This is a genomic window from Faecalibacterium sp. IP-1-18 (genome assembly GCF_023347355.1).
GTDB lineage: Bacteria > Bacillota > Clostridia > Oscillospirales > Ruminococcaceae > Faecalibacterium > Faecalibacterium prausnitzii.
Window position 1 is genome coordinate 1,028,423 of sequence record NZ_CP094472.1, and the last position, 461,373, is coordinate 1,489,795.

The 461,373-nt window shown below is 57.2% G+C and carries 397 protein-coding genes, 14 tRNA genes, 3 rRNA genes, 2 other RNA genes, 4 pseudogenes and 2 riboswitches (2 of these 422 only partly in view); of the genes and pseudogenes, 267 read left to right on the forward strand and 153 right to left on the reverse strand.

All coding sequences use genetic code 11. The features are described from left to right. The 5 genes from MTP43_RS04970 to MTP43_RS04990 all read left to right on the forward strand — a co-directional run. Positions 1-2,294, forward strand: the 3' portion of a protein-coding gene (locus MTP43_RS04970; RefSeq protein ID WP_005925115.1) for an acyl-CoA dehydratase activase. The gene continues 682 nt to the left of window position 1, outside the view; 2,294 of the gene's 2,976 nt are visible here — the last part of the coding sequence; its start codon lies off the left edge, out of view; its stop codon occupies positions 2,292-2,294. Positions 2,295-2,384: 90 nt separating this feature from the next. Then, the gene (locus tag MTP43_RS04975; RefSeq protein ID WP_005925121.1) at positions 2,385-3,701 is read left to right on the forward strand and encodes a 2-hydroxyacyl-CoA dehydratase; all 1,317 of its coding nucleotides are present in this window, start codon (positions 2,385-2,387) and stop codon (positions 3,699-3,701) included. Positions 3,702-3,783: 82 nt separating this feature from the next. Beyond that, positions 3,784-4,689: a hypothetical protein gene (locus MTP43_RS04980; RefSeq protein WP_005925124.1), complete on the forward strand. Its 906-nt coding sequence runs from the start codon at positions 3,784-3,786 to the stop codon at positions 4,687-4,689. Between the two features lie 157 nt (positions 4,690-4,846). Further along, entirely contained in the window at positions 4,847-7,429 is a 2,583-nt protein-coding gene (locus MTP43_RS04985; protein ID WP_249235137.1) for a translation factor GTPase family protein, read from the forward strand. A gap of 150 nt (positions 7,430-7,579) precedes the next feature. Beyond that, the gene (locus tag MTP43_RS04990; protein ID WP_117530167.1) at positions 7,580-8,479 is read left to right on the forward strand and encodes an NAD(P)H-hydrate dehydratase; all 900 of its coding nucleotides are present in this window, start codon (positions 7,580-7,582) and stop codon (positions 8,477-8,479) included. Positions 8,480-8,550: 71 nt separating this feature from the next. Here MTP43_RS04990 and MTP43_RS04995 read toward each other — a convergent pair whose 3' ends face one another. The 4 genes from MTP43_RS04995 to MTP43_RS05010 form a co-directional block, all read right to left on the reverse strand. After that, positions 8,551-9,285 carry a nitroreductase family protein gene (locus MTP43_RS04995; protein WP_117528125.1) on the reverse strand — a complete coding sequence of 245 codons (735 nt, stop codon included), beginning with the start codon at positions 9,283-9,285 and terminating at the stop codon, positions 8,551-8,553. 22 nt (positions 9,286-9,307) lie between these two features. Next, positions 9,308-10,315 carry a tRNA (adenosine(37)-N6)-threonylcarbamoyltransferase complex transferase subunit TsaD gene (tsaD, locus tag MTP43_RS05000; RefSeq protein ID WP_117528123.1) on the reverse strand — a complete coding sequence of 336 codons (1,008 nt, stop codon included), beginning with the start codon at positions 10,313-10,315 and terminating at the stop codon, positions 9,308-9,310. Position 10,316: 1 nt separating this feature from the next. Next, positions 10,317-12,890: a DNA polymerase I gene (gene polA / locus MTP43_RS05005; protein ID WP_117528121.1), complete on the reverse strand. Its 2,574-nt coding sequence runs from the start codon at positions 12,888-12,890 to the stop codon at positions 10,317-10,319. 275 nt (positions 12,891-13,165) lie between these two features. Continuing rightward, complete coding sequence (locus tag MTP43_RS05010; RefSeq protein ID WP_005925145.1) at positions 13,166-13,354, reverse strand: ferredoxin; 189 nt, start codon at positions 13,352-13,354, stop codon at positions 13,166-13,168. 111 nt (positions 13,355-13,465) lie between these two features. Between MTP43_RS05010 and MTP43_RS05015 the strand changes: the two genes are divergently transcribed. Then, positions 13,466-13,807 carry an arsenate reductase family protein gene (locus tag MTP43_RS05015; protein ID WP_005925148.1) on the forward strand — a complete coding sequence of 114 codons (342 nt, stop codon included), beginning with the start codon at positions 13,466-13,468 and terminating at the stop codon, positions 13,805-13,807. Between the two features lie 102 nt (positions 13,808-13,909). Then, positions 13,910-14,818: an Ice-structuring protein gene (locus MTP43_RS05020; RefSeq protein ID WP_249235138.1), complete on the forward strand. Its 909-nt coding sequence runs from the start codon at positions 13,910-13,912 to the stop codon at positions 14,816-14,818. Between the two features lie 61 nt (positions 14,819-14,879). On the opposite strand, the gene MTP43_RS05025 is transcribed toward MTP43_RS05020, so the two are convergent. The 5 genes from MTP43_RS05025 to MTP43_RS05045 form a co-directional block, all read right to left on the reverse strand. Next, complete coding sequence (locus tag MTP43_RS05025; protein WP_005925153.1) at positions 14,880-15,881, reverse strand: glycosyltransferase family 2 protein; 1,002 nt, start codon at positions 15,879-15,881, stop codon at positions 14,880-14,882. 100 nt (positions 15,882-15,981) lie between these two features. After that, positions 15,982-16,539 (reverse strand): DUF4358 domain-containing protein, encoded by a 558-nt coding sequence (locus MTP43_RS05030; protein ID WP_005925156.1) that lies wholly within the window; start codon positions 16,537-16,539, stop codon positions 15,982-15,984. Between the two features lie 157 nt (positions 16,540-16,696). After that, positions 16,697-17,137: an Lrp/AsnC family transcriptional regulator gene (locus MTP43_RS05035; RefSeq protein WP_015536797.1), complete on the reverse strand. Its 441-nt coding sequence runs from the start codon at positions 17,135-17,137 to the stop codon at positions 16,697-16,699. Positions 17,138-17,614: 477 nt separating this feature from the next. Next, positions 17,615-18,880 (reverse strand): GTPase HflX, encoded by a 1,266-nt coding sequence (gene hflX, locus MTP43_RS05040; protein ID WP_005925165.1) that lies wholly within the window; start codon positions 18,878-18,880, stop codon positions 17,615-17,617. Further along, complete coding sequence (locus MTP43_RS05045) at positions 18,877-19,485, reverse strand: GNAT family N-acetyltransferase (RefSeq protein ID WP_005925168.1); 609 nt, start codon at positions 19,483-19,485, stop codon at positions 18,877-18,879. Before MTP43_RS05045 ends, hflX begins: the two co-directional genes overlap by 4 nt. 150 nt (positions 19,486-19,635) lie before the next feature. Here MTP43_RS05045 and MTP43_RS05050 point away from each other — a divergent pair, with 150 nt between their 5' ends. The 17 genes from MTP43_RS05050 to MTP43_RS05130 all read left to right on the forward strand — a co-directional run bounded on the left by MTP43_RS05050 (position 19,636) and on the right by MTP43_RS05130 (position 36,987). Next, positions 19,636-21,420 (forward strand): bifunctional homocysteine S-methyltransferase/methylenetetrahydrofolate reductase, encoded by a 1,785-nt coding sequence (locus tag MTP43_RS05050; protein WP_044960496.1) that lies wholly within the window; start codon positions 19,636-19,638, stop codon positions 21,418-21,420. A gap of 25 nt (positions 21,421-21,445) precedes the next feature. Then, on the forward strand, positions 21,446-22,432 hold the full coding sequence (locus tag MTP43_RS05055; protein WP_249235139.1) for a glycosyltransferase family 2 protein: 987 nt from the start codon (positions 21,446-21,448) through the stop codon (positions 22,430-22,432). Beyond that, positions 22,429-23,958, forward strand: coding sequence for a lipopolysaccharide biosynthesis protein (locus MTP43_RS05060; RefSeq protein WP_005925191.1), 1,530 nt, complete (start codon positions 22,429-22,431; stop codon positions 23,956-23,958). The genes MTP43_RS05055 and MTP43_RS05060 overlap by 4 nt, the downstream gene beginning before the upstream one ends. Beyond that, positions 23,955-24,941: a glycosyltransferase family 2 protein gene (locus tag MTP43_RS05065; protein ID WP_005925194.1), complete on the forward strand. Its 987-nt coding sequence runs from the start codon at positions 23,955-23,957 to the stop codon at positions 24,939-24,941. The genes MTP43_RS05060 and MTP43_RS05065 overlap by 4 nt, the downstream gene beginning before the upstream one ends. Before the next feature lie 322 nt (positions 24,942-25,263). Continuing rightward, the gene (locus MTP43_RS05070; RefSeq protein WP_005925197.1) at positions 25,264-27,969 is read left to right on the forward strand and encodes a valine--tRNA ligase; all 2,706 of its coding nucleotides are present in this window, start codon (positions 25,264-25,266) and stop codon (positions 27,967-27,969) included. Between the two features lie 4 nt (positions 27,970-27,973). After that, entirely contained in the window at positions 27,974-28,486 is a 513-nt protein-coding gene (locus MTP43_RS05075; RefSeq protein WP_005925200.1) for a VanZ family protein, read from the forward strand. After that, positions 28,483-29,748, forward strand: coding sequence for a hypothetical protein (locus tag MTP43_RS05080; RefSeq protein WP_005925202.1), 1,266 nt, complete (start codon positions 28,483-28,485; stop codon positions 29,746-29,748). Before MTP43_RS05075 ends, MTP43_RS05080 begins: the two co-directional genes overlap by 4 nt. A gap of 99 nt (positions 29,749-29,847) precedes the next feature. Beyond that, positions 29,848-30,171, forward strand: a complete 324-nt coding sequence (locus tag MTP43_RS05085; RefSeq protein WP_005925205.1) for an anti-sigma factor antagonist — start codon at positions 29,848-29,850, stop codon at positions 30,169-30,171. Next, positions 30,168-30,608 (forward strand): anti-sigma F factor, encoded by a 441-nt coding sequence (gene spoIIAB / locus MTP43_RS05090; RefSeq protein ID WP_005925208.1) that lies wholly within the window; start codon positions 30,168-30,170, stop codon positions 30,606-30,608. Before MTP43_RS05085 ends, spoIIAB begins: the two co-directional genes overlap by 4 nt. Before the next feature lie 21 nt (positions 30,609-30,629). After that, positions 30,630-31,304: a sigma-70 family RNA polymerase sigma factor gene (locus MTP43_RS05095; protein WP_005925211.1), complete on the forward strand. Its 675-nt coding sequence runs from the start codon at positions 30,630-30,632 to the stop codon at positions 31,302-31,304. A 445-nt stretch (positions 31,305-31,749) separates the two neighbouring features. Beyond that, positions 31,750-33,260: ribosomal RNA gene (locus tag MTP43_RS05100) — 16S ribosomal RNA — on the forward strand. A 126-nt stretch (positions 33,261-33,386) separates the two neighbouring features. Beyond that, positions 33,387-33,462: transfer RNA gene (locus tag MTP43_RS05105), tRNA-Ala, on the forward strand. 3 nt (positions 33,463-33,465) lie between these two features. Continuing rightward, positions 33,466-33,542 (forward strand) — tRNA-Ile (locus MTP43_RS05110). A gap of 206 nt (positions 33,543-33,748) precedes the next feature. Beyond that, positions 33,749-36,583 (forward strand): 23S ribosomal RNA (locus MTP43_RS05115). A 126-nt stretch (positions 36,584-36,709) separates the two neighbouring features. Further along, positions 36,710-36,826: ribosomal RNA gene (gene rrf, locus MTP43_RS05120) — 5S ribosomal RNA — on the forward strand. The 16S, 23S and 5S rRNA genes sit together here with 4 tRNA genes alongside, the layout of an rRNA operon. 7 nt (positions 36,827-36,833) lie before the next feature. Beyond that, positions 36,834-36,908, forward strand: a tRNA-Glu gene (locus tag MTP43_RS05125). 3 nt (positions 36,909-36,911) lie between these two features. Next, positions 36,912-36,987: transfer RNA gene (locus tag MTP43_RS05130), tRNA-Lys, on the forward strand. Between the two features lie 162 nt (positions 36,988-37,149). Here MTP43_RS05130 and MTP43_RS05135 read toward each other — a convergent pair. From MTP43_RS05135 to MTP43_RS05145, 3 genes are read right to left on the reverse strand one after another with little or no spacing between them, the layout of a single operon-like run. Beyond that, on the reverse strand, positions 37,150-38,538 hold the full coding sequence (locus MTP43_RS05135; protein WP_097786545.1) for a site-specific integrase: 1,389 nt from the start codon (positions 38,536-38,538) through the stop codon (positions 37,150-37,152). Positions 38,539-38,554: 16 nt separating this feature from the next. Continuing rightward, positions 38,555-38,869, reverse strand: a complete 315-nt coding sequence (locus tag MTP43_RS05140) for a helix-turn-helix domain-containing protein (RefSeq protein ID WP_097793617.1) — start codon at positions 38,867-38,869, stop codon at positions 38,555-38,557. Positions 38,870-38,911: 42 nt separating this feature from the next. Continuing rightward, positions 38,912-40,177 carry a plasmid recombination protein gene (locus MTP43_RS05145; RefSeq protein WP_249235140.1) on the reverse strand — a complete coding sequence of 422 codons (1,266 nt, stop codon included), beginning with the start codon at positions 40,175-40,177 and terminating at the stop codon, positions 38,912-38,914. A gap of 686 nt (positions 40,178-40,863) precedes the next feature. On the opposite strand from MTP43_RS05145, the gene MTP43_RS05150 reads away from it, so the two are divergent. Further along, positions 40,864-41,694, forward strand: a complete 831-nt coding sequence (locus tag MTP43_RS05150; RefSeq protein WP_249235141.1) for a helix-turn-helix domain-containing protein — start codon at positions 40,864-40,866, stop codon at positions 41,692-41,694. After that, positions 41,678-42,343 (forward strand): sigma-70 family RNA polymerase sigma factor, encoded by a 666-nt coding sequence (locus MTP43_RS05155; RefSeq protein WP_249235142.1) that lies wholly within the window; start codon positions 41,678-41,680, stop codon positions 42,341-42,343. The genes MTP43_RS05150 and MTP43_RS05155 overlap by 17 nt, the downstream gene beginning before the upstream one ends. A gap of 58 nt (positions 42,344-42,401) precedes the next feature. Here the strand turns inward: MTP43_RS05155 and MTP43_RS05160 are convergent, their stop codons facing one another. Beyond that, positions 42,402-42,950 (reverse strand): hypothetical protein, encoded by a 549-nt coding sequence (locus MTP43_RS05160; RefSeq protein ID WP_249235143.1) that lies wholly within the window; start codon positions 42,948-42,950, stop codon positions 42,402-42,404. A gap of 149 nt (positions 42,951-43,099) precedes the next feature. Between MTP43_RS05160 and MTP43_RS05165 the strand changes: the two genes are divergently transcribed. After that, positions 43,100-43,876, forward strand: coding sequence for a hypothetical protein (locus MTP43_RS05165; protein WP_128118058.1), 777 nt, complete (start codon positions 43,100-43,102; stop codon positions 43,874-43,876). 143 nt (positions 43,877-44,019) lie between these two features. Here the strand turns inward: MTP43_RS05165 and MTP43_RS05170 are convergent, their stop codons facing one another. Together MTP43_RS05170 and MTP43_RS05175 are read right to left on the reverse strand one after the other, a co-directional pair. Then, complete coding sequence (locus MTP43_RS05170) at positions 44,020-44,925, reverse strand: peptidoglycan-binding domain-containing protein (RefSeq protein WP_055186213.1); 906 nt, start codon at positions 44,923-44,925, stop codon at positions 44,020-44,022. 491 nt (positions 44,926-45,416) lie between these two features. Beyond that, a pseudogene (locus MTP43_RS05175) lies at positions 45,417-46,113 on the reverse strand (argininosuccinate synthase domain-containing protein). A gap of 204 nt (positions 46,114-46,317) precedes the next feature. On the opposite strand from MTP43_RS05175, the gene MTP43_RS05180 reads away from it, so the two are divergent. Beyond that, the gene (locus MTP43_RS05180) at positions 46,318-47,070 is read left to right on the forward strand and encodes a DUF4866 domain-containing protein (protein WP_005920139.1); all 753 of its coding nucleotides are present in this window, start codon (positions 46,318-46,320) and stop codon (positions 47,068-47,070) included. Positions 47,071-47,183: 113 nt separating this feature from the next. On the opposite strand, the gene MTP43_RS05185 is transcribed toward MTP43_RS05180, so the two are convergent. Then, entirely contained in the window at positions 47,184-48,518 is a 1,335-nt protein-coding gene (locus MTP43_RS05185; RefSeq protein ID WP_113621303.1) for a threonine/serine ThrE exporter family protein, read from the reverse strand. A gap of 22 nt (positions 48,519-48,540) precedes the next feature. Here MTP43_RS05185 and MTP43_RS05190 point away from each other — a divergent pair, with 22 nt between their 5' ends. Then, the gene (locus MTP43_RS05190; RefSeq protein ID WP_005920143.1) at positions 48,541-49,278 is read left to right on the forward strand and encodes a helix-turn-helix domain-containing protein; all 738 of its coding nucleotides are present in this window, start codon (positions 48,541-48,543) and stop codon (positions 49,276-49,278) included. A 190-nt stretch (positions 49,279-49,468) separates the two neighbouring features. Here the strand turns inward: MTP43_RS05190 and MTP43_RS05195 are convergent, their stop codons facing one another. Genes MTP43_RS05195 through MTP43_RS05215 form a run of 5 tightly spaced genes read right to left on the reverse strand, consistent with a single transcriptional unit; the run spans position 49,469 to position 56,545 of the window. Next, positions 49,469-50,872, reverse strand: coding sequence for a hypothetical protein (locus MTP43_RS05195; protein WP_117526560.1), 1,404 nt, complete (start codon positions 50,870-50,872; stop codon positions 49,469-49,471). Between the two features lies 1 nt (position 50,873). Further along, positions 50,874-51,668 (reverse strand): hypothetical protein, encoded by a 795-nt coding sequence (locus tag MTP43_RS05200; protein WP_005920147.1) that lies wholly within the window; start codon positions 51,666-51,668, stop codon positions 50,874-50,876. A gap of 11 nt (positions 51,669-51,679) precedes the next feature. Further along, positions 51,680-53,476 carry a heparinase II/III domain-containing protein gene (locus MTP43_RS05205; RefSeq protein WP_217285517.1) on the reverse strand — a complete coding sequence of 599 codons (1,797 nt, stop codon included), beginning with the start codon at positions 53,474-53,476 and terminating at the stop codon, positions 51,680-51,682. Positions 53,477-53,490: 14 nt separating this feature from the next. Further along, positions 53,491-54,753, reverse strand: coding sequence for a response regulator transcription factor (locus MTP43_RS05210; protein ID WP_015538148.1), 1,263 nt, complete (start codon positions 54,751-54,753; stop codon positions 53,491-53,493). Beyond that, the gene (locus tag MTP43_RS05215; RefSeq protein ID WP_015538149.1) at positions 54,728-56,545 is read right to left on the reverse strand and encodes a sensor histidine kinase; all 1,818 of its coding nucleotides are present in this window, start codon (positions 56,543-56,545) and stop codon (positions 54,728-54,730) included. Before MTP43_RS05215 ends, MTP43_RS05210 begins: the two co-directional genes overlap by 26 nt. A 344-nt stretch (positions 56,546-56,889) precedes the next feature. Between MTP43_RS05215 and MTP43_RS05220 the strand changes: the two genes are divergently transcribed. From MTP43_RS05220 to MTP43_RS05250, 7 genes are all read left to right on the forward strand, one after another. Then, positions 56,890-58,209, forward strand: coding sequence for an ABC transporter substrate-binding protein (locus tag MTP43_RS05220; protein ID WP_015538150.1), 1,320 nt, complete (start codon positions 56,890-56,892; stop codon positions 58,207-58,209). Between the two features lie 176 nt (positions 58,210-58,385). Continuing rightward, on the forward strand, positions 58,386-59,312 hold the full coding sequence (locus MTP43_RS05225) for a carbohydrate ABC transporter permease (protein ID WP_015538151.1): 927 nt from the start codon (positions 58,386-58,388) through the stop codon (positions 59,310-59,312). Between the two features lie 16 nt (positions 59,313-59,328). Further along, complete coding sequence (locus MTP43_RS05230; RefSeq protein WP_005920167.1) at positions 59,329-60,189, forward strand: carbohydrate ABC transporter permease; 861 nt, start codon at positions 59,329-59,331, stop codon at positions 60,187-60,189. A gap of 73 nt (positions 60,190-60,262) precedes the next feature. Next, the gene (gene uidA / locus MTP43_RS05235) at positions 60,263-62,059 is read left to right on the forward strand and encodes a beta-glucuronidase (RefSeq protein ID WP_097786000.1); all 1,797 of its coding nucleotides are present in this window, start codon (positions 60,263-60,265) and stop codon (positions 62,057-62,059) included. 2 nt (positions 62,060-62,061) lie between these two features. Then, the gene (locus MTP43_RS05240; RefSeq protein WP_154265872.1) at positions 62,062-63,225 is read left to right on the forward strand and encodes a glycoside hydrolase family 88 protein; all 1,164 of its coding nucleotides are present in this window, start codon (positions 62,062-62,064) and stop codon (positions 63,223-63,225) included. Continuing rightward, positions 63,225-64,913, forward strand: a complete 1,689-nt coding sequence (locus MTP43_RS05245) for a DUF2264 domain-containing protein (protein WP_005920174.1) — start codon at positions 63,225-63,227, stop codon at positions 64,911-64,913. The genes MTP43_RS05240 and MTP43_RS05245 overlap by 1 nt, the downstream gene beginning before the upstream one ends. A 96-nt stretch (positions 64,914-65,009) precedes the next feature. Next, positions 65,010-68,018 carry a glycoside hydrolase family 2 TIM barrel-domain containing protein gene (locus MTP43_RS05250; protein WP_249235144.1) on the forward strand — a complete coding sequence of 1,003 codons (3,009 nt, stop codon included), beginning with the start codon at positions 65,010-65,012 and terminating at the stop codon, positions 68,016-68,018. Here the strand turns inward: MTP43_RS05250 and MTP43_RS05255 are convergent. Further along, positions 68,009-68,215, reverse strand: coding sequence for a hypothetical protein (locus MTP43_RS05255; protein ID WP_117526546.1), 207 nt, complete (start codon positions 68,213-68,215; stop codon positions 68,009-68,011). The two genes, MTP43_RS05250 and MTP43_RS05255, sit on opposite strands and share 10 nt — an antisense overlap. Positions 68,216-68,369: 154 nt before the next feature. Beyond that, on the reverse strand, positions 68,370-69,281 hold the full coding sequence (locus MTP43_RS05260) for a helix-turn-helix transcriptional regulator (protein WP_117526544.1): 912 nt from the start codon (positions 69,279-69,281) through the stop codon (positions 68,370-68,372). A gap of 340 nt (positions 69,282-69,621) precedes the next feature. Here MTP43_RS05260 and MTP43_RS05265 point away from each other — a divergent pair, with 340 nt between their 5' ends. The 6 genes from MTP43_RS05265 (at position 69,622) to MTP43_RS05290 (ending at position 78,196) form a co-directional block, all read left to right on the forward strand. Beyond that, positions 69,622-70,653, forward strand: a complete 1,032-nt coding sequence (locus MTP43_RS05265; RefSeq protein ID WP_223474183.1) for a TRAP transporter substrate-binding protein — start codon at positions 69,622-69,624, stop codon at positions 70,651-70,653. 18 nt (positions 70,654-70,671) lie between these two features. After that, entirely contained in the window at positions 70,672-71,181 is a 510-nt protein-coding gene (locus tag MTP43_RS05270) for a TRAP transporter small permease (protein ID WP_117526542.1), read from the forward strand. Positions 71,182-71,201: 20 nt separating this feature from the next. Next, positions 71,202-72,638: a TRAP transporter large permease gene (locus tag MTP43_RS05275; protein WP_442900595.1), complete on the forward strand. Its 1,437-nt coding sequence runs from the start codon at positions 71,202-71,204 to the stop codon at positions 72,636-72,638. Between the two features lie 24 nt (positions 72,639-72,662). After that, positions 72,663-74,036, forward strand: coding sequence for a glycoside hydrolase family 28 protein (locus tag MTP43_RS05280; RefSeq protein ID WP_249235145.1), 1,374 nt, complete (start codon positions 72,663-72,665; stop codon positions 74,034-74,036). 92 nt (positions 74,037-74,128) lie between these two features. Beyond that, positions 74,129-75,298: an MFS transporter gene (locus tag MTP43_RS05285; protein ID WP_015538158.1), complete on the forward strand. Its 1,170-nt coding sequence runs from the start codon at positions 74,129-74,131 to the stop codon at positions 75,296-75,298. A 279-nt stretch (positions 75,299-75,577) separates the two neighbouring features. Next, positions 75,578-78,196, forward strand: coding sequence for a family 78 glycoside hydrolase catalytic domain (locus tag MTP43_RS05290; protein ID WP_333529620.1), 2,619 nt, complete (start codon positions 75,578-75,580; stop codon positions 78,194-78,196). A gap of 110 nt (positions 78,197-78,306) precedes the next feature. On the opposite strand, the gene MTP43_RS05295 is transcribed toward MTP43_RS05290, so the two are convergent. The 4 genes from MTP43_RS05295 to MTP43_RS05310 all read right to left on the reverse strand — a co-directional run bounded on the left by MTP43_RS05295 (position 78,307) and on the right by MTP43_RS05310 (position 84,765). Continuing rightward, entirely contained in the window at positions 78,307-79,155 is an 849-nt protein-coding gene (locus MTP43_RS05295) for a sugar phosphate isomerase/epimerase family protein (RefSeq protein WP_112121961.1), read from the reverse strand. Positions 79,156-79,158: 3 nt separating this feature from the next. After that, positions 79,159-80,973: a family 43 glycosylhydrolase gene (locus MTP43_RS05300; RefSeq protein ID WP_113621289.1), complete on the reverse strand. Its 1,815-nt coding sequence runs from the start codon at positions 80,971-80,973 to the stop codon at positions 79,159-79,161. Positions 80,974-80,979: 6 nt separating this feature from the next. Continuing rightward, complete coding sequence (locus MTP43_RS05305; protein ID WP_113621288.1) at positions 80,980-83,187, reverse strand: glycoside hydrolase family 2 protein; 2,208 nt, start codon at positions 83,185-83,187, stop codon at positions 80,980-80,982. Between the two features lie 87 nt (positions 83,188-83,274). Further along, a complete protein-coding gene (locus MTP43_RS05310) occupies positions 83,275-84,765 on the reverse strand; it encodes an MFS transporter (RefSeq protein WP_113621287.1) in 1,491 nt (496 codons plus the stop codon). Positions 84,766-84,993: 228 nt separating this feature from the next. Here MTP43_RS05310 and MTP43_RS05315 point away from each other — a divergent pair, with 228 nt between their 5' ends. After that, on the forward strand, positions 84,994-86,295 hold the full coding sequence (locus MTP43_RS05315) for a glycoside hydrolase family 1 protein (protein WP_113621286.1): 1,302 nt from the start codon (positions 84,994-84,996) through the stop codon (positions 86,293-86,295). 54 nt (positions 86,296-86,349) lie between these two features. On the opposite strand, the gene MTP43_RS05320 is transcribed toward MTP43_RS05315, so the two are convergent. Further along, positions 86,350-86,886, reverse strand: a complete 537-nt coding sequence (locus MTP43_RS05320) for a TetR/AcrR family transcriptional regulator (RefSeq protein WP_113621285.1) — start codon at positions 86,884-86,886, stop codon at positions 86,350-86,352. A 259-nt stretch (positions 86,887-87,145) separates the two neighbouring features. Here MTP43_RS05320 and MTP43_RS05325 point away from each other — a divergent pair, with 259 nt between their 5' ends. The 3 genes from MTP43_RS05325 to MTP43_RS05335 all read left to right on the forward strand — a co-directional run bounded on the left by MTP43_RS05325 (position 87,146) and on the right by MTP43_RS05335 (position 90,814). Continuing rightward, positions 87,146-88,156 carry an SDR family NAD(P)-dependent oxidoreductase gene (locus tag MTP43_RS05325; protein WP_223474189.1) on the forward strand — a complete coding sequence of 337 codons (1,011 nt, stop codon included), beginning with the start codon at positions 87,146-87,148 and terminating at the stop codon, positions 88,154-88,156. A 75-nt stretch (positions 88,157-88,231) separates the two neighbouring features. Further along, positions 88,232-89,578, forward strand: a complete 1,347-nt coding sequence (locus tag MTP43_RS05330) for an MATE family efflux transporter (RefSeq protein WP_249235146.1) — start codon at positions 88,232-88,234, stop codon at positions 89,576-89,578. A 36-nt stretch (positions 89,579-89,614) separates the two neighbouring features. Next, entirely contained in the window at positions 89,615-90,814 is a 1,200-nt protein-coding gene (locus MTP43_RS05335) for a helix-turn-helix domain-containing protein (protein ID WP_113621282.1), read from the forward strand. 87 nt (positions 90,815-90,901) lie between these two features. Here MTP43_RS05335 and rhaD read toward each other — a convergent pair whose 3' ends face one another. The 3 genes and pseudogenes from rhaD to MTP43_RS05350 form a co-directional block, all read right to left on the reverse strand. Then, positions 90,902-91,729, reverse strand: coding sequence for a rhamnulose-1-phosphate aldolase (gene rhaD / locus MTP43_RS05340; RefSeq protein WP_113621281.1), 828 nt, complete (start codon positions 91,727-91,729; stop codon positions 90,902-90,904). 19 nt (positions 91,730-91,748) lie between these two features. Continuing rightward, a pseudogene (locus tag MTP43_RS05345) lies at positions 91,749-93,007 on the reverse strand (L-rhamnose isomerase). A gap of 14 nt (positions 93,008-93,021) precedes the next feature. Then, positions 93,022-94,326 (reverse strand): rhamnulokinase, encoded by a 1,305-nt coding sequence (locus MTP43_RS05350; RefSeq protein WP_113621280.1) that lies wholly within the window; start codon positions 94,324-94,326, stop codon positions 93,022-93,024. A gap of 154 nt (positions 94,327-94,480) precedes the next feature. On the opposite strand from MTP43_RS05350, the gene MTP43_RS05355 reads away from it, so the two are divergent. From MTP43_RS05355 to MTP43_RS05380, 6 genes are all read left to right on the forward strand, one after another. Beyond that, positions 94,481-95,356 carry a helix-turn-helix domain-containing protein gene (locus tag MTP43_RS05355; protein WP_112121524.1) on the forward strand — a complete coding sequence of 292 codons (876 nt, stop codon included), beginning with the start codon at positions 94,481-94,483 and terminating at the stop codon, positions 95,354-95,356. A 165-nt stretch (positions 95,357-95,521) separates the two neighbouring features. Beyond that, a complete protein-coding gene (locus MTP43_RS05360) occupies positions 95,522-95,911 on the forward strand; it encodes a C-GCAxxG-C-C family protein (RefSeq protein WP_112121523.1) in 390 nt (129 codons plus the stop codon). A 1-nt stretch (position 95,912) separates the two neighbouring features. Further along, the gene (locus tag MTP43_RS05365; RefSeq protein ID WP_112121522.1) at positions 95,913-96,362 is read left to right on the forward strand and encodes a low molecular weight protein-tyrosine-phosphatase; all 450 of its coding nucleotides are present in this window, start codon (positions 95,913-95,915) and stop codon (positions 96,360-96,362) included. A 13-nt stretch (positions 96,363-96,375) separates the two neighbouring features. Then, positions 96,376-96,963 (forward strand): pentapeptide repeat-containing protein, encoded by a 588-nt coding sequence (locus MTP43_RS05370; RefSeq protein WP_112121521.1) that lies wholly within the window; start codon positions 96,376-96,378, stop codon positions 96,961-96,963. 473 nt (positions 96,964-97,436) lie between these two features. Then, positions 97,437-98,165, forward strand: a complete 729-nt coding sequence (locus tag MTP43_RS05375; RefSeq protein ID WP_097783721.1) for a DUF5058 family protein — start codon at positions 97,437-97,439, stop codon at positions 98,163-98,165. Positions 98,166-98,179: 14 nt separating this feature from the next. After that, positions 98,180-98,932 (forward strand): hypothetical protein, encoded by a 753-nt coding sequence (locus tag MTP43_RS05380; protein WP_113621279.1) that lies wholly within the window; start codon positions 98,180-98,182, stop codon positions 98,930-98,932. A gap of 306 nt (positions 98,933-99,238) precedes the next feature. On the opposite strand, the gene MTP43_RS05385 is transcribed toward MTP43_RS05380, so the two are convergent. Both MTP43_RS05385 and MTP43_RS05390 read right to left on the reverse strand, forming a co-directional pair. Beyond that, positions 99,239-100,087 (reverse strand): sugar phosphate isomerase/epimerase family protein, encoded by an 849-nt coding sequence (locus MTP43_RS05385; protein ID WP_249235147.1) that lies wholly within the window; start codon positions 100,085-100,087, stop codon positions 99,239-99,241. Between the two features lie 290 nt (positions 100,088-100,377). Beyond that, positions 100,378-100,452 (reverse strand) — tRNA-Thr (locus MTP43_RS05390). A 235-nt stretch (positions 100,453-100,687) separates the two neighbouring features. Here MTP43_RS05390 and fucO point away from each other — a divergent pair. The 3 genes from fucO to MTP43_RS05405 all read left to right on the forward strand — a co-directional run bounded on the left by fucO (position 100,688) and on the right by MTP43_RS05405 (position 104,529). Then, a complete protein-coding gene (gene fucO / locus MTP43_RS05395) occupies positions 100,688-101,836 on the forward strand; it encodes a lactaldehyde reductase (protein ID WP_005922374.1) in 1,149 nt (382 codons plus the stop codon). Between the two features lie 181 nt (positions 101,837-102,017). After that, positions 102,018-103,325, forward strand: a complete 1,308-nt coding sequence (locus MTP43_RS05400; RefSeq protein ID WP_117526531.1) for a putative ABC transporter permease — start codon at positions 102,018-102,020, stop codon at positions 103,323-103,325. Between the two features lie 244 nt (positions 103,326-103,569). Beyond that, positions 103,570-104,529: a calcium/sodium antiporter gene (locus MTP43_RS05405; protein WP_113621277.1), complete on the forward strand. Its 960-nt coding sequence runs from the start codon at positions 103,570-103,572 to the stop codon at positions 104,527-104,529. A gap of 739 nt (positions 104,530-105,268) precedes the next feature. Here the strand turns inward: MTP43_RS05405 and bilR are convergent. The 3 genes from bilR to MTP43_RS05420 are packed head-to-tail and all read right to left on the reverse strand — an operon-like array spanning position 105,269 to position 109,372. Next, on the reverse strand, positions 105,269-107,194 hold the full coding sequence (gene bilR / locus MTP43_RS05410; protein ID WP_097786020.1) for a bilirubin reductase, long form: 1,926 nt from the start codon (positions 107,192-107,194) through the stop codon (positions 105,269-105,271). 30 nt (positions 107,195-107,224) lie between these two features. Beyond that, entirely contained in the window at positions 107,225-107,980 is a 756-nt protein-coding gene (locus MTP43_RS05415) for an alpha/beta hydrolase family protein (protein WP_005922367.1), read from the reverse strand. Between the two features lie 3 nt (positions 107,981-107,983). Further along, positions 107,984-109,372, reverse strand: coding sequence for an MFS transporter (locus MTP43_RS05420; protein ID WP_113621276.1), 1,389 nt, complete (start codon positions 109,370-109,372; stop codon positions 107,984-107,986). 214 nt (positions 109,373-109,586) lie between these two features. On the opposite strand from MTP43_RS05420, the gene MTP43_RS05425 reads away from it, so the two are divergent. Then, a complete protein-coding gene (locus tag MTP43_RS05425) occupies positions 109,587-110,417 on the forward strand; it encodes a helix-turn-helix domain-containing protein (RefSeq protein ID WP_238057066.1) in 831 nt (276 codons plus the stop codon). 96 nt (positions 110,418-110,513) lie between these two features. Here the strand turns inward: MTP43_RS05425 and MTP43_RS05430 are convergent, their stop codons facing one another. From MTP43_RS05430 to yfcE, 5 genes are all read right to left on the reverse strand, one after another. Next, complete coding sequence (locus MTP43_RS05430) at positions 110,514-110,642, reverse strand: hypothetical protein (protein WP_015538181.1); 129 nt, start codon at positions 110,640-110,642, stop codon at positions 110,514-110,516. A 13-nt stretch (positions 110,643-110,655) separates the two neighbouring features. Continuing rightward, a complete protein-coding gene (locus tag MTP43_RS05435) occupies positions 110,656-111,786 on the reverse strand; it encodes a sodium ion-translocating decarboxylase subunit beta (RefSeq protein WP_005922357.1) in 1,131 nt (376 codons plus the stop codon). A 272-nt stretch (positions 111,787-112,058) separates the two neighbouring features. Next, entirely contained in the window at positions 112,059-112,991 is a 933-nt protein-coding gene (locus MTP43_RS05440; RefSeq protein WP_113621274.1) for a carbohydrate kinase family protein, read from the reverse strand. A gap of 227 nt (positions 112,992-113,218) precedes the next feature. After that, the gene (pyk, locus tag MTP43_RS05445) at positions 113,219-114,172 is read right to left on the reverse strand and encodes a pyruvate kinase (protein WP_113621273.1); all 954 of its coding nucleotides are present in this window, start codon (positions 114,170-114,172) and stop codon (positions 113,219-113,221) included. A 283-nt stretch (positions 114,173-114,455) separates the two neighbouring features. After that, entirely contained in the window at positions 114,456-115,001 is a 546-nt protein-coding gene (yfcE, locus tag MTP43_RS05450) for a phosphodiesterase (protein ID WP_113621272.1), read from the reverse strand. 346 nt (positions 115,002-115,347) lie between these two features. On the opposite strand from yfcE, the gene MTP43_RS05455 reads away from it, so the two are divergent. From MTP43_RS05455 to gpmI, 15 genes are all read left to right on the forward strand, one after another. Then, complete coding sequence (locus MTP43_RS05455; RefSeq protein ID WP_117526521.1) at positions 115,348-116,682, forward strand: MATE family efflux transporter; 1,335 nt, start codon at positions 115,348-115,350, stop codon at positions 116,680-116,682. Positions 116,683-116,813: 131 nt separating this feature from the next. Further along, positions 116,814-118,205, forward strand: coding sequence for an alanine/glycine:cation symporter family protein (locus MTP43_RS05460; protein ID WP_112090227.1), 1,392 nt, complete (start codon positions 116,814-116,816; stop codon positions 118,203-118,205). A 90-nt stretch (positions 118,206-118,295) separates the two neighbouring features. Continuing rightward, positions 118,296-119,537, forward strand: a complete 1,242-nt coding sequence (locus MTP43_RS05465) for an aminopeptidase (protein WP_249235148.1) — start codon at positions 118,296-118,298, stop codon at positions 119,535-119,537. Between the two features lie 147 nt (positions 119,538-119,684). Next, positions 119,685-120,170 carry a ribosome maturation factor RimP gene (rimP, locus tag MTP43_RS05470; RefSeq protein WP_112090229.1) on the forward strand — a complete coding sequence of 162 codons (486 nt, stop codon included), beginning with the start codon at positions 119,685-119,687 and terminating at the stop codon, positions 120,168-120,170. Between the two features lie 56 nt (positions 120,171-120,226). Beyond that, positions 120,227-121,333, forward strand: a complete 1,107-nt coding sequence (nusA, locus tag MTP43_RS05475; protein WP_097779910.1) for a transcription termination factor NusA — start codon at positions 120,227-120,229, stop codon at positions 121,331-121,333. Between the two features lie 33 nt (positions 121,334-121,366). Then, entirely contained in the window at positions 121,367-121,666 is a 300-nt protein-coding gene (gene rnpM / locus MTP43_RS05480) for an RNase P modulator RnpM (protein WP_005922334.1), read from the forward strand. Further along, positions 121,650-122,027, forward strand: coding sequence for a L7Ae/L30e/S12e/Gadd45 family ribosomal protein (locus MTP43_RS05485; protein ID WP_005922333.1), 378 nt, complete (start codon positions 121,650-121,652; stop codon positions 122,025-122,027). The genes rnpM and MTP43_RS05485 overlap by 17 nt, the downstream gene beginning before the upstream one ends. Beyond that, complete coding sequence (gene infB / locus MTP43_RS05490; protein ID WP_249235149.1) at positions 122,024-124,510, forward strand: translation initiation factor IF-2; 2,487 nt, start codon at positions 122,024-122,026, stop codon at positions 124,508-124,510. The genes MTP43_RS05485 and infB overlap by 4 nt, the downstream gene beginning before the upstream one ends. Before the next feature lie 204 nt (positions 124,511-124,714). Next, positions 124,715-125,107: a 30S ribosome-binding factor RbfA gene (rbfA, locus tag MTP43_RS05495; RefSeq protein ID WP_015538188.1), complete on the forward strand. Its 393-nt coding sequence runs from the start codon at positions 124,715-124,717 to the stop codon at positions 125,105-125,107. Between the two features lie 17 nt (positions 125,108-125,124). Beyond that, a complete protein-coding gene (locus MTP43_RS05500; RefSeq protein WP_249235150.1) occupies positions 125,125-126,114 on the forward strand; it encodes a DHH family phosphoesterase in 990 nt (329 codons plus the stop codon). Further along, positions 126,114-126,998: a tRNA pseudouridine(55) synthase TruB gene (truB, locus tag MTP43_RS05505; protein WP_044960062.1), complete on the forward strand. Its 885-nt coding sequence runs from the start codon at positions 126,114-126,116 to the stop codon at positions 126,996-126,998. The genes MTP43_RS05500 and truB overlap by 1 nt, the downstream gene beginning before the upstream one ends. Before the next feature lie 21 nt (positions 126,999-127,019). Next, a complete protein-coding gene (gene ribF / locus MTP43_RS05510) occupies positions 127,020-127,937 on the forward strand; it encodes a riboflavin biosynthesis protein RibF (protein ID WP_005922322.1) in 918 nt (305 codons plus the stop codon). A 298-nt stretch (positions 127,938-128,235) separates the two neighbouring features. Continuing rightward, positions 128,236-129,444 (forward strand): phosphoglycerate kinase, encoded by a 1,209-nt coding sequence (locus MTP43_RS05515; protein WP_015538191.1) that lies wholly within the window; start codon positions 128,236-128,238, stop codon positions 129,442-129,444. A 103-nt stretch (positions 129,445-129,547) separates the two neighbouring features. After that, positions 129,548-130,318: a triose-phosphate isomerase gene (gene tpiA / locus MTP43_RS05520; protein WP_044960058.1), complete on the forward strand. Its 771-nt coding sequence runs from the start codon at positions 129,548-129,550 to the stop codon at positions 130,316-130,318. A 187-nt stretch (positions 130,319-130,505) separates the two neighbouring features. After that, positions 130,506-132,032 carry a 2,3-bisphosphoglycerate-independent phosphoglycerate mutase gene (gene gpmI / locus MTP43_RS05525; protein WP_005922312.1) on the forward strand — a complete coding sequence of 509 codons (1,527 nt, stop codon included), beginning with the start codon at positions 130,506-130,508 and terminating at the stop codon, positions 132,030-132,032. Positions 132,033-132,243: 211 nt separating this feature from the next. Here the strand turns inward: gpmI and MTP43_RS05530 are convergent, their stop codons facing one another. The 3 genes from MTP43_RS05530 to aroF all read right to left on the reverse strand — a co-directional run bounded on the left by MTP43_RS05530 (position 132,244) and on the right by aroF (position 135,120). Beyond that, on the reverse strand, positions 132,244-133,326 hold the full coding sequence (locus MTP43_RS05530) for an FAD:protein FMN transferase (RefSeq protein WP_005922311.1): 1,083 nt from the start codon (positions 133,324-133,326) through the stop codon (positions 132,244-132,246). After that, positions 133,323-133,745, reverse strand: a complete 423-nt coding sequence (locus MTP43_RS05535; RefSeq protein ID WP_044960057.1) for a DUF3783 domain-containing protein — start codon at positions 133,743-133,745, stop codon at positions 133,323-133,325. The genes MTP43_RS05530 and MTP43_RS05535 overlap by 4 nt, the downstream gene beginning before the upstream one ends. Positions 133,746-134,106: 361 nt before the next feature. Then, positions 134,107-135,120, reverse strand: a complete 1,014-nt coding sequence (aroF, locus tag MTP43_RS05540) for a 3-deoxy-7-phosphoheptulonate synthase (RefSeq protein ID WP_005922307.1) — start codon at positions 135,118-135,120, stop codon at positions 134,107-134,109. Positions 135,121-135,490: 370 nt separating this feature from the next. On the opposite strand from aroF, the gene ybaK reads away from it, so the two are divergent. The 11 genes from ybaK to MTP43_RS05595 all read left to right on the forward strand — a co-directional run bounded on the left by ybaK (position 135,491) and on the right by MTP43_RS05595 (position 150,110). Further along, positions 135,491-135,973, forward strand: coding sequence for a Cys-tRNA(Pro) deacylase (ybaK, locus tag MTP43_RS05545; RefSeq protein WP_005922304.1), 483 nt, complete (start codon positions 135,491-135,493; stop codon positions 135,971-135,973). 463 nt (positions 135,974-136,436) lie between these two features. Beyond that, the gene (purE, locus tag MTP43_RS05550; protein ID WP_005922300.1) at positions 136,437-136,937 is read left to right on the forward strand and encodes a 5-(carboxyamino)imidazole ribonucleotide mutase; all 501 of its coding nucleotides are present in this window, start codon (positions 136,437-136,439) and stop codon (positions 136,935-136,937) included. Between the two features lie 10 nt (positions 136,938-136,947). Then, positions 136,948-138,426, forward strand: coding sequence for an amidophosphoribosyltransferase (gene purF, locus MTP43_RS05555; RefSeq protein ID WP_005922299.1), 1,479 nt, complete (start codon positions 136,948-136,950; stop codon positions 138,424-138,426). A gap of 4 nt (positions 138,427-138,430) precedes the next feature. Next, complete coding sequence (purM, locus tag MTP43_RS05560) at positions 138,431-139,477, forward strand: phosphoribosylformylglycinamidine cyclo-ligase (protein WP_005922298.1); 1,047 nt, start codon at positions 138,431-138,433, stop codon at positions 139,475-139,477. After that, positions 139,471-140,067 (forward strand): phosphoribosylglycinamide formyltransferase, encoded by a 597-nt coding sequence (gene purN / locus MTP43_RS05565; protein ID WP_113621262.1) that lies wholly within the window; start codon positions 139,471-139,473, stop codon positions 140,065-140,067. The genes purM and purN overlap by 7 nt, the downstream gene beginning before the upstream one ends. A 196-nt stretch (positions 140,068-140,263) precedes the next feature. Next, complete coding sequence (locus MTP43_RS05570; RefSeq protein WP_113621261.1) at positions 140,264-141,064, forward strand: IMP cyclohydrolase; 801 nt, start codon at positions 140,264-140,266, stop codon at positions 141,062-141,064. A 33-nt stretch (positions 141,065-141,097) separates the two neighbouring features. Next, on the forward strand, positions 141,098-142,279 hold the full coding sequence (locus tag MTP43_RS05575) for a phosphoribosylaminoimidazolecarboxamide formyltransferase (protein ID WP_113621260.1): 1,182 nt from the start codon (positions 141,098-141,100) through the stop codon (positions 142,277-142,279). Between the two features lie 241 nt (positions 142,280-142,520). Then, positions 142,521-143,825 carry a phosphoribosylamine--glycine ligase gene (gene purD, locus MTP43_RS05580; protein ID WP_015538203.1) on the forward strand — a complete coding sequence of 435 codons (1,305 nt, stop codon included), beginning with the start codon at positions 142,521-142,523 and terminating at the stop codon, positions 143,823-143,825. A gap of 89 nt (positions 143,826-143,914) precedes the next feature. Continuing rightward, positions 143,915-147,607, forward strand: coding sequence for a phosphoribosylformylglycinamidine synthase (locus MTP43_RS05585; RefSeq protein WP_015538204.1), 3,693 nt, complete (start codon positions 143,915-143,917; stop codon positions 147,605-147,607). 237 nt (positions 147,608-147,844) lie between these two features. Then, positions 147,845-149,290: an adenylosuccinate lyase gene (purB, locus tag MTP43_RS05590; protein ID WP_015538205.1), complete on the forward strand. Its 1,446-nt coding sequence runs from the start codon at positions 147,845-147,847 to the stop codon at positions 149,288-149,290. A 118-nt stretch (positions 149,291-149,408) separates the two neighbouring features. Further along, positions 149,409-150,110 (forward strand): pseudouridine synthase, encoded by a 702-nt coding sequence (locus MTP43_RS05595; RefSeq protein ID WP_015538206.1) that lies wholly within the window; start codon positions 149,409-149,411, stop codon positions 150,108-150,110. A gap of 35 nt (positions 150,111-150,145) precedes the next feature. Here MTP43_RS05595 and MTP43_RS05600 read toward each other — a convergent pair whose 3' ends face one another. Further along, positions 150,146-150,325: a hypothetical protein gene (locus tag MTP43_RS05600; RefSeq protein WP_005922290.1), complete on the reverse strand. Its 180-nt coding sequence runs from the start codon at positions 150,323-150,325 to the stop codon at positions 150,146-150,148. Between the two features lie 49 nt (positions 150,326-150,374). On the opposite strand from MTP43_RS05600, the gene MTP43_RS05605 reads away from it, so the two are divergent. The 6 genes from MTP43_RS05605 to rsmA all read left to right on the forward strand — a co-directional run bounded on the left by MTP43_RS05605 (position 150,375) and on the right by rsmA (position 157,093). After that, on the forward strand, positions 150,375-151,460 hold the full coding sequence (locus MTP43_RS05605) for a PucR family transcriptional regulator (RefSeq protein WP_005922289.1): 1,086 nt from the start codon (positions 150,375-150,377) through the stop codon (positions 151,458-151,460). Between the two features lie 141 nt (positions 151,461-151,601). Beyond that, entirely contained in the window at positions 151,602-152,366 is a 765-nt protein-coding gene (gene ftsE / locus MTP43_RS05610; RefSeq protein ID WP_005922288.1) for a cell division ATP-binding protein FtsE, read from the forward strand. Next, positions 152,363-153,271: a cell division protein FtsX gene (locus MTP43_RS05615; RefSeq protein ID WP_005922287.1), complete on the forward strand. Its 909-nt coding sequence runs from the start codon at positions 152,363-152,365 to the stop codon at positions 153,269-153,271. The genes ftsE and MTP43_RS05615 overlap by 4 nt, the downstream gene beginning before the upstream one ends. Positions 153,272-153,290: 19 nt before the next feature. After that, a complete protein-coding gene (locus MTP43_RS05620; RefSeq protein WP_015538207.1) occupies positions 153,291-154,655 on the forward strand; it encodes a murein hydrolase activator EnvC family protein in 1,365 nt (454 codons plus the stop codon). Positions 154,656-154,811: 156 nt separating this feature from the next. After that, complete coding sequence (locus MTP43_RS05625; RefSeq protein ID WP_113621259.1) at positions 154,812-156,161, forward strand: S41 family peptidase; 1,350 nt, start codon at positions 154,812-154,814, stop codon at positions 156,159-156,161. Positions 156,162-156,241: 80 nt separating this feature from the next. After that, complete coding sequence (gene rsmA, locus MTP43_RS05630; RefSeq protein WP_015538209.1) at positions 156,242-157,093, forward strand: 16S rRNA (adenine(1518)-N(6)/adenine(1519)-N(6))-dimethyltransferase RsmA; 852 nt, start codon at positions 156,242-156,244, stop codon at positions 157,091-157,093. A gap of 141 nt (positions 157,094-157,234) precedes the next feature. Here rsmA and MTP43_RS05635 read toward each other — a convergent pair whose 3' ends face one another. Beyond that, the gene (locus MTP43_RS05635; protein ID WP_044960032.1) at positions 157,235-157,414 is read right to left on the reverse strand and encodes a hypothetical protein; all 180 of its coding nucleotides are present in this window, start codon (positions 157,412-157,414) and stop codon (positions 157,235-157,237) included. Positions 157,415-157,745: 331 nt separating this feature from the next. Between MTP43_RS05635 and MTP43_RS05640 the strand changes: the two genes are divergently transcribed. After that, on the forward strand, positions 157,746-158,771 hold the full coding sequence (locus MTP43_RS05640) for a hypothetical protein (RefSeq protein WP_005922278.1): 1,026 nt from the start codon (positions 157,746-157,748) through the stop codon (positions 158,769-158,771). A gap of 146 nt (positions 158,772-158,917) precedes the next feature. Here MTP43_RS05640 and spoIID read toward each other — a convergent pair whose 3' ends face one another. Beyond that, complete coding sequence (gene spoIID / locus MTP43_RS05645; RefSeq protein ID WP_005922276.1) at positions 158,918-159,934, reverse strand: stage II sporulation protein D; 1,017 nt, start codon at positions 159,932-159,934, stop codon at positions 158,918-158,920. A gap of 232 nt (positions 159,935-160,166) precedes the next feature. Here spoIID and MTP43_RS05650 point away from each other — a divergent pair, with 232 nt between their 5' ends. From MTP43_RS05650 to MTP43_RS05685, 8 genes are all read left to right on the forward strand, one after another. After that, a complete protein-coding gene (locus MTP43_RS05650) occupies positions 160,167-161,537 on the forward strand; it encodes a citrate synthase (RefSeq protein WP_005922275.1) in 1,371 nt (456 codons plus the stop codon). Continuing rightward, a complete protein-coding gene (locus MTP43_RS05655; protein ID WP_005922274.1) occupies positions 161,537-162,322 on the forward strand; it encodes a hypothetical protein in 786 nt (261 codons plus the stop codon). The genes MTP43_RS05650 and MTP43_RS05655 overlap by 1 nt, the downstream gene beginning before the upstream one ends. Before the next feature lie 198 nt (positions 162,323-162,520). Then, on the forward strand, positions 162,521-163,552 hold the full coding sequence (gap, locus tag MTP43_RS05660) for a type I glyceraldehyde-3-phosphate dehydrogenase (RefSeq protein ID WP_005922273.1): 1,032 nt from the start codon (positions 162,521-162,523) through the stop codon (positions 163,550-163,552). A 351-nt stretch (positions 163,553-163,903) separates the two neighbouring features. After that, positions 163,904-165,289 (forward strand): phosphoglucosamine mutase, encoded by a 1,386-nt coding sequence (gene glmM, locus MTP43_RS05665; protein ID WP_015538212.1) that lies wholly within the window; start codon positions 163,904-163,906, stop codon positions 165,287-165,289. A gap of 455 nt (positions 165,290-165,744) precedes the next feature. Then, complete coding sequence (gene metG / locus MTP43_RS05670; RefSeq protein WP_015538213.1) at positions 165,745-167,742, forward strand: methionine--tRNA ligase; 1,998 nt, start codon at positions 165,745-165,747, stop codon at positions 167,740-167,742. A 12-nt stretch (positions 167,743-167,754) separates the two neighbouring features. After that, entirely contained in the window at positions 167,755-168,714 is a 960-nt protein-coding gene (locus tag MTP43_RS05675; RefSeq protein ID WP_097786049.1) for a DMT family transporter, read from the forward strand. After that, positions 168,711-169,526, forward strand: coding sequence for a TatD family hydrolase (locus MTP43_RS05680; RefSeq protein ID WP_097786050.1), 816 nt, complete (start codon positions 168,711-168,713; stop codon positions 169,524-169,526). Before MTP43_RS05675 ends, MTP43_RS05680 begins: the two co-directional genes overlap by 4 nt. Positions 169,527-169,616: 90 nt before the next feature. Further along, complete coding sequence (locus MTP43_RS05685) at positions 169,617-169,850, forward strand: hypothetical protein (RefSeq protein ID WP_005922262.1); 234 nt, start codon at positions 169,617-169,619, stop codon at positions 169,848-169,850. A 111-nt stretch (positions 169,851-169,961) separates the two neighbouring features. Here MTP43_RS05685 and MTP43_RS05690 read toward each other — a convergent pair whose 3' ends face one another. The 4 genes from MTP43_RS05690 to MTP43_RS05705 form a co-directional block, all read right to left on the reverse strand. Next, complete coding sequence (locus MTP43_RS05690; RefSeq protein WP_113621255.1) at positions 169,962-170,264, reverse strand: Dabb family protein; 303 nt, start codon at positions 170,262-170,264, stop codon at positions 169,962-169,964. Positions 170,265-170,338: 74 nt separating this feature from the next. Next, positions 170,339-170,560: a hypothetical protein gene (locus MTP43_RS05695; RefSeq protein WP_113621254.1), complete on the reverse strand. Its 222-nt coding sequence runs from the start codon at positions 170,558-170,560 to the stop codon at positions 170,339-170,341. A gap of 10 nt (positions 170,561-170,570) precedes the next feature. Then, the gene (locus MTP43_RS05700) at positions 170,571-170,882 is read right to left on the reverse strand and encodes a hypothetical protein (RefSeq protein ID WP_005922256.1); all 312 of its coding nucleotides are present in this window, start codon (positions 170,880-170,882) and stop codon (positions 170,571-170,573) included. A gap of 25 nt (positions 170,883-170,907) precedes the next feature. Beyond that, entirely contained in the window at positions 170,908-171,225 is a 318-nt protein-coding gene (locus tag MTP43_RS05705) for a hypothetical protein (RefSeq protein WP_113621253.1), read from the reverse strand. Between the two features lie 1,071 nt (positions 171,226-172,296). Between MTP43_RS05705 and MTP43_RS05710 the strand changes: the two genes are divergently transcribed. From MTP43_RS05710 to atpC, 8 genes are all read left to right on the forward strand, one after another. Beyond that, positions 172,297-172,761 (forward strand): DUF2798 domain-containing protein, encoded by a 465-nt coding sequence (locus tag MTP43_RS05710; RefSeq protein WP_113621252.1) that lies wholly within the window; start codon positions 172,297-172,299, stop codon positions 172,759-172,761. Positions 172,762-173,318: 557 nt separating this feature from the next. Further along, entirely contained in the window at positions 173,319-174,002 is a 684-nt protein-coding gene (locus MTP43_RS05715; protein ID WP_015538221.1) for a F0F1 ATP synthase subunit A, read from the forward strand. A gap of 41 nt (positions 174,003-174,043) precedes the next feature. After that, positions 174,044-174,271 carry an ATP synthase F0 subunit C gene (atpE, locus tag MTP43_RS05720; protein WP_005922245.1) on the forward strand — a complete coding sequence of 76 codons (228 nt, stop codon included), beginning with the start codon at positions 174,044-174,046 and terminating at the stop codon, positions 174,269-174,271. A 15-nt stretch (positions 174,272-174,286) separates the two neighbouring features. After that, complete coding sequence (locus MTP43_RS05725) at positions 174,287-174,778, forward strand: ATP synthase F0 subunit B (RefSeq protein WP_113621251.1); 492 nt, start codon at positions 174,287-174,289, stop codon at positions 174,776-174,778. Beyond that, entirely contained in the window at positions 174,768-176,522 is a 1,755-nt protein-coding gene (atpA, locus tag MTP43_RS05730; protein WP_005922243.1) for a F0F1 ATP synthase subunit alpha, read from the forward strand. Before MTP43_RS05725 ends, atpA begins: the two co-directional genes overlap by 11 nt. Beyond that, positions 176,509-177,387, forward strand: coding sequence for an ATP synthase F1 subunit gamma (atpG, locus tag MTP43_RS05735; RefSeq protein ID WP_015538222.1), 879 nt, complete (start codon positions 176,509-176,511; stop codon positions 177,385-177,387). The genes atpA and atpG overlap by 14 nt, the downstream gene beginning before the upstream one ends. A gap of 81 nt (positions 177,388-177,468) precedes the next feature. Further along, a complete protein-coding gene (atpD, locus tag MTP43_RS05740; RefSeq protein ID WP_005922238.1) occupies positions 177,469-178,881 on the forward strand; it encodes a F0F1 ATP synthase subunit beta in 1,413 nt (470 codons plus the stop codon). Then, complete coding sequence (atpC, locus tag MTP43_RS05745) at positions 178,881-179,288, forward strand: ATP synthase F1 subunit epsilon (RefSeq protein WP_005922235.1); 408 nt, start codon at positions 178,881-178,883, stop codon at positions 179,286-179,288. Before atpD ends, atpC begins: the two co-directional genes overlap by 1 nt. A 136-nt stretch (positions 179,289-179,424) precedes the next feature. Here the strand turns inward: atpC and MTP43_RS05750 are convergent, their stop codons facing one another. Genes MTP43_RS05750 through MTP43_RS05760 form a run of 3 tightly spaced genes read right to left on the reverse strand, consistent with a single transcriptional unit; the run spans position 179,425 to position 181,841 of the window. Next, positions 179,425-180,159: an ABC transporter permease gene (locus MTP43_RS05750; RefSeq protein ID WP_113621249.1), complete on the reverse strand. Its 735-nt coding sequence runs from the start codon at positions 180,157-180,159 to the stop codon at positions 179,425-179,427. 4 nt (positions 180,160-180,163) lie between these two features. Further along, complete coding sequence (locus MTP43_RS05755; protein ID WP_015538226.1) at positions 180,164-180,913, reverse strand: ABC transporter permease; 750 nt, start codon at positions 180,911-180,913, stop codon at positions 180,164-180,166. A gap of 1 nt (position 180,914) precedes the next feature. After that, positions 180,915-181,841, reverse strand: coding sequence for an ABC transporter ATP-binding protein (locus MTP43_RS05760; protein ID WP_113621248.1), 927 nt, complete (start codon positions 181,839-181,841; stop codon positions 180,915-180,917). 165 nt (positions 181,842-182,006) lie between these two features. Here MTP43_RS05760 and MTP43_RS05765 point away from each other — a divergent pair, with 165 nt between their 5' ends. Both MTP43_RS05765 and MTP43_RS05770 read left to right on the forward strand, forming a co-directional pair. Further along, on the forward strand, positions 182,007-182,726 hold the full coding sequence (locus MTP43_RS05765; protein ID WP_113621247.1) for a response regulator transcription factor: 720 nt from the start codon (positions 182,007-182,009) through the stop codon (positions 182,724-182,726). Continuing rightward, positions 182,723-184,090 (forward strand): sensor histidine kinase, encoded by a 1,368-nt coding sequence (locus tag MTP43_RS05770; RefSeq protein WP_249235151.1) that lies wholly within the window; start codon positions 182,723-182,725, stop codon positions 184,088-184,090. The genes MTP43_RS05765 and MTP43_RS05770 overlap by 4 nt, the downstream gene beginning before the upstream one ends. A gap of 72 nt (positions 184,091-184,162) precedes the next feature. On the opposite strand, the gene MTP43_RS05775 is transcribed toward MTP43_RS05770, so the two are convergent. Further along, the gene (locus MTP43_RS05775; protein WP_212792474.1) at positions 184,163-185,152 is read right to left on the reverse strand and encodes an RluA family pseudouridine synthase; all 990 of its coding nucleotides are present in this window, start codon (positions 185,150-185,152) and stop codon (positions 184,163-184,165) included. 169 nt (positions 185,153-185,321) lie between these two features. Between MTP43_RS05775 and MTP43_RS05780 the strand changes: the two genes are divergently transcribed. From MTP43_RS05780 to MTP43_RS05795, 4 genes are all read left to right on the forward strand, one after another. After that, complete coding sequence (locus MTP43_RS05780) at positions 185,322-186,041, forward strand: JAB domain-containing protein (RefSeq protein WP_249235152.1); 720 nt, start codon at positions 185,322-185,324, stop codon at positions 186,039-186,041. A 93-nt stretch (positions 186,042-186,134) separates the two neighbouring features. After that, positions 186,135-188,192, forward strand: a complete 2,058-nt coding sequence (gene uvrB / locus MTP43_RS05785) for an excinuclease ABC subunit UvrB (protein ID WP_249235153.1) — start codon at positions 186,135-186,137, stop codon at positions 188,190-188,192. Beyond that, entirely contained in the window at positions 188,146-191,046 is a 2,901-nt protein-coding gene (uvrA, locus tag MTP43_RS05790) for an excinuclease ABC subunit UvrA (RefSeq protein ID WP_442900597.1), read from the forward strand. Before uvrB ends, uvrA begins: the two co-directional genes overlap by 47 nt. A 154-nt stretch (positions 191,047-191,200) precedes the next feature. Next, positions 191,201-191,278, forward strand: a tRNA-Pro gene (locus tag MTP43_RS05795). A 134-nt stretch (positions 191,279-191,412) separates the two neighbouring features. Here the strand turns inward: MTP43_RS05795 and MTP43_RS05800 are convergent. The 6 genes from MTP43_RS05800 to MTP43_RS05825 form a co-directional block, all read right to left on the reverse strand. Then, entirely contained in the window at positions 191,413-192,510 is a 1,098-nt protein-coding gene (locus tag MTP43_RS05800) for a tyrosine-type recombinase/integrase (RefSeq protein WP_249235155.1), read from the reverse strand. 75 nt (positions 192,511-192,585) lie between these two features. Further along, positions 192,586-192,786: a helix-turn-helix domain-containing protein gene (locus tag MTP43_RS05805; RefSeq protein WP_005927005.1), complete on the reverse strand. Its 201-nt coding sequence runs from the start codon at positions 192,784-192,786 to the stop codon at positions 192,586-192,588. Between the two features lie 133 nt (positions 192,787-192,919). Next, positions 192,920-193,732: a DUF6551 family protein gene (locus MTP43_RS05810; protein WP_249235156.1), complete on the reverse strand. Its 813-nt coding sequence runs from the start codon at positions 193,730-193,732 to the stop codon at positions 192,920-192,922. Beyond that, the gene (locus MTP43_RS05815; RefSeq protein WP_005930921.1) at positions 193,723-194,397 is read right to left on the reverse strand and encodes a type II toxin-antitoxin system PemK/MazF family toxin; all 675 of its coding nucleotides are present in this window, start codon (positions 194,395-194,397) and stop codon (positions 193,723-193,725) included. The genes MTP43_RS05810 and MTP43_RS05815 overlap by 10 nt, the downstream gene beginning before the upstream one ends. A gap of 68 nt (positions 194,398-194,465) precedes the next feature. Then, a complete protein-coding gene (locus tag MTP43_RS05820) occupies positions 194,466-194,693 on the reverse strand; it encodes a hypothetical protein (protein WP_015538297.1) in 228 nt (75 codons plus the stop codon). Positions 194,694-195,054: 361 nt separating this feature from the next. Continuing rightward, positions 195,055-195,546: a sigma-70 family RNA polymerase sigma factor gene (locus MTP43_RS05825; RefSeq protein WP_113620936.1), complete on the reverse strand. Its 492-nt coding sequence runs from the start codon at positions 195,544-195,546 to the stop codon at positions 195,055-195,057. A gap of 680 nt (positions 195,547-196,226) precedes the next feature. On the opposite strand from MTP43_RS05825, the gene MTP43_RS05830 reads away from it, so the two are divergent. Next, positions 196,227-196,589 (forward strand): helix-turn-helix domain-containing protein, encoded by a 363-nt coding sequence (locus MTP43_RS05830; RefSeq protein WP_005926986.1) that lies wholly within the window; start codon positions 196,227-196,229, stop codon positions 196,587-196,589. 312 nt (positions 196,590-196,901) lie between these two features. On the opposite strand, the gene MTP43_RS05835 is transcribed toward MTP43_RS05830, so the two are convergent. From MTP43_RS05835 to MTP43_RS05850, 4 genes are all read right to left on the reverse strand, one after another. After that, positions 196,902-197,903, reverse strand: coding sequence for an aldo/keto reductase (locus tag MTP43_RS05835; RefSeq protein WP_015538300.1), 1,002 nt, complete (start codon positions 197,901-197,903; stop codon positions 196,902-196,904). A gap of 1 nt (position 197,904) precedes the next feature. Next, positions 197,905-199,038 (reverse strand): alpha/beta hydrolase, encoded by a 1,134-nt coding sequence (locus MTP43_RS05840; protein WP_113620937.1) that lies wholly within the window; start codon positions 199,036-199,038, stop codon positions 197,905-197,907. An 18-nt stretch (positions 199,039-199,056) separates the two neighbouring features. Further along, positions 199,057-199,938, reverse strand: a complete 882-nt coding sequence (locus tag MTP43_RS05845; RefSeq protein ID WP_005926977.1) for an alpha/beta hydrolase — start codon at positions 199,936-199,938, stop codon at positions 199,057-199,059. A gap of 121 nt (positions 199,939-200,059) precedes the next feature. Continuing rightward, positions 200,060-200,740 (reverse strand): prolyl oligopeptidase family serine peptidase, encoded by a 681-nt coding sequence (locus MTP43_RS05850; protein ID WP_005926975.1) that lies wholly within the window; start codon positions 200,738-200,740, stop codon positions 200,060-200,062. A 91-nt stretch (positions 200,741-200,831) separates the two neighbouring features. On the opposite strand from MTP43_RS05850, the gene MTP43_RS05855 reads away from it, so the two are divergent. Further along, positions 200,832-201,065 carry a hypothetical protein gene (locus MTP43_RS05855; protein ID WP_223384240.1) on the forward strand — a complete coding sequence of 78 codons (234 nt, stop codon included), beginning with the start codon at positions 200,832-200,834 and terminating at the stop codon, positions 201,063-201,065. Here MTP43_RS05855 and MTP43_RS05860 read toward each other — a convergent pair. The 7 genes from MTP43_RS05860 to MTP43_RS05890 all read right to left on the reverse strand — a co-directional run bounded on the left by MTP43_RS05860 (position 201,046) and on the right by MTP43_RS05890 (position 207,435). Beyond that, on the reverse strand, positions 201,046-201,672 hold the full coding sequence (locus MTP43_RS05860; protein WP_005926971.1) for a flavodoxin family protein: 627 nt from the start codon (positions 201,670-201,672) through the stop codon (positions 201,046-201,048). The genes MTP43_RS05855 and MTP43_RS05860 overlap by 20 nt on opposite strands. A gap of 78 nt (positions 201,673-201,750) precedes the next feature. Continuing rightward, positions 201,751-202,416 carry a flavodoxin gene (locus tag MTP43_RS05865; RefSeq protein WP_015538301.1) on the reverse strand — a complete coding sequence of 222 codons (666 nt, stop codon included), beginning with the start codon at positions 202,414-202,416 and terminating at the stop codon, positions 201,751-201,753. A gap of 50 nt (positions 202,417-202,466) precedes the next feature. After that, the gene (locus MTP43_RS05870; protein ID WP_223384239.1) at positions 202,467-203,618 is read right to left on the reverse strand and encodes an alpha/beta hydrolase; all 1,152 of its coding nucleotides are present in this window, start codon (positions 203,616-203,618) and stop codon (positions 202,467-202,469) included. A 73-nt stretch (positions 203,619-203,691) separates the two neighbouring features. Next, positions 203,692-204,537, reverse strand: a complete 846-nt coding sequence (locus MTP43_RS05875) for an aldo/keto reductase (RefSeq protein WP_015538302.1) — start codon at positions 204,535-204,537, stop codon at positions 203,692-203,694. A gap of 35 nt (positions 204,538-204,572) precedes the next feature. Continuing rightward, complete coding sequence (locus MTP43_RS05880) at positions 204,573-205,733, reverse strand: iron-containing alcohol dehydrogenase (RefSeq protein WP_005926964.1); 1,161 nt, start codon at positions 205,731-205,733, stop codon at positions 204,573-204,575. 33 nt (positions 205,734-205,766) lie between these two features. Next, the gene (locus MTP43_RS05885) at positions 205,767-206,303 is read right to left on the reverse strand and encodes a flavodoxin family protein (protein WP_015538303.1); all 537 of its coding nucleotides are present in this window, start codon (positions 206,301-206,303) and stop codon (positions 205,767-205,769) included. Between the two features lie 229 nt (positions 206,304-206,532). Next, complete coding sequence (locus MTP43_RS05890) at positions 206,533-207,435, reverse strand: LysR family transcriptional regulator (protein ID WP_005926957.1); 903 nt, start codon at positions 207,433-207,435, stop codon at positions 206,533-206,535. 266 nt (positions 207,436-207,701) lie between these two features. Here MTP43_RS05890 and MTP43_RS05895 point away from each other — a divergent pair, with 266 nt between their 5' ends. The 5 genes from MTP43_RS05895 to MTP43_RS05915 all read left to right on the forward strand — a co-directional run bounded on the left by MTP43_RS05895 (position 207,702) and on the right by MTP43_RS05915 (position 212,987). Then, positions 207,702-207,956 (forward strand): DUF6061 family protein, encoded by a 255-nt coding sequence (locus tag MTP43_RS05895; protein WP_223452453.1) that lies wholly within the window; start codon positions 207,702-207,704, stop codon positions 207,954-207,956. Positions 207,957-208,124: 168 nt separating this feature from the next. Continuing rightward, a complete protein-coding gene (locus MTP43_RS05900; RefSeq protein ID WP_113620938.1) occupies positions 208,125-209,462 on the forward strand; it encodes a TrkH family potassium uptake protein in 1,338 nt (445 codons plus the stop codon). Between the two features lie 11 nt (positions 209,463-209,473). Then, entirely contained in the window at positions 209,474-210,121 is a 648-nt protein-coding gene (locus tag MTP43_RS05905; RefSeq protein WP_005926948.1) for a potassium channel family protein, read from the forward strand. 384 nt (positions 210,122-210,505) lie between these two features. After that, complete coding sequence (locus MTP43_RS05910) at positions 210,506-212,284, forward strand: DUF4118 domain-containing protein (RefSeq protein ID WP_223474483.1); 1,779 nt, start codon at positions 210,506-210,508, stop codon at positions 212,282-212,284. After that, positions 212,277-212,987, forward strand: a complete 711-nt coding sequence (locus MTP43_RS05915) for a response regulator (RefSeq protein ID WP_005926942.1) — start codon at positions 212,277-212,279, stop codon at positions 212,985-212,987. Before MTP43_RS05910 ends, MTP43_RS05915 begins: the two co-directional genes overlap by 8 nt. A gap of 143 nt (positions 212,988-213,130) precedes the next feature. Here MTP43_RS05915 and MTP43_RS05920 read toward each other — a convergent pair whose 3' ends face one another. Together MTP43_RS05920 and MTP43_RS05925 are read right to left on the reverse strand one after the other, a co-directional pair. Next, positions 213,131-214,240 carry a phosphotransferase enzyme family protein gene (locus MTP43_RS05920; RefSeq protein WP_173016261.1) on the reverse strand — a complete coding sequence of 370 codons (1,110 nt, stop codon included), beginning with the start codon at positions 214,238-214,240 and terminating at the stop codon, positions 213,131-213,133. A gap of 19 nt (positions 214,241-214,259) precedes the next feature. Further along, positions 214,260-215,126: a helix-turn-helix domain-containing protein gene (locus tag MTP43_RS05925; RefSeq protein ID WP_249235157.1), complete on the reverse strand. Its 867-nt coding sequence runs from the start codon at positions 215,124-215,126 to the stop codon at positions 214,260-214,262. A 414-nt stretch (positions 215,127-215,540) separates the two neighbouring features. Here MTP43_RS05925 and MTP43_RS05930 point away from each other — a divergent pair, with 414 nt between their 5' ends. The 6 genes and pseudogenes from MTP43_RS05930 to MTP43_RS05955 form a co-directional block, all read left to right on the forward strand. Further along, positions 215,541-216,914, forward strand: a complete 1,374-nt coding sequence (locus MTP43_RS05930; RefSeq protein WP_113620941.1) for a carbohydrate ABC transporter substrate-binding protein — start codon at positions 215,541-215,543, stop codon at positions 216,912-216,914. Positions 216,915-217,001: 87 nt separating this feature from the next. Further along, positions 217,002-217,886 carry a carbohydrate ABC transporter permease gene (locus MTP43_RS05935; protein WP_113620942.1) on the forward strand — a complete coding sequence of 295 codons (885 nt, stop codon included), beginning with the start codon at positions 217,002-217,004 and terminating at the stop codon, positions 217,884-217,886. Between the two features lie 12 nt (positions 217,887-217,898). Beyond that, on the forward strand, positions 217,899-218,795 hold the full coding sequence (locus MTP43_RS05940) for a carbohydrate ABC transporter permease (RefSeq protein ID WP_005926924.1): 897 nt from the start codon (positions 217,899-217,901) through the stop codon (positions 218,793-218,795). An 11-nt stretch (positions 218,796-218,806) separates the two neighbouring features. Further along, complete coding sequence (locus MTP43_RS05945; protein ID WP_005926920.1) at positions 218,807-218,995, forward strand: DUF6903 family protein; 189 nt, start codon at positions 218,807-218,809, stop codon at positions 218,993-218,995. 39 nt (positions 218,996-219,034) lie between these two features. Next, a complete protein-coding gene (gnpA, locus tag MTP43_RS05950) occupies positions 219,035-221,194 on the forward strand; it encodes a 1,3-beta-galactosyl-N-acetylhexosamine phosphorylase (RefSeq protein ID WP_113620943.1) in 2,160 nt (719 codons plus the stop codon). A gap of 159 nt (positions 221,195-221,353) precedes the next feature. After that, a pseudogene (locus MTP43_RS05955) lies at positions 221,354-221,533 on the forward strand (type I restriction enzyme endonuclease domain-containing protein); the annotation flags it as partial. 151 nt (positions 221,534-221,684) lie between these two features. Here MTP43_RS05955 and MTP43_RS05960 read toward each other — a convergent pair. Next, the gene (locus tag MTP43_RS05960; protein WP_249235158.1) at positions 221,685-224,768 is read right to left on the reverse strand and encodes a glycoside hydrolase family 2 TIM barrel-domain containing protein; all 3,084 of its coding nucleotides are present in this window, start codon (positions 224,766-224,768) and stop codon (positions 221,685-221,687) included. 90 nt (positions 224,769-224,858) lie between these two features. Next, positions 224,859-226,229 carry an MFS transporter gene (locus tag MTP43_RS05965; RefSeq protein ID WP_015538313.1) on the reverse strand — a complete coding sequence of 457 codons (1,371 nt, stop codon included), beginning with the start codon at positions 226,227-226,229 and terminating at the stop codon, positions 224,859-224,861. A gap of 249 nt (positions 226,230-226,478) precedes the next feature. Between MTP43_RS05965 and MTP43_RS05970 the strand changes: the two genes are divergently transcribed. After that, on the forward strand, positions 226,479-227,342 hold the full coding sequence (locus tag MTP43_RS05970) for a helix-turn-helix domain-containing protein (protein WP_015538314.1): 864 nt from the start codon (positions 226,479-226,481) through the stop codon (positions 227,340-227,342). 128 nt (positions 227,343-227,470) lie between these two features. Here the strand turns inward: MTP43_RS05970 and MTP43_RS05975 are convergent, their stop codons facing one another. From MTP43_RS05975 to MTP43_RS05985, 3 genes are all read right to left on the reverse strand, one after another. Continuing rightward, complete coding sequence (locus tag MTP43_RS05975; protein ID WP_015538315.1) at positions 227,471-227,941, reverse strand: GNAT family N-acetyltransferase; 471 nt, start codon at positions 227,939-227,941, stop codon at positions 227,471-227,473. Between the two features lie 150 nt (positions 227,942-228,091). Continuing rightward, the gene (locus MTP43_RS05980; RefSeq protein ID WP_005926897.1) at positions 228,092-229,375 is read right to left on the reverse strand and encodes an amidohydrolase family protein; all 1,284 of its coding nucleotides are present in this window, start codon (positions 229,373-229,375) and stop codon (positions 228,092-228,094) included. Positions 229,376-229,419: 44 nt separating this feature from the next. Then, a complete protein-coding gene (locus tag MTP43_RS05985; RefSeq protein ID WP_015538316.1) occupies positions 229,420-230,958 on the reverse strand; it encodes a YifB family Mg chelatase-like AAA ATPase in 1,539 nt (512 codons plus the stop codon). A gap of 128 nt (positions 230,959-231,086) precedes the next feature. On the opposite strand from MTP43_RS05985, the gene MTP43_RS05990 reads away from it, so the two are divergent. The 25 genes from MTP43_RS05990 to glmS all read left to right on the forward strand — a co-directional run bounded on the left by MTP43_RS05990 (position 231,087) and on the right by glmS (position 256,919). Then, positions 231,087-231,461 carry a hypothetical protein gene (locus tag MTP43_RS05990; RefSeq protein WP_097783787.1) on the forward strand — a complete coding sequence of 125 codons (375 nt, stop codon included), beginning with the start codon at positions 231,087-231,089 and terminating at the stop codon, positions 231,459-231,461. Positions 231,462-231,586: 125 nt separating this feature from the next. Further along, positions 231,587-233,269 (forward strand): phospho-sugar mutase, encoded by a 1,683-nt coding sequence (locus MTP43_RS05995; RefSeq protein WP_005926891.1) that lies wholly within the window; start codon positions 231,587-231,589, stop codon positions 233,267-233,269. 368 nt (positions 233,270-233,637) lie between these two features. Next, the gene (gene ispF, locus MTP43_RS06000) at positions 233,638-234,804 is read left to right on the forward strand and encodes a 2-C-methyl-D-erythritol 2,4-cyclodiphosphate synthase (RefSeq protein ID WP_097786077.1); all 1,167 of its coding nucleotides are present in this window, start codon (positions 233,638-233,640) and stop codon (positions 234,802-234,804) included. Between the two features lie 14 nt (positions 234,805-234,818). After that, the gene (gene cdaA / locus MTP43_RS06005; protein WP_005926885.1) at positions 234,819-235,721 is read left to right on the forward strand and encodes a diadenylate cyclase CdaA; all 903 of its coding nucleotides are present in this window, start codon (positions 234,819-234,821) and stop codon (positions 235,719-235,721) included. Next, on the forward strand, positions 235,718-237,022 hold the full coding sequence (locus MTP43_RS06010; RefSeq protein WP_015538319.1) for a CdaR family protein: 1,305 nt from the start codon (positions 235,718-235,720) through the stop codon (positions 237,020-237,022). Before cdaA ends, MTP43_RS06010 begins: the two co-directional genes overlap by 4 nt. Before the next feature lie 21 nt (positions 237,023-237,043). Continuing rightward, on the forward strand, positions 237,044-238,639 hold the full coding sequence (locus tag MTP43_RS06015; protein ID WP_097786078.1) for an NAD(P)/FAD-dependent oxidoreductase: 1,596 nt from the start codon (positions 237,044-237,046) through the stop codon (positions 238,637-238,639). Positions 238,640-238,649: 10 nt separating this feature from the next. Then, on the forward strand, positions 238,650-239,975 hold the full coding sequence (locus MTP43_RS06020) for a 5-bromo-4-chloroindolyl phosphate hydrolysis family protein (protein WP_223451764.1): 1,326 nt from the start codon (positions 238,650-238,652) through the stop codon (positions 239,973-239,975). Continuing rightward, positions 239,972-242,104: a single-stranded-DNA-specific exonuclease RecJ gene (recJ, locus tag MTP43_RS06025; RefSeq protein WP_117526460.1), complete on the forward strand. Its 2,133-nt coding sequence runs from the start codon at positions 239,972-239,974 to the stop codon at positions 242,102-242,104. Before MTP43_RS06020 ends, recJ begins: the two co-directional genes overlap by 4 nt. Further along, positions 242,105-244,447 (forward strand): RelA/SpoT family protein, encoded by a 2,343-nt coding sequence (locus MTP43_RS06030; protein ID WP_112120855.1) that lies wholly within the window; start codon positions 242,105-242,107, stop codon positions 244,445-244,447. A 4-nt stretch (positions 244,448-244,451) separates the two neighbouring features. Then, on the forward strand, positions 244,452-244,913 hold the full coding sequence (gene dtd / locus MTP43_RS06035; protein ID WP_112120854.1) for a D-aminoacyl-tRNA deacylase: 462 nt from the start codon (positions 244,452-244,454) through the stop codon (positions 244,911-244,913). A 2-nt stretch (positions 244,914-244,915) separates the two neighbouring features. Continuing rightward, on the forward strand, positions 244,916-245,533 hold the full coding sequence (locus tag MTP43_RS06040) for an MBL fold metallo-hydrolase (RefSeq protein ID WP_015538325.1): 618 nt from the start codon (positions 244,916-244,918) through the stop codon (positions 245,531-245,533). Between the two features lie 12 nt (positions 245,534-245,545). Then, positions 245,546-247,015, forward strand: a complete 1,470-nt coding sequence (gene hemZ / locus MTP43_RS06045; RefSeq protein WP_249235159.1) for a coproporphyrinogen dehydrogenase HemZ — start codon at positions 245,546-245,548, stop codon at positions 247,013-247,015. Then, positions 246,981-247,916 carry a uridine kinase family protein gene (locus tag MTP43_RS06050; RefSeq protein ID WP_015538327.1) on the forward strand — a complete coding sequence of 312 codons (936 nt, stop codon included), beginning with the start codon at positions 246,981-246,983 and terminating at the stop codon, positions 247,914-247,916. Before hemZ ends, MTP43_RS06050 begins: the two co-directional genes overlap by 35 nt. Before the next feature lie 172 nt (positions 247,917-248,088). After that, on the forward strand, positions 248,089-248,547 hold the full coding sequence (locus MTP43_RS06055; RefSeq protein WP_249235160.1) for a zinc ribbon domain-containing protein: 459 nt from the start codon (positions 248,089-248,091) through the stop codon (positions 248,545-248,547). A gap of 165 nt (positions 248,548-248,712) precedes the next feature. Continuing rightward, positions 248,713-249,438, forward strand: a complete 726-nt coding sequence (gene mazG / locus MTP43_RS06060) for a nucleoside triphosphate pyrophosphohydrolase (protein ID WP_129872344.1) — start codon at positions 248,713-248,715, stop codon at positions 249,436-249,438. Positions 249,439-249,491: 53 nt separating this feature from the next. Continuing rightward, the gene (locus MTP43_RS06065; protein WP_015538329.1) at positions 249,492-249,761 is read left to right on the forward strand and encodes an HU family DNA-binding protein; all 270 of its coding nucleotides are present in this window, start codon (positions 249,492-249,494) and stop codon (positions 249,759-249,761) included. Between the two features lie 74 nt (positions 249,762-249,835). Beyond that, positions 249,836-250,081, forward strand: a complete 246-nt coding sequence (locus tag MTP43_RS06070; protein WP_249235161.1) for an RNA-binding S4 domain-containing protein — start codon at positions 249,836-249,838, stop codon at positions 250,079-250,081. Between the two features lie 45 nt (positions 250,082-250,126). Further along, positions 250,127-250,405, forward strand: a complete 279-nt coding sequence (locus MTP43_RS06075) for a YabP/YqfC family sporulation protein (protein WP_097786086.1) — start codon at positions 250,127-250,129, stop codon at positions 250,403-250,405. Then, entirely contained in the window at positions 250,405-250,878 is a 474-nt protein-coding gene (locus tag MTP43_RS06080) for a hypothetical protein (RefSeq protein ID WP_097786091.1), read from the forward strand. The genes MTP43_RS06075 and MTP43_RS06080 overlap by 1 nt, the downstream gene beginning before the upstream one ends. A 46-nt stretch (positions 250,879-250,924) precedes the next feature. Further along, positions 250,925-251,230, forward strand: a complete 306-nt coding sequence (locus tag MTP43_RS06085; protein ID WP_005926847.1) for a septum formation initiator family protein — start codon at positions 250,925-250,927, stop codon at positions 251,228-251,230. Positions 251,231-251,276: 46 nt separating this feature from the next. Then, complete coding sequence (locus tag MTP43_RS06090) at positions 251,277-251,828, forward strand: S1 RNA-binding domain-containing protein (protein WP_113620951.1); 552 nt, start codon at positions 251,277-251,279, stop codon at positions 251,826-251,828. Between the two features lie 94 nt (positions 251,829-251,922). Next, positions 251,923-253,119 carry a THUMP domain-containing class I SAM-dependent RNA methyltransferase gene (locus MTP43_RS06095; protein ID WP_097783801.1) on the forward strand — a complete coding sequence of 399 codons (1,197 nt, stop codon included), beginning with the start codon at positions 251,923-251,925 and terminating at the stop codon, positions 253,117-253,119. 271 nt (positions 253,120-253,390) lie between these two features. Then, a complete protein-coding gene (locus tag MTP43_RS06100; RefSeq protein ID WP_097783802.1) occupies positions 253,391-254,260 on the forward strand; it encodes a DUF5685 family protein in 870 nt (289 codons plus the stop codon). Then, positions 254,257-254,814, forward strand: a complete 558-nt coding sequence (locus MTP43_RS06105; protein WP_005926836.1) for a hypothetical protein — start codon at positions 254,257-254,259, stop codon at positions 254,812-254,814. The genes MTP43_RS06100 and MTP43_RS06105 overlap by 4 nt, the downstream gene beginning before the upstream one ends. 284 nt (positions 254,815-255,098) lie before the next feature. After that, positions 255,099-256,919, forward strand: coding sequence for a glutamine--fructose-6-phosphate transaminase (isomerizing) (gene glmS / locus MTP43_RS06110; RefSeq protein WP_212792102.1), 1,821 nt, complete (start codon positions 255,099-255,101; stop codon positions 256,917-256,919). 329 nt (positions 256,920-257,248) lie between these two features. Here the strand turns inward: glmS and MTP43_RS06115 are convergent, their stop codons facing one another. The 6 genes from MTP43_RS06115 to typA all read right to left on the reverse strand — a co-directional run bounded on the left by MTP43_RS06115 (position 257,249) and on the right by typA (position 265,289). Continuing rightward, on the reverse strand, positions 257,249-258,772 hold the full coding sequence (locus MTP43_RS06115; RefSeq protein WP_005926830.1) for an Ig-like domain-containing protein: 1,524 nt from the start codon (positions 258,770-258,772) through the stop codon (positions 257,249-257,251). Between the two features lie 63 nt (positions 258,773-258,835). Beyond that, a complete protein-coding gene (locus MTP43_RS06120) occupies positions 258,836-259,948 on the reverse strand; it encodes an HlyD family secretion protein (RefSeq protein ID WP_005926828.1) in 1,113 nt (370 codons plus the stop codon). Positions 259,949-259,950: 2 nt separating this feature from the next. After that, positions 259,951-260,406 carry a hypothetical protein gene (locus tag MTP43_RS06125; protein WP_005926824.1) on the reverse strand — a complete coding sequence of 152 codons (456 nt, stop codon included), beginning with the start codon at positions 260,404-260,406 and terminating at the stop codon, positions 259,951-259,953. A gap of 160 nt (positions 260,407-260,566) precedes the next feature. Then, positions 260,567-262,903: a peptidase domain-containing ABC transporter gene (locus tag MTP43_RS06130; protein WP_097783803.1), complete on the reverse strand. Its 2,337-nt coding sequence runs from the start codon at positions 262,901-262,903 to the stop codon at positions 260,567-260,569. Positions 262,904-263,232: 329 nt separating this feature from the next. Next, a tRNA-Asn gene (locus MTP43_RS06135) sits at positions 263,233-263,309 on the reverse strand. 156 nt (positions 263,310-263,465) lie between these two features. Continuing rightward, the gene (gene typA / locus MTP43_RS06140) at positions 263,466-265,289 is read right to left on the reverse strand and encodes a translational GTPase TypA (RefSeq protein ID WP_005926815.1); all 1,824 of its coding nucleotides are present in this window, start codon (positions 265,287-265,289) and stop codon (positions 263,466-263,468) included. A 214-nt stretch (positions 265,290-265,503) separates the two neighbouring features. On the opposite strand from typA, the gene MTP43_RS06145 reads away from it, so the two are divergent. The 5 genes from MTP43_RS06145 to pbp4b all read left to right on the forward strand — a co-directional run bounded on the left by MTP43_RS06145 (position 265,504) and on the right by pbp4b (position 270,448). Further along, the gene (locus tag MTP43_RS06145) at positions 265,504-267,111 is read left to right on the forward strand and encodes an MBL fold metallo-hydrolase RNA specificity domain-containing protein (RefSeq protein WP_080545324.1); all 1,608 of its coding nucleotides are present in this window, start codon (positions 265,504-265,506) and stop codon (positions 267,109-267,111) included. A 170-nt stretch (positions 267,112-267,281) separates the two neighbouring features. Continuing rightward, a tRNA-Ala gene (locus MTP43_RS06150) sits at positions 267,282-267,357 on the forward strand. Positions 267,358-267,476: 119 nt separating this feature from the next. After that, positions 267,477-267,551, forward strand: a tRNA-Gly gene (locus MTP43_RS06155). A 123-nt stretch (positions 267,552-267,674) separates the two neighbouring features. Next, on the forward strand, positions 267,675-268,052 hold the full coding sequence (locus MTP43_RS06160) for a PH domain-containing protein (RefSeq protein ID WP_005926807.1): 378 nt from the start codon (positions 267,675-267,677) through the stop codon (positions 268,050-268,052). A 299-nt stretch (positions 268,053-268,351) separates the two neighbouring features. Then, positions 268,352-270,448: a penicillin binding protein PBP4B gene (pbp4b, locus tag MTP43_RS06165; protein ID WP_113620955.1), complete on the forward strand. Its 2,097-nt coding sequence runs from the start codon at positions 268,352-268,354 to the stop codon at positions 270,446-270,448. Between the two features lie 95 nt (positions 270,449-270,543). On the opposite strand, the gene MTP43_RS06170 is transcribed toward pbp4b, so the two are convergent. Together MTP43_RS06170 and MTP43_RS06175 are read right to left on the reverse strand one after the other, a co-directional pair. After that, on the reverse strand, positions 270,544-271,704 hold the full coding sequence (locus tag MTP43_RS06170; protein ID WP_113620956.1) for an MFS transporter: 1,161 nt from the start codon (positions 271,702-271,704) through the stop codon (positions 270,544-270,546). A 23-nt stretch (positions 271,705-271,727) separates the two neighbouring features. After that, positions 271,728-272,813, reverse strand: coding sequence for a mechanosensitive ion channel family protein (locus MTP43_RS06175; RefSeq protein WP_113620957.1), 1,086 nt, complete (start codon positions 272,811-272,813; stop codon positions 271,728-271,730). 162 nt (positions 272,814-272,975) lie between these two features. After that, positions 272,976-273,095, forward strand: a riboswitch (FMN riboswitch). Between the two features lie 141 nt (positions 273,096-273,236). On the opposite strand from MTP43_RS06175, the gene MTP43_RS06180 reads away from it, so the two are divergent. After that, on the forward strand, positions 273,237-273,836 hold the full coding sequence (locus MTP43_RS06180) for an ECF transporter S component (protein ID WP_005926789.1): 600 nt from the start codon (positions 273,237-273,239) through the stop codon (positions 273,834-273,836). 66 nt (positions 273,837-273,902) lie between these two features. On the opposite strand, the gene MTP43_RS06185 is transcribed toward MTP43_RS06180, so the two are convergent. Continuing rightward, positions 273,903-275,321: an MATE family efflux transporter gene (locus MTP43_RS06185; protein ID WP_015538340.1), complete on the reverse strand. Its 1,419-nt coding sequence runs from the start codon at positions 275,319-275,321 to the stop codon at positions 273,903-273,905. A gap of 165 nt (positions 275,322-275,486) precedes the next feature. On the opposite strand from MTP43_RS06185, the gene MTP43_RS06190 reads away from it, so the two are divergent. Continuing rightward, positions 275,487-276,440: a phospho-N-acetylmuramoyl-pentapeptide-transferase gene (locus tag MTP43_RS06190; protein WP_015538341.1), complete on the forward strand. Its 954-nt coding sequence runs from the start codon at positions 275,487-275,489 to the stop codon at positions 276,438-276,440. Positions 276,441-276,524: 84 nt separating this feature from the next. Here the strand turns inward: MTP43_RS06190 and MTP43_RS06195 are convergent, their stop codons facing one another. From MTP43_RS06195 to MTP43_RS06205, 3 genes are read right to left on the reverse strand one after another with little or no spacing between them, the layout of a single operon-like run. Then, a complete protein-coding gene (locus MTP43_RS06195) occupies positions 276,525-277,385 on the reverse strand; it encodes a bifunctional 5,10-methylenetetrahydrofolate dehydrogenase/5,10-methenyltetrahydrofolate cyclohydrolase (protein WP_015538342.1) in 861 nt (286 codons plus the stop codon). 22 nt (positions 277,386-277,407) lie between these two features. Then, positions 277,408-278,043, reverse strand: coding sequence for a cyclodeaminase/cyclohydrolase family protein (locus MTP43_RS06200; protein WP_015538343.1), 636 nt, complete (start codon positions 278,041-278,043; stop codon positions 277,408-277,410). Then, complete coding sequence (locus tag MTP43_RS06205; RefSeq protein WP_113620958.1) at positions 278,034-278,606, reverse strand: 5-formyltetrahydrofolate cyclo-ligase; 573 nt, start codon at positions 278,604-278,606, stop codon at positions 278,034-278,036. The genes MTP43_RS06200 and MTP43_RS06205 overlap by 10 nt, the downstream gene beginning before the upstream one ends. A 230-nt stretch (positions 278,607-278,836) precedes the next feature. Here MTP43_RS06205 and glyA point away from each other — a divergent pair, with 230 nt between their 5' ends. Together glyA and MTP43_RS06215 are read left to right on the forward strand one after the other, a co-directional pair. Continuing rightward, on the forward strand, positions 278,837-280,090 hold the full coding sequence (gene glyA, locus MTP43_RS06210; RefSeq protein WP_097783810.1) for a serine hydroxymethyltransferase: 1,254 nt from the start codon (positions 278,837-278,839) through the stop codon (positions 280,088-280,090). A 91-nt stretch (positions 280,091-280,181) separates the two neighbouring features. Beyond that, complete coding sequence (locus tag MTP43_RS06215) at positions 280,182-280,697, forward strand: cob(I)yrinic acid a,c-diamide adenosyltransferase (protein ID WP_113620959.1); 516 nt, start codon at positions 280,182-280,184, stop codon at positions 280,695-280,697. A gap of 273 nt (positions 280,698-280,970) precedes the next feature. Here MTP43_RS06215 and MTP43_RS06220 read toward each other — a convergent pair whose 3' ends face one another. The 3 genes from MTP43_RS06220 to MTP43_RS06230 are packed head-to-tail and all read right to left on the reverse strand — an operon-like array spanning position 280,971 to position 285,202. Next, positions 280,971-283,457 carry an ATP-dependent DNA helicase gene (locus MTP43_RS06220; protein WP_113620960.1) on the reverse strand — a complete coding sequence of 829 codons (2,487 nt, stop codon included), beginning with the start codon at positions 283,455-283,457 and terminating at the stop codon, positions 280,971-280,973. Positions 283,458-283,484: 27 nt separating this feature from the next. Further along, positions 283,485-284,570 (reverse strand): hypothetical protein, encoded by a 1,086-nt coding sequence (locus MTP43_RS06225; RefSeq protein WP_113620961.1) that lies wholly within the window; start codon positions 284,568-284,570, stop codon positions 283,485-283,487. Between the two features lie 59 nt (positions 284,571-284,629). After that, positions 284,630-285,202: a uracil-DNA glycosylase gene (locus tag MTP43_RS06230; RefSeq protein ID WP_113620962.1), complete on the reverse strand. Its 573-nt coding sequence runs from the start codon at positions 285,200-285,202 to the stop codon at positions 284,630-284,632. A 196-nt stretch (positions 285,203-285,398) separates the two neighbouring features. On the opposite strand from MTP43_RS06230, the gene pta reads away from it, so the two are divergent. The 9 genes from pta to MTP43_RS06275 all read left to right on the forward strand — a co-directional run bounded on the left by pta (position 285,399) and on the right by MTP43_RS06275 (position 291,443). Beyond that, the gene (pta, locus tag MTP43_RS06235; protein ID WP_055184761.1) at positions 285,399-286,424 is read left to right on the forward strand and encodes a phosphate acetyltransferase; all 1,026 of its coding nucleotides are present in this window, start codon (positions 285,399-285,401) and stop codon (positions 286,422-286,424) included. A gap of 145 nt (positions 286,425-286,569) precedes the next feature. Continuing rightward, an RNA gene (gene ffs / locus MTP43_RS06240) (signal recognition particle sRNA small type) lies at positions 286,570-286,668 on the forward strand. Positions 286,669-286,758: 90 nt separating this feature from the next. Further along, positions 286,759-288,645: a DNA polymerase III subunit gamma/tau gene (gene dnaX, locus MTP43_RS06245; protein WP_113620963.1), complete on the forward strand. Its 1,887-nt coding sequence runs from the start codon at positions 286,759-286,761 to the stop codon at positions 288,643-288,645. A 30-nt stretch (positions 288,646-288,675) separates the two neighbouring features. Beyond that, positions 288,676-289,014, forward strand: coding sequence for a YbaB/EbfC family nucleoid-associated protein (locus MTP43_RS06250; protein WP_015538350.1), 339 nt, complete (start codon positions 288,676-288,678; stop codon positions 289,012-289,014). Positions 289,015-289,033: 19 nt separating this feature from the next. Continuing rightward, the gene (gene recR / locus MTP43_RS06255) at positions 289,034-289,633 is read left to right on the forward strand and encodes a recombination mediator RecR (protein WP_112120842.1); all 600 of its coding nucleotides are present in this window, start codon (positions 289,034-289,036) and stop codon (positions 289,631-289,633) included. A gap of 101 nt (positions 289,634-289,734) precedes the next feature. Next, entirely contained in the window at positions 289,735-290,217 is a 483-nt protein-coding gene (gene smpB / locus MTP43_RS06260) for an SsrA-binding protein SmpB (protein ID WP_005926732.1), read from the forward strand. Positions 290,218-290,289: 72 nt separating this feature from the next. Further along, positions 290,290-290,640, forward strand: a transfer-messenger RNA (tmRNA) gene (gene ssrA, locus MTP43_RS06265). 159 nt (positions 290,641-290,799) lie between these two features. After that, on the forward strand, positions 290,800-291,159 hold the full coding sequence (locus MTP43_RS06270) for a type II toxin-antitoxin system RelE/ParE family toxin (protein ID WP_113620964.1): 360 nt from the start codon (positions 290,800-290,802) through the stop codon (positions 291,157-291,159). Then, the gene (locus MTP43_RS06275; protein ID WP_097770331.1) at positions 291,156-291,443 is read left to right on the forward strand and encodes a helix-turn-helix domain-containing protein; all 288 of its coding nucleotides are present in this window, start codon (positions 291,156-291,158) and stop codon (positions 291,441-291,443) included. The genes MTP43_RS06270 and MTP43_RS06275 overlap by 4 nt, the downstream gene beginning before the upstream one ends. A 100-nt stretch (positions 291,444-291,543) precedes the next feature. On the opposite strand, the gene MTP43_RS06280 is transcribed toward MTP43_RS06275, so the two are convergent. Beyond that, the gene (locus MTP43_RS06280) at positions 291,544-292,086 is read right to left on the reverse strand and encodes a DUF1836 domain-containing protein (protein ID WP_112091045.1); all 543 of its coding nucleotides are present in this window, start codon (positions 292,084-292,086) and stop codon (positions 291,544-291,546) included. A gap of 258 nt (positions 292,087-292,344) precedes the next feature. Between MTP43_RS06280 and MTP43_RS06285 the strand changes: the two genes are divergently transcribed. The 12 genes from MTP43_RS06285 (at position 292,345) to MTP43_RS06340 (ending at position 308,028) form a co-directional block, all read left to right on the forward strand. Then, entirely contained in the window at positions 292,345-293,193 is an 849-nt protein-coding gene (locus MTP43_RS06285) for a DegV family protein (RefSeq protein ID WP_113620965.1), read from the forward strand. Between the two features lie 163 nt (positions 293,194-293,356). Next, complete coding sequence (cls, locus tag MTP43_RS06290; RefSeq protein WP_015538353.1) at positions 293,357-294,898, forward strand: cardiolipin synthase; 1,542 nt, start codon at positions 293,357-293,359, stop codon at positions 294,896-294,898. Positions 294,899-294,989: 91 nt separating this feature from the next. Beyond that, on the forward strand, positions 294,990-296,018 hold the full coding sequence (locus tag MTP43_RS06295; RefSeq protein WP_015538354.1) for a hypothetical protein: 1,029 nt from the start codon (positions 294,990-294,992) through the stop codon (positions 296,016-296,018). A 279-nt stretch (positions 296,019-296,297) separates the two neighbouring features. Continuing rightward, positions 296,298-297,140: a transporter substrate-binding domain-containing protein gene (locus MTP43_RS06300; RefSeq protein WP_097786198.1), complete on the forward strand. Its 843-nt coding sequence runs from the start codon at positions 296,298-296,300 to the stop codon at positions 297,138-297,140. A gap of 44 nt (positions 297,141-297,184) precedes the next feature. Next, a complete protein-coding gene (locus MTP43_RS06305; protein WP_005926715.1) occupies positions 297,185-297,832 on the forward strand; it encodes an amino acid ABC transporter permease in 648 nt (215 codons plus the stop codon). A 16-nt stretch (positions 297,833-297,848) separates the two neighbouring features. Then, positions 297,849-298,631 (forward strand): amino acid ABC transporter ATP-binding protein, encoded by a 783-nt coding sequence (locus MTP43_RS06310; protein ID WP_015538357.1) that lies wholly within the window; start codon positions 297,849-297,851, stop codon positions 298,629-298,631. A 190-nt stretch (positions 298,632-298,821) separates the two neighbouring features. Beyond that, positions 298,822-300,183 (forward strand): MATE family efflux transporter, encoded by a 1,362-nt coding sequence (locus MTP43_RS06315; RefSeq protein WP_015538358.1) that lies wholly within the window; start codon positions 298,822-298,824, stop codon positions 300,181-300,183. 247 nt (positions 300,184-300,430) lie between these two features. After that, on the forward strand, positions 300,431-302,698 hold the full coding sequence (locus tag MTP43_RS06320; RefSeq protein ID WP_181967310.1) for a hydratase: 2,268 nt from the start codon (positions 300,431-300,433) through the stop codon (positions 302,696-302,698). Positions 302,699-302,712: 14 nt separating this feature from the next. After that, positions 302,713-303,573, forward strand: a complete 861-nt coding sequence (locus MTP43_RS06325) for a PHP domain-containing protein (RefSeq protein WP_112091052.1) — start codon at positions 302,713-302,715, stop codon at positions 303,571-303,573. A 5-nt stretch (positions 303,574-303,578) separates the two neighbouring features. Next, complete coding sequence (locus tag MTP43_RS06330) at positions 303,579-303,842, forward strand: TIGR03905 family TSCPD domain-containing protein (RefSeq protein WP_113620968.1); 264 nt, start codon at positions 303,579-303,581, stop codon at positions 303,840-303,842. 364 nt (positions 303,843-304,206) lie between these two features. Continuing rightward, on the forward strand, positions 304,207-305,979 hold the full coding sequence (locus MTP43_RS06335) for an oleate hydratase (RefSeq protein ID WP_113620969.1): 1,773 nt from the start codon (positions 304,207-304,209) through the stop codon (positions 305,977-305,979). Between the two features lie 288 nt (positions 305,980-306,267). Beyond that, positions 306,268-308,028: a bifunctional metallophosphatase/5'-nucleotidase gene (locus MTP43_RS06340; protein WP_181969074.1), complete on the forward strand. Its 1,761-nt coding sequence runs from the start codon at positions 306,268-306,270 to the stop codon at positions 308,026-308,028. A gap of 134 nt (positions 308,029-308,162) precedes the next feature. Here MTP43_RS06340 and MTP43_RS06345 read toward each other — a convergent pair. Then, positions 308,163-308,236, reverse strand: a tRNA-Gln gene (locus MTP43_RS06345). 228 nt (positions 308,237-308,464) lie between these two features. Between MTP43_RS06345 and MTP43_RS06350 the strand changes: the two genes are divergently transcribed. From MTP43_RS06350 to MTP43_RS06365, 4 genes are all read left to right on the forward strand, one after another. After that, positions 308,465-308,752: a hypothetical protein gene (locus MTP43_RS06350; protein ID WP_015538363.1), complete on the forward strand. Its 288-nt coding sequence runs from the start codon at positions 308,465-308,467 to the stop codon at positions 308,750-308,752. A gap of 296 nt (positions 308,753-309,048) precedes the next feature. Beyond that, positions 309,049-309,195: a six-cysteine ranthipeptide SCIFF gene (scfA, locus tag MTP43_RS06355; RefSeq protein WP_005926683.1), complete on the forward strand. Its 147-nt coding sequence runs from the start codon at positions 309,049-309,051 to the stop codon at positions 309,193-309,195. Positions 309,196-309,262: 67 nt separating this feature from the next. After that, complete coding sequence (gene scfB / locus MTP43_RS06360) at positions 309,263-310,714, forward strand: thioether cross-link-forming SCIFF peptide maturase (protein ID WP_170126631.1); 1,452 nt, start codon at positions 309,263-309,265, stop codon at positions 310,712-310,714. Continuing rightward, the gene (locus tag MTP43_RS06365; RefSeq protein ID WP_097783822.1) at positions 310,711-312,129 is read left to right on the forward strand and encodes an amino acid decarboxylase; all 1,419 of its coding nucleotides are present in this window, start codon (positions 310,711-310,713) and stop codon (positions 312,127-312,129) included. The genes scfB and MTP43_RS06365 overlap by 4 nt, the downstream gene beginning before the upstream one ends. A 61-nt stretch (positions 312,130-312,190) precedes the next feature. Here MTP43_RS06365 and MTP43_RS06370 read toward each other — a convergent pair whose 3' ends face one another. The 4 genes from MTP43_RS06370 to MTP43_RS06385 all read right to left on the reverse strand — a co-directional run bounded on the left by MTP43_RS06370 (position 312,191) and on the right by MTP43_RS06385 (position 315,598). After that, complete coding sequence (locus MTP43_RS06370) at positions 312,191-312,868, reverse strand: TENA/THI-4 family protein (RefSeq protein ID WP_097786203.1); 678 nt, start codon at positions 312,866-312,868, stop codon at positions 312,191-312,193. Continuing rightward, a complete protein-coding gene (thiD, locus tag MTP43_RS06375) occupies positions 312,861-313,661 on the reverse strand; it encodes a bifunctional hydroxymethylpyrimidine kinase/phosphomethylpyrimidine kinase (protein WP_097786204.1) in 801 nt (266 codons plus the stop codon). Before thiD ends, MTP43_RS06370 begins: the two co-directional genes overlap by 8 nt. Positions 313,662-313,882: 221 nt before the next feature. Beyond that, positions 313,883-314,779 carry an NAD(P)-dependent oxidoreductase gene (locus MTP43_RS06380; protein ID WP_097786205.1) on the reverse strand — a complete coding sequence of 299 codons (897 nt, stop codon included), beginning with the start codon at positions 314,777-314,779 and terminating at the stop codon, positions 313,883-313,885. 18 nt (positions 314,780-314,797) lie between these two features. Beyond that, positions 314,798-315,598 carry an aspartate dehydrogenase domain-containing protein gene (locus tag MTP43_RS06385; protein WP_097786206.1) on the reverse strand — a complete coding sequence of 267 codons (801 nt, stop codon included), beginning with the start codon at positions 315,596-315,598 and terminating at the stop codon, positions 314,798-314,800. Between the two features lie 617 nt (positions 315,599-316,215). Between MTP43_RS06385 and MTP43_RS06390 the strand changes: the two genes are divergently transcribed. The 5 genes from MTP43_RS06390 (at position 316,216) to MTP43_RS06410 (ending at position 322,720) form a co-directional block, all read left to right on the forward strand. After that, complete coding sequence (locus tag MTP43_RS06390) at positions 316,216-317,730, forward strand: IMP dehydrogenase (protein ID WP_015538370.1); 1,515 nt, start codon at positions 316,216-316,218, stop codon at positions 317,728-317,730. 223 nt (positions 317,731-317,953) lie between these two features. After that, entirely contained in the window at positions 317,954-319,471 is a 1,518-nt protein-coding gene (locus MTP43_RS06395; RefSeq protein ID WP_005926650.1) for a nicotinate phosphoribosyltransferase, read from the forward strand. Between the two features lie 192 nt (positions 319,472-319,663). After that, positions 319,664-319,747 (forward strand) — tRNA-Leu (locus MTP43_RS06400). Between the two features lie 121 nt (positions 319,748-319,868). Beyond that, the gene (locus tag MTP43_RS06405) at positions 319,869-320,837 is read left to right on the forward strand and encodes a tyrosine-type recombinase/integrase (RefSeq protein ID WP_162789035.1); all 969 of its coding nucleotides are present in this window, start codon (positions 319,869-319,871) and stop codon (positions 320,835-320,837) included. A gap of 74 nt (positions 320,838-320,911) precedes the next feature. After that, complete coding sequence (locus MTP43_RS06410) at positions 320,912-322,720, forward strand: DEAD/DEAH box helicase family protein (protein WP_113620973.1); 1,809 nt, start codon at positions 320,912-320,914, stop codon at positions 322,718-322,720. A gap of 1,405 nt (positions 322,721-324,125) precedes the next feature. Here the strand turns inward: MTP43_RS06410 and MTP43_RS06415 are convergent. The 6 genes from MTP43_RS06415 to MTP43_RS06440 all read right to left on the reverse strand — a co-directional run bounded on the left by MTP43_RS06415 (position 324,126) and on the right by MTP43_RS06440 (position 326,648). Then, positions 324,126-324,308 carry a hypothetical protein gene (locus MTP43_RS06415; RefSeq protein WP_117526223.1) on the reverse strand — a complete coding sequence of 61 codons (183 nt, stop codon included), beginning with the start codon at positions 324,306-324,308 and terminating at the stop codon, positions 324,126-324,128. Positions 324,309-324,359: 51 nt separating this feature from the next. Then, a complete protein-coding gene (locus MTP43_RS06420) occupies positions 324,360-324,758 on the reverse strand; it encodes a hypothetical protein (protein WP_055185320.1) in 399 nt (132 codons plus the stop codon). A 198-nt stretch (positions 324,759-324,956) separates the two neighbouring features. Then, positions 324,957-325,157, reverse strand: coding sequence for a helix-turn-helix domain-containing protein (locus MTP43_RS06425; protein ID WP_117526222.1), 201 nt, complete (start codon positions 325,155-325,157; stop codon positions 324,957-324,959). 69 nt (positions 325,158-325,226) lie between these two features. Further along, positions 325,227-325,511 carry a hypothetical protein gene (locus MTP43_RS06430; protein WP_117526221.1) on the reverse strand — a complete coding sequence of 95 codons (285 nt, stop codon included), beginning with the start codon at positions 325,509-325,511 and terminating at the stop codon, positions 325,227-325,229. Between the two features lie 69 nt (positions 325,512-325,580). Further along, positions 325,581-326,243 carry a SprT-like domain-containing protein gene (locus MTP43_RS06435; RefSeq protein ID WP_117526220.1) on the reverse strand — a complete coding sequence of 221 codons (663 nt, stop codon included), beginning with the start codon at positions 326,241-326,243 and terminating at the stop codon, positions 325,581-325,583. Positions 326,244-326,372: 129 nt separating this feature from the next. Then, on the reverse strand, positions 326,373-326,648 hold the full coding sequence (locus tag MTP43_RS06440) for a hypothetical protein (protein ID WP_005926617.1): 276 nt from the start codon (positions 326,646-326,648) through the stop codon (positions 326,373-326,375). 195 nt (positions 326,649-326,843) lie between these two features. On the opposite strand from MTP43_RS06440, the gene MTP43_RS06445 reads away from it, so the two are divergent. The 11 genes from MTP43_RS06445 (at position 326,844) to MTP43_RS06495 (ending at position 337,601) form a co-directional block, all read left to right on the forward strand. After that, entirely contained in the window at positions 326,844-327,074 is a 231-nt protein-coding gene (locus MTP43_RS06445) for a hypothetical protein (RefSeq protein ID WP_223474427.1), read from the forward strand. 1,130 nt (positions 327,075-328,204) lie between these two features. Next, positions 328,205-328,879, forward strand: a complete 675-nt coding sequence (locus MTP43_RS06450; protein WP_113620978.1) for a sugar transferase — start codon at positions 328,205-328,207, stop codon at positions 328,877-328,879. A gap of 38 nt (positions 328,880-328,917) precedes the next feature. Then, positions 328,918-329,193 carry a hypothetical protein gene (locus tag MTP43_RS06455; protein WP_205334583.1) on the forward strand — a complete coding sequence of 92 codons (276 nt, stop codon included), beginning with the start codon at positions 328,918-328,920 and terminating at the stop codon, positions 329,191-329,193. A 320-nt stretch (positions 329,194-329,513) separates the two neighbouring features. After that, positions 329,514-330,653, forward strand: a complete 1,140-nt coding sequence (locus tag MTP43_RS06460; RefSeq protein ID WP_113620979.1) for a glycosyltransferase family 4 protein — start codon at positions 329,514-329,516, stop codon at positions 330,651-330,653. Positions 330,654-330,933: 280 nt separating this feature from the next. Then, on the forward strand, positions 330,934-331,188 hold the full coding sequence (locus tag MTP43_RS06465; protein ID WP_207658218.1) for a serine O-acetyltransferase: 255 nt from the start codon (positions 330,934-330,936) through the stop codon (positions 331,186-331,188). A gap of 10 nt (positions 331,189-331,198) precedes the next feature. After that, complete coding sequence (locus MTP43_RS06470; RefSeq protein ID WP_173015350.1) at positions 331,199-332,299, forward strand: glycosyltransferase; 1,101 nt, start codon at positions 331,199-331,201, stop codon at positions 332,297-332,299. Next, the gene (locus MTP43_RS06475; protein WP_112120819.1) at positions 332,300-333,211 is read left to right on the forward strand and encodes a glycosyltransferase; all 912 of its coding nucleotides are present in this window, start codon (positions 332,300-332,302) and stop codon (positions 333,209-333,211) included. A gap of 21 nt (positions 333,212-333,232) precedes the next feature. After that, complete coding sequence (locus MTP43_RS06480) at positions 333,233-334,210, forward strand: glycosyltransferase family 2 protein (protein ID WP_112120878.1); 978 nt, start codon at positions 333,233-333,235, stop codon at positions 334,208-334,210. Between the two features lie 10 nt (positions 334,211-334,220). Beyond that, complete coding sequence (locus MTP43_RS06485) at positions 334,221-335,294, forward strand: EpsG family protein (protein WP_113620981.1); 1,074 nt, start codon at positions 334,221-334,223, stop codon at positions 335,292-335,294. Positions 335,295-335,300: 6 nt separating this feature from the next. Then, entirely contained in the window at positions 335,301-336,086 is a 786-nt protein-coding gene (locus MTP43_RS06490; protein WP_113620982.1) for a glycosyltransferase family 32 protein, read from the forward strand. A 63-nt stretch (positions 336,087-336,149) separates the two neighbouring features. Then, positions 336,150-337,601, forward strand: coding sequence for an oligosaccharide flippase family protein (locus tag MTP43_RS06495; protein WP_112120816.1), 1,452 nt, complete (start codon positions 336,150-336,152; stop codon positions 337,599-337,601). 295 nt (positions 337,602-337,896) lie between these two features. On the opposite strand, the gene MTP43_RS06500 is transcribed toward MTP43_RS06495, so the two are convergent. Then, complete coding sequence (locus MTP43_RS06500; RefSeq protein WP_238057023.1) at positions 337,897-338,307, reverse strand: transposase; 411 nt, start codon at positions 338,305-338,307, stop codon at positions 337,897-337,899. A gap of 2 nt (positions 338,308-338,309) precedes the next feature. Further along, positions 338,310-339,095: an IS110 family transposase gene (locus MTP43_RS06505; protein ID WP_238057024.1), complete on the reverse strand. Its 786-nt coding sequence runs from the start codon at positions 339,093-339,095 to the stop codon at positions 338,310-338,312. A gap of 305 nt (positions 339,096-339,400) precedes the next feature. On the opposite strand from MTP43_RS06505, the gene MTP43_RS14495 reads away from it, so the two are divergent. The 6 genes from MTP43_RS14495 to MTP43_RS06530 all read left to right on the forward strand — a co-directional run bounded on the left by MTP43_RS14495 (position 339,401) and on the right by MTP43_RS06530 (position 346,841). Then, on the forward strand, positions 339,401-339,862 hold the full coding sequence (locus MTP43_RS14495) for an acyltransferase family protein (RefSeq protein WP_369334311.1): 462 nt from the start codon (positions 339,401-339,403) through the stop codon (positions 339,860-339,862). After that, the gene (locus MTP43_RS06510) at positions 339,837-340,454 is read left to right on the forward strand and encodes a hypothetical protein (RefSeq protein ID WP_147323208.1); all 618 of its coding nucleotides are present in this window, start codon (positions 339,837-339,839) and stop codon (positions 340,452-340,454) included. Before MTP43_RS14495 ends, MTP43_RS06510 begins: the two co-directional genes overlap by 26 nt. Before the next feature lie 66 nt (positions 340,455-340,520). Next, positions 340,521-341,456, forward strand: a complete 936-nt coding sequence (locus MTP43_RS06515) for a hypothetical protein (RefSeq protein WP_113620985.1) — start codon at positions 340,521-340,523, stop codon at positions 341,454-341,456. Between the two features lie 641 nt (positions 341,457-342,097). Further along, positions 342,098-342,820, forward strand: a complete 723-nt coding sequence (locus tag MTP43_RS06520; RefSeq protein ID WP_113620986.1) for a DUF2971 domain-containing protein — start codon at positions 342,098-342,100, stop codon at positions 342,818-342,820. Between the two features lie 47 nt (positions 342,821-342,867). Then, positions 342,868-343,197: a hypothetical protein gene (locus tag MTP43_RS06525; RefSeq protein WP_112120811.1), complete on the forward strand. Its 330-nt coding sequence runs from the start codon at positions 342,868-342,870 to the stop codon at positions 343,195-343,197. A 227-nt stretch (positions 343,198-343,424) separates the two neighbouring features. Further along, the gene (locus MTP43_RS06530) at positions 343,425-346,841 is read left to right on the forward strand and encodes an SIR2 family protein (protein ID WP_113620988.1); all 3,417 of its coding nucleotides are present in this window, start codon (positions 343,425-343,427) and stop codon (positions 346,839-346,841) included. 893 nt (positions 346,842-347,734) lie between these two features. On the opposite strand, the gene MTP43_RS06535 is transcribed toward MTP43_RS06530, so the two are convergent. Continuing rightward, positions 347,735-347,959 carry a helix-turn-helix domain-containing protein gene (locus MTP43_RS06535; RefSeq protein WP_249235162.1) on the reverse strand — a complete coding sequence of 75 codons (225 nt, stop codon included), beginning with the start codon at positions 347,957-347,959 and terminating at the stop codon, positions 347,735-347,737. 138 nt (positions 347,960-348,097) lie between these two features. Here MTP43_RS06535 and MTP43_RS06540 point away from each other — a divergent pair, with 138 nt between their 5' ends. The 17 genes from MTP43_RS06540 to MTP43_RS06620 all read left to right on the forward strand — a co-directional run bounded on the left by MTP43_RS06540 (position 348,098) and on the right by MTP43_RS06620 (position 361,799). Then, positions 348,098-348,385 carry a hypothetical protein gene (locus tag MTP43_RS06540; RefSeq protein WP_113620990.1) on the forward strand — a complete coding sequence of 96 codons (288 nt, stop codon included), beginning with the start codon at positions 348,098-348,100 and terminating at the stop codon, positions 348,383-348,385. 161 nt (positions 348,386-348,546) lie between these two features. After that, the gene (rpmE, locus tag MTP43_RS06545; protein ID WP_005926533.1) at positions 348,547-348,747 is read left to right on the forward strand and encodes a 50S ribosomal protein L31; all 201 of its coding nucleotides are present in this window, start codon (positions 348,547-348,549) and stop codon (positions 348,745-348,747) included. Positions 348,748-348,944: 197 nt separating this feature from the next. Beyond that, positions 348,945-349,913 carry an ABC transporter ATP-binding protein gene (locus MTP43_RS06550; RefSeq protein WP_249235163.1) on the forward strand — a complete coding sequence of 323 codons (969 nt, stop codon included), beginning with the start codon at positions 348,945-348,947 and terminating at the stop codon, positions 349,911-349,913. Position 349,914: 1 nt separating this feature from the next. Continuing rightward, the gene (locus MTP43_RS06555) at positions 349,915-350,787 is read left to right on the forward strand and encodes an ABC transporter permease (protein WP_249235164.1); all 873 of its coding nucleotides are present in this window, start codon (positions 349,915-349,917) and stop codon (positions 350,785-350,787) included. A gap of 15 nt (positions 350,788-350,802) precedes the next feature. Further along, a complete protein-coding gene (locus tag MTP43_RS06560; protein WP_249235165.1) occupies positions 350,803-352,236 on the forward strand; it encodes a Gldg family protein in 1,434 nt (477 codons plus the stop codon). Between the two features lie 10 nt (positions 352,237-352,246). Then, positions 352,247-353,239 carry a DUF4340 domain-containing protein gene (locus MTP43_RS06565; protein WP_249235166.1) on the forward strand — a complete coding sequence of 331 codons (993 nt, stop codon included), beginning with the start codon at positions 352,247-352,249 and terminating at the stop codon, positions 353,237-353,239. A 250-nt stretch (positions 353,240-353,489) separates the two neighbouring features. Then, positions 353,490-354,536, forward strand: a complete 1,047-nt coding sequence (gene potA, locus MTP43_RS06570) for a spermidine/putrescine ABC transporter ATP-binding protein (RefSeq protein WP_015538395.1) — start codon at positions 353,490-353,492, stop codon at positions 354,534-354,536. Positions 354,537-354,542: 6 nt separating this feature from the next. After that, positions 354,543-355,358: an ABC transporter permease gene (locus MTP43_RS06575; protein WP_005926516.1), complete on the forward strand. Its 816-nt coding sequence runs from the start codon at positions 354,543-354,545 to the stop codon at positions 355,356-355,358. Beyond that, a complete protein-coding gene (locus MTP43_RS06580) occupies positions 355,358-356,206 on the forward strand; it encodes an ABC transporter permease (RefSeq protein WP_005926514.1) in 849 nt (282 codons plus the stop codon). Before MTP43_RS06575 ends, MTP43_RS06580 begins: the two co-directional genes overlap by 1 nt. Further along, positions 356,203-357,435 (forward strand): ABC transporter substrate-binding protein, encoded by a 1,233-nt coding sequence (locus MTP43_RS06585; RefSeq protein ID WP_249235167.1) that lies wholly within the window; start codon positions 356,203-356,205, stop codon positions 357,433-357,435. The genes MTP43_RS06580 and MTP43_RS06585 overlap by 4 nt, the downstream gene beginning before the upstream one ends. A gap of 66 nt (positions 357,436-357,501) precedes the next feature. After that, positions 357,502-358,239 (forward strand): acyl-[acyl-carrier-protein] thioesterase, encoded by a 738-nt coding sequence (locus MTP43_RS06590; RefSeq protein WP_005926510.1) that lies wholly within the window; start codon positions 357,502-357,504, stop codon positions 358,237-358,239. A gap of 18 nt (positions 358,240-358,257) precedes the next feature. Continuing rightward, the gene (locus MTP43_RS06595; protein ID WP_044960640.1) at positions 358,258-358,827 is read left to right on the forward strand and encodes a chromate transporter; all 570 of its coding nucleotides are present in this window, start codon (positions 358,258-358,260) and stop codon (positions 358,825-358,827) included. Next, the gene (locus tag MTP43_RS06600) at positions 358,824-359,396 is read left to right on the forward strand and encodes a chromate transporter (protein WP_005926506.1); all 573 of its coding nucleotides are present in this window, start codon (positions 358,824-358,826) and stop codon (positions 359,394-359,396) included. Before MTP43_RS06595 ends, MTP43_RS06600 begins: the two co-directional genes overlap by 4 nt. 22 nt (positions 359,397-359,418) lie before the next feature. Beyond that, positions 359,419-359,952 carry a TIGR00730 family Rossman fold protein gene (locus MTP43_RS06605; RefSeq protein WP_005926504.1) on the forward strand — a complete coding sequence of 178 codons (534 nt, stop codon included), beginning with the start codon at positions 359,419-359,421 and terminating at the stop codon, positions 359,950-359,952. Positions 359,953-360,155: 203 nt separating this feature from the next. After that, a complete protein-coding gene (locus MTP43_RS14500) occupies positions 360,156-360,506 on the forward strand; it encodes a pentapeptide repeat-containing protein (protein ID WP_162789036.1) in 351 nt (116 codons plus the stop codon). A 328-nt stretch (positions 360,507-360,834) separates the two neighbouring features. Further along, the gene (locus MTP43_RS06615; protein ID WP_015538401.1) at positions 360,835-360,999 is read left to right on the forward strand and encodes a hypothetical protein; all 165 of its coding nucleotides are present in this window, start codon (positions 360,835-360,837) and stop codon (positions 360,997-360,999) included. A gap of 53 nt (positions 361,000-361,052) precedes the next feature. Continuing rightward, positions 361,053-361,799: a ZIP family metal transporter gene (locus tag MTP43_RS06620; protein WP_413467107.1), complete on the forward strand. Its 747-nt coding sequence runs from the start codon at positions 361,053-361,055 to the stop codon at positions 361,797-361,799. Between the two features lie 66 nt (positions 361,800-361,865). Here the strand turns inward: MTP43_RS06620 and MTP43_RS06625 are convergent. Continuing rightward, a pseudogene (locus tag MTP43_RS06625) lies at positions 361,866-363,229 on the reverse strand (MATE family efflux transporter). A gap of 208 nt (positions 363,230-363,437) precedes the next feature. Between MTP43_RS06625 and MTP43_RS06630 the strand changes: the two are divergent. The 3 genes from MTP43_RS06630 to spoIVA all read left to right on the forward strand — a co-directional run bounded on the left by MTP43_RS06630 (position 363,438) and on the right by spoIVA (position 367,300). Then, a complete protein-coding gene (locus MTP43_RS06630; RefSeq protein ID WP_097783853.1) occupies positions 363,438-364,046 on the forward strand; it encodes a sugar transferase in 609 nt (202 codons plus the stop codon). A gap of 162 nt (positions 364,047-364,208) precedes the next feature. Further along, entirely contained in the window at positions 364,209-365,543 is a 1,335-nt protein-coding gene (aspS, locus tag MTP43_RS06635) for an aspartate--tRNA(Asn) ligase (RefSeq protein ID WP_005926474.1), read from the forward strand. Between the two features lie 263 nt (positions 365,544-365,806). Continuing rightward, positions 365,807-367,300 carry a stage IV sporulation protein A gene (gene spoIVA, locus MTP43_RS06640; RefSeq protein WP_005926472.1) on the forward strand — a complete coding sequence of 498 codons (1,494 nt, stop codon included), beginning with the start codon at positions 365,807-365,809 and terminating at the stop codon, positions 367,298-367,300. A 64-nt stretch (positions 367,301-367,364) separates the two neighbouring features. On the opposite strand, the gene MTP43_RS06645 is transcribed toward spoIVA, so the two are convergent. Both MTP43_RS06645 and MTP43_RS06650 read right to left on the reverse strand, forming a co-directional pair. Further along, positions 367,365-367,916 carry a DUF4364 family protein gene (locus tag MTP43_RS06645; RefSeq protein ID WP_005926470.1) on the reverse strand — a complete coding sequence of 184 codons (552 nt, stop codon included), beginning with the start codon at positions 367,914-367,916 and terminating at the stop codon, positions 367,365-367,367. A gap of 108 nt (positions 367,917-368,024) precedes the next feature. Then, positions 368,025-368,960, reverse strand: a complete 936-nt coding sequence (locus MTP43_RS06650; RefSeq protein ID WP_005926464.1) for a S1 RNA-binding domain-containing protein — start codon at positions 368,958-368,960, stop codon at positions 368,025-368,027. A 201-nt stretch (positions 368,961-369,161) separates the two neighbouring features. Here MTP43_RS06650 and MTP43_RS06655 point away from each other — a divergent pair, with 201 nt between their 5' ends. The 7 genes from MTP43_RS06655 (at position 369,162) to MTP43_RS06685 (ending at position 375,281) form a co-directional block, all read left to right on the forward strand. Continuing rightward, complete coding sequence (locus tag MTP43_RS06655) at positions 369,162-369,353, forward strand: DUF951 domain-containing protein (protein ID WP_113621001.1); 192 nt, start codon at positions 369,162-369,164, stop codon at positions 369,351-369,353. 50 nt (positions 369,354-369,403) lie between these two features. Next, on the forward strand, positions 369,404-370,489 hold the full coding sequence (gene prfA, locus MTP43_RS06660; RefSeq protein WP_113621002.1) for a peptide chain release factor 1: 1,086 nt from the start codon (positions 369,404-369,406) through the stop codon (positions 370,487-370,489). Positions 370,490-370,569: 80 nt separating this feature from the next. After that, on the forward strand, positions 370,570-371,595 hold the full coding sequence (locus tag MTP43_RS06665) for an L-threonylcarbamoyladenylate synthase (RefSeq protein WP_097786228.1): 1,026 nt from the start codon (positions 370,570-370,572) through the stop codon (positions 371,593-371,595). After that, positions 371,592-372,209, forward strand: a complete 618-nt coding sequence (coaE, locus tag MTP43_RS06670; RefSeq protein WP_113621003.1) for a dephospho-CoA kinase — start codon at positions 371,592-371,594, stop codon at positions 372,207-372,209. The genes MTP43_RS06665 and coaE overlap by 4 nt, the downstream gene beginning before the upstream one ends. Continuing rightward, complete coding sequence (locus MTP43_RS06675; RefSeq protein WP_113621004.1) at positions 372,206-372,871, forward strand: lytic transglycosylase domain-containing protein; 666 nt, start codon at positions 372,206-372,208, stop codon at positions 372,869-372,871. The genes coaE and MTP43_RS06675 overlap by 4 nt, the downstream gene beginning before the upstream one ends. A gap of 24 nt (positions 372,872-372,895) precedes the next feature. Further along, positions 372,896-374,299: an aminopeptidase gene (locus MTP43_RS06680; RefSeq protein WP_005926443.1), complete on the forward strand. Its 1,404-nt coding sequence runs from the start codon at positions 372,896-372,898 to the stop codon at positions 374,297-374,299. 136 nt (positions 374,300-374,435) lie between these two features. Continuing rightward, positions 374,436-375,281: a MerR family transcriptional regulator gene (locus MTP43_RS06685; RefSeq protein ID WP_117526217.1), complete on the forward strand. Its 846-nt coding sequence runs from the start codon at positions 374,436-374,438 to the stop codon at positions 375,279-375,281. A gap of 6 nt (positions 375,282-375,287) precedes the next feature. Here the strand turns inward: MTP43_RS06685 and MTP43_RS06690 are convergent, their stop codons facing one another. Continuing rightward, positions 375,288-376,139 (reverse strand): polysaccharide deacetylase family protein, encoded by an 852-nt coding sequence (locus MTP43_RS06690; protein WP_117526216.1) that lies wholly within the window; start codon positions 376,137-376,139, stop codon positions 375,288-375,290. A gap of 246 nt (positions 376,140-376,385) precedes the next feature. On the opposite strand from MTP43_RS06690, the gene MTP43_RS06695 reads away from it, so the two are divergent. The 3 genes from MTP43_RS06695 (at position 376,386) to MTP43_RS06705 (ending at position 378,823) form a co-directional block, all read left to right on the forward strand. Continuing rightward, positions 376,386-376,469, forward strand: a tRNA-Leu gene (locus MTP43_RS06695). Between the two features lie 38 nt (positions 376,470-376,507). Continuing rightward, positions 376,508-376,587, forward strand: a tRNA-Leu gene (locus MTP43_RS06700). Positions 376,588-376,969: 382 nt separating this feature from the next. Further along, positions 376,970-378,823: a sensor domain-containing diguanylate cyclase gene (locus MTP43_RS06705; protein ID WP_249235168.1), complete on the forward strand. Its 1,854-nt coding sequence runs from the start codon at positions 376,970-376,972 to the stop codon at positions 378,821-378,823. Positions 378,824-378,892: 69 nt separating this feature from the next. On the opposite strand, the gene MTP43_RS06710 is transcribed toward MTP43_RS06705, so the two are convergent. The 5 genes from MTP43_RS06710 to MTP43_RS06730 all read right to left on the reverse strand — a co-directional run bounded on the left by MTP43_RS06710 (position 378,893) and on the right by MTP43_RS06730 (position 386,360). Beyond that, positions 378,893-380,524 carry a CTP synthase gene (locus MTP43_RS06710; RefSeq protein WP_005926426.1) on the reverse strand — a complete coding sequence of 544 codons (1,632 nt, stop codon included), beginning with the start codon at positions 380,522-380,524 and terminating at the stop codon, positions 378,893-378,895. 99 nt (positions 380,525-380,623) lie between these two features. Continuing rightward, the gene (locus MTP43_RS06715) at positions 380,624-381,202 is read right to left on the reverse strand and encodes an ANTAR domain-containing response regulator (RefSeq protein WP_005926422.1); all 579 of its coding nucleotides are present in this window, start codon (positions 381,200-381,202) and stop codon (positions 380,624-380,626) included. Between the two features lie 31 nt (positions 381,203-381,233). Beyond that, on the reverse strand, positions 381,234-382,553 hold the full coding sequence (locus MTP43_RS06720; RefSeq protein WP_005926419.1) for a glutamine synthetase family protein: 1,320 nt from the start codon (positions 382,551-382,553) through the stop codon (positions 381,234-381,236). A 162-nt stretch (positions 382,554-382,715) separates the two neighbouring features. Beyond that, positions 382,716-384,803: a glutamine synthetase III family protein gene (locus MTP43_RS06725; protein ID WP_005926416.1), complete on the reverse strand. Its 2,088-nt coding sequence runs from the start codon at positions 384,801-384,803 to the stop codon at positions 382,716-382,718. Between the two features lie 327 nt (positions 384,804-385,130). After that, on the reverse strand, positions 385,131-386,360 hold the full coding sequence (locus MTP43_RS06730) for a class I SAM-dependent rRNA methyltransferase (RefSeq protein ID WP_005926410.1): 1,230 nt from the start codon (positions 386,358-386,360) through the stop codon (positions 385,131-385,133). Between the two features lie 110 nt (positions 386,361-386,470). On the opposite strand from MTP43_RS06730, the gene MTP43_RS06735 reads away from it, so the two are divergent. Together MTP43_RS06735 and MTP43_RS06740 are read left to right on the forward strand one after the other, a co-directional pair. Next, positions 386,471-386,959, forward strand: coding sequence for a CYTH domain-containing protein (locus MTP43_RS06735; protein WP_005926407.1), 489 nt, complete (start codon positions 386,471-386,473; stop codon positions 386,957-386,959). 77 nt (positions 386,960-387,036) lie between these two features. Continuing rightward, entirely contained in the window at positions 387,037-387,588 is a 552-nt protein-coding gene (locus MTP43_RS06740) for a rhomboid family intramembrane serine protease (protein ID WP_005926404.1), read from the forward strand. Positions 387,589-387,800: 212 nt separating this feature from the next. On the opposite strand, the gene MTP43_RS06745 is transcribed toward MTP43_RS06740, so the two are convergent. The 21 genes from MTP43_RS06745 to MTP43_RS06845 form a co-directional block, all read right to left on the reverse strand. Next, complete coding sequence (locus MTP43_RS06745) at positions 387,801-388,403, reverse strand: Type 1 glutamine amidotransferase-like domain-containing protein (RefSeq protein ID WP_005926401.1); 603 nt, start codon at positions 388,401-388,403, stop codon at positions 387,801-387,803. A gap of 151 nt (positions 388,404-388,554) precedes the next feature. Beyond that, positions 388,555-389,229: a precorrin-8X methylmutase gene (locus MTP43_RS06750; protein ID WP_097783862.1), complete on the reverse strand. Its 675-nt coding sequence runs from the start codon at positions 389,227-389,229 to the stop codon at positions 388,555-388,557. After that, positions 389,226-390,722, reverse strand: coding sequence for a cobyric acid synthase (locus tag MTP43_RS06755; RefSeq protein WP_113621007.1), 1,497 nt, complete (start codon positions 390,720-390,722; stop codon positions 389,226-389,228). The genes MTP43_RS06750 and MTP43_RS06755 overlap by 4 nt, the downstream gene beginning before the upstream one ends. Continuing rightward, positions 390,719-391,768, reverse strand: coding sequence for a threonine-phosphate decarboxylase CobD (gene cobD / locus MTP43_RS06760; protein ID WP_249235189.1), 1,050 nt, complete (start codon positions 391,766-391,768; stop codon positions 390,719-390,721). Before cobD ends, MTP43_RS06755 begins: the two co-directional genes overlap by 4 nt. Then, positions 391,768-392,718: an adenosylcobinamide-phosphate synthase CbiB gene (cbiB, locus tag MTP43_RS06765; protein ID WP_249235169.1), complete on the reverse strand. Its 951-nt coding sequence runs from the start codon at positions 392,716-392,718 to the stop codon at positions 391,768-391,770. Before cbiB ends, cobD begins: the two co-directional genes overlap by 1 nt. After that, positions 392,715-393,314 (reverse strand): histidine phosphatase family protein, encoded by a 600-nt coding sequence (locus MTP43_RS06770; RefSeq protein ID WP_249235170.1) that lies wholly within the window; start codon positions 393,312-393,314, stop codon positions 392,715-392,717. The genes cbiB and MTP43_RS06770 overlap by 4 nt, the downstream gene beginning before the upstream one ends. Continuing rightward, positions 393,308-393,634: a bifunctional adenosylcobinamide kinase/adenosylcobinamide-phosphate guanylyltransferase gene (locus MTP43_RS06775; protein ID WP_249235171.1), complete on the reverse strand. Its 327-nt coding sequence runs from the start codon at positions 393,632-393,634 to the stop codon at positions 393,308-393,310. The genes MTP43_RS06770 and MTP43_RS06775 overlap by 7 nt, the downstream gene beginning before the upstream one ends. Continuing rightward, a complete protein-coding gene (locus MTP43_RS06780; RefSeq protein WP_249235172.1) occupies positions 393,631-394,383 on the reverse strand; it encodes an adenosylcobinamide-GDP ribazoletransferase in 753 nt (250 codons plus the stop codon). Before MTP43_RS06780 ends, MTP43_RS06775 begins: the two co-directional genes overlap by 4 nt. Further along, complete coding sequence (locus tag MTP43_RS06785) at positions 394,380-394,901, reverse strand: bifunctional adenosylcobinamide kinase/adenosylcobinamide-phosphate guanylyltransferase (RefSeq protein ID WP_005926375.1); 522 nt, start codon at positions 394,899-394,901, stop codon at positions 394,380-394,382. Before MTP43_RS06785 ends, MTP43_RS06780 begins: the two co-directional genes overlap by 4 nt. Further along, entirely contained in the window at positions 394,895-395,959 is a 1,065-nt protein-coding gene (gene cobT, locus MTP43_RS06790; RefSeq protein WP_117526214.1) for a nicotinate-nucleotide--dimethylbenzimidazole phosphoribosyltransferase, read from the reverse strand. Before cobT ends, MTP43_RS06785 begins: the two co-directional genes overlap by 7 nt. 5 nt (positions 395,960-395,964) lie before the next feature. Beyond that, a complete protein-coding gene (locus MTP43_RS06795; protein ID WP_113621009.1) occupies positions 395,965-397,305 on the reverse strand; it encodes a cobyrinate a,c-diamide synthase in 1,341 nt (446 codons plus the stop codon). Next, a complete protein-coding gene (cbiE, locus tag MTP43_RS06800; RefSeq protein ID WP_113621010.1) occupies positions 397,302-398,498 on the reverse strand; it encodes a precorrin-6y C5,15-methyltransferase (decarboxylating) subunit CbiE in 1,197 nt (398 codons plus the stop codon). Before cbiE ends, MTP43_RS06795 begins: the two co-directional genes overlap by 4 nt. Then, entirely contained in the window at positions 398,495-399,232 is a 738-nt protein-coding gene (gene cobK / locus MTP43_RS06805) for a precorrin-6A reductase (protein ID WP_113621011.1), read from the reverse strand. The genes cbiE and cobK overlap by 4 nt, the downstream gene beginning before the upstream one ends. After that, positions 399,229-399,996: a precorrin-3B C(17)-methyltransferase gene (gene cobJ, locus MTP43_RS06810; protein ID WP_113621012.1), complete on the reverse strand. Its 768-nt coding sequence runs from the start codon at positions 399,994-399,996 to the stop codon at positions 399,229-399,231. Before cobJ ends, cobK begins: the two co-directional genes overlap by 4 nt. Continuing rightward, entirely contained in the window at positions 399,989-400,987 is a 999-nt protein-coding gene (locus MTP43_RS06815) for a cobalt-precorrin 5A hydrolase (RefSeq protein ID WP_113621013.1), read from the reverse strand. The genes cobJ and MTP43_RS06815 overlap by 8 nt, the downstream gene beginning before the upstream one ends. Next, positions 400,984-401,742, reverse strand: coding sequence for a precorrin-4 C(11)-methyltransferase (gene cobM / locus MTP43_RS06820; protein WP_015538423.1), 759 nt, complete (start codon positions 401,740-401,742; stop codon positions 400,984-400,986). The genes MTP43_RS06815 and cobM overlap by 4 nt, the downstream gene beginning before the upstream one ends. A 5-nt stretch (positions 401,743-401,747) precedes the next feature. Then, a complete protein-coding gene (cbiD, locus tag MTP43_RS06825) occupies positions 401,748-403,661 on the reverse strand; it encodes a cobalt-precorrin-5B (C(1))-methyltransferase CbiD (protein WP_005926353.1) in 1,914 nt (637 codons plus the stop codon). After that, positions 403,658-404,674 (reverse strand): FecCD family ABC transporter permease, encoded by a 1,017-nt coding sequence (locus MTP43_RS06830; protein ID WP_005926351.1) that lies wholly within the window; start codon positions 404,672-404,674, stop codon positions 403,658-403,660. The genes cbiD and MTP43_RS06830 overlap by 4 nt, the downstream gene beginning before the upstream one ends. Before the next feature lie 10 nt (positions 404,675-404,684). Then, positions 404,685-405,827 (reverse strand): ABC transporter substrate-binding protein, encoded by a 1,143-nt coding sequence (locus MTP43_RS06835; protein WP_005926349.1) that lies wholly within the window; start codon positions 405,825-405,827, stop codon positions 404,685-404,687. Positions 405,828-405,833: 6 nt separating this feature from the next. Beyond that, positions 405,834-406,679, reverse strand: coding sequence for a hypothetical protein (locus MTP43_RS06840; RefSeq protein ID WP_005926347.1), 846 nt, complete (start codon positions 406,677-406,679; stop codon positions 405,834-405,836). A 144-nt stretch (positions 406,680-406,823) separates the two neighbouring features. Further along, positions 406,824-408,059: a sirohydrochlorin cobaltochelatase gene (locus MTP43_RS06845; RefSeq protein WP_005926344.1), complete on the reverse strand. Its 1,236-nt coding sequence runs from the start codon at positions 408,057-408,059 to the stop codon at positions 406,824-406,826. A gap of 170 nt (positions 408,060-408,229) precedes the next feature. Beyond that, positions 408,230-408,452, reverse strand: a riboswitch (cobalamin riboswitch). 118 nt (positions 408,453-408,570) lie between these two features. Here MTP43_RS06845 and MTP43_RS06850 point away from each other — a divergent pair. Together MTP43_RS06850 and MTP43_RS06855 are read left to right on the forward strand one after the other, a co-directional pair. Further along, complete coding sequence (locus tag MTP43_RS06850; RefSeq protein WP_044960627.1) at positions 408,571-409,290, forward strand: ABC transporter ATP-binding protein; 720 nt, start codon at positions 408,571-408,573, stop codon at positions 409,288-409,290. Then, positions 409,287-410,879: a hypothetical protein gene (locus tag MTP43_RS06855; protein WP_005926334.1), complete on the forward strand. Its 1,593-nt coding sequence runs from the start codon at positions 409,287-409,289 to the stop codon at positions 410,877-410,879. The genes MTP43_RS06850 and MTP43_RS06855 overlap by 4 nt, the downstream gene beginning before the upstream one ends. A 149-nt stretch (positions 410,880-411,028) precedes the next feature. Here MTP43_RS06855 and MTP43_RS06860 read toward each other — a convergent pair whose 3' ends face one another. The 5 genes from MTP43_RS06860 to htpG all read right to left on the reverse strand — a co-directional run bounded on the left by MTP43_RS06860 (position 411,029) and on the right by htpG (position 418,374). After that, positions 411,029-411,796 (reverse strand): copper homeostasis protein CutC, encoded by a 768-nt coding sequence (locus tag MTP43_RS06860; RefSeq protein WP_005926327.1) that lies wholly within the window; start codon positions 411,794-411,796, stop codon positions 411,029-411,031. 223 nt (positions 411,797-412,019) lie between these two features. Continuing rightward, positions 412,020-413,519 carry a UDP-glucose--hexose-1-phosphate uridylyltransferase gene (gene galT, locus MTP43_RS06865; RefSeq protein ID WP_097786251.1) on the reverse strand — a complete coding sequence of 500 codons (1,500 nt, stop codon included), beginning with the start codon at positions 413,517-413,519 and terminating at the stop codon, positions 412,020-412,022. Beyond that, positions 413,516-414,802, reverse strand: a complete 1,287-nt coding sequence (locus MTP43_RS06870) for a galactokinase (protein ID WP_249235173.1) — start codon at positions 414,800-414,802, stop codon at positions 413,516-413,518. The genes galT and MTP43_RS06870 overlap by 4 nt, the downstream gene beginning before the upstream one ends. A gap of 330 nt (positions 414,803-415,132) precedes the next feature. Continuing rightward, a complete protein-coding gene (locus MTP43_RS06875; RefSeq protein ID WP_249235174.1) occupies positions 415,133-416,239 on the reverse strand; it encodes a 5-bromo-4-chloroindolyl phosphate hydrolysis family protein in 1,107 nt (368 codons plus the stop codon). Positions 416,240-416,445: 206 nt separating this feature from the next. Next, on the reverse strand, positions 416,446-418,374 hold the full coding sequence (gene htpG / locus MTP43_RS06880) for a molecular chaperone HtpG (RefSeq protein WP_249235175.1): 1,929 nt from the start codon (positions 418,372-418,374) through the stop codon (positions 416,446-416,448). A gap of 269 nt (positions 418,375-418,643) precedes the next feature. Here htpG and MTP43_RS06885 point away from each other — a divergent pair, with 269 nt between their 5' ends. The 4 genes from MTP43_RS06885 to MTP43_RS06900 all read left to right on the forward strand — a co-directional run bounded on the left by MTP43_RS06885 (position 418,644) and on the right by MTP43_RS06900 (position 421,053). Beyond that, positions 418,644-419,132 (forward strand): C-GCAxxG-C-C family protein, encoded by a 489-nt coding sequence (locus MTP43_RS06885; RefSeq protein WP_249235176.1) that lies wholly within the window; start codon positions 418,644-418,646, stop codon positions 419,130-419,132. Beyond that, a complete protein-coding gene (locus MTP43_RS06890; RefSeq protein ID WP_097783886.1) occupies positions 419,133-419,909 on the forward strand; it encodes an alpha/beta hydrolase in 777 nt (258 codons plus the stop codon). A gap of 138 nt (positions 419,910-420,047) precedes the next feature. Continuing rightward, a complete protein-coding gene (locus MTP43_RS06895; protein WP_005926297.1) occupies positions 420,048-420,488 on the forward strand; it encodes a hypothetical protein in 441 nt (146 codons plus the stop codon). Between the two features lie 40 nt (positions 420,489-420,528). Further along, a complete protein-coding gene (locus MTP43_RS06900) occupies positions 420,529-421,053 on the forward strand; it encodes an HD domain-containing protein (RefSeq protein ID WP_249235177.1) in 525 nt (174 codons plus the stop codon). 149 nt (positions 421,054-421,202) lie between these two features. Here the strand turns inward: MTP43_RS06900 and MTP43_RS06905 are convergent, their stop codons facing one another. Further along, positions 421,203-421,721 carry a GNAT family N-acetyltransferase gene (locus MTP43_RS06905; RefSeq protein WP_236131031.1) on the reverse strand — a complete coding sequence of 173 codons (519 nt, stop codon included), beginning with the start codon at positions 421,719-421,721 and terminating at the stop codon, positions 421,203-421,205. A 194-nt stretch (positions 421,722-421,915) separates the two neighbouring features. On the opposite strand from MTP43_RS06905, the gene MTP43_RS06910 reads away from it, so the two are divergent. From MTP43_RS06910 to MTP43_RS06925, 4 genes are all read left to right on the forward strand, one after another. Beyond that, entirely contained in the window at positions 421,916-422,983 is a 1,068-nt protein-coding gene (locus MTP43_RS06910; protein WP_113621022.1) for an alpha/beta hydrolase, read from the forward strand. A gap of 24 nt (positions 422,984-423,007) precedes the next feature. Beyond that, a complete protein-coding gene (locus MTP43_RS06915; protein ID WP_249235178.1) occupies positions 423,008-424,471 on the forward strand; it encodes a transglutaminase-like domain-containing protein in 1,464 nt (487 codons plus the stop codon). Positions 424,472-424,531: 60 nt separating this feature from the next. Further along, a complete protein-coding gene (gene rmuC, locus MTP43_RS06920; protein WP_015538435.1) occupies positions 424,532-425,869 on the forward strand; it encodes a DNA recombination protein RmuC in 1,338 nt (445 codons plus the stop codon). 122 nt (positions 425,870-425,991) lie between these two features. Then, a complete protein-coding gene (locus MTP43_RS06925) occupies positions 425,992-427,173 on the forward strand; it encodes an FprA family A-type flavoprotein (RefSeq protein WP_005926278.1) in 1,182 nt (393 codons plus the stop codon). A 185-nt stretch (positions 427,174-427,358) separates the two neighbouring features. Here the strand turns inward: MTP43_RS06925 and MTP43_RS06930 are convergent. Further along, a tRNA-Gly gene (locus tag MTP43_RS06930) sits at positions 427,359-427,434 on the reverse strand. Between the two features lie 65 nt (positions 427,435-427,499). Further along, positions 427,500-429,071, reverse strand: coding sequence for an ABC transporter substrate-binding protein (locus MTP43_RS06935; RefSeq protein WP_223474353.1), 1,572 nt, complete (start codon positions 429,069-429,071; stop codon positions 427,500-427,502). 251 nt (positions 429,072-429,322) lie between these two features. Here MTP43_RS06935 and murD point away from each other — a divergent pair, with 251 nt between their 5' ends. The 3 genes from murD to MTP43_RS06950 are packed head-to-tail and all read left to right on the forward strand — an operon-like array spanning position 429,323 to position 432,808. Beyond that, on the forward strand, positions 429,323-430,726 hold the full coding sequence (murD, locus tag MTP43_RS06940; RefSeq protein WP_005926274.1) for a UDP-N-acetylmuramoyl-L-alanine--D-glutamate ligase: 1,404 nt from the start codon (positions 429,323-429,325) through the stop codon (positions 430,724-430,726). Beyond that, positions 430,723-431,487, forward strand: a complete 765-nt coding sequence (locus tag MTP43_RS06945) for a GNAT family N-acetyltransferase (protein WP_113621025.1) — start codon at positions 430,723-430,725, stop codon at positions 431,485-431,487. Before murD ends, MTP43_RS06945 begins: the two co-directional genes overlap by 4 nt. Before the next feature lie 52 nt (positions 431,488-431,539). Continuing rightward, positions 431,540-432,808 carry a methionine gamma-lyase family protein gene (locus MTP43_RS06950; RefSeq protein ID WP_015538437.1) on the forward strand — a complete coding sequence of 423 codons (1,269 nt, stop codon included), beginning with the start codon at positions 431,540-431,542 and terminating at the stop codon, positions 432,806-432,808. 108 nt (positions 432,809-432,916) lie between these two features. Here MTP43_RS06950 and MTP43_RS06955 read toward each other — a convergent pair whose 3' ends face one another. The 4 genes from MTP43_RS06955 to proC form a co-directional block, all read right to left on the reverse strand. Continuing rightward, the gene (locus MTP43_RS06955) at positions 432,917-433,357 is read right to left on the reverse strand and encodes a methylglyoxal synthase (RefSeq protein WP_005926266.1); all 441 of its coding nucleotides are present in this window, start codon (positions 433,355-433,357) and stop codon (positions 432,917-432,919) included. A gap of 439 nt (positions 433,358-433,796) precedes the next feature. After that, positions 433,797-435,059, reverse strand: coding sequence for a glutamate-5-semialdehyde dehydrogenase (locus tag MTP43_RS06960; protein ID WP_113621026.1), 1,263 nt, complete (start codon positions 435,057-435,059; stop codon positions 433,797-433,799). Positions 435,060-435,062: 3 nt separating this feature from the next. Further along, positions 435,063-435,860, reverse strand: a complete 798-nt coding sequence (gene proB / locus MTP43_RS06965) for a glutamate 5-kinase (protein ID WP_113621027.1) — start codon at positions 435,858-435,860, stop codon at positions 435,063-435,065. Positions 435,861-435,867: 7 nt separating this feature from the next. Further along, entirely contained in the window at positions 435,868-436,674 is an 807-nt protein-coding gene (proC, locus tag MTP43_RS06970; protein WP_249235179.1) for a pyrroline-5-carboxylate reductase, read from the reverse strand. Between the two features lie 269 nt (positions 436,675-436,943). Between proC and MTP43_RS06975 the strand changes: the two genes are divergently transcribed. Continuing rightward, positions 436,944-437,519 (forward strand): TetR/AcrR family transcriptional regulator, encoded by a 576-nt coding sequence (locus tag MTP43_RS06975; RefSeq protein ID WP_005926248.1) that lies wholly within the window; start codon positions 436,944-436,946, stop codon positions 437,517-437,519. A 168-nt stretch (positions 437,520-437,687) separates the two neighbouring features. Continuing rightward, positions 437,688-439,118, forward strand: a complete 1,431-nt coding sequence (locus tag MTP43_RS06980; RefSeq protein WP_113621028.1) for a radical SAM protein — start codon at positions 437,688-437,690, stop codon at positions 439,116-439,118. Positions 439,119-439,479: 361 nt separating this feature from the next. Here the strand turns inward: MTP43_RS06980 and MTP43_RS06990 are convergent, their stop codons facing one another. Together MTP43_RS06990 and MTP43_RS06995 are read right to left on the reverse strand one after the other, a co-directional pair. After that, on the reverse strand, positions 439,480-440,742 hold the full coding sequence (locus MTP43_RS06990; protein ID WP_181969015.1) for an AI-2E family transporter: 1,263 nt from the start codon (positions 440,740-440,742) through the stop codon (positions 439,480-439,482). Between the two features lie 48 nt (positions 440,743-440,790). Then, on the reverse strand, positions 440,791-442,137 hold the full coding sequence (locus tag MTP43_RS06995; RefSeq protein WP_044960620.1) for a butyryl-CoA:acetate CoA-transferase: 1,347 nt from the start codon (positions 442,135-442,137) through the stop codon (positions 440,791-440,793). Positions 442,138-442,639: 502 nt separating this feature from the next. Here MTP43_RS06995 and coaD point away from each other — a divergent pair. The 14 genes from coaD to rpoC form a co-directional block, all read left to right on the forward strand. Then, complete coding sequence (coaD, locus tag MTP43_RS07000; RefSeq protein WP_005926225.1) at positions 442,640-443,179, forward strand: pantetheine-phosphate adenylyltransferase; 540 nt, start codon at positions 442,640-442,642, stop codon at positions 443,177-443,179. A 41-nt stretch (positions 443,180-443,220) separates the two neighbouring features. Next, positions 443,221-444,438: an acetyl-CoA C-acetyltransferase gene (locus tag MTP43_RS07005; RefSeq protein WP_005926222.1), complete on the forward strand. Its 1,218-nt coding sequence runs from the start codon at positions 443,221-443,223 to the stop codon at positions 444,436-444,438. Between the two features lie 123 nt (positions 444,439-444,561). Continuing rightward, positions 444,562-445,347, forward strand: a complete 786-nt coding sequence (locus tag MTP43_RS07010; protein WP_044960619.1) for an enoyl-CoA hydratase-related protein — start codon at positions 444,562-444,564, stop codon at positions 445,345-445,347. Between the two features lie 39 nt (positions 445,348-445,386). Beyond that, on the forward strand, positions 445,387-446,259 hold the full coding sequence (locus MTP43_RS07015) for a 3-hydroxyacyl-CoA dehydrogenase family protein (protein WP_005926216.1): 873 nt from the start codon (positions 445,387-445,389) through the stop codon (positions 446,257-446,259). Positions 446,260-446,365: 106 nt separating this feature from the next. Further along, complete coding sequence (locus tag MTP43_RS07020) at positions 446,366-447,535, forward strand: acyl-CoA dehydrogenase (RefSeq protein ID WP_005926213.1); 1,170 nt, start codon at positions 446,366-446,368, stop codon at positions 447,533-447,535. Between the two features lie 17 nt (positions 447,536-447,552). Then, entirely contained in the window at positions 447,553-448,347 is a 795-nt protein-coding gene (acrB, locus tag MTP43_RS07025; RefSeq protein ID WP_005926210.1) for an acryloyl-CoA reductase electron transfer subunit gamma, read from the forward strand. A gap of 21 nt (positions 448,348-448,368) precedes the next feature. After that, the gene (gene acrA, locus MTP43_RS07030) at positions 448,369-449,463 is read left to right on the forward strand and encodes an acryloyl-CoA reductase electron transfer subunit beta (RefSeq protein ID WP_005926207.1); all 1,095 of its coding nucleotides are present in this window, start codon (positions 448,369-448,371) and stop codon (positions 449,461-449,463) included. A gap of 547 nt (positions 449,464-450,010) precedes the next feature. Continuing rightward, positions 450,011-450,949: a CAP domain-containing protein gene (locus tag MTP43_RS07035; RefSeq protein WP_113621030.1), complete on the forward strand. Its 939-nt coding sequence runs from the start codon at positions 450,011-450,013 to the stop codon at positions 450,947-450,949. Positions 450,950-451,062: 113 nt separating this feature from the next. Continuing rightward, the gene (locus MTP43_RS07040) at positions 451,063-451,683 is read left to right on the forward strand and encodes an IMPACT family protein (RefSeq protein WP_112120763.1); all 621 of its coding nucleotides are present in this window, start codon (positions 451,063-451,065) and stop codon (positions 451,681-451,683) included. A 142-nt stretch (positions 451,684-451,825) separates the two neighbouring features. Further along, positions 451,826-452,824 carry a deoxyguanosinetriphosphate triphosphohydrolase gene (locus tag MTP43_RS07045; RefSeq protein ID WP_113621031.1) on the forward strand — a complete coding sequence of 333 codons (999 nt, stop codon included), beginning with the start codon at positions 451,826-451,828 and terminating at the stop codon, positions 452,822-452,824. A 25-nt stretch (positions 452,825-452,849) separates the two neighbouring features. Then, the gene (gene dnaG, locus MTP43_RS07050) at positions 452,850-454,625 is read left to right on the forward strand and encodes a DNA primase (RefSeq protein ID WP_097783902.1); all 1,776 of its coding nucleotides are present in this window, start codon (positions 452,850-452,852) and stop codon (positions 454,623-454,625) included. A gap of 48 nt (positions 454,626-454,673) precedes the next feature. Continuing rightward, positions 454,674-455,756 (forward strand): RNA polymerase sigma factor RpoD, encoded by a 1,083-nt coding sequence (rpoD, locus tag MTP43_RS07055; protein ID WP_249235180.1) that lies wholly within the window; start codon positions 454,674-454,676, stop codon positions 455,754-455,756. 475 nt (positions 455,757-456,231) lie between these two features. After that, a complete protein-coding gene (rpoB, locus tag MTP43_RS07060) occupies positions 456,232-460,095 on the forward strand; it encodes a DNA-directed RNA polymerase subunit beta (RefSeq protein ID WP_249235181.1) in 3,864 nt (1,287 codons plus the stop codon). Positions 460,096-460,222: 127 nt separating this feature from the next. Then, positions 460,223-461,373, forward strand: partial view of a DNA-directed RNA polymerase subunit beta' gene (rpoC, locus tag MTP43_RS07065; RefSeq protein WP_005926184.1) — the 5' portion only. Its footprint extends 2,422 nt past the window's final position; 1,151 of the gene's 3,573 nt are visible here — the first part of the coding sequence; its start codon is at positions 460,223-460,225; its stop codon lies beyond the right edge, outside the window.

Here is a 461,373-nt window from a genome sequence, read left to right on the forward strand (position 1 = left end):
CTTTCAGCACCGTGCTGCGCAAGAGCTTTGACGAAGCGCTGAACGTGACCGGCACCTGCCCGGAAAACAGCCTGCTGTATGTGGCGCTGGGCGCTGCGTTGTATGCCGATAAGGAATTTGTGCTCACCGAGGTGGCCGATGCGCTGGACAAGTACGCCGCCACTGCTACCTATGCCAGCGAGCCGCCGCTGTTCGCCAGCAAGGAGGAGTACGAGGCTTTCCACGCACGGCACATGTCCCACAGTGTGCCCCGCGTGGCTTTTAGTGCCCACTGCGGGCCGGTGCATATCGGCATCGACTCCGGTTCTACCACCGTCAAGCTGGTGGTGGTGGACGAAAAGAGCCAGATTTTGTACACCAACTATCAGCCCAACCTTGGCAACCCGCTGCCTCTGATTCGGGAGCAGCTGCTCAAGATCTACAAGGAGCACCCGGGGCTGCAGGTGGCCAGTGTTACCACCACCGGCTACGGCGAGGAGTTGGTAAAGAACGCTTTCCGCTGTGATTACGGTCTGGTGGAAACGGTGGCGCATTTTACCGCTGCCAAGTACTTTATGCCGGACGTGGACTTCATCATTGACATCGGCGGGCAGGACATGAAGTGCTTCAAGATCGAGGACGGCGCCATCAGCAACATCTTCCTGAACGAGGCCTGCTCCTCCGGCTGCGGCAGCTTTTTGCAGACCTTTGCGCAGGCACTGGGCTATGACGTCAAGGAGTTTGCCGCGCTGGGTCTGTTCGCAGACCGCCCGGTGGACTTGGGCAGCCGCTGCACTGTGTTCATGAACAGCTCGGTCAAGCAGGCGCAAAAGGACGGTGCCAGCATCGAGAATATCTCCGCAGGCCTGTCCATCAGCGTGGTCAAGAACGCGCTGTACAAGGTGATCCGCGCTTCCAGCCCGGAAGAGCTGGGCCGCAAGATCGTGGTACAGGGCGGTACCTTTTATAATGAAGCCGTGCTCCGTGCCTTTGAAAAAGAGATGGGCGTGGAGGTCATCCGGCCGGACATTGCCGGTCTGATGGGCGCTTACGGCGCTGCTTTGTACGGCCTGCGCCAGAGCCATAAAAACAACCAGACCACCTCTGCCATGATGGACGAGCAGGAGCTGGAAAAGTTTGCACAGCAGGTGGTCAGCGTCAAGTGCGGCGGCTGCGGCAACCATTGCCAGCTGACCGTCAATACCTTTGCCGATGGCCGCAAATTCATCTCCGGTAACCGCTGCGATAAGCCCGTTACCGGCAAAAGTGAGGACAACAGCCTGAACCTGTACGCCTACAAGCAGCAGCTGCTGGCCAGCTACAAGCCTGTGCCCGGCAAGCGCGGTTCCATCGGCATTCCGATGTGTCTGGGCTTCTATGAGCTGCTGCCCTTCTGGTACGCCTTCTGGACGAGCCTTGGTTTTGCGGTGCACACCAGCCCGGTGTCCACCCGCGGGCTGTATCTGGCCGGACAGGCTACCATCCCCAGCGATACCGCCTGCTTCCCGGCAAAGCTGAGCCACGGCCACATCAAGGCGCTGAGCCAGATGCAGCTGGACGCCATCTTCTACCCCTGCCTGACCTACAATGTGGACGAGGGCTTGGGCGACAACCATTATAACTGCCCGGTGGTGGCCTACTACCCGGAGGTTCTGGCAGGCAACTGCCCGGAGCTGGAAGGCAAAAAGTTCATCTATGATTATGTGGGCATCCACCGTCCCAAGGATTTTGTGCACAAGATGGCAAAGGAGGTGCTGCCCAAGTACTTTGGCGGCATCTCCGAGCGGGAGGTGCAGGCCGCAGCCGATGCCGCCTACGCGGAGTACGAAGCGCACATGGCAAAGATCCGGGTAAAGGGCAGTGAGATCATTGACGAGGCGCGCCGTCAGGGTAAGCGCATCATTGTGCTGGCAGGCCGTCCCTATCATGTAGACCCGGAGGTCAACCACGGCATCGACCATCTGATCACCCGCCACGGGGCTGCGGTGGTCACCGAGGACAGCATCTCCAACCGGGTGCAGAAGTTCCCCACCAGCGTGCTGAACCAATGGACCTACCACAGCCGCCTGTACGCTGCCGCTAAGTACTGCACCACCCAGAAGGATATGGATCTGGTGCAGCTGGTGTCCTTCGGCTGCGGCGTGGATGCCATTACCACCGACGAGACCCGCGAGATTTTGCAGCGGGGCAACAAGCTGTATACCCAGCTGAAGATCGACGAGATCACAAACCTCGGTGCCGTGAACATCCGTCTGCGCAGCCTGTTCGCCGCACTGGACGAGCGGGACGAGGCCGCCGCAGAAAAGTCAGAATAAAAGAAACCCTGAGATAGGCTGAAGGGCTTCCCCCAGCGGGGGGAAGTCTTTGCGGGGACTATCTTGTTTAGAGCAACATAGGAGGAACCTATGGAATATCATTATCCCAAATTTACCCCGGAGATGAAAAAGACCCACACCATCCTCATCCCCAACATGGCCGTTACCCAGTTCCGGCTTATGGAGTACGCACTGCGCTGCGAAGGCTATAAGTGTGAGCTGCTGGGCAACTGCGGCAGTGCCGTGGCACAGCTGGGGCTGAAGTATGTCCACAACGATACCTGCTACCCGGCGCTGCTGGTCATCGGCCAGTTTCTGGATGCGCTGAACAGCGGCAAGTATGATCTGGAGCACACTGCCTTGCTGATCACCCAGACCGGCGGCGGCTGCCGTGCCTCCAACTACATCCATCTGCTGCGCAAGGCGCTGGTCAAGGCCGGTTACCCGCAGATCCCGGTGGCAAGCCTGAACTTTTCCGGTCTGGAAAAGGACAGCGGCTTCCAGATGACCCTCCCGCTGGCGCGCAAGTGTATCGCCTGCATCTTCTACGGCGATATGCTGTGTGCGCTGCGCAATCAGGTGGCCCCCTACGAGAACGAAAAGGGGGCTGCTGACCGCATGGTGGATCGCTGGATCGCCCGTCTGGGCCGTGCCTTGCTGGCCGGTAAAGGCTTTACTTCCCGGGAAATGAAGCACACCTTCCCGCTCATCGCAAAGGAATTTGCCACTATCCCGGTCACCCGGGTGCCCAAGGTCAAGGTGGGTGTTGTGGGCGAGATCTACGTCAAGTACAGCCCGCTGGGCAACAACGACTTGCAGAAGTTTCTGGAAAGTCAGGACTGCGAGGTGAACTTCCCCGGTCTGATGGGCTTTGTGCAGTATTGCGCCTTCAATATGGGCGAGGATCATGTGCTTTACGGCGGCAAGCTGGCTGTAAAGGTAGGCACCGACCAGTTCCTCAACTGGTTGGACAGCGTGGAGCGTGTCATGCTCAAGGCAGAGACGGACGCCGGGTTCTATGCGCCGGGCCCCTTCAAGGAGCTGGTGAAAAAGCCCAAGGGGGTTATCTCGCTGGGCGCAAAAATGGGCGAGGGCTGGCTGCTGACCGCCGAGATGATCGAGCTGGTGCAGGGCGGTTATGGCAACATCGTGTGTGCGCAGCCCTTTGGCTGCCTGCCCAACCATATCGTGGGCAAGGGCATGGTGAACAAGATCCGTGCGCTGTACCCCAGCGCCAACATCACCCCCATCGACTACGACCCCAGTGCTACCCGGGTCAATCAGGAAAACCGCATCAAGCTGATGCTGGCGGTGGCCAAGGAGCGGCTGAACGCCCCCGCAGAAGCCCAGCCGCTTACGGCAGAGCAGCTCGCAGGCGGCGCCCCTCAGGTTGGCGCTACCGTGTAACAAAAGCAAATACGATAAAACAGGGGAGCCGCTGCACGGCATTTTTACGCAGCAGCTCCCTTTTTGCAGGAAAGGAACCGCTATGGAAAAGCCCGCAGCTGCCTGTTATCATCTGCCCGGCCTGTTCGAGTTTTACGAGCTGTACCGCCGCTTTTTGCCGCTGTACCGGGAGCACCGGGAATATTTTTACGATTGGTGCACCATAGGCTCTATCTACGGCGCACCGGCGGGCTGTATCTGGGGCGGGGGACGCATCTCCTGCGGCGGAGCAACGGCGCGCGAGGTGCTGGCGCTGCTGTGGGAATACGGCATCTCCGGGCGGCTGACCTTCAGTAACTCCCTGCTGCGGGCTGAGCACCTTGCTGACCCGCAGTGCAACGCCCTGTGTGAGCGGTTTGCAAAAAGCGGCAGTGTGCCAAACGGTGTGATCGTCCATTCTGATTTGCTGGCGGACTATCTGCAACAGCGTTGGCCGGAGCTGTATCTGGTGTCCTCCACCACCAAGGTGCTCACCGAGTTTGCGGAGCTGCGGCAGGAACTGGAAAAGCCGCAGTTCCGGTATGTAGTGCCGGATTTCCGGTTAAACCCGGCACTGGAACAGCTGCGCACCCTGCCGCCGGAGCAAAAAGCCAAGGTAGAGTTTTTGTGCAACGAGTGCTGCTGGTTCGGCTGCACCGAGCGCAAGCGCTGCTACGAGACGGTCAGCCGTCAGAATCTGGGCGAGGACTGCCCGGACCACCGCTGCGCCGCCCCGGATGCCGCCGAGGGCTATCGCTTTTCCAAGGCGATGCGTAGCCCCGGGTTCATCGGGGTGGAGGACATCCGGCAGCGGTATCTGCCCGCAGGTTTTTCCCACTTTAAAATAGAGGGCAGGGGACTTGGCAGCGCACTGGTGCTGGAATTTCTGCTCTACTACATGACAAAGCCGGAATACCAGCTGCAGGTGCGGGAGACAATTTATCTGGACAATATGCTGGATCTTTTTTAAGAAAATCGCACCGGGCAGACCGTTTTCTGTCCGGTGTTGCTTTTTGCCTGCGGGATTTATACCGGAAAACTTTCTTTTCCCTCCAAAGCGTGTTACAATAAACAGGAAATTATTTTTAGAAGCTGCTTACGAAAGCAGCTTCCTGTAGGAGCAGTGCATGGAAACAACGCAAAAACAGATCGTACTGGGCATTCTGGCCCATGTGGACTCCGGCAAGACCACCCTCTCCGAGGCCATGCTCTACCGCGCCGGTGCCATCCGCAAGCTGGGGCGGGTGGATCACGGAGACGCCTTTCTGGATACCGACAGCTTGGAAAAAGCACGCGGCATCACTATCTTTTCCAAGCAGGCGCTGCTTACGGCGGGCAATACTGCCATTACTCTGCTGGATACCCCCGGCCATGTGGATTTTTCCACCGAGACTGAGCGCACCTTGCAGGTGCTGGATTACGCCGTGCTGGTGGTCAGCGGAACGGACGGCGTGCAGAGCCATACCGAAACGCTGTGGCGGCTGCTGCGGCGCTACCATGTGCCTACCTTTGTATTCGTGAATAAAATGGACTTGCCCGGCATGACCCGGGAACAGCTGCTCAGCCAGCTGAACCACCGCCTTGGCGAGGGCTTTGTGGATTTTGGTGCAGAGCCTGCCGCCCGCAACGAAGCACTGGCGCTGTGCGATGAGCAGCTGATGGAAAAAATGCTGGACGCGGGAACCTTGACCGATGCAGACATCATCCCCGCAGTTGCCCGGCGGCACGTTTTTCCGTGCTGGTTCGGGGCAGCGCTGCGGCTGGACGGGGTGGATGCACTTCTGGAGGGGCTTGACCGCTACACCCGCCCAGCCCCGGCGCTGCACGCCTTTGGTGCAAGGGTGTTCAAGGTATCGCAGGATGAGCAGGGCACCCGCCTGACATGGCTGCGGGTCACCGGCGGGGAACTGAAGGTAAAGGCTCTGCTCACCGGCGAAGCAGACGGCGAGCCGTGGGCAGAAAAAGCAAACCAGCTGCGGCTGTACTCCGGCGCAAAGTATACCCTGACTGAGGTCATCGGCCCGGGACAGGTGTGTGCCGTGACCGGCCTGACCCATGCAAAGCCCGGCACCGGGCTTGGGGCAGAGCGGGACAGCGATGTGCCGGTGCTGGAACCGGTGCTCAGCTATCAGGTGCTGCTGCCGGAGGGCGCGGATGTGCACGCCGCGCTGGGCAAGCTGCACCGGCTGGAAGAGGAAGAGCCCCAGCTCCATGTGGTGTGGAACGAAAGCTTGGGCGAGATCCATGTGCAGCTGATGGGCGAGGTGCAGCTGGAAGTGCTGCGCAGCCTGCTGGCAGAGCGGTTCGGGCTGGAAGTATTCTTTGGCCCGGGCGGCATTTTGTATAAGGAGACCATCACCGAGCCCATGGAGGGCGTAGGCCATTACGAGCCGCTGCGCCACTATGCCGAGGTGCATCTGCTGCTGGAACCGCTGCCCCGGGGCAGCGGGATGCAGTTTGCCGCCGACTGCCGGGAAGAGGTTCTGGACAAAAACTGGCAGCGTCTGGTGTTGACCCATCTGGAAGAAAAGCAGCACCTTGGCGTTTTGACCGGCGCACCGCTGACCGATGTAAAAATCACCCTGCTTGCCGGCAAAGCGCACCTCAAGCACACCGAGGGCGGCGATTTCCGGCAGGCTACCTACCGCGCCGTGCGGCAGGGACTGATGCTGGCCAAAAGCCAGCTGCTAGAGCCGTGGTATGCCTTCCGGCTGGAGGTGCCGGTGGAGAACATCGGCCGCGCCATGAGCGATATCCAGCGCATGGAGGGCAGCTTTGACCCGCCGGAAAGCGGCGCGGAGACTGCCACCCTGACCGGCTTTGCGCCGGTATCCACCATGCGCAGCTACCCCATGGAGGTGGTCAGCTACACCCGGGGCAGGGGACATTTGAGCCTGACACTGGACGGTTACCGCCCCTGTCACAATGCACAGGAGGTCATTGCAGAAACCGGCTACCAGCCGGAGCATGATCTGGACAACCCCGCAGATTCCGTGTTCTGCGCCCATGGTGCGGGCTTTGTGGTGCCGTGGAGCGAGGTGCGCAGCCATATGCACGTTGAAAGCGGCTGGGGCAAGGCAAAGCCCGCCCGCCCGGAGGTGCAGGCTGCGCCCCAGCGCCGCGCCATGGCCTACCGCGCCACGCTGGAGGAGGACGCCGAACTGCTCAAGATCTTTGAGCGCACCTATGGCCCTATCAAGCGGGACCCGCTGGCGGCGTTCCGCCCGGTGCAAAAGACCGAACGCCCGGATTTTGCCGCAGAGCAGTGGGAAATTGCCCCGGAGTATCTGCTGGTGGACGGCTACAACATCATCTTTGCGTGGGACGAGTTGAACGCGTTGGCGAAGGAAAGCTTGGACGCCGCCCGCCGCAAGCTGATGGACATCCTGTGCAACTATCAGGGCTACCAGAAATGCGTGCTCATTCTGGTGTTCGATGCCTACCGCGTGCCCGGCAGCCCCGGCGCCATCGAGCAGTACCACAACATCCATGTGGTCTATACCAAGGAGGCCGAGACCGCCGATATGTTCATCGAGCGGGTCACCCATGAGATCGGCAAGAGCCGCCGCGTCCGTGTGGCGACCTCGGACGGTATGGAGCAGGTCATCATCCTTGGCCACGGCGCACTGCGCGTGTCCGCCCGGATGTTCCACGAGGAAGTGCAGAACGTGGAAAAGCAGATCCGTGCCCTTGTGCAGGGACAGGCGTAAAAGTTATCCCGAAAAAATTCCTCTCTTGTGAAAAAGTCGGTTTGGAAAATCCGCAGATTTTCCAAACCGACAATCTTAAAATAATGATTCCGCTAAAAATGCCCACAGCAACGCAGAGGGCATTTGAAATCGTTCTCTGGAGGTGCGCCCATGGCTGTGGAAATTACCGAAGAATTTGTCTGGCAAAGCATCCCGCGCCGTGCCCGGGACAGCCATAAGGGCACCTTTGGCAGTGTGCTGGCGGTGGCGGGCAGTGCCTTTTACCGGGGCGCTGCGCTGCTGGCAGCCGAGGGTGCACTGCGCACCGGGGCGGGCATCGTTACCCTTGCCAGTGTGGAGCCGGTGGTCAGCGCTGCTGTCACCCGCCTGCCGGAGTGCTGCCTGTGCCCCTGTAAAGAGGGCGCACAGTGTGGCATTGCGCCGGAAAATGTGCCGCTGCTCCGGCGGCAGAAGGCCACCGTGCTGCTGCTGGGCCCCGGCCTTGGCGGCACAGCGCAAAGCGCCGCCCGGGCCACCGAGACCCGCACGCTGGTGCAGCAGCTGCTGCCCGGCTTTGCGGGGGCTGCGGTGTTGGACGCAGATGGTTTGAACGCCGCCGCGCAGCTGCTGACCGAGGGCAAGCCCTTTCCGCACCCGGCAGGGGAGTTGGTAGTTACCCCGCACCCCGGCGAGATGGCGCGGCTGACCGGGCTTCCGGCGGCAGCGCTTGCCGCCGACCGGGAGGGCATCGCCCTGCGCTATGCCAAGGCGTGGAACGCCGTGGTGGTGCTGAAGGGCGCACGCACTGTGGTGGCAAGCCCGGACGGGCGGGTGTGTGTGAACCCCACCGGCAACCCGGGACTTGCCCGGGGCGGCAGCGGGGATGTACTGGCTGGGATGCTTGCGGCGCTGCTGGCCTGCGGTCTGCCCGCCTACCAAGCTGCTGCCTGTGCGGTATACCTGCACGGTGCCGCCGCCGACCGCGCCGCCGCAAAGCGCGGCGAGTACGGGATGCTGCCGCATGATATCCTGCCGGAACTGGGCGCACTGTTTGCGGAAAACCAAAGATAAACGAGAAAAGCGGCAGCTGCACAAAACACCGTGCAGCTGCCGCTTTTTGTTGCTGTAATTTGCGGTTCAGATTACCGGAACTGGTTCAGGTACTCCTCCACCGAGCGGGTCATCTCCTTGGAGAAATCGGAGTTATACTTGCGGTTGCAGAAGGCGGTGCACCACTGGTCAAAGGGGGTGTTGCCAGCCTTGTAGCCAAAGGTATCCCGCAGCTCTGCGCCGTCCATGGTGCGGTAGCCGTTTTCGTGCACGATATGCTCCATGGCGCAGCGCTGGGGCTTTACGCGGTCCTTCTGCTGCTGGGTGGGCCAGCCGAACACCAGCATTACTGCTGGGAACACATAGTCCGGCAGATGCAGCAGACTGCGCTGGGTGTCGCAGTTTTCCATGATGTCTCCGATGTAGCACGAGCCGATGCCAAAGCTTTCGGCGGCGACTACGGCGTTCTGGGCGGCAATGGCGGTATCGGTGACTGCCAGCATCAAATCGCCCACGCCCGGGGTGCGGGGCGTGCAGCCGGCCTCTAAGTAGGCGTCGTACCACTTTTTGCAGTCGGCGCAGAACACCAGCACCAGCGGTGCTTTGGCAATAAAGGGCTGGTGGTCACAGCTTTCGGCCAGCGCTTCTTTCAGTGCCGGGTCGGTGATGTCTAAAATGGTATACAGCTGCTGACAGCCCGCAGAGGGCGCCTGTGCGGCAGCTTCCAAAATGGCCTGCTTCATCTCGGCAGGGATGGGTTTTTCTTCATACACCCGCACCGACTTGCGGTCGAACAGGCTTTGCAGGATAGGATTACGCTCAGTCATGGGAACACCTCCGATGTTGTATTTATTCATAGTCGATGGGCAGGGTGGGCAGACCGTTCAGTTCCAGCCCGGCGGTATGCCCGGCAATGTACTGGTAGTAGCCCTGTGCGGCGATCATCGCGCCGTTGTCGCCGCAGAACTTCAGCTCCGGCAGGTAAACCTTTGCACCCAGCTTCTGGGCACCGTCATTTACCAGCTGGCGCAGACGGCCGTTGGCGGCTACGCCGCCGGCAAGGCACACCTGCTTTGCCCCGGTATCGGCAGCAGCCAGCAGCAGTTTTTCGGCCAGAATGCCCGCAATGCGCTCCTGAAAGCTGGCGGCAAGGTTGGGCACGTTCACTTCCTCGCCCTTCATCTGAGCCTTGTTCACCTCGTTGAGCACGGCGGTCTTTAAGCCGGAAAAGCTCACGTTGTACTTGCCCTCCACATGGGGTACCGGCAGGCGGTAGGCCTTGGGGTCGCCGGTCTTTGCGGCGGCGGCTACGCTGGGGCCGCCGGGGTAGGGCAGACCCAGTGTGCGGGCCACCTTGTCAAAGGCTTCGCCCGCAGCATCGTCTACGGTATGACCCAGAATGTGGTAGTGGGTGTAGTCCTGCACCTCCACGATGTGGCTGTGCCCGCCGGAGGCCACCAGACACAAAAAGGGCGGCTTGAGCTCCGGGTGGGTCAGGTAGAGCGCAGCGATGTGTCCCCGCAGATGGTGCACCGGCACCAGCGGCTTGCCTGCTGAGTAGGCAAGCCCCTTGGCAAAATTCACGCCCACCAGCACCGCACCGATGAGCCCTGGCGCAAAGGTGACAGCCACGGCGTCCACATCGTCTATGGTCTTGCCGGCGTCCAGCAGAGCCTTTTTGACCGTAGCACTGATAAACTCGCAGTGGCGGCGGCTGGCGATCTCCGGCACAACGCCGCCGTACAGCGCCTGTTCCTTGACGCTGGTGGAGATGACGTTGCTCAGCAGGTGCCGTCCGTCCTCCACCAGTGCAGCAGCAGTTTCGTCACAGGTAGACTCGATTCCGAGAATGATCATTTTAGTGTGCCTCCAGCCAGTTTTTGCCTGCGTGCACATCGGTGCTCAGGGGCACCGCGTACTGCACGCAGCCTTCCATTTCCTCCCGCAGGATGCGGGCAGCCTGCTCGGCCTCCGCCTCCGGGGCCTCTACGATCAGTTCGTCGTGGACGGTCAGGATCAGGCGGCTGGCCATTTTTTCGTCCCGCAGACGCTTCCACACCCGCACCATGGCCAGCTTGATCACGTCCGCAGCGGTGCCCTGAATGGGGGTGTTGCGGGCCATGCGCTCGCCGCTGGCGCGCACGTTGAAGTTGGTGCTGGCCAGCTCCGGCAGGGTGCGGCGGCGGCCGAACAGGGTGGATACATAGCCGTTTGCCTTTGCGTCCGCGATGGTCTTGTCCATATAGCCGCTCACGCTGGGGAAGGCCGCCAGATAGTTCTTGAGGAAGGCGTCTGCCTCCTTCACGGTCACGCCGATATCCTTGGAAAGGCTGTACGCGCCCTTGCCGTACATGATGCCAAAGTTGATGGCCTTGGCAGAGGAGCGCAGCCGGGGCGTCACCTCGCTCTGCGGGATGCCGTAGATCTTGGCGGCGGTGCTGCGGTGGATATCCTCGCCGTTCAAAAAGGCCTGCTGCATGTGCTCGTCTCCGGTGATGTGCGCCAAGATGCGCAGCTCGATCTGGCTGTAATCCGCATCTACCAGCACACAGCCCGGCTTTGCAACAAAGTAGGCACGCAGTTGACTGCCCAGCTCGGTGCGGATGGGGATATTCTGCAGGTTGGGATTATCGGAGGAGAGTCGTCCGGTGCGGGCTTCGGTCTGGTTGAAGGTGGAGTGGATGCGCCCGTCCTTGCCAATGACCTTGAGCAGACCCTCCACATAGGTGGAGTTCAGTTTCTGGTAGGCGCGGTACTGCAAAACGTCCTCCACCAGCGGGTACTCGCGCAGACTTTCCAGCGTTTCGGCGTCGGTGGACCAGCCGCGCTGGGTCTTTTTGCCGTGGGGCAGACCCATGGTGTCGAACAGCATCTCGCCCAGCTGCTTGGGGCTGTTGGGGTTGAAGGTAGCGCTGCCGGTCTCCATGTGGATGCGGGTCAGCACCTGTTCCAGTTCCTCCCGCAGCTTTACGCCGAACTGCTCGATGCCGTCCTTATCCACCAGCACGCCGGTGCGGGTCATATCGGCCAGCACCTGTGCCAGCGGGAACTCGATCTCGTTGTACAGTGCATCCTCTCCGCAGGCGGTGATCTCGGCCTTCATCCGGGCAAACAGATCGGCCAGCCGCCCGGCGTCCGGGTAATCGGTGCAGGTAAAGGCGGCAGCAGCCTTGTAGGCGGGGATCAGCTCGCTGATCTGATACTTGGAGGCGGAGGCGTCCAGCAGATAGGCGGCCAGTTTGCCGTCCCAGACGATGCTGCTGCCCCAGCCGCCGGCGGCCATGGCCTTGGCGTACAGGGGCGCGGAGTTGAACACATCCAGCGTTACATCGGCGTTGTCCAGCAGCCGCACTAGGTCGGCATCTTCCAGCGGATAGACGGTGGCGTCCTGCACGGCGTACCAACTTTCCGGCTGCAATACCACGTTGCGGGTGCCCTGCTTGCCGGTAACGGCGGGGCGGGCAGCCACAAGATAATGCCCGGCGGGGGTCAGGGGCAGGGAAGCGAGGTCGGCTTCCGGCAGCTCCACAGCCTGTTCTTCGGCGGCGGCTTCCGGCGCTACGCCGTCCAGCCCGAACCGCGGGATCAGGGAATGAATCTCCAACTCCTGCAAAAGCCGCACGGCGGCGGGTTTATTGCCCTCGCCCACGGTGTAGGAACCCTCGGCGGTGTCGATGGGGGCATCGGTGCGGATGGTGCCCAGCGTGTGGCTCAGCTCGGCCATGGGCTTGTCTTCCAACAAGTGCTCCCGCTGCTTGGGTTTGATGCGCTTGTCGTCAATGTTCTGGTACACGCCCTCCAGCGAGCCGAAGGCCTGCACCAGCGAAAGCGCGGTCTTTTCGCCGATGCCCTTCACGCCGGGGATGTTATCTGAGGTGTCGCCCATCAGGCTCTTCACCTCAATGAGCTGCTTGGGCGCAAGGCCGTATTTTTCCTGAATGGCGTCCTCGTCCATCACCACGGTCTTGCTGCGCCCCATTACGGTGGCAGCAAGCAGCACGGTGGTGCTCTCGCTTACCAGCTGCAGGCTGTCCCGGTCTCCGGTGGCAAGGAAACAGTCGTCCTTCCGGGCGGCGCAGGCAGCAGCCAGTGTACCCAGAATATCGTCCGCCTCCCAGCCTTCGGCGGTAACGGTGCGGTAGCCAAGGTCTGCCAGCAGCTGCTTGAGCACCGGCATCTGCTGCGCCAGCTCCTCAGGCATGGCGTGGCGGGTGGCTTTGTAGCCATCGTACATTTTATGCCGGAAGGTGGGGGCTTTCAGGTCAAAAGCCACGGCCACCTCGTCCGGCTGGCACTCCTTGAGCAGGGAGAGCAGAATGTTTAAAAAACCATAGATGGCGTTGGTATAACGTCCGTCCTTGGTGGTCAGCAGCTTGATGCCATAAAAAGCGCGGTTGGCAATGCTGTTGCCGTCAATGACCAGTAAACGCATAATGCAGTTCCTCCGTTGCGTAATCTCACATCTTATAGTATAGCACAAAACTGTACCGCGCGGGAACTTTTTGCGCAAAAAAGAGAAGTGGCTGCTTTTCGTGATGCCATCTCTCGTAAAAATGCGATTGTCGCGGCTTGTAAGCCGCGACAATCGCATAATTTATAATATTCTTCCGCTGCTTATGCCCGGAGCAGCGCGGAGGGCATTTCAAATCGTCCTGCGGCAAAAAAAGCTGCCGCACAAGCTGTGCAGCAGCCTTAGCGATGCCGGGCTTATTCCTCGATGCGGATGGCGCTTACCGGGCAGCTCTGAGCTGCGGTGACGGCCTGCGGCACCTCCTCCGGCGGGATGGGGCCGGGCTCTGCCACAGCCAGAACGCCCTCCATGCGGAACACGGCGGGGCACAGCCCGGCGCACTGGGTACAGCCGATGCACAGTTCAGGGTCTACGAATGCGTTCATGCAAACACCTCCTTGCGGAAAGCATTGCCCGTTTTGCCGCAAATTATGCCTATGCAAGCGGTTTACGGTGTGGTACAATAAGACCGCCGGGAACCGGCAGGAGGAGATAAGATGAATATCCAGATCTTTGGCACGAGCAAGTGCTTTGATACCAAAAAGGCGCAGCGCTATTTCAAGGAGCGCGGCATTAAATTCCAGATGATCGACCTGAAGGAAAAGGGCATGAGCCGGGGCGAGTTTGATAACGTGGCGCGCGCCTTGGGCGGCTGGGAAGCGCTGGTAAATCCGGCAGCAAAGGACAAGCAGACCCTTGCGCTGCTGGATGCACTGGTGGACTGGCAGAAAGAAGATAAGCTGTTTGAAAATCAGCAGCTGTTCAAGACCCCCATCGTGCGCAACGGACGCAAGGCCACTGTGGGCTATCAGCCCGAAATATGGAAGGACTGGGAATAAAAAACCTGCTTTCACAAAAAAACCACCGGTACAGGTTTTGCACTCTGCGGCCGGATGTGGTATACTGTTGGGTAGACAAAAAACTTTGGGAGACTCAGACCAATGAAAAATACGATCACCCCGGAAGAACACGCCCGGATCAAGCGCCGCCGCTGGCGGCAGACCTTGGGTCTGCTGATCACGGTGCTGGTGCTCATCGGGTTTATCACGGTGCTGCGGGCCGGTGTGGGCCTTGTGGCAAACCTGTTTGACGATACCGCACAAAAGCAGGAATACGAGGACAAGCTGGAAGGCCTGGTACTGTTCGACCCCATGCCCTTTGACGGCATTGAGAACATCGACGACCTGACCCTGCGGGAAGCAGCCGTGTGGGGCTGTGTGTACAGTATTCAGGAGACGCAGGGCGGCTTTGAAAACTACAATACTGACCCCGAGACCGAGCAGCTGCTGCTGCCCTTGGTGGAGGTGGACGCCTATCTGGCAAAGCTGCTGGGCCCCGGCTTCAAGCTGACCCACCGCAGCTTTGACATGGAGGATATGACCGTCGAGTTTGACGAGACCACCCAGTGCTACAAAATCCCCATCACCGGTACGGTGGGCTACTACCGCGCCACCGTGGTCAAGCTGTTCAAGCGCAGCGGCAAGCTGCACGTCACCGTGGGCTACATCCCCACCGCCAGCGCAGATGACAGCATCATCAACCCCTCCTCGGACACCCCCACCAAGTATATGGATTACCTGTTCGAGCGCCAGAGCGGCAGCTGGTATCTGACCGGCCTGACCGAGAGTGAGACGAAACCCGAAAGCGCAGCAAGCTCCGCTGCCGCGCAGCCGGAGCCTATGGCAGAAAGCGATGTGCAGGACGCCATTCTGGCAACTGCCGGAGACTCTGCTGCGGCAGATTCGGCTGCTGCCTCGGCTGTCCAGCCGGAAGCGCAGGCAGAAACGGGCGCTGACAGCGCCGTGGCAGAAGCCCCCGCCGCTGAGGATGCCGCCAGTACCGCAGCGTAAAATGTAAATGAAAACACCCGACTGTGCGTTTGTTTTCACAGTCGGGTGTTTTTTGTACGTTTTATTTCAAATCAAACCGTACCACCACCAGCCGATACCACAGGTAGGGCACCATGTTCCAGATCATCCACAGTTCCATCAGGATGTAGTTGGGCAGATCGCGCCAGCGGAAGGGACGCTTGTCCAGTTTGCCCGCTTTGAGCAGGGCAAAGGCCTCGTGCATGCCCTTATCCCAAGCCTCGCCAAAGCCCTGCTTGTGGAACTTGTAGCACTTGAGCAGATAGCCCAGCGCCAGCGGGATAAAGTTGAGTACCAGCATCAGCAGCGGCTCGTTTTTGAGTGGCAGCAGAATGCTGTTGCGGCCGCTCTGCTGGCTTTTAAAGGCGTTGTAGCGCACAGCACCGGTGCTGGCACCGCAGATGTGGTAGCACTTGGCGGCGGGGCAGAGCACATTTTTGTAGCCGGCATTGTTGGCGCGCCAGCTCAGGTCTACGTCCTCAAAGTAGGCAAAAAAGTGCTCGTCAAAACCGCCGATCTCGTCCAGAATGCTTTTGCGGTACAGCGCTGCGCCGCCGCAGGCCGAAAAGATACGCTTTTGCTTGGTGTAGCGGCTGACGCGGCGGCCATCGCCGGTCTTGCAGGCAAAGCCCATCCATGTTACATAGTCCCCGGCATCATCGGCCAGTTCCCGCTCAAAGTGCCGGATCATCAAACTCTGCACCGCAAAGATCTTGGGGTCCGCATCGGCGGTGCGCAAAAGCTCGGCCAGCCACTGCGGCTCGGCAAAGGCATCGTTGTTGAACAGCACCACATACTTGCTCTGCGCCCGGGCAATGCCCTGATTCACTGCGTAGGAAAAGCCGGTGTTGCGCCCGTTTTCGATCAGGGTAAAATTGGGGCGGGTGCAGTAGCTGCGGGCTTGTTCCAGACTTTCATCGGTGGAACCGTTGTCCACCACGATCAGGTCAAAATCCTGTTCGGTCTGGGCGTAGATGGACTCGATGGAGTCCTTCAGCCAGCCCTTGCCGTTGATATTGGGGATGACGATGGTTGCTTTGCTCATAGTTTTTCTCCTGCGGATGTATGGATCCAAGGGGTATTATAGCATAACCCGCCGCAAAAAGAAACCGCACCCTATACAGAGTGCGGTTTCAAAAAACTTTTTACGCGGCCAAAGCCTTTTCGATGTTGGCCAGAATAGTGTCGTGATCCTCGGCGCAAACCAGAACCACCTCGCCGGTGGGGGCTACGGTGACGGTAGCGGCCTTAGCCACGAGGTACTGATCCTCCAGATAATGCTCCATGGACTGCTGTTCGCTGGCAACATAGGCCTCCAGTGCGGCCTTCACCTCATTGGTCTTGCCCTCGGCGGGCTTCACGATGGCAACGGCGTAGCTGCGCACCATCATGCTGGAAATGCTGGCGGCAAAGGCGGTATACTGGTCATCCTCCAGGTTCAGCGGGGGCATCAGGATGTCCCGGATCTCTTCGTTCAGCTGGTCGGCCTTGTACTCGGCGCTGTAACCGTCAATGGCGGTAAACTTGCCGTCCTCGCCCTTGGTAAAGATCATATCGTACTCGTTGTCCTCGTCGCTGCGGGCGTCGTGGATGATCTGGGAGTAGTCCTTGGGGGTGGAGCTGTCGGCCTTGCTTCCGCCGGAGCAGCCCACCAAAGTAAACAGAGTCAGCCCTGCCAGCAGGGCGGCGATGAATTTTTTCATAGTATTGCATTTCCTTTCATAGTGCTGTGTGTGGAAGGTGCAGCCGGGCGCACACGTTACAGGTAGTGTGTGCCGGTTTTGGGCTGCTATTCTGGATACGAACCACCGCACCGCAAAATTGCAGGGAAAAAGTAACAGTTTTATGAACAACACTCGCTTACAGCATCAAAGCGTCCAGATCGCCGTGGTTCACCGGGGTGGACAGGATGATCTGGGTGCTGGTGGTGCCCAGCTTCTGGAACTGCAAAATCAGGTGCTCCAGCTGTGCCATGCTGCCGCAGCTGACCTTGACCAGAAAGGTGTACGCACCGGTAACGTGGTAGCATTGCAGCACCTCGCGGCTGTTTTGCAGCAGCTCCAGAAAGGCATCCTGCTTGGAGGGGGCAACCGAAAGGCTGATGAGCGCATCCACATACATCCGGTCTGCCGGACGGTTCAGTGTGACGGTATAGCCGCTGATGATGCCGTCCGTTTCCAGCTTATGGATACGGCTGGAGACTGCCGGGCTGGTAAGCGACACCTGCTCCGCAATTTCTTTGACGGGCATCCGTGCGTTTTTTGCCAGAAGGGTGAGGATTTTGCGGTCAAGATCGTCCATGAGAAGAGCCTCCTTCAAAATATGTTGGATTGTATAAAATTTTCTGAAAGTAAAGTTTTTATGTTGTGCAAACCCACGGAAATGGAATAAAATTTCGTTTCTGAAATTCTATGTTAATTATATAAAGTTTTTGCAAAAAAGTAAAGTATTATTTTAAAGCAAAATCCGAAAATCCTGTTTGACAAGAAAAGAAAAACGGGTATAATACATCATGCAAGGCAGCGCAATGAATAAAAGTCTGCCAATGATATTGAGATTCACCACTTTATATACTTTCCCACCCCTCTATACACAAAAACCCGCTGCCAGGCGGGTTTTTGTGTTTGTTGGGGCTTTTTATTTATGAAAAAAGCAGTGGTAGACAACGTACTTGGCTCATAGAGCAGCTGTTTCCGGTCACGACCCCACCCGTGAAAATGCAAACCCGGAAAGTCCGCAGACTTTCCGGGTTTGCTCTAGATCAAAATATTATTCCGCTTAGACCAGATAGCCCTCAAAGCAGTGCAGGTCCTCGGTTTTGACGATGCCTTCCAGATACAGCCCGTCCTCCCGGTATTCCTCCACCTGTACGCTGCCGCGCTCCCGCATGGGGGCGGCAAGCCCAAGCTTGTCGTAGGGCAGCAGCACCCGGATGGTGTGCACCCGGTCGCTGAGCACCTCGTCCAGCTTTTGCAGCAGCTTGTCCAGCCCGTAGCCGGTTTTGGCGCTGGTCAGCAGAATGTCGGGGTCAAAGCTCAGGGTGTTGGGTTTGTCGCACTTGTTGTACACGGTCAGGCGGGGAATGTCGGTACAGTCCAGCCCATCCAGAACCTCGTCGGTGACGGCAAGCTGCTCCTCGCGCTGTTCATCCCCGGCGTCTGCAACCCGGACGATCACATCAGACCATGCGGCTTCTTCCAACGTAGACTTGAACGCCTCCACCAGATTGTGGGGCAGGCGGGACACAAAGCCTACCGTGTCCACCAGCAGCACCGCCATGCCGCTGGGCAGCACCAGCTTACGGCTGGTGGGGTCCAGTGTGGCAAACAGCATATCGGCCTCGGCCACGCTGGGGCCGCACAGGGCGTTCATCAGGCTGGATTTGCCCACGTTGGTGTAGCCCACAAGGCTTACCACCGGCATTCCGGTCTTAGCGCGGGCCTTGCGGCTCTCGCCCCGGCGCTTTTCCATCTCGGCCAGCTTCTCGGCCAGCGCATCAATGCGGGCGTGCACATGGCGGCGGTCCAACTCCAGCTTGGTCTCACCGGCACCGCGGCGGGCACCGCCGCCACCGCCACCGCCGCCGCCCTGACGGCTCAACGCCTCGCCCATGCCCTGCAGGCGGGGCAGACGGTAGCGCAGCAGCGCCAGTTCGGTCTGCAATTTGCCCTCGTTGGTCACGGCGCGGCTGCGGAAAATCTCCAAGATCAGCATGGTGCGGTCGATGACTTCCAGCCCGCCCAGCGCGTTGGAGATGTTGCGGATCTGGCTGCCGGTCAACTCGCCGTCAAATACGGCGCATTCCGCGCCCAGCGTCTGGGCGGCAAGGGAAGCTTCTTCCAGCTTGCCGCTGCCCAGCACGATGCCGGTCTCCGGGGTCTGGCGCTTCTGGGTGATCTGCGCCACGGCCTCCATGTGGTTGGCCTCGCACAGGGCAGAAAGCTCTGCCAGACTGCGCTCACAGTCCCACAGCCCCTGATCCAGTGCCAGCAGCACCACCTTTGTGGGAGGGGTCTCGGTCAGAATATCATAAAGCTCGCTCAAAGTAAGTCCTTTCTGTTATCGTAGCGTTCTTTTGTCAGCAGATAGCACCGGCATTCCACCGGTGTGCCGTCAAATTTGTGGTAAACGTCGTTGTGATGGTACACAAAGCCGGCCTTTTCCATCACCCGGCCGCTGGCGGGGTTGTGCACCGCGTGGCAGCAGGTGAGAAAGGTGCCGCCCACCTGTCTGAACCAGAAATCCACCACAGCTTGCAGCGCTTCGGTGGTAAGGCCCTTGCCCCACCACTTCTGCCCGATGCAGTAGCCCGGCTCCCAGATGCCGCCGGAGAGTTCCAGCCCCGGCCACTTGGCCTTTTGCTGCGGCTCACCCAGCAGGGCGTTGTATACGGAGATGGAGCCAAACACCTGTCCGGTGGCCTTTTCTACCATGGCCCACTGGTAATAATCCGGGTTCGGATACAACTCTGCCCACGCCGAAAGCAGTTCCCGGGTCTCGGCAGGGCTTTTGTGCGGTTCCCAGCGCAAAAACCGGGTCACAGCCGGGTCATTTGCCCAGTTTTCGTACATCTGCGGGGCGTCCTGCGGCAGCAGACGGCGCAGCAGCAGACGGTCGGTCTCCAGTTCAGGTGTGCCGGTGTGGCGCATGATCCATCCTCTCCCTTTTCTCAAAAGTTATCCCTAAGATAGCACAAAAACGGCCACGCTGCAAGCGAAATCAAGAAAACCGCTTGACCGGATGGGTGAACTACGATAAACTGAAAGATGAAGTCTTTTTATAGGAAAGGGAAAGTATCGATGTTAGATGTGCGCAAACTGTTAGCCCAGCGGCCGCTGCTGTTCGATGGCGGTATGGGTACCTATTATAAAGCAAAGCCGGGGCAGGAGTGCGAGCAGGCAAACCTGACCGACCCCGAGGGCATTCTGGCGGTGCACCGGGCGTATCTTGCTGCCGGAGCGGACGCCATCAAGACCAATACCTTCAGCCTGCCGCGTCTGGCGGCGGCACAGCAGCCGGGCTGGGAGCAGCTGGCGGATGCAGGCTGGCAGCTGGCAGTAAAGGCCGCCGGGGAGACCGGCGCGGCAGTGTTTGCCGACCTTGGCCCTGCGCCGGATACCGAAAATCTCCCGGCGGAGCAGGTGTATCTTGCTGTGGCAAAGCGCTTTGCGCTGCTGGGTGCACGGAATTTTCTGTTTGAGACCCTGAGCGCCGAGGACGGTGTGCTGGAAGCGATTCGTGCGCTGAAGCAGACCGTGCCGGAGGCCTTTGTACTGGTATCCTTTGCGGTGCTGCCGGACGGCTACACCCGCGAGGGCCGCTACTGTGCCGAGCTTGTGCGCCGCGTGGCGCAGAGCGGCGTGGTGGATGCCGTAGGCCTGAACTGCGTATCTGCCCCGGGTGCGATGCGGGCACTGGTGCAGCAGCTGGGGGATGCGGGACTGCCCCTTTCGGTCATGCCCAATGCAGGCTACCCGGTGGTGGCGCGGGCACAGGTGCGCTATCAGGGCAAGCCGGAGTATTTTGCCCGGGAGCTGAGCCGCCTTGCCAGTGAGGGCGTGCGCATTCTGGGCGGCTGCTGCGGTACAACGCCGCAGCACATTGCTGCCCTGCGCACCGCGCTGGATGCTTTGCCGGAAGTGCTGCCCGCCGCCCCGGCGGCAAAGCCCGCCGTGGCCGCAAAGCCTGCAGTGGAAACGGACGATGCCTTTTTGCGCAAGCTGCGCGCCGGACAGCGGGTCATTGCGGTGGAACTGGATTCCCCCAAGGACGCCGACCTGACCGCGTATCTCGAGGGTGCCCGCCGTCTGCAGGCCGCCGGTGCGGACCTGCTGACCATTGCAGACTGCCCCATTGCCCGGGCACGGATGGATTCTTCTCTGGTGGCCTGCCGGGTGCACCGGGAGCTGGGCATGAACGTACTGCCCCACATGACCTGCCGGGACCGCAACCTGAACGCCACCAAGGCGCTGCTGCTGGGACTGTACGCCGAGGGCGTGCGGGAGGTACTGGCCATTACCGGCGACCCCATCCCCACCGCTGAGCGGGACGAGGTGAAAAATGTGTACCAGTTCAACTCCCGCAAGCTGGCGCAGTATATCGTTTCGCTGGCCGGAGAGGGACGGGAGATGCCCAGCCCCATCACGGTGTTCGGTGCGCTGAACCTGAACGCCCGCAATTTTGAGGTGGAGCTGCGCCGCGCCGCAGAAAAGCTGGAAAACGGCATGAGCGGCTTCCTTACCCAGCCGGTGCTGTCGGCACAGGCGGTGGAAAACCTGAAAAAAACCCGGGAGACGCTGGGCGAGCGGGCAAAAATTCTGGCCGGCATCCTGCCGGTGGTCAGCCAGCGCAACGCCATCTTTATGGAAAACGAGGTCAACGGCATCCATGTGGATGATGCCATCATCCAAAGGTTTGAGGGGCTGGACCGTGCCGCAGGCGAGGAGCTTGGACTGGAAGTCTCGGTGCAGGCAGCCAAAGCGGCTGCGCCCTATGTAGACGGCTTTTACCTGATGACCCCCTTCAACCGGGTGGCGCTGATGGAACGGCTCATTGCCCGCCTGCGCACCGAGGTGACGGGCTGAAAAGATAAAACGGGAGGAACACGCTGTGCCCTGCGAAAAACCATTGCTCAGCATCATTGTGCCGGTGTACAAGGTGGAAAACTATCTGCAAAAATGTATCGATTCCATTCTGGCACAGACCTTTACGGACTTTGAGCTGATCCTTGTGGAGGACGGTTCGCCGGACGGTTGCCCTGCGCTGTGTGATGCCGCTGCCGCGAAAGATGCCCGCATCCGGGTGCTTCACCAGAAAAACGGCGGGCTTTCTGCTGCCCGCAATGCCGGGCTGGATGTGGCAAGGGGCGAGTGGATCGGCTTTGTGGATTCCGACGACTATATTGCACCGGAAATGTACGAAACACTGTACAAGGCCGTGCAAAGCACCGGGGCAGACCTTGCCCTGTGCGATTACGCTGCGGTGGACGAGGCAGGCACACCCTGCCTGCCGCCGTACACCGGGCTTGCACAGCGGATCTTTACCGGGCGGGAACTGCTGAAAAAAGCCACGAATACGATGGCGCAGCCTGCGTGGAACAAGCTGTACCGCCGCGTTATCTTTGCGCAGCTGCGCTACCCGGAGGGCAAGCTGAACGAGGATATTTTTGTGCTCCCAGAAATCTGTCTGAACACCAAAAAGGCCGTGGTGGTGCCAAAGGAGCTGTATTATTATGTGCAGCGCGGCAGCAGCATTATGAACGAAAGCAAAACGCTGCGCCATTTTGATGCTGCCGAGGCCGCACAGCGGTATTGGAACTGCCTCGTGGAAAACGAGGTATACGATGCGCTGGCAAATGCGGCAAAGTTTACGATGGGCAGCGTGAGCCGGGTGTACCGGCAGCTGCCCCCGGCGCTGCGCAAGGCACCCCGCAGCCGGGAAATGCTGCGGATGCAGTTTGATGTGGTGGACCGGACGCGGCAGTATTGTACCGTTCCGGCGGGACTCTGGCTGCAAAGCCTGCTGTTGCGGCTATTTCCGCGGGAATATATGTGGCTGCGGAACATCAAAGGCAGGGGAGAATTAAAAATCGCATGAGAACACGTTATTCGATCATCAATATGCTGTTTAACATCGGCGGGCAGTTTTTGACGATGCTGCTGTCCTTCATCAACCGGATGGTGTTCATCCGCTGCCTTTCAGCGGAATATCTGGGGGTCAACGGCCTGTTTACCGATGTGCTCAGCATCCTTAATTTTGCGGAGCTGGGCATCGGTACGGCTATGGTGTTCAGCATGTATGAACCGGCAGCCCGGGATGACGAGCAGAAACTGGCGCGGCTGATGAACCTGTACAAGTGGATGTACCGGGCGGTGGCAGTCTCGGTGTTGCTGTTCGGGTTGGTGCTGCTGCCGTTTCTGCCCTACCTCATCAAGGGCGGCGAGGGCATTGAACATATCACCCTGATCTATATGATATATGTGCTCGGTTCAGCAAGTTCCTATCTGCTGAGTTATAAAAATTCCATCTATCAGGCCTACCAGAAAGGCTATATCTGCGCAGGATGGAGTATGGCGTGCGAGTGCATCAAGACTGTTTCGCAGATCACGGTGCTGCTGTTGACCCGGAACTTCATCCTGTATCTGGCGGTTCAGCAGGCGATACAGTTTTTACCCAACATTATGGTTTCCCGCATGGTGGACAAGGAGTTTCCATACCTGAAGGAATGCCATGAGCTGCCAGAAAGGGAGGAACGGAACGGCATCCTGAAAAATATCGGTGCCATGAGTATGCACAAGCTGTCAACCATCATCGTGCGCAATACGGACAGTCTGCTGATGTCCTCCTTTATTGGCCTTGCGACGGTGGGCCTTTACTCCAATTACCGGTTGGTGATCAATGCACTGAACAACCTGATGGGAAAATTTGCTGTGGCTTTTTCCGGCAGTATCGGCAATTTTGCAGTAATGGAAAATTCGGACCGGCTGTATAAAATCTATAAGGAAATGGATTTTATGTTCTTTGTCATGTCCGCTTACCTGACCGGTGGGCTGATGATGCTGTTTAACCCCTTTATCACGCTGTTGTTTGGCGGAAGATACTGTTTTCCGATGACCACAGTGATGGTCATTGTGGCAGAGTTTTACATTACACGAATGCGGCAGACGAATCTGCTGTTCCGGGAGGCCATGGGGCTGTTCTGGAACGACCGCTACAAAGCGGTGGCGGAATCCATCATCAATCTGGTGGCCTCGCTTGTACTGGTGCGGCAGTACGGCGTGACCGGCATTATCTGGGGCACCATCATCAGCACGCTGTGTACCTGTGCCTGGGTAGAACCCTACATCTTTTTGAAGTATGGCGTTCAGGATGCATGGAAGAAGAAACTTCGGGATTATTTTGCAGAGTATCTGAAGCGCACACTCCTTACAGCAGCGGTCTCTGCGGCAGCGGTGCTGTGGGTGCAGCGGTTCCCGGTGGGCAATTTCGGTATTTTTATTCTGGATGGGCTGCTTTACACAGCTGTGTTCGCAGGAGTGATCGTACTGTTCTACCGTGGCAGCGAAGAATATGATACGCTGAGGCAGCGCGGACTGAAGATATTGAAAAGGAGAGCGGAATGAACGCAAAGGAGCAGCCCTTGATCTCGGTGATCGTGCCAGTTTATAAGGTGGAAAAGTATCTGCCTGCATGTCTGGACAGCTTGTTGGCGCAGACGTATCAGAATTTTGAACTGCTCCTTGTGGATGACGGTTCGCCGGATAAATGCTGGGAAATTTTGCAGCAGTATGCGGCACAGGATGCCCGGGTGTGTATTTTCCGCAAGGAAAACGGCGGGGTGTCCTCGGCACGCAATTTTGGGCTGGAGCAGGCAAGGGGCGAGTATATCTGCTTTGTGGATTCCGACGACCTTGTGCTGCCGCAGTATCTGGAATGGCTGTACGATGCTTTGTGCAGCTGCGGTACCCGCATTGCCATGTGCCGCTACCGCAGCATACGGGAAAACGAGACTCTGTGGACGGTGACGGAGTGCCCGGCACCGCAGAAAATCACGACGGAAAACTACTCGTGGATGCAGGAATGGAGCGGCGGGCACTGCTGGCGGATGCTGACCCACCGGGAGGTGCTGCAGGATGTTCGCTTTGACCCGGCGCTGTTCTACGGGGAGGATGCCCTGTTCTTTGTAACGGAATTCCTCAAGGCAGGCAGTCTGGCATTTTTGAACTGCCCGCTGTATGCTTACCTTGAACGTCCAAGCTCTGCCGTGCGGCAGGAGCCGAGCCTGCGCTTTTACACGGCGGCACTGGCGTGGGAACAGATCTGGCAGCTGGTAAAGGGGCAGCCGGACCCCTTCCGCAGCACTACGGAACAGCGCTGCGTCATGTCCTGCGCCGAGGTATATTTCCGGCTGGTCAACCAGCCGGAGCGGGATTCCGAGAAGGAAAAAATGCTGCTGAAAACAGCAAAGCTGCACCGTCATGCTGCGTGGGAGATTCCGCCGGGAAATCAAAGCCAGAAGCTGCAGGCGCTGATGGTAAGCTACTGCCCGCATCTGGGCGCAAAGGCATGGAAGCTGGTGCGGTGGGTGAAAGGTTTGAAAAACTGATTGACAAATCCCACAAAAAACGTTATATTCTTTTTATAAATGCGTTGAAAAAGAGTGTGCATCGTCTGGGACCGCACAGAGAGCCGGGGGCAGCTGAAAACCCGGCGGGATACCGGCGGGGCACTGTCACTTTGGAGCAGGAGCGGTGAGCCTTGCCGGTAAGCCGCTTTCGGGTCTGCCCTACGTTACAGGGGCATCAAGGGGCGCGGAACCTTCCGCGCAATTTGGGTGGTACCGCGGTCATGTATTTACAGCCGTCCCATGGAACGCTCCGTGGGGCGGCTTTTTGCGTCCCACTTCATCAAATTTTTGGGAGGACACTATGAAAGAGCTTGCAAAGCAGTACGATCCCAGTCAGGTGGAAGATCGTATCTACCAGTTCTGGCTGGACGGCGGCTACTTCCACACGAAGGCCGATCCGGACAAGAAACCTTATACCATCGTGATGCCGCCACCGAACGTTACCGGTCAGCTGCACATGGGCCATGCGGTGGATAACACCATGCAGGATATCCTCATCCGCACCAAGCGGATGCAGGGCTATGCCGCCCTGTGGGTGCCCGGCACCGACCACGCCTCCATTGCTACCGAAGCCAAGGTGGTGGAAGCTATGCGCGCCGAGGGCCTGACCAAGGAGATGGTCGGCCGCGATGGTTTTCTGGAGCGCGCCTGGGCATGGAAGACCAAGTACGGCAACCGCATCGTCAGCCAGCTGAAGAAGCTGGGCAGCAGCTGCGACTGGGAGCGCGAGCGCTTTACCATGGACGAAGGCTGCTCTGAGGCTGTCAAGGAAGTGTTCGTGCGCCTGTACGACAAAGGCCTGATCTACCGCGGCAACCGCATGGTCAACTGGTGCCCCCACTGCAACACCTCCATCTCTGATGCCGAGGTGGAGTACGAGGAGAAGGACGGCAGCTTCTGGCATCTGCTGTACCCGGTCAAGGAGACCGGCGAGATGCTGGAGCTGGCCACCACCCGCCCCGAGACCATGCTGGGCGATACCGCCGTGGCCATCAACGGTGAGGATCCCCGCTACGCCCATCTGCACGGCTGCCATGTGGTGCTGCCCCTGCTGAACAAGGAAATCCCCATCGTCTGCGATGAGCACGCCGATATGACCAAGGGCACCGGTGTCGTGAAGATCACCCCCGCCCACGACCCCAACGACTTTGAGGTCGGTCTGCGCCACGACCTGCCCATCGTGCGCGTGTTCACTTACGACGGCCACATGACCGGCGCTGCCGACAAGGCTGCCGCCGATGCTCTGTTTGCCGCCGGTAAGAACACCGTCAACGAGCCCCATGTGCTGGACTGCGGCAAGTACGCCGGCATGACTACGCTGGAGGCACGCAAGGCTATTCTGGCCGACCTGAAAGAGGGCGGCTTCCTGAAGGAGATCGAGCCCCTGAAGCACGAGGTGGGCACCTGCTACCGCTGCCACTCCACCATCGAGCCCATGATCTCCAAGCAGTGGTTCGTCAAGATGGAGCCGCTGGCAAAGCCCGCCATTGAGAGCGTAGAGAAGGGCGAGATCAAGTTTGTGCCCGAGCGCTTTACCAAGAACTATATGAACTGGATGAAGAACACCCGCGACTGGTGCATCAGCCGTCAGCTGTGGTGGGGCCACCAGATCCCGGCTTGGTACTGCGACGACTGCGGCGAGACCGTGGTGGCAAAGTCCGCTCCCTGCACCTGCCCCAAGTGCGGCAGCGCAAAGCTGACGCGGGACCCCGATACGCTGGATACCTGGTTCTCCTCTGCGCTGTGGCCCTTCAGCACGCTGGGCTGGCCCAACGAGGACAGCGCCGACCTCAAGTATTTCTACCCCACCAATACGCTGGTCACCGGCTACGACATCATCGGCTTCTGGGTCAGCCGCATGATCTTCTCCGGTCTGGCTTACACCGGCAAGGCTCCGTTTGATACCGTCTGCATCCACGGCATCGTCCGCGACAGTCAGGGCCGCAAGATGTCCAAGAGCCTTGGCAACGGCATCGATCCGCTGGAGGTCATTGCCCAGTACGGCGCGGATGCCCTGCGCTTTATGCTGGTGGACGGCTCCACCCCGGGCAACGATATGCGCTATATCGAAAAGAAGGTGGAGGCTGCCCGCAACTTTGCCAATAAGCTGTGGAACGCCACCCGCTTTGTGCTGATGAACCTGCCCGAGGACTTTGAGCCGGGTCTGCCCTGTGAAGAGCTGCTGGACATGAGCGACAAGTGGGTGCTGACCAAGCTGAATCAGGTGGCCGGTGCCATGACCGATAATCTGGAGCACTATGAGATGGGTCTGGCTGCTGCCAAGATCAACAGCTTTATCTGGGATGTCTACTGCGACTGGTTCATCGAGATCGCAAAGCCCCGCCTGAACTCCGGCGATGCACAGCAGGCCGACACCGCCCGCCGTGTGCTGGTGTATGTGCTGGATAAGGCGCTCAAGCTGCTGCATCCCTTCATGCCCTTCATCACCGAGGAACTGTATCAGGCTCTGCCCGGTTCTGCCGAGACCATCATGACGCAGGCATGGCCAACCTTTGACGCCGCTCACAACTGGGCCGCTGAAGAGGAAGCCTTTGAAAAGGTGATGGATTATATCAAGGCTGTGCGTACCATGCGCACCGAGATGAACGTGCACCCCGCAAAAAAGACCAGCATGATCATTGAAACTGCCGATGCAGCCCCCTTCCAGAACGCACAGGTCTATCTGGCCAAGTTTGCCTTTGCCACCGATGTGACCTTTACCGAAAAGTACGAGGGCAGCACCGATGGCATGGTGCAGGTGTCCACCCACGCCGCCCGCGGCTTCATCCCCATGATGGAGCTCATCGACCGAGAGAAAGAATTGGCTCGCCTGAACAAGGAAAAGGCCAAGGCTGAAAAGGAAATGGCCATGTTCGGCAACCAGCTGAATAACCCCAAGTTTGTGGAGCGTGCCCCGGCGGCTCTGGTGGAGGAGATCCGCACAAAGTTCGCCAAGAGTCAGGACAAGCTGGCCAACATCGAGCAGAGCATTAAGGCTCTGGGCTGAGACTGTGGAACGCTATAACGATACGGAACGCACCTCACTGTGGGTCATTGCGGGACGTGTGGTCTTTACCGTTGCACTCATCGCCTGCATCTGGTTCATCTTTTCCAACTCCATGGCGGTGGCAACGGTCTCCACCGACTCCAGCGGCCGGGTGCTGGCGTGGATGCGCATCATCCTGCGCCGCTTGGGACAGCCGGGGCTGGCAGAGCATCTGACCATGCATATCGTGCGCAAGCTGGCACACTTTTGCGAGTATACGCTGGAGGGCTTTCTGCTCATGCTCTGTATGCGGGTGTACAGCCGTCACCCGCTGCGGCATATCACCGTGCCCATGCTGGGCGGTGTGCTGACGGCGCTGACCGATGAGACCATTCAGCTCTTCTCGGAGGGACGCAGCAGTCAAGTCACCGATGTGTGGCTGGATTCTGCCGGTGTTCTGGCCGGCATCCTTGTTGCCATCGTACTGCTGTTGGCCTGCGAGGGACTGTATTATCACATAAAAAGGAGACACGAATGACCATCCAACAGGCAAATCAGTATTTTGCAGCTCTGCCGGACGGCTTTGCCGACCCGGCGCAGCTGGGCGCACTGCTGCCCGCCTCGGTGCAGCAGGTGCAGTTCGTGGGTGTGGCAGGCACTGCCGGTAAAACGGCGGTGGCGCGTCTGCTGGCAGCCATTCTGCACGCGCAGGGGATCCGTGCCGGTGTCTACCATGCCGGGTGCGAGCCGCTTGCTGCCCGCATCCGTGTGGATGGCAAGCCGGTGGACGAAGCACTGCTGTGCCGCGCCGCCGATGCCCTTGCTGCCCATGAGGAGCTGCCTTTGCAGGCGGCAGAGCTTGTTGCCGCTGCGTACTGCTTTGGCGAAGCCGGCTGCACGCTGGCGGTAGTAGAGCTGCCGGATGCAGGTCTGGCTGCGGTGCTGCCAAAAATGCCGGTGTGCGCCGTCACAGCGGTGGGACCGGATGGCGTGAGCCGCTCGGTGGAACGTCTGGCTGCATTGGCAGGCGGCGTGATGCGCAAGGAAAGCATCTGCGTCACCGCGCCGGAGCAGCCCAAGGCGGTGCTCAGTGAGCTGGTTGTGGCTGCGGGCAAGTGCGACTGTGAGCTGGTAGTGCCCGATCCGGAGGATATCACCTTTCTGGAAGCAGAACAGTTTGCCAGCCGGGTGGACTACGGCGGCTACACAGTGCCGCTGGCCTTTCTGGGACGTCACGCCGCGGGCAACGCCGCCATGGCGGTGGAGCTGGCGCTGGCGCTCTGCCGCAAAGAGGTGGACATCTCCGATGAAGCCATTCTGGATGGCATTGCTGCCGTGGACAACCGTTGCAGCATTCGGGTGCTTTCCCAGCGCCCGCTGGTCATTCTGGATGCCTGCCGCACCCCGCAGCAGGCTGCCGCGCTGCTGCGCGTGTTGAACATGGCCAAGGTGCGCCACATGAGCGCTATCATCGGCCTGACCGAGGAGGAGGGGGCGGAGGCCTTCTTCTCCGCGCTGGAGACCGGCCTGAGCCCTGAGGAACAGAAAAAGGATAAATCCACCATGCCCGGCATGAGCGAGAGCCCCTTTGATAAGGTGTATCTCGTCACGCCCGCCGGTGTGGAGGAGCAGCTGACCCAGCGTCTGACCGAGAAGGCAAAGTATCACTTTGACGCCCAGCTCTGCACCAGTCTGGACGAGGCGGTGCAGCTGGCGCACGCCAACACCCGCCGTGGGCTGCTGGTCTGCGGCAGCGAGGCGGCAGCGCTGGAAGCTGCCGAGCTGCTGGCAAAGGCGTAAGCTGCCGACAGCTTTTTCTAAAAAATAACCCGAAGATCCCGTACACTGAAGTTATGTGTACGGGATCTTTTATTTTGTAAAAAAGGAGATGGACAAGCAATGGCAACGGTGACCTTCAGCGCGGCAGGGGAGACCCTGTATGCCTATCTGGCGGGCGAGATCGACCACGATGCCGCCCAGAGCCTGCGGATGCAGCTGGACGATGCACTGGTCAGCCGCAGTCCCCGCACCTTAATTATCGATCTTGGCGGGGTAGGGTTCATGGATTCCTCCGGCATCGGGCTCATCCTTGGGCGGCAGCGCTGCGCCCGCGTTCTGGGCACGAGCCTGCGGTTGCAGCACGCCCCCGCGCAGCTGCAAAAAGTCCTGCGGCTGGCGGGCATCCCCTGTACGGAGAATATAGAAAAGGAGAATGCGCAATGAAAGCAGAGAACAGCACCCGCATCCAGTTCGATTCCCTCAGCAGCAACGAGGCCTACGCCCGCGGCGTTACGGCGGCCTTTCTGGCGCGGTATGATCCAACCGTGCCCCAACTGGCCGACCTGAAAACCGCAGTGTCCGAGGCGGTGACCAACTGCATCGTCCACGCCTACCCGGAGCGGATCGGGCCGGTGTGCATGACCATTGCGGTCTACCCCGACCGGGAGGTGCACATCACCATTACAGATAAGGGCATTGGCATCCCCAATGTGGAGCAGGCCATGCAGCCATTGTTCACCACCGGCAACCCGGAAGAGCGCTCCGGTCTGGGCTTTGCGGTGATGCAAAGCTTTATGGACAGGGTAAAGGTCACCTCAAAGCCCGGCAAAGGAACAAAGGTGCTGCTAGTCAAGCGTTTGTCCCGGCGTGAGCCTACATAAAAAGGAAAGGCGGTCCGGTATATGGTAACGGATAAGACCCGGCGGGAAGCATTCATCACGCAGAATCTGGGGCTGGTGCATGCCTGTGCGGGCAGATTCCGTGGGCGAGGCATGGAGTATGACGACCTGTACAGCGCGGGCTGCGTGGGGCTCATCAAAGCCTATGATAATTTTGACGAGAGCCGGGGCGTGTGTTTTTCCACCTATGCCGTGCCGGTGATCCTTGGTGAAATCAAAAAGCTGTTCCGGGATGGGGGTACGGTCAAGGTGAGCCGCTCCCTGAAGGAACTGGGAATGCGGGTGCAAGCTGCACGGGAGCATACTATGAAGCTGTGCGGCGCAGAGCCTACCTTGCAGCAGCTGGCTGAGCAGCTGGACGAGCCGATAGAGAATGTAGCCCTTGCCATACAGGCCGCGCAGCCCGCCATGAGCCTGACCCCGGAGGGCGGCGAGGATGGAGACCGGCAGCTGGATATCCCGGTGGAATCTCCGGAGGAGGAACTGGCAGACCGGATCAGTCTGGCAGAGGTGATCGAAGCGCTGCCAGAGCAGGACAAGCAACTGATTCGTCTGCGCTTTTATGGCAACCGCACCCAGAGCGAGACTGCAAAAGCACTGCATACTACACAGGTACAGATCTCCAGGCGGGAACGTAAGATCCTGATCCGGCTGCGCGCCCGGCTTTTGGAGGAATAAGGGAGGAAGTGTCTATAAAAAATGTAAAAAACTGGGCAAAAAGTAAAAAGAATGATTTTGGCGTAAAATTTGTAAAAAACGCTTGCTTTTTGAAGGATGCTGTGCTAAAATACATTACTGTCAGGCGGACGTCCGACAGAATGAAATACTTCAAAAACGACGTCAAACGGAGAGATTCGACAGAATCAAAAATGAATCTCAAAAATCTTTCAAAAAAGTGCTTGACAATTTATCACGAAAGTGATAAAATAACTAAGCTGTCAGCCGCAAGGCTGCGGCGCACAGGACCTTGAAAATTGAACAATATCGAAAGAACTTGTAACGGAACCTATTTTCGTGTTGGAAAAACACGGTAAACAATTCCAAACAAAAGTAATTCACACAGGACGCAAGCGATTGCGTGCTGAGCGAAACAAGATTTAACACTTTTAAGTGATAAATATCATTTATAAAGAGTTTGATCCTGGCTCAGGACGAACGCTGGCGGCGCGCCTAACACATGCAAGTCGAACGAGCGAGAGGAGGTTTACTTTCTCAAGCGAGTGGCGAACGGGTGAGTAACGCGTGAGGAACCTGCCTCAAAGAGGGGGACAACAGTTGGAAACGACTGCTAATACCGCATAAGCCCACGACCCGGCATCGGGTAGAGGGAAAAGGAGCAATCCGCTTTGAGATGGCCTCGCGTCCGATTAGCTAGTTGGTGAGGTAATGGCCCACCAAGGCGACGATCGGTAGCCGGACTGAGAGGTTGAACGGCCACATTGGGACTGAGACACGGCCCAGACTCCTACGGGAGGCAGCAGTGGGGAATATTGCACAATGGGGGAAACCCTGATGCAGCGACGCCGCGTGGAGGAAGAAGGTCTTCGGATTGTAAACTCCTGTTGTTGAGGAAGATAATGACGGTACTCAACAAGGAAGTGACGGCTAACTACGTGCCAGCAGCCGCGGTAAAACGTAGGTCACAAGCGTTGTCCGGAATTACTGGGTGTAAAGGGAGCGCAGGCGGGAAGACAAGTTGGAAGTGAAATCCATGGGCTCAACCCATGAACTGCTTTCAAAACTGTTTTTCTTGAGTAGTGCAGAGGTAGGCGGAATTCCCGGTGTAGCGGTGGAATGCGTAGATATCGGGAGGAACACCAGTGGCGAAGGCGGCCTACTGGGCACCAACTGACGCTGAGGCTCGAAAGTGTGGGTAGCAAACAGGATTAGATACCCTGGTAGTCCACACTGTAAACGATGATTACTAGGTGTTGGAGGATTGACCCCTTCAGTGCCGCAGTTAACACAATAAGTAATCCACCTGGGGAGTACGACCGCAAGGTTGAAACTCAAAGGAATTGACGGGGGCCCGCACAAGCAGTGGAGTATGTGGTTTAATTCGACGCAACGCGAAGAACCTTACCAAGTCTTGACATCCTGCGACGGACATAGAAATATGTTTTTCCTTCGGGACGCAGAGACAGGTGGTGCATGGTTGTCGTCAGCTCGTGTCGTGAGATGTTGGGTTAAGTCCCGCAACGAGCGCAACCCTTATGGTCAGTTACTACGCAAGAGGACTCTGGCCAGACTGCCGTTGACAAAACGGAGGAAGGTGGGGATGACGTCAAATCATCATGCCCTTTATGACTTGGGCTACACACGTACTACAATGGCGTTAAACAAAGAGAAGCAAGACCGCGAGGTGGAGCAAAACTCAGAAACAACGTCCCAGTTCGGACTGCAGGCTGCAACTCGCCTGCACGAAGTCGGAATTGCTAGTAATCGCAGATCAGCATGCTGCGGTGAATACGTTCCCGGGCCTTGTACACACCGCCCGTCACACCATGAGAGCCGGGGGGACCCGAAGTCGGTAGTCTAACCGCAAGGAGGACGCCGCCGAAGGTAAAACTGGTGATTGGGGTGAAGTCGTAACAAGGTAGCCGTAGGAGAACCTGCGGCTGGATCACCTCCTTTCTAAGGAGTCAGGCAATGACAGAGCATCTAAGATGATCGGTCATTGGAACAGGTGACAAGTTAAAGTTTAAGTAGATATTGTTCGATTTTGAGGGCCCTGAAAAGGGGTTACTCAAAACCTTATGTGGGGGTTTAGCTCAGCTGGGAGAGCACCTGCTTTGCAAGCAGGGGGTCAAGGGTTCGATTCCCTTAATCTCCACCACATGGGCCAATAGCTCAGCTGGCTAGAGCACACGACTGATAATCGTGAGGTCGATGGTTCGAGTCCATTTTGGCCCACCATGTGGTGAAAATCAGAGTTCCGGGAGACCGGGCTTTGAGGGACATCACCAAGACGTACCTTGAAAACTGAATAATAACTGCGAAACAAAGATTATAGTAAGTTCTTTTTTAAGAAATATTACAATTTCAAAAGGAAGGGTAACAATAATCTTCGTTGGCAAGAGAGAATCAAGAGGATACCAAATGTTCTTAAAGAACGTTTGAAAGGTCAAGCGAACAAGGGCGCAGGGCGAATGCCTTGGCACTGGGAGCCGATGAAAGACGTGATAAGCTGCGATAAGCTTCGGGGAGCTGCAAATAAGCATTGATCCGGAGATTTCTGAATGAGGAAACTCACCTGGGTTCATACTCAGGTACGTTATACTGAACTTAAAAATAGGTATATCGAGGGAACCGCCTGAACTGAAACATCTAAGTAGGGCGAGGAAGAGACATCAAACGAGATTCCGTAAGTAGTGGCGAGCGAACGCGGAAGAGGGCAAACCGGAAGTAGAAATACTTCCGGGGTACGGACCGCATTTAGGACTTAAGTTGTTAACCGAACGGCATGGGAAGGCCGGTCAGAGAGTGTGAGAACCACGTAGGTGAAAACGACAAGAGCTGAGCGAGTTCCAGAGTACGGCCAGACACGTGAAACCTGGTCGGAATACGGGGGGACCACCCTCCAACCCTAAATACTACCCAGTGACCGATAGCGTATAGTACTGTGAAGGAAAGGTGAAAAGCACCCCGGGAGGGGAGTGAAAAAGAACCTGAAACCCTGTGCCTACAAGCACCTAGAGCACGTCAATGTGTGATAGGGTACTTTTTGTAGAACGGTCCGGCGAGCGATTGTATGCAGCAAGGTTAAGGACTTAAGGTCTGGAGCCGAAGCGAAAGCGAGTTTGAAAAGGGCGTTAAGTTGCATACAATGGGCCCGAAACCGGGTGACCTACCCATGGTCAGGTTGAAGTGGAAGTAAAATTCCATGGAGGACCGAACCGACCTCCGTTGAAAAGGCGGCGGATGAACTGTGGGTAGCGGAGAAATTCCAATCGAACCCGGAGATAGCTGGTTCTCCCCGAAATAGTTTTAGGACTAGCCTCAAGTTAGATACCTGGAGGTAAAGCACTGAATAGCCTAGCGGCCGAGAGGTTAGCGAAGCTTATCAAACTCAGAATGCCAGAGTATTGATGCTTGGGAGTCAGACAGTGTCAGATAAATGTCATTGTCAAAAGGGAAACAGCCCAGATCTACAGCTAAGGTCCCAAAGTCAGGTTAAGTGGAAAACGATGTGAAGATACGTAGACAACCAGGATGTTGGCTCAGAAGCAGCCACACATTCAAAGAGTGCGTAATAGCTCACTGGTCGAGCGTCTTTGCGCGGAGAATTTAACGGGGCTAAACCTGACACCGAAGCTTAGGCAATACAGCAATGTATTGGGTAGGGGAGCGTTGTATACGCGGTGAAACAGTAGCGCAAGCGGCTGTGGAGTGTATAGAAGTGAGAATGCCGGAATGAGTAGCGCGAATGCAGTGAGAATCTGCATGGCCGAAAGCCTCAGGTTTCTGGAGGAAGGTTCGTCCGCTCCAGGTTAGTCGGGAGCTAAGGTGAGGCCTAACGGCGTAGCCGATGCACAGACGGTAGAGATTCCGTCACCACCAAAAGAGTTAAGCACAGGGACACATTTGAAGTCTCGGAGCCGGGTGTTGGTTCCGGTAGCGATCGAGGGAAGTTAGTACCGAAGTCCGGGATGGAAGATGGCGAGAAAAGCTGTGTGTATTTCTGCGGTGCCCGTACCGCAAACCGACACAGGTAGGTAGGAAGAAGATTCTAAGGCCAACGGGAGAAGGGTTGTTAAGGAACTCGGCAAATTGACCCCGTAACTTCGGGAGAAGGGGTGCTCCAGAGATGGAGCCGCAGAGAATCGGCCCAAGCAACTGTTTACCAAAAACACAGGTTTGTGCTAAATCGAAAGATGACGTATACGAGCTGACGCCTGCCCGGTGCTGGAAGGTTAAGAGGAGATGTGCAAGCATTGAATCGAAGCCCCAGTGAACGGCGGCCGTAACTATAACGGTCCTAAGGTAGCGAAATTCCTTGTCAGGTAAGTTCTGACCCGCATGAAAGGCGTAATGATTTGGGCACTGTCTCGACAGCCCGCCCGGCGAAATTGTAGTACCGGTGAAGATGCCGGTTACCCGCGACAAGACGGAAAGACCCCATGGAGCTTTACTGTAGCCTAATATTGGGTTTCGATGTTGCATGCACAGGATAGATGGGACACAGGGAAACAAGTGCTTTGGCATTTGTGGAGTGGCCGTTGGGATACCATCCTTGCGATATTGGAATTCTAACCTGCGCCTTTGAATCAAGGCGGGGGACATTGTTAGGTGGGCAGTTTGACTGGGGCGGTCGCCTCCTAAAGAGTAACGGAGGCGTTCAAAGGTTCGCTCAGCTTGAACGGAAATCAAGCAAAAGAGTGCAAACGCAGAAGCGAGCCTAACTGCGAGACTGACGGGTCGAGCAGTAACGAAAGTTGGAGTTAGTGATCCGGTGGTATGTGAGTGGAAATGCCATCGCTCAACGGATAAAAGTTACCCTGGGGATAACAGGCTGATCTCCCCCAAGAGTCCACATCGACGGGGAGGTTTGGCACCTCGATGTCGGCTCATCGCATCCTGGGGCTGTATTCGGTCCCAAGGGTTTGGCTGTTCGCCAATTAAAGCGGTACGCGAGCTGGGTTCAGAACGTCGTGAGACAGTTCGGTCCCTATCTGTCGTGGGCGCAGGATATTTGATGGGAGCTGTTCCTAGTACGAGAGGACCGGAGCGGACGTACCTCTGGCGCACCAGTTGTTCTGCCAAGGGCATAGCTGGGCAACTATGTACGGATCGGATAAACGCTGAAAGCATCTAAGCGTGAAGCCGACCCAAAGATAAGATATCCCATTGTTTCAAACAAGTAAGACCCCTTGAAGACTACAAGGTTGATAGGCACGATGTGTAAGTGGAGCGATCCATTCAGCAAGCGTGTACTAATAGGTCGAGGGCTTGACCACAATTCGCTTGAGACTTTTAAGTCAACGAAAAAATGTTAGCAGTGATTATTCAGTTTTGAAGGCACGTCCTTCTAAGAAATACTGGACAGAAGCACAGAAATGTGTTATACTGATTCAGTCAGATCGGTCGGTGTCGATGACGGTAAGGTTCCACCTGTTCCCATTCCGAACACAGAAGTTAAGCTTACTTGTGCCGAAGATAGTTAGCTGGAAACGGCTTGTGAAAATAGGTAGTCGCCGACTTTTATATGGCCCGTTGGTCAAGCGGTTAAGACAGAGGCCTCTCACGCCTTTAACATCGGTTCGATTCCGGTACGGGTCACCATATGCACCTCTAGCTCAGTTGGTAGAGCAACTGACTCTTAATCAGTGGGCCCAGGGTTCGAGTCCCTGGAGGTGCACCAGATATTGAACGTCAAATCGTAAGATTTGACGTTCTTTTTTGTTATGTAACCCCGAAAAATCGGGGCTTGCACGGTCAATGCACGGTTTTTGCACGGTCGGCGTTTTCGTGGGAATCCTCTGCATGGGCTGGAATTGCTTTGAAATGCGTGGTAAATTTTGCATCAGGTCAGCAGAGCCAGACGGAGCTGCGCCTTTACTTCGGGGTCTGCGTCCTTCAGAAGTTCCAGCAGAGCGGTCATGGAGATGGTCGGTTCGCCTGCGGCGGGTACAGCCTGCGGGCTGGGGCTTTCCTGTTTAGCATAGAACCCTTCCTCAAATTTCCTGCCCAGTTCTACACGAGAGGACTGCTGGATATGAGCGTAGGTGTTCACCAGCATATCCGCCGTGGCGTGCCCTGTGGTGCCCTGAACGGCTTTCACATCGCCGCCGGAGATCATCAGTTGATAGGTGGCACTGGAATGCCGCAAACCGTGGAACACAATGCGGGGGAATTCCGGGTGGGCATCCTGCCATTTGAGGAACTTCTTGCGGATCAGCACCGGCTCCACTGCCAGACCATTGGGTAGACGGAACAGCATTCCGCTATCATGGTAGCGTGCCGGGTCTTTCATCTCGTCTGCCGCCAACTGATTCAGCCACTTCTTCAATTCCTCTTTCAGTGCAGAGGTCATGAAGATGGTACGGCAGGAGGATGCGGTTTTGGTGCTTTTCAGGATGAGGGAAGTGGTGCTGCGCTCCAGCTTGTCCGGGAATATCTTGATGATGCAGCCATCGTCCACTTGATTTAGGGCTTCTTTCCGCACCCGCTGCATGGACTTGTTGATACGGAAGGTTCCGATGCCATCTGCTGCGTCAAAATCGAGATCTTCCGGGGTCAGACCTACGATCTCGCCCTCTCGCAGTGCGCCCACCAGTGTGAGGTGGACTGCCAGATGCAGGATGGGGTCCTCCATGCTGTCCAGAGCCGCCCTCATTTCCTCTACCGTCCAGATGGTGCGCTCCTGCGTAGACTTCTTGGGGCTGTCCACGGGAACAGGGCTTTTGACAAGGATGCCCCACTCTACGGCATACTGGAAGGCAGTGCCCAGCAGCCGGTGCACCTCATGGATCGTTGTGCCGGAAAGGAAACGCTGCTTCTGCTTTTCGGTCAGTTCCTGCTTCTTGCCCTCGATATACGAACCACAGGGCGTTTTGCTCAGGGTCGTGTAGAGGTTCTCCATGTGGTAGGGCTTGAGCTTCTGCATCTCCATGCTACCGATATAGGGGATAATGAGATTCTGAATGGTGGAAAGGTTGGATTCGTAGGTTTTGGGTGCCCACTTGTGCTTGCTGCACTGTTTCGGCAGCCAGTCCATCAGGAACTCTGCCACCGTTACCGAGGACGGAATCAGGAAAGTGCCAGCGGCCAGTTCATGCTCGATTTGCTTTTTTCGGTTCGTTGCCTCCTCTTTTGTGGGAAAGCTCTCCCATTTGTCGCAGCTCTTGCCGTGCTCATCTTCGTAGGTGTAGCGGACGCTGTAAGAGTTGCCGCGCTTCGTAATATATGCCATACTGTTTGCCTCCTTATCAAGCTGCCCGGTAGAGCCACGCATCGAAGCTGTCCTTCGGCACACGGATGCTTCCGCCTACTCGCAGGACACGGAATTCGGTAGTGCTGTTGCACAGATTGTAAGCAGAGCGCAGGCTGATGGCCAGCATTCGTGCGATCTCTTCCACCGTGTACACCAGTTTCGTGGTTGCCGGGCCGTCAGTCGGAGACTTGACGGCATTGGTTTGAGTGACCACTTCCATTGTAGTGGGATTCGAGCCCTTTTGCAAGAACTTTTTCGTATAATCGGAAGATTGCACAGGGACGGTCATAGAATTACGGTCAAAATCCATAAGCGTTGCTCCTTATATTGTCATATCATCTAAAAATTCAGCTTAAAGTTCTACATCTTGCCCACGCTTACGGTTTTGCTGCGGCACATTCATGGTGTGCTCCTGCTTGGGGGCAAGAATCTTTTCCAGAAAGCCACGCACCAGTTCGGGCGCACGGTGGAGAGCATCCAGATAGGGTTTCACGTCGTACCACAGGTCGTGGTACTTGTTGCTCCAACGAACGGCCTCCTTCTTGGCGGTGGAAAGTTCTTCTTTCAAGCGGCGGTTCTCCACGTCCATCATATAGCCGTGGTCGGCTTGCTTTTTCAGCTTGGAAAATTCTTCTTCGGTCAGCGAGTAGTTGCCGAGGAAGGTGCGCTTGCCGATATAATCCAGATCACGCGCATGAATGAGGGCTTCTTTCGTGAGCGTGGTCTTTTTCTGCACAGCGGCAAGTTCCTTCTCCTTTTTGGAGAGGGTCTGACTGGTTTTGGCAAGCGACTGCGCCTTTTGGTCGGCTTGGGCGGTCAGGGCGTCCAGCCGTTCCTGCTCTCGCTGGACTTTGAACTGGGTGACGGTCAGGTGTTCTTCGGTGCTGCCACGCTCACCGCGCTCTACATCCGTGTACCCGGCATTGCGCATATAGTTGAAGAAATCGTCTTGCAGGACACTGTACGACTTCTTCAAGACTGGCTTGCCGTTCTTTTGCAGGACAGGCTTTCCGGCATCGTCCAGCAGGGGCTTGGATGCCCACTTCTTGCTCCGGCTGACCTGCATGACAGTCTCCTTGACTGTGCCGACCAGTGCCTTGTCCTTGCAGCGTTTCGACCAGAGGATCTGCTTTTCCACCACAGGCACATAGACCACATGGAGATGATAGTGGTAGACTTCACGGCCTAATGCTTCGGTCATGGCACGGTTGATCTCATCGGCATGCATGACAGCCGAGAGGATATACTGTTCACCGCCTACGATTTGGATAGCAGCTTTGTAGGCATCTGCATAGAACTGCTTGGCGAACTCGTAGCCACCGTGATTGTCAAAATAGGCCGAGTTGACATCAAAGACAAGCTCACAGTAGTGGGTGGCATCCGGTTTCAGGCCGCGCGTGGAGATGGTTCCATCGGATTCCAGTTGGGAGAACAGGTCGGTGTAGCTGGCGGTTGGCTTCTTGAAGTGGACGTTCCATGCAGCGCGCTGGGGGATAATATCGGGGTTCCGATAGCTGTCCTTTTCACGCTCATTGTGCTGCTGAGTGTTGCCAACAACCTTGTCCGAAACGGCAAGGTTTCGGACACTGGTGCGGTCAATACCATCATTTCTTGCCAAAGGGCATCCCTCCTTTCGGGGTTCAGAGGAAGGTGACGGGGACGGAGATGCACTTCCCCGGAAGTGTAATAACCCACTATAACACTTTCATCCCTATGGGCTGCAAAGTGTAGTGGGCTCTTCGAGGACTCTCCGAGGGGGAACGTCTCATGCGGGAGAGCTACGATCAAGTTCGCACAATGCGAACTTGATTGCTCCGTACGCATCTGAAAAAATTGCGTACGGACTTCAAATAACCTGTACGGTTCGTACGACGTACGGAAATCCGAAATATAAACGATAATTCGTTTTAATTTACTTCAATCCGCCGTACAGATGCGTACAAGTACAGACCGTACAGGTTGTACGAATTTCTTCCGTGAAAAAATGCACTTTTTACGGACAGGGGTGGACAAGCGGCTCGATGCCTACAAAATCCCGCACCCTGCGGCCACCGGGCAGGGCGATGTTATGTGTTGCACCAGAGTATCCCCAAAGTGAGAACTCTGGTGTTTTTTGCTTCCTGCCTGAATATACGGAAAATTTTGCAGGAAAGGCGAAAAAGCGGCAGAACTGCAACGGAAAAAGAAAAAAGCCCTTACTGGTTGCAGATTTGCAACAGCAAGGGCGGAGAAGTAACCGTATATTGAACAAAACGGCAGAGCGTATTATAATGAGGAAAAAGCTCAAAAAGGAGGGCCGACCACATGGCACAGGAATATCTGCCCGCACCGTCCAACGTCCGTCTTGCGGACTTGATGAAAGAGCACAATATCAGCCAACCGGAGCTTGCCAAGGAAATCGGCTGCTCCAAAAGCACCATCAGCCGCTTCATCAGCGGCGCAAAAGGGACGCTGACCCATGAGCAGGTGCTGAAAATCGCAAGGCTGTTTAATGTGTCCACGGATTTCCTGCTGGGAGAAACCAACATCCCCGACCGCAAAAATTACGACATTGCCGAACTGGGCTTGTCCGTAGAAGCTGCAAAGAACCTCTACACAGGGCGTGTCAATACAGAGGTGGTCAACCTGCTGTTGGAAAACGCCCGCTTTGCAGAGCTTACTTACCGCATATCGCAGTATTTTGATGATACTTTTGCGTCTGGTATCGCAGCACAGAATGCCATGCTCACGATATTGAGCACCCTGCTACGTACAAGGGTCAAGACCCCAGAAGCAGCCAAGGCTGCCAAAGACATCAGCCTTCGGAGAAAGCCGGTGTATCAAGGTGATCTTGATGACATTGAAATGTACTTCATGGCAACGGTCAAGGAAATCAAAAAGGGCATCGGGAGCCATTACGCCGAACAGGAAGCCATGAGCAAGAAAGTGGCAGAGAAGATGTTCACCGAATTGACCAAAGGGCAGGATGTGCAGCACCCAACGATCACGGCAGAGCAGTTGACGGATGCAATGTTGGACAGCGTTTCGGGTATGGAAGGAGCCACGCCGGAAGCACTGGAGCAGTTGCGAAGCGGTCTGTTGGGAATCTTGCAGTCTGCCGCAGAGCAGGAAAACGCCCATGAAGCAGACGAATGAACGGCTTTGTGCGCTGGCACAGAAAGGCGATGCCGCCGCACTGGACAGCCTGATCGAAAACAACAAGTCCTTTATCGGCAAGGTGGCAAATGACCTTTTCCGCAGCATGAATCTGGCACAGTCTGGCTTGAACCTTGACACGGACGATTTGAAACAGGCAGGCAATCTGGGCTTATGGAAAGCTGTGCCGAAGTTCGATGCAGCGCGCGGCATGAAGTTCCTGACCTATGCGGCTCCTGCCATCCGCAACGCCATGATGGACATGGTGCGGGATGCCTTTGCCGCTTTTGAGCAGCGGATGGTGACGGAAGACAAGGACGGCGTCTGTTACCAACGTGTTTCGCTGGATGATGTTCTGCCGGGAGAGGAACAACTACGGCGCATTGAGGCCATAGCCGACCCCTACGCCATGCAGCCGCAGAGCATTATGGAGGAGCAGGAATCGCGCCGGGAACTGTATTATGGCCTGAAACGGCTGACCCAACGGGAGCAGACCTATCTGCTGTACCGCTATGGCTTCACCGATGGCGAGGAACATCCGCTGATCGGCACGGCGATATACTTTCACCTGACAAAAGGCCGCGCCAAAAAGACCGAGGAACAGGCCATGGATAACCTGTGGCTGGAACTGCCGTGGTGGTTTGATTAAAGGGAGCGAAGAAAATAGCTTTTATACACTAAAGAATGAAATCAAAATGAATGAGAATTTATTTGGAAGTTTTAGGGAAGAATGCACATTCTAATTTTTTTAATATGGAAAGCTTTTTACGGTTGATAGCTTGTCTACTGACACCAGATTTTTCTGCTATATCTGCGATGCTCATTCCTTTAAAAACAAATTGAGATAATAAGGTCAGTTCAGAAGGTTGAAGAACAGAATGTAAATCGGAAATCAATAGTTCAGGATATTCATCGTTTGAGGACAAAGACATCTGATTGAAATCAATTTCATCAACGCTTGCGATGACAGAGTTATCTACGGCGTTTTTTCGGCTGTTAAGCGAAATGTATTGATGCCGGATAGAGGATTCAATATATTTCACTAATGTGCCGTCATCTTTTCTTTGAAGTTTGGTCAATTTTCCGGAATGCAGTAATTCGAGAAGATATAATTGTAAATCTGAATAGGCATCCTCATACTTAAGAAGAGCTGCATATTTTTTCAGTAATGGCTGAAAACGTTGGACGATTTGTAGCTGTGCAAAGGAGTTGCCGTTATATGCATTTAGAAAAAGGTCAAAAAGCGTATAATTCAATTTTCTTTCCTCCTTTTAAGAGGAAAGAGAAAAAATGTTAAGATTTGTAAACGGAAAAATAGATTTTTGTGAGCTAATATAAAAAGTTTACAAGAAGGTAATAGAGACTAAACAATATGTTGATAAACTTATAAAAAAGGAGAACATATATGAATTGTGCAAAAAGTGTAAAAATGATAGTGATTCTAGGTTGTATTGTGGTGAATTTGGTGGGATGTGGAATGAATGATACAACAGCATCATCAATGTCCACAGTAGTTTCGTCACAGGATACATCGTCAAGTTCATGCAATTCTGAAGAAAAAAATGATTTGCAAGATTTTTCCCAGACGTTAGTTGATTCGACCTCGGTATTTTTAGATCAAGATCAATATACTGTTTTTGAAAAAGCGCAGAAAATAGACTATGCACTTTGGGGACAATCAAGTAACTTAAAAGGACTGAATTTTAAAATTGAAGATGCTCCGACTTTTGTGCCTATGACGCAAAATGCGCCGACATATGTAAAACTGAACGGACATGATTATGAGGTCTATCAAAATTCTTATAAAGAGTTTGAAGAATATATGAAATCTATTTTTACAAATGATTTCTTGTCACAAGATTCAATTGAGAAAAAGTTTGTGAATTATAATGGAAAACTTGCCGTTTGTGATGACTATGATTTGGCACAAATTCCATATTTTACTGGATATGTGGGAGAATATTATCCGGATGATTTCTGCTCAGTGCGATACTATTTGAAAAATAAAACGGAAGCACAAGTAAATTTTGTAATGATTGCATACTATAATCCCAATGAAACGTATGAGGAACATGATGAGTATTCATATGATGACATGAATAAAGTCGAATATGAAATGCAGTTGGTAAAAGTTGGGGATGTGTGGAGAGTAAATAAATATCACTCGCCTGAGCTTGGATAAGCAGATAGTGAAAAGTGTTGCATATAATAGGCATTGAAAAATCCCCCCCGAAGCCTTTTCGAGAGTTGAGAAAAGACTTTGGGGGGGATATATGTTAAAAATGATGCTTTACAACTTATTGTTGATGAAGAGAGTAGAGATATTTAGGAGCGACGAGCGGTTGCGATATAATCACCGTATACGGTTTCATTGCGTGCAGTTCCCGCTTCCTCAAGAGTTCGAATGACACCACCAGCAGGATCAATGACGGAAATGCTGCTTGCAGAGGAGCAACTGCCAGTATAAGCAATCGCTGTGACAAAATGCGTCTTTTTGCCATCGCTACTGTTGAGCCGAATAATGATGGGAAGGTTATTGTCAATACTTGCTTTGACTGCACTGAATACAGTCGCCTGCTCCTTACCGCCATGAGTGTAGTTGCTCGTGTCGATTTTACCATTGCACTTGCTGGGAAGAGCCCAAGTATTCAGACCGTTTGCACCCCAATTTCCACAGGCAGTCAGGACTTCGTTAGGGGTGAATTCACGAGGCCCATAGATATTAGCGGTATTCAACACGGCAACAAGAGAGCAACCACTATTTCCAACAAGCTTAACAATGTCCGGATTCTTCTGTGCCCAAAGATAGTTTCTATCAGTAGGCAGAGTGATTGAATGAGATTGACCACTTGTACCGCCCGAAGAAGCGTTCAATGCGTTTAGGGTGGCACTGCCGACCATACCATCGGCAGTCAAGCCGGATGCTTTCTGAAAACTGATAACAGCGTTATAAGTGCCTGAACCTGCAAGGCCATCCACTGTACTGGCGTAATAACCTTTGTTCTTCAGGAGCTGCTGGATGGTTTTAATGTCGCTTACCAGTGCGTTCCATGTACCATCGCCAACAATGCCATCTTGGGTAAGACCTTTTTTGCCCTGATACTTCTTAACAGCATTTTCAGTACCAGAGCCAAATTTGCTGTCAAAACTACCCGGAGGGCAGCACATGATATGCAGTCCATACTGCAGGTACATAACATAGTTGCCAGTACTTCCATTTTTGAGTAACATAGTAATAATCTCCTTTTTTTAGTAGGACGTTTATGGGGCCCTTCATTTGCGTCCTTACGTAATAGAAAGAGAGAATCACAGATGTTTTGTAAACATAGAGAGATAATTTAGGATATCTGGGTCGGTCACTCAAACCATTGCCGTCAAGTCGGTGGTGGATAGTGTGATTTTTGTTTGTCAGAGAGTAAGTGCACGGTTTCTGCACGGATTTTGCACGGTTTCAAAACGTGCAGAGGGTGCTTTTCGCTGCAAAATCCGACAAAGGGTGCAGAAATTGCTGGGTGAAAAATCACGTTGATTTGATTAAAAATAACGATAACTCGAAACTTCCATAAATTGAGACGAACCGGCGGTTTGCTCTCTTAATCAGTGGGCCCAGGGTTCGAGTCCCTGGAGGTGCACCACAACAACAAAATCCGAACTTTTTTCCAATAGGAGAAGGGTTCGGATTTTTTGTTCGCAGAGTAAAACACAAATTGCTATAAGCTACTTCATTCCCCTTCTTTTTCGCTGTTTACGATAGCCTGCACCTTGGTGGGCAGACCATAGATGCTGATGAAACCGGTGGCATCGCTCTGCTTGTAGTCGCCGCCTGCGGCAAAGGTGGCGATGTCTTCACGATACAGAGAGAACGGCGACCAGACCCCTGCATTGATGAGGTTGCCCTTGTACAGTTCCAGACGCACCTTGCCGGTGACATGCTCCTGTGTGGAGGTGACAAAGGCACTCAGAGCTTTGCGCAGCGGGCTGAACCACTGGCCATCATACACCAGTTCGCCAAAGGTGATGGCCAGCTCAAAGCGCACCTGATCGTTGCCTTTGCCGGTGCTGCCGTGGCAGACCGCATCCGCACCCTCGGCGCGGGCAATCTCCACCACGCGTTTTGCCAAAATGGGGCGGGCAAAGCTGGTGCCCAGCAGATAACCCTCGTAATCTACCCCGGCCTGCATGGTGGGAATGACGTAATCCTCCACAAATTCATCGGTCAGGTCTTCGATGTACATACAGCTTGGATGCGCCGCTTGCCTTGGCACGCTCTTCCAAGCCTTCCAGCTCACCCTTCTGCCCCACATTGCCGCACACGGCAATGACTTCGCAGTTGTTATAGTGCTCTTTCAGCCACGGGATGATAATCGATGTGTCCAGACCGTCGGAATATGCCAGCACGACCTTTTTGACCTCAGACATAGGAACTGCCTCCGTTCAAACCAACTTATATACTTTTCGATTTCCCTCGTGCAATTTCATGATTGCAGTGTCCGTTATACGGTCACTTGGAAAATGTGTAAAAAGTGTTCTGCATATAGCAGCAATATGAAAGCAGTATTTCACAGCGGGGCATTATGAATCTATAATAGGTAGTTGGAAATAAACAGAAAGAGGGTCTTTTTGATGGCAACGATATTTTCAAGAGAAGAAAAGGCAGAGGCACTGTTCGGGGAGATACTGAAAAATCCAGAAGCCTGCCGACGCCTGATGGATACCTTCAACGACTCGCTGGACATGGCAGACGTACTGGATGCGCCGACCGTGAGTGCACAGCAGTTTGCCGCAGCGCTGTTCAATGCCTACGAGAACAAGGATCTGTCTGCCTTTCTGATGGCGATCTGCCAGCACAGTATGTTTGACCTGCTACGGAACGCTGCTCTGATCCCGTTCAAATTCAACGCCGATGGTCAGCCGAACCCGGTGATCCTGACGGATGATGCCGGCGTTCTTTTGCCGAACAACAAATTTGCCGTGAGCAGCAAAGTATACGACCGGTTCATCCGGGTGTTCCAGAAGCAGGAAAAGGTAAAAATGTACCTTGCCAGCGGCTACTGCAAGTATCACGGCTACGACGAAGGCTCGATGGATGTGGTGGAGTACCACTACAACCAGCATTTGGGGCTGCTGCTGATCTACGAACTGCCGGACACCGTGAAGCAGAAGGTGACGGAAGCGGAGGCCTACTCCACCGTCTGGGATATCCAGATGAAGCTGCAGCACGCACTGCCCCGTTCCGTGGTCTACTATGGACAGGACACGCTCAAGGACGGCGGAACCCGCTACGATGAACTTGGCGTTTTTCTGCCGCTGGAACACTTTGCCGACCGGCTGGAACGCCATGTGGAAACTGCTACCAAGATCGTTTACGGCGAGTAAACGCCCTGTAAACGAACTCCCTTTATAAGTGCATCACAGCAAAACAAAACGCAGCGATCCGTTAAAAGATTCGCTGCGTTTTGCCTTATATGGGAGAATGGAAATGCTGCACATCAGGTGCAATAACGGAAAGTCTTGTCAGTGACAATACGGGCGAAGATCAGCCCTAACGGCAGTGCTACGATGATGAGAATGGCATCTGCAAACCATGTGGCAGAGTCCATCAGAGACAGGATGCCCAGATTATAGATGGCACGGTAGAAATACAGTCCCGGCACCATGATAACGATGGACGGCACAGTGACGGAGATGCGGGGATAACCGGCGGCGCTCTTCAGGCAGGAGGCCAGCAGTCCGGCCAGCAGTGCGCCCAGAAACGCTGCAACAGCGGGCGGAAAGCCCGCAAGGCTCACCAGCTCCAGCCGGAACGTGTTCGTTACCGCACCGATAAGGGCGGCGCAGACTGCCAGGTTCCGGGGACTGTTGAACATGAGCGAAAAGCCGAACACACCGCCAAAACTTGCCAGCAGCCGGAACACGATCTCTTCCGGGAGTGTCAGGCTCAGGGCAGGGAACTGCACCGGCTGCAAATGCAGCAGCAGTGCCATGATCCAAGCCGTCATGGTTGCCACCAGAATGATGAGGACGGCGTAGGCCAGACGTTCCAGCCCGGAGCGCATATCCAGCTTGGCAAGGTCGATGCCGCTGGTAATGAACGGAAAGCCCGGAATGATGAAGAGCATGGAGCAGATATACCCCGCCTCGTGCTGCGCCGATACGGTAAACAGCACCTCTGCCAGCTTCAGCAGGATGGCATACACGAGGCTTGCTGAACAGACCGACGCCGTAATGCCCAGAAACAGGGTGAAATGGTGCTTTGTCAGCTTGCACCGTACAAAGTTGCCGATGCCTGCACCGCAAAAGGCACACAGCATTTCCACAATGCCGCCGCCAAGCAGAAAGGTGAAGCAGCCGCAGGCCAGTGCAGCTGCAAAGCCCAGTGCGATGGGCGAATACAAGCCGTGGATGCGCTCGATCTCATCGAGGTGGCTGTGCAGTTCTTCGCCGGTCATAAATTTTCCTTCCCGGTCGAAGTCGTTGACGAAATGCTCCAGTCGGTTCAGCCGGGAGGTATTCACGCCCGTATTTGTCAGACAGAGTGACTGGGTATAACACTGGTCACCGTCAAAGCAGGTGAACTCAATGGACAACAGGCCGATGTCCGCTGTTGTTGTGACTCCCAGCTCCCGCGAAAGGGTGTTCATGGAGCTTCGGACACGCCATGCGCCGGTGCCGCATTCCAGCAGCATCAGCCCGGTGCGTCCAATGACGGAGGCTTTTTCCACAAGCCCCGCCTCGGTAATGGGGACGCCCTTGCTGGCCGACGCATAGTCGTGCCAGTAGACTTCCATGTGATTTTTGATGATCTCACTTTGCCGTTGTCCCATACCGGAAAGCCTCCTTTGTGATATGGGAATGTTGCAGCCGTTTCAAGACTGCGGTGCTATTATAAGGGAAATTGCAGGGCGGGTAAAACGTATCTTGGATATGCCGGCAATGTTCGTTTGGTATTTCAAAGAAGAAAATACGTTGCGTTTTTGGCGGCTCTGCGGTAGGATAGAAAAAACACACCGAAAGGAAACTGCCGTGACCCTTCAACAACTCCGCTATGTCACGGCTGTTGCCGGCACCGGTACCATCAGCCATGCAGTGCAGCAGTTCTATATTTCTCAGTCCAGCCTGACCAATGCTATCCGGGAGCTGGAACAGGAAGTGGGGCTGGCGCTTTCCAAGACGGCAAGCTCTGTGGTGAGCCGGACGCTACTGGACGCACGCGGACAAATGAGTGCAAAATCGATGCATCCCCCTGCTTACGGTCAAAGGAAATGTCAAAAGAAGAAGGGAGTGCAGGAGAAGATGAAGCACCTCCACAAGGGCGGCTGGTGCCATCCCCACAGCACAAGGCGGCTTGCTTTTTGCCGTGGCTGCCGGATAAGACAAAATACAACACCCGCAAAGGGAGCTTTGCCCGGACGTTTGTCCCCCTCTACCGCTGCGCTCAAAACGCATAGACCGCGTTTGCGCAGCGCAGCAATGAAAGCCCCAGTGGGGCTTTTAAGCGGCAGAACGGTCTGCGATAGCAGATGGAGGGGCCTCGCCCCGACAAGTTCAACAAATGTTTCCAAATTGTTAAGACGCAAAAAATAAGTAGCTGGGCTCTGCTCATGTAATGGGGTCACCGTTTGCTCCGAACGAAGTTTTGCAGCGGCGTTGTCCGGCTCGCCCACGGAAAGTGTGAGGTCATGGCACGGTATCACGTTCAGACGGCTTATGCAAGATTCAAGGTACTGTATGAAGAAAGCCGGACGCAGTGCAGACACTACGTCCGGCTTCTTTTTTACGAATTGAGCGCCTGCCATAGCGCATCTGAAGCATCAAACACTGCTACGCTGTACCCGGCAAAGCGGCTCTGAATATCCACGGTCTGGCTTCCGTCGGCGGCGGTATTGTAGCTGCCCAGTTCCAGCCCGGAAAGGGCGGGCTGGCTGCTCCACGGGATGAGCTTTGCCTGCCAGTCCGCGCCCAGCTTTTCGCTCAGCGCCCCATAGGCCTGTTCGAAGCCCTCCGGGTCGTCCAGAATCCAAATTTTGCTTTCGCCGTTAGCAAGGCCGGTGTTCATCTGGGTGGCACCGGCCATCTGCCCGTTCATGTCGGTCAGGGCGGCATCGGCGCTCCATGTGTAGTTGTTTATCTGCACGATGACCGCCCCGTCGCCGTTAGCGTCCTCCGCATAGTCTGCCAGCGCAGTCTGCAGGCGCTGCACGGCCTCGTCCGGCAGGGCTTCTGCCGTGACCACCGCCACGGTATAGTCCGGGTCTACGGTAGTCAGCAGGCCGTGCGCCACATACGCTACGCCCACAATGACCATTGCCGCCACCGCCACGATGCCCCAGTTATAATACCACCAGTTGGCGCGGGAGCGCTTTTTCTGCTCCTGTGCGGTCAGGGGCTTATCCGGCGCTGTCGGGCGCGGGATGCTGCGCACCTCTACGCCGTATTCCTGCCGCAAAACCGGGAACAGGGTCTGCATCGCCGCCAGCCCCGGCAGCCAGAAACCGAACAGCACCGCCCAGAAGATGCTGACCGGGAACAGCAAGATCATCCCGCCGATGCCCGCCAGCATGAGAACGCCTGCCAAGACGCAGCGCGCCGGGGCGGCAGCCAGCAGCCTGCCCGTCCGGCGCAGCAGGACGTCCGGGGCGGGGGCTTGCAGCGGCAGAACGGCGGCGCAAAGCGTAGCCAAAACCGCCAGCACCAGAAAGTCCAGTGCCAGAAATACCAGCACCGCAAGCCCGGGGTAATACCCCTGCTGCGCGGCGGCTTCAAACACAAAGGCAGACACAAAGCACAGCAGCCCCAGCACCAGCGTGCCAATGCAGCCAAAGCCGCAGGCGGCTTTCCAATGGGCGGCAAGGGTCTGTTTTGCCCGGGGCAGCCACTGAGAGGGGTCGTTCTGCAAGCTGCGCAGGGCACAGTCTGCCAGCAGCACCATGGCAGGGCCGGTCAGCAGACCGGTGACCGCGCTGCACACCACCGTCAGCGGCAGGGAGAGCAGGGTGACCCCCAGCGAGACCCCCAGCGCAGCGGGCAGGCAGAGCACGCAGACCATCAGGTTCGTGCCCAGCAGCTGGCCGAGGTCGCGGCCGACCATCTGGCAAAAGCGTGCAAAGCCTTTTTTCTCCGGCTCGTTTGGGCCTACGCCATGGCCGTCCCGCCCATAAAGGGCATTGTAGATGCTCATATCACTTCACCTCGGTGCCAAAGGCTTCGATCTGGGTCAGGGCAGGGAAGGGGGAAGTCCCCTCGGCCTGAATCAGATCCTTCAGCACAAGGCTGCGCACCCGCTTGGGTTCAAAGGCCACGCTCTGAGGCTTGGCGCTTTTCACCAGCGGGATGTCCAACCTGCTGCCGTCGGAAAATTCCACCGTGGCCTTGACCCAGTAATTGTCGTGGGGAAAATCTGCCCGCTCGGTGATGCGCAGCTCATCCAGCAGTACTTCCCGGCCAAAATCCAGCGTCAGGGCTGCGTTCGGGTCGCGGTTGATGCCCCAGCTCTGGTAGGGATACTCGCCGTGGGCGCTGTTCTCAAAAATGCCGTCGATGGCGTTGCGGGCGGCAAACACCGCCTCGCCGCGCGTTTCTACGTTGGCGCTGGCGTGGGGGTAAAAGCCGGTGTCGCCGTGCTCGTCATAGCAGTTAAAGGCCAGATTCCGCCGGGCGGCAATCTCCTCCGGCAGCGCCAGCCGTGCCCGGATGACATGACGGCTGCCCACAAAGCTCTTGGGCGAATAGGTGATGGCCTGCTCCCCGAAGGGAATGTGGAAATTGATCTCCCGCTTGACCACATACACAAGGGCTTCGGGCATGGTGTCCTCGAACTGGATGACGCAGTACTGCCCGGGATGGTCGATCTCCAGTGCCACCCGGTCGCCGGGGTGGTATTCGTTGGTGTAAACAAGGGATACGGCGGTGTCGGCGTCGCAGGTCATCAGGGTGTGACCTGCTTCGTCCAGAATTTTCAGCTTGATGGTCTCCATGGCAGTTCTCCTTAGTACAGTTCGAGGTTCAGCATTCTTTGGAAATGCAGGGTAATCTTATAGATTGTTTCCGGCCATGCGGTGCGCAGGCGCGGGTCGGTGATGGGCACCGCCGTAACAGCAGCCGTTACGGCAGCAGGGTCAAAGCGGATGCCGCCCAGTGTGCCCACCGCAAAGCCGTCCGCGGTGGGGGCGGCTTTCTGCTCGGTGAGCAGGGTCAGCTCCACCGTGCCGGGATAGTCCGTTTCGTCCCGCAGGGTGATGCCCTGTTCACTGATCGATAAGCTGCGGTGGTAGGTGGTAAGCCCCGGGATGGGCGGGTACGCGCCCGCCAGTTCGCCGGTGATGCTGTTTTTATCGGTGCACACCTCCCGGGCGGCGTATTCCGCGCCGGGCAGCTGCTGCACGCCGTCAAAGGTGGGCAGGTTGTGCCATGCGCTCTGCATCGTCCAGATCTCATACCGCTGGGGGCTGAAGGTCTTTTTGGTGTAGCTCTCCACTCCGATATCGATCAGGAACGGTCTGCCGTCCTTGTATACGGTAATGCTGCCGGTATCGTTGTGGTTGTGGCTGTCGCCGTTGGAGCCGAACTTTGCACCCAGCACCCAGCTGCCCTGCCGCGCGGCATAGACGCCCACGCTGGGATACCACACCGTTAAATGGTGCCGGGGCGCTGCGGAGTACGCCATCATTTCTTCTTCTGCAAAGGCGGTGGTCAGCCGGTACCACAGGTTGATGTGGGTGCTGCCGTCCGGGTTCTGCAAATGGTCGGGGTCGGCATCGGCACGGAAGTCTGCCGCCGCAAGGGCTTGCAAAGCATCGCTGCCCACAGCCTGCCCAAAGCGGTATTCCCGCGCACCGCACCGCCCGGCAAGGGGGCTGCAATCGCCAAAGTTCAGGTAGTAAGGCCCTTCCACATGGACGTTGCAGATGTACTCTGCAATGTTTTTGATTTTAGGTTCATGGAACAGGGGAGAGAAGGCCTCCGGCACAATGCTGGACAAAATTTCAAGGCAGCCCCACAGGGTCAGCCCGGCGTGGCGGTAATACTGTGCACCCTCGTTGCAGCAGCCGTCCGCGCCGTAGTCCTTTAAAAAGCAGTCGAGGCTGTACGCTGCCTGCTTGACGGCAACCTGCCGCTGCTGCTGTGTGGTGGGCAGCAGAAAGACCGTGAGCAGCACATTCTGGGTGCACCAGCTCGTCCAGTTACACATAGGCTCTGCGCCGTTGCCCATCCACCAGAAGTGGCTTGTAAAATAAGGCGTCAGGATGCGGGCGTCCAGCTCCTGCTCCATCCGCACCGTGATGCCCGGCGCGGCAGTATCCAGCTCGTCCGGCAGTAAGTACCGGGTCAGCGCCAGCAGCGCGCCGGTCTCGGCGGCAAATAAATCTACGATGGGGCGGGTGGTGTCCGGCAGGGGCAGCTGCGGGGTGTCCCGCACATAGCTGTTGTGGGCGGGCAGCTGCCATGCGCTTTCCTCGCAGATCGCCCATACGGTATCTGCAATGGCATCCAGAAAGCGCCCTTCGTGCTCCACACACTCGGCACTTACCAGCGCGCAAAGCCGCGCCCGGCGGGAGAAGTAAGCCGCCTCCCATGGGGTGCGCCGCCCGGTGTGGGTGAAATCCAGCCAGAGCGAGAGCGGCAGGGGCGCAATGGGCGTTTGCAGCGCGGCTTTCCCCGCCTGCAAAAAGCGCTGCTTTGCCCGCAGGGGCAGCCCCTGCCATGCAGTACGTTCCTTGGCAGGGGGGAAGGGCCGGTAATCGGGAAGAAATTCCGGCAGATGGGCAAGTTGTTCCTGTATCATAGAAGCCTCCGATTTCAAATACTTTGCTGGTATTCCCGCGGGCTGAGCCCCGTGACCTTTTTGAACACCTTGGAAAAATAAAAGGCGCTTTCGTACCCCAGTTTCTCAGCGATCTCGTATACTTTCAAATCGCCCTGTTCCAGCATCTCCTTCGCCGCAGCGATGCGGGTTTCGGTAATGTACTCCACAAAGCCGCTGTCGCCGTATTTGCCAAACAGCTGGCTGAGGTAGTTGGGCGAAAAATTGAATACAGCCGCCACATCGGCCAGCGTCAGCCGCTCGGAAAGGTGGCTCTGGATGTACTCCTGCACCTGTGCCACCACCTGCATCTTCCCGGCGGTGGCGTCGCCCTCGTTGACCTCCACGAACTGGATGGGCTGCTCCACCGTGAGCAGGGGCTGCAAATGGGCGTTTTCCCGGCAGCAGCGCGCCAGCCCCAGCAGGGAGCCGGTGGGACGACCTACCGCCCAGAGCAGCCGTACCGTGAAATAGTTGTATAGAATTTGGCTGGCGCGTTCCAGCAGTGGGCGCAGCACCGTCCGGTAGTTCTGGCACTGGGCATCGGTCAGGCAGAACAGCACATTGCAGCGCATGGCATCCGCCCCGGTCACATAGCAGGGCAGGTAGTTTTGCAGGGTGGTCTCCAGCATCCGCCCGCAGGAAAAACTCAGCTTCAGCTGCTGGGCGGGGGTAAGGGCGGTGTTGGCGATGATCTCGCAGCTGGCTACAAGATAGGCGTCGCTTGCAAGGTTCAGCTCCATGTGCTGCAAAGGCTGCTCCAATGCGGCTTCGTCCGGGAACAGCCCGGCGTACAGCCGCACGAAAAAACGCTCCTGATAGCTGCGCACACTCTCAGCAAGGTTTTCCTGTGCCGACAATTCGCCCAGCAAAGCGCGCTCCTTTTTTACCTTTTCGGCGGCCTTGGCAAGGGCGGTTTGCAGGTTCTCGGGGGTCAGGTCCAGCTTGACCAGATAATCCACCACCCCGGCACCCATGGCCTGCTTGATGTAACCAAATTCTTCAAAGCTGGTCAGCATGATAAAGGCGGGCAAGGCGCTGCGTTCCCGGCAGGTGCGGGCAAGGGTAAGCCCGTCCATCACCGGCATTTTTACGTCGGCAATGACGATATCCGGCTTCTCCCGCTCAATGAGTTCCAGCGCCAGCTTGCCGTTGCGGGCGGTGCCGCAGACCGTATAGCCCAGCTTTTCCCATTCCAGCATCCCCTGCAGGCCGATAAGCACCAGCGGCTCATCATCCACCAGTAATATCCGCAGCATGGCTGTCTCCTTTCTGTTGATAGGGCAGCCGGATGGTGACCTCGGTGCCCACGTCCTCTTCGCTTTCAATGGTCAGGCCGTAGCCCTCGCCAAAGGAATACCGGATGCGGCGGTTCACGTTCCACAGGCCGACATGACGGAACTTTTCAGCCTTTTCGGCACCCTCGGCGGGCTCGTCCAGAAGATGCGCCACCTGCTCCGGCGGCATGCCCACGCCGTCATCGGTAATGCGCAGCAGTACGTCTCCGGTATCCGGGTCGGTGGAGATATCCAGCAGCACGCTGCCGTGGCCGCCCTTTGGCTCCAGCCCGTGGAAGATGGCGTTTTCCACCAGCGGCTGCAAGGTGAACCGGGGGATCATGCAGTCCCGGCAAAGGGTCTCGCTTTCAATGCGGGAGACCTCAATTTCCAAGTCGCCGCCGTAGCGGTATTGCTGGATGGTAAAGTAATCGTTGAGCAGCGCCAGCTCCTCCTGCAAAGGCACCAGCTTCTGGGTGCCCTTGGAGATGCTCTTGGTCAGCCGCGCAAAGGCGGTGACCATCTCGGCAATGCCGGGCGCGTGCTGGATGGTAGCCATCCAGCGGATGCTGTTGAGGGTGTTGTAGATAAAGTGCGGGTTCACCTCGTTTTGCAGCATCCGGTATTCCAGCTCCTGCTTGCGGCGCTCGTCCTCCACCCGGCGGGTCATCAGGCTGTCCACGTTTTCAGCCAGCTGGTTGATGCCCCGGCCGATGTCGCCCAGCTCGTTGTTCCACTCCACCGTGCGGTCCGGGGCAAAGTTGCCGCTGCCCACGGTCTCGATGCGCTTTTGCAGCGCCTCCACCGGGCGGGTGATGACCCACTCCAGCCAGTGCTGCATCAAAAAGCTCAGTCCCCAGATGATGGCAATGCCAAGGGTGATGAGCCACAGGTACACGCCGTAGTGCAGCAAAAAGGTATTTGCGGGCAAAAGCTGCACCAGCGCCGCGCTGCGGCCGTTCAGTGTTACCTTGACTACATAATACTTCTGGCCGTCCAGCCGCACCTTGCCCTGCCATGCGGTCTGCTCGGTCACGCCGTTATTGCTGCCGGTGCGCAGGGTGTAGTCCACCTCCCGCAGCGGGTTCTCGGTCTCGGTCAGGCTGCCGTTTTCGATCTGCCACAGGCGGCTGCCCATTTCCCAGTACAACGCGCTGCCGTCGGTCAGGTTGTAGCCCGCAGCCGGGTCGGTGATAATGGCGGTGTCCAGCGCAAGGTAGGTGCTGCCCCGGTGCAAGGTGCCCTTGCCGCAGCGGACAGGCTGGCTGAGGGCGATGCAGTCCGGACTGCCGGGCAGCAGCGGGTCGGTGGTGAACTGCATCCCGTACCCCTTGGGGAGAAACTGCTTTATGCTGGTGCGGTTGAGCGCCGCCGAGGAGTTCAGCGTGCCGAACTGCAAATGCCGGTCGTTTTCATTGGTAATAAAAAAGCGGAGGATATGGCTGTACAGGGTGCTGGAATAGTATTTTTCCTGCACGGCTTCGTAGGCGGCAATGGTCTGGGTGCCGTTGATATTTTCCTGCGAGATGTACCGCCGCACGGTGCTGTCGATGGAAGCCCAGTTCAAAAGAGCATCGGCGCTGTCCAGACTGGTCTCGATGGAGGTAGCCACCAGCCGCAGGTTGAACTCTGCCGCCTGCAAGGAGTTGGCGCGCACATATTGGTTGGAGAGGGTGAACAGCGCCGCGCCCACGGCCAGCGAGGTAAGGATGGTAAAAAAGCGCATCCCCCACACGATCTGCCGCCGCAGCGGGAAACGATGGCTGCTCTTCATAGCGGAGCCTCCTTTCCGGTAATATTTTGCATTCTTTCCTTTATACAGTACTGATTCCGGCGCGGTTTGTCAACGACTTTTTTCATGAAAATTGTGTACTTTATACGCTTTTTTCTTGTGCCATGGATGTAAACTGTGCAAGAGAACAAGAAAGTGCAGACTCCAGTGTAAGAAAGTGCATCTTTTTTTAAAAGATACAGAAAAACTGCAACTCTTCCCGGAATTTTTCCATTCCGGTTTTTGCGTTTGTGCGGTATCCTAGTGTCAACAAAAGCGAGTGGCTCCCCGGCACGGGGGAGACCGTTGCACGCAATACACACACTGCCCTGAAGGAGGACACACTTATGAAAAAGATCTCTCGTCGTTCGTTCCTTACCGCTGCCGCTGCCTGCGGCGCTGCTGCTGCTCTGAGCGCCTGCGGCGGCTCTTCCGCAAGCTCCACCGCTGCTTCCTCCACTGCCGGTTCCACCGCTGCATCCGCAGCAGCAGGCCCTGTTACCCTGCAGTGGTCGGTGTGGGATAAGGAATCCACCCCCTACTGGCAGGCCATGGCCGACGGCTACATGGCAAGCCACAAGGACGTGACCATCGAGATGGTGGATCTGGGCTCCAGCGATTACATGACCGTTCTGGCTACCCAGCTGGCCGGCAGCGCCGATCTGGATGTCGTGACCGTCAAGGATATCCCCGGCTACGCAAACCTGATCAATCTGGACTACCTCAAGCCCCTGAACGAGGTGCTGACCCGCGATACCGGTGATTTCAACGGCACCATCGAGCAGCTGACCACCGATGACGGCAACTTCTACGCCGTGCCCTTCCGCAGCGACTTCTGGGTGCTGTACTACAACAAGGATCTGTTCGATAAGGCCGGTGTGGAGTATCCCTCCAATGACCTGACGATGGAAGATTACGATGCTCTGGCCCGCAAGATGACCAGCGGCTCCGGCGACACCAAGGTCTATGGCTGCCACTACCACACCTGGCGCTCCGCCGCTTCTCTGTTCTCCATTCTGGACGGCAAGAACACCATCATCGACGGCAAATACGACTTCATGAAGCCCACCTACGATATGGTCATTGCTCAGCAGAAGGACGGCATCTGCATGGACTACGGCTACCTCAAGACCTCTTCTCTGCACTACTCCGCAGCCTTTGAGAACCAGCAGTGCGCAATGGTCAACATGGGCAGCTGGTTCATTTCCACGCTGGAAGCTTACATGAAGGATGCCGAGACCAAGTTCAACTGGGGCATCGTCAAGTATCCGCACCCCGCCGGTGCAGAGGCTGGTTCTACGCTGGGCACTGTGACCAGTCTGGCCATCAACGCCGATTCTCCCAAGGCAGAGACCGCTGCCGACTTCATCAACTGGTGTGTCTCCGAGGAGGGCGCACAGGCCATTGCCAAGACCGGCACCTTCCCGGCTTGCGGCTCCGCTGCCACCGCCGAGATCATCAAGTCCACCGAGGGCTTCCCCGAGGACAGCAATTCTGTGGATGCACTGACCACTAGCAATGTCTATCTGGAAATGCCCTACACCCAGTACGCATCTGATATCGAGACCATTCTGAACGCCGAGCACGATGCCATTATGACCATGAGCGAGACCGTGGACGAGGGCATCCAGAACATGAACGATCAGGTTCCCGCAGTTCTCGGCTGATAAAGCGTTTTCCGCAATGGTTTGCGGTTCTCCTTCTTCATCATTTTCGATCCCCATTCATTTTCCGATGACGAGCATCGGAAAAAAGCCCTGTCCGAGCGGGGCGGGTATGCAAAGCGCCCGCCCCGCTCATTTTTTGGAAAAGCTGTTATACTTCCGGGAAAGGAGGCTCTTTTATGGCGAGTGCTGCTGTCCAGAATAAAACTCCCCGTAAAGTGCTTAAAAAATCGACCCGCGATTCTCTGATCGCGTATTCCTTCATTGCGCCAAACTTCATTGGCTTCTGCGTGTTTACGCTGGTGCCCATGGTGTTTGCCATTGCGCTGGCCTTCTGCGCATGGGACGGCCGCCACGCCATCGAGTTTATCGGCCTGAAGAACTTTGTAAAGCTCTTCACCACCGATAAAATTTTTCAGGCGGCGCTGAAAAACACCGTCGTCTATGTCATCGGTACCGTGCCGCTTACGCTGGCCTGCTCGCTGGCCATGGCTGTGCTGCTGAACCAGAACGTGAAGTTGCGCAACTTCTTCCGCACCGTGGCGTTCTTCCCCTATGTTGCCTCGCTGGTGGCGGTGGCAGCGGTGTGGAACATGATCTTCAACCCCTCCATGGGCCCCATCAATATGATCCTGAACCAGTTCTTTGGCGTGGCGGTGGAAAACCTGCCCCGCTGGGCTGCCGGTAAGGACACCGCTATGATCACGGTCATCCTGTTCAGTGTATGGAAGAACATGGGCTACTACATGGTCATCTATCTGGCAGGCCTGCAGGGCTGCAACCCGGACCTGAACGAAGCCGCCGAGCTGGACGGCGCAAATCGCTGGCAGCAGTTCTGGCACATCACCCTGCCGCAGCTGCGCCCCACCACCTTCTTTGTGGTCATTATGCTCACCATCTCCGGCTTCAAGGTCTACGACCAGATGTACATGATCACGCAGGGCGGCCCCGGCACTGCTACCATGACGCTGGTGTATTACATCTATAATGTGGCCTTCGTCAATACCCCGAAATACGGCTACGCAAGTGCAATTTCCATGGTGCTGTTCGTACTGGTGCTGATCGTTACCATCATCCAGTTCCGCGGCTCCAAGGGCGAGAACTGAGAAAGGAGGAAGAACTATGTCTGCTGCTATTATCAAGACCGAAGCCTCTCAGAAGCGCCGCAACTTCATCTCCAAGTTCCTGATCTATTTCTTCCTCATCGTCATCACAGCTTGTATGCTGCTGCCCTTTTTGTGGATGCTGTCCTCCTCCTTTAAGCTGAATAAGGACGTGTTCGGCTTCCCCATCCAGTGGATCCCCAAAAATCCCCGCTGGCAGAACTATGTGGACATCTGGACCCAGATCCCGCTGCTGACCTTTGTGAAAAACACGGTCAAGATCACCGTGGTGGTCACCCTGTTGCAGCTGTTCACTTCCTCCTTTGCAGCCTACGCCTTTGCAAAGATGCAGTTCAAGGGCAAAAACGCGCTCTTCCTCGGCTACATTGCCACCATCGCAGTGCCTTGGCAGGCCTACATGGTGCCCCAGTTCATGATGATGAGTTCGTGGCATTTGAACAACACCCATCTGGCCATTATGTGCCTGCAAGCCTTCAGCGCCTTCGGCGTGTTCCTGATGAAACAGTTCTACGAGGGCGTGCCCACCGAGCTGTGTGAGGCTGCCCGCATTGATGGCCTGAGCGAGTACGGCATCTGGTGGCACATCATGCTGCCCCTCAGCCTGCCCGCCCTGTCCACCCTGACCATCTTCACCTTCGTGAACACCTGGAACGACTTCCTTGGCCCCCTGATCTACCTGACTAAGACCGAGCTCAAGACCATCCAGATCGGTCTGCGTATGTTCATCACCCAGTATTCCGCAGAGTACGGCCTGATCATGGCAGCCTCTGTGGTGGCACTGATCCCGGTGCTGATCGTGTTCCTCTCCCTGCAGAAGTATTTTGTGCAGGGCGTGGCATCCACCGGCATCAAGGGCTAAACAAATCACCCGTAAGCGGGGCGTGGGCAGTACCCGCGCCCCGCATTTTTTGCAGAAATAGAGAGAAAGTGTTATGTTATATCCTGAACAGAATGAAGCGCGCTTGAAGCTGAGCCTTGACGGCACATGGGCGTTTGCGCTGGGCAGCTGCGTGGAAGACCAGTTCGATCCCGCAAAGCCCCTGCCGGATGCCCAGCCCATCGCCGTGCCCGCCAGCTACAACGACCAGAACGACCAGACCACCGCCCTGCGCCGCCACTACGGCTGGGCGTGGTATCAGCGCAAAGTCACCCTGCCCGCCTTCTGCGCAGGGCAGCGGGTGGCGCTGCGGTTCGGCTCGGTGACCCACACGGCAAACGTCTGGCTGAACGGCCAGCTTATCGCACAGCACAAGGGCGGCTTTACCCCCTTTGAAGCAGACGTTACCGCCCTGCTGCACCCCGGCGAGACGGTGCTGCTGACCGTCGCCTGCGACAACCGGGTAAACCACAGCACCCTGCCTGTGGGCAACGAGGACGGACAGCTGGCCTTCTTTGGATCGGACAACGCGGGCATCCCCAGTGTGGAGGCTGCCAAGCGCGCCGCCGCACCCCAGAACCGCCCCAACTTTGACTTTTTCAACTATGCGGGCATCCACCGACCAGTGTGGCTCTACACCACCCCCAAAGAGTATATCGAGGATGTGACCGTAGTGCCCGCCGTGGACGGCACGGTGCAGTACGCGGTCAAAACCACCGGCAGCGCGCCTGCCCATGTCACGGTGCTGGATGCGGACGGCAAAGCCGTTGCAAGCGCCGAGGGTGCAGAAGGCACGATCACCATCCCGGAGGTGCATCTCTGGGAGCCCAGACCCGGCACGCCCTACCTGTATACCCTGCACATCACCTGCGGGGCAGACGTCTACGACCAGACCTTTGGCGTGCGCAGCATTGAGGCGCGGGGCACACGGGTGCTTTTGAACGGAAAACCGCTCTATTTCAAGGGCTTTTGCAAGCACGAGGACTTTACCGCCCACGGCCGCGGCTTTGACCCGGTGCTGAACGTGAAGGACGTGAATCTGATCCACTGGGCAAACGCCAACGCGGTGCGTACCAGCCACTACCCCTACGCTGAGGAGTTCTACGACCTGTGCGACCGGGAGGGCATTCTGGTCATGGACGAGACTCCGGCGGTGGGCATCGGCGGCGGGGCGGCGGTGAACCCTTATAAGGAATACCCTCTTGCGGAGCATCACCGGCAGGTGCTTGCCGAGATGATCCATCGGGACAAAAACCACCCCTGCGTGGTGCTGTGGAGCCTTGGCAACGAGCCGGATCTGGAGCACTTCCCGCAGGATGCCTACGATTACTGGCACCCGCTGTATGAGCTGGCACATCAGCTGGACCCGCAGAACCGCCCGGTCACCCTCGTCTGCTGCCAGAATGACTACACCAAGGATATCACCACCCGCACCATGGATATCGTCTGCATCAACCGCTACTACGGCTGGTACAACCTTTCCGGCGACATGGACGCTGCCTGCTATGGCCTGAATCAGGAAATGGATTTCTGGGCAGAGCAGCACAAGCCCGTGATGATGAGCGAGTACGGCGCAGACACCGTGGCAGGGTTGCACACCGCCGGAGCCGAGATGTTCAGTGAGGAATTTCAGGTGGAGTTCTACCGCCGTCTGGATGCAGAGTTTGACAAGCGCCCGTGGTTTGTGGGAGAATTTGTCTGGAACTTTGCAGACTACGACACCGTGCAGGGCCCCATGCGGGTGGACGGCAACAAAAAGGGCCTGTTCACCCGGGACCGCCGCCCCAAGCTGGGTATGCACTTTCTGCGCCAGCGGTGGGCAGAGATCCCTACGTTTGGATTTAAGGAGTAATCATGATGAAAACCTACCAGAACCACGCTATGACCGACGCCGAGGCACGGCAGGCACTGGCCGATGCCTGCAAGCAGGTGGAGACCAATCTGCCCCTGTACACCTACCAGTGCCAGAACCATTCCAGCGTGAACAATATCTACCCCGGCTGTGCCAATAACCAGTGGACCTGCGGCTTCTGGCCCGGTGAGATCTGGCTGGCCTACGAGGCCACCGGGGACGAAAAATTCAAGACCGCCGCCCTCATTCAGGTGGACAGCTTTGCGGACCGCATTGCCCGCAAGGTGGAAGTGGACCACCACGATATGGGCTTTTTGTACAGCCCCACCTGCGTGGCAGCATGGAAGCTGGTGGGCAGCGAAAAGGGCAAAAACGCCGCCATTGCCGCCGCCGACCAGCTGCTGACCCGCTACCAGCCCAGCGGCCGCTTCTTGCAGGCATGGGGCACCATGGACGACCCCGACAACTACCGCTATATCATTGACTGTATGCTCAACGTGCCGCTGCTGTACTGGGCAGCGCAGGTGACCGGCAGCGACCACTACCGCGAGATCGCCGCCGCCCACACCGCCACTACGCTGGCAAACTCCTTCCGGCCGGACGGCAGCACCTACCACACCTTCTTTATGAACCCGGACGGCACCCCCAAGGGCGGCCGCACCTGTCAGGGCTATAAGGATGACAGCTTCTGGGCACGGGGACAGGCGTGGGGCGTGTACGGCAGCGCCATTGGCTACACCTACACCCACGATGAAAAGTTTTTGGATGTGTTCCGCAAAGCGCTGGCGTTTTACCTTTCCCGCCTGCCGGAGGATATGATCCCCTGCTGGGATATGCTCTTTGCCCCGGAAAGCGGCGAACCCCGGGATTCCTCCTCTGCGGCCATCGTGGCCTGCGGCCTGCTGGAAGCAGCCAAGTATGTGGACGAAACAGAAGCTGCCCAGTGGCGCACGCTGGCGCGGCAGATGCTGGCCAGCCTTGCCACAAATTATGCAGTAAAGCCCGGCACCCTCGGCTCCGGCCAGCTGCTGCACGGCACTTACAGCAAAAAAAGCCCCTACAACACCTGCACCCCGGAGGGCGTGGATGAATGTACGAGCTGGGGCGATTATTTTTACATGGAGGCGCTGACCCGCCTGACCAAAGACTGGGAGATGTACTGGTGATGAACTTGCAGACCAAAGCGGATTTTACCGCACTGATGCACAAATTTCTCGACCCGCTCAAGCCTTATTATTCCGCAGGCTGTGCCCGGCTGCATCTGGGCGAGACGGGTGTGACCTACAACCAAAATGCCATTGAGCTGGAAGCCTTCAGCCGCCCGCTGTGGGCGCTGGTGCCCTTCTGGGTAGGTGGCGGCTCTGAGCCGGAATTTGAAAAAATCTACCGCAAGGGTCTTGCCGCCGGCACCGACCCGGAAAACCCCGAATACTGGGGCACCACCGGGGAGTACGACCAGTGCTATGTGGAGATGGCGGCTATTGCCTGCGGCATCCTCACCGCACCGGAAAAGCTGTGGACCCCGCTTTCTGACACCGAAAAACAGAACCTTGCCGCATGGCTGGGGCAGATCAACGCCCACACCATCCCGGACTGCAACTGGCAGTTTTTCCGCATCCTTGTAAACCTTGCCCTGAAAAGCGTGGGCATGCCTTACAGCCCGGAGCTGCTGGAGGACGGCCTTTGCAAAATTGACAGCTATTACAGCGGCGACGGCTGGTCCACCGATGGCGCCTCGGTGCAGAAGGATTACTACATCCCGTGGGCCATCCAGTATTACGGACTGCTGTACTCTAAATTTGCCGCAGATACCGACCCCCGGCGTGCTGCCCTTTACCGCCAGCGCGCCCAGCTGTTCGCGCAGCAGTTCGTCTACTGGTTCGATGCCAATGGTGCAGCGCTGCCCTTTGGCCGCAGCCTGACCTACCGCTTTGCCCAGAACAGCTTCTGGGCGGCCTGCATCTGGGCAGGGCTGGAACCGCTGCCCCTGCCGGTGATGAAAGGGCTCATCGTCCGCAACTTCAACTGGTGGCTGGGGCAGAAAATGTTCGACCGGGACGGCATCCTGACCATCGGCTACTGCTACCCGCAGATGTACATGGCCGAGCGGTACAACGCCCCCGGCAGCCCCTACTGGGGCATGAAGAGCTTTTTGTTGCTTGCTCTGCCGGATGACCACCCCTTCTGGTCTGCCGAAGCCGCGCCCATGCCCGCATTGGAGCGGCTCAAGCCCATGCCATACGCCAATATGCTGGTGCAGCGCCGGGCGGGGCGGGTAACGGCCTATGCCGCCGGTGTCAACGAGGGGCACGGCCACGGACAGTTCCCGGAAAAGTACGCAAAATTTGCCTACGATACCCGCTTTGGCTTCTGCGCCTCCCGCAGCCGGGAGGTGCTCAATCAGGCGGCTCCCGACAGTATGCTGGCCTTTGTCATCGACGATAACGTGTTTGTACGCAAGGTGAGCAAAACGTGGGAAATTGAAGCCGGGGCTGTGACTGCGCAGTGGTCGCCCTTCCCCGGCATTGAGGTGACCACTACCATCACCCCCACGGCCACCGGCCACCGCCGCCATCATGAGATTGACAGCAGTTTCGACTGCGAAGCCTACGACTGCGGTTTTGCCGTGCCCAATTTTGCACCGGGCTACGCCGAAAGCGTGGAAAGCGATACCGCCGAAGCCCATTGCGACACCCTGCGCTGCACCGTGCGCGGCAGGGGAGAAGCAGTGGTCATCGGCTGCGACCCCAACACCAGCCTGTACTTCACCAACGTACATCTGCCCGCCGTGAAGTACCACATCCCCAAGGGGCACACGGTGCTGGACACCGAGATCCTTGACGAAGCGGACTGATGCCGCTTCTCTCCAGAAAAACAGTCGTTTTTATGCGGCTGTTTTTCTTATATTCTGTGCTATAATGAGAGCAGAAAATGCTGCGAGGTGACATTTATGCCTTTAAATAATCCTATCACATCGGCACTTCTGGCCGACCCGGAAATTTTCCAGCAGAACCGTCTGCCCTTCCATGCCCACTTTGCGGACCAGACAAGCCCGGAAATGCCCCTGACCGTCAGCTTGGATGGCGAGTGGAACTTCCGCTATGCGGAAAACCTGACCGCACCCTTTACGGACTGGGATACCCTGACTGTGCCCGGCTTTATCCAGATGCAGAGCCTGCAAAAGCCTGGCAAGCCCTACGGCACGCCCCATTACGTCAACACCCAGTACCCGTGGGACGGCCACGAAAAGCTGCGCCCCGGCGAAATTCCGCAGGATTATAACCCCATCGGGGAGTATCAGCGTAGCTTCACCCTGCCGGAAAGCTGGGCAAGCTGCTACCTGCGCCTGAACGGTGCCGACAGTGCCGCCGCCGTCTGGTGCAACGGCGTTTACATCGGCTACACCGAGGATACCTTCACTCCCGCTGAATTTGACATGACCGCCGCCGTCCACCCCGGCGAAAATACCCTGACGGTGCAGGTGTACCGTTTCTCCTCCGGCAGCTGGCTGGAAGATCAGGATTTCTGGCGCATGAGCGGCTTATTCCGCTCCGTGGAGCTGTTCACAAAGCCGGAAGTTCACCTCGAGGACGTCTTTGTGAAGCAGAGCTTTGCAGATGATTTTTCCAGTGCTGCCGTCACCTTTGATTGCAAGGTCAGCGGCGCGGGAACGGTGTCGGTGGTGTTCAATGGGCAGGAGCAGTCCGCTGAGGTGGGCGAGCCTGCCGAATACGACAGCGGCGTGGTGTTCGGCAAGGGCGAGGTTGCCCCGGATGTGGAGGAGGACGTGCAGGATGTCTCCTTCACCTTTGCGGTGACTGACCCCGCCCTGTGGAGTGCCGAGCAGCCGAACCTGTACGAAGCAGAAATTGCCCTGCTGCGCGAGGGCGCTCTCGTGGAGCGTACTGGCCTGAAAGTCGGTCTGCGAAAATTTGAACTGAAAGACCGCCAGATGCTTTTGAACGGCAAGCGCATCGTGTTCAAGGGCGTCAACCGCCACGAGTGGAGCTGCCGCACCGGGCGCACGGTCAGCCGGGAAGAGATGCTGTGGGACGTGAAAAACCTGAAGGCCCACAACGTGAACGCCGTGCGCACCAGCCACTACCCGGACGACCCGTATTTTCTGCAACTCTGCGATGAATATGGCCTGTACGTCATCGGGGAGACGAATCTGGAGACCCACGGCACATGGCAGAAGCTGGGCGCGGACGGCTCGGACGAGTGGACGCTGCCCGGTGCGCGCCCGGAGTGGCGGGAAAATGTGCTTGCCCGCGCCGAAGCGATGCTGGAACGGGACAAAAACCACCCGGCCATCCTCATCTGGTCTTGCGGCAACGAGAGCCACGGCGGCAAGACCCTGTGGGAGATGAGCGAATACTTCCGCCGCACCGACCCCAGCCGCCTTGTGCACTACGAGGGTATTTTCTGGAACCGGGAATACCCCGCCACCTCCGATATGGAAAGCCAGATGTATACCCCGGTGGCAGACATCAAAAAGTTTCTGGCAGAGCACCCGGAAAAGCCTTTTATCATGTGCGAGTACAGCCACGCCATGGGCAACAGCTGCGGCGGCATCACCGACTACACCGAGTATGCCTACGAAGAGCCGCTGTATCAGGGCGGGTTTATCTGGGAGTATATGGACCACGGCATCGCCGTGACGGGTCCGGACGGAAAGCCCGGCTTTGCCTACGGCGGCGACTTTGGCGACCGCCCCACCGACCGGGAATTCTGCGTGGACGGCCTTGTGCTGCCCGACCGCCGTAACACTCCCAAAATGGACGCAGTCAAGGCGGCCTATGCACCGCTGAAGATCACCCTGACCGACACCGAAGCCGTGATTGAAAACCGGAATCTCTTTACCGACCTGAACGCCTACGACCTTGTGTTTGCATCTTCGGTCAACGGCAAGCCGGAACGCCGCGCGGTGCTGCGGGCAGACTGCGCACCCGGCAAGACTGCGCACATCGCGTTCCCGTTCCCTCTGCCGGAGACAGGGCTTGCCTGCATGACCGTTACCGCCATCCAGCGGGCTGCACTGCCCGGCATCCCGGCGGGCTATGAAGCCGCTTTTGGGCAGGTATGGCACAACCATGCCGAAGCTCGGCTGACCCTGCCCGCCCCGCAGCTGGTGGAGATGGACTGCAACATCGGCGTAAAGGGCGATGGCTTCGAGTATATCTTTGGCCGCGGCAAGGGCCTTGTGTCCATCCGCTATAACGGTGTGCAGCTGCTGGACGATACCGTGCGTCCCAACTTCTGGCGTGCGCCTACCAACAACGACGAGGGCTGCGCAGAACCTTTTACATTTGCCTTCTGGAAAACCGCCGGTCTCTACGCCCGCTGCGATAACCTGACCGCCAAAACAAAGGGCGAATTTGTCACCGTCCGCGCAAACTACACTCTGCCAAATGGGCAGACGCTGCCCATTGATTTTGCCATCGACAGCGCAGGCCGCTGCGACATCACCATGACATGGCAGGGCGCGCGCACTGAACTGCCGGAGTTCGGTCTGCTCTTCCCGCTGCGCCGGGAACTGACGGAGGTCTCCTATCTGGGTCTTGGCCCCCGGGAGACCACCGCCGACCGCACCGCAGGCGGCAAAATGGGCGCTTGGAGCTACAATGTCCGGCAGGACTTTGCCCAGAACAGCCCCGTCTACCCGCAGGAATGCGGCAGCCGCACCGGTGTGTACCGCGCAGACCTGACCGGAGCCATTCCGGGCATCTGCTTTGCAGGGGACAGCATGACCTTCTCGGCACTGCCCTATACGCCCCATGAGCTGGAAAATGCCCGCCATCTCTATGAGCTGCCCCGGGATGACAATAAGACGGTCGTCCGCTGCGCTGCCTTCCAGCGCGGCGTTGGCGGCGATAATAGCTGGGGTGCAAAGCCCCATGCAGACGACTGCTTTGCGGTGGAGAAGGAAACCTCGTTCCGTTTTACGATTCAAAAGTAAAAATTTACTTGGCTAAAGTGGTGGGGGATCATCGTGATACCCACCACTTTGGTCTTATTGCGAAACCGTAACGAGATAAAAATCAGTGCAACATATAAATAGTATATTGGCGATACGCAATCCAACGATGTAGCTGCTACATTAAAAAGTTGAATTGCGGTATCCATGTTGTAGCGGCAGGAAAGCAGTTTCATCATAGTAGTGTCCTCCTGGACCTGGACTTGGTTTTGGTGTGCAGCCACGCAAATCAATGCCGCTAAGTCGGTGGAGATAAAACGGCAAGGCCGTCTGCTGCCGCCAAGAAGAAAAAGGCTGTAATTCTATAAAAAGGACGGAAATCAGAGGAACCTATCAGAATTCTGTGCTCTGGTGGTCGATATCAAGAGACAAGCCGCCAACTTCACCGTGGATGGCCTTTATGTGGTAAGCGACATATTCGCGCGGATTGACACCGTAATTCTTTTTGAAGGAGCGGTAAAAGGCGTTATAATCAGAAAAACCGCATTTGGCCGGGATGGAAGAAATCGGCTCTTTTTTCATGAGCAGCCGTTTGGCTTCCAGCAGCCGCTGCTGGATGACATACTGGTAAAAGCTGATCTGCATATTCTGCTTGAACATGTGGGAAAAATTGTATTTATCAATGAAAAGCGCCTTTGCCACCGTGTCCAGTGAAAGATCGCCGCTGAGGTTCAAATCGATATAATGCAGGGCGTTGCTCAGGATGCTTGGTTTCTGCGCCTTGGCAAAAACGTGTTCCCGATTATATAAGGAACGGTTGATGCCGATCAAGATGCGGAGAATATCGGCCATGCCCTCACTGTGGTAACACAGGCTTTCCTCCCGGTAAGCGTGGGTCAGGGCTTCAAACTGCCCGAACCGGGCGCGGGAACTGTCCACGCTATCCCGAATCAAAAATGTTTTTGCATGACCCGGACGGAGAAAGTAATCGATGTCCGGGTCGATCTTTTTCATGGTATCAAAAGCCGGAGGACTGAGCCACAACACATACCGCTCATAGGGGATCTCAAAGTCCCGGAAGATGGGATGGTGCATAATGGCAGGTGGGATGATCAGCAGGTCTCCCGGTTTGAGCCGGAACATTTTGTCGTGGACAACAAAATCCGCATTTCCGCTGACAAAGAGATAAATTTCATAGAACTCATGGTAATGAGAAGCGATCGGGGGATAGCTGGCGTCCTTGTAATGGTCGATCTCAAAATCCGGCTCGGCCATGTAATGTTTATCGGTTTTGATGAATTTCACAGAAAAATACCTCCGGTCAAAAAATTCTTTTGGGCTAGTTCATCATAACACGATGTACCAATATATGCAATATTTTGACCAACAAATGACAATAATTTTGCAAAAAAGACCTGATTACACCAAGAAATGCAAGGTTTTAGCCAAAAAAGGCCTGTACATTACAACGGGTTTGCGCTATTTTTATTGACGGAAAGCCTGTTGCACATGGCAGAGCGGAAATGGTAGGGATCGCGCAGCCTGAAGCCCTTTGCGGAAGGGATAAATTTCACTCTGACTGACAGGAGATCAAAACCGGTTTTGTACGCAGTTAATCAAACAAAGAAAACTGGAGATGTCAATCATGATAGGAACAAGACGTATTACTCGCCGCAGCTTTCTGGCTGCTGCAGGTCTTGCTGCCGTAGGCGCAAGCCTGTCGCTCACCGGATGCAGCGGCTCGGTTTCAAACGGCCCGAGCTCCAAGCATCTGCTGGTGGCACACGGCCATAGCGAAGTGCACCCGGTCAACGTTGGACTGAAGAAGATGGCGGAAGTTGCTTCTGCTGAATCCGACCTGACCTTCAGCATTTACCCCAATGGTCAGCTGGGCGACAACGCAGCAATGATCCAGCTGGTCAAGGCCGGCGTTCTGGATATTGCAAAGGTCTCTGCTTCCAGCATGGAGCAGTTCAACAGCGCATACGCCATCTTCTCGATGCCGTATGTGTTCGAGAGCAGCGAGCAGTATTTTGCCGTTATGAACCAGAGCGAAGCGGTGCAGGAGATCTTCAAGAGCACCTACGATCAGGGCTTCTTTGCCATCGGCTGGTTCGATTCCGGCTCCCGCAGCATCTACACCACCAAAGACGGCCCCTGTGAAGGCCCCGCAGACCTGAAGGGTCTGAAGATCCGCACCCAGGACAGCCCCACGTCCATTGCCATGATTCGTGCCATGGGCGGCAGTGCAACGCCCATGTCCGGCGGCGAGACCTACACCGGTCTGCAGCAGGGCATTATTGACGGCGCAGAGAACAACGAGACAGTTCTGGTGCAGGACGGCCACGGTGAAGTCTGCAAGAGCTACACCTACACCCAGCACCAGATGGTACCCGATATCGTGATCATCTCCACCGAGACTTGGGAAAGCCTGGACGAGACCGAGCAGAGCGCCATCATAAACGGCATGACCCAGGGCAACGAAGCACACGAGGCCGTATGGCAGGATCTGGTGCAGGAGAACATTGACGGTGCCAAGGAGATGGGCGTCCAGTTCTACACAATCGACAAGACGGCCTTTATCGAGGCTACCCAGTCCCTGCGCGACGAGTTCTGTGCCGAGAGCGCCGACAATGCCCGTTATTACGAGGACTTCCTGTCCTATGTACAGGCTTGATGAGGAGGGAAGCATACCATGTTGATCGTTAAATTCCGCGGCCTGATCGATAAGATCATTCAGGTCCTCAGCACCATTATCATGGGTGTCATGGTCATTGCTGTCTGCTGGCAGGTCATCACCCGCTACATCCTGAACAACCCCAGCACCGTGACCGAAGAAGCGCTGCGTTATCTGCTGATCTGGGTGACCATGGTGGGCGGTGCTTACGCATACGGCCGCCGCAAGCATCTGGCAATCACCGCGCTGAGCAAGCGTCTGTCCTTCAAGGGCCAGAAGATCCTGGATATCTTTGTGCAGGCTATGGTCATCCTGTTCTGCGTTGTTGTCATGATCGGCGGCGGCACGCGCCTTGTCAACACCGCTGCGGATCAGCTGAGCGCCGCGCTGCAGCTGCCCATGCCCCTGATCTACGCCAGCATCCCTGTGGGTGCCATCCTGTTCATCTTCTACGCGCTCATCTTCATCGGTGAGGATCTGCGCGATATGAAGCAGGGCCCCAAGGCAGAGTCTGCCAAAGAAGCATAAAAAAGGAGGACGAACCTAAAATGGGTACTTTTCAAGTCGGTCTGCTCCTGATCGGCACGTTTGCGCTGCTGCTGGCGCTGAGCGTCCCGGTCTCGGTCAGTATCATCATTTCGTCGGTCGTGACCATGGCCTCCACCCTGTCTCTGGATCTGGGCACTTTCGTTGCCAGCCAGCGCATGGTGGGCGGCGTTGACAGCTTCTCGCTGCTGGCGCTGAGCGTCCCGGTCTCGGTCAGTATCATCATTTCGTCGGTCGTGACCATGGCCTCCACCCTGTCTCTGGATCTGGGCACTTTCGTTGCCAGCCAGCGCATGGTGGGCGGCGTTGACAGCTTCTCGCTGCTGGCTGTCCCGTTCTACATCCTCTGCGGTGTTCTGATGAACACCGGCGGCATTGCACAGAAACTGATCGATTTCGCAAAAATTCTGGTCGGCCGCATCCCCGGTGGTCTGGCACACACCAATATTCTGGGCAACACGCTGTTCGGCTCTCTGTCCGGTTCCTCCGTTGCAGCTTCCGTTGCTATCGGTGGCGTTCTGATCCCCATGGAGGAGAAGGAAGGCTACGATAAAAAGTTTGCCGCTGCCGTCAACATCGCTTCCGCACCTACCGGTCTGATCATTCCTCCCTCCGGCATCCTGATCATCTATCCGGTGCTGGCTGGCTGCTCTGTGGTGGGCATGATCATGTCCGGCTACATCCCCGGCCTGATGTGGGCACTGGCCTGCATGGTCGTGGCTTATGTCATTGCAAAGAAGAACCACTATCCCACTGCTGGTAAGGTTCCGGCTTCCGTTTTCTTCAAGTACTTCGTGGACGCCATCCCCAGCCTGCTGCTGATCGTCATCATCGTCGGCGGCGTTATGTCCGGCATCTTCACGGCAACGGAGTCCGCTGCCGTGGCTGTTGCCTACACCCTGTTCCTGTCCATCGTTGTTTACCGCAGCATCAAGATCAAGGATCTGCCCAAGATCCTGCTGGACGCCTGCGAGACCACCGCTGTCATCATGTTCCTGATCGCCGGCTCCAACGTCATGAGCTTTGTTATGAGCTTCACCGGCCTGCCCAGCGCCATCGGCAACGCACTGATCAGCGTTTCCAGCAACAAGTACGTCATCCTGCTCATCATCAACCTTGTCCTGCTGGTGGTTGGCTGCTTCATGGACATCACCCCGGCTGTCCTGATCTTCACCCCGATCTTCCTGCCCGTTGTCCAGTCCTTCGGTATGGACCCCATCCACTTCGGTATCATGATGGTCATGAACCTGGGTATCGGCAACATCACCCCGCCCGTTGGCAGCTCACTGTTCAGCGGCTGCTCGGTGGCAGATATGGACATGGAGGACATGATCAAACCGATCCTGCCGTTCTATGCCGCGATCTTCGTGGCGCTGATGCTGGTAGCCTATGTGCCTTGGTTCTCCATGGCGCTGCCCACCCTGTTCGGCGCAGTCTGATAATGTGAAAAGGAGCAAGTTTTCATGGTTTATTCAGTCACCAAGTATGGCGCTGTCGGCGATGGCGCAACCAATGATGCCGCTGCAATCCAGTCTGCCATTGATGCCTGCAACGCAGCAGGCGGCGGCCGCGTTGTACTGGAGGGCGGTCATACCTACTATTCCAGTTCTATCGAGCTGAAAAGCAACGTAGAGCTGCATCTGGAACAGGGCGCCCTTCTGAAAGCGCACTCCGATATCTCCACCTATTTCAACCCCAACGGCGATGATGCTTCCGTGGCAGCAGTTTCCGGCGCAAAGGCCGTGGATCGTCCGGTGGCAAAACCGGCTTACACCTTTATTCACGCCAAGGATGCAGACAACTTCTCCATCACGGGTCAGGGCGCAGTGGACGGCAATGTTTATGCCTTTATGAAGCGGGCAAGCCGTTACTACTTCAACGGCGATTTCTACCCCCGTCCCACCATGGTGTATGTGGAGCACTGCAACCACATCTCGTTCCATGACGTGACACTGCAGAATTCTCCGTTCTGGACGCTGCACCCTGCCGGATGCAACGATGTGCTGATCTCCAACATCCGGGTGCTGAACCCGCTGGACTGCACCAACTCCGACGGTATCGATCCGGATCACTCCACCAATGTGCGGATCATCGGCTGCCATGTCCAGTGTGCAGATGACTGCATCTGCCTCAAGACCACAGCAGGCAACAACGAGTACGGCCCCACCAAGAACGTCATCATCTCCAACTGCACGCTGACCTCTACCAGTGCCGCGATCAAGATCGGCACAGAGGGCGTGGCAGATTTCGAGAATATTCTGGTGGATAACTGCATCATCACTGGAAGCAACCGGGGTCTGTCCATCCAGATTCGCGACGGCGGCTGTGTGCGGAACGTGAGCTTCTCCAACATCATGATCGAGACCCGCCGCTTTGCCGAGTGCTGGTGGGGCAGCGCGGAGCCTATCGTGATGACGACCCACGACCGGAACGCCAACACCCACAGCGGCAGCATCGAGAATGTCCGCTTCTTCAACGTCACCTGCAAGGGTGAGAACGGTGTGTTCCTCTCTGGCAACGAGGAGAATCACATCAAGAACGTTCTGTTTGAAAATGTCAACGTCTGTCTGGAAGCTACCAGCAAGTGGGAGCGCGGAATGTACGATCTGCGTCCCATTCCGCCTGAAAAGGAAGGCATGCTGCATCAGAAGAGTGCAGCCATGTTCCTGCGCTGGGTAGATGGCGTCACCGTCCGGAACTCCACGCTGGGCTTTGCGGGCGAGGACCGTTCGGACTTCGCACAGGCGCTTCTTACTCAGAACTGCACTAACGTGCAGACCATGGGTCTGACTGCTGAGGCTGCCGCCCCGGAGTACCAAAGCATCGAACTGGGCTGAGCCGCCTATCAATAATGAGCAAGCCGCCGCATCGGCGCTGGCCCCTTTTGCCGGGTCGGGCCGGGCGGCGGCTTTTTTTGAGGGACAAACCAATGAACAAGAAAAAGAACATCATCACGTTTGCCGCGTTCCTGATCCTGATGGTGGGTCTGGGCGCGAACGATGCCATGCGGGGCATTTTTTCCACGATCTTCTCTGCCCACTTCCAGCTGAGTACCGCCCAGTTGTCCCAGATCGTCACCGTAAGCTACATCGGCAACCTCGTGTTTCTGGCCGTCGGCGGCTTCGGGGTGGATATTCTGGGCCGCCGCAAGGCCATGCTGCTGTATACCTTTTTGTGGAGCGCAGCCATGCTGCTGTTTGCCACTACGGACTCCTATCTGCTGCTGCTTGTGGGAATGTTTTTTGCCATGGGCACATCCACACTGCTGAACACCAACATGAACCTGATCACGACCGGTATGTTTGCCGTTGCGCCCGGCTTTTTTGTGAACTTCCTGTTCTTCATTCAGGGCATTGGCACCAGCGGCAGCCAGAGCATCATTGGCAACTGGGCTACGGATATTTCCAGCTGGCACACCGTGGCATGGGGACTGCTGGCCATTGGCGCAGTGGCCATGGTGCTGTTCGTGCTGTTCCCCATGCCGGAAGTGCAGGAGCACAAAACGGAGGGGAAGGTATCGCCCAAGGAGATCATGAGCTGTCCGGCATTTCTGTCGTTGGTGCTGATCATCGGCCTGTATTTCATTGCAGAACATGGCATTATGAACTGGCTGGTGAGCTATGCTACCAATGCACTGGAAGTGCCCATGGGACAGGCGGCAAACTTTACCGCTGTTTTCTTCGGCTGTGTGATGGTGGGGCGTCTGGTGCTGAGCAGTCTGGTGGATAAGCTGGGCATCTACCGCTGCCTGCGGCTCTTCGCCACAAGCGCTGCGGTTCTGTACACCGCAGGTGTTCTGCTGGGTGCACCGGGTCTGTGGCTCCTGGCAGTCAGCGGTCTGCTGTTTTCCATCCTGTATCCGACCCTTGTCATGCTGATCCCGCGATACTGGCCTAGTCACGCAGCTTCCTCTGCATCGGGTCTGGTGCTGAGTGTGGCTTCGCTGGCGGATATCCTCTTCAATGCCGTATTTGGCAGCTTGGTGGATGCCATCGGCTACCGGACCTCCTTCCTCATCATGCCTGCCTGCATGGTGGGATGCACGGCACTGCTCTGGTTGTTCTTTGCAAAAGCTAAAAAGCTGGAACGGTGCGATTAACGGACAGATACGGCCACGCAAACCAATGCCCTCAAGTTTTAAGCGAGCATAAAAAATACCGCCCACGCAGCGCTGCGTGGGCGGTAAACTTTTTTTCTTACCCAAAGTATAACAGGAGAACCGCAGACAGTACGGATGAAAAGTCGTGAAGCAAGATGAATTTTTTAAATTGTCATAAATAGCACGACTTTTTGACTGATAACACAAAATTTTGCACCCTTATTCCGTGGGATTCTCTTTATAATAAGAACAGAAATCAAACGGAAAAAGGAGATGCGGATGATGCAAGCAACAAACCTGAAAACGAATCATCTGACCCAGCCTCTCGGCATAGATGCCGGGACGCTGTTTTTATCGTGGCAGTGCGCCGAAGGCGTGCGCCAGACCGCCTACGAAATTGAAGTAACTGCCGGAGCCGAAACGCTGTGGGCGAGCGGAAAGGCTTTGGGCAGTGTGATGCACACCGAAACGCCCAGCGCTGTACCGCCCAAGACGCAGGGACGGTGGCGCATCCGCCTGTGGGATGAAAATGACCAGCCCGGTGCATGGAGCACCGCTTCCTTCGAGACCGGGCTTGCACAGGCAGACTGGCAGGGCGTGTGGGTCTGCCCGGAGACAGAAGAGCCGGACATCGACTGCGCTGATGCCATCAACGCCTTTGCAAAGCCCAACTGGGAGCAGAAGCAGGCGGCGCTGGAAGCCTCCGGCAAAGGGCAGGCGCAGCCTTATCAGCCCCACCGCCCGGCAAGCTATCTGCGCAAAACGTTCACCGCCCCGGAGGGAGAAAGCAAGCGACTGTACATTACCGCTAAGGGACTGTATGCGGCATGGCTGAACGGCAAGCGGGTCGGCGATATGGTGCTTGCCCCCGGCAGCTTTACCGCAGACAAGCAATTGGGCGCACAGACCTACGATGTGACCGCACTTGTCCGTGACGGTGAAAATGAGCTACTCATCACATTGGGCGACGGCTGGTACCGCAGCACCTCCGGCGTGGATGGTGACCGTGACCTGTTCGGCAGCGAACTGGCTGTCCTGTTCCAGCTGGAAGTGAACGGCAAGGCGGTCTGCGTTTCGGATGACGACATGGAGGCCACCCAGTGCGGCCCGATTCGCCAAAATGATCTGCAGCAGGGCGAAGTGCACGATGCCCGGCTGGAAGAGGAGCTTTCCGGCTGGCATGGCGTAAAGACCGAGCCGAACTCCCTGCCCATCACCGGTATGAACACCGTGCCCATCCGGGAGCAGGAAGCCTTTGCGGGCAGGCTGCTGCGCACCCCCAACGGCGAGACCGTGCTGGACTTTGGCCAGAACATGGCTGGCTATGTGGAGATGAAGCTGACCGCCCACGCCGGGCAGAAAATCAAGCTGCTGTGCGGCGAAGCACTGGACGAGAACGGCAACTTTACGCAGGAGAACTTTCAGGACCGGAACCGCCACAAGGAGGGCGGCACGGCGCAGCTGCTGGAACTCGTTTGCAAAGAGGGCGAGAACCACTACAAGCCCAGCTTTACCATCATGGGCTTCCGGTACGCAAAGGTGGAAACGGACATCGACCTGACCGGCGCAGAGTTTACTGCCCACGCCGTCTATTCGGAGATGCCGGTCACCGGCAGCTTTGCGTGCGGCAATGCCGATGTGGATCAGCTGGTGAAAAACAGTGTGTGGAGCCAGAAGGGCAACTTCTGCGATATCCCCACCGACTGCCCCACCCGCGAGCGCGCTGGCTGGACTGGCGATATGGGGGTGTTCATCGAGACCGGCCTGACCCTGATGGACTGCTACCCGGTGGTGGAAAAATGGCTGGCCGAGTGCCGCCTGAACCAGTACCCGGATGGACGCATGGCAAACATTGCGCCGCCCACCAGCCGCCCCGGCTACATGACCCCCATGCTCTGCATGTCGGCAGGCTGGGGCGATGCCGCCATTCTGGTGCCCTACGCCCTTTATAAGCGCACCGGCGACCGCAAGATCCTTGCGGACAACTACGAGATGATGCAAAAGTGGTATGGTTTCCTGCTGGGCCGTGCCCAGCAGACCACCGAAGAACAGCAGACCGGGGCATACGCCAAGTACACGGTGCTGAACGGTCTGGACTACGGCGAGTGGTGTGAGCCGGGCATTACTCCCATGCAGGCGATGATGAACCCGCGCAAAAGCGTGGGTACGGCGTATCTGGCTTATTCCGGGCGACTTCTGGCGGAAATTGCGCAGGCGCTGGGCAAGGCAGAGGACGCAGCGCAGTACCGCGACACGGCAGAAAAGGCGGTAAAGGCATACCGCGCTGCCTTTACGGATAACGGAAAAATTACTTCGGACCGGCAGTGCGAATATGTCCGCGCCATTGCCTTTGCGCTGCTGGGCGAGGAGGAGAGCCAAGCCGCTGCGGATACCCTGAACCGGATGGTGGCGGAAAACGGCTACCATCTGAACACCGGCTTCCTTTCCACGCCCTTCCTCTGTGAGGTGCTGGCAAAGTATGGCCATGCCGACACCGCCTATAAGCTGCTGTTACAGGACACCGCTCCCAGCTGGCTCTATGAGGTCAAGCAGGGCGCTACTACCGTCTGGGAGACATGGACGGGCATTGACGCAAACGGCCACCCCAGCGAATCCCTGAACCATTACTCCTACGGTGCCATCTGCGGCTGGCTGTTTGGCGGTGTGTGCGGAATCCGTCTGGCAGGGGAGACCCTGACCATCGCCCCCACCCCGAACCCGGCTCTGGGATGGGCAAAAGCAGTGTACGATTCCCCGGTGGGGCGCATTGAAAGCGGCTGGCAGTATGCAGGCGATGCCGTGACCTACACCATCACCGTGCCCTGCAATCTGACCGCAGAAGTCACCCTCCCGGATGGCAGAAGCCTGACCTTGCAGCCGGGCACCCACATTCTGTAACGCAAAAAGATCCCCCGCAAGACACAACGCCCCGTACCGGAAGGAGTAACCGGTGTGGGGCGTTGCTTTTATGGGGATAATGAAGAAGAAAATAATGAGAGAATGGCAGGTCAGAATTTTTGTGCAAGGTATTTTGCACTGAGCTGGAAGCTCTTGACAGGAGAGTTGTCCACCCAGTTGCGGTGGCTTTCCAGAATAACGGCATCCACATCCATGGCAAGGGCCTGCGCCATCAGGCTGTCCAGGTCCATGTTGCCGGTGCCCAGCTCCATGCTGTCGGTTTTCAGGATGGGCGTGATGGCGCTGCCGGTGATGCGGGTGCCCCGGTCGTTGATGTGCCACAGCTTCATGCGGGGACCAAGCCGCTGCATCCATGCCAGCGCGTTTGCACCGCCCTCGGTGAACCAGTAGCTGTCAAACTCAAAGTTGACAAAAGCGGGGTCGGTCTCTTCTAAGAGGATATCGTAGGCGCGCTTTTCCGCATTCACATGCCGCAGCTCGCAGTTGTGGTTGTGGTAGAGCAGATGGATGCCCTCGGCTGCCAAGGCTTCGCCGGCTTTGTTCAGCCGCTGCGCCAGTTCGTGCATGGCGGCTTCATCGCCGTAATCAAACCGGTACATCCCGGTGATGACCACATGCTGTGTGCCGAAGCTCTTGGCTTCCTCGGCCACTGCGTGGGCATCCCGTTCCAGAGAGCCTAGGTCGGTGTGCAGGCTGACCACCTGAAGGCCTGTCTCCTGCACCAGCTTGTGCCAGTCCAGATTGCCGCCCTTGCCCACCGGCATACCGGCGGCCTTGGTCAGCAGCTTTACCACAAAACCAATGGGGTGGATCATAAATCCACACAGTTCAATACCGTCGTACCCGGCGGCTTTCATGGCAGCAAGCGTTTCTCTTGCCTGCTGCTCGTTGCTCAGTACAGTGCCCAGCATAAATTGCTGCACGGCTTTGATGGGCATGGTTTACCCCTCCAGTTTAAAAATCTTACCCGGCGTGATGCCGTTTTCGTTAAAGCTGTCCACACAGACATAGTATTCCTGCCCGGCGGTCAGGGTGGAAAGGGTCACTTCGTCTGTGTCATACACCAGCCAACTCAGATAGAGCTTGTCGGGCGCAGCGCCGTAGCGGACATTGCAGCCCTGCGCGTTTTCGATGTGCTTCCAAGTGATCGTTGCATCCAGTGCATCTACGCGAGCCCCGGCGGCTTCGGCCTGTGCGGGCTTCGGGCCTTCGCCGTTGCCGAACACCCGCAGACCGCTGATGCGCAGCGCCTGTCCGTAGGGCAGTTCGCCGCCCGTCACCCGGACGTACCGGGCACGGATGCCGTCTGCATATTCGTAGTAGCCGTTGGAGCACTCGCGGGCAACATTTTCGCGCAGCGTCCAGCTCGCTCCGTTCACACTGGTCTCCACCGTGTAGTGGGAGATCTGGGGCCGGGTCTCGATGTGGCGGGTCTTGCGGTCATCGCCGTAGCTGTCGGCAGGGAAGTCCACCACCAGCTTTTCGTCCGCCATATTTACCTGAATGGCGCGGACATCACTCTCTTTGCCAAGATCCACACACAGCCATTCACCCGGCTCTGCACCGGCGGCGCTCCACCAGCTGCGGCAGTCCTCATTGACTGCCCATTCCGGGCTGCTGTTTTCTGCGGTGCTGGAGGCCGTGACCGGCTTTTTGTAGCTCAGCAGCATCCATTCCGGCTGCTGTCTGGCGGCATCAAAGCGGTCTGCCGGGATGCGGTGGGGGTAATCGGAAAAGTTCTGGTTGCAGTAAAGCACGCCGTCCTTGTCGAACCCGGCAGGGAACAGCCCCACCCGGCGCTCAAAGTCATAGTTGACGGAAATGCGCATGGTGGAGGCGTGCCACCAGTTGCCGTAGGTGTCAGCAATGGTGCTGCCGTGGCCTGCACCGGTGATGAATCCACCGGGCTTTGCGGAAAACGGATTGGATGCCTGCCGCACAAAGGGGCCCAGCGGAGAACGGGAGGTGTATACACCGTCGGCGTAAGTGTTGTACTGGGTGCCAGGGCAGGCGTACTGCAGATAGTAGGTGTCGCCGTGCTTTGTCATGAACGCACCCTCAATGTAGGGCTTGCCGATGGCGTTGAACATGGCAGTCAGGCTTTCGGCACTCAGGCCGGGGATGTTTGCCATCTGCGGCGGCAGATTCAGCTTGCCGGTCTTGGGGTCATAGAACTGCTTCATGGACTGGTACAGCACGCTGGCTTCCCGGTCCACGATGCCGTTGTTGCCGGGGCGTTCGTAGCCAAGGGTAGTTTCATTGCCGAAGATCAGCTCCTGCTTTTCACCGATGGGGGTCAGGGTGTCCGGGTCCAGTTCCACGCCGTAGATGGGGGCAATATTGGAACAGCCCCAGTAGAAGTACACCCGGCCATCGTCATCGCAGAACAGATCCGGGTCCCAGAAAGCAAAGGGCGCAGAAACCTCGGTAAACGGCTCGGTCAGGGGGTCAGCGGTGCGCAGGATGGGGCAGTTGCGCCCCTTGCGGCTGGCGCAGAAGTAGAGGTAATTGCCCACCTGCCGCACATCCGGTGCGTAGTCATAGATCAGCAGGCCGGGGTCTGCATGGAAGTCCCAGCTCAGCAGATCCTCCGAGCACCAGAACCCTGCCGACATGGAAACGAACAGATAATATCTGCCTTTGAAGTACACCAGCGTCGGGTCTGCGCCCTCCCGGAAACCCGCTGTGCGGGGGCCTTCCTTCATGTGCTGGTAGCGGTAGCCCAGATCAAGGGGGTTGCAATAGGTCTGTTTCATCGAAGCTTACTCCTTGGCAATGCCCTGCAATACACGGTTCAGCTGCTTGATGTCCTCTTCCGAAGTGCCCGCCTGCATCAGCATGGATTGAATGGTCATCCGCTGCATGGCACGCTCCATCATGGCCACCAGAGCCGGATTGTCCTTCACGGCGGCAGCAACGTCTCCGCGGGAAGCAGCGGCCTTTTCCCGGATCTGCTTCAGGATGGGACCGGCTTTCGGGTCTGCCATGGCGGCAGCCATGTTGTCCTTCACCGACCAGCAGCTTTCGTCCAGCTCGCCGTCAAACCAGTTGGTCACGTTCTTGCGGTTGTCCATGGCGTAATCCGGGTTGGGGGCGTCCACCTTGTTCACCAGGATCACGCTGCTGTGCTCGCCGGAGCGTGCCTCAATGCTGTGCTTGCCGGTAATGGGCAGCTGGAAGGTGAACACCTTGTCACCCTGCTTGGTCTCCACCAGCTGACCGTCCTTGTACAGCGAGACCTCTGGCAGATTGGAGTAGACCTTGATCTCGGTCACATCCTCGGCGCGGTCCACATAGCGGCTGCCGCACAGGTGCACGAACGGCTCCTTGCTCCAATAGGCCTTGTAGAGATAGAAGGGGTCTTTTTTCAGCTTGCGGTCAAAGGTGACAAGTCCCTTCTGGTTTTCGCCGTGCTTGCCGCCCTCATCGCGGCCATCGGCGGCAAAATCAAACATATTCCACACATGAGTCGCCCACAGCCAAGGACGGTCGGCGATCATCTTTGCGATATGCTCATGGTAAATGCACTGGTAGCTCTCGGTATAGTCGCCCTTTTCCGGGTGGCTGCTCTGGTACTGGGGGTTGGCGTCTGCGCCATACTCCGAAAAGCCGATGCAGCGGTCAGGGTAATCGGCGTGGTACTTGTCAAAGAACTCATCGTTTTGATCCAATTCGCCCAGATACCAGCCGAAGTAGAGGTTGTAGCTGTTCACATCCGGGATCTCCAGAATGGGGCTGGTGGTCTCCAGCATGAACACGTTTGCCATGGTGGTCTTGCGGGTGGGGTCCAGCTTGTGCGCCAGCTCGTTCAGCAGACGGTGGTTTTCCAGCAGATCCTCGTTGACAGCAGAAGCAGCGGTGATCTCGTTAGAAAGGCCCCACACGGCAATGCAGGGGTGGTTGTAGTTCTGGACGATCAGCTCTTCCATCTGGGTCAGGGTGTTGGCACGGCCGTTGGTCATGTGCATGGTGATGTAGGGGATCTCTGCCCAGATGACAAGGCCCTTTTCATCACACAGGTCGTAGAAATACTGTGCGTGCTGGTAGTGGGCCAGACGGATGGTGTTGGCACCCATTTCCAGAATGATGGAAATATCCTCCTCCATCATTTCGTTTGTCAGGGCATTGCCCGCACCCTTGCGGTCCTGATGGCGGGAGACACCCCGCAGCGGGTAGGAGCGCCCGTTGAGGAGGAAACCCTTCTGCGGGTCGATTTCGAACTTGCGGCAGCCGAACCGAGCGGAGGTCTCCTCGCCATTGTCCAGCTTGGCAGATACGGTGTAGAGGAAGGGGTCGTCCACGCCATCCCACAGATGGGCGTTGTTCAGCGTGAAAACAACCTTTGCAGTGCCGTTTTCCACCGGGGCGGTGATGCTCTGGCCTTCCAGCGCAAAGGATACGCTCTGTGCGCCGATCGCAGCAGCTTCCAAAGTAACTTCAACGGTCTTGGAGGCAAGGTCGGTGACGATAGGGGTCACCTTCAGCGCCGGTGCGCCATTAGCGAGCAGAGCAAAGTGCTCTGCCGGGACGATGTGCAGGGTCATATCCCGGTAAATGCCGCCGTAGAAGGTAAAGTCTGCCTTCTGGGGGTACACGGTGTCGTTGTCGCGGTTGTCCACGCTGATGGCCAGCAGGTTCTCGTCTTTCAGGTGGTTGGTCAGGTCCACCCGGAAGGTGGAGTAGCCGCCCTTGTGCTCGGCCAGTTTTTCCCCGTTCAGGTAAACGGCGGCAGTCATGGCTGCGCCGTCCAGCTGCAAAACAGCCTTGCCGCCTGCCGGGATGGCGGGCTTTGTCAGGGCCAGTGTATACCAGCAGGTGCCGCGGTAGTAATCGTTGCCGCCGTCCTGACCGTCCACCGCGTTCCAGGTGTGGGGCAGGGCAATGGCCTCGCCCATAACGGCGGCGGGGATGCCGGGGTTCTCCTTGGTAAAATGCCAGTTGCTATGATTCAGCAGGATGGTCTTGCTCATGGTAAAAACTCCTTTATATTTATAAAAGATGGATAGAATCAGCAAAAACCGAAAGAGCGTATGAGCCTTTTCGGTCTTTGCAGGGTGTTACTGCATATGTTCTGCAATTACTTCACGGCGAAGAGCGTCTTTTTTATCTGCGATGCGCTTCTGGACGTTGACCATTTCCTCCTTGGTCAGGGGGCAGCCCACCATGGCGAGCAGGGTGACGACCCAGCCCAGCATCGGCAGACCGTACTTGATGGCAACGGTCATCCAGAAGATGCCGGAGGTGTAGGCATCCGTGGGCTGAGGCATGGTGGTGGTGTAGCCCAGAACGGCTACGGCACCGGTGGCGATGACGGCAGCCACCGAGGTGATGAGCTTGTCGATCAGGCTGTAAGTACCGGAGACTACCGCCGGGATGTAACGGCCGCTGCGGTCCAGCTCGTAGTCGATGGTGTCAGCCATGTAAGAGTTGTTGGAGGTGGTGATACACATATTGGAACCGTTCTGCAGCAGGGTCAGCAGGACGTAAACGATCATGTTCCAGCTGCCGATCACACCGATCTGACGGGTGTCGGTGAAGATGAAGAACAAAATCAGCACAGTGGTGATGGCCATGCTGATGCAGGTCCAAGTCACGATGCCCTTCTTGCTGCCTTTTTTGCCCACATACTTTGCGCCGAAGGCTGCAAAGAAGATGGAGGGAACCATGCTGATCATGCTAAGGGTGGTAGCAAGACCCATGTTGCCGATGAGGATGCCGTTCAGCATCGTGTTGATGATGGCCTGACTGCCTACCTGCTGAGCCAGCTTATCGGAAGCGTTGGAGGCGATGTAGCACTGCAGGGGCTTGTTGTGCTTGAGCACCTCAAGAATATCCGCAGTTTTCAGCGGCTCGTGTTTTTTGCTGGTGCCCTCGAAGTTTTCGGGCTTATCGTAGGCGGAGATACCGGCGCAGACGATCAGGGTGCCGATGCCGGCAATGATCAGCACGATGGTGCAGACCGTGCTGAGGAAGTCCTGATTAAAGGTGCCGCCGCACTTGGGCAGGATGACGGTGTAGATCAGCATGCTCATGCCCATGGGCACGAAGTAGTTCAGTGCAGTGGTCCAGACACCGATGGTGGGACGCTGGCGGGGATCGTTGGTCATGATAGCCGGCAGAGTCTGGGCGGTCATATTGGTAACGGTATAGCCGATGATGTAAATAATGTAGGTCAAAACGAACACCGGCAGACCGAAGCCCTTGCTGGAGCACAGGTTGAACATACACAGCAGGCCGACAGCCTCGATCAGGTAGCCGCTGATCAGCAGAATACGCAGCTTGCCGAAACGGGTGTTGACGCGGTCGTAGATGAATGCCAGCATCGGGTCGGTAAAGCCGTCCAGAATGCGGGCCAGCATCAGGATGAGACCGACGGTTGCAGTGGTGATGCCGTAGCCGATGCTGGCCGAGTAACTGGCCATACCGATCAGGGAATAGACGCTCATGCCCACAAAAGCGTTGCAGGCGTAACAGATGATCTGCCAGAGCTTTGCACGGCGGTACTGGACGCCGTCTACTTCACTGGCACTGGGTTTCTTTTGGAACATAATGATTTTCCTCCTTTTTGTGTGAACTGAGTTCCGCTTTTTCTGACACCAGAATAACAGAATGCAACAGCCACTGCCGGATGAAAAACGATAGTTAAGGATAAAAATTCGTGCAATAATTTGCGGTGTGTGAATTTGCGCCCGCATTCACGATTTATTGTCCCATAGGGGCAAAACAGGTCTGCTACAATAGTCTCAACAAGCAACACGCAGGAAGGGAGAACCATCATGCAGAAATTTGAAAAAGGCTTTTTCATCGGTGCTGCAACAGCAGCCCATCAGGTAGAGGGCAACAATACGAATAGTGACTACTGGGCACAGGAACAGCTGCCCCATTCCAGCTTTACGGAGCCCAGCGGCATTGCCTGTGACCATTATCAACGGTACGAAGAAGATATCAAGCTCTTGGCTGATGCCGGGCTGAATGCCTACCGCTTTTCTATCGAGTGGGCACGGGTAGAGCCGGAGGAAGGAAAGTTCGATCCGGAAGCCATCGAGCATTACCGCAAGGTGATCGCCTGCTGCAAAGCGCATGGTGTAGAACCCATCGTCACCCTACTGCACTTCACCAGCCCGAAATGGCTCATCTGCAAGGGCGGCTGGGAAACCGAAAGCACCGTAGAGGATTTTAAACGTTATGTGACCTATGTGATGGAACAGCTGGGCAGCGAGCTGCGCTATGTCTGCACCATCAACGAGGCCAATATGGGCTTGCAGCTTGCCGCGATCTCCAAGCGGTTCCGTCTGATGGCAGAACAGGCTGCCCAAAATGCCGCATCGGCCGGAAAGTCTGCCGAGGGCACGGTGCAGGTGGGCATGAACTTCCAGAAGATGATGGAAAACATGAAGTATGCTGCCATGGAGAATGCACAGGTGTTCGGCACACCCCAGCCGAAGATCTTTGTCAGCGAGCGCACCCCGGAAGGTGATCTGCTGGTGATGCGTGCCCATGCAGCCGCACGGGATGCCATCAAAGCCCTCTGCCCGCAGATCAAGGTGGGTCTGACCCTCTCGCTGCACGACCTGCAGGCACAGCCCGGCGGCGAAGCCTTTGCCGAGGCCGCATGGCAGGAGGAGTTCACCCATTATCTGCCTTATATCAAAGACGATGATTTTCTGGGTGTGCAGAACTATACCCGCACCCTTTATGGCCCGCAGGGGCAGCTGCCGGCACCGGAGGGCGCAGAACTGACCCAGATGGACTACGAGGTCTATCCGCAGGCACTGGAACACGTCATTCGCAAGGTGGCAGAGGAATTCAAGGGTGACCTGATCGTGACCGAAAACGGCATTGCCACCGCCGATGATACCCGCCGTGTGGCGTTTATCCGGCAGGCACTGGATGGCGTGCAGCACTGCATTGCCGACGGCATCCCGGTGAAGGGATACTTCCATTGGAGTCTGATGGACAACTTTGAGTGGCAGAAGGGCTATGCCATGCAGTTTGGACTGATCGCCGTGAACCGCGAAACGATGGAGCGGACAGCAAAGCCCAGCCTTGCGGTGCTGGGTAGTTACACAGAAAGATAAGCTGCAATAGCAAAAAACAGGCTGCGGAAGATGCTTCTTGCAGCCTGTTTTGGCTCAGCGGGAAAGATGCAGACCATGGACACCATCCGCAACCACGGCGGCGATCACATCAATTTGTTTTTGTGCCAGTTTTGCGTCGGTGTTCAGAAGCCCGGAAAGACCGTTCATTACAAAAATCAGGATCGCACCGACATTTTCATATTGAGAAGGCTCGATGTTATCACTTTTGATCTGTTCCAGAACGGCATCCCGCAAATGCTGTGTAAAGCGGTTCATCGCTGATGCAGGAACCACGCCGAGATAATCGGTCGCCTGCTGGAGATTAGCAAACATCTCCCGCACAAAAGCCTCCGGCGTATCCAGCAGCTGCTGTGCGCCGCCCATATTGTCGCAGACGAGCTGGACCGTTTGCCGCTCCATTTCGGCGGTGAGGGCATCCAGCGTTTCATAGTGGGAATAAAAGGTCGTTTTGTTGATCTCGGCCCGTTCGGCAATTTCTTTGACCGTGATCTTTTCGATCGGCTTCTCCCGCAGCAGGGCAACAAATGCTTTCTGAATGGCACGCTTCGTTTTTTTGACCCGGATATCCATAGAATTCCTCCGTCAATGTATTTCATAAATGGTGCTTAACCAACGCTTTGGACGTAATCCGTTGCTTAAACACCGGACACGCCGGAAACTGCTGATTGCAGCTCCTGCGCCACAGTGTTATTATAGCACCACAGGGATGGATAAGCAACTGATGGTTGCAAATCTGATTCGTAAATACGATAAATCATCGGGAGACCATCCACGATGAAGTGGAATGGCTGAAGCAGAGTAACATGATCTGAGAAAAAGGAGAATGAAAATGATGGATTTTAACAGTGTCAAAGGCAAAGTGGCCATCGTCACCGGCGCAAGCCGTGGCATCGGCCGGGCCATTGCCGAGTGCTTTGGCGAAAACGGCATGAAGGTGGTCTGTGCAGCCCGCAGTGCAGAACAGGGGCGGGCTGTGGCAGATGGCATCTGCGCCAAGGGCGGCGATGCCATCTTTATCCAGACCGATTGCAGCAAGGCTTCTGCCATCAAAGAACTGGTGGATAAGACGGTGACGCACTACGGCAAGCTGGATGGCGTTGTCAGCAACGCAGGCATCGGCATGGGCGGCACACCGCTGCATGAGTATGAGGTAGAGGATTACGAGAAGATCTTCTCCCTGAACAGCGAGGGCGTCTTTGCCGGGATGAAGTACGGCGCCAAGGCCATCCTCAAGAGCCACAGCGAAGGCGGATTCCTCATCAATGTGGCATCGGTGGCGGGTCTTGTGCCCCAGCGTGGACAGGCGCTGTACAGTGCCACCAAGTTCGGCGTGGTCGGCATGACCCGCGCAGCGGCGCTGGATTACGCAGAATACGGCATTACCGTCAACGCTATCTGTCCCGGCTACACCAGAACCAGCATTTTCGGGGATGCACCGGCTGCGGCCATGGACTTTTTTGCATCCGACTGCCCGGCAAAGCGGATGGGCGACCCGGAGGAGTGCGCTGCATTGGCACTTTTCCTTGCCAGCGGTCTGGCACGGTACATCACTGGTGCAGCCATCCCGGTGGACGGCGCACTGTCTGCCGGACACCAGAGCATCAGCAGCTGGAAGCACCCGGAAATTTTGACCGGCGGCAAGCTGAACAGCCAGAGCACGATTGCAGCACTGATGGAAAACGAGGCCGCAAAAGCCATCGTGGAGCAGTACCTGCCCGGTTTTGCCGACAACCAGCAGGCAAAAGCTGCCTACGGCATGACATTTGGCAAGATCGGCCCTATGCTTGGGCTGCCGGAAATGGCGCTGAAAGCACTGCTGGATGCGCTGGACAACCTGTGACCGAAGCAGCTCGGAAAGCCTCTTTGACAGGGGCTTTCGTTTTGCCTGCGTGCGGTTGATTTTTGGGAGGAGACCATGAAAAACGAAGCACTTTTCCGTACCGGCTCTGTCTGGAAATCCATCATTTCCATGGCGGTGCCCTCCATTATCATTATCCTTGTCATGGTGCTGTACAACATGGCGGATATGTTTTTTGTGGGCTGTCTGGGAGATACCGCACAGGTGGCGGCGGTCTCCGTTGTGGGGCCGGTGTTTTCGATCCTTTCGGCAGTAGCGACCATGCTTGGCGCAGGCAGCAGCGCCATCATTGCACGCTGCTTTGGCGCAGGCGAGATCGAGCAGGGCAAGACTTGCTCCTCGCTCTGCTTCTGGAGCAGCTTTTTTCTGGGCGTTCTGGTCAGCATCGGTCTGCTGGTGAGCAGAGTGCCGCTTCTGGGGGTGCTGGGCTCAAATGCAGAATTTTTTCCCTATGCAGAGCGGTATCTTCAGGTCCTTGCACTGGGTGTGCCGCTTTTTATCCTGTCCAACAGCATGGCGATGCTGGTGCGTGCAGAGGGCGCAGTAAAAGAAGGCTTGATTGGCAATCTTCTGGGCACACTGGTCAACTGCATTTTTGACCCGCTGTTCATTCTGGTGCTGAACTTCGGCGTCAGCGGTGCGGCTGCTGCCAGTGTGCTGGGCAATCTTGTGGCAACGGGCTGCTATCTGCGCTACATCGTCAAACACGGCACAGTGCTGACCATTGATCTCCGTCCTGCCCTGAAAAAGCCGCAGATGCTGGGTGAGATGCTGGCCATTGGTCTGCCCAACGGGATCAGCAGCCTTCTGGCAGGGTTTGCCTCCTCCTTCAGCAACCGGCTGCTGGTGACCCACGGCACGGCGGCGGTCGCAGCCATGGCGGCAGCGGGCAAGACGACCATGATCATCAGTATGATCGCCATGGCGATCTGCATGGGGTGCCAGCCGCTTCTGGCGTACAGCTACGGTGCAGGCGACACGAAGCGCCTGAAGCAGCTTTTGAAAGATCTGATCCTGCTGACCGTTGTTTTTGGTGTTCTTGCCGGGGCGGCCAGCTTTGCCGGACGCAATGCCCTGATCGGGATGTTCATCAAGGAAGAAGGAGCATTCCGTCTGGGGACGCAGCTGGTGGTCTATCTGGTGCTGGGCAGCCCGGTGATCGGTCTGACCTATCTGGCAACCAGCCTGCTGCAATCCGTGGGCAGGGCAAGTGGTGCGGTGGTGCTCTCTCTTTTGCGGCAGGGGCTGCTGCTGATCCCGCTGCTGTACCTGATGAATGCGCTTTGCGGGGTGCAGGGCATTGCGGCGGCGCACCTGATGGCAGACGTGGGCGCTGCGGTCATCTCTGCAGGCATTCTGCTGCACTGGCTCCGGGCATCGGTAGAAAAAACGGTGGAAGTATGATATACTGTTTCCATCAATGAGCCGGAGGGATTAGGCATGGATGTTCTCCAGAATATGATGCTGTTTTCCGAGCTTGTCAAGTGCGGCGGAAATGTATATACATGGTGCTATGATGCACAGGGAAAGCTCTTGCGGAGCAACTGCCCGGACGAGGCATTTCTTGCCAGTGCATTTGAACTGTTCGGCTGCAAACGGCGGATGCTGGAGCATGGGGATCGGGACGATGTACCTGTTACCTTGGGGACGGCATTGGGTCTTTTGTGGGGCGCAGCCTTTGAAAAGGAAGAGGGAGAACTGAAGCGTGTCTGGGTCATCGGGCCGGTGTTCTATCAGGATGTGACAATGCGCGGGATCGAGGAAGGGCTGAAATATTACAGCAAGCTGGAGATCAGTGTGGCATGGACGATCCAGCTTTACAAAGCCCTTGAAAAAGTTCCTACCCTGCAAAACACTATTATGAACCGCTATCTGCTGATGATGCACTACTGCCTGACCGGGCAGCGGCTGGAGCTGAGCAGTGTGAACAGCAGTGCAGCACAGGACGAACGGCTGAAAAGCGATGCGATTCCCCATGACCGGCATAAGATCTGGATGGCGGAGCAGGGAATGCTGCAAATGGTCCGCACCGGAGACCTGAATTACAAGCAGGCGCTTTCCAACAGTATGAGCATAAGCGCAGGCGTGCCGGTGCAGAGCAGCGATGTTCTGCGCCAGAGTAAGACTTCCATCATCGTGTTCACTTCGCTGGTGTGCCGTGCCGCCATTGAGGGCGGCCTTTCCCCGGAGGAGGCGTACTCGCTGGGGGACAGCTACATTCAGACGGCGGAAGCGGCAAAATCGTTGGATGAACTGAGCCCGCTTGCAATGATGATGTACGATGATTTCATTCGGCGTGTCCACAAACACCGGACGAACCCCAACCTCAGTATGCAGATCCAGAAATGTGTGGATTATATCGAGATGAATCTGGACAAAAAGATCGTGGCGGAAGATCTTGCCGCTCTGGTGGGCTACACGGAATACTACCTCACCCATAAATTCAAGGAAGAAACGGGTCTGAGCGTCACGAACTATGTGAAGTTTGCAAAGGTCGAACGTGCGAAGGTTCTGCTGAAAAGCACAACGCTCAGCGTCCGGGAAATTTCCGAGCAGCTTGGTTTTGCCACCCGCAATTATTTCAGCGCAGTCTTTCAGCAGGTCGCCGGAAAAACACCTATGGAGTTCCGGGAAACATAAAGCAGAACAGGCATCCTGCGATACCATTTGGCGGTATCGGACAGGATGCCTGTTCTGCTAGGATGAAGAAAAATGGGGGAAAATAGCTCAGTTGAGGAACTTCTCGTTCAGGGTCACACCAAAGTCGCGGGCGATGGCGCGCAGGTCGTCATCGGTGATGGTCTGCCGGATGATGCCGCCGCCCATGGAGAGCACCTTGACGTAGATTTCTGCGCTCTTTTCAATGGTGTGGGCCAGACCAAAGGTGATGTCAAAGTCCGGGCCGGAGGCAAACAGACCGTGCTGTGCCCAGATGGCGGCCTGATAAGTCTTCATCAACTCGCTGGTGGCCATGGCAATGTCTGCCCCGCCGGGCACCATCCACGGGCAGACACCCACGCCCTCCGGGAACACCACCGGGCACTCGGTGGCGCTCTGCCACAGCGCACGGGTGAAGTCCCGGTCGGTCAGGGGCAGGATGTAGGTCAGGGCGATCACGTTGGTGGCGTGGCAGTGGTAGATAACACGGTTTGCGCCATTGGTGGCAGCCTTGCGGACACTGTGGTTCATGAAGTGGCTGGGGAACTCACTGGTGGGCTTTGCGCCATCTTCCAGACCCCAGACGATGCGCCAGCTGTCGCCCTTGTCGTTGATCTCCACAATACCGATGCTGTGGACAGGGTCCGGCTCTACGTTGCGGAAAAACTTGCCGGAGCCGGTGGTGATGAAATACTCACCCGCCAGATTATCGGCCTGCACGCCCATGTTCACCCACTCCCGGGGCTGCTCGTCAAAGAAGGGGCGGCACTGCGCCACTTCTTCTTCCTTCATGCGGTAGGTCAGGTTGCCGCCGTTGCGCTCGTGCCAGCCCTGTAGCCAGCCATCGTTGCACATCCGCATAAAGCCTTTTACGATCTCAATATCCAGAATACCCATCTTCAAAAACCTCTCTCATTCAAATGCGCTTGCTCAGCACGTTCTGCTCGTATTTCTTTACTTCCTCAAACCATGCGCCGTCCACCGGCACACCGTTCCGGCGGCAGTATTCGTCCCAGACTTCCCCAAAAGGCAGGGTCTTCAGCTCCTCTTGCCGCACCATCAGCTCGGTGAACTGGTTGGTGTCCTGCAGCTCCTTCAGTACCGTATGCGGGGTGCACAGGGCAGACAGCAGCGCCTTTTCCACGTTGCGGAAACCCACCGTCCATGCGGAGATGCGGTTGATGGAAGCATCAAAGTAATCCAGTGCAATGTTCACCCGGCCGTCCAGACCGCCGCAGCGCACGATCTCCTTGCAGATCTCCTTCGTTTCATCGTCAAACAGTACCACATGGTCGGAGTCCCAGCGGATGGGGCGGGTGATGTGGAGGGCAATCTCCGGGAAGAAGGCCAGCAGGGCGGGGATCTTATCGCTGACCACCTCGGTGGGATGGTAGTGGCCGTTATCCATCAGCGGAATGCACTTTTCCCGGTTGAAGGCGGCGTAGCTCAGGGCAAACTCGGCGCTGCCCACGGTGTACGCCTCCGCACCGATGCCGAACACCTTGCTCTCGATGCAGGGCTTCACCAGCTTGAAGTCGTAAGGCTCGCTCAAAATCTCGTCGATGCTGGCCTTGTAGCGGTCGCGAGGGCCTTTGCGATCCGCCGGTACGTTCTTAAAGCCGTCGCCCGTCCAAATGTTCATGGTGCAGGGCTGCCCCAGCTCCTCGGCCAGATACTGGCTGATGCGGATGCAGGCCTTGCCGTGCTCCACCCAGAATTTCCGGGTCTCCTCGTTGGGGCTGGCAAGGGTCAGCGGGTCGCACTTGGGGTGGGAGAAAAAGGTGGGGTTGAAGTCTGCGCCCAGCCCTCTTGCCTTGCAGAAATCCACCCATTTTTTGAAGTGCTTCGGCTCCAGTTTGTCCCGGTCTACCACGGGTTTTCCTCGTCAAAAATGGCATAGGAGGCATGGAGGTTGATTTTTTTGGTGCCGGGGCAGAGGGACAGAACCTTGTCTATGTCTGCCATTAGTTCCTCCGGGGTGCGGGCACGGCCGGGGTAGTTGCCGGTGGTTTGGATGCCGCCGGTCAGGGGCTTTGTGGGGTCGGTGTCAAAGCCTCGGACGTCATCTCCCTGCCAGCAGTGCAGAGAAATGGGCACGGCCTTTAACCGGGCAATGGCAGCTTCGGTGTCCACGCCAATGGCGGCGTAGCGGGCTTTTGCTTCTGCGTAACTCATAGGGTTCCTCCTTCTTAAATCTGCATCTGAATTTTCAAATTGCCGATGGCCGTTGCCTCGATGGGCAGAGCCACGACCTGTTTTCCGGTATAATGGGCAGTCAACTCGTTCAGGGTGGCGTTCTTTGCGCCGCCGCCTGCGATGTAGAGTTTATCCCAGTGCTGGCCGGTGAGGGCTTCCAGCTCCCGGAATGCTTCCCCGTAGCAGTACGCCAGCGAATGATAGACACTGTTGATAAGGTCGGCATCCGTGGCAGGGGCTTCGCCGGTCTCGGCAAGGGCGGCTCTGATCTCCGCGCGCATGTCCTGCGGGGCAGAGAACCGGGCTGCGTTCACATCAAAAATGCGGGTGTAGGTGCTGGTCTTGGCCAGCTCCACCATCTCGGCAAAGGAGATGCCCAGCTGTTTTTGCACACACTGGATGATCCACAGACCCATGATGTTTTTCAGGTAGCGGATGTAGCCCACGCCGCCCTCGTTGGTAAAGTTTGCGCGGCAGCTTTCCGGGTTGGTGATGGGCTTTGCCAGCTTGACCCCCAGCAGGCTCCATGTACCGGAGGACAAAAACGGCGCATCCCCCTGTTCCATGGGGATGCCCTCCACCGCGCTGGCGGTGTCGTGGGTGGCGCACAGCACTACCTTGGTCTGCCCGCCCACCTCGGCGGCAATGTCCGCCTTCAACGGGCCCAGCACCGTACCGGGTGCGGTGAGCTTAGGGAACATTGCCTCCGGCAAGCCCAAAGCTTTGAAAATCTCCGGGTCGTACTCCCCGGTCTGGGCGTTCACAAGGCCGGTGGAGGTGGCGTTGGTGTACTCCCGCGCCTTTACGCCGCACAGCTTCCACAGCAGATATTCCGGGATCATCAAAAAGTCCTCGGCCTGCGCCAGCCGCCCGGCCTTTTTATCGGCATAAAGCTGATAAATGCTGTTGAAGGGCTGGAACTGGATGCCGGTGCGTGCATAGAGCTGCGCAAAGGGCAGGATGCTGTGGACTTCGGGAAGCACTGCCTGCGTCCGGCTGTCGCGGTAGGCGTAGACAGGGGAGAGGGGCTTGCCGTCTTTCAGCAGCACATAGTCCACCGCCCATGTGTCGATGGAAAGGCTCTCAATTTCCGGGAACTTTGCAAACGCTTCCCGGATGCCCTGCTTCACGTTGATAAACAGGCTGTCGATGTCCCATTCCAGATGACCGTCCACCCGCCGGACGCTATTAGGAAAACGGTACACTTCCTCGGTGCGGAGAACGCCGTTCTCCATCCATCCGACAATGTGCCGCCCGCTGGACGCACCAATGTCGATGGCAAGATAATTTTTGTGCATAATGCGTCTCCTGTGTGGCCTTGTCTGCTACCAGTATAGCGGTATAATGCGGGCAATTCTATCCGCAAAGGTGACGCATTCTTTGCGAAAAGTCTACTCTTGCGCTGCAAAGAGCGGTGCGCTATACTGAATGTGGAAAGAGAGGAAACGGAAAATGCTGACCTACAACATGGATGTGACCCCGGAGAGTGTATGGAAACGCACTACCCCCAGCGAAGCAGAGCTGGCACAGCCCTACTACTGCACCGAGGCGGGGGTGTTCTATGCCCAGCAGCATTTTTCCACCGCCCGGACAGATAAGGAAAGTTACATCCTGTTTTATACCCTCCGGGGTGCAGGGCTCATCGAGCAGGGGGAAAGCCATGTGGTGCTCAGCACCGGGCTGGCGCTGCTGCTGAACTGCCGCACCCCGCAGAGCTACTGCACCGCCCCGGGGCAAAGCTGCTGGCATCATTATTGGGTGCATCTGGACGGCGCAGGGGTTGCCGCCATGGAGCCGCTGCTGCTTCCTGGCAAAAAACTGACCCCGGTGCAGCTCACCGGGGTCAAGATGCAGGAATTGTTTGAAACACTTTTAGGGCAGATGGAGCGCAGCACCGTGGACAGCATGGTGACCATGGGGCTGGCGCTGCATGAGATGCTGGCGCTGTGCGCCCGGAGCATCCTTGCACAGGCCGAAGCCACCAGCGCACGGCAGGTCATTTTGCAGGCTGCAGAGACCCTGAGCAAGAATTACCAGAAAGAGCTTTACCTTGCCGACCTGCTGGCAGAGGCGCACATGAGCAAAAGCTATTTTCTTCGCCTGTTCCGGCGGTATATGGGCACAACGCCGTATAACTATCTGGTCAACTTCCGCATCACCCAGGCAAAGGAACTGCTTGTCCTCACCGACCACAGCGTCAGCGAGATCGCACAGGAGGTAGGTTTTGGCGATGCCAGCAACTTTTCCACCCGCTTTGCAAAAGCCACCGGGCAAAGCCCTCTGCAATACCGCAAAAGGGCGTTGAAGCCGCAGGAGGGCACAAGGTGAACAAAGGTTCTTGACCTTTTTGCCGGAGCTATGCTGTATGTGGTGGTGTAGGAACTGATCCCGGAAATAGGGCTTTATGGGGGCGGAATCTTTTCCGCAGGGGAAAAGCGTGGTATACTGAACGCAATGAACCGGAACGGATCAAAGAAAGATGAGGACTGTAAAATGAACATCGAAGAACGGGCAGCGCAGGCTGCCGCATGGAAAGCTGCCGGACAGTGCAATTGCGCGCAGGCGGTGCTGAAAGCATTTGAGGATAAGCTGCCGGTGGATGCCGACACCCTGATGAAGCTGGGCGCAGGCTATGCCGCCGGTATGGGCTGCATGGAAAGCACCTGCGGCGCACTCATCGGCGCAGTGATGGTGGCGGGTGCTGCCACCGACGGCAAGGGCACGCCCCGCATTTCCAAGGAACTGCTGCAAAACTTTCAGGAAAAATGCGGTGCTACCATTTGTAAAGATCTGAAGGGTGTGGAGACCGGTGCACCGCTGTGCCCCTGCCCGGAGTGCGTCCGTAACGCTGTGCTGGCACTGGGTGAGGTGCTGGGGGAGTAAGATGAAAAAGGTGTTGTTTGTTTGCCACGGCAATATCTGCCGCAGCCCCATGGCAGAATTTGTGATGAAGGACTTAGTGGAAAAGGCTGGGCTTTCCGCGCAGTTTGAAATTGCCTCAGCTGCCACAAGCACCGAGGAAATCGGCAACCCGGTCTATCCGCCTGCCCGGCGCAAGCTGGCGGAGCACGGCATCTCCTGCGCGGGTAAGACCGCCCGGCAGATGACCCGGCGGGACTACGAGACTTACGATTATCTTATCGCCATGGATCACAACAACCTGCGGAACATGGCACGGTTTGTGTGGGGTGACCCAGAGCACAAAGTCTCGCTGCTGATGGATCACACCCGCCGCCCCGGCGATGTGGCAGACCCGTGGTACACCGGGGACTTTGAAGCCACATGGCAGGATGTGCTGGAGGGCTGCACCGCCCTGCTGGAAGAACTGCGATAAAAAGGGGAAGGCTATGACAGAACGTTATTGCGAAGGTGAACGGTTTACCGGCCTGTCATTTGCAGGGGAAGCCTTTGAAAGCTGCGATTTTGCGGACTGCGTATTTGTGGACTGCTCTTTTTCAAAATGTGAGCTGGACCACACCACCCTGAACGAGTGTCGGTTCGTGCGGTGCGAGATCACCGGGCTGCGGAGCGTGTCCTCCTCAGTGCAGTCGCTGGATTTTGAGGACTGCCGCCTGCAGGAGATCGAGTGGGCATCGTTGCTGTCAAACGGCGCATTCCCAGACCCTATCCACACCCTGAAGGACTGCAGCCTGAAATACAACACCTTTACCGAAATGAACTTCAACCGCTTTGATTTTTCAAACGGCAACGAGATCGTAGGCTCCATGTTTGCCAAGTGCGAGATGCAACTGGCAAGTTTCAAGGGCACAGAGCTGCACGAAACGGAGTTCTACCAGTGCGATCTGCGCAAAGCGGATTTCCGGGACGCCACGGGCTATAAGGTGGATATTCTGGGCAGCCGCATGAAGGATGCCAGGTTCTCGCTGCCGGAGGCGGTAAATCTGCTGGCTGATTTGAAGATCAAGCTGTCCTGAACAGGGAGGACAACGGCTACACCGCCGACAAGCTGACCTTGCAGGATTTGGAAGCCGAGTAAGACATAATAAAATAAGTGAAAAGGGAGCTCTGCCCGGACATTGGTCCGGGACGGAACTCCCTTTTTTGCTTTGTATTTCACGAAAAAAGACCTGATACACCGACAAGGGCAAGGCAGAAAAACACCTTGCCTATGCCTGCTGCTTTCGGCAGAACGACAGAAATTTTCTTTAAAATTTGTGCAATTTTCAACGGAAGCAAAGTGACCGGCAGTCAACACTTTATTATTTTAACACGGCAAAGGCTTTTTGCTGCTTCTCCTGCCGGAAATGTATCCAAAAGCTGTTCACACTTTAGTCATACTCATTTGACAGAAACTGCTTTTTTCGGTATCCTGTCCGTATCACGAGGACGGCGGGCAGAAAATACCCGCTTTTTTTCGTTTATTCTGTATTTATAGGAAGGACAATCTATGGCAACCATGAAAGATATCATCCAGAGCCCGCTGCTGCTGGCGCTGGTCATCGGCGGTCTTTTGTACATTTCCGCATTCTCGCTGGTCTACCTCAAAAAGGCCTACGACCACTGTCTGGAGCTGGGCATTACCCGCAAGGAACTGAGCAACGTGATCAAATCCAGCCTGATATTCTCTGTTGTACCCAGCCTTTCCATCGTGGTGGGCCTGTTCGTGCTCATTGCGGTTCTGGGCAGCGTGTGGGCATGGTGGCGGCTGTCGGTCATCGGTTCTCTGTCCTACGAGACTATGATCTCCAGCTCCATTGCGCAGGTGCTGGGCTATGCATCCTCTGCGGAAATGCTGGAAAGCGCCACCGGACGGCAGTTCGGCGTGGTGATGATCCTGATGAGCGTGGGTATGCTGAGCGGCTTTCTGATCCTGCTGCCCCTCGGCAAAAAGCTGTGCAAGAGCGTGGACCGCTCTGCAGCCGAAAACGGCGGCAGCACCTGGAAAAATGTGCTGTCCGGCGTGTTCATGCTTGTGATGTTCTCGGTATACATTCCCATTCTGCTGTTCACTGACAATGTGCAGGCTGCCGTTATGATCACCGGTCTTGTGATCGCCATTGGTGTGGGCGTGCTGGCAAAGCGCCCGGGTCTTGCATGGCTCAATAACTTCGTGATGGCATTCTCCATGCTGGGCGGTCTGATCTCGTCGCTGGCGTGGGTACGGATTTTCGGTTGAGGAGGGAAACGGACATGAGCAAAGCAAAGATTGAGACCAAAATGGACTCCTTCCAGAGCTGGGCGCACCGCTGGGGCCGTGTGGGTACCCTGATCGCCCTCATTTACATGGTGGCGCTGCCCTTTGTGGTGCTGGCTGCCTACGACAGCATCCCGTCTCTGGGCGAGGTGTTCAACGTGAACACCTTTTCCATCCTGCTCATCTACATCCCGGTGGGCTTTTCGGAAGCACTGAGCTACACCCCCATTCTGGGCTGCTCGGCCTATCTGGCCTTCATCACCGGCAACATTATGAACCTGAAGCTCCCGGTGGCGGCAAACGCCATGAACCTGACCAAAAAGCAGCCCAACACCCCGGAGGGTGAGGCCATTGCCTCGGTGGCTGTTGCGGTCTCCTCCCTGATGACCGTTGCCATCCTGACGCTGGCAGCGGTGTGCGCCTCCTTCATCAGCCCGGTATTCGAGCTGCCCGCCGTCAAGACGGCCTCCGGCTACCTGCTGCCGGCCCTGTTCGGCTCCATGGCGCTGGGTCTGTTCGCCAGCTCGTCCAGCGGCAGCAAGGTGGTCAAGGGTGGCATCAAGGGGGTGCTTCCGGTGCTGATCATCATGACGGTGGTTTCCCTTGCCGCACGCCTTGCGGGCTACGGTTCCGTGCTGGGCGGACTTGTGGGCATCTTTATCATCGTGATGCTGCCCATCGGCATCCTGACTTCCTATGTGCTGTGGAAGAAGGGCAAAATCCAGGTAGTGGACAAAGAGCAGAAGTAAAGCAATCGGAACGGTCTGGATCCTGTATGGTACAGGGCTCAGGCCGTTTTGCTTTCATTAGGGGGGCAGGGGTGACTACTCCGCACCTTCCGAAAATTGACAAATAATTCTCAATTTTAGTATTCTCAACGAGGCCATTGAGCAGATCAGCTTTCAGGCTACGAAGGCCCGAGCCTTTGCCGCTGGCAGATAAAGGCATAGAATAACAAAAAAGTCTGAACTGAGGCATGAGCCACCGGTTCAGACTTTTTTCATACTATGAAAACACCAGCTGCTGCGGATAGCAGCGTGCAGTTCAATTTGTTATCAGCACTCGTCGTACTGTTTTTGCAGATATTGCAGGCACCGGACTGCGTTTTCCGGGGTGGTGTTCTCCAAGGTGGCGAACACATAGGGCTTCTGTTCCTTGGCAAACCGCAGAATGGTGCGGTAGTCGCCCATACCGCCCTGTCCGGCACCGGTGGCAGCCAGCTGCCCGTCGGCGTCCTGCAGCAAAAAGTCCTTGAAGTGGATCATGGCCACATCCTTGCCCAGCAGCTCAATGGTCTCGGCGAACACTTCCTCCCGCTGGTCCACGTTTTCCATGTTCAAAAGGTTCACCGGGTCGAGCAGAATCTGCAGATTGGGGCTGCCGATCTCGTCCAGCACGGTGCGGGCGCGGCGGGCGTCATACACAATGTGTCTGACCACCGGCTCAATGGCAATGGTCACGCCGTATTGCTCGGCGCAGCGCACCACCGGCTTGAAGTTCTTGATAAAGGTAGCAAGGGCGGCATCGCTGCGGCACTCCGGGCAGAACTTGTACTCCGCGTTGGGTGCACCGGTCTCGGTGCCCACCATGCCGCAGCCCAGCAGGCTGGCAAAGCGGATATGCGCATAGTACTTTTCCTGAATGGCGTGCAGGGCAGCCGCATCCGGGTGCGCCAGATTCAGGTAGTTGCCCAGCACCGCAATGTCCAGCTCGTTTTTGGCAAACAGGTGGCGCAGATAGGCCGCGTAGCCGGGGGTGAGGGCAGAGGGGGTGTTGGGCACCTCCTTCAGGGATTTGCTCAGCGCCAGATGCACGCAGGAAAAGCCCTTCTGGCGTACCAGCGGCAGCACCTGTTCAATGGGCAGCTTTTCTGCGTCGTGCAGACGTAGACCGAATTGGATCATGCTTGGTTCCTCCTTTAATATGGGTGCGTTTTTACCATTATACACCAAAATTGTCTGCGAAGGAACACCTTAAACGCCTTTTAGCGCTGCTGATCGTTGCCCCGGGCAGTACCTGACAACGCGAGTGACGCAGAAGTGTGTTAAAAAGTGTGATATAAAGAAGATAAAATACGGATTTGTTAGCTTGTTTGTTGGATTATGACATAATTTCAGGCATTTCACAACACATATAAAAGCAAAAATCCCACGATACACGCCGCTATTCTAGCGGTATATCGCAGGACTTTTCTTGGAGCTGGTGACAGGAGTTGAACCTGCAACCCACTGATTACAAATCAGTTGCGCTGCCATTGCGCCACACCAGCAAAGGTTGCTAAAATAGTATAACACAGGCACGGCAATTTGGCAAGGATTGTTTTTTTGCAGGGGATAATAATGCCGGAAAACAGACAAAGATGATAGAAAATAATACACAAGTATAAAAATATACTACAAATTTAAACAATTTTGCATTGCAAATTTTTTGACGATGTGCTATGCTGAAACGTAGAGGAACGCCGCCGGAAAGGCGGCTGCAAACAGATTTGGAGGATTTGTATTATGGCTGACCGCATTGTTCTGAATACCATCTCCTACCACGGCCACGGTGCTATCGAGAACATCGTTCCCGAGCTGACCGCCCGTGGCTACAAGAAGGCTTTCGTCTGCTCCGACCCCGACCTAATCAAGTTTGGCGTTACCAAAAAGGTCACCGACCTGCTGGATGCCGCAAACTTTGCCTACGCTGTTTACAGCGAGATCAAGCCCAACCCCACCATCGCCAACGTACAGGACGGCGTGGCTGCCTTCAAGGCTGCCGAGGCTGACTGCATCGTGACCATTGGCGGCGGCTCCTCCATGGATACCGCAAAGGCCATCGGCATCATCATCAATAACCCCGAGTTTGCGGACGTCCGCTCTCTGGAAGGTGTTGCTCCCACAAAGAAGCACGCGGTGTTCACCATCGCAGTGCCCACCACCGCCGGTACTGCTGCCGAGGTCACCATCAACTACGTCATCACCGACGTGGAGAAGAAGCGCAAGTTCGTCTGCGTGGACACCAACGATATCCCCGAGATCGCTGTGGTTGACCCCGATATGATGTCCTCCATGCCCAAGGGTCTGACCGCCGCCACCGGTATGGATGCGCTGACCCACGCCATCGAGGGCTACATCACCAAGGGCCACTGCGTCATCTCCGATATGTTCCATCTGGAAGCCATCAAGCTCATCAGCCAGAGCCTGCGCGGCGCTGTGCAGAACACCCCGGAGGGCCGCGAGGGCATGGCTCTGGGCCAGTACATCGCCGGTATGGGCTTCTCCAACGTGGGTCTGGGCATCGTGCACTCCATGGCACACGGCCTGTCTGCTCTGTATGACACCCCCCACGGTGTGGCCTGCGCCATCCTGCTGCCGGTGGGTCTGGAGTACAACAAGAGCGTTGCCGGCGAACGCTACCGCGCCGTGGGTAAGGCCATGGGCGTTATGGGCATTGACGAGATGAACGATGTGGAAGCCGCTGATGCTACCATCGCTGCCGTCAAGCAGCTGAGCGCAGACGTGGGCATCCCCGCAAACCTGCACGGCATCCTGAAGGAAGAGGACATCCAGTTCCTCGCCGAGTCCGCTTTTGCAGACGCCTGCCGTCCCGGCAACCCCCGTGACACCAGCGTGGAGGAAATCGTGGAGCTGTATAAGAGCCAGCTGTAATCCATTATAAATAAACTCCGAGAGCCGCTGCACCGTGTTTGTGCAGCGGCTTTTTTAGCGGAATGATGCGTTCGTAAAATGAAATCCCGCGCCAATTGTAACATTTTTCTGCTGTCCTCTTGTATAAATCGGCGCAAGCGAGTACAATCAGAGCATAAAAACAGAAGGCGAGGAAAGCGCGATGACACTGAACTTCTATACGCTGGGCGTGCTGTATTTGGTCTATTCCTTCCTTGGGTGGGTAGGGGAGACCGTGGTGGCTACCTTCCGGGGCAAGCGGTTTGCAAACCGCGGCATGGCGGCGGGGCCGTTCTGCTTTGTGTACGGCACCACGGCCATCCTGATGGCAGTGGGCTTTGCAGATATGCGCACAAAGCCGGTGGTGCTGTTTGTGGCCTGTATGCTTACGGCTACCGTGGTGGAGTGGCTCACGGCAAAGCTGCTGGAGCGGCTGCACAATCGCAAATGGTGGGATTACTCCGATAAAAAGTTCAACCTGAATGGCTACGTCTGCCTGCAGTACTCGGTGCTGTGGGGCGCGCTGGGCATGGTGACCGTGCTTTGGGGCAACGGGCTGCTGTTGCGTCTGTGCGCCCTTGTGCCGGACTGGCTGCTGCATCCGCTGGTGTGGGCTGCGCTGGGCATCGCGGCGCTGGACCAGCTGGGCTCGGCGGTTCTGGTGGGGCGGTATGCGGCGCAGCACCCGGTGCTGGAACAGCTGAACCAGAAACTGGAGGCGCGCTCCGACACCTTGCGCCGCCGCATTGCCGTGTATGTGGAAAAGCGTATCCAGCGCGCCTACCCGGAGGCCGCCCGGCAGCAGCCCACGGCGGTGCAGAAGGGGCAGGCCGACTTCCTCAGCGCGGCAGACCTGCTGTGGCTGTTCGTCATCGGGGCGTTTCTGGGCGATATGGTGGAGACCGTGTTCTGCCGCCTGACCGCTGGGGTATGGATGAGCCGCTCCAGTCTGGTGTGGGGGCCTTTCAGCGTGGTGTGGGGTCTGGCGCTGGCTATGGCTACCGTGCTGCTGCGGCAGAATCAGGAAAAAAGCGACCGCTATCTCTTCGCCTTCGGCACGGTGCTGGGCGGCGTATATGAATATGTGTGCAGCGCCGTTACCGAGCTGCTGTTCGGCACCGTGTTCTGGGATTACAGCAAGTTCAAGTTCAATCTGGGCGGGCGCATCAACCTGCTGTACTGCTTTTTCTGGGGCATTGCGGCGGTGCTATGGATGCGCTACGGCTATCCGTTGGTGCTGAAGCTGATGAAAAAGGTGCGCAGCCATATCCGTCCGTGGATGACAGCAATGCTGGCGGTGTTCATGGCGGTGAATATGCTTACCAGCGCGCTGGCATTGGCGCGGTACGATGCCCGCACCAGCGGCGAAGCGCCCAACGGACAGCTGGAAGTGTTCCTTGATGAGCATTTCGACAATGCCCGCATGGAGCGCATTTACCCCAACGCCAAAAAAGTGATCAAGGCAGAATAAATCCCATATTTCCCCTTGCGCTTTTGCCGGAAAACAGGTATAATATTCTCTGGATAAAAGGGAGTAAGGGGCGTACCTTGGTTGAAAAACGGGTGCGCTGTGCTGCAGCGACAGTCCCGGCAGAAATGCCCGATGCAGCACCGGATGCTTGAGACTTTTATCACATTTCCCCGTTCCGGGCAAGATGTGATAAAGGTCTTTTTTTGTGCCTCTGCTGCCATCATTTAAAAAAAGGAGAAATACTATGCTGATCCCTGTTCTGTTGTTTATCGTGGGTCTGCTGTGCCTGATCAAGGGCGGCGACTGGTTTGTGGACGGTGCCACCGGCATCGCCCGCCGCTTCCATGTGCCGGAGCTGCTCATCGGTGCCACGGTGGTGTCCATCGGTACCACCCTGCCGGAGGTCATGGTGTCCACCACCTCTGCCCTCACCGGTCACGGCGAGATCGCCTACGGCAACGCCATCGGCTCGGTCATCTGCAATTCTGCACTGATCGCCGCCATCACCATTGCGGTGCGCCCGGGCAAGGTTGACCCCAAGAGCCTGCGCACCCCGGTGGCCTTCTTCTTTGTGGCTGCCGCTTTCTATGCCGGTGTGGCCTACACCACCGGCTCCTTCACCCGCCCGGTAGGTCTGATCCTGCTGGCCATGTTCGTGGCTTACATCGTGTGCAACGTGCTGGCTATGAAAAACACCCCCGCCCCGGAAGAGGAGGAGCAGGCTGAGGAAGGCCCCTTCGCCAAGGAGCTGGGGCTGCTGGCCATCGGCGCAGTGCTCATTGCTGTGGGCGCTGACCTGCTGGTGGACAACGGCACCCTCATCGCGCAGGCACTGGGCGTGCCGGAGTCGGTCATTGCGCTGACCTTTGTGGCACTGGGCACCTCGCTGCCGGAGCTGGTCACTGCCATCACCTCGCTGGCTAAGGGCCACGGCGCGCTGTCGCTGGGCAACGTCATCGGTGCAAACGTGTTCAATCTGGTGCTGGTCAGCGGCGTGTCCGTTACGCTGGCACCCTTCAGCATCCCGCAGAACTCCACCATCGCAGGTATGAACGCCTCGCTGGTGATGGATATCCCGGTCATGTTTGCCGTGATGCTGCTGCTCACCGTGCCCGCTCTGATCAAGGGCAAGCTGAGCCGCCCGCAGGGCATTGCACTGCTGTGCATCTATGCCGCTTTCTGCGCCGTGCAGTTCAGCATCTGATCTGTTGTAAACGTAAAATATTTAAGGCTGCTGCACAAAGCACTGTGCAGCAGCCTTTTTATGTGGGACGATTTGGAGTGGCCGCCGCCATCGGGTTGCGGCACCCAGCATCCGCATCGTGCCTTGGGCGGCACTTGCGTTTTGCTGGCCGCTGCCCCAACAACTCCTCCCTGTTTCCGCCACTGGCGGCGGTCGTCGTCGTTGCACTCTGGCCATATTCAGCGGAAAAATTATTTTATAATTTCGGAATACCGGAGCGTCTGCGGACGCTCCGGTATTCCATTTTCACGGGAAGGGTTTGGAACGAACTCCCTCAGTCAAAGCCTGACAGCTTTGCCAGCTCCCTCTAGGAGGGAGCCTCTGACGCGCCCGCAAGCTTTGCGCTTTAGCCGGAAACTATACCGTCATGCCAAAGGCCCCATCTCAGAGGACGACTTCCCCCGGCCGGGGGAAGATGTCGCCGCAGGTGACAAAAAGGGGAATCTGTCGCCATAGGCGACTGGGGGAGTTCAGCGGCGTGCGCCCTCTCCGTCATCGCTGCGCGATGCCACCTCTCCCAAAGGGAGAGGCAAGAGCACCATCGGAAGCTTTCTCATTGCGCCTAATACTTTAGCAACGGGCTTTAAACCTTGGCTACCCCCTTCGGGGAAGCTGGCGCGGGAGCGCCTGAGAGGGTAAAAAAGTGGGTCAGAAGCGCCCACAGGCGTTTCTGACCCACAAATAGAACGATATTATTGTTTTACAGCTGGCAGGCGGTATCGTAGCCGGTGCGGATGGCGTTGGAGATATCCGCAGCCTTACCAGCGGCATCGCCGATGGAATACACCGGGATGCTGGCAGCCTCCAGCGCAGCAGCGTCAAATTCGTTGGAGCGTGCGCCCATGGCCAGCACAATGTAATCGCAGGGGATGGTCACCTCTGCGCCGTCCTTGTTCTCGCAGACGACGGCGTCCATGCGGAACTCCTTGACCTTGTGGCTGGGGTACTGCTCCACGCCGTAGGTCTTGTAGTTTTCCAGCAGGGTGGGCAGAATGGTGGTGCTCTCGCCTGCGGCGATCTTGTCCATCATCTCGATAACGGACACCTTGCAGCCGCGGGCAGCCAGATACTCTGCGGTCTCGCAGCCTACCATGCCGCCGCCGATGACGGCAACCGTGCCGTACACCTGCTGCTCACCGGCCAGCACCTTCCACGCGTCGGCAACGTTCACGCTGTCGATGCCGGGGATGCGGGGTGCGGCGCTGTGTGCGCCCACAGCGTTGATGACAGCCTCGAAGCCGGCATCCTTCAGCTGCTCTGCGGTGCGGGTCTGACCCATGCACAGGTGCACACCGGCGTTGCAGACTGCGTGGATCAGATCCTGTGCGGCACGGCGCATCTCCTCCTTGCGGGGAGGCACGCAGGCAATGTTCAGCTGACCGCCCAGAGTGGTGGTCTTTTCAAACAGGGTCACGTCATGGCCGCGCAGCGCTGCCACACGGGCTGCTTCCAGACCGGCAGGGCCGCCGCCGAGGACGGCAATCTTCTTTTTCTGCGCTGCGGGCTGGATGCTGCGGGTGTTCTCGTAGCCGTTCTCCGCGTTCAGCACGCAGGAGAGGAACTGGCGGTTCTGGATGGCATCGGTGCAGCCCTTGTTGCAGCTGATGCAGCGTCGGATATCGCAGGCCTTCCCGGCAGCGATCTTGGTGCCCCAGTCGGGGTCTGCCAGCAGCGGGCGACCCATGGCAACTATGTCGGCCATGCCGCTCTCGATGACGCGTGCAGCCATGTCGGCGTCCACGATACGACCCACGGCGCTGACCGGTACATTGACAGCCTTTTTGATGTCCCCGGCGATCTTGACAAAGAAGCCGTAGGGCTGTACGCCCATGGGAGGAATGGTGTCGGCCATGTTGCCGGTGTGGTTGGCCTGGGCAACGTGGAACATATCCACGCCGTCCTCTACCAGCCACTGGGCAAACTGCACGGCGTCGGCTTCGTCAATACCGCCCTTGCCGCGCTGCGGGGTGACGATGGACAGCTTGTAGTCGATGACCATATCCGGCACAGCCTTGCGGATGGCGCGGGTCAGCATGCGGGCAAAGCGGACGCGGTTCTCCAGGCTGCCGCCGAACTTATCGGTGCGGTGGTTCATGCGGGTGGAGCACAGGCAGCCGTTCAGGCGGTCGCCGTGGATCTGGATGACGTCCACACCGGCCTTCTGGGCGCGCACTGCGCAGGCGCACATCTTATCGATGATGGACATCAGCATCTCCTCGCTGGCCTCATCGGTAAAGAACATCATGTCGTGATGCAGGCGCTGACGCATCTCGTCAAACTTCTTCTGCATAAACAGGCTGTTGATGGCGTCCACATCGTACTCCGGGTGGAAGATCTGGACGCCCAGCTTGGTGCCGTAGGCGTGTACGCTGTCGGCCAGTGCCTTGAAGGCAGGGATCTGGCTGTCGTCAAACAGCTTGGGGGTGGGAGAAAAGCTGTTGATGGGCGCAACATCGCCCATAACGATGTAGCCCACGCCGCCCTTTGCCAGACGGGTGTAGAAGCCCATGTCCTGCTCGCTGATCATGCCGTTTTTCTCGTAGCCGGTGGTCAGCGGGGGGAACATGATGCGGTTTTTAAAGGTCTGTCCGCCCACCTCGATGGGCTGCAGAATTACGTTTTCCATACAAAAGCCTCCTTGCAGATACGCTTTGCTTTACAGATTTGCTTTGATGAATGCTGCGGTCTTTTTCTCCACGGTGGCACGGGCTGCCAGCGTGGCAAAGTTGTGGCCGCCGCCCGCAATGGTGTCCACCTCGGGTGCGGTGTACACCTGTGCGTAACGGCTGCAGGTGCCCTCGTCCACCAGACGGTCATCGTCGGCGCGCAGCAGCAGCACCGGGCCGTTGTAGCCCTTGGCCTCGGTAAAGGGATCGGGGTGCTTGGCCATCTCGTAGTTAAAGGCCATCTTGTAGCACAGACCCTCCATGTCGGTGTAGTCCTTGCCGGTCTGCACAACACCGTCGGCACGCTGTGCGCAGCCGAACCACATCCCGGCGCCCGGGCACAGCAGGATCAGGCCGTGGGGCTGGATGACCGGTGCGCAGGAAGCGGCAATGTAGCCGCCCATGCTCTGGCCGGAGAGGAACAGCTTTTCGCTGTCCACATAGGGCTGCTCAGCTGCCCATGCAAAGATATCCTGTGCATCGGTGTGCAGGCCGTCAAAGCTCATATCTTCGAACTCGCCGTCGCTCTCGCCGTTGCCGTAGAAATCGAACCGGGCGCTGCCGATGCCCTGCGCTGCCAGAGCGCGGGACAGATGAGTGTACATGGACTTGTAGCCGCTGCAGCTGCCGGCAAAGCCGTGCAGATGCACCACAAAGGGTACCTTGCCCTCGGTGTCGGGCAGGGTCACGATGCCGCGCAGGGTGTGGCCATTGCGGTTTTTAAACTGGACCTGTAAAATCTTCATGGTTTACTTGCTCTCCTTTGCGGCGCGGCGAGCTTTCAGCTCGGTCAGCATCTCGGCAGTCTTCTGCTTGGTCAGGGGGTAGACGAAGAACAGGATGGCAACTGCAATGCCGTAGCCCAGGAAGTAGACGCCGGTGTAACTCTTCCAGATAGCGTTTACAACGCCTGCGGTCTGCACAGCGCCAGCGGTAACGTTATAGCCGATGGCACCCAGCACAAAGCTGGACAGGCTGCCGGAAATGGCGCTTGCAAGCTTGCGGAAGAAGGAGTAGGTGGAGTAGACGATGCCCTCGTTGCGCTCGCCGGTCTGCAGCTCGTGGTAGTCGATGGCGTCGTTGACCATAGCCCAGATCAGCACCTGCATGCCGGAAGCACCCAGATAGCAGATACCGTTGATGACGATGAAGGCCACGGGGTTGTGGACGGGGAAGAAGAACAGGATGCCGAACACGATGGCGGCAAAGCCTGCGCCCATGCAGCACCACTCCTTCTTGCCGAACTTGTTGGCAAGAGGCTGGGTGATGGCAAAGGACAGCACGGCGTACAGCACGCTCAGCATACCGGAGACAGCCTGAATTTTAACGTTGCCGAAGAAGTCCTTATACAGGTAGGTGTTCAGACCGTTGACCACGGAAGCACCGATCATGCCGGTCAGGCTGAAGAACATAACGCCCAGCAGAGCCTTGTTGTGAGAGATCTCCTTGAGCACGTGCAGGTAGTTCAGCTTTTCGCCCTGCGGACGCTCGGGCACTTCCACGCGCTCCTTGCACCATACGCAGGTGATCTGCAGGCACAGCAGGCCCAGCAGAGCGCAGATGCAGGCCAGCATCAGGAAGCGGCCAGCCACGGGCTTGTTGTCCACATACAGGAACAGGGGGCCGATCATGACCATGACGGTCATGAAGATGGAGCCGCCAAGGCTGCGGTAGCGGGACAGTGCGGTGCGCTGGCTGACATCATCGGTCATCACGCTGGACAGGGTGCCGAAGGGCACGTTGACGCAGGTGTACAGTGCCTCGTACAGAACGTAGGTGACGAACATGTAGGCCAGACGCAGGCCGTAGTTGATATTGCCCACATTGACAAAGCCCAGCACGCACAGCACTGCCATGGGGAAGGAGAAGGCGCGGATCCACGGGATGAACTTGCCGCCCTTGGTGGCCTTGCGGGAGTCCACCAAGGCACCGATGATGGGGTCATTCACGGCGTCCCAGATCTTGGTGATCAGCAGCAGGATACCCACGTGGAAGGGGTTGACCTGCAGGATCAGGGTGTAGAAGATCGACAGATACATGGCGCGGTACTGCTCGGTGAAGCAGCAGCCCAAATCGCCCAGTGTATAGCCGATCTTGTCCTTCATGGAGAAGGGTCGGACGGTCTTTTTCTGGTCCATTGTATTTTATCCTCCTTAAAAACAGTGAAACCAAGAGACTTTTCGCACAAGTCTCTTTTCTACACTTGCATTATACGTTAAATTTCCATCAATACATATCCAAAAAATGATTGAAAACTATCGTAAATTGATGTATTATGCAATTATAACAGTTGTACTTTTCTGTTGTGTACAACAATCTGTTACACATGACAGTTTCACGGAGGTTTTTTTGGTGAACTATACAGTCAAGCGTTATTTTTTCGAGCAGAGCGCCGTCCGGGAATTTTATTCCGGCGCGTATTATGATTTGTTTCTGGTCATGCGGGGCAGCGGCGTATTCCGGTGCAGTGAGGTGGTGCTGCCCGCACAGCAGCAGAACCTCATCATCTTCAAGCCCGGTCAGGGCGGCAGGCTGGAATACGCCGGTGCTTACGGCCCGCTGGAACTTATTCGGGTGCAGCTGTCTCCCCAGACGCTGGCGCAGCTTTCGGACGCGGACACCGACCTTGAAAAAAGCTTCAACGTGGTGCCCTTCCGGCAGGTGGCTGTGCGCCCGGACAGCCAGATCTATATGCTGCTGAAAAACCTTGCCCGGAAGATGCTGATGCTCTCGCAGGAGCGCACCCAGTTCGGTGCAGCGGTGTTCGAGCACGGTATTCTGCAAATGTTCGTGGTGCTGGCGCTGCGTGCCTGCATCCATGCAGAGTTCCACACCGCATCGGTCAGCCGCCACCACCTGATGCTGGACGAGGTGTTTTTGTTTATTCAGGCGCACCTTACCGAGGAACTGACGCTGGAGCGGCTGGAAAAGGAGTTTTTCGTCTCCCGGGAACATATTGCCCGGGAATTCAAACGCCAGACCGGGCAGACGGTGCACCGCTATATCGTAAAGGCGCGGTTAGACCGCTGCTGCACCCTCATCGAGCAGGGGCTGCCCATTACCGAGGTGTACAAGACCAGCGGCTTTGGCGGCTACAACCACTTTTTCCGCGCCTTTAAAAAGGAGTACGGTATGACCCCCAAGGAGTACTTCCACACCACCCGGCAGGACGCCCGGGGATGAATCCGGCAAAAGCAGCGCCGTCTGCGCCTGTGAAAAAAGCCGCCAGGGAAGATCCGCAGATCCTCCCAGGCGGCTTGCTTATCCTATTTTTTTCTTTTACTTGCGGCGGGTGAGGCAGTTCAGCGCCATCACCACCAGCACGAGAAAGCCGATGACCAGCAGGATACCGGTCATGCCGATGAGCATCATGGGCAGAGTGGTCATCCAGGAAGAAAGATGAAGCATAAAGGCACCTCCGTTAAGCCATCAGGGAAAGGATCAGTCCGCCGGCAAGGACGGATGCGATCTGCCCGGAAACGTTGACGCTGATGGAGTACATCAGCAGGAAATTCTGGTTGTCCTCGGCCAGACCCATCTTGTTGACCACACGTCCGCTCATGGGGAAGGCCGAAATGCCTGCCGCGCCGATCATGGGGTTCAGCTTTTTGCCCTCGGGCAGGAAGAGGTTCACCAGCTTGGCGAACAGCACGCCGCCAGCGGTATCAAAGATAAAGGCTACAAGACCCAGCGCCATGATAAGCAAAGTGTCCGGCCGGACAAACTTGTCGGCGGTCATCTGCCCGGCTACGGTCAGACCCAGCAGCAGGGTGATGAGGTTTGCCAGTACGTTCTGGGCGGTCTCGCTCAGGGAGTTCAGCACCCCGCATTCCCGCAGCAGGTTGCCGAACATCAAAAAGCCCACCAGCGCCACGCTGGCCGGGGCTACCAGACCGGCGACCACCGTGACCACAACAGGGAACAGGATCTTGGTCAGCTGGGTGACATTGCCTTTTTCGTAGGGCATACGGATGCGGCGTTCCTTCTGGGTGGTCAGCAGACGGATGACCGGCGGCTGCACGATGGGCACCAGCGCCATGTAGCTGTAAGCTGCCACCATAATAGCGCCCAGATACTGGGATTTCAGGGTGTTTGCCACAAAAATGGCGGTGGGGCCGTCCGCTGCGCCGATGACCGCAATGGACGCGGCGTCCTTCATATCAAAGAAGAACCCGGCCAGAAACAGGGTGAAAAAGATGCCGAACTGTGCCGCTGCGCCAAACAGCATGAGCCACGGCTTTTCCAGCAGCGGGCCAAAATCGATCATGGCACCGATGCCGATGAACAGCAGCAGCGGGAACAGCTCGTTGGACATACCTGCCTCGAACAGGGCAGAGATGGGGCCAACGGTGTCTCCCTGCGTGATGGCACCGGATGCGGGAAGGTTGACCAGAATGGCACCGAACCCCATGGGCAGCAGCAGACTGGGCTCCATCTTTTTGACGATGGCAAGGTAAATGAGCAGGGCACCGATGCCCCACATGACCACCATCTGCCATGTCAGCGCCCCGAAGTTTGAAAAGAGCGCGGCGAATGTGTTCCAGAAATTCATATTGTTTTTCTGCCTCCTTTTGTTTTGATGCTGCGGCAAGAAAAAAAGAGACCCTTGCCACAGCGTAAGATCTGTGACAAAAGTCTCAAGCGAACACATGACATCGGGCATTGCTGCCGTGATGACGCTGCCATGCAGCGGCCTGCCGGAAAAAAGCCTTGACCGGCGGGCTGCCCTTTACTCCCCTTTATCATTTTTATTGATACCAGAAACTGCCGCTTCTGTCAAGGGGGAAAATGCGGTTTTGCGCAAAAATTCAACCGTTTAAATCGTCAGTCCACCACCGGTACGTCCAGCCCGAACTCCTGCGGGCGGAAGCGGGGACAGACGTTCTCGGTGATGCAGATGACCGAAGCAGCAAGACGGCTGCCGATCTCGCAGGATTCTGCCAGCGTTTTGCCGTAGGTCAGGCCGATGACCGTGCCGGCAAAGAAGGCGTCCCCCGCGCCGGTGGTGTCCATGACATCCACCTTTTTGGCGGGCACGATGCCGCAGCTGCCGTCTGCACAGGCATATACCGCGCCCTGCCCGCCCATGGTCACCACCATGCTGGGAATGTTGGCGCTGCGCACGTTGCCCGTGAGCACCCGGCACATCTCGTCCGGGGAGAGGTGGTCGTAGTCGTCCGAGAACAGCAGCCCGGCCTCCTGCTGGTTGCAGACGAAACAATCGATCTGCTGCAAAAAATCCCGCCGCTCCATGGCAATGCTCATGTTGGAGACCACGGCAAACACCTTTTTGCCGTACTTTTTGGCATAGCGCAGGGTCTGCTTCACCGTTTCTTTTTCAAGGTCCAGCTCCAGTGCAATGGAATCACAGTCTGCAAAGATCTCGTCGCCCTGTTCTTGCAGAAGGCCGGTCAGCGGGGTGGTGTCTGGCCGCTTGGAGATGGCGGCGTGCACATCGCCGTCGTTGTCAAAAATGGCCAGCCATGTGCCCATGCCGTCCGGCTTTTTCTGGATAAAGCGGGTGTTGACCTTGTGCCTTGCCAGCTTGTCGATGACGTCCTGTCCCATGCCGGTGTCATCCACCAGACCCACAAAGGTGGGACGCAGCTCTACGTTGGCGATATCCTCCACCACGTTGCGGCTCACACCGCCGTGTACCTGCTCGATGCGTCCGGCGTTGCGCCCGCCGGGGATATAGGTGGAAAGGGGATAGCCCTTGATATCCACAAAAACAGCTCCGATGACTACGATGCCCATAAACGATAAACCTTTCTGACTTCAGTTGATTTTACCTGTATTATACAGGAAGCAGACAAAAGATGCTATCCCTTTGCCGTTTTTTGCGGAAAAATATCTTCCGCTAAGACCCTTCCGTGAAAAGGCCAATCGGGAAAATCCGCAGATTTTCCCGATTGGCAAATATAAATAGTCTTTCCGCTGATGATGCCCAGAGCGCAGCGGAGGGCATTCTGTATCAGCCCCTGTCACATCGCCGTGCGGGCGGTGCGCACCAGATACTCCATGGCCTGCACCGGGTACTGCCCGACGGCGGTCTCGCCGGTGAGCATCAGGCTGGATGCGCCGTCCAGTACGGCGTTGTAGATGTCGCTCACCTCGGCGCGGGTGGGTACAGCCCGGGTGTGCATGCTGTCCAGCATCTGGGTCACCACCATAAAGGGTACCCCGGCTGCCCGGCAGGCAGCAGAAAGCTGTTTCTGGCAGCGGGGCAGCTCCCACAGGGGCATGGCGTTGCCAAGGTCGCCCCGGGCAATGACCACCTCGTCCACCAGCGGCAAAAACTCCGGCAGCGCCTGTACGCCCGCAAGGTTTTCAATTTTGGCAAGAATCTTCAGCCCGGGTGCACCGGCCTCTGCCAGCGCCTGCCGCAGGTTGCGGATATCCGCAGCGCCGCGTACAAAGGGCAGCATGACCCCGGTAACGCCGCAATCGGCGGCGATGGCAAGGTTCTCCTTGTCCTCGGTGGTCAGGGTGGGCATCTGGATATCTGCCCCCGGTGCGGCCAGACTTTTGCGGCTTTGCAGCACCCCGCCCCGCATTACGGTACACACGAGCGCATCCGGTTCCGCGGTGTCCACCCGTGCCAGCAGCTTGCCGTCATCCAGCAGCAGCTCCTGCCCGGGCTGCACGCTGTGCACCAGCGCGGCAGGGCAGGGAATGCCCTGCGCGCCCAGACGCACGGTCTGCCCGGCGGTCAGGGACAGCGGCTGCGGCAGACGACCGATGCGTAATTCCGGCCCCTGCAGATCAATGAGCAGCTTTTTGACCCCGGCTTTATGCAGCATCACCAGCCAGTCCTTGTGCGCTGCCAGCGGCCCGTGAGAAAGGTTCATGCGGATGCCGGTCATACCGGCTTCCACCATCTGCTGCAAAAGCTTTACATCGGCACAGGCAGGGCCGATGGTTCCGTAAAAATCCATAATTCCTCCTGCAATTCACGTTTTCTTTCTATTGTAGCATGACCGCGCTGCAAAAGATAGCCCGGCGGCGCACAAAAAAACACCGGAAGCTGATGCAAAGCCTCCGGTGTCTTTTTATGATGCCTTATGGGGTTTACTGCTACACTTTGCACCGCCTGCGTTCAGTACAAAGCTTACAGCTCCCTCTATTTTTAAAGGTTGTACTTAGTTTACAGCATTTCGGGCGGTTCGTCAAGAGCTTTTTCCAGCTTTTGCCGGCAAAAACCGGAATATCACAACATTATCACAACTGCAGCTGGTGGTAGCACGCGCCCTCCATGGTCTTCCAACAGGCGGTGCTTCCCTCCAGGGTCATGTAGCTGTGGGCGGTGTTTTCCTTGGGCAGGCTTACAGAGCCGGGGTTCAGGTAAAGGCTCCCCTGCCCGAAGTTTGTCCATGCGGGCACATGGGTGTGACCGTGGAGCAAAATATCCCCCGGGGCAAGGGGCGGCAGATGGTTCAGGTTGAACACATGGCCGTGGGTAACGTAGACCAGCCGCTGCCCCACCGGCAGCACGGCGTAGTCTGCCAGTACCGGGAAATTGAGCACCATCTGGTCCACCTCGGCGTCGCAGTTGCCGCGCACACACAGCAGCCTGGGCGCAAGGCTGTTCAGCAGCGGAATCACCTTTTTGGGGGCGTAATCCCGGGGCAGGTCGTTGCGGGGGCCGTGGTAGAGCAGGTCTCCCAGAAAGAGCAGGCGGTCGGCCTGCTCCCGTTCAAAGGCCTGCTGCAGCTGCTGCGCATAATAATAGGAGCCGTGCAGGTCTGATGCGATCATCCATTTCATATACAATGCCCTCCCTCAGAGCCGGTTTGCCTTATTGTAGCGCCTGCTGTAAAAATGGTCAAGTGATTACAAAAGTCATACTTTTGTACCAAAACCCCTTGACACGCCGCTGAGAATGTGGTATTCTGCTGGAGTTGCAGCCCGCAAATGCGCAGGCTGCATATCGCGGACAGCTGCCGCGATCATAAAAACCGTGTGGATTTTTACAGCAACATTGCTACTTTTCGCCACACAATGACCTCACAAGGGCCATTGTGTGGCTTTTTTGTGCGCCGGAAACCGGCTACAGGCCGGTGCTGCGCCTTCCACATTTTTACTTTTTACAGATAGCAGGTGAAATTTTTCAATGAACGAAACTTTTATGAAGGAGAAGCCGGTGCTGCCGCTGCTGCTCTCGATGGCACTGCCCAACGTGGTCTCCATGCTGGTGAACAGCCTCTACAATATCGTGGACAGCCTGTTTGTGGCGCGCATCAGCGAGGACGCCATGACCGCGTTAAGTCTGGTGTTTCCCATCCAGAACTTTTCCAACGCCATTGCCATCGGCTTTGGCATCGGCATCAACGCCATGATCGCGCTGTATCTGGGCGCAGGCGACCGCGAAAAGGCAGAGACGGCCGCAACCCACGGCTTTGTGCTCAGCCTTGTGCACGGCGTGGTGATGATGGTGGTCAGCATCGCCATCATGCCCGGCTTTCTGCGCCGCTTTACGCAGGACGAGACGCTGATCGCCGCCGGCATCACCTACTCTACCATTGTGTTCCTGTTTTTGGTCGTGAACATGGTCTCGCTTGCCTTTGAAAAGATCTTTCAGGCGGTGGGCCGCATGAAGGTGTCCATGGTCGCCCTGATCACCGGCTGCGTGTGCAATATTCTGCTGGACCCGGTGCTCATCTTCGGGCTTGGGCCGGTGCCTGCCATGGGCATTGCAGGCGCGGCACTGGCTACCGGCATCGGTCAGGTGCTCAGCGTGGTGGTCTACCTTGTGGTCTATCTGCGCACCGAGCTGCCGGTGCGGCTGCGCCGCAGCTGTCTGCGCCCGGACGCGGCGCTGGACGGCAGACTGTACGCCATCGGCGTTCCGGCCATCCTGAATCTGGCGCTGCCCTCGCTGCTGGTCACCTTCCTCAACGGGCTGCTGGCGGCCTTTTCTCAGAGCTATGTGGTGGTGCTGGGCATCTACTATAAATTGCAGACCTTTTTGTACCTGCCCGCCAACGGCTTCGTGCAGGGCATGCGCCCCCTTATTGGCTACAACTACGGCGCGCGGGAGTACGCCCGGGTGAAAAAGCTGTTCCAGCTGACCCTGCTCATGAGCGCTGCCATCATGGCGGCGGGCACTGTCATCTGTCAGGTTGCTTCCGGGCAGCTGATGGGACTGTTCACCCAGAATCCCCAGACCATCGCCGCCGGGCAGACCGCTCTGCGCATCATCAGCATCGGCTTTGTCATCTCGGCAGTCTCCACCACCGTCTCCGGTGCACTGGAGGGGCTGGGCAAGGGCGCAGAATCGCTGGTCATCGCCCTGTGCCGGTATGTCGTTTTCATCATGCCGCTGGCTGCGCTGCTGTGTAACTGGCTGGGCGCAGACGGCGCATGGCACGCCTTTTGGCTTACCGAGGTGCTGGCGGCGGTGGTCTCCGGTATCGTCTACCGCCGGGCGGTCACACATAAAAAATAAGAATTTCTGATAGGGGCGTTTCATAACGTCCCTATTTTTCATTGACACTACGGGAAAAGTACGGTAAAATAATTTTCGTGTTTTGACAAAAACTGTCAGTGCGCAAGATATTACAGAGGATGTGGAAGTATATGATCGAGACCATTGCCGCCGTCAATCAGGCGGTGAACAGCTTTATCTGGGGCATCCCCGCCATGGTATGCATCATTGGCGTGGGGCTGCTGCTCAGTGTCCGCACGGGCTTTTTGCAGATCCGCAAATTCCCCTACGCCATCCGCACCACCGTGGGCCGGATGTTCCGCAAGCGGGATGCTTCGGACGGTGCCATGACCCCCTTTCAGGCGGTGTGCACCGCGCTGGCGGGCACGGTGGGCACCGGCAACATTGCCGGTGTGGCGGGCGCTATCGCCATCGGCGGCCCGGGTGCCGTGTTCTGGATGTGGTGCTCTGCGCTGCTGGGGATGTGCACCAAGTTTGCCGAGGTGACGCTGGCCGTGCATTTCCGGGAGCGCAGCGATACCGGCGAGTGGGTGGGCGGCCCGATGTACTATATTAAAAACGGCCTTGGCCGCCGCTGGCAGTTTCTGGCCGTGCTGTACGCGCTGTTCGGCGTGCTGACCGTGTTCGGTACCGGCAACGCAACGCAGGTGAATACCATCGTGGCAGCAGTGGATACCGCCCTGCTGGAATACGGGCTGGTGGGCGGCAGCTTTCTGCCCACCCTCAACCTCATCGTGGGTATCCTTGTGGCGGTGCTGGTGGCGCTGGTGCTGCTGGGCGGCATCAAGCGCATTGGCAGCGTAAGCGAGAAGCTGGTGCCCTTTATGGCACTGTTCTACATTGTGCTGTCGGTGGGCGTGGTGGTGCTCAACTTCTCCCGCCTGCCCTACGTGCTGGAATCCATCGTGGCGGGCGCATTCAACCCCGCTGCCTTTACCGGCGGCACCATCGGCAGCCTGTTCGTCAGTATGCAAAAGGGTGTTTCCCGCGGCATCTTTTCCAACGAGGCCGGTCTTGGCACCGGTTCTATCGCCCATGCCTGCGCCGACACCAAAAAGCCGGTCAAGCAGGGTATGTTCGGCATTTTTGAGGTGTTTGCCGATACCATCGTCATCTGCACCCTGACCGCGCTGGTTATCCTGTGCAGCGGCACCTCGGTCAGCTACGGCGCAGCGGCCGGTGCAGAGCTGACCATCTCCGGCTTTACCACCACCTATGGCGGCTGGGCTTCCATTTTTACCGCTGTGGCGCTGTGCTGCTTTGCCTTTTCCACCATCATCGGCTGGGGTCTGTACGGCTCCCGCTTTCTGGTGTTCCTGTGCAAGAGCAACAAGGTGGCGCGCCCCTTCTTTGTGGTGTATGCTCTGGTAGCCATTCTGGGCGCTACCATGGACCTTGGTCTGCTGTGGAGCATCGCCGACACCTTCAACGGCCTGATGAGCATTCCCAACCTCATTGCATTGCTGCTGCTTTCCGGCACGGTGGTACAGATGACCCGCGCCTTTTTTGAATCGGAAGGGTGAGCGGCAGCTCTGCCCATAGTTGACAGAAACGCCGGAACGCGGTATACTGAGAAAAAACAACGGTGGCTATGCACCACAGGAGGTTCTGACGTGGAAAACTTTAACGAATTACTGCAAAAGTATGCGGATTTTATCGTCCGGGTGGGTGTGAACCCGCAGCCGGGGCAGACTTTGATCATCAACTGCCCGCTGGAGGGTGCCCCGCTGGCACGGCTGTGCGTGCGCAGCGCCTACGAAGCCGGTGCGCGGGACGTGCAGGTGAACTGGCAGGATGACGCCGTTACCCGCATCCGCATGGAGCTGGGCAGCGAGGACGCACTGACCGACCACAAGGGCTGGCAGCTGCGCCGCTATCTGGACTACGCCGAGAGCGAGGGCGGCGTGTGCGTGCTGCATCTTATTGCGGACGACCCGGAACTGTTTGCCGGGCTGGACGGCGCTAAGATCAGCCGTGTGAACAGCGCGAACCGCAGCTTTATGCAGCCGTGGCGGGAGTACACCATGAACGACCGGGTGCAGTGGTCCATCGCTGCTCTGCCCGCAGAGCCGTGGGCAAAGAAGATGTTCCCGGAGCTGGACACTGCCGCCGCCATTGAAGCACAGTGGAAGCTCATTTTTGACACCTGCCGTGTGACCGGCGGCGACCCGGTAGGGGAGTGGCAGAAGCATCTGGACCGCCTGAACGAGCTGGGCGCAAAGATGAACGCCCTTGATCTGGAAAGCGTGCATTTTGAAAGCGCCAACGGCACCGACCTGACCGTGGGTCTGGCGGAGCAGGCTGTGTGGGAGAGCGCCGGCAGCAAAAACGAGAAGGGCGTGCCCTTCCTGCCCAACATCCCCACCGAGGAGGTGTTCACCGCACCCCATAAGGATAAGGTGGACGGCATCGTTTACGGCACAAAGCCCTACGTCTTTAATGGACAGCTGATCAAAAACTTCCATGTCACCTTCAAGGACGGCAAGGTAGTGGAGCACGGCGCGGACGAGGGCGCAGATCTGCTGGGTCAGCTGCTGGACACCGACGAGGGCGCACGCCACATTGGCGAGGTGGCGCTGGTGCCTGCTTCCAGCCCCATCAACCGCAGCGGCAAGCTGTTCTACAACACCCTGTTTGACGAGAACGCCGCCTGCCACATCGCCTTTGGCGACAGCTACCCCGGCACCACCGTGGGCGGCACCAGCCTTTCCAAGGAAGAGCTGGCAGCCCGCGGCATGAACCACTCCTCCCTGCACGAGGATGTGATGGTGGGGGCAGAGGACAGCCGCATCACCGGCAAATGCCGCGATGGCCGCACTGTACAGCTGTTCGAGAACGGCGTCTGGGTGCTGTAAAAAGCCCCAAAGGGCGCGCAACTGCAAAAAAATTGCGAAAATGCTTGCATAAATCGCAAGAGTATGCTATATTCTAGTAGTACGATATAGTTTAACCTGAAACGTGGGCCGCAAGGTCCGCGTTTCTTGTTTGTTTGGAGGTTTTTTATGGCGAAGCAGTCTGGCGGCAACACCGCGCAGAGAGTGGAAGCGCTTGTCCGTCCCACGGTGGAAGGCATGGGTCTGCGCCTGTGGGATGTGGTTTTTGAGAAGGAAGGGCCGGACTGGTATCTTCGCATCCTCATCGACCGGGACGGCACCATGGATACCGACACCTGTGCTGAGGTGTCCCACGCACTGGATCCCATTCTGGACGAAGCGGACCCCATCGACCAGAGCTATTATCTGGAAGTGGGCAGCCCCGGCCTTGGCCGCAAGCTGACCCGCCCGGAGCACTACGAGGTGCTGAAGGGTCAGAAGGTGCGGGCAAAGCTCATCCGCCCCAACGCCGACGGCGTGCGGGAACTGTCCGGCATCCTGACCGGCCGCGAGGGCAGCACCGTGACGCTGGAGACCGAAAACGGCCCTGTGACCTTTGAGGTGAATGCAGTCTCCGGCGTGCAGCTGTGCGACGACGAGGATCTGTTCAACTGAAAATAACCGTCTCTGAGAGAGAAAAGAGAACAAAATATATAGGAGGAACCCGAAAAATGACAGCAGAGAATAAGGACTTTTTTGAAGCGCTCTCCATGCTGGAGCATGAGCGCGGCATCACCGCAGAGTACCTGATCGAAAAGATCAAGGCGGCTATCATCATTGCCGTCAAGAAGAACTATGAGGTCGAGGAGGATCACATCCGGGTGGACATCGACCCCGACACCGGCCGCTTTGACGTGGCACTGATCCAGGACATCGTGGCAGACGAGGACTGGTACGACGAGCACGCCGAGATCGGTGTGACCGAAGCACGCAAGATCCGCAGCAGCTACGAGGTGGGCGACCGCATCATCACCCCGCTCAAGACCCGCGATTTTGGCCGCATTGCCGCCCAGACCGCAAAGCACGTCATCCGTCAGGGCATCCGCGAAGCCGAGCGCAACCAGCAGCTCAGCGAGATCCAGTCCCGCGCACATGATATCGTGCAGGCTACCGTTACCCGCGTGGATACCGAGAAGGGCATCGTTGCGCTGGATCTGGGCAAGGGCGGCGAGGCTGTTCTGCCCCGCAACGAGCAGGTGCCCGGCGAGGTGTACACCGAGGGCGAGACCCTGCAGGTCTACATCGTGGATGTGGTCAGCACCGAGCGCGGTCCCCGCGTGATGATCAGCCGCACCCATCCCGGCCTTGTCAAGCGCCTGTTTGAGCTGGAAGTGCCCGAGATCTTTGACGGCACTGTGGAGGTAAAGGCCATCAGCCGCGAAGCCGGTGCCCGCACCAAGATGGCTGTCTGGTCCAAGGACCCCAACGTCAACCCTGTTTCCGCCTGCATCGGCGAGCACGGTGCCCGCGTGGCCGCTGTTGTGGAAAAGCTGGGCGGCGAGAAGATCGATATCGTCAAGTGGAGCGAGGATATCTCGGAGTTCATCTCCGCAGCCCTGAGCCCCGCCAAGGTGGTCAAGGTAGAGCTGCTGCCCGGCGAGACCCGCTCCTGCCGCGTCACCGTGCCCGACCAGCAGCTGAGCCTTGCCATTGGCAACAAGGGTCAGAACGCCCGCCTGTGCGCACGCCTGACCGGCTACAACATTGATATCCGTCCCGAGAGCGGCTACTACGGCGAGGACGAGGAGCCCAAGAAGGACGCAGCAGACGCTGAATAAGCCCGGCACCATCTGCCGAAGGAGGGAAACCGGATGGCACAAAAAAAGATCCCTGCCCGCCAGTGCATCGGCTGCATGACCAGCCGCCCCAAAAAGGAACTGGTGCGCGTGGTGCGCGCACCCAGCGGGGAGATCAGCATCGATCTGGTAGGCAAAAAGCCGGGGCGCGGCGCATATCTCTGCCCGGACCCGGACTGCCTGACCAAGGCAAAAAAGAAAAAGGCGCTGGAGCGCTGCTTTGAGCAGCCGGTCCCCGCCGAGGTATACGACGCGCTGGCTGTACAGCTGGCCGCAGCCGCAAAGGAGGCCGCAGCCGATGGCAAAAAAGAATAACGCCCCCGCAAAACCCAAGCTGCCCCCGGAGGAAGCGCTGTATCAGGCCGTGAGCCTGTGCCGCAAGGCCGGTGCGCTGACCATGGGCTTTGATGCCGTAGAGGAAGCCTGCGTCAAAAGCAAGGCATGGCTGGTGATGACCGCATCGGACATCAGCCCTAAGACTTTGCAGCGTTTGAACTACGCCGTAGGGGACTTGGTGGACGTGTTCACCATGCCGCTGACGCAGGATAAGCTGGCCGATATCAGCCACAAGCCCGTGGCTGTTTACGCGGTGACCGACCGCAACCTCGCAAAGCTCTGCTTTGACCGCCTGTCGGACTGTGGAGCAATCAAAAATGAGGAGGATATGAGCGAATGATCGTAAAATATAAAGTGAGTGACTTTGCAAAGGATCTGAACCTTTCTGCAAAGAAGGTGCTGGACGAGCTGGCCGCTATGGGCAGCACCGGCAAGAAGAACAGCTCCAATCTGGAGGAGAACGAGCTGAACTACCTGCTGGAAAAGTTCAGCAAGGATAACAGCGTGGCAAATCTGGACGAGTTTTTGAACAGTGCCAAGGCTCCCAAGGAGGAGCCTAAGGCTGAGAAGAAGGCTGACCAGAAGGTCGAAAAGAAGGCTGAGAAGAAGCCCGAGGCTCCCAAGGCCGACAAAAAGCCCCAGCAGCCCGCCGCAAAGGCCGAGCAGCCCAAGGCAAACAACAATAATAATAACAATAACGGCAAGCACGGCGACAAGAAGCCTGAGCAGCACAAGAAGCGCGAGGAAAAGACCGTTTCCTTCAGCGAGCTGGCACGCGAGACCGGCGCAAAGGCCACCGCTGCCCCCGCACAGGCAGTCTCTGTCCGCCGCGAGGACAATCAGGTCACTGTAGATACCCGCACTGTGGATATGAACGTGGATCGCTTCGATGCCCGTTACGATGATCTGGCCTCTACCAAGAATACCGAGAACCGCCGCAAGCCCACCCCGCAGGGCAACAAGCAGAAGTTCACCCAGCGCGGTCAGCGCCAGCGCCAGCAGTTCCAGAAGGGCAAGCGTGAGACCGAGTTCGAGCGTCTGCAGCGCATCCAGCTGGAAAAGGCCCGCAACGCCCAGCTGAAGGTGCTGATCCCCGACGAGATCACTGTGGGCGAGCTGGCTGCCCGCCTGAAGCAGCAGGCCGGTAAGGTCATTGCCAAGTTTATGCAGATGGGCGAGATGCACGCCATCAACGACGTGATCGATTTCGATACCGCAGCTCTGCTGGCAGAGGAGTTCCACGCAAAGGTCGAGCATGAGGTGCACGTCACCATCGAGGAGCGCCTGTTCACGCAGGAAGAGGATGCACAGGAAGATCTGGTGGAGCGTCCTCCGGTGGTCTGTGTCATGGGTCACGTTGACCACGGCAAGACCAGTATTCTGGATGCCATCCGCAAGACCAACGTTACCGCAGGCGAGGCCGGCGGCATCACGCAGGCCATCGGTGCATATCAGGTCAAGGTCAACGATAGCCTCATCACCTTCCTGGATACCCCGGGTCACGAGGCTTTCACCTCCATGCGTGCCCGCGGTGCCAACATGACCGATATCGCCGTTCTGGTGGTTGCTGCCGACGACGGCATCATGCCCCAGACCATCGAGTCCATCAACCACGCCAAGGCTGCAAATGTCAAGCTCATCGTGGCAATGAACAAGATGGATAAGCCCACCGCAAACCCCGAGCGCGTGATGGAAGGCCTGACCAAGTACGGCATCATCACCGAGGACTGGGGCGGCGATGTAGCCTGCATCCCGGTGTCTGCCCTGACCGGCATGGGCATCAACGACCTGCTGGAGCGCATTGCTCTGGAAGCTGAGGTCATGGAGCTGAAGGCAAACCCCAACCGCCGCGCCAAGGGTGCGGTCGTCGAGGCCCGTCTGGACAAGGGCCAGGGCCCCATTGCCACCATTCTGGTGCAGAACGGCACTCTGCACGCCGGCGACGTCATCATTGCCGGTACCGCTGTGGGCCGCGTGCGCACCATGCGCAGCGACAAGGGCCAGTTGCTGAGCGATGCCGGCCCCTCTACCCCTGTGGAGATCACCGGCCTGACCGCAGTGCCGGAAGCAGGCGACCTGTTCGAGGCTGTTGAGGACGAGCGTCTGGCCCGTGAGCTGGCCGAACAGCGCGTTGCTGCCGCCAAGGAGAAGCAGTTCTCCTCCTTCCAGAAGGTCACGCTGGATAACCTGTTCAGCCAGATGGCACAGAACGACATGAAGGAGTTGGCCATCGTGGTCAAGGCCGACGTGCAGGGCTCTGCCGAGGCTGTGAAGCAGAGTTTGGAGAAGATCTCCAACGACGAGGTGCGTGTGCGCGTCATCCACGCCGGTGTCGGTGCCATCAGCAAGTCCGACGTGGATCTGGCCGATGCCTCCAACGCCATCATCATCGGCTTCAACGTCCGCCCGGACAATGTGGCCAAGGAAGAAGCCGCTGCCACCAAGGTGGAAATGCGTATGTACCGCGTCATCTACGACGCCATCAACGATGTCACCGACGCTATGAAGGGTATGTTGGCACCCAAGTTCCGCGAGGTCGCTCTGGGCGAGCTGCAGGTGCGTCAGGTGTACAAGATCTCCAACGTGGGCACCGTTGCAGGCTGCCGCGTGACCAGCGGCAAGATCACCCGCGACAGCAAGGTGCGCGTGGTGCGTGACGGTATCGTCATTGCCGAGGACGAGATCGCATCCCTGAAGCGCTTCAAGGATGACGCCAAGGAAGTGGCCGAGGGCTACGAGTGCGGCGTTACCCTGGAGAAGTTTGCGGACGTCAAGGAAGGCGACGTGTACGAAGCCTTCAAGATGGAAGAGTACCGCGACTAAGCAAAAACCGAATATATAACAGCTTCCCGGCAGAAAAGGCTTCCCCCGTCCGGGGGAAGCTGTCGAACGAAGTGAGACTGATGAGGGCGTATCTTTCGCAGGTGTGGAGCGTGCGCCCTCATCCGTCGTTCTGGCAGACAGATGCCGCCTTTCCCCGGGCGGGGAAGGGCTTTGGGAAGCTGCCGACAGAATTTGGAGAAAACTATGTCTCAGAAAAATATGGGTCGTCTTGCGCAGGATATGAAGCGCGAGGTCATTGCCATCATCGGCCGGCTGAAGGACCCGCGGCTGGAGGGCGGTCTGCTGACCGTCACCCGTTTGGACGTGACGCCGGATCTGGATGTGGCAAAGGTGTATGTAAGCGTGATGGGCCGTGCGGACGGCCCCAAGCCCGCAATCGAAGCGCTGAACCGTGCCGCAGGCCATGTGCGCACCGAGGTCAGCAAAAAAATGCACATCCGCAAGGCACCCCGCTTCATCTTTGTGGAGGATGACGGTGCTGCCTACGCCGCCCACATCAACGAGCTGCTGCGCAGCCTGAACGTGAACGGCGAGGAAGAAGCACAGCCTGCCGATACCGAACAGACCGAGGACTGACTGCCTTTGCGGAAAGGATGGATCATTGGATGACAGAACAACTGAATGTGCAGCAGATGGTGCAGCGCCTGCTGGCTGCGGACAACATTTTGATTCTGTGCCACAAAAACCCGGACGGTGACACCATCGGCTGCAGCAGCGCCCTGTACTACGCGCTCAAAGCGCTGGAAAAAACAACGGCAGTGCTCTGCTCCGATACCGTGCCGTCCCGCTACGCCTTTACGAACCCACGGCTGTTCAAGGGTGAGTTCGAGCCCCGCACCGTGATCGCGGTGGACGTGGCAGGCTTGCAGCTGTTTGGCGAAAATAACGGTGTGCCGCAGTTTGCACGCCATGTGGACCTGTGCATCGACCACCACGCAGGCAACAACGGCTATGCCGATTTCACCCTTCTGGATGCCGGTGCCGCTGCGGCAGCAGAGCTGCTGTATCAGGTCATCGTGGAGATGGGCGTGCCCATCTCCCCCCACATTGCGGACTGTCTGTACACCGGCATTGCCACCGACACCGGCTGCTTCAAGTTCTCCTCCACCACAGCCAACACCCACACGGTGGCGGCAAAGCTTATTGAAGCCGGCTGCCATGTAGAGGAGCTGAACACCCTGCTCTTCGACACAAAGCCCCGTGCCCGCATGGAGGCCGAGCGCATCGCCCGCAACCATCTGGAGTACTATCTGGACGGCCGCTGCGCCCTGATCTACCTGACGAGGGACGAGATCCGGCAGAGCGGGGTAGACCCCGCAGATCTGGAGGAACTGACCAGTCTGCCCATCAGCATCGAGGGAGTCAAGGTGGGTCTGACCCTGCGCCAGCAGCCCGGCGGCAGCTACCGCATCAGCGTGCGCACCGCAAAGGGCGTGGACGCCTGTGCCATCGCACGGCGGCTGGGCGGCGGCGGCCACACCCGCGCAGCGGGCTGTGAGCTGCTGGGCGACCTTGAAAACGCCAAAAACGCGATCCTTGCAGAGGTGGAAGCCGAACTGGACGCACCGCAGGAGGAAGCATGATGCAGGGCATCCTGATCGTAGACAAACCCATGGATTGGACCAGCTTTGATGTGGTTGCAAAGCTGCGCGGCGTGCTGGGCACCCGCAAGCTGGGGCACAGCGGTACGCTGGACCCCATGGCCACCGGCGTTCTGCCGGTGTTCTGCGGCGGTGCCAGCAAGGCGGTGGATCTGCAGCTGAACCACGACAAGACCTACCGCGCCACCCTGCGTCTGGGCGCACGCACCGATACCGGCGATAGCACCGGCACGGTGCTGGAAACTGCACCCGTCACCGCCGGAGAGAAGGAACTGCTGGTTGTGCTGCCGCAGTTTATTGGCCCGCAGATGCAGGTGCCGCCCATGTACTCGGCGGTCAAGATCAACGGCCAGCCGCTGTATAAGCTGGCCCGCGAGGGCGTGACCGTGGAACGCAAGGCGCGCCCCATTGAAATCTACGGCATCGAGTACGGCGGCAGTCCGGCAGAAAACGAGTATGTACTGACGGTGCGCTGCTCCAAGGGCACCTATATCCGCACCCTGCTGGAGGATATCGCCGCCGCAATGGGGCAGAAGGGCACCATGAGCGCGCTGCGCCGCACTGCTGCCGGTCTGTACACCGAAGCAGATGCCCACACGCTGGAAGAAATTCTTGCCGCAAAGGAGCAGGGGAGCGCTGCACTGGAAGCACTGATGCTGCCGGTGGAAAGCGTGTTCACCCCGCTGCCGCTGCTGATGGTGGAGCCATGGGTGGAGCAGCACCTGTACAACGGCTGTCCCACCAGCCACTACCCCGCAGCAGACGGACGCTACCGGGTGCGCAATGCCGCCGGGCAGTTCCTTGGCCTTGCTAACATCAACGGCGGGGTGCTCCGGGTGGAAAAACTGTTCGTGGAACGTAATTGAGCAATAAAGGAAACAAGACCCATGCAGATCATTTCTCAGTTTGCCCCGCTGCCGCTGGCACAGCCTGAAAAAGGCACCGCCGTGGCCATGGGCTACTTTGACGGCATCCATATCGGCCACCGGGCGGTGATCGAAGGGGCTGTGCAGTGGGCAAAGACCCATGATGCAGCTCCGGCGGTGTTCACCTTCCGCCTGCCGGTGGAAAATAAAATGAAGGGCAAGCGCCTGCTCTCCACCGAGGACAAGCACGCCCTGATCCACAGTCTTGGGGTGGAGTATTACCTCACCCCGGACTTTGAGGCGATCAAGGCACTGAGCCCGGAGGAGTTCGTGCGCGGCATCGTGGAAAACTGCCACGCCCGGGCGCTGTTCTGTGGCGAAAACTTCACCTTTGGTGCAAAGGCTGCCGGTACGCCGGAGCTGCTGCGCACCCTCTGTGCCCCTCTTGGGGTAGAGGTAGTGGTGGTGCCCATGGCTCAGTTTGAGGAAAAGCCGGTGTCCTCTACCCGCATCCGCACCGCGCTGGAGGGCGGGGACATCCCGGCCGCCAACGCTATGCTGGGCATGCCCTACGCCATCCGCTTTGCGGTGCAGCACGGGGCAGGACTGGGGCACACCCTCGGGGTGCCCACCATCAACCAGCTGTACCCGCAGGGCTTCCAGATGCCCCGCAGCGGCATTTATATCACCCGCACCTGCATCAACGGGGTGTGGTATCCCTCGGCCACCGGTCTGGGCAGCCGCCCGACCGTGAACGATGACGCTACCAAGGTGACCTGCGAGACCTTTATCCCGGGCTTTTCTGGTGACTTGTACGGCACCGACCCGGTGGTGGAGTTCCACGCTTACCTGAGTCCCAGCAAAAAGTTTGATACGCTGGACCAGCTGCGGGATTGCATCAACGATGCCGCCCGCCGCGCACAGGAATATTTTGCATAACGCATCAACAGCGGAAAAATTATTTTTATTTGGGGTCGAGAAACGCCTGTGGGCGTTTTTCGACCCCTTTTGTCGTGAAGGAAAACAGCATTTCCGGCGTCTGCGGGCAGAAAAAACCGCACTTCGGGCAAAATAGACACATTTCCGTGCAACAATGGCAAATGTTTGTTAAACAATTATCTATCTCATGTCCTTGCAATACACGCAGTTTTTGTTTATAATAGTAGCTGTACGGGGCAACGCCCCGATTGTGAGCGAGACTCTGGTTCAGAATTATAACTTGAGAGGAGTTTTTACCATGGGTTTAGGTAAGAAGACGATCGACGATCAGAACTACTGCGGCAAGAAGGTGCTTGTCCGCTGCGATTTCAACGTCCCGATGAAGGACGGTGTCATCACCAACGAGAACCGCATCAACGCAGCACTGCCCACCATCCAGAAGCTGGTCAACGATGGCGCAAAGGTCATCCTGTGCAGCCACCTGGGCAAGCCCAAGAACGGCCCCGAGGCTAAGTTCAGCCTGGCTCCCGTTGCTGTGGCTCTGAGCGCAAAGCTGGGCAAGACCGTTGTGTTTGCTGACGATGACAACGTTGTGGGCGAGAACGCAAAGGCTGCTGTGGCTGCTATGAACAACGGCGATGTCGTTCTGCTGCAGAACACCCGTTTCCGCAAGGAAGAGACCAAGAACATGCCCGAGTTCAGCGAGGAGCTGGCTTCTCTGGCTGATGCTTATGTGGACGACGCCTTCGGCAGCTGCCACCGTGCACACTGCTCCACCGCAGGTGTCACCGACTACATCAAGGATACCGCTGTCGGCTACCTGATGGAGAAGGAGATCAAGTATCTGGGCAACGCCGTCAACGACCCCGTCCGTCCCTTCACCGCTATTCTGGGCGGCGCTAAGGTCGCTGATAAGCTGAACGTCATCTCCAACCTGCTGGAGAAGGTCGATACCCTGATCATTGGTGGCGGCATGGCTTACACCTTCGTCAAGGCTCAGGGCTACGAGGTCGGCAAGAGCCTGTGCGACGACACCAAGCTGGACTACTGCAAGGAAATGATGGCTAAGGCCAAGGAGAAGGGCGTCAAGCTGCTGCTGCCTGTGGATGCAGCCTGCATCAAGGACTTCCCCGATCCCATCGACGCTCCTGTGGACGTGACCGTGGTGCCTGTCACCGCGATCCCCGCTGACATGGAGGGCTGCGACATCGGCCCCGAGACCATGAAGCTGTTTGCTGACGCTGTCAAGGCTTCCAAGACCGTTGTCTGGAACGGCCCCATGGGCGTGTTCGAGAACCCCACTCTGGCAGCCGGTACTCTGGCTGTTGCCAAGGCTATGGCTGAGAGCGATGCTACCACCGTCATCGGCGGCGGCGACAGCGCAGCAGCTGTGCAGCAGATGGGTCTGGGCGACAAGATGACCCACATCTCCACCGGCGGCGGCGCTTCTCTGGAGTATCTGGAGGGCAAGGAACTGCCCGGCATTGCAGTCATCCAGAACGCATAATTTTTCCGGCATCACAATGGGTGCGGCGGCATTTACGCCGCCGCATCTTTTCTTTTTGTGCAGGCAATTTGTGAATAGTTACGAAGGTAAGGAGAAAATAACAATGGATAAGGCAAAGCGCAAGGCTATTATCGCTGGCAACTGGAAGATGAACAAGACCGCCTCCGAGGCTGCTGTTCTGGTGGACGAGCTGATCCCCGCTGTGAAGGACGCTACCTGCGAGGTGGTTATCTGCACCCCGTTTACCGATCTGGTCACCGCTGTGGCTAAGACCAAGGGCACCAACATCCACGTCGGTGCCGAGAACGTCCACTTTGAGAAGTCCGGTGCTTTCACCGGTGAGATCAGCGCCGATATGCTGGTGGATCTGGGCGTGGAGTACGTTATCGTTGGCCACTCTGAGCGCCGTCAGTACTTTGCAGAGACCGACCAGACCGTCAACAAGCGCACGCTGGCTGCTCTGAACGCCGGTCTGAAGGTCATCCTGTGCGTGGGCGAAAGCCTGCAGCAGCGCGAGGAGGGCGTTACCGAGGAGCTGGTTCGTATGCAGACCAAGATCGCTCTGCGTGACGTGACCGCCGAGCAGATGGAAAATGTTGTCATCGCCTACGAGCCTGTCTGGGCCATCGGCACCGGCAAGACCGCTACCTCCGATCAGGCAGAGGAAGTCTGCGCACAGATCCGCAAGGTGGTGGGCGAGCTGTACGGCGAGGCCGTGGCCGAGGCTACCACCGTGCAGTACGGCGGCAGCATGAACGCCAAGAACTGCGAGGAGCTGCTGAGCAAGAAGGACGTGGACGGCGGCCTGATCGGCGGCGCATCCCTGAAGGCTCCCGACTTTGCTGTCATCGTCAATGCAGCCACCAAGGGCTGAGCAACTGCCTTTTCTTAACTAAGCTGTTTCAGCGCCCGGCTGCGCCGTTTTTTCAGCGCTGAGCCGGGCGCTGATCTGTTTTTACAGCAGCCGCTCGGGTGTTATGCACCCCGCAGGCTGCACTCCCGCAGGCAGGGCGCTTAGCCTTGCCCGCAACGCGTGATAAATTCAAAGGAGATTCAATTTTATGGCAAAGAAACCTGTTCTTCTGTGCATCATGGATGGCTTCGGCTGGGTGCCGAACGAGACCTTTGGCAACGCCGTGGTGGCTGCCAAGACCCCCCATCTGGATGCTCTGATGGCAAAGTACCCCATGACTACCATTGATGCTTCCGGCATGGCTGTCGGTCTGCCCGACGGCCAGATGGGCAACTCCGAGGTCGGCCACACCAACATGGGCGCAGGCCGCATCGTCTACCAGCAGCTGACCCTCATCACCAAGTCCATCCATGACGGTGAGATGCTCAAGAACCCTGTGCTGGTCAAGAACATGAAGGCTGCTATCGAGGCCGGTAAGGCCATCCACCTGATGGGTCTGGTGGGCACCGGCGGCGTGCACAGCCATGCCGACCACTGGTTTGGCGTGCTGGAAATGGCAAAGCATCTGGGTGCTAAGGAAGTCTACCTGCACTGCATCACCGATGGCCGCGACACCGATCCCCACTCCGGCAAGGGCTTCCTTGCTGACCTGCAGGCCAAGCTGGATGAGCTGGGCGTGGGCAAGATCGCCAGCGTTTCCGGCCGTTACTACGCCATGGACCGTGATAACAACTGGGATCGCGAGGAGAAGGCCTACGCTGCCTTTGTCTACGGCGAGGGTGAGCACGCTGCCAATGCTGCCGAGGCCATCGAGGCTTCCTACGCCGCAGACAAGACCGATGAGTTCGTGCTGCCCTGCGTCACCTGCGAGGGTGGCCGTGTGCAGGATGGCGATACCGTCATCTTTATGAACTTCCGCCCCGACCGTGCCCGCCAGATGACCCGCATCTTCTGCGACGATGCCTTTACCGGCTTCGAGCGCCGCGGCGGCCGCAAGCAGGTGAACTACGTCTGCATGGCTGAGTACGATGCCACCATGCCCAACTGCGAGGTGGCCTATCCCCCGGTGGAGCTGAAGAACGTTCTGGGCGAGTACCTGTCTGCCCACGGCAAGACCCAGCTGCGCATTGCCGAGACCGAGAAGTACGCGCACGTCACCTTCTTCTTCAACGGCGGCGTGGAGGCTCCCTACGAGGGCGAGGATCGCTGCGTCATCCCCAGCCCCAAGGTTGCCACCTACGACCTGAAGCCCGAGATGAGCGCCCCCGAAGTCGCTGCCGAGTGCGTCAAGCGCATCGAGAGCGGCAAGTACGATGTGGTCATCCTGAACTTCGCAAACTGCGATATGGTCGGCCACACCGGCGTGTTCGAGGCTGCTGTCAAGGCCGTTGAGGCTGTGGACACCTGCGTGGATCAGGTGGTCACCGCTGTGCTGAACGCCGGCGGCTGCGCTTTCATCACCGCTGACCACGGCAACGCCGAGAAGATGATGAACCCGGACGGCACCCCCTTCACCGCCCACACCACCAACGTTGTGCCCTTTATGGCAGTTGGCTGCGGCGATGTGAAGCTGCGCGAGGGCGGCTGCCTGGCCGATATCGCACCCACCATGCTGCCCTATATCGGCCTGCCCGTTCCCGCCGAGATGACCGGCAAGAGCATCATCGTGGAGTGATGCCAGACGGGATGACCGTATAAACAAACAAAAGGCTGCTGCACATTTTGTGCGGCAGCCTTTTTGCATAAGAAAAATTTCCGTGAAAAGGGAATAGCGGAGCGTCCGCAGACGCTCCGCTATTCCGAAATTAAAAATAGATTTTCCGCTGATGATGGCCAGAGCGCACGCGGAGGCCATTCAAAACGGTTCGCCTGCAAAACGGTAAAGCTTACTTTTTCAGATGGCTATCCCAGCCGCTGGAGGTGGTGGCCTGCTTATCAGGCGTACACCACATGGCCTCTACGTCGTCCAGCGATTCCACCAGCTTCTGTCCCTCTTCCAGCGGCATACAGAACAGGGCAGTGGTCAGGCAGTCTGCCATGCCGGAGTCCGGGCACAGCACGGTGACGCCGTTGTAGTAGGCGGCGGGCCACAGGGTGTCGGGGTCGATGATGTGGTGGTAGCGCTTGCCGTCCACCACAAAGTAGCGCTGGTAGTCGCCGCTGGTCACCAGTGCAAGGTCGCTCATGTTGATGGGCGAGCCGAAGATGGAGTTGGTGCTGGTATACACCTCCGAGGCGTTCCACGGGTTCTCCACACCGCCGGTCCACTGGCTGCCGTCCGGCTTTGTGCCGATGGCGCGCAGGTTGCCGCCTACGCTCACCAGTGCACTGGTCAGACCCCGGGCTTCGGCGGCGCGGCAGACCATCTCCACTGCGTAGCCCTTGCCCACGCTGCCCACGTCCAGCGACATCTCCGGGTCGGACAGGTAGACCGTTTTGGCCTCCTCGTCAATGACGAGGTCGTTGATATCGCAGTGCTGGGCAGCAGCCTCCAGTTCCTCCTGCGTGGGCAGGGTGTTGTCGGTCTCGGAGGCGTTCTGTTCGGCAGCCTCGCGGTAATCGTGCCAGATGCCCAGCACGCTGCCCATGGCAATGTTGATCTTGCCGTCGGTCAGTTTGTACATCTGCCGCGCCAGCTCCAGCATGGAGAGGATGCGGTCGTCTACCTGTACCGGGGCTTTCCCGGCGTTTTCGTTGATGGTCTTAACGTTCACAACGCCGTCGTAGTCATTGTAGATATCGTAGAGCTGGTTGTAGACGATCAGATCCTGATGCAGCGCCTGCATCTGGGTGTTGAACTCTTCCTCGCTCTCGCAGTAGGCGATGACCTGCGTCACTGTGTCGAACACATCATAAAAGATGGTGGTGTACCGGGTCAGCTCCTTTTTGGGCTTGCAGCCGACCAGCAGGCTAAGGCTCAGTACCGCCGCCAGCAGTGCAGCGGTCATGCGGGTGATGCGGCTCTTCATACGGTCTGGCTCTCCTTTGCGGCGGTAAAGGCGGTGTGCTCCTCCTGTAAATGTGCCAGCAGGTCTGCAAACATCCAGTTGCGGTTTGCGGGGGTGACCACCGCCTTGAGCGGGATGGTCACCTGTGCCTGCCGCATCAGGTCCAGCAGGGTGTCCACGTCCTTATCGCGGAAGTTTGCCAGCACCAGCGCCGGGGGATAGGCGCCCGGCTCCAGCACCAGCGTTCTGGGGGCTTTTACCTCCACCTCGCCCAGCAGCTGGGCAACGGTCTTGCCGGCATCGGCGGGGGAAACAAGCAGCAGCTTCATGCCAAAGGCGGGTGCCATGCCCTCCAGCTTGCCCCGGTCGGCGGGGGAAAGGTTCCAGCCCAGCGCCAGCGGCACCCCGGCGTTCTGGTTGCGTGCAATGTGTGCTTTCATCTTTAAAACCTCTTTCGGCAGTGTTTTTTCAAAATACACTATAGTATACCATAAAACCCGTGAAAAGAAAATGAAAACCCGCCGGTGCACAGAAATCGGGGGTATTTAAGGCAATACCGCATAATTCTAAGTGCCGCAGCCGCCGGAGTGGTGCTTAAGCTGTAAGGCGGGAATTGTGCGGTGTTGCCTTAAGGTAAAATGCTGCTTGCCTGCGCCCTCATCCGTCTGCTTGCTTCGCGCGCAGCCACCTTCCCCCGACCGGGGGAAGGCTTCCGGCTTGGCGAACTTTCCGGCAAAAAAGGACTGCTGAACCCGGTCGGCACAGCAGTCCCTGCGTATAACAATATTCTTTCGGGCGGGCTCAGTTCATTTTTTTGCCGAAGAACTCCACCTCTTTGCCGATGAACTGCATCAGTTCATCGAACTGGTCGGGGGTCAGGCTCTGTGCGCCGTCGCACTTGGCCTTGGCGGGGTTGTTGTGCACCTCGATCATCAGACCATCGGCACCGGCAGCGACCGCAGCTTTCGCCAGCTCCGGCACCATCCATGCGTGGCCGCAGGCGTGGCTGGGGTCCACCACCACCGGCAGGTGGGTCATCTTGTGCAGCATGACCACACCGGCAAGGTCCAGCGTGTTGCGCATACTGGTCTCAAAGGTGCGGATGCCGCGCTCGCACAGGATGACGTTCTCGTTGCCCTCGGCCATGATGTACTCGGCGCTCATCACGAACTCTTCCAGCGTGTTGGCAAGGCCGCGCTTGAGCAGCACCGGCTTTTTCTGGCGACCAACAGCCTTGAGCAGCTCAAAGTTCTGCATATTGCGGGCACCCACCTGGATCAGGTCCACGTTTTCAAACAGGGGCAGGTGCTCGGTGTTCATGATCTCGGTCACAATGGGCGAACCGGTGGCACGGCGCGCCAGCTTGAGCAGGTCCAGACCCTCGCTGCGCATACCCTGAAAGGAGTAGGGAGAGGTGCGGGGCTTGAAGGCGCCGCCGCGCAGCAGGGAAGCGCCCGCCGCCTTTACCCGCTGGGCGCAGTAGGTGATCTGCTCCTCGCTCTCAATGCTGCACGGCCCTGCGATGACCGCAAAGTTGCCGCCGCCGATCTTGACGCCCTCTACGTCGATAACGCTGTCATCCGGGTGGAACTTGCGGTTGGCCTTTTTGTAGGGCTCGGACACGCGGCGGCAGGTCTCCACCACCGGGTTTGCCAGAACCCAGCTTTCCGCAATGGCCTTGGTGTCGCCGATCAGACCCAGAATATGGGTGTCGCTGCCCTTGGAATCGTTGATCTGCAGACCCATATCCTCCAGCTCGTGGCAGAACTCGCGCACCTGTACGTCGGGGGCATCCTGTTTGAGTACGATAATCATAGTGCTTTGTCTCCTTTGCCTTTTTCTATCCTGTGAAACGGCGAGGGAGACCGGCTCCTTTGCCGCAGCTTGCAGTGTCAAACTTCAGTATTCTGAAGTGCGTGACGCTATGATATCACTTCATGAAACTGAAGTCAAGAGAAATTTTGAATTTTTTCAGAAAAAGTGGTAGAATAAAAAAAAAGAACCCGTGCAGTCATTGTTGTGCAATGACTGCGCACCCAAAGGTCGAACTTTTTACTGCTTTCCATGGGGTATTACTTCCCAGGGAAAGAGAATCTGCCGGTTACCGCGCATAAGCTCCCCCTTTCGGGGGAGCTGGACGCGAAGCGGCCTGAGAGGGTTCAATAGAATCAAAGAGGGAATAACAATGGGAAAAGAAGCTAAAACCAACGCAATGCGCATTCTGGAACGGGAAAAGGTGGCCTATACCGCCCACGAGTACCCCCACGAGGAGGGGGTGGCGGTGGACGGCGTGACCGTAGCTGCCAGCATAGGTGAGGACCCCGCCTGCGTATATAAGACACTGGTAACGCAGGGCAGCAGCAAAAACTATTTTGTGTTCGTCATTCCGGTGGCGGCAGAGCTGGACTTAAAGGCCGCAGCCCGCAGCGTGGGCGAAAAGAGCGTGGCGATGATCCATGTGGCGGATATCAACAAGGTCACCGGTTATGTGCGGGGCGGCTGCAGCCCGGTGGGCATGAAAAAGCAGTACCGCACCGTCTTTGACGAAAGCGTGCTGACCCAGCAGAAGGTCTACGTTTCCGGCGGGCGCATCGGTACGCAGGTGTGCTGCGCCCCGGCGGATCTGATCCGCGCTGCACGCGCCGCCACCGCAAAGATCATTTTTTAAAAATCCGGCGCGATATCTGGGATACATCAACACAGCCTTTACATAAAATATACTTGCTGCATAAGTCATACTTAAAAAGAAAAAGGATGGCGAAACTGCACAAAACTTTCGAAAGTTTTTTGACGGCATGGGAACACAAGGGAGAATTTGCCCAAACGCTCTTTGCAAAGCGGTTTTTTTGCCGTAAACTGTATCTAGTACAGGGACGATGCCCCAAAAAACGGGCTTGCATCGCCGCCTGAAAAAACGCTTGCACAGGAAACTGCGGAGGGAAACTTCAATGATGCTGCTGGTGCCGGGTCGCATGGAATGGGGTCACATTCACTGCAATCAGGGGCATGGTGCAACCTTGTGCAAAATGCGCGGACAGAAAAACAGGAAATAAAGGCCGTGGTACAGGTGTACCGCAGCCTTTTTTGTTTGTCGGTCTTGTTGGACAGTTGAGAAAGAGAGGCTTTGGAAAATGGTTCGTAAAGTGGCAGTGATCATGGGTTCGGACAGCGATTGGCCGGTGGTCAAGGGTGCCTGCGCCCAGCTGAAGGCGCTGGACATCCCCTTTGAGGCGCACATCCTTTCGGCGCACCGCACCCCCGCCGAGGCAGCAGCCTTTGCAAAAAGCGCAAAGGCCAACGGCTTTGGCGTCATCCTGTGCGCAGCAGGCATGGCAGCCCATCTGGCAGGCGCTTTTGCCGCCAACACCACCCTGCCGGTCATCGGCATCCCCATGAAGGGCGGTGCGATGGACGGTCTGGACGCGCTGCTGGCTACCGTGCAGATGCCCAGCGGCATCCCGGTGGCAACCGTGGCGCTGAACGGTGCCAAGAACGCCGCATGGCTGGCTGCTGAGATCCTGGCGCTGAACGATGACGCACTGGCGGAAAAGCTGGAGGCTGAGCGCGTAGCCATGGCACAGCAGATCGCAGCCAAGGAAGAAAAGCTGCAGAACGAACTGAACGAGCTGTAAAGGAGAACCAATGTCTGATTTTGCATATCCGCTGCATGAGGAGTGCGGCGTTTTCGGCATCTACGACCGTGCCGGTACCGAGGATGTAGCCGCAGCGGCTTATTCGGCCCTGTATGCGCTGCAGCACCGCGGGCAGGAGAGCTGCGGTATTGCCGTCAACGATGACGGTGTGATCACCGGCCACCGGGATCTGGGTCTTGTAAACGAGGTGTTCACCCCGGAGGTGCTGGCAAGCCTGTCCACTACCACGGCACACATGGCCACCGGCCATGTGCGCTACGCCACCGCCGGCACCCGCGTCCGCGCCAACGCCCAGCCCATGATCGTCCGGCATGGCCGCGGCACCATGGCGCTGTGCCACAACGGCAACCTGACCAACGCTGTGGAGCTGCGCCGCCAGCTGGAAAACGAGGGCGCCATCTTCCACGGCTCCTCAGATACCGAGGTCATCTGCTACCTCATCACCCGCAACCGTCTGCGCATGGGCAGTATCGAGACTGCCATCAGCAAGACCATGGACGTGCTGGAGGGCGCATACAGCCTTGTGATCATGTCTGCCACCAAGCTCATTGCGGTGCGCGACCCCCGGGGCTACCGTCCCCTGTGCATCGGCACCCTGCCCGGCGGCGGCTACGTCTTTGCCAGCGAGAGCTGCGCACTGGATGCCACCGGCGCTTCTCTGCTGCGGGATGTGGAGCCCGGCGAGATCGTAGTGGTGGATACCAAGACCGGCGAGCTGCGCAGCATCAAGGATCACTGCGGCCGCCCGGACACCCAGATGTGCGTGTTTGAGTTCATCTACTTCGCCCGCCCGGACAGCGTCATCGAGGGCAGCTCGGTGCACGAGGCCCGCAAGCAGGCAGGCCGCTTCCTTGCACAGGAGCACCCCGTGGAGGCCGATGTGGTCATCGGCGTGCCGGATTCCGGCTTGGATGCAGCACTGGGCTACTCGCAGGAGAGCGGCATCCCCTACGGCATCGGCTTTATCAAAAACAAATACATCGGCCGCACCTTCATTCAGGGCAGCCAGAAGCAGCGCGAGAACAGCGTGCGCATCAAGCTGAACGTGGTGTCCAGCACCGTCAAGGGCAAGCGCGTGGTGCTGGTGGATGACTCCATCGTGCGCGGCACCACCTCTGCCCGCATCATCAAGCTGCTGCGGGATGCCGGTGCTGCCGAGGTGCACTTTATGGTCTCGGCGCCTCCCTTCAAGTATCCGTGCTACTTCGGCACCGATATCCCGGACCAGAAGCTGCTGGTGGCCACCGGCCGCACGCTGGAGCAGATCAACGAGGTCATCGGCGCCGATACGCTGGGCTACCTTTCCAACGAGCACGTTGTCCAGCTTGCCAAAAACGCAAAATGCGGTTTCTGCACTGCCTGCTTTACCGGCGAGTATGCCGTAGAGCCGGAAAGTGTGCTTTCTACCGATATTCACGACCGTCACCTGAACGACCGTCCCAAGGACGCCAAAAAGTTAGGAGAGTAAGAACATGGAAAAGAGCTATTCTGAAAGCTACGCCGCAGCAGGCGTGGACATTACCGCCGGTTACCGCTCTGTGGAGCTGATGAAGCAGTATGTCGCCCGTACCATGAACGAGCACTGCATCGGCGGCTTGGGCGGCTTTGGCGGCCTGTTTGAGCTGGACTGCACCGGCTATAAGCACCCGGTGCTGATCTCCGGCACCGATGGTGTGGGCACCAAGCTGAAGGTGGCCATGATCATGGACAAGCACGATACCATCGGTATTGACTGCGTGGCCATGTGCGTCAACGATGTCATCTGCGCCGGTGCAAAGCCGCTGGTGTTCCTGGATTACATCGCCTGCGGCCGCAACGTGCCGGAAAAGATCGCCAACATCGTCAAGGGCGTGGCCGAGGGCTGTGTGCAGGCCGATTGCGCTCTGGTGGGCGGCGAGACTGCCGAGCACCCGGGCATGATGCCGGAGGATGAGTACGATCTGGCCGGTTTCACCGTGGGCGTTGTGGACAAGGAGAAGATCCTGAGCAACGAGACCATGGCAGCCGGTGACGTGATCCTCGCCCTGCCCTCCACCGGTGTGCACTCCAACGGCTTCTCGCTGGTGCGCAAGGTGTTCAACATCGACGCCGACCCCGATGTGCTGTTCTCCACCCCCGCCGAGCTGGGCGGCAAGACCCTTGGCGAGGCGCTGCTGGCTCCCACCAAGATCTACGTCAAGCCCGTGCTGAAAGTGCTGGAAGAGGTGCAGGTCAAGGGCATCTCCCACATCACCGGCGGCGGCTTCTACGAGAATATCCCCCGCAGCCTGAAAAAGGGCTGCTGCGCCCGCATCAACAAGGCAGATGTGCGCACCCCCGCCCTGTTCCACCTGATGCAGAAGGTGGGCGGCATCTCCGAGCACGATATGTTCAACACCTTCAACATGGGCGTGGGCATGGTGCTCACCGTGCCCGCCGAGCAGGCTGATAAGGCACTGGAGATCCTGCACGCCAACGGCGAGCCGGAGGCTTACCGTCTGGGCGTCATCGCAGAAGGTGAGGGCGTGGAGCTGTGCTGAACATTGCCGTGTTAGTGTCCGGCGGCGGCACCAATCTGCAGGCGCTGCTGGACAGCGAGGCCCGGGGAGAGAACCCCAATGGTAAAATTACGCTGGTAGTGGCCTCCAAGCCCGGTGTCTTTGCGCTGGAACGCGCCGCAAAGGCGGGTGTGGAGGGCTGTGTGGTGCGCCGCAAGAACTACGCCGCCAGCGAGGAATTTGATGCTGCACTGTTGGAAACACTGCGGGCGCACAAGATTGATCTGGTGGTGCTGGCGGGCTTTCTGTCCGTGCTGGGCCCCAGCGTCATTGCGGCCTATCCGCGCCGTATCCTGAACGTGCACCCTGCGCTGATTCCTTCCTTCTGCGGGCCGGGAATGTACGGCCTGCGTCCCCACGAGGCTGCATTGGCCCGAGGCTGCAAGGTGACCGGCGCTACTGTCCACTTTGTCAACGAGGAGTGCGACGGCGGGCCTATCCTGCTGCAGAAGGCCGTGGACATCCTGCCCGGCGACACCCCCGAGGTGTTGCAAAAACGGGTGATGGAGCAGGCGGAATGGAAGCTGCTGCCCAAAGCGGTGGCTATGATCTGTAACGGTGAAGTGGAGTAAAAGAACCCTCTCCGTCAGTGCTGACGCACTGCCACCTTCCCCGAAGGTGGAGGTTTTACACATCTGATGGTAACGCAGAAAAAAGCTCCCCCCGAGTGGACAGACTTCCCCCGATCGGGGGAAGATGGCGAAGCCAAAAAGGGGAATAGCTGGCGAGCGAATGCGAGCCTGAGAGGGTCTGAATAGGAGAACAACAATGGAAAAGATCAACCTGAACGAGTATCTGGCCTCCAACGAGTACCCCGGCCGCGGCATTGCTGTGGCAATGGCACCGGACGGACGGCAGATGTTTATCGGCTACTTTATCATGGGCCGCAGCGAGAACAGCCGCAACCGCGTGTTTGACCCTGTGCCCGAGCGCGGCGGCATCTGCACCGTTGCAGCCGACCCCGCAAAGCTGGAAGATCCCAGCCTGATCATTTATAACCCGGTGCTGACCCTTGGCAAGACCCACATCGTGACCAACGGCGACCAGACCGATACCATCTACGACCTGATGAGTCAGGGCAAGAGTTTTGCCGACGCCCTGCGCACCCGCACCTTTGAGCCGGACGGCCCCAACTACACCCCCCGCATCTCCGCTGTGGTGTACGCTGACGGCAGCTACCAGATGAGCATCCTCAAGTCTGCCGACGGCAACGGTGACAGCGTGCAGCGCTATTTCTTTGATTATCCCCAGCCCGTTGCAGGCGAGGGCCACTTCATCAGCACCTACAAGCACAACGGCAACCCCATCCCCAGCTTTGAAGGTGAGCCTTTGCGCTTTGCCTGCCCCCGCACCATCGGTGATTTTGCCCACGATATGTGGAGCAGCCTGAACGTGGACAACAAGGTGAGCCTGTTTGCCCGGGTCATCGACCTGGACACCGGCGAGAGCGGCGATATGATCTTTAATAAATATGATCCGGTGTGCAGCGACCTTGACGACCCCGAGGAGCCGGAGCTGCTGCCCGAGGAGCTGGAACTGCTCAAAAAGCTTGACGCCGAGGAAGAATAAGAGTAAACCTTAGGATATAAGGAGGATGCACCAATGAATGAACTCGCACTGAAGTACGGCTGCAACCCCAACCAGAAGCCCAGCCGCATTTATATGGAAGATGGCTCCGACCTGCCTGTTACCGTGCTGAACGGCAAGCCCGGCTACATCAACTTTCTGGATGCCCTCAACTCCATCCAGCTGGTCAAGGAACTGAAAACCGCCTGCGGTCTGCCCGCAGCGGCTTCCTTCAAGCACGTTTCCCCGGCGGGCGCAGCACTGGGTCTGCCCCTGACCGAGGTGGAGCGCCGGATGTACCACATTGCCCCGGAGACCGAGCTCTCCCCGCTGGCTTGCGCCTACGCCCGCGCCCGCGGCGCAGACCGGATGTCCTCCTTCGGCGACTGGATCGCCCTGTCTGACATCTGCGATGTGCCCACCGCAAAGCTGATCCAGCACGAAGTCTCTGACGGTATCATCGCCCCGGGCTACGAGCCGGAGGCACTGGCTATCCTGTCCGGCAAAAAGAAGGGCAACTACAATGTGGTCGCCATCGACCCCGCCTATAAGCCCGCGCCCATCGAGCATAAGCAGGTGTACGGCATCACTTTCGAGCAGGGCCGCAACGAGCTGGTCATCAACGCAGACACCATGCTGAACAACTGGGTCACCGAGAACAAGGATGTGACCGAGGAGCAGAAGCGCGACCTCATTATTGCCCTCATCACCCTGAAGTACACCCAGTCCAACAGCGTGTGCTACACCTATAATGGTCAGACCATCGGCGTGGGTGCCGGCCAGCAGAGCCGCATCCACTGCACCCGTCTGGCCGGTCAGAAGGCCGACAACTGGCAGCTGCGCCACATGGACAAGGTGCTGAACCTGCCCTTCCGTGACGATGTGGCAAAGCCCAACCGCGACAACGCCATTGATGTTTACATCGGCGATACCCCGGAGGATGTCATCGGCGATGACGTCTGGGCCGAGACCTTCACCCGCCAGCCCGAGCCGCTGACCGCCGAGGAAAAGAAGGCCTACCTCAGCAAGGTGACCGGTGTTTGCCTTGGTTCGGACGCTTTCTTCCCCTTCGGTGACAATATCGAGCGCGCCCGCCGCTCCGGCGTGACTGCCATCGTGCAGCCCGGCGGTTCCATCCGCGACCAGCAGGTCATCGACACCTGCAACAAGTACGGCATCGCCATGGCCTTCTGCGGCCTGCGGCTGTTCCATCACTGATTTTCCTCTGCACAGGAGCAACGCAGCAAAAGCCTTCCCCCGGACGGGAAAGACTCTCCCCGGCCGGGGAGAGATGTCGCGGTAGCGACAGAGCGGGGAACGGGTGGCGCGTAAGCGCCGGATGGGGGCGTACGGAAGCTGCCCCTCATCAGTCTGCTGCGCAGACAGCTTCCCCCAGAGGGGGAAGCCTTCAGAGGATGCCCGCATACGCGGGCAGATCAAAAACGGGAAGGTGAATGATATGGCTGAAAAAATTTTGGTAGTGGGCGGCGGCGGCCGCGAGCACGCCATCATCAAGGCACTGAAAAAGAGCCCCGACTGCGGCGAGATCTGGTGCGCACCGGGCAACGGCGGCATCAGCTATGACGCCAAGTGCAAAAACATCAAGGCCACCGATGTGGATACCATGGTGGGCTTTGCAGTGGAAGAAAAGTTCGATTACGTTGTGGTGGCGCAGGACGACCCCCTTGCACTGGGCATGGTGGATGCGCTGGCAAAGGCAGGCATCCCCGCCTTTGGCCCGGACAAGGCCGCTGCCCGCATCGAGGCTTCCAAGGTATTCTCCAAGGATCTGATGAAGAAATACGGCATCCCCACCGCAAAGTACGAGACCTTCGATGACCCCGCAAAGGTCATGGATTACATCCGCGCCGAGGGTAAGTACCCGGTGGTCATCAAGGCGGACGGCCTTGCACTGGGCAAGGGCGTGCTCATCTGCGAAAACGAGCAGGAGGCTGCCGACGGCGTCAAGGAGATCATGCTGGACAAAAAGTTCGGCGCATCCGGCAACCATGTGGTGGTAGAGGAGTTCCTCACCGGGCCGGAGGTCAGCGTGCTGAGCTTTACGGACGGCAAGGTGGTCAAGCCCATGGTCTCCAGCATGGACCATAAGCGCGCCAACGACCACGACACCGGCCTGAACACCGGTGGCATGGGCACCATTGCTCCCAACCCCTACTACACCCCGGAGGTGGCTGCGGAGTGCATGGAAAAGATCTTCCTGCCTACCATCCGCGCCATGAACGCCGAGGGCTGCCCCTTCAAGGGCTGTTTGTACTTCGGTCTCATGCTCACCCCGGACGGCCCCAAGGTCATCGAGTATAACTGCCGCTTCGGCGACCCCGAAACGCAGGTGGTGCTGCCGTTGCTGGAAAGCGACCTGCTGCACATCATGCAGGCCTGCACCGACGGCACGCTGGCACAGCAGGAGGTCAAGTTCTCCGATGGTGCTGCGGCCTGTGTGATTCTGGCCTCCGGCGGCTACCCTGTGGCCTATGAGAAGGGCAAGCCCATCTCCGGCCTTGTGGACGGTCAGCTGCCCGACGAGGAGAACGTGACGGTGTACCACTCCGGCACTGCCATCACCGAGGACGGCCAGCTTGTGACCAACGGCGGTCGCGTGCTGGGCGTTACCGCCACCGGCCCGCGCCTGACCAACGCCCTGAGCCACGCCTACGAAGCAGCCGAAAAGATCAGCTTTGAAAAGCTGCACAAGCGCAGCGATATCGGCCTGCGTGCCCTGAAAGCGCTGGCAGAGAAGCAGTAATTAGGAAAAGCACCCTCATCAGTCGCCGCAGGCGAGCTGGATGAGGGCGCGCCTTCAGAAGAATTGAATCATAAGGGGGAACCTACCCAATGGTCTATCGTATTTATGTGGAAAAAAAGCCCGGCTTTGATGTCGAGGCCAACGGTCTGAAAAATGAACTCACCAGCCTGCTGGGCATCAAGGACCTGACCGGTCTGCGCCTGCTGAACCGCTACGATGTGGAAGGCATCGACGAGGCACTGTTCAACCAGTGCGTCAGCACCGTGTTCAGCGAGCCGCCGGTGGATAACACCTACGCCGAGCTGCCCGCTGCCGAGGGCGTGTCTTTTGCCGTGGAGTATCTGCCCGGCCAGTTCGACCAGCGCGCAGCTTCTGCTGCCGAGTGCATCCAGCTCATCAGTCAGGGTGAGCGCCCGCTGGTGCGCTCTGCCCGTGTCTACCTGCTGGAGGGCGCTCTGACCCCCGAGCAGGTGGCCGAGATCAAAAAGTATGTCATCAACCCTGTGGAAGCCCGCGAGGCTTCTCTGGAGACCAAAGAGACCCTGAAGATGGATTACCCCGTGCCCGCTGCCGTGGCAGTGCTGGAGGGCTTCAACCAGCTGGATGAGGCTGGTCTTGCCAAGTTCATTGAGGAAAAGGGTCTGGCCATGGATCTGGGGGACATCAAGTTCTGCCAGGAGTACTTCCGCACCGAGCAGCGCGACCCCACCATCACCGAGATCAAGATGATCGACACCTACTGGTCCGATCACTGCCGCCACACCACCTTCGGCACCATTCTGGACGATGTGCAGATCGATGACGCTGTGGTGCAGGAGGCCTTTGACCGCTACATGGCGATGCGCACCGAGCTGGGCCGCGAGAACAAGCCCCGCTGCATGATGGACCTTGCCACCATTGGTGCCAAGGAGCTGAAGAAGCAGGGTATCCTGAAGAATCTGGACGAGTCTGAGGAGATCAACGCCTGCACCGTCAAGATCAAGTGTGACGTCAACGGCAAGGATGAGGACTGGCTGTTCCTGTTCAAGAACGAGACTCACAACCACCCCACCGAGATCGAGCCCTTCGGCGGTGCTGCCACCTGTATCGGCGGTGCTATCCGCGACCCGCTGTCCGGCCGCAGCTACGTCTATCAGGCTATGCGTGTCACCGGCGCAGGCGACCCGCTCAAGCCGGTCAGCGAGACCATGCCCGGCAAGCTGCCCCAGCGCAAGCTGGTCACCACCGCAGCCGCCGGTTACTCCTCCTACGGCAACCAGATCGGTCTGGCTACCGGTCAGGTGGACGAGATCTACCACCCCGGCTATGTGGCAAAGCGCATGGAGATCGGCGCTGTTGTGGGCGCTACCCCTGCTTCCCACGTCCGCCGCGAGTGCCCCGCTCCCGGCGATGTGATCGTGCTGCTGGGCGGCCGCACCGGCCGTGACGGCATCGGCGGTGCTACCGGTTCCTCCAAGGCGCACAAGCTGGACAGCCTTGAGCACTGCGGTGCGGAGGTGCAGAAGGGCAATGCGCCCATCGAGCGCAAGCTGCAGCGCCTGTTCCGCCGCGAGGACGCCTGCAAGATGATCAAGCGCTGCAACGACTTTGGTGCCGGCGGCGTTTCCGTTGCCATCGGTGAGCTGGCCGACGGCCTGTATATCGACCTGAACAAGGTCACCAAGAAGTACGAGGGTCTGGACGGCACCGAGCTGGCCATCAGCGAGAGCCAGGAGCGCATGGCTGTGGCCCTTGCCCCGGAGGATGTGGACAAGTTCATCGCCATTGCCACCGAGGAGAACCTCGAGGCTACCCCTGTGGCCAAGGTCACCGAGGAAAAGCGCCTGAACATGGTGTGGAACGGCGTTTCCATCGTGAACATCAGCCGTGAGTTCCTGAACTCCAACGGTGCAGAGAAGCACCAGAACGTCCATGTGGAAAAGGGCAGCGTCTGGCAGCCCCAGTGGGCAGGCCTGACCTTCAGCCAGAAGATGAAGTCCATGGTGGGCGATTTGAACGTCTGCAGCAAGAAGGGCCTTTCCGAGCGGTTCGACTCCACCATCGGTGCAGCCACCGTGCTCATGCCCTTTGGCGGTGCATACCAGCTGACCCCCCAGAACGCCATGGTAGCAAAGCTGCCGGTGGACGGCGAGACCTCCACCTGCTCCGGCATGGCATGGGGCTATAACCCCTATCTGATGAGCGCCAACCAGTATGTGGGTGCACGGATGGCTGTTATTGAGAGCGTGACCAAGCTGGTTGCCACCGGCTTCCGCTACGAGGACGCTTACCTGACCTTCCAGGAGTACTTCGAGCGTCTGGGCAACAAGCCCGAGCGCTGGGGCAAGCCGCTGGCTGCCCTGCTGGGCGCACTGGATGCGCAGATCGGTCTTGGCATTGCTTCCATCGGCGGCAAGGACAGCATGTCCGGCTCCTTTGAGCAGCTGGATGTGCCCCCCACGCTGGTGTCCTTTGCCACTGCCATTGGCAAGGCAAGCCGCGTAGTCTCCACCGAGTTCAAGAAGCCGGAGAGCACCGTGGTGCTCGTTCGTCCCATCATCGACCCGGAGACCGGCTGCCCCAACTTCTTCTCCCTGAAGGCCAACTACAAGATCGTGGAGAACATGATCGAAGAAGGCATGGTCGCTTCTGCCTGCTCCGTGGGCTACGGCGGCATTGCCGAGGCACTGTTCAAGATGGGTCTGGGCAACCGCATCGGCTTCAAGATGCGTGCGGACATGACCACCCACCAGATGTTTGAGCCCATGTATGGCTCCATCATTCTGGAAATGGTGTCTGATTCTCCCGCCGGTATGCTGCTGGGCGAGACTACCAAGGAGTACACCTTCGAGTCCTGCGGCGAAAAGCTGGATATGGCCGAACTGCAGGAGATCTGGGAGAGCAAGCTGGAGCCTGTGTATCCCTACCGCAAGGCCGGCCCCGCTGTGGAAAAGATCAACGGCAGCCTGACCGCTCCCGCTGCACCCAAGATCGGTGTTGCAAAGCCCAAGGTCATCATCCCGGTGTTCCCCGGCACCAACTGCGAGTACGACACCGCCAAGGCCTTTGCCCGCGCCGGTGCTGACCCCGAGATTCTGGTGGTACGCAATCTGACCCCCGCCGATGTTGCCGAGAGCTGCGAGGCACTGGTCAAGGCCATTGACGCAAGCCAGATCGTCATGCTGCCCGGCGGCTTCTCCGGCGGCGACGAGCCGGACGGCAGTGCCAAGTTCATCGCCTCCTTCTTCCGCAACCCTGCGGTCACCGAGGCTGTGCGCCGTCTGCTGCAGCAGCGCGATGGCCTGATGCTGGGCATCTGCAACGGCTTCCAGGCTCTGATCAAGCTGGGTCTGGTGCCCTACGGCGATATCCGCCCCATCACCGCCTGCGACCCCACCCTGACCTTCAACACCATCGGCCGTCACCAGAGTATGCTGGTGCACACCCGTGTGGCTTCCACCGGCAGCCCGTGGCTCAGCAAGTGCGAGGTGGGCGAGATGCACACCATTGCCATCAGCCACGGCGAGGGCCGCTTTGTGGCTCCGCAGGAGGTGCTGGACACCATGCTGCGCAACGGTCAGGTGGCTACCCAGTATGTGGATCTGACCGGCGTGCCCACCATGGATCAGAGCTTCAACCCCAACGGCTCTGTGCTGGCTATCGAGGGCATCACCAGCCCGGACGGCCGCGTGTTCGGCAAGATGGGTCACTCGGAGCGCAGCGGCGAGTACCTGTACAAGAACGTCACAGGCGATAAATACCAGCCGATCTTTGAGGGCGGCGTGGACTATTTCAAGGTTTGATGGTAGAATAAGAAGAAAAATCCCTCAGTCATCGCAGACGCAAGGGTGAACCCTCTCAGTCAAAGCCTGACGGCTTTGCCAGCTCCCCCGAAGGGGGGAGCTTACGAGAGGAGAGGGAAAGGTTGCTTTTTTCTTGGGAAAGAAGCAACTTTTCCGTTTGCAGAAATAGCTCCCCACCTCGGGGGAGCTGGCGAGCAAAGCGAGACTGAGAGGGTTATTTTCAGGAGGAAACAACCAATGTCACAGCATGATCGCTATATCAGCCCTTTTTCCACCCGCTACGCTTCCGATGAGATGCAGTATATCTTCTCGGACGACAACAAGTTCCGCACCTGGCGGCGGCTGTGGGTGGCGCTGGCTCGTGCCGAAATGGATCAGGGTCTGACCAACATCACCCCGGATATGGTAGCTGAGCTGGAAGCCCATGTGGACGATATCAACTACGAAGTGGCCATCGAGCGGGAAAAGCTGGTGCGCCACGACGTCATGAGCCATGTCTACGCCTACGGCCAGCAGTGCCCCAAGGCAGCCGGCATCATCCATCTGGGTGCCACCAGCTGCTATGTGGGCGACAACACCGACATCATCGTGATGCGGCAGGGTCTGGAGCTGGTGCGCAAAAAGCTGGTGGGTGTGCTGGCAAAGCTGGCACACTTTGCCAAGGAGTACAAGGATATGCCCTGCATGGCCTACACCCACTGCCAGCCCGCACAGCCCACCACCGTGGGCAAGCGTGCTACCCTGTGGGCCAACGAACTGGTGATGGATCTGGCCGAGATCGACCATCGTCTGGCTACCCTGCAGCTGCGCGGTGTCAAGGGCACCACCGGTACGCAGGCTTCCTTTATGGAGCTGTTCAAGGGCGATGCCGACAAGATCCGCGCTGTGGATGCTTCCATTGCAAAGGAGATGGGCTTTGACCCCAAGGCCGTTGTGCCGGTGTCCGGCCAGACCTACAGCCGCAAGGTGGATGCCTTTATCCTGAATGCACTGGCGGGTATTGGCCAGAGCTGCATGAAGTTTGCCACCGACCTGCGCCTGCTGGCAAACTTCAAGGAGATGGAGGAGCCCTTTGAGAAGAACCAGATCGGTTCCTCCGCTATGCCCTACAAGCGCAACCCCATGCGCTGCGAGCGCATCTGCGCCCTTGCCCGCTACCTGATGGTGGATGTGCTGAACCCCAGCTTTACCACCGGCACCCAGTGGTTTGAGCGCACGCTGGACGACAGCGCCAACAAGCGCGTGGCTATGGCCGAGGGCTTCCTTGCCACCGATGCCATCCTGAACATTATGCTCAACGTCACCGATGGTCTGGTGGTGTACCCCAAGGTGGTGCGCAGCCGCCTGATGGCCGAGCTGCCCTTCATGGCCAGCGAGAACATCATGATGCAGGCTGTGGAAAAGGGCGGCAACCGTCAGGAGCTGCACGAGCGCCTGCGCCAGCACGCCATCGCCGCCGGCAAGCAGGTCAAGGAAGAGGGTCTGCCCAACGATATGGTGGACCGCATTGCCGCAGACCCGGCCTTTGGCCTGACCCGCGAGGAGATCGTGGCGGGGCTTGTGCCGGAGAACTTTGTGGGCCGTGCACCCCAGCAGGTGGAGGAGTTTATCGCCAACGTCCTGCAGCCCATCTTCGATGCTGACCCCGAGGATGTGGAGCAGCACGCCTCCCTGAGCGTCTGATAACAAGATCAATTGCAAAAAGGAGAAGCCCACGGGCTTCTCCTTTTTGCGTTTGTGCCTTGCACGATTTTGTCTGTCATGTTACACTGAGGGCATCATCAACAAAGGAGAACCGCTTATGCGTTTGGATAAATATCTGGCCGAGACTGCCCAGTGCACCCGCAGCGAGGCCAAAACCATGCTGGCAAAGGGGCGCGTGCAGGTAAACGGCGCGGTGTGCAAAAAAGGGGACACCCAGCTGAAGGATAACGACACGGTGACGGTGGACGGCGCGCCGCTGCGCTATCAGAAGTTCGTCTACCTCATGCTCAATAAGCCCGAGGGGGTGGTGAGCGCCTCTACCGATAAACGGGACACCACCGTGGTGGACCTGGTAGGGGACGCCTACCCCCGGCGGGAGCTGTTTCCGGCCGGGCGGCTGGATAAGACCAGCACCGGCTTTGTGCTGCTGACCGATGACGGCGGCTTTGCCCACGATATTCTGTCCCCCCGGCACCATGTTTCCAAGACCTACACCGTGACCATCGACACCCCGCTCACGCAGGAGATGCGCACCGGCTTTGCGGCGGGGGTCACGCTGGCAGACGGCACTGCTCTTTCGCCCGCCGAGGTGACCGCCCTTTCCCCGGACGGATGCACCGTGCGGGTAGTGCTGCGGCAGGGGGTGTACCACCAGATCAAACGGATGTTCGGTGTGTACGGTGCCGGGGTGAATGCTTTGCACCGGGAGGCGATTGGCGGCCTTGCACTGGATGCACAGCTTGCCCCGGGGCAGTGGCGGGAGCTTTCTGACGAAGAAGTGGCAAAAATTACCAGATAAAACACTGCACTTTTCACGCGACTTTCAAAAATGTATCACAATTTACCGGTAAAATAACGGTAAGAACCACGCAAAAAGGCACTTTTTTGGCAAAAAATGGCCCCGAAAGATAATTTCAACAAGAAAGAATTATTTTTTTTGTTGAAATCTGTTGCAAAAGTAAATTCTTTTGTGTAAAATATAGATTGTAATGCGGCTAAATTGTTTAAAATCACAACCCATGCCGCCGCGGCTTGCACAAACGAGGAAAAGGGGTATCCATTTATGGCCAATAGAGTATTTCAAAGCGTGATCTACCAGATGAAGGACGCAATCAATCGGGTGGTCGGCGTTGTGGATGAGACTGGCGCTGTCATTTCCTGCTCGGAGCTGAACCTGATCGGCGAAGTGCGCGAGGGCTATATGGCCGAGCGTCTGACCGCAGGCGACCGCTTTGTGCGCGACGGCTATACTTACCAGCAGTTCTCCAACGCCAAGCATAACGATTATGCCGTGTTCGTGGAGGGCGCCGACGAGACTGCAGGGCAGTTTGCCGGTGTACTGGCCATCAGCCTGCAGAGCATCAAGCAGTACCACGACGAAAAGTTCGATAAGTCCAACTTTATCAAGAACGTGGTGCTGGACAACATCCTGCCCGGCGATATCTACGCTAAGGCACGGGAACTGCACTTTGCCACCGATGTTTCCCGCGTGGTGTTCATCGTGCGGGTGATCAGCGGCGGCGATATCTCTGCCTACGATGTGGTCAGCAGCCTGTTCCCCGATAAGCAGAAGGACTTTGTGTTCAATATCAGCGAGACCGACACCGTGCTGGTCAAGGAAATCCGCAAGGGCATCGACCGCACCGATATGGAAAAGCTGGCTGCCAGCATTGTGGATACCCTCTCCGGCGAGCACTACATCAAGGCCGTGGTAGGCATTGGCACCCCCATTGCCAACGTGAAGGATCTGGCTACCTCCTTTAAGGAAGCTCAGATCGCCATGGAAGTGAGCAAGGTGTTCGATACCGAAAAGCAGATCATCCGCTACGATAACCTGGGCATTGCTCGTCTGATCTACCAGCTGCCTACCACCGTGTGCGAGATGTTCCTGCGCGAGGTGTTCAAGCAGGGCAGCATTGAAAGTCTGGATCAGGAGACTTTGTTCACCATCCAGCGCTTCTTCGAGAACAACCTGAATGTGTCCGAGACCAGCCGCGGCCTGTTTGTGCACCGCAATACGCTGGTGTATCGTCTGGAAAAGATCAAAAAGCTGACCGGTCTGGATCTGCGTGAGTTCGACGACGCTATCGTCTTTAAGGTAGCGCTGATGGTAAAGAAGTACCTGTCCAACAACCCGGCCAAATACTGATATTCCGCTGTGCGGGTTTTGCCCCGCCGGCGCCGAACCGGCCGCTCGAAACCGATGCTGGCCGGTTCTTTTTGCAGTACGGGCTGCGGACGGGCTGTCTTGACCGTCAAAAATCTTGATGTCAGGAGCTAATACGATTCCATGATCGATTTTGAACACGTTTCCAAAGAATATAAAAAGGGTGGCCGCCTTGCACTGGAGGATATCAACTTCCATGTGGATGAAGGCGAGTTCGTCTTTCTGCTGGGTCACTCCGGCGCAGGCAAATCCACCCTGCTCAAGCTGATTTTGCGGGAGGCGCTGCCTACCTCCGGCAAGGTGACTGTACTGGGCAAGGACGTAGCCAAGCTGCGCCGCCACAAGATCCCTTACCTGCGCCGTCAGATGGGCATCATCTTTCAGGACTTCCGGCTGATCCCCAGTATGACCGTGTACGAGAATGTGGCCTTTGCCATGCACGTCCTCAACGTGCCCCACAAGGAGATCCGTCCCCGCGTGGAGTACATTCTGGAGCTGGTGCATCTGGAGGATAAGGCCAAGTGCTACCCGGATACCCTTTCCGGCGGCGAGCAGCAGCGTGTGGCTGTGGCGCGTGCGCTGGTGCATAACCCCAAGCTGGTCATCGCGGACGAGCCCACCGGCAACATTGACCCGGAGCTGAGTCTGGAAATGATGCAGCTGCTGGAGCGGGTGAGCAAAATGGGCATCACGGTGCTGGTGGTCACCCACGAGCACGAGCTGGTGCACCGCTTCCATCAGCGTGTGGTTACCCTGAGCCATGGCCGCATCGTCTCGGACGTGCCCGCAGACCCCGTGGCCGCCGCCGAGGATGATCTTTCGCTGGATGTTGCCGCCTTTGATGCGGACGATGCGGCCGCTGCAAAGAAGGAGGTGGCTGCCGTATGATGCGTCCCTCTACCTTCTTTTTCCTTACCCGGCGCGGTGTGCGCAACTTGGGCAAGCACTGGGCCATGACCATTGCCTGCATCGCTTCTTTGAGTGTTTGTATGACCCTGAATATCTTTGCCAGTCTGGCCGAGGTGAATGTGGGCAGCATGGTGGCCTATCTGGGCAGCCAGAACGAGACGGTGGTCTATCTGGACCCCGAATGTGATGATGCCACCGCCGCGCAGGTAGGCGAGACCCTTTCGGCTATGCCGGGGGTCAGCGGGGTGCAGTACGTTTCCAAGCAGGACGTGCTCGACACCTACCGCGGCTATATGCAGGATTATTCCTCCCTGTGGGATGAATTTGAGACCGACAACCCCTTTAAGGCCAACTACCGGGTCACCCTGAGCGACCTGACCCAGATGGAGCGCATGAGCGTGAAGATGCAGGCCATCCCGGGCGTTGTCAGCGTTACTGCCCCGGTGGAGATGACCAATGTCTTTGTGGAGATCCAGAAGGCAGTCACCAAGGGTGGCCGCATGATCGTGCTGGTGTTGATGGTGGTCAGCATCATCACGGTGGGCAGCACCATCCGTCTGAGCGTTTTTGCCCGCCGCCGCGAGATCGAGATCATGAAGTATGTGGGTGCTACCAACCGCATGGTCACCCTGCCTTTCTTTGTGGAGGGCCTGACTATGGGTCTGATCTCCGGTATCCTGACCGCAGCGGTCAGCCTTGGCTGTTACACCTATGTGGTCAACGCCGCTGGTGGCTTGGGCGGCATCTGGCAGATGCTCATGGGCCGCGCACTGGTGCCGGTGACAAACGTGCTGCCGACCATCGTGGTAACAAGCCTGCTCAGCGGTGCTATCGTAGGCGGCGTGGGCAGTATGTTCTCTATCCGCAAACATCTGAATGTGTGACCGAAAGGAGCCGCGTTTTATGAGTAAAGCAATGCACGCAAAGCCCTTCCGGCTCACAGGCCCTTATACCGCCCGGCACGCCCGGCCGGAAAGCCCCCGCAGCAAGCTGATCCGTGTGGTCAGCCTTGGGCTGGCCTGTGTCTGCCTGCTGCTGACAGCCACAGTGTACCCGGCCTCGGCAGCTACCAATAGCACCAGCATGGCTAGTTTGCAGACCAAGCTGGACAAGCTTTCCCAGTCTATCAATCAGCACAAAAAGGAACTCTCGGACGCAAAAAAGAAGGAATCTGCCGCAAAGGCGCTGGAAAGTGAGCTGAAAGAGCGGGTCACCGTCCTACAGGATCAGATCAGTGTGCTCGGCGGCCAGATCGCTGCGGTGCAGAACAGCATTGGCGAGAAGGAACAGCAGATCGGTGTGATGCAGACCCAGATCACGGACAAGCAGACCCAGATCGAGCAAAAGCAGAACGAGATCGACGGTCAGTGGGATGATTTCAAAAAGCACATGGCCGCCATGCAGGAGCTGCGGGACGGCGGCAGCGTAGCCATGCTCAGCGCGGTGAACGACCTGTACGAGCTGCTTACCTTTAACGAGGTGATGCAGGATATCTCCATCAAGGACACCGAGATCATGAACAACATGAAGTCTGCCAAGCAGGAGCTGGAGGACGATAAGGCCGCGCTGGAAGAGCAGAAGGCCGGTCTGGAAGCCGAAAGGGCAGAGCTGCAAAGCCAGAAGAGTGAGTTGGACAGCCAGAATGCCCAGATGAAGGGCAAGCAGAGCGAGCTGAACAACAGCATCTCTGCGGCAAAGCTTTCCGCTGCCGAGGCACAGGCGGCGCAGCAGAAGGCACAGGCAGCCATTGAATCCGACGAGTTGAACTACGAGGCCGTGAAAAAGGAGATCCAGAAGATGATCGCCGCAGCCTCTGCCAGCAAGCCGCAGCTGAGCTTTAGCGGCTTTGCCTGCCCGCTGAAGAGTTATAGCCGCATCTCCAGCGAGTACGGCTGGCGCAAGAACCCGGTCTCCGGCGTAAACAAGCTCCATGCCGGTATCGACTTTGCGGCAGCCGGCGGCACGCCTATCTACGCAGCCGCCAGCGGCTATGTGCAGGTGGCAGGCTGGTCTACCGGCGGCTATGGCAACTACGTTATCATCTACCACGGCAAAATGTCCGATGGCAATACCTATTCCACCCTGTACGCGCACATGCGCTCGGTGGCTACCAGTGCAGGCAAGTATGTGAAGCAGGGTGAACTGATCGGTTATGTGGGCACCACCGGCAATTCCACTGGCAACCACCTGCATCTGGAGGTGTGGAAGGGCGGCTCCAAGGCCAACGCCGTGAACCCCCGCAGCTGCATCCCCATCCCCCATAACTAACTAACAAGCAACGCAAGGAGTCTGGTTGATCTATGAACGAACAAAAACGCAAGCGCGTGCTGCGCATCGGCTGTCTGGTTCTGGCAGGGGTGTTTGTACTCTCGCTGCTGGGCAGCATCCTTATGATGCTGCTGCTCTGACCGGAGGAAACAAACCATGAACCGTAAAATTTCTTTGGGTATGGCGGTCACTATCGTGATCCTTGCCATGACCATGACCTTTTCCATCACGATGCTCATCGCCATGCGTCTGTTCGACAGCACGGTCAACAGCGTAAAAGAAAAGGAAAGTATGTACAACAAGATCGCTGAGGTGGACCGCTATGTCCGCAGCAACGATTACTACACCATTGACGAGGCCACCCTGTATGACCGCCTGACCGCCGGTTATCTGCTGGGTACGGGCGACAAGTACGCCCGCTACTATACCGCCAACGCCTACACCGAGCTGATGAACATCCAGAGCGGCAAGATTTTGGGTATCGGCGTGGAGCTTGGCATCGACCAGACCGGTTACGCCAAGGTGACCCGTGTTTACGACGGATCTCCCGCACAGGAAGCAGGCATCGCCGTGGGCGACTACATTACCACCGTGGGCGATACCGATATCAAGAGCCTGTCCGGTGCAGATGCCGTGTACAAAGCCCTGCAGGGCGAGGCCGGCACTACCGTTACCGTGACATGGCTGGACAGCACTGCCGCCAGTAAAACGGCTGAGCTGACCCATTCCGGCTACACCAGCACCACCGTGGATTACCAGCTGCTGGACAATGTGGGCTATATCCGCATCCGCCAGTTCGACGGCACTACGCCCAGCGAGCTGGACTATGCCCTGCGCACCCTGACCGCAAACGGCGCGGCCAGTCTGGTGTTTGACCTGCGGGACAACGGCGGCGGCATTCTGGAAGATGCTGTCAACTGCATTGACCTGATCGCCCCGGAGGGCACTGTGGCCTACGCCGAGGATAAAAACGGCAACCGCACCGTCATCGGCAGCAGCGATGCCGAAAGTGCCGTCAGCCTGCCGATGGTCTGTCTGGTCAACGGCAACACCGCCAGCGCAGCCGAGCTGTTCGCAGCCACCCTGCGCACCATGAACGGAGCCCGTCTGGTGGGTACCACCACCATGGGCAAGGGCACGATTCAAAGCAGTCCGCAGCGCCTGTCGGACGGCAGTGCCGTGGTCATCACGGTGGCAAAGCTGGTCTGCGGCGACGGCAGCTGCTTTGACGGCACCGGCCTGACGGTGGATGTGGAGCGCGCTTTGAGCACAGAGGAAGCGACGAACTTCTACGACTATACCCCCCAGACCGACCCGCAGGTACAGCGCGCTGTCAGCGCTGCCCAGCAGCTGAGCGGCACCACTACGCTGGCAGGCGCAAGCTCTGCAGCCGCAGCGGACAGCGCTGCTTCCTCTGCCGCAGCAGACGATACCGCCCCCGCAGAAGCTGCGGAAGGGGAGACTGCCGCGTCTGAGCCGGAAACAGCTGCAAGCGCAGCGGAGTGAACCTCACGATCCTGAACCATAAACACCAAAAAGGCTGCTGCGTTCTGCAACAGCCTTTTTCTGAGAAAGGAAATGACCCTATGCCGGAACTGACCGACCTTTCTGTGATCCGTGCCCTGTGCGAAAAATACGATTTTGCACTTTCCAAGGGCTTTGGGCAGAACTTTATCATCAACCCGGGCATCCCCACCAAGATCGTGGATGCCAGCGGGGTAGACAAGCGCTACGGTGTCATCGAGATCGGCCCCGGCATCGGTGTGCTGACCAAGGAGCTGGCTAAGCGCGCCGCCAAGGTGGTGTCCATCGAGGTAGACGAGCGTTTGCCGCCCCTGCTGGCCGAGACCATGGCCGGGGTGGACAACTTCAAGTTGGTGCTACAGGATGTGCTGAAGGTGGACCTGAAAGCCCTCATTGCCGAGGAGTTCCCGGGGATGCCGGTGGCAGTGTGCGCAAACCTGCCCTACTACATCACCAGCCCTATCGTGATGAAGCTGCTGGGCGACCGTCTGCCCATCGAGAGCCTGACCGTTATGGTGCAGAAGGAAGCCGCCGACCGTCTGGCCGCCGTGCCCGGCACACGCGCTTCCAGCGCCATCAGCTGCGCGGTGAACTACTACGCCACCTCCAAGCTGATGTTCACCGCTGCACCGGGCAGCTTTTACCCCGCCCCCAAGGTGACCAGCGCTGTGGTGCGCATGGATATCCGCCCCACCCCCGCCGTGCAGGTGGAGGACGAGGCGGGCTACTTTGCGCTGGTGCGCGCCGCCTTTGGGCAGCGCCGCAAGACTGCTGCCAATGCCATTGCAGGTGGGCTGAACCTGCCCAAGGAGAAGGTCATTGCTGCCATCGAATCCGCAGGCTTTGATGCCCGCATCCGCCCGGAAGCCCTGACGCTGGAGGACTTTGCCAAGATCCAGCAGGCACTGGGCTGAGCAAAAAGCAGTATAGTCGGTGGGCGATAGCCCACTGAAAAAAGATCGCAAAAAAACCGGAACCTTTTCAGAGCCGCAAGGGCTCACAAAAAGGTTCCGGTTTTCTGTTTTTTAATGGTTATGCGGCAGCATTCGCCTTACTCAGAAGGGGAAGATGGTGCCGTCCTCCTTCACGGTGCAGGCGTTCAGGGCGACCTTACCGTGAATGTCTGCACCGTCTGCAAGGGTGTTAACGTTTGCTGCGGAGGAGGTGCCGAAGGCCTTGAATTGCCAGCCCTTTGCAGAGGCGCTGTCCTCTGCTGCCCAAACTGCGGCAGACAACGACGGACTGACTGCGGCATTGCCAAGAAGGGTATTATTTTGTGAAATGCTGGGACGAATGCGCAGGCGTACCGGACTTTTTTGCGCCCTTGCGCACCGGGCAAAAAAGAAATTTCTTTTCATAGTCCTGCGGTGGGTAGGACGAAACTTTGTCAAATGCGTGGAATATTACAGAAAAATTTGTGAAAGGCGACCAATGAATATCCCCTAAACGTGTTGATATTGAGAAAAAAGACGGAGGATTGTTTACAAAAGAATGACAGGCTGGTATACTTTATAACGGTAGATCCCTATGAGATCCGCAAAGAAATAAGAAAGGAAATACCGAACCGTGAATACCGCCGCACCGCACGCCCTGAAAAAACGATTGCTGACCCTAGCACTGAGCCTTGCTTTCCTGCTTACCTGTCTGCCCGCTGCACTGGCAGTGGATCTGAATGTGGACGCAGGCTTCTACTTCAAGCAGAGCCGGGGCGGCACCTGTACGCTGGCCTCCGCAGCCATGATGCTGCGCCGCCGTGCCTACTTTGACGGGCTGAGCGACTGGACGAACGTGACCGAGAACAGTGTGCGCTCCACAGCATGGGCCAACGGCCTTGCGCACAGCTTTACATATAAGGAGATGCAGGTGGGCTACGCCACTCTGCCTTCCGGGCTGCAAAGCAAAACGGCGGTGCTGATTTCCCTGCTGGAGCAGCACCCGGAGGGCATCGTCCTCTACGACCGCACCCAGCCCCATGCGGTGCTGCTGACTGACTACACCAACGGTATTTTCTATTGCTCCGACCCGGCGGGGAACATCGGCTACGGCCGCATCCCCATTACCAGCTCCAGCGTGTCCATTGCAAGAGCGTCCTGTTACTGGTACGTCACTGCAGATCACAACAGCGTGGCGGCACAGGCCGATGGTCTGCGGCTGGAGGGCGTGCGCTACCCGGTGAATATCCGCACCGGCAGCGGCATGACGCTGACCGGTACGGCTAACAGCGCTACCGGCACTACCTTGACCAGTGTACAGGTGGCCATTCTGGATGCGGCAGATCAGACCGTGCAGAGTGCGGCGGCGCAGGCGAACGCCGCCGCTTTCTCTCTGAACACGCTGGACAGTCAGATCCGCTTCGGGGAGCTGCCGGAGGGCAGCTACAGCTATATGGTGCTGGTGACCGACTCTACGGGCGAGAGCCTGTGCTTTGCCTCGGACTTCACGGTGTCCGGCAGCGCAAGCAGCACCCAGACCTACTGGTCGGTCAAGGATGCCGAGGGCACCAAGCTGCAGCAGACGGTCCAGCAGATGGAGACCACGGTAGAAACTGCTGCTGAGACCACCGTAAGCTGGTTTGCAAAGCTGTTCGACTGATAAAAAGAAATAATTCAGGGCTGCTGCACATTGCTTTGTGCAGCAGCCCTATTTGTGTAATTTAGGATTTTTCTGCAAAAAAGTAGTTCAGAACCGCCCGCAGGCGGTTCTGAACCACAAAATTTAAAATGATTTTTCCGCGGCTATTACCTCCGCAGTTCTGTGCCGGGGTAGTAGTGCGCCAGAATGGCGCGGTAGTCTGCGCCCTGCTCTGCCAGTGCCTTTGCACCCCACTGGCTCATGCCTACGCCGTGGCCGTAGCCCCTTGTGGTAAAGGAGAAGGTGCCGCTCTGGCAGACCACCGTAAAGCAGGCGCTGCGCAGCCCCAGCGCTTTGCGCAGGGCGGTACCCTGCACCGTCTGCCCGCAGACCGGCAGGCTGTCCACATAGCCGGAGGGAGTGAGCACCGGCGTGCCAAACCACTGCGCCTGTTGGGAGAGGTCGGCGGTAATGCCCAGACGCTCAGCTAGCAGCTGCTGTAACTGGGCGGCGGAAAGGTTCAGGGTATATTCGTAGTTGTCGGCGGCGGTGTCAGTGCTGCTGTCCACCGGCACCAGATAGGGCAGGGCGGTGCCCCACACCTTCTCGCTGGCTTCGGTGCGGCCGTTGGACATGGCAAAGTAGCTTGTCCCGGCGGGAGCATCCTCGTAATATAGCACCTGCGTCTGTACTGCATCCACCAGCGCAGAAAGCCGGGCGTAGCTGGCCGCGTATGCGGTGCCCCAGTAACTGTGCAGCACTGCATCGGTCAGGCAGCCCTGCCGCCGGGCGGGGTCTGCGGTGAACCATGCGCCGTTTTCCCTGGTGCTGTGGTCCCGGCGGTACAGAGCGTAGCTGTGCGCCGCCACTGCCTGCGCCTTCAGCGCTTCATCCGGCCAGCTGACCGGCATCTCGGCGGCAACTGCCCCAATCAGGTATTCCCGCAGCGGCAGCGTTATCGTCTGCCCGGTGCTCTGATCCGTAAAGCAAACGGTATCGGCTGTGTCAGCAGGGGAGGGAGCCACTCTGCTGCTTTCTTCTGAGGTGACAGAGGCCGCTTCTGCTGCGGACGGCGCAGTGCCCTGCACAACAAGCGCCATACGGGCAAGACGGTAGGCAGCACACGGCAACGCGCAGCCCAGCACCAGCAGAACGGTGCACAGCAGCAAAAAGGAACGTTTCATACTAGACCTCCTCCCGGAACGCAAGCTTTGGGTACATCATACGCCCGGCAGCGTGCAAACCGGCAGGAAATGCGCAGGAAAGCCCCAGTATTTTTGCGCTTTGCGGTGAGAAGTGTACACTTAGCGCTTGAATTTACTTCATAAAAGCGATATTATAAAAGTATGTCCATCAGAGAGTAGGATGGACTGGATCGGAAAGTATAAGAAGTAAGAGACGGAAAGGAGCACTCCTATGAATTTTGCACACGCAGAAGTGGCAACACTGGACCCGACGACCATGCGTACCCTGTGCGAGGAGTACATCGCAAACAACTACATCGACCCGGAGACCAGCGAGCGGCTGGGGGTCAAGCGCGGCCTGCGCAACCCGGATGGCACCGGCGTGCTGGCCGGCCTGACCAACGTCTGTGACGTTGTGGGCTACAAAAAGGATCAGGAGGGTCATGTGATCCCCACCCCCGGCAAGCTGATCTACCGGGGCGTCAATATCAACGAGATCGTGGACGAGGCTTACCGCAACGACCGCTTCGTGTTTGAGGAAGTGATCTGGCTGCTGTTGTTCGGCAGCCTGCCCACCCGGGAGCAGCTGGACGATTTCTGCGAGATCCTGGCAGAATCCCGCGCCCTGCCGGACGGTTTTATGGACACCATGAACGCCCCCTCGCCCAATATCATGAACAAGTTGCAGCGCTGTGTGCTGGGCCTGTACTCCTACGACGACCGCGCCGAGGATCTGAGCCTTGAGAACATCCTGAACCAGAGCATCAACCTGATCGCCAGCATGCCCACCATGATGGTGAACGCTTACCAGATGAAGCGCCGCTACTACGATAAACAGAGTATGTTCTTCCACCTGCCCAAGCCCGGCCAGAGCACGGCAGAGCACATCCTCAGCACCTACCGCCCGGATCAGAAGTTCACCCACGAGGAGGCAAAGCTGCTGGATATGTGCCTGCTGGTCCACGCAGACCACGGCGGCGGCAACTGCTCCACCTTTACCACCCGTGTGCTGTCCTCCTCCGGTACGGACACCTACTCGGCCATCTCTGCGGCCATCGGTGCTCTGAAGGGCCCCAAGCACGGCGGCGCGAACCTGATGGTCAACCGCCAGCTGCAGGATATCCTCAAGCACGTCGAGAACCCGGAGGATGACGATGAGGTGCGCGAGTATCTGCGCCGCATCCTGCGCAAGCAGGCGGGCGACGGCTCCGGCCTGATCTACGGCATGGGTCATGCGGTTTACACCATCAGCGATCCCCGTGAGGTCATCCTGAAGCAGCGCGCAAAGCATCTGGCCTACGAAAAGGGCTTTGAGGAAGAGTACAATATGCTGTGCAGCATCGAGCGGCTGGCACCCGGCATCTTTGCTGAGGAAAAGGGCAGCTCCAAGCCGGTGTGCGCCAACGTGGACCTGTTCAGTGGCCTGATCTACAATATGCTGGGCATCTCGGAGGATCTGTACACCCCGCTGTTCGCCATCGCCCGTGTGCCGGGCTGGTGCGCACACCGGGTGGAAGAGGTGATCTTTGCCAACCGTATCATCCGCCCGGCCTACAAGTATCTGGGCGTGCGCCAGAAATATAAGCCCATCGAGGAGCGTTAATGAAACCGTTAGAGTTCGTTGTTGTCCTGCTCTGCGTGCTGCTTGGCCTTGGCCGCGGCGCAGACCTTGCCTTTGCCACCGACGCGGCCACCGGTCTGTGTACCGCAGGTGCGGTGTGGTGGCGGTATCTCGTCTTGGGCGCTGTGGTGCTGGCCGCAGTGCTGGCCGGGCGCAGCCGCCCGCTGCCCCCGGAGCCGCTGCGCAGCCGCCGCCCGGCGGCAGGCGTGCTGGCCTTTGCCGGGGCAGTGTGTATGCTGGCTGCCGGTGCAGCACAGTTTGTGCTGGCCGCCGGTACGGTAAGCACCTTTGTGCGCATTCTGCTGGAGGTGGCCTGTGCCGTGTGGCTGAGCAACCTCGGCCGCAGCTGGCTGCGCGGAGACGGCTGGAAAACGCCCGTCGGCGGTCTGCCGCTGGCCATTGCGGGCAGTGCGTTGTTCTACTGGAATGTGCTGATGCGCTTTATGGAGAACAGTTCCAGCTGGCACCGGGTACAGCCCACGGCAGCAGTCTGGCAGGAGATGGCGGCGTTGCTGCTTCTGGCGGCGCTGGCGCGCACGCTATATCTGCCCCGGCCGGAAAACGGCCGCACCCTGCACGCAGCGGCGCTTGCAGCCTTTTGTCTGTGCCTGTGCTGGGAGCTGCCCCGGGTGCTCCTGCTGTTGGCAGCAGGCTTTGGCGGCGGCATGGCGGCGGTGTTGCCGGAACTGCTTTCCGGCCTTGCGCTGTGCTACATCGGCGGTATGGGGCTTGCCTGTATTGGGCAGGGAAAAGCTGGAAATAACTGACAAAAGCGACTGCGCACCCTTGGTGTAATTGAACAAAAGCTTTGTGGCGAGGTGCATAAAATCGTACAAAAGCCAAAAAAGATAAAATTATGTTGTTAATTTTTTAGCAGACACTTGAAAGTTTGCCGGTTTTGGTCTACAATAAAGATACCGTGATTTATCCGATTATGGGTAAAATAATTAGGAGGTACTATTACAATGGCTGTTAGAGTTGCTATCAATGGTTTCGGTCGTATTGGCCGTCTGGCTTTCCGTCAGATGTTTGATGCTGAGGGTTACGAGGTCGTCGCAATCAACGACCTGACCAGCCCCAAGATGCTGGCTCACCTGCTGAAGTACGATACTGCTCAGGGCTCTTTCTGCGGCAAGATCGGCGAGGGCAAGCATACTGTCGAGTCCACCGAGGATTCCATCATTGTTGACGGCAAGGAGATCAAGATCTACGCTGTTAAGGACGCAAAGGATGCTCCTTGGGGCGAGCTGAACGTTGACGTCGTTCTGGAGTGCACCGGCTTCTACACCAGCAAGGAGAAGAGCATGGCTCACATCCAGGCTGGCGCAAAGAAGGTCGTTATCTCTGCTCCCGCAGGCAACGATCTGAAGACCATCGTCTACTCCGTCAACGAGAAGACCCTGACCGCTGAGGATCAGGTCATCTCCGCTGCTTCCTGCACCACCAACTGCCTGGCTCCCATGGCCAACACCCTGAACAAGACCTATCCCATCGTTTCCGGTATCATGACCACCGTTCATGCTTACACCGGCGACCAGATGATTCTGGATGGTCCTCAGCGCAAGGGCGACCTGCGCCGTGCTCGTGCTGGCGCACAGAACATCGTCCCCAACACCACCGGTGCTGCTAAGGCCATCGGTCTGGTCATCCCTGAGCTGAACGGCAAGCTGATCGGCTCTGCTCAGCGTGTGCCTGTTCCCACCGGCTCCACCACCATTCTGGTTGCTGTCGTCAAGGGCAAGGACGTCACCAAGGAAGCTATCAACGCTGCTATGAAGGCTGCTGCTTCTGAGTCCTTCGGCTACAACGAGGATCAGATCGTTTCTTCCGACGTTATCGGCATGCGTTACGGCTCTCTGTTCGACGCTACTCAGACCATGGTCGCTAAGATCGACGACGACACCTATCAGGTTCAGGTCGTGTCTTGGTACGACAACGAGAACTCCTACACCTCTCAGATGGTCCGTACCATTAAGTACTTCGCTGAGAACTGCTAATCACAGCTCTACGCTCAAAAGTGCTTGAGGTGCCGTGCTGAATGACGGCTGGTACCGGCTTTGCTGGTACGAACATGCGGTGATTGGTACGACAACAGGATATTGAGTTCTACACCCTTCCTTTTGCGGGTCTCCGTGAGAGGAAGGGTGTTTTTTATCTTCCAGCAGGGAGAAAATCCAAAGAAAGGATGATTTACTCCAAGAAATGTGCTATACTGAACTCACAGTGCCCTGGAGCCGATGCACTATGCGGATGACAATGCTGTTGTGCGGGTAGCATCATGCAATGGGGGAAAGCATATATACTTATACACTAATGAAAGTTCACTTTTGGGAACGAGGTAAGCAAGAATGGGAAAGTATTTTGGGACCGATGGCTTCCGTGGTGAAGCTGGTATTGATCTGACTGCCGACCATGCCTACAAGGTTGGTCGCTTTTTGGGCTGGTATTACAATATGCTCCGCGAGCGCAATGGCAACAACGAGCCTGCACGCATTGTAATCGGCAAAGACACCCGCCGCAGCTCCTATATGTTCGAGTACAGTCTGGTCGCAGGACTGACCGCCTCCGGAGCAGACGCTTACCTGCTGCATGTCACTACTACGCCCAGTGTGGCTTACATCGCTCGCGTGGATGACTTTGATTGCGGCATCATGATCTCTGCCAGCCACAACCCGTACTATGATAACGGTATCAAGCTGATCGATTGCTACGGTGAGAAGATGCCCGAGGAGACCCTGCTGCTGGTGGAGGACTACATCGACGGCAAACTCCATGTATTTGACAAGGACTGGCCGGAGCTGCCCTTTGCACACCGGGAGCACATCGGCTGCACCGTGGACTATGTGGCAGGTCGTAACCGCTACATGGGCTACCTGATCAGCCTGGGCATCTACTCCTTCAAGGGCGTGAAGGTCGGTCTGGACTGCGCCAACGGTGCAAGCTGGAATATCGCTAAGAGTGTGTTTGACGCTCTGGGTGCTGACACCTACGTTATCAACAACAAGCCGAACGGGCTGAACATCAACAATAATGCTGGTTCTACCCATATCGAGGGCTTGCAGAAGTTCGTGGTGGAAAACGGTCTGGATGTCGGCTTTGCTTTCGATGGTGACGCTGACCGCTGCCTGTGCGTGGACGAGAAGGGCAATGTCGTCACCGGTGACCACATTTTGTATATCTATGGCTGCTACATGAAGGAGCACGGCGAGCTGATGAACAACACCGTGGTCACCACGGTCATGTCCAACTTTGGTCTGTACAAGGCTTTTGACGAGCAGGGCATCGGCTACGCAAAGACCGCCGTGGGCGACAAGTACGTTTACGAGTACATGGCTAAGAACGGCTGCCGTATTGGCGGTGAGCAGAGCGGTCATATCATCTTCTCCAAGTACGCCAGCACCGGCGATGGTATCCTGACCAGCCTGAAGATGATGGAGGTCATGCTGGCCAAAAAACTGCCCATGAGCAAGCTGGCTGAGCCGCTGAAGATCTATCCGCAGGTTCTGGAGAATGTCCGCGTCACCGATAAAAAGGCCGCACAGAACGACCCGGCAGTGCAGGAGGCCGTCAAGGCTGTGGCTGAAGCGCTGGGCGATACCGGACGTATTCTGGTTCGTGAGTCCGGCACCGAGCCCCTTGTCCGCGTGATGGTGGAGGCTCCCGACCACGACACCTGCCAGAAATATGTCTCTCAGGTCGTGGAGGCCATCAAGAGCAAGGGTTACGCCGTCTGAGGCTGAGTGCTGCGGCGGATGTTGCCCGTGCACCAAAATGCGGGCGGCAGATGCTCTGTGTGGCATGATTCAGCATCTTTTTGTTGACAAACCCGCACTTTTTGCGTATGATAAAGGTAACACTGAAAATTGTGTCAAATTGGCTGTGAAGAGAAGAGTACGCACCGTCTGCGCCTGACAGAAAGCCCGAAGGATGGAACCGGGCAGGCCGCGCGGTGCCGAAGATGGTCTTGGAGCCGCGCAGGTGAACAATGAGTCTGCGACGGGGTGCGCCCGTTACCGCGCAAAGGCCGGTTTTTGTCGGCTAAAGGCTGCGTCCGCAAGGGCGCAGCGAAGCAAGGTGGTACCACGAAGGTTCAGCGCTCTCGTCCTTGTCCGGTTATACCCGGCAGGGCGGGAGCGCTTTTTGCTTGCAGGAGAAGCTGCAGAACCAAAAGAAAGGAAGATAGAACCCCATGAGCGAACACAAGACATTTTATATCACCACCCCCATCTATTACCCCAGCGATAAGCTGCACATCGGCCACAGCTACACCACCGTGGCCTGCGATGCGCTGGCCCGTTTCAAGCGGATGCAGGGCTATGACGTCATGTTCCTGACCGGCACCGATGAGCACGGCCAGAAGATCCAGGATAAGGCTGCCGATGCCGGCGTCACCCCCAAAGAGTATGTGGACAAGATCGTGGCCACCGTCAAGGATCTGTGGAAGCTGCTGGATGTCAGCTACGACCGCTTTATCCGCACCACCGATGATTACCACATGGAAAGCTGCCAGAAGATCTTCACCAAGCTGTACGAGCAGGGCGATATCTATAAGGGCGAGTACATCGGCCACTACTGCAAGCCCTGCGAGAGCTTCTGGACCGACAGCCAGCTGGTGGACGGCAAGTGCCCGGACTGCGGCCGCGAAGTCTACGATGCCCACGAGGAAGCCTACTTCTTCAAGACCAGCAAGTACGCTGACCGCCTGCTGAAGCTCTACGAGGAGAACCCCCAGTTCATCCAGCCCGAGAGCCGCAAGAACGAGATGATCGCCTTCATCAAGCAGGGCCTGCAGGATACCTGCGTGTCCCGTACCTCGGTCAAGTGGGGCATCCCCGTGCCCTTCGACCCCAAGCACACCATGTATGTGTGGGTGGACGCTCTGAGCAACTATATCTCTGCACTGGGCTACGGCAACGAGACTTATCACGATTACGATAAGTTCTGGCCGGCCGACCTGCACATGGTGGGCAAGGAAATCCTGCGTTTCCACACCATCCTGTGGCCTGCCATGCTGATGGCACTGGATCTGCCGCTGCCTAAGCGGGTGTTCGGCCACGGCTGGCTGCTGATGAACGGCGGCAAGATGTCCAAGTCTGTGGGCAACGTGGTAGACCCCGTTATCCTGTGCGATCGCTACGGCGTGGACGCCATCCGCTATTTCCTGCTGCGCGAGATCCCCTTCGGCAACGACGGTATGTTCACCAACGAGGCACTGATCAACCGCATCAACAGTGATCTGGCCAACGACTTGGGCAACCTGCTCAGCCGCACCGTGGCCATGTGCGAAAAGTACTTCGGCGGCACCGTGCATAATGTGGCCGGTACCGAGGCCATCGACACCGAGCTGGAGACCATGGTCAACGAGCTGACCGCCAAGGTCACCGCCGACATGGACGATCTGACCATTCCGCAGGCGCTGATGGAGATCTTTGCGGTCATCCAGCGCGCCAACAAGTATATCGACGAGACTGCACCCTGGGCCCTGGCAAAGGACGAAGCCAACAAGCAGCGTCTGGAGAGTGTGCTGTACCACCTGTGCGAGGCACTGCGCGTGTGCGGCATTCTGCTGAACGCCTACCTGCCCACCACTGCACCCAAGATGATGGAGCAGCTGGGTCTGGACGCTTCTGCACTGGATCTGACCAAGACCACCTACGGTGCACAGCAGACCTATACCGTGCACAAGGGCGAGGCACTGTTCCCCCGCATTGACGTGGCCAAGGAGATCGCCCACCTGAAGGAAGAGGACGAGAAGCGCAAGGCTGCTGCCGCTGCTGCCAACAAAGCCAAGGAGGAAGCCGAGAAGAAGGCTGCCGCCCCCGCAGAGGAGAGCACCGTGGACTTCACCCACGAGGAAGAGATCGACTTTGACACCTTCTGCAAGGTGGAGCTGCGCGTGGCCGAGGTGCGCGCCTGTGAGAACCTGAAGGAGAGCAAAAAGCTGCTGCACCTCACCGTTTTTGACGGCGAGCGGGAGCGCTGCATCCTGTCCGGCATTGCCAAGTGGTTCAAGCCGGAGGATCTCATCGGCAAAAAGCTGGGCATTGTGTGCAATCTGGCACCCCGTCCCATGCTCAAGGGCAAGTACGTCAGCGAGGGCATGATCTTCGCTGCCGACACCGCCGACGGCGGCTGCTCCATTGCCTTCTACGGCGACGATACCCCCGTGGGCAGCCGTATCCACTAAGTGAGGAGCATCATGTCTGATAATACAGCCGTTCGTGCGGCAAAGCTGGATAAGATCTTTGGCACGCCGGTGTGCGCCGTGCTGCTGGCTATTTTCTGTAATGTCCTGTGGGGCTCGGCCTTTCCGTTCATCAAGCTGGGCTACCGCCTGTTCTCCATCGACTCCGGCAACACGGCCTCCATCTTCTGCTTTGCAGGGGTGCGGTTCATGCTGGGCAGCGTGCTGGTGCTGCTGGGCAGCATTCTGCTGCAGGGAAAAGCACCCCGCCTGCCCCGGGGCAGGGTAGCAGCCGAGTGCTGTGCGCTGGGTCTGTGGCAGACCACGGCACAGTATGCGTTCTACTATATCGCCGTGGCCATGCTCACCGGCGCGTTTGGCGGCATCCTGAACAGCACCCAGAGTTTTCTGGGCGTCATCTTTGCCCACTTTATCTATGGCAATGCGGACCGCATGACCCCGGCAAAAACGCTGGGCTGCGCTGTGGGTTTTGCCGGAGTGCTTATCGGTACGATTGGCAACCACGGCGGCGGCAGCGGCTGGGGCGTGTTCTGCATGATGGCAGCGACCATCATCTTCACCCTGTCCGGCCCGTGGAACAAATCCGTCACCAAAAAGGCCGACAGCTTTGCTGTCTGCTTCCTGAACCTGTTTGTGGGTGGGCTGGCACTGTTTGTGCTGGGCACCGTTATGGGCGGTCGTCTCCATGTGCAAAGTGCGCTGGCTGCGGTGGTCATGCTGTATCTGGCCTTTATCTGCGGCGCAGGCTATATCCTGTGGGCGCTGCTGATGAAAAATAACCCGGTCAGCCGTATCGCCATCTTTGGTTTCGTCAACCCGGTGGTCAACGTGCTGCTCAGTGCCGTGCTCAACGGAGAACCGCTGTTCCGCTGGCAGTATCTGGCGGCGCTGGTGTTCGTGTGCATGGGCATCTGGCTGGTGAACAAAGCCCCCGCCAAAAAGGAGAAGGTATGACCGGACCTATTTTTGACACCCACGCCCATTACAGTGCCCGCGCCTTTGATGCCGACCGCTTTGCGCTGCTGGACAGCCTGCCCGACAAGGGCGTGGTAGGCGTGTGCGAGCAGGCCACCCACTCTGGGGATGCGCCCCGGGTGCTGGAACTGGCGCACCGCTATCCATGGGTGGTGGCGGCCATTGGCATCCACCCGGAAAGCCTGCTGCCCGCCGCCGACTGCGGCGAGGAAGGCCCCGCGCCCACGGTGTCGGTGTACGGCGGCGACTGGGCCGCTGAGATGCGGGCGCTGATGCCCTACTACGATGACCCCAAGGTGGTAGCGGTAGGCGAGTGCGGGCTGGACTACCACTGGCCTGTGCCTAAGGACGCCCAGCTGGCGCTGTTTGAAGCCGAGATTCGGCTGGCGCTGGAACTGGACAAGCCCATCATCGTGCACGACCGGCAGGCGCACGCAGACGTCTACGCCCTGCTTAAAAAGTACCGCCCCAAGGGCATCGTGCACTGCTATTCCGGCAGCGCCGAGGATGCCGTGCAGCTGGCGGCGCAGGGGTTGTACATTGGCTTTGGCGGTGCCTGCACCTTCAACGGCGCCAAGCGCGCAGCCAAGGCTATCGAAGCCCTGCCGCTGGACGCTATTGTGCTGGAAACTGACTGTCCCTACATGGCACCGGAGCCGGTGCGCGGCACCCGCTGCGACAGCTCCCTCATCCGCTATGTGGGCGCATACATCGCCCAGCGCAAGGCACTGGAGCCGGAAGAGGTGTTCCGCACCACCGCCGCAAACGCCCGCCGGGTGTTCGGGCTGTAACCGTTTTTCCGCAGGTCGCGGGGCAAAGCGCTCCGCTTCTGAATAAAAAGCTGATTTATTGAAAACGATAAGAATAAGGAGATCACTATTATGAAGGCACGTATTCCCAAACACCGCGAGTTCATCATCAACTTCCCCGACAGCATCGACCAGAACAAGGCCAACGAGGGCTGGGCAAAGCTGCAGCAGATCGTGGAGGACTACAAGAAGGCACACAACGGCGCTTCTGTTTACGCTCCCACCTTCATCGAGGACTGCGAGCCCGAGGTCAAGAAGCTGCAGGAAGAGTACGGCTTTGAGTACACCGTGGAGTTCGTTCAGTAAGTTCAGCATCGCCTGATAGTAAAAGGGTCATTGCACAAACCGTGCAATGACCCTTTTTGCGTAAGTTTATTCCATAAAATGGCATCCCGGAGCGTCCGCAGATGTGCCGTATTACACTTCGTAGTCCAGACAGACGCGGTTTTTGTAGTAGGGACGCACCTTGCTGTTTGCCACTGCCACATGCGCCGGGTGGGTGGAGTAGCCCTTGAGCGCCTCGGCGCTCTCAAAGGCGGTGTCCAGCATCAGGTCGGCGTTGGAGGAGGGGAGAGCATCAATGTTGACATGGATGTCCACAAGCCCCGGAATCTTGCCGGAAAGGCCTTCCAGCCCCTCCTTGATGCCAGCCTTGACGGCGGCCTTTTCCTCGGCGGACAGCTCGTCCTTCAGCTGCCAGAGAATAACGTGCTTGACCATAACAAAAAACCTCCTGCGTTTTTTCTCATTGTAACAGGGTGAGAAAAAATCCGCAAGAGGGAAGCTGCAAAGCCTTATTTGGGTGCGAACAGCAGCACCACCAAAAGCACAGCACAGAGCACCGAAACTACGATGCCCTCCAGCCGGGTCAGTCGGATGTACTCTTCCGTAGGCTCGGGCACCTGCGTGTACCGCCTGCGGGAATGCAAGGCAATGGCATCCTCCGGCTGCAGCGCCATAAAAATGCCGAACCCGATGCCAAAAAGCGCGACTAAAATTGCGCAGATGACTTCCATAGAAACCTCCTCACTTTTTGTTTTTGTCGTCCCTGCTCAGGGTATAGCACAGATGCGAGATCAGCAGAGCAACGCAGAACACGAGCGTCACGACCATTAAAATGGAGTGCAGCGGCTCTACTCTAGGTAGAAAAATGTTGACCAGCCAAAGCGCACCGCAAAGGAGCGACAGGATGCCGAAGGGTCTGTGGAAGTGGTTCTTTTCGTCCTCATTGCTCCAACCGGTGCCGGTGCCATTGTACAAGTCCCGGATGCCGCGGTATAAAAATAGCACGCCCAGTGCAGCGTTCAGCCAGTCTGAAGTGGAAAGGTTCAGGTTCATATATTTGTACTTACCTCCCGGCGGCTCAGTCCGCACTGTGCTCCCAGATTTCATACAGGATCAGGTAGATGGCATCAACGACAAGGGCAATGGTGCGCGCCCAGTTGCTCAAGGTAGGGAAGTTGCCCAGAAACTGCAGGGAAGCAAAAATAATGGCATTGCAGATCTCCCACACGCCGTTTTTCTTCTGCCACATGGCGCGGTATTCCGGGTCGCTGTCATATTGATTGAAAAAGGTGTGGATCGGCGGGTCTTTGCCCTGCAGGTCGCGGATGCCCATCCACAGCGCCACAAGGCAGAACAAAAGCTCAAGGATGTTGTACCAGCCAAACGCCAGCTGCATAAAATACACCTCCCATCTTTTACCATATTATAACATAGGGGAGCGAAAACACAAGGACGGTATTCAACCTTCCTGCGTAAATTTTGCATAAATTGCGCATCAACTATTTGTTGAAACAACATAAAACAAAACCAGCCGGACGAGGCGGTTGCAAGCCCTCGTCCGGCTGGACACTTACTTCTTCGGAGTCATAAGCCTCTTCTCCTTGGTGACCTCATTTTCGGAATACGGGTTTCATAGGGTGACTCTCCTTAGAAACGTTTCTTCAGAATTTAGGTACTCTGCAAGGGGATGAAAATCAACTGTACATTGGACTGACCCTTTTCTCAACTGTTGGACTGCGGCAAACGGTTCATGAGGATGAATTTCATATTACCACATTCTTTCGAGTTAGATTTGCAAGGGAAGCGTCTTACTTAGTACATTGGTAGAACTCCTTCTTAGCTATTCAAATAAGGTTCTCCGGATCATTGATACTTTCATAAGAATCATCTCCAGCGGATCTATCTGAACGCTCTGGGGAAGAATTGAATCGACAGGTTGTCGTGTTATCGCATTATTGATGCTCAAGACCGGCTCTGTTTTTGTGTTTTTATACGGGGGAAACATCCCGTTTGTGGTGAGCCTCTATTTTGCTTCTCAGCGAACCCCGACAGCCTGTCCCTGCTGTGCGGGTTCCATATCAACCATCGGTCTTCGCTCCTTTCTTCTTAAAGTCAGCGGGAGTAACTCTCTTTTGAGCTTCTGCTATACTTCTCTGGTTTCTGGCTTAATTATACAGGAAGATGCACGTTTTGTCTATTGGCAGACCGCACAAAGAAAAGATTTTGTTTTTGTGCAATGTTAAAACCTGCAGCGGTGCGGAAAAATTGCCCAGAAGTTCCGGGCCGTTCGTGAAGGATTTTTCACAAAAGGGGAGAAAGTGCCCGCAAGGTATTATGCGCCGGTTCTATTTGTGCTAAAATAGCGTCAATGAATGGTAGTCGCCGCCGCCCCGCGAGATGAAAGTTTCGCGGGGCGGCTTTTTTGCGGCAAAAATTTGCATAAAAAAGAAACGGAGAATCAATCAAAATGCCTAAAACTTTACCGGAACGCATCTTCTTTACCATTGTCATGGCCGCTATCATGGTCTATGGCATGATCGTCTACAATGTGGCGCTGAACACCGGCGGTGTGACCAACGCCACCTTTGTTATGGCCCTGCACGAAATGCCGATCATGGTGCCGGTGGCCTTTGTGCTGGAATTTTTTGTGGTGGAAAAGCTGGCCACTAAGCTGGCATTCCTGTTTATGCGCCCCACAGACCGCCCGCAGTTCATCACCTACGCCATCTCGCTGATGATCGTGTGCATCATGTGCCCGGTGATGAGCCTGGTCGCAACGCTGCTGTTTAAGGAGCCGAGCTTTGGAATGTGGGTACACACCTGGGGCTGCAATATGCCCATGGCACTCGGCTGGCAGATGCTGTACTGCGGCCCGCTTGTCCGTGCCATCTTCCGGCTGGTGTTCCGCCGCGGGGAAAAGCAGGCCGCGTAAGGCGGTTTGGCTGCGATTCTATAATAAATATGTATAAGAAATATACATAAGATGCCGCCCAAACATACCGGGGAAGATACCTATACGTTTTTTATATACCTGATATATAAAAGCTATACGGTATGGCTATTTTTGCGGAAATATTTCCAAAAACCGGAAGAATGCGCCTGCAAAGCCTTGGATAAAACAAAATGAATTGTACAGAACGTACACTTTTGGATGCTTCAACTGTGCACTGTGTACAACAGTTTTGTTTTGCCGGTGCAATGCTACCGGGTAAAATGTAGAATGTGCACAAATACCCTTGCCAATTTTGTGCAATCGTACTATTATACACAACGAAAAAAGACGAAACCGACAAAGAAAGGGGAGGGCGCAGACAGCATTCGGGCAGCGCCTTCCTTGCTTTTTTCACGGTGCACAGTCTTTTCTTCGCGTGATAAGAAGGTGTGAAGGGGCGCGGAGCAAAGGTGTGCGGCAGATCCTTGACCGTGGGACTGCCGCAGACCCGGCTCCCGCCCGCAAGCCCCTATCCCTGCAGGAAGGAGGAAAAGCAAATGAATAAATTGACGCAGGCTCTGATGGAAGAGCTTACCGTGGAGTATGTCAAGGTCGGCTCGCTGCAGATCCCGGAATCGGTGGTCATCAGCTGGGTGATCATGCTGCTGCTGGTGGTGGGCTCCATCCTGCTTACCCGCAACCTGAAGGTGGATCACATCAGCAAGCGTCAGGCAGCACTGGAAGCGCTGTACTCCCTTGGCAAAAACTTCTTTGAAGGGTTGCTGGGCAAGGAGGGCAGCCGCTATGTGCCTTATCTGATGACCGTGGCGCTGTACATTGCCTGCTCCAACGTGATCGGTGTGTTCGGCGTAAAGCCTCCCACAAAGGATCTGGATGTGACCGCTGCGCTGGCACTGATGAGCATCGTGCTTATCGAGTATGCAGGCGTTCGCGCCCGGGGCGGCGCGGGCTTTCTCAAGAGCCTTGCAGCCCCTACCCCCATCATGACCCCCATGAACATCCTCGAGATCGCCATTCGCCCCACCAGTCTGTGTATGCGACTGTTCGGCAACGTGCTGGGCGCGTTCGTTATTATGGAACTGCTCAAGCTGGTGGTGCCGGTGTTCGTCCCGGCGGTGTTCAGCTTGTATTTTGACCTGTTCGATGGTCTGATCCAGACCTATGTTTTCGTGTTCCTGACCGCACTGTTCATGAAAGAGAGCATCGGCGGCGAGGAATAAACAACAAATTTTAAAACTGTAATTACAAAGGAGATAGAACTATGAGTGGTTTGGTAGCTCTGGGCGCTGGCATTGCAGCGCTGACCGGCATTGGCGGCGGTATTGGCATTGGTATTGCAACGGGTAAGGCAACGGAGGCTATCTCCCGCCAGCCGGAAGCTTCCGGTAAGATCCAGACGAACCTGCTGCTGGGCGCTGCTCTGGCAGAGGGTACCGCAATTTTCGGCTTCGTCGTTGCACTGCTGATCATCCTGTTCCTGGGCCAGTAACGGAGGCGTGGACGAATGCTGAAGTTGGATTTGAACCTGCTGTGGACCGTGGTGGATGTCCTGATCCTGTATGTGCTGCTGCGCAAGTTTTTGTTCAAGCCCATCCAGAACGTGCTGGATCAGCGCCAGAAGATGATCGAGGCAGATATTGCAGCGGCAAAGACCTCCAAGACCGAGGCCGCCGCAGCACTTACGACCGCGCAGGACAAGCTGCGTAATGTGGACAACGAAGCCGCAGCCCGCCGCGAAGCCTACGAAAAGCAGGCCGAGGTGGAAAAGCAGCAGCTGCTGGCCGACGCGCAGAAGCAGGCCGACGAGATCGTGGCTGCCGGTAAGGCCGCTGTGGAGATTGAGCGCCAGAACAAGCTGCGGGAAGCAGATGCACAGGCTACGGCACTGGCACGCTCCATGTGCGAAAAGCTTTTGAAACATAATTTGACCGCCCAGGATGATGATCAGCTGCTGGACGATCTGCTGCAGAAAGCAGGTGCAGGCAATGGCAACTGAATTCAGTCGTGAATTTTTTGCGGATAACCGCATCGTCAAGGCCAGCCTGCGCTGCGCCCATAAACTCCGCGAAAAAGATCTGGACCGCATCAAGTCGGAGATCAAAAAGCTGTATGACGCCACGGAAGTCATCCTGAACATCACCGTGGACGAGAGCCTGCTTTCCGGTTATGTCCTGCAGGTGGGCGACCGCGTGTTCGACAATTCCGGCCGTCATCAGCTGGACAAAATGATGGAGGGCAAGCCCTCGCTGGCTACCCTCAAGACCCGCATCGAGGACTACAAGCCCGCAGAGACCTCCGCAGAGGGCGGTGTGGTCATCTCCTCCGCCGATGGCATTGTGCACATTGACGGCATGAATCGCGCTGTGTACGGCGAGATCGTCACCTTTGAAAACGGTGCCAAGGGTATGGTGGAAAGCGTGGAGCCGGAGCAGCTGGGCGTTATGCTGTTCGATGGTGCCGAGACCGTTGGTGTGGGCACTATGGTCACCCGCAGCGGCAAGCGCGCCGGTATCCCGGTGGGTGATGCTTTTCTGGGCCGTGTCATCAGCCCGCTGGGCGAGCCCATCGACGGCAAAGGCCCCATCGAGGCCGAGGGCTACAACCCCATTGAGAAGCAGGCACCCAGTATTCTGGAACGCCAGAGCGTGGACACCCCGCTGCACACCGGTATTCTGGCCATCGACTCTATGTTCCCCATCGGCCGCGGTCAGCGTGAGCTGATCATCGGCGACCGCCAGACCGGCAAGACTTCTATTGCCACTGATGCCATCCTGAACCAGAAGGACAAGGATGTGCTGTGCATCTATGTGGCCATCGGTCAGAAGGCTTCCTCCATCGCCCGCGTGGCAGAGGATCTGAAAAAGCATGGCGCTATGAGCTATACCACCATCGTGGCAGCTACTGCGTCGGATTCTGCCCCGCTGCAGTACATTGCCCCCTATGCGGGCACTGCACTGGCCGAGTACTTCATGGCCAAGGGCAAGAGCGTGCTCATCGTTTACGATGACCTGTCCAAGCACGCGGTGGCTTACCGTGCCATCTCGCTGCTGCTGCGCCGCTCCCCGGGCCGTGAAGCTTACCCCGGCGATGTGTTCTATCTGCACTCCCGTCTGCTGGAGCGCTCCTGCCGTATGCGGGATGATCTGGGCGGCGGCTCTATCACCGCACTGCCCATCGTAGAGACGCAGGCCGGCGATGTTTCGGCCTACATCCCCACCAACGTCATCTCCATCACCGATGGTCAGATCTTCCTGGAGAGCGCCCTGTTCAACGCCGGCAACCGCCCGGCTGTCAACGTGGGTCTGTCGGTTTCCCGTGTGGGCGGCGCTGCCCAGACCAAGGCCATGAAAAAGGCCAACGCAAACCTGCGTATCGAGCTGGCACAGTATAAGGAGATGGAATCCTTTGCACAGTTCAGCTCCGATCTGGACGCCGAGACCCGCCGTCAGCTGGAGCACGGCAAGGCACTGATGGAAATGCTCAAGCAGCCGCTGTGCCAGCCTAAGTCCGACGCCGAGCAGGTGGTCATTCTGGTGCTGGCCTCTCATGGCTTGCTGGACACCCTGCCCACCGCAGAGCAGCGGGAAAAGACCGCTGCCTTTGTGCGGCAGTTCCGTGCAGACGTCTCCGGCACCATGCAGAAGATCGATGCCGACGGCAAGTTGGAGCCCGACCGGGTGGATGCCATCCTGAACGCTTGGAAAGCTTATGCGGGAGGCAATGACCATGTCGTCCAGTAAGCTGCTGAAGGAGCGCATCGAGAGCATTCAGGATACCATGAAGATCACCAATGCCATGTACCTGATCTCTTCGTCCAAGCTGCGCAAGGCACGGCAGAACTACCAGAATGTGTCCCCATACTTTAACCGTATGCGGGATACCATCTCCCGTGTTGTGCCGCATCTGCCGGAGGAGCCGGAGCACCCCTTCTTCCACGAGCGGAATCTGGAAAACCCCCGGCGGGCGTATCTGGTGCTTACTGCCGATAAGGGCATGGCAGGTGCTTATAACCAGAACCTGCTCAAGTTTTTGCGGGAGCACGCAGACCCCAACGACCGCTTTTATGTCATCGGTCAGGTGGGCTACCGCGCCCTGCGCCACCGGGACCCCCGCCTTGTAGAGGAGTTCCGTTACAGCGCTACCGCACCTACCCTGCAGCGTGCCCGCGACATCACGGTAGACGCCATTGATGATTTCAAGTCCGGCAAGCTGGACGAGATCTACATCGTCTACACCAAGATCCAGAACGCCCTTACCAGCGAGCCTGTCATGGAGCGTCTGCTGCCGCTGGACCGGCGGTTTTTGCAGCCTGCTCCCAAGGGTCTGGGCGACCCCAAGGGCGAGGTGGAACTGGTGCCGGACGCATGGACGGTGTTCGAGCAGATCGCACCCATCTATATGCACGGCATGATCTTTGGTGCCATGACCGAGAGCTTCTGCGCCGAGCAGAGCGCCCGCATGACCGCCATGGATTCTGCAACCAAGAGCGCCAATGACATGATCCGGGACTTGCAGCTGGAATACAACCGCACCCGTCAGGGCTCCATCACGCAGGAGATCACCGAGATCATCGGCGGCGCGGCTGCCGTGCAGGATCGGACATAATAAAGGAACTTTCTCTGGCATCGCGCAGCGATGGCTGAGAGGGTTCGTTGGATAAACAAGATTTGACAAGAGGCAATCCAAATGATACAGGGAACTATTATTCGCGTAGCAGGCCCCGTGGTGGATGTGCAGTTCACCGCCGGCAGGCTGCCTGCCCTGCAGGAGGCGCTTACCGTGACCGCAGAGGGCACCGAGCGCACCATGGAGGTGACGCAGCACGTCAACGAGACCACGGTGCGCTGCATCATGCTTTCTGCCAGCGAGGGTCTGGGCAAGGGAATGCCGGTGGAAGCTACCGGCCACGGCCTGACCGCCCCTGTGGGCGAGGGCACACTGGGCCGTATGTTCGACCCGCTGGGCCGCCCCATTGACGGCAAGGGTGCTGTGGACGAGCTGCCGCACTGGCCCATCCACCGCAAGGCACCCGGCTTTGCAGAGCAGAAGCCCGCAACTGAGATTCTGGAGACCGGCATCAAGGTCATCGACCTGCTGGCACCTTACGCCAAGGGCGGCAAGATCGGCCTGTTCGGCGGTGCCGGTGTGGGCAAGACCGTGCTGATCCAGGAGCTGATCCATAACGTGGCCACCGAGCACGGCGGCTACTCCATCTTCACCGGCGTAGGCGAGCGCTCCCGCGAGGGCTGCGACCTGTGGGGCGAGATGAACGCCTCCGGCGTGCTGGACAAGACCGCACTGGTCTTTGGCCAGATGAACGAGCCCCCGGGAGCTCGTATGCGCGTGGCCGAGACCGGCCTGACCATGGCAGAGTACTTCCGTGAGGAAACCCACAAGGACGTGTTGCTGTTCATTGATAACATCTTCCGTTTCGTGCAGGCCGGCAGTGAGGTCTCTGCCCTGATGGGCCGTATGCCCTCTGCCGTGGGCTACCAGCCCACGCTGGCCAACGAGCTGGGCGCTCTGCAGGAGCGCATCACCTCCACTAAGGACGGCTCCATCACCTCGGTGCAGGCCGTCTATGTGCCTGCCGACGACCTGACCGACCCCGCTCCTGCCACCACCTTTGCCCATCTGGACGCCACCACCGTGCTGTCCCGTAAGATCGTGGAGCAGGGCATCTACCCGGCTGTGGACCCGCTGGCTTCCACCTCCCGCATTCTGGAAGCAGACATCGTGGGCGAGGAGCACTACCGCGTGGCCCGCAAGGTGCAGTCCATTCTGCAGCGCTATCAGGAGCTGCAGGACATCATTGCCATTCTGGGCATGGACGAGCTGGACGAAAACGACAAGCTGACCGTCATGCGCGCCCGCAAGCTGCAAAAATTCTTGTCCCAGCCCTTTGCCGTGGCCGAGAACTTTACCGGCCTCAAGGGCAAGTATGTGCCCCTGAAGGATACGGTGCGCAGTTTTGCCGCCATTGTGGACGGCAAGGCCGATGATCTGCCGGAGTGGGCATTCTTCAACGTAGGTACGCTGGAAGAAGCACGCGAAAAGGCAGAAAAGAAGCTGGCTGAGGAAAAGGGCGGTGCCGTCTGATGAACAAGTTCATGCTGAGCATCACAGCGTCCAGCGGTGAGTTCTATCAGGGTGACTGCGAGGATCTGACCCTGCCCATCAGCGATGGCATCTACGGCGTACAGGCCGGGCATAACCCGGTGCTGGTGGCGCTGCACATGGGCATCCTCCACTTTGTGGTGGACGGCAAAGCCCGGGATGTGCTGGTGGGTGACGGCATTGCCGAGGTGACCCCCGCCTATGTGATGGTGCTGGTGGACAGCGCCGAGAACCCGGAGGACATCGACAAGAATCGTGCCGAAGCCGCCCGCATCCGCGCCGAGGAACGCTTGCAGCATAAGCAGAGTATGCACGAGTATTACCAGAGCAAGATTGCGCTGGATCGTGCCATGCAGCGTTTGCAGACCGCCGCAAAGTATAAGCGTTAAGGCAGCATCCCTATTCCCATATAACAAAACCTCCCCGTGCAGGACAACTGCATGGGGAGGTTTTTTCTGTCTGTCAGCGATGCGAAAATTGTGTCACAGAGTCATTTTTTGGAATCGTCATGCGCACTGCCGTGCCTTATGCCCGCACATCCTCCCGGCGTAAAAGCAGCCATGCCAGAAGGAACATTGTCCCCAGCCAGAAGATGCAGCTGAAGGCAAACAGCCCGTAGCTGCCAGCCAGAGCATCCGCACTTTTGTTGGAGTTCATACCAAGCTGCATCAGGGAATAGGGCCACAACAGCCCATGACCCTTGGAGCTGATAAAGATGCCGGTAATGCCGCCCAGCAGCCCCAGAAAAATGGGCACGGCAAAGCTGCGGATGACCATGGCCAGCACCAGCTGTGCGGCAATGACAGCCAACGCACCCAGCAGTCCCCGCAGTAAAAACAGAGGTAAGGTGACCGGCGGCAGCCCGGGCAGGTGGGCAAATACCTTGCCGCAGAACACGAACAGCGCGAACACAAAGCCGTGGGTCAGCAGCGCCAGCTTTGTCACCACCGCAAACTTTGCGGCAAACAGGGCCAGCGGCGGTACGGGGCTTGCCATGATAAGGTTCCAGTTGTGCCCCAGATGTTCCAGCCGCCACAAGTAGGCAGCATAGGTGGCTACCATGGCAGGGAAGAAGAGCATGGAATAAAACAGGGTGTGCTGGGTCCACAGGCTATACCAGCCGTCGGTGAGGATCTCAAGATTTTGCAGATAATTGAAGGTGCCATAGGTGGCCGAAAGAATGGGCAGCACAAAGAACATTGCCCAGATGGGGGATGCGTGGAGTTTGCGGTTCTCCGCAAGAATACAGCGTTTCAGCATGGTTTTATACCTCCTCGTCCTGTACCTTGCGCCACGCAAGGGCAAACAGCACAGCGCCCAGCGCAAGGGTGAAAGCCAGCAGCCCCCAGTTGAAGGGGCGGGTGCCGTAGGTGACGGTGTGGGTGGCCTGGTCCCAGTTCGCCACTTCGTAGGCGCTCAGAGGAATGTAGTACCCAAAGGGCACAAAATAACTGGCAAGCGGCGGCATAAAAGCAGAGAACAGCCCCACCAGCGCCCCTACAATGCCCACGCAGAGCGCCGGCAGGGGATTGCCCACCCACAGCATCAGCAGAAATTCTCCAAAGAAGAGCATTGTGTCCACCGCCAGCGTGCAGATGAATAGGTAGACCAGCTGCCCAGTGGGAAAGGCTTCGGTATAACCATGAACGCGCCCCAGCACCGGAACGCAGGCCAGCTCCAGCACCGTGACCAGAAGAACTTCCAGCACCCCAAAGACCGCTTTGCCTGCAAACAGGCTGCGGCGGCTCTGCAGGGTGTAGAGCAGCTTTGCGGTGTTGCCTTTGATCTCCATATCCCACAGCCGGGAGGCCAGCACTGCCATCATCACCGGCATCAGAATGGCTTCAATGACGGGCAGGCTGTAAAGCAGGGCGCTGTAACCGTTGGCGAGCTCCTCCGGGTCAGCTGGGGCAAGGCCGCCCACCCATAGCACAACAATGCCGGGGATGAACAGGCAGAGAGCAAGGTCGTGCCGACGGTGGGCTTTTTGCAGTTCTGCACGGAAAGCTGCCATCTTACGCCACCTCCCCGCTGGTCTGGGTCAGGCTGAGGAAGATGTCCTCAAGGCTCTTTGTCTGCGCAGTCAGACCCACCACACCCACGCCGCTTTCGGCAAGGGTGCAGACCAGTGCCGCCAGCGCTTCGTCCGGCAGCGGGGGCAGCTGCAGGGTGTCCGGCTGGTCTGCCGGTGCAGCGGCTTTTACTCCCTGCTGCTGCAGGACGGCTGCGGCTTTGGGTGCATCCAGCACCCGCAGCAGAATGCCGCCCCGGCTGTGCTTTTGCAGTTGCTGCAGAGAACCCTCGAACAGCAGTTTGCCGTGGTTCAGGATGCCCACCTGATCCACCATCTGCTCGATCTCGCCCAGCAGGTGGCTGGAGATCAGCACGGTGGCTCCGGTGGTCTGCGGCATGGAAGCAATCAGACTGCGCATCTCCTGAATGCCCGCCGGGTCCAGACCGTTGGTGGGTTCATCTAAAATTAGCAGTTTGGGGCTGCCCAGCAGCGCCATGGCAATGCCCAGCCGCTGCTTCATGCCAAGGGAATACTGCCCCACCTTCCGGTCAGCGTCTTTGGTCAGGTGCACGATCTCCAGCACCCGGCTGATGTCCTTCCGGTCCACGTCTTTCAAGTCGGCCACGATGGAAAGGTTTTCCCGGGCGGTCAGGTGCAGGTAACCGGAGGGAGATTCGATCAGGCTGCCGGTCTGCCGCAGCAGGGCAATGCGGTTTGCTTCGTTCAGGGTGTGCCCCAGCAGTTCCACACTGCCACCAGTGGGGTGTACAAGCCCCAGCAGCATCTTCATAGTGGTGGATTTGCCCGCACCGTTGGGGCCTAAAAAGCCGTAAACACAGCCCTCCGGGACAGTCAGGTTCAAATGATCCACCACCGGACGGCTATGGTAGCTTTTGCAAAGGGCATGGGTCTCGATCACAGGTTTCATAAATGGTCTCCTTTCGCATTCATGGTTTTCGGAACGATGCCAGAATACACCCGCTGCCTTAAACTGACCGGAAGCGCAGCTTAATTTCCCCTTAAATTTGCAGGTGTTTTCCGCTGCGGCGCAAAAAGTGTGGTATAGTAAAGGCGGGAAAGGAGAACTGCCCTTATGGATACCATTTATGATGCAAAGCTTCTCATCGTGGATGACAACGCCGAGCTGCTGGCACTGCTATGTGAGCAGCTGCGGGGCGCAGGATATGGCCATATCAGAACTGCCCAAAGCTGCGCCGCTGCCCGCGCCTGCTTTGCGGCGGAACAGCCGGAGCTGATGATCCTGGATATCAACTTGCCGGATGGGGATGGATTTTCGCTGTTCCGGGCGCTGCGGGCAAAAGCGGATGTCCCGGCATTGTTCCTCTCTGCACGGGACGCGGATGCCGACCGTCTGTTCGGGCTGGGGCTTGGCGCAGATGACTACCTGACCAAGCCTTTTCTGATGCAGGAACTGCTGCTGCGGGTGCAGCATATTTTGCAGCGGGCGTACCGGGCAGAGCTGTCCCGTACAAAACCGGCACCTTTGCAGCTGGGGGAGCGGTGCGTAGACCTGAATGATGCTATTGTTACCCTGCCAGAGGGCAAAACACTGGCGCTGACCGCTACCGAGCTGGCGCTGCTGCGGAAATTGGCAGAGAACCGGGGACACATCGTTACCTATGATGCCCTTTGTGCGGCGGTCTGGGGCGCAGATTACTATGGCTACGAGAACAGTCTGGGGGTACATATCCGGCATCTGCGGGAGAAGCTGGAAGCTGAACCCGGTGCGCCGCAGTTTCTGCGGACGGTGCGGGGCATTGGCTATAAGCTGACAAAGGGGGAAGAAGCATGAAAACCTTTGTGCGCCTGATCCGGCGGTATGTGCTGGCGGCGGTGGGCATCGTTCTGCTGCTGCTGTTTTCCGGTGTTGCAGTGCTGGGCTGGCTGGGTTGGCACGAGGGCTGCCGCCTGCCGCAGCGGGAGTATTCATCCAGCGAGATCGCGGATTCTATGGTGGAGACAGCCGAAGGGCTTGCCTTTGGGGCAGAATGCACCCCGCAGGAGTGGATGAATGGCTACGAATGGGCGATGGTACTGGACGATGTGGGAAACATCCGCTGGAGCTACGGCCTGCCGCAGGATCTGAACCATGCCTACACTCCCGGCGATATCGCCAAATTTGCCCGCTGGTATCTGGCGGATTACCCGGTGTTCTGCTGGACAGAACCCTACGGACTGTTCGTCATCGGGCTGCCAAAGGGGAGCCTGTGGAAGTACAGCATTTACAGCTCACCGGACTTTGTCCTGAGCATGGTGCGGGTGCTCCCGGCAGCAGCGCTGGGAATGCTGCTGCTGGGTCTGGTTCTCTGCTTCTGGTTGAGCTGGCGGGGGGCAAAGCGGCTGGAGACCGTGGCAAACGGTCTGGATGTTCTGGCGCAGGGGCAGACCGTTCGGCTGCCTACCGACGGTTTTGCCGGGGAGCTGGCAGAAAAGCTGAACCAGACCGGGGCGCAGCTGCAAGCCAAAAATGAGATGCTTTCCCGGCGGGACAACGCCCGCACCCAGTGGATTGCAGGGGTCAGCCATGACGTGCGTACCCCGCTGGCTCTGATCTTAGGCTGGGCGGAGCAGTTGGAACAGGATACGCTTTTGCCGGACAGCTCCCGGCAGAAAGCGACCGGCATCCGCACCCAGTGCGAAAAGCTCCGCACCCTCATTGATGACCTGAACCTGACCAGTAAGCTGGAATACGGTGCCCAACCCCTGCGCCGGAAAGACCTCCGGGCAGGGCCGCTGTTCCGGCAGCTGGTGGCGCAGTTCTGCGAAAGCCCACTGGCAGAGCGCTGCGAGATCACACTGGAACAGGAAGAACCGGCAGAGCAGACCGTGCTTTCGGTGGATGAGGCGCTGCTGGCACGGCTGCTGGAAAATCTGCTGAACAACAGCGTCCGGCATAACCCAAAGCCGGTGAACATTACCGTGCACACCCGGCAGGTAGGAGAGCGCTTCTGCCTGACCGTGGCAGATGACGGTATTGGCTATCCGGCTGCCGTTCTGGTGGCACTGAACGCTGCGGAGCCTGCCGAAAATGCGCCCCATATCCTTGGCCTGTATGTAGTGCAGCAGATCGCCGCCGCCCATGGCGGCATGGCAGTGTTCGGGCAGAACACCCCCTGCGGGGCAAAAACAACGGTCTGGCTGCCCGTCCGGGTGTGAACGGGGCAAAAAAAGAAAATAGCGCAAAAAACAGACCGCTGCTTGCAGTTGTAGCAAACAGCGGTCTTATTGTTATGCGTTTTTGCTTTTATCCAGTGCATCAAACTGCTGCAGGATCTGGGGGTCTTTCAGCTTGATGACCTTGCCGGAGAGGTAGTGCAGGGTGTTTTCCTCCGGCACATCCAGAAAGCTGATGCGTACCGCGCACAGCGCCTGCGTCTTGGTGCCGGTACGCTCGTTCATTTTGCGATTGCCGTATTTGATATCGCCCAGCACCGGCTTGCCCAGATAGGCCAGATGGGCACGGATCTGGTGGGTGCGCCCGGTGACAAGGCCGATCTTGCACAGGGCAAAGGGGCCTGCGGTGCGCAGCACGTCCACGTCCGTAATGATCTGCTTGCGGCGTTCGTCCTGCGATTGATGGGCGTGGATGCTGACCTTGTTGTTCTTCTCGTCGTGCTCCCACCATGCGGTGAACCGCCCGGACTGGGGAATGCCCACCGTGATGGTGTAGTACTCCTTTTTCAGCAGATCGGTGCGGATGATCTCGTTCATGTCCCGCAGGGCGGCGTAGTTCTTGGCGGCGATCACCAGCCCTTCGGTGCCGCGGTCCAGCCGGTTGCAGATGCCGGGCTTGAAGCGGTTCTCGCCGTGGGGATCGTATTCGCCCTTCTGGGTCAGGTACTGGGTAAAGGCATCCACCAGATTGGCATCGCCGGTGCGGTCGCTGTGGCACAGCAGATGGGTAGGCTTGTACAGCACCGCAAGGTTCTCGTCCTCGTAGATGACCGTCACCTTGGGCTGATTGGGCTGCTTTTTGGGGGCAGCCTTCTGCACCGGCTTTGCGCCCTCGGGAGGGAAGAACTCGTCGTTGATGTACAACTCGATCAGGTCTCCCGCCTGCAAACGGTACTCCGGTGCGGCCTTTTTGCCGTTCACCTTCACCCGCTTGTTGCGGAAACTCTTGTACAGCAGGCTGGTGGGAAAATCGCGGGTCACGCTCTGCACAAAGCGCGAAAGACGCACGCCGTCATCGTTGGCGGTGGCAGTAAATTGTTTCATAAAGCTATCCTCATCGTTTTTGTCAGAATCATGCTTTTATAGTAATACAGGCGGGGCGGGAAGTCAACGCGCATTCCGGTGCAAAATCCGGGTTATTTTTGCAGAATACTTGTGTTTGCGCCGCAAAATGGGTACTATAAGGAAAGAACATAGAAAAAGGAGTACCGCCATGGCAGAGAATAAACGGCACAAGGGACATCGCCAGCGGATGCGGGAGCGGGTGCAAAGCTACGGGCTGGACAGTCTGGCCGAGCACGAGGCGCTGGAATATGTGCTTTACCTGACCAACGCCCAAAAGGACACCAACGGTATCGCCCACGATCTGATCGATCGGTTCGGGGATTTTGCGGCGGTGCTGGAGGCCAGTGAGGAGGAACTGTGCACCGTGGAGGGCGTAGGCCCCTCTACTGCCCGGATGCTGCATCTGCTGCCCCAGATCAGCCGGTACTATGGCCGCAGCCGCACCAGCACCACTCGCTGCATCAAGACCACCGAGCAGATGGGCAGCTACCTGATGGCAAAATTTGCGTGGTCGGACTACGAGCGCGCCATGCTGGTCAGTCTGGACAGCCGCAAGCGGGTGCGCGCCGCCGTCTGGCTGCGGGAGGGCACCTCCGACCGGGTCAGGCTGGATATCAAGAACGTGGTGGCTGCCGCCATCAAGGGCGGTACGGATGCCGTGGTGCTCTGCCACAACCATCCCAACGGGGTGGCGCTGCCCTCGCTGGAGGACATGGACGCTACCGGCAGCATTGCCCGGGCACTGGGACTGGTAAATGTGCACCTGCTGGACCACTTTATCCTGACCGACACCGAGTATTTTTCCATGCGGGACGCCAACCGCCTGCCTATCTACGATTTCAAGACCGGCACGCTGTTCTGGCCGTAAAACAAAAAACTGTTTACATTATAAATTGTGCGTGCTATAATACAACTTGAAGCAACAACGGATTGTGGTTATACGCACGGAAGGGAGAAAACGATGGCAGAGGAAAAATTTGAACTGGTGTCGAACTATGCCCCCACCGGTGACCAGCCTCAGGCGATCGCGCAGCTGGTGGATGGGGTGCAGCGGGGTGACCGCTGCCAGACCCTGCTGGGCGTGACCGGCAGCGGCAAAACCTTTACCATGGCCAACGTCATTGCCCAGTGCAACCGCCCCACGCTGGTGCTGGCGCACAACAAAACGCTGGCGGCGCAGCTGTGTACCGAGTTCCGCTCGTTTTTCCCCAACAATGCGGTGGAGTACTTCGTCAGCTACTACGACTACTACCAGCCGGAGGCCTACATTCCCAGCACCGATACCTATATTGAAAAGGACAGCGCTATCAACGACGAGATCGACCGTCTGCGCCACTCGGCTACGGCGGCGCTTTCTGAGCGGCGGGACGTTATTATTGTGGCATCGGTGTCCTGCATCTACTCGCTGGGCGACCCTATCGACTACCGCAGCATGGTCATCAGTCTGCGCCCCGGGATGCAGATGGAGCGGGACGAGCTGTGCAAAAAGCTGGTTACCCTGCAATACGAGCGCAACGACGTGAATTTTGTGCGCAATAAGTTCCGGGTGCACGGCGACACGGTGGACATTTATCTGGCTTATATGAGCGAGCTTGCCATCCGGGTGGAGTTCTTCGGGGACGAGATCGACCGCATTACCGAGTTCAACCCCCTGACCGGCTCCAAGCAGAACGTGGTCAAGCACGTTGCCATCTTCCCGGCCAGCCACTATATCGTCAGCGCGGAAAAAAAGGCCGCTGCGCTGGAAAAGATCCGCGCCGAGTGCGATGCGCAGGTCAAACAGTTCACCGCCGAGGGCAAGCTGATCGAAGCCCAGCGCATTGCCCAGCGCACCAACTACGATATCGAGATGCTGAACGAGGTGGGTATCTGCAAGGGCATCGAAAACTACTCGGCAGTGCTGTCCGGTCGTGCGCCGGGCAGTATGCCCACCACCCTGCTGGATTATTTCCCGGAGGATTTTCTGCTCTTCGTGGACGAGAGCCACGTCACCTTGCCGCAGGTGCGCGCCATGTACGGCGGCGACTACGCCCGCAAAAAAACGCTGGTGGAATACGGGTTCCGCCTGCCGTCCGCCTTTGATAACCGCCCCCTGAAATTTGAGGAGGTGGAGTCCAAGCTCAACCAGATGATCTTTGTCTCCGCCACCCCCGGCGAGTACGAGCGCCGGAACAGCTCACAGGTGGCGCAGCAGGTCATCCGTCCCACGGGTCTTTTAGACCCGGTCATCTCGGTGCGCCCGGTGGAAGGGCAGGTGGTGGACCTGCTGGGCGAGATCAACGCCCGCATCCAGCGGCAGGAGCGGGTGCTTGTGACCACCCTGACCAAAAAGATGGCCGAGGATCTCACCGATTACCTCACCGAGCAGGGGATCAAGGTCAAGTATATGCACCACGAGGTGGATACCTTTGAGCGGATGGAGATCATCAAGGATCTGCGTTTGGGCAGCATCGACGTGGTGGTGGGCATCAACCTGCTGCGCGAAGGTCTGGATCTGCCGGAGGTGAGCCTTGTGGCCATTCTGGATGCCGACAAGGAGGGCTTTCTGCGCAGCGAGACCAGCCTGATCCAGACCATCGGCCGCGCCGCCCGCAATGCGGAGGGCATGGTCATCATGTACGCCGATGTGGTGACCGACAGCATGGAGCGCGCCATCACCGAGACCGAGCGCCGTCGCGCCATTCAGATGGCCTATAATGAGGAACACGGCATCGTGCCCAAGACCATCGTCAAGGCCATTGCGGACAGCATCGAGATCAGCGATAAGGCCGAAAACGCCAAGCGCAACACCCGCCGCATGGGCAAGATGGAGCGGGAAGCTGCCATCGAGCGCCTGACCCGGGAGATGAAGGAGGCTGCGAAGCTGCTGGAATTTGAGCACGCAGCCTTCCTGCGGGATCAGATCGACCGTCTGCGCCGGGGCGAAAATCCCACCGTGGACTCCGCCGCCGAGACCGAACGCAAACAGAACCATGCACAGACACAACGAAAAGGGAGAAAATACCTTGGCAAACGATAAAATCATCATCAAGGGTGCCCGCGAGCACAACCTGAAAAATATCAACCTGACCCTCCCGCGGGAAAAGCTGATCGTCATGACCGGCCTTTCCGGCTCGGGCAAGTCCAGTCTGGCTTTCGATACCATCTACGCCGACGGTCAGCGCCGCTATGTGGAAAGCCTTTCCAGCTACGCCCGGATGTTTCTGGGTCGGATGGATAAGCCGGACGTGGACGAGATCACCGGCCTTTCACCGGCCATCTCCATCGACCAAAAGACCACAAGCCACAACCCCCGCTCCACCGTGGGCACTGTGACTGAGATCTACGATTATCTGCGCCTGCTGTACGCCCGCATCGGCGTGCCGCACTGTCCGGTGTGCGGGCGGGTCATCAGCCAGCAGACCGTGGACGAGATGGTGGATGCCGTTCTCAAGCTGGAGGAGGGCACAAAGTTCCAGATCTTAGCCCCGGTGGTGCGTCAGCGCAAGGGCACCCAGCAGAAGGAACTGGACGCCGCCCGCCGCGCCGGCTATGCCCGCGTGAAAATCGATGGCAACCTGTATGATCTGGACGAGGAGATCAGTCTGGAAAAGAACATCAAGCATACGGTGGAAATCGTGGTGGACCGCCTTGCCCTGCGCAAGGGCATCCGCAGCCGTCTGGCGGATTCGCTGGAGACCGCGCTGGCGCTCACCGGGGGCGTGGCGGAGGTGGACGTCATCGGCGGCGAGTGTATGACCTTCAGTCAGAACTTTGCCTGCCCGGAGCACGGCATTTCCATCAGCGACTTGTCGCCGCGGCTGTTCTCCTTCAATAACCCGCTGGGCGCCTGCGAAAAATGCACCGGCCTTGGCACCTTTATGCGGGTGGACGAGGAACGCATCCTGCCCAACCGCAGCCTTTCCATCCGGGAGGGTGCCATCAAGGCCAGCGGCTGGTATTACGCCGAGGGCTCTGTGAGCGAGATGTATTATCTTGGCCTTGGCAAAAAATACGGTTTTACGCTGGATACGCCCATCAAGGAGATGAGCACCGAGGCGGTGAACGCCCTGCTCTACGGCACCAACGGCGAAAAGATCGAGATGCACCGCACCAACGAGTTCGGCAGCGGGGTGTACTACAACACCTTTGAGGGCATCGTGGAAAATCTGGAGCGCCGCTTCCGCGAGACCAGCAGCGAGTGGATGAAGGAAGAGATCGGCAGCTTTATGTCCGGCGTGGAGTGCCCGGACTGCCACGGCCAGCGCCTGAAGCCGGTGGTGCTTGCCGTGACCATCGGGGACAAGAACATCAGCCAGTTCTGCGAGATGTCCATCCGGGACGAGCTGGAATTTATCAAGCAAAACGAGCCGAACCTTACCGAAAAGCAGCAGCAGATCGGCGGCCAGATTATGAAGGAGATCAAGAACCGCCTGCAATTCTTGCAGAGTGTGGGTCTGGATTATCTCACGCTTGCCCGGGCGGCGGGCACGCTGTCCGGTGGTGAGAGCCAGCGCATCCGTCTGACCACCCAGATCGGCAGCGCCCTGTCCGGCGTGCTCTATGTGCTGGACGAGCCCTCTATCGGTCTGCATCAGCGGGACAACGATAAACTCATCGCTACCTTGAAAAACCTGCGGGATCTGGGCAACACGGTCATCGTGGTCGAGCACGACGAGGATACCATGCGCAGCGCGGATTATATCGTGGACGTAGGCCCCGGTGCCGGTGTGCACGGCGGCGAGATCGTAGCCGCAGGCAGCGTAAAGGATATCTGCAAGGCCAAGCGCAGCATTACCGGCGACTATCTCTCCGGCCGCAAGCGCATTGCAGTGCCCCAGACCCGCCGCACCGGCAACGGCCACTGTCTGACCGTAAAGGGCGCACGGGAAAATAACCTGCGCAATATTGATGTCAGCTTCCCGCTGGGGGAGTTCATCTGCGTCACCGGCATTTCCGGCTCGGGCAAGTCCAGCCTCATCAACGAGATCCTGTACAAAACGCTGGCCAGCGAGCTGAACGGTGCCCGCTCCCGCGCTGGCAAGTGCGATGGGGTAGAGGGACTGGAGTTCGTGGATAAGGTCATCGGCATCGACCAGCAGCCCATCGGCCGCACCCCGCGCTCCAACCCCGCCACCTACACCGGCGTGTTCAACGATATCCGCGCCGTATTCTCCCAGACGCAGGACGCCAAGATGCGCGGCTACGGCCCGGGGCGGTTCAGTTTCAACGTCAAGGGCGGCCGCTGCGAAGCCTGCGAGGGCAACGGCATTCTGCAGATCGAGATGCACTTTTTGCCGGATGTATATGTGCCCTGCGAGGTGTGCAAGGGCGCGCGCTACAACCGCGAAACGCTGGAAGTAAAGTATAAGGAAAAGACCATTGCGGATGTGCTGAACATGACCGTGGAGGAAGCGGTGGTGTTCTTTGCCAACCAGCCCAAGATCGCCCGCAAGCTGCAAACGCTGCTGGACGTTGGCCTTGGCTACGTCACCTTGGGGCAGAGCGCCACCACCCTGTCCGGCGGCGAGGCGCAGCGCGTAAAGCTGGCCAACGAGCTTGCCCGCCGCGGCACCGGCAAAACGGTGTATATTCTGGACGAACCCACCACCGGCCTGCATATTGCAGATGTGCACCGCTTGATCGAGGTGCTGCAAAAACTGGTGGACGTGGGCAATACGGTCATCGTCATCGAGCATAATCTGGATCTGATCAAGTGTGCCGACCATATCATCGACCTTGGCCCCGAGGGCGGCAGCGCCGGTGGCGAGATCGTGGCCGAGGGTACCCCGGAGCAGGTGGCCGCCGTGCCCGGCAGCTTTACCGGCCAGTATCTGCGCCCGCTGCTGGAACGCGACCGCGCACAGCGCGCCGCAGAAGCAGAAAAACACTGAAAACAGCAAAAAACAAAAAAGCGCGTATCCGTGTAAAAATCGGACTTTTCTCAGAAAAAACCAAAAATAATCGAAAAATCTGTTGACAAAACGGCCTTACCTGAGTATAATATCTCTTGTCGCCACGCTTCGGTAGGGAAGCGGCGGTCGATATCCGGGTGTAGCGCAGTTTTGGTAGCGCGCTTGAATGGGGTTCAAGAGGCCGTGAGTTCGATTCTCGCCACTCGGACCATAAATCCAACGATTTCACGTTAGAAATCGTTGGATTTTTTTGTTTATAGGCTGGCCTCATTTGGTTTTGACCACAATTTTGACCACAATGCCAAAGATTTTATCTGGTCTAATTAGTGCCGTTCTGTCTAACTTTTAGGCCGAAAAAGCCTCATTAAAAAGCTGAATCGCGTTCTGCCGAATGGATTCCTGAACATGGAGATAATGCTCAGTCATCTCGGTATCGGCGTGGCCTACGATGCTCTGGATGGTCTGGATATCCACGCCCAACGCCTGCATCTGCGATACATAGGTGTGGCGGCAGCTGTGCGGTGTGAGCAAGCGGACATCGCCCGCTTCTTCCAGAGATTTGCGGAACACATCCCGGAAATGGGTGGGATTGCAGGGCAAGCCGGTCTTGGGGCTTTCCCAGATGAACTGATTGGTGGTATCCCGCAGCTTGATGGCACACGGGCGGACATTCAGCGGCACCGGAATATCCCGGATACTGTCTTTGGATTTCGGACTGCCGATGCTGACCGTACCTTTTACGACCTTTACTGCCTGCCGGATGTGAATGACAGAGCCATCTTCTTCAATAAACTGCGGCTCCAAAGCCAGAAGTTCCTGCATTCTCATCCCAGTGCCGAGCAAAAGCCGGATGCTCAAGCCCATGCGGTCATCGGGCAGCACCTTCATCAGGTGTGCGACTTCCGCTGTGGTAAAGGCTTCCTTGCGTTTTGCGGTGCCGGATGCCCGCATCTTTTCAGCAAGCCGGACCGGGTTACGGCGCACAAGGTCATTGGCTTCTGCCTTTTGAAAGATCTGGTAGAGCATCCCTCGTGCCTTGCTGATGTAAGAATCAGAGCGGCCATCGCGCCGCATCACTTTCAGGAAATTTTCAATGTCGATGGGGCGTATGACGGTCAAGGGGCGATGATAAAATCCTTCTTTGAGCATTTTCAGGCAGTATTTGTAGCTTTCCTGTGTCGTGGGAGCGATATTATCCTTGTGACCCTCGAACCATGTATCTGCCCAATCCTCGAAGTACAGAATCGTGTCCAGCTGGACACCGCTGATAAGCGCATCCTGATACTCTTTCAGTTTGAGCTTGACCTCCTTCTGAGTCTTGCCATAGAAGGTTTTGAAGCGCGGCGAACCATCTTTCTGGTAGCCGTCCATCATACGTAATTCCCAGCGACCATCGCTGCGGTGGCGAAGCGTACCCTCGCCGTGTGAACGTTTGCTTGGCATATTGCCTCCTTCCTGATGTCAAGTCGTTTCGGGAATAGTATAGAAAAAGAAACCTCTTGAATCAAGGATGTCAAATCAGCCATTTACGCTGTCCGTGATCCACTGAAGAAAACGGTCCTTGGGTACGACCATCCGCTTACCGATGTGAAGCGTGGGAAATCCGTCCGAACGGAGCAGGATGTAAGCGTTGGCGCGGGAGATGCCCAGCGCAGCAGCGACATGATCGGCTGTCAGGGTGATGGGAAGCTGCTCATACGAAGTGAACTGAGAGCGCATAGAATACCTCTTTTCTCTGTATATTGTATTGAACGAATATATAAATCGTATATATAGTGGTCTTAATATGTAACAAGGGGCATCTGCGGTTTGCGGATGCCCCTTGTGTATATGGGAGGAATGCCTGTGAATGTCAGAATTTCATCGGCAGTGCGTCTTTTCTGCACTTGCCGTTGTAGGCGGTGTAGATGGGGAAAACGTATTTTTTCCATCCGCGCAGCTTTGCGGGGTCGTCCTGCCCGATGCGGTAAATATCGACCGGGTGGATGTTGCACAGCGCACGGAGCAGCCGTTCTTCACTGAACTCGCCGTGGTACAGCTCCACAAAGTGCATCATGCCTTTCAGAACAGATGCCCGGAACGAATCGGGCTTGCCCTCCCATGCTGCCACGATCAGCCGCATCGTTTCACAGTAGAGCGGTTCGCCCATCTGCTTGTAGAGCCGGAAAGCCGTACCAACGCAGCCGATGCGGTAATCGGTCAGCTGCTGGCTGTCATAATTGAGGCTCAATCCCACCCGGTTGGTGGCTGCGAGAAAGGCTTTGGAGATGGCATCGCCGCCCACCACCTTGGCACGGAGCTTGATGCCTGCCGTCAGCGGCGCAGAGAAGCCGTTCTGCTCGGCAAAGAGCAGGGCTTCCTGCTCCACGGTCATGCCCGTGTACACCTTGCAGAGAATTGGCAGATCTTTGCCGCCGTTGCGGAGGATGCGCCCCTCGATGGTGTGCTGCCCATCCGTTACGATGAACTGACCGTTGCGGAAACTGACCTTCGGCTCATTTGCCACATATTCGTTGAAGTGGGCGGCAATCAGTTCCACACGCTTGCGCTCCACACCGCGCTGATACAGTTCGCGGGGGTAGACCAGCTTGCTGCTGTGGATGACCATGAGCTGGTACGGCGGGTTGACATGGATGAAGGGATTGTTGTTGTCTTTCAGGCGCATCGCATTTCCTCCTTGATTCTCCAGATGTACGTTTCGGCTTCTTTCAGGATTTCAGCAACCTGCTGCTTACGCTTCGGGATGGTGAGCAGACTTGGGTTGAATGTGAAGCTGTATTCCAGCCGCTGGATCATTGCGTGTACCGCAGCTTCCAGTTCGGTGTACAGCATCATGTCCTCGACACTCCCAGCATCCTCAAAGGATGATTTGATGGGTGTGTAGGGATAGAGGGGCGGCTTACCGTCAACTACCTCAGGCGGCGCGTAAGCCGCCGTAGAGCGGATGATGGGTGGAAGCCGCTGAATGCTCCCCATCGGGTTCAGGGCAAGGCTGGCACGGACAGCATCATCCACCCGGCTCATTTCTTCCGGGGTGAGGTGTCCGAGATATTTCAGAACCCTGCTCTTGTCTACGGTAAAAATCTGCTCTGCCTGAACGATGGATGGTACGGAGAGAAACTCGTTCACCAGCAGGCAGTGGGTCGGCTGGGTATACTTTTTTGCCGCCTTGCTTGTCAATGTGGCCACGATCAGCGTGGGCGAGTAAAAATTTCCCACATCGTTCTGAAGAACGACTGCCGGACGATTCCCGCTTTGCTCTGAACCGATGGCGTTGTCGAAACGGGTGAAGAAAATGTCTCCACGTTGGAATTTCCAGTTTTGAATCAATAGCTGCCCTCCTTTTGCAATATGTACACCGCCCGCTGCACCTCCTTGGCAGTGGGCGATGTGTTTGTTCAGCGGTTCATCACAACGTAGTCATGACCGCGCCGGGTCTGGCAGACAGTGCAAGTGTCCATGCTCCGGTCTGCGCTGGGAACAATGGCGATTTTGAACGCCTTGGATTCTACAAAACTACAAAGGCAGACACCGCAGAGCGTGCGGATGGACCGAATCATCTCCGGGGTCAGTTCCATTTCCTCGTAGATCGCTTGCTCTAAGGTGGTACGGTCGTTTTCGTTCATAAAGCCTCCTATTATGTAGGATGAAAATGTGGATATATGGAATAAGTAAAAAGAACAGGCGTGGACGAAGACCGAAAACAGCATTCGGCCACGCCTGATTTAATAAGTTAAGGTCTCGCATATTCGCCCTCGGCTCCCTGCGAGTGGGGCATAAACATCTGGCAGCGGACTTGTACCGCTTCATTGGCATTTCAGCCACCCCGTCTGCTTTGTGACCGGGCCGCGAATTACGGAAGTATCATTATCGGAGTACCAGATGAAGGAACTATTCAGTTTTCAAGGTACATGAGGCCGGACGTTTCGCGTAGTGGCTCTCGCCATCTGGTGAAGTGTCCTCTCACTTGGTAGCCGACGAGAAAGGTCAATTCGTAGCATTGAAATTGAAGTTTTTCAAAAATTTAGTGATTCTCTTGATTTTGATACTAATAGTAGGCTGCGCGACACCTAAAACTTTAGAAATTTCAGTGACGGTGTACCCCTCATAGGCATACATGGTGACAAGGTTGAGGTCTGCGTCCGACAAATTTTCAAGAGCAGACAACAGCCGTTCGTTCTCAATTTCGCCAATCCATGTGAAGCGGCTCTTGGTTTCGCGGTAGTGTTCGGTAACAGAAATTGCTTCCTGATACTTGTTCATAAGGGGCGAGTAGGATTCTTCGCCCTGTTCAAAGGACGGAGCGGTGATCTCCTGCGTGTGGTTCTGGTAAGAACGCGCAGCATTGAAAACAGACCAGTCATACTCATACATTGCCTGAATCACTTCAATGCTCATGCCAGCGTCCTCATACTGCTTGCGCATGATAGCCCACTGACGGTCAAAGTTCTTCTTTTCCAAACCATAATTAAAGCCCATGTGTAACCTCCAAATTTTCGATAAAACGTGAAATGCCGAAAATTTGGAAACACTACGGATATTTCGCCATCTGGGGCAGCCATGAAAAGAGGGCAAACATAAAACCTGCTCCTTTTCGGAAGCAGGCCATCTGAAGCTATAAAAATAGCCGGACAACAGCCGACCGAAAGATTGGAGAGCTTTCAGTCAAGCTGCTGCCCGGCCATTTGGTGCTACGTTTCATACATCACCCGGAGGTGACGGCCCGTTGCTCGGTGCGAACAGTCCATATTCAGAGTGCGTTGCACCCGATTTTTATGAAATCAATGCTTACTTGGCCCGAATGGAAAGGTTGAGCCATAACATTTCCCGGCAACGCCAGCATTTTATGTAGATGAATCCAGTGCAGTCGGCGGTCATTCGATAGAGCTTTATATTGCACTTGGGGCAAAACTGCCAGTGTTCCGTAATCGCTTCCTTCTTATGATCGAGCATGACTTTCCCTCCCAAATATAAAGTTTGCTGCTGTATCATAGGAGAAACGGTGGACTGCGGCACTTTGGCTCCAAAAGCGCAAAAACGCCAGCCTCCCATGGCGGGAAGCTGGCGCAATATAACACATCGGCACGATAGGACAAAATCACTGGAATGATGATGTTATACCGTTCTTTCCGCAAGAACGATACAATACTATTGAGGTGATGATGATGCCGAATGCGGATGCGATTGCTTTAGGAAAGCAGATAAAGGCTGTCCGAAAAGCAATGGGAATGACACAAGATCAGCTGGCACTAAAAAGCCATGTTTCGGTGAAGTATATCGCCAATATTGAAAACGGAAAGCAAAATCCTTCTTTTGACATTTTGAGTGCAATCCTCCATGTCCTACCCCTTTCCTTGGATTCAATCATCAATCCAAATCTGTCAGAATTGGAAAGTGAGTGCCGAGAATGGGATGCAATCTATCTTGCTTGTCCACCAGAAATGCGGAAAACACTGCTGGAAGCAACAAGATCGCTTGCAATCCATTTGACAGAATTTTCGGAGCAGAACAAAAACACCTGAACCGCCAGCGAGGACGTTACGGACCTTTCTGGCGTTCTTTTGTCTGAATACGCAATATTGTATCAGACTGCTCCATAAAAACAAATGAAAAGCAAATGAATTACACAATAATTTAGCCGAAATCAATCTCTTTGCGGATTCTGCACCTCTTTTTCAACCGCGAGATCATTTTCCAGCGTGTCATACAACTCTTGCGGAGTAAGACATAAGACGGCATAGAAATTGATAGGATCACCCTCGTTGAAAAGCCGCACATATCAAAAACAATTACCTCCGCATGATCTATTGAAGCTCATCGTCAAAGCTGCTGTCTTACTCTTTCTCAATGCGGCTCCCGCCAAACACATGCGACATTTCCATGTGCGCCAGTGCTTCGTCAATCAGAGCCACTTCTACGGCAGACAGCACAATATCCGCTGCACCGGCGTTTTCCTGTAAACGGTTGAGTTTCCGGGTGCCGGGGATTGGTACGATATAAGGCTTTTTGCACAGCATCCACGCCAGTGAGATCTGGGCAGGTGGCGCATTTTTCTCGGCGGCAAGACGGTGTAACAGTTCCAGCAGGGCGTGGTTCTGGTCAATGCTGTCTGGCTGGAACTGCGGCATGACGCTGCGGTAGTCCGTGCCTGCTTCAAACTTGGAAGTCTTATCGTATTTGCCGGAGAGAAAACCGTTTGCCAGCGGCGAGAATGCCACATAACCAATGTGCAGTTCTTCCAGAACCGGGAACAGGCTTTCGTACCAGCGGGCCATCATGGAGTAACGGTTCTGGATGGCCGTTACCGGGCAGACTGCGTGTGCTCGGCGGATGGTCTCCTCGGTGGCTTCCGAAAGGCCCCAGTGAGTGATCTTGCCCTCCCGAATCAGGTCAGCCATTACACCGGCCACTTCCCCAATGGGTACCTTGGGGTCAAGCCGATGCTGATAATACAGGTCAATATGGTCAGTGCCCAGCCGCTTGAGGGAGGCATCTACCGATGCACGGATAACTTCCGGGCGGGAATCCGGCACCAGCGGCTTGTTGACTGCCGTACTGGTCATGTCAAAATGGATGCCGAACTTGGTCGCCAGAACGATTTTATCTCGGTAGGGCTTCAGGGCAGCACCCACCAGTTCCTCGTTGTCGTGGGGATTATCCGGTGTGCCGTAGACTTCGGCGGTGTCAAAGAACGTATAGCCCATACCCACGGCCTGCGCCAGCAGTTCGGTCATTTCCTTCTTGTTGGCAGGTGCGCCGTAGGCATGGCTCATGCCCATACAGCCCAGACCCACAGCCGAAACGGTCAGGTCATTGCCCAAAGTACGATATTCCATGTTAAGATTCCTCCTTATTTGCAAAAACACTTTCCAGCCATGCGGCGTAATCGTTCACCCAGCCGCCATCCGAGCCAAAGCCGTGGGGCCAGCTATTCAGCACGATGCGTCCGGCGGAAATGCCCATATTCCGAATCACATCATACTGCTGCTGGAATTGGCGGTAGAAGGGGTCCTCCGTGCCGTAAACGTAGAATGTTGGCGGCAGATCACCCTCGGCCAGCCAGTCCGGGTCCATGTTGCCCACGCTGAGCCGCCCATAGAACGAATAGATCATGCCCGCCGCCGAAGCGTGAGCCGGAACAGCATCCAGCGCATCGGGTACATAGCTTTCATCCAGAGCAGTGCCGTTGACATCTTCATCGTAGTGCATCAGAAATTCGCCCGCCTGAATGCCGCCTGCGGAAAAGCCCATAACTGCAATATCGTCAGGGTCAATGCCGTAAACATCCGCATTCTGCCGCACAAAGCGGACAGCCCGCGCTACATCCAGCGCGCCTTCCTCCTGCGTGTAGGGCGACAGACGGTAATCTACGATGAAGGTCTGGAAGCCCAGCTCCCGTAGAGCCGCTGCCGTGGGCAGAGAATCGGTATAGTTTCCACGGAACTGATACGCACCGCCTGCCATCAACACCACAGCACCTTTCGGTTGTACTCCGGTGCGGACGGGAATTGCCGTCACATAGGGGCGGAAATCCCAGTTGTCAAAATAACCGGTCATTGCAGCGGTGAACTGCGTTTTAGCCGGAACGTTGCCTTCTTCCCACAGGTACAACGCCTGAATATGGTTAGGGTCTGCCGAGGTGTTCAGCACGGTCGCATTGTCCACTGGTTCCGGCATCTTTTGCGGCATGGCGGTACGGGAATAATCCTCAATTTTTCCAGTGCCGTAGTTGTATGCTGCCGGGAAATCATTCGGCGTTGCAACGGTGTCGGCAGAAGTGCCGATGCGCAGGTCGCTGCCTGCCGGGAACGAGCTGCTTTCGGTTTCATTTCGTTTCGTCATAGCATCCTCGATGGCGGAAACTCCGCTTTCCAAATTGCTGCTGGGGGCTTCTGCGCGGCTGGTGTCGCAGGCCGAAAGACCGACAGCAAGTACTGCCGCGAGAAGCAGTGCAGTCCATTTTTTCGTCATAACAGTTTCCTCACGGTTTCAGATGTTTTCTTCCCAGAACGCTACGGCATGATCGAGCCAGCCTTCGGCAGAGGTGCCGGTGCCCAAGCCAAAACCGTGGGCAAGGCCCGGAAAAACTTCGATCTCGGCAGGGGTGCCCTGAGAGCGGATGGTTTCAATGCGCCAGCGCATCACGCGTTCGTCTGCGATGTAGTCCCGGTCACCCACACAGGCATAAGTGGGCGGCTCGTTGCCGTAGACTTCCCCCAGCCCGGTGTACTGCATGATGACGGCTCCCGGCTGCGGATACGCCTGTTCACCGAAGGATGCCGTGCCGTAGCTGCCCAGCCACGCCGCCATCCGTGCCCCGGCAGAACCGCCCCAGAGGGAGTAGCCGCTGGTGTCTACTTCCAGTTCCTCCGCATGGGTAAAGACAAAGGCAATGGCCCGTGCCAGATCTTTGCAGGCGGTCTGTGCGCCGGGGCGGTAGATGAGCGCAAAAGCGTTGTACTCCTTGCGGGAAAGTTCCAGTGCATGAGGAAAGCTGTCCTGCATGGCCCCCACATACGCAAACGCACCGCCTGCGTTGCAGATGGAAAATTTTGCGCCGGGATTACCCTTGAAGTAGAATAAGCCGGTGTCAGCTTTGTCCGGGTCAGCGGCTTGTTCGTCCTCGGTGTAAATATCGTAAAAGATGGTCTGCCCGTCCGCTGCACGCTGGCGCAGGGTGTTGCAGATGTCCACTGTTTCGTCCGGGTCGATGTTGTTATAGTAGGTAAGATGCAGCTGCTCCAGCGTGTCGCCGCTGTAATAAGAGCGTTCCACTGGGAAGATCAGCCGCCCATAATCACCGAAAACCGGGTCATTCCGTACGGTTTCGATGGGCGTGGTGCGGGTATAAGTTTGGGTGGTCGTTTGCATGGAATCCTTTCTTTCCGGGGTGGAGGAACTGGGTGCAGCACCTGCCCGGCAGCCTGCCAGAAGCAGCCCTACACCCGCCAGAAGTTTTGTGAATTGCCGTCGGTTCAAAATTTCTCTCCTATCACTTGTGTTTGGAAACGATCCAGTTCAGAATATCGGCATCATCAAAGACAACATTTGCGGCAGCATGGTAGACGTGAAGCCCCTGCGCATCGAAAAAGGCGTTGTCCGGGGTCTGCATTTGCAGCACGGTGTCGATTTGTTCATCCGTCCAGCCTGCGGCGGCGTAAGCATCGTGCAGACCGTTGTAGGCATCCCGTGCTTTCTGCACACCGTAGTATTCATCGCCCTGCGCCATGTAGATGTAGACCGCCACGCCGTTTTCTGCAATGGGCGCAAAACCGCCGTCCCACTGGGATGCTCCATGCAGATAAGCTGCATACAGGTCAGGCCGCATGGCAACTGCCCGCGACATGGTTTCGCCGCCAGCCGAGTAGCCTGCGGCGTAAATGCGGGCGGTATCTACGGCAAAGTGATTGATGAAATACTCCGTCAGAGCGATGGCCTGCCGCGCCGAAGTGTCGCCCCAGTCGGTGAGCTGGGCAGACACTACGATCATATCCTGTCCAAGGTTCGTCCAGCTGGTAAACCCCGTCCAGTCCAGATTGCTGCCGGAGGAAGATTCCCCGAACCACATCATGTTATAGCCGGGCATGACCACCATCATGGGGTACTTCCGGGTGGGGTCGTAATCCTCCGGCAGGTAGTAGCTGTAATGGATGAGCTCCTCAGTGCTGTCCAATGTCTGCTCCCGGACAAGCCCAGTCTGGATGTTTCCGGTTTCCGAAGAAGCACTCTCCGAAACAGCCGAATCCACTTCGGACGAGGTCGTGATGGATGTGCTGGCCGAAACCGAAGAAACCGTATTGACTGGCACAGAGGATGCCGCCCCGGTGCAGGCGGATAATAAAACGGTCAAAGCGGTGGAAACCGCGAAAATCACGCTGCGCATAAAATCACCTCGCAAAAATCAGGAAAATGGGAAAGCCGGGACGTTTCCGTCCCGGCTTTCCCTGCAACAAAGAAGGAGGAATATGGAACACTTCCTCAATGATGGAAGTTTGTGAAGACAGCAGGTTCTTTTTCGGGCAGGCCGATCTGTTGCTTGCCTATCTGGATACTCTTCATCAAAAAGGCCATGTTGCGGCCAAGGGTGCGCATGGTCTGCAAGCCCTCGGCATCTTTCTTGACCTCCTCGGCAGAGCCGCCGTAGACCATGTTCCAATACTGGCTGCTGGCCACTGGCATCCCACACATGGTAAAATATTTGTTCAGCACATCGTAGGAAGCTGTGTTGCCGCCGCGCCGACAGGTCACGACCGAAGCACCCACTTTCATGGTCTTGTCGATGTTCAGGGTACTGAAGAACAGGCGGTCCATAAAGGAGATCGCGCCGCCTGCCGGGGAACCAAAGTACACCGGTGCGCCAATGACAAAGGCATCGGCTTCAGCCAACTTGGGGGCTACTTCGTTGACAATATCATCAAAGACGCACTTGTTGGAGCCGGTGCTGTGGCAGCGGCGGCAGGCGATGCAGCCCCGGATGTCCTTGTTGCCCACATGGACGATCTCGGTTTCAATGCCCTCGGCTTCCAGCGTATTTGCCAGTTCGGTCAGGGCCGTAAAGGTGCAGCCGTTGGGCCGCGGACTGCCGTTGATGAGCAATGCTTTCATACAAACATTCTCCTTTTGATTTACCCTCTATTTCAAAAATTACCGCAAGAGAAAATTCTCCTCACACAAAAGCTCTGCTTACAGGTTCAGGCCATTTACCCAGCTTGCAATGTCGGCTTCACTGCTGCTGTGGCTGAACCGCTGGCCGTCCAGCCAAGTGCCGGCGTCCGCTAATTCTGCCAGCAGCTTGCCGCTCTGCCCGATGCCGGAGGAAAGGGACGTGCAGAACGGAACAACATTTTTGCCGGTGAAGTCATTGACGGCAACAAAGCTGCTCATGGGCCATGCGGCAATGCCCCACCAGATGGGGTAGCCGATGAACACGGTGTCGTAATCGTCCCAGCCGTCCACATCGGTGCTTTCCAAAGCCACAGCACGAAGGCCCTCGTCGTTGTGTTCACGGGAAACGCGGCTGTCATTGTTCGTCCAGTTCAGATCATCGGAGGTATAGGGGTCAGACGGAACGACTTCAAACAGGTCAGCACCCACGGTGTCGGCGATGGTCTGCGCTACGCCCTGTGTAGTGCCGGTGGCGGAGAAATACACCACCAGTGTTTTGCCCGTAGTCGTTACCGTGCTGGTAGCTTCCGAAGAAGCAGCCGCGCTGGATGCGGCTTCACTGGAAGCCACAGAAGAACTGCTCACACTGCTAGCGGAATTGCCGGAGCAGGAAGCCAGCAGCAGGGCGGCAGCAGATGCGCCAGCAACCTGCAAAAACTGGCGGCGGGAAATTTTATTCTTCATACGAAACACGCCTCTATCTATGTAAAATGCCGGGAATCTCAGAGAACCGCTCATGCCAGTGCGCGGCTCTCCAGCCACTGATAAATGTGATCAGCGATCTCTTTGTTGTTCAGCTCTTGGAACATGAAGTGGGAGTTGCCGGTGATGCCGATTTTCGGCAGATCGACCACAGTGCAGTCACCGCCATCGGCATTGTACTGGGCGGCAAAGGCCAGTGCGCCGTCCCGTACCCGCCGCCAGAAGCTGGTGGACATGATATCTTCCGGGCCGTTGTCGATGTAATCGCCAAAGTAGATAGCGATTGGAATACCTGCGCTCAGCAGTTTCGTGTACTGCTCCGAGCCGATGGCAGGGGTTCCGCCCGGCTCAATGGCAACAATGGCGGCAATGTTGTCGGCGGGCACATCCCAGCCGACTGCACCGCCCTGCGAGTGGGTGACGAAAATGGACTTGTGGCCGGTCAGGGTCTGCACGTCCTTCATCACCTCGCCCAGTGCGGCGGCAGCAACTGCCTGATCGAAGTCGCCGGTGTTGGGGGTCATCTGGCGGAAGAACTGATTCTGTGCAGCATCGCCCTCCGGGAACTGGGAGCCTTCGTACCGTTCCGGGGCAACGCGGCCAATGCGGAAGTGGGTGTACCATGCCTGATCGCCGGGCTTGTAGTCCTTGGAGTTGGCAGACCAAGTATCGAGGAAACCGTCCGTGCTCATCTGGGCGGTACTGCCAGCCTCACCACGGCGGGGCTGGTCTACCAAGAACGCAGAGTAGCCGTTGCGCAGAAACAGATCGGCCCAGCCCTGACGGCCGTCCGGGGTGGTTATCCAGCCCATGCGGGACTGTCCATAGCCGTGCAGATAAACCATCGGCCAACCGTTGCTGTCTGCCGGGATTTGATACAGAACATTAGCGTGATCCACATGAGCGGTGTTGCCTGCACGGGTAGTGTCCAGCCAGTTGGTGGTGGCATCATAAGTGCCTGCCACCGGTGCCGTGACCGTGCCGCCGGAGGAGAACATTCCTTGCTTGGCAATCGTCAGCGGGCCGTCCGGGTTCAGGTTGTTCTTTACCCAGCGGCTTACCTTGCCGTTTGTCTCGTCAATGGAAACAGGAGCCGCTGCACCCGTCAGCGCGGAAGCGGCTGCACCACCCACCATGGTGGCGGCAAGAACTTTCAGAAAACTTTTGCGCGTGATCTTATTCATCTTCATTTACCCTTTCATCTGGTTCATTTTCCGCAAAAAAACTCTCCGCACCCAGCTACAAACTGCTTGAAATTTACTTCTGATCTTCCACGGGAGGAAACATGGTGGCGAATGCCGCCAGCTTATCCTCCGTGACCTCATAATACCGTTTATCCTTGTTCAGCGTGGTGATCTCCTGCATTTCTGCATCGGTCAGCGCAAAATCGAACACATCGAAGTTGTCGTGGATGTGGGCCGGGTTCTTGGAGCCGGGAATGACCACATTGCCTGCCTGAATGTGCCAGCGCAGAATAATTTGCACGTTGCTCTTGCCGTACTTTGCTGCAAGGCGTGTGAACAACGGCTCTTCCAGCAGGCCCTTGTCAGCGTGGCCCAGCGGATACCATGCCTGAATCACCATGCCATTCTCGGCGAGGAAGGCTTTCAGTTCTTTCTGCTGGGCGTAGGGGTGAACTTCGGTCTGGAGGATGGTGGGCTTGACTTCGCAGATGCTCAGAATTTCTTTGATCTGCTCCTCGTTGAAGTTGGACAGACCGATGGCACGGACTTTGCCCTCCTTGTAAGCCTTTTCCATCAGGCGATAACCGGCAACGTAATCACCGGCAGGCTGGTGAATGAGCAGCAGGTCGATGTAGTCGGTGTCCAGACGTGCCAGCGTCTTGTCCACAGCATCGGCATCGGTGTAGAAGGTCGGCCACAGCTTGGTTTCGAGGAAAATTTCCTCCCGCAGCAGACCGGACTTCTTCATAGCGCGGCCCACGGCTTTTTCGTTGCAGTAGGCGTTGGCGGTGTCGATAAGCCGTGCACCGTCTTTCAGCGCACTCAGCACGGCAGTTTCAGCTTTGTCCGGGGTCAGCAGGAAGGTGCCGATGCCCTCTGCCGGCATCTTGACGCCATTGTTCAGAGTAATGAATTCCATAATAAATAGCTCCTTTTGTATTTTTCGTTCCTTGATTACTTGCACTCGTTGAGGATGTCCAGCAGTTCTTCGCGGCTCAGCTTCTTGCAGCAGCCGCCGGTCAGCACGGTGGAATCGGCCACAGCCTTGAGGTCGGTGTCGGCAGGGACGCCCAGTTCTGCAAAGGTGGTGGGCATCCCGATCTCCTTGATGAAGGCCGCCAGAGCCTCCACGCCAGCCTGTGCCAGTTTCAGCTCGGATTTGCCCGCCGGGTCGATGCCCCAGACGTTCTGTGCAAAGCGGGCGAACCGTGCGGTGTTGGCCGGGAGCAGGTGACGGTACAGCACCGGGTGAATGACCGCCAGACCAGCACCGTGGTTGCAGTTGGTGTAGGCACCCAGCTGATGCTCGATCATGTGACACTGGAAGTCGGTGACCTTGCCGATTTTCAGGATGCCGTTTTCGGCCATAGCCGAAGCCCATGTCAGCTCGCTGCGGGCCTCGTAGTTGTCCTTGTCGGTCAACAGGACGCGGATGTTGCGGATGACGCTGCGCATGACGGCTTCGTTGATGTCATCGGAGAGGTTGTTCTCGTCCGGCTTGCCGAAGTAAGTTTCCATCGCGTGGCTCAGGGTGTCGAACGCACCGGAAATGACCTGCTTCATGGGAACGGACAACGTGTAGGTGGGGTCGAGGAAAGCAAAGTCGGCCTGTGCACCCCACAGGGCCCCCTTAATCTTCTTTTCCTCATGGGTGATGACTGCGCCGTTGTTCATCTCGGAGCCGGTACCGAACACCGTGACGATGGTGCCCAGCGGGATGAACGCAGTGGGACGAGTATGCTTGGTGTTTTCCAGCTCCCACAAATCTTCGTCTACCTTGGCCTGTGCAGACACCACCTTGCAGCAGTCGGACACGGAACCGCCGCCCACGGCAAGGATCAAATCCACATGGTTCTCACGGGCCAGCTTTGCACCCTCCTGCACCTTGGCGTAGGTGGGATTGGGCATGATGCCGGGAAACTCCACGATGCGCTTACCCTCGGCGTTCAGAATACCGACGATTTCATCATAGACACCATTGTGCTTGATAGAACCGCCGCCGTAGGCCAGCATCACGGTATCGCCGTAGTGCTCCAGCAGACAGCCCAGATATTCCTTCACGCCACCCTTGCCGAAATAAACCTTGGTCTTGTTTTCAAACAGAAAATTGTTCATAGCCGTTACACTCCTTTATATAAAACTGGGAAATCAGACGTTTTTGCCCATCTCGTAGGCTTCCTTCATGGCCGGGGAGGACATCACCTCGCCGGGCCGATATACGCCGGTGCCGTAGATGACCCCCTTTTCCTTGGCACCATTCAGGCAGGCGGTAAAGCCCCGGAAACACTCCAAGGTGCAGGCCATGGCAGCACGGTTATCGTCCGCGCAGGTCATGATGAAATAGAACTCCTTGTTCGGAATGTTCGTCCACCGGGCAAGGCTGCGGTCGATGATGATCTTCATCTGTGCATCAATGGAGTAGAAGTACACCGGGCTTGCCATCACGATAACATCTGCCGCCTGCATTGCGTCCAGAATTTCGCTCATGTCATCGTTCAGGGCACACTTGCCGCCGTGGTCGCGGCAGTAATAGCAGGCATTGCAGGGCACAATCTTCTTGCTGCGCACGAAGATCTTTTGCACTTCGTTGCCGCTCTCCTGCGCACCGCGCATAAACTCACTGCACAGCAGGTCGGAGTTGCCGTCCTTGCGGGGACTGCCGGACAAAATCAAGACTTTCTTCATTGGTCGTTCCTCCTTTGAGGTACTCTCTTTTTCTGGTTCCAGTATAGCGCAAGTCTGCATTTCCCGGAATCTCCATTTTGTTCACTTGTTTGAACTCAAAGGTTCAAACAACCCGCTTGACACCCTGATTGTAACACTTAGAGTCAGCTTTAGGTCAAGTGCATCTTTTGTAAAAAGAAAAAGCCACTGCATGATTTCTCATGCAGCAGCTTCTCGTTGCAGTGGCGTATCAGCGATACAATTCCTTGCTGGCTATTTTAGCCGCATCCAGAAAACGCTGAACGGCAGGCGTTGGATTCGGGGAGTGCAGGATACCATAGGGGATGCCGTAATCCCAATCTACTGGAATCACTTTCAGCAATGGGTGGACATTGGCCCAGCCCGGAATTGCCAGCAGCACATCGTTGGTGTTTTCGCAGCGGTTGAAGATGTCCATGCTGTAAAATTCAAAATCCACGATATTTACTTGTGGATGGTGCTGCCATAAATCATCCCGCAGTTCATCTACATAGTGGCTCCATCCACGGTGCATCAGCAGTAGATTTTCGCCGTACAGGTCTGTGATCTGCAAGCGGTCTTTTGCCGCAAGTTTATGATGGATGGAAACCGCGCAGTAAAACGGCCTGCGAACCAGTTCCAGACCGGCACATTTGCGCAGATGCAGCATCGTTTCATCAAAGATGCCGCCTACTACATCAATGTTCGTGCCGAGGTCCGCCAGAATTTCCCGTGCATTTTCCGGGGTGTTTTCAAAAGGCACAATCTGGAATTTGATGTCCGGGCAGATGGTCTGCACTTTCGACCACAGTTCCATGAGCAGCTGGGCAGGTGTCATGGGAGAGGAACCAATGCGGATGACGTTGGAATCCTCCTGCATTGCGTTCCGGGCACGAATGACAGAATCATGGCAGTATTGAATGATGTACTTGGCATCCTGATACATGGAACGGCCTGCTTTGGTCAGTGTTAGTCCCCGGCGAGTACGCTCGAACAGCTTGACACCAAGGGAATCTTCCAATAGGTTGATCTGCTTGATGATGGCTGTTGGCGTGATGTAGCTTTCCTCTGCCGCCTTGTTGAAGCTGCCTGCATCCGCCACACGGATGAAGGTTTCCAGCTGATGATTGTACATGAAAACACCTGCCCTTCGGAGATTTCTATAAGAATAGGATAACATCCGATTGTGTTAAAATCAAGAGGTGTTCCAGCGAGATAAGCGGTATGCGGTTGTAGCAAGCAGGGCATTCGTCTATACAAATGCTATTTTGCTTTGCAAAATGCTTGTTGGGCTGTGCCCAAACCCCATTTGTTCTGCATCGTGCCGATGCAGGCGGCGCGTTTGTTCCAAACACTTTTATAACAAAAAAGATAGCCCTAGGGTTCTTCCATGCGGGAAGAATTCTAGGCTACGATGCAAGAGTTTGTCATTTCAACATGGACACCGGCTGCGTGGAGCTGCTGCTCCGGGATGGGAGAAAAATTTCCATCGACTGCACCGGGGTCGAGGATGCACTGGACGTGACCATGGCGCAGAGGTCGGAGTTAGACTACCTCATCTACAATGATCCGCTGGGCTACGCGAATTTGATTCTGGATAGCGAGCCGGAAGAATATTTGAAGAATGCGGCCGGGAGCCATGGGTTAGAAATCTGAATGAATGCTGGATATTACTGTTTTTTTTAACTGGTGATGTCCAGCATTTGTTATTTGGTGTTGCCCGATCAATTTTAATGGAATCTTTATACTTCTACAATTTTCTTTACGACTCTTTTATCTATTCCATGCTAATCTTTATGCACACGGATAGGTAAAGGAGCTTTTATGATTCAATATCCTCGTTACAGGCAGCACCGTTTTTCTTCTTTTCAGGTCATTATTGCAGGGTTTGCGGCAGTTGATCTGGTGGGCGCATTGCTTCTGATGCTCCCGATCGCTGCACAGCAGCGGTGCGTTACACCGTTCCATGAGGCGCTGTTTACTTCCACCTCTGCCCTTTGTGTGACCGGACTGGTGGTACAGGATACCGGCAGCTACTGGTCGGCATTCGGGCAGAGTGTGATCCTTCTTCTGATCCAGATCGGAGGACTGGGCGTCATTACAGTGGGCGCTGCCTTTGCGTTGCTTTCCGGGCGAAAGATTTCCCTCAAGCAGCGTAGCACGATGCAGGAAGCTACGGCTGCCCCACAGATGGGCGGCATCGTGCGGCTGACAGGCTTTATTCTGCGGATCACCGCCCTGTTTGAATTGGCCGGTGCTGCACTGCTGCTGCCGACATTTTGCGCCGATTATGGTTTGCGCGGGATCTGGTATGCACTGTTTCATTCCATTTCGGCGTTCTGCAATGCCGGCTTTGACCTGCTGGGAACAGAGGGTGCAAAATTTGTTTCGCTGACACGGTATGCAGGTGACCCATTGCTTACCACAGTGATCGCGGCCCTGATCGTCTTTGGCGGCCTTGGCTTTCTGACATGGGAGGACATTTGTACATACCGCCTTGACTTTCACCGCTATCGGATGCAGAGCAAGGTGATCCTTGTCACAACGGCATTTCTTCTGGTATTGCCGACGCTGTACTTTTATTGCTTCGAGTTCACGGCAGGCTCTGCCCGGCAGCGCATTTTATTGTCGATGTTCCAATCCGTCACACCCCGTACTGCCGGTTTTAACACCGCCGATCTTGCTGCGATGGGCAGCACGTCACAGGCATTGATGGTGGTTCTGATGCTGTTGGGCGGTTCGCCCGGCTCCACGGCAGGCGGCATGAAAACCACAACATTTGCCGTTCTGCTGGCCAATATGTGGGCGACCTTCCGCCGCAGAGAAGATGCGGAATTTTTCGGGCGGCGCATAGATAGTTCTGCGGTCAAGAATGCTGCCACGATTGCAGGGATGTATTTGACGCTGTTCTTCCTCGGAGCCTTTGTCATTGCTACGGCAGAGCAGCTGCCGATGTCGGTCTGTCTGTATGAGACCGCTTCGGCTGTGGCAACGGTAGGTCTGACATTGGGCATCACGCCGCAGTTGGGCATCCTTTCGCAGGGGGTGCTGATTGCACTGATGTTTTTAGGACGTGTTGGCGGATTGACGTTGATCTACGCGGCATTTGGCAGCAGCCCTGCCCACTCTCGTCTGCCGCAGGAGAAAATCGCAATCGGATAAAGGAGACAAGTATGAAATCGATTCTTTTGATTGGGCTTGGCCGTTTTGGCCGCCATATTGCGCAGGAACTGAATGAGCTGGGTCATCAGGTCATGGCGATCGACAGCAATGAGGATCGTGTGAACGCTGTGCTTTCCTATGTGACGAATGCACAGATCGGTGACAGCACCAGCGAATACTTTCTGCGTTCCCTTGGCGTTGGCAATTTTGATGTGTGTATCGTAACCATCGGCGGCAATTTTCAGAGTTCGTTGGAAACAACATCACTGCTCAAGGAGCTGGGCGCAAAGCTTGTGGTCTCGCGTGCAGAGCGGGATGTACAAGCCAAGTTTCTGCTGCGCAACGGTGCGGATGAAGTGGTCTACCCGGAAAAGCAGCTGGCAAAGTGGGCAGCGATCCGATACAGCTCCGAACACATTCTCGATTATATCGAGCTGCAGGACGACCACGCCATCATGGAAGTGACTATTCCGCCGGAATGGATGAATCGCACGATCGGCGAGATCAATATTCGAAAAAAGTATAACATCAACATTCTTGCACTGAAAAAAGACGGAAAGCTCGATATGAGCATTACGCCGGATACGCAGCTGTGCCGGGATGAAAGTATGCTGGTTTTGGGGAAATACGCATCGATCCAGAAGTGTTTCCGGCTCTAAAATGATAGGACGGATCGTATGGATGTCGCTTTGTTATTGATGGTTCTTGGAGTCATGTTGAGTGGTTTCCGGGCAGCAGATGCGCTGGATCACATACGACAGGAGATCCTTCGACAGGAAGGAAAAAGACGTGGCTGGTGGTCGTAACCATCAAATTGTGCTATACTGTGGGCAAGGCAGGTGATCTTTATGAATCAGAACGACCCACCCACTGAACATATTCTGGCGTGTCTGTCGTCCTCTCCCTCCAATGCAAAGATCGTGCGGACGGCAGCAACGATGGCAAAGGCGTTTGGAGGGACCTTTACAGCTCTGTATGTCCGGACGCCTGACTCGGATCAGATGGGAAAAGAAGACTGTCGGCGCTTGCAGCAGCACATTCGTATGGCAGAGCAGGCAGGTGCCGACATTTCTACGATCTACGGGGATGACATTCCGCAGCAGATCGCAGAGTTTGCCCGCATCTCCGGCATTACAAAAATCGTACTGGGGCGCTCCAGCGTACATCGCCGCCATTTCTGGAGTGGACCGTCACTGACTGAAAAATTGACGCTGACTGCGCCTAATCTGGATATTTATATCATCCCGGATGCTTCTGCAGAGAACGGCTACGGCTCAGGAAAAAAGCTGTTCACCCGTCCGCTTCTGCCGTCTGTCCGTGATCTGCTGATCACCGCAGGCATCCTGAGCTGCATCACGCTCATCGGCTTCTTTTTCTTGCAACTGGACTTTGCGCGCTATAATATTATTATGCTCTATATGCTGGGGGTGCTGTTCACCGCATTGTCTACCAGCGGCTACACCTGCGGTGTGCTGGGGTCCGTTGCCAGTGTAGCATTGTACAATTTCTTCATGACCGAGCCATACCTGACATTCCATGCGTATGATCCCGGTTATCAGGTTACATTTGCCCTGATGCTGACCTCTGCAATCATTACCTGCGCCCTGACAACGCGGCAGAAGGATCATGCAAAAATGTCTGCGCAGGCAGCGTTCCGTACAAAAATACTGTTTGATACAAATCAGCTTTTACAGAGAGCAAAAAGCGAGGAAGAAATCCTCTCTCAGACAGCGTCCCAGTTGATGAAGCTGCTGAACCGGAGCTTGATCGTTTACCCGGAACAAAACGGAGATCTTGGGTCAGAACAGGTTTTTGAGATTGATGGGGAAGTGCCGCGCAACATCTTTTCTGCACCGGAAGAACGGGATGCAGCAAACTGGACGTTTGCCAACAAAAAGCGTTCCGGCGCAGGCACGGATAGCTACCCGGATGCAAAGGGACTTTATCTTGCGCTTCGGACCGGAGGCGGCGTGTTTGGAGTGATCGGGATCGATCTGTCCGAAAAACCGCTGGATGCCTTTGAAAACAGTGTGCTGCTTTCCATTCTGGGCGAAGGTGCGCTGGCCATCGAAAACCGCAGAAACGCGCTGGAAAAAGAGCAAGCTGCATTGCAGGCAAGGAATGAAGAGCTGCGGGCAAACCTGCTGCGCACGATCTCCCATGACCTGCGCACCCCGCTGACCTCCATTTCCGGCAATGCCAGCAATCTGCTTTCCAACGGAGAAACGCTGGATACAGAGACCCGGAACAAGATCTGCACCGATATTTTTGACGATGCGCAATGGCTGATCGGTCTGGTGGAAAATCTGCTTTCCATCACCCGCATTGAAGATGGACGGATGAATCTGCAGATCTCACCGCAGCTGATGGATGAGATGATCGAAGAAGCACTGCATCATGTCAACCGGAAAAGCTGCGAACACACCATCACAACACAGTATGGGGACGAGATCCTCCTGGTCAATGTGGATGCACGGCTGATCATGCAGGTCGTTGTCAATCTGGTGGATAACGCCATCAAATACACCCCCGTGGGCTCGGTCATTCAGATTTCGGCTTACCGGAAAGACCATCAGGTCGTAGTGGACGTTGCAGATAACGGTCCCGGCATTCCGGATCGCGCAAAAGCACAGGTGTTCGAGATGTTTTATACCGGGCAGAGCCGCATCGCAGACAGCCACCGCAGCCTTGGACTGGGCTTGCCCCTCTGCCGAGCGATCCTGACGGCTCACGGCGGAACATTGACCCTGCGTGACAACATTCCCAATGGCAGTGTCTTTTCCTTTGCATTGCCGCAAAGCGAGGTGAACATTCATGAATAAGCCGTCCATTCTGGTCGTAGAGGATGATGTTCCTGTACGGTGTCTGATCACAACGACCCTGAAAACCCACGGCTATAAATATCTGACTGCTTCCAATGGGGAAACGGCGATCATGATGACTACCAGCCACAACCCGGACATCATGCTGCTGGATCTTGGGCTGCCCGATATAGACGGCATCGAGGTCATCCGCAGCGTCCGCACATGGTCGAACCTGCCCATCATCGTCCTGAGTGCCCGGAGCGAAGATTCTGATAAGATCGAGGCACTGGACAACGGCGCAGACGATTATCTGACAAAGCCGTTTTCCGTGGATGAGCTGCTGGCAAGACTGCGTGTAACGCAGCGCCGATTGAATCTGCTGGCTTCTGACGGCATAAATAGTCCGGTTTTTGTCAATGGTCCTTTGAAGATCGACTTCTCGGCAGGCTGCGTCTGGCTGAGCGAGAATGAATTGCATTTGACCCCCATCGAGTACAAACTGCTGTGTGTGCTGGCGCATAATGTGGGCAAAGTGCTGACGCATACCTCCCTCACGCAGAAAGTATGGGGCAGTACGCAGGAAAATGACATTGCTTCCTTGCGAGTTTACATGGCATCCCTGCGCAAAAAATTGGAACGATACCCGGATGCGCCGCATCTGATCCAGACCCATGTTGGTGTCGGATACCGGATGCTGCGCGCAGAAAATGATGAAGCATAGTAAAAAAACAGGGTGCGTCCCCCCGGACGCACCCTGCCAAAAGCCACAGACGATAGCGATAAGCTGTAAAAAGAAGCATGGACGCCCCCGAAAAGGAGAGCGTCCATGCTTCTTGCTGTATCCGAATGGAGGAGATTGCGAAATCAGTGATTGTCCGGGCAGACGATTTCCAGCATCTGATCGAAAACCTCTTCCATCTGCCGCACCAGTGTGAACTGGGTGCGGGCGCGGTCGAGGTTGTGATCCGGGCGAGCAATATGGAAATAATGGTCGCCCTCCAGATAGTCAGTCAGAAAACGGATGCCGCATTCCAGCGTCATGAGCCTTGCACCCCATGCAAGGCTCTTTTTTTCTGCCATGCTCATGGACGCCCCGGCAGTGGAGAGATACCCTTTGGCGAACACTTCGTACAGATGCAGGTCAAAATGGACTTTGCTCTGGTCAGGTTCGTCCTCAGCGCAGTCGTTGGCACCGGTGCGGATGGAATCGCCGAAGTCGTAGGCCGAAAGTCCCGGCATCACGGTGTCGAGGTCAATGACACAGATGCCTTTTCCGGTAGCGGCATCGATGAGGACATTGTTGATCTTGGTGTCATTGTGGGTGACGCGCAGAGGAATTTCGCCAGCTGCCAGCTGATCCAGCAGGACATGGCAGTCCTGCTTCCTCGCATGGATAAATTCGATTTCCGACGTGATATTTTTTGCTCGGCCCAGTGCATCGGCGGCGAGGGCTTTTTCAAAATTGGCATAGCGGTTGGGCGTGTCGTGGAAGCGGGCGATGGTTTCGTGGAGGGTGGAGGCCGGGTAATCCTCCAGCTGGTTCTGGAATTTGCCCAGTGTCTCGGCCACGGTGCGGAAGTCGGTTTCGCTGCCGACCTGCTGCAAACAGATGGTATCTTCTACAAAGTCGTAGGCACGCCATGCGCCGCCGTCTGCATCCAGATAGCAAGTCGACCCCGACAAAGTTGGGATGACATTCAGCGTTTCCCGTGCTGGGTCGCCGCCCTCGGCAAGAATTTTCGCCCGCAGATGCCGGGTCACGCCGCAGACATTCTCCATCAGGCCCACCGGGTTAGTAAAGGTATCTGTGTTGATGCGCTGCAAAATAAAGCGTTTGGAATGATCTTCCCGCCAGACCACAAAGGTGTCGTTGATATGCCCCTCACCATAGTGGTGAGCATCGCAGAGCACAGGCCCGCCAAAATCAAAGGCATTTGCAGCAGACTGGAGCAGAGAAAAGGTAACGGATTTCATCATAAATTCCTCGTTTTCGTTATACTTCATGCCGTTTTGACGGGGCAGGGCGTTGTCCCTGCCGCACCTGACGGCGGTATTCATTGGGGGTCAAGCCTTCCGCCTTGCGGAAGCATTGGGAAAAATAGCTGGGAGAGGAAAAGCCCATCAACTCGCTGATCTGCGCCAGACTGTAACCGGTGTTGCCCAGCATATGCTTGCTCTCTTCAATGCGGCGGCGGTTCAGGTAAGTAATGGGGGAAATTCCGTACTCCCGCTGGAAGGTGTGGGCCAGATAGTATTTGTTCAGGTGGGCAAGCTCTGCCAGCAGGTCCAGCGAGATATCCTCGCGGTAGTTGGTGTCCAGATACCGCTTGATCTCGGCGCACTCCCGGTTCTCGGTCGGGGCAGCCTCCTCCAGCTGCAGCGAAATGGTGGTGCAGCGCACCAGCCAGATCAGCAGTACCTCCAGCAGGTCCTGACAAACGGTCTCGCAGCCGTCTAAGCTGCGGTCGGCCTCGGCCAGCAGCATGTGCAGCAACGTGACCATCCGCTCCCGGTTCTCCCGGCAATTGAAGATGGCGTAGTTCGTATCCGCCTTGCTGAACAAAAACTCCATGCTGGCAACGCCCAGCACGATATACTCCAAGGGCGAGGCGTTCAGGCTAAGCTCGGTATGCTCCACCTGCGGGTTCACAATGACCATATCGTCCGGCTTTACCGGGAACAGCTGCCCGGCAAGGTAGAACTGTCCCTCGCCGCTGAGGCAGTAGAACAGCTCCGTGCAGGAGTGGGTGTGGGAGGTACTGTTCCAATCGCCGCCAAACCGGCTCTTGCTGATGTACAGCAGACGGAAGGATTCCCGCGGGGCGGGCGCGTGGCGGATATCAAAGCGCTGGGTACTCATAAATGGCTCCTTTTGAGGCGAAGAACAAAAAACATAAAAATAAAAGCAAGATACTAAAAATACGAGCCTAAAAACGATGCGTTGCTTCGTATGTTTTTTCTTATTATAGAGGCAATGAAGAAAAAATGCAAGCCCTGATTTTAGGCTAATTTTTATATTTTGTTTCTCAAGTCCCTTCGGAATATGTCAAAATGGTTACAGGTTGGGGATTATGCTGAAACTTTTAAAAGATTTTTAGCACTTTTGCTGGAAGAATTTTTCAGAAAGCAATATCTATAAAAAATGAAACAACAAACCTCTTGAGCAAGGAAGCGAAAGAATTTATATTGGAGGCAGAAAAACACACAGCCCTTCGGGCAAAGCCTGTTTGCCCGGCTGTGTTTGAACGGAACAAAATGATGGAGGCAACACAGTATGAATCGTATTTCTCGTCGTAATTTCCTGAAGGCGGCCGGCGTTGGCGCCGCTGCACTGGGTCTGGCTGCCTGCGGCGGCTCTTCCAGCTCCACCGCATCCAGCGTGGCATCCTCCACCGCCGCTTCTTCCGCAGCGGCGGCTGCAGACGTTACCATCAAGGTAGCTGCCATCGAGACCGGCTACGGCGCTGATATGTGGAAGAAGGTCGCCGAGGCCTTTACCGCACAGACCGGCATCAAGGTGGACCTGACCACCGACAAGAAGCTGGAGGACGTCATCGGCCCCTCCATGCAGGGTGGCGACTACCCCGACGTTGTCCATCTGGCTACCGGCCGTGAGGCTGCCCTGACCGAGCAGTTCATCAAGGGCAACCTGATCGCCGACATCACCGATGTGTTGAGCATGACCGTGCCCGGCGAGAGCAAGAAGGTGAGCGAGAAGATCGCCGGCGGCTTTACCGACACCTCCCTGACCAACCCCTACGGCGACGGTAAAACCTATCTGGCTCCCATGTTCTACAGCCCCTGCGGCCTGTTCTACAACGCCGGTTTCCTGAAGGAAAAGGGCTGGGACGTGCCCAAGACCTGGGACGAGATGTGGGCACTGGGCGACAAGGCTGCCGCTGAGGGCACCTACCTGTTCACCTACCCCACCACCGGCTACTTCGACGCCTTCTTCTATGCGCTGATGTACGCTGCCGGCGGCCCGGAGTTCTTCAACAAGGCTACCCACTACGAAGAAGGCATCTGGGACACCCCCGAGGCAAAGACCTGCTTTGATATCGTGACAAAGCTGGCTTCCTACACCAACCCCATCACCCCCGCACAGGCCAACGATCAGGACTTTACCCAGAACCAGCAGCTGGTGCTGGACAACAAGGCCCTGTTCATGCCCAACGGCACCTGGATTGTGGGCGAGATGGCCGAGGCTCCCCGTGCAGACGGCTTTGAGTGGGGCATGACCGCCCTGCCCGCTGTCAAGGCTGGCGGCGACAGCTACAGCTACACCTGGTTCGAGCAGGCATGGATCCCGGCGGGTGCTGAGCATCTGGATGCAGCCAAGCAGTTCGTGGCGTACCTGTATAGTGACGAAGCCTGCAAGCTGTTTGCCGAGAGCGGCGCTATCCAGCCTGTGCTGGGCATCGCCGACAGTCTGGAAGGCGACAACAAGATGTTCTACTCCATCTATGATAACGGCGCAAAGGCCGCCATGGGCAACTTTGCAGCCTTCAGCGCTATCCCCGGCGTGGAAGTGCGTACCGTGTTCTTCGACCCTGTCAACTCTCTGGTGTCCGGCAGCATGACCGAGCAGCAGTGGATCGACGGCATCAAGTCCGCCAGCGACCAGATGCGCGCCAACATTATCGAGTAATTAAGCCCTGCCCAGCGGGGGCGGTTTTTACCGCCTCCGCTTTTTTGGGCTGTACAGTACCATCAAGAAAGGAGCGGTCAATCCCCTATGAGAACGGATAAAAGCCGCAAACGGTTCGTATTCCTCTGTGTGGCACCGGCTACCATCCTGTTTTTCCTCTTTATGATCCTGCCCACCCTCAACGTGTTCCGCATGAGTTTGTATGAGCGGGGTGCCTATTCTCCCAACGAGACCTTTGTGGGGCTTAAAAACTTCCAGCATCTGCTGCGGGACGCCCAGTTCATCCGCTCCATGCAGAATATGATCCTGCTGGTGGTAACGGTCACCCTGATCACCTTCGCCTTTGCACTGGTATTTGCCGCCATCCTCACCCGGGAGAAGATCAAAGGCCAGAACTTTTTCCGCATCATCTTCTACATCCCCAACATCCTGTCGGTGGTCGTCATCTCCGGCATCTTCTCTGCCATCTATAAGCCGGAAAACGGCATGCTGAACAGCATCATCGGCCTGTTCCGCAACATGAGCGACCCCATCCTGTGGAAGGGCGAAAAACTGGTCATCCCCTCCATCATCATTGCCATGGTGTGGCAGGCCATCGGCTACTACATGGTCATGTACATGGCCTCCATGTCTGCCGTGCCCATCAGCCTGTACGAGAGCGCCAATCTGGACGGTGCCGGGCGGCTGACCCAGTTCTTCCAGATCACCATCCCCCTCATCTGGACGAATATCCGCACCACCCTCACCTTCTTTATCATCTCCACCATCAACATGGCCTTCCTCTTCGTCAAGGCCATGACCAGCGGCGGGCCCAACGGCGCATCGGATGTGGCGCTGAGCTATATGTACAGCCAGAAGGACGCTGGCCTGTATGGCTATAGTATGGCCATCGGCGTCGTCATTTTCCTGTTCTCGTTTGCGCTGTCCGCCTGTGTCAACAAGGCCACCAGCCGTGACCCGCTGGAATTTTAAGGAGGGAAGAAGATGCAGAATACCACCGAAAAATCTTCCCGCTCTGCGGAAGGTCTGTACAAGTTTTTCATCTATTTTGTACTGGTTCTGCTGGCCGTTACCATCATCGTGCCGGTGGCATGGGTGTTCATGGCCTCCATCAAGCAGAATGCAGAGTTCTACGGCAACCCCTGGGCATTGCCCGCCGGGTTCTACTGGCAGAACTTCGTCAACGCATGGAACGGCGCAAAAATGGGCGAATATATGCTCAACTCGGTCATCGTCACCGCGCTGGCGCTGGCACTGCTGCTGGTCGTTGCCCTGCCCGCCGCCTACTGTCTGTCCCGCTTCCACTTCAAGGGGTGCAAAGTACTGAACACCCTGTTCATGGCGGGCTTGTTCATCAACGTGAACTACATCGTGGTGCCCATCTTTTTGATGCTGCGGGACAGCGATGTGTGGCTGAAAGGCCATTTCGGCAGCGGCTTTCTGCTGAACAATCTGGTGGTGCTGGCGGTGGTATACGCCGCCACCGCGCTGCCCTTTACCATCTACCTGCTGTCGGGCTACTTTGCCACCCTGCCCCACGATTTTGAGGAGGCCGCCTATATCGACGGTGCAAGCTATTTTTCCACCATGACCCGCATCATCTTCCCCATGGCAAAGCCCTCCATCATCACCATTATCCTGTTCAACTTCCTGTCCTTCTGGAACGAGTATATCATTTCCATGACCCTGATGAGCTCCACCAAGGCGCCCCGCACCCTGCCGGTAGGTCTTTTGAACCTGATGCAGGCGCAGCAGAGCGCCGCCCAGTACGGTACCATGTACGCAGGTCTTGTGCTGGTGATGCTGCCCACCCTGATTTTGTACATCTGCGTGCAGCGGCAGCTGACGCAGGGCATGACCGTGGGCGGCCTGAAAGGTTAAGGTGACAGACGATGAAAGCATACTGGAAAAACCATCCCGCCCTGCGCATGATCCTGATGCTGGTGCTGTTCGTGCTGGCACTGGTGCTGGTGGTGTCCGGCTGGAAAATGACCGGGCAGCTGGCAGGGCTTGGCATCATGCTGGTGGGCGTAGCGCTGCTGCTGGCTGTGCTGGCGCTGTATAACGCCGCCTACGATTGACCCCCTACGATTCAAAGAGAGGCAAAAGGAGAGTTTCCCATGGACGAATTGAGAAAGACCGGGCGCGTGACCATTCCCACAGACTTGGACGTTGTGCCCGAAACGCTGGAGATCTTAAAAAAGTGGGGTGCTGATGCCATCCGCGACTGCGACGGCACCGACTTCCCGCAGCAGCTCAAGGATGCGGACGCCAAGATCTACTCCACCTACTATACCACCCGCAAGGACAACGCATGGGCAAAGGCAAACCCGGACGAGGTACAGCAGTGCTACATTATGACCGGCTTCTACACCGCCCCCGGCGACACCGTGACTATCCCGCTGATGAAGGGCATCAGCCCGGAGCTGATGCAGGTGAACACCAACGACGACATCACCCGCTGGTGGGAGGTCATGGATCGAACCATCGGTCAGCCCGTGCCGCCGGAGCAGTGGAGCTACGCCGACGGCAGTGTGACCGTACAGGCCGTACCGTTCCATGAGTATACCGTCAGTTTTCTGGCTTACCTCATCTGGGACCCGGTGCATATGTACAACGCTACCACCAACGGCTGGACGAATTTTGAGCACCAGATCACCTTTGACGTGCGTCAGCCCAAGACCCACAAGTATTCCATGGAGCGCCTGCGCAAGTTCATTGCAGAGCACCCCTATGTTAACGTCATCCGCTACACCACCTTCTTCCACCAGTTCACCCTGATCTTCGACGAGCTGAAGCGGGAGAAGTTCGTGGACTGGTATGGCTACTCTGCTTCGGTCAGCCCCTACATCCTCAACCAGTTTGAGCAGGAAGTGGGCTACAAGTTCCGCCCGGAGTACATCATCGATCAGGGCTACTATAACAACCAGTACCGGGTGCCCAGCAAGGAATTCCGGGATTTTCAGGCCTTCCAGCGCCGCGAGGTGGCAAAGCTTGCCAAGGAGATGGTGGACATCACCCACGCGTGCGGGTGCGAAGCCATGATGTTCCTCGGCGATCACTGGATCGGCACCGAACCTTTCATGCCGGAGTTCAAGACCATCGGACTGGATGCCGTAGTGGGCAGCGTGGGCAACGGCTCCACCCTGCGCCTGATCTCTGACATTGAGGGCGTGAAGTACACCGAGGGCCGTTTCCTGCCGTACTTCTTCCCCGACACCTTCCACGAGGGCGGCGACCCGGTGCGGGAAGCCAAGGAGAACTGGGTTACAGCCCGCCGCGCTATCCTGCGCAAGCCCATCGACCGCATCGGCTATGGCGGCTATCTGAAACTGGCCTTGCAGTTCCCGGAGTTCGTGGACTACGTGGAGAGCGTCTGCAACGAGTTCCGCGAACTGTACGAGAACATCAAGGGCACCACACCCTACTGTGTCAAGCGAGTGGCCGTGCTGAACTGCTGGGGTAAAATGCGGGCTTGGGGCTGTCACATGGTGCATCACGCCCTCTATTACAAGCAGAACTATAGCTATGCCGGTGTCATTGAGATGCTGTCCGGCGCACCCTTTGAGGTGAAGTTTATCAGCTTTGAGGATATCAAGAACGACCCGCATCTGCTGGATTCGTTGGATGTCATTATCAATGTCGGCGATGCCGACACTGCACACACCGGCGGCATCTGGTGGGAAGACCCGGAGATCTCCTCCGCTATCCGCAAGTTCGTCTGGAACGGCGGCGGCTTTATCGGCGTGGGTGAGCCTTCCGGTCACCCGTATCAGGGCCACATTCTCCAGCTTGCCAGCGTGCTGGGCGTGGAGGAAGAAAACGGCTTCACCCTCAACTACGACAAGTACAACTGGGAAGAACACCCGGATCATTTCATTCTGCAGGACGCCGACCAACCCGTGGACTTTGGCGAGGGCAAAAAGAACATCTACGCCCTTGAGGGCACCGAGGTGCTGGTGCAGCGGAACAAGGAAGTACAGATGGCCGCCCACGACTTCGGCAAGGGTCGTGCCGTGTACATCAGCGGAGTACCGTACAGTTTTGCCAACAGCCGCACCCTTTACCGCGCTATCCTGTGGAGTGCCCACAGCGAGGAGGAACTGCATACATGGTTCAGCTCCAATTATAATGTAGAAGTTCACGCCTACGTCAAGAACGGCAAGTATTGTGTAGTGAACAACACGTACGAGCCGCAGGACACCACCGTTTACACTACAGACGGCAGCAGCTTTGCTCTGCATCTGGATGCCAACGAGATCAAGTGGTATGAGATCTAAGTTCTCCTTTTCATAAACGAACACAACGGGCAGCTCTGTTACCAGAGCTGCCCGTTGTGTTTGCTGTATTTGCCGATAACTCAACCTGTGTCAATCGAACGCTGCAATGGAGATGGCTGGAAACGCAGAAATTCAGTAATGCGAGCGTAATAGAACCTGCAGAAAAAAGAAACTGCCCGTGCGAGTATGCGTAAGATGGTGAAACACTTACTGAAAAAATTTAAGTATCCACCGGTGGAATATGATAAAATTTGTATACTTCAATACGTTAAAGAAAGTTTGGAGAACCATTCAAAGAAATGCTCCAAACAAAAGCGAAATACGGTTATTTTGACATAGCAACGCTACTTATATAGAGTGAAGCCCTACTTATAAATAGTGGTGTCAGGAATTGAGATTTTGTGATACCAAAAAAGACACCCTCGCTTTTGATAGGAATCTCATGCAGGGATGTCCTTATCTCAACGCGAAGGTGTCTTAATAACGAGGGTCAGATGCCACGGAACGTAAAGGTGAACTCCACAGGCTTGGTCACATCAGGAATATACTCCGGGTGGACATTGGCACCCCAGCTGTCATCGCCGCCAACGCCCATCTGCTCGCCCATAGCACGGATGACCGTGTAATGGACCGGGGGCAGCTCGTAGGGATGCTTGGCGCTCTCCATTTCATGGGGAGTGTAGGGCAGCGCAGAGAAGAACATGGGCTTTGCGGCATCTGCGGTAAACAGCAGCCCGCGACCCTTGCGGTCCACTACCTTTGCCCAGCGCACAGCGGTCTTTGCACCGCACTCCTGCGGCACAAGGTACTGCGCCATGTTGTCTGCGACCTTGTTCTGGTAAATGCCCAGCTTTGCACCATGCTGACGATCCCAGTAGGTCTCCGCAGGGCCGTTTCCGTACCACTCCACCGTGTCGTAGTCAGCGTCGATCTTGAACAGTACGCCGAACTCCGGCATTGCTGCAAGTCCTTCCACCGGGTCATAGTGCAGGGTGGTCTGGATGCGGCCATCACCGAACACACGGTACTGCAGGCTGCACTCTGCTGCGGGGCTGGTCTGGAGGTTGTAGAGATAGGTCACGACCACGCTGTCGGTTTCCACCTCGCAGGTGGGGTTCTGGAGGATGGTGCCGCCATGAACAGACGGAATCTCCTTGCCGATGCCCTTGGCGGTAGCGTACAGGCTTGCCAGCTTCCACTGACCGCGAACGCCGCCCATATTGTTGCCACAGTCGTTGTCGGTGGGAGCGCGCCAGAAGTTGGGACGGGGAATCTCCTGAATCATCTCCTTGCCGGCATAGCGGTAGGAAGTCAGACCGCCGTTCAGATCGGAGAACAAAACATCGAAATTCTCACCACGGACACCGATGTTGTGAGTACCGTGCGTAACGGTAAACGGCGTGACCTTCTTGCTGGGAATGGAACGAACCACAGCGATCACACCCTGTCCAAAGGCGACTTCATGACCTTTCTTTGCCCAGCTGGTGTCCTCCTTCAAACGGAAGCTGATGGTCACTGCATATTCACCGGGGAGCGCAGGAACCATAAACGGCAGCGGGAAGCTGGAACGCTCTTCGGGAGCAACATCAATATTGGTCAGTTCCTGTTGCTGATACAGCTTTCCATCACGATGCAGCAGAGCAACGCAGTCGAAGGCACCCGTAGAGGTGAACAGGTTCTTATTCCAGACTTCGAAGCCAGAGTTGTCGATGGAAATGGCGATGTTCTGATAGCAGAACTTGACCTCCTGCATCTTGGGAGAAGGAGCACGGTCACCACCGTAGGCAATGCCGTTCCCGCTGAAATTATAGTCGGTAGGATGCTCGCCGAAGTCGCCGCCGTAGGCTTGGAACCACTTGCCGTAGCGGTCTTTTTTCCAGATGGACTGGTCGATGTAATCCCAGATGAAGCCGCCCTGATAGCCGCAGTCCTTCTGGTCGGCAAGTTCCGTGTACTTGTGCAAAGCACCGTTGGAGTTGCCCATAGCATGAGAATATTCGCACTCGATATAAGGCCGCTTATCGCTCTGTGCCAGATACTCTTTAATGTCCTTCACAGTGCTGTACATATGGCTCTCGATATCGGTGGTTTCGAGGAAGCGGGGATCATTGACCACACCTTCGTAATGCACCAGACGGGTGTCATCAAAGCGGCGGACCATCTCTGCCATCTGGAGCAGGGTCTCACCACCAAACGATTCGTTGCCCAGAGACCAGATCAGAACAGCAGGATGGTTTTTGTTACGCTGGTAAGTGGAATTCATGCGGTCAAACAAGACAGCTTTCCACTCCGGCTTATCATTGGGCAAAACGCCCTCGATGCCGCGAATGCCAGCCTGATGAATATCCCATGTGCCATGGGATTCCAGATTGTTCTCTGCGATCAGATACAGACCATACTCGTCGCACAGGTCGTACAGTGCATCCTGATTCTGGTAATGGCTGGTACGGATGGCATTGATGTTGTTCTGCTTCATGGTGATGATGTCCCGAAGCAGTTCCTCATGGGTGTGTACGCCCACAGCACGACCCGTAATGGAGCTGAACTCATGACGGTTGGCACCCTTGAACACGATGCGCTTGCCGTTGAGCAGCATCCGATTGTTCTTCAGTTCGAACTTGCGGAAACCGACTTTCTGCCCGGTCACCTCTACCAGATGGCCTGCGTCGTCCAGCAGCTCAATTTCCAGTTCATACAGAGCCGGGTCCTCTGCACTCCACAGGTGGGGGTTCTCCACCGCATGACTGAACAGCGCAGAGCCGCCGTTCAGTGCGATTTTTTCGGAGAACACTTCCAGTTCACTGCGGCGCAGGGTCAGACGGGCTGCGCCCTTACCCTCCACCTGCAATGCAACTTCCAGCGTGGAATGAGTAAAATCATCCCCGGCAAACAGCGTTTTGACGGATACATCTTCCAGATGCACGGTGGGGATGGCGTACAGCCACACGCTGCGGAAGATGCCGGAGAAGCGGAAGAAGTCCTGATCTTCGCACCAGCTGGAGGAAGTCCACTTGAACACCTGCACAGCAAGTTTATTCACGCCCGGCTGGAGATAGGGAGTCAGATCGAATGCGTGTGCGGAGAAGCTGTCCTCGGTATAGCCCACATAAGACCCGTTCAGCCAAAGAGCCATGCCGCTTTCCACACCCTCGAACTCAATGTGGACGGGCTTGCCCTGCATGGATTCCGGCAGCTCGAAGTATTTTACATAGCTTGCCACCGGATTGAACCGCTGCGGGATCTCACCCGGCTGTACTTCTTCACGGCCATCCCACGGATACTGAACATTCGCATACTGGGGAATGTCGTAGCCCTCCATCTGGATGTGTGCCGGAACATGAATGTCATCCCAGCCGCTGCAATCGTAATCTGTCTTTTCAAAGCCGGGGATGGCACTGGTGTAGTTCTTTGCGTAGGCGAATTTCCAGATACCGTCCAGCTTCAGCGCAAGCGAAGATTCTCCTGCCAGATATTCTTCGCGGGAAGCGTAAGTATGGAAACTTGCATGAGCATTCAGCACGTTTTCCTTGAAAAAGGTGGGGTCTTTTACTTTTGCAAAATCAAATGCAGCCATAGTATTTCCTCATTTACCTTTTATAATTTTATAATGTTTCTCCAGCCTCCGGGGAACAGCAGATGAAGGAGAAATGATAATGGCTTGTTATCAGACTGCTGCACGCAGTTTTTCATTTGCTTCTTCGACCTTCATACGAGAGAGAATGAAGGTGATGATGGCATCCAGAGCAAACGGAATCACCAGATACATGATCTTCAGCATCGAGATGCAGGATTCGGGCTGGACAGCCAGCGCACTATCGAAATGGCTTGCTGCCAGCAGCCAGCCGGTGATGGCAGTACCTAGGCCGCCGCCCAGCTTCACACCGAGAGAAGTGCAGGAGTACATCGTGCCATCCACGCGCTTATGCTTCGTCAGCCAAGTATATTCAGAGCAAGCAGCAATCGCAGCGTTCATATCGCCCTGCCAAGGACCCTGACCAAGAGCTGCGATTGCAGTAAAGAGCAGCATCAAGGTCACATTGCCGCTGCCCATGTAACCGGCTACAGCAACCAGTGCACGAGAAATCGTTGCCAGAGTATAGCTCATTACATTCAGCTTATACATTCCATTCCACTTTGCAACCAAGGTCGGGGTGAACACCAGTGCGATGATCAGAGGAATGTTGATTGCCCAAGAGAATACACCGAACAGATTCTGGTTGCCAAGGATGTAGGTTGCATAGTAGGTGCCCATGCTGATCATGGCACCGTAGATCTGCTGCAAAATGTAGGTGACGCAAATCATCATATAATATTTGTTACCAGCAAGCAGCTTTGCGGCCTGAACCAGATTGTACTTTTCGTCCTGCTCGATTTCCTTTTTGTCGGTGGTATCCACCAATTCGCCTTCCGGCAGTTCCTTCACGGAGAAAACGGAGAGGGTGTTGACAAGCAGACCGATGATGGCGTAGATGATTGCAACAGTGCGCCAACCGGCAGCACCACCGCCCAATGCCGTAACAGCACCCAGCGTGATGGACTGGATGAGCAGGCTGGTGGCAAAGGCGAACATGAAACGCCAAGAACCCATCTCGACCTGTTCGGCACTGTTCTTCGTGATGAGAGCAGTCAGTGCAGAGTAAGCAATGTTGTTTGCAGTGTAGAATACAGCGTTCAGCAGAGTATATGCGATCAGGAACCATGCGTACTGTGCAAACTGTCCCAGATTGGTCGGGATGGCGAAAATTGCCACCAGCGTAATGGCACAGCCAATGTAGCCGTACAGCATCCAAGGACGGGCTTTGCCCATCTTAGAATGCGTTTTGTCAATCAAAGAACCAAAGAAAATGTCCGTCACACCGTCCAGCAGTTTGGAAACTGCAATCAGAGTGCCGACAATACCGGGGTTCAGGCCAACGGTGTTGGTCAGATAGATCATGACGAAGGAGGATAGGAATGCATACACCACGTTGCCTGCAATATCGCCTGAACCATAGCCGACTTTATTATACCACTTTAGATAACGTTTCTCAGTCATTGTGCTTTCTCCCATCTTGCTTGTTTTGTGTGGGCGCGACCAATCTGCTGCGCACTTCAGACTGGAATTCTCATTACGCAAGTTACCCAAATCTCTTGCGTTTCGTCTGAAAATATTATAGAATCTAATGGAACGAAAAGATATAGACAAGATGGAACAAAATATGCACAAAATCAAAGAGTTTGTAATTTTTTGATAGAACATTTCTCAAATCACTGTAAAATCTCTGAAGATGAGGAGGACGCAGGGATGTATTTCAACTCAGGATATTTGAACAACTCCCGTTTGGATTTCAAAGACTACTCAAAGCCGCTGGTCGTAGGCAGCTGCGGCACTTATCGCTTGAAAAAACGCCCTAAGCTGCCTACTTCTTGGGCAAAGGGTCGCAGAGACTATCAAATCCTCTATGTGGCATCTGGTAAAGCACACTTCTGGTTCGATGGTGTTGAGGAAGTGGTGACTTCTGGACACATGGTGCTTTATCAGCCGACAGAAATCCAGAAGTATGTCTACTATGTAGAAGATCATCCAGAGGTGTTCTGGATTCATTTTACAGGATATGATGTCAAAAACATCCTGAACTATCACGGAATACCCTTGGACAAGCACGTTTTTTACAGCGGCACACTGCCGGATTACAAAATGCTGTTCCGAAAGATCATCCGGGAACTGCAACAATGTGAATATGGCTATGAAGACTATATTGCTTCTCTCTTCAACATCATTCTGCTTTTAGTAAGCAGGCAACAGCAGGAAAGCGAGAAAACAACTACAAGCATCCCCGAAGAAATCGAAGCCGCCGCTGCCTACTTTAACGAGAATTATAATACAAAGGTCAGTGTGGACGATTACGCAGAATCGCTGCATATCAGTACGAACTGGTTTATCCGTAATTTTAAGCTGTACATGAAAATAAGCCCTGCACAATACATCCTGTCCCTTCGGATGGTAAATGCACAAAGCTTATTGGAGAACACCGAATACAATATTGGAGAAATTGCAGAGATCGTAGGGTATGATAACCCACTCTATTTTAGCCGAGTATTCAAGAAAGAGTATGGTGTCAGTCCGGCACAGTACCGAAAGAATCTGGAAGAATCTACTGAAAAATGAGAAAAATTCCTTTGGCTTTGACCACAATGCGGCGATTTTATGTTGCGATAAAAAAGCGGGCAGCCGTTTTGTAGCTGCCCGCCGGGGGATATAGAATGCATTATTTGTCCTGAAACCAAGAAGCCGAGTTACAGAATATACTCCATCTGCCGTTCCTTGGTTTTCATGCCCATCTTTTCATAAAAGTGCTCTGCCGAAGTGTTCCCCGCCCAGACGTTCAGGGTCACCTCGTAGCAACCCAGCGCTTTTGCCTGCTGCTTTACATATTCAAACAGGCTTTCCCCGATGTGCTGTCCGCGCGCCTGCTTGTCAACGCAAAGGTCATCAATGAACAGTGACTTGAAGGGTACCATGTTGGTGGAAAAAGGCTGCTTCTTCAGCTGACAGAAGGCATAGCCCATGCACACATCCTCCTCGTTCACGGCAACGTAGATGGGCTTGTCCTCCTGCTTCAAAAGCTCTGCTAACTCGCAGACAGTGTATTTTGTGGTGCCGGGAATAAAAATATCCGGGCGTATCTCTGCGTGGATCTGCAGCACCTGTCCCAGCAGTGCAAGCAGTCTGGGAATGTCTTTTTCTTCGGCTTTACGAATGTTCATTTGTACTTTGCTCCTTTCCATTTTTGCCTCTACGTTTCCAGTATACCACACCGGGCGGCACCGGAAAAGAGAAAATGCAACCACCGATAGCAAACAAAAACGCGAGCGACCGTTTTGGCCACTCGCGTTTTTATATGTTGGACAGGTTGCTTACACGAGATACGGATCCAGCAGGGCGTCCACTTCTTTTTTGCGCTTAGGGGAGGGCTTTTTCACGGCACGGCCGCGGCAGACCACTAGTTCCAGATGTTGCAAAGCCCGCAGATCCTCCAGCGGGTTTTCGCGCGTTACGATAAAGTCTGCGCTTTTGCCGGGCGCGATAGAGCCGGTCACATCGCCGATGCCCGCCAGCTGCGCGTTGCGCAGGGTGGCCGTGTAGAGGGCAAAACGGTTGCTCACACAGCAGTATTTGTGGAAGTAGCACAACTCCCGCCAGAAATCATACTGGGTGATGTAGGGGCAGCCTACATCGTTGCCCAAGCCCACCGGGATGCCGTTTGCCAGCGCGGTTTTTGCACTTTCGATCACGCCGTCAAAGACGATCTTTCCGTTGTACTGGTCTTTTTCTGATGCGCCCGAAACGGCGGTGTCAAACAGCGCATAGGGCAGTGCCGGGGAGATGGTCGTGCACAGAAATGCGCCCCGCTCCTTGTACAGACGAACCGTCTCCTCGTCCATTTTTGCGCCGTGCTCAATGGAATCTACACCGTTTTCCAGCGCAGCCTTCACGCCCGCGGGGGATTCGGTATGGGCGGCAACGGTGTAGCCCAGCTTGTGGGCTGCATCGCAGACGGCTTTGATCATCTCCGGCGGCATCTTCATCTCGCCGGGGGTGCCCTTTTCGGTGGCGTCCAGCACGCCGCCGGTGATCATCAGCTTGACAAGGTCTACCTTCTGTGCGCTGGCCTTTTTCAGCTGCGCCAGCGCCTCGGCGTTGTTGTGTGCCGCTACTGCTACCGAGCCTGCCATGTGCCCGCCCGGCACCGAGATGCCTTCGTTGGCGGCCAGAATGCGGGGTGCCAGCACCTTTCCGGCGGCGCTGTCGTCCCGGCAGCGGGTGTCAAAGTCCGCAATGCCGCCCACGGTGCGCACGGTGGTCACGCCGCCCAGCAGTTCCAGCTTGGCATAACTGCACACCAGCCGGTATGCGATGGCGCGGGTTAGCCTGTTGCTCAGGATCTTGCGTACCAGCGCTGCATTGTCCCGGGGCTTTGCGCTGGGTTTGCCGTTGCCTGCCAGATGGACGTGCAGGTTGATGAGCCCCGGGCACAGATACCCACCGTGCAGGTCGATGACCTCGTAGCCGTCAAGGCTTACACTCGCATCTGCAATGGCGGTGATCTTATCGTTTTCGGTCAGCAGCACCTTGCCCCGTACCGGTTCCATCTGCTCGGTACCGTCCAGAAGAATACCGTTTGTGTATGCGCGCTTCATGTGTTCCGTCCTCTTTCTGTTGTATTTTTAGAGTGCAGACTGCCTTATCCGTCCAATTTCTCCTGCGCCCGGTATTGCAGCGCCTCCAGCAGAGAATCCTCGTCCAGCAGGGTCTTGCCCGCAAGGTCGGCCACAGTGCGGGCTACCCGCAAAATGCGGTCATGCGCCCGAGCGGAAAGTCCCAGTGCATCGTAGGAACTGCGCAGCAGCTGCTCGGCACCGGGGGTCATGCGGCAGATGCGCCGCACCTGTCCGGCGTTCAGCTGGGCGTTGCAGTGCACTCCCTTAAAGCCCGGCGCAGCGTAGCGCTTGGCCTGAATGGCGCGGGCGGCCAGCACCTGCTTGCGCAGCTCTGCGCTGCTCTCGGAGGGCGCGGCGGTGTGCAGCTCGTCAAAGGCGATGGGGTCCATCTCCACGCACAGGTCGATGCGGTCCAAAAGCGGGCCGGACACCCGGCTGCGGTACTGCCGCACCGCACTGGGCGAGCAGGTGCAGGCGCGGGTGGGGTGGCCGTAGTAGCCGCATTTGCAGGGGTTCATGGCGGCTACCAGCTGGAAGTGGCTGGGGTAGGTGGCGCTTCCGGCGGCGCGGCTCACGGTGATCTGGCCGTCCTCCAGCGGCTGGCGCAGCACCTCTAAGCTCTCGCGGGAAAACTCCGGCAGCTCGTCCAAAAACAGCACGCCGCAGTTGGCAAGACTGCACTCGCCCGGACGAAACTGCGCTCCGCCGCCGGCAAGGGCGGCAGCGCTGGCCGAGTGGTGCGGGCTGCGGAAGGGGCGGGCAGAGATCAGCCCGCGTCCCTGCGGCAGCTGCCCGGCAATGGAGTAGATCTTGGTCGTCTCCACCGCTTCCTCCCGGGTCAGAGGTGGCAGGATGCCCGGCAGGCGCTTTGCCAGCATGGATTTGCCGGTGCCGGGTGCGCCGGTCAAAAGCACGTTGTGCCCGCCTGCGGCCGCTATGACCATGGCGCGCCGCGCCAGCGACTGCCCCATCACGTCCGCAAAATCCGGCACCTGCTGCCATGCGTCCTCCGGGTCAAAGGGGATGGCAGCGGCAGGGGAGAGGGGGCGGATGCCCTTCAGTGCCTCCACCACCTCCCGGGCGGTGTGGGCTGGATAGACGGTCATGGTGTCGGCACAGGCCTCGGCTGCCTCGGCGGCGTTCTCTGTCGGGACGTACAGCGCCCGGATGCCGTGCTCGGCAGCGGCAAGCGCCATGGGCAGCACGCCGGACACCGGGCGCAGACTGCCGTCCAGTGCAAGCTCGCCCAGAAAGGCAGCATCGGCAGGTACTTCTTCTAACTGTCCGCTGGCGGTCAGCAGCGCCAGAAGCAGCGGCAGGTCGTACACCGGGCCGGTCTTGCGCACATCGGCGGGGGCAAGGTTGATGGTGATGCGCCGGTCCGGGAAGCGGAAGCCAAGGTTTTTGATGGCGGCGCGCACCCGGTCGGCGCTTTCCCGCACGGCAGAGTCCGGCAGGCCGACGATGGAAAACGCGGGCAGCCCGCCGGAAACATCGGCTTCCACCGCAACGGCAAAGCCGCGCAGCCCGTTCAGGCCAAAGCTGTTGGTCACAGAATACATGGTGTCCCTCCCTGCATGGCGCATGGTTTGTCAAAAATGCTAAAAGTGGAAAATAATGGATATATTTTCCATACTTCGACAGTTTTTTCTGTTTAAAATCATTATAGTAAAGCACAGGAAAGTTGTCAATGCAGCAGAAAGGAGAACGAGAGAACATGACAAATGGGGAATGTTGCCGCTATATCCGTACCTATTCAGAACTGGAGGGCTTGCAACACGCCTGTACGCTGGTGTACTGCGCCGCATCCACCCCGCAGGGGGTGCTGGCACAGCTGCGCCGGGAGCAGGGCGGCAAGGTGCGCAGCAGCACGGTGCTTGCCCCGGCGGACAGCTTTGGCCGGGTGATGCGGCTGCTGCGCTACCTGTGTGAAAACGGCGTGGGGCCGGAGCAGTGGCTGGAGGTGCTGGAGGATGTACACCAGCCCTACCAGCTGCTGGATACTTCGAAAAACGCAATAAATATAGCAGAAGAACCGGTTTTTTGTGGCATTTGTCGGTTTTAAGGGCACAAACTTCGGCCATTTTACGCAATTGACATAAGCGGAGCAAGAGTTTATAGTATAAGTAGGTTTATACAAACCATTTCAATCCGGGGAAAAAGATTTTAAACAAAGGTAAGGTGTACAAGATGTATCTGGATGAATATAAGCGCTGGCTGGCAGCGGATCTGGAGGATGCAGACCTGAAGCCGGAGCTGGCAAAGGTCGAAGGCAATGACGATGAGATCAAGGATCGCTTTGCTGTGGCGCTGAAGTTTGGCACCGCAGGTCTGCGCGGCGTGCTGGGTGCCGGTACCAACCGCATGAACATCTACGTTGTCCGTCAGGCAACGCAGGGTCTGGCAAACTGGGTGCTGACCCAGGGCGGTACCCAGACTGTGGCCATCAGCTACGACAGCCGCCTAAAGAGTGATGTCTTTGCCAAGACCGCCGCTGGCGTTCTGGCAGCCAACGGTATCAAGGTGCGCATCTATGATGCCCTGATGCCTGTGCCCGCGCTGAGCTTTGCTACCCGTTACTATAACTGCAACGCCGGTATCATGGTCACCGCTTCCCACAACCCTGCCAAGTACAACGGCTACAAGGCCTACGGCCCGGACGGCTGCCAGATGACCGATGACGCCGCCGCCATCGTCTATGATGAGATCCAGAAGACCGATGTGCTCACCGGTGCAAAGTACATCTCCTTTGCCGAGGGCGTGGAGAACGGCATGATCCGCTTTGTGGGCGACGACTGCAAAAAGGCGCTGTACGATGCCATTGAGGCACGTCAGGTGCGCCCGGGTCTGTGCAAGACTGCCGGCCTGAAGTTGGTGTACAGCCCGCTGAACGGCTCCGGCCTTGTGCCCGTGACCCATGTGCTCAACGATATGGGCATCACCGATATCACCATCGTGCCCGAGCAGGAGTACCCCAACGGCTACTTCACCACCTGCTCCTACCCCAACCCCGAGATCTTCGAGGCACTGAAGCTGGGTCTGGAACTGGCCACCAAGACCGGTGCCGACCTGATGCTGGCTACCGACCCCGACGCCGACCGCGTGGGCATTGCCATGAAGTGCCCGGACGGCAGCTATGAGCTGGTGTCCGGTAACGAGATGGGCGTTCTGCTGCTGGATTACATCTGCGCAGGCCGTATCGAGAAGGGCACCATGCCCAAGAACCCCGTGGCAGTCAAGTCCATCGTGTCCACTCCGCTGGCAGACGCTGTGGCAAAGCATTACGGCGTGGAGATGCGCAATGTGCTGACCGGCTTCAAGTGGATCGGCGACCAGATCGCCAACCTCGAGGCTGCCGGTGAGGTCGACCGCTTCATCTTCGGCTTTGAGGAGAGCTACGGCTATCTGGCTGGCCCCTACGTCCGCGATAAGGACGCCGTCATCGGCTCCATGCTCATCTGCGAGATGGCTGCTTACTACCGCAGCATCGGTTCCTCCATCAAGCAGCGTCTGGAAGAGATCTACGCTCAGTACGGCCGCTACCTGAACAAGGTGGACAGCTTCGAGTTCCCCGGCCTGACCGGCATGGAGAAGATGGCTTCCATCATGCAGAAGCTGCGTGACCAGCCCCCTGTGGAGCTGGCCGGCCATAAGGTGGTCAAGGTGACCGACTACAAGAAGCCGGAAGAGACCGGTTTGCCCGCTGCCAACGTGCTGATCTACACGCTGGAAAACGGCGCTACCGTGGTGGTGCGTCCCTCCGGCACTGAGCCGAAGATCAAGACCTACTTCACCACGCTGGGCAAGGATCTGGCCGAGGCGCAGGCACAGAAGGATGCTCTGGCTGCCGCCATTGAGCCCATCCTGAAGTAAAAACATTTCAAAGCATCTGCGGGGCTGCTGCACGTTTTGTGCAGCAGCCCTTTTTTGCGTTCAGCAGATAGTTGACCGGAGCAAAAGCCTTATGGAGGTGTACCGTCACCGCGAAAAGCCGTCCCCTTGGGGAAGGTGGCTGCGAACGCAGTGAGCAGACGGAAGGGGTCAGCGCCTGAGGGGGCGAAAGCGCACACTCTGGGTGACTGTCCTTTCAGGACAGACCGCAGGGCTTTATGCAGCAAGGATGCACTTTTGCTGTGTAAAATCGGTTGAAGTTTGCGCTGTGATACGCTATAATAAAACATGGTTTATTATAAGCAGCTGTGGGCGTGCAGCGCGGCACAGCGGCAGGGTAGGTGGAAGAGATGGAAAAAACTGTATCGGCAGTATTGGTGGCGGCGGGCAGCTCGACCCGCATGGGGTTTGATAAGCTCAGCTTTGATCTGGGAGGCGAAACGGTGCTGCACCGCAGCATCCGCGCCTTTGCCCAGTGCCCGCAGATCACCGAGCTTGTGCTGGTGGCAGGCAAAAACCGGGAGTTTGTGGCGCAGCAGGCGGCGGACTGCCCAAAGCCTGTGCAGATCGTAGCGGGCGGGGCTACCCGCGCCGAGAGCGCAAAAAACGGCGTGCTGGCAGCGCACGGAGAGCTGGTGGCAGTGCACGATGCCGCCCGCCCCTTTGTGAGTGCGTCGGTCATTACGGCGGCGCTGGAAGCTGCCGCCCGGTGCGGCGCAGCAGCCCCGGCGGTGCCGGTGAAGGATACCATCAAGACCGCTGCCCGGGGCGATGGCAAAACCGTGCCCCCGGACTGCGCGGTATGCGCCACCCCGGACCGCAGTACCCTGTATGCGGTGCAGACCCCCCAGTGCTTTGACCGTGCAGCGTACCTTGCGGCGCTGGAAGAACTGGACGAGACTCGCGCCCGCCTTGTTACCGATGATTGCAGCCTGTTTGAACTGACCGGACGCCCGGTGCAGCTGACGCAGGGCGACTATGCAAACCTGAAGATCACCACCCGGGAGGATCTGCCCTGCCCGGCACAGAGGAAGGAAACGGAAATGCGTATTGGACACGGCTATGATGTACATCGTTTGGTAGAGCAGCGCAAGCTGATCCTTGGCGGGGTGGAGATCCCCTTTGAAAAAGGTCTGCTGGGGCATTCGGATGCGGACGTGCTGACCCATGCGGTGATGGATGCTGTGCTGGGCGCTGCGGCGCTGGGGGATATCGGCCAGCATTTCCCGGACAATGACCCGGAGTACGCCGGTGCCGACAGCCTGAAGCTGGCCTGCCGCGTGGCGCAGATCCTCAAGGAGCATGGCTGGCGCATTGAGAACATCGATGCCACCCTGCTGTGCCAGCGCCCCAAGCTTGCACCCCATATCCCGGCCATGCGTGCCAATCTGGCGGCGGCTTTCGGCCTGCCGGTAGAGGCGGTAAGCGTAAAGGCCACCACGGAGGAGCATCTGGGCTTTACCGGCGAGGGGCTGGGCATTGCTGCCCACGCTGTCGCCCTGATCGAAGCTGTGTAAGGGGGCACACACGCATGACACTGAATGCGATCATCGCCAATTTTCAGACCTTCAAGATCGTTGATCTGCTGGATATCATCATCATCGCGTTCCTGATCTACCAGCTGCTGGGCATCATCAACCGCACCCGCGCCGGGCAGCTGGCCAAGGGTGCGCTGCTGGTCATGGTCGTGTATCTGGTAGCCAACACCCTGAATATGCGCACCGTTACATGGCTGCTCAACTCGCTGCTGCAAGTTGGTCTGCTCACCCTTGTGGTGCTGTTCCAGCCGGAGATCCGCCGCGCACTGGAGCGCATGGGTCAGACCGACCAATGGGCTTCCAAGCTGTTCAACGTAAAGGGGCGCTACAACGACCCCAGTCTCAAGGGTGCGTGGCGCAGCGCCATCATTGCCATCTGCGATGCAGCCGAGCGCTTTTCTGAGACCAAGACCGGCGCCCTTATCGTGCTGGAGCGCCACACCAACCTTTCCGAGATCGTGCGCACCGGCACCCCGGTGAACAGCGCGGTCAATCTGGAAGTGCTGGGCACTATCTTCTACGAGGGCACACCTCTGCATGACGGTGCCGCTATCATCGAAAACGGCCGCATCAAGGCGGCGGGCTGCGTGCTGCCCCTTTCCAACAATCTGGATCTGGGCAAAGATATGGGCACCCGCCACCGCGCCTGTCTTGGTATTGCGGAAAACTCCGACGCCATTGCCATCGTGGTCAGCGAGGAGACCGGCATCATCTCCATGGCCAAAAATGGTGTGCTGATCCGTCATTTTGACCGCCAGAGCCTGTATACCCGCCTCATCGACGAGATGATCCCCAAGGAGTCCACGGTGGAAAAGAACACCGCCGACAGCTGGGTGGAGCAGGCGAAAAAGCTGTGGAACTGGATCAGCCAGAAGGGGGAGGACGAGCAGCAATGAGCAACCAGCCGAACAAGACGAATGGCGCAAAGCCTGCCGTCCGCAAAAAGAAAAATCTTCTGGATGACCGCCGCGTCCGGCTGGCACTGTCTGTGCTGGGTGCCATCGTTGCATGGATGGTGGTCACCATCATCGTTCAGCCCGGCACCACCAACACCATCTATAATGTGCCGGTGGATTACACCTACGATTCCGCCGCCTATACTTCCCGGGGTCTGAGCATCGTCAGTGCCGAGGACAAGACCGTGAACCTGAAGCTTTCCGGCGATGGCTACACCATCGGCGGGCTCAGCGCGTCGGACTTTGTGGTCTACCCGGACTGGTCCAGCGTGCGCGACAGCGGCGAAAAGACCCTGCGGCTGCTAGTGCGCGGCGCAAACGGTCTGCTCAATGGCGTGACCGTGACCATGGAAGGCAGCGACAACACGGTGGATGTGGTGTTTGACGTGGTGGAGGAAAAGACCCTGCCCGTTACCGCTACCACCAACTATCTGCGCATTGCAGACGGCTATATCCTTTACAGCACCGAGGTCTCCAAGGAGACCGTCACCCTGTCCGGCCCCAGCAGCGAGCTGAGCAAGGTGGCTACCTGCACCGCCGAGGCATCTTACAGCAGCGAACTGACCGAGTCGGTCACGCTGAACACCCCTCTGCGCTTCTACACCAGCGGCGGCAAAGAGGTCAAGTTCCAGTACACCACGCTGGAAGAAAGCAATGTGGACGTGACGCTGCAAGTGTACAAGACGGCGACCCTGCCGGTGAAGGTGAACTTTATCAACGCGCCGCGCGGGTTCGATAACTCGGTGCTGAGCTATGCCCTCAGCTGCAAGCAGCTCAAGGTAGCGGGCCCGGCAGAAAAGATCGATGCACTGTCCACCTTGTCCATCGGCACCATCGACCTTTCCACATTCAGTCTGAACAAGGTGTACGAGATGCCCATCGAGCTGCCGACAGATATCTATCTGCTGGACAATATCTCCACCATCACGGTCAGCTTTGACTGCTCCGGGCTGGAGACCAAGACCATGAACCTGCCCTCCAGCTGTGTGCAGGTGGTCAATCTGCCCGCCACCTATCAGCTGACGGTGGAGACCGAGCGGCTGATGAACGTGATCCTCTGCGGCCCCAAGGGTGCTATGGAGACTTTGACCCCCGAGCAGGTGGTCATTGAGATCGACGCCGAGGACTTTGCCGTGGCTACCGGCCAACAGAACATTGCCTGCCGGCTGTATGTACCCTCCAACGGCAAGATCTTTGCACTGGGCAGCTATGTGCTGCAATGCCGCATTGAAAGCAACTAAATTTAAAGGAAAACACAACAAATGATTCTGGTTCGCAACATCCGTCTGCCCCTCTCTGCCGCAGAGCCGCAGGCATTTGAAAAGGCGCTGCACACCCTGCGGGTGCCCCGCAGCAAGGTAGAGCACACCGGCGTGGCAAAGCTTTCGGTGGATGCCCGCCACGGCCAGCCCAAGCTGGTATATACCGTGGCGGTCACCCTCAAGCAGCCCGGGGAGGAGGCCGCCCTTGCAGCCCGCTGCTCGGACGCCGCCCTGCATAGCCGGGCAGACTTTACCCTGCACGCAGGTACCCAGCCGCTTGTGCACCGCCCTGTGGTGTGCGGACTGGGCCCGGCGGGGCTGTTTGCGGCCCTGCTGCTGGCACGGCAGGGCTACCGCCCCATCGTGCTGGAGCGCGGCCCTGCGCTGGATGCCCGTGTGCAGGCGGTGGAGCACTTTTCCGCCACCGGTCAGCTGGACCCCAACGCCAACATCCAGTTCGGCGAGGGCGGCGCGGGCACCTTCTCGGATGGCAAGCTGACCACCCGCATCGGGGATGAACTGTGTGATTTTGTCACCGAGGTGTTTTTGCAGCACGGTGCCCCGGCAGAGATCGCATGGAAGCAAAAGCCCCATGTGGGCACCGACCTGCTGCGCGGCGTCATCACCTCCATCCGCAAAGAGATCGAGTCTCTGGGCGGTGAGGTGCACTTCAACACCGCGCTCACCGGACTGGAGCGAAAAAACGGACGACTTGTGGGCATCACTACTACAAACGGCAGCTTTGCCTGCGAGACGCTGGTGTTTGCGGTGGGGCACTCGGCACGGGACACCTTCAGCATGCTGATGGACAGCGGCCTTGTGCTGGAATGCAAGCCCTTCAGCGTGGGCTTCCGCGCCGAGCACCTGCAAAGCGAGATCGAAAAAAGCCTGTACCATGAAGCTGCCGGACATCCGGCACTGCCCCGGGGCGAATACCAGCTTTCCCAGCACGTCGGCGACCGGTGCGTGTACACCTTCTGTATGTGTCCCGGCGGTCAGGTAGTGGCTTCGGCCAGTGAGGAAGAGCGTGTTGTGACCAACGGCATGAGCTACCACGCCCGCAGCGGCAAAAACGCCAATGCGGCGGTGGTGGTCAGCGTGGGCGGGGCAGACTTTGCAAACGACCCCCGCCGCGCCATCGCCTTCCAGCGGGAGCTGGAAGCAAAAGCCTATGCCGCCGGTCGTGCCGCCGGAGCCTACGCCGCCCCGGCAGAGAATGTGCAAAGCTTTCTGGAAGGGCGCGGGCAGCTGCATATTGGCAGCGTACAGCCCACCTACGACCGCGGTGTGACTGCCGCAGATCTGGGCGCACTGCTGCCCGGGGAGCTGGCGGATACCCTGCGAGCGGGTCTGCGCGCCTATGAGCGCAAGATCGCGGGCTACACTGCGCCGGACGCCATCCTGACCGGCCTTGAGACCCGCACCAGCAGCCCGGTGCGGCTCAAGCGGGAAGAGGACTTTGTGTGCACCCAGCTGGCAGGGCTTTACCCCTGCGGCGAGGGTGCGGGATATGCGGGCGGCATTATGAGCGCCGCCGTGGATGGTCTGCGGGTGGCCCGCGCCATCATCAGCCGGTATGCACCGGCAGAAGGGTGAGAAAATTTTGATGTACGATCGTGAAAACGATAACCGAAATAATAACGAAGGCCGACAGGTACAGCAGGAGCTGGAAGACCAGCTGCGCGCCTTTGGCGACACCATGACCGATGCCTTTGCCCACGGCTTTGAGGGCAGGGGCATGGACATCGGTGACCGGGCGTGGGATGTGGGCAAAGCCGCTGTCCATGCAGCCAACTACGGTATCGGAGAGGCCGCAAAGGCCTTCCGGCAGGGGCGCAGAGGTTATCCCTACGGGGATGCAAAGCAGCCTTTCCGCGAAGGTGCTGCGGATGCCGACCCCGCCGGGATGCCCGGCTGGTTCCGGCAGATCTTTGCAAAGCCGGAGCCGACCCCGGTGGAAAGCATCCGTATCAGCGCAAAAAAACGCCATAGCGCAGGCTGCACTTTGCTGGCGGTGGGCATCACCTTTGCGGCCACCTTTGGCATCGCTGGAATCAGCTGCCTTGGCGTGGCTGCGGCGGCTACCCCCATCTGGGTGCAGGACATTGCCCAGTACGTTGTGGGCGGCGAGCTGCTTACCGAAGCGGCTATGACAGCCCTGGAATTCTGCGGCGGCATCTTTACCTTGCTGGCATGTGGTTTTGGTGTGATGATCTCCGCTGGTGCCTCCCGGCTGTCGGCCTCCAAAAAGTTGGGGGCGTTGGCAGATGCAGCCGAAAAGCTGAACGCGCAGAAGGGGCTGGCGGTGGAGATGCTGGCAGACCTGACCCACCAGACCAAGAAAAAGGCGCTGAAAAAGCTGCGCGGCTACATCCATAAGGGCTGGCTGAACGCATGGCTGGACGATGAGACTGAAACGCTCTACCTGACGGCAGAGGACTACCGCGCTGCCAAGGAGAAAGCCGCCGCAGCCGCCGCGCAGCCGCAGCCGGAAAAGGAAGAAACCGGCGATGCTCTGCTCAATCTCGATACCGCCCGCCGCTTTGCTGCCGTGCTGGAAAAAGAGCAGCAGCTCATGCAGGACGCGCAGGCGCGGGAAGAGCTGGCGGCCATGCACAAGACCACTACCGCCATCTGCGACTGGCTGGAGGCACACCCGGAAAGCCAGCCCAAGACCCGCCGTTTTGCGGAATATTATATTCCCACCACCCTCAAGCTGCTGCACACCTATAACGATGTGCAGGGGCAGCAGGGCGAAAACGCCGAGACCATCCGCCGGGATATCGCGGGTATCCTGCACACCTTGAATCAGGCGTATGAGAACCTGTACAACAATCTGCTTTCGGACGTAGCCATGGACATTTCTTCCGAGATCGCCGCTTTGCAGGGAATGCTGGCCAACGATGGCCTGACCGGGAGGGAATTTGAATGACCTACCGTGCTTGGGAACAAAAACCGCTGGACCGCGCCGCTGTGCGGGAACTGACCGCCGCCATTGCCGAACAAGCGGCGGCACAGCTGGAAGAGCAGGCCATGGACGAAGCGCCGTGGTCAGACGAAAAATATAAGGCCGTGCTGGCTGCGCAGCAGAAGGAAAACGCCCTGCTGGCGGGTATCCTTGCCGCCCGGGGCATCACCGACCCCGCCGAAGCGCTGACCTTGCTGGCAGGGGAGGAAGAACTTTCCGACCCCGCCCTGCTGACCGACATGGACGCCGCTTGTCAGCGCATCTGGCAGGCCATTGACAACGGCGAGACCATCGCGGTTTTCGGCGACTACGATGTGGACGGCGTGACCGCCACCGCCCTGCTGTACCAGCACCTCAAGGGCATGGGCGCGTCCGTCAAGTGTATGCTGCCCAGCCGCGAAGGGGACGGCTACGGCCTGTCCAAAAACGCCATTCAGTCCATGCATAACAAGGGCTGCACCCTCATCGTGACCGTAGATAACGGCATTTCTGCCGTGGAGGAAGCCGACTTTGCGGCTTCACTGGGTATGGACCTGATCATCACCGACCACCATCTGCCGCCGGAGACTTTGCCCAAGGCCGTGGCCGTGGTGGACCCCCGCCGAGAGGACGACCACAGCCCTTTCAAGGGTCTGTGCGGCGCGGGCGTAGCCTTCAAGCTCTGCGCTGCGCTGGACGGCTGCCCGCCGGAGGAAATGCTGGATTACTGCGGCGACCTTGCCGCCGTGGGCACTGTGGCAGACGTGATGCCGCTGGTGGGGGAGAACCGCACCCTTGTCAAGGCCGGGCTGCGGCAGCTGCAACAGACCGACCGCCCCGGCTTTGGGGCACTTTTAGAGGAAGTCGGCCTTGCGGGCAAGCCCATCACCGCCGAGAATATCAGCTACGCCATCGCACCCCGCATCAACGCGGCAGGCCGCATGGATAACGCCGTCACCGCCTTGCAGCTGGTGCTCTGTGAGGACCCGGACAGGGCCGAGGAACTGGCGCACAAGCTGAACGAGATCAACGCCCACCGGCAGGAGACTGAGCAGCAGATCTTCAAAGCTGCCGAGGAATTGCTGGAACAGCAGCCCGAGCGTCTGGATGACCGCATCATGCTGCTGTGGGGACGGGACTGGCATCCCGGCGTCATTGGCATCGTGGCTTCCCGGCTGGTGGAGCGCACCGGACGCCCGGTCATCGTGGTCACCATTGACGAGCACGGCGAGGGCAAGGGCAGCGGACGCAGCGTGCAGGGCTTTAACCTGCACGCCTGCATCGGCTCCTGTGCCGACCTTCTGGTGCGCTACGGCGGCCACGCCATGGCGGCGGGACTTTCCGTCCGGGAAGAAAATCTGCCCGAGCTGCGCCGCCGCCTGAACGACTGGGCTGCCCGGGAATGCCCGGTGCTGCACACCCCGCCCCTTACCTGTGATGTGACCATCCATCTGGACCGCATCACGGTGGAGAGCGTGCGGCATCTGGAGCAGTTGGCACCCTACGGAGCCGAGAACCCCACCCCGGTGTTCCTGCTGCAAAGTGCCGTGGTGGACGGCGTATACCCGGTATCGGAAGGGCGGCACAGCCGCCTGCGGCTGCGGCAGGGCAATAGCTGCCTGTACGCCGTCTGGTTCGGGATGCCCGCCGAGCAGCTGCCCTACGCGCTGGGCGATGTGGTGGACGTGGCACTGAACCTTTCGGTCTACGAGTCCGCCCGAGGGGCGCAGCTCTCCGGCCGTATCATCGACCTGCACCCGGCAGGGCTGGGCGCAGAGCTGGCGCGGCAGGCTGCACTGGTGCAGGCACTGCGCCGGGGCACCCCCCTGACCGAAGAACAGAAAAAACAGATCGTCCCCGCCCGCACGGATATCATTGCCGTGTACCGGGAATTGCAGTCCCGCCGCTGGCACGCCGAGGACCTGCAGCCCCTGTGCGCAAAGCTGGGCGAGGAGCAGACCGGCAAAACGCTGGTGGCAGTTGCCGCTTTAGAGCAGGTGGGGCTGATCACCGCAGCGGAAAAAGGCGGGGCAAAATTCTGGGAGCTGGTGCCGACAGCAGGCAAAAAGAACCTTGCCGATGCCCCCATCCTGAAATGTCTGGAGGAACTATAAATGCCTGAGGGAAAGAAAAATACTGTCCCGGTCCCGGCTCCGGTACGGGACGAGGACGGCTACTCTGCCAAGACCCATCTGCACCAGCCGGTGCAGGAGACCGCCACCGTAGCCGCTACGGCGCTGCTGGCAGACGCACCGGAGGGGGCGCTGCCCTCTGAGGTACGCCCGGAGATCGTAACGTGGGAAAAGCTGTGCGAGGCCATTCAGGCCAGCGGCAAAGCCTACAATATGGAGATGATCCAAAAGGCCTACGAGCTGGCAAATAACGCCCACAACGGCGTGTGCCGCCGCAGCGGCGAGCCCTATATCTGCCACCCGTTGGCAGTCGCCCGGCTGGTGCTGGATCTGGGCATGGACTCCGAGAGCATCGCCGCCGCCCTGCTGCATGACGTAGTGGAGGATACCCCCACCACGCTGGACGACCTGAAAGCCGCCTTTGGCGAGGAAGTGGCCCTGCTGGTGGACGGCGTGACCAAGCTGACCAAGATCCAGTTCTCCAATATTGAGGAACTGCAGGCCGAGAACCTGCGCAAGATGCTGCTGGCCATGAGCCGGGACGTGCGTGTGATGATCATCAAGCTGTGCGACCGGCTGCATAATATGCGCACCGGCGACGCCTGGCCGGAGCAGAAGCGCCGCGATAAGGCCCGCGAGACCATGGAGGTGTACGCCCCCATCGCCAACCGCCTTGGCATCCTGAACGTCAAGGAAGAGCTGGAGGATCGCAGCCTGCATTATCTGGACCCCGTGGGCTATGCCGAGATCAGCCGGATGCTCAGCGAGCGCGCCGGTGAGGAGTTTTTGATCAAGGTGTCTGGCGTCATCGAGCGCCGTCTGGTGGAAAGCGGCATCGAGGGTGCCACCATCAAGCGCCGGGTCAAGAGCATCTACGGCATCTACCGCAAGACCATCATGCAGAATAAGTCCTTCGACGAGATCTACGATATCTACGCGGTCCGGGTCATTCTGGATTCTCTGGCCGAGTGTTACAGCACCCTTGGCCTCATCCATGATATGTACCACCCGCTGCCCAACCGCTTTAAGGACTATATCTCCACCCCCAAGCCCAACGGCTACCAGAGCCTGCACACCACCGTCATCGGGCACGAGGGCATCCCCTTTGAGGTGCAGATCCGCACCCGCAAAATGGACGAGCAGGCTGAGTACGGCGTTGCCGCCCACTGGAAGTACAAGGAAGGCCGCGAAGGCCACGATAAGCTGGACGACCGTCTGGCATGGGTCAGCCAGCTGCTGGAGAACCAGCGCCTGAGCGAGGATTCCGGCAACCTGCTCCACGATCTGAAGAGCGACCTGCTGCCGGAAGAAGTGTTTGCCTTTACCCCCAAGGGTGATGTCATCAACCTGCCCACCGGCGCCACCTGCATCGACTTTGCCTACGCCATCCATTCGGCAGTGGGCAACCGCATGGTGGGCTGTAAGGTGAACAACCGTATGGTGCCCATCGACCATGTGGTGTCTACCGGCGAGATCATTGAGGTGCTGCTGGGCCCGGCAGATAAGGGCCCCAGCCGCGACTGGCTCAAGATCGTGCGCACCAGCGAGGCCAAGAGCAAGATCCGCAACTGGTTCAAGAAGATGCGCCGGGAGGAGAATATCCAGCAGGGACGGGACGCCTTGTCCAAGGAACTGCGCCGGGAGATGATCATCATCCCGGACGACCAGCTGGATGCCTTTATTGACGGCTGCTCCCGCCGGATGCGCCAGAACAACGCGGAGGAGCTGTACGCCGCCATCGGCTACGGCGGCATGACCATTGCCAACTGCCTGCCCAAGCTCAAGGAAGAGTGGCAGAAGCTCAAGGCTGCCGAAGCCGAGGAGAATAAGTCGGTGGAGGATCTGCCAAAGGTAGACCTGAGCCGCGTGCACGCCACCGACGGCGTGGTGGTGGAGGGCTTCGATAACACCCCCATCAAGTTTGCCAAGTGCTGCAGCCCGCTGCCCGGCGACCCCATCGTGGGCTTTATCACCCGTGGCTTTGGTGTTTCCATCCACAAGCAGACCTGTGCCAACGCCGTTGCCAGCATGAAGGACCCCTCCAACGCTCCCCGCTGGGTCAAGGCCTACTGGGCAGACAGCGTCAAGGACAGCTACAAGGCCGGGCTGGAGATCATTGCCCTGAACCGCAACGAGCTGCTGCAGGACGTGCTCAGCGCACTGGCCGATATCCGGGTGCCCATCTATGCCATGAACGCCCGTCAGGTAGAAAACAACTGCGCCGTGGTCAGCCTGACCATCGGCATCAACAATACCGAGCACCTCAACCGTGTGGTGGCGCGCCTTTCCAAGGTGCGGGACGTGCTCAAGGTGACAAGGAGTTAACGCAGTGCGAGCAGTCATTCAGGCCGTATCCTCCGCCAGCGTGCGGGTGGAGGGCGGCGAACCCCGCGCCATTGGGCCGGGAATCATGATCCTGCTGGGGGTCAGGGACACCGACACACTGGACATCGTGCCCAAGCTTGCCGATAAATGCGCGGGTCTGCGCATTTTCCCGGATGCGGAGGGCAAGCTGAACCTGAGCGCCCGGGATCTGGGCTATTCCGCGCTGGTGGTCAGCCAGTTCACCCTTTACGGTGACACCAAAAAGGGCTACCGTCCCAGCTTTATCAAGGCTGCAAAGCCGCCCCTCTCGGTGGATGCCTATGAGCTGTTCCTTGCCGAGATGGCGAAGCACGGCCTCAAGGACGTGCAGCACGGCGAGTTCGGCGCCCATATGCAGGTGTCGCTGGTGAACGAGGGCCCCTGCACCATCGTCATTGATACCGACGAGTGGAAAAAGAAGGAGTAACGATGCAAGGTTTTCACATTCCTGCGGCACCGCCGCTGTATACCAACACCTTTCTGCTCATTTCCGACGCAGGCCATGCCGTGGTCATCGACCCGGCGGCAGAGGTGCACAGCTACGACGAAATCTTAAAGCAGCACAACGCCACCCTTACCACTATCCTGTGCACCCACGGCCACTACGACCATGTGGGCAGCGCTGCTGCGCTGAAGGCAGAGTGGAACGCCATCCTCTACTGTGAAAAGGCAGACCTTGCCGGCGACCGGATGTACCCGCTTTCCGCTGCGGACTACGGCTACACGGAAGGCGAGCAGATCGCGGTGGACGAGCTGCGCTTTACCGCGTGGCACACCCCCGGCCACACCCCCGGCAGCGTGGTGCTGCTGTGCGGTGAGCATCTGTTCTGTGGCGATACGCTGTTTGCAGGCAGCATTGGCCGCACCGACCTTGAGGGCGGCAGCAGCGCGCAGATGGCAGACAGCCTGCGCAAGCTGGCGCAGCTGCCCATCCCCCGCGAAACACAGGTGCTGCCCGGCCACGGCGAATTTTCCACCTTTGGCGCGGAGCTGGACAACAACTACTATATCCGCAGCGCCCTGCGCGGCGGCAACGACATTTTTTAAAGAGAGAATGACATGAAGATCTATATCACTGGGCTGCCCTCCGGGTACGAGGTGGAGCACCTTGCCCGCCTGTTTTACCCCATGGCACCCTTGACCCTGACCCCGCCGGAGCCTGCTGAGGACTGTCTGTGGGCTGAAAAGACCGATACCGGTCTGCGGGTGCTGGTGCGGCAGGGCGAAAAGAGCAAAACGCTGGAAGCCCCGCTGCCGCTGCCGGTGGAACAGGGCGGCGAAACCCCGGAGTTTGCCCTTGCCAGCCTGACTTATGACCTGCTGCGCTCGTGGACGGGCGTCCGCCCGCCCTGGGGCAAGATGACCGGTGTGCGCCCGGTGCGGCTTATCCACGATAAGCGCGCCGCCGGGTGGAGCGCAGAGCAGATCGACCGCTTCTTTTTGCAGCGGTTCGACTGCTCGGAGAAAAAATACGAAATGGCGAAGGAAATTGCCGACTTGCAGGAGCCGATCCTGCGGCTGGGCAGCGCCCCCAAGACGTATAGCCTGTATATCGGCATCCCGTTCTGTCCTTCCCGGTGCAGCTACTGCAGCTTTGTCAGCTGCAATCTGGACCGCGACCGCAAGATGGTGCAGCCCTATGTGGACTGCCTGTGCAAGGAGGTCGCGGAGATCCGGGCGCAGGCTGAGCGTGCCGGGCTGACTTTATGCAGCATCTACATTGGCGGCGGCACCCCCACCAGCCTTTCCGCCGCCCAGCTGCGGCAGCTCATGGGCACCGTACGGGAGAATTTTGATCTGACTAAGGTCGTAGAATATACCGTAGAAGCTGGCCGTCCGGACTGCACCGACGCCGAAAAGCTGGCGGTCATCAAGGAATACGGCGCTACCCGCATCTCCATCAATCCCCAGACCTTCTCGGACGAAGTGCTGGCAAATATCGGCCGCAAGCACTCGGCACAGGATATTCTGAATTGCTATGCCGATGCCCGCCGCGCCGGACACGAGGACATCAACATGGACCTCATTGCCGGTCTGCCCGGGGATACGGTGGAGGGCTTTGAGCACAGCCTGCGGCAGGCCATTGCCTTGCAGCCGGAGAATATCACCGTCCACACCCTTACCCTCAAGCGGGCGTCCCGCATCGTCATCGAGGACCAGAAGGAAAACGACTACGCGGACGTAGCCGCCATGCTGGAAAAGTGTCATCTGCTGGCCGAGGCGGGCTACCGCCCCTATTACCTTTACCGGCAGAAGAATACGCTGCAAAATCTGGAAAACGTGGGCTGGTGCAAGCCGGGTCACGAGGGTTACTATAATATCTATATCATGGAGGAAGTCCTGACCATCCTTTCGGCCGGTGCGGGCGGCAGCACCAAACTGGTGGCCGATGGAGGCAAACGGATGCAGCGCATCTTCAATTTTAAGTATCCGAACGAGTATATCCAGCGCTTTGCGGAGGTACTGGAACGGAAAAAAGGAGTGGCTGAGTTTTATGATCACAATCTGGGTACCGAAACGACTGGTTGAAGTAGACCTGTATAACGTAGCAGCCCGCAGTCCGCAGGCGCTGGCACAGCTGAGCGAGAACAGCTACGCCCGGCGGGTGCAGTATGCTGCCCAGAAGGTACGAGGCTCCGGGGCAAAGATCGTTATGCTGACCGGCCCCTCGGCAAGCGGTAAGACCACCAGCGCCCACTGTCTGGCAAAGGCTCTGGTGCAGCAGGGCACCCCGGCGCAGGTGGTCAGTCTGGACAACTTTTTTAAAGGTGCTGCCTACTACCCCAAAATGCCGGACGGCACGCTGGACTACGAAAACCTTGAAACGCTGGATCTGCCTCTCATCAAGCAGTGCCTGCACCAGCTCAGCGAGACCGGCAAGACCGAGCTGCCCATCTATGATTTTGCCACCGAGCAGCGCGCTGCCGCAGTGGAACCCATCGACCTGCAGGGCGGTGTGTGCATCGTGGAGGGTATCCATGCCCTCAACCCGGAGCTGACCGGCCTTGTGCCGGATGACCAAATCTACCGCATCTACGCCGGTCTGCGGGAGGAGTACTGCATTGACGGCCGCCGGGTCATCAATACGCAGGATATCCGCCTGTGCCGGCGCACCCTGCGGGATGCCGCAGCCCGCGGCCGCAGCCCCGCCAAGACCCTTTCCATGTGGGACAGGGTGCTGGACGGCGAGACCCGGTATATCAAGGGCTTCAAGACCACCGCGGATTTTCTGCTGGACACCTCCTTTACCTACGAGCTGGGACTGATCTCCCGGCTGCTGGGCGAGGTGCGCCGTCAGTTCACGCTGGAGGGCCATAACGCTGAGCTGTGGGACGAGACCGCCCGCCGCTTTGAGCAGGTGGATCCGCTGCCGCTGGAACTGCTGCCCGCCGACAGTATGCTGTGCGAGTTCTACGGCAGCCGCACCTGACAAGTGAAAAATGCGTAAAATTTGTTTCCAAACCGGCACCAAACTGTAAAAATTGCGGTGCATTCGTTGCAATTGCCATAACGCTGCGCTATAATGGGAATACGACTCCGGTATGGCGCACTGTGCGCCGCAGTCTGCAGAGAATGCTGCCAGAATAAGAGAGGTGTCTTTTATGGATTTTAACAAGATCAAAGCGATAGGTCTGGAATATGCCGAAAAGGGCAAGAACGCTGCCATGGATCTGGCTGAAAAGGGCAAGAACGCTGCCATGGATCTGGCTGAAAAGGGCAAGACGCAGGCGCTGCTGGTCAACGAGCAGGGCAAGCTGCTCAAGGCACAGCGTCAGCTGGGTGCACTGGTGTACAGTCTTGCCAAGGGCAAGGAGGAGAACCAGCCGCTGGTAGATAAATACATCGAGATGATCGATACCATTGAGCAGGAGATCACCCGCCTGAAGGCTACTCTGACCCCGGCCGAGGCCGCCGAGGTGGACTACGAAGCCCCCATGGAGGAGGCAGAAGAAGCTGCCCCGGAACAGCCCGCTCAGCCTGCCCGCAAGACCTGCCCGCAGTGCGGCGCGCCCGTCTCGGACGATGCACTGTTCTGCAATAAGTGCGGCGCACAGCTGTAAGCCGGTAACCGGAAAAAAGCTGCAACGGGGCGGTATCCCCCACAGGACACCGTCCTGTTTTTGTGAAAAGCGCAGAAAACCATGAAAAATGCTGGAAAATTGCGGCTTTTTGCTTGAAAAACCGCAACAGCTGCGGTACAATTTACAGTATCTTTTCAAAAGGAGATGGAACGTGTGCTGGACTGGAACCCACAGCCGCCCTATACGGCGGAGCAGCTGCTGCAGGTGATTCGCATCCTGCGGGACCCGGAAAACGGCTGCCCGTGGGATAAGGTGCAGACCCATGCGTCCATCCGCAAAAACTTTCTGGAAGAGACCTGCGAGGCGCTGGAGGCCATTGACGCAGATGATGCCGTTCTGCTCCGGGAGGAACTGGGAGACGTGCTGATGCAGGTGGTGTTCCACGCCGCCATGGAGGAAGAGCGGGGACGCTTTACCTTTGAGGACGTGTGCCGCAACGTCTGCGAAAAGCTGGTGTTCCGGCACCCCAACATCTTTGCGTCCTCCGCAGCGGAAAACGCCGGTATAAATGGCTGGGATGCGCTCAAAAATAAGGAAAAGGGGCGCACTACCCTTGCGGACGAGCTGGCCACCGTGCCTGCTACGCTGCCCGCGCTCATGCGGGCGCAGAAGCTGCAAAAGCGTGCCGCCGGGCACGGCCTTGGGCAGCAGGATGCAGCCGCAGCGCAGCACCGGTTGGAAGCCGCCGTGCAGGCTTTTGGCAAGGCAGAGGACACTGCAAAGCAGGAAGCCGCAGGCCAGCTGCTGTTTGCAGCAGTAAACGCCGTCCGGCTTGCAGGGGTGGATGCAGAGGAAGCGCTGACCTTTGCATCCAAGCGCTTTGCACAGCAGTGTCTGGAACAGGAACAAAGCGGTACTCAGGTCGAATGACCTGCTCCGATAGAACGAGAGAATTTAAGACAAATCAGATGGAGGCAAATAATATGACCAAGACCGACTTGATCGCACAGGTTGCGGCAAACACCGAAATGAGCAAGAAGAGCGCAGAGCAGGCTGTCAGCGCTGTTTTTGAGGCACTGGGCAAGGCAATGACCGAGGGTGAAAAGATCACCATTTCCGGCTTCGGCACCTTTGAGGTGCGCGAGCGCGCCGAGCGTCAGGGCATCAACCCCCGCACTCGCGAGCCCATCACCATCGCTGCTTCCCGCAGCATCGTGTTCAAGCCCGGCAAGTCCCTGAAGGACACCCTGTAATCGGTTCTGTCACGCCGCCGCTGCCTGCACAAGGTGCGGCGGCTTTTTTGCTGAAAGGAAAGGAACAACTCTAAATGCGTCTGGATAAGTATCTCAAGGTCTCCCGCCTGATCAAACGCCGCACCGTGGCAAACGAGGTGGCGGATGCAGGCCGCATCCTCATCAACGGCAAGGTGGCCAAGGCCAGTCAGGCCGTCAACGCCGGGGACATCATCGAGGTCACCTTCGGCAACCGTCCCATCAAGATGCGGGTGCTTTCGGATGTGGAGCCCCGCACGAAAGACGTTGCCCGCGAGATGTACGAGGTGATCGCGGAATAACCGCCCTGCCTGCCCGCATACAATGCTGGCAGAGGGGGACTGCCTATGGAAAAAGCTGCCGCAAAGCCGCCGCTGCCCCATGACCTGATCTTGGAGAGCCGCAGCAGGCTGACCGTTACCGGGGTGCAACGGGTGCTGCATTGCAGCGCCGAAAGTGCCGCGTTGGAGACCGGCAAGGGCATTTTGCACCTGTCCGGTGCGCAGATCAGTATGCAGACACTGGATCTGGAAGCCGGGGAAGCGAAGCTGACCGGGCGGTTCGATGGGCTGGAGTATACCGCCGCCCGCACAGCCGGCAGCTTTTGGCACCGGTTGCTGCGCTGATGGTACGGGTATTGCTGCCCGTCCGGCTCTTGCAGGAAGCCGCCGCCTGTGCTATGCTGGGCGCTGCCCTTGGCGCGGTGCGGGCGTTTCTGCCGGCGCGGGGCAGGGCGGCTTTTGTGCCGGACGTGCTGCTTTCCGGCGCGGTGCTGCTGGCGTGCCAGAGCTATGCCGCCGGGTACAGCAAAGCGGGCGTGCTGCGGTGGTACATGGTGCTGGCAGCCTTTGCAGCCGCCCTTTGCACCGCCGGGGTGCTGGGCATCCCGTTGCGGGCGCTGGGGCGGGGGATAGGCGCTGCTTTGCGCCTGCCTGGCCGTATTTTGCACCGTTTTGCGGTGCAGCCCCTGTGCCGCCGCCGCGCTGCGGCTAAAACTGCCCGCAAATTACGCCGGAACGCGGAAAGAACCGCAAAAAAATCCAAAAAGAACTTGCCAAACCAGCGGGCATTGTTGTATAATTCAAACGTATCAAAGTAAGAGAACAGACGCAGAAGGTCTGCTGTTCAGACAGGAGCGTAAGGCAATGACGAATACGGGACGCAAAAAGCGCAGAAAAAATGCAGTGGTCACCATGGCGTTCCGCCTGTTTTTCGTGCTGCTTTTGCTGAGTATGCTGGCGGCTTATATCTCCAATCAGGTCACCATCAGCTCCAAGCGGGCAGAACTGGAAACACTGAACGAACAGGTGGCGCAGCAACAGACGGAAAATCAGGAACTGCAGCGCGTACTGAGCGGCGATGCCGACCAGATCACCGAATGGGTCGCACGCGACTCTTACAACTACGCCGCACCCAATGAGCGCATCTTTGTGGATGTGACCGGTAACTGACCGCGCGGCAGGTCGAGAGTATTTGGAAAGCAAGGAGTATTGAGTTTTGGCAATTGAGGTAGGGAACGTATTCGAAGGCCGCGTGACCGGTGTAAAGCCCTTTGGCGCATTTGTTGCGCTGCCGGAGGGGCGTGTCGGCATGGTCCACATTTCCGAGGTATCCAACGAGTTCGTGCAAGATATCAACACAGTGCTGCACGATGGCGATGCAGTAAAGGTGCAGGTCATCAACATTGCACCGGACGGCAAGATCGCGCTGTCTATCAAGCGGCTGCTGCCCCCGGCTCCGCGTCAGCCCCGGGAAGGACGCGGCCCCGCAGGCCCTCGTCCGGGCGGCTTCCGCAATGGGCAGGAGGGTGGACGCTCCGGCGGCCGCGGCGCAGGTCGTGCCCCCCGTGAGGGCGGCAGAGGCCCTGCCCGGGAGGCTGCTCCCCGCGTGTGGCAGCCCAAGGCACCCGCCCGCTCCGACAACCTGAGCTTTGAGGACATGATGAGCCGCTTCAAGAGCCAGAGCGAGGAAAAAATGGCGGACCTCGATCACGAGACCAACAACCGCCGTGGCGGCGGTTATGCGCCCCGCAGCCGCCGTGGCCGCTGAGCCATCGTATCAGCTGGGATCACAAGGAACACAGGCAGGCCTGTCCCCGGTCGGACAGGTCTGTTTTTTCGGTACAGAACAGAAAGGAACTACCATGCCCGCAAAATTTGAACTGATCGCCCCCTGCTTTTTTGGGTGCGAATCCACCGCTAAATTTGAGCTGACCCGCATCGGCGCAGAGAACATCCGGGTGGAGGATGGCCGTCTGAGCTTCTGCGGTGGGGCTGAGATGATCGCCGCCGCAAACCTCAACCTACGCACCGTGGAGCGCGTGATGCTGCTGCTGGCACGCTACAAGGCCACCACCTTCGACGAGCTGTTCGATGGCGTGTATTCCATCCCGTGGGAGGAGTTTCTGCCCGCGGACGCTGCCTTCCCGGTCACCGGCTCTTCCCTGAACAGCCAGCTGACCAGTATCCCCGCCTGCCAGAGCGTCATTAAAAAGGCGGTGGTCAAGCGCCTGATGAAGGGCCACCGCACCACCGTGCTGCCCGAGAGCGGCGTGGAGTACAAGGTACGCTTTATGCTGCGCAAAAATGTGTGCGAGATCATGCTGGACACCACCGGCGAGGGTCTGCACAAGCGCGGTTACCGCCGCAACGCCATGGAAGCCCCCCTGCGCGAGACGCTGGCGGCTACCATCGCCGACCTTGGCCGTGTGCGCCGCGACAGTCTGGTGGAGGACCCCTTCTGCGGCAGCGGCACATTGCTGATCGAAGCCGCACAGAAGGCCATGAACATCGCCCCGGGTCTGAAGCGCCGCTTTGCCGCCGAGCGTTACAGTTTTGTGCCCGCTGCCCTGTGGGCAGAGCAGCGCCAGAAGGCACTGGCAGAGTCCAAGCTGGACGTGGGCTTTGAGGCCTTCGGCTACGATATCGACCCCGCCGCCGTGGCACAGGCCAACGTCAACGCCAAGCTGGCCGGTGTGGAAAACCGCTGCCACTTTGAGGTGGCCGATGTTGCCACCTTTGCCGCAAAGCCGGAGGCCATCGTGCTGACAAACCCTCCGTATGGTGAGCGTCTGGGCACTATTGAGGGCGCTGCCAAGCTGGCGCGCACGCTGGGACAGCAGATGGAAGCCAGCCCCTGCGCCGGTCTGTACGCCATTACCGCCGATATGGACTTTGAACTGCACTATGGCAAGCGCGCCAACAAGCGCCGCAAGATGTACAACGGCATGATCCCCTGCCAGCTGTATATGTACTATAACGCCCCCAAGACCGAGAAGGTGGCAAAGCCCATGCCCAAATCCGGCTTTGACGGCAAGCGCACCCATTTTGAAAAGAAGTAAGGGCATTTAAGCCCCGCTCCCGGCAGACATTGCACTGAAAAAGTGTGTCTTTTTTCGGGAAAATCCGGCACAAACACCCGCAGATCATCTTTTGCTGAAAAGAGACGGTCTGCGGGTGTTTTTAATAGAAAAATAGATTTCACAAAATTCGGCATAATGACAAATTACGGCAGTTTTTGCATCCGGTGGTTGCGCTGGCGCATAAAAAGGATTATACTAACCTTATTGACCGCAGGATGCAAAAACTGTACAGAAAGGATGGCTGGCTCTTATGAAGGGACGGATGCGGCCCTATCTGCCGGAACTGACGATCCGGGACTACAATACCTATATGCGTTACCTCCGCGGGGTGCGGCGGCAGATGTATAAGTCTTACGGCTTCTACGCCTGCCATCTGCTGCGCACCAACGGGGTACTGTTTGCCATTCTGTCCGACAGTCTGGCGGGGCGTATGCCCACCTGCAAACGGCAGCGGGTGCCCGGTACGCCGTTCCAGCGCAGCATGATGTGCCAGACGCTGGGCATCCGGCAGGCGGCGCAGACGGAGATCCTGATGGGCTGGCATAATTTGCAGGACCGCAAGTACAGCGAGCTGCGCCCGGCGAAGCGCGTGCGCCGTGCAGTGGACAAGCTGCTGCTGCGCCGCGCCTACGACAAAGCACGGCAGGAGAACCCGGCACTGGAGCGGCTGTTTGCGCAGGAGCGGGAGCAGGCGGTGGTGCAGATGAACCTGAGCGCCAAAAACTACGCCCTTGCCGCCGAGCCTATGAGCAACGTCTACGGCGCTTTGTACTCCACGCTGGCTACGGATGACCCCAACCAGCGCAAGAGTATGCGGTACATCGGCAGCTGCATCGGCCGCATCTTCTATCTGCTGGACAAGGCCGAGCGCTTTGAAGCCGACCGCCGCAACGGCCAGTACAACGTGTTTGTGGTCAACGAGCTCAACGGACAGGCTGCCGCCATAGAGAACGCCCGGCGGCAGGCGCTGGCAGCGGTCAACGATCTGATGCGGGCGTACAAGATGCTGGATCTCAAGCTGAACGACACCCTGCTGAACAATATCATGATCCTGGGTCTGCAACACGCGGTCTACCCGCTGGAGCAGGACGCCGATACCGAAAAATGGGAGATCCCATGAAGAAACGAAAAAGCAAAAGCTGGTCCATGGCCTACTGCGGCATGGCAGCGGCACTGTGCGTGGCACTGATGCTGCTGGGCACCATCATCCCCATTGCCATGTTCATCGCGCCTGCGGTGGCCAGCTTTCTCATTGCAACGGTGTGCATGGAGTGCGGCATCACCATGGCGTGGACGGCCTACGCCGCCGTCAGCCTGCTGGGGCTGCTCTTTGTGCCGGATAAAGAGATCGCCCTGATCTTCACGGTGCTGCTGGGCTATTACCCGCTGGTAAAGCCCCGGTTTGACCGCATCCGTCCCCGGGCATTGCAGCTGGTGTGTAAGCTGCTGCTGTGCAACGCGGCGGTGCTTGCCATGTACGGTCTGCTGCTTGTGCTGGTACCGGCGGGCAGCGTCTCGCAGGAGCTGCGCACCACCGCACTGGCAATGTCCCTGCTCACACTGGGCATGGGCAACGTGGCCTTTGCCCTGTACGACCGCGCACTGTGCAATCTACTGCTGCTGTACAAGCTGAAGTGGCAGCCCAAACTGCATAAAATGCTGGGGATGCACTGAACCACAAAACATTGAAAGAAGGAATGTGTACCACAAGCTGACGTAAAGCGCCGGGCCACACGGGTGACAGCCGTGAGGGTGACGAGGAGAGGAATCATCGAAAGATTCGGCGGGTGTTTCTCCGGCTGAGGGCTATACCAGCCGCAGAACAGGGCAAAAACCGGCAGCAATACCGAAACAGAACCCTGCAAAGAAAGCCATACAAGAACATAGACTTTGATAGAGGAAACTGACTGTGCAGCAGCGCATTTCGGCGCGCCGCAGTCGGTCTGGAGGTATTTTGTATGTGTGGCATTGTAGGTTATGTCGGGATGCGCAGCGCCCAGCAGGTGCTGCTGGACGGTTTGGAAAAACTGGAGTACCGCGGGTACGATTCTGCCGGTGTGGCGCTTACCCAGAGGGACGGTATCCGCGTGGTCAAAAGCAAGGGGCGGCTTTCCACCCTGCGCAGTAAGCTGGAAGAGCTGGCGCTGCCCCAGAGCAGCTGTGGCATCGGTCATACCCGCTGGGCGACCCACGGCGAGCCCAGCGACGTGAACAGCCACCCGCACTCCACACCCCGGGTCAGCATCGTGCACAACGGCATTATTGAAAACTACGGCGCTTTAAAGGAGCGTCTGATTGCTAAAGGCTACACCTTTGCCAGCGAGACCGACACCGAGGTGCTGGTAAAGCTCATCGACAGCTGCTATCAGGGCGAGCCTTTACAGGCTTTGCAGGCTGCGCTTGCCAAGGTGCGGGGCAGCTATGCGCTGGCGGTGCTGTTCAAGGACTACCCGGACACTATCTTTGCGGTCAAGCGGGAAAGCCCGCTCATCGTGGGCTGGGGCGAGGGCGAAAACTTTGTGGCGTCGGATATCCCGGCGCTGCTCAAGTACACCCGCAGCTACAGCGTGCTGGAGGAAGGGGATATGGCCGTGTGCACGGCACAGGGCATCCGCTTCTATAATGAGTTCGGCGAGGCAGTGGAGCGCGAAAAGCTGACCGCAGACTGGGATATGGAAGCCGCGGAAAAGGGCGGCTACCCCCACTTTATGCTCAAGGAGATCAACGAGGAGCCCGCCGCCATTACGGCAACGGTCAGCCCCCGGGTGGAGAACGGCCTGCCGGAGCTGCGCATCCCGGAATTGACGGATGAAAAGCTGCGCAGCATAGGCACAGTGCATCTGGTGGGCTGCGGTACGGCCATGCACGCCGGCATGGTGGGCAAGACCGCCATTGAGGCGCTGGCCCGGGTGCCCGCAGAAGTGGATATCGCCAGCGAGTTCCGCTACCGCGACCCCATCCTGAAGCCGGAGGATCTGGTCATCATCATCAGCCAGTCCGGCGAGACCAGCGATACGCTGGCCGCCCTCAAGCTGGCCAAGAGCCGGGGCGTGCCGGTGCTGGCCATTGTAAACGTGGTGGGCAGCAGCATTGCCCGGGCAGCGGATTACGTCATGTACACCTACGCAGGGCCGGAGATCGCGGTAGCGTCCACCAAGGCCTATATGGTGCAGCTGTGCGTGCTGTACCTGTTTGCCCTGCGTCTGGCCTACGCGCGGGGGCAGCTGACCGAGGAAAAGACAAAGTATTACACCGCCCAGCTGCTGCACGCGCCAGAGGTCATCAAGCCCCGCCTTGCGGACTGCGAGCAGATCAAGTACCTTGCCAGCCGCTATGTGAACACCCAGAGCTGCTTTTTCATCGGGCGCGGGTTTGACTACGCTCTTTCGCTGGAGGGCAGCCTGAAGCTGAAGGAGATCAGCTATGTGCACTCGGATGCCTACGCAGCAGGGGAGTTGAAGCACGGTACCATCAGCCTGATCACGGACGGTGTGCCGGTGATTGCGCTGGCTACCCAGAAAAACGTCTACGAAAAGACCATCTCCAACGCCAAGGAGACCCGCAGCCGCGGGGCACGGGTGCTGCTGTTCACCACCAAGGACGCGGAGGTGCCGGAGGGCGTTGCCACCGAGGTTATCCGCTTGGACGAGTATGACGACATTCTGATGCCGTTGCAGCTCATCGTGCCGCTGCAATTGTTCGCTTACTATATGGCTGTGTTGCGCGGCTGCGATGTGGATAAGCCCCGCAACCTTGCCAAGAGCGTAACGGTGGAGTGACCGGGGAGAATAAGATTTAGAATGGTCTCCGCTGTGTGCTCTGACCATTTTTAGTGGAAGAATATTTTTTAATTTTACAAGTCTGGAAAATCTGCGGATTTTCCAGACTTGTTTTTTCACGGGAAAAGCCATCCCCTAAAGGGCATCTCTTCTTGTGAAAAAGTGGTTTAGAACCGCCCACAGGCGTTTCTGAACCACAGTAAAAATCATCTTTTCTCTGAATATGGTCGGAGCCGTGCGGAGACCATTCTAAATCGTCTATAACACAAAACCGCCCGTTGCACGAAATGCTGTGCAGCGGGCGGTCGTATATGCAGGGGAAGGGGAGCTTACCAGAACCAGTAGCGCTTCTTGAGCACGATGTAGGCAATGGCGATGAGGATCACCACTACGCCGCCTGCGATGAAGAAGGTCCAGTTGATATCACCGAACCGCAGGTTCTGGTTGGTCAGCAGGTAGCGGCCGGCGGTGTCGGCGGTGATGACGCCGTCCTTGTAGCTGTTCAGGAACTGCCACTTGTTGCTGATGGTGTTGTACAGGTACAGGCGGGAGTAAGTGCTCACGTCCAGTTCCAGCTGCACCGCGCAGGGAAGGGTACGGCCGTTATCCAGCTCAAACTCCAGCCCCTCTTCGCTCTCGGTGAAGGTGATGGCGGTGTCGATCTCGCTGGTGGTACTCTTCACCTCCTTACCGGAAACGTTCAGGGTATAGCCATCGCCTACCACGCACAGGGTCTTGCCGGTGGTGCGCAGGGCGTTCAGGATCTCGCCGGTCACGATGGGAACCTCAGACTGGGCGAACACCACCTGATCCTCGGTGCTGTCCTGAATAGTCTGCACCACAGGGTCCAGCGGGATAGTGGTGCTGTCGTCCGGGGTGTTCGTGCCGTCATTGCTGCTGTCGCTGCCGGAGGCGGCATCTGCCGAGCGGTTCACGATGACGGTGACCATGGCAGTAGCCTTGCCGTTGGAGATGGTAATGGAGGTAGAACCGGTGCCTACCGCCGTGACCACGCCCGTGGGGCTGACCGTGGCAATGCTGCTGTTGCCGGACTTGAAGGTGAAGGACTGGGATGCACTGGCAGGGGTGGCCTTGGCCGTAATGGTGCGGGTGGCACCGGGCTTGAGCACGATGTAGTTGGTGTTGGGGGTGATCACCTGTCCGCTGTTGTTGGAGGTGGTGCCGCTTGTGCCGGTGGAGGAATCCGTGGGCAGGGCAAGCACCGTAACGGTGGTGGTGGCTACCACCGAGCCGCAGGTTGCGGTAATGGTGGCTTTGCCGGGAGCTACGCCGGTCACACGGCCAAAGCTGTTCACCGTAGCAATCTTCTCGTTAGAGGAGGTCAGGGTAACAGTGGCATAGTTGGAAGCAGAGCTGGGGCGCACCTGCAGCGAAGCTGACACCGAGTTGCCCACATAGATGGTGTTGGAGGAGAGGGAAAGGTCCATCTCGGTCACGATCATGGAGGAGTCCATGGATACCACGATGGTGTAGGCGCAGATCTGGTTGCCGGCTGCTGCCGTAACGGTGGCAGTGCCAACGCCCACAGCCTGTACCACGCCGCTGCTGCTTACGGTCAGCACGCTGCTGTCATCGGTCAAAAAGACCACAGAGTCGGTGCTGTAACTGGGGCTGACCACGGGGGACAGCTGCTGAGAAGCGCCCAGCAGCATATTGGCAGAGTAGCTGCCGGTGGCAATGCTCTCGGCGGGCACGTCCTTGAGCCATGGCAGTGAAACGCCGTTCTGCTCTTCAACGGGCAGACTGGCTGCGGCAGCGCTTAGTGCGGTGCCGCATACCAGCACACCCAGCATCAGCACACAGGCGGCCAGTTTCTTTGCGGTTCGAATCATGTTGTTTGTACCTCTTTGGGGTGGTGTAGAAGGGGGCATCCTGCCGTGCTGCGTAATCCGTTTTTAGCGGAACAGCACGCCCAGAGCCTCCATAGCATACTCAAAATAGGTGACCTGATCGTATTCCACGCGGGCGGTCACGCTCATACCGTTGGAAAGATCCACCTTGTCGCCGCTGCGGCTCACCACATAGGTGGCGTCGGGCTTGATGGTCATCTTGTAGTAGGAGCCGTTGTTGCTGGAGGTCACATCGCTGTCAATGGAGGTGACCGTGCCGGTCAGCGTGCCGTAGGAATACTCCGACAGGCCGGTGATGGCGATCTTGCAGGGGTCGCCGACATGCAGCAGGGGGCGGTCGTTCACCGTCACCATGGCCATGATCTCCAGATCATCGTTCTCGCTGGCAACGGTAGCCAGTGCAGAACCGGCACTCAGCACCATGCCCTCCTTGTAAGGGCTGTCCATGTGGATCACGCCGGAGGTGGGCGCATAGATGAAGTAATCGTTGGCGCCGGTGTTCAAAGAATCCAGCTGCGCCTGCAGGTTATCCACGTTGACCTGTGCACTGGTAATGCTCTGGGAGATGGACTGCATGGTAGAGTAGTACAAAGACTCCAGCTCGCTCTGGTTCTGCTCCATCAAAGCCTTGATCTGGGTGTCGGAGTAACCGGCAGCCTGATAGGTGGTGGCGTCAAAGGTCTTTTGCGCTACCTGGCTTTTGTAGGTCTGGTACTGGTAGTAGTAGGGCTGGTCCTCGGCATTCGTCTCGTCGAAATAGTTGGTGTCGTCCTGAATGCACTTGAGCAGCTTGTTGTACTGATCCAGCTGCTTCTGGTAGATATCCAGCTGGCTTTGCAGGTTATCCTTCTGCATATCCAGATCGGTGCTCTTCAGCCGGGCGATTAGGTCGCCCTCATTCACATAGCTGCCCTCAGAGACATACAGCTCGGTGATGGAGCCGGAGTAGCTGGACATGATGTAGGTCTTGTTGGCGGCCTGCACCACACCGCTGTTCTGGCTGACATAGATGCGGTTGGTCTGGGTGCTCCAGATCACCAGAAAAATCATGAACAGACCGGTCAGAATGACAAAAGCATACCCGTAGGGGGGCAGCTTTTTGTCCATCATGATCCGGCGGTCCTGCAGATCCGAAAGGTTCTGAATGGTTGTCGTCATAATTATTTGGTCTCCATAAATACGTCGATCACGGCATCGTCATCGTCCTGATTGACATAGATGGTATAGTTGTCGCCGGTCAGCTTGATGTCGTTTTCAAAGGCCATGATCTGCAGCTTGGCGGTAGCCAGCTGGTTGTGGCTCATCGGACCAGTGTAGTGGGCGTACAGACAGTTCTTCACCCGCAGCACAGCGTCCATGTGGTAGCCGGGCTCCATCTGGGTGATCATCTGGGTAGCCTGCTGCATCATGTACAGTTCCGGCACATGATCCGGGCCGGTACCCATCTTTACCGCCTGTACCAGCGGGCCGATAGGCTGTGCGCCGTTGCTCTTCATAAAGTTCTGCATCTGGGTCAGGATGACCGGCAGATTGCCCAGTTCCTCAGGGCGCACGAGGCGGGAGAGGACATTGGTCAGCTTGAGGGTCTTGTTTTCAGCAACTTTGATCTCATTCATGATAAATTACCCCTAATCCTGTTATATTTTTAATGTGAACCGAAACAAAAAGGTGCCCGGAAGCGTCTGCCTCCGGGCACACCATAACGAGGCATTTTTTGGTTTCCCAGCGGGAAAGCGCTTATGCTGCATCCGGGCAAAGGCTGCGGATGCGGTGCGGTCAGTAGGTGATGGACTCGCCGTCGTCGTCCTCTTCCACCGTAGCGGAGGGCAGCTGTTCAACAGGCTCCTGCTTGCGCTTGCGGAAGATGCCCTGCTGCATATTCCACAGCTCGGCATAGCGGCCATTCTTTGCCATCAGTTCCTCATGGTTGCCGCGCTCCACGATCTTGCCGTGATCCATCACAAGGATCAGGTCGCAGTCACGGATGGTAGAAAGGCGGTGCGCCACGATCAGCATGGAGCGGTCTGCCAGTTGCTCGTAGATCATGTTGAAGATCAGCGTCTCGGTGGCAAAGTCCAGATTACTGGTAGACTCGTCCAGAATGTAGAGGTTAGAGTCCTTCAGGAAGGCGCGTGCCAGTGCGATACGCTGCTTCTCACCGCCGGACAGGCCGTTGCCGGCTTCCTCCAGATAGGTGTTGTACTGCAGCGGCAGGTGACGGATAAACTCATGGGCATCGGCCTTCTTGGCAGCTTCCTTCACCTCGTCCAGCGTGGCATCCATGCGGGAGATGCGGATGTTGTCGTAGATGGTCTTACTGAACAGCTCGATGTTCTGGGGCACATAGGCAATGGCGCGGCGCACCGAACTGTTGGTGTACTCGGCCAGATTTGCGCCGTTTATGTCGATCTCGCCGTCCTCGGGGTCGTAGTACTTCAGCAGCAGTTTGGTGATGGTGGATTTGCCGCTGCCGCTGCCGCCCACCAGCGCCACCTTTTTACCGGCGGGAATGGTGAAGCTGATGTGATCCAGCGCGGGAGCGCGGTTGCCGTAGCGGAAGGTGACGTCCTTGAACTCAATGTCGCCCTCCACCTTGTCCAGCTCGCTCTGCTCCACACCCTCGGCGGTCTCGTACTCAGAGGGGTAGTCCATGATCTCGGTCAGACGCTTCATGGAGATGCTGGCTTCCTGAATCTGCATCTGCAGACCGATCAGGTTGCTCAGGGGGGAGGTGAAGTAGCCGGACAGGGTGCTGAAGGCCATAAAGCCGCCCAGCGTCATCTCGCCGTTCAGCACCTGCGTGATGCCCACGTAGGTGGTAAGCATACTGAAACCGGTGGAGATGAAGGAAGAGATCAGACCCTGCGTGGTGCTGATGCGGCTGGAGCGCAGGCTGATCTTCAGGCTCTTCATGTACTCGCGTTCCAGATTATCCAGCTCGGTCTGCTCGTTGGCATTGCACTTGACGGTCTCGATGCCGCGCAGGCTCTCGATCATCTGGCTGTTCAGCGCAGCAGACTGTGCCATGCTCTCTTCGTTGATCTTTTTATAAGGCTGTTTGTACACCAGCACCAGAAGGATGCTGACCAGCGCCATGAACAGCGAGATGGAGAACAGCATGGCGTTCATGCGGAACAGAATGATGCCGGTGATGACAGCCATGGAGATATCCATCACAAGGCTCAGCGCGATGCTGGTAAAGATAGATTTGATGGTGTTTGCGTCCGAGTAACGGGTGGTGATATCACCGGTCTTGCGGGTGGCAAAGAACTTCATGGGCAGGTTGAAGATGTGCCCGAAGTAACCCAGCATCAGCGGGATATCGATCTTAATGGACAGATGGATCAGCACCCATTGGCGCACAAAGCCGATCAGCGTGCTGGTAATGCTGACCACACTGAACACCAGGATCAATGTGACCAGCAGGCTGTTCAACCCGTAGGGCAGCACCTCGTCCATCAGAATCTTATTGAACATGGAGGACGCGATGCCCAGAATGGTGGTGATGATCGAACTGAGGATGGCGTAGAAGAACAGCTTTTTCTGGGGCAGCAGCAGGTTGATATACCGCTTCATCATGCCGCCCTTTTCAATCTTGCCGCCCTTGAACTCCGAGGTGGGGTTCAAAAGCAGCAGAACACCGGTAAAGTTCTTGTAGAACTCGTCCAGACTGATCTTTTTCAGTTCCGTGCCGGGGTCGCCGATGATGACGTAATCCTTGCACTTATGCTTTTTGCCCTTTTCCTCTTCTTCCTTGCGGCTCTCGGCGTCCTGCAGCATATGCTTGCGGCGTGCGCCATCATCCTTGATGGTGGTCTTTTTGAACACCACAACAAAGTGAGCCAGACCCTGATCGGTGATGACCTGTGCAATACAGGGAAGCGAGAAATCGCTCAGAAAGTTTTCGCGGTCCACGCGGACTGCGGCGGTGGTAAAACCAAGTTCATTGGCGGCTTTTTGCAGGCCTACAAGGTTGGTGCCTTTCAGGTCGGTGCCCATCATATCCCGCAGGCGGGTAATGGTAACTTCCTTTTTGTAGTGCAGGCACACCATGGCCAGACAGGCAGCCGCACAGTCGGTGGTATCGTGCTGCCGGACGTAGGTATAACGCATAGATGTTTCCTTTTACTCTCAAGATTTATTCAAACGACACCAAGCCGCCCTGCCGCCCTGCGTTTGCCGCACAAGACCACCGGCCTGCCTGCTGATTTGACCAACGAAAAAATTGCGCTCCTGCACGGCAGTCTTCTGACCGGGGAGCGCCTGTCTGTGGGCAGAAAAGACTGTGCAGCCTGCACAGTACCTTTTCCACGCCTATAAACTTATAAAAGTATACCACAACCACTAGGGTTCTTCAAGGCGATATTTTTTAAGAACCGTAAAGAAAGGGTGAAAAAGATGCAGATAAACAAAAAAGCGATGGAAGAATATCCATCGCTTGCTGGCGCCTCTTGCCTGACTCGAACAGGCGACACCCTGATTAACAGTCAGGTGCTCTAACCGACTGAGCTAAAGAGGCATATCAGTGACTGCGAGAAATATTATACCGCAGTCACCGCGCTTTTGCAAGCCTTTTTTGCAAAAAACATGGGGGTGATTTGCTAAACATGAAAAAAATAGCGCAGAAACGCCCGTAGGTGCTTCTGCGCTGCTATAAAAGGATGCTTTTTTGAAATTACTTCAGCTTGCTCTTGGCCTTCATGCGCTGGTCGTGGTTCAGGATCTGCTTGCGGATGCGCAGATTCTCCGGGGTGACCTCCAGCAGCTCGTCCTGTGCCAGGAACTCCAGGCAGCCCTCCAGGCTCAGCTTGCTGATGGGGATCAGGCGCAGAGCGTCGTCGGAGCCGGAAGAACGGGTGTTGGTCAGGTGCTTGGTCTTGCAGACGTTCACGTCCACATCCTCGCCGGAAGCGGTGTAGCCGATGACCATGCCCTCGTACACCTTTTCGCCGGGGCCCACCAGCAGGGTGCCGCGCTGCTGAGCGTTGAACAGGCCGTAGGTGACGGCCTCGCCGGTCTCAAAGCTGACCAGAGAACCGGTGGAGCGGTTGGCGATCATGCCAGCCCAGACATCGTAGCCGTCAAAGATCTGGTTGATGATGCCCTCGCCGTGGGTATCGGTCAGGAACTGGTTGCGGTAGCCGAACAGGCCGCGGCTGGGCATCCGGAACTCCAGACGCACACGGTCAGAGCCCAGGGACTCCATCTGCTGCAGGATGGCCTTGCGCTGGCCCAGACCGGTCATGACGGCACCCTGATACTGGGTGGGCACGTCGATGACAACGTGCTCCATAGGCTCGTAGGTCTTGCCGTCGATGACCTTGGTCAGAACGTGCGGGGGAGAAACCTGCAGCTCGTAGCCCTCGCGGCGCATGGTCTCGATCAGGATGGACAGGTGCATCTCACCACGGCCCATGACACGGAAGGAATCAGTGGTGGCGGAGTCCTCCACCTTCAGGGCCACGTCCTTCAGCAGTTCCTTCTGCAGACGGTCGCGGATCTGACGGCTGGTGACGAACTTGCCCTCACGGCCGGCCAGCGGGCTGTCGTTGACCGAGAAGGTCATCTCCACGGTGGGGTCGTTGATCTTGACGAAGGGCAGCGGCTCCACGTTGGAGGGGCTGCACAGGGTGTTGCCGATGGTCACGTCCGGCAGACCGGAGAATGCCACGATATCACCTGCGGTGATGTTGTCGCACGGCTGACGGCCGTTGGCCTGGAAGTCGTACAGCTTGGTCAGACGGCCGCGCATCTTCAGGTCGGGGTTGTGCCAGTCGCACACGACCACTTCCTCACCCACCTTGGCAACGCCGTTCTGGATACGGCCGATGCCGATGCGGCCCACGAACTCGTTGTAGTCCACAGAGGAGACCAGCATCTGGAAGGGAGCTTCAGGGTCGCCCTCGGGCGGCTTGATGGTGCTCAGCAGGGTGTCGAACAGGGGGATCAGGTCGGTGCCCGGCACATCCGGGTCCAGGCTGGCGGTGCCGTCACGGCCGCAGCAGAACAGAATGGGGCAGTCCAGCTGTTCGTCGGTAGCGCCCAGGTCCATCAGCAGGTACAGCACCTCGTCGATGACCTCCTTGATGCGGGCATCGGGACGGTCGATCTTGTTGATAGCCACCACAAGGCTCAGGTTCTGCTGCAAAGCCTTCTGCAGCACAAAGCGGGTCTGGGGCATGCAGCCCTCGGCAGCGTCCACCAGCAGCAGCACGCCGTTGACCATCTTCAGCACGCGCTCCACCTCGCCGCCAAAGTCGGCGTGGCCCGGGGTGTCGACGATGTTGATCTTGACGCCCTTGTAGGTGCAGGAGCAGTTCTTAGCCAGAATGGTGATGCCGCGCTCACGCTCGATATCGCCGCTGTCCATCACGCGCTCGGCCACGGCCTGATTGTCGCGGAAAGCGCCGCTCTGACGCAGCAAGGCATCCACCAGGGTGGTCTTGCCGTGGTCAACGTGAGCGATAATGGCAACGTTGCGCAAATCGTTACGAACCATAAATTTCTACCTCTCTATTTAAAAAGACTCATAAAATACGAACGAACGTCATACAATCCTAAGTTTATAACAGAACAGGGTGGTTTGTCAAGATTGTATAAAAATTTTTTCTGCAATTCAGCATTATGCCCGTAAACTTCCCGCAGATTTGTGCGGCGTGTACCTTAAAAATATGCTATACTAAAACCATAAAACGAACCGGAGGTGTTTTGCATTGAAGCTGACATTTTTAGGCGCGAACCACGAGGTGACCGGCAGCTGCACCATGCTGGAAGCGGCGGGGCAGCGTTTCCTCATCGACTACGGCATGGAGCAGGGCAAAAATGTGTACGAGAACCAGCCCTTGCCCGTAGCCCCCGGCGAGATCGACTTTGTGCTCATCACCCATGCCCATATCGACCATACCGGTCTTTTGCCGTTGCTGGCGCACAATGGCTTCCGGGGCAGGATCTACGCCACCATCCCCACAGTGGAGCTCTGCGGCATCATGCTGCGGGACTCGGCGCATATTCAGGAGTTTGAAGCCGAGTGGAAAAACCGCAAGGGCAAGCGCGCCGGCGCAGAGCCGGTGGAGCCCATGTACACCATACAGGATGCCGAAGCCGCCTGCCGCTTGTTCCGGGGTGTGGAGTACAGCAAGCGTATCGAGCTTGCCCCGGGCATCGAGGCACGGTTCGTGGACGTGGGGCACCTGCTGGGCTCTGCCAGCATTGAACTGTGGATCACCGAGGGCAGCACCACCACAAAGCTGGTGTTCTCCGGCGATATCGGCAATCTGGAGCAGCCCATCATAAAGGACCCTACCTACATCCAACAGGCAGACTATGTGTTCATGGAGTCCACCTACGGTGACCGCAACCACGCCCCACGGCCGGACTATGTGGCAGAACTGGCAAAAATTTTGCAGCGCACCTTTGACCGGGGCGGCAACGTGGTGGTGCCCAGCTTTGCGGTGGGCCGCACGCAGGAGATGCTGTATTTTTTGCGGGAGATCAAGGAAAAAGGCCTTGTCAAAGGACACGGCAACTTCCCGGTCTACATCGACAGCCCGCTGGCCACCGAGGCTACCCGCATCTTCCGGGATACAGACCCCGACTGCTTTGACGCCCAGACCCGTGCGCTGCTGGAAAAGGGCATCGACCCCATCAACGTGCCGGGGCTGCGCATCAGCGTGACCAGCGATGACTCCCGCATGATCAACACCGACCGCACGCCCAAGGTCATCCTGTCCGCCAGCGGCATGTGCGAAGCCGGACGCATCCGCCACCACCTCAAGCACAACCTGTGGCGGCCGGAATGTACCATTCTGTTCGTGGGCTTTCAGGCCGTGGGCACCTTGGGGCGCACCCTCATCGAGGGAGTGGACTCGGTTAAGCTGTTCGGTGAGCCCATCGAGGTAAAGGCCGAGATCTGTCAGCTGACCGGCATGTCCGGCCACGCGGACAAGGACGGTCTGCTGCGCTGGGTGAACGCCTTTACGGAAAAGCCCCGGCGGGTGTTCGTGATCCACGGCGAGGACGAGGTGGAGAACCGCTTTGTGGACACCCTGACCGAGCAGGGCTTTACCGCCTGTGCACCCTACAATGGTGCGCAGTGGGCCATCGGTGCCGAGGGTGCAGTCTGCCTGCAGGAGGGCACAAAGGTCCGTGTGGAGCAGAGGACAGGCGAGGGTGCAAACCGCGCCGCTACCGTGTTCCAGCGGCTGCTCAGCGCCGGCAAGCGCCTGCTGCGGGTCATTGAGCACAACGAGGGTGGCGCCAACAAGGATCTGGCCAAATTTGCTGATCAGATCAACGCTCTGTGCGACAAATGGGACAGGTAATGTTGCGGCCTTTTGCGGCAGAGCAGCCCGGGAAAAACGCAGCTGCGTCAAAAGCTTCCGGGCACACTGCACCGCTGAAAAAAGAGGAGAGATTTTTGTAAAAAACCGTTGACAAGCGCCCCTCCGGCTGGTATAATAACCCATGTTGTCAGGCATGAGGATAAACATCTGGGGGTTTAGCTCAGCTGGGAGAGCGCTTGCATGGCATGCAAGAGGTCACCGGTTCGATCCCGGTAATCTCCACCAGAAAGAAAAGCACTGCACAGGAATGTGCGGTGCTTTTTTGTTGTGTCTGCCCAGCTATGCAGCTGCTAAATTCATGCTGGACATTTGCGGAAAGTTATGGTATAATTCTTTCTGCAATTGCGGGTATAGTACATCGGCTAGTATATCAGCCTTCCAAGCTGAGGAGGTGGGTTCGATTCCCATTACCCGCTCCAAAAGACCTGAACCTTGAACGGTTCGGGTCTTTTCTTTTTGTCCTGCACTGGGCAGTCATCTTGCAAACCGGAGGCGGAAATGCTACAATAGAGCCATAAAAACGCTGAAAGGGGAACGCTACAATGGAATTCCGCGATAAACCGATGGAGAACCTCATGCGCCTGCAGGAGAAGGATATCTGCAAAAATGTTAACGCCCTGCTGCTGGAGGGCGAGCAGATCGTGGGCGCATACAAGACGGTGCGTGATCAGGTGGTGTTCACCAGCCACCGCATCATCATGGTGGATATGCAGGGGGTCACGGGCACGCGGCAGCAGCTTTTTGTGCTGCCTTACCGCAAGGTGCTGCACTATGGCATCCAGACGGCGGGTTTTGGCGATCCGCTGCAGGCGTCCCAGTTGACAGTCTGCTTTGCGGACGGCCACGAGGCCAAGTTTGGCTTTATTGGGCAGAAGGACCTGTTTCAGGTGGCAAACGCTATCAGCGCCCGCATCCTGTAAGAAAAATTATGAACCGAAGCCGCTGCACAAGGGTTTGTGCGGCGGCTTTTTTACGCATTTTTGCGGCTGGTTGTATACAAAACGCATGAAAATTTGAAACAAAACGCAAAACAATGTGCCAAAATAGGCGAAAAACTGAGAAACGCAAAACTTTGTGCCACAAGATAAAAACATGATTGACATTTTGTTTCGTCTCGCGTACAATTCGGGGCACAAGGCAGTCCCGCTGCTGCGGGACAAAAAAGCACGAATACAGGTATATTGTCGCATTGCGGCAAAAAGAATGGGAGGACCTTACCATGTCAACCAAATTTTCCCGTAAAACGTTCCTGAAGGGCAGCGTTGCCGGTCTGGGCATGATGGCGCTCAACGTGTGCACCGCCGGGGCAGCCTCTGCTGCCGAGCCCGCAGCCGCCGCAGCGGAGGATACCAACTCCCTGAACCTCGTCCCTAAAAAGGCGACCTCGGTCAAGGTGACCAGCCGCGGCAGCGTGAGCGGCGGCTGGCAGGGCGAGCCGGTGTTCCCCAACTGGAAGGGTCTGGACGATACGCTGGCCATGAACCACATGTACACCTTTGTGGGCTACGCAGGGCAGGGAACGCTGTGCGTGGAGCCCGAGTCGGGCGTGACCGGCTTTAACCTGTTCGTCAATAACCGCCAGATCAACACCGCTGCCATGGCGGCAGGCGGCGTGTGGAACGTGGACATTTCCGGCCAGACCATCAACGGCCGCAACACCATTCAAGTGGGCGGCATCCGTCCCCGCGGCAAACAGGTGACTGTGCGGGTGGGCTACCCCACCGTGCAGGAGGGCAGCCTGCAGGACGTGGGCATCGACCGCGATGCACTGGAGCTGTTGGAGCAGATCGTTCAGGCCGACGTGAACAACGGCTTCCCCAGCGCACAGATGGCCATTGTGAAAAACGGCAAACTGGTGTACCAGAACGCATGGGGCAAGGTGAACTCCTATAATCCGGACGGCACCCCCAAGACCGACAGCCCGGCTGTGACCAACGATACCCTGTACGATCTGGCCTCCAACACCAAGATGTACACTGCAAACTACGCATTACAGTACCTCGTCACGCAGGGCAAGGCCAATTTGGACAGCCGTCTGGTAGACCTGCTGGGCAGCGCCTTTGTGGAGGACACCATCGACATTACCTACAACGGCTACGAGAACCCGGGCCTGAAGGTCAACAAGCAGTGGAAAGCAGAACTGACCCTGCGCGATATCCTGCGCCATCAGGCAGGCTTCCCTGCAGACCCCCAGTACCACAACGATTCCTTTGACCAGTGCGCTCAAAAGACCGTTCCCGGTGCCACCAACGTGCTCTTCTCCGGCTGGGACGGCAGCGCTGCAACCCGCGCTGCTACCCTTAAGTCCATCTTCAAGACTCCGCTGATGTATAAACCCGGCACCAAGACCGTTTACTCCGACGTGGACTATATGCTGCTGGCCTTCGCCATTGAAGCAATCACCGGCAAGGGACTGGACGCCTTCCTGAAGGAGACCTTCTGGGACCCCATGGGTCTGACCCACACCACCTACAACCCCTTGCTGAACGGCTTTGCCGCCAACGATTGCGCCGCTACCGAGCTGAACGGCAACACCCGTGATGGTGCCATCTCCTTTACCGGCGTGCGCACCGCCACCATTCAGGGCCAGGTGCACGACGAGAAGTGCTACTACGCGATGGGCGGTATTTCCGGCCATGCAGGCCTGTTCTCCAACGCTACCGAGTTGGCAAAACTGGCCTCTGTCATGCTCACCGGCGGCTACGGCGAGAACCGCTACTTCTCCCGCAACGTGATGGACGCCTTTACCGCACCCAAGAAGGAGGACGCTGCCAACTGGGGTCTGGGCTGGTGGCGTGAGGGCGACAACCAGCGCTGCTGGTATTTCGGTACGCAGGCACCCTCCAATACCATTGGCCATCAGGGCTGGACCGGTACGTTGACCATGATCGACCCCGTGGAGAACCTGGTGGTGGTGTACCTGACCAACAAGATCAACTCCCCGGTCACCGATAAGGCCGCGAACCCCAATAATTTCAATGGTAACTGGTATACGGCTTCTACGCTGGGTTTTGTGGCACAGCTGCTGTATCAGGGCCTGCAGAACCACGGCACCGACCCCAACAACGCTTACAGCGCCCTGCTGGAGGATATGGCTGAAAGCAAGTTTGCGCTGGTGGCCGAGGGCGGCAGCGTGCCTGCCACCCACCCGCTGGTGCGCTCCGGTTATGCCGTGCTGGAGGCTATGGCTGCCCACGCCAATGCTACCCACTCTTATCTGGACCGCAACTATTTCAACGATGCCCTCACCCTGCTGGATGACACCCGCGATGCAGAGGAACTGGCAAAGCTGAAAAAGATGCTCAATAAGTTCTGAGTGCAGTTCTTTACAAATAACTGAATAAATAGCAAAGGGACTGCCGCACCAAATGAGGTACGGCAGTCCCTTTAATTTTAGCGGGTTGGACCCTTTCAGGTGTGCGCCGTTTTGCGCACCAGCTGCCGGTGCATCAGCGCCATCAGCACCAGAAATACCAGCAGATAGAAGGGGAACAGCGCCGGGGTGATGTTGTTGGCAAGCACGCCGAACAGCGGCGGCATGGCAAGATTGCCCACATAGGCGCTGCTCATCTGGATGCCGATGACGGCCTGAGAATTCTGTACGCCGAAGTGCGCCGGGGTGGAGTGAATGACGCTGGGGTAGATGGGCGCACATCCCAGCCCTACCAGCACAAGCCCGGCCAGCGCAAAGACCTGCGCCCCGGGCAGCAGCAGGGCAGCAATGCCCACGCCCAGCACCGCAAACCCCAGACGAATCATCTGATCGTCGCTCAGCTTTAAGGTCAAAAAGCCGCAGACGCCCCGCCCCACCGTGATGCCGATATAGAACAGACTGGCAAAGCTGGCAGCCGTCTGGGCGGGCACCTGCCGCACAAGGGTCAGGTAGCTGCTTGCCCAGAGCCCGGCGGTGGTCTCCAGCGCGCAGTAGCAGAAAAAGCAGAGCATCACTTCCTTTGCGCCCGGCAGCGCGAACACCTGCGGCAGGGTCAGCGCCTTGGGCACGGTGCCGTCCGGGGCGGCATCGGGGCGTTTGTGCCACAGGGGCAGGCTGCAAAAAAGCACGGCAGTAAGCGCGATCTGGAACAGGGCGATGTACCGGTAGCCGCTGTTCCAGCCCAGTCCGCCGGAAAGTGCTGTGCCCATCACCACGGGGCCGATGGTGGTGCCCACGCCCCACATACAGTGCAGCCAGCTCATGTGGCGGCTTTCGTAATGCAGGGCAACGTAGTTGTTCAGGGCGGCATCCACGCTGCCCGCGCCCAAGCCGTAGGGGACAGCCCACAGACAGAGCATCCAGAACCGGCCGGAGACCGAAAAACCGAACAGCGCCGCAGCGGTCATGCCCACGCTGAGGGCGGTCACCCTGCCCGTGCCCAGCGCCCGGGTGAGCCGGTCGCTGTTCAGGCTGGAAACGATGGTGCCCAGCGAGATGATCATGGACAGGATACCCGCGTAGGAGAAGGGGACGCCCAGCTGGGGGTACATGGTGGGCCATGCAGACCCCAGCAGAGAATCCGGCAGGCCAAGGCTGATAAAGGCCAGGTAAATAATTGGCAGCAAAAGCTGTGTCATAGGAAGGAGCCCTCCAAAAAAGTTCAGTTGTTCTTTTCCAGATACACGGTGGTGGAGGGGAAGGCGAAGTCCACGCCGTTTTTCTGCATCACGTCCATCAGATCGAGATTTAAGTCGTTCTGCATCTGCAAAAAGCGGGTCATGTCGGCGGTGCGCAGGTAGGCGGACACCAGCAGGTCGATGCTGGAAGCGCCGAAGCCGTTCAGCTTAACCAGCACCGAGTCCTCGTAGGTGTAGGGGCTGGCCTTGAGCATGGCAGTCAGGTCGGTCATCAGCTGTTCCAGCTGAGGACGGGAGGTATCGTAGGTGACCCCGAGGGTGAAGCGGTACAGCCGCTTGTTGCGCAAAGTACCGTTGTTGATGGTGGCAGAGCTGACTGTGCTGTTGGTCAGGATGTACACCGAGTTATCCAACGCGCGGACTTTGGTGGAGCGGAAGTTGATGTCCACCACCTCGCCGGAAACGTCGCCCACGGTGATCCAGTCGCCGATGGAAAAGGGGCGGTCCAGCAGGATGACCAGCCCGCTGAACAGGTTTTTGGCGCTGTCCTGCGCAGCCAGAGAGATGGTCAGACCGACAAGACCCGCACTGGCTACGATGCTGCCCACCGGCAGGCCGCTCTCCTGTGCCATGGTCATAACGCCCAGAACCACGATGAGAACTTTGTACACCTTGTTCAGCAGGGTGGTTAGGGTGCGGTTAGTGCGCACCTCCTCGCCGCAGCTCGCCAGCAAAAGGTCGGTGAGATCGGCGGCGGCGTACAGCCCCTGACACACAAAAAAGGTGGCGGCCAGCTCAAAGACTGTGAGCAGAAATTTATTTACGCCGGCAATTGCCCACGGCAGGCTGGCCGCTGCGGCATAGATGAACGCTGCAAGGGTGAGCCGCTGCAGCGGTACGGCAAAGCTGCGCAGCAGAATGGGCGTACCGGCCAGCCGCCAGTTGCGGCGCAGCAGGGCAGGGAACACCCTGCGGGACAAAAGCTGCCGCGCCAGCCAGCCAAGCGCCAGCAGCAGCGCCGCGCACACCACGCGGGCGGCAAAGGCTGCCCAGCCTTCCAGCAGCAGCGAGCCAAGCTCGAAGCCAAGGTTACGGATCGAGAAAATCATGGAAAACCTCCTGTGTTTTTTCACAACGCATATTATGATAGCATACTCTGCTGCCCGGGGCAAGGAAAGAAAGGTGAAAACGCACTTTGACAAAAAATGTGCAAACTTTTTGGAAAGGGGGCTTGACAGCGCCGCAGTACCGCGCTATACTCTTGGTCAGAAAGTTCGTTTCAGGGCGGGGTGCAATTCCCCACTGGCGGTAAAGTCCGCGACCACCCGCAAGGGTGCTGACCCGGTGCAACTCCGGGACCAACGGTATAGTCCGGATGCAAGAAACGGCAGGCAAATTGCGTCTGTGCGCCCTGTTGCAGTTTTTGGTTGCAGCAGGGCGCTTTTTGGTTTGTCTTTCCGGTTCGATCCAGCGCGAAAAGGGCTTTCCGAACAAATTTGAACGGGGAGTACACCCCGGGGAGGACAACTACCATGAAAAAGAATACCACCCACAATCTGACCGTTGCCGCCATGCTCAGCGCGGTCGCCTTTATCCTGATGTTCATCGAGTTCCCGCTGCCGATGCTCATCCCGTCCTTTGTCAAGATGGACTTCTCCGACCTGCCCGCCCTGCTGGGTGCTTTTGCACTGGGTCCGGTGTACGGCGTGGTCATCAGCTTTATGAAGAACCTGCTGCACATCATCATCAAGGGCACCTCCACCGCCTGCGTGGGTGAGCTGTGCAACTTTATGCTGGGCGCGGTGTTCTCCGCTGTGGCGGGCTTTGTCTACAAGCGCCACAAGAGCCGCAAGACCGCCATTCTGGGTGCCATTGCCGGTGCAGCCGTCATGGCCGTGTTCAGCGTGCCCTCCAACTACTTCATCACCTACCCGGCCTATGTACAGTTCTACCACATGCCGCTGGAAGCCATTCTGGGAATGTATCAGGCCATTCTGCCCTCTGCCGACAGCCTGATCAAGTGCCTTGTGATCTTTAACATGCCCTTCACGCTGGTCAAGGGTCTGCTGGACGCCGTACTGTGCCTGCTGATCTATAAGCCCCTGTCTCCCATCCTGCACGGCCGCAAGTAAGCTGCTGAGATAACAGAGAGCCGGAAAGTCTGCGGACTTTCCGGCTCTTTGAATTTATAAGAAACTTTACGCCAACGCGCCTTTATCCAGCCATTTGCCACGCGCCATGCGCAGCAAAAACAGCGCACCGCGGGTGCAAAGCTCGGCGCACATGGCCACCCATACGCCCACCAGCCCAAAGCAGGGAGCCAGCAGAACTGCCAAGGTCAGCCGCACGCCCCACATACTAACAAGGTTCAGGATAAAGCAGCCGGTGCTGTCGCCTGCGCCCTGCATGGAGCCGCTGGCTACGATGCTTGCCCCGAACATCGGCTCGGCAAAGGCTTCGATACGCAGCACCCGCGCGCCCAGTGCAATGACGGCGGCGTCGGCGGTAAAAATGCCCATCAGCTGCGGGGCAAACACATACAGCCCCACGCCGGTCAGTGCCATGATGCCCATGCCCATGGCGGTGCACAGCCATGCAAAGCGCTTTGCCATGTCCCGGCGGTTCGCGCCCACGGCCTGCCCCACCAGCGCAAGAGCGGCGTCCTGAATGCCGTAGCCCGCCATGTAGCACAGGCTCTCGGCGCTGACCCCCAGACTGTTGGCGGCAATGGCGGTAGTGCCCAGCCCGGACACGATGCGCACCAGCAGCACCTGTGCCGAGGACAGAGCGGCGCGCTCTGCCGCCAGCGGTGCGCCCACCTTCCACACGTTATGCAGGCAGGCGCGGGTAATGTGCCACGAGCCGGGCTTGCGGATGCACAGCGGACCATCCCTCAGCAGCAGAACGCCCAACGCCAGCGTACCGCCCACAGCGTTGGCAAGCGCTGTGCCCAGCGCTGCGCCCGGCACGCCCCATCCCAGACCCCAGACCGTGAGGTTCTGGCCGAATACCGTCATCTCCCGGGTGGGGTTGATGAGGAAAAAGTTGAAGATGATGTCCAGTACGCAGGTAAAGATGCTGATGAGACCCGGGGTAAGCGCATCACCCGTAGAGCGCAGCATGGCGGCGTAGGTGCCCATAGCCATGATAAAAGGCAGGGAAGCCGACCAGATGGCAAAATACGCCGAAGCATTTGCCCGCAGTGCCGCATCTGCGCCCAGCCACCCGGGCAGAAACCGGCTGATGCCCACGCCAAAGGCCGCTGCCGCAAGACCCACCGCCAGATTGAACAGCATGGACTGCCGCAGAACGCCCCGGGCATCCTGCTGGCGGTCTGCGCCCAGATACTGTGCCACCTGAATGGAAAACGCCATGCACAGCCCGGCCAGCATCCCGTGCAGCAACCATGTACTGGAGCTGACGATGCCAATGGAGGCTGTTGCGGCGGCACCGATATGCCCCACCATGGCGGCGTCGATGTACTCCATGGCGGTAACCACGATCTGCTGCAAAATGGAAGGGATACTCAGCGTCAGCGCCACCTGTGCGGTGTGGCGCAGCGGCACCTGCTCGCCCTGCCGCATCCGGGCAGAGAGCTGCTCAAGTGTAATGGACATGGAACCTCCTGCGTTGTGGGTGAAAATTACAGACTAATACATTATTATAGAGAGCTGCGGGAGAAAAGTCAATCCAAAGTGAATTTTGCCGCCGGGATTGATTTTTGGTCTAGGGCGTGATACACTCACAACGTACTATACAGAAAGAAAGAGGAATGTTATCTTATGATCCAAATGCTGACCTCTGTCATCGGGCAGCGGGGCGTGGATGCCATGGCATTTTTGCTGGCATTTGCCCTGACCGCCCTGACAGATTCCATTTTCCGCGATAAACTGCCCCACGATCACGGCCGCGCCTTTGCGGTGAACGGCGAGCTTTCCAAGGGCAAGGCGCGAGGCTCCGGATTGATCTTTGTGCTGTGCATCGCACTGGTGTCGCTGGCGTTTTTGCCCTTCAACACAGAGTATGTGGTGTACAATGTGCTGCTGATCGCCTCCATGCTCTCCGGTTATCTGGACGATGCCGCCGAAACCGCCTGGAATGAGTACAAAAAAGGCATCATCGATTTTGTCATCGCGGTGCTGGCGGGCGTCACCTACCTGAACTTCAATGGCTGCGGCGTACACTTTTTGCAGTGGAGCTTCACCCTGCCGTATGCAGTGTACCTGCTGCTCATCGTCATCCTGATCTGGGCAAGCATCAACGTGGTCAACTGCACCGATGGTGTGGACGGCCTTTCCGCCAGTCTGGCAGTGGTTACCATTGGCACCTACCTGCTGGCTTATAAGACCGAACTGGGTGCGTATGCTACGGCTGGTGTGGTGTTCATCGGTGCGCTGCTGGCCTACCTGTGGTTGAATGCCAAGCCCTCCAGCCTGCTGATGGGCGATGCCGGCAGCCGCGCCATGGGCTTTTTCATCGCCATGCTGTCGCTCAAGTGCGGCCACCCCTTCGCCTTCCTGCTGGCGGCTATCGTGTTCATCGCAGATGGCAGTTTGGGCATTCTGAAGATCAGCCTGAAGCGTTTTCTGCACATCTGGATCTTGAAAAACACCCTGACCCCTCTCCACGACCATGTGCGCAAGCGCAAGGGCTGGAGTGATGAGCAGGTGGTAGCCCGCTGGCTGATCCTGCAGTGTGTGGCCTCGGCCCTGCTGCTGCTCCTTGTGCGGGGCTGATACCCGTTACAATTCCGCCCGTAAAAATGCAAGCCCGGAAAGTCTGCGGACTTTCCGGGCTTGCTCTGTCTTAAAATGATCTTCTCAGCATTCTACTCCGGCTTTTTTGCACGCCGCCTGCACCACATGGCCTACCAGCACCGAGGTGGTCACGGTGCCTACGCCGCCGGGCACAGGGGTGATGGCGTCCACCACCGGCTCTGCGGCGTCAAACTGCACGTCACCGCACAGCTTGCCCTCCTCGTTTACATGGATGCCTACGTCCACGACCGTCTGGCCTGCCCGCAGGCAGTCCGCGCCCACAGCCGCCATTTTGCCCATGGCCACCACCACGATGTCGGCCTGCCGGCACACTTCCGGCAGATTCCGGGTGCGGGAGTTGCACAGGGTGACGGTGGCGTTTTCCCGGTCCAGCATCATGGCAGCGGGCTTGCCCACCACAAGGCTGCGCCCCACCACCACGGCACGCTTGCCGGAAAGGGGGACGTTGTAATACTTCAAAATTTCCATGCAGGCCTGCGCGGTGCAGGGAGCATAGCCCAGATCGGTGTTGGTGAACACCCCGGCCAGCGAACCGTCCGTAATGCCGTCGATGTCCTTTTCCGGGCGCAGGGCGGCGCGGACGGTGCGGTCATCGAACTGCTTGGGCAGGGGACGGAACAAAAGACAGCCGTGGATGCTGTCGTCTGTGTTCACCTCGTCCAGTACCCGGAGCAGCTGCTCCTGCGTGGCATCGGCAGGCAGCACGAACTGCCGGACGGCGACGCCCACCTTGCCGCAGCGGGTCATTACGCCCCGCTCGTAGGAGAGGTCATCCTCCCGCTCACCCACCCGCACCACGGCCAGCGTGGGGGTGATGCCCTTGGCTTTCAACTGCTCGCAGAGCAAAGCGTTGCGCTCGTTCATGGCGGCCACCACCGGCGCGCCCTTTAAAATCGTTGCCATATACTTTCCCTCATTTGTGATATTATTTATTGCGGAGTTTCCCGCTGACGGCGGTGAAGGTTTCGTCTGCCCGGGGCACAAACTCTGCCAGCAATGCGTCTGCCCGGGCGTCCAGCGCGGCTGCGCGGCTGCGGTCTGCCATCAGCTTGGTGTTAATAAACACATTCAGGCTTGCGGCCTGCAAGGCGGCCTTGCACAGCACGGCGGCGCAGCCTGCGTCCGATACTGCCAGCACGCTGCCTTTGGCGGCGTACTGCCCCGCCAGCGCGATGCCCTCGGCGCACTTTTCCATAATTTGCAGCGGCACGGCGCTTGCACCGTCCAGTGCGGCTTCCAGCACAGAAGCCTTGTGCGCGGCCTGCTCCGGGGTGTCCTTGGGCAGGCCGTAGGCCGCAGCCAGCGGCGTAAAGGCGTCAGCATCGGCCTGCACCAGCGCTTCCAGCTCCAGCCGAAGGGCTTCAGCCCGGGCGTTCAGTGCCTGAATGTCCGCTTCCACGACGGCATACTTTTTTTTGCCGGTGGTCAGGCAGCCCACCATGTTGCCCAGTGCCACACCGGCAGCGCCCACCAGCGCGGCCGTGCCGCCGCCGCCCGGCGTGGGCGCTTTGCTGGCAAGCTGTGCCAGAAACTGCGCGCAGCTTAAATCGTTCATTTCCATGTGTAGATACCCCTCTCTGTTACAAAGGCGTCCAGCCGCTGGTCGTGGGCGTCCACGGCGGCGCGGGGGACGCGCTGAACCTCCAATGCAATGCCGATCTTCACCGCCCGGGTGCAGTAGGGCAGGTAGCGGTCGTAGTAGCCCTTGCCCATGCCTACCCGGTAGCAGCCTGCGTCAAAGGCGGTGCAGGGCACCAGCACCAGATCCAGCTGCTCCGGCTGCAAAAGGGCAGAGCGTTCCAGCACAGGCGTGCGGATACCGTACTGTCCCATCGCCCAGCCGTCCGCGCCCGGCACGGCTGCGGTAAGGGAAAAGCCCTCGCCGCACACCGGGTAGGCCACCGTCTTGCCCTGCCGTGCGGCCTCGGCAGCCACGGCGGCAAGGTCGGCTTCGCCCCCAAAGGCTGCGTAGAGCAAAAGGGTATGGGCAGTGCGGTAGGCGTCCAGTTCCAGCACCCGGCGGCAAAGGACTGCATTGGCGGCAGCACGCTGCGGTGCATCCAGCGCTTTGCGGGCGGCACGGCCGGCGGTACGCTGCGCCTGTTTTTCCTCGGCAATGGTCATACAAAACACCTCGCTTCACCTGTGGGGGAAGAAACTTGAAAAATATACAAAATCGACAGCGCATTTTTATACAAACATAATAAACACTTCAGACAAAAAAAGCAAGCCTTTTGGCGAAAAGAGGATTGAAGCCGCCGCCGCTTTCTGCTATGATTATCTTACAGCAGCAAGCGCCGCGCGGGCGCTGCGCTGAGAGAACCTGCAACATTTTGTGGAGAGGGGCAAGTAAAATGTACAAGGATATGATGGACACCATCGGCATGGTCAACGCAGCCGACCCGGAACTGGGTGCAGCCATGGAGCGGGAACTGACCCGTCAGCGCGAGAACATTGAGCTGATCGCCAGCGAGAACATCGTTTCGCCCGCCGTGATGGCAGCCATGGGCAGCGTGCTGACCAACAAGTACGCCGAGGGTCTGCCCGGCAAGCGCTACTACGGCGGCTGCGTCTATGTGGACGAGGTGGAGAATATTGCCATCCAGCGCGCCTGCCAGCTGTTCGGGGCAAAGTACGCCAACGTCCAGCCCCATTCCGGCGCACAGGCCAACCTTGCCGTGTATTTTGCCCTGCTGGAGTTGGGCGATACTGTTATGGGTATGGACCTTTCGCAGGGCGGTCACCTGACCCATGGTTCTCCGGTGAATATGTCCGGTAAAAACTACCACTTCATCTCCTACGGCGTCGGCGCAGACGGAGTGATCGACTACGCCGAGCTGGAAAAGCAGGTGCGCAAGGTGCGCCCCAAGATGCTGGTGGCGGGCGCTTCTGCCTACCCCCGCGCCATCGACTTTGAAAAGCTGGCCGAGATCGCCCACGGCTACGGTGCATATCTGATGGTGGATATGGCGCACATTGCCGGTCTGGTGGCGGGCGGTCAGCACCAGAGCCCCGTGCCCTATGCCGACGTGGTGACCACCACCACCCACAAGACCCTGCGCGGGCCCCGCGGCGGCCTGATTTTGACCAACAACCCCATCATTGCCAAGCGCATCAACTCGGCAGTGTTCCCCGGCACGCAGGGCGGCCCGCTGGAGCACGTGATTGCAGCCAAGGCCGTCTGCTTTGGCGAGGCACTGAAGCCGGAGTTCAAGGAATATGCCCGCAAGATCGTAGAAAATGCACAGGCACTGGCTGCGGCTTTGCAGCAGCGCGGCGTCAAGCTGGTATCCGGCGGCACCGACAACCACCTGATGCTCATTGACCTGCGGGACGAGGAGTGCACCGGCAAGGACTTGGAGCAGCGTCTGGACAGCGTGCACATTACCGCCAACAAGAACACCGTCCCCGGCGAGACCCGCAGCCCCTTTGTGACTTCCGGCGTGCGTCTGGGCACCCCGGCTGTCACCACCCGTGGCATGGGTGCAGCCGAGATGCAGGTGATCGCGGACTGCATTGCAGACTGCATCTGGCACTATGAGGAAAAGAAGGACGAGATCAGCGAGCGCGTCCTGCGCCTGACCCGGGAGTTCCCGCTGTACCAGTAAAAGCAACGTGTAAATAACAAGGCATCCGCAGCCGTTCTGCTAAGCATACAGGGCTGCGGATGCCTTTTGTTACAAAAAAAGGAGAAAGACGATGGAAAGCTTAGGCCTTTTGCATCTGTATTACGGCGACGGCAAGGGCAAGACCACAGCCGCCATGGGGCTTGCCCTGCGGGCACTGGGCAGCGGAAAACGTGTGGTCATCGTGCAGTTTTTAAAGGGCGGGCAGAGCGGCGAGATCCCGCTGCTGGAGCAGCTGGGCGCCACCGTTTACCGGGGCAAGGCCGGGCAGAAATTCGTCTTTCAGATGAACGAAGCCGAAAAGGCCGCTACCCGCGCTTTACAGAACAAAAATCTTGCGGCGGCGCTGGCGCAGCCCTGTGATATGCTGGTGCTGGACGAAGCCGGCAGCGCGTGGGAGCTGGACATGGTGGATAAAACCCTGTTGCAGCAGGCGGTGCTGCACCGCCCCGCCGGGCAGGAGTGCGTCCTGACCGCCCACGCAGCCCCCGCATGGATGCTGGAAGCGGCGGATTACCTCACAGAGATGTGTTGCCGCCGCCACCCCTACCAGAAGGGCATCGCCGCACGGAAGGGCGTGGAGTATTAAGGGCATAATCCTTAAAGTATCAGACAAAAAAGCATCTGCAACGGTCGCTTCTGAGCTTCAGAAAGCTGGTGATTTGGTTGCAGATGCTTTTTCTTTAGTAGGTATGCCCTTCGGTTAGCGGGCTCGCCCTCTCCGTCAGTTCGCTCCGCTCACTGCCACCTCTCCCAAAGGGAGAGGCCTTGGCAAAAAGATGAAGTCTGCGTGGACTGCCAAAGGCTCTCCCTTTGGGAGAGCTGGCAAAGCCGACAGGCTTTGACTGAGAGGGCGAGGATGCTAACCCCAGAACCCTGCCAGCACCGTTTTCAGCGCGGCGGTGCCGGGCAGATATTGGATGTGCCGCCAGTGCGGCGGGAACAGGCGGGCGGTGTCGGGCTGCGCAAAGCGGTCGTCCAAAAGCAGCACCACGCCCTTGTCCTGCGGGGTGCGCACCACCCGCCCGGCGGCTTGCAGCACCTTGTTCATGCCCGGGTAGCGGTAGGCGTAGTCGAAACCGCAGCCGGACTGCTCCTCGTAATAGCGGCGCAGCATCTCCTGCCGGGGGTTCACCTGCGGCAGACCCACCCCTACGATGGCGCACCCGATGAGCCGGTCGCCCACAAGGTCTACCCCCTCGCCGAAGATGCCACCCATCACGGCAAAGCCCAGCAGCGTCTGGGCAGGGCGGGGCACGAACTGCGCCAGAAACTCCGCGCGCCCGGCATCGTCCAAACTGCGCTGCTGCACAAGGGTGGAAATGTCCGGCCAGCGGGCGGCAAAGGCTTCGTGCACCTGCTGCAAATAGGCGTAGCTGGGGAAAAACGCCAGATAGTTGCCGGTTTTGCCCTTTGCCAGCGCCGCCAGCGCATCGGCTACGGCGGGCACACTGGCTTCCCGCTGGCGGTAGCGGGTGGAGATGCCCGGCAGGCAGAACAGCCCCAGATTTTCCGGCGGGAAAGGGCTTGGAAGCGCCACCGCCCGGGCATTGGCGCAGCCCAGTACGTTGCGGTAGAAAGCGGGCGGGGTCAATGTGGCACTGAACAGCGCCGCGCTGCGCCCTGCTGCCAGACTGGCATCCACAAAGGGCGCGGGGTCTAAGCAGAGCAGATGCAGCTCCAGCTCACTGCCCCGGGCGGTGAGCTGGGTGACAAAATGGCTGTCGTACCGGTCAGCCGCGCGGGCGATGTCCTGCAAGGCAAAGTAGAGTTCCAGCAGCTGCGCGTGGGCGGGGTCGTCAGGGTTCTGTTCCAGCCAGTCCTGCAAGGGAGTATGCACCGCCCGCAGAGCGGCGGACAAGGCGGCGGGCAGCTGCTGCAAAAACACGGTGCCATCCCGGGCATACAGCGGCTGCGGCAGGGCAAAATCCGGGGCAGCTTCGGCGGGCAAAAGGCTCACCTGCGTAGGCTCGGTCTCCCCGGCGGGCTCTGCACCTGTGCGGGGCGCAGCCTGTGCGCAGGCTCTGCGCGCAGCCAGAAAGACCTTATCCGCCTTGGTTAGCGCGGTTTTCAGGCTGCTTTTGCCCTTGCCCAGCGCCCGCTTTGCTTCGGTCAGGCTGCTTTTGGCAAACTGCGCCGAGTACATGGCGCGGGCTCTGTCCGGCAGGTTGTGCGCTTCGTCAATGAGGAACAGCCAGTCCCCGGCGGCATCAAAAAAGCGCTTGAGGTGCACCACAGGGTCAAACAGATAGTTGTAGTCCCCGATGACCACATCGCACCACTCGCTCAAGTCCAGCCCCAACTCAAAGGGGCACACCGAGAACTGCCGGGCGGTGTCTGCCAGCGCGGCGCGGCTGAAACTGCCGCTGCCGTCCAGCAAAGCGGCCAGAGCGTCCTTGCGGCGGTCGTAATAGCCGTTGGCAAAGGGGCACACCTCCGGCAGACAGGCGGGGTGCCCTTCGGCGTCCGGGTGCAGACATGCCTTTTCCTTGGCGGTCAGGGTCACGCTGCGCAGGGCAAGACCGGGCTGTGCGGCACGCAGCCGCGCTACCGCGTCCTCGGCGGCGGCTTGGGTGGTGTTGCGGGCGGTCAGGTAAAACAGCTTTGCGCCGCAGCCCTCGCCCATGGCTTTCAGGGCAGGGAAGAGCGCGCTCATGGTCTTGCCGATGCCGGTAGGTGCCTGACAAAAAACGCGGGTACCGCCCTTGCGGTCGGCGCTTTTTCCGGCGCGGCAGGCGCGGTACACCTCGCCCGCCAGCGCCCGCTGCCCGGGGCGGTACTCCGCAAAGGGGAATTGCAGCGCCGCAAGGCTCTGGCTGCGCCGGGTGTCCCAGTCCAGCTGCCGCTGCGCCCACGGGGCATACTGCGTTAAAAGCTGCTGCAAAAACTGCTCCAGCTGCTGCCGGGTGAACTGCCGGGTAAAGCGCTGAATTTGGTCGGTATCAACTTGGTAATAGGTCAGCCGCACCGCCAGCGTTTCCAGCCCCTGCTGGCTGCTGTAAATGGCGGCATACACCATGCCCTGCGCCCAGTGGCAGGGGTTCAGTTCCTCGGTGATCTCCTCATAGGGGACGGTGGTGGTCTTGATCTCGTCGATGGTCACAGTGCCGATTTCATCGGTGAAAATGCCGTCTGCCCGGCCTTCCAGCGTAAAGGCGATGCCGCAGGCTTCCCGCTCCGTGCTGAGGAACACCTCAGCCTGATAACCCTCCCCGGCGGCTTTTTGCAGCCTGCGGTGGATGCGTGCACCCTCGTTGGCGCGGTCAAAGCCGGTAAAGCGGCTGTCGATACTGCCGGTGCGCAGCAAAAATTCCACCAGCTGCCGGATGGGCAGATGGATGCTTGCCAAGGCGTTTCACCTCCGTTGGTTTTTACGTTATCCTACCCCGAACAGTTCCATGCACTGAGCGGCTGCGGCATCCACCTGTGCAAAGTCCACGGCAGTGCGGTAGTAGGTCTCCAGTTCATCGTGGCAGCTTTTTGCCTGCGCCATCAGGGCACAGGCCTGTTCCAGCAATTCGGCGGCGGCGCGCTCGTTGAAACGCAGCCGTGCCCGGCAGGCGGAAAGGTTCTCCCTGTCCACAAAACGGCTGCACCGCACGGTCTGCGCGGCAGATAGCCGCACCGGATGCCAGCGGTTGTCGGTCAAAAATGCCAGCCGCAGGGAGGGGATGATAATGTGGTCGATCTTGTCCTCCGGGTGCATGGCGCAGGGGCAGGTGATGATGTGGTAGCCCCGCGCCAGCGTCTCGGCACGGATGAGCTCCAGCAGCAGACGGGACACTGCCCCGTAGTCGTCCCGGAAAAGGATACACCGGTCGGCCAGCGCCTGCACCGTGCCCTGATAGAACACCTCGCCCTTGGGCGTGATGGCAGAGAGCAGCCGCAGCTCTTCAGAGCCCATCTCCTCGGTGCGGGGCAACAGGCGGGTGCACAGCCGCTTGACGTAGCGGCGCACCTTCTCAAAGTTTGCACTGCACGCTTCGGCGCGGCGGCTGTCCAGCAGCAGGCTGCCCGCCGAGGCCACATACCGCGCCGCCCGGCTGCGCAGCAGCTGGTTTCGGGCAAACAGGGCGGTCACCTCGTCCTTGTGGGAGTGCAGGGCATCGGCATCGATGGTGTGGTACAAACTCAGCACACGCTCGTCTGCGCCGGGGGCTTCCGGCTCCACCACATGGGGCGCGGTGGCGTCGATGATGGCGCGTTTCTGCCGCAGGAACACCACCCCGTCCAGACTGTCGGGGTCGCTGGCGCAGTGGATGCGCTGGATGGGCTCGCCTTTCTCCTGTGCGGCGCGCGCCAGACGCTTCATCAAAGTAGACTTGCCGCAGCCCGGCCCGCTTTTGAGCAGCACCAGCTGCATCCCGGGCTCCCGGCGCAGCGGCGCAAAGTAACCCTTGAACCCGGCGGGCGTTGTAGCGCCCAAAAAGAAATCCACAGAAGGATGCACGGAACTTTCCATACAAAAACACCTCGCTTTTGCTTTACAGTATGCAAAAGCGGCGCGGTTGGTTCCTGACCTTACCTATTATAGGTATGCTCGCACACGGCGGCAATGGTGTCCCGCAGCACGGTAAAGTCCGCAAAGGCTTCGGGCTTATTCTGGGGCTGGCGCAGCAGGGCGGCGGGGTGGAAGGTGCCCATGAACAGGATGCCGCCCTTATTGATGATCTGCCCGTGCTCCCGGGTGACGGAAAAATCCTGCCGGATCATCCGCTGGGCGGCAATGCGCCCAAGGCAGACCACGATCTTGGGCTGCAGCAGCCGGAACTGCTCCCGCAGCCACGGCATACAGGCTTCGCTCTCGGCGGGCAGCGGGTCGCGGTTCTGGGGCGGGCGGCACTTGACGATGTTGGCGATATAGCAGTTCTTTTTGCGGTCAAGGTCGATGGCAAACAGGTATTTGTCCAGCAGCTGCCCGCTGCGCCCCACAAAAGGCAGACCCTGCTCGTCCTCGCTCTGGCCGGGGCCCTCGCCCACAAACAGCACCTCGGCGTCCGGCACGCCCTGCCCGAACACCACGTTCGTCCGGGTGGCGCACAGCTCGCACCGGGTGCAGGCAAGGCATTCAGCCTTTAAAGTATCCATATCCATGGAGAACATCTCCTTTAAAACTGGTATGATATTTTATTCACAAATAAAACAAAGGTTTCTCCCCTAAAATATAGCACAAAAACACAATTTTGTCTTGAACTTTTTGCCGTCTGTGCTAGAATAAAGAAGAAAGGCATCCTTGTGTCCAACAGACACGGAATGCAAATTTTGGAAAGCATTTTCGGAGGTAATCACAATGGCTGATATGTTTGCACCGCTGGTAGCACAGCTGAAGGCAAATCCCAAGACGATCGTGTTCACCGAGGGCAATGACCCCCGCATTCTGGAGGCCGCAAGCAAGCTGCTGGCCGAGGGCGTGCTGAAGGTCGTTATGGTGGGCAACGAGGCAGAGTGCAAGGCTGCTGCCGCCGCCGGTAACTTTGATATTTCCGCTGCCGAGATCATCGACCCGGAGAACTACGCCGGTTTTGATGAGATGGTCAGCACCATGGTGGAGCTGCGCAAGGGCAAGCAGTCCGCAGAGGAGTGCACCGCCCTGCTGAAGAAGTCCAACTACTTTGGCACCATGCTGGTGAAGATGGGCAAGGCAGACTGCCTGCTGGGCGGCGCTACCTACTCCACCGCCGACACCATCCGTCCCGCTCTGCAGCTGGTCAAGACCAAGAAGGGCGCACATCTGGTGAGCTCCTGCTTTATTCTGGACCGCGACTGCGGCGAAGAGGGTCTGAAGCGCATTGCCATGGGCGACTGCGCTGTCAACATTGATTACACCGATACCGTCGATAAGGCTACCGGCGAGGTCAAGATCTCTGCCGCTTCCAAGCTGGCAGAGGTGGCTGTGGAGACTGCCCGCACCGCAAAGCTGTTCGGCATCGACCCGAAGGTGGCTGTGCTGAGCTTCTCCACCAAGGGCTCCGGCAAGGGCGGCACCGTGGCACTGAGCCACGACGCTACCATCAAGGCTCAGGAGATGGATCCCGAGCTGGCTGTGGACGGCGAGCTGCAGTTTGACGCAGCCGTTGCTCCCGAGGTCGCACAGGTCAAGTGCAAGGGCAGCAAGGTGGCTGGTCAGGCCAACACCTTCATCTTCCCCTGCATCGAGGCCGGCAACATCGGCTATAAGATCGCACAGCGTCTGGGCGGCTACGCTGCCTACGGCCCCATCCTGCAGGGTCTGAACGCACCCATCAACGATCTGTCCCGCGGCTGCAACGCAGACGAAGTCTACAAGATGAGCCTGATCACCGCTTGCCAGTCTTAAACAGTTTTAGCACAAACGAGGAGAAGCCTTCGGGCTTCTCCTTTTTGTTTTGCCCCCTCTTGCAATCCGGCGGGGTTTATGGTACAATATCTTAGCATCCACAAGGATGTGTCGGACAGCGCCTGCTGCGTGGTTCGGCATACGGATGCGGGTCCTGTACGATGGGCTCGCTGTGAACCAGGTCAGGTGGGGAACCAAGCAGCCTTAAGCAGTGCGTTCGTGCGTTTCAGTAAGCCTGCATCCGTATGCCGAGTTACGCAAGGCGGGGACAAAACCCCGTCGAGCGCTGTCCTTTTATTTTTGCCGCAAAGGCCGGGAAAGGGGAGAAAACGCCATGTATCGTGCGCTTTACCGCAAATGGAGACCCCAGCGGTTTGAGGATGTGGTGGGCCAGCGTGCTATCGTGACCGCCCTGAAAAACCAGATCACCGCAGGGCGCGTAGGCCATGCGTATCTGTTTACCGGCGTGCGCGGCACCGGCAAGACCACCTGCGCCAAAATTTTTGCAAAGGCGGTCAACTGCCTGCACCCGGAGGGTGGCGACCCCTGCGGGGAGTGCGAGATCTGCAAAGGCATCGACAACGGCAGCCTGCTGGACGTGGTGGAGATGGACGCAGCCTCCAACAACGGCGTGGATGATATCCGCGACCTGCGGGACGAGACCGCCTACACCCCCAGCGCCTGCCAGTATAAGGTGTATATCATCGATGAGGTGCACATGCTGTCCACAGCGGCCTTTAATGCGCTGCTGAAAACGCTGGAAGAGCCCCCCGCACACGTTATCTTCATTCTGGCGACCACCGAAATCCAGAAAGTGCCCGCCACCATCCTCTCCCGCTGCCAGCGGTACGATTTTACCCGCATCGGGCCGGAGGATATCGCCCGGCGGGTGGAGTATATCGCCGGTGAGGAAAAGCTGGAGCTGACCTCCGACGGCGCGGAGCTGATCGCCCGTCTGGCCGATGGTGCGCTGCGCGATGCACTGTCCATTCTGGACACCTGCGCCGGCGTCACCGCCAAAATTGACGCGGATGTGGTGCGCCGCATGGCGGGTGTGACCGACCGCAGCTACCTGTTCCACATTTCGGACGCCTTGGAAGCACAGGATGCAGCCGCCGCGCTGGCACAGCTGGCACAGCTGCGGCAGCAGTCGGTGGACGTGAAGCGCCTGACCGAGGAATTGATCGCCCATTACCGCGCCCTGATGCTGGCGGCGCTGCCCGGCGGGCAGGCGCTGCTGTCCGGTGTATCGCCGGAGGAAGAGGCGCTGTACCTGCAAAAAGGCCCGGAGATGGGGCAGCGAGAAGCCATCCGCGCCATCCGCACTTTGGGCACGGCGCTGGAGCACATGACCCGTGGCAGCGACCAGCGCATCGAGCTGGAACTGGCACTGTTCAGCCTGTCCGAGCCGCCCCAGCAGATGCAGGCGGTAACGGTACAGGCAGCCCCTGCCCGCACGGCACAGTCGGAAGCACCCCGTCCCTTTGCGGCAGCGGTGCAGCCCTTTGCCAGCGCCCCGGTGCAGCCCGCACCGGCAGCAACTGCACCCCAGACCCCGGCAGCAGTAGCAGAACCTGCCCCTGCCGTGCAGCAGACCCCTCCGCAGCTTGCCGCGCAGGAAGCAACGCCCGCCCCTGCGGACGAGCTGCCGCCCATGCCAGAGGAACCGCCGGTACAGCAGAGCGATGCCGCCCTGCCGTGGGACGAGCCTGCCCCGCAGGCACCGCCGCCGGAGGAGCCGGAGCCGGTCAGTCAGCCGGAGAAGCCCGCCCCTGCAGAGCCTGCACAGCCTGCCCCGGCAGCAGAGGAACCGCCTGCCCCGGTGCAGGAGCACCCTGCCGACCCGGTGCTGACCAAGCCCCGCAGCGTGGCGCAGCAGGGCACGAACCCCTTCCCGTACTGGGGACAGATCGTGCAGAAGCTGGAAGGCATCGACCCCATGCTGTATATGTATCTGCGCAAGTCCAAGGCTTACTTTGACGGCACCCGCGTGCTGATCGACGGCGGCAAGACCTTCCGGGATTTTATCCGGGTGAACAAGGACAGTCAGAAGCTGATCAAAAAGCTGATCGCCGAGGTATCCGGCGTGCCGGTGCCCATCGGCCCTTACGAGCCCAAAACAGCCGGAAAGACCGCCTCTAACGCGGAGCAGTCCCTTCTGGCGCTGGAAAAACTGGGGTTAGAGGTCAGCATTGAGGATACCGCCCGCAAAAAGCGATAAAAATTGTTTATAATAAAGGAGAATACCATTATGAAAGCAAGAATGCCCGCAGGCTACGGCCGCCCCGATATGAACGCCTTGATGCGTCAGGCTCAGAAGATGCAGGAGGACATGAAGAGCAAGCAGGCCGAGTTGGAAGCCGCCGAGTACACCGGCAGCGCCGCCGGTGAGATGGTGACCGTAAAGATGAACGGCAAGCATGAGGTGCTGTCCATCACCATCAAGCCCGAGGCTGTGGACCCAGATGACATCGAGATGCTGGAAGACATGGTGGCTGCTGCCATCAACGCCACCGTGAAGCAGGTGGATGAGACCGCCGAGGCCGAGATGGGCAAGCTGACCGGCGGCCTGAACATTCCGGGTCTCTGAACCGGGAAGGGGAGATACCATGGACTACACTGCCGCACCGCTGGAAAAGCTGATCGAGGAGTTCGGCAAGTTTCAGGGCGTGGGCCGCAAGGGTGCTACCCGCATGGCCTATCAGGTGCTGAGTATGTCGGATAAGGACGCTGCGGCGCTGGCCGATGCCATCCGCGGTGCGCACACCCGGCTGCATCGGTGCCGCATCTGCCAAAACTTTACGGACGCTGACCTGTGCCCGGTGTGCGCCAGCGCCAAGCGGGACACCTCGGTGATCTGCGTGGTGGAAAAGCCCCGGGACGTGCAGGCCTTTGAGCGCACCCGGGAGTATAACGGCCTGTACCATGTGCTGCATGGTCTGCTGGACCCGCTGGCCGGTGTGGGCGCAGAGCAGCTCACCGTCAAGGAGCTGCTGGCGCGGCTGAAGGACGACACGGTGAAGGAGGTCATCATGGCCATGAACCCCACCGTGGAGGGCGAGGCTACCGCCATGTATCTGGCAAAGCTCATCAAGCCGCTGGGCATCCGGGTCACCCGGCTGGCCTCCGGTCTGCCGGTGGGCGCCAGCCTGGAATACGCGGACGAGACCACCCTGTACCGGGCACTTTCCGGCCGGGGAGAGCTGTGAGTGTGTAAAAATTTACAATTCTGTCAGAAACAGCCCTTGCATTACCCTGAAAAAATGGTATACTGAAACAACAAACGGAACGGAGAAAGGAGGCGCGCAGCATGGCACCCACAAAGGAGCGCCCGGCGACCAAGAGCATCGCCACCAACCGCGAAGCGCGCCACGAGTATTTTGTTCTGGAAGCGCTGGAGACCGGTGTGGAACTCAAAGGCACCGAGGTGAAAAGCCTGCGGGCCGGCGGGGTCAACCTGAAGGACAGCTGGGTAGATATTGAAAATGGTGAGCTGCTGGTAAAGGGGATGCACATCAGCCCCTACGACCACGGCAACCTGTTCAATCAGGACCCCATGCGTGTCCGGCGGCTTCTGGCGCACAAAAGTGAGATCCGGCGTCTGCACCAGCAGTGCAAGCTGCAGGGCTATACGCTGGTGCCGCTCTCGCTTTATTTCAAGCATGGCCGCGTAAAAATGGAAGTGGGCTTGTGCAAGGGCAAAAAGCTGTACGACAAGCGTGCCGATGCCGCCCAGCGCGATGCAAAGCGCTCCATTGACCGGGCTGTGAAGTCCAACGGCAAGTACTATTAAGCATTCCAATTGCAGACTGCGGCTCACCGCAGAAAACCAAGCTTTCCGCACATCGCAAGATGTGCTTTATATGGGGGCGTAAAGGTTTCGACGGGGGGAGCAAGGTCTGGGCAGCGGGTAGCAGTGGGGGAACTGCTCTATAACTCCTCCAAAAAAATTAACTGACAACAATAATTATCAGTTGCTCGCAGCCTGAGTGCTGCGCGTTCCGCCCACTCTTGTGTCGTGTGGGGTCGGGGCGTCCTTTAGACACAGCACCTGAACGGACCTAAGCTTTGCGGACCGGCAGGAACTCATGAAGCTACCAAAGCGCTAGCCTGACGATCGGCGTGGCGCGGCGGGAATGTTGTAGATCGCCTGCACCCGGAGATACCTACACTGAGCTCTTTTCGGACATGGGTTCGACTCCCATCGCCTCCACCAACCGCAACGCGGTAGAACCCGCAGAATCTGGCGTTAAATCGCTGGGTTCTGCGGGATTTTTGTTTGTAGAGAAGGGAGCGGAAGGATACTCTTGACAATAGAGGATATATCCGCTATACTGGATATGAGATAAATCCGCTATTTGAAGGAAGTACGGCCATGCAGGAATATGAAATTGAATTTTACGATAAGCCCGATGGCTCTGAGCCTGCGAAAGAGTTTATCCTGAGTCTGGATAAGAAAATGCAGGCCAAGGTTTTGCGTACAGTCGCCCTGCTCCGTGAAGAAGGGCCATTTTTAAGAGAACCCTATTCCAAAGCACTGGACGATGGAATTTTTGAGATCCGCACTAAATTTGGCTCAGACATCACCCGTGTGCTGTACTTCTTCGTGATCGGTAAAAGGGTGATCCTTACAAATGGCTTTATCAAAAAGACTCAGAAAACACCTGCTTCGGAGATCACACTGGCAAAACAATATCGCATAGAGTATCTTACCCGAAAGGAGAATTCCAAATGACAAACTTCAATGATTTTTTGAATGAACAGATGAAAGACCCTGAATTCAAGGCCGAATGGGACGCACTTGACCCGGAATTTTCCGTGATCGAAGCCATGCTCAAGGCGCGCAAGGAAAGCGGCTTGACCCAGAAGCAGCTCTCGGAGCGCACGGGCATTGCACAGACCGACATCAGCAAGCTGGAACGTGGAAACGCGAATCCGTCGCTTCGCACCCTACAGCGGCTTGCAGCCGGAATGGGAATGAAAGTTAAAATCGAGTTTGTTCCCGCATCTGCAAAATGATTTGGCATCGGATATGGTTTAGCCTGTCTGCCAACAAAAACCACCCGAAAACTTGCGTTTCCGGGTGGTTTTTTTGTGCCTGCAATATTATTTTGTACTGTCACGCCAGATCCGGCAGGATATCCGACCACAGAGCCTGCTCCTGCCGCAAGGCATCGAAGCAGCAGTCCAGATACATTTTGTTGACCGCTGCAAAAATGGTGCTGCGCAGCAGCAGACGCTCGTCGTTGAGCACAGTCTCCGGCTGGGCTGCTTTGCTGCCGAACACCACGGAAAGACTGGCCTCCAGTTCCTCGCAGAAGATATCGTAGGCTGTCCCGGCGGAGCAGTGCTCCCGCTGCATTTTGAACAGGGTGTCGATATTTTCGATCGAGAGCACCGTTTTGGAGACTGCAATGTACATCAGGGATGCGATCTGATCCCGGGTGTATTTTTTGCGGATGGGGTGATCCACCACCCCTTTTTTGACGTAGTTGCTTACCATAGAGGGGGTCAGTTCCACCCCGCAGAAGCTGCGGAAGTAGCCGTTGACGAACTGCACCGTCTGGTCCAGATACAGCCCTACCGAGGGGAGATCGTTGTACCGGGGCAGGGCAAAGCCCGCAGCACACGCCGCAACGCGGAGTTTGGTTTCAGCTTTCATAGTATCTTGTTCCGTTCATGCTCCTGCACTTTTTGCAAGCAGGAACGTTGTTTTTGTGCAAAGGAAGGGCAATTGCTTTCCGCAAAAGCACTTCTGCCTGTAAAATAGTATACTGCATTTTGAAAAAATGGTCAACGGGCAACGAAAACTTTGTAAAAGAATTTGAAAAAACAGTTGACAGGGTTTTGAAAAACTGCTATGATGGTCACAAACAAAGGAATGACCGCGGCATTGCGCCGCTTGAAAGTGGAGAAAAATATGAAAAGCAAGATCATTGTAGATTCCTCTGCAAATGTGTACCAGCTCCCCGATGTGGATTTTGCCTGCGTGCCGCTGAAGATCCTGACCGATGAGCAGGAGTATGTGGACACCGAAGAGGTGGATGCCCCCGCGCTGGCTCAGATGATGCGCACCTATAAGGGCCGCACCAGCACCTCCTGCCCCAACATCTCGGACTGGCTCACCGCCTACGAGGGCGCAGACGAGGTGTACGTTGTGACCATTACCGGTACGCTGTCCGGTGCCTATAACGCTGCACTGCTGGCGGGCGAGGAGTACGAGCAGAGCCACGAGGGCGCGCGGGTCTTTGTGCTGGACAGCCTGTCTACTGGTGCGGAGTCCCGGCTGCTGGTGGAGCGTTTGGCGGCGCTGATCAAGGCCGGCAAGCCCTTTGATACCGTATGTGAGGAGATCCGGGCGTACCATGAGCACACTCATCTGCTGTTTGCGCTGGAATCTCTGGCAAACCTTGCCCGCAATGGCCGCGTGAAGCCCGCTGTGGCTGCTGTGGCGCGGATGCTGGGCATCCGGGTCATCGGGCAGGCCAGCGATGCCGGTGATCTGGAGGTTCTGTGCAAGACCCGCGGCGAGCACGGTGCACTGGAGCGCATGGTGCTGGAAATGAAGGCGCACGGCCTGACCAACGGCCGGGTGCATATCGACCACTGCTGCAACGCTGCCGCTGCGGAGCGGCTGAAGCACATGGTCCATGCCGTGTTCCCGGAGGCCAAGGTGGAGGTAGGCACCTGCGGCGCGCTGTGCAGCTACTATGCGGAGTACGGCGGCCTGATGGTGGGCTACGAGGATAACGAAGCACCCACCGTCTGAGCAGAAAATATAGAATAAGATCTTGATTCACCGGGGCATCTGCGGACGCTCCGGTGAATTTTTTTACGAGGAATAATTCCGGTGCACCCGACACCAAAAACTTGCAAAGGGTGAAAAACCGCGTTATACTTAACCGTATTGAAACACGGAAAGGGGAGATGGTATGCTGTTTCGGTTGCCGATCGTCAAGTTTTTCAACCGCATCCTCAACCGCATCACGGTCACGGTGGTGCTGGTGGCGCTGCAGCTTGCATGGCTGGCGTGGGTGTTTTTTGCCCTCACCACCGGCACGGCGCGGGTGTGGGTCACCGGGGTGCTCAATGGGTTAAGCCTGCTGATCATTCTGTATCTGGTGCGCAAGGACGAAAACAGCGCCTATAAGGTGGGCTGGATCGCCCTCATCGGGCTGTTGCCGCTGCTGGGCGGGGCACTGTATCTGGCCTTTGGCAACAAGCGGCCCTCCCGCCGTCTGCGCAGCAAAATGCAGGCGGTGGAGCAGGCGCACCGGGCAGACCGCGCCCAGCAGCCCGGACAGACCGCCGGGCTGTGCGATGAAAACCGGGGCGTGAGCCGCTACCTGACCCAATACGGCTGCTATCCTGCATGGAAGAACACCACCGCCCGGTATTTTTCCTGCGGTGAGGCCATGTACCCGGCATTGCTGGCCGACCTTGAAAAGGCAGAGAAGAGCATCTTTCTGGAGTTTTTTATCATCAGTCAGGGCAAGATGTGGCAGGGCGTGGAGGACATTCTGCGGCGCAAAGCGGCGCAGGGGGTGGACGTGCGGCTGATCTACGATGACTTCGGCAGCCTGCTGGGTCTGCCCAAGGACTTTGTGGTGCGCATGGAGCGGGCGCATATCCGCTGCATCCCCTTTAACCCGGTGGTGCCGCTGCTCTCGCTGGTGATGAACCACCGCGACCACCGCAAGATCGTGGTGATAGACGGCAAAGTAGCCTACACCGGCGGCATCAATCTGGCAGACGAATATATCAACGCGATCACCCGCTTCGGCTACTGGAAGGACGCGGGCCTGCGCATCGAGGGCACTGCGGTGTGGAACTTTACCGTAATGTTTCTGGATTTCTGGAACGCCTTCCGGCCCTTTGAGCAGGATTACAGCGCCTTCCGTCCGCAGCTTGCGGTGCTGCCCGCCAGCGATGGAGTAGTACAGCCCTACGCAGACAGCCCGCTGGACGAAGAGCCGGTGGCAGAAACGGTCTATCTGGATATTCTGGCACAAGCACAGCAGTACGTTTATTTTTATACGCCCTATCTCGCCATCGGCGAGGAGATGCTGGACGCGCTGCGCAACGCCGCCAAGCGCGGGGTGGATGTGCGGCTGGTGCTGCCGGGCATCCCGGACAAAAAGCTGGTGTTCCGGCTGAGCCGCTCGTACTATCTGCCCCTGCTGCGGGCGGGGGTGCGTATCTACGAGTACACCCCGGGCTTTCTCCACGCCAAGTGCTGCGTCAGCGATGACCGCGCGGCGGTGGTGGGCAGCATCAATATGGACTACCGCAGTATGTTTCTGCACTTCGAGTGCGGGGTGCTGCTGCTGCAAAACAGCCAGGTGCTGACCCTGCGGGACGATGTGCGCCGCACCCTGCCCCAGTGCCGGGAGGTGCAGTGCGCGGACTGCCGCACCGGTCTGGTGGGTACGGTGCTGGACAGCGTGCTGCGGCTGTTAAGCCCGCTGATGTAAACATTTGCTCATAAAACCCGCGCGGCGGGGTACACTAGCTCCAAAGCCTGCGTCTGCAATGCAGGCACGGAAAGGGAGCGTATGTGACGATATGAAACAGGCATCGCGTTGGTTTTTGTGCTGCACGCTGGCGGCAGCACTGACATTGACCGGCTGTGGCGGGGGAAACTCCGGCAGCAGCTCCGGTTCTGTGAGCGGCAGCACCTCTGTGGGCAGCAGCGCGGCGCAAAGCGCGGCGTGGCGCACCGGGCTGGGGGTCCTGACCGAGACGACCGGCACAGACCGTGCGGGCAACATCCACACCGTAGCGGCTGCCGTGCTGCTGGATGCAGACGGCAAGCTGGCCGGGGTAACACTGGACGAGTTGGAGCTTTCAGTCAGTGCGGACAGCACCGGCAAGGTGACCACCCCCACCGACACCCGCACCAAGCGCCAGAAAGGGAAAGACTACCCACTGGCAGAGGTGTCCGGTCTGAAAAAGGGCTGGGCAGAGCAGGCAGATGCCTTTGGCAGCTGGCTTGAGGGCAAGACTCCGGACGAAGTGAAGAAGCTGAAAACGGATGCGGACGGCAAGCCCACGGAGGCAGACCTTCTCTCCGGCTGCACCATCGCGGTGGACCGTTACCGGGATGCTGTTGTCCGCGCCTGCGAGAATGCACAGGTGCTGGGTGCTGCCCGGGGCGATACGGTCAAACTGGGTGTAGAGGTGGCCGAAATGCCACAGGGGCTTGCGGGCACAGACGACAAGGACGCGCAGGTGCAGGCTAAGATCACGCTGGCGGTGGTGACCATGGACGAGAACGCCCGGGTGACCAGCGCCATCGGCGATATGACCGAGCCGGAGCTTTCCGTCAGCGCGGATGGTACTGTGTCTGCCCCGCGGGAGCCGGTGTACACCAAAAACGAGCTGGGCGACCGTTACGGAATGCGCAGCGCAAGCGCGTTAGGCAAGGAATGGTACGAGCACAGCGCAGGCTGGTGCGGCTATCTGAAGGGCAAAAACGCCGTGGAGATCGGCAAGCTCTCCGCAGACGGCACGGATGCCGACCTGAAGGCGCTGTGCACCATCTCAGTTACCGACCTGCAAAAAGCGGCGCTGAAGGCCATGGCGGAGCAGTAATCATAAAAACAGGATGTCCCTCTGCACAAAAAGTGCGGGGGGATTTTTTATGGATACCCCCTCAGGCGCAAAGCCGGAAGGGGTATGTGCACACTTTCCCACAAAAAGCGGGCTTACAGGCGGGGCAAAGCAGTGCATTGTGCAAAAAATAAAGGTTTCCTCTTGCAAAACGGCGACAAACGCGCTATTCTATAACCACAGTTTACCACTTTAGCATGGTAAAATGGTAAATCGAGAAGGAAGCGGGACGCAGAACGTCCCCCATGGGAGGAAAAAGATATGAAACTCAAGCGTATTGCAAGTGCATTTCTGGCCGGTGCTCTGGCACTGAGCCTTGCAGCCTGCGGCGGCAGTGCATCCACCTCTGCTGCGGCATCTGCTTCCGGCAGCGCAGCCGGTTCGACTTCTTCCGCAGCGGGCAGCGATCTGGACTACATCAAGGGCAAGGGCAAAATGGTCATCGGCTATACCGTGTACGAGCCCATGAACTACACCGACGCCGACGGCAACTTTACCGGCTTTGATACCGAACTTGCCACTGCTGTGTGCGCAAAGCTGGGCGTAGAGCCGGAGTTCGTGGAGATCAACTGGGACACCAAGGTGGTGGAGCTGGACGCCAAGAGCATCGACTGCATCTGGAACGGCATGACCCTGACCGAAGATATCATGGCAAACACCGCCACCACCAAGGCCTACGCCAAGAACGCACAGGTCGTGGTGGTCAAGGAGAGCACCGCCTACACCTCCACCGCCGACCTTGCCGGTAAGACCGTGGTGGCTGAGGCGGGTTCTGCCGGTGAAGCCGCCATTCAGGGCGATGAGAACCTTGCAAAGGCAGACTACGTTTCCAAGAGCGTGCAGACCGACTGCCTGATGGAAGTGGCTGCCGGTACGGCAGATGCCGCTGTGCTGGATCTGACCCTTGCCAACGCCATGATCGGGGAAGGCACCGACTATGCAAGCCTGAAGATCGTGGACGAGCTGAACGCCGAGGAGTACGGCGTGGCCTTCCGCAAGGGCAGTGATGCCGCCGCCGCAGTGGACGCCGCCTTTGACGAGCTGAAGGCTGACGGCACCATGCAGGCACTGGCCGAGAAGTACGAGCTGGCGCTGGCCGACTGAGCCGGGCGTAAAACAAAACGATAGATGGGTGTGTTTTTGTGTCTGTGATCCTTGGGCGCCTTTCCGGCGCGTTCCTGCTCAACTGTGAGCTGTTTGCCCTTACGCTGCTGTTTGCGCTGCCGCTGGGGCTGGTGGTGGCCTTTGGCTCCATGAGCCGGTGCAGGCTGCTTTCCGGTGCGGTAAAGACCTTTGTCTGGGTCATCCGCGGTACGCCGCTGATGCTGCAGATCATCGTCATTTATCTGGGCCCCGGCCTGCTGGGCATGAATAATCCGTGGCCCTCCGGCTCCGGCGGGCGCATGGTGGCGGCGGTGGTAGCCTTTGCCATCAACTACGCCTGCTATTTTTCCGAGATCTACCGCGGCGGCATCGAGGCCGTGCCCAAAGGGCAGACCGAAGCCGGGCAGGTGCTGGGCATGACCCGCACGCAGATCTTTTTCAAGGTCACTCTACTACAGGTGGTCAAGCGCATCCTGCCGCCCATGGGCAACGAGATCATCACCCTTGTCAAGGACACCTCGCTGGCAAACACCATCGCCAACAAGGAGATCATCATGATGGCCAAGGAGTACAGCGCAAAGGGCTTGATCTGGCCGCTGTTCTCCACGGCGCTGTTCTTCCTTGTGTTTGTAGGCGCGCTCACCCTGTTGTTCAACTGGGCTGAAAAGAAACTGGATTATTTCCGCTGCTGAGGAGGGTTTTAAGAATATGGCATTACTGGAAGCCTCCGGCATTGGCAAAAATTTCGGAGATACAAAGGTCTTAAAGGACATTTCTCTTACCTTAGAGCAGGGCGAGGCGCTGGCCATCATCGGCTCGTCCGGCTCCGGCAAGACCACCCTGCTGCGCTGCCTGAACTTTCTGGAGCGGCCGGACACCGGCTGCATCCGGGTGAACGGCGAGACCATGTGGGACGCCGCCGACCCCGCCACCCAGCGGGAGAGCGAGATCCGCAAAAAGCGGCTGCACTTCGGGCTGGTGTTCCAGAACTTCAACCTCTTCCCGCAGTATACCGCCTTGCAGAACGTGATGCTGGCAGGGGAGCTGCTGGCAAAGGAGCGCCCGGACTACCGCGCCAACAAAAAGGCGATGCACGCCCAGCTGGAACAGCAGGCGCGGGAACTGCTGGCGCAGATGGGGCTTTCGGAGCGGGCAGACCACTACCCGCACCAGCTTTCCGGCGGGCAGCAGCAGCGGGTGGCCATTGCCCGGGCGCTGGCGCTGCACCCGGACATCCTCTGCTTCGACGAGCCCACCAGCGCCCTTGACCCGGAACTGACCGGTGAGGTGCTGCGGGTGCTGCGGGAGCTGGCCGACCGCAAGACCACCATGATCATCGTGACCCACGAGATGCACTTTGCCCGGGATGTGGCCGACCGCATCCTGTTTATGGACGGCGGCGTGGTGGTGGAAGAAGGCCCTGCAAAGCAGCTGATCGACCACCCGCGGGAACAGCGCACCAAACAGTTTCTGGCACACTACGCGGAATGAGCAAAATAACCAATTCTTTGGGCAAAAAAATGGAAATGTTGATGCAAACCAAGTCTTGTAAAACCGGCGCTGCTCCGCTATAATACCACTCATGAATCCTTACAACGTCCTGCCGCTTTTCCGGCAGGGCGTTTTTCACGGCAAAAATGCGAACATCCATCTTTTTTGTGTGGGCAGGAGGTATATTTCCATGACCAAAGATATGACGCAGGGCAGTCCGCTGAAGCTGCTGCTTGCCTTTGCTGTGCCGCTGATGCTGGGCAGCCTGTTCCAGCAGTTCTACAATCTGGCCGATACCATCATCGTGGGGCGGTTCGTGGGCGTGGAAGCACTGGCGGCGGTAGGCAGTGTGGGCGGTTTGAACTATCTGGTGCTGGGCTTTGTCAACGGCATTGCCTGTGGCTTTTCCATCCCCATCTCATGGACCTTCGGCGCCCACGACCACCACGAGATGCGCCGCTACACCGCCAATACCGTGTGGCTGTCCATCGCCTTTGCCACGGTGCTTACCATCGTTACGGTGGCAATGACCCATCTGGTGCTGGTGTGGACGAACACCCCGGCCGATATCATCGACCTTGCGGATATCTATATCCGCACCATTTTTGCAGGCATCCCCTTCACGCTGCTTTATAATGTGACCAGCGCCCTGATGCGTGCACTGGGCGACAGCAAGCGCCCGCTGTATTTCCTGCTGGTGGCCAGCGTGCTGAACATCGGGCTGGACCTTGCCTGCATCATCCTGTTCAACATGGGCGTGTTCGGCGCGGCTTTTGCCACCGTGTTCAGTCAGGCTGTGGCAGGCATCGGCAGCCTTATTTACATCATGCGCCACTACCCGGAACTGCGCTGGAATAAGGAAGAAGGGCGCATCAGCGCTCCGCACTGCGCAAAGCTTTGCGCCATGGGCCTCCCCATGGGTCTGCAGTGCAGTATTACTGCCATCGGCAGCGTGGTGCTGCAGGGCGCGGTGAACGGTCTGGGCAGCGATATCGTAGCCGCGCAGACCGCCGGCGGCAAGGCTGCGCAGTTCCTCAGCGTGCCGCTGGAGAGCATCGGCACCGCCATGACCACCTACACCAGCCAGAATATGGGCGCGAAGGATCTGGGCCGCGTGAACCGCGGCGTGAACACCGCACTGGGCATCGGCTGCGTGTACAGCGTGGCCTCCTTCCTCATCCTGCGCGTGCTGGACAAGCCCCTGATCGGCCTGTTTTTGGACGCAGGCGAGACCGCCATTATGGCCAATGCGCAGGACTTCATCTTCTGGAACAGTGTGTTCTACATCCCGCTGGCAGTGCTTATCATCTACCGCTACACCATTCAGGGTCTGGGACACTCCGGCCTTGCCATGTTTGCCGGTGTGGCTGAAATGATCGCCCGCGCCATGGTGGGCTTCTGGTTCGTGCCGCTGTGGGGCTACTTTGCCGCCTGCATCGCAAGCCCGGTGGCATGGCTCTTTGCCTGCTTCTTCCTGATCCCGGCCTATTTTGTGGTGTTCCGCAGACTGCAAAAGGAAAAGCAGCAGGAAGCCGCCGCAAAGGTGCAGTAAGGGTTCATAAAAAATGCTTTTTCTTTTCGCCCTTTCATGCTATAATAAAAATTAAATACGGCTTTTGCCGTAACAGGGCAGGGGTTATAAGTCTTTGAAAAGCTGGTTTGCTTAATGGCTTCCCCCCCAAGGGGTGAAGGCTAAGGGGACGGCTGTTTTCGGGATGAATAGCCGCACTGCCGGGGCAATGCCCGCAATTGCGGCGGGCGGGAAAATACAAAAAGAGAGGCGAATCGAGATGTTGGATATGATCAAATGCAGCACTGGCGGTGCGTACTATGCGCGCGGAGAGTGGGTGCCCGCAGATGGCAATGCACCCGCAGCACTGGCAGCAAAGGGCTTTGATGCCGCTGCCGTTGCCGCGGCTAAGACCGGTACCATGGCCTACAATATTATGCAGGCACACAACACCAGCGGCGATGCCGAGAACCTGAAGATCAAGTTTGATGCCATGGCAAGCCATGACATCACCTTTGTGGGCATCATCCAGACCGCCCGTGCTTCCGGGCTGGAAAAGTTTCCCATTCCTTATGTGCTTACCAACTGCCACAACAGCCTGTGCGCTGTGGGCGGCACCATCAACGAGGACGACCACCGCTTTGGCCTGTCCGCTGCCAAAAAGTACGGCGGTATCTTTGTGCCCCCGCACATGGCAGTCATCCACCAGTATATGCGCGAGCGCTTTGCCGGCTGCGGCAAAATGATCCTTGGCTCGGACTCCCACACACGCTACGGCGCACTGGGCACCATGGCTATCGGTGAAGGCGGCGGCGAACTGGCAAAGCAGCTGCTGGGCCGCACCTATGATGTTGCCCGCCCGGGCGTGGTGGCCATCTACCTGACCGGCAGTCTGCCGGCGGGCTGCGGCCCCCACGATGTAGCCATTGCCCTTGTGGGCAAGCTGTTCAAGAGCGGCTACGTCAAAAACAAGGTCATGGAGTTCGTGGGCCCCGGCATTGCCTCCCTGCGGCAGGATACCCGCAACGCCATTGATGCCATGACCACCGAGACCACCTGTCTGTCCTCCATCTGGGAGACCGACGAAGTCACTCAGCGTTTTCTGGCAGTGCATGGCCGTGCAGCAGACTATAAAAAGCTGACACCGGCTGACCTTGCCTACTACGATGGCGTGGTGGAGGTGGATCTTTCTGCCATCCGTCCCATGATCGCCCTGCCCATGCACCCCTCCAATGCCTTTACCATTGAGGAGCTGAACGCAAACCTGGAGGACATCCTCCACGCCTGCGAACAGGATGTGCAGAAGCTGATCGGCCGCAAGGACGTGCAGCTGGATCTGTGCAGCAAGATCGAAAACGGCAAGCTGCGTGTGGATCAGGGCGTCATTGCAGGCTGCGCAGGCGGTCTGTACGACAGCATCTACGAGGCTGCTTCCATCCTCAAGGGTCATACCGGCGGCTGCGGCGACTACGCCCTGAGCGTTTACCCCGGCAGCCAGCCCATCATGATGGAACTGGTGCGCACCGGCGTCATCGGCGAGTTGATGGCCAGCGGTGCTACCATCCGCACCGCCTTCTGCGGCCCCTGCTTCGGCGCAGGCGATGTGCCCGCCAACGGCGCACTGTCCATCCGTCACACCACCCGCAACTTCCCCAGCCGCGAGGGCTCCAAGCCCGGCAGCGGCCAGCTGGCCGGTGTGGCACTGATGGATGCCCGCAGCATTGCAGCCACCACCGCAAACGGCGGCATTCTGACCCCCGCCACCGACATTGATTATGATCCCACCGTGCCGGAGTACCAGTACGATGCTTCCAGCTACGACACCCGCGTGTATCAGGGCTTTGGCAAGGGCGATTACGATGCCCTGCTCAAATTTGGCCCCAACATCAAGGACTGGCCGGAGATCGCACCGCTGGGCGACAACCTGCTGCTGAAGGTGGCTTCTTATATCACAGACCCCGTCACCACCACCGATGAGCTGATCCCCTCCGGCGAGACGTCCTCTTACCGTTCCAATCCGCTGGGTCTGGCTGAGTTCACCCTCAGCCGCAAGGACCCGGAGTATGTGAGTCGCGCCAAGGCCGTGCAGGCCGAGGAAGCTGCCCGCCGCGCCGGTGCAGGGGACGCTGCCCTGCTGGCAAAGGTGAACGCCGTGCCCGGCTGCGAACAGCTGAACTGGAACGATATCCAGATCGCTTCTACCATCTTTGCGGTCAAGCCCGGCGACGGCTCTGCCCGTGAGCAGGCCGCCAGCTGCCAGCGTGTGCTGGGTGCCGGTGCCAATATCGTTACCGAGTACGCTACTAAGCGTTACCGCTCCAACCTGATCAACTGGGGCATGCTGCCCCTGCAGCTGGCAGGTGCCACCCCCTTTGGTCTGGGGGACTATGTGCTCATCCCCAATGTGCGGGAAGTACTCAAGGGCGACCTGCAGAGCATCAAGGCCTACGTTCTGGGCGATACCGTCAAGGAGTTTGAGCTGTACATGGCTCCGCTCACCACCGACGAGCGCCAGATCCTGGCTGACGGTTGCCTGATCAATTTCTATAAGCACTAAGGAAGTAACCCGCTATGTCCTGTGACCTGCATATCCATTCCACCTGCTCCGACGGTGCTGTGCCCATCGAGCGGCTGGCGTCCATCGCCGCCCGCACCGGGCTGCACGCCATCGCCCTTTCGGACCACGACACCCTGCTCAGCGCTCAGTACGCCTATGCCCACACCGGGCAGGACGGGGTAGAGCTGATTCCCGCCGTGGAGCTGACCGGCTACGACTTTGAGCGGCAGCACCGGGTGCATCTGCTGTGCTACTACCCGGACGTGGACTGCCCGGCGCTGCGGGAGCACTGCGCCATCATGAAGGAGCGCCGCAACGCCTGCGCTTTGCAGAGCGCAAAGGAGCTGGAACAGCTGTACCCGCAGTTTACCACCGACCTTGCATGGGAGACCACAAAGGCAAGCGGGGTGCTGTTCAAAAGCGGGCTGATGCAGGCGCTGGAACTGCTGGGCCTGACCGATGGCAGCATCTACGGCGAGACCTACCACAAGCTGTTCGGGTGGAACCCCCGGGGCATCGTGCTGCACTCGCCGGAGTATCTGCCGGTGCGGCAGGTGCTGGCTACCGCCAAGGCAAGCGGCGGCGCGGTGGTGTTTGCCCACCCCACGGTGTATAAAAGTATGCCCCTGCTGCGGGAGCTGGCGGCAGAGGGCGCAGTGGACGGCATAGAAGTGTACCATCCCAGCAACAGCCCGGAGGACAGCGCCGAGTGCCTTGCCCTGTGCAAACAGTACGGCCTTGTGGCTACTGCGGGCACGGACTTCCATGGCCGCAACCACAAGCACCCCCACCCCATCGGCACCTGCACCGCACCAGACGAAGCCGCAGCGCAGCTGCGCGCCATCGCCGAAAAACGTAAAAGAGAGAGGACGTAAAGACTATGAGCAAGGAATTTTCCTTCCCGAACAAGGGTACCTGCTCCAAGCAGACCAACTTTGTGCTGAACGATGACCACACTATTTCTTCCATTGAGGTCGTCGGCGGCTGCAACGGCAACCTGAAGGGCATCTGCCAGCTGCTTACCGGCATGAAGGCAGAGGACGCCATTGCCCGTCTGGACGGCACGCTGTGCGGCTTCCGCAGCACCAGCTGCCCGGACCAGATCGCAAAGAACCTGAAAAAGGCTCTGGAACAGATGAACTAAAATCCACCGGAGAGCCGCTGCACAGAACCTTGTGTGGCGGCTCTTTTTGCGCAGGACGATTTTGAATGCCCGCCGCTATGCTCTGGGCATGAATAGCGGAAAATTATTTTGAATTAGAGCAATGCCGGACAGCCTGCGGGCTGCCCGGCATTGCTCTTTTGAGGGAGTGTTTTAAATGATTTTGCGCTGCGCTTTATGTCACAATTTGTACGCATTTCCAGCAAATGAGGGCGGATGTAAAAAATCTATACACCGGGCAAAGTTTGTTTGTTGTTCCGGTTCACTTTGCGGGGTATACTGTTGCCATAGAGAACAGCACGATGAAGGCTGTGAAAAGATATTTTTGAAGCAGGGAGGCTTTTTTATGTACTATTCCAGTGGCAATTATGAAGCTTTTGCACACCCCAAAAAGCCGGAGGGCGTGGATCATAAATCCGCTTATATCATCGGCTCCGGTCTGGCAGCCCTGACCGCTGCCTGCTATCTGGTGCGCGACGGCCAGATGAAGGGCGAGCACGTCCATGTGTTTGAAAAGAACGCACTGGCCGGCGGCGCCTGCGATGGCTACAAGTACGATATCGGCTATGTGATGCGCGGCGGCCGCGAGATGGATAACCACTTCGAAGTTATGTGGGATCTGCTGCACTCCATCCCGTCTCTGGAGACCGAGGGTGCCAGTGTGCTGGACGAGTACTACTGGCTGAACAAGGAGGATCCCAACTTTTCCTTGTGCCGTGCCACCGTCAACCGCGGCGAGGATGCTCACACCGATGGCAAATTCGGCCTGTCCGATAAGGGTGCCATGGAGATCATGAAGCTGTTCTTTACCCCGGACGAGCAGCTGCAGGATAAAAAGATCACCGATTTCTTCGATGACGAGGTGCTCAACACCAACTTCTGGATGTACTGGCGCACCATGTTCGCCTTCGAGAACTGGCACAGCGCTCTGGAGATGAAGCTGTACCTCAAGCGCTATATCCACCACATCGGCGGTCTGCCGGACTTTACCGCCCTGCGCTTTACCCGCTATAACCAGTACGAGTCCATCATCCTGCCCATGGTGCGCTATCTGGAAGGCTTTGGCGTGCAGTTCCACTACAACACCAAGGTCACGGATGTGAAGTTCGACATCCAGAAGGGCCGCAAGCTGGCAAGCTCTGTCACCGTGGAGCACGCGGGCGAGACTTCTAACATCGACCTGACCGAGAACGATCTGCTGTTCATCACCAACGGCGGCTGTGTGGAAAGCTGCACCGTGGGTGCACAGGATAAGGCCACCGGCTTTGACCCCACCATCCAGCCCGGCAACGGCTGGGATCTGTGGAAGAAGGTCGCCGCACAGGATCCCTCCTTCGGTCACCCGGAAAAGTTCTGCTCCGAGCCGGAGCTGAGCAACTGGGAGAGTGCCACCATCACCACGCTGGACGACAAGATCCCTCAGTATATCCGCAAGATCTGCAAGCGCGACCCCTTCAGCGGCCATACCGTCACCGGCGGCATCGTCACCGTCAAGGACTCCAGCTGGCTGCTCAGCTGGACGCTGAACCGTCAGCAGCAGTTCAAGGATCAGCCCAAGAACCAGCTGTGCGTCTGGGTGTACAGCCTGTTCAGCGATAAGCCCGGCGATTACGTCAAGAAGCCCATGCGCGACTGCACCGGCCGCGAGATCTGCATGGAGTGGCTGTACCACATCGGTGTGCCCGAGGATCAGATCGCGGAACTGGCAGAGCACAGCGCAAACACCGTGCCTGTGATGATGCCTTATATCGACGCCTTCTTCATGCCCCGTGCCATGGGCGACCGTCCCGATGTTGTGCCCGAGGGTGCTGTGAACTTCGCCTTCCTTGGTCAGTTTGCCGAGACCGCCCGCGATACCATCTTCACCACCGAGTACTCCATGCGCACCGGTATGGAGGCTGTGTATACCCTGCTGAACATTGACCGCGGCGTGCCTGAGGTCTGGGGCAGCACCTATGATGTGCGCGCCCTGATCGATGCCACCGTGAAGCTGCGCGACGGCAAGAAGATCACCGACATGGATCTGCCGCTGATCCCGCGTCTGGCTCTGAAGGAAGCTTTGAAGAAGATCGAGGGCACCGACCTTGAGAAGTTCCTCAAGGAGTATAACGCTATCTGATATTTCCCTCTCCTCCGATAGATCCGGCAACGGGTCAACACCCCCCTAAAAAAGACCTCTCCGCTGCTCTGCGACAGGGCACGGGAAGGTCTTTTTTGCATAGAATTTGTGTAAAAATGGTACAATATATGTTAAAATAAAGCGGAACGTGAAAATAATTTGTGCCAAAAGAATGATTTTGGCTTGTTTGCGGCGGCGTTCTGTGCTATGCTAGAGCTATTGAAAGGGCAGGAGGGAAGAGCCTGCCTCAAATGCGATACGCCAAAAATAAAAGGAGGTCGTTTTCCTGTGAAACAACTTATTTCCCGTCGCTGCTTTTTAAAGGCTGCTGGTGTGACCGCTGCCGCTGCATCCATGGCCATCGGTGCGCCTGCCGCATCGGCCTGCTGGTATGGTGACAAGTCTGACGTTACCATCCTGTACACCAACGATGTCCATACCTACATCGACAAGCAGAGCCCCAAGTTGACCTACGCCGCTATTGCCGACCTGAAGCAGAGCTATCAGAATGCCGGCAAGGATGTGCTGCTGGTGGATGCAGGCGACCATGTGCAGGGCACTGCCTACGGCTCCATGGACGAGGGTGCTTCCATCATCAAGCTGATGAACGCTGCCGGTTACGATGTCGCCACCCCCGGCAACCACGAGTTTGACTACGGCATGGACCGTGCCAAGGCCATCATGAAGGAAGCCGACTTCCCGTACCTGTCCTGCAACTGGGTAGACCTGCGCACTACGCTGCGGGTGCTGCCCTCCGTCAAGGTGTTTGTGCGCGGCGGCAGACGCATCGCCTTTGTGGGTGTGACCACCCCCGAGACCTTTACCAAGTCCACCCCGGCCTACTTTATGGATAAGGCACAGCGCAAGTACATCTACGATATTCAGGGCGGCGAGGACGGCAAAAAGCTCTACGATGCCGTGCAGAAGGCCATTGATAAGGCAAAGCTTCTGGCAGACGTGGTCATCGGTCTGGGTCATCTGGGCGTAGACCCCTCTTCCTCTCCGTGGACCAGTGAGGAAGTCATTGCCCACACCAGCGGCTTTGACGCCTTTATCGACGGCCACTCCCATACCGTAATGGAGAACAAGCAGGTGCAGGATGCTTCCGGCAAGGCTGTCACCCTGACCCAGACCGGTTCTTACTTTGCCAACGTTGGCGAGATGACCATCGCTGCGGACGGCACCATTACCACCAAACTCATCCCCACCCACGAAGGCATGGATGCAGGCATCGCTGCCATGCAGACTGGCTGGGTGAACACCGTGGACGATATGCTGGGCGAGAAGATCGCTGTGGGCGACAGTGATTTCTACGTCTCTGACCCCGCCACCGGCAAGCGCCGCATCCGCTCTGCCGAGACCAACCTCGGCGACTTTGTGGCTGACGGCATCTACACCTACTTCAACGAGGTGGAAAAGCTGCACTGTGATGTGGCCATCATGAACGGCGGCGGCATCCGCGCCGATGTGCCCGCAGGCGACTGGACCTTCAAGACCTGCAAGCAGGTCAGCCCCTTTGGCAACGTGGCCTGCCTGATGTCGGTCACCGGCAAGCAGATCCAGGACGCATTGGAGTTTGCAGCCCGCTTTGCAGGCGAGGACGGCAAGGAGAACGGCGGCTTCCTGCAGGTGGCCGGTGCTACCTACGAGATCCACACCGATATCCCCAACACTGTGCAGACCGACGAGAAGAACGTCTGGATCGGCAGCGCCACCGGCACCCCGCGTGTGCAGAACGTGAAGATCTACGATAAGGCCTCCGGCAGCTATCTGCCGCTGGACCCGGGTGCTACTTACGCACTGGCCGGCATGAACTACACCCTGCGCAATCTGGGCGATGGCTTTGCCATGTTTGACGGCGCAGAGCTGATCAAGGACTATGTGTCCGAGGATTATCTGGTGATGTCTACCTACGCTATGATTTTTGACGGCGCAGATGCTGCGGGTCTGCCGCACCTGTCCAGCGCCAATAGCCCGCTGGCCGCATACCCCGGCTACCTGCTCAACTACGAGCAGCCCTACGGCGCAGGCCGCATTACCATTCTGTAAATTTATATTTCCCGTGAAAAGGCGAACCCGGAAAGTCCTGTGGACTTTCCGGGTTCGCTCTATCTATAATAGTTTTTCCGCGCGGAATCATACAAACAGAAAAGCCACCTGAGTTTCCTCAGATGGCTTTGTTCTGGTTGGGGATGAGAGAATCGAACTCCCACAAGTAGAGTCAGAGTCTACCGCACTACCACTATGCAAATCCCCAATATTCTGTTGTGTTTTGCGGGGTGAGCCGCTCAACGTGTGTTATTATACGGGAAAAGCCCGGGGTTGTCAAGCATATTTTTGAAAAAAGTTGTACTTTTTTGGAAAATGCCGCAGCAGCGCCGGATAATCTATGCCGGAGCGCTGCCACGCTTCGGCAGGTTCTGCGCACCGCACCGCCTATACTGGAAGGTACAAAACCTTACAAAGCACCAGAAGGAGGATGCCTATGCCGGAACGAACCACACAAAACGCCCAGACCTTGCTTTCGCCCCGCGTCCCGCGGGATACCGAGCACGAGCGCTACCATCCGGAACTGGAGGAGGAGCTGAAGGAATGCCTGTTCTGTTTGAAGCGCAACGAGATGATGTTTGATATGGAGGTGGATACGGACCTGATCGAGCAGCGCATCTACGAGCGGCAGGCGCTGCTGTGTCGTTACCGGTACTTACTGGCGCGCGCCCGGGAGCTGGGGCTGCACACGGTGCTTACCCGCTACCAGCCCATGGGCGGGTGAAAAGGCTTAGGGCAACACCGCACAATTCCCGCCTTACGGCTTAAGCACCACTCCGGCGGTTGCGGCACGGCATCTGCGTTGCCAAAATGCTCGATAATACACAAAGTATTATCTGCGCTTTTGGCTTAGCATCTGCCGCACCTCACTCGCCGTATCGGCACCTAGAATTATGCGGTATTGCCTTAGCGAAAAAATCTTGACAAAAGGCGCGCTGCGTGATATCCTATTACAAGATAAAAGCGTACCGGAACTATGTCCGGCGCGATAAATTTTTGAGAGTTAGAGAGGTTTCTATCATGGAGCGTATTAAGACTATTGCTACTCGTGACCTGACCAAGAGCGTTAAGACCGGTGGCTGCGGCGAGTGCCAGACTTCCTGCCAGTCCGCCTGCAAGACCTCCTGCGGCGTGGCTAACCAGCAGTGCGAGAACAGCAACAAGTAATTTTTGCAAACCCTATGCCGCCTTTGCCGGGCGGCATTTTTTTGTGTAATCTGGAATGGAGTGTAAAATGGTACATCAGTATCAATTGAACGGTTATAACATCGTGCTGGACACCTGCAGCGGCTCGGTGCACGTTGTGGACGAGGTGGCCTACGATGTCATCGCCATGTACCCGGAGCATACCGCAGACGAGATCGTTGCCGCCATGCTGGCAAAATACGGCAGCCGCCCGGACGTGACCGAGGAGGATCTGCGCCAGTGCATCGACGACGTGACCAGCCTGAAGGAAAACGGCAAGCTGTGGAGCCCGGATGTCTATAAGGACATGGCCTTCGACTTCAAGAACCGCAACACCGTGGTAAAGGCGCTGTGCCTGCACGTTGCCCATAGCTGCAACCTGAGCTGCTCTTACTGCTTTGCCTCGCAGGGGCGCTACCATGGCGACCGCGCCCTGATGAGCTTTGAGGTGGGCAAGCGCGCCATGGACTTCCTCATCGAGAACAGCGGCACCCGCCGCAATCTGGAAGTGGACTTCTTTGGCGGCGAGCCGCTGATGAACTTTGAGATGGTCAAAAAGCTGGTGGCCTACTGCCGTGAGCAGGAAAAGATCCATAACAAGAACTTCCGCTTTACCATGACCACCAACGGTGTGCTCATTGATGACGACGTTATCGACTTCTGCAACAAGGAGTGCCACAACGTGGTGCTGAGTCTGGATGGCCGCAAGGAGGTCAACGACCGCTTCCGCGTGGACTGCGCAGGCAACGGCAGCTACGACCGCATCGTGCCCAAGTTCCAGGAGTTCGTCAAGAAGCGCGGCGACAAGAACTACTATATGCGCGGCACCTATACCCACTTTAACACCGACTTTACCAACGATATCTTCCACATGGCAGACCTCGGCTTTACCGAGCTGAGCATGGAACCGGTGGTCTGCGACCCCAGCGACCCCAGCGCCCTGACTGAGGCCGACCTGCCCATCCTGAAGGAGCAGTACGAGATCCTTGCCAAGGAGATGATCAAGCGCGACCGCGAGGGCAGAGGCTTTACCTTCTACCACTACATGATCGACCTGACCGGCGGCCCCTGCATCTATAAGCGCATCTCCGGCTGCGGCTCTGGCACCGAGTACATGGCTGTTACCCCCTGGGGCGATCTGTACCCCTGCCACCAGTTCGTGGGCGACCCCAAGTACCTGCTGGGCGATATCTGGAAGGGCGTTACCAACACCGCCGTGCGGGATGAGTTCAAGCACTGCAACGCCTACGCCCGTAAGGAGTGTCAGGACTGCTGGGCAAAGCTGTATTGCTCCGGCGGCTGCGCTGCCAACTCCTACCATGCCACCGGCAGCATTACCGGCGTGTATGAGTACGGCTGCGAGCTGTTCAAAAAGCGCATGGAGTGCGCCATCATGATCAAGGTTGCCGAGAATCAGGAGCTGGCTGCCAAGGGTATTGAGGTGCCCATTGAGCTGGGCTCTACCTGCAACGCCTGCGCCGACGGCGAAGCCTGCGAATGAGCATGACCACCCCCATCGTGGATTTTGTGCGCAGCTATGCACAGTCCGGCACCGCCCGGCTGCATATGCCCGGCCACAAGGGGCAGAGCCTTTTAGGCTTTGAGCCGCTGGATATCACCGAGATCTGCGGCGCAGACGAACTTTACGCGCCGGAGGGCATCATTGCCGAAAGCGAAGCCAACGCCACCCGGCTGTTCGGCACGGCGCACAGCTATTATAGTACCGAGGGCTCGTCCCAGTGCATCCGCGCCATGCTGTTTCTGGCGCTGCAGGGTGCACCGCAAAGCGGCAAGCGCCCGGTGCTGCTGGCTGCCCGCAACGCCCACAAGGCGCTGCTATATGCGGCGGCGCTGCTGGATTTTGACATCCGCTGGCTCTGGCCGTCTGCGCAGGCAGAGGGTGCACTGTGCAGCTGCCCCGTCACAGCCGAAGCGCTGACCGGGGCTTTGCACGCGATGGCACAGCAGGGCAACACCCCCTTTGGCGTGTACGTCACCAGCCCGGATTATCTGGGCGGGGTGCAGGAACTCCCGGCGCTGGCGGCGGTCTGCCGGGCGCAGGGCGTGCCTTTGCTGGTGGATAACGCCCACGGCGCCTATCTGCGCTTTTTGCCGCAGAACTGCCACCCCATCGCGCAGGGTGCGGCCATGTGCTGCGACTCTGCCCACAAGACCCTGCCGGTGGTCACCGGCGGCGCGTATCTGCATCTGGCGCACGATGCCCCTGTGCAGGACGAAGCGGCTGTGCGGGGGGCGCTGGCGCTGTTCGGCTCTACCAGCCCCTCTTACCTCATTTTGCAGTCGCTGGATGCCTGCAATGCGGTGCTGGCAGGGGACTACCCCCGGCGGCTGGTGCAGTGCTGCGCGGCGCTGGAAGGTCTGCGCCGCAGCCTGAATAAGACCGCAGCGGCGCGGCAGTGCCCGGTGCCGCTGGCAGTTGCCGGGGCACAGCAGGAGCCGATGAAGCTTACGCTGGACGCCGCTGCCCTTGGCTGCACCGGCACAGCGCTGGCAGATGCTTTGCGCCGCGCACAGCTGGAGTGCGAGTATGCCGACCCCCGCTATGTGGTGCTGATGTTCACCCCGGAAAACCCGCCGCAGGACTACACGCGTCTGCAAACGGTGCTGGAACAGCTTTTGGCTGCTGTGCCTGCCGGGCTGCTCCGCCCCGAGAACCGGGCAGGGGAGTTTGCCGCCTTGCAGCAGCAGGCGGCGCAGCGCTGTACCATCCGGCAGGCGGTGCTGGGCGCACAGGTGCGTGTCCCGGTGCACAAGGCGCTGGGGCGGGTGTGCGCCATGCCCACGGTGTCCTGCCCGCCCGCCATCCCTGTGGCGGTCAGCGGCGAGGAGATCACCCCGGCGGCCATCGTCCTGATGCAGCGCTATGGCATCGAGGAACTCTCGGTGCTGCGATAAAGATTTTATAAGAAGAGAACCCGGAAAGTCCGCAGACCTTCCGGGTTCTCTATATTTATTCTTAAATATCCGTCCGGGGTGCGGCGCACATCTCCCAGAAGCGCAGCTCGTGCTCCGAGCAGGCGCGGAAGATCGCACGGCAGCGGGCGGCACGCTCCGGCGAAAGGCCGGTGCAGGCCACCTCGGCGCGCTCTGCCCATGCACGGCAGGCGGCATCATAGCCGGGACCGGCGTAGTCCAGCACCAGTGCGCCGTAGTAGGTGTCCTTTACGGCGGGGGAGCGCTGCAAAAGTTTCTGGAATAGCCACCCGTAACTCAGCATACAGGGCAGGCAGGCCATCAGGCACTCAGCTTCCCCCTCGCCGGTGCGGGCAGCGTCGATCATGCAGTCCAGATAGGCGCGGCTTTCCGGGCGCAGGGGCAGGGACTGGATATCGGCTTCCCGCAGACCGTACTGCTCCAGATACCGCAGCCGGGTCAGGTCCTCGTTCTCCTGCACGAAGGACAGCAGGGAATAGTAGGTGCGCATAGCCGCCATGGTGGTGGCCTTGGTCATGCCCCACGCAAAAATTTTGGCGTACTCCCGCAGATACAGGCTGTCCTCCACAAGGTAGCTTTTAAAGCAGTCCTCGCTCAGGATGCCGTTTTCCATCTTTTGCAAAAACTCGGTCTGCAAACACTGCTCCCACACAGGCAGGTCGGCCTGCACCAGCGCCGAAACAAAGGGCAGGTCAGTCACGGACAAAATCTCCCTTCAGGTTGAAGGTATGATCCATGGGCCCGGAGCCGTGCCCTAAGTCCAGCATGGCAGACAGACAGCCGGAAATGTAGGCCTTGGCGCGCTCTACGGCGGTGTCAAGGTCATACCCCTTGGCCAGATTGGAAGCAATGGCGCTGGACAGGGTGCAGCCGGTGCCGTGGGTGTTGGGGTTTGCAATGCGCTTGCCCTTGAACCACTTGCCGGTGCCGCCCTGCCACAGCAGGTCGTCGGCATCGTTGATCTGGTGTCCGCCCTTGCACAGTACGGCGCAGCCGTAGCGCTCGCTGATGGCGCGGGCAGCGGCTTCCATGTCGGCGGCGTTTGTAATGCTCATGCCGGACAAGATCTCAGCCTCCGGGATGTTGGGGGTAAGCACCTCGGCCAGCGGCAGCAGCTTTTCGGTCAGCGCCTGCACGGCATCGTCCTGCAGCAGCTTTGCACCGGAGGTGGCCACCATCACGGGGTCCACCACAATGTGCTTTGCGCCGTAGAAGTGCAGCCGCTCGGCAATAGTGTCGATGAGCGGGGCAGAGGATACCATGCCGATCTTCACCGCATCCGGGTAAATGTCGGTGAACACGGCATCGAGCTGCTGTGCCAGAAACTGCGGCGTGGTGTCAAAAATGGCGGTCACGCCGGTGGTGTTCTGTGCGGTCAGGGCGGTAATGGCGCTCATGGCAAACACGCCGTTGGCGGTCATGGTTTTGATATCGGCCTGAATTCCGGCGCCGCCGCTGGAATCACTGCCGGCAATGGTCAATGCAGTTTTCATAGTAAAATGCTCCTTTGCAGCAAAAATGCGGATATGCCCGCAAAGACATATCCGCAGATAAAAGCGCTATCTCCCTACGTTGGCATGATCCAAATCAGGTCACAGGTCAGGGCAATACAGCCCACTCTCAGCCCGCTTTGCGCGGACTCCCTTTTTATACTAGAAAGCATACCACAATCGGGGAAAAGATGCAAGAAAAACAGGCTGCGCAAACGCACCGCTTATTCGCCCAGTGCGGTGCGGATGTTGTCCAGCACCTTTTTGCTCAGCAGCACAAAAGCCTGCTTGGTGCGGCCTGCGGACACATTGGCGCAGCGCACGTTTTCCCGGGCAAAGAAGTCCTCGGCCACGGGGCCTGCGGCGGCGCGGGTGTCGCAGAAGAAATGGGTGCCGGGCAGATCGAGCCACTTTTCCAGCGCAGCGGAATCGAAGCCGGGGCCGATGGAGGTGTTGAACAGCACCTTGCCTGCGCCCAGCTGGGCAAACTCATTTTCGCCCAGCAGCAGTACGTTCTTGTTCAGGCAGGTGAACACCACCTCGCTCTCAGCCAGCAGCTGAGCCAGCGGCTTAAAGGTCATACCGGCAGCCTCGGCGTCCGGCTTTGCGCTGCGGGCAAAGTAGCTGATCTCTGCGCCCATAAATTGCAGCGCATCGGCGATCATCCGGCCGGAAACGCCCAGCCCCACGATGCCAACCTTCAGGCCGGTGATCTCCACCGGCTCGTCCCGCAGCATGGGCATCCCAAAACCGTGCAGCAGGCCGGTCAGCTCGTGCAGAACGTACTCCACAACGCCGCGGTCACCGTAATCCCGGATGCCCAGCACCTGGATGCCCCGGGTGCGTGCGTAGGCAATATCCACGTTGGCGCTCTCCTCAGAGTACAGGCTGCAGCACATGCCGATATAGCGGATGTTGGGGCACTGCGCAATGACCTCCTTGCCCATGCGGGAGGTGTAGCTCAGCAGCACGGCGTCGGCGTCCCCGATGCGGCGCACCATCTCGTCGTCGCTGGCAGGCACGTCACGGTACAGCACCACCTCTTTGGCGTAGCGGTGCAGCTCCTCCTCGGCAGAGGGAATCAGGCTGACCGGCTCAATGGCAACAAGCTTTTCAAACATGACGGACTCCTCCTTATATTAGTAGAAGCAGACGGGCGAGGCCAGATTGCGCAGCAGGGAGACGGCGCTCCAGCCCGCAATGGCGCTGGTGGAAGAGCAGATATCTACCACAGCCTTCACGCCCTCGATCTCGGCAGTGATGCAGTGGTCGTCGCCCACCCAGCCGGGCACGGAGTGCATGGTCACACCGGTGCTCTCGGGGCCGGTGGTGGCCAGAGAGGTAGCTACCGCCACGTTCACCCGGCGGGGGAAGGTAGCAATGGCCTGCTTTGCATTGCCGGTGAACACGGTGGTCTTTTCGGTGTCGGTCAGCAGATGCTCTGCCCACACCGGGGTGTTGCGGAAGCCCTTTGCACCGGTATGGGTCTCGATGCCGGCGGTCTCCGGCAGACCCTGCGCCTGTGCCATCAGGGTGACAGTCTGCAGCACGTCGAAGCCGCCGATAGCACCGCTGGCCAGGTGCACCTTGGCACCGCCCTCCACGGCAGCTGCCTTGACCTGTGCGTAGAAATCCAAATCTGCAAAGGCACCGATGGACAGAATGACCAGATTCACGCCCCGATTCAGCACCGGGATGGCCATAGCGCGCACCGACTCCACCGAGGCCGCCTCTACGATGTACTCCGGCTCAAGTGCCAGCAGCGCGTCCATATCCTCGCAGACGGCGCAGCCGACGTTGGCGGCGGTCTTTTCAGCCGAGGCGCGGGTGCGGCTGGTCACGCCCACCAGCTCGTAGTCCGGCAGCAGACCCTTCTTCCACGCGTCAGCCACGATGTTGCCCAGAAATCCGCAGCCCACAATACCCAATTTTGTTTTCATACCGTATCCTAAACTCCTTTTTTCTGCCTGTGGCAGCATATTCATAGCCAGTATACCATACCGGGTACAAAAAGGGAAATAATGTTTGCGGCAGCCCGGCAGGGCAGGACATAAAAAGTTAACAAAATAAATTACAAAAAAATTACAAAACCCTATTGCAAAATGGTTTCAAAAGAGTTACAATATGGTTACAGCAAGGGCAAAGCCCTAAGGCTGTGTGTGAAATCTTTTTCTTCTTGTTTTTTGGGATACTGGGCGCGGGTCCTCCTCCTCCGGCTGTTCTCCTTCACAGCTATGACCCATGCGCCGCACAGGCAGTGTCCCGCTTCGTGTGCAAAAGGGCTCGTCCGGTGTTTCGGACGAGCTTTTTTGCATTCCGTAAGCCTGATTTGGCTTGCAAAAGTGATACTTCAAAAATCAAAGTATGACCAATGCCCGAAAACGCTTGGCAATTTGTCTGTTTTTCCGCAAAGGACAATTATAAAGTTTGGCGCGGCAGGGGTTTGTATTCTTGCGGGCTTTGTGGTAAAGTATATACAATCAATTTATAAGCAGCAAACATGAATGATTTTGATGCTGATTTGTATCGGATGCGTTAAGAGAAAAGGAGTTTGATTATGGCTTATTTCTACGAAGAACCCTCCCGCACCTTTGGCGAGTACCTGCTGGTCCCCGGCTATTCCTCTGCGGAGAATGTGCCCACGGCGGTCAGCCTGAAGACCCCGCTGGTCAAGTACCGCAAGGGACAGGAGGAGTGCCCGCTGCAGATGAATATCCCCATGATCAGCGCCATCATGCAGTCGGTCTCCGGCGATAAGCTGGCCATTGCACTGGCTCGTCAGGGCGGCGTTTCCTTTATCTATGGCTCTCAGAGCATCGAGAACGAGGCTGCCATGGTGCGCCGCGTCAAGAGCTTCAAGGCCGGTTATGTGGTGTCCGATTCCAATCTGGCTCCCACTGCCACCCTGCATGATGTGCTGGAGCTGAAGGCACGCACCGGCCACTCCACCATCGCCATCACTGCCGACGGCACTCCTAACGGCAAGCTGCTGGGCATCGTGGCTTCCCGCGATTACCGCGTCAACCACACCCCGGACGATGCCTGCGTTACCACCTTTATGACCCCCGTTGAAAAGCTGGTCACCGCTCCGGCCAACACCTCCCTGCACGACTGCAACAACATCATCTGGGACAACAAGATCAACACCCTGCCGCTGGTGGATGCCGAGGGCAATCTGGTGTATATGGTATTCCGCAAGGACTACGATTCCCACAAGGCAAACGTCAACGAGCTGCTGGATAAGAACAAGAGCTACGTTGTAGGCGCCGGCATCAACACCCGCGACTACGCCCAGCGCGTGCCCGCACTGGTAGAGGCCGGTGTGGATGTGCTGTGCATCGACTCCTCTGAGGGCTACTCCGAGTGGCAGAGCCGCACTATCGGCTGGATCCGCGAGCACTACGGCGATACCGTCAAGGTGGGTGCCGGCAACGTGGTGGACGCCGAGGGCTTCCGCTTCCTCGCTGAGGCTGGCGCAGACTTCGTGAAGATCGGCATCGGCGGCGGCTCCATCTGCATCACCCGCGAGACCAAGGGCATCGGCCGTGGTCAGGCTACCGCTGTCATCGAGGTTGCCAAGGCTCGTGACGAGTACTACAAGGAGACCGGCATCTATGTGCCCATCTGCTCCGACGGCGGCATCGTCCACGACTACCACATCACCCTCGCGCTGGCTATGGGCGCAGACTTCGTGATGCTGGGCCGCTACTTTGCCCGCTTTGACGAGAGCCCCACGAACAAGGTGCGCATCAACGGCCAGTATATGAAGGAGTACTGGGGCGAAGGCTCCAACCGTGCCCGCAACTGGCAGCGCTATGACCTGGGCGGCTCCACCAAGCTGAGCTTTGAGGAGGGCGTGGACAGCTATGTGCCTTACGCCGGTCCTCTGGCAGACGGCGTGCAGACCACCCTGTACAAGGTGAAGAGCACCATGTGCAACTGCGGCGCTCTGTCCATCCCCGAGCTGCAGCAGAAGGCCAAGCTGACCGTTGTTTCTTCCACCTCCATCGTGGAGGGCGGCAGCCACGACGTTGTGCTGAAGAACGCCACCCCCAGCATCATGAACGGCTAAGCCTGTTCTGAAAAGAATCTATTGATTTAAGCGCAGAGACCGCTGCACAGCGTTTGTGCAGCGGTCTTTTTGCGCGAAAATACTTGCACCGGCAGGGGAATCGTGCTATCATGATAGAAACGCTCTGTCATGACAGGGCGGAGGATCCCCCTGCCGGGCAAGCGGCAGGCGGCGCGCAGTAGGGAAGAGCTGACGCCGGGTATAAATAGAGAGGAAAACATTCATGAACGAGATCAAGGTTGAGCCTTATATCCCCGATGAGGACTACGATAACCCCGCGATGGTGGTGGATTTTTATGAATTCACCATGGCAAACTGCCTGTTCCTGCATGGCTTTAAGAATACCACGCTGGTGTTTGATATGTTCTTCCGCAAAAACCCGGATAATCAGGGCTATTCCATCAGCGCAGGCCAGCGCAAACTGACCCGCTTTTTGCTGGACTATCACTTCAATGAGCAGGATATCCACTGGCTGCGCACCAAGGGCATGAGCGAGGAGTTCTGCGAGTATCTGCGCACCTACAAGTGGAAGGGTGATATGTACGCCCTGCCCGAGGGCACGGTCTGCTACCCCCATGTGCAGATGGTGCGCATCGAGTGCGATCTGGTGGGCGCGATCCTGATCGAGACCTACCTGCTGCAGACCATGAACTTCCATAGCCTGATCGCCACCAAGGCCACCCGCGTTACCGGTCTGAACACCCACACCCCCCGCAACGTCATGGAGTTCGGCACCCGCCGCGCACAGGGCGAGAGCGCCGGTAACGATGGCGCTTACGCCGCAGTGCTGGGTGGCTGCATCGGTACGGCCAACTGTCTGGCAGAGATGAAGTTCGGTGCAGAGGTCAAGGCCGTGGGCACCGTGGCACACAGCTTTATCGAGTTTTTCCCCACCGAGTTCGATGCCTTCAAGGCCTTTGCCGATACCTACCCGGATTCGGTCAGTCTGCTGCTGGATACCTATAACATTATGGAGAGCGGTCTGCCCAACCTGATCAAGCTGGACGATTATCTCATTGAGAAATACCCCAACGATCCCAACCGCCGCGTCAAGAGCGCCCGCATCGATTCCGGCGACCTTGCCCGCGGCTCCAAGCGGCTGCGCAAGGCACTGGATGCCGCCGGTAAGCCCTACATCAAGCTGGTAGCCTCCAACGGTCTGGATGAGAAGAAAATCGCCAACATGGAACTATACGAGCACGCACACTTCGACTCCTACGGCGTGGGCGAAAACCTCATCACTTCTGCCTCCGACCCCGTGTTCGGCGGCGTATACAAGTTGGTGGCAGTGAAGAAGCCGGACGGCAGCTACACCCCCAAGATGAAGTGCTCGGACTCCGCCAGCAAGGCCATCATCCCGGGCAAAAAGATGCCTTGGCGTCTGTACGACGAAAACGGTCAGGCACAGTGCGACCTGATTGCCATGGACGGCGAGGTCATCGAGGCCGGTAAGCCGGTCACTATGGTCAATCTGGACTCGGACGCCATCGAACGCACCATCACCTTTATCCCCACCGCTGTGCGCCCGCTGTTGGTGCCGCATATTCTGGGCGGCGAGCTGGCCATTGAACTGCCCTCTATTGCAGAAAAGAAGGCCTATATTGCAAAGCAGCTCACCGAGGAGACTTGGGAGAGCGAGTTGCGTCTGGAATGCCCTCACAAGCACTACGTCAACATGACCCCCGCAGTGGCCGAGTGCCGCTCCCGGATGTACGCCGAGCTGCACGGAGGCAAGGTGTAAGCAGCACCGAATAAGCGGTTTTTCTTGACAAAACAGGGAAACTATTGTATCATAAAAGCCGCTGATTTAATAAAAATGTTAATACCACCAGATTGCGAATAGCAGTGTGGTTGTAATAATTTTTCCTCACACCTGTTATTCCCGGCTCTCTCTCAAGCCAGAGGGCAGCAGGACTTTGTAAGCCGGGGTTGCGCCGCTGTGGTGAAATTGGCAGACACGAGGGACTTAAAATCCCTTTCTGGAGACAGAGTACGGGTTCGACCCCCGTCGGCGGCATGCAGAAGCTCAGAATTGTTCGTTGATTCGAATGATTCTGGGTTTTTTCTTTTTGTTCCATTTTCTGGAAGCGCTAGAGGGGCGAGAGGGATTTTTCGCGAAAAAAGGAGGAGTCTCTCTCGTGCGTAACCGTGATTTAAGACCCGCTGCCAAGGCAAACCCTACCATCCAACAGGCCTTTGAAAGGTTCCAAAAGTACAACCGGCTCAAGAACCTCTCCCAAGGCTCACTCGACTTCTACGCCGCAAAGGGCAGAAGCTTCTTTCGGTTTTTGGGGAATACAGAGCAGCCCATCACTACCATCACAGAGGAAACGGTGGAGGACTATATTTTTTATATGAAGGACCAGCAGCTCCATGATACGACCATCAATACGAACCTCCGCATGGTGCGTGCGTTTTTGTACTGGTGCATGGAAAAAGGCTATCTGGAAAAGTATCCGATCAGACTGGTGCGTGCCGATGATCCGATCAAAGAACCCTATACCACCGACGAGCTGCAGAAGCTGCTGAAGGAACCGGACTGCAAGACCTGCTCCTTTGCTGAATACCGCAATTGGGTCATTGTCAACTTCCTGCTTGGGACCGGCTGCCGTGCGTCCACGCTGCTCAACCTGCAGATCGGAGATTTGGACCTTTCCGCCGGGACAGTGTTTTTCCGCCACATGAAGGCGCGTAATCAACAGATCGTGCCGCTCTCCAAGGCACTGGTCAGGATCATGGAGGACTATCTGGAGCACCGCAGCGGCGACCATACAGCCCCGTTGTTTGTCTCGGAGTATGGCAACCAGATGACGTTGAATTCGCTCGGGAATGCGATTTGGAATTATAATCATAGCAGAGGCGTGGATAAGACCTCTATGCACCTGTTCCGGCACACCTACGCGAAGCTGTATATCCAAGCTGGCGGCGACCCGTTCCGTCTGCAAAAGCTGCTGGGACACGCAGACCTTACCATGACCCGGCGGTATGTGGCACTGTATGCGGACGACCTGAGAGCCAACTATGACGCCCTGAACCCCCTAGAGCAGCTGACCCGCAAAAATCGCCACGGAGATAAGATCAAGATGGGGAAGGGGGAGGGAAAGTAAAAATGGGTCAATGTCCCTTGAGCAAAACGAAATGATATGGTATAGTGAAATCAAAAAAGGAGACGCGGATCAATATGAGTGATGAAGAGAAGCGCTGGCCATTCGATGGTTTCTACCTGAAGCTGGCTGAGGCACAACGGGAGTATGAGCAGGAGCAGCACATTGACCCTGCCTCGTTGACGGAAGAAGAACGACAGCAAAAACTGCAGGAGATTCTGGATTGGATTACTGCCTCTCGCAAAAAGAAAAAGGAGGCCGACGAACAGCTTGATCTCATTGTGCCGGAGGAAGAACCGGAAACCGCCGGGGCAACTCCACAGCCTGCAAAACAGTACATTACAGATCTTGTTGGTGAGGATTACAAGAACTGGCATGGAATCGTGGTGCTTGATGCGGGCACGAACTCCGGCAAGACCTATTTTATTCTGAAGACATTGCTGCCGTGGGCATATGAACGTCGTAAGCGTATCCTGATTCTGTGCAATCGCGAAGCTCTGCGCAACCAGATCGAGCGCGATGTGAACCGTTTGGGGAGTATAGAGGTATCCTACGAGGACTATGATCCCGCGCTTGGAGGAATTGTCAACAAACCCGCCATAGATAACAAGTATGAGCACACCATCTGTGTTGAAACATACCAGTGGCTGGAAACCTTCCTGCAAAGGAATGAAGATGCCGCCAAAACTTATCTGAGATCGTTTGATTATATCGTGTCAGACGAGTATCACTACATGGTAACAGATGCCAGCTTCAACGATCATGTGGATGCAAGCTATGAGGCGATTAAAGAGCTGTGGACAACGAAGACCTGCATCTTTATGAGCGCAACCGCCCGCCCCTTCTTTGATTATTGGGAGCTGCGGAAAATGATCCCGGAGGGACAGCACTATCGTCTGCCGATGGATTATCGGTTTGTGTCAAGCGTGAAGTTCTTCTACCGTGACGATGACGAATTGGATATCATCCGCCGGGTACAGCCGGGAGAAAAGATCCTTGTTTTTGCGAACACCATCGCCAAGCTGCGAAAACTGCGGGACACTCTGAAAGCAGAAGGCATAGAGGATGTGGCGTGCCTGTGCTCCAAATACCGTCAGGAAGCGGAGGAGTTTGACAAACTGGATGATGTGCTTGTGGGCAATGTTCTGCAGCATCAGGTCACACTGACCACAACGACCCTCTATAATGGTGTGGATATGAAAGACCGTGCGCTGAAATATATTGTCAGTGAACTGTGGAACCCGCTCGTTAATGCACAGATCCTTGGCCGCAAACGTCCCTTGGATGAGGGGGATACCTGCGCGGTGTATTTGCTGCATTACCCCAAAGAACGTCTGGAAGGGGAACTTAAAAAAATCGAGAAGTATCAGCTGGAACCGGTCGAGGCATATCGGAAATGGTTTGATGATAGGAAGGCATGGAAGACATACCTGCATCAGCCTGAAACAGTGGAAATACTGAAAAAAAGCCATACAGTCGTTCTGGATCCACGGGAAGGTGAATACTGCTGGCGGAAACGTGCGACCTTGCAGGCTCGTGTAGAACGTGTTTTCCTGCTGCAAATGCTCGAACAGGGGTATCAGACAGAGCTGCTGAAAAAAATCGATGAAAGCCTGCTTGCAAAAGTAGAGCGCCTTGACCCGCCGCTGCTGCTTGAGTATCTGGATGCCCATCTGAATGAGGAACGCTACTATCAAGACTGGCAGAAGATCTTCTTTGAGCTGGGGCACATCTACAACAAGGCAGATGGACACGCCGAGAAATCGTTGCCAAGCTATACCTGCGCACGTCAATGGTTGCAGCAATATGGATACGATCTACAGAAAAAGCGCGCAACAAGTGGAGAACTGCGAAATAAGAACGTTTGGTGGGTCACAAAGCAGTAAAATGCGCACGAAATTCACTATACTATATAACAAAGTGAAAAATATGCGCACGGGCGCCGCTCTTTATTCGACTTTCTTTATTTGATTTTTTGCGTGGTTGTGTTAGCCGAGTGCTTTTTGAACGGCCGAAGCATGAGGACGGGACAGAAACGCTCGGTTAACATGATCACGCCAACGGAAATCTTGACTAAGCGAACCTGTGAGCTTTTTCAAGATTGGAGTTGATCTAAATGGTATGAGCGCCAGCGAATACCTTCCTCTTTGTCAATCCTTCACCAATAGGACGCATATCAGAAATGGGCGACGATTTGATCAGAGTGAAATATCTCAAATAATTGAGAAAAACATCTGCTGCGGTGTGATTCTGTCTGACTTTGATACCATTAAAAAGTATACCTCGAACGGAATATATCGTGTTACCGTATAATACAAGGGCGTCTACACTGTGGACACCGTTTCGTGGCTGAATTTTAAGCTGCCAAAAGGGAGTCGCATTCCACGACCACCCTGAAACATGACTCAAGGAGGCGGTTTCAATTTGAAATCCCCTTGAAGACTTATCAAGACTGTCTTTGTTGCGCTCGTGACAGACGGCAGATCTCCATTACACTCTTCATATTAAGAACAATCGTATCATACATTTTTCCGTCAGTAGCCCTCAATTTGAGGGTGACTGATTTGTCGATAAACTGTTCTATTTCCATCAACTAGTGACAGTTTGACACTAGTTGAAAGCGGGTCAAGACGCTCGACGTTTCGTTCGCAGCATGAGGGGGATTACAAACTCCCTGCCCTGTACTGTCTGGTACGCTCCCATCGCCACTTGTGGCAATGGTCAAAAAAGTCCACCGTGCGCAGAAGTGTGCTATGACCGGGTGTCCACAAATCTACAACCCTTTGATTCTAAAGGTAGCAAAACGCGACCTTTGAACCTATCGCTCACAATTGAGCAATAGACAAGGATATCCTGAAACGGGACTACCCTTGGCAGTCGAAAATTCGGCTACTAACCTTTCCCCTGCAAGTGGAGAAAGAGCGTATTCTAAAATTTCAGAAATCGCTATTGGTGGCGCAAAAATGTTCTACCAATCCCTTCTCAAAAATGTGCGCCGTGGTTCAATTCTGGACTTTCGCCACAAGTGGAGATGTGTTTGACAGACCTTATGACTGGAATCAAAGTCCGCTCATAATTCCGTCGCATTTCACGACACAAATAGGGTATGCTCAAAAGTGGTGAAAATAATAATCGAGCCGCAAATCCGCCGGGATAGCTGCTGTCTGATATTAAACGCCGCTCTTTAAGTTTACTTCTTGACCGAATACCACAAAAAAGAGCCTTGCTACTCGTGTCTGAGCGGCAGAGCTCTGTTGCTGCATGATGTGCTATAGGAAATGGTGGTTGGTGTCAGCGTTCAATGATCTCAGTGGTAATTCTGGTTTGACCTTCACCAAGAAGTTTGCCATATGCGCGGTCTGAGATCCGCTTGAAATCCTCTGCTTTTTCTCTTGATGCAAAGTAGTCTTGTCCTAGCACGGAATCTCCGTTCTCATGATCGATAATTTGCACCAAGATTTTATTTTCAGCCATAAGCTTACCTCCTGCTGCTGATAGAAGTGGTGACGATGGGCGCGATGTCTATTACCGCAGCTTTCTCATATATGCTTGGGACGTTCTTTTCTGACTCTCATAGAAGGTAACGCCGGTAACATCGTCCACGACCAGATCATCATAAGGGATGCCCTTTTTGTTCAGGTGGTCAATGAACCAGCGCTTTTTTAGATAGCACCACGGGGTTCTGCTGAGGTCGCCGTAACTCGATGCAGGCCGCTCACATGCGTTGTAGGTTTTGCCGCAGATGCTCCACCATTCTTTACGCACTCGCTCCCGCATTTGCAGGACCTCAGAGGTGCCATGAAGGCCATGCTCCTCGCCATACTGATAATCTGCCTTCTTGATTTTTGCGTTCTGTCCCGCGCTGACTGCACCAGCTGCACCAAGACCCAACATGCCTAAAAATAACGAAAAAGCGCCTGCCATAATAGTTTCCTCCTGTATTTTGAAGTGTGTTTGCTTTTGCTGTACCTGAAGTCTACCAAACGGTGCGTCCGATAAGATGGACTTACAAGTGTGCGGTTAAAAATATGGAGCGTTGTGGCTGCCATCGCGCAAGTTTATAGATGACCGCACTATAGCAGGCAAAAAGTCTCCGGTAAGGCGTCCGGTGGCGGGGACACCTCACTCGGTCAGCCCTAACAGATAATCGGTCGACACCTGATAGAATTGGGCGAGCTGGATCAGATGGGGGATCTCGGGGCATTTGTCGTGCTCCCATGCGTAGACTGCCCGGCGGGTCACACCCATAGTTCGGGCAAGGTCGGTCTGGGTATAGCCGTGCGTCAGGCGCAGATGCTGCAAACGTTCTGATATAATGGTCATAGCTGCTCTCCTTTAAATAATGGGCGCCCTCTCACAGCCCGGTGGATCTCTGTCTTTACGGGTGCATTTTTAAACAACGTCAAGGGTAATGGTGCCGCTCTCTTTGGTGATGACCTCATACTCGGTAGTTTGGATGTCCCGCAGTATCAGCTTTTCGATGCTCAGGATGCTGGCAAGGGGGATGGAAAGCATGGTGTGTCCGGCCATGAAATGCAGCTCTGACTTGTTCCGGTGTGTATGCAGCTGGATGTCTTGGAACGCGATGTCTGCCCCGGAAAAAACGGCGCACCCACTGGCTTTGCACTCGGATGTCTCGGCAAGAAAGGTGTCAATAGCGATTTTATAAGTATCCATGAGGAGCCTCCTGTAATTTTATATATAGCACTACTCTCACTCGTGCCCTCGCTCTCTGTCCTGCTGTGATTAGTCAGCCTTCACAAACAACTCCATGCAGTCTGCACAGATGACCCGCACTTCCTTGGTGCTCCGGATGATGGTACCGCACTTAGGACATACCCACCGCCGGGTGCTGCTCTTTGCTTTGGGAGGCTTGGGCGCTCCGGTCTGACTGCTGCCGGGTGCCTTGCTCCCTGCTCCGGTGCCTGCCATATCCGACCATGCCAGCCGCTCGCCCATCTGGATGTCCTGCCAGCCCTGAAAGATGATAAAGTCCAGCAGCTCCTCGGACGGGCTTGTGATGGTCCAGCCGTACTTTTCATGGTGGTCGACGGTCAAACCGTGTGCCTCGGCCTGCTCCTTAAAGCGCCGGTTGTGGTAGATCCCGTTGTTGCTGGTGTCCTTGATGCCGGTCTCCATGCAGTGTTCGTGCACCATCTCGTGCAGTAGGGTGGATGCGGTCTCCTCGATGGGACGGTCAAGGGTAGCCGACGAAATATTGATCTCATACTTGTTCTCGCCGCCTGCCTGCCAGACCTTGGAGCAGGTGATATGACCGTATGCGGACGGGGTCTTTTTCAGGCTGATGATGGGCTCGGGCAGCTTGCCTGCAAAGTAGTGCTTGTTGAGCTCGCGGAACATCTTTTCCAGCTGACCGGCAGCGCGGGAGGTTTTGACAGTCTGTTTCATGATTTTTCGAACCTTTCTCTTGATAAAAAAGGCCGGGACAGGTATAATATTGGTGTAGCCCGCCCCGGCGGGTGTGTTGGGCTCTGTACAGCGCAAACTTTGGTCGGAGAGTGCTGTATGGGGCTCTTTTCAGGTGATACTCAGGCGGGTGCCGGTGACCGTTTTGCTGTACTGGTCGTACAGGTCGGGAGCTACGGCCTTGATGGCTTTGCTGTCGAGTCGGGTGCTGGAGAAATCGGACAGGCGGACTTTGTGGCAGCCTACTTCCAGATAGTTGGTGGAGCGCTCAGCCAGTGCCTCGCGGATCTGGATCTTCAGCTGTTCCTGCTCAGCCTGTGCGGCCTCGATCAGTTGGGCGGCCTCCTTGTACTGCTCGACAAGGGTCAGTAAAACGTTGATACTCATGTGTGTACCTCTCTTCAAATTGTTGGTGAATGGTCGGATGTGAGAACCGGTGTTCCCGATGGCATGAGTATACACATGATTGCACAATTATGCAAGATGGAATGTTGCACAAAGAAAAAACGATGATTTTATGCACTATGCATAATTGAGCAATCATGCATAATAAACAATACATATAAGAGTGGAGAGACTACAATGGGTGGAAGAACCAGTGCGGCAAGCCACAACAAATACAATGCAAAAGCCTACGACCGGATAAACCTTGTTGTCCGTAAAGGTCAGAAGGAGCAGATTCAGGAGTATGCTAAAGAGAAGGGGATGAGCCTGAATGCCTATATCAACGCCTTGATTCAGGCAGACATGGGCGAACACCTAACCCCGGGGGTAGTTAAAAATCTGGAAGGGGACGCTGACTCGGTAGAATGAGATAGTTGTTCCATCTCCCCAGACCTGATTAAAATCTAGCAGCAGAAGGCCTCTGTCTTTCACAGAAATGTGATCGGCGGGGGCCTTTTTAGCGTAAAAAATAGCCTGACCCAGAGCAGGTGGTAGCTGCAGTGACGGGATGCAAGTTATACCTATATATAATAGGGGCAGCAGGGAAGAGAGTAAAAATTATGTAGTACTGTGCGATATACCTCGTCAGGACTCCTGACTGATGTGACGGCATGAACTGGTTTTTCCGCGCGAGGGGGCGTTCTATTTAACGGTTGTCATTACATCGGAGCGGCTATCACACCTGACTGCACTCTCCAGCGCCTTGGACAACTATATGACCACACATTTTGTCCATCGATGATTTCATCTGGAGCTTTCATGCGAAACTGGGCAATGTGCAAAAAAGTTCTGGCTGAATCGCATTTTTTTCTAAAACATGGATGGATACATTTCCTCGGATTTCTATTGATTCCCAGATATAACCATGATAGAATAATAAGAGAATTCAGACGGCCACGTAGAAGAACTGGTATCCTCTGTTTTGTGATGGAAGGATACGCCTTGATTGCGGTAAGGAGGTGAATCCAGTGGGCTTATGTCTGTTTGCGAACAATCATGTGATAGATCATGAGAAAACCCGAATGATAGATCAAAATAAAAAGCCCACTGCTGTTTCCCTTGCTGGCGTGATGCGCAAAGGTGAAAATGAAGTGGGCTTGTTGAGGTTCTACAAAAATGTGAAATATTACATACTTGGATCAATACACATGCGGCGCTTGAGCTGTAGCATGACGTCCTGGTTTTCATTACGGCCACATTGCATTTGAAATGACCTTGGGCGAAGCTGTCGTCCGAGGGCTTTTGTCTGTCCAGAGATCAGTGATAACAATCTGTCAATTTTGGGAGAAGAGGAACGGTTATCTAAAAGGAAGGTGCTTGCCGGAACGGTGTGAGTTAAAGAGATTACTTTATAGAAGTTTGCGTTTTAAATGTCCAAGCAACATCCGCAAACTGCATATCGCAAATATGCCGTGTTGATAGGGCACTATTTCTGAAAATTGCGATAAAACGAATGACGATAAGAAGTGCATAGACAAGGATTTATGTGAGGAGAAAAAATGGCTACGAATACTGTTGGAATCGATAAGGAAGTTGAAGTTAACCGCAAGGAAAATCTGCGCGACCATCGCCTGTACTGGATCGGACGTCGGATGCAGGACGTGATCTTGTCATCGCTGGCACTGGTGGTGCTGTCGCCGGTCATGCTGGCTACGGCTATTGCAATTGTGGTGGACGACCCGTCTGCGGGTCCTGTTTTCAGTCAGGAGCGTATCGGCCGCAACGGTAAGCCCTTTAAGTTCTATAAGTTCCGCTCCATGTGCCCCAATGCAGAGGCAAAACTGGACGACCTGCTAGACCAGAACGAAATGGATGGTCCCGTGTTCAAGATCAAGGACGACCCCCGCATTACCCGTGTGGGCAAGTTTATCCGCAAGACCAGCCTCGATGAGCTGCCCCAGCTGTGGAATATCCTGAAGGGTGATATGAGCATCGTTGGCCCCCGCCCGGCGCTTCCCCGCGAGGTGGAGCAGTACGGCGACTACGAAAAACAGCGTCTGTATGTGACCCCCGGCTTGAGCTGCTACTGGCAGATCGCCCCGCACCGCAATGACCTCTCCTTTGAGGAGTGGATGGATCTGGACGTGAAATACGTCAAAGAGCGCAGCTTCTGGGTGGATTGGAAGATTATTTTTAAGACCTTCAAGGTGTGCTTGCTGGGGCGTGGGGAGTAAAAAATAGTACATGGAAGGAAAACGGTTGGAGAGACGAGATGGAGAGAGACCTTAGAATTGCGGTATTTGGACAGAAGCGATTGTCGAGAGAGGGCGGCGTAGAAATCGTTGTAAAGGAGCTGTGCACGCGGATGGCACAGCAAGGCTGTCAGGTGACCTGTTATAACCGGTCGGGACATCATGTAAGCGGCGCAGAGTATGACGATATTGATAACACGAACTACGAGGGAATCCGGCAGAAGTCCGTTCCAACGATAGAGAAAAAAGGGGCTAGAGATATAATAGGGTCAACCAAGAAAAACTACGATAACTAAAGGGTTTTGACGGCTTGAGTTGTCCTTCAAAAGTTTTATTTGTTAAACAACTGCAAGAAGCGGGAAATCCTGAGGGTTATATGTAGGTGGCTTTTGGAAGCTCTGTTTTGACCCACAAAAAGGAGCAGCAAATAAAGATTGAAGGAGAGTTCAAGCCTACGGTGGATTGCCATTGGGCAATCCGCCGTGGGCTTGTTTGCGCAAAAAAGATTTAGGATGGGATAGAGGAGTGGAATCAAAGAAAGTTGTACAACACGTTTACTTAGTAGGCGCTAAGTCTATATATCGAGTTGCGGAAAAAGATAAGGAGTATTTGAGGGATGAGGAAGAAAAAAATCAAAATACTGCATGTGGCGCAAGCTGCTGGCGGCGTGGATCGCTACATCCGAATGCTTCTCAAGTATTTGGATAAAGAAAAATTTGAAAATATCTTGGTCTGTTCCCAAGATTTTAATAGGGAAGATTATGATGGCTTAGTGGACTCTTTTGAACAAATTGAAATGAACAGGGCAATCGGGGTGAGTGATCTGAACTCGATTAAAGAAGTTCGGAGGTTGATAAAAAAATATAATCCCGATATTGTTTACGCTCATTCCAGTAAGGCCGGTGCGATTGCTCGTGTGGCGGATATCGGATTGAAAAATCACTGTGTATATAACCCACATGGCTGGGCATTCAATATGCGGTGCTCTGACAAAAAAAGAGCAATGTACACAGCCATCGAGAAAATGGCAGCTCCATTTTGTGAGAAGATCATCTGCATTTCAGATGCGGAAAAGCAGTCAGCTTTAGAGAAGAAAATTTGTAGAGAAGATAAGCTACAAGTCATTTTTAACGGGGTGGACATCGAAGCATATGAAAGCGGAGAACACGGAACAGTTAAACGGAGCAGCTTGGGCATACCTGAAGATGCATATGTCGTTGGTATGGTTGGACGTATTAGCCCCCAGAAAGCACCAGATGTGTTTGTAAAAATGGCGAAGTTGGTCAAGGATGAAATCCCTAATGCACATTTCGTTATAGTCGGAAGCGGAAACCAAGAAGCAGAAATCAGAAAATACGCTGAAGAAAACAAGTTCGCGGACAGTTTACACATTACAGGTTGGGTTGATGATCCGATGAGCTATGTAGAACTCTTTGATGTTGCCTGTCTATTAAGTCGTTGGGAAGGATTTGGATTGGCTTTACCGGAATACATGATGGCAGGCAAGCCAATTGTAGCAAGCCGTGTTGATGCCATCCCTAATATCATCCGAAATGGAGAAAATGGGTTGCTCGTCGAAGTAGATGATGCTACTGGGGCAAGTGAAGCTGTATTACAGATTTATCGGGATAGGAGTTTGAAAGATAAATTGGTATCGAAGGGAGTAGAAGACGTACATAATAGATTCGATGCTCAGAGAGTATCAGAGGAACACGGGATATTGTTTGAAAATATGTGGAAAGTGGAAACCATATAATTAATGCCTTGTTGGAAGAGGAGTAAAAGAACAGTGCGGACAAAAGATATAAAACTGATAATTGATAAGGATTTGGATCGAAACAAAGACATAAAAAATCACTTATTTTTTGTATCTTTCGATTCGGCAACAGTTTCATTAACGGTAATACGATATTTGATAGAATATGCAGCATTCCATTCAGAATAATCATGAAATTAACATACAACAAATATAATCACATTCCTTTGGAAACTAATATCGGGGGGGGGTAAGAATACCCCATCTTCTAGGAATTGTTTTGTCGGGCAAAGCGTCAATTGGTGAGCAATGTACAATAATGCACCAAGTCACAATCGGTGTTGATGAATTGAAAAACAATAAAGCTCCAGTGATTGGAAACAATGTGTTTATTGGAGCAGGCGCAAAAATCATAGGCAATATAACTGTCGGAAACAATGTCGTTATTGGAGCAGGTGCAATCGTTACAAAATCCGTTCCTGATGGAAAAACGGTGGTTGGAATTAATCGAATAATCGAACAATCGAATGGGTGAAAGTAAAACTATGAAAAGAATTAGAGTGCTACATTCTGAATTGAATGGAGAATTAGGGGGGATTGAAAGTTTCTTATATAATGTTTACCGGTTTATTGATAAGGAAAAGGTAGAGTTTGATTTCCTCACTATATCGGATACGCCAGCATACGGAGATAAGTTCAAAAAAATGGGCTCCACAGTTTATAAGGTCCCCAAACATATAAACTTTTTGGGTTATTATTTTGCAATTGACAAAATACTGCGAGAAGGAAATTATGATATAGTTCATATTCATAAAAATTCGGCGATAGATATTTTGATTTTGAAGGTGTTACAGAGATTTCCTAACATAAAGGTCGTTGTGCACTCCCATAATACATTCCCAAGCGTGGGAGGTAAACTTGAAAAGCTACACAAGTTTAATAGAAAATACCTATATGATAATGCTGACTATCGTTTGGCATGTTCGGACAATGCAGGAAAATGGATGTACGGGAATGGAGCTTTTGAAATAATCAAGAATGGAATTGATACAAAAGGATTTCGGTTTTGTACCGAATACGGAGAAGAAATTCGAGCAATGTATGGAATTCCTATGAATGCTTTTGTTATTGGACATGTAGGAAGATTTACCAATCAGAAAAATCATTCGAAGTTAATTGATATTTTTGCAGCTATAAAAGAACGAAAATCAGATGCATATTTGTTGTTGCTCGGTGGCGGAGAGTTACAGGATACCATTAAGAGCAAGGTTGAAAAACTTAATTTATGTGACAGCGTTATTTTCTGTGGAGTGCGCACGGATGTAAATAAATATCTATGCGCAATGGACGCTTTTGTTTTTCCATCGACTTGGGAAGGACTTGGAATTGTAGCTATCGAAGCGCAGGCATCAGGGCTGGAGTGTTATCTGTCAAGAGAGCTACCCAAGGAAGTGGAAGTGACAGATGCAGTCACATGGTTTGATGTTTCAGAGAATGAAAATGCAATTGCGAATATGATTGATCTGACGAAAGTTCCGGAAGAAACTCGTTATATTCGAAATAGAGAAGTTGCGGAGAATGGATACGATATGCAGGAAACTGCTAATAGATTGATGAAAATTTACTTGTCATTAATAGGAGAATAAATGAATACAAAGAGTGTGCAGGTTGTAATGTCAACCTATAATGGAGAAAAGTACCTGAAAGAACAAATAGATAGTATTCTGTCACAGGAAGGGGTGGATGTTCGCCTTTATATACGAGATGACGGATCTTCAGATAGAACTACAGATATATTGGCTTCGTATCAAGAGCATAAAAATGTAAAAATAGAAAAGGGAAATAATCTGGGTTTTGCGAAAAGCTTTTTAACCGCGTTAGATGAATGCGATGAAGCAGATTACTACGCTTTTTCGGATCAAGATGATGTGTGGGAAAAAGATAAGCTTTCAACCGCAATCGAGATACTCGAAGAAGAAAGTCAGTCAACACCGTTGCTGTATTGTTCGGCACTTCAAAGAGTGGATGAAAACTTAAATCCATTACATGTGCAGAGCTATCATGGATTGCGCATTAACCTTCCTTCGATGTTAACGAGAGGGAGACTTGCCGGATGCACGTTTGTATTTAATAACACATTACGAAATCTGGTAAAGAATTCATCACAAATAGAAATGCATGCGTCCCATGATAGTTGGGTGCTGTTGGCTTGCCTTGCATGTGGGGGAAATGTCTTTTTTGACAAAAAACCACATATTTTATTCAGAAGATATAATACGAATACATCAATCGATGGCGGAAAGTTGAAAAGTCGGCTGAAATATGAATTTAGATATTTTGAAAAATATAAAAATAACAGATTGGATACCGCATGCGAACTGTTAAATTGCTATAATTCAAATATGTCTGTGTCCAGCAAAAGCTTTTTGGAAAAAGTGAAAAACTATAAAAGTAGTATAAGAAATAGAATTGCTTTTTTGTTTTACAAAGACATAAATTGTGGAATAATAGCATCTGATGTGATAACAAGGATTATAATTCTATTCGGGTGCTATTAATTAAGGTTGGGTAAAAAGATTATGGAAGAATTGATTTCAGTTGTTGTGCCTATATATAATGTTGAAAAATATCTCCAAAAATGCATAGACAGTATTTTGGCGCAAACATATCGTCATCTCGAAATTATACTGGTTGATGATGGCTCGCCGGATAACTGCGGTGCAATATGTGATAACTATGCACAAGAAGATGGCCGGGTTCTCGTGATTCATAAGAAAAATGGAGGACTGTCGTCGGCTAGAAATGCTGGGCTGGAGATTGCAAAGGGAGAACTGATAGTATTTATTGACAGTGATGATTGGATTGATGCTAATTATATCGAAAAGCTTTACGATGATATTTCGGAAAGCGGAGCAGATGTAGCGGTTCCAGCATTTTGTATTTCATTTGAAAATGGTGATTGTGCAGTTGATTCAAGAGTAAAAGAGGTAACAACTTACTCGAAGAAGGAAGCGCTGGAAGTTTTTTTGTTTAATGGGTATTTGACTCCGTGTGTTGCAAGCAAGATGTGGAAAAAGAGCCTGTGGCAGAAAATTAGGTGCCCTGAGGGAAAATTGTTTGAGGATCAGTACACGACATATAAACTTTTAATGTTGGCGAATAAGATTGTTTTTGACCCAGAGGTATATTACTATTATTTTAAACGGAGCGGTTCTATTGGCCATAGTTCTTTTTCAAAAAGAACATATGATTTGCTGTTTGGGATTGGGGAACAATATCAAGTGATTACAGAAGCATATCCTGAAACGACAAGTACAATGAAAGTTGCGAGAACGGTATGGGAATTGGTTTTTGTCAACATGATGATTTGCTCGAAATACAATGACAAGGAAACGATTGGGCAAGTTCAGAAACATGCTAGAAACGCTTTTTTAGATGTGGTTACTTGTAAGTATTTGCCAGCAGTTCGAAAGGCTGAAATCGCACTGTTCTGTTTCAATTTTTCTGCTTATCGGTTTATTTACATAAAATATAAATCTAAAAAGAAAATCGCGTGAGGATATACGAATGACCATATATATTCCGATGATTATTCTAACGGTATTTTTAGCTGATATACAAGAAAGGATTCGATATCGAGGAAGAAAAATCTCTATTTTACTAATAACGCTTCTTCCACCCACATTAGTGGCCGCATTCCGGTACAATAACGGCGCAGATTATCCAATGTATTTTCAATTGTTTACGCGTTTGGGAAATGGAAGTAAAATTGCCGGTATAGAAGGAAAAAAACTAGAAGTAGGATTCGAGTACATTGTTAGACTGTGCCAATTAGTAACTCGAAATCAGTGGTTTACATTTGGAGCTATTTCATTTATTATTTCTTTTCTTATATTTAAAGAATGCTTAAATGATTCTGATGATTATAGGCTTAGCGTTCTGTTTTATTTTGTCACTGGAGTTTATTTCGATGCATATAATGGATTGAGGCAATATATTGCTGTCTCGATTTGTTTTTATGCAATGAAATACATATTGAATAAAGACGCTAAAAGGTATTTCCTGGCTGTCCTTATAGCTTTTTTATTTCACAAGTCGGCGCTTTTCTTTGTACCGGTGTATTTTTTGCAATATTTGAAATTTGATTTTAAGAAAGCAATAACAATTGTAGGGTTAACCGTACTTTCTGGAAGTGGATTATTCGCAATCTTAAAGTTTATTATAAAATATACCCCTTATGCGTTTTATTTTACCCTGAATTCGGTTGAGCTAAACGAAATTGTTGCGAGCCAATCATCCATTCTGTTTTTTGGCGTATCGACTATTATTGGATACTACTATTATTCAAAAGAAAAAGAGATTGATACAAAAACTCAATTGCTTTACAATATGCAGATTATCTCATTAAGCATAGCATTAATGACCGCATTTGTACCTTTGATTAATAGGGTATTATACTACGGAATGGCATATGAACTTCTATATTTGCCAAATATGCTTAAGCTAATAAATAACCGAAGAGAAAAAATGCTTGTAAAGGTGTTCCTGATTCTAATGTATGGCGGAATCACTGCTTACGGAATGATCAACAGCGGTTGGTACACGTGCATACCATATAATTTCTATTTTGATTACAGGTGAGAGTTTATGATACCTAAAAAAATTCACTACTGCTGGTTTGGAGGAAATCCGTTACCTCAAGATGCTTTAATGTGTATAGAATCTTGGAAAAAGTATTTCCCGGATTATGAAATTATAGAGTGGAATGAAAAGAACTTTGATATGAACAGCTGTGATTATATTAGGGAAGCAGCTGAAAATAAAAAATGGGCTTTTGTTTCTGATTTTGCAAGATTTAAAATATTATACGATTTCGGCGGAATTTACTTTGATACAGATGTTGAAGTTGTTAGAAATTTTGATGAGATTATTGCGATGGGCGCATTTATGGGAAAAGAAGAACCACAAGACTCTACAACTTATGTCATCAATCCTGGCCTAGGGATGGCAGCAGAGCAAGGAAATGGTTTCTGTTTGGACGTCATAGAGTATTACAAAACGATTCATTTCGATTTCAATAACATAATTACTGTATGCGAACATGTGACGAGATGTCTAAAGAAAAAAGGCTATATTGGGAATAATAAGATAGAAAAAATAGATGGCTTCACTTTATATCCAACGGAATATTTCTGCCCCAAAAATTATTATACTAATGAGATGAGAATGACGCGAAACACATGTTCAATTCATCACTATACCAGCTCGTGGAGTTCGGCTAAATTTACGAGGTTTCATGTATTCGAAACAAAGATTATGAAAATTTTTGGACCTAAGGTATCGGATTTTTTTATGGTAAAGCTTGCGAGAAATATATATTGCAATGGCTTGGCTGTAACCGTAAAAAAAGTCTTGCGTTTATACAAGAAGTAAGGATATACGGGTCTTAATTATATATCAAACGAGAAGGCTAAGTTGCTGAAGATGGAGATATAAATGCAAAAGTCTATGCTGAAGAATTCAGTGTTTAACATAATATACACAGCTTCGAATATATTATTTCCTTTTATTACATCAATATATGTGTCCAGAATTTTACTTCCAGTTGGTGTTGGGAAGGTTGCGAGTGCACAAAACATTGCTTCGTATTTCGTTACAGCAGCTGCCCTTGGGCTGCCATCCTATGGGGTTCGTGAATTTGCAAAAGTTAGGGAGGATACCGCAAAAAAGAACTCGTTGTTTACGGAATTGTTCATTATTAATTTGATTTCGACAACAATATCTTTGATTGCATACATATTTGTTTTGATCTTAAACAATGGCTTTAATGGGGAAGGGGCGTTATATATTTGCTGTGGTTTGGCCATCTTTTTTAATTATCTGAATATTGACTGGATATATCAAGGCCTAGAAGAATATGGATACATAACGGGTCGAAGCGTTGTAATCAAGTGTATATCTCTTGCGCTCTTGGTTGTTTTTGTTAAGACAAGAGAAGATTATGTGGCATATGCTTTACTAACAAGTTTGGCTTTAGGTGGAAACTACATTTTTAATGTTATCCATGCAAGAAAAATGGTTGGATTTACGTTGGTAAACCTCAAAATTCGAAAACATATAAAGCCAATTGTATTTATTGCTGGAATTATATTTATGTCCACAATTTATAATAAAATAGATATAACGATGCTAAGTGCGCTTTCGACAGATGAGGCTGTTGGGTATTATTCGTATGCTCAACGTACGGTGAATATTGTCTTAACAATGTGCTCGGCGGTTACAGCAATCTTTTTACCAAGATTGAGTTATTACTACGATAATGAAAAGGCGGTATTTTATAAACTGATGGACAAAGGATTTCAAATTCTTTGCCTAGGTGTAGTTCCTTTAGCTGTCGGACTTTTCTTGACGGCAAATCAAGCGGTTGTTTTGCTATATGGTGATAGTTTTACCCCTACAGGAACTACAATTAAATTAATGTGCCCACTTATCCTGATAAAAGGGTTTGGTGATTTGTTATGTTATCAGTTGGCATACAGTTCAAAGAATGAGTATATTCTTCTGCCAGGTTCTGCAATCGCATCTATCATAAATGTTATCACAAATTCAATTTTGATTCCCCTATATGCACAAAATGGAGCTGTGATTGCGTCTGTCATGAGTGAACTAACAACAAATATAATTCAATTTTTGTACTTGAAACGTAAAATTAAATACCATATAAGCAATACAGCACTAGTACTTTCATTGTTTTCAACGATGGTAATGGCGGCAGTAGTTTGCGCTATTATTAAAATGAATTTACCACTTGCAGTAGCGCTGGCTATGGAGATTTCAATTGGCGGAGCAATTTATTTGTTGATGAATATTGCCTTAAAAAATCGAATTCTATCCGAAATGTTGACAAAAGTGCTTAAAAAACATAACACGGGTTTCCAAGATTCATAGTTTTCCGGTAAACATGGTAATGCCAAAAGATGATTTGGATAAACGCAATTTAGAGCGTATCAAACTAGACTAAAAACGAAGGAGCGGAATACAGTGGCATGGATAAAAAAGCAATTAAAACGTCTGGTAAAATACTGTTATCTTTTTGTAAAGGTTCAACATCTATGAATCTTGCTAATGTATTTGTCAAGAGTTTTTTTATAGATTTTCCGATTTTCTTTTGGAAAAAGGGCGCATTAAATTGAACCCACAGCAGTTGTGGATTTTTGAAAAAGCTATATAATAGAGTCAGTGGTTACTGTTGCTTGAGCGTTTCCATCGCTCTCGCGTAGTAGATGCGGAGAAACTTGTTGACTCCGGCCATTTTAGCTACGTTATACTGTTTCCCTTCCTGTTCCTTTTTGAGCAGAAAAAGGTAGACAGGGTCATCTTGAGGTCGTGTAAGTTTGAGTGCCTGCATAACCTCAAAGCAATACTTTCTGAGAGCCGCATTCCCACGTTTTGATATGTGGCGATTGTGGCTCTCAAATGTTCCAGACTGATATGGAGGCGCATCGTTACCAGCATAAGCGTTGAGTGCTTTTCCACTGTGAAAGCGGCGGATGTCTCCAATTTCAGCAAGGATAAGGGGACCGAGTCGATCCCCAACACCAGCCATAGAGCGCAGAACAGCGTATTCGGGCAACGTTTCAGCTAATGTTTGCATTTTTAGAATAATTGAATCGCGGCCTTTTGTGATTCACAGACAAGTTCAAGGCATTGATCTTGAGCCGCAAGAGTGTATTCGTTTTCTCCCCTTGTTGTGATATTGCGTAATGCAGCTTCGTAAATTGCCAACCCATATGTTTTGGTTTGGCGATTTCGAGATTTCCTTGCGATTTTTTCAAATGCGTCAAGAAAACGACTTTTTCCCATTTTCTTTATACGATCGTAGGATTTAAAACGATTGATAAAGAGAACGGAAAGACTGGTTTCTGGCGTTCTGGTCGTTAGAGGCAGGATGTTGGTTATGCCAGGCATCGTTTCATCCAATAGATTAAGTAGAAATACTTTGTTGGTTTTCAGGGTAAGCATTCGCTGATTATACTGTCGTGCCAAAAATCTTAAATCTTCGTATTTCTGCTCCATAGATGTGTATGGAACCAGAGAATAACTCTTTTCCAATGCATATCTGGCAATCCGCACTGCATCTTTCTTGTCCGTTTTGGCCTTGCGAAGATCCATGTCTCCGAATTTCTTGATTTGATAGGCATTAACCATACAAACAGGGAGCCCGGCTTCCTGGAACGCTTTCAGAACAGGATAGTGGTAATGCCCGGTATTTTCCATTAAGATGGTTGCAGATTGCTTGCTATTCAAAATATACTTAATGAAAGCGTCTAGTTCAGGCTGCGTATGGTGGAATTCAAAAGGGCTTGTGTGCATTGATCCGTCTTGGTTTAAGATGGCTGCTACACTTTTTGACTTGGAAATATCGATTCCTACTGCGAACATTGACATTCCTTCTTTCGTTTCGATTTATGGCTATCCAGCTTTTCCAAAGTACGCACATATTCAATCGTGAAACGGGAGCTATGTCCCAACTTGCTGAATCGAGCACAAAACAATGGAGGCTGGCTGACACATTTGTCTGCGGGCGTGGTGTCCCAATCGGAAAGTTCGTCAGACCATACCTCCATTTTAAAGGAAAAGAGCAAGGCCGGATAGACCTTACTCTTACATTATGAATCGGACTTTAGCCGTATGTTAATTTTTTAGGTGATTCAAAGTAAAGGGTTGATTAAGTGAAAATGAATGAGATGTCAAGAAGTGAAGAGAAAAATTATAAATTAGTCGATTTGATAAAGTTTATATGCGCATTTCTTGTGATAGGAATACATACAAGACAGTTTCTATCCGTTAGCGATATAGCAGATAGACTATTTTATTACGATGTTTCAAATTATTCTGTTCCATTCTTTTATGCATGCAGCGGATATTTTTTACTTGCAAAGAAGTCAAATATAAAATTGGGTGATCGGCTTAAGATTAGGATAAAAAAAGTCCTGAGATTATATTTGGTATGGTCACTCCTTTATATACCGTTGACATTGTATGGCTGGTGCATAGAAGGCAATTGGAAACTTTCATACTTGTTTCGCTGTCTGCGAAATTTTTTTTGTTGGGGAAAACTATTATTCGTGGACGCTATGGTATCTGAATGGTTTGATTTTTGCTTTGCTTGTGATAAAACTGATGCTGAGAAAATACTCAATTGGTAAAATGGCAGAATTTGGGTCAGTATTATATATTATCGGAGTGGTTCTGACAATACTGAGGGAACATTTGAAAGAACTTCCAGTGATAATTGCTTGTCCAATTGGAATGTACTTTAAATTGTTTTTGACCACGAGAAATGGATTATTTCAGTCACTTGCATTTGTATCGATTGGAATGCAGATAGCCGAGGCAGAACAGTTTGATAAGTTGCGTGTAAGCATTCAAAATGCTATTGTATTTGTCTTAGTGTGTGCTGTAAAAGTTTTCTGCAGTTTATTCGGGGGGAGCGACATCTCGAAGTTGCTTGATCTTCCAACGTTCTACTTTATGTTTGCAGTAATCATTTTAGAATGTAAGGAAAATAGATTAAAAGGAAACTTTTATAAACACTTAAGAAGTACGAGTGAAACAATGTATTTTATACATATGTACTTTGTGGCCTTCTGCGCATTAGTACTTTATAAAGATGATTATAATAATTTTAAGTCGTATTTGATTTGCGCAGGGGGAGCTTTGGCAGTTTCTGAAATATACTCTTGGATGAAAAACATAAGTAACCGCTCAACCACAGTGTCTCGGCTAAAGCATGATTGAAACTTTGAAATAGAGAGCGAAGCAAACATAAGCTTCAGAAAGGACGGTTTGAAAAGCTAAAACCCAATGAACGACTTCGGCCCGAAGCGCCCGATGTCGGAAAGTGCAGAAACTGCACCTACTGACACTGCAAAAGCGAAGCGCGGCCGACCGAAGAAAAAGCCCGACTACGATAGAGAAAATGTTAGAAAAAAAGCGTGTACAAGGCTGACTTGTTCTCGGATCTGTGATATACTGGAGTCATGGGAGACCGTGGCTCTCGCTGCTCTGATAATCGCGAACCTCTACACAGTGAGCAGCAGGCAACAATCTAAGGATCGGCTGAGATGTGAAGAAGAATATAATGGGCTGAAATACATGAAGAATATAGATAAAAGAAAGCTAATAATTACATTATGTACTATTGTAGCGATTGTTGCTGTTGGATTAGGAATCTTCAAGATGCTTCAATTGGTAAAGGAAGTAGAGCAAGTAAAAGATTACAATACTGAATCGCTTCGATGGGCTATTATTGGGGCGATAGGTAGTTGGACGGGATCGGTATTTGGAGCAATTGCTCTTGTTGTTTCGCTTGTTGCTTTATGGCTTCCACAGAGAGTAAAAATTGCGGTTGGTGTTAGCACTGGTTTTATACTGAGTCAAATTCCGGGTATTGAAAAAATCGATGCGTATATTATAACAGTGAAAAATACTGGGATGAAGCCAGTAACGGTTACAAATGTATATCTGCATTTTGGAAGCAAAAAGCAAGGAGATATATTTGTTGGTATGCTAAATCGAGAGTCCATACTTCAAATGTATACGCCTCAGTTTCCTAAAAGACTGGATCGGGGAGAATCTTTTGATTATTATCTTTTAAGGGAGAGATTAGACAAGGCATTGATTCCTTATGAAGAGAAAATGTCTTTAGATGAACCGTTTAGCATCCGGATTGATGAGGTGACCAGAGGAACGCAGTATTACAAGACAAAATGGACTTTACGTACTTTTATTGGGAAATAGAAAGCAACATTGGGGTTGGGCAGTGCGTCCAGCGAAGGACGTGCAATTCGATAGGCGAAAATCCTGTCAAATAAGCGGCTAACCACAGCATTTGAAGTGAGTCTTGGGTGTGTCGCAGTAATGCGGTGTGTTAAGCGTAGACAGCAAGGTAGTGGGGATAGCTATTGAACATCGAAATACCAACAAACCAGAGCGTCGACTCTGTTGCCTGAGGAGAAGACAACATGTGGGTTTATCGTTAAGGTGAGATTTCACACAGTTCTGCGGTGTCGGAAGGAACTATTCATGCTATACAAGGATTGTACGTCAACGGGAGAGAACCTATATTTTCCCTATTATAGAAAGCTCTGGGGGTCAGGAACCCGGTACTAGATTGTAAACAAAAGATGGCCAAAACTGGGTGGATAGTTTGTCATCCGGATTCCAGTTATCGTCGAACCAATTGTATTTATTTTTCATTTTGATTTTACCTCCATCGTGTGTTGGGATAACACAATGGTAGGGTGAAATCTGACGGCTGTACATGAATACAGCCTACGCTGCTCGAAACTTTGCACACCTCTTCGTGGTGAGCAGCAGGCAACACATGAGAATGTGGCGAAGAATGCAAAGGATGGATAAAGAAAGTAGGAGGCTTCTCTATGGGTATTTATTTTGCAACCGACATAGACAGAATTAATAATGAATATATGCCCCGGTTAAACTTAGAAATCGGAAGATATATAAATTACTCAAAGCTGGAATCTATGCTTTCTACACAGACACTCTTCTTTTGCAATGCTTCAAGGTTTGATGATGAATATGAGGGGGAAATTCCGCTAGAGTTTTTTGACGGCTGGGCACAACAATCAGAAGAAAACTATCGGAGACTTAATGAATTAAAATCCCATGTATATGTGCCATATGTGACTTGTTGGACACCGTATAAAACTGGTAATACAAAAATGTGGAACGAATATGCATCAGATAACGGAGTCTGTATAGTATCAACTGTAAGACAAATTTTTATGCTTTCAAGGATAAATGGTGCAAGAATGTATAAAGTTCATTATCTTGATGAAAATGAGCAAATAGGAAATATGGATGTGCCATTTTACATTCCACATGATGATGAACGAGCTAGATTTGGCCTGCCGAGTTCCGCACGTGTTTTTCATGCAATAAAAAAGCATGACTTTAAAGAAGAAAATGAAATTCGTTCAATTATATATAAAAACAGTCAAGAAGCAGGGCTACAAATTCCATTCAATTTTAAGGGATTTGTTTCCAGGGTGGTTCTAAATCCGAAATCAAATGATCAGCAAAAAGAAGCAATTATCGAGCTGTTAAATCGTTATTCATATACAACTATTGTAGAAGAATAAAAAATAATGTTACAGAATTGCATTCGAACAATTCGGAGGTAACAAAAATGCCCAGAACGAAAGGTAGCAAAAACCGTCACAAAACTACCCATACCGACTACGCATTCCAGATCGCAGAGAAGCAGGAATCTATCGTTTTCCTGACTGCAGAGATCGCATCCATCACTGCAAACATTGAAACTTTGAAAGCTGACCTGAAAGTGAAGAAGTCTGATTTGAAGAAGGCCGAAAAAGAAGTGGCATCTCTGGAAGCGAAGAAGGTAAAGGCAGATGCTAAGGCTGCAGAAGAAGCGAAAAAGTCGGAAGCCGAGGCTGTGGTTAAGAAGCTGCTGGCTGGTGGCATGAGTGCTGACGAAATTTTGGAAAAACTGAAGTAAAGATATACGCCTGCAACTGTAAATCTGCTTTTCTGTTGTAGGCGTTTTTTGATTTAAAGAATAATATTTAAGGATAACGGGCTAACAGAACCGTGCCTCCTCAGTGTTTTTGAAGTGTGAAAATAGTTCCATGGGAAAAAGATGAAATTAAAATATTTGGAGCTTGCTGTTGAAAACGCATCGAACGCTATGAGATAAAAATGAGTAATGAAAAAGGAGATAAATAAATGCCTGCAAGGAATATCTCAGAATATCCACAATTACTGAATGCAATTCATTCCGCTGAAAAAATTGTGTATTTGTGTGGTGCAGGTGCATCTATGTCGCTCGGCTCTCATAGATTGAGTTGGACGAATTGGATTGCTGAGGGAAGAAAATATCTGACAATACCAGAGCAGAATGAGTTGAATCTGAAAATTGGTTCATGGACTGCGGAGGAACTGATCGATGCGGCTACTTTTTTGCTGGGCAAGCTTAAGAGCTCTGGGGCATACCAGACTTTTATGAATCAAACAATTGGCGCACTGCATCCTGTCAATACGGAGTTCAAAGAGGCGCTTTGCAAAGTCTGGCGTGCAGGAGATCTGATTGCAACAACAAATTACGATACGCAGATAGAAGAAACATTAAATGCTAAAGGCGTTTCCTATGAATGCCCGGCGGAAATTCTTTCGATTATTCGTAGCACAGCGGAAAATAAAGTGATTCACCTTCATGGAATGTATGATGAACGAGATGGTATTGATAATATTATTGCGGACTATATACAATACCAAACGATTTTGCGCAACAGTGGGGCACAGTTTATTCAAAATCTGATAGGAACAAATCCTATCATAATTGTTGGCTGTGGTGGCACGATGGAAGATCCGAACCTGTCTGGCTTTATGTCATTTGCGTATGAGAAACTTGGAACCTCTGATATACCTTATTTTTATCTGATGAAGAGTGGAGACACCATACCCAATTTGCCGATGAATGCTATTCCAGTATTTTATGGGGATGATTATGAGGATCTCCCACTTTTTCTATCAGAGATTGCAATGACTCGGCTTCAGAAAAGAGCAGGATTGCAATCAGTCATAGCAGTGAATCCTTATTTGGAGCGCAGAACGGCAATATCTGCTTTTGGTAGAATGCACTTTTCTAATAGCTTTAACCCCTTCGTGGGTAGAACTGTGGAACTGAATGACCTAAGTTCTTTTTTACAAGATAAGGAAAAATTCTTGTGGCGGACTATTTTAGGTGAAGGTGGAATAGGAAAAAGCCGCCTGATTTTGGAATGGATGAAAACTATGCCTTCAAGCTGGTTTGGCTTTTTTGCGTATAAAAAACCGGAAAAAGCGCATCTGTTCGTTCCGTTTGCAGATACTGTTGTGGCGTTTGACTATGTCTTAGGGCAAGAACAGCAATGTGCAGATACAATTGCGGCATTTATTGAAGCGTTTTCGGATTCGCCATACAAGCTTAGAATTGTATTGCTGGAACGGCATCAGAGAGCATCAGAATATGATTGGCTGATTGAATTAAAACGGAAAATGCCCAATGAGGCCAGGTTGGAATTTGAAGCGGGTACTTATTCGAAGCCCGTTTTGACAATTGGACCACTCGATGAAAAAGACGAGGCGTCATATATTGAAAACTATTTGGAAGCCTATCTACCGCTTCTTGGTACAAGTGCCTTTATTGATGAATGCAAGGCTGATAAGGCAAATAAGGCAAAAATAATACAAAGTAAGTTTCGAAATTCGATGAGTGCTCCTTGCTTGCGTCCGCTATTCCTTAGCGTGTTCATTGAAGTGTGGCTTAGTAAAGAAGGGCGCACAAACCTTACCTCTACGGAAGAATTACTAAGTGAATATTTGAATAAAGAGAAAAAACGCTGGAAGCTAATTTTGGGCGATGATATTTTGGTGGATTCGTATCTTCGGGTGCTTTCGGTTGCTTGCATTGTAGGAATTTTTAACATTACGGATGTACAAGGTACAAACTATTTGGCGGAAGATTGTAATAGGTTGATCTCTTTTTTTGATGCAAGGAGTGGAAGACCGGGAGCAGATAATCTCTTTGAGGATTTGTTTGTGTCTGTCAGCGAACAAGAGGATGATCCGGCACAACCAACGCTATTCGAGTTGCTTTATCAGCAGATGGACAAAGAGCCGCAAAAAGCGGAGAGTGGAGGTTCTTCAAAGAGCCTTGATCAAGACGAGAAGTTTTCATTGTTGGCACCATATGTTAAACTAAGCGCTGATCCGCAAGAGGTTTACCTCAATATGCGTGTAAGAGGTGGCGTGGCCACAGAAGAGGAAAAACAGAAACTGATACAGCTTCAGAACCAGAGAACCCAGAAAGAGAAGATGCTCCCAGATCATGCGTGGCTCATGGAACCGTGCTTTCCGGACGTGATTAATGAGTATATCGTTGACTATGTCGTGAATGTGAGAGATGCTGAACGATTTGCAAAATTGGTCAAATCAAATTCTGTGATGGGCTTTGCAAAATTCATCTCGCTGGCACTGGATGACTGGCCGGAGAGTGATGTGTTCCAAAAAATAGCGATCACGCCGCCAGACGAGGAGTTGAATGATTCTGAATACTATTTAGGCTTGATGTCGAGGATTTCAGCTATAAAAGATATTGCTGCGGTAGAAGATGTGCTTTTAGAACGTGAGCCGATTTTCCAGAGGTATGAGTTGGAACTATGGCGAAGAATAGCAATCGTCTTGACTGATCGGGGAGATATAAGGCGTCTTTACAATAGCGGTCTGAAATATATTCGATTTTTAAAAGAAATATCAGAAAAGGTAACAATCCGTGATGAGGCGGTAGATGCTATAGAGGCGTATTGCGTTGGTCTTCATAATGCGGAAGCAGTTGATGAGTATGGTGCTTTCCTGAAAAAGTGCGGTGAATTGACCCAGCTACTTGCAGATAACAAACGGATTGCGGTAATTTGCTGTCAAAACTATGGACGGCTGATGCACTTGCGACTCTATAAAAACGTTAACGCAGAGATTCAAGAGGAATGGAATGCTATCGTAGAAATTTTGAAGCAGTGCAACTACGATGAGGATGTATATAAAAATGTACTGGATGCGGTAGAAGAATACTTTCGTACCCTTGTCCAACGAAAAAAGGAGGATAAGCTGTTTGAGCTGGAACGCTTTATGGCTCAAGTGTATGAAGAAAATGGACGATGTGAAGCGGCAGAAGTCGCAGCGCTCTGCCTTGCTAATTTATATAATAGTGGGGGACATAGAAAAATAACACCAGATGAATATGAAACGATAAAAAAGTATTTGCAGAAATTTCCGGAATCCATGCATATTCGGGCGGCGTTTATTATTGCGAGTGAAGCCATATATTCACCGTCGGCGGAATATAAGCGAGTTCCTGATAAAATTATTAATAAGGCAAAGCAATGGTCTGAACAGTATCCAAAGAAAATCGAATTTCAGGAGGCATACTTTGGCTTACTATTTTCAAGACTGAAATATGCTCAGGCACAAGATATGAGAAATGAACAGAGAAGAGTATACCGGGAGATGAAGACAGTTGCGGAAAGGGCGAATTATTCAGAGTATAATGAATCTAACCAATTGATGGAATCGGTTGATATACTTCATAGAGTATTTGGCTACTAACAAAAAAGTAGAACGGTCTGAATCTTACACTGAACTAAAGTAATCTTTTCAAACCCTCAAACCGTATGGGTGTGCCCACAAAAACCCATCCATGCGGTTTTCTAATAGAACGATTGTTTCGTATCGAACAAATGTACTCGTTTCTCACTGCATCCCTCAAAATCACTTCCGGTGAAATTTCAGCAAAAGAGGTAGCAGGGGAGAGCAGGGACTGAGTAACCGAGCGGTACAGATAAGGAGATATCAAAGTCAGTCAGCACATCAAAAACAACCCCAATCACTTCAAAAGTACTCTTCAAAAATCAGCAATAACCCATCACTCAATTCAGTCCATCAATACACCCAGCAACCCTTCATCCACCCCCCTCATCACACCCACCCTGAGGAGCGCATCTGGGCAGGGCGAACGCCCCGGGTCCCGGACGCTCCGAGGATCAAACACGACAAGATGAAACAATTTTACATGGTTGACATGAGGCGAAAAAGGTGGTAATATTATCTTGTTAAAAAAATGCGAATCCCTCTCGCTCGCGAAGGAAAAATCTCTCTCGCAATGAGAAATCAAACGATACAACGAACGAAAATCGACTTTGCCGAAGGCTGGCAGACACGAGGGACTTAAAATCCCTTTCTGAAGGCAGAGTATGGGGTTGCCCCGCCGGAGACATTGAAAATCTCAGAATTGTTCGTTGACTCGAATGATTGTCGGACTTTCTTTTTGCTCTGCTTTCTGGAAGCTTTGGAGAGACGAGAGAAATCATTCTTGCACAGACGATGCCGTATGGACGCGTTTACAAGAACCTTTCCATGCGGGGCCATAGTGAAATATTTTTATATCAAACAGACTGCCCCCAAAGTAGCTCGCATCAAATCGCGCTGCTTTGGGGGCAGTTTTACGCTTTGCGGGTGATGGGCGGGGCGCTGTCGTCCGTAAGGCCGAGAATATAATCGGTACTGGTATGGTAGAGACCGGCAAGCTGGATCAGCACCTCGGTGGGGATATCCCGCTTGCCGGTCTCGTAATTGGAGTAGCAGACCTGTGTGCATTTCAGATACGCCGCAACATCCTTTTGCAGCAGATCACGAGCCTCCCGCAGATCCCGGATACGTTGATACATGGTATTTACCTCAAAGGCTTTATTTAAGGTAAAGTATAGGCATAACGAAATGTTATATTGATGTATAAAACAAAATGTTATATCATAGTATCGCGCCGGGAACAGCTGTGAATCTCCGGCGCAAAAGGGGAGAGCATCATGAAACTGGAATTCCGGCAGACGGTGACCTGCAACCACCTTACGCTTGCAATGGTCTGCAAAACTATCGACTGGCAGCAGCCACTGCCCCGGTGCGGAGAATATGTGGCCGGGCTGGATACGCTTGACGGCGAACCGGAACTGCCGGTGCGCAAACTGCTGCACCGGGCACAGGACGGCGGCTGCCTTGCGGAGCTGCCGGGCTTCAACATTGCGCAGCTGAGGCTTTCTTACCGGGAGCTGGAGCAACTGGCAGCAAAAAAAGGCTGGACGCTGCAAAAGCTGTAAAAAACTTAAATTTTCCTCTTGCATTCTGGCTGATTCGTGCTATAATAGTAAGGCAATCGTTTCCAAGGCCGCTCGACGGGGTAGCCGATATTGAAGGTTGTGATGGGCACATACATTAAATATGGCCCCAATACGTCAGAACCAGAATTGAGGTGAAAAGAATGAAACAGGGTATCCATCCGAACTACGTTGACTGCACCATTACCTGCGCTTGCGGTAATGTCATCAAGACTCGTTCCACCAAGCCCGAGATCCACGTCGAAGTTTGCTCTAAGTGCCATCCTTTCTACACTGGCAAGCAGAAGCTGGTTGACACCGGCGGACGTGTTGAGCGCTTCAACAAGCGTTTCGGCCGTAAGTAATTATAGGCTATCTCATGCCGCTTCCTTCGGGAGGCGGCATTTTTGCGTTTCGCGGTGGCAAATATTTCGCTTTCCCACACAGGATTGTCTTATTTTGAACACATTTTCCATCTAAACTAAAGCAGTTCCAAACCGGAAAGCGCTGGTTCTACGCCGCTTTCCACAAAACAGCTTCTGAAATAAAAGGAGAGTTTGCTGTGATCGAAGTTTCTCACCTGAGCAAGTCCTACGGCAGCCGCCCTGCCGTGCAGGATCTCTCGTTTACGGTGCCGGACGGCCAGATCTATGGCCTGCTGGGGCCCAACGGTGCGGGCAAATCCACCATTATGAATATCCTTACCGGCTATCTGGCGCCCACCGAGGGCGAGGTAAAGGTAGCCGGCTTCCGTCTGCCGGAGCAGGCGCAGCAGGCTAAAGCCTGTGTAGGCTATCTGCCGGAGCAGCCGCCGCTCTACCCCGAAATGACTGTGCAGGAGTATCTGGACTTTGTGGCAGAGCTCAAGGGAGTCAAGCGTGCGCAGCGCAAGCAGCGGGTGCTGGCCGCTGCCCGCCGCACCGGGCTGGAAGAAGTGCTGCCCCGGGTCATCCGTAGCCTGTCTAAGGGCTATCGTCAGCGGGTGGGCATTGCGCAGGCGTTGCTGGGCAGCCCGCAGCTTATCATTCTGGACGAACCCACCGTAGGTCTGGACCCTGCACAGGTCATCGAGATCCGCAACCTCATCCGGGAGCTGGGCAAGGCGCATACGGTCATTCTGTCCAGCCACATCCTCAGCGAGGTGCAGGCGGTATGCCAGCAGGTGCTCATCCTCTCTAAAGGTCGTTTGGTGGCTGTGGGCAGCCCGGAGGAGCTGGGTGAGACCCTGAACCCGGGCAGCCGCCTGCGTGCCACCGCGCAGGGCGAGACCGAAACCGTGCTGGCCGCTGTGCGCAGCGTGCCGGGCATCTGCAAGGTAGAACTGGAAAGCGCCGCGAACGGTCAGGTCACCTTTACTGCCGAGAGCGAGGATGCCGCCGACCGCCGCGCTGCTGTGTCCCGAGCACTGACCGAGGCCGGCTGTACCGTGCTGGCACTTGCCGCCGAGAACCGCAGCCTTGAGGAGGTATTCCTAGCGCTGACCGAAAAAACGCCGGAGCAGAACACCCCGGCAGAAGGGGAGGAGAATTGAGATGCTGGCCATCTTTAAACGAGAACTCCGCAGCTGCTTTCACGGCATGATCGGTGCGGTGCTTACCGCCTTTATGCTGGCGGCTACGGCTATCTATTTTGTGGCGCTGAATCTGGGCTATGGCCTGCCGGATTTTGGCTACTACACGCTGTGCCGCACCATTTTTGTGCTGCTGCTCTACATCCCGGTGCTCACCATGCGCTCCTTTGCTGAGGAACGCCACAGTCGCACCGACCAGCTGCTGCTCACAAGCCCGGTGTCGGTGGGCGGTATCGTGCTGGGCAAATATTTTGCCCTTTGCGTCATTTTTGCGCTGCCCTGCCTTGTGGATGCGGGCATGATCCTTGTGCTGAAGGCGCTGGGCGCGACCGGCACCAGCACGCTGGCCAACTTTTCCGCGCTGCTGTGCTATTACCTCATGGGCTGCACCGCTATTGCCATTGGGGTGTTCCTTTCCAGCCTGACCGAAAACCAGATCATCGCCGCTGTGTCCGGCGTGGCGGCGCTGCTGCTGGCTTATATGATGCCCAGCCTGCGCACCATGTTCACCACCGGCAGCGCGGTGGCGCTGGCACTGTTCACTGCCATTGCCGCTGTGCTCAGCGTGGTGGCAGGGCTGCGCAGCAAAAGCTTTACGCTGGGCTGCCTTTCCTTTGCGGGGTGCTGCGTGGCGCTTACGGCGCTGTTTCTGCTCAAAAGCAGCTGGCTGACCGAGGCCTTCAGCGCGGTGCTCAGCGCCCTGTGCCTGTTTACCCCCTTTGAAGAATTTGTCAACAGCAGCTTTTCCATTCCCACGCTGGTCTACTACCTGACCGTGGCGGCGGTGTTCCTGTTTTTCACCGCACAGGGCTTGGAAAAGCGCCGCTGGAACTGAGAGGAGGCCATAACGATGAAATGGAACAAGAACGCAGCCTCCCAAAAGGGCAGGGTGTTCCGCAGTGGGCTGCTGTCCACCGCCATGCTGGCGGCAGTGCTGGTGCTGGCGGTGCTGCTCAACCTGCTGGTGCGGGCCATCCCTGCAAAATATACCGAGTTCGACCTCTCTGAGGCCAAAATGTACACCCTGAGCGACAGCACCAAAGCGCTGGTGGAGGGGCTGGAAAAGGATGTGCACATCTATTACCTCTGTGAAACCGGCAGCGAGGATACCATCATCACAAAGCTGCTGGATCACTACGCCGCCGAGAGCGGGCACCTGAGCTGGGAACAGAAGGACCCCACCCTGTACCCAACCTTTGCCGCAAAGTATGGCGCAGAGAATGTTTCCACCGGCAGTCTGATCGTCACCTGCGGGGAGAACAGCACCGTACTGGATGCCGCCGACCTGTACGAGTACGATTATACCGACTACTACACCACCGGCTCTGCCAGCGTGACTTTTGGCGGCGAAAAGCAGATCACCTCTGCCATTTATAAGCTCACCGCAGCGGGGCAGAGCCACGCCTACTATACCACCAACCACGGCGAGCAGACCCTGACCGACTCCTTGACCGATGCACTGGACGCCCAGAATATCGACGCCCAGCCGCTGGATCTGCTCACAAGCACCATCCCGGAGGACTGCGATCTGCTCATCATCAACGCACCCACCACCGATTTTTCCGTAGGGGACAGCCTTGTGGATGAGATTAGCCAGCTGCAAGATTATCTGGCGGCGGGCGGCAAGCTGCTGCTGACCAGTAGCGTCTACGCCCAGACCCCGCAGCTGGACGCCGTGCTGGCGCAGTTCGGCCTTGCCCGCGCAGGGGGCATGGTGGTGGAGGGCGACAGCAGCAAGGCACTGTATAACTCTGCATGGTCGCTGCTGCCGGACTACGGCACGCCCACCGAGAGCACCGCGCTGAACGGTGTGAATACCAGCACCCATGTCATGCTGTCGGTGGCGCAGGGCATCACGGTCACCGAGACCGAGGATGTCATCGCCGAGCCGCTGTTGAACAGCTCCTCCTCTGCCTACGCCAAGGCCGACATCAACGACCTTACCACCATGGAGCGGCAGGATGGAGATGCGGACGGCCCCTTTGCACTGGCCGTCTGGGCGCGGAACGAGGACACCGGCGCCGAGGTTCTCTGGATCGGCTGCCCCAATATGGATAACGAGCAGCTTTATCAGTCCATGCCCGGCAATCTGACCTTCCTGCAGGGCTGCGCTGCCTCGCTGGTAGGGCAGGATGTCCTTGTAGACACCAAGGCGCTGGAGGCCGAGCCCATTACGGTGGCAGGCTCCACTGCCGCAGCACTGGGGCTGACCTTTGTGTTCGTGCTCCCGGCGGCGGTGCTCATTGCCGGGGCAGTGGTGGTGCTGCTGCGCCGCCGCAGATAAGGAGACCGCCATGAAAACAAAACAGCGTGTCCTGCTGGCGTTGCTGGCAGCGGCAGTGCTGCTGGGCGCGGCACTGTGGGCGGTGATCCGCAGCAACGCCAAGGCCGAGCAGGCCGCCAGTGCCGCCGCCGAGGGAAGCATCCCGCTTTCCAGCTTTGCCGCAGAGGATCTGGAGCAGATCGAGTATACCTATAACGGCCAGACCTACACCCTGCAATATTCCGGCGGCAGCTGGCAACTGGCACAGGACCCCGCCTATCATCTGGACGAGAGCGCCTGCAACACCATGCGCACCGCCCTGATGGCACTGAATGCCAAGCGCAGCCTGACACCGCAGGCAGGGGAGGACTACGGGCTGGACAGCCCGCAGCTCACCGTTACGGTCACGGCGGCAGGGCAGAGCACTACCCTGATCTTCGGGGCAGAAAACCCGGTCACCGGGGATCTCTATGTGCAAAAAGCCGGGGATGATGCCGTCTACACCGTCAGCGGCAACAAGGCCGCCTGCTTTCAGCTGGATAAGGCCGGGCTCTTCGGCAGCTTCTGCCCCACCGGACTTACGGCTTCTGCCATTACGCAGGTAGCCTATACGCTGGCAGATGGCACCGCCGTCACCCTGAACGCCGTCAGCGAGCCGACCGAAAGCGCCGACAGCACGGACGCAGACAGCGCTTCTTCCACTGCCTACGAGACGGTGTGGCGGCTGGCCTCTGACCCCGCCGCCAGCCTTGCACAGGATAAGGTGCAAGGCCTGCTGTCTGCCCTGTGCACCTATGCCACCGCTCAGACTACGGACGCAGACCTTGCCGCCTGCGGTTTTGATGCACCGGTATTCACCGCCGTAGTCACCAGCGAGGACGGCTCCACCGTACAGCTGACCTACGCCTGCGGTACGGACGGGTGGTATCTGCAGGTGGAAGGGGATACCTCGGTATACACAGTGGATACCAGCACTGTGCAGGCGCTTCTGCTGACGGAAAACGACCTGAAAACGCAGGAATGATTCCTTTTGTACGCTGCACCGAAACCAAGGTGCAGCGTATATTTTTTTGCAGCTTTTTATAAAGTTGCGGCAAACATCGGCAGAGTGATTGACAATCCGACTGTGATTGTTTATTATAAACCGTGACAGGGTAAGTCTGCCGCGCAAGATCATGCTTCTGTGCGGGGCGGAGCATCCCTTATACGCAAAAAAGATGGGGCAGGTTCCCTGTCTTTTTTCGTATCTGAGAACAAGGAGGATAACATATAAAATGGACAACTCGGTGGTCGTTTCACTGCGGGATATCGTAGTGGAATTTGATGGACAGCGCATTCTGGATGGGCTGAATCTGGATATCCATGATAAGGAGTTTGTAACGCTGCTCGGTTCCTCCGGCTGCGGCAAAACCACCACCCTGCGCCTGATCGCAGGCTTTCTGGAGCCGAACGCCGGCAAGGTGCTGCTGAAAGGGGAGGACATTACCGGTGTGCCGCCCTACAAGCGCCCGGTGAATACCGTGTTCCAGAAATACGCGCTGTTCCCGCACCTGAACGTGTTCGAGAACGTGGCCTTTGGTCTGCGGCTCAAAAAGCTGGACGAGGACACTATCCGCCGCAAGGTGCGCGATATGCTGGAGGTCGTGGGCTTAAAGGGCTTCGAGCGCCGCAGCATCAGCCAGATGTCCGGCGGTCAGCAGCAGCGCGTGGCCATTGCCCGCAGTCTGGTCAATGAGCCGGAGATCCTGCTGCTGGACGAGCCGCTGGGTGCGCTGGACCTGAAGCTGCGCAAGGAGATGCAGCTGGAGCTCAAGCGGTTGCAGCGCGAGATGAACATTACCTTTATCTACGTTACCCACGATCAGGAGGAAGCGCTTACCATGTCCGATACCGTCGTGGTCATGAACGGCGGCAAGGTGCAGCAGATCGGCACCCCGGAGGATATCTACAACGAGCCGAAAAACGCCTTTGTGGCAGACTTTATCGGCGATTCCAACATCGTGGACGGCGTGATGCACAAGGACTTTCTGGTGTCCTTCTCCGGCGTGGATTTCCCCTGCGTGGATCGCGGCTTCGCCCGGGAGCAGAGCGTGCAGGTGGTGGTGCGCCCGGAGGATATCGAGGTGGTATCCCCCGTGGAGGGCCAGCTTGTGGGCGTGGTGAATGATGTTATCTTCAAGGGTGTGCACTTTGAGATGCACGTGGAGTGCGAAGGCCGCGAGTGGCTGATCCACTCCACCCGCGCCTGCACCCCTGGTGAGACCATTGGTATGCGCATCGGCCCCAACGAGATCCATATCATGGCGCGGAGCGAGGGGTGATGTGCCATGAAGATCTATGATAAAAAGCTGGCCTATCCGTACTTTGTATGGATGGTGCTGTTTACCGTTGTGCCCTTGTTCATTGTGGTGTACTACGCCATGACCGATGCCGAGGGCAACTTTACCCTGAATAACCTTACCTCCATCAGCGGCTACGGCTCGGTGTTTGCCCGCAGTCTGCTGCTGGCGCTTATTGCTACCGTTATCTGTCTGGTCATCGCCTTCCCGGTGGGCTATTTTCTGTCCCGGTTGCGGGTGAACAAGCAGCACATCATGCTTATGCTGGTCATGCTGCCCATGTGGATGAACTTTTTGCTGCGTACCTACGCATGGATGGGTCTGCTCAGCGTGAACGGCCCGGTGAACACCCTGCTGGGCTTTATCGGCCTTGGCCCCTATACCATGCTCAACACCTCCGGCGCGGTGGTGCTGGGCATGGTGTATAACTATGTGCCCTACATGATCCTGCCGCTGTATACCAGCATGACCAAGATCGACCAGAGCCTTGTGGAGGCTGCGCAGGATCTTGGCGCCAACACCACCAAGACCCTTGTGCGGGTGCTCATCCCCATGAGCGTGCCGGGCATCAGCACCGGCATCACCATGGTGTTCGTGCCGGCAGTGTCTACCTTTGTCATCAGCCGTATGCTGGGCGGCGGCTCTAATCTGCTGATCGGTGACCTGATCGAGATGCAGTTCTTGGGTAACAGCTATAACCTGAACGTCGGCTCGGCCATGAGCCTTGTGCTGATGATCATCGTACTGCTGTGCATGAGCTTTACATCCAGCTTTGACGAGGATGAAATGGAGGGCGTGTCCTGATGAAAACAAAACATCTGCGCCTGATGCAGCGGGTCTACATCATCCTGTTCTTCTGTTTCATGTACCTGCCCATTGCCTACATGATCGTGTTCAGCTTCAACCAGAGCAAGGGCTATTCGCTGTTCACCGGCTTTACCTTCAAATGGTACCGCAGCCTGTTCACGAATGCGTCCATCCTCCACGCGCTGTGGGTGTCCGTTGAGGTGGCAGTACTGTCCGCCATCATCGCCACGGTGCTGGGCACGGCAGCCAGCCTTGGCATTGCCTCCATGAGCCGCAAAAGCCGCCTGCTGGTGACCAACATCACCTATATCCCGGTGGTCAACCCGGAGATCATCACCGGCATCTCCCTGATGCTGCTGTTCGTGGCCTACCAGCGCTTTGCCACGCAGTCCGCATGGCTGCCGGACAACATCATGGGTCTGCCCACGCTGCTCATTGCGCATATCGCGTTCAACGTGCCTTACGTTATCTTTAACGTAAGCCCCAAGCTCAAGCAGCTGGATATCAAGCTGTACGAAGCAGCGCTGGATCTTGGCTGCGACCCCCGGCAGGCGTTCTTCAAGGTCATCCTGCCGGAGATCAGCCCTGCCATCCTTTCTGCCTTCCTCATCTGCCTGACCTATTCCATCGACGACTTCATGATCTCCTACTTCAACTGTGGTACGGTGGAGACCCTGCCCATTGCCATCTACTCCATGACCCGTAAAAAGGTCAGCCCGGAGATCTACGCACTGTCCACCATCATGTTCGTGGTCATCCTCAGCGTCATTCTGGTGTCCAACGCCATGGAGAGCCGCAGCTACCGCCGGGATCAGAAAACGCTGCGAAAGGAGGGCGCACGATGAAACGCATTGCTGCATTGCTGCTGACGCTGGCTGTGGCGCTGTGCGCCGCACTGCCGGTGCTTGCCGCCGGTACTATTGAGGTGACCGAGGACGTCTCGGTGTCGGACGCTTACGACTGGACCCGCTTCAAGGGGCAGAACGTCACCCTGAACGTCTATAACTGGGGCGAGTACATCTCCAACGGCTCGGATGACAGTGTGGACGTGGTTGCCGCCTTTGAAAAGCTGACTGGCATCAAGGTGAACTACACCACCTTCGACTCCAACGAGTCCCTGTACGCCAAACTCAAGTCCGGCGCAGCCAACTACGATGTGATCATCCCCTCCGACTACATGGTGGCAAAGATGATCAACGAGGGGATGCTTGCACCCCTTGACTACGAGAATATCCCCAATTTCCAGAAGATCGATGCAGGCTATCGCAACCCGGATTACGACCCACAGAACGCCTACACCGTACCCTATATGCTGTGCACCACCGGCATCATCTACAACACTACCATGGTAGACGAAGCCCCCACTTGCTGGGCAGACCTGTGGGATGAACAGTATGCGGGCAACATTCTGATGTTCAACAACAGCCGCGACGCCTACGCTATCGCTGCATTTAAGAGCGGCCACAGCATCAACCCCGCCACCCCGGAAGAGGTGGACGAGGTGGTAGAGGAGCTCAAGGCACAGAAGCCGCTGGTGCAGGCCTACGTCATGGACGAGATCTTTGATAAGATGATCGGCGGCGAGGCGGCCATCGGCGTGTACTACTCCGGCGATGCCATTACCATGATCGATGATAACCCGGATCTGGCTTGGGTGTTCCCGGAGGAGGGCAGTGTGCTTTCGGTGGACTGCATGGCTGTGCCTGCTGCCAGCGAGCACAAGGAAGCCGCTGAGATGTTCATCAACTTCATGTGCGAGACCGACATCGGCAAGGCCAACAGCGAGTATATCGGCTACACCACCCCCATGCACGATGTTTGGGAGGTGCTGGACGAGGATCTGAAGACCAGCGAGATCGCCTATCCGTCTGAGGAGGACGCCGCCCGCGAGAAGGTGTTCACCGCCCTGAGCGATGAGGTAAACAGCGAGCTGGATCTGAAGTGGAGCGAGATGAAGAGCTACGATGAGGGCGGCGGCAGCTACCTGTTTTTGCTGCTGCTTCTGGCCATGCTGGCGCTGGCCTGCTTCAATATCTGGCGCAAAGTGCGCAGAAAGACCCGCAATCAGTATTGATCGTTCAGCCAAGGCTGCCGTCCCGGATGTGGTGCGGCGGCCTTTTTCCGATAGGAGGAAAAGACTATGGAACAGTTTTATTATGAAGATACTGCCGTGGTAGAAAATGCCGATGCAGACTGCCACAGCCTGCTCAAGGCCAGCGCCCTGCTGCGCTATGTGGAGCAGATTTCTTCCATGCACGCCCGGAAGTTTGGCATGGACGATAAGTTTTTTGAGGATCACGGCGTAGCGTTTCTGGTGGGCAAGCAGGCGCTGCGGTTTAACCGTGTGCCTCGCCGTGGCGAGACTTTGACCCTTTGCTCCCGCTCAGAAAAGGCTCTCCGTGGCTCTATCAAGCGCGTCACTACCCTTACGGACGAAGCCGGGCAGGAAGTAGCCATGGTGGACAGCCGCTGGATCATGTCCAGCCTTGAGAATGGACATATCCTGCGCCAGCCGGGCTGGACGGTGGAGGGATACTGGAACGAGACGGTGGAAGAGGAACTGCCCCTTTTGCTACATAAGCGCCGGGACAGCCTGACCAGCGCCGGTCTGGTTACGGCGCGCTACTCCCAGTGCGACCTGCACTACCACATCAACAACGCCTTTTATCTGGATATCGTCTGCGATGCACTGCCGCAGGAGATCATGCGCGATCATGTTGTGAAGTTCGCTTCCATCAACTATCACCGCGAAGTCCCCATGGGGCAGCAGGTGGAGGTGTTCTACACGCCTTCGGATGATGGCTGGTACTTTATTGCCAAGCACGCAGACAAAACGGCTTTCGAGTGCTATCTGGAGCTGGAGCCAGTCAAACAGTAAAAACATGGAGGGATGCCTATGTCTAAAACCGGAGAATTGTTCGGCACCTTTTTTAAGATCGGTGCCTTTACCTTTGGCGGCGGCTATGCCATGGTAGCGCTGCTGGAACACGAATTTGTAGAAAAAAAGCGCTGGCTCACCCGGGAAGAGTTTCTGGATATGGTCGCCATTGCCGAGTCCACTCCCGGCCCTGTGGCGGTGAACAGCGCCACCTACATCGGCTATAAGCTGGCCGGTGTTGCCGGTGCGGCGGCTTCCACTCTGGCGGTGTGCCTGCCGTCCTTTGCAGTCATCTACCTTATTTCGCTCTTCTTCGACCGCTTTTTGCAGCTGACGGTGGTGGCCAATGCTTTCAAGGGCATTCAGGCCTGTGTCATCTACCTGATCCTGTCCGCCGGGGTCAAGATGCTCAAAAACTTGCAGCGCACCCCCTTCAACACGGCAGTGGTGGCGGTGGTGTTGGCGGCTATGGTGGGCTGCTCAGTGTTGGCGGTAAAATTTTCCTCCATCTGCTGCATTTTGCTTTGCGGCGCAGCCGGGGTGCTGGCCTACGCGATAGGGCAGGGGAAGAAAGGCGGCACAAAATGATCTTGTTGGAGCTGTTCTGGAATTTCCTTGTCATCGGTGCAGTGTCCTTTGGCGGCGGCTACGGCATGATCTCGCTGGTACGGGAAACGGTGCTGGGGCACTGCTGGCTGACCGAGAGCGAATTTCTCAGCTTTATCGCGGTGTCAGAGTCTACGCCCGGCCCGCTGGCAGTGAATATGGCCACCTTTATCGGCGCTTCGCAGGCGGGGCTGGCAGGCTCCTTTGTGGCAACGGTGGGGGTGGTGCTGCCCTCCTTTGTCATCATTTTGCTGATCGCGGCGGCGCTGCACAGCCTGATGAAGTACGCCGGGGTCAACGCCTTTCTGGCTGGGGTGCGCCCCTGCGTGGTGGCTATGATCCTGGCTACCGCCTGCACTATGGGGCTTTCCACGCTGGGGGGCTTTACCACCCTTGCCGGCGGCTTTGCCCCGGATGTGCGTGCACTGGCGGTGTTTGCCCTGCTGGGCATTCTGCATTTTGCCTATAAAAAGAAAACGCAGAAAGCACCGTCCCCCATTGGGATGATCTTACTTTCTGCGGTGCTGGGCGCGGTGCTGTGGAGCATCTGACCCGGCAAGAAAGGATACTGCAATGAACATTACCGTGTATCTGGGGGCAAACCTTGGCACCGACCCTGCACTGCCGCAGGCCGTGCAGCAGCTGGGGCGCTGGATCGGCGAAAGCGGCAACGCGCTGGTGTACGGCGGCAGCAAAAGCGGCCTGATGGGGCTTTTGGCCGACAGTGTGCTGGCCGCAGGCGGCAGGGTGACCGGCGTAGAACCCAAGTGCTTTCTGGACGCAGAACTGCAGCACGAGGGACTGACCGAGTTGATCGTCACCGAGGATATCTCCGCCCGCAAGACCAAAATGATCGAGCTGGGGGATGCTTTTATCGCGTTTCCCGGCGGCACCGGCACGCTGGAGGAGATCACCGAGGTCATCAGCAAGCTGTCTCTGGGACAGCTGAACGCGCCCTGCATCCTCTACGACCTGAACGGCTACTACCAGCCTCTGCACCAGCTTTTGCAGCAGATGATCACCATGGGGCTTTCCACTCCGGCGCGGCAGCGGAATATCGCCTTTGCCGCCGACCTTGCTCAGATTCGCGCAATCCTTGAAAAATGATATTGGGAAGCTTACTTCTCAAACGCGAGGGACTGCTGTACATGGCTTTGTGCGGCGGTCTTTTTTCATAAAAATGGGATACCGGGGCGTTCGCAGATGACCCGGTATCCCGAAAAAAATCATTCCGCTGGTTATGCCCATAGCACACGCGGAGGGCATTTAAATCTTTCTGCGCAATCAAAAAGGCCGCTGCACAAAATAATGTGCAACGGCCTTTTGCTATCCTGTTATGTACGCTGTGCGCGTTAAACTTAGGCGGCAGTGGTGGAAGCAACCTCAGAAGAAGCAGCCTCAGAGGAAGCAGCCTCGGAAGATGCAGCCTCAGAGGAAGCAGCCTCAGAAGAAGCAGCCTCAGAGGAAGCAGCCTCAGAAGAAGCAGCCTCGGAAACAGCGGTGGTGCTTGCGGAAGCAGCCTCAGAGGTGGAGGAAGCAGAAGCGGCAGAAGTACCACCGCAGGCGGTCATGCCAGCAGCCAGAGCCAGAGCAACAACAGCGATGCAAATATTCTTGAGTTTCATATCAATGATCTCCTTAGTCTTCTTGTAAATGTTTAGCAGCGGGCTTTCGGTAGCACCTCACTGCGATGCTATATTCTAATCCGTTTTTGAAAAAAATCAAGAGGATTTTGGTCGAAAGTTATAATCCATGTAAAGAATCTACATAGTTGTCATAAAGTTTCGCCAAAAGTCAAAGACTTTTTGGTAAAAATAAAGCGCGGGATAGAGCCTGTACCGCCGGGCGGGAAGTACAAAAACAGAAAAATTTGAAAAATACTCATAAAATCCTTTTTATTGTACTGTAAATGTGGATAATAGAGACACAACGAGGGACGGACATCCCCCGGAGGGCTGAACGACAAGAACATTTATGGAGGGTACTACAATGAAAGACTTTGATTTTGGCTACTTTGGCACCGGCGACGAGGGCTATGCCCAGTACATGACCGCATTCGAGCGCAATTTCAGCACGGACAGCACCGATAGCTTTGCATCCGATGACGCAGACTGCGATGCAGACAGCTGCGACAGCACTGAGGACGATTTCTGAGCCTGCACTCTTTTGCCCGTTTGTGCATACAAAGGGCAAAGGGGGAATGCGGCTTGAACCGGATCGTTTTCACACTTTGTGTCTGGCTGTTCCCGGCGGCGTGTACCGCGCTGGGAGCAGCAGGGGTGTTTTTGCTGCGCAGGCAGACAAGGCCGGCAACCCGGCGCATTTTGTGCGGAATGGCGGCGGGTATCATGCTGGCGGCCAGCGTGTGGAGCCTGCTGCTGCCGGCCATTGCCCGGTCGGAGGGCAGGGCGGCATGGGTGCCCCCGGCGCTGGGGCTCATTTTAGGCGCTGTGGGGCTTTTACGGCTGGAGGATGCCGCCGGGCAGTTGCTGGCGGGCGGCCCCGGGCATTGCGGGCGTATGGTGCTGGCGGTCACCCTGCATAACCTGCCGGAAGGCATGGTGGTGGGGCTGGCTGCGGCGCTGGCGCTGCACGGGGACGCAGATGCCGTAAGCGGCGCGCTGGCACTGAGCCTGGGTATCGGCTTGCAGAATATCCCGGAGGGGGCGGCGGTCAGTCTGCCGCTGACCCAGAGCGGGCGCACCCGGGGGCAGTCCTTTGCCGCCGGGGCGGCCTCCGGACTGGTGGAGCCCCTGGGCGCGGTGCTGGCCTTTGTGCTGGCCGAGTGGGTAGGCGCAGCGCTGCCGTGGCTCATGAGCGCGGCGGCGGGCTGTATGGTGTGTGTGACCGCACAGGAGATGATCCCTGAGGCGGTGGAACCGGATGAAGTGGCCGGTGTCATCAGCATCGTGCTGGGGTTTGCGCTGATGATGGCACTGGATGTGGCCCTGTGATATAGTAAAAGCAGCGCCGGACAGACTTTTTTGGTCTGCCCGGCGCTGCTTTTATGCAAAAAGGATTTATACCGTCTGCTGCTGCTTCTGGCGCAGATGCCGCCGCACCACAAGCAGGCAGGCCAGATGCACCAGTGCGGTCAGTGCCCAGCTGATGGGGTAGCTGATGTACAGCATAAAAGGGGTGCGGTTCAGCTGGAAAATAGTGGCGATCCACACCAGCCGCAGCACGCACACACCCACAAGGCTTACCACCATGGGCAGCACGCTGTAGCCCAGCCCGCGCAGGCTGCTGGCCAGCACGTCCATGATGCCGCACAGCAGATAGAAGCCGCAAATCAGGCGCAGCCGCTCGGCGCCGGTGGCGATGACCGCAGTGTCCGAGGAGTAGAAGCGCAGCAGCTGGTGCCCCGCCAGTGCTGCGCCACCGCCCAGCACAAGGCCGGTCACCACGACACACAGCAGACAGTTGCGGATCACCCGGTCGAGGTTGTGGTACTTGCGCGCGCCGATATTCTGGCTGGTAAAGGTAACAGCGGCCTGTGCAAAGGCGTTCATGGCGGTGTACACAAAGCCCTCCAGATTGGAGGAAGCAGAGTTGCCCGCCACCACCATGGAGCCGAAGGAGTTGATGGAAGACTGGATGACCACATTGGAAAGGCTGAACACCGTGCTTTGCAGCCCGGCAGGCAGGCCGATGAGCAAAATCTGCTTCAGCGTCCCGGCGTGGAAGGCCAGCCGCCGCAGGTCTAGCCGCAGTGCGCCCTCCTCCCGGACGAGCATCCCGGTCACCAGCAGCGCGGACACAGTCTGGCTGATGATGGTGGCCAGTGCCACGCCCGCCACGCTCATGGAAAAGCCGATGACAAAGACCAGATTCAGCACCACGTTGATGACGCCGGCAGCGGCCAGACAGTACAGCGGGCGCTTGGTGTCGCCCATGGCCCGCAGCAGCGCACTGCTGAAGTTGTACAGCATGGTCATGGGCATTCCGATGAAATAAATCTTCAGATACAGGGTGGAAAGGCTGATCACGTCCTCCGGGCAACTCATCAGCTCCAGCAGACCGCGCGCGGCGCAAAAGCCCCCACCACCGCCAGCAGCACGCCGCTGACTAAGCCCAGCGCTACGGCGGTGTGCACCGTATCCTGCACGCCCTTTTCGTCCCGGGCGCCAAAGCACCGGGCTGCCACCACATTGGCACCCAGCGAAAGCCCGACGAACAGGTTGACCAGCAGGTTGATCAACGCGCCGTTGGAGCCCACGGCGGCCAGCGCCGTGCTGCCCGCAAAGCGCCCCACCACCACAACATCGGCGGCGTTGAACAGCAATTGCAGAATGCTGGATGCCGCCAGCGGCACGGAAAACAAGATGATCTTTTGCAGCATGGGCCCGCTGGTCAGGTCTGCGGAACGGCTGGTCGTAGCCATGAGTTGTCTACCTCCTATAATAAGCCTTGCGTGAACATAGCAATTGCTTATTATAGCGCGATATTAGGTAAAAAACAAGAGGTGAAGCGCCCTGTTCTCTCCAAAAGCGGCAAATATCACCCGCCGGGTACAGCCTGCAATTGAAAAATGCTGCCCATACTGCTATAATAAGGCGGTAGACCCGTAGAAAACGGAGGAAGTTGGATTTATGTATCGGAATCGGATCAAACGGCTGCTGGATATTTTGCTGTCGGCCTGCGGCATTCTGTGCCTTTCGTGGCTGCTGCTGCTTTTGACTATTGCCATCAAGCTGGACTCGCCCGGGCCGGTGTTTTTCCGGCAGAAGCGTGTGGGCATCGGCAAGCGGCATTTCCAGATCCTCAAGTTCCGCACTATGCGCATTGATACCCCCCACGATATGCCCACCCATCTGCTGCACGACCCGGAGCAGTATATCACCCGCATGGGACGCTTTCTGCGCAAGACCAGTCTGGACGAGCTGCCCCAGCTGTGGAATATCCTTGTGGGGGATATGGCGGTCATCGGCCCGCGCCCAGCGCTTTGGAACCAGTACGACCTGCTGGCCGAACGGGATAAGTACGGTGCAAACGATGTACGCCCCGGGTTGACCGGCTGGGCGCAGATCCATGGCCGGGACGAGCTGGAAATCGCCGAAAAGGCAAAGCTGGACGGCTGGTATGTGGAGCACATCAGCTTTGGGCTGGATGTGAAGTGCTTCTTTGGCACCATTACCGCTGTGCTCAAGCATGACGGCGTGGTAGAGGGCGGCACTGGCACCCTGCACGATGAAAAATGATCTATTATATGGAGACACCGGAGCCTTGGCTGACGCTCCGGTGTCTCCATTTTTACAGAAAGCACAGCACAGAGCGGCTGAAATTGGCATATCTCTTGATTTATCCCCTGAAAAGCGTATAATAAAACAGTACACAAGACGTTAAAGGAGGATTCCTGTATTATGGAACGCACCTATATCAATGAGGCTCAAAAGGCCATCGGCGGCACGGTGAAGGTGCAGGGCTTTATCGAGAACCTGCGCAACAGCAAGTATATGGCATTTATCGTGCTGAAAGATATTACCGGCAAGCTGCAGATCACGGTGGAGAAGGCCGACCACCCCGAGCTGGTGGATACCATCGACCAGCTCACCCCGGACTCTGTCATCACCGTTACCGGCAAGGTGATGGAGAACGACTACGTCAAGATGGGCGGCGTGGAGATGATCCCCGAGAGCATCGAGGTGGAGAGCACCGCCAATGCACTGCCCATCGTCCGCAAGGAGATCGCAGCCACCAAGAAAAAGAAGGCTGTGGAGCGCTCCAGCATCGACCAGCGCATCGACTACCGCTGGATCGACCTGCGCACCGACGAGAACCAGTTGATGTTCAAGGCACAGAGCTGCTTCGTCAACGCCATGCGCAAGTTCCTGCTGGATCGCAACTTCATCGAGATCCACACCCCCAAGCTGATCGCTGCTGCCAGCGAGAGCGGCTCTGAGGTGTTCAAGGTGGACTACTTCGACCGCAACGCTTATCTGGCACAGAGCCCCCAGTTCTATAAGCAGATGGCTATGGCTGCCGGCTTTGAGCGTATCTTCGAGACCGGTCCCGTGTTCCGCGCTGAGAAGAGCTACACCAACAAGCATGCTACTGAGTTCTCCGGCTTCGATCTGGAGTTCAGCTACATCACCTCCTTCAAAGACGTGATGAAGATGGAAGAGGAGCTGCTGACCGCCGGTCTGCAGGCCGTTAAGGACAGCTACGGCGACCAGATCAAGGAGTTGTTCGGACTGGAAGTCATCGTGCCCACCACCCCGTTCCCGGTGGTCAAGCTGGCAGACCTGTACAAGGCTCTGGAAGAAGAGTTCGGCTACACCGTGGACGAGAGCGAGAAGGGCGATCTGACCACCGAGGCCGAGCGCCTGAGCTACGACTGGGTCAAGAAGCACTACGGCCACGAGTTCCTGTTCATCACCGATTACTCCGCCGAGAAGCGCGCTTTCTACCACATGCGCGATGAGAACGGCGTGCCGCAGGGCTACGACCTGATCTGGCGCGGTGTGGAGATCACCACCGGTGCCCAGCGCGAGCATCGCTACGAGGTGCTGAAGAAGCAGGCCGAGGAGAAGGGTCTGGCCGATGATGTCAAGTTCTATCTGGAGTTCTTCCAGTACGGCTGCCCGCCCCACGGCGGCTTTGGTCTGGGCATCGACCGCCTGACCATGCTGCTGTGCGGCCTGAGCATCAAGGACGCCGAGTTCCTGTTCCGCGGCCCCAACCGCCTGACCCCGTGATTTCATAAAACCTTTCTGAGAGCTGCTGTGTGTTTGCACGGCAGCTCTTTTTTGAGTCCCGTGAAAAGGCAATTGAGGAAAATCCGCAGATTTTCTTCAATTGCAATTATATAAAATAATTTTTCCGCTGATTATGCCCAGAGCAAAGCGGAGGGCATTTAAGATCGTCCCGGCATAATAAGCGCTCCCTTTTCATACGATACAACGAGCACACCCACCCCTACGGGCGCGGTGCGCAGCGCAACAGGAAGGGGAGAAGGACCTTGGAGAAACAGGAACAGAACAGCATCTGTCGCGAGATCGGCGCACGCACCGGCGGGGATATCTACATCGGTGTGGTGGGGCCGGTGCGCAGCGGCAAATCCACCTTTATCAAGCGGTTCATGGAGCAGCTGGTGCTGCCCGCCATGTCCGGCTCTGCCGCTGCCCGGGAACGTGCCCGGGACGAGCTGCCGCAGTCGGCAGCGGGGCGCACCATCATGACCACCGAGCCGAAATTCATCCCGGAGACCGCCGTGCCCTTGCAGCTGGAGGGCGGCGGGGCGTGCCGGGTGCGGCTGATCGACTGCGTGGGCTACATGGTGGAGGGTGCCATGGGGCACGAGGAGGACGCAAAGCCCCGCATGGTCAAAAGCCCGTGGTTTGAGCAGGAAGTGCCCTTTGACCTTGCCGCAGAGACCGGCACCCGCAAGGTGATCTGTGAGCACTCCACCATCGGGGTGGTGGTCACCACCGACGGCTCAGTCAGCGATATCCCCCGGGCGGGCTACGCAGAGGCCGAAAGGCGGGTCGTCACCGAGTTGGAAGCGCTGGGCAAGCCTTATATCATCCTGCTCAACAGCACCCACCCGGACGCGCCGGAGACCCGGCAGCTGGCCGAGGGCATGGCGCGAGACTACCGCCGCACCGTGCTGCCGGTAAGCTGCGTGGACTTGGACGCCGCCATGCTGGGGGAGATTTTGCGGCGGGTGCTGTATGAATTTCCGGTGCAGGAGCTGGATTTTGCTCTGCCCCGCTGGGTGACCATGCTGGAGCCCGGGCACTGGTTGCAAGCACAGGTGTACACAGCTGCCATGCAGCTGGCAGAGCGGGTGTCCCGCATGAAGGATCTGCCCGCCGGAACGGACGCCCCTGCGCTGGAATGCGATGCCGTGCAGCGCTCGGCAGTGGCGGGCGCAGATCTTGCCGCCGGCAGTGTGCGGGTGAGCTTGGAGTTAAAGCCGGAGATCTTTTATCAGGTGCTCAGCGAGCAGACCGGGCTGGACATCGGGGACGAGGCGGGGCTGATGCCCTGCATCATGGAGCTTGCCCGGGCAAAACGCGCCTACGAGAAGGTGCGCAGCGCCTTGGAGCAGGTGGAAGCCACCGGCTACGGCATTGTGATGCCCTCCATCGACGAGCTGCATCTGGAACCGCCGGAGATCGTGCATCAGGACGGGCGCTGCGGGGTGCGGCTGCAAGCCTGCGCGCCCTCTATCCAGATGATGAAGGCCACCATCCACACGGAACTGAGCCCCATCGTGGGCACCGAGAAGCAGAGCGAGGACTTGGTGCAGAGCCTGCTGGCCGACTTTGCGGACGACCCGGTGCAGCTGTGGGAGTCCAACATTTTCGGCAAAAGTCTGCACGAGCTGGTGAACGACGGCTTGCAGAACAAGCTGCTCCACATCCCGCAGGAAGCCCGCACCCGCCTGCAGGAAACGCTGGAGCGGGTCATCAACGAGGGCTGCACTGGACTGATCTGTATCCTGATCTAGGCGTATCTGAAAAAATCCCCGCCCGCCGTAAGTTCTGCTTACAGCGGGCGGGGATCGTTCTGTCTTATTTTTCTTCCTCGGTCAGCTTGTTGATCAGCAGCTGATAGATCTCGTTGCCCTTCAGGATGAACTGCTTCTTCACCAGTTCGGCGCTCAGCCGGTCGGGCGCACCCAGTTCCAGACAGAACAGTTCGCTGTCCAGCCCCTTTACGGTGCAGCGCACGGTGCAGTGACCATCGGCCTTTTCGGTGATGCGGGCGCTGTACTTGGCCTCCTTGCGGGCCCATGTCTGGCAGCGCAGCACGGCAGCCACCGCCCGCTCCCGCACGCTGCGGGGCAGGTCGTAGGCCAGCTCCTGCGCTACCTTGCGGCCTTTGTCGGTAATGGTGTAGCTGTCGCCGGTCAGGGTGACCAGCGCCTGTTTTGTGATATCGTCCAGACAGGAGCCGATCTCAAAATAGTTGACAAGGGCTTCCTCCATCAGGGCGTTCTCAATCTCCTGCCGGGTAATGGGACCGGCGTTTTTCACCAGATAGCACAGCAGCAACCGGATCTCGGTGCTGCTGGTCAGGCCGCCGGGACGGACACCGGCGGTAAAAGCATCATTGGCGCTCATCGTTCCTTACATCCCCCTTGCGCTTTCACATGGTATCAAAGGTCTGCGCCGCTGCCAAAAGGGCGGGCAGCGGGCAGACAAAAACTCTTTCTATTAGTATAAAGGCTTTCAGCCCGGATTGCAAGCCGCAACGGCAAAATCTGTCTCAATGCGCTTGGGGCATTCCGGTGTGGAGTACACCCACCTGTCCAGATGTCCCTCGGTGATGAAGTACCGCAGCTCAAACCGGTGGGGCTGGCTCAGGGCGTGGTTCACGATGACCAGCTTGATCTTCATCTTTTCCGGCAGGATGTTTTTGATGTAGACACTTACCGCCTGCCCGGGCGCAAGACCGGAGCAGCTCTCCGCAAGCCCGGCAAGGTTCGGCGCAATCTCCACAAAGGTGCCGTATTCCTCCACGCTGCGCACGATGCCCACCACCGTTTCGCCTACGGTGAACCGGGCGGCGTTCTCTGCCCATGTGCCCAGCAGCTCCCGGATAGTCAGCACAAAGCGCCCCTGCGCGTCCCGGTTCTTGATGGCACACAAAATCTGCTGCCCTACGCTGACCCGGTCGGCAGGGGAGGAGATGCGGCTTACCGACATACAGTCGATGGGAAGCAGGGCGCTGATGCCGCAGCCTACATCACAGAACGCGCCGAACGGCTCGATGTGGGTCACCGTGCAGGGCAGGATATCCCCGGGCGAAAGGGTGTCCAGATACTCCGCCTTGCACAGCCGCTGCGCCTCGGCGCGGGAAAGCCGGTAGCAGGGCGCGCCGTCCTCGTCCGTGTCCAGCCCCTCGATGACAAAACAGGTGGGGCGTCCCACCCGGGTCAGCACCGCAATATCCCGCACGGTACCTGTCTCGGCACCGTCTGCGCACTGGGCAAAGGGCATCACCGCCTTTACGCCGCCCAGCTCAAACCGCAGCTGCCGCCGGGTGTCAAAGGCAAGGGCAGTGGCCTGTAAAATTTCGCCGCTGGCCATGGCAGCCCGCAGCTCGGCAGGGGACAAACGGGCGGCAGAACGGTAACTGTTTTCGGTACGATAAGCTTGCATCATGTTTCATTCCTCTTTCTATATGGTTTTCGGGTCTCTGTGCGATGCTACAACGATATGCAGCAGTGTGCGCAGATATTTGCATTTTGTGCGGCTTTGCATTATACTATATCTGTATGCGCAGCACCCGCTCAGCGGGCGGCGGCACACACTGGCTCTGCCGGGCGCTTGCGCGGCAGAAAAGAAGGGAGAGGTCGGATAAATATGGACATCGCTGTGGGAGATACCATCCTCACCCGCAAAAAGCACCCCTGCGGGGCATCCAGCTTCGAGGTGCTGCGGGTGGGCATGGATTTTAAAATCCGCTGCACCGGCTGCGGACGCGAGGTCATGCTGCCCCGCGCCAAAATTGAAAAGAACATCAAAAAGGTGGTAAAGCCCGGCAGCGTGCAGTAGCGCAGCCAACGCACCCGAACCGGAACGAATTTGTAAGGAGAACTGCAAGGATGCAAGATATTTCTTCCCGGATGGATGCGGTCTGCCGCCGCTTTGAGGAACTTTCCATACGGCTGAACCAGCCCGATACCGCCGCCGACCCGGCGCTGTTCCGCAAGCTGATGCGGGAGTACCACGACACCGAGCCGGTGGTGGAGGCTTACCGGGACTGGCAGACCGCGCTGGATCATCTGGCGCAGGCCAAAGCCCTGCTGGAGGAGCCCGGTTCACTGGACCCGGACTTCAAGCAGATGATACAGCAGGAAATCAGCGAAAAAAGTCAAGATGTGGCAAAGCTGGAAAATAATCTCAAAATTTTGCTGCTGCCCAAGGACGTGAACGACGGCAAAAACGTCATCATGGAGATCCGCAGCGGTGCCGGCGGCGAGGAAGCCGCCCTGTTTGCCCACAGCCTGCTGCGCATGTACACCATGTACGCCCAGAACCGTGGTTGGACGCTGGAACTGCTCAACCTGAACGAGACCGAACTTGGCGGCGTAAAGGAAGCCATTGTCTCGGTGGACGGTGCAGGCGCATATAACCGCCTCAAGTACGAGAGCGGGGTGCACCGGGTGCAGCGTGTGCCGGAGACCGAGACCCAAGGCCGCATTCACACCTCCACCGCCACTGTGGCGGTAATGCCGCAGGCAGAGGAGGTGGACTTTGCGCTGGACATGAAGGATCTGCGCATTGATACCTTCCGCTCCTCCGGTGCGGGCGGTCAGCACATCAACAAGACCTCCAGTGCCATCCGCGTGACCCATATCCCCACAGGTACGGTGGTGGAGTGCCAGAACGAGCGCAGCCAGTTCCAGAACAAGGATAAAGCGCTGGAGATCCTGCGCAGCCGTCTGCTTGCGCAAAAACAGAAGGAACAGCAGGATGCCATCAACGCCCAGCGTCAGGGGCAGGTGGGCACCGGCGACCGCAGCGAGAAGATCCGCACCTACAACTTCCCGCAGGATCGCTGCACCGACCACCGCATCGGCCTGACCGTCCATAATCTGGAAAAGATCATGGACGGCAATCTGGATGAGGTGATCGATGCTCTTGCCACCCATGAGCAGACCGAAAAGCTGCAAAGGCTGGGCGGGTAAAACCCGGTTTTGCGGGTGCAAAACCATCCAAACGACTGCCAAGCAAATATACTTTACAGATAGAAAGAACGATGATTCGTATGGAAATCAAAACCAGAGTTTTGCCTGCCGATGAAGCAGGCGTAGCCGAGGCCGCGCAGCTGCTGCGGCAGGGTCAGCTTGTGGCCCTGCCAACAGAAACGGTCTACGGCATTGCCGCCGATGCCCGCAACGGTGCGGCGGTGCGCGATATCTTTGTGGCCAAGGGGCGCCCGCAGGATAACCCCCTCATCGTCCACGTCACCGGGCCGGAGATGCTGCCGGGTCTTGTCAGCGAGGTGCCGGAGCGTGCCCAGCTGCTGATGGCAGCCTTCTGCCCCGGCCCACTGACCATCATCATGCCGCGCGGGCCGGAGGTGGCGGATGAGTGCTGCGCCGGACTGGATACCGTGGGCATCCGGATGCCCAGCCACCCGGTAGCGCGGGCGGTCATCCAGCAGAGCGGCTGCGCCTTTGCCGCCCCCAGCGCCAACCTTTCCGGTAAGCCCAGCCCCACCAACGCACAGGATGTGTTCACCGATATGGACGGCCGCCTGCCGTTGATTTTGGACGGCGGCGAGTGCGATGTGGGTGTGGAGAGCACCGTGGTGTCGGTGGTGGGTGATAAACCCACCCTGTTCCGTCCCGGCCACATCACGCTGGAGGACTTGGAACGCGCCCTCGGCGAAGAGGTAGAGGTGTCCAAGGCCATTCTGGAAAAGCTGCCGGAGGGTGCTGTGGTGCGCAGCCCGGGCATGAAGTACAAACACTACGCCCCCAAGGCCGATGTGACCTTGCTCAACGGCACCTTTGCGCAGTTCAAGGCCTATGTGGACGCCCATAAAGACGAGAACCCCAGCTGCCTGTGCTTTACCGGCGAAAGCGCAAAGCTGGATGTGCCCTGCGTGGAATACGGCCGCGAGGGGGACGGTGCCGATCAGGCAAAGCACATCTTCCGCTCCCTGCGGGCGCTGGATGAGCAGGGCGACGGCGTAGTCTACGCCCGCTGTCCGCAGAAGGACGGCCTGTCCATGGCAGTGTACAACCGCCTGATCCGCGCCGCCGCCTTCCGGGTGATCGACCTATGATCACTCTGGGCATCACAGGGCGCAGCGGTTGCGGCAAGTCCACGGTCACAGCAGTATTTGCCGCCCACGGCGTGCCGCTGGCCGACGCCGACCAGCTCAGTCGGGAAATTTTGCTGCCCGGCTCGCCGCTGCTGCCGCAGCTTGCGGCGCGGTTCGGCGGGGATATTTTAAAGCCGGACGGCACGCTGGACCGCCGTCTGTTGGCTGACCGCGCCTTTGCCACCCCGGAGGGCAAGGCCGCGCTGGACAGTCTGACCCACCCCGCCATCGTGGCACGCATCCGCGCCGCAAAGCAGGCGGCGCAGGCCGCCGGTGCGCCCCTTTTTGTGCTGGACGGTGCAGTCATTGTGGGCACGGCGGCACAGGCTGAGTGCGACCGCCTGTGCGTGGTCACCGCACCCTTTGAAACCAGCGTGGCGCGCATTGTGGCGCGGGACGGCATTTCGCCGGAGATGGCTGCCCGCCGCTTGAACGCTCAGACCCCGGAACAAACCCTGACCGCACAGGCAGACTACACCCTGCACAACGACGCCGGGTTGGAGGCGCTGCAAGCCGCAGCCGCCCGCCTGTGTGAGCGGCTGCAGGCAGAAGGGGGCGTGACGGCAGCGCTTTGAACGAACAAAATTATGAAAAAGCCTACGACCCCATCGCCGCCCGGGAGCGCCGCGCCGCGCGGGAAAAACAGCGCCTTCGTAAACAGCAGCGCCGCCGCCGGATGGTGCGGCGGCTGGTCGCTTTGTGCCTGGCTGTGGTGCTTACGGTGTGCGTGGTGCCGCCTTTGTGCAACCGGGCAGAGCAGCTTTTGTACCCCCGCAAGTACGAGCAGCTGGTGGAAAAATGGGCAGCAGCCTATGAGTTGGATCCGCTGCTGGTCTACGCCTTTATTCGCACCGAAAGCGGCTTCGACCCGCAGGCTACCTCCAGTGTGGATGCCCGGGGCTTGATGCAGATGACTGAGGAGACCTTTCTCTGGATGCGCAGCAAGATCGCCCCGGAGGAGCCGCTGACCTTTGCCGACCTGTACAGCCCCGATACCGCCATCCGGTTCGGGTGCTACTACCTGCACCTGTGTATGGTGCGCTACAAAGGTGATGTATCCACGGCAGCAGCGGCTTACCACAGCGGCTGGGGCACGGTGGATCAGCTGCTGCAAATAGAGGAACACTCGGCAGATGGGGAAACGCTGCAGGGCTTCCCTTATAACCAGATGCACCACTACGTCAACAAGATCACCGCCTGCTACCAGACCTATCAGCGTCTGTACGCAGGTCAATGATAAAAAGTTAAGGAGCGAAAAATCATGAGTGAGAAACTTACTGCAAAAGAGTACGCTGAAAAGCTGCTCTACACCCCCGAATACGCTGCCGACAAGCAGGCAGACGTAAAGGAAAAGGCTGCTGCCTTTGCCGAGGGCTACAAGAAATTTATGGACAGCGCCAAGACCGAGCGCGAGGCTGCCGTTGTCAGCGAGCAGATGCTGCTGGCTGCCGGCTACAAGGCTTTTGAGCCCAAAAAGGCCTACGCCCCCGGTGAGAAGGTCTACTTCATTCAGGAGAACAAGGCCGTTGTGGCGGCTACCATCGGCCAGAAGCCCTATGAAGAGGGTTTCCGTCTGGTCATTGCCCACATCGACTGCCCCCGTCTGGACCTGCGTCCCAACCCCCTGTACGAGTCTGACCACATGAGCTACTTCCGCACCCACTACTACGGCGGTATACGCAAGTACCAGTGGGCTACCATCCCGCTGGCCATCCACGGCGTATTCACCCGCGCCGACGGTTCCAGCGTCAACTTTGCCATCGGTGAGGACGAGAACGATCCCGTGTTCTGCATCACCGACCTGCTGCCCCATCTGGGTGCTGAGCAGAACGAGCGTAAGCTCAGCGAGGGCATCAAGGGCGAGGAGCTGAACGTGCTCATCGGCTCTGACACCGTGGAGGAAGAGGACGTCAAGGAGGCTGTCAAGCTGAACACCCTCATCCTGCTGAACCAGAAGTACGGCATCACCGAGCGCGACTTCACCCGCGCCGAGATCGAGGTGGTGCCCGCTGCCAAGGCACGCGATGTGGGCTTTGACCGCTCCATGATCGGTGCCTACGGCCACGATGACCGCGTGGATGCTTACCCCGCACTGCTGGCCGAGATCGAGACCAAGGATCCCGTGCACACCACCATCTGCGTGCTGACCGATAAGGAAGAGATCGGTTCCGACGGTGTGACCGGTATGCAGAGTATGTATGTGTTCCACTTTATGCAGCTGCTCTGCCGTGCTGCCGGTCAGGACGACATTCTCGCCTTCCGCAACAGCGTGTGCCTGTCTGCGGACGTGACCGCTGCCTACGACCCCTCTTGGGCAAGCGCCTTTGAGAAGCAGAACGGCACCTACGCCGGCCGCGGCATTGCCATCTTCAAGTACACCGGCAGCCGCGGCAAGAGCTCTGCCAGCGACGCCAACGCCGAGCTACTGGGCGACATCACCCGGATGCTGGATGCCAACAACGTGGCATGGCAGATCGGCGAGATGGGCCGTCTGGATCTGGGCGGCGGCGGCACCATTGCCAAGTATGTGGCAAACCGCGGCATCAAGGTGCTGGATATGGGTGTGCCTGTGCTGTCCATGCACTCTCCCTTCGAGGTCATCCATAAGACCGACCTGTACATGGCTTACCGCACCTTCTCTGTGTTCTGCCAGTCTGCGGACTGATCCCCCGCGCTGACGGATATTTTGCATTGAAAAACCGAGCTGCCTGCACATTTTTGTGCGGCGGCTCGGTTTTTTGCGCAAAACCCTTGACCTTCAACCGGCTTTAAGGTGTAATGTAAGGGCGGAGGTGAAGCAAATGAACATCAAACAGGCTTCCGAACAAAGCGGCGTGTCCGCCCCGAACATCCGCTTTTATGAAAAAGAGGGGCTTCTCACACCGGCACGCAGGCAGGGCAATGACTACCGCGATTACACCGCCGGGGATGTCCGCACGCTTAAACTTATCCGTATGCTGCGGATGCTGGATGTGCCGCTGCCCACCATCAGGGCGGTGCTGCATGGGGAACAACCCCTGCAGCAGGCGCTGCAAGCCCAACAGACCGTGCTGGAGCAGCAGGCGGCGCAGCTGGCGGCGGCCATGCAGTTTTGCGCCGACCTTGCCCGGCAGGCTCCGCAGACGGACACGCTGGACGTGGACGCCTGTCTGACCCGCATGGAAAGCCCCGCCCCGCAGCAGGGGTTCTTCTCCGGCTGGCTGCAGGATTACTGCACGCTGGCGCAGGTGCAGCACCAGAAGCACTTTTTCTTTATTCCGCAGGGCAGCATCAACACCCCGCAGGAGTTTACGGCGGCTTTGCAGGCCTATGCAGAGGAAAAGGAGATGCAGTTCACCCTGACCAAAGAGGGGATGTACCCGGAGTTTTTGCTGGACGGCATCGCGTATAAGGCCTACCGCAACCCGGGCAAGTACCGGGACGAGATCTGCTGTGATGCCCTGCACCCTGAGCAGCTGGACACCGGACTGCCGCCACAGCGGGAGAAGCTGCTGCATATCCTGCGCATCGCTGTGCCGCCGGTATGTACCTTTGCCGCCATTCTGGCGGCGGGGTGGGTGGTGACCGGCGGCTCTGGCTGGCTCTGGCTGGCGGTGCTGGCCTCTGCCGGGGTACTGCTGGGGCGCTGCCTTGAAAGGTGGCTGTAAGGCGCATTACCCCAGCGGCAGCGCCTCGGCTACGGTCAAAAAGGTGTAGCCGTTGTCCGCATACCACCGGATGATGTCCGGCAGCGCCTCGGCGGTGGTGTGGGTGGTGGCAGAATCGTGCATCAGCACCACGCAATGGGGCTGCTCGCCGGTCTCCCGCACCACATTGCGGTAGATGGTATCCGCACTGGGGTGCCCGCCCACGGCGTCCTCGGCGCAGACGTTCCAGTCCACCCACTGCCAGCCGCGCTGCTCTACCTCGGTTTTCAGCTGCGGCATCAGCCCCTTGCCACCGTAGCGGCGGCTTACGGTGTTGGTGCTGCCGCCGGGAAAGCGCAGGTACCGGATGCTCTCAGCGTCCACATAGGGCGCAATGCGCTGTTTCAGCAGGGCGATGTCCTTCCAGTAGGCGGCGCTGCTGCGGTAGATGTCGCTGTATTCGTGGGAGGCAGAGTGCAGCGCGATCTGATGCCCGGCGGCAGCAGCCTGTGTGAGCAGGGGCAGATATTTCTCATTGTAGCCGGTGGCCACCACAAAAAAGGTGCCGTGCACCCCGGCGGCATCCAGCGCCGCCAGCACCTCCGGGGTAGTCTTGCTGGGGCCGTCGTCAAAGGTCAGGCAGACCCATTTTTCCGGCAGGGAAGGGGCGGCGGGCGTACCGGCATCGGATGTAGCCACCGCCGGTGCAGCAGGGGAAAAGGGCGAAAAGTCCGGCGCGGCGGTCAGCTCGTTCAGCTTGCAGCCCACCGGCGCGCGTGCCGGCACCAGCCACCCCGCCGCAAACGCTGCCAACGCAGCCGCCAGCAGCCCGCCCCATAGCCCGATGCGCCCGCCGGCGCGCTGCACAAATTGCTTCATATACAAACCCCTCCTTTGCTCTGGGCGCAGTGCCGCAGGCACACTTTCCGCGTACAAATGACCTGTGCAATTGCCCGCAAGGCTGCTTTTGCGCGCGCTGCGCTGCTATTATAGATATGAAGCATAAAAAAACTTATGAGAAACAAAGAAACCACTTGACGAATGGCCGGAAATATGTTACTATATCCAAGCAGTCCGCACCAACGGTTTTCTACCTCAAAAACCGGAGAACTGTATAACAGGTATGCGAGGGTGGCGGAACTGGCAGACGCGCACGTTTGAGGTGCGTGTGGTTTATCCTTGGGGGTTCGAGTCCCCTCCCTCGCACCAGAAGGCAAGTCGGTTTTTGACTTGCCTTTTTTCTATGAGCAGAAGTGGTGGAATGGCAGACACGCTGGTTTTAGGCACCAGTTCCTAGTGAGTGAGGGTTCAAGTCCCTTCTTCTGCATAACGTGAAAAACCGCATGAATACTGGAAAATCCGGTGTTCATGCGGTTTTTTGTATTTGCGGCTTGTCAAATACTATCGAATACTAACCGATATTTGCACTTACTTGCTATCCGAAAGTCTGCAAAAAGTCTGCAAGCTTTACAGGGCAACTCTGCGTGAATCGCCTTTGAAATGACACGAATCGCCCCATGGATGTGTTGACAGGCTTTTTTGCGGTATGGTATAATGTTATTAGGGATAGTGTCGGTTTATACGGGCGCTGACACGCAGCGGTTGTACACTTTTTGCAAAAAGCTGTGCACGATGCTTTGGCATAAAGCCTTTGGAAGAACGTATTGTGAAGGGGTTTGGCTGCGGGGCAGTCGGGGGAAATTGACCTTATGAAGAACAAACGAAAAAATATACTGCTCATAGCAGGGATGCTGCTGGCGCTGCTGGTCGGCATCCTTGCTTACAGTGCCTATACCCAGAAGCAGATCTATCAGGAAAGCACGGCAAACCTGCTTTCCTCCTATGGGCAGTCTGCCAAGACCTTTACCATGTTTGCGCAACGCAACTGGAACATCCTGAACGACTGGGACAGCTACCTGGGCACCCTTGCGGAGCTGGGAGAGCAGGAGGGGCAGTGGCAGGAGTATATCGCCCAAAAGGCTACCTGGCAATATACGGATTTTTATCTGTTCAACGAGCAGTGCGAGTTCTGGACCACCGCCGGGCGGCAGGGCACAGCAGAGTACATGAAGGCGACTTTTGAAAAGCTGTATACCGAAAACAAGCCAGTGATCTCCAGCTATATCTCCAGTCAGGGCATCCGCAAGATCCTGTTTGCCATCCCAATGGAGCAGCCGCTGCAGTTGGACGGCACTACCTATACGGCGCTGGTGGTCAGCTACGACAACGCCGTGCTGGAAAAGCTGCTGGGCAGCATGGTCTATGAGGGACAGAGCGATTGCTATATCGTGCGCTCAAACGGCGATGTGGTGCTTTCCACCGAGACAAAGACCGAGATCACCGAGCAGATGACCAACCTGTTTGATTACTTACAGCAGAACGCCAGCGTGGATCAGCCTTACTTTGACACCATGGTGCAGACCCTGCCGCAGGGCGGCGAGGGCTGCGTGCTGTACACGTTGAACCGGCAGAAATATTATCTGATCTATCAGCCGCTGGGGCTCATGGATTGGAGCATCATCGGTATCGTGCCCACCGGGGTGGTGGATGCCGGGATGCGCCGGGTGCAGGTGGCTACCATTCTGGTCATTGCACTGCTGGGGCTTCTGATCATGGCAGGCGTGATAAAGATCCAGCGTGACGCAGAGCGCAACCGCCGCCGGGAGCTGGAGCGCCGCCGGGAAAAGAGCGATATGATGTTTGCGGGCATGGCACGCGTTGTGGAGCGTTTTGCAGTGTGCGATCTGGACCGCGACCGCTACCAGTATCACGAGCGGCGCGGAGAGCCGCTGTACCAACCGGAGGGCTCTTACCAGCAGATGCTGGAGCAAATATCGCGCAAGTATGTAGTTCTGACCGACAGCGAAAACGCCAAGATCCCCCAGATGCTGGCCCCGGAAAACCTGCGCAGGCTCATCAAAACGGACAACGACTCCCTCAAGCTGGAATATGCCGCCCGCGATAAAAGCGCGTTTTTCATGATGACGGTCGTTCCCATGGCGTGGAAGGAAAATCGCCTGACCCGTGTGATGATGATCGTGCAGGATATGGGCAAGCAGCACCTGCTGCAAAGCCTTGCCAACACCGATGGCCTGACCGGTCTGCTGAACAAGCGCTACTTCGACCGGGTACTGACGGTGCTGGAGCAGCACAGCCAGCCTTTTGCGCTATTTTATATGGACTTGGATCGCTTCAAGCCGGTCAACGATACCTACGGCCATGATGTGGGCGATAAGCTGCTGAAGGGCGTTGCCCAGCGGCTGCAGGGATGCATCCGCAGCCGGGACTACGCTTTCCGTCTGGGCGGCGACGAGTTCGCCCTGCTGCTGCTCGGTCCGATGACGCAGGAGACCTGCGCCCGCAAGATGGACATGATCTGTGAGATGATCGCCGTGCCCTACGAGATCGACGGTAACGCCGTAAGCGTGGGTGCCAGCTGCGGCTACGCCCTGTACCCCGCCGAAAGCGTGGACGTGCAGCAGGTGCGTTGCATCGCCGACCAGCGGATGTACGAGAATAAGCAGGCAAACCACGCCAGACAGGACGGCGCGGAAGGCATTTAAAATCGTCTTACATAAAGCAAGGCCGCAGCACGGTATTTTGTGCTGCGGCCTTGCCGTTATATTATGCTATTACAGATGCAGCATATCCCGCTGGGCGGCAGCGCGGTAGCGCAGCGCAGCGGCGATAAAGCCCTTGAACAGGGGATGTGCGCGGTTGGGACGGCTCTTGAACTCCGGGTGGAACTGTGCACCCAGATGGAAGTCGCGGCCGGGCAGCTCCACAGTCTCCACCAGATGGCCGTCCGGGCTAGTGCCGGAGATGACCAGCCCGGCGTCCTGCATCTCCTGCCGGAAGTCGTTGTTGAACTCATAGCGGTGGCGGTGGCGCTCCCAGATCTCGCTCTCGCCGTAGCACTCGGCCATCTTGGTGCCGGGCGCCACCGTGCAGGGGTACTTGCCCAGACGCATGGTGCCGCCCTTGGGGATATTGCCCTGCTGGTCCGGCATCAGGGAGATGACGTTGTGGGCACCGTCCGGGGTGAACTCGCTGGAATTAGCGTCCTTGTAGCCCAGCACATTGCGGGCAAATTCAATGACCATGATTTGCATACCAAGGCAGATGCCAAAGCAGGGAACACGGTTCTCGCGGGCGTACTGGGCTGCCTGGATCATACCCTCAATGCCGCGGTCGCCAAAGCCGCCGGGCACGATGATGCCGTCCACATCCGCAAAGGCTTCTTTGCAGGCGGCCTGATCGGTCAGATCCTCGCTTTCCACCCAGCGGATTTCCACCTGACTGTCATTCTCAAACCCGGCATGATATAGGCTTTCCATCACCGAGAGATATGCGTCGTGCAGCTTGACATACTTGCCCACCAGTGCAATGGTGCAGGTCTTGCTGCGGGTGGCAATGCGGGAGACCACCTGCTTCCACTCGGTCAGGTCGGCAGGGGGAACATCCAAGTGCAGCTGATGCACCACAACATCGTCCAGACCGTTGGTGTGCAGCATCAGCGGGCACTGGTACAGGCTCGGCATGGTCAGGTTCTCAATGACGCACTCGGGCTTGACATTGCAGAAGGTGCTGATCTTGCGGCGGATATCGCTGCCCACGCTGCCGTCTGCGCGCAGAATGATGATGTCGGGGCTTACGCCCATGCCCTGCAGCTCCTTGACCGAGTGCTGCGCGGGCTTGGATTTGTATTCGTCCGAGCCGGAGATGTAGGGCACCAGCACCACATGGATGTAGCAGCAGTTCTCCCGTCCCTGCTCCAGACCTACCTGACGGATGGCCTCCAGGAAGGGCTGGCTCTCGATATCGCCGGTGGTGCCGCCGATCTCGGTAATGACCACATCGGCTTCGGTAGAGGAGGCCAGATTATAAATGTAGCTCTTGATCTCGTTGGTGATGTGAGGGATAATCTGCACCGTCTGTCCCAGATAAGCGCCCTGACGCTCCTTGTTCAGCACGTTCCAGTACACCTTGCCGGTGGTCAGGTTGGAGTACTTGTTCAGATTTTCGTCAATGAAGCGCTCGTAGTGTCCCAGATCCAGATCGGTCTCGGTGCCGTCATCGGTCACGAACACCTCGCCGTGCTGCAGCGGGCTCATGGTGCCCGGGTCCACGTTCACATAGGGGTCCAGCTTCTGGCTGGCCACCTTTAGGCCGCGGCACTTCAAAAGCCGACCCAGAGATGCAGCGGTAATGCCCTTGCCCAGACCGGAGACCACGCCGCCGGTCACAAAAATAAATTTTGCCATAAAAATATACCTTCCTTTGTTGTAGAATAAAACTTTCCCATAAAAGGCACGCTCCCGGCGCACCCCTTTCCCTGCGGGTGCGGGGCGAAGCCCTGCTTTTTATTCGCTTCTGTCAGCGTATTCCTCCAGCACCTCCTGCGCCACCTCGGCGCGGTCGCGGCGGGTGTCCATAGCCTGTTTTTCAAGGTAGCGGTGCGCTTCGGCCTCGGTCATGTGGGCGTGCTCTACCAGACAGCACTTTGCCCGGCTGACCAGCCGCAGCTGCCCGATCTTGTCCTGCAGGCGGGCGTTCTCCTGCCGCAGACGCTGCAAGCGGTGGTTGCTGGCAGCCGCCATGTGCATGGCCTGCAAAAACAACGGGGTGGTGAAGGGTTTGCTCAGCAGCAGCACCCCCTGCTCGTTCAGGGGGGCAAGCAATTGCTCAGCCTGTGCGGCCTTTACCAGAAAGACCACACCGGCATCAGTCTGCTCCACAGCGGTGATGCACAATTCGTGCCCGAACTCATCGGGCAGGGGAGCGTTGACCACGATCAACTCAAAATCAGATTCCGACATTCTGCGCCGTGCCTCGGCTCCGCTGGGAATGATCACCGGGCGGCTGTAACCCATCTCGGACAGCCGCGCGGCAATATATTCGTTGGAGTTGGCACCGGCGCTTACGATCAGTGCGCGTCCCATTCCGCACTCCTTTCTCCTGCGCTGGCAGGGATCAGATGGCGTTAAAATAGTAGACGCGCTCGTGCTCGGCCCGGTCAGGCGCACTCCGCAGTGCGGCGCAGCGCTTGAGCTCCTCCGAGAAATAGCGTTTAGAAAGCCCCTCTGGCAGCACCCGGCGCAAGAACTCGCTCTCCTCGGCCACCTGCACCGCCTCCTCAAGGGTGGCGGGCAGGGTCTCAAGCCCCAGTCCCTTGGCTTCGGCGGCATCGAACAGGTTGCGGTTCACCGGCGGCTGCAAGACCATGTGCTGCTCAATGCCGTCCAATCCGGCGGCAAGGATCAGGCCAATGGCCAGATACGGATTACAGGCGGGGTCCGGGCTGCGCAGCTCCATGCGGCAGTTGTCGCCCTTGACCATGGGAATGCGCACCAGCTGGCTGCGGTTCTGACGGCTCCAGCTCACATAGCGGGGCGCTTCGTCACAGCCAAAGCGCTGGTAGCTGTTGGGCAGGGGATTGGTGAACGCGGTCAGTTCTCGGCTGTGGGCCAGCACACCGGCCATAAAGCTGCCTGCTACGCTGTCCGGGGCAATATCGCCCTCAAACAGGTTTTTGCCGTCCATGTAAAGCGAGAGGTTGATGTGCAGCCCGCTGCCGGCCTGCTGGGGCAGGGGTTTGGGCAGAAAGCTGGCGTGCAGACCATTGCGCATGGCAATGGCACGGACGATCTGCTTAAAGGTCATCACGTTGTCGGCGGTTTTCAGCGGCCCAGCGTAGCGGCAGTCGATCTCGTTCTGGCCGTTGCCGCTTTCGTGGTGGCTGTGCTGGGGTGCCATACCCATCTGCTCCATGGTCAGGCAGATATCCCGGCGCAGATTTTCACCCGCATCCAGCGGCGCAACGTCAAAATATCCGCCGAAGTCAATGGGAATGCAGGTAGGGTGGCCACGGTCGTCCTTTTCAAACAGATAAAACTCGCACTCGGTACCCACGTTGCAGGTAAGCCCCAGCTTTTTGAATTTGCGGTTCACATCCCGCAAAAAGCCACGGCAGTTGCCGCTAAAGGCTGCGCCGTCCGGCTTTTCCACATCGCAGAAGAACTGCATCACTCGGCCCTCGGTGGGACGCCACGGCAGGATGGTCACGGTGGAAAGATCCGGCCGCAGTACAAGGTCGCTTTCCTCAACGTGCATAAAGCCCGCAATGGAACTGCCGTCAAAGCACACGCCCTCTTCCAGCGCCTTGGACAGATTGCTAGCCAGCACGGCAATGTTCTTCTGGGTGCCAAAAATATCACAGAAGGCAAAGCGCACAAATTTGACGTTGTTGTCCTCCACGAAATCCAGAATATCCTGTTGGGTGGAATAGCTCATAAATAACCCCCTTACAAAAACTGCATTTCAAATAAAACGCCCAAAGGCCTGCCCTCAAAAAGGGAGCAGGTCTTTGGGCTGGTGTAAGAAATAGGAAAAGGAGAATGGCTAATTGATCCGGCAGCCGGCGGATGCTTATTTTTTTACGCTGTCAGGAGATTATCAGACGTAGTAAAGCATCTTGCTGTAGCTGGGCAGAGGCCAGTAATCCTCGCCGCAGATAGTCTCGGCATCGTCGGCAGCGGCACGCAGGGCATCCATCACCGGGAGAACGTTATCGTGGAAGGCAACGGCCTTCTCGCTCTCGGTGGGCAGTGCCTTGGCGGCATTCACGGCATCCTGCAGGGTGTCGATGGCATCGCTCATGGCATCGGCGTCAGAAGAAAGCTTTTCCAAAGTCTTGGTCTCGCTGCGCACGCTGATGTGCTCGCTGACAGCCAGCTTGGAGGCGGCGGTATTGGCAACCTCGCTCATGTAGGCGTTGATGGCGGGCAGCAGCTGCTTGCGGGCCATCTCCAGCATGGTCAGAGCCTCAATGTTGATAATCTTGGAGTAGTGCTCCATCTCGACCTCGTAGCGGCTTTCCATCTCCACCTTGGTCAGCACGCCGAACTCCTCCATCAGCTGGATGTTCTTGGGCTCGACCAGTGCGGGCAGAGCAGCGGGGGTATTCTTCTTGTTGGGCAGACCGCGCTTGGCTGCCTCGGCCTCCCACTCGGCGGTATAGCCGTTGCCGTTGAAGATGACGCGGCGATGGTCGCGGATGGTGCGCTTGATCAGAGCGATGGCTGCACTGGTAAAGTCCTCAGCACCTTCCAGTTCGTCGGCGTAGCCCTTCAGCTCCTTGGCGACAGCGGTGTTCAGGATGGTGTTGCAGTCGCTCAGGTTCTCGGCAGAGCCGGGCATACGGAACTCGAACTTGTTGCCGGTGAAAGCGAAGGGAGAGGTACGGTTGCGGTCGGTGGTGTCCTTGCTGAACTTGGGCAGAACGTCCACGCCCAGATCCATCTTCATCTTGACGGGGCCGGCATAGGGAGAATCGGATGCGATCGCATCGATGACAGCTTCCAGCTCCTCGCCCACGAAGATGGAGATGATGGCCGGAGGTGCCTCGTTGGCGCCCAGACGGTGATCGTTGCCCGGGGTAGCCACAGAGGTGCGCAGCAGGTCAGCGTACTCATCCACAGCCTTGATAACAGCGGCCAGGAAGATCAGGAACTGCAGGTTCTCCATGGGGGTGTCGCCGGGGTCCAGCAGGTTCTCGTGGGTGGTGCTCATGGACCAGTTGTTGTGCTTGCCGCTGCCGTTCACGCCTTCAAAGGGCTTCTCGTGCTGCAGGCAGACCAGACCATACTTGGGTGCGATCTTGCGCATCATTTCCATGGTCAGCAGGTTGTGGTCGATGGCTACGTTGGTGGTATCGAAGATGGGAGCAAGCTCGTGCTGGCAGGGAGCCACCTCGTTGTGCTTGGTCTTGGCGGGCACGCCCAGCTTCCACAGCTCCTCGTCCAGCTCCTTCATGAACGCAGAAACCTCGGGACGGATGACACCGAAGTAGTGCTCCTCCAGCTCCTGACCCTTGGCAGAGGGAGCGCCGAACAGGGTGCGGCCGGTGAGAATCAGATCCTGACGTGCCTCGTAGTCCTCCTTCTTGACAAGGAAGTACTCCTGCTCGGGGCCGACGGTGGTGGAAACGTAGTCCACATCCTTGCCGAACAGCTTCAGGATGCGGACGGCCTGACCGGACAGTGCGTTCATGGAACGCAGCAGGGGAGTCTTTTTATCCAGAGCCTCGCCGGTGTAGCTGACGAATGCGGTGGGGATGCACAGCACGTCATCCTTCACAAAGGCGTAGCTGGTGGGGTCCCATGCGGTGTAGCCGCGTGCCTCACAGGTGGCGCGCAGACCACCGGAAGGAAAGGAGGATGCATCGGGCTCGCCGCGTACCAGCTCCTTGCCGGAGAACTCCATGATGGCGGTGCCGTCGCCCACAGGGCTGACGAAGCCATCGTGCTTCTCGCTGGTGATGCCGGTCAGGGGCTGGAACCAGTGGGTGTAATGGGTGGCACCCAGCTCCATAGCCCAGCGCTTCATCACGCTGGCAACGACGTTTGCCACCTCGATATCCAGCGGAGCACCCTTGTGCAGGGTGTTCTTCAGGCTCTTGTAGGTAGCGCTGGGCAGGCGCTCCTTCATAACGTGCTCATTAAAGACCTTGCTGCCGTAGATCTCCATAACATTTGCTGCCATAAATCCTACTCCTTACTTGATCTTACTTTTTTCTTTCGCCTTGGGTCTGCCGCAATGCAAAAACCCAAAGCTTGCTTACATCTTAACAAAAACGGCGCTGCGAGTCAGGAGGTGACCCACAGCGCCGTTGCTGTCTATGGCTAAAATTATAGTCCTTGCGGGCAAAAAAGGCAATTGACAAAACTGACGATTCTGCACAAACACGATCTCGGATTTTTGGAATAACCGCGATTGGTATGACTTTTGCATCGAAAAAGCCCCCTTCAGGACGGCTTTCTCCGGCTGAAAGGTGCGCAGCGCGCGGCAATTGTTCTCATTGTAAAAGCATCAGATGACCTGAAACAGGAAAAACTTGAGGTAGTTTGTCTCCGGCACGCCCCACAGAATGGGGTGATCCGGTGCCTGCTGCTTTACCTCGATCTGCCGCAGCTGCCGGTGAGCGTCCTTGGCGGCGGCGCGCAGCATCTTGATGAACAACTCCTCGGTGGCAAAGTGGGAGCAGCTGGCAGTAGCCAGATACCCGCCCCGGGGCAGCAGCTTCATGGCGCGGTAGTTGATCTCCTTGTAGCCGCGCATGGCATTCTCCACCGTGCGGCGCGCCTTGGTAAAGGCAGGAGGATCCAGAATGATGAAGTCGTAGGGGCTGCCCTCCTTTTCCAGCCGGGGCAGCAGGGCAAAGGTGTCCTCGCAGAGGAAATCCATGTTGTCGAGGCCGTTGCGTTCGGCGTTGCGCTTTGCCATGGCAATGGCCTCGGCGCTGATGTCGGCAGCAGTCACCCGGGCAGCCCCGCCCTTGGCAGCGTTCAACGCAAAGCTGCCGGTATGGGTAAAGCAGTCCAGCACGGTGTGCCCGGCGGCAAGGCGTGCCACAGCCCGGCGGTTATACTTCTGGTCAAGGAAAAAGCCGGTCTTTTGCCCGTTTTCAAAGTCTACATGGTAGTACACGCCGTTTTCACAGATCTCGGTCTGGGTGGTTTCCGGGTGGCTCTCGCCGGGCAGGGCAAACCAGCCTTTGTTTTGTTCCAGCCCCTCCTTGGCACGCAGGGCTTCATCGTTGCGCTCATAGATGCCGTCAATGGTCTGTCCGTCTGCCCGCAGCACTTCAGCCAAAAGCGGGAAGAGCACCGGCTTCAGCCTTTCCATGCCCACGCTCAGGGTCTGGGTGACCAGAACATTGTTGAACCGGTCCACCGTCAGGCCGGGGAACTGGTCTGCCTCGCCAAAAATGAAGCGGCAGGCGGAAAGGTCGGCAGGCTCCAGCACCGTTTTGCGGTAGGCCCATGCGTACTCCACCCGGCGGCGCCAGAAGGCAGTATCAAAGGTATCGTTGGCGTTGCGGGAAATGAGCCGCACCCGGATCTTGCTTTTCAGCGAGAGAAAGCCGGTGCCGAGATAGGCACCCTTGGGGCTGACCACATCCACCAGCGAGCCGTTTTCCGGCGTGGTGCCGGGGGCTTCCAGAATATCGTTCTTGTACACCCAGGGGTGCCCGCCCACCAAAAGCCCTTCGGCGTGCTTGTTGACTTTATATACAGGATAAGTGCGTTCGCTTTTCATAAAATGCTCCTTCAACTAAGAATGCGCAAAATGATGCTTGTTCTGCTCTTTATCATAACATAAAAATATGGTAGAATAAATACAAAATTTTGCGGAAGGAAGAAAACGCTATGGAGATCGAACGCAAATGGATGGTGACCGGCTGGCCGGAGGGGCTGCCCCTTGAGGAAGAATTTACCATGCGGCAGGGCTATATCAGCGTGCAGCCCACGGTGCGCATCCGGGAGGAAGCACTGACCGGCGGCAGCACCGACTATATCCTCTGCTTCAAGTCCGCAGGGGGCTTGGCACGGGAGGAGATCGAGCGCAGCATCGACAAAGACCTGTTTGTGCAGCTGGAGGAAAAGATCATCGGTAAACCCCTGATCAAAAAGGTGCGCCGGAGCTACCGCCTGCCGGACGGCGCGGTGCTGGAGGTGAACCATGTGGACGAGGGCCTGCCCACAGCATTCTGGTACGCCGAGGTGGAGTACCCCACGGTGGAAGCCGCGCTCAGCTGGCAGCCTGCGGCCTGCGGCCTTGTGGCGTACCTCAACGATGAAGTAACGAACCAGCCCGGCCAAAGCATGGGTGCATACTGGGTGCAAACCAGAGGGTAACGCCGATAATACTGTGAAGGGAATGACTGCTTACGAAAAAGATCAAGCTGAAACTGGAACTCCAGTATAACTCGCCGGTGATCCTTACCTTTTTTCTGCTGTCCATGCTGGTGCTGCTGGCAGACGGCTGGACGAACGGCTGGAGCACCATGAACCTGTTCTGTGTGTACCGCTCCTCGTGGCGGGACCCACTGGGCTACATCCGGCTGTTCGGCCATGTGCTGGGCCATGCAAACTGGGAGCATTTTCTCAACAATATGCTGCTGCTGTTGGTAGTGGGCCCGCCCATGGAGGAGAAATACGGCAGCATCCCGCTGCTCAAGGGTATTTTGTTTACCGCGCTGGTCACCGGCGTGCTGCAATGCATCCTATTTCCCCACACGGGGCTGCTGGGGGCGTCCGGCATCGTGTTCATGCTTATCATGCTCTCCTCGCTGGCGGGCTTCTCCGGCGGCATCCCGGTCACCATGCTGCTGGTGGCGGCGCTGTACTTCGGTCAGCAGGTGTACGATATCATCTTTGTGCACGATAACGTGGCAAACTTTATGCACATCGTGGGCGGTTTGTGCGGTACCGCCTTCGGCTATTACTGCGCCCTCCATCGCCGCCCTGCGCGCAGCCGTAGATAAAAGAGAAGAATTATGGATAAAAACGGGATACCGGAACGTCTGCAGACGCTCCGGTATCCCGTTTTTACGAGAAAGAGAAATAATGAGTGCAGCAAACTGGAACTTGTCGGGGCAAAGCCCCTCCATCTTGCTACGCAAGACCGTTCTGTCGCTTGAAAGCCCCACTGGGGCTTTCATTGTTCCGCTTCGCTCCACAAACGCGAATTTTCAAATTAGTCTTTGCAAATAACCTTTGAACCTTCACCATCAATTACAATTCCCTGACGGTTGTTAATTGGGCATAGATTCAAATCCGAAAACTCAGTCATTATTTTCTCGGTAACTTTCTTAAATGGTGCTGTAAGATAATGCGGAAGAACATAGAAATCAATCAAATCAAGCCCTGCATCATCTTCTTGTGAGTAGTCCTCCGGCTTTTCATCCATTTGCTCGATATATTGGATGCTTGGAGCGCATATAATCGCACCTGCCGATTCACCAATCATCAGTTTTCCTTTTGCCAATTCTTTCTTCAACAGCTCATCCGTTCCCGTTTTACGGAGCTGGTCTATAAGGAAAAAAGAATTTCCGCCGGTAAAATATATCACATCCGCATCTTCAAAAACAGACTGTATCGTTGAATAAGCCTCCGTTGAAATATCAATTTCAGTTACGATTGCTCCCAACTTTTTGAATGATTTTCGAGCCGAGCCGACATAACCGGTGTAGCCTTCACGCAGCGAAGCTGTTGGAATAAATGCGATTTTTTTATTTTCAATTTCTTCCTTTATCAGACTTCCTACACTTGAAAAGTGCGAACATAAAAACAGTTTCATCAATATTCTCCTTTATATATAAATTTCGATTTGTTGAACTAAGCCGAGTATACCATACCAGCCAATGAAAGAATACCCCTCTAGGGGAGAATTGGCTGAAAAAGCGTTCAAAGTGCGCCGCAGAGCACTTTGAACGCGAACAATAAAAATATTATTTCCATCCCCGGTCGGTGGGGTCCAGCATCCCGGCGGCGGAATACACCAGCGCGTTGCAGATGGCAGCGGCAACATTGCTGCCGCCCTTACGCCCCATGGCCACAATGGCGGGCACGCCGTGGGCGGTGCACACCTCAAACAGCCGCTCCTTGCTTTCCACCACGTTCACAAAGCCCACCGGCACGCCGATGACCAGCGCAGGGCGCAGCCCGGCGGTTTCAATCAGGTCGGCAATGGTCAGCAGCGCCGTGGGTGCGTTGCCCACCGCAAGAATGGCACCGGGGTGTTCGGCGGCGGCTCTTTGCATGGACGCCACCGCCCGGGTGGTACCGTTGGCTTTTGCCAGCGCGGCTACCTCCGGGTCGGCCATGTAGCACAGCGCTGTGCCGCCCAGCCGCGCAAGCCCGGGCTTTGTAATGCCGGAAAGCGCCATGTTGGTGTCGGTAACGATGGGTGCAGCGGCTTGCAGCGCCGCCACCCCCGCCGCCACCGCGCCGGGGGTAAAGCGCAGATTGCGGGCGTAGTCAAAATCGGCGGTGGTGTGGATGACCCGCTTGACCACGGCGGCAGTCTCCGGCGGCGGGGTCAGACCCATTGCGTCCAGCTCTGCGGTGATGATGGAAAGGCTCGTCCGTTCAATGTCGGCGGGCAGATGGTGTTGCGGTGTCATAGGGTGTTCCTCCCTTCCAGTCCCATGGCGGCGTACAGGGCGTTCATGTCCAGCGCCCGGCGCACGCCGTCGGCCAGCAGGTCAAACTGCTGCTGCCGGTACTCCTGCATGGAGAGCAGCGGCGCACTGGCAGGGGAGATGTCCTTGCGGCTGCACAGCAACTGCACCAGCTTTTCGGTCAGCTCCCCGGTATCAAACAGGCCGTGCAGATAAGTGCCCGCCACGTTGTCCTTTACGCAGCCCTCGGCGCTGCCGTCTGCAAGGCGGCAGAAGGGCACGCCCTGCACAGCGGTGCGCCCGGTATGGATCTGGTAGCCGGTCAGCACTGCCCCCGCCAGCTGCGGCGCGGTGACGGTGGCAGTATCCTGTGTGCGGTGCTTGGCGTCCGTAAACACAGTCTGGATGGGCAGCAGCCCCAGCCCGCGCACGGTCTGGCTGCGTCCGCTCTCGGTGCCCTCGGGGTCGGCAAGGGTCTCGCCCAGCATCTGGTAACCGCCGCACACGCCCAGCACCGGTGTGCCGGAGGTTGCCAGCTTCTGTACCGCAGCTTCCAGCCCGCATTGCCGCAGCCAGAGCAGGTCATCGATGGTGTTTTTTGTGCCCGGCAGAATGACCACGTCCGGTGCGCCCAGCTGCCGGGGGCTTTGCACATACCGCACGCTTAGCAGCGGGTGCTGCTCCAGCGGCATAAAATCTGTAAAATTGGAGATATGCGGTAGCCGCAGAATGGCAGCATCCAGCGGCTTGACGGCGGTGTTGCTTTCCAGTCGGGAGGAGAGGGAGTCCTCGTCCTCGATGTCCACCCGCAGGTAGGGCACAACGCCCAGCACCGGCAGATGGGTCTTTTCCTCCAGCATGGTAAGGCCGGGCTTCAGGATGGCAGCATCGCCTCGGAACTTGTTGATGACCAGCCCCTTGATGCGTGCCCGCTCGGCGGGTTCCAGCAGTTCCACCGTGCCGTACAGCTGCGCAAACACGCCGCCCCGGTCGATATCTCCCGCCAGCAGCACCGGTGCATCCACCAGCTTTGCCAGCCCCATGTTGACGATATCGTCCGCCTTTAAGTTGATCTCTGCCGGGCTGCCTGCACCCTCGATGACGATGATGTCTACCTCTTCGGCCAGACTGTCGTAGGCGGCTAAAATGTCCGGGATCAGGCTCTTTTTCAGTTTGAAGTAGGCGGCTGCGGGCATCTGCCCACGCACCTCGCCGTTCACGATGACCTGACTGCCTACATCGCTGCTGGGTTTGAGCAGAATAGGGTTCATGCGCACATCCGGTTCCATGCCGGCGGCCTGTGCCTGTACCACCTGCGCACGCCCCATTTCCAGCCCATCCCGGGTGACAAAGCTGTTCAGCGCCATGTTCTGGCTTTTAAAGGGGGCTACCCGGTAGCCGTCCTGTGCAAAAATACGGCACAGCGCGGTGCACAGCAGGCTTTTGCCCGCCCCGCTCATCGTGCCCTGCACCATGATACATTTTGCCCGGCTCATGCAAGCACCTCCTGTAAGGTTTTTAAAAGCTGCTGGTTTTCCGGCGCGGTGCGCACGGCGGTGCGGTACCAGCTGCCGTCCAGTCCGGGGTAGTTGCCGCAGCTGCGCAGCACGATGCCGCGCTGCCGCAGGGCATCGCCCAGTGTTTCCGGCGCTTGGAACAGCAGATAATTCGCGCTGCCATCCAGCACCCGCAGCCCCAGTGCGCGCAGCCCGTCCCGCAAAATGGGACGCTGCTGCGCGATAAGTACCTGCACCCGGGCTACATAGGCGGTCTCGTCCAGCGCTGCCAGCCCCGCCGCCTGTGCAAGGCTGGAAACTGCCCACGGCTGCCCGGCGGCCTGCATCTTATCCAGCAGAGCGGTGTTGCTGCACAGGCAGTAGCCCAGCCGCACTCCGGCCATGCCGTACAGCTTTGTAAAAGCTTTCAGGATGATGAGGTTCGGGCTTGCCAGAAGCTTTTTGGCAGACAGCACCTCACTTTGCGGCAGAAAGTCCAGAAAGCACTCGTCCACCACCAGCAGCGCACCGCAAGCTTCGCACCGGCGCAGCAGCGCCTCTACCAGTGCTAGCGGCGTCAGCTGCCCGGTGGGGTTATTGGGCTGGCAGAGGAATACCATGTCGGTGTCCTCGTCCACTGCGGAAACAAACGCCTCGGTCAGCGCAAAATCATCGCTTTCCCGCAGGAAATGCCGCCGGACGGTGCAGCCTGCCGTTTCCAGCGCGGCGGCATACTCCGCAAAGGTAGGGGCGGGCAGCAGCGCCGTGCGGGGCTTTGCCGCCCACACCAGACGGAAGATGAGGTCTGCCGCGCCGTTGCCGCAGAGGATGTGCTCCATGGGCACCTTCTCGTGCACTGCCAGCTTTGCCCGCAAAGCGCGGCAGAGAGGGTCGGGGTAGCGGTCGGCGGTGGCAAGCGCGGCAGTAATGGCCTTTGCCACTCCCTCCGGCAGTCCCAGCGGGCTGACGTTTGCAGAAAAGTCCAGCGCATCCTGTCCGTACTGCGCCCGGTAACCGGCCCAGTCGCCGCCATGTACCAGCTGCATCATAAAATACCTCGTATCAATAGCCCAAGCGCCAGCGCCAGCAGGCTTTCGGCGTACATCATGCGGTCCGCGCGGCGGATATCCTCCGGCTCAATGGGACGCACGGCATCGCCGATGGTGGGCTTAGGGTAGTATTCACCAAAATAATAGGCGGGCCCGGCCAGCTGCACGTTCAGTGCACCGGCGCAGGCGCTCTCGGTCTGGGCGCTGTTGGGGCTGGCGTGGTTGCGGCGGTCCCGCCGCCAGATGCGCCACGCATTGCGGGCATCGTTGCCGGTCAGGGCGGCAGCGGCTACCCACAGCAGGGCGGCAATGCGGCTGGGCAGGTAGTTGGCAATATCATCCAGCTTTGCCGCTGCACGGCCAAAATAGAGATACTGCGTGTTTTTATAGCCCACCATGCTGTCCATGGTGTTGATGGCTTTATAAGTAAGCGCCAGCGGTGCGCCGCCCAGCAGCATATACAACAGCGGCGCGATTACCCCGTCGCTGGCGTTTTCGGCAACTGTTTCCACAGCCGCCTTGGTCACGCCTTCGGCGGTCAGCGCTGCGGTATCTCGTCCCACGATGCGGCTCACGGCAGCGCGGGCGGCAGGCAGGTCGGGCTTTGTCAGCTCCCGGTAGACGTTCATACTCTCCTGCACAAGCCCCTTTGCCGCCAGTGCCTGCCCGCACCAGAACATCTGTACTGCCAGCCCCAGCAGCGGGTGCAGGGCGGCGGCTCCCATGCAGACAAGGCTTGCAAGCGCAAAGGTGCCCACCGGTAAGCAAAAGGCCAAGATGCGCCCGCCCCAAAGCTCGCCCTTTGGCGTTTTGGGCAGGCGGGCACGCAGCCCTTTTTCCAGCGCAGAGATGGCCTTGCCCATGTACACCACCGGATGCGGTAGCCACGCAGGGTCGCCGAAAACGGCATCCAGCACAAAGCCGCCCAGTACCGCGTAGCCGATCATTCCCGCGCCTCCTTTGTGTACTGTACGGTCTTTAAAAGATGCAGTACCCGCTTTGTCGCCCAATCCCGGGCGTCCAGTACAAAGCCGCCGGCGTTGGGGGCGCACCATTCGTAGTAATCCTTGTGGGGCAGGGCATAACGCTCCATGGCAGCCATCTGGGTGCCGCCGTGGGCTAAGATGACCAGCATCTCCTCGCCATCCGCAAGGCTTTTATCCACCAGCGCAGAAAAGGCCGCGCAGATACGCTCACAAAAAGCAGCCTTGGTCTCGCCGTCCGGGCAGGGGCTTTCGCAGTTGGCGGCTACCCATGCAAGGTAGTCCGGGTCGTGCTCCATTTCAATATAGTTTCTCCCCTCAAAGCTGCCAAAGCACATCTCTTTCAGCCCGTCTATTTCCACAAGCTTTGCACCCGGGAACAGTACCTCGGCGGTCTGCCGGGTGCGGCAAAGGGAAGTGATGTACACGGTCTTGGGGGAAATGTCTGCCCGGCACAGCATAGCGCGCCCGGCGGCAGAAAGCGGGATATCCCGCTGCCCCTGATAGCGCTTTTCGGCGTTGTATTCGGTCAAGCCGTGACGCAATAAATAGATCAGCATTCCGGCAATTCTCCTTTCAAAACGGTGGGGATGCCGCAGAACATCTGCACCACACACGCAGCACGCGCCGCCAGCAGACAGGCCAGCCGTCCGGCGTTTTCCCGCGCGGCACGCTCGGCCGGGTCTATGGGCACCACACCGCTGCCCACCTCGGTGGACAGCACGATATCATAAGCGGATAATTTGTCCGCGAGTTTCTCAAGTTCAGCGTTGTCTTTGCACCCGGCGGCAAGCTGCTGCGCATCCGCGATGCAGCGGCCGGGCAGGGTGCGGGCAAAGGTGCGTTTGCCGCTGTAAAGCGGCCCGGTAATAAAAATCATAACAGCCCTCCCCATTGGCAGGCGCACAGCGCCGCCAGCATCCAAAGCTCAGTCTTTTGCAAAAACCACCCGGCCAGATCGCCGGTAATGCCGCCCAGCTGCTGCACGGCTACATGGTGATACCACAAAAACAGCAAAATTGCAGCTGCTGCCAGTGCCCCGCCGCCCAAAGCAAGCAGCGCCCCGCAAAGCAGCACTGCCAGCACTGCCAGCACATTGCGCACAGCGGTGCGGTCGGCGGCAGTGGCAAAGGTGTGGGCAAGACCGGTGTTTTTCGCCATGGGAAAGGCCGCCACCGCAAGGCCGGAAAATGCCCGTTCCAGCACCAGCGCCAGCGTCCACAGCGCACCCACCCGGGGCGTGAACTGCACGCAGGCGGCAAGGCAGAGATAAGCCGCAAAATAGCTGCACAGCCGGATGACCGCAAAGGCACCGCAGTGCGGGTCTTTTAAAATTTCCAACTTCTTTTCCCGGTCGCCGTAGCTGGCAAGGGCGTCACAGGTGTCGGCGTAGCCATCCAGATGGATGCCGCCGGTCACCCACACCGGCACAAGGCAGAACCCTGCCGCCCGCGCTGGTGCGGGCAGGGGCAGCACCCCGCACACGAACCACAGCACCCCGCATAAAAGCCCCACCAGCGGGAAAGCGCACAGCGCATACCGCATATTCTTTTCGTTCCACGCAAACTGCGGCACCGGCACCGCCGAAAACATGGCAAAGGCCACCGCAATGGTCTGCAAAACGATCATTTTTCCACTCCTTTATAATAGACAGGGATGCCGCACACCACCCGCACTACGGCGTCTGCCCGGGCGGCAAGGGCGTTGTTCACCCGTGCCAGCGCCAGCAGATAGCGGTCGGTATCCCCGGCATAGTCCGCGCCGCCGCTGAATACCTCGTTGGAGACAACGATCAAGTTTTCGCACTGCGCGGCAAGGCTCTCCAGCCCCTGCAAAATGTGCTCGGCGGCGGCATCGCCCGCTCCGGCGGGGTCGTACAGCTCGTTGGCGGTCAGGTTGCCCAAGTCCTCCAGCAGTGCGGTACCCCTGCGGGGCAAATGCACCGTCTCTAAATGCAGCGGGCACTCGAGGGTCTCAAACTGCTTTGCAGCGCGCATTTTGCGGTGCTTTTCCACCCGGGCGGCGCACTCGGCATCCCACACCTGCATGGTGGCCAGATAATACCGCGGCAAAGCACTGCGCAGCACGAGAGCTTCGGCGTATTCGCTTTTGCCGCTGGCAGCGCCGCCCAGTACCAGCGTCAGCATTGGGGCGTATACGGCGCAATGCCGCCCTCCGCAAAGGAATAGCACCCCTCGTACACCGCCAGCGCCATGTCCCACAGTGGGATACTGGCCACTGCGCCGGTACCCTCGCCCAGATGCAGCCCGGCGGTAAGCAGGGGCGTTTTGCCCAGCGCGTCCAGCACCAGCCGGGCGGCAGGCTCGGTGGAGCAGTGGCTGGCAAACACGGCCTTGGCCGCTGCCGGGCACAGCCGCACGGCGCACAGCGCTGCCACCCCGCTGATGAAGCCATCCATCAGCACGGGCACACCCGCCAGCGCCCCGCCCAGGAACATCCCGCACAGACCGGCGATATCAAAGCCGCCCAGCTTGCTCAGTACGTCCAATACGTCATCGGGGTCGGGGGCATTGCAGGCAATGCCCCGCCGGATGGCCTCCACCTTGCGGGCAAGCCCTGCATCGGAAAGCCCTGCACCGCGCCCAGTCATGGTCTGTACCGGCTGTGCCAGCAGCACGGCAGCAACAGCGCTGGAGGTGGTGGTGTTGCCAATGCCCATCTCACCGGTGGCCACAAGCCCGTAGCCCTCGGCGGCAAGCTGCCGGGTCAGGGCGATGCCCCGGCCAATGGCCTCCACTGCCTCGGCGCGGGTCATGGCAGGGCCTTTGGTAAAGTCCGCAGTCCCGGCGGCAATGCGGCAGTCCCGCACGCCGGGTACGGGCGCACCGGCAATGCCCAAATCCACCGGCAGCACATCGCAGTGCGCCGCCTGTGCCATCCTGCATACGCTGGTGCGCCGCGCAGCAAGGTTCTCGGCTACGGCGCGGGTCACGCTCTGGTCGGTCTGGCTTATGCCCTGCGCCACCACGCCGTTGTCTGCACAGAGCACCGCCACCGCCCGGCGGGAAAAATCAAACTGCGCCGTGCCGGTCAGCGCAGCGGCATCTTCCAGCAGGGTCTCCAGTGCGCCCAGCCCACCCAAGGGCTTGGCAAGGCTGGCCCAGTGGGTATGGGCGGCGGCGCGGGCGGTTTCGTCCGGCGGGGTGATAGCAGCAAGCAGCTGCATCAGTTCAGCTTCGGTCATTTTTGTCATCCTTTGTGTTTCAAAAAGTGCTGCGCCGCCTGCACAAAGCGGCGGGGCAGGGCAGTGCCAGCCCAGTAAAGATGCGGGAAACCGGCATACAAATGCGCGCTTGCAAAGCCGCATTCCCACTGCCTTTTTTTAGCTTTGCACACAGAAAAGTCTGCGCCATTCTCGGAGGAATCCCAGTGGTGGAATTCATGGACGGGCAGCGTTTCTCCAGCGTGGAAAAGCATACTGCCAGCCTTTGCCGTCATGACGGCATAGCCAAAGCGCACCAGCCGCCCGGTGTTGTGCCCGCTGCCCGGCAGCACACCCGCCATGGGGTAAACCTTGCTGTCTGTGCCCTCCAGCGTCTGCCCTAAGTACAGAAAGCCGCCGCACTCGGCAGCGGTGGGCAGCCCCTCTTGCCCTGCGTCCCGGATAGCAGCACGCAGGGCGATGTTCTCACTCAGCTGCCGGGCGTACAGCTCTGGGTAGCCCCCGGGCAGGTACAGCCCACCGATATTTTCCGGCAGGGCGGCGTCCCGCAGCGGGCTGAAAAATGCAAGCTCTGCACCCGCATCCCGCAAGGCGTCCAACGTTTCAGCGTAGGCAAAGCAGAAGGCTTCATCCCGCGCTACGGCAATGCGAACGGAGGGCGTGCACGGCGCGGCAAGCGGCGGTGCAGCCGGGGCAGGGCGGTCAGTCAACACTGCCAGCTGTGCCCAGTCCAGCACAAGGGCATCGGCTAATTGCAACAACTTTTGCTGCAAGTCAACGATCTCCCCGGCAGTTTTCAACCCGAGGTGGCGGCTTTCGATGACGCACCCCGGCAGATGGGGCAGATACCCCACCACCGGCAGACCGGTCTCGGTTTCCAGCATCGGGCGCAGCGTTTTGTACAAGGACTCAGAGCAATCATTGAGCAGAATGCCCACGATATGGCTGGGCGTGCGGAACTGCAAAAGCCCCTGCAGCTCGGCAGCAAGGGTGATGCTTACCCCTTTTGGCTGCACTACCAGCAGCACCGGCAGCGCCAGCGTATCGGCCAGCTCCCAAGCGCTTGCACGGGTTGTCAGCCCCTGCCCGTCGTAAAAGCCCATGGCACCCTCGCATACGGCAGCGCCGTGCCCGGCGGCATAGCGGGCGTAAAGCGTGCGCACCGTATCCGGGGCAGAGAGGTAGAGGTCTAAATTGTGGCTTTCTACCCCAAGTGCGCTGCGGTGGAACATGGGGTCGATATAATCCGGCCCGCACTTGAAGGCGCAAGGGTCAGTCCCGCGCCGCTGCAAGGCGGTCAGCACGGCACAGGTAACGGTGGTCTTGCCGCTACCGGAGCGCGGTGCGGCGATGAGAAACTGTATCATGTCCGTGCCCCCGTAATGAGGAACACCGGGTTGTTAGCCATCAGCAAATGCAGACTGCCCGCCGTTTTTGTGCGGCTGACGGCGATCTGTGTCACCTCCGCAGAAAGGCCGTGGGCGGTCAGGGCAGCTACGGCGGCACTGAGCGTTTCCAGCGCAATGGCGGCAACACACAGCCGGGCAACTGAATTTTTGTGCAGCACAGCGTCTATAACAGCGTCCATATTGCCCTTTGTGCCGCCGATAAATACAGCATCCGGGGCGGGCAGCATGTCCAAAGCATCGGGTGCTTTGCCTTCGATCAGGGTTAGATTGTAAGCGGAAAATTTCTCCCGGTTTTGCTGGATCAGTGCACAGGCCTCCGGGTCACACTCCACGGCGTATACCTGCCCGGCAGGGGCGGCAAGTGCCAGCTCCACGCTCACGCTACCGGTGCCCGCGCCCACGTCCCACAGGGTATCCGTGGGGGTGACCGCCAGCTTTGCCAGCGCGGCGGCGCGCACCTCCTGCTTTGTCATGGGCACAGCGCCCCGGATAAAAGCATCGTCCGGCAGGCCGGGGGTGCGGCGGGACGGCAAAGCCTCCCGTTCGATGAGCAATACGCTCAGCGGTGCAAAGCTTTGCTCTGCCAGTTCCCGGGCAAGGCCAAAGCGGATGGCTTCTGCAGGGGTGCCAAGGTTTTCGCCCACAAGGGCGTGAGCAGCGCCCAGCCCGGCGGCGGTCAGTTTGGCGCAAAGGGTGGCAGGGGTGTCCCCGCCGCCGGTGAGGAAAAACACCTGTGGATGCGCCAAAACCTCGGCCACAGGGTCGCAGGCGCGGCCATGCGCCGATACCAGCATCCAGTCCTGCCAAGGGCGCCCCACAGCGGCGGCTAAAAGCTGTACGCTGGAAAGCCCGGGCAGCACCCGGACAGAGTAGCCCATAGCCCGCAGCAGGGGCAGCAGCTTTGCCGCACCGGAGTAAAACCCGGTGTCGCCGCTGTACAAAACAGCGGTGTCCGTATCCGGCTGTGCGGCAAGACACGCAAGGATTTCCTCCGGCTTATACACGGCTTTGCAGTTGTCAGTGCACCCCGCCGGTAAATGCTCCAACAGGCGCTTTGCCCCAAGGATGAGCCCTGCGCTTTGCAGCGCAGCCAGTCCTTGCGCGGTCAGGCTTTCCGGGCAGCCGGAGCCCATTCCGATCAGAGAGATCATACCAGAACCTCCTTACAGCGTGCCAGAATTTGTGCGGCAGTTTGTCCATTTTCAGCCGGGCGACGCACCACGATCAGTTGTGCACCGGTGTCCTGCGCGGCCTGTGCCTTTTCGGCAAAGCCGCCCACAGCACCGCCGTCCTTGGTGACCAGATACCGGATGGAGAATTGTTCAATCAGGGCGCAGTTCAGCGCATAGCTGAATGGCCCCTGCATGGCAATGATGTTCTTATGTGGGATACCGGCGGCCTCGCAGGCGGCAATGCCCTCCCGCGTGGGCAGCACCCGGGGGAACAGCCGCTCCGGGCTGAGCGCCGCAAAGGCGGCAAGCTCTTTCGCGCCGGTAGCCAGCAGCACATTGCCGCTACACCCGGCCAGAAATGCAGCCGCGTGGGCGGCGGTGGCAAACACCATGCTCTCGGCAGGCAAGGGGCTTTCTTCCCGCAGCAGTCGGTGGTACTCCACCCCGACCACGGCACACGCAGCCCGGATGTTTTTGGTGGCATCCACCGCGTAGGGGTGGGTGGCGTCCACGCACAGAGCAGCGCCCTGTAAAAGAGCGGCCATTTCCTCGGGGGTCAGCCGCCCGCAGTGCACGGTGATGCCGTCCGCTTTGCCCTGTTCCTCTGCACCCAGCGGGGTGGCAACACTGACCAGAACCTCTGCTCCCAGCGCCGCCAGCTGCCGGGAGAACACCCGCCCCTCGGTAGTGCCGCTAAAAACCACTGCCTTCATCTGCGGTACCCCCGTGGGGTGACCATTCTGCCGCCCAGCTGCTTTGTGGCGGCGTTGCCGATGTACACGGTGGTAAACATATCCACCGCAGTGTCTTTCAGCTGGGCAAGGGTCAGGATTCGGGCGGTCTGACCCTCCCGGCCGATGTTGCGCACGATGCCGCAGACGGTATCGGCACTTTTGCCGTTTTCCAGCAGGATGCACACCGCCTTTGCCAGATAGTCCGGCCTGCCCTTGGAGGAGGGATTGTACAACGCAACGCAGAAATCTCCCATAGCGGCGCAAGCCAGCCGCTTCTCGATGACCTCCCACGGGGTCAGCCGGTCGGAAAGGGAAATGACGCAAAAATCGTGCGCCAGCGGTGCGCCCAGCACTGCCCCGCCGCTGAGGGCAGCGGTCAGTCCGGGCACGATCTCCACGGCAACGTCCGGATAATCCGGGGCAAGTTCCAGCAGGGGGCTTGCCATGCCATACACCCCAGCATCGCCGGAGCAGACCAGAGCCACCCGCTTGCCGGTGCGTGCTTTTTCCAGCGCCCAGCGGCAGCGGTCAAGCTCCTGCGTCATGCCGGTGGCATAGTATTCCTCGCAGGGGAATTCATCGCGGATGAGGTCAAGATAGACCTTATATCCACAAATCGCGTCAACGCTTTCCAGCGTATTCGCGGCCTGCTGGGTCATATAAAAAGGCTCGCCGGGGCCAAGCCCCACGACATAGACTATCTTCTCGGGACGGTCAATATCGATTTCCATCACGTCAAGCATTCTGCCACCTCCAGTCCGGGGCAAAGGGCCTGCACGCCAGCGCAAGGGTCACGCCGCTGCAGGCAAATTTCGGGTAAAACAGGCTGCCGTCTGCGTCCAGCACAGCCGCTCGCTCGCAGACATTGTCTACCCCGGTCACGCTCTGTACAAAAGGGGAGGGGGTGAACTGTCCGGGCACGCTGCGCAGCTGTGCGGCAGAGTAAAACCGCACCGGCCAGCCGTGCGCCTGACAAAAGGCCAGCAAGCCCGGCTCGTTTTGCTTTAGGTCGATGCTTGCGGCGGCGGTGACTGCCCGCGCAGCAAAGCCGTACCGGGTGCAGAAGGCGGCAAAGGCAGCTTCCAGCGTTTCAGCGCTTGTGCCCCGCTTGCAGCCGATGCCCAGCACTCCGATGCGCGGCACAAGATGCAGTGCCTGCCCGGTGGGGCAAAGGGTGAGTGCAAAGTCGGCTTTTTCCGGGGTATCAGCGGGGAATAACCCTGCGGGCACGGTGCCTGTTACCGGGAAATCAGCCCGGTAATATACCGGCTGCTCGGCCAGTAATTTGCCGCTGACCAGCTTGATGCGCTCCGGCTCCAGCACCATGCAGTTTTGGTGCTTTGCCCACTCGTCCACCGCAAAAATGCCGTGGGCATCGGTGGCGGTGGTGATCACCGGCACGGCTCCGCATACAGCGGCAATGGCCCGCGCAAGATCGTTTGCGCCGCCCAGATGTCCGGACAGAATGGGCACGGCAAACCGCCCGCATTCGTCCACCACTACCACAGCCGGGTCGGTAGTCTTGCTCTTGCAGTGGGGCGCGATGGCCCGCACTGCAATACCCGCAGCTCCTACAAATATCAGCGCATCAGAATGCACAAACTGTGCGCTTGACCATTCTGCAAGAGAAACACCATCCCGCCCGCACCGGGCAACACTGCCGGGCAAGGCGACGGCCAGACGCTTTGCTAGCGCAAGGCCGGTATCCGTAAAGGCAAGGTAAGCGCGGGTCATACCGGTTCTCCTTTGCGGAATTCGGTGGTAAAGGCGGGGTCGTACAGCTTGCTGCGCTCGTACTGCGTGCCGAGAAAATCTCCCACTACGATAAGTGCCGTCTTGGTAATGCCCGCTGCACGGGTGCTCTCAGCCAAAGAACCAACTGTGCACCGCACGATTTTTTCTTCCGGCCAGCTGGCCTTGTACACCACGGCGGCGGGGGTGTCCGGTGTATACGCGCCCTGCAAAAGCGCCGTCTGCACCTTGTCAATCAGCCCGATGGACAGGAAGATCACCATGGTCGCGCCGTGGGCGGCAAGGCTTGCCAGCTTTTCCCGCTCCGGTACCGGGGTGCGCCCCTCCATGCGGGTGATGATGACCGTCTGGCTGACCGTGGGTAAAGTATACTCGGAGTTCAGCGCGGCGGCAGCGCCGCAAAAGCTGGAAACACCGGGGGTATCATCGTAACAAATGCCGTCTGCATCCAGTGCATCCATCTGCTCCCGGATGGCACCGTACAGGCAGGGGTCGCCAGTGTGTAACCGCACAGTGCTTTTACCGGCAGCTTCCATCCGGCGCATCACGTCCAGTACCTGCTCCAGCGTCATCTCGGCGCTGTTATAGATAGCACATCCCGGCTTTGCCAGCCCCAGTAGCGCCGGATTGACCAGACTGCCTGCGTAAATAATGCAGTCTGCGGCCTGTAAAAATGCTGCACCGCGCTGGGTGATCAGATCCGGTGCGCCGGGCCCGGCGCCCACAAAATGTACCATGTGCATTACTCCTTCCATTCGTCTAACAGGCGGGCGGCAGTTTCGGTCTGTCCCAGCGGGCCATGCTGGTTTGAAAACAGCACGGCGCCCACCCGGAACGCCCCGCCCGCGCGGCGGTCAAGATACAGCTGGATGGCGGCAAGCAGGCTTTGCAGCACCGGCTCCCGCAGTCCGGCTGTATCCAGAATCTCCAGACAGGCATCCGTGGTGGCTGCATTGTACAGTGCGGTGCACACCTCTCGGTCAGCACCGCACAGGGCAGCATGGGTGCAGAACAGCTCCGTGCGGCAGTCTGCCGTGTGGGAATGGGTGTTCATAATGCCGCCCGCCAGCTTGCACAGCTTGCCGATATGCCCCACCAGCAGCACCTGTTTGAAGTGCGCCGCCGCTGCAATATCCAGCGTATCTCCGATAAAGTTTGAAGTTTTGACCACCGGGATATCAGCAAACTGCGGGTATGTTTCGTGCAGATAGTCCAACCCGTAATTGCCCGGGGCAAGGATGAGCCGCCGGTGGTCCTTTGCCCGCAGCGCCGCCTGATTCATCTCCAGCTGGATGGTGTCCAGAATGGCCTGCTGGCTCATGGGTTCTACAATGCCGCTGGTGCCCAGCACCGACAGCCCGCCCTCAACCCCGATATGGGGGTTAAAGGTGCGCCGGGCTACCTCCTCGCCGCCGGGGATGGAGATAGTCACGGCAAAGCCGCCGGGGTAACAGGCGGCTTCCGCCTCCCGGCGCAGCGCCTCGGTGATCATCTGCCGGGGCACATGGTTGATGGCGGCCTGCCCAACCGGCTGGTCCAGCCCGGGCTTCGTCACCTTGCCCACCCCCGCGCCGCCGGTAATGCGTATCTCGGGCGTGCCGGGCAGCAGCGTCACCGTGGCGGTCACCGGCAGACCGGTGGTCACGTCCACATCGTCGCCGCCGTCCTTTTCAATGGCGCATTCCGCACCCTCGGCAACGGTGCGGCAGAACAGGGGGGCAACCTCTACCACAATGCCTTTCGGCGTGCGCAGGGCGACGGTTTCCGGTGCTGTGCCGGTCAGCAGCAGCCGGGCGGCCCCGGCAGCGGCCAGCGCCGCACAGGTGCCGGTAGTGTACCCGCAACGCAGCAGCTTCTGCCCGCTGCGCACATAGTGCTCAAATTGGGGCTTTTCCGGCTTTGGTGGACCAAAAACAGCGCTGTACTGTTCCTCGGTCAGGCCGTAGAGCGCTTTGATATTTTCCCGGGCAAAGGCCTGTGCCCGGGACATGGGCGCAGAAACGCCGTGCGGCGAAACGCAGACCACCGCGTCCGCGATCTTCTGCGCCATGTCCAGTTCGTGCAGGGTCACGATGACCGCAAGCTGCTGCTCATGCGCCAGTTTTTGCAAAATGGTCAGCAGCTCTATCTTGCCTTTTACATCTAAAAATGACGTGGGCTCGTCCAGCAGAAGCACCTGCGGCTGCTGACAGACTGCCCGCGCCAGTAAAATGCGCTGCCGCTGTCCGTCACTGACGCAGTTGAAGTCCCGGTTGGCCAGATGCGCCGCGCCCACCAGCTCCAGCGCATTCTGTATCTGCTTTTTGTCCTCGGCGGAAAGGATGCCCAACCGCCCGGTGTAGGGGATGCGTCCTGCCGCCGCAAACTCAAAGCAGGTGGTCAACTCGGTGCGGCGGGTGTGGGGCAGCATCAGCGCCAGCTTTTGCGCCCGGGCGTTGCCGGGGATGCGGGCAAGCTCCTGCCCGTCCAGCAGCACCGCGCCGCCCAAAGGGGCCAGCTGCCCCGCCAACGTTTTGAGCAGGGTGGATTTGCCTGCGCCGTTCGGGCCAATGAGCGCCAGCACCTGCCCCTTGGCAGCGCCCAGCGCGATATCCCGCGCAAGGGCAGCTTTGCCGTAGCCGATGGCAAGGGCGTTGGTTTCAACAGAGTACTTCATCGCACATCCTCCCGGTTGCGGCGCAGCAGCAGCCCAATGACCACCGGCGCGCCGAATACGGCGGTGACCGCGCTGATGGAAAGTTCCATGGGCGCAAACAAGCTACGGGCGATCAGATCACACAGCAGGCAGAACGCCGCCCCGCCCAAGCAGCACCCGGGCAGCACATACAGCGGGCGGGCACTGCCCAGCAGCTGCTTGACAAGGTGCGGCACCGCGATGCCCACAAAGGAGATAGGCCCGGCAAAGGCGGTAACGCAGGCGGCCAGCAGGCTGGAAAGCAGCACCAGCAGCCGGGAAAACCGCCGCACATCCACGCCCACGCTGCGGGCGTAGGCTTCGCCCATCTGGTAAGCTGCCATGGGCTTTGCAAGGCAGAAGGCCGCCGCCAGCGCGGGCAGCACCACCAGCGCTGCCGTGCGCACGTTGCCCCACGTCATGCCGGAAAAGCTGCCCTGCGACCAGTTGTGCAGGTTGACGATGCTGCTATCCTGCGCAAAGGCCACCACAAACTCGGTGATGGCAGAGCAGATGTAACCGATCATTACGCCGCAGATTACAAGGATGCTCATGCGCTGCACCCGGCGGGCAGCGGCCAGCACAAAGGCCATGGCTGCCATAGCGCCCGCAAAGGCCGCAAGGATGAGCACGGCAGAACTGGTCAGCTGGCCGTAGTTCAAAAACAGCACCATTACCAGCGCCACCGCCAGCTTTGCTCCGCTGGAAATGCCCATGACAAAGGGGCCGGCAATGGGGTTTGCGAAAAAGGTCTGCAGCAGGTAGCCTGCCGCAGAGAGCGCAGCGCCCAGTAACGCGGCCATCACCGCGCGGGGCAGGCGCAGCTGGGTGATAATGCCCACGCTCAGCGCGTCCTGCCCGCGTCCTGTCAGGGCAGCAAGCACGGCCTGCGGGGTAAGCGCAACGCTGCCCCAGAACAGGCTCACGGCAAACAGCACCGCCAGCAGCAGGGCAAGGCAGCAATAGGAAAAAACAAGGCGTTTGCGGCTGGTCATAAGCGGCTCCTCAGGTGATCTTGGTCAAAAAATGCAGGGTGTCGGGGCTGGTTGCTTCCCCGGTAAAAACGGCATGGAGATCCAGCATAAAATCTGCCAGTGCCATGCTCTGCTGGAAAAAGCTGGGCGTCGTGCACCAGATATCACCGCTTTGCACCGCCTTGCACTCTGCCAGCAACGCGCAGCGGGCAAGCAACTCTTCTTTTGTGGAGATGGTGCCCTCGATGGTGCCGTTATAAATGAGCACATCGGCGTCTTTGACGCCGGCGTAAAGGTCCTCCAGCGGGATATTCATGGTGGAAAGGCTGTTGCCGCTGTCGGTAAGGTCTGCAAAAACATATTCGCCCCCGGCCATGCCGATCATCTGCGCCACATAGTCTCCGCTTTTGCGCACAGTGGCAAGGCCGCTGGAAGTAATGGAGAAAAACGCGCAGCGTTTGCCGGTGGAGGGCTGTTCCAGCAGTGGCGCAATGCGTTGCGCCTGCCGGGCGAACACCTCCTCGGCAAGGGGTTCTTTCCCCAGTAGGATGCCATACAGTTTGATCCATTCCATCCGTGCCAGCGGGCTGCTCTCGTAGCTGGAGCGCTCCACCAGCACTGGAATGCCGAACCGTTCCAGCTGCTCCTTCACTTCCGGGGTGTGGTAGATCATGGTGTTTTCCACCGCAAGGCCGCATTCTGCGGTCAGGATGCGCTCGTAGTCCGGGGCGCTGTACTTGCCCGCGTAGGCAATGCGCCCGGTCTGCATGGCCTGCTTTGCCTCGTCCAGATACCAGCCCTCGGCGCGGGTACCGGAAAGGGCAATGCTGTCCAGCGCGTCCAGATGGAGGAACAAGTCCATGGCAGAGGTGGACACCAGATAGATGTTCTGCACCGGCTGCTGCAATACAGTCACTCCCTCGGGTACGGTGTGCAGGGTGGCAGCGCCCTCCGGCCGGACAAGGAACTTTACCTGTGCGTCCGGGATGGTCAGCAGGGTAGAGCCGTCCGCATAGCAGTCGGCGGTAAACTGGGTGGCGTAGTCCAGCGGGTAGGCGTGGTCAAAAACCAGCTCGTCCGTATCGGCGGGTGCAGTGGGCGCGGCCGTGCAGCCTGCAAGCACCAGCGCGGCGGCGGGCAGAGCCTTTAAAAATTGAGCGCGGGTCAGCTTCATGGAAGGTTACTCCAAGGTAAAGGTCAGGGTGTATTCGATCTCGTGGGGCTTGCTCATGGCAACAGTGTCGGCGGTAACAGTCAGCGGGGTGCCCAGAGCAGCTACCGGGATCTCAAAGGTGGAGTTGCCCTCGGTATTGGTGGGCAGATACTTCTCGCCGTCCACGATCATGTAGTCGTAGTTGGGGCTGCTCCACACGATGGTGGCAGTCATCTTGCCCTCGGCCACGGTCAGGGCAGCGGGGCTGTCCACGGTGGCGCGGCCGGAGCCGCCCTCCAGCACCACGGCAGCGGTGTATGCACCGTCTGCGGGGGTCTCGGCGGCCTGCTCGGTCTTGGGCTCGGCGTTGCGCACGCTGACGGTGTGGTCGTACCACTTGCCCTTAGTGCCAAGCAGCGCCAGCTGGAAGTCGGTATCCAGTGCTTCCACCGGGATATCGTAGCCGTACACTTCCTCAGTGGTGCCGTCTGCATAGGTAACAGTGTCCACGGTGGGGATGAGCCATGCGGTCTTGTTGGCCTCGGCATCGGCGGCAAGGCCGGGGTAGAGGTTCACGATCTTTTTGGAAGCCAGACTGACGTGGAAGGTCATCACGCCGTTTTCCACGGTCAGGGTGCCCTTGCCGTTGCAGGCTTCATTGGGGTGGAACATACTGCTGTCGGTCTCGAAATCAGCGGTATATACGCCGTCCGGCAGGGCAGTCTCAGCAGCGGCAGAGGAAACCATCACGGAGGAAGCAGCCACAGAGCTTGCTGCAGCAGAGGAGGCGGGGACAGCCCCGCCGCAGCTTGCCAGAGAAGCAGCCAGCACCACACCGGCCAGAGAAACGATGATAAACTGTTTGCAACGCATAAAATAAATACCTCAGTATCCTAAATTTTTGCCCGGCGTCTAAGCTGCCGGGGCAGGGGGCACGTTCTCCTCGTGCGGGGAATACGCCCATAAAAGAAGCCCTCTCCGTATGCTTGGCAGCGCCGGAGAGGGCTTCTGAATCCATTAGCCGTTCAGAAGATCCATAGCGGCCTTGGTATGTGCAATGTACAGCTGCTGGACATCCGCAATGCGGCCCAGACCCGAGATCTGGCAGTCCACATTTTCAAAGCAGCCTGCGGCGGTAAACTGGCTCAGCCAGCTGTCGGCGTCCTCACCGGCCATGTCGTTGTTGGCGTGGTCGCCTGCCACCACCATCAGCGGGCGCAGGATGACCTTGGTGTAACCGGCAGCCTTTACAGCTTCAATGACGGCTTCGCAGGAGGTGTCCTCAGGCTCGCCCTCCACCGTGCCGATGAACACGTTGTCGTAGCCCAAGGTCTGCATGGTGGTCTGCATCTGGCTGTAGCTCACCTTGGCAGTGTGGGAAGTGCCGTGACCCATAAAGACGAAAGCGGTCTTATCGGCGGCGGCGGCAGCGGCGCTCTCGTAACCGGCATCCTTCACAGCGGCATCGGTAACAGCCTTGGCAACAGCTTCCTTATCTGCATTGATGACGGAAGCATCTGCGCCTACCTCGCCCAGCAGGGGCTCGGCCACAGCAACGCTCTCAAACTTGTCGCGGTACTGGTCCAGCATCTCGTTCATCTCGTCGTACTCGGCACCGTGCATCAGATGGGTGGGCTGCACGATCAGGTTCTTCACACCGTTTGCCACAGCGCGGTCCAGCGCCTGCTGCATGTTGTCGATCTTCTCGCCATCGCGTGCCTGCACATGGTTGATGATGATCTGTGCGGTAAAGGCGCGGCGCACGCTCCAGTCGGGGTATGCGGCCTGCAAAGCGTCCTCAATGCCCTTGATGTCGGCGGCGCGGCTGTCATTGAAGGAGGTGCCGAAGGACACGACCAGCAGCTCGTTCTCACCGATCTCATCGGCGTTGCGGGCATCGTCCTTGGAGGCGTCGCCGGTGTCGCGGCCAAAGTAGTCGGGGTCGGCATTTTCGCCCTCCACCAGCTCCTTCTGGGCATCGGTCAAAGCGTCCCAAGCGGCCTTTGCGGCCTCGCACTGGGCATCGGTGTCATCGGTGCGCTGCTGCACATAGATGGCGTCGATCAGATCTGCCACGTTCTGTGCGGCAAGCTCGTCAGCGTCTGCGCCGGAAGCCTCGCTGCTGGCGGCAGAACTGGCGGCAACAGAGGAAGCAGTGCCGGAGGCGGCCCCGCCGCAGCCGGTCAGTACACCGGCGCACAGAGCCAGAGCGGTCAGAGCGGCCGCCGTTTTGCGGATGTTGCGTTTTTTCATCTTGTTTTCCTTTCCTGATGTGGGTAAAATACGGCACCGAACAGAAGGGTACAGGAAAGAGAACCTGCAAAAAAACGGAGCCTTCCGCTTGCGAAATGGCAAAGCAAAAAGACCCCGTATCTTACAGGCTTTTTGGTACAACCAATTCCTCGTGATCTGGGGCGGCAAAGCCCCGGTACCAACAGCGGGCAGGTTTCCTGACTGAAAGCTCAACGCCCGCTGCCGCCTTCCCAAGCCGGATGGCTCAGTGACCGGTGCAAAAGCACCCTGACAGTGGACTCCCTTATCACAGTGACGAGATCGTGCGGGATTGACACCCGCTTCCCTTTTAACGTCCCTGCCGCCGCCCGGTGGGGCAAAGTGACGGAACGCACCTGCTGTTTTCTGTTCAGTTCGTCAAAAAGTATAGCACAGCCCTATACAAAACGCAAGAAAAAACGGAGAAATGCTTGACCTTCCCCCTGCCGGAAGGTGTATACTTGGCTCGAAACTGAAAGCAAGGAGGCAGCCCATGTTAAAGATCGAGCATCTGACCAAAACCTACGGCGGCAAGCCCGCCGTGCAGGACCTTTGCCTGCACATCCGCCCGGGGGAGTTGTGTGCCTTTATCGGGCACAACGGCGCGGGCAAGACCACTACCTTAAAATGCTGCTGCGGTATCCAGCAATTTGATGCCGGAGAAATTTATGTGGACGGCATTTCCGTGCGGGAGAACCCGCTGGAATGCAAGCGCCGCTTGGCCTATCTGCCGGATGACCCGCAGCTGTACGAGTATATGACCGGTATCCAGTACCTTGATTTTATTGCGGATATCTTTGGCGTAAGCGCCGCACAGCGGACGCAGCGCATCCGGCAGTACGGCGATGCCTTTGGCCTGACGCAGGATTTGGCGCAGTCCATCGGGGCATACTCCCACGGCATGAAGCAGAAGCTTGCCATTATTGCGGCGCTGCTGCACGAGCCGAAGCTGATTTTAATGGACGAGCCCTTTGTCGGGCTGGACCCGCTGGCTTCCCATCAACTCAAGACCCAGATGAAGGCCTTTTGTGCGCAAGGCGGGGCGATCTTTTTCTCCACCCATGTGCTGGAGGTGGCCGAAAAGCTTTGCGACAGGGTAGCTATTCTGCGTAAAGGTCAGCTGGTGCGCGAGGGTGCTATGGAAGAGGTGCGCGGCGACGATACGCTGGAGGAGGTCTTTCTGGAACTGGAGGATACGGGGGAAGCGCTATGATCCGTGCATTGCTCAAAAAACAGCTACTGGAATTGGGTGCGGCCTTTGTGCGCAGCAGCAAAACTGGTAAGCAACGCTCCCGGGTGGGGACGTTTGGCTACACGCTGCTGTTTGCGGCATTGATGCTGCTGGTCATGCTCAGCTTTGGCTCAATGGCGCTGCCGCTGGCGGTAACGCTGGTTCCGCAGGGGCTGGACTGGCTCTATTTTGTGCTGATGGAGCTTTCGGCGCTGACGGTCAGTGTGTTGGCTAGTGCCTTTACCAGCTACGGGCATTTGTTCCGCTGCCGGGATAACCAGCAGCTGCTGGCGCTGCCCATCCCGCCGGGCACTATTTTTGCGGTGCGCTGCGGCGGGGTGTACCTGACCGGCCTGATTTATCTGCTGCTGGCGTGGGTGCCCTCGGTGGTCTGCTATGCGCTGGCGGCACCCCGCCCCGGCGGAGCCTTGCTGGCGGCGCTGCCGGTAGCACTGGCGCTGGCGGGGGTCTCTATGGTGCTGGCTGTTCTGCTGGGCTGGACGGTGGCGCTGCTCAACCGCCGCGCCCGGCACAAAAGCCTTGTCACTGTGGTGGGTACGCTGCTCTTTCTGGCGGTCTATTATGCGGTATTCCAATGGGTGGGCAACGCGGTGGAGGCCCTTGCGGTGGATGCCGTACAGGCGGGCGCAGCAGCCGGTCGTGCCGCCGCGCCGCTGCGTCTGCTGGGTCTGGCGGCAGTGGGCAACGTCCCGGCGCTGCTGCTATTGCTGGCGCTGGCTGCGGCCTGTATGGCGCTTTGCGGCAAGGTGCTGGCAAAGCCCTATCTGCGGCTTTTGACCCTTGAACCGGGCAGAGCCAAAGCGGAATACCGCGCAAAGACGCAAAAAAAGCAGCCCCCGCGTCGGGCATTGCTGCGGCGGGAACTGCTGCATCTGGGCGCTTGCCCCATGTGGCTGCTCAACTGTGCACTGAGCAGTCTGCTGTTGCCGGTGCTGGGCGCAGCAGCGCTGTGGAAGGCCTCAGATCTGCGCGCCTTTACTGCTGCTTACCTGCCGGAGAGCCTGCCTATGCTGGTGTGCGGGATGGTGTGCGCCATAGCCGCCATGAACTTTATCACAGCGCCCTCGGTGTCGCTGGAGGGCGGCACCCTCTGGCTGCTGCAAAGCCTGCCGGTTGCCCCGCAGCAGGTTCTGCGGGTAAAGGTGGAGCTGCAATTGCTGCTCACGCTGCCGGGGGCGTGGTTTTGCGCCGGGTGCGCCATGGCGGCGCTGCGCATTCCGGCAGGGCAGGGGCTGCTGGTGATGGTGGTGCTGGCAGCCTTTGTGTGGCTGACGGCGCAAATGGGCCTTGCCTTGGGATTGTGCCTGCCCAACCTCCACTGGGTCAGCGAAGCCGCCGTGGTCAAGCGGAGCGCCGCCAGTATGCTGGCGATGTTCGGCGGGTGGCTGCTGGCGGGCGGGGTGCTGTTTTTGCCCCTGACCTTACTGGATTATGCCGTGCCGCCGCTGGCCGCGCAAGGTGCTTGTCTGGCCGCGCTGCTGGGGCTGGATTTGCTGCTGCACCGTTGGCTGTGCACCCGCGGCGCAGCCCGGTTTGCCGCCCTGCACTAAAGTGGGAAAAACTTTATTAGAACAAAATCGGGCAGCTGCGGGCTGCCCGATTTTGCATTTTCACGGGAGGGGTGTAACGGAAAACAGCAGGATGCAGTGCCTGTTTCCTGCGGAAACAGGCACTGCGGGAAGAACGATGTTTTTTGCAGTTACAGCGCATCCAGTGCGGTGCGGGCGGCGCGGATATTTGCTTCACTGGTCTGCCAGATCTCAAACTCCGAAAAGCCCGGCAGCCCCATGGGCACGCCTTCCCGCCGGAAGGTCATGCGGCTGTCCAGCACCTGCTTGCCGGAAAGGTGGAACGCCCGGGCACCGGTCTGGGCGGCAAGAGCGGGGATGTTGGCAGCAGATACGCCTGCACCAACCAGAATCTCCACCTCCTGCCCGGCAGCTTCCACCAGCTGCCGCAGCAGGGCAGCGCCCTGTGGGGCACTTGCTGCCTGTCCGCTGGTCAGAATGGTAGCAAGCCCTAGCTGCTTTGCGGCTTCCAGTGCGGCGAAGGGGTCGCAGCAGACATCAAAAGCACGGTGCAGGGTGCAGTCCACGGTGCGGTGTGCTTTTTCAGCCGCCTGCCGGGCTGCGGCATAGATGGGGCGCAGGGCGTCTGTGTCCAGCGCTCCCGCCGGGGTCAGCACGCCGGTCACGATGCCGTCCGCACCGGCGGCTACCAGCTCGGCGGCGCATTCGGCCATCTGTGCCAGCTCGTAGCGGTCGTAGCAGAAATCGCCAAAGCGGGGACGGATAAGTGCCCGCACCGGCAGGCCGGTCTCAGCCTTGACCTGACGCAGCAGGGCAGGGGAAGGAGTGGTGCCGCCGATGATCAGGTCGGCGCACAGCTCCAGCCGATCAGCGCCGCCGCGTTTTGCCGCCAGTGCGCTGGCGGTGCTGTCTACGCAAACTTCCAGAGTGCAGTGCATAGCGATACCTCCATCTACAAAAAACGATTTTGAATGGCCGCCGCGCTGCTTTGGCCATTTTCAGCGGAATGAATACTTTAATTTATCAATGGGAAAATCTGCGGATTTTCCCATTGATTTTTTCACAGGGGGGAGAGCAAAGGAAAAGTGCTTTTGCTCAATGCTGTGCTCTAAAAAAGGCTGTTGCGCCATGATATGCGCAACAGCCTCGGGGATTTATGGTTTATTTTACGCTTTCAAGGAAGCGGACAAAACCGGCGCGGCCTGCTTCGTCCAGCTTGTACACACCGGCATCGGCCAGCACCTGTGCGAACACATGGCCTACCTCGTCCTGCAAGATCAGGTGCACATTGTCGGCGTTCAGCTCCGGGTGCTTTGCAAGGATCTCCTCTGCCCACGCAGCATGCTTTTGCAGGGCTTCGGGGTACTCTGCGGTGGGCAGATGCGCCACCAGCACATCAGCAAGGTCGAACAGCTCCTGCTTCAGGCGGCTGGGCAGCACGGCCAGACCCATCACCTCAATCAGGCCGATGTTCTCCTTTTTGATGTGGTGCAGCTTTGCATGGGGGTGGTACACGCCCAGCGGATGCTCCGGGGTGGTGATGTTATTGCGCAGCACCAGATCCAGCTGATACTTGCCGTCCCGCATCCGGGCGATGGGGGTAATGGTGTTGTGGGGCTCGCCGTCGGTCTCGGCAAAGATAAAGCAGCTCTCGTCGGTGTAGCTGCGCCAAGCAGCCAGCAGCTTATCGGCCAGCTCCACAAGGCGTGCATCGTCCGCACAGGTCAGACGGATGCAGCTCATGGGCCAGTGCACGATACCGGCCTCCACGTCCTCAAAGCCGGGGAACACCCAAGGCTTTTCAATAGGAGCTTTGGCCATGGCAAACTCGTAATGACCGCCCTGGAAATGGTCATGACTCAGGATGCTGCCGCCCACGATAGGCAGGTCGGCGTTGCTGCCCACAAAATAGTGGGGGAACAGACCCACAAAATCCAGCAGCTTGCGGAAGGTTGCCCGCTCGATCTTCATGGGGGTATGCTGGTTGTTGAATACGATGCAGTGCTCGTTGTAGTAAACGTAGGGGCTGTACTGCAAATTCCACGCGCTGTCGTTGATGGTCAGCGGGATGATGCGGTGATTTTCGCGCGCAGGGTGGTTCATGCGGCCGGCGTAGCCCTCGTTCTCCACGCACAGCTGGCACTTGGGGTAAGCACTCTGGGGTGCAAGCTTTGCGGCGGCAATGGCCTTGGGATCTTTTTCCGGCTTGGACAGGTTGATGGTGATATCCAGATCGCCGTACTCGGTCTTGGTGACCCACTTCAGATCGCGCTTGATACGGTAGCGGCGGATGTAGTCGGTGTCCTGACTGAACTTGTAGAACCAGTCGGTGGCGGCCTGCGGGCCCTCGTTTTCGTACCGCTCCTCAAAGTTTGCGCGCACGATGCTGGGGCGCGGGGTCAGCACGCCCATCAGCTTGGTGTCGAACAGATCGCGTGCGGTGGAGTTATCCTCGCACACGCCGCGGGCAACGGCATCGTCCACAAGGGTCTTGAGGATGCTTTCCAGATCGGTATAGCACACCTCGCCCTCCGGGGCGGTAAAGTCGTCCAGCTGCATGGTCATCAGCAGCTGATTGCGGATATAGATCTCGTCATCAGGCAAAATCAGCCCGGTGTCCAGCCCGTAGTTCACGAGCTGCTGGATGGCGGTGGAAATCACAGCACAGCACCCCCTTCGGGACGGATGCTCAGCACATGGCAGCGGCCCGCGCCGAGGATCTTTTCCATGTTTGCCTTAAAGTCTGTCAGCATCTCCACCGGCACAAAGGCCTGCACCGTACCGGCAAAACCGCCGCCGTGCACACGCACAGCGCCCTTACCGCCCAGATAATGCTTGGCAGCGGCGATGGTCACAGCCACCTCCTGATGCTCCTTGTAACCGGCGGGGATGACGTTCTGCAGGTATTCCCAGCTGCTGTCGCCGGAGGCAGTCACCATCTGCAAAAAGGCGTCAAAGTCGCCCTCGCGCAGGGCAGCTACCTGCTGGGGCACGCGGTCGTTGTCGGCGTAGAAGTGGAAGGCGCGCAGCACAGCGCGGTCGCCGCACTGCTTGCGGCAGGCCGGGATATTGGCAAGGAAGGTCTCGAACGGCACATCCCGCAGCACCTCGCCGCCGCACACAGCGGCCACAGCGCGGCACTCGTTGGGGATGGCGGCGTACTCATCGGTCAGGTCGGCATGGTCTGCACCGGAGTCCAGAATGCACAGCGCCAGACCGGCCTTGGAAAAGTCCACCTGCACCGGCTCCACATCAGGGTTTGCCTTGTCGGCAAAGTCGATGGTGATAATGTTGCCCACGCTGGAAGCCATCTGATCCATCAGGCCGCAGGGCTTGCCAAAGTAGACGTTCTCTGCCCACTGGCCGATCTGTGCAATGGCGATGGGGGAGACCTTTTCGGCCATGAAGCAGTCGTTCAAAATCACGCCGACCAGCACCTCAAAGGCAGCAGAGGAAGAAACGCCGCTGCCCTTGGGCACGTTGGAGGAGATGTACACGTCCAGACCAGAAAGCTTTGCGCCGCGCTGACGGAAGGCTTCGCACTCGCCGCGCAGCAGGGAAGCGGTGGTGTTCTCCTCCTCCTTGCGGGCGGTCAGGTCGTCAAGGTCGATGACGCACAGGTCGTACCCCTCGCTCTGCACGCGCAGCTGGTTCAGGCTGTTGGGGGCGGCAGCAGCAATCATATCAATGTTCACGCTGCCTGCCAGCACACGGCCATGCTGATGGTCGGTGTGGTTGCCGCCGATCTCGGTGCGGCCGGGGGCACTATACAGACCGGCTTCGGTATGTGCGCCGAAGGTGGTCTCTAACCCGTCCAGAACAGCCGCATAGCGGGCTGCCTGTGCAGGGGTCTGGTCGGGGGTGCAGCAGTACAGCGCAGCCAGACGCGCAGCGTGTGCGCCCTCGGTCAGCTCCTGCTTCCAGGTGGAAATGGACTTCATCATGGAAATTTCCTCCTACTATTATGATCGGAAAAGTCGATGCAGCCGTTCGCAGCTGCCGTAGCTGCTTCTATAATAGTCAAACACAACGCAAAAAACCATGTGTTATTGTTGCATCTCGATGAAAAGTTGCAAAAAACACCCGCGCAGCCCGATTAGCTGCTGCCGAACAAATAAAATAAAAATTTTTCCGGCAAATCAAAATGCTTGGCATAAATGCACACAAATCCCGGAATTTTGAGCGCAGCGCCAAAAAAAGACGGGATGGAAAATTGCACTTTGCACAAAAAAACATCCCCGCACCGATGCAGCCATCGGGTGCGGGGATGTGGTTCAGTGGGTAAATTCGCTGCCGGTCAGGCCGTCAAGGTTCAGCATTCCTTCCAGTGCGGCAATGTCGGCGTTCACGTCCAGCGCATCGGCTTGGAACAGCTTGTCCAGCTGGTTTTCAAAGGCGGTCACCAGCAGGTCCATGCTGCGCTCGATGCTGTGCTTGGCTTCGGTGATGTTCGTGCCCTCCACTGCCTGCCCGGAAAGGCTGGCGTAGGTGTTCAGCAGCTTGAGCGCAGTGGGTAGATAGTAATTCATAAATTTTTGCAGCTGTGCCTTTTTGTCCGGGTCTTTCTGCGCCAGCGCGAAGATGCGCCCGCTGACCTCTTCCAGGCGGGAGATCTTCTGGCTCATCACCGGGTCGGGGATGGCATCATTTACCTCCCGCAGCTGGCGCAGCAGGGCGGCGTACTCGTCCTCTGTGGCAGGCCGGGCTTTAGGTGCCGGAGCGGGTGAGGGCTTTTTTGGCTGCGGTGCCGCGCCCCGCACCACCAGCGTGTCGGTGCGGTTGTCAATATAGGCATCTGCACCGAAGTATCCGTGCTCAATGGCGCTTTTTACGGCGGCACGTCCCCGGGCGGCGTCCACCCCGGCAGCGGCAAACAGTTCCGGCAGGGGGATGTTATCCCGTTCGCCTACCACCTTGTCCAGCAGCCGCTCCAGCTTGTGGGTGTGGTTCATCCGCAGGCCGGTCAGCAGCGCACCGCCGCCGCCGATGGCCATGACGATATCGGAAAACAGCTCCCCGGGGTCAGGCAGCACCTGCCATGCACCGATGATATCCACTGTATCCATCACCCCGGCAAACAGGAAAACGGCACCCATGATGGTGCAGAGGGTGGCAATATTCTTGTGCCACTGTTTGGCGCTTTTCTGCTCTGCCGTTGGGATGTCCTGCCCATAGGATGCGTTTGCTTTCTGCGTTGAGACAGGTTCCGGGGCGGGGCGGTAGCCGCCCCGGGCAGCGGCGGCTTCCTGCTCCTCCTTCTGCACCTTCTGGTCGATGCCTTTCAGGATAAACAACAGCACCCCCAACGGCCCGGACATCGCCATGACGATAAAGATGGCAATGGTGGGGATCTTTGCAAAATAATGTTTTCTCGGCTCCATGAAACAGAATTCCTTTCACAGAAAGATAAAAATAAGACCGCGTTCCACTCTATTATAGCGGAGCGCGGCCTTTTTGTTAAGGGGGTATTTCTGTTCTCGTGAAAATGCGCTTGGAACGGTCCACAGACCGCGACAAGCGCAAGATTAAAAATCATCAGCAACAAAAGAAGCCGCTGCGCAAAACACAGCGGCCTCTTTCTGAAAATTTACTTCATCAGGCTGCAAACGGCCTCGGCATAAGCGGCGGGGTCGTCCACGGGCAGACCCTCGATCAGCTGTGCCTGTGCGTACAGCAGGGCGCTGTACTTGTTCAGCTTCTCGGTGTCGCCAGCCTCCTGTGCGGCCTTCAGGGCGGCAAACACGGGGTGGTTCACGTTCAGTTCCAGCACCTTGTCGCTCTTCACACCCTCGCTGCCGGGCTGCTTGGACAGCACCTTTTCCATCTCAATGGACAGCGGGCCGTCAGAGCTCAGGCAGACGGGGTGATCCTTCAGACGGGTGGAGACCTTGACCTCCTTCACCTTGCCGTTCAAAGCGTCCTTCATGGCGTCGAACAGTGCCTTGTTCTCGGCAGTGGCATCCTCGGCGGCTTTCTTCTCCTCCTCGGATTCCAGACCCAGATCACCGCTGTTCACGTTCTTGAACTCCACGGTGCCGTCCTTGCCCTCGGCATCCTTGCGGGGGTAGCTGTGCAGGATCTGCAGGCAGAACTCGTCCACGTCCTCGGTCAGCAGCAGCACGTCAAAGCCCTTGTCCAGCACCAGCTCTGCGGAGGGCAGCTTTGCCAGACGGTCGGTGGAGTCGCCTGCGGCAAAGTAGATGTACTTCTGCTCGGCGGGCATCTTGTCGATGTACTCCTGCAGGGTGACCATCTTCTGCTCCTTGGCAGACCAGAACAGCAGCAGGTCGCGCAGCAGCTCGGCGTGCATACCGTAGTCAGAGTAAGCACCAAACTTGATCTGACGGCCGAACTCCTTCCAGAACTCCTCGTACTTCGCACGGTCATTGTTCAGCATGGCGTGCAGCTCGTTCTTGATTTTCTTTTCCAGTGCGTTATGGATCAGCTTCAGCTGGCTGTCCTTCTGCAGCATCTCACGGCTGATGTTCAGGCTCAGATCCTGACTGTCCACAATGCCCTTTACAAAGCTGAAGTAATCCGGCAGCAGGTCGGCGCACTTTTCCATAATCAGCACACCGGAAGCGTACAGCGCCAGACCCTTTTCGTAGTCCTTGGTATAGAAATCGTAGGGACGGTGGCTGGGCACGAACAGCAGGGCGTTGTAGTTGGCAGTGCCCTCGGTGCGGCTCACGATGACCCGGGCGGGATCGGCGTAATCGCCGAACTTATCCTTATAGAAGCTGTTGTACTCCTCGTCGGTCACTTCGCTCTTCTGCTTCTTCCAGATGGGGATCATGCTGTTCAGGGTCTCCAGCTCGGTGTAGGTCTCCCACTCGGGCTTGTAGTCCTCGGGCTTGGGGTCCGGTTCCGGCTTCTGACGGCTCTTTTCGCGCTCCATCTGGATGGGGTAGCGCACATAGTCGCTGTACTTCTTCACGATGGCCACAATGCCGTATTCATCCAGGAAGTTGTCGTATTTCTCAGTGTCGGTATCCGGCTTGATGTGCAGAATGATCTGGGTGCCCACGGTATCCTTCTGGGCGGGGGTCATCTCGTAGCCGTCCACACCGGAGGACTCCCACTGCCAAGCCTCGTCCGAGCCGTAGGCCTTGGAGATAACGGTCAGCTTATCGGCCACCATAAAGGCGGAGTAGAAGCCCACGCCGAACTGACCGATGATATCAATGTTCTCGTCCTTGTTGTCCTTTTTGAAATCCAGAGAACCGGAGTGTGCGATGGTGCCCAGATTCTGCTCCAGCTCTTCGCGGGTCATACCGATGCCGTTATCCTCCACGGTCAGGATGCGGTTTTCCTTATCGCGGGTGATGAGAATACGGAAATCGCTCTTGTTCATGCCCACGGAGGTGTCGGTCAGGCTCTTATAATACAGCTTATCAATGGCGTCCGAAGCATTGGAGATCAACTCCCGCAGGAAGATCTCTTTATTGGTATAGATGGAGTTGATCATCATGTCCATCAGTTTTTTGCTCTCTGCCTGAAATTCTTTCTTGGCCATAATACAAAACCTCTTTTATCACATATTTGGTGCACCGTACCCGGTAAACTGCCGGAATACTTAGCACTCATAACTTCTGAGTGCTAATATACAACGACTTGCAGGGAAAATCAAGGCTTTTCATAAAAAGTTAAAATTTGTTCTCCTGTGCGCGAAGCGGCGCTCCGGATTCGTTTCTTATATGGAAAATAAAATTTCTTGCAAAGTCTTTCCCACTTTTGCGCGGACTGTGCTATAATGGAACGAGTATGCCGGAAGGATGTGAGAAAATGTCAAAACAGGGCGATGCCGCCTACGCATGGTTCTTAAAGGGCTATAATTGCAGTCAGAGCGTGGTGGCGGCGTTTGCACCCCAGCTTGGCCTGACCGAAGAAACAGCGCTGCGCCTTTCTGCAGGCTTTGGCGCAGGTATTGGCCGGATGCGGGAGGTGTGCGGGGCGTTCTGCGGTGTGGTGACCGTGCTGAGCATGGTCTACGCCGACCCCACAGACCCAAAGGATAAATCCCGGATGTACGCACTGGTACAACAGGCGGCAGAGCAGTACCGCAGCCGCAACGGCGGCAGCATCATCTGCCGGGAGCTGCTGGCAAAGGCGGGCGCTGCCCCTGCTGGGGGTACGGCGGCAGAGGACCGCACCGCAGACTATTATAAAAAGCGCCCCTGCCCGGAATTATGCCGCCTGTGCGCAGACCTGTGCGCAGAATTTATTGCGGCGCACCCGGAGGGACGGCACGGACTATATAAGGAGGATGCGTAAATGCAGCTTGAACAACTGGAATTGACCGGCGGCGGTACGCTGACGCTCTACCTGCGGGAGAGCGTGGAGGCCATGCCGCATTTCCGGCAGCGTCCGCTGGTGCTGGTGGTGCCCGGCGGCGGCTATACCCACGTCAGCCCCCGGGAGAGCGACCCCGTAGCGCTGCAATTTGCGGCAGCTGGCTACCACACGGCGGTACTGCACTACGCAGTAGGGGAGAGCGCCCGGGATGCGCTGCCCATGCGGCAGCTGGCACAGGCCATCGGCCTTGTGCGGCAGCACGCAGAACAGTGGAATATTTTGCCGGATAAGATCGCTTTGTGCGGCTTTTCTGCCGGCGGGCATCTGGCACTGTCCGGTGCAGTGTGGGAGATCCCCGGCATGGCAGACCAGCCGCGGCCCAATGCCTTGCTGCTGGCATACCCGGTGGTCACCGCCGGAGAATACGCCCACAGGGACAGCTTTGTGCAGCTGACAGGCACGCAGGATGTTGCCGCCCACCAGCGCTTTACGCTGGAGGATAAGATCACCCCGGCCACACCGCCGGTGTTTGTCTGGCATACCATGGAGGACGAGACCGTCCCGGTGGAAAACACCCTGCTGTTACTGAACGCTCTGCACAAGGCGGGCGTTCCGTGCGAAGCGCACCTGTTTGAAAAAGGCTGCCACGGCACCAGCATCTCCACCCCGGAGGTGGACGCCGACAGCACCCACCGCAACCGCTGGGTTAAACTTGCGGTGGAGTGGCTGGACGATACCTTTTCTTTCCACGCCTGAGATGACCGACTGAAACAGGAAAAGCGTGTGTAAATTTTAGTCATACCTACAAAAAATTCACAAATAAACCGTTGACTTGCACAGGCGTATGCCGTATACTGTCCAACGGGGATAAAACCACGAAAGAAGGAAACAAAAATGGTTATGGATCCCACACTGCCGCGCATCAAGGTGCGCGATCTGCTTATGCAGGCATTCCTCACCGGCTGGGAGCGCTCCGATAAGAGCACCTCGCAGGACGAGTACCTGCAAAGCTCTATTCAGGTCATTGAGATGCTGCAGGTAGAGCCGGAAAACCTCTACGCAGAGGAAGGTCTTGGCCTGCCGGACGGCGAAGAGGTGGATCATCTGGATGATCTGCTGCGCGCGGACGGCTTCTGGCTGTACTACGGGGTGGAAGCAGAAAACTTCTTCCTGATCCAGTGGTACCCGGACGAGGCTTCTGCCAATGCAAAGCTTGCCCAGCTGGAAGAACTGGGCGACGGCAAGCAGTATCTGGTAGACCTGACCCTCAAGCGGGCAAACCCTTCCGAGGCTGAAAACTTCGGCAATTCCAACCCGGTGCAGCTCCGCTCCTGAAACAAGCGTTAACGTATTGAGTTGAAAGGAAATTTTGCTCATGCAGCTTTCTGTTACGGAACGCGAACGGCTTTATGCCATTTTGGAAAAATACGATCAAAACCCCAAGGTGCAGCAGATGCGGGAGTTCATCCAGCACGGGGACGTTACCACCTATCAGCACTGCAAGAATGTGGTGCTGGTCAGCTGTTGGCTGAACCATCGCCTGCATCTGGGCGCAGACGAGACCTCGCTGGCTGTCGGTGCTTTCCTGCACGATTTTTATCTGTACGACTGGCATAAAAAAGGTACTTTCCATGGTATCCGCCGCCTGTTCGAGATGCACGGCTTCTCCCACCCGAGCCGCGCCTGCGTCAATGCAGAACAGGTGTTCCATATCACCAAAAAGGAACAGAGCATCATTTCCAGCCATATGTGGCCGCTGACCTTCCGTCATGTGCCCAGCTGCCGCGAAGCTATCATCGTCTGCCTTGCCGATAAGTACTGCGTTGTGGTGGAAAGTATGTTCAAGCACAGCCGTGTGGCTGCCGCCAAAAACGCCAACGGCGAATACGACGAGTGGTAAAACTGAATCATCACAAATAACAGGAGCCGCTGCACTTTTTGGTTGCAGCGGCTCCTTCTGCCTTATACGTCGTGAAAAAAGCAGAGCGGGAAAATCTGCGGATTTTTCCGCTCTGCAAATAAAAATAATTCTGCGTCCGGTGGGGCTGGTTACAGCTTTTTGAACCCCTCCGGTTCGTCTGCGGCGGCGCGGCGCTCCATCAGATAGGTGTCCAGCCAGTGGCCACGGCAGTCCCGCGCAATGCGCTCCCGACGCCCCACCAGCCGGAAGCCGCACTTGGCGTGCAGGGCGCGGCTGGCAGCGTTATCCTGTAAAACGGTGGATTGCAGCGTCCAGTACCCGGCCTTTTCAGCGGCGGCGCACAGTGCGCTCAACAGCTGAAAGCCCAGTCCGTGCCCACGAAACTGCTCGCCTACATAGATGCTTACCTCGGCCACGCCCCGGTAACACCACCGGGGGTCTACCCGGTGCAAAGCACACCACCCTGCCAGCACCCCGCCGGAAAGGATGACCAGACGGCACTCCTTTGTGTGGGAAGCGTCCCACGCGGTATAGGGCGGGCATTCGGTCTGGAAGGTGGCGTATTCCGTGGCAATGCCCTCAACATAAATTCTGGAGACCGCGCCCCAGTCCTCCGGCGTCATAGGCCGGATGATGATCTTATCCATACTTTCATCCTCGGCGGGCCAAAAAATTGCCCGCATTCTCTTTCCACTCCCGGATAAATTTCAGTATAGCAGAATTTGCCGCGCGGTACAAGAAGCGGACTGCACAGAAATTGTTTTGACATCTCACCTGTTTGTGATACAATAAGGGAACAAGAATGCGGCGCGGGGGGTGCGCCGTATCCCATGGAGGATGTATGAGAAAAACTGTCCGGGTACTGCTGTGTATGGTTTGGCTTATGCTTTGCGCGGCGCTGCCTGCCTTTGGCGCAGAGAGCGCACCCCATGTCACGGCAGAAACTACAATGGCTCAGCTGCGCGCAAACCCGGCGATCCAGGGAAGCGGCTATTATACATATTGCCGTGAGATGACGCCGCTGATGGTGGAACGCTGGAAAAACAAGACCTTGCACGATTATTTTGGCGACACCGACCGGGAATCCGGCATTGCTGCGCTGAACCTTATCATTGATAACTATAATAAGGGCGTCAAGGTCACCTATCAGGTCTACACTCCTGAGGAGATCGAACACAATTCCAGTCTGGGCTGTGTGCAGCTGTTTTATTATCCGGCCGAGACCCCCAACGCCAAAACCGCTATCGTAGTGCCCGGCAACGCCTTGACCGCAACCTCGGAGATGGGTGAGGGCGGCTCCACGGCCTACGAGCTGCATAACCGGGGCTATGCCGTGTTCGTGTTGCGCTACCGCACCTTTTTGGATCTGGGCAATAACGCCCCGCTGGAGGATCTGGCAAGGGCGGTGCAGCTGGTGACAAGCCTTGACGAGGAGCTTTCCATCCATACACAGGGCTATGCGCTGGTGGGCTACTCCTCTGGCGGCCAGCTTGTGGGCGTGTTCGCAAATAAGGAGCGCGGCTACGGCTATTACGGCGCTGCAAAACCCGGTGCACTGCTGTTGGCTTATCCGGTAGTGAACTTTTCAGAGGTAAAGATCGCGTATCAGGCGCTTATGGATACCGGCAACTATGGGTGGCACTATTACTGCTCCAGTGTGGCAGATCTTGTCACGGACGATTATCCGCCGGTATTTTTCTGGTACGGGAAGGACGACAAGGTGCTGCCTTGGATGATCAATCAGGTGCAGGGCCCGGCGCTGCAAGCGGCGCTGGAAGCCCACAAGGTACCTTATGTTATGAAGGTGTTTGAGTCTGCGCCGCATAGTATCGGGGTGGGCTATACCACCGATGCCGAGGGCTGGCTGACAGATGCCGTGGCTTTTTGGGAGCAGCAGACCGCTGCCTGACCATAAATAAAAAAGGAGTAGAACATGATGGATCAGAATACTTGTTTTGCATACCTGAATATGGAGCTGCCGGACGATATCCGCCGCCTGAAAGAGGCCGGTTACTACGACGCCGCCATTGCGCGCATCGATGCCTGTCTGGCCGAGGACTGGACTGCCAGCCAGAACCAGCCCCTACACCCGCAGGGTGCGCTGCCGGTAAACCCCACCCCCCACGGCGTGGATGCGTGGCGGCAGGGTCTATTGGCACACCGGGAAATTTTGCGCCGTCTGCCGCGGGACTACACTCTCACCGCCGACCAGCTGCTGAACAAGCTGCAGGCCACCCTGCGGGACTTTACCGCAGAGGAGTTCGCCGCACTGGACGCTGCCGGGCAGATGGACTGGCGCTTTGTGGAAGGGCAGAAGCGCTATATCTACCGCGCCGCCGAAACGCTGGTGGCTACCCATCCCGACCTTGCCGCCCGTCAGCTGGACCCGCCCGTCCCGGAGCGCAGCTGGGATCGTTTTGAACCCCAGCACGACCAAATGGTGCGCACCGGCGCAGCCAGCGCAAACATCACCCTGCGCACCAGCATCGGCATGACTGACGAAACCTTTGCCCGCGCCCTTGCCGCCGCAAAGGCCAAGGGCAGAAACACCGTGCACGTCAAGGTGTGGTTGCCGCTGCCTGCTGCCTGCCCGGCACAGAGCAATATCACGCTGGACAGCTTTACCGCCCAGCCCACTTATATTGCGCCGGAAACCGCACCCCAGCGCACCGCGTACTGGGAGGCAGACCTTGCCGAGAACTGCCGCTTTGGGGCACAGTACAGCTACCGCAGCACTGCGCACTACGCTGCCCCGCTGGAAATGCAGGCCGACCCGGTGCAGCCGGATTTTGACACCGCCGAGCAGCTGCCCCACATCGCCTTTACCCCCTATATGAAGGCACTGGCTGCGCAGCTGACCGAGGGCATTACCGACCCGGTGCAGAAGGCAAAGCGCATTTATGATTTTGTCACCCTGAATGTGCACTACCACTTCCAGCCTATGTATTTTGTACACGAGAACATCACCGATAACTGTGCCCGCAGCCGCCGGGGCGATTGCGGCGTGATGGCCGCTACTTTTATCACTCTTTGCCGCATTGCAGGCATCCCGGCAAAGTGGCAGAGCGGCATGGTGGCACGGCCGGAGACAGCCGGCTGCCACGACTGGGCAATGTTCTATATTGCCCCCAAGGGCTGGATGTACGCCGATTGCTCTGCCGGTGCCTCCATGGCGCGTGCGGGCAACGAGAAGATGCGCCTGCACTACTTCGGCAATCTGGACACCGACCGCATGGTGGCCAACAGCGACATCTGCGCGCCTTTCGACCCGCCCATGTGCTCCTTCCGCGCCGACCCCTGTGATAATCAGGTAGGCGAGATGGAGGTAGACGGCGTGGGTCTGTACGGCCAGCAGGTGGAGACCACGCAGGAGATCGTAAAGCATCAGGAAGTATAAGCACATCCGGGTCTGCCATTACCGCAAGACCCGGATTTTTGAGTTAAAAGGAGAATGTCTATGGAATTTTTGGCAGGACTGTACACGCTTCTGCTGGTGGCCATCTGCCTGCTGCAGGCGCTTTTGCTGCACCGCACCGGCAAGCCCGCAGCTCAGCAGGACGATGAAGCCCTGAAGGAGTGGCTGCGCCAGCAGCTGGAAGCGCAGGCGCGGGTGCTGGAAGAAAAGCAGGCGCAGCAGGCACAGCAGAATCTGGCCGCGATGGCGCACATCAGCGATACCCTGCAAACCGCAGTGCAGGGCATGAGCAGCACCCTGACGGCAGGGCAGAACACCCAGCAGCAGACCATGGAGCAGCGCTTGCAGGGGCTGGAAGCCTCCAACGCCCGCAAGCTGGAAGAGATGCGCAAAGCGCTGGCAGACGGCCTTGCCGCCATGCAGGCACAGAACGCCCAGAAGCTGGACGAGATCCGCCACACTGTGGACGAGCAATTGCAGGACGCGCTGCAAAAGCGGGTGACCGAAAGCTTTAAGGCGGTCAACGACCAGCTGGAACAAGTGTACAAGGGCTTGGGCGAGATGCAGAGCCTTGCCGCCGATGTGGGCGGGCTGAAGCAGGTACTCTCCGGCGTTAAGACCCGCGGCATTCTGGGCGAGATCCAGCTGGGTGCGATTCTGGAAGAGATCCTTGCGCCGGAGCAGTACGACACCAACGTAGCCACCATCCCCGGCAGCACCCAGCGGGTGGAGTACGCCATCCGTATGCCCGGTGTGGACGGCAACAGTGTCTGGCTGCCCATCGACTCCAAATTCCCCGGCGATACCTATGCCCACCTGCAGGATGCGCAGGCCTCCGGCGATGCACAGGCAGTGGAAAACGCCCGCCACGCACTGGAACTGGTGCTGCGCAGCGAGGCAAAGGATATCCGGGAAAAATATGTGGAGCCGCCCTATACCACGGCTTTCGGCATTCTGTTTCTGCCCTTTGAGGGTCTGTATGCCGAGGTGGTGAACGCCGGGCTGCTGGAAGTTTTGCAGCGGGATTATCAGGTGAACGTGGCCGGCCCCAGCACCATGGCGGCGCTGCTCAACAGTCTGCAAATGGGCTTCAAGACCCTTGCCATCCAGAAGCGCTCCGGCGAGGTGTGGCAGCTGCTGGGTGCGGTCAAGACCGAGTTCGATAAGTTCGGGCAGGGGCTTTCCAAAATGCAGCAGCGCCTGCGCCAGACGGACGAAGAGCTGGATAACCTCATCGGGGTGCGCAGCCGCGCCATCAGCCGCAAGCTGCGTGCAGTGCAGACACTGGACGAGAACACCGCTGCCACCCTGCTGGAACTGGACACCGAGCCGGGCAGACCGGTAACGGCACGTCTGCCGGAGAGCGGGGAAGAGCTTTGATGCGCAGAAGCTCCCCGCATTATCCCTTGCGAAATTTCTGACGATGTGCTACAATAGGAATTGTTCTCAGAAATATTTGCCAATTTACGGCACAAGATAAACCCAAAAGGAGTCTGAACGGTATGAGCATGAAAAAAATCAGCGAAGCCATCCTTGGTGTGGGCGTGGACGATACTACCATCGACCTGTTCGAGAGCCAGTATCCGGTGCCCACCGGGGTCAGCTATAATTCCTATGTCATTCTGGACGAAAAGACCACCATTCTGGACACGGTGGACGCCCGCGCCACCGAGCCTTGGCTGGAAAACCTTGCCGAGGCACTGGGCGATTGCAAGCCCGCCTATCTGGTGGTCTCCCACATGGAGCCGGATCACGGTGCCAACGTGGCAAAGCTGGCAGCCCTCTACCCGGAGATGCAGGTGGTGGGCAACGCCAAGACCTTCCAGTATATGGAGCAGTTCTTTGGCGCAGATGCCATTGCCCCGGAGCGCCGCGTGGTAGTGAAGGACGGCGAGAGCCTGAGCCTTGGTGCCCACACCCTCACCTTTGTGTTTGCCCCCATGGTGCACTGGCCGGAGGTCATGGTCAGCTACGAGAGCAGCGAGAAGGTGCTGTTCTCCGCCGATGGCTTTGGCCGCTTTGGTGCAGTGGCAAAGTTTGACGAAAACGCCGACTGGGCCAGCGAAGCCCGTCGCTACTACCTGAACATTGTGGGCAAGTACGGCCCGCAGGTGCAGGCATTGCTCAAAAAGGCTGCGGCACTGGACATCAAGACGATCTGCCCGCTGCACGGCCCGGTGCTTACCGGTGATCTGAGCAAGTACCTGAACTACTACGATCTCTGGTCCAGCTACAAGGCCGAGGAGCCGGAAAAGATTCTGGTAGCCAGTGCCTCCATCCACGGCCACACCCGTGCCGCTGCCCACACCATGGCTGAAAAGCTGCGTGCACAGGGCGCAAAGGTGGTGGAGATGGATCTGACCCGCACGGATGTTTCCTATGCCGTTACCGAAGCCTTCCGCTGCGGTAAGATCGTGCTGGCCTGCGCCACCTACGACGGCTTCCTCTTCCCGCCGATGGAGAATCTGCTGACTCACCTCAAGACCAAGAGCTTCCAGAACCGCACCGTCGGCCTGATGGAAAACGGCACTTGGGCACCCATGGCTGCAAAGCTTATGCGTGCCGAGCTGGAGAGCATGAAGAACATCACCCTCTGCGAGAATGTGGTCACCATCCGCTCTGCCGCCAATGCCGCTGCCGAGGCACAGATGGACGCCCTTGCCGCAGAGCTCGTTGCAAAGTAACACGGCATAAAATCAAGTAAACGCAAACACTCCCGGACTTTCCATAAAAAGCCCGGGAGTGTTTTTTGTTCCATTATCTGCTAGATTGTGAGCGGAAAACACGAAATTTTACGTCATTTTTTGAAATGGACACAAACAAAAAAGCGGTGAAATGAACAGATTCTGAACGTTTCACCGCCATATTCTGGAGCAGGATACGGGACTCGAACCCGCCGCCTACTGCTTGGGAAGCAGTCGCTCTACCGGATGAGCTAACCCTGCAAGTGCTCCATTATTGTAACAAAGCAGGGCAGGAATGTCAAGGCTTTTCCACACGAAATTTGCGGTCAGCTCATTTTGGCCCAAGTCAGGTCCAGCACCGGGAAGAACGGGTCGAATACCAAGTCCCGCACGCCGTTTGCCAGCAGCAGACGTTTCTGCTGCGCCATCAGGGGCACCACGGTGCAACTTTCCAGCAGCTGCCGCTCGCACTGCGCCAACAGAGCGCAACGGTCCTTGCCGGTCTGCTGTGCGCTCAGTGCCAGCCGGTCGGCATAAACGGTATCGGCGTAGCCGGTCAGGCTGCCGCCCTCAGCGGTGAATTGCTGCAGCATCTGATATACGCTGCCGCCCTCAGCACGGATGGGCGCAAGGGCAATGGTGTATTTCCCAGCGGCAATGCGGGCATCAAACTCGTCCTGCTCTACCTCTTCCACCGAGAAGAACAGGGAACACTCCTTCTGCCATGCGCTGTTGATCTGGTCGGCCAGTTCGCCCAGCCCGGCGTTCTTGGGCAGCAGCAGGGTCACGCCGGAAAAATCCGAGGTAGCCATGCCCTGCCGCGCAGCCAGATACAGGGCCTTTGGCTCCGGGATGGTGGGCAGGGGATCCCCGGCAGTTTCGCGGTAGTCCAGCCCATCCACGGTCAGACCCTCCGGCACAAGTCCCTTTGCAGCGGCGTACAGGCCGCTGGAGGGCACATCGGCGTTTTCCCGGGCAATACCGGCCAGCGCCTGCCGCAGCTGCTGGTTCTGGAACACCGACCCCTCCGCCGCGTTGAACAGCAGTGCCCATGTGGTGTCGGAATAGCTTACCGTCTGTAAGCTGGTGGTTTCGCCGCTCTCGTCCAGCGCGGCAGAGCATTTGTCATCAGCAATGAGCTGGGCTGCGCTCTTGCCGCTGCCGCTGGTGTCCTGCACCAGACGCAGACTGCCGACCAACGGGCTTTCCACGGTACGGCGCAAAAACAGGCCGCTTGCCGTCCAGTTATACAGGTAAAAGCTACCGCTGGCAAGTGTGGTCTGTGCGGTCAGCCCGTAGGTGCCCCGGGTGCTCTCAAAAAAGGCCTCGTCACAAGGGGCTGCACCGGGCATGGCCAGCTTTGCTAAAAAGTTATCGTCCCGCTCGCTCAGCCGGAACACCAACGTCAGCGGCCCATTGGCCGAAACGCCCAGACTGCTTTCGTCTGCAAGTCCCGCCAGCACGGCGGCGCTGTTCTGAATGGCGGAAAACTCCACCGCATAGGGCGAGGCGGTCTCGGCATGGAAAATGCGCCGGAAGGCAAATACAAAATCCTCGGCGGTAATGTCGTACTCTGTGGCGGCACCCTTGGCGGCAGCGTAGGTCAGGCCGTCCTTCAGGGTAAAGGTGTAGGTCAGCCCGTCTGAGGAGACCGTCCACTTCTCACAGAGCCCCGGCACAAGTTCGCCGTCCGGGTCCTTGCGCACCAGCGTGCCGTACAGGTTCTCGCAGGCGATGACATCCGATGCACCGGAGGCTACCTGCGGGTCCAGATTTGCGGGGATGCTGTCCACAAACCAAGTAAAGCTGGCAGAGTTTGTGGAGCTGCCACAGCCGGTCAGAGCAAAAAGAAACGCAGCAGCCAGCACCGCTGCGGTAAAACGCAACCATCGTTTCAAAAAGAATAACCTCATTCCGTTTATCTTCGCGCAGAAACGGCAAAAAACGCTCTGCAACGACAAGTGTAGCAGAAAGCAGCAGAAAAAACAATTGCCTTTTTGTGAATTTATCGGGCTTTTTGAAGCAGACTGTGCGGTTTTCCGTTGCCAATTGCGCGCAAATGGACTATAATGGTACAGCGAAGTGATCCCCGCGCTGCCCGTGCGGCGCGGTGTTATACCATGATCCTATTAGAGGAGGAACTGTTTTTATGCAGAAAGATCAGCAGAAGCTTGCCCAGCTTATTCAGGGCAAAAAGGTCGCCTTTATCGGCGCAGGCGTCAGCCACAAGACCCTCATCAAGGAGTTTGTGGAGCTGGGTGCTCATGTGACCCTGTGCGACCAGAAAAAGAGCGTGGAGGACTTTGGCGATTACGCCGCCACCATCCGGGAGTTGGGCATCGACCTGAGCCTTGGCGAAAACTATCTGGACGGCTTCAAGGGGCAGGACATCATCATGCGCACCCCGGGCTTTGTGGGTTACTTTGAAAAGCCCCTGCAGGATGCCATGGCCGCCGGCACCATGGTCACCAGTGAGGTGGAACTGTTCTTCGATTTCTGCCCCTGCGAGATCGTAGCAGTGACCGGCTCGGACGGCAAGACCACCACCACCACCCTTATCTCCAAGTTCTACGAGGCCGCAGGCCGCAAGGTGCACTTGGGCGGCAATATCGGCGCAGCACTGCTGCCCATGCTGCCGGAGGTGTCCCCGGAGGATGTGGCTGTGGTAGAGCTGTCCAGCTTCCAGCTGATCAGCATGCACGCCAGCCCCAACATTGCGGTGGTCACCAACGTGACCCCGAACCATCTGGATCACCACAAGGATATGCAGGAATACATCAATGCCAAGCGCAATATCCTGCTGTACCAGAAGCAGCCCTGCCGCGCCGTGTTGGGCTATGAGAACGAGATCAGCCGCTCCATGCAGGCAGACTGCAAGGGCAAGCAGGTGTGGTTCACCCGCCTGCACGATACCGACAACGGTGCCTTCCTGCGCAAGGAGGACGGCATGCTCTGCATGGCCGAGGATGGTGTCGTGACCCCCTTCCTTGCCCAGAAGGATGTCAAGCTGCGCGGTCTGCACAACATTGAAAACCTGCTGGCTGCTGCCGCTGCCGTGTGGGGCGAGGTGCCCGTAGAGGCTATCCGTCAGGTGGGCAGCACCTTTACCGGCGTGGAGCACCGCATTGAGCCGGTGCGTACTCTGGACGGCGTGCTGTACTATAACGATTCCATCGGCACCAGCCCCACCCGTACCATTGCCGGTCTGCGCAGCTTTGACCGGAAGGTCATCCTCATCGCGGGCGGCTACGATAAGCACATCCCCTACGAGCCGCTGGCACCGGAGATCATCGCCCACGTCAAAAATCTGGTGCTGATGGGCGCGACTGGCCCCCGCATCGAGCAGGCTGTACGGGAGTGCTCCGGCTTTGACGAAGCCGCTCTGCCCATTCAACACGCAGACAATATGCAGCACGCCGTAGAGCTGGCGCGTGCCGCCGCAAAGCCCGGCGATATCATCATCCTGTCCCCGGCAAGTGCTTCTTTTGACCTGTACCCCAACTTTGAAGTGCGCGGCCGCGAGTTCAAAAAGATCGTCAACGCGCTCAAGTGATCGCACAGGTAAAGGATGTAAAGCGCCGCACCCGGTTCGCGAATGCCTGCCGGGGTCTGCCGGTGCTGGACGCTCTGCTGCCGCTGGACTGTGCGCTCTTTCGCAAAAGTCAGCCGTGGCGGTTCTACGCGGGCCCCACGCTGGCGCTGGAACTTTCCGGCAGCACGGCATGGCTGGCTGGGCACGCAAACCCCGCAGAATTGGCAGGCTTTTTGTCCTTCTGCGGGTGCGAGAGCGCCATTCTGGACGAAGCCGTTTGCCCGCCGCCGGATGGCTGGCGGAAAGCAGAAACGCTGACCGTGTTCGGGTTGCCGCAGGCTGGGCCGCTGCCCCTGCCCGCCGTGGACGAATCTTTGTGGACGCAGCTGACCCTCTGCCGGGAAGCTTCTGCTGCCCGGGTGGCAGAAGCACTTTATCCCGCAGACCTCACCCGGCAGGCAGACTTTTACTCAGAACTGTGCACAAAGCGCAGCCGGGGCAGGGCAGTGGCATGGACGCTGGAGCAGGGAAGTACAGTCGTTTGCACCGTGGGCGCTTATGCCCTGTGCAATGGGCAAGCCTACATGGCCTGCGGGCAGACCGCAGAGCCGCTGCGGGGCAAGGGCATCGGCGGGCGGCTCATTGTGGAAATGGCTAACAGCCTTGCCGCCGAAGGGCTGCGCCCGGTATTCCTCTGTGCACCGGAGCGGGTGCGGTTTTATACCCGCCTTGGCTTTGCAAAACAGGCAGAGTACGCCCGCTATGTGCCCGAGAAATGTTAAAGCTTCTTGCACAAAGAACCCAATAATAACAGGAAGGAACTATCACGTTATAATGTCGATTCTGAACCACTTTTTTGATTATAAGCCCGAGGTGCTGGCGCTGGACGAAAAGGCCATGGAGTTGTGCCAACCCTACTTCCGCCAGATGGAGGAAATCCGGGATTTCAACCAGCTGAAGATGCTCAAGGCCTTTGCCGATACCCAGATGTCCTCCACCGATATGCTGGGCACCACCGGCTACGGCCTGTGGGATACCGGCCGCGCCAAGCTGGAGCAGATTTTTGCGCAGGTCATGGGCGCAGAGGATGCACTGGTGCGCAGCCAGTTCCAAAGCGGCACCCACACGCTGGCGGTGGCGCTGTTCGGTCTGCTGCGGGCAGGGGACACCCTGCTGGCCGCCACCGGCCGCCCCTACGATACGCTGGAGGGCGTCATTGGTCTGGACGGCAAGGGCAGGGGCACCGGCACTCTGATGGACTACGGCGTAAACTATGATGAAGCCCCCCTCAAGGCCGACTTCACCCCGGATTACGACCTGATCGCCAAAAAAGCCCCCGGCGCAAAGGTGTGCCATATCCAGCGCAGCCGCGGCTATTTACAGCGCAACGCCTTTGATCTGGCTACCATCCGCAAAATTGCCGATACCGCCCGCGCCGCAAACCCGGAGATCATCATCTTTGTGGATAACTGCTACGGCGAGTTCACCCAGACGCAGGAGCCCTGTCAGGTGGGCGCGGATATCGCAGTGGGCAGCCTGATCAAGAACCCCGGCGGCGGCATTGCTCCCACCGGCGGCTACATCGTGGGTCGCAAGGATCTGGTGGAACTGTGCGCTTACCGCCTGAACGCCCCCGGCCTTGGCAAGGAGTTGGGCTGCACGCTGGAGACCCCCCGGAATATGTATCTGGGCTTCTACTACGCCCCCGGTGTGGTGTGCGAGGCCATTAAGACCGCCATCTACGCCCAGTGTATGCTGGAGCTGCTGGGCAAAAAGCCCATCCCACGCTACTGCGAGGCTCACAACGATATCGTCACCTGCTTTGATGCCGGTACGGCAGAGGCGCTCATCGGCTTCTGTCAGGGTATTCAGGCTGCCAGCCCCGTGGACAGCTACGCCGCCCCGGAACCCAGCCCGGAGCCGGGCTACACCGACGAGGTGGTCATGGCCAGCGGCAGCTTTACGCAGGGCAGCACCATCGAGCTTTCCTGCGACGGTCCTCTGCGCGCCCCTTATACCTGTTATTTGCAGGGCGGCTTGAACTTTGCCGCCAGCCGCGCCGGTGTGCTGCTGGCTGTCCAGAAAGCTTATTTTAAGGAGTAATGTTTGCCCTGCGGGCAGGATATCATTATAACAAAAGGAGCTATCGCACAACACGCTGCGATAGCTCCTTTTTTCCCTCTATACACAAAGTAACACACAAATAAACGCTTACACGGCACGGGCCTGCATGGCGGGGATCGGCTCGATCATAGCCGGGTGCATCCCCTCACGGTAGTCCAGATCTCCCTGATCCAGACCACGCAGCAGCACCTCTGCGGTAGCAATGTTGGTGGCAATGGGTACGCTGTGCATATCGCACAGGCGCAGCAGATTCTGTTCAGTCAGGCTGGCGGCATCGGCCTTCAGCGGGTCGCGGAAGAACAGCACCAGATCCACTTCATCACAGGCAACGCGGGAGGTGATCTGCTGTACACCGCCCAGCTTGCCGGAAAGGTAGCAGTGCACCGGCAGACCGGTAGTCTGGGCAAGCATCCGGCCGGTGGTACCGGTGGCGATAACATTATTGCGGGAAAGGATGGCACTGTAAGCGGTACAGAACTGCAGAGCCAGTTCTTTGCGGGAATCGTGGGCAAGAATTGCGATCGTCATAGGATGCTCTCTCCTTTACTTATTTTTACAATGCACCAGTTATGATGTACGAATTTTGAAATCCTGTGAAACGGGAGTGAAATCGATATCAAATCTTACACTATAGTTTTACCGCACAAAAAAAGCTCTGTCAAGAGAAAATTTTGCTTTTTTGACCTATAAAAACATAAAAGTACTACTTTTACATTGTGAGAAACGGCGAATTCTTGGATACATACCGCTATCCAAGAACGCTCGTTTTATGGGAAAGGTGAAAAATTTTTCAGTTTTCATATTCATTTTAAAATACAGTCCATCCCGGTAAAACAAAAATACAGGCCAAAGCAGCTTGCATCGGCCTGTACAGGAAATTTTTTTCAACTGTGAAAAACTTGCTCTGCCACGCCCGCAGGCCGGACAGAATTGTAAAAAAATTATGAAGAAGCTGGGGCAGGGGAGATCAGCGAATCTGCCCGTCACCGTGGATAACGTACTTGTAGCTGCAAAGCTCCTCCAGCCCCATGGGTCCCCGGGCGTGCAGCTTCTGGGTAGAGATGCCCATCTCGCAGCCCAGACCAAACTCGCCGCCGTCCGTAAAGCGGGTGGAGCAGTTTACATACACGGCGGCGCTGTCTACCGCAGCGGTGAACCGGTCGGCGTCTGCCTGCGTCTGGGTCAGGATGGCCTCGCTATGGCCGGTGGAGTGCTGCGCAATGTGGGCAATGGCCTCATCTACACTGTCCACCACCTTGACGGCAAGAATATAGTCCAGAAACTCGGTGTCAAAGTCCGCAGGACCGGCAGGTGTGCCGGGAATGATGGCGGCGGCGCGTGCGTCCAGCCGCAGCTCTACCGGCAGCTTGCCCGCAGCCACGCGGTCGGGGCCAAGATGCTGTGCAAGCTTGGGCAGAAACTCCTGCGCAATGGCAGAGTGCACCAGACACACCTCCTCGGCGTTGCACACGCTGGGGCGGCTGGCCTTGGCGTTTTCAATAATATCCAGCGCCTTGGCCTGATCGGCGGTGTCGTCCACAAAAATGTGGCAGATGCCGGTACCGGTCTGGATGCAGGGTACCTTGGCGTTTTCCACGCAGGCGCGGATCAGCCCTGCACCGCCCCGGGGGATCAGCAGATCCACATAGCCCACGGCAGTCATCAGGGCGTTGGCAGAGGCGTGGGTGGTGTCCTCGATCAGGCAGACCGCGTTTTCAGGCAGACCGTTCTCCCGCAGCCCCTGCCGCAGCGCCTGTACAATGGCGTTGGCGCTGCACCATGCCTCCTTGCCGCAGCGCAAGATGCAGGCGTTGCCGCTCTTGATGGCAAGGGCGGCAGCATCGCTGGTCACGTTGGGACGGCTCTCGTAGATGATAGCAATCACACCCATGGGCACGGCGGTCTTTTCGATCACCAGCCCGTTGGGGCGCTCCACCCGCTTCAGCACCCGGCCCACCGGGTCGGGCAGGGCAGCGACCTCTTCAATGCCCTTTGCCATGGCGCGGATGCGCTCCTCGGTCAGGGCAAGACGATCCAGCATCACCTCGCTGATATGTCCCTTTGCAGCGGCCATATCGTCGGCGTTGGCGGCAAGGATAGCCGTCATGTTTGCCGGGCTGCACAGCTGCGCAGCCATACTGTGCAGTGCCTGTGCGCGGCTGGTGCTATCAGCCAGTGCCAGCGCAGCCTTTGCCCCGCGGGCGGCTTCCAGAATTTCCTGTGTGGTCATAGCTCAAACCTCCTGTGTGGACAGTGTGGGCTGCTTGTGCCCGGCAAAGCGGGTGCCGATGGGCTTGCCCGCAGCGATATCATACAGCAGTTCCGGGTGTGCGCCGTTGGCAATGACCATATCTGCACCGCTGCCGGTCACCATGCGGGCAGCCCGCAGCTTGGTTGCCATGCCGCCGGTGCCCAGTGCAGAGCCTGCACCGTCTGCCAGCGCCATCACCTCCGGGGTGATCTCCTCCACCAGCGGGATCAGTGCCGCATCCGGGTGGGTGTGGGGGTTCGCAGTGTACAGGCCGTCGATGTCGCTCAGCAGCACCAGCAAGTCGGCCTTGCAGCAGCAGGCCACAATAGCGGCCAGCGTGTCATTGTCGCCAATGGAGGTGATCTCATCGGTGGCAACGCTGTCGTTTTCATTGATGATGGGCAGTGCACCCAGTTCCAGCAGACGGGTCAGGGTGTTCTGGATGTTCACTCGGCGTTCGGTGTGCTCCACGTCCACGCCGGTAAGCAGGATCTGCGCTACCGTGTGATCGTAGGCACTGAACAGCCGGTCGTAGGTGTACATCAGCTCGCACTGCCCCACGGCGGCGCAGGCCTGCTTGGTGGTGGTATCCTTGGGACGTGCAGGCAGCGAAAGCTTGCCTACGCCCATGCCGATGGCGCCGGAGGACACCAGAATCACCTCGTGTCCCTCGTTCTTTAAATCGCTCAATACCTTGACCAGTTCCTCTGCATGGCGGATGTTCAGCCGCCCGGTGGGGTATGCCAATGTGGAGGTGCCTACTTTCACAACGATGCGCATGATTCCATTAACCCTTTCCCATTTCCTTTGTTTTGTCGTAAGCAGCCAGCACGGCATCCATCACCGCACCGCGCAGCCCGTGTTCTTCCAGTACCCGCACGCCCTGAATGGTGCTGCCGCCGGGGCTGCACACAGCATCCTTCAGCGCACCGGGGTACTTGCCGCTTTCCAGCACCAGCTTTGCGCTGCCCAGTACCATCTGTGCGGCGTATTCCTGTGCCTTTGCCCGGGGCAGACCGCAGGCCACGCCGCCATCGGCCAGCGCTTCAATAAACTGGTACACCCATGCCGGGCCGCAGCCGGAGACGCAGCTTGCGGCATCGATCATGCCCTCGGCTACGGCGTCCAGCCGCCCGGCGGGAGCCATCAGCTGGCAGAATGCAGCCTCTTCCTCGGCGGTTACGTTGGCAGAGCAATACTGGATCATGCCTTCGCCTACCGACGCCGGGGTGTTGGGCATGATGCGGATGACAGGGTAGTCGCCGCCCGCCATCTCTTGAATGCGTGCCACCGGCAGGCCGGCGGCCATGGTGCACAGCACGAACCGCTTGGTGCGCTCGGCAAGGATGAACCGCAGGGGCTCCAGCATGGCTTCCATCATCTGGGGCTTTACCGCCAGAAAGATCAGGTCGCAGTTCCCGGCCACCTCGGCGTTGGTGGCGGTCTGACAGCCCAGTTCTGCAGCCAGTGCTTCGGCCTTGGCCGCCGTGCGGTTGGCCAGAAATACATTCTCAGGCTCGGTAGCCTTGCACACGGCGCGGGCGATAGCACCGCCCATGTTTCCACAGCCTAAAAACCCAATGGTTTTCATCATAATAATAACCCTCCCTCGGCAGGTATGCACTGCATAAAATTCTGCTTCTTATTCATTCTAAGCAACCGCTGGGAGAAAATCAAGACTTTTGTCTTATTTTTGGCGGGCAGATTGAAAAACAGCACCTTCGGGGCGGGCAGCGCACACACAAACTTCATAAAAAGGTAAGAATCTCTACTTGAAATAAGGTCGTATTTTGCGGTAAAATAAACTATGGGGTATCATTTACGGAAACGGCAGAGGAGTCTGCCGGGAAAGGATGGGTTTTTGTGTCACAAACGACAAAACGGGCACTGGAGGCATCTTTCAAGAAGCTGCTGCTGGAAAAGCCCCTGAACAAAATTACGATCAACGATATCACCGAGGACTGCGGGGTCAACCGCATGACCTTTTATTACCATTTCAAGGATATTTACGATCTGGTGGACTGGATCTTGGCGGAGGATGCCGCCAAGGCAATGGAAGGCCGCCGGGGTTTTGGTACATGGAGCGAAGCCTATCTGGACGTTCTGCGCCAACTGCAGGATAACAAGACCCTTGTGCTCAACGTTTACCGCTCGGTGGGCAGGGAACAGGTGGAGCAGTACCTTTATAGGCTGCTGGACCCCATCCTGAAGGATTTTGCGGACCGTGAATGCCACGATATCACCGTGCAGGACGCAGATAAGCAGTTTGTTGTCGATTTTTACAAGTATGCACTGGTGGGTATGACGCTGGAATGGACCCGCCGGGATATGAGAGGCGACCCCAAGAAGATGGTGGAGCGCGTGAGCACCATGATCCACGGGGATTTCCGCCGGGCGCTGTGCCGCCTGAGCAGCGGCAGCTTGAAAATAGAGGAATGATGTGCTTTGTGGCTGTGCGGCTTCAATAAAATTTTATCAAAGGATACGCCGTGATGGGTTTTCCATCACGGCGTATTTTCTGTTTATGGCACAAAAACGCGCAAAGTGGTAGGATGTGGTCAAGCAAAATAAGGATTTCCAAAGGAATCATTTCGGGAGGAAAAAGTTATGAATACATCTCTTGATAATCTGACTCACAAGATGCAGCGTGCTGCGCTTGGTAAAATAGTGGACGTGGCGCTTTCCCGCGCCGAGCAAGACCGTGAAAAAACAATGTGCCAGCTGGTAGATGCTGCAAAGCAGTTCTACGGCAGCGGCTTCAGCGACGAGACCTACGAGAACGCCAAAAAGGTGCTGACCGACCCCAATAGCAAGTGGACGAAACTCATCAACTGCGTGCTGGACCAGACCGACCCCCATGTGGCGCGTACCACCGCGCTGAATCTGGGGTACGAAGCCTTCTTCCGCGGCACTAAGATGATCCGTGAGAACCGCGTCAAGTACCAGTGCAACATCCCTTGGCTGATTTTGTTCGACCCCACCTCTGCCTGCAATATGCACTGCGTGGGCTGCTGGGCAGGCGAGTACGGCCACAAGAACAACCTCAGCTTTGAGGATATGGACAAGATCGTCACGCAGGGCAAGGAGCTGGGCGTGTACCTGTATATGCTGACCGGCGGCGAGCCGCTGGTGCGCAAGAAGGACGTGCTCAAGCTGGCAGAAAAGCACAACGATGTGCAGTTTGCCATCTACACCAACTCCACCCTCATCGACGAGCCCTTCTGTGAAGAAGTGCAGCGTCTGGGCAATATCGCCTTTATGCTGTCCATCGAGGGCACCCCGGAGACCAACGACGCCCGCCGCGGCGAAGGCCACTATGCCGCTGTGATGCACGCCATGGATCTGCTCAAGAAGTACGGCATTATCTTCGGCACCTCCATCTGCTACACCCGCCAGAACATCGAGGCCGTCACCAACGATGCGTTCATGCGGCTCCTTTGCGAGAAGGGTGCACACTTCGGCTTCTACTTCCACTATATGCCGGTGGGCAATGAGGCCGCCCCGGAGCTGATGCCCACCCCGGAACAGCGCAAGTATATGATCGACCGTATCCGCTATCTGCGCTCTTCTGCGTGCGATATCCCGTTCTACCCCATGGACTTCCAGAACGACGGCGAGTTCGTGGGCGGCTGCATCGCCGGCGGCCGCAACTACTTCCACATCAACTCTGCCGGTGACGCCGAGCCCTGCGTGTTCATCCACTACTCCAACGCCAATATCCACGACCAGTCTATTCTGGAAATTCTGCACAGCCCGCTGTTCATGGCTTACCACAACGGTCAGCCCTTCAACAAGAACCATCTGCGTCCCTGCCCGATGCTGGAAAACCCCGAGCTGCTGGAAAAGATGGTGCACGAGACCGGTGCCCACAGCACCGACCTGCAGTCTCCGGAAAGCGTTGAGCACCTGTGCGAGAAGTGTAAGGCTTACGCCGCCGACTGGCAGCCCACCGCTGATGAGATCTGGTCTCACCACAAGATCCGCGAGAGCCGGTATGAGAACTATAAGGACTGGAAGCCTTCTCAGCCGCAGGACTGAACTGAAACCTGATTCAAAACAATAACAAGACCCCCGCCCTGTGTTCCTGCCCGGAACATAAGGCGGGGGTTTTGCTGTGTAAACTGGAATTTTTTACTTCTTCATCTTAGGCGCAATAAGCAGCACGACTGTTACAAGGAAATATAAACCATACAGTAACCAAGTAATGGTATTGTTCCAAGGAAAACTCATTTCTGGATGGTTCAATGCAAACATTATAAATATAACAGCTATAATCAACATTAGCAAACCGATAATCCTTGACGTGCTCTTTTTCATGTAAATCACCTCGTCAAATTTGACCTATAATACGTTAAAAATGCCCCGCATCGGAAGTGCTCTGATGCGGGGCAGGGAAGGTTTACTGGTTCTCAGCAGGTTGCGGTGCAGCGGGCTGTGCGGCTGCATCGTCTGTGGGGTCGCCGAACTGGTCGTGATAGCTGTTCAGCAGGGTCAATTCCTGATTGCGCTGCAAGCCGTGGATGACCAGCTTTTTGATGACATCGTAGATAACGGCAAACAGCGGCACGCCAACGATCATGCCTACAAAGCCCCACAGACCGCCAAACAGCAGAATGGCGAACAGTACCCAGAAGCTGGAAAGACCGGTGGTGTTGCCCAGAATTTTGGGCCCGATGATGTTGCCGTCCAGCTGTTGCAAAACCAGCACGAACAGCACGAACCACAGCGCCTTGATGGGGCTCTGGATGAGGATGAGCAGCGTGGCCGGAATGGCACCGATAAAGGGGCCGAAGAAGGGGATCACGTTGGTCACACCGATGATCACCGACACCAGCAGCGCACTGGGGAACTTGAAGATCAGGCAGCCGATATAGCACAGCACGCCGATGATGGCAGAGTCCATGATCTTGCCGTTGATGAAGCCGCCGAACATCCGGTCTGCGTACTTCACTTCCTCGGTAATCAGCTGCGCCCAGCGGGGGCGGACGATGCTGTGCAACACCAGCTTGCCCTGCTGCACGAACCGCTTGCGGCTGGCCAGCATATACACCGCCACGATGATGCCGATGATCAGGTTCTTGGCCACCGTCACCACGTTCAGCACACCAATGGCTGCGCCGCTCAGGATGTTCTGCATGGAGGGCAGCAGGGTGTTCTTGAGCCATGTGTTCCATGTGTCCAGATTGGTGTTCAGAGCAGCGTAGGCTGAATTGAGCAGCTCCGTGATCTGTTCGTTCTTTTCAATAAACTCCAGATGGTTTGCCCAGTTCATGAACTTTGTAATGTTGGCCTGCGCGGTGTAGTACAGGGTAGTCACGCTGGTGATCAGCTGCGGCACGATCATCATGACCAGTGCATACACCAGCAAAAGCCCGAACAGGATGGTAAGCGCCACGGACAGCGCGTTGATCAGACCGTTCATCTTTTCCGGGATGAACCGGCGCAGAAAGCTCTCGATGCTGTTGCACACCGGCTTGAGCAGGTAGGCAATGACGGCACCGTAGATAAAGGGCATCAGGATGCCGGTCAGGGTAGAGATGGCCGAGCCAAAGCCGTCAAAGCGGTAAATAAGGAAAAAGAAGATGATGCTCAGTGCAATGGCACCAAACCCTGCGAGCATCCCATAGAGATACGGTTTGATGTGCGGCTTTTTGTCCATCATGACAAACTCCATTCCTGCTGCGGGCAGCGGGAATACCCACAGCGCTTATTAAATTTTGTTGCTTCTGCGCCAGATGTGCAGCTTTTCAGCCTCGCGGATCAGCTCCTCACGGAAGTCCGGGTGTGCCACGCTGATCAGAGCCTCGGCCTTTTCCCAAGAGGTCAAGCCCTTCAGGTTCACGCAGCCATACTCGGTGCACAGATAGTGCACGTTGGCGCGGGTGTCGGTAACGATGCTGCCATTCTCCAGCGTGGGACGGATGCGGCTTTCCAGCTGGCCGGTCTTTTTATTAAAGAAGGTGGAGGACAGGCAGATAAAGCTCTTGCCGCCCTTGGAAAGGTATGCGCCCAGCACGAAGTCCAGCTGACCGCCTGCGCCGGAAATGTGCTTCACACCGGCGCTTTCGGCATTCACCTGACCAAACAGGTCGATATCCACGGCATTGTTGATGGAAATAAAGTTGTCCAGTGCGGAAATGCTGCGGATGTCGTTAGTGTAGTCCACCGGGGCAGACATACACTCCGGGTTATCGTTCAGGTAATCGTACATCTTCTGGGTGCCGGCACCAAAGGCGTAGACCTGACGGCCCTTGTCCAGCTGCTTGCGGCTGCCGTTGATCTTGCCGGCCTTGGCAATATCCACAAAGGCATCCACATACATTTCGGTGTGCACGCCCAGATCCTTCAGATCACTCTGTGCAATCAGCCCGCCGATGGCATTGGGCATACCGCCGATGCCCAGCTGCAGGCAGGCACCGTTGGGGATCTGCGGCACAATGAGGTTGGCTACCTTCAGGTCCACCTCGGTAGCGGCACCGGCAGCTGCCATCTGGCCGATGGGGGGATTTGCGCCCTCCACGATGCCGCTTACCTGAGAAACGTGTACGCAGTTCTCCATGCCGCCAAGGCAGCGCGGCATATTGGTGTTGACCTCCACGATGATCTTCTTGGCCTTTTCGCACACAGCACCCAGATGCGAAGCGCTGGGACCGAAGTTGAAGTAGCCATGCTCGTCCATGGGGGTCACCTGAAATACTGCCACATCCACGGGGTCATTGCTCTCGCGGTAGTAGCGGGGCAGCTCAGAGTAGCGGATGGGGGAGTAGAAGGAGAAGCCCTGCGCAATGGCCTTGCGCTCAATGCCGCCCATGTGCCAGCTGTTCCAGGTCATGTGGGCAGCGGGGTCGTCGATCTGGAAGATCTCCGGCACCCACATCAGGATGCCGCCCCGGAAGTTGACTCCTTCCAACTCCGGCAGGCGTTTTGCCAGCTCGGCGTCCACGGCCACAGGGGTGTTCACAGCCCAGCCGTAATCCACCCAGTCGCCGCTTTTGACCAGAGCGGCAGCCTGCGCAGCAGTCATAAGCTTCTGTGCGTACAGTTCCTTGCAATCCATTATAAACCATCCTCTCTTAAAATACATAAAAGAATTGTAAACAATTCTGTGCGGACAAATGATGCAGCCGTTTTACGCCTGTTTTGCGGAATGCACACCGTTTTGCCACATCTGTATGGTAACCTTATAAACAAGGCAGCAGTGTGTGCTCCGCTCTGCGCAGAACAGCTCAACTTAGTTATAACATTAACAAAGTGTAGAATCAATAGTTTTGGCTAAAAAACAGCCAGTATAGCAGAATGAACAGTTTTCTTAGCTTTATGTGGGGATTGTTTGGTACGCAAAAAACAAAAAAGTTGAGAAAAAGACTTGATAAAATTTTGACGATGTGCTTTACTAATAGCGTGGGAAGCAACTGCGGAGCAGTGCGGGATGATTCGTTTAAAATTTAACGATAAAACGCACCGCAGCAGTTTCAGGTTGCACCCAAGGCTGGAAAGTGCTATCATGGCAGAACCACATCGCGCTTAGTAATTACAGCGCACAAGGAGGACACTGACCGATGGCAACAGCAGTTTATCCCGGGTCGTTCGATCCGGTCACCAAGGGACACCTTGATATCATCAAACGCGCAGCAAAGATCAACGACCACCTCATTGTGGCGGTGCTGATCAACAGCGCCAAGCATCCGCTGTTCACAGTGGAAGAGCGGGTGGCTATGCTACAGGAATGCTGCAAGAACATCCCCAACGTGACCGTGGAAAGTTTCGACGGCCTGACCGTGGAGTTCGCAAAAAAGCGTCACGCATCCGTAATGGTGCGCGGGCTGCGGGCAGTAACGGACTTTGAAAACGAGATCCAGCTTGCGCAGACCAACCACGCACTGATGCCCGGCATCGAGACCATGTTCCTTGCCACCAGCATCAAATGGAGTTATCTTTCCTCCACCATCGTAAAGGAAGCGGCGTACTACGGCAGTGACATCAGCAAGTTCGTCACACCCAATGTGGAAAAAGCCGTCAGCGAAAAATACGCACAGCTCCGGGAGAGGGAAAAATCTGATACCGCAAAAATGCCGCAGGGCGTTTTGATAAATGGGTAACCGATAAGTAACACACATACACAATTCAGGAGGCTATTCACATGAAAAAGATCGTTATCGCATCTGCATGCCGCACCGCTATCGGCAAGTTCGGTGGCACTCTGGCCAACGTTCCCGCTGTTGAGCTGGGCTCCATCGTTATCAAGGAAGCTCTGAACCGTGCAAACGTCAAGCCCGAGCAGGTCGATCATGTTTACATGGGCTGCGTCATTCAGGCTGGTCTGGGCCAGAACGTCGCTCGTCAGGCTGCCCTGAAGGCTGGTCTGCCCATCGAGACCCCCGCCGTCACCGTCAACGTGGTCTGCGGCTCTGGTCTGAACTGCGTGAACATGGCTGCTCAGATGATCGAGGCAGGCGATGCTGATATCGTTGTTGCAGGCGGCATGGAGAACATGGACATGGCTCCCTTCGCACTGCAGAAGGCTCGCTATGGCTACCGCATGGGCGCTCCCATGGGCAAGAGCGAGATCGTGGATACCATGGTCAACGATGCACTGTGGGATGCCTGCGGCTTCAACAAGCACATGGGCATGACCGCTGAGAACGTTTGCACCAACGAGACCTACCAGAAGAAGTACGGCTACAGCCCCATCACCCGCGAGATGCTGGACGAGTTCTCATACAACAGCCAGCTGAAGGCTGACAAGGCCATCAAGGACGGCGCCTTCAAGGACGAGATCGTTCCTGTTGTCATCAAGGGCAAGAAGGGCGACACCGTGTTCGATACCGATGAGGGCCCCCGTCTGAGCGCTCCCGAGGTTCTGGCAAAGCTGAAGCCCGCCTTCACCAAAGACGGCATCGTCACCGCTGGTAACTCTTCCGCCATCAACGACGGCGCTGCTGCTCTGGTCGTCATGAGCGAGGAGAAGGCTAAGGAGCTGGGCGTGAAGCCTCTGGCAACCTGGGTCGCCGGTGCTCTGGCAGGCGTTGAGCCCGAGGTCATGGGTCTGGGCCCCATCGCTGCTACCAAGAAGGTCATGGCCAAGACCGGCATGACCGTTGCTGATATGGATCTGGTCGAGGCCAACGAGGCATTCGCAGCACAGTCCATCGCTGTCGGCGAGGCTCTGGGCTTTGATAAGGACAAGCTGAACGTCAACGGCGGCGCAATCGCTCTGGGTCACCCGGTCGGCGCTTCCGGCGCTCGTATTCTGGTCACCCTGCTGTACGCTATGAAGCACCGTGGCGCTCACAAGGGTCTGGCTACCCTGTGCATCGGCGGCGGCATGGGCTGCGCTACCATCGTTGAGATGGACTAAGCACTCTTTCTCTGAATCCTGACTGAACCACAGACCCGGAGCGCCGGAGGGAACCGGAGAGCTCTCCCGCGTTCCGGGGGCTGTTTTGAAAAAACTGAACTGTATGAAATGGAGGTTTTCACAATGGCATTTGTAAAAACCGAGGTGCAGGGCGCTGTTGAGATCATTACCATCGACCGTCCCAAGGCACTGAACGCCCTGAACCCCGAGGTTCTGGCTGACCTGAAGGCTGCTTTTGAGGCAGTCGATCAGGAGACTGTCCGCTGCATCGTTCTGACCGGCGAAGGCGACAAGAGCTTCGTTGCTGGTGCTGATATCGGTTCTATGAGCACCATGACTAAGGCAGAAGGCGAGGCCTTCGGCAAGCTGGGCAATGATGTGTTCCTGATGATCGAGCATTTCCCCATCCCCGTCATCGCAGCCGTCAACGGCTTTGCACTGGGCGGCGGCAACGAGCTGGCTATGAGCTGCGATTTCCGCATCTGCTCTGACAACGCTGTGTTCGGTCAGCCGGAAGTCGGTCTGGGCATCACCCCGGGCTTCGGCGGCACCCAGCGTCTGGCTCGTCTGGTTGGCATGGGCATGGCAAAGCAGCTGGTCTACTCTGCTCTGAACATCAAGGCTGACGAGGCTTACCGCATCGGTCTGGTCAACGCCGTGTATCCGCAGGCTGAGCTGATGGAGAATGTCCTGAAGCTGGCCGGCAAGATCGCAAAGAACGCTCCCATTGCTGTGCGCAACTGCAAGAAGGCAATGAACGACGGCATCAGCCTGCCCATCGAGAAGGCTGTTGAGGTCGAGGAGAAGCTGTTCGGCGATTGCTTCGAGACCCACGACCAGCAGGAGGGCATGGCCTGCTTCCTGTCCCGTGAGAAACCGAAGCCCAAGGCAGTGTTCACCAACAACTAATCCATTACATAATTTTTGATATTAAAGGAGAGATTTCCTATGAAGATCGGTGTTATCGGCGCTGGCACTATGGGTCAGGGCATCGCAAAGGCATTTGCACAGGTTGAGGGCAACACTGTTGCTCTGTGCGACATCAAGCAGGAGTGGGCCGAGAATGGTCTGGCAAAGATCAAGAAGGGCTACGAGAAGCTGGTCGCTAAGGGAAAGATGACTCAGGAGAAGGCCGACGCAATCGTTGCCGCCATCACCCCGGGCCTGAAGGAAGATCTGTGCGCAGACTGCGATCTGGTCGTTGAGGCTGCTTTCGAGGATATGAAGGTCAAGCAGACCACCTTCGGCGAGCTGGATAAGATCTGCAAGCCCGAGTGCGTCTTCGCTTCCAACACTTCTTCTCTGTCCATTACCGAGATCGGCAAGGGTCTGTCTCGTCCCCTGATCGGTATGCACTTCTTCAACCCCGCAGACCGTATGAAGCTGATCGAGGTCATCGCCGGCTGCAACACTCCCGCCGAGACCGTTGAGAAGATCAAGGAGATCTCCGTTGCCATCGGCAAGAGCCCCGTTCAGGTCAACGAGGCTGCCGGCTTTGTGGTCAACCGCATCCTGATCCCCATGATCAACGAGGCTGCCTTCATCAAGATGGAGGGCGTTTCCGATATCGCTGGCATCGACACCGCTATGAAGCTGGGCGCTAACCACCCCATGGGTCCCCTGGAGCTGGGCGACTTCATCGGTCTGGATATCTGCCTGGCCATTATGGACGTGCTGTACAACGAGACCGGCGACAGCAAGTACCGTGCCTGCCCGCTGATCCGCAAGATGGTGCGCGGCGGCAATCTGGGCTGCAAGACCGGTAAGGGCTTCTACGTTTACAACGCAGACCGCACCAAGACCCCTGTTGACCAGCTGTAAATTCTGATAAACATTTCTCCCGGCTGCGGGGAAAGCGGTCGGGAGGAATTTGTTTGCACCGGGCTATTCCGGTAAATGAAAAAAGACCTGTTAGGAGGATATAGCGATGGATTTTACTCTGTCCAAGCAGCAGCAGATGGTGCAGAAAATGTACCGCGAGTTTGCTGAGAACGAAGTCAAGCCTCTGGCAAAGAAGGTTGACGCAGAGGAATACTTCCCCAAGGAGACCGTCGAAAAGATGGGCAAGCTGGGCATGATGGGCATCTATTTCCCGACTGAGGTCGGCGGTGCAGGCGGCGATGTGCTGTCCTACGTCATGGCCGTGGAGGAGTTGAGCAAGGTCTGCGGCACCACCGGTGTCATCGTCTCTGCTCACACCAGCCTGTGCGCTGCTCCCATTTACGAGAACGGCACCCCCGAGCAGAAGGCTAAGTACCTGCCGAAGCTGTGCAGCGGCGAGTGGCTGGGCGCTTTCGGCCTGACCGAGCCGGGCGCTGGTACCGATGCACAGGGTCAGCAGACCATTGCCAAGGAAGATGGCGATTACTGGGTGCTGAACGGCTCCAAGATCTTCATCACCAACGCCGGCTTTGCTGATGTGTTCATCGTCATTGCCGTTACCGATAACGTGCTGGATAAGCGCGGCCGTCCCACCAAGCTCTGCTCCGCCTTCATCGTGGAGCGCACCGACCCGGGCTTCTCTGTTGGTAAGGCAGAGGACAAGATGGGTATCCGCGGTTCTTCTACCTGTGAGCTGATCTTTGAGGATTGCCGCATCCCGAAGGATCGTATGCTGGGCGTGCGCGGCAAGGGCTTCCAGCTGGCTATGGCTACGCTGGACGGTGGCCGTATCGGAATCGCTTCTCAGGCTCTGGGCATTGCCGAGGGCGCTCTGGAGGAGACCATTGCTTACGTCAAGGAGCGCAAGCAGTTCGGTCGTGCCATCGCCGCTTTCCAGAACACCCAGTTCGAGCTGGCTGAGATGAAGGCTCGTGTTGAGGCTGCTAAGTATCTGGTTTATGCTGCCGCTCTGAAGAAGCAGCAGGCTATGGATGGCGCAAAGGTTCGTTACAGCGTCGAGGCTGCACAGGCTAAGCTGATCGCGGCCCGCACCGCAAGCGATGTGACCCGCCGTTGCCTGCAGCTGTTCGGTGGTTACGGCTACACCCGTGACTACCCCATCGAGCGCATGATGCGTGATGCCAAGATCACCGAGATCTACGAGGGCACCAGCGAAGTGCAGATGATGGTCATTTCCGGCGCGCTGCTGAAGTAAGGGAGGCAAGAGTTACAATGAAAGCAATTGTTTGTGTAAAGCAGGTTCCTGATACCTCCGGCAAGGTGTCCGTCAAGCCCGATGGCACTCTGGATCGTGCATCCATGGCAACCATCACCAACCCCGATGACCTGAACGCTCTGGAGGCCGCCCTGAAACTGAAGGACGCCACCGGCTGCGAGGTCGTTGTTGTCACCATGGGTCCCCCGCCGGCAGAGGGCATGCTGCGTGAGCTGCTGGCCCGCGGCGCTGATAAGGCTGTTCTGGTCTCCGGCCGTGAGTTCGGCGGTTCCGATACCTTTGCAACCAGCCAGATCCTGGCTGCTGCTGTCAACAAGATCGGCGTTGGCCCCGAGGACGTTGTGTTCTGCGGCCGTCAGGCAATCGATGGCGATACCGCACAGGTTGGCCCCCAGATCGCTGAAAAGCTGCATCTGCCGCAGGTCACCTATGTTGCCGACATCCAGAAGGACGGCAACACCCTGACCGTGAAGCGTATGCTGGAGGACGGCTACATGATGGTCAAGGTGCAGACTCCCTGCCTGCTGACCTGCATCAAGGAGCTGAACGACCCCCGCTACATGAGCGTGAACGGTATCTTTACCTGCTATGATAAGCCCATGGAAGTGTTCGACTACAACGCACTGAAGGACGATCCGCTGATCGAGGTGGACACCATTGGCCTGAAGGGTTCTCCGACGAACGTCTTTAAGTCCTTCACTCCTCCGCAGAAGGGCGCAGGCACCATGCTGCAGGGCGACGATGTTGCCGCCCAGCTGGCTGGCATCCTGGCCAAGAAGCACCTGATCTGATGAAAGGAGCATAGGATTACAATGGCTGATTTTAACGAATACAAAGGCGTATGGGTCTTTTGCGAGCAGCGCCAGGGCGCACTGATGTCCACTGACTTCGAGCTGGTTAGCGAGGCCCGTAAGCTGGCCGACGAGCTGGGCTGCGAGGTCACCGGCCTGCTGCTGGGTGACAACGTTGAGGGCATTGCCAAGGAACTGGGCGGCTACGGTGCCGACAAGGTTCTGGTCTGCGACAGCCCCCTGCTGAAGGATTACACTACCGACGCATACGCAAAGGTCGTGTGCGATATGGTCAACGAGTACAAGCCTGAGGTGCTGCTGATCGGCGCTACCAACATTGGCCGTGACCTCGGCCCCCGCTGCGCAGCCCGTCTGCACACCGGCCTGACCGCCGACGCTACCCATCTGGATATCGATACTGCAAAGTACATCGACTTCCTGAAGGAGAGCTCCACCATCGACCTGTCCAAGCAGAAGTTCGATATGGAAGACCGCAACCTGAAGATGACCCGTCCCGCATTCGGCGGCCATCTGATGGCTACCATCATCTGCCCCCGCTTCCGTCCCCAGATGTCCACCGTGCGTCCCGGCGTTATGAAGAAGGCTCCCTTCGATCAGGCCAAGGCTGATGCCTGCCAGATCGTCAAGCCCGCCTTCAGCCTGACCGCTGAGGACATCAAGACCGAAGTGCTGAGCGTGGAGAAGGCCGCTGAGAAGCTGGTCGACCTGATCGGCGCAGACGTCATTGTCTCCGTTGGTCGTGGCATCAGCAAGGATGTCAACAAGGGCATCGAGCTGGCCGAGCAGCTGGCAGCCGCTCTGGGCGGCGGTGTCGTGGGCGCTTCCCGTGCCGTCACCGATGCAGGCTGGATGACCGCTGACCATCAGGTCGGTCAGACCGGCAAGACTGTGCACCCCAAGATCTATGTGGCTCTGGGTATCTCTGGTGCTATCCAGCACACCGCCGGTATGCAGGATTCTGAGTGCATCATCGCTGTCAACAAGAACGAGGGTGCTCCCATCTTCGGCGTTGCTGACTACGGCATCGTGGGCGATCTGTTCAAGGTCGTGCCTGAGCTGATCAAGCAGATCGAGGCAGCAAAGGCTGCTCTGTGATCGCCTGTTCCTGAGCATTGTTCAATAGCATAGCCTGAATTGTGAGAGGCCGTTGCACATTTTTGTGCAGCGGCCTCTTTTTTGTGTTTTTTATAAAGGAGCTGTTGTGCCAGCCACTGCACAGCAGCTCCGATTTGCTCCACAGGAAAGGAACGCAGAAGGGAACACAGCGAAGCGCCACAAAAACGTACACAGAAACCACGATATGCAAAGCAGTGCATATAAATACAGTGATATACAAAACGAAACGCACCGAAGTGTCCCAAAAAGTGTGCGGAAGCTGTTGCACTTGGCTTGTTTTGGCGAGAAGCGCAACACAACTGTAACGTTTTCGGACTCTTTGTTACGCTTGAGTTGCGATAAAAAGGCGAGAATTTTTTAAAAAATCTGTATTTTTTCTGCAAATCAACCTCTAAACCTCTTGACGTCTGTATGGTTTTGTGATACTCTTGTGACACAAGAGTTGCGGATGTGATACGACAGAGTTGCAAACGAGTTGCAATATCCAAGATCACACTGCATAAGGCAACAGACCGGAGGCAATCTTATGAAGCGTGCAATGAGTACCGTGAAGAATATCGCAGCAGCTGCAATGACGCTGGCTGTGTTTTTTGGCTTTGCAGGCTTCAAGCCCGTCACCGCAAACGCTGCACAGGCTGCCATGCCTGCCACCGCTTCTGTGGAAGAAGAGAACTCCTACTTTGAGGAAGACGCTTACCAGCGCAGCTTCCTGACCCTGATCAATAACGAGCGTGCACAGGCTGGTCTGGCTCCTGTTGCTCTGGGCGACAGCAACCACAACGCCGCTGCAATGGAGCGTGCCGAAGAGCTGGCGGTTTCTTACTCCTACGTTCGTCCCAACGGTCAGCGCGATTTCACCGTTCTGGCAGAGAACGGCATCAGCGATGTCTCCATCGGCGAGAACTACATGGCCGGCTGCTCCACCCCCGATTCCGCAATGGATCAGTGGATGGCTACCGACTTCACCCGTGAGCGTATCCTGAACGCCGATGCTACCACCGTGAGCGTTGGCTACTATGAGGGCGGTGTTTACAATAACTATTGGGTGCTGATCTTCTCTTACCCCGAAAATTCTCACACCGAGGATTACCGTCAGGAAGTTCTGAATCTGGTCAATGCCCAGCGCGCAAAGTACGGTCTGACTGCTCTGGAAATGGGCGATGACGCGCTGACCGCCGCTGCACAGACCCGCGCCGAGGAAATCTCCGTTGTAAACTCCCACGTCCGTCCCGATGGTTCCAAGTGCTTCACCGTCCTGAAGGACTACGGCGTCACCGATACCCCCACCGGCGAGAATGCCGCATGGGGCAGCGTCTCTCCTGAAGAGGTCGTCAACGCATGGATGAACTCCGAAGGCCATCGTGCCAATATCCTGAACCCTGAGGCTCGCAAGATGAGTGTTGGTTACTACTACAACAGCAACAGCACTTGGGGCCATCAGTGGATCCAGATCTTTACCAAGTGATCAACTGCTTTCTTCTTATAAAAAGACTGGCGGGGCCGCAAGGCTTCGTCAGTCTTTTTATTTGCGCCCGTTTGTGTTATACTTATTCTGAGTTATTATCAGGAGGATCTAACGTGGAGGATTACCGCACCGTCCGGGGCACGGCCACCGGCGAATACGAAGAGAAAAAGAGCCGCTTTATCGCACAGCTTTCCTTTGCTGACAGTGAGGAAGCCGCTGTGGCCTTTCTGGAGCAGGTGCGGGCAGCCAACCGCACCGCGCGGCACAATGTTTACGCCTACCGCCTGCGGGCGGGCAACCGCGAGCGCTATTCCGATGACGGCGAGCCGGCCAAGACTGCCGGTACGCCCGCGCTGGAAGTGTTGCAGCACAGCGGCCTGACAGACCTGATCGTGGTGGTCACCCGCTACTTTGGCGGGGTGCTGCTGGGCACCGGCGGCTTGGTGCGCGCCTACACTACCGCCACTGCCCGTGCGCTGGAAAACGCCGAGGTGGTCACGGTGCGCAGCGTGGTGGAATTACAAGTGACCGTGGACTACGCCCTTTACGAGCGTGCGTCCCTGCTCATTGATGCTGCCGGGGCAAAGCAGGCACCGCCGGAGTTTACAGACCGGGTCACCCTGCGCTGGCAGATGCCGGAGCATACCGAAGCCCCGCTGCTGGAGCAGCTGCGGGAATTGACCCGGGGCAGCGCTCAGGTAGCGGTGTCCGACCCGTTCTACGCACCATTTTAAAAAACAAAGTCTTTTTTGCAAACCGACACCGAACTTCCCCCTTCGACACGGCCGATGTGCTACAATTGCCGTAGCGCAGCAATTGGGATCGGCTGTGCGCAGAGGGGAGGGGAGAAGCCCGAAAAACAAAAGGAGGATCTGTATGGATGTGCGCCGGAGAACCGAGGAGATCGAGCACCTTACCTTTGCGCCTTGGGCGACCTTCAGCGATGCAAGCCGTGGCCGCGCCGTACCGGAGCCGCAGGATCCGCTGCGCCCGGTGTTTCAGCGGGACCGCGACCGGGTGCTGCACTGCAAGGCCTTCCGGCGTCTCAAGCAGAAAACGCAGGTGTTCCTCTCGCCGGAAGGCGATCTGTACCGCACCCGGTTGACCCATACGCTGGAAGTTTCGCAGATCGCCCGCACCATCGCACGCGGTCTGCGCCTGAACGAGGATCTGACCGAGGCCATCAGCCTTGCGCATGATCTGGGGCACACTCCCTTTGGCCACGCAGGCGAAAAGGCACTGAACGCTCTCTGCCCGGACGGCTTCCACCACTATATGCAAAGCCTGCGTGTGGTGGATCGGCTGGAAAAGGATGGCGAGGGTCTCAACCTGACATGGGAGGTGCGCAACGGCATCGTTACCCACACCAAGGGCACATGGGCGGCTACCCCGGAAGGGCGCATCGTGCGTCTTGCGGATCAGATCGCCTTTGTCAACCACGATATCGAGGACGCCGTGCGCGCCGGTGTGCTGGACGCTGCCACCCTGCCCAAGGACTGCACGGCAGTGCTGGGGCAGACTAAGTCCGCCCGCATCACCACTATGATCAACAGCATCCTCACCCACAGCGAGGGGGATGTCCGCATGGGCACCGAGGAATACGCGGCTTTTCTCGCTTTGCGGGATTTCATGTACGCCACCGTGTATGTGGACAAAAACGCCAAGCGCGAGGAGCAGAAGGTGGACAAGCTTATCGCGGAACTGTACGAGTACTACCTGACCCATGTGGATCAGATGTCCAACTTTTATGTGCAGCTGGCCTATCAGGAGGGACGGGAACGCGCCGTCACCGACTATATCAGCGGTATGAGCGACGAGTTTGCCATCCGCACTTTTGAAGAACTGTTCGTGCCCCAGAAATGGCACGTCCTTTAAAACTGGAGAGGTCGTTTAAAACAACATGATCCCACATGAATACATCGAGGAACTTACCCGCCGCACCGACATCGTGGAACTGGTGGGCAGCTATGTGCAGCTCAAGCGCAAGGGACGGCTGTACGGCGGTCTGTGCCCCTTTCACAGCGAAAAAACGCCGTCCTTCTATGTGTACCCTGACACCCAAAGCTTTTACTGCTTCGGCTGTCAGGCAGCCGGAGATGCCATCAGCTTTGTCAAAAAGATCAACAATATCAGCAGCGGCGAGGCCATCAAGATGCTGGCTTCCCGCGCCGGTATGCCGGAGCCGCAGGAGGACGACAAGACCGGACGTCTGCGCAGCCGGGTGCTCTCCATGAATAAGGAGGCCGCCCGCTTCTTCCACGCCTGCCTGAACTCTACCGTGGAGGAGGCACGGCAGGCGCGCGCTTACTGGCGGCGGCGCGGGCTGGACGATAAGACCATCGTCCGGTTCGGGCTGGGCTATGCCCCCAACGATGGGCAGGCACTGTACCAGTACCTGCGGGATAAGGGCTACAACCAGCAGGAACTGGACGCCAGCGGCTTGTTCAAACGCAGCCAGTCCGGGCGCATCTACTGCCTGTTCTGGAAGCGTGTCATGACCCCTATCTTTGACCTGCGCGGCAACATCATTGCCTTTGGCGGGCGCGTGATGGACGACTCCAAGCCCAAATACGTCAACAGCCCGGAAACGCTGGTCTACCACAAATCCGAGACGGTGTTTGCCATGCAGATCGCCAAGCGCAGCGCCTCCCGGCGGTTCGTGCTGTGCGAGGGCTACATGGATGTCATCAGTATGCAGCAGGCGGGCATCGACACCGCCGTCTGCGCCTGCGGCACCGCCCTGACCCCCGGGCAAGTGCGCATCATCAGCGAGTATGCCGATGAGGTCATTCTGAGCTATGACTCGGACGAGGCTGGCCAGAAGGCGACCCTGCGCTCACTGGAACTGTTCCGCAACAGCCCGGTAAAGGTGGGCGTTTTGCAGATTCCCGGCGCAAAGGACCCGGACGAATACATCAAAAAATACGGCCCGGAGCGTTTTCAGGCACTTCTGGATGGGGTGGGCAATGCGCTGGACTTCCGGCTCAAGCGCCTGCGAGACCAGTATGATCTCTCGCAGGATGCGCAGCGGCTGCAATATGTAAAGGAAGCCGTGGAGATGCTGGCCGAGCGCTCCAACCCCACTGAGCAGGAGGTGTACGCCGGGCGGCTGGCAGAGGAGACCAACATCTCCAAAACTGCCATTTTGGCGCAGCTGGGTACCGCAGCAAAGCGGGCGGGCGGCAAGTACCGCCGGGAGAAAAACCGCGAGCTGCTGCGCTCCGGTGAGATGGATCAGATCAAGGTTCCGTACAGCGCAGGCGGCAGTCAGGCGCTGGGCATCGCCAGCGCCCAGCAGCGGCTGCTGGCTGCTATTCTGAGGGAGCCTCGTTATCTGGAACTGGCCAAGCAGCAGCTGACGGCGGAGCAATTCATCCAGCCGCAGCAGAAGGAACTATACGAAGCGATGCTCAATTGCAGCCGGGAGGGTGTGGAACTCAGCCTGACTGCACTGCGGGCATTTGTAAGTGAAGAAGCATTGAATGAACTGAGCCGGCTTGCGGCACAATACAGCGATGTGAACTGCACCCCGGACGATATCCGTCTGTATCTGGACAGGATCGCCCGGGGAATGCCGGTTGCTAGTAAAGCTGCTGCAATGTCCGGCGATGAGATCACACAGTATCTTCAGTCGATGCGCGAAAAAAAGCAGGGGACGCTGCCCGAACAAGACTGATCCCTGTTTTCCCTCCGGCTGGAGCTGGAGAGAAAAGGAGCAGGAATCATGCAGAAATTGTCGCAAACGGAAGAACTTGCCCGCAGCCTTGCCGCAAAGGCTCACCGTCACACCCTGACCCCGGAGCAGATCAGCCGTGCCATGGAAGAAGCGGATTTTGATATTGCACAGCTGGACGAGCTTTACGCGGCGCTGGAGCAGCGGGGCGTTCATCTGGCAGAGGAGGAGCCTGCCGAGCTGCCTGTGCTGGATGATGCCCAGATCGGCAGGCTGGAGAATGAGCTTTCCTCGGAGGGTGTGGCACTGGATGATCCGGTCAAGACCTATTTAAAGGAGATCGGCCGGGTGCCGCTGCTGACCGCCGGACAGGAGATGGCGCTGGCAAAGGCCGCCCGGGCAGGGGATGCAGATGCCCGCCGCGCCTTGAGTGAGGCAAACCTGCGGCTGGTGGTATCAGTAGCCAAGCGCTATGCCGGGCGGGGCCTGCCTTTTCTGGATCTTATTCAGGAGGGCAACCTCGGCCTGATGAAGGCTGCTGAAAAGTTTGAGCCGGAGCGGGGCTTCAAGTTCTCCACCTACGCAACCTGGTGGATCCGTCAGTCCATCACCCGCGCCATTGCGGATCAGGGACGCACCATCCGTATCCCGGTGCATCTGGTGGAGAGCATCAACCGGGTCAAGAAAACGGCAGGCGATCTGCTGCACAAAAATGGGCGGGAGCCCACCGTGGAGGAGATCGCCGCCGCACTGGATATGGAGCCGGACAAGGTGCGGGAACTGTTGCAACTGTCGCAGGAACCCATCAGTCTGGAAACGCCGGTGGGGGAGGAAGAGGACGCTCATCTGGAGGACTTTATTCAGGACGAGGACGCCGGTGTCCCGGTGGACGAAGCCGGGCGCCAGCTGCTGCGGCGGGAACTGCTGCACGTCCTTAAAAGCCTGACGCCCCGGGAGGAGAGGGTCATCACCCTGCGCTTTGGTCTGGAGGATGGCCGCGCCCGCACCCTGGAAGAACTGGGCAAGGAGTTCAACGTGACCCGGGAGCGGGTGCGGCAGATCGAAGCAAAGGCGCTGCGCAAGCTGCGCCACCCCAGCCGCGCAAAGCCGCTGCGGGATTATCTGGACGAGTGAGCATTCTGTATAATAGGACAAGGCCGCTGCACGGCGTTCCGTGCGGCGGCCTCTTCTTTTGCGGCGGGGAAGTGGAAAAGTAATACCTCCGGGCGCAAGAGCAAAGATAGACAAATTGCACAAGGGTGTTATGAACAGGAACGTGCAAAATAAAAAAATCAAGTACTTGGAAAGTAAACGGCTACACGCTACCGGGCGTTCGAAAACAAACCGAAAATAAAATTTATTTCGGCAAAAAACTGAAAAATGGCTTGACAACAGGAGTTTTGGGGTGTATACTACATTAGTATCACATAATGGACTAGTGCGTCAAAAAGGGAGCTGTGATGGCTGCCACTTGAGGGGTCACCCCGAAAAGTTTGTGCAAAATGCCGGAAGGTTCCACAGGACGCGGGTCGAATTATGTGTGTCTGCTCAAATTTGACCCGCGTATACGACATCCCGTAGAATATAAAAGTAAGGAGTGGTTGATTTTATGATGAAAGTCAAGCCCGTAAAGCTCGGCAAAACCGAGCGCATGAGCTTCTCCCACATCGACGAAGTCATCAGTATGCCGAACCTGATCGAGGTGCAGAAGAACTCGTATCAGTGGTTCCTGGATGAAGGCCTGAAGGAGGTCTTCCACGATATCGGCACCATTGAGGACTACACCGGCAATCTGGCACTGAGCTTTGTGGACTTCCGGCTGGATAAGGAGCCGAAGTACAGCATCAAGGAGTGCAAGGAGCGCGACGTTACCTTTGCAGCCCCCCTGCGCGTCACCGCCCGTCTGCTGAACAAGGAGACCGGCGAGGTGAAGGATCAGGAGATCTTCATGGGTGACTTCCCCCTGATGACCGACGCAGGCACCTTTGTCATCAACGGTGCCGAGCGTGCAATCGTCAGCCAGTTGGTCCGCTCTCCCGGTGTGTTCTACGGCCATGCGAAGGATAAGGTCGGCAACGACCTGTACAGCGCCACCATGAACCCCAACCGCGGTGCATGGCTGGAGTACGAGACCGATGCCGCCAACGTGTTCTATGTCCGTATCGATAAGAACCGTAAGCTGCCCGTCACCGTGCTGTGCCGTGCACTGGGCCTGTCCTCTAACGAGGATATCCTGAACTACTTCGGCGAGGACGAGCGCATTCTGGCCACGCTGGAAAAGGATACCACCAAGAACCGCGAGGAGGGCCTGCTGGAGGTCTATCGCAAGCTGCGCCCCGGCGAGCCCCCCACGGTGGAGTCCGCTACCAGCCAGATCGATATGCTGTTCTTCGATCCGCGCCGGTACGACCTGTCCCGCTTCGGCCGCTATAAGATGAATAAGAAGCTGTCTCTGGCACGCCGCATCATGGACCATGTGGCCGCAGAGAACGTGGTGGATCCCTTCACCGGTGAGATCCTTGTCGAGGCCGACAAGAAGATCGACCGCAAGCTGGCCGAGCGGATCGATGCTGCCGGCGTGAATCTGGTCGTGCTGAAGATCGATGATCCCATGAAGGATCAGCCCCACAAGGTCAAGGTCATCACCAACGGCTGCGTGGATGCACAGGCCATCATCGACAGCTACTACCCCGCATTCAAGGGTGTGGATGTCAAGGAGTGCGGCATCAACGAGCGCTGCTGCCTCAAGGAGCTGCGCAAGATCCTTGATAACGCCTCCAGCGCCGAGGAGGTCATGGAGAGCCTGAAGAAGGATCACGACCTGCTCATCGGCCGTACCGTCACCATCGACGATATCCTGTCCTCCATCAACTACCTGAACGGTCTGGGCTACGGCATCGGCACCACCGATGATATCGACCATCTGGGCAACCGCCGTATCCGCAGCGTGGGCGAGCTGCTGCAGAACCAGTTCCGCATCGGTTTCTCCCGTATGGAGCGCGTCATCCGTGAGCGTATGACCCTGCAGAGTCAGGATCAGAGCGTCATCACTCCGCAGGCACTGATCAACATCCGTCCTGTGGTGGCAGCCATCAAGGAGTTCTTCGGCTCCTCTCCGCTGTCTCAGTTCATGGATCAGAATAACCCTCTGGCTGAGCTGACCCACAAGCGCCGTCTGTCTGCTCTGGGCCCCGGCGGTCTGAGCCGTGACCGCGCAGGCTTCGAAGTCCGCGACGTTCATTACAGCCACTATGGCCGTATGTGCCCCATTGAGACCCCTGAAGGCCCCAACATCGGTCTGATCTCCTATCTGGCATCCTACGCCAAGATCAACGAGTACGGCTTCGTGGAGGCTCCCTACCGCAAGGTCAAGAAGATCTACGACGAGAACAACAACCTCATCGAGCAGGTCGTCACCGACGAGGTGGAGTATATGACCGCCGATGTGGAGGACGAGTACGTTGTGGCACAGGCCAACGAGCCGCTGGATGAAGGCAAGCACTTCATCCGTCCCCGTGTGTCTGCCCGCCGCCGCGACGAGATCTTGGAAATCGACGCAGAGAAGGTCGATTACATGGACGTTTCTCCGCGAATGATGGTCTCTGTTGCTACCGCTTGCATCCCCTTCCTGGAGAACGATGACTGTAACCGTGCACTGATGGGCTCTAACATGCAGCGTCAGGCAGTGCCTCTGATGGTCACCCAGCAGCCCATTGTTGCTACCGGTATGGAGTACAAGGCTGCTACCGATTCCGGCACTGCTGTGCTGGCCAAGAGCAACGGCGTTGTGGAAAAGGTCGATGCCGACCATGTTGTGGTGCGCAACGAGCAGGGCGCTCTGGAGGATTATTCTCTGATCAAGTTTGCCCGCTCCAACGCAGGCACCTGCATCAACCAGCGCCCCATCGTAGAAGTGGGCGAGACCGTCACCGCCGGTCAGGTGCTGGCCGATGGCCCCGCAATGCGCAACGGCGAGATCTCTCTGGGTAAGAACGCCCTGATCGGCTTCATGACCTGGGAGGGCTACAACTACGAGGACGCCGTCCTGCTGAACGAGAAGATCGTGCGTGAGGACGTGTACACCTCCATCCACATCGAGGAGTACGAGACCGAGAGCCGCGATACCAAGCTGGGACCCGAAGAGATCACCCGCGACATCCCCAACGTTTCTGAGGACGCCCTGAAAGATCTGGACGAGCGCGGCATCATCCGCATCGGTGCCGAGGTCAAGAGCGGCGATATTCTGGTCGGTAAGGTCACCCCGAAGGGTGAGACCGAGCTGACTGCTGAGGAGCGCCTGCTGCGTGCCATCTTCGGTGAGAAAGCCCGCGAGGTGCGCGATACCTCTCTGCGTGTGCCCCACGGCGCATACGGCATCATTGTGGATGTCAAGGTCTTTACCCCGGAGAACAGCGATGAGCTGCAGCCCGGTGTGCGCGAGGTCGTCCGCTGCTATATCGCTCAGAAGCGTAAGATCAGCGTCGGCGATAAGATGGCAGGCCGTCACGGTAACAAGGGTGTCGTTTCCCGCATCCTGCCGCAGGAGGATATGCCCTACCTGCCCGACGGCACTCCGCTGGACATCGTGCTGAACCCGCTGGGCGTGCCTTCCCGTATGAATATCGGTCAGGTGCTGGAAGTCAACCTCGGCTACGCTGCCAAGGCCTGCGGCATCAAGGTCATGACCCCTGTCTTTGACTCTGCCCGTGAGAACGACATCGGCGATGCTTTTGATACCGCCCGCGAGATGTGGCACGGCGAGAATGCTCCCGCATATCCCACCAAGCTGCCCAAGATCATGGGCGAGAAGGGCCACATCATCGACTTCTCCAAGATCGAGCTGGATCGTGACGGCAAGACCACCGTTTACGATGGCCGTACCGGTGAAAAGTTTGATAACCGCGTTACCGTTGGTTATATGTACTACCTCAAGCTGCATCACCTGGTCGACGATAAGATCCACGCCCGTTCCACCGGCCCCTACTCTCTGGTCACTCAGCAGCCTCTGGGCGGCAAGGCTCAGTTCGGCGGTCAGCGCTTCGGCGAGATGGAGGTCTGGGCACTGGAAGCTTACGGCGCCGCTTACACCCTGCAGGAGATCCTGACTGTCAAGTCCGATGATGTGGAGGGTCGTGTCAAGACCTACGAAGCCATCGTCAAGGGCGAGCCCATCCCGCAGCCCGGCATCCCCGAGTCCTTCCGCGTTATGCTGAAGGAACTGCAGTCTCTGGGTATGGACGTGATCGTGCAGGATAAGGACGGCAACGAGATCGATATGCGCCAGAACTTCGACGATGAAGAGACCGGCTTTGATATGCGTGACGTTGCCGGTACCGAGACTGTGGTGCAGGAGAGCGAACTGACTGATTACAACATCAAGGACGCCGATGCAGGTTTCGATGATCCTTCTGTGCTGGAGGACGATAACTCCGGTGCCGAGGCTCCGGCTGCTTCTGACGAAGTAGATTTCTGATTTGGATACACAACACAGCCTTCCCCTTTGGCCGCGTGCTGCGGCAGGGGAGAAGCGCCTGTGATCCTGTAACAGAAAAGCCGCCTGTATCATCGAAACAACTAGAGATTAAGAAAGGGTTCGTTTCATGGAAAACAACGTTTTCGATTCCATTAAAATCGGCCTTGCCTCCCCGGAGCAGATCCGCGCTTGGAGCTACGGCGAGGTCAAAAAGCCCGAAACCATCAACTACCGCACCCTGAAGCCGGAGCGTGACGGCCTGTACTGCGAGCGCATTTTTGGACCTACCAAGGACTGGGAGTGCCACTGCGGTAAGTACAAGCGCATCCGTTACAAGGGCAAGGTGTGTGATCGCTGCGGCGTCGAGGTCACCAAGGCCAAGGTCCGCCGTGAGCGTATGGGTCACATCGAGCTGGCCGCTCCTGTGAGCCACATCTGGTACTTCAAGGGCATCCCCAGCCGCATCGGCCTGATGCTGGACATCAGCCCCCGCCTGCTGGAAAAGGTGCTGTACTTTGCAAGCTATATCGTCACCGATCCCGGTCTGACCCCGCTGGATAAAAAGCAGCTGCTGACCGAGAAGGAATACCGCGAAATGTGCGAGCGCTACGGCGACGAGTTCGAGGCTGCCATGGGCGCCGAGGCTGTCCAGACCCTGCTGAAGGAGATCGATCTGGATCAGCTGAGCGCTGAGCTGACCGCCGAGGTGGAGAAGTCCTCCGGCCAGAAGCGCGTGCGCATCCTCAAGCGTCTGGAGGTCGTGGAGGCTTTCCGCATCTCCGGTAACCGCCCCGAGTGGATGGTCATGGACGTGCTGCCCGTGCTGCCGCCTGACCTGCGCCCCATGGTTCAGCTGGACGGCGGCCGCTTCGCCACCTCCGACCTGAACGATCTGTACCGCCGCGTCATCAACCGCAACAACCGTCTGCGCCGCCTGCTGGAGCTGGGCGCTCCCGACATCATCGTGCGCAACGAGAAGCGGATGCTGCAGGAGGCTGTGGACAGCCTGATCGACAACGGCCGCCGCGGCCGTCCGGTCACCGGCCCCAACAACCGTGCACTGAAGAGCCTTTCCGATCTGCTGAAGGGCAAGCAGGGCCGTTTCCGTCAGAACCTGCTGGGCAAGCGTGTTGACTACTCCGGCCGTTCCGTTATCGTCGTCGGCCCTGAGCTGAAGATGGATCAGTGCGGTCTGCCCAAGGAGATGGCTCTGGAGCTGTTCAAGCCCTTTGTCATGAAGGATCTAGTGGAGAAGGGCATTGCCAACAACATCAAGTC

Coding starts and splice junctions, on each gene's coding strand:
- MTP43_RS04975 (WP_005925121.1), top strand. CDS start 2,385: ATGGAATATCATTATCCCAAATTTACCCCGGAGATGAAAAAGACCCAC.
- MTP43_RS04980 (WP_005925124.1), top strand. CDS start 3,784: ATGGAAAAGCCCGCAGCTGCCTGTTATCATCTGCCCGGCCTGTTCGAG.
- MTP43_RS04985 (WP_249235137.1), top strand. CDS start 4,847: ATGGAAACAACGCAAAAACAGATCGTACTGGGCATTCTGGCCCATGTG.
- MTP43_RS04990 (WP_117530167.1), top strand. CDS start 7,580: ATGGCTGTGGAAATTACCGAAGAATTTGTCTGGCAAAGCATCCCGCGC.
- MTP43_RS04995 (WP_117528125.1), bottom strand. CDS start 9,285: ATGACTGAGCGTAATCCTATCCTGCAAAGCCTGTTCGACCGCAAGTCG.
- tsaD (WP_117528123.1), bottom strand. CDS start 10,315: ATGATCATTCTCGGAATCGAGTCTACCTGTGACGAAACTGCTGCTGCA.
- polA (WP_117528121.1), bottom strand. CDS start 12,890: ATGCGTTTACTGGTCATTGACGGCAACAGCATTGCCAACCGCGCTTTT.
- MTP43_RS05010 (WP_005925145.1), bottom strand. CDS start 13,354: ATGAACGCATTCGTAGACCCTGAACTGTGCATCGGCTGTACCCAGTGC.
- MTP43_RS05015 (WP_005925148.1), top strand. CDS start 13,466: ATGAATATCCAGATCTTTGGCACGAGCAAGTGCTTTGATACCAAAAAG.
- MTP43_RS05020 (WP_249235138.1), top strand. CDS start 13,910: ATGAAAAATACGATCACCCCGGAAGAACACGCCCGGATCAAGCGCCGC.
- MTP43_RS05025 (WP_005925153.1), bottom strand. CDS start 15,881: ATGAGCAAAGCAACCATCGTCATCCCCAATATCAACGGCAAGGGCTGG.
- MTP43_RS05030 (WP_005925156.1), bottom strand. CDS start 16,539: ATGAAAAAATTCATCGCCGCCCTGCTGGCAGGGCTGACTCTGTTTACT.
- MTP43_RS05035 (WP_015536797.1), bottom strand. CDS start 17,137: ATGGACGATCTTGACCGCAAAATCCTCACCCTTCTGGCAAAAAACGCA.
- MTP43_RS05045 (WP_005925168.1), bottom strand. CDS start 19,485: ATGCGCCACACCGGCACACCTGAACTGGAGACCGACCGTCTGCTGCTG.
- MTP43_RS05050 (WP_044960496.1), top strand. CDS start 19,636: ATGTTAGATGTGCGCAAACTGTTAGCCCAGCGGCCGCTGCTGTTCGAT.
- MTP43_RS05060 (WP_005925191.1), top strand. CDS start 22,429: ATGAGAACACGTTATTCGATCATCAATATGCTGTTTAACATCGGCGGG.
- MTP43_RS05065 (WP_005925194.1), top strand. CDS start 23,955: ATGAACGCAAAGGAGCAGCCCTTGATCTCGGTGATCGTGCCAGTTTAT.
- MTP43_RS05070 (WP_005925197.1), top strand. CDS start 25,264: ATGAAAGAGCTTGCAAAGCAGTACGATCCCAGTCAGGTGGAAGATCGT.
- MTP43_RS05080 (WP_005925202.1), top strand. CDS start 28,483: ATGACCATCCAACAGGCAAATCAGTATTTTGCAGCTCTGCCGGACGGC.
- MTP43_RS05085 (WP_005925205.1), top strand. CDS start 29,848: ATGGCAACGGTGACCTTCAGCGCGGCAGGGGAGACCCTGTATGCCTAT.
- spoIIAB (WP_005925208.1), top strand. CDS start 30,168: ATGAAAGCAGAGAACAGCACCCGCATCCAGTTCGATTCCCTCAGCAGC.
- MTP43_RS05095 (WP_005925211.1), top strand. CDS start 30,630: ATGGTAACGGATAAGACCCGGCGGGAAGCATTCATCACGCAGAATCTG.
- MTP43_RS05135 (WP_097786545.1), bottom strand. CDS start 38,538: ATGGCATATATTACGAAGCGCGGCAACTCTTACAGCGTCCGCTACACC.
- MTP43_RS05140 (WP_097793617.1), bottom strand. CDS start 38,869: ATGGATTTTGACCGTAATTCTATGACCGTCCCTGTGCAATCTTCCGAT.
- MTP43_RS05150 (WP_249235141.1), top strand. CDS start 40,864: ATGGCACAGGAATATCTGCCCGCACCGTCCAACGTCCGTCTTGCGGAC.
- MTP43_RS05155 (WP_249235142.1), top strand. CDS start 41,678: ATGAAGCAGACGAATGAACGGCTTTGTGCGCTGGCACAGAAAGGCGAT.
- MTP43_RS05165 (WP_128118058.1), top strand. CDS start 43,100: ATGAATTGTGCAAAAAGTGTAAAAATGATAGTGATTCTAGGTTGTATT.
- MTP43_RS05170 (WP_055186213.1), bottom strand. CDS start 44,925: ATGTTACTCAAAAATGGAAGTACTGGCAACTATGTTATGTACCTGCAG.
- MTP43_RS05180 (WP_005920139.1), top strand. CDS start 46,318: ATGGCAACGATATTTTCAAGAGAAGAAAAGGCAGAGGCACTGTTCGGG.
- MTP43_RS05185 (WP_113621303.1), bottom strand. CDS start 48,518: ATGGGACAACGGCAAAGTGAGATCATCAAAAATCACATGGAAGTCTAC.
- MTP43_RS05190 (WP_005920143.1), top strand. CDS start 48,541: ATGGGAATGTTGCAGCCGTTTCAAGACTGCGGTGCTATTATAAGGGAA.
- MTP43_RS05195 (WP_117526560.1), bottom strand. CDS start 50,872: ATGAGCATCTACAATGCCCTTTATGGGCGGGACGGCCATGGCGTAGGC.
- MTP43_RS05200 (WP_005920147.1), bottom strand. CDS start 51,668: ATGGAGACCATCAAGCTGAAAATTCTGGACGAAGCAGGTCACACCCTG.
- MTP43_RS05205 (WP_217285517.1), bottom strand. CDS start 53,476: ATGATACAGGAACAACTTGCCCATCTGCCGGAATTTCTTCCCGATTAC.
- MTP43_RS05210 (WP_015538148.1), bottom strand. CDS start 54,753: ATGCTGCGGATATTACTGGTGGATGATGAGCCGCTGGTGCTTATCGGC.
- MTP43_RS05215 (WP_015538149.1), bottom strand. CDS start 56,545: ATGAAGAGCAGCCATCGTTTCCCGCTGCGGCGGCAGATCGTGTGGGGG.
- MTP43_RS05220 (WP_015538150.1), top strand. CDS start 56,890: ATGAAAAAGATCTCTCGTCGTTCGTTCCTTACCGCTGCCGCTGCCTGC.
- MTP43_RS05225 (WP_015538151.1), top strand. CDS start 58,386: ATGGCGAGTGCTGCTGTCCAGAATAAAACTCCCCGTAAAGTGCTTAAA.
- MTP43_RS05230 (WP_005920167.1), top strand. CDS start 59,329: ATGTCTGCTGCTATTATCAAGACCGAAGCCTCTCAGAAGCGCCGCAAC.
- uidA (WP_097786000.1), top strand. CDS start 60,263: ATGTTATATCCTGAACAGAATGAAGCGCGCTTGAAGCTGAGCCTTGAC.
- MTP43_RS05240 (WP_154265872.1), top strand. CDS start 62,062: ATGATGAAAACCTACCAGAACCACGCTATGACCGACGCCGAGGCACGG.
- MTP43_RS05245 (WP_005920174.1), top strand. CDS start 63,225: ATGAACTTGCAGACCAAAGCGGATTTTACCGCACTGATGCACAAATTT.
- MTP43_RS05250 (WP_249235144.1), top strand. CDS start 65,010: ATGCCTTTAAATAATCCTATCACATCGGCACTTCTGGCCGACCCGGAA.
- MTP43_RS05255 (WP_117526546.1), bottom strand. CDS start 68,215: ATGATGAAACTGCTTTCCTGCCGCTACAACATGGATACCGCAATTCAA.
- MTP43_RS05265 (WP_223474183.1), top strand. CDS start 69,622: ATGATAGGAACAAGACGTATTACTCGCCGCAGCTTTCTGGCTGCTGCA.
- MTP43_RS05270 (WP_117526542.1), top strand. CDS start 70,672: ATGTTGATCGTTAAATTCCGCGGCCTGATCGATAAGATCATTCAGGTC.
- MTP43_RS05275 (WP_442900595.1), top strand. CDS start 71,202: ATGGGTACTTTTCAAGTCGGTCTGCTCCTGATCGGCACGTTTGCGCTG.
- MTP43_RS05280 (WP_249235145.1), top strand. CDS start 72,663: ATGGTTTATTCAGTCACCAAGTATGGCGCTGTCGGCGATGGCGCAACC.
- MTP43_RS05285 (WP_015538158.1), top strand. CDS start 74,129: ATGAACAAGAAAAAGAACATCATCACGTTTGCCGCGTTCCTGATCCTG.
- MTP43_RS05290 (WP_333529620.1), top strand. CDS start 75,578: ATGATGCAAGCAACAAACCTGAAAACGAATCATCTGACCCAGCCTCTC.
- MTP43_RS05295 (WP_112121961.1), bottom strand. CDS start 79,155: ATGCCCATCAAAGCCGTGCAGCAATTTATGCTGGGCACTGTACTGAGC.
- MTP43_RS05300 (WP_113621289.1), bottom strand. CDS start 80,973: ATGAAACAGACCTATTGCAACCCCCTTGATCTGGGCTACCGCTACCAG.
- MTP43_RS05305 (WP_113621288.1), bottom strand. CDS start 83,187: ATGAGCAAGACCATCCTGCTGAATCATAGCAACTGGCATTTTACCAAG.
- MTP43_RS05310 (WP_113621287.1), bottom strand. CDS start 84,765: ATGTTCCAAAAGAAACCCAGTGCCAGTGAAGTAGACGGCGTCCAGTAC.
- MTP43_RS05315 (WP_113621286.1), top strand. CDS start 84,994: ATGCAGAAATTTGAAAAAGGCTTTTTCATCGGTGCTGCAACAGCAGCC.
- MTP43_RS05320 (WP_113621285.1), bottom strand. CDS start 86,886: ATGGATATCCGGGTCAAAAAAACGAAGCGTGCCATTCAGAAAGCATTT.
- MTP43_RS05325 (WP_223474189.1), top strand. CDS start 87,146: ATGATGGATTTTAACAGTGTCAAAGGCAAAGTGGCCATCGTCACCGGC.
- MTP43_RS05330 (WP_249235146.1), top strand. CDS start 88,232: ATGAAAAACGAAGCACTTTTCCGTACCGGCTCTGTCTGGAAATCCATC.
- MTP43_RS05335 (WP_113621282.1), top strand. CDS start 89,615: ATGGATGTTCTCCAGAATATGATGCTGTTTTCCGAGCTTGTCAAGTGC.
- rhaD (WP_113621281.1), bottom strand. CDS start 91,729: ATGGGTATTCTGGATATTGAGATCGTAAAAGGCTTTATGCGGATGTGC.
- MTP43_RS05350 (WP_113621280.1), bottom strand. CDS start 94,326: ATGCACAAAAATTATCTTGCCATCGACATTGGTGCGTCCAGCGGGCGG.
- MTP43_RS05355 (WP_112121524.1), top strand. CDS start 94,481: ATGCTGACCTACAACATGGATGTGACCCCGGAGAGTGTATGGAAACGC.
- MTP43_RS05360 (WP_112121523.1), top strand. CDS start 95,522: ATGAACATCGAAGAACGGGCAGCGCAGGCTGCCGCATGGAAAGCTGCC.
- MTP43_RS05365 (WP_112121522.1), top strand. CDS start 95,913: ATGAAAAAGGTGTTGTTTGTTTGCCACGGCAATATCTGCCGCAGCCCC.
- MTP43_RS05370 (WP_112121521.1), top strand. CDS start 96,376: ATGACAGAACGTTATTGCGAAGGTGAACGGTTTACCGGCCTGTCATTT.
- MTP43_RS05375 (WP_097783721.1), top strand. CDS start 97,437: ATGGCAACCATGAAAGATATCATCCAGAGCCCGCTGCTGCTGGCGCTG.
- MTP43_RS05380 (WP_113621279.1), top strand. CDS start 98,180: ATGAGCAAAGCAAAGATTGAGACCAAAATGGACTCCTTCCAGAGCTGG.
- MTP43_RS05385 (WP_249235147.1), bottom strand. CDS start 100,087: ATGATCCAATTCGGTCTACGTCTGCACGACGCAGAAAAGCTGCCCATT.
- fucO (WP_005922374.1), top strand. CDS start 100,688: ATGGCTGACCGCATTGTTCTGAATACCATCTCCTACCACGGCCACGGT.
- MTP43_RS05400 (WP_117526531.1), top strand. CDS start 102,018: ATGACACTGAACTTCTATACGCTGGGCGTGCTGTATTTGGTCTATTCC.
- MTP43_RS05405 (WP_113621277.1), top strand. CDS start 103,570: ATGCTGATCCCTGTTCTGTTGTTTATCGTGGGTCTGCTGTGCCTGATC.
- bilR (WP_097786020.1), bottom strand. CDS start 107,194: ATGGAAAACGTAATTCTGCAGCCCATCGAGGTGGGCGGACAGACCTTT.
- MTP43_RS05415 (WP_005922367.1), bottom strand. CDS start 107,980: ATGAAGATTTTACAGGTCCAGTTTAAAAACCGCAATGGCCACACCCTG.
- MTP43_RS05420 (WP_113621276.1), bottom strand. CDS start 109,372: ATGGACCAGAAAAAGACCGTCCGACCCTTCTCCATGAAGGACAAGATC.
- MTP43_RS05430 (WP_015538181.1), bottom strand. CDS start 110,642: ATGCTTCATCTTTCTTCCTGGATGACCACTCTGCCCATGATGCTCATC.
- MTP43_RS05435 (WP_005922357.1), bottom strand. CDS start 111,786: ATGAATTTCTGGAACACATTCGCCGCGCTCTTTTCAAACTTCGGGGCG.
- MTP43_RS05440 (WP_113621274.1), bottom strand. CDS start 112,991: ATGGGCATCGTAGTCATCGGAGCTGTTTTTGTGGATATCAAGGGCTAT.
- pyk (WP_113621273.1), bottom strand. CDS start 114,172: ATGGATTTTTACGGAACCATCGGCCCTGCCTGTGCCGATGTAAAGCTT.
- yfcE (WP_113621272.1), bottom strand. CDS start 115,001: ATGAAATGGATGATCGCATCAGACCTGCACGGCTCCTATTATTATGCG.
- MTP43_RS05455 (WP_117526521.1), top strand. CDS start 115,348: ATGAACGAAACTTTTATGAAGGAGAAGCCGGTGCTGCCGCTGCTGCTC.
- MTP43_RS05460 (WP_112090227.1), top strand. CDS start 116,814: ATGATCGAGACCATTGCCGCCGTCAATCAGGCGGTGAACAGCTTTATC.
- rimP (WP_112090229.1), top strand. CDS start 119,685: ATGGCGAAGCAGTCTGGCGGCAACACCGCGCAGAGAGTGGAAGCGCTT.
- nusA (WP_097779910.1), top strand. CDS start 120,227: ATGACAGCAGAGAATAAGGACTTTTTTGAAGCGCTCTCCATGCTGGAG.
- rnpM (WP_005922334.1), top strand. CDS start 121,367: ATGGCACAAAAAAAGATCCCTGCCCGCCAGTGCATCGGCTGCATGACC.
- MTP43_RS05485 (WP_005922333.1), top strand. CDS start 121,650: ATGGCAAAAAAGAATAACGCCCCCGCAAAACCCAAGCTGCCCCCGGAG.
- infB (WP_249235149.1), top strand. CDS start 122,024: ATGATCGTAAAATATAAAGTGAGTGACTTTGCAAAGGATCTGAACCTT.
- rbfA (WP_015538188.1), top strand. CDS start 124,715: ATGTCTCAGAAAAATATGGGTCGTCTTGCGCAGGATATGAAGCGCGAG.
- MTP43_RS05500 (WP_249235150.1), top strand. CDS start 125,125: ATGGATCATTGGATGACAGAACAACTGAATGTGCAGCAGATGGTGCAG.
- truB (WP_044960062.1), top strand. CDS start 126,114: ATGCAGGGCATCCTGATCGTAGACAAACCCATGGATTGGACCAGCTTT.
- ribF (WP_005922322.1), top strand. CDS start 127,020: ATGCAGATCATTTCTCAGTTTGCCCCGCTGCCGCTGGCACAGCCTGAA.
- MTP43_RS05515 (WP_015538191.1), top strand. CDS start 128,236: ATGGGTTTAGGTAAGAAGACGATCGACGATCAGAACTACTGCGGCAAG.
- tpiA (WP_044960058.1), top strand. CDS start 129,548: ATGGATAAGGCAAAGCGCAAGGCTATTATCGCTGGCAACTGGAAGATG.
- gpmI (WP_005922312.1), top strand. CDS start 130,506: ATGGCAAAGAAACCTGTTCTTCTGTGCATCATGGATGGCTTCGGCTGG.
- MTP43_RS05530 (WP_005922311.1), bottom strand. CDS start 133,326: ATGAAGAGCCGCATCACCCGCATGACCGCTGCACTGCTGGCGGCGGTA.
- MTP43_RS05535 (WP_044960057.1), bottom strand. CDS start 133,745: ATGAAAGCACACATTGCACGCAACCAGAACGCCGGGGTGCCGCTGGCG.
- aroF (WP_005922307.1), bottom strand. CDS start 135,120: ATGATTATCGTACTCAAACAGGATGCCCCCGACGTACAGGTGCGCGAG.
- ybaK (WP_005922304.1), top strand. CDS start 135,491: ATGGGAAAAGAAGCTAAAACCAACGCAATGCGCATTCTGGAACGGGAA.
- purE (WP_005922300.1), top strand. CDS start 136,437: ATGGTTCGTAAAGTGGCAGTGATCATGGGTTCGGACAGCGATTGGCCG.
- purF (WP_005922299.1), top strand. CDS start 136,948: ATGTCTGATTTTGCATATCCGCTGCATGAGGAGTGCGGCGTTTTCGGC.
- purM (WP_005922298.1), top strand. CDS start 138,431: ATGGAAAAGAGCTATTCTGAAAGCTACGCCGCAGCAGGCGTGGACATT.
- MTP43_RS05570 (WP_113621261.1), top strand. CDS start 140,264: ATGGAAAAGATCAACCTGAACGAGTATCTGGCCTCCAACGAGTACCCC.
- MTP43_RS05575 (WP_113621260.1), top strand. CDS start 141,098: ATGAATGAACTCGCACTGAAGTACGGCTGCAACCCCAACCAGAAGCCC.
- purD (WP_015538203.1), top strand. CDS start 142,521: ATGGCTGAAAAAATTTTGGTAGTGGGCGGCGGCGGCCGCGAGCACGCC.
- MTP43_RS05585 (WP_015538204.1), top strand. CDS start 143,915: ATGGTCTATCGTATTTATGTGGAAAAAAAGCCCGGCTTTGATGTCGAG.
- purB (WP_015538205.1), top strand. CDS start 147,845: ATGTCACAGCATGATCGCTATATCAGCCCTTTTTCCACCCGCTACGCT.
- MTP43_RS05595 (WP_015538206.1), top strand. CDS start 149,409: ATGCGTTTGGATAAATATCTGGCCGAGACTGCCCAGTGCACCCGCAGC.
- MTP43_RS05605 (WP_005922289.1), top strand. CDS start 150,375: ATGGCCAATAGAGTATTTCAAAGCGTGATCTACCAGATGAAGGACGCA.
- ftsE (WP_005922288.1), top strand. CDS start 151,602: ATGATCGATTTTGAACACGTTTCCAAAGAATATAAAAAGGGTGGCCGC.
- MTP43_RS05615 (WP_005922287.1), top strand. CDS start 152,363: ATGATGCGTCCCTCTACCTTCTTTTTCCTTACCCGGCGCGGTGTGCGC.
- MTP43_RS05620 (WP_015538207.1), top strand. CDS start 153,291: ATGAGTAAAGCAATGCACGCAAAGCCCTTCCGGCTCACAGGCCCTTAT.
- MTP43_RS05625 (WP_113621259.1), top strand. CDS start 154,812: ATGAACCGTAAAATTTCTTTGGGTATGGCGGTCACTATCGTGATCCTT.
- rsmA (WP_015538209.1), top strand. CDS start 156,242: ATGCCGGAACTGACCGACCTTTCTGTGATCCGTGCCCTGTGCGAAAAA.
- spoIID (WP_005922276.1), bottom strand. CDS start 159,934: ATGAAACGTTCCTTTTTGCTGCTGTGCACCGTTCTGCTGGTGCTGGGC.
- MTP43_RS05650 (WP_005922275.1), top strand. CDS start 160,167: ATGAATTTTGCACACGCAGAAGTGGCAACACTGGACCCGACGACCATG.
- MTP43_RS05655 (WP_005922274.1), top strand. CDS start 161,537: ATGAAACCGTTAGAGTTCGTTGTTGTCCTGCTCTGCGTGCTGCTTGGC.
- gap (WP_005922273.1), top strand. CDS start 162,521: ATGGCTGTTAGAGTTGCTATCAATGGTTTCGGTCGTATTGGCCGTCTG.
- glmM (WP_015538212.1), top strand. CDS start 163,904: ATGGGAAAGTATTTTGGGACCGATGGCTTCCGTGGTGAAGCTGGTATT.
- metG (WP_015538213.1), top strand. CDS start 165,745: ATGAGCGAACACAAGACATTTTATATCACCACCCCCATCTATTACCCC.
- MTP43_RS05675 (WP_097786049.1), top strand. CDS start 167,755: ATGTCTGATAATACAGCCGTTCGTGCGGCAAAGCTGGATAAGATCTTT.
- MTP43_RS05680 (WP_097786050.1), top strand. CDS start 168,711: ATGACCGGACCTATTTTTGACACCCACGCCCATTACAGTGCCCGCGCC.
- MTP43_RS05685 (WP_005922262.1), top strand. CDS start 169,617: ATGAAGGCACGTATTCCCAAACACCGCGAGTTCATCATCAACTTCCCC.
- MTP43_RS05690 (WP_113621255.1), bottom strand. CDS start 170,264: ATGGTCAAGCACGTTATTCTCTGGCAGCTGAAGGACGAGCTGTCCGCC.
- MTP43_RS05695 (WP_113621254.1), bottom strand. CDS start 170,560: ATGGAAGTCATCTGCGCAATTTTAGTCGCGCTTTTTGGCATCGGGTTC.
- MTP43_RS05700 (WP_005922256.1), bottom strand. CDS start 170,882: ATGAACCTGAACCTTTCCACTTCAGACTGGCTGAACGCTGCACTGGGC.
- MTP43_RS05705 (WP_113621253.1), bottom strand. CDS start 171,225: ATGCAGCTGGCGTTTGGCTGGTACAACATCCTTGAGCTTTTGTTCTGC.
- MTP43_RS05710 (WP_113621252.1), top strand. CDS start 172,297: ATGCCTAAAACTTTACCGGAACGCATCTTCTTTACCATTGTCATGGCC.
- MTP43_RS05715 (WP_015538221.1), top strand. CDS start 173,319: ATGAATAAATTGACGCAGGCTCTGATGGAAGAGCTTACCGTGGAGTAT.
- atpE (WP_005922245.1), top strand. CDS start 174,044: ATGAGTGGTTTGGTAGCTCTGGGCGCTGGCATTGCAGCGCTGACCGGC.
- MTP43_RS05725 (WP_113621251.1), top strand. CDS start 174,287: ATGCTGAAGTTGGATTTGAACCTGCTGTGGACCGTGGTGGATGTCCTG.
- atpA (WP_005922243.1), top strand. CDS start 174,768: ATGGCAACTGAATTCAGTCGTGAATTTTTTGCGGATAACCGCATCGTC.
- atpG (WP_015538222.1), top strand. CDS start 176,509: ATGTCGTCCAGTAAGCTGCTGAAGGAGCGCATCGAGAGCATTCAGGAT.
- atpD (WP_005922238.1), top strand. CDS start 177,469: ATGATACAGGGAACTATTATTCGCGTAGCAGGCCCCGTGGTGGATGTG.
- atpC (WP_005922235.1), top strand. CDS start 178,881: ATGAACAAGTTCATGCTGAGCATCACAGCGTCCAGCGGTGAGTTCTAT.
- MTP43_RS05750 (WP_113621249.1), bottom strand. CDS start 180,159: ATGCTGAAACGCTGTATTCTTGCGGAGAACCGCAAACTCCACGCATCC.
- MTP43_RS05755 (WP_015538226.1), bottom strand. CDS start 180,913: ATGGCAGCTTTCCGTGCAGAACTGCAAAAAGCCCACCGTCGGCACGAC.
- MTP43_RS05760 (WP_113621248.1), bottom strand. CDS start 181,841: ATGAAACCTGTGATCGAGACCCATGCCCTTTGCAAAAGCTACCATAGC.
- MTP43_RS05765 (WP_113621247.1), top strand. CDS start 182,007: ATGGATACCATTTATGATGCAAAGCTTCTCATCGTGGATGACAACGCC.
- MTP43_RS05770 (WP_249235151.1), top strand. CDS start 182,723: ATGAAAACCTTTGTGCGCCTGATCCGGCGGTATGTGCTGGCGGCGGTG.
- MTP43_RS05775 (WP_212792474.1), bottom strand. CDS start 185,152: ATGAAACAATTTACTGCCACCGCCAACGATGACGGCGTGCGTCTTTCG.
- MTP43_RS05780 (WP_249235152.1), top strand. CDS start 185,322: ATGGCAGAGAATAAACGGCACAAGGGACATCGCCAGCGGATGCGGGAG.
- uvrB (WP_249235153.1), top strand. CDS start 186,135: ATGGCAGAGGAAAAATTTGAACTGGTGTCGAACTATGCCCCCACCGGT.
- uvrA (WP_442900597.1), top strand. CDS start 188,146: ATGCACAGACACAACGAAAAGGGAGAAAATACCTTGGCAAACGATAAA.
- MTP43_RS05800 (WP_249235155.1), bottom strand. CDS start 192,510: ATGCCAAGCAAACGTTCACACGGCGAGGGTACGCTTCGCCACCGCAGC.
- MTP43_RS05805 (WP_005927005.1), bottom strand. CDS start 192,786: ATGCGCTCTCAGTTCACTTCGTATGAGCAGCTTCCCATCACCCTGACA.
- MTP43_RS05810 (WP_249235156.1), bottom strand. CDS start 193,732: ATGCGCCTGAAAGACAACAACAATCCCTTCATCCATGTCAACCCGCCG.
- MTP43_RS05820 (WP_015538297.1), bottom strand. CDS start 194,693: ATGAACGAAAACGACCGTACCACCTTAGAGCAAGCGATCTACGAGGAA.
- MTP43_RS05825 (WP_113620936.1), bottom strand. CDS start 195,546: ATGGGCTTTAATTATGGTTTGGAAAAGAAGAACTTTGACCGTCAGTGG.
- MTP43_RS05830 (WP_005926986.1), top strand. CDS start 196,227: ATGATGATGCCGAATGCGGATGCGATTGCTTTAGGAAAGCAGATAAAG.
- MTP43_RS05835 (WP_015538300.1), bottom strand. CDS start 197,903: ATGGAATATCGTACTTTGGGCAATGACCTGACCGTTTCGGCTGTGGGT.
- MTP43_RS05840 (WP_113620937.1), bottom strand. CDS start 199,038: ATGACGAAAAAATGGACTGCACTGCTTCTCGCGGCAGTACTTGCTGTC.
- MTP43_RS05845 (WP_005926977.1), bottom strand. CDS start 199,938: ATGCAAACGACCACCCAAACTTATACCCGCACCACGCCCATCGAAACC.
- MTP43_RS05855 (WP_223384240.1), top strand. CDS start 200,832: ATGGATGTGCTGGCCGAAACCGAAGAAACCGTATTGACTGGCACAGAG.
- MTP43_RS05860 (WP_005926971.1), bottom strand. CDS start 201,672: ATGAAAGCATTGCTCATCAACGGCAGTCCGCGGCCCAACGGCTGCACC.
- MTP43_RS05865 (WP_015538301.1), bottom strand. CDS start 202,416: ATGAAGAATAAAATTTCCCGCCGCCAGTTTTTGCAGGTTGCTGGCGCA.
- MTP43_RS05870 (WP_223384239.1), bottom strand. CDS start 203,618: ATGAATAAGATCACGCGCAAAAGTTTTCTGAAAGTTCTTGCCGCCACC.
- MTP43_RS05875 (WP_015538302.1), bottom strand. CDS start 204,537: ATGGAATTCATTACTCTGAACAATGGCGTCAAGATGCCGGCAGAGGGC.
- MTP43_RS05880 (WP_005926964.1), bottom strand. CDS start 205,733: ATGAACAATTTTCTGTTTGAAAACAAGACCAAGGTTTATTTCGGCAAG.
- MTP43_RS05885 (WP_015538303.1), bottom strand. CDS start 206,303: ATGAAGAAAGTCTTGATTTTGTCCGGCAGTCCCCGCAAGGACGGCAAC.
- MTP43_RS05890 (WP_005926957.1), bottom strand. CDS start 207,435: ATGTACAATCATCAGCTGGAAACCTTCATCCGTGTGGCGGATGCAGGC.
- MTP43_RS05900 (WP_113620938.1), top strand. CDS start 208,125: ATGATTCAATATCCTCGTTACAGGCAGCACCGTTTTTCTTCTTTTCAG.
- MTP43_RS05905 (WP_005926948.1), top strand. CDS start 209,474: ATGAAATCGATTCTTTTGATTGGGCTTGGCCGTTTTGGCCGCCATATT.
- MTP43_RS05910 (WP_223474483.1), top strand. CDS start 210,506: ATGGCAGAGCAGGCAGGTGCCGACATTTCTACGATCTACGGGGATGAC.
- MTP43_RS05915 (WP_005926942.1), top strand. CDS start 212,277: ATGAATAAGCCGTCCATTCTGGTCGTAGAGGATGATGTTCCTGTACGG.
- MTP43_RS05920 (WP_173016261.1), bottom strand. CDS start 214,240: ATGAAATCCGTTACCTTTTCTCTGCTCCAGTCTGCTGCAAATGCCTTT.
- MTP43_RS05925 (WP_249235157.1), bottom strand. CDS start 215,126: ATGAGTACCCAGCGCTTTGATATCCGCCACGCGCCCGCCCCGCGGGAA.
- MTP43_RS05930 (WP_113620941.1), top strand. CDS start 215,541: ATGAATCGTATTTCTCGTCGTAATTTCCTGAAGGCGGCCGGCGTTGGC.
- MTP43_RS05935 (WP_113620942.1), top strand. CDS start 217,002: ATGAGAACGGATAAAAGCCGCAAACGGTTCGTATTCCTCTGTGTGGCA.
- MTP43_RS05940 (WP_005926924.1), top strand. CDS start 217,899: ATGCAGAATACCACCGAAAAATCTTCCCGCTCTGCGGAAGGTCTGTAC.
- MTP43_RS05945 (WP_005926920.1), top strand. CDS start 218,807: ATGAAAGCATACTGGAAAAACCATCCCGCCCTGCGCATGATCCTGATG.
- gnpA (WP_113620943.1), top strand. CDS start 219,035: ATGGACGAATTGAGAAAGACCGGGCGCGTGACCATTCCCACAGACTTG.
- MTP43_RS05960 (WP_249235158.1), bottom strand. CDS start 224,768: ATGGCTGCATTTGATTTTGCAAAAGTAAAAGACCCCACCTTTTTCAAG.
- MTP43_RS05965 (WP_015538313.1), bottom strand. CDS start 226,229: ATGACTGAGAAACGTTATCTAAAGTGGTATAATAAAGTCGGCTATGGT.
- MTP43_RS05970 (WP_015538314.1), top strand. CDS start 226,479: ATGTATTTCAACTCAGGATATTTGAACAACTCCCGTTTGGATTTCAAA.
- MTP43_RS05975 (WP_015538315.1), bottom strand. CDS start 227,941: ATGAACATTCGTAAAGCCGAAGAAAAAGACATTCCCAGACTGCTTGCA.
- MTP43_RS05980 (WP_005926897.1), bottom strand. CDS start 229,375: ATGAAGCGCGCATACACAAACGGTATTCTTCTGGACGGTACCGAGCAG.
- MTP43_RS05985 (WP_015538316.1), bottom strand. CDS start 230,958: ATGTATTCTGTGACCAACAGCTTTGGCCTGAACGGGCTGCGCGGCTTT.
- MTP43_RS05990 (WP_097783787.1), top strand. CDS start 231,087: ATGCAGCAGAAAGGAGAACGAGAGAACATGACAAATGGGGAATGTTGC.
- MTP43_RS05995 (WP_005926891.1), top strand. CDS start 231,587: ATGTATCTGGATGAATATAAGCGCTGGCTGGCAGCGGATCTGGAGGAT.
- ispF (WP_097786077.1), top strand. CDS start 233,638: ATGGAAAAAACTGTATCGGCAGTATTGGTGGCGGCGGGCAGCTCGACC.
- cdaA (WP_005926885.1), top strand. CDS start 234,819: ATGACACTGAATGCGATCATCGCCAATTTTCAGACCTTCAAGATCGTT.
- MTP43_RS06010 (WP_015538319.1), top strand. CDS start 235,718: ATGAGCAACCAGCCGAACAAGACGAATGGCGCAAAGCCTGCCGTCCGC.
- MTP43_RS06015 (WP_097786078.1), top strand. CDS start 237,044: ATGATTCTGGTTCGCAACATCCGTCTGCCCCTCTCTGCCGCAGAGCCG.
- MTP43_RS06020 (WP_223451764.1), top strand. CDS start 238,650: ATGTACGATCGTGAAAACGATAACCGAAATAATAACGAAGGCCGACAG.
- recJ (WP_117526460.1), top strand. CDS start 239,972: ATGACCTACCGTGCTTGGGAACAAAAACCGCTGGACCGCGCCGCTGTG.
- MTP43_RS06030 (WP_112120855.1), top strand. CDS start 242,105: ATGCCTGAGGGAAAGAAAAATACTGTCCCGGTCCCGGCTCCGGTACGG.
- MTP43_RS06040 (WP_015538325.1), top strand. CDS start 244,916: ATGCAAGGTTTTCACATTCCTGCGGCACCGCCGCTGTATACCAACACC.
- hemZ (WP_249235159.1), top strand. CDS start 245,546: ATGAAGATCTATATCACTGGGCTGCCCTCCGGGTACGAGGTGGAGCAC.
- MTP43_RS06050 (WP_015538327.1), top strand. CDS start 246,981: ATGATCACAATCTGGGTACCGAAACGACTGGTTGAAGTAGACCTGTAT.
- MTP43_RS06055 (WP_249235160.1), top strand. CDS start 248,089: ATGGATTTTAACAAGATCAAAGCGATAGGTCTGGAATATGCCGAAAAG.
- mazG (WP_129872344.1), top strand. CDS start 248,713: ATGGAACGTGTGCTGGACTGGAACCCACAGCCGCCCTATACGGCGGAG.
- MTP43_RS06065 (WP_015538329.1), top strand. CDS start 249,492: ATGACCAAGACCGACTTGATCGCACAGGTTGCGGCAAACACCGAAATG.
- MTP43_RS06070 (WP_249235161.1), top strand. CDS start 249,836: ATGCGTCTGGATAAGTATCTCAAGGTCTCCCGCCTGATCAAACGCCGC.
- MTP43_RS06075 (WP_097786086.1), top strand. CDS start 250,127: ATGGAAAAAGCTGCCGCAAAGCCGCCGCTGCCCCATGACCTGATCTTG.
- MTP43_RS06080 (WP_097786091.1), top strand. CDS start 250,405: ATGGTACGGGTATTGCTGCCCGTCCGGCTCTTGCAGGAAGCCGCCGCC.
- MTP43_RS06085 (WP_005926847.1), top strand. CDS start 250,925: ATGACGAATACGGGACGCAAAAAGCGCAGAAAAAATGCAGTGGTCACC.
- MTP43_RS06095 (WP_097783801.1), top strand. CDS start 251,923: ATGCCCGCAAAATTTGAACTGATCGCCCCCTGCTTTTTTGGGTGCGAA.
- MTP43_RS06100 (WP_097783802.1), top strand. CDS start 253,391: ATGAAGGGACGGATGCGGCCCTATCTGCCGGAACTGACGATCCGGGAC.
- MTP43_RS06105 (WP_005926836.1), top strand. CDS start 254,257: ATGAAGAAACGAAAAAGCAAAAGCTGGTCCATGGCCTACTGCGGCATG.
- glmS (WP_212792102.1), top strand. CDS start 255,099: ATGTGTGGCATTGTAGGTTATGTCGGGATGCGCAGCGCCCAGCAGGTG.
- MTP43_RS06115 (WP_005926830.1), bottom strand. CDS start 258,772: ATGATTCGAACCGCAAAGAAACTGGCCGCCTGTGTGCTGATGCTGGGT.
- MTP43_RS06120 (WP_005926828.1), bottom strand. CDS start 259,948: ATGACGACAACCATTCAGAACCTTTCGGATCTGCAGGACCGCCGGATC.
- MTP43_RS06125 (WP_005926824.1), bottom strand. CDS start 260,406: ATGAATGAGATCAAAGTTGCTGAAAACAAGACCCTCAAGCTGACCAAT.
- MTP43_RS06130 (WP_097783803.1), bottom strand. CDS start 262,903: ATGCGTTATACCTACGTCCGGCAGCACGATACCACCGACTGTGCGGCT.
- typA (WP_005926815.1), bottom strand. CDS start 265,289: ATGGTTCGTAACGATTTGCGCAACGTTGCCATTATCGCTCACGTTGAC.
- MTP43_RS06160 (WP_005926807.1), top strand. CDS start 267,675: ATGGAATTCCGCGATAAACCGATGGAGAACCTCATGCGCCTGCAGGAG.
- pbp4b (WP_113620955.1), top strand. CDS start 268,352: ATGTCAACCAAATTTTCCCGTAAAACGTTCCTGAAGGGCAGCGTTGCC.
- MTP43_RS06170 (WP_113620956.1), bottom strand. CDS start 271,704: ATGACACAGCTTTTGCTGCCAATTATTTACCTGGCCTTTATCAGCCTT.
- MTP43_RS06175 (WP_113620957.1), bottom strand. CDS start 272,813: ATGATTTTCTCGATCCGTAACCTTGGCTTCGAGCTTGGCTCGCTGCTG.
- MTP43_RS06180 (WP_005926789.1), top strand. CDS start 273,237: ATGAAAAAGAATACCACCCACAATCTGACCGTTGCCGCCATGCTCAGC.
- MTP43_RS06185 (WP_015538340.1), bottom strand. CDS start 275,321: ATGTCCATTACACTTGAGCAGCTCTCTGCCCGGATGCGGCAGGGCGAG.
- MTP43_RS06190 (WP_015538341.1), top strand. CDS start 275,487: ATGATCCAAATGCTGACCTCTGTCATCGGGCAGCGGGGCGTGGATGCC.
- MTP43_RS06195 (WP_015538342.1), bottom strand. CDS start 277,385: ATGGCAACGATTTTAAAGGGCGCGCCGGTGGTGGCCGCCATGAACGAG.
- MTP43_RS06200 (WP_015538343.1), bottom strand. CDS start 278,043: ATGGAAATGAACGATTTAAGCTGCGCGCAGTTTCTGGCACAGCTTGCC.
- MTP43_RS06205 (WP_113620958.1), bottom strand. CDS start 278,606: ATGACCATTGCCGAGGAAAAACAGGCGCAGCGTACCGCCGGCCGTGCC.
- glyA (WP_097783810.1), top strand. CDS start 278,837: ATGTACAAGGATATGATGGACACCATCGGCATGGTCAACGCAGCCGAC.
- MTP43_RS06215 (WP_113620959.1), top strand. CDS start 280,182: ATGGAAAGCTTAGGCCTTTTGCATCTGTATTACGGCGACGGCAAGGGC.
- MTP43_RS06225 (WP_113620961.1), bottom strand. CDS start 284,570: ATGGAAAGTTCCGTGCATCCTTCTGTGGATTTCTTTTTGGGCGCTACA.
- MTP43_RS06230 (WP_113620962.1), bottom strand. CDS start 285,202: ATGGATATGGATACTTTAAAGGCTGAATGCCTTGCCTGCACCCGGTGC.
- pta (WP_055184761.1), top strand. CDS start 285,399: ATGGCTGATATGTTTGCACCGCTGGTAGCACAGCTGAAGGCAAATCCC.
- dnaX (WP_113620963.1), top strand. CDS start 286,759: ATGTATCGTGCGCTTTACCGCAAATGGAGACCCCAGCGGTTTGAGGAT.
- MTP43_RS06250 (WP_015538350.1), top strand. CDS start 288,676: ATGAAAGCAAGAATGCCCGCAGGCTACGGCCGCCCCGATATGAACGCC.
- recR (WP_112120842.1), top strand. CDS start 289,034: ATGGACTACACTGCCGCACCGCTGGAAAAGCTGATCGAGGAGTTCGGC.
- smpB (WP_005926732.1), top strand. CDS start 289,735: ATGGCACCCACAAAGGAGCGCCCGGCGACCAAGAGCATCGCCACCAAC.
- MTP43_RS06270 (WP_113620964.1), top strand. CDS start 290,800: ATGCAGGAATATGAAATTGAATTTTACGATAAGCCCGATGGCTCTGAG.
- MTP43_RS06275 (WP_097770331.1), top strand. CDS start 291,156: ATGACAAACTTCAATGATTTTTTGAATGAACAGATGAAAGACCCTGAA.
- MTP43_RS06280 (WP_112091045.1), bottom strand. CDS start 292,086: ATGAAAGCTGAAACCAAACTCCGCGTTGCGGCGTGTGCTGCGGGCTTT.
- MTP43_RS06285 (WP_113620965.1), top strand. CDS start 292,345: ATGAAAAGCAAGATCATTGTAGATTCCTCTGCAAATGTGTACCAGCTC.
- cls (WP_015538353.1), top strand. CDS start 293,357: ATGCTGTTTCGGTTGCCGATCGTCAAGTTTTTCAACCGCATCCTCAAC.
- MTP43_RS06295 (WP_015538354.1), top strand. CDS start 294,990: ATGAAACAGGCATCGCGTTGGTTTTTGTGCTGCACGCTGGCGGCAGCA.
- MTP43_RS06300 (WP_097786198.1), top strand. CDS start 296,298: ATGAAACTCAAGCGTATTGCAAGTGCATTTCTGGCCGGTGCTCTGGCA.
- MTP43_RS06310 (WP_015538357.1), top strand. CDS start 297,849: ATGGCATTACTGGAAGCCTCCGGCATTGGCAAAAATTTCGGAGATACA.
- MTP43_RS06315 (WP_015538358.1), top strand. CDS start 298,822: ATGACCAAAGATATGACGCAGGGCAGTCCGCTGAAGCTGCTGCTTGCC.
- MTP43_RS06320 (WP_181967310.1), top strand. CDS start 300,431: ATGATCAAATGCAGCACTGGCGGTGCGTACTATGCGCGCGGAGAGTGG.
- MTP43_RS06325 (WP_112091052.1), top strand. CDS start 302,713: ATGTCCTGTGACCTGCATATCCATTCCACCTGCTCCGACGGTGCTGTG.
- MTP43_RS06330 (WP_113620968.1), top strand. CDS start 303,579: ATGAGCAAGGAATTTTCCTTCCCGAACAAGGGTACCTGCTCCAAGCAG.
- MTP43_RS06335 (WP_113620969.1), top strand. CDS start 304,207: ATGTACTATTCCAGTGGCAATTATGAAGCTTTTGCACACCCCAAAAAG.
- MTP43_RS06350 (WP_015538363.1), top strand. CDS start 308,465: ATGCCGGAACGAACCACACAAAACGCCCAGACCTTGCTTTCGCCCCGC.
- scfA (WP_005926683.1), top strand. CDS start 309,049: ATGGAGCGTATTAAGACTATTGCTACTCGTGACCTGACCAAGAGCGTT.
- scfB (WP_170126631.1), top strand. CDS start 309,263: ATGGTACATCAGTATCAATTGAACGGTTATAACATCGTGCTGGACACC.
- MTP43_RS06365 (WP_097783822.1), top strand. CDS start 310,711: ATGAGCATGACCACCCCCATCGTGGATTTTGTGCGCAGCTATGCACAG.
- thiD (WP_097786204.1), bottom strand. CDS start 313,661: ATGAAAACTGCATTGACCATTGCCGGCAGTGATTCCAGCGGCGGCGCC.
- MTP43_RS06380 (WP_097786205.1), bottom strand. CDS start 314,779: ATGTTTGAAAAGCTTGTTGCCATTGAGCCGGTCAGCCTGATTCCCTCT.
- MTP43_RS06385 (WP_097786206.1), bottom strand. CDS start 315,598: ATGAAAACAAAATTGGGTATTGTGGGCTGCGGATTTCTGGGCAACATC.
- MTP43_RS06390 (WP_015538370.1), top strand. CDS start 316,216: ATGGCTTATTTCTACGAAGAACCCTCCCGCACCTTTGGCGAGTACCTG.
- MTP43_RS06395 (WP_005926650.1), top strand. CDS start 317,954: ATGAACGAGATCAAGGTTGAGCCTTATATCCCCGATGAGGACTACGAT.
- MTP43_RS06410 (WP_113620973.1), top strand. CDS start 320,912: ATGAGTGATGAAGAGAAGCGCTGGCCATTCGATGGTTTCTACCTGAAG.
- MTP43_RS06415 (WP_117526223.1), bottom strand. CDS start 324,308: ATGGCTGAAAATAAAATCTTGGTGCAAATTATCGATCATGAGAACGGA.
- MTP43_RS06420 (WP_055185320.1), bottom strand. CDS start 324,758: ATGGCAGGCGCTTTTTCGTTATTTTTAGGCATGTTGGGTCTTGGTGCA.
- MTP43_RS06425 (WP_117526222.1), bottom strand. CDS start 325,157: ATGACCATTATATCAGAACGTTTGCAGCATCTGCGCCTGACGCACGGC.
- MTP43_RS06430 (WP_117526221.1), bottom strand. CDS start 325,511: ATGGATACTTATAAAATCGCTATTGACACCTTTCTTGCCGAGACATCC.
- MTP43_RS06435 (WP_117526220.1), bottom strand. CDS start 326,243: ATGAAACAGACTGTCAAAACCTCCCGCGCTGCCGGTCAGCTGGAAAAG.
- MTP43_RS06440 (WP_005926617.1), bottom strand. CDS start 326,648: ATGAGTATCAACGTTTTACTGACCCTTGTCGAGCAGTACAAGGAGGCC.
- MTP43_RS06445 (WP_223474427.1), top strand. CDS start 326,844: ATGGGTGGAAGAACCAGTGCGGCAAGCCACAACAAATACAATGCAAAA.
- MTP43_RS06450 (WP_113620978.1), top strand. CDS start 328,205: ATGGCTACGAATACTGTTGGAATCGATAAGGAAGTTGAAGTTAACCGC.
- MTP43_RS06455 (WP_205334583.1), top strand. CDS start 328,918: ATGGAGAGAGACCTTAGAATTGCGGTATTTGGACAGAAGCGATTGTCG.
- MTP43_RS06460 (WP_113620979.1), top strand. CDS start 329,514: ATGAGGAAGAAAAAAATCAAAATACTGCATGTGGCGCAAGCTGCTGGC.
- MTP43_RS06470 (WP_173015350.1), top strand. CDS start 331,199: ATGAAAAGAATTAGAGTGCTACATTCTGAATTGAATGGAGAATTAGGG.
- MTP43_RS06475 (WP_112120819.1), top strand. CDS start 332,300: ATGAATACAAAGAGTGTGCAGGTTGTAATGTCAACCTATAATGGAGAA.
- MTP43_RS06480 (WP_112120878.1), top strand. CDS start 333,233: ATGGAAGAATTGATTTCAGTTGTTGTGCCTATATATAATGTTGAAAAA.
- MTP43_RS06485 (WP_113620981.1), top strand. CDS start 334,221: ATGACCATATATATTCCGATGATTATTCTAACGGTATTTTTAGCTGAT.
- MTP43_RS06490 (WP_113620982.1), top strand. CDS start 335,301: ATGATACCTAAAAAAATTCACTACTGCTGGTTTGGAGGAAATCCGTTA.
- MTP43_RS06495 (WP_112120816.1), top strand. CDS start 336,150: ATGCAAAAGTCTATGCTGAAGAATTCAGTGTTTAACATAATATACACA.
- MTP43_RS06500 (WP_238057023.1), bottom strand. CDS start 338,307: ATGCAAACATTAGCTGAAACGTTGCCCGAATACGCTGTTCTGCGCTCT.
- MTP43_RS06505 (WP_238057024.1), bottom strand. CDS start 339,095: ATGTTCGCAGTAGGAATCGATATTTCCAAGTCAAAAAGTGTAGCAGCC.
- MTP43_RS14495 (WP_369334311.1), top strand. CDS start 339,401: ATGTCAAGAAGTGAAGAGAAAAATTATAAATTAGTCGATTTGATAAAG.
- MTP43_RS06510 (WP_147323208.1), top strand. CDS start 339,837: ATGCTGAGAAAATACTCAATTGGTAAAATGGCAGAATTTGGGTCAGTA.
- MTP43_RS06515 (WP_113620985.1), top strand. CDS start 340,521: ATGAACGACTTCGGCCCGAAGCGCCCGATGTCGGAAAGTGCAGAAACT.
- MTP43_RS06520 (WP_113620986.1), top strand. CDS start 342,098: ATGGGTATTTATTTTGCAACCGACATAGACAGAATTAATAATGAATAT.
- MTP43_RS06525 (WP_112120811.1), top strand. CDS start 342,868: ATGCCCAGAACGAAAGGTAGCAAAAACCGTCACAAAACTACCCATACC.
- MTP43_RS06530 (WP_113620988.1), top strand. CDS start 343,425: ATGCCTGCAAGGAATATCTCAGAATATCCACAATTACTGAATGCAATT.
- MTP43_RS06535 (WP_249235162.1), bottom strand. CDS start 347,959: ATGTATCAACGTATCCGGGATCTGCGGGAGGCTCGTGATCTGCTGCAA.
- MTP43_RS06540 (WP_113620990.1), top strand. CDS start 348,098: ATGAAACTGGAATTCCGGCAGACGGTGACCTGCAACCACCTTACGCTT.
- rpmE (WP_005926533.1), top strand. CDS start 348,547: ATGAAACAGGGTATCCATCCGAACTACGTTGACTGCACCATTACCTGC.
- MTP43_RS06555 (WP_249235164.1), top strand. CDS start 349,915: ATGCTGGCCATCTTTAAACGAGAACTCCGCAGCTGCTTTCACGGCATG.
- MTP43_RS06560 (WP_249235165.1), top strand. CDS start 350,803: ATGAAATGGAACAAGAACGCAGCCTCCCAAAAGGGCAGGGTGTTCCGC.
- MTP43_RS06565 (WP_249235166.1), top strand. CDS start 352,247: ATGAAAACAAAACAGCGTGTCCTGCTGGCGTTGCTGGCAGCGGCAGTG.
- potA (WP_015538395.1), top strand. CDS start 353,490: ATGGACAACTCGGTGGTCGTTTCACTGCGGGATATCGTAGTGGAATTT.
- MTP43_RS06575 (WP_005926516.1), top strand. CDS start 354,543: ATGAAGATCTATGATAAAAAGCTGGCCTATCCGTACTTTGTATGGATG.
- MTP43_RS06580 (WP_005926514.1), top strand. CDS start 355,358: ATGAAAACAAAACATCTGCGCCTGATGCAGCGGGTCTACATCATCCTG.
- MTP43_RS06585 (WP_249235167.1), top strand. CDS start 356,203: ATGAAACGCATTGCTGCATTGCTGCTGACGCTGGCTGTGGCGCTGTGC.
- MTP43_RS06590 (WP_005926510.1), top strand. CDS start 357,502: ATGGAACAGTTTTATTATGAAGATACTGCCGTGGTAGAAAATGCCGAT.
- MTP43_RS06595 (WP_044960640.1), top strand. CDS start 358,258: ATGTCTAAAACCGGAGAATTGTTCGGCACCTTTTTTAAGATCGGTGCC.
- MTP43_RS06600 (WP_005926506.1), top strand. CDS start 358,824: ATGATCTTGTTGGAGCTGTTCTGGAATTTCCTTGTCATCGGTGCAGTG.
- MTP43_RS06605 (WP_005926504.1), top strand. CDS start 359,419: ATGAACATTACCGTGTATCTGGGGGCAAACCTTGGCACCGACCCTGCA.
- MTP43_RS06615 (WP_015538401.1), top strand. CDS start 360,835: ATGAAAGACTTTGATTTTGGCTACTTTGGCACCGGCGACGAGGGCTAT.
- MTP43_RS06630 (WP_097783853.1), top strand. CDS start 363,438: ATGTATCGGAATCGGATCAAACGGCTGCTGGATATTTTGCTGTCGGCC.
- aspS (WP_005926474.1), top strand. CDS start 364,209: ATGGAACGCACCTATATCAATGAGGCTCAAAAGGCCATCGGCGGCACG.
- MTP43_RS06645 (WP_005926470.1), bottom strand. CDS start 367,916: ATGAGCGCCAATGATGCTTTTACCGCCGGTGTCCGTCCCGGCGGCCTG.
- MTP43_RS06650 (WP_005926464.1), bottom strand. CDS start 368,960: ATGATGCAAGCTTATCGTACCGAAAACAGTTACCGTTCTGCCGCCCGT.
- MTP43_RS06655 (WP_113621001.1), top strand. CDS start 369,162: ATGGACATCGCTGTGGGAGATACCATCCTCACCCGCAAAAAGCACCCC.
- prfA (WP_113621002.1), top strand. CDS start 369,404: ATGCAAGATATTTCTTCCCGGATGGATGCGGTCTGCCGCCGCTTTGAG.
- MTP43_RS06665 (WP_097786228.1), top strand. CDS start 370,570: ATGGAAATCAAAACCAGAGTTTTGCCTGCCGATGAAGCAGGCGTAGCC.
- coaE (WP_113621003.1), top strand. CDS start 371,592: ATGATCACTCTGGGCATCACAGGGCGCAGCGGTTGCGGCAAGTCCACG.
- MTP43_RS06680 (WP_005926443.1), top strand. CDS start 372,896: ATGAGTGAGAAACTTACTGCAAAAGAGTACGCTGAAAAGCTGCTCTAC.
- MTP43_RS06685 (WP_117526217.1), top strand. CDS start 374,436: ATGAACATCAAACAGGCTTCCGAACAAAGCGGCGTGTCCGCCCCGAAC.
- MTP43_RS06690 (WP_117526216.1), bottom strand. CDS start 376,139: ATGAAGCAATTTGTGCAGCGCGCCGGCGGGCGCATCGGGCTATGGGGC.
- MTP43_RS06705 (WP_249235168.1), top strand. CDS start 376,970: ATGAAGAACAAACGAAAAAATATACTGCTCATAGCAGGGATGCTGCTG.
- MTP43_RS06710 (WP_005926426.1), bottom strand. CDS start 380,524: ATGGCAAAATTTATTTTTGTGACCGGCGGCGTGGTCTCCGGTCTGGGC.
- MTP43_RS06715 (WP_005926422.1), bottom strand. CDS start 381,202: ATGGGACGCGCACTGATCGTAAGCGCCGGTGCCAACTCCAACGAATAT.
- MTP43_RS06720 (WP_005926419.1), bottom strand. CDS start 382,553: ATGAGCTATTCCACCCAACAGGATATTCTGGATTTCGTGGAGGACAAC.
- MTP43_RS06725 (WP_005926416.1), bottom strand. CDS start 384,803: ATGGCAGCAAATGTTATGGAGATCTACGGCAGCAAGGTCTTTAATGAG.
- MTP43_RS06730 (WP_005926410.1), bottom strand. CDS start 386,360: ATGAAAAGCGAACGCACTTATCCTGTATATAAAGTCAACAAGCACGCC.
- MTP43_RS06735 (WP_005926407.1), top strand. CDS start 386,471: ATGGAGATCGAACGCAAATGGATGGTGACCGGCTGGCCGGAGGGGCTG.
- MTP43_RS06745 (WP_005926401.1), bottom strand. CDS start 388,403: ATGAAACTGTTTTTATGTTCGCACTTTTCAAGTGTAGGAAGTCTGATA.
- MTP43_RS06750 (WP_097783862.1), bottom strand. CDS start 389,229: ATGACACCGCAACACCATCTGCCCGCCGACATTGAACGGACGAGCCTT.
- MTP43_RS06755 (WP_113621007.1), bottom strand. CDS start 390,722: ATGAGCCGGGCAAAATGTATCATGGTGCAGGGCACGATGAGCGGGGCG.
- cobD (WP_249235189.1), bottom strand. CDS start 391,768: ATGCAGCTGGTACATGGCGGCGACTGGGCCGGTTACCGGGCGCAGTAC.
- cbiB (WP_249235169.1), bottom strand. CDS start 392,718: ATGATCGGCTACGCGGTACTGGGCGGCTTTGTGCTGGATGCCGTTTTC.
- MTP43_RS06770 (WP_249235170.1), bottom strand. CDS start 393,314: ATGCTGATCTATTTATTGCGTCACGGCTTGACCGAATACAACGCCGAA.
- MTP43_RS06775 (WP_249235171.1), bottom strand. CDS start 393,634: ATGATTTTTATTACCGGGCCGCTTTACAGCGGCAAACGCACCTTTGCC.
- MTP43_RS06780 (WP_249235172.1), bottom strand. CDS start 394,383: ATGATCGTTTTGCAGACCATTGCGGTGGCCTTTGCCATGTTTTCGGCG.
- MTP43_RS06785 (WP_005926375.1), bottom strand. CDS start 394,901: ATGCTGACGCTGGTACTGGGCGGCGCTGCCAGCGGCAAAAGCGAATAC.
- cobT (WP_117526214.1), bottom strand. CDS start 395,959: ATGACCGAAGCTGAACTGATGCAGCTGCTTGCTGCTATCACCCCGCCG.
- MTP43_RS06795 (WP_113621009.1), bottom strand. CDS start 397,305: ATGATACAGTTTCTCATCGCCGCACCGCGCTCCGGTAGCGGCAAGACC.
- cbiE (WP_113621010.1), bottom strand. CDS start 398,498: ATGATCTCTCTGATCGGAATGGGCTCCGGCTGCCCGGAAAGCCTGACC.
- cobK (WP_113621011.1), bottom strand. CDS start 399,232: ATGAAGGCAGTGGTTTTTAGCGGCACTACCGAGGGGCGGGTGTTCTCC.
- cobJ (WP_113621012.1), bottom strand. CDS start 399,996: ATGCTTGACGTGATGGAAATCGATATTGACCGTCCCGAGAAGATAGTC.
- MTP43_RS06815 (WP_113621013.1), bottom strand. CDS start 400,987: ATGACCCGCGCTTACCTTGCCTTTACGGATACCGGCCTTGCGCTAGCA.
- cobM (WP_015538423.1), bottom strand. CDS start 401,742: ATGGTACATTTTGTGGGCGCCGGGCCCGGCGCACCGGATCTGATCACC.
- cbiD (WP_005926353.1), bottom strand. CDS start 403,661: ATGAAGTACTCTGTTGAAACCAACGCCCTTGCCATCGGCTACGGCAAA.
- MTP43_RS06830 (WP_005926351.1), bottom strand. CDS start 404,674: ATGACCAGCCGCAAACGCCTTGTTTTTTCCTATTGCTGCCTTGCCCTG.
- MTP43_RS06835 (WP_005926349.1), bottom strand. CDS start 405,827: ATGAAGCTGACCCGCGCTCAATTTTTAAAGGCTCTGCCCGCCGCCGCG.
- MTP43_RS06840 (WP_005926347.1), bottom strand. CDS start 406,679: ATGCGTTGCAAACAGTTTATCATCGTTTCTCTGGCCGGTGTGGTGCTG.
- MTP43_RS06845 (WP_005926344.1), bottom strand. CDS start 408,059: ATGAAAAAACGCAACATCCGCAAAACGGCGGCCGCTCTGACCGCTCTG.
- MTP43_RS06850 (WP_044960627.1), top strand. CDS start 408,571: ATGTTAAAGATCGAGCATCTGACCAAAACCTACGGCGGCAAGCCCGCC.
- MTP43_RS06855 (WP_005926334.1), top strand. CDS start 409,287: ATGATCCGTGCATTGCTCAAAAAACAGCTACTGGAATTGGGTGCGGCC.
- MTP43_RS06860 (WP_005926327.1), bottom strand. CDS start 411,796: ATGCACTGCACTCTGGAAGTTTGCGTAGACAGCACCGCCAGCGCACTG.
- MTP43_RS06870 (WP_249235173.1), bottom strand. CDS start 414,802: ATGATGAAGTCCATTTCCACCTGGAAGCAGGAGCTGACCGAGGGCGCA.
- MTP43_RS06875 (WP_249235174.1), bottom strand. CDS start 416,239: ATGGAGCCGAGAAAACATTATTTTGCAAAGATCCCCACCATTGCCATC.
- htpG (WP_249235175.1), bottom strand. CDS start 418,374: ATGGCCAAGAAAGAATTTCAGGCAGAGAGCAAAAAACTGATGGACATG.
- MTP43_RS06885 (WP_249235176.1), top strand. CDS start 418,644: ATGTCAAAACAGGGCGATGCCGCCTACGCATGGTTCTTAAAGGGCTAT.
- MTP43_RS06890 (WP_097783886.1), top strand. CDS start 419,133: ATGCAGCTTGAACAACTGGAATTGACCGGCGGCGGTACGCTGACGCTC.
- MTP43_RS06895 (WP_005926297.1), top strand. CDS start 420,048: ATGGTTATGGATCCCACACTGCCGCGCATCAAGGTGCGCGATCTGCTT.
- MTP43_RS06900 (WP_249235177.1), top strand. CDS start 420,529: ATGCAGCTTTCTGTTACGGAACGCGAACGGCTTTATGCCATTTTGGAA.
- MTP43_RS06905 (WP_236131031.1), bottom strand. CDS start 421,721: ATGGATAAGATCATCATCCGGCCTATGACGCCGGAGGACTGGGGCGCG.
- MTP43_RS06910 (WP_113621022.1), top strand. CDS start 421,916: ATGAGAAAAACTGTCCGGGTACTGCTGTGTATGGTTTGGCTTATGCTT.
- MTP43_RS06915 (WP_249235178.1), top strand. CDS start 423,008: ATGATGGATCAGAATACTTGTTTTGCATACCTGAATATGGAGCTGCCG.
- rmuC (WP_015538435.1), top strand. CDS start 424,532: ATGGAATTTTTGGCAGGACTGTACACGCTTCTGCTGGTGGCCATCTGC.
- MTP43_RS06925 (WP_005926278.1), top strand. CDS start 425,992: ATGAGCATGAAAAAAATCAGCGAAGCCATCCTTGGTGTGGGCGTGGAC.
- murD (WP_005926274.1), top strand. CDS start 429,323: ATGCAGAAAGATCAGCAGAAGCTTGCCCAGCTTATTCAGGGCAAAAAG.
- MTP43_RS06950 (WP_015538437.1), top strand. CDS start 431,540: ATGTCGATTCTGAACCACTTTTTTGATTATAAGCCCGAGGTGCTGGCG.
- MTP43_RS06955 (WP_005926266.1), bottom strand. CDS start 433,357: ATGACGATCGCAATTCTTGCCCACGATTCCCGCAAAGAACTGGCTCTG.
- MTP43_RS06960 (WP_113621026.1), bottom strand. CDS start 435,059: ATGACCACACAGGAAATTCTGGAAGCCGCCCGCGGGGCAAAGGCTGCG.
- proB (WP_113621027.1), bottom strand. CDS start 435,860: ATGCGCATCGTTGTGAAAGTAGGCACCTCCACATTGGCATACCCCACC.
- proC (WP_249235179.1), bottom strand. CDS start 436,674: ATGATGAAAACCATTGGGTTTTTAGGCTGTGGAAACATGGGCGGTGCT.
- MTP43_RS06980 (WP_113621028.1), top strand. CDS start 437,688: ATGAATACATCTCTTGATAATCTGACTCACAAGATGCAGCGTGCTGCG.
- MTP43_RS06990 (WP_181969015.1), bottom strand. CDS start 440,742: ATGATGGACAAAAAGCCGCACATCAAACCGTATCTCTATGGGATGCTC.
- MTP43_RS06995 (WP_044960620.1), bottom strand. CDS start 442,137: ATGGATTGCAAGGAACTGTACGCACAGAAGCTTATGACTGCTGCGCAG.
- coaD (WP_005926225.1), top strand. CDS start 442,640: ATGGCAACAGCAGTTTATCCCGGGTCGTTCGATCCGGTCACCAAGGGA.
- MTP43_RS07005 (WP_005926222.1), top strand. CDS start 443,221: ATGAAAAAGATCGTTATCGCATCTGCATGCCGCACCGCTATCGGCAAG.
- MTP43_RS07010 (WP_044960619.1), top strand. CDS start 444,562: ATGGCATTTGTAAAAACCGAGGTGCAGGGCGCTGTTGAGATCATTACC.
- MTP43_RS07015 (WP_005926216.1), top strand. CDS start 445,387: ATGAAGATCGGTGTTATCGGCGCTGGCACTATGGGTCAGGGCATCGCA.
- MTP43_RS07020 (WP_005926213.1), top strand. CDS start 446,366: ATGGATTTTACTCTGTCCAAGCAGCAGCAGATGGTGCAGAAAATGTAC.
- acrB (WP_005926210.1), top strand. CDS start 447,553: ATGAAAGCAATTGTTTGTGTAAAGCAGGTTCCTGATACCTCCGGCAAG.
- acrA (WP_005926207.1), top strand. CDS start 448,369: ATGGCTGATTTTAACGAATACAAAGGCGTATGGGTCTTTTGCGAGCAG.
- MTP43_RS07035 (WP_113621030.1), top strand. CDS start 450,011: ATGAAGCGTGCAATGAGTACCGTGAAGAATATCGCAGCAGCTGCAATG.
- MTP43_RS07045 (WP_113621031.1), top strand. CDS start 451,826: ATGGATGTGCGCCGGAGAACCGAGGAGATCGAGCACCTTACCTTTGCG.
- dnaG (WP_097783902.1), top strand. CDS start 452,850: ATGATCCCACATGAATACATCGAGGAACTTACCCGCCGCACCGACATC.
- rpoD (WP_249235180.1), top strand. CDS start 454,674: ATGCAGAAATTGTCGCAAACGGAAGAACTTGCCCGCAGCCTTGCCGCA.
- rpoB (WP_249235181.1), top strand. CDS start 456,232: ATGATGAAAGTCAAGCCCGTAAAGCTCGGCAAAACCGAGCGCATGAGC.